413 protein-coding genes, 4 tRNA genes, 3 rRNA genes, 3 pseudogenes and 2 riboswitches (2 of these 425 running past the window's edge) are annotated in these 452,122 nt (G+C 71.6%); of the genes and pseudogenes, 273 read left to right on the top strand and 150 right to left on the bottom strand.

Features of this window, described 5'->3' with window-relative positions; translation table 11 throughout:
* Positions 1 to 157 carry the 3' portion of a GlxA family transcriptional regulator gene (locus OHS82_RS18860; protein ID WP_057577677.1) on the top strand. Its footprint begins 893 nt before the window's first position, so 157 of the gene's 1,050 nt are visible here — the last part of the coding sequence; the start codon falls outside the window, past its left edge; it ends in the stop codon at positions 155 to 157.
* Here OHS82_RS18860 and trpS (OHS82_RS18855) read toward each other — a convergent pair.
* Positions 49 to 1,122 (bottom strand): tryptophan--tRNA ligase, encoded by a 1,074-nt coding sequence (gene trpS / locus OHS82_RS18855; RefSeq protein ID WP_328434185.1) that lies wholly within the window; start codon positions 1,120 to 1,122, stop codon positions 49 to 51. The two genes, OHS82_RS18860 and trpS (OHS82_RS18855), sit on opposite strands and share 109 nt — an antisense overlap.
* 846 nt (positions 1,123 to 1,968) lie before the next feature.
* Between trpS (OHS82_RS18855) and OHS82_RS18850 the strand changes: the two genes are divergently transcribed.
* The 12 genes from OHS82_RS18850 (at position 1,969) to OHS82_RS18795 (ending at position 15,332) form a co-directional block, all read left to right on the top strand.
* Positions 1,969 to 3,494 (top strand): 16S ribosomal RNA (locus tag OHS82_RS18850).
* A gap of 312 nt (positions 3,495 to 3,806) precedes the next feature.
* A 23S ribosomal RNA gene (locus OHS82_RS18845) occupies positions 3,807 to 6,930 on the top strand.
* Positions 6,931 to 7,021: 91 nt separating this feature from the next.
* Positions 7,022 to 7,138 (top strand): 5S ribosomal RNA (gene rrf / locus OHS82_RS18840).
* The 16S, 23S and 5S rRNA genes sit together here, the layout of an rRNA operon.
* 61 nt (positions 7,139 to 7,199) lie before the next feature.
* Positions 7,200 to 7,844, top strand: coding sequence for an HAD family hydrolase (locus OHS82_RS18835; protein ID WP_328434184.1), 645 nt, complete (start codon positions 7,200 to 7,202; stop codon positions 7,842 to 7,844).
* A gap of 91 nt (positions 7,845 to 7,935) precedes the next feature.
* Positions 7,936 to 8,685 carry a VC0807 family protein gene (locus OHS82_RS18830; RefSeq protein WP_057583567.1) on the top strand — a complete coding sequence of 250 codons (750 nt, stop codon included), beginning with the start codon at positions 7,936 to 7,938 and terminating at the stop codon, positions 8,683 to 8,685.
* A 104-nt stretch (positions 8,686 to 8,789) separates the two neighbouring features.
* A complete protein-coding gene (locus tag OHS82_RS18825) occupies positions 8,790 to 10,019 on the top strand; it encodes an MFS transporter (RefSeq protein WP_057583569.1) in 1,230 nt (409 codons plus the stop codon).
* Positions 9,970 to 11,142 carry an acetoin utilization protein AcuC gene (locus OHS82_RS18820; RefSeq protein WP_328434183.1) on the top strand — a complete coding sequence of 391 codons (1,173 nt, stop codon included), beginning with the start codon at positions 9,970 to 9,972 and terminating at the stop codon, positions 11,140 to 11,142. Before OHS82_RS18825 ends, OHS82_RS18820 begins: the two co-directional genes overlap by 50 nt.
* Positions 11,143 to 11,396: 254 nt before the next feature.
* Positions 11,397 to 12,212, top strand: coding sequence for a phosphatase (locus OHS82_RS18815; protein WP_057583571.1), 816 nt, complete (start codon positions 11,397 to 11,399; stop codon positions 12,210 to 12,212).
* Positions 12,213 to 12,346: 134 nt separating this feature from the next.
* Positions 12,347 to 12,559, top strand: coding sequence for a helix-turn-helix domain-containing protein (locus tag OHS82_RS18810; RefSeq protein WP_004984898.1), 213 nt, complete (start codon positions 12,347 to 12,349; stop codon positions 12,557 to 12,559).
* Between the two features lie 178 nt (positions 12,560 to 12,737).
* Positions 12,738 to 12,836, top strand: coding sequence for a 30S ribosomal protein bS22 (locus tag OHS82_RS18805; protein ID WP_003948845.1), 99 nt, complete (start codon positions 12,738 to 12,740; stop codon positions 12,834 to 12,836).
* Positions 12,837 to 13,146: 310 nt separating this feature from the next.
* Positions 13,147 to 14,238 (top strand): NAD-dependent epimerase/dehydratase family protein, encoded by a 1,092-nt coding sequence (locus tag OHS82_RS18800; protein WP_057583574.1) that lies wholly within the window; start codon positions 13,147 to 13,149, stop codon positions 14,236 to 14,238.
* 14 nt (positions 14,239 to 14,252) lie between these two features.
* Entirely contained in the window at positions 14,253 to 15,332 is a 1,080-nt protein-coding gene (locus OHS82_RS18795) for a lysophospholipid acyltransferase family protein (RefSeq protein ID WP_328434182.1), read from the top strand.
* 140 nt (positions 15,333 to 15,472) lie between these two features.
* Here the strand turns inward: OHS82_RS18795 and OHS82_RS18790 are convergent, their stop codons facing one another.
* The 3 genes from OHS82_RS18790 to OHS82_RS18780 all read right to left on the bottom strand — a co-directional run bounded on the left by OHS82_RS18790 (position 15,473) and on the right by OHS82_RS18780 (position 19,216).
* Positions 15,473 to 16,708, bottom strand: a complete 1,236-nt coding sequence (locus tag OHS82_RS18790; RefSeq protein ID WP_057583577.1) for a DUF5667 domain-containing protein — start codon at positions 16,706 to 16,708, stop codon at positions 15,473 to 15,475.
* Between the two features lie 246 nt (positions 16,709 to 16,954).
* Complete coding sequence (locus OHS82_RS18785; protein WP_057583580.1) at positions 16,955 to 17,740, bottom strand: ECF subfamily RNA polymerase sigma factor, BldN family; 786 nt, start codon at positions 17,738 to 17,740, stop codon at positions 16,955 to 16,957.
* Between the two features lie 537 nt (positions 17,741 to 18,277).
* Positions 18,278 to 19,216: an HAD family hydrolase gene (locus OHS82_RS18780; RefSeq protein WP_057583582.1), complete on the bottom strand. Its 939-nt coding sequence runs from the start codon at positions 19,214 to 19,216 to the stop codon at positions 18,278 to 18,280.
* Positions 19,217 to 19,318: 102 nt separating this feature from the next.
* Here OHS82_RS18780 and OHS82_RS18775 point away from each other — a divergent pair, with 102 nt between their 5' ends.
* The 6 genes from OHS82_RS18775 (at position 19,319) to hemB (ending at position 26,223) form a co-directional block, all read left to right on the top strand.
* On the top strand, positions 19,319 to 19,591 hold the full coding sequence (locus tag OHS82_RS18775; protein ID WP_057583584.1) for a glutaredoxin family protein: 273 nt from the start codon (positions 19,319 to 19,321) through the stop codon (positions 19,589 to 19,591).
* A 250-nt stretch (positions 19,592 to 19,841) separates the two neighbouring features.
* On the top strand, positions 19,842 to 20,606 hold the full coding sequence (locus OHS82_RS18770) for a redox-sensing transcriptional repressor Rex (protein ID WP_057583585.1): 765 nt from the start codon (positions 19,842 to 19,844) through the stop codon (positions 20,604 to 20,606).
* Positions 20,603 to 22,339 (top strand): glutamyl-tRNA reductase, encoded by a 1,737-nt coding sequence (locus OHS82_RS18765; protein ID WP_328434181.1) that lies wholly within the window; start codon positions 20,603 to 20,605, stop codon positions 22,337 to 22,339. The genes OHS82_RS18770 and OHS82_RS18765 overlap by 4 nt, the downstream gene beginning before the upstream one ends.
* 5 nt (positions 22,340 to 22,344) lie before the next feature.
* Entirely contained in the window at positions 22,345 to 23,301 is a 957-nt protein-coding gene (gene hemC / locus OHS82_RS18760; RefSeq protein ID WP_079041590.1) for a hydroxymethylbilane synthase, read from the top strand.
* Positions 23,298 to 25,004 carry a uroporphyrinogen-III synthase gene (locus OHS82_RS18755; RefSeq protein WP_057583591.1) on the top strand — a complete coding sequence of 569 codons (1,707 nt, stop codon included), beginning with the start codon at positions 23,298 to 23,300 and terminating at the stop codon, positions 25,002 to 25,004. Before hemC ends, OHS82_RS18755 begins: the two co-directional genes overlap by 4 nt.
* Positions 25,005 to 25,230: 226 nt before the next feature.
* On the top strand, positions 25,231 to 26,223 hold the full coding sequence (hemB, locus tag OHS82_RS18750; RefSeq protein ID WP_328434180.1) for a porphobilinogen synthase: 993 nt from the start codon (positions 25,231 to 25,233) through the stop codon (positions 26,221 to 26,223).
* On the opposite strand, the gene OHS82_RS18745 is transcribed toward hemB, so the two are convergent.
* Positions 26,220 to 26,435 carry a hypothetical protein gene (locus OHS82_RS18745; protein ID WP_057583595.1) on the bottom strand — a complete coding sequence of 72 codons (216 nt, stop codon included), beginning with the start codon at positions 26,433 to 26,435 and terminating at the stop codon, positions 26,220 to 26,222. The genes hemB and OHS82_RS18745 overlap by 4 nt on opposite strands.
* Before the next feature lie 259 nt (positions 26,436 to 26,694).
* On the opposite strand from OHS82_RS18745, the gene OHS82_RS18740 reads away from it, so the two are divergent.
* Positions 26,695 to 27,900 (top strand): aminotransferase-like domain-containing protein, encoded by a 1,206-nt coding sequence (locus OHS82_RS18740; protein WP_328434179.1) that lies wholly within the window; start codon positions 26,695 to 26,697, stop codon positions 27,898 to 27,900.
* 19 nt (positions 27,901 to 27,919) lie between these two features.
* On the opposite strand, the gene OHS82_RS18735 is transcribed toward OHS82_RS18740, so the two are convergent.
* Complete coding sequence (locus OHS82_RS18735) at positions 27,920 to 28,705, bottom strand: DUF4253 domain-containing protein (protein WP_057583599.1); 786 nt, start codon at positions 28,703 to 28,705, stop codon at positions 27,920 to 27,922.
* Between the two features lie 220 nt (positions 28,706 to 28,925).
* Between OHS82_RS18735 and OHS82_RS18730 the strand changes: the two genes are divergently transcribed.
* Positions 28,926 to 29,393, top strand: a complete 468-nt coding sequence (locus OHS82_RS18730) for a peptidoglycan-binding domain-containing protein (RefSeq protein WP_057583602.1) — start codon at positions 28,926 to 28,928, stop codon at positions 29,391 to 29,393.
* A 70-nt stretch (positions 29,394 to 29,463) separates the two neighbouring features.
* Here OHS82_RS18730 and argS read toward each other — a convergent pair whose 3' ends face one another.
* Entirely contained in the window at positions 29,464 to 31,233 is a 1,770-nt protein-coding gene (gene argS, locus OHS82_RS18725; RefSeq protein WP_057583604.1) for an arginine--tRNA ligase, read from the bottom strand.
* 216 nt (positions 31,234 to 31,449) lie between these two features.
* Between argS and lysS the strand changes: the two genes are divergently transcribed.
* Positions 31,450 to 33,192, top strand: coding sequence for a lysine--tRNA ligase (lysS, locus tag OHS82_RS18720; RefSeq protein ID WP_057583606.1), 1,743 nt, complete (start codon positions 31,450 to 31,452; stop codon positions 33,190 to 33,192).
* A gap of 136 nt (positions 33,193 to 33,328) precedes the next feature.
* Here the strand turns inward: lysS and OHS82_RS18715 are convergent, their stop codons facing one another.
* The 3 genes from OHS82_RS18715 to OHS82_RS18705 form a co-directional block, all read right to left on the bottom strand.
* The gene (locus OHS82_RS18715; RefSeq protein WP_328434178.1) at positions 33,329 to 34,684 is read right to left on the bottom strand and encodes a DUF2637 domain-containing protein; all 1,356 of its coding nucleotides are present in this window, start codon (positions 34,682 to 34,684) and stop codon (positions 33,329 to 33,331) included.
* Positions 34,685 to 34,760: 76 nt separating this feature from the next.
* Complete coding sequence (locus OHS82_RS18710; protein ID WP_328434177.1) at positions 34,761 to 35,747, bottom strand: DUF3558 domain-containing protein; 987 nt, start codon at positions 35,745 to 35,747, stop codon at positions 34,761 to 34,763.
* A 118-nt stretch (positions 35,748 to 35,865) separates the two neighbouring features.
* Positions 35,866 to 36,726: a DUF3558 domain-containing protein gene (locus tag OHS82_RS18705; RefSeq protein WP_328434176.1), complete on the bottom strand. Its 861-nt coding sequence runs from the start codon at positions 36,724 to 36,726 to the stop codon at positions 35,866 to 35,868.
* Between the two features lie 210 nt (positions 36,727 to 36,936).
* Here OHS82_RS18705 and OHS82_RS18700 point away from each other — a divergent pair, with 210 nt between their 5' ends.
* Positions 36,937 to 38,130 (top strand): RtcB family protein, encoded by a 1,194-nt coding sequence (locus OHS82_RS18700; RefSeq protein WP_057583614.1) that lies wholly within the window; start codon positions 36,937 to 36,939, stop codon positions 38,128 to 38,130.
* A 40-nt stretch (positions 38,131 to 38,170) separates the two neighbouring features.
* On the opposite strand, the gene OHS82_RS18695 is transcribed toward OHS82_RS18700, so the two are convergent.
* Positions 38,171 to 39,427 (bottom strand): GNAT family N-acetyltransferase, encoded by a 1,257-nt coding sequence (locus tag OHS82_RS18695; RefSeq protein WP_328434175.1) that lies wholly within the window; start codon positions 39,425 to 39,427, stop codon positions 38,171 to 38,173.
* Positions 39,428 to 39,580: 153 nt separating this feature from the next.
* Between OHS82_RS18695 and OHS82_RS18690 the strand changes: the two genes are divergently transcribed.
* Positions 39,581 to 39,856 carry a hypothetical protein gene (locus OHS82_RS18690; protein ID WP_157876460.1) on the top strand — a complete coding sequence of 92 codons (276 nt, stop codon included), beginning with the start codon at positions 39,581 to 39,583 and terminating at the stop codon, positions 39,854 to 39,856.
* On the top strand, positions 39,844 to 40,149 hold the full coding sequence (locus OHS82_RS18685) for a hypothetical protein (protein WP_057583621.1): 306 nt from the start codon (positions 39,844 to 39,846) through the stop codon (positions 40,147 to 40,149). The genes OHS82_RS18690 and OHS82_RS18685 overlap by 13 nt, the downstream gene beginning before the upstream one ends.
* A 44-nt stretch (positions 40,150 to 40,193) precedes the next feature.
* Here OHS82_RS18685 and OHS82_RS18680 read toward each other — a convergent pair whose 3' ends face one another.
* Positions 40,194 to 40,970 carry an SDR family NAD(P)-dependent oxidoreductase gene (locus OHS82_RS18680; RefSeq protein ID WP_057583623.1) on the bottom strand — a complete coding sequence of 259 codons (777 nt, stop codon included), beginning with the start codon at positions 40,968 to 40,970 and terminating at the stop codon, positions 40,194 to 40,196.
* An 83-nt stretch (positions 40,971 to 41,053) separates the two neighbouring features.
* On the opposite strand from OHS82_RS18680, the gene OHS82_RS18675 reads away from it, so the two are divergent.
* The 4 genes from OHS82_RS18675 (at position 41,054) to OHS82_RS18660 (ending at position 43,852) form a co-directional block, all read left to right on the top strand.
* Positions 41,054 to 41,464, top strand: a complete 411-nt coding sequence (locus tag OHS82_RS18675; RefSeq protein ID WP_443061788.1) for a hypothetical protein — start codon at positions 41,054 to 41,056, stop codon at positions 41,462 to 41,464.
* Between the two features lie 68 nt (positions 41,465 to 41,532).
* Complete coding sequence (locus OHS82_RS18670; RefSeq protein ID WP_057583624.1) at positions 41,533 to 42,006, top strand: MarR family winged helix-turn-helix transcriptional regulator; 474 nt, start codon at positions 41,533 to 41,535, stop codon at positions 42,004 to 42,006.
* Positions 42,007 to 42,011: 5 nt separating this feature from the next.
* Positions 42,012 to 43,040, top strand: a complete 1,029-nt coding sequence (locus OHS82_RS18665; protein ID WP_057583625.1) for a permease — start codon at positions 42,012 to 42,014, stop codon at positions 43,038 to 43,040.
* Positions 43,037 to 43,852 carry a TIGR03943 family putative permease subunit gene (locus OHS82_RS18660; protein ID WP_328434174.1) on the top strand — a complete coding sequence of 272 codons (816 nt, stop codon included), beginning with the start codon at positions 43,037 to 43,039 and terminating at the stop codon, positions 43,850 to 43,852. The genes OHS82_RS18665 and OHS82_RS18660 overlap by 4 nt, the downstream gene beginning before the upstream one ends.
* A 109-nt stretch (positions 43,853 to 43,961) precedes the next feature.
* On the opposite strand, the gene OHS82_RS18655 is transcribed toward OHS82_RS18660, so the two are convergent.
* Entirely contained in the window at positions 43,962 to 44,783 is an 822-nt protein-coding gene (locus tag OHS82_RS18655; RefSeq protein ID WP_057583627.1) for a helix-turn-helix domain-containing protein, read from the bottom strand.
* Positions 44,784 to 44,845: 62 nt separating this feature from the next.
* Here OHS82_RS18655 and OHS82_RS18650 point away from each other — a divergent pair, with 62 nt between their 5' ends.
* From OHS82_RS18650 to OHS82_RS18625, 6 genes are all read left to right on the top strand, one after another.
* Positions 44,846 to 45,499, top strand: a complete 654-nt coding sequence (locus OHS82_RS18650) for a TIGR03086 family metal-binding protein (RefSeq protein ID WP_079041592.1) — start codon at positions 44,846 to 44,848, stop codon at positions 45,497 to 45,499.
* Positions 45,500 to 45,646: 147 nt separating this feature from the next.
* Entirely contained in the window at positions 45,647 to 46,765 is a 1,119-nt protein-coding gene (locus OHS82_RS18645; RefSeq protein WP_328434173.1) for an LLM class flavin-dependent oxidoreductase, read from the top strand.
* Positions 46,762 to 47,373: an FMN reductase gene (locus tag OHS82_RS18640; RefSeq protein ID WP_057583629.1), complete on the top strand. Its 612-nt coding sequence runs from the start codon at positions 46,762 to 46,764 to the stop codon at positions 47,371 to 47,373. Before OHS82_RS18645 ends, OHS82_RS18640 begins: the two co-directional genes overlap by 4 nt.
* Before the next feature lie 225 nt (positions 47,374 to 47,598).
* Entirely contained in the window at positions 47,599 to 48,300 is a 702-nt protein-coding gene (locus tag OHS82_RS18635) for a response regulator transcription factor (RefSeq protein ID WP_057583630.1), read from the top strand.
* A gap of 12 nt (positions 48,301 to 48,312) precedes the next feature.
* Positions 48,313 to 49,791 carry a sensor histidine kinase gene (locus tag OHS82_RS18630; RefSeq protein WP_370444214.1) on the top strand — a complete coding sequence of 493 codons (1,479 nt, stop codon included), beginning with the start codon at positions 48,313 to 48,315 and terminating at the stop codon, positions 49,789 to 49,791.
* A gap of 91 nt (positions 49,792 to 49,882) precedes the next feature.
* Positions 49,883 to 52,453, top strand: coding sequence for a SpoIIE family protein phosphatase (locus OHS82_RS18625; RefSeq protein ID WP_328434172.1), 2,571 nt, complete (start codon positions 49,883 to 49,885; stop codon positions 52,451 to 52,453).
* A gap of 22 nt (positions 52,454 to 52,475) precedes the next feature.
* On the opposite strand, the gene OHS82_RS18620 is transcribed toward OHS82_RS18625, so the two are convergent.
* Together OHS82_RS18620 and OHS82_RS18615 are read right to left on the bottom strand one after the other, a co-directional pair.
* A complete protein-coding gene (locus OHS82_RS18620; RefSeq protein ID WP_057583633.1) occupies positions 52,476 to 53,294 on the bottom strand; it encodes an SAM-dependent methyltransferase in 819 nt (272 codons plus the stop codon).
* Positions 53,295 to 53,455: 161 nt separating this feature from the next.
* On the bottom strand, positions 53,456 to 54,097 hold the full coding sequence (locus OHS82_RS18615; protein ID WP_107105364.1) for a hypothetical protein: 642 nt from the start codon (positions 54,095 to 54,097) through the stop codon (positions 53,456 to 53,458).
* Positions 54,098 to 54,490: 393 nt separating this feature from the next.
* On the opposite strand from OHS82_RS18615, the gene hemL reads away from it, so the two are divergent.
* From hemL to OHS82_RS18570, 9 genes are all read left to right on the top strand, one after another.
* Positions 54,491 to 55,810 (top strand): glutamate-1-semialdehyde 2,1-aminomutase, encoded by a 1,320-nt coding sequence (gene hemL, locus OHS82_RS18610; RefSeq protein ID WP_057583634.1) that lies wholly within the window; start codon positions 54,491 to 54,493, stop codon positions 55,808 to 55,810.
* Positions 55,807 to 56,508, top strand: a complete 702-nt coding sequence (locus tag OHS82_RS18605) for a histidine phosphatase family protein (RefSeq protein ID WP_057583635.1) — start codon at positions 55,807 to 55,809, stop codon at positions 56,506 to 56,508. Before hemL ends, OHS82_RS18605 begins: the two co-directional genes overlap by 4 nt.
* Before the next feature lie 163 nt (positions 56,509 to 56,671).
* On the top strand, positions 56,672 to 58,006 hold the full coding sequence (locus OHS82_RS18600; RefSeq protein WP_057583655.1) for a hypothetical protein: 1,335 nt from the start codon (positions 56,672 to 56,674) through the stop codon (positions 58,004 to 58,006).
* Between the two features lie 66 nt (positions 58,007 to 58,072).
* Positions 58,073 to 58,675, top strand: a complete 603-nt coding sequence (locus OHS82_RS18595; protein ID WP_328434171.1) for a TlpA family protein disulfide reductase — start codon at positions 58,073 to 58,075, stop codon at positions 58,673 to 58,675.
* Between the two features lies 1 nt (position 58,676).
* On the top strand, positions 58,677 to 59,450 hold the full coding sequence (locus OHS82_RS18590) for a cytochrome c biogenesis CcdA family protein (RefSeq protein ID WP_057583637.1): 774 nt from the start codon (positions 58,677 to 58,679) through the stop codon (positions 59,448 to 59,450).
* 3 nt (positions 59,451 to 59,453) lie between these two features.
* Positions 59,454 to 61,184 (top strand): cytochrome c biogenesis protein ResB, encoded by a 1,731-nt coding sequence (gene resB / locus OHS82_RS18585; protein WP_057583638.1) that lies wholly within the window; start codon positions 59,454 to 59,456, stop codon positions 61,182 to 61,184.
* Positions 61,181 to 62,320: a c-type cytochrome biogenesis protein CcsB gene (gene ccsB, locus OHS82_RS18580; RefSeq protein ID WP_057583639.1), complete on the top strand. Its 1,140-nt coding sequence runs from the start codon at positions 61,181 to 61,183 to the stop codon at positions 62,318 to 62,320. Before resB ends, ccsB begins: the two co-directional genes overlap by 4 nt.
* Positions 62,321 to 62,396: 76 nt before the next feature.
* Positions 62,397 to 63,086: an RNA polymerase sigma factor gene (locus tag OHS82_RS18575; RefSeq protein ID WP_443041881.1), complete on the top strand. Its 690-nt coding sequence runs from the start codon at positions 62,397 to 62,399 to the stop codon at positions 63,084 to 63,086.
* A complete protein-coding gene (locus tag OHS82_RS18570) occupies positions 63,035 to 63,370 on the top strand; it encodes a hypothetical protein (RefSeq protein ID WP_057583640.1) in 336 nt (111 codons plus the stop codon). Before OHS82_RS18575 ends, OHS82_RS18570 begins: the two co-directional genes overlap by 52 nt.
* Here OHS82_RS18570 and OHS82_RS18565 read toward each other — a convergent pair.
* The 3 genes from OHS82_RS18565 to OHS82_RS18555 all read right to left on the bottom strand — a co-directional run bounded on the left by OHS82_RS18565 (position 63,357) and on the right by OHS82_RS18555 (position 67,930).
* Positions 63,357 to 64,919, bottom strand: coding sequence for an ABC transporter substrate-binding protein (locus OHS82_RS18565; protein ID WP_057583641.1), 1,563 nt, complete (start codon positions 64,917 to 64,919; stop codon positions 63,357 to 63,359). The genes OHS82_RS18570 and OHS82_RS18565 overlap by 14 nt on opposite strands.
* Positions 64,919 to 67,123, bottom strand: a complete 2,205-nt coding sequence (locus OHS82_RS18560) for a hypothetical protein (protein ID WP_328434170.1) — start codon at positions 67,121 to 67,123, stop codon at positions 64,919 to 64,921. Before OHS82_RS18560 ends, OHS82_RS18565 begins: the two co-directional genes overlap by 1 nt.
* A gap of 132 nt (positions 67,124 to 67,255) precedes the next feature.
* The gene (locus OHS82_RS18555; RefSeq protein WP_328434169.1) at positions 67,256 to 67,930 is read right to left on the bottom strand and encodes a hypothetical protein; all 675 of its coding nucleotides are present in this window, start codon (positions 67,928 to 67,930) and stop codon (positions 67,256 to 67,258) included.
* Between the two features lie 199 nt (positions 67,931 to 68,129).
* On the opposite strand from OHS82_RS18555, the gene OHS82_RS18550 reads away from it, so the two are divergent.
* From OHS82_RS18550 to OHS82_RS18535, 4 genes are all read left to right on the top strand, one after another.
* Complete coding sequence (locus OHS82_RS18550; RefSeq protein ID WP_328434168.1) at positions 68,130 to 68,882, top strand: MerR family transcriptional regulator; 753 nt, start codon at positions 68,130 to 68,132, stop codon at positions 68,880 to 68,882.
* An 86-nt stretch (positions 68,883 to 68,968) separates the two neighbouring features.
* A complete protein-coding gene (locus OHS82_RS18545; RefSeq protein ID WP_057583645.1) occupies positions 68,969 to 69,430 on the top strand; it encodes a nucleoside deaminase in 462 nt (153 codons plus the stop codon).
* Between the two features lie 94 nt (positions 69,431 to 69,524).
* Complete coding sequence (locus OHS82_RS18540; protein WP_057583646.1) at positions 69,525 to 69,740, top strand: type II toxin-antitoxin system VapB family antitoxin; 216 nt, start codon at positions 69,525 to 69,527, stop codon at positions 69,738 to 69,740.
* Positions 69,737 to 70,153, top strand: coding sequence for a PIN domain nuclease (locus OHS82_RS18535; protein ID WP_328434167.1), 417 nt, complete (start codon positions 69,737 to 69,739; stop codon positions 70,151 to 70,153). Before OHS82_RS18540 ends, OHS82_RS18535 begins: the two co-directional genes overlap by 4 nt.
* A gap of 15 nt (positions 70,154 to 70,168) precedes the next feature.
* Here OHS82_RS18535 and OHS82_RS18530 read toward each other — a convergent pair whose 3' ends face one another.
* On the bottom strand, positions 70,169 to 70,564 hold the full coding sequence (locus OHS82_RS18530) for a PLD nuclease N-terminal domain-containing protein (RefSeq protein WP_057583647.1): 396 nt from the start codon (positions 70,562 to 70,564) through the stop codon (positions 70,169 to 70,171).
* Between the two features lie 87 nt (positions 70,565 to 70,651).
* Between OHS82_RS18530 and OHS82_RS18525 the strand changes: the two genes are divergently transcribed.
* The 8 genes from OHS82_RS18525 (at position 70,652) to OHS82_RS18490 (ending at position 77,351) form a co-directional block, all read left to right on the top strand.
* Entirely contained in the window at positions 70,652 to 72,109 is a 1,458-nt protein-coding gene (locus OHS82_RS18525) for a menaquinone biosynthesis decarboxylase (protein WP_328434166.1), read from the top strand.
* Positions 72,106 to 73,011, top strand: coding sequence for a menaquinone biosynthesis prenyltransferase MqnP (mqnP, locus tag OHS82_RS18520; RefSeq protein ID WP_057583649.1), 906 nt, complete (start codon positions 72,106 to 72,108; stop codon positions 73,009 to 73,011). Before OHS82_RS18525 ends, mqnP begins: the two co-directional genes overlap by 4 nt.
* Before the next feature lie 66 nt (positions 73,012 to 73,077).
* Positions 73,078 to 73,740 (top strand): UbiX family flavin prenyltransferase, encoded by a 663-nt coding sequence (locus OHS82_RS18515; protein WP_057583650.1) that lies wholly within the window; start codon positions 73,078 to 73,080, stop codon positions 73,738 to 73,740.
* 84 nt (positions 73,741 to 73,824) lie between these two features.
* A complete protein-coding gene (locus OHS82_RS18510; RefSeq protein ID WP_057583651.1) occupies positions 73,825 to 74,280 on the top strand; it encodes an Lrp/AsnC family transcriptional regulator in 456 nt (151 codons plus the stop codon).
* Between the two features lie 150 nt (positions 74,281 to 74,430).
* Positions 74,431 to 75,594: an aminofutalosine synthase MqnE gene (mqnE, locus tag OHS82_RS18505; protein ID WP_107442524.1), complete on the top strand. Its 1,164-nt coding sequence runs from the start codon at positions 74,431 to 74,433 to the stop codon at positions 75,592 to 75,594.
* Positions 75,595 to 75,701: 107 nt separating this feature from the next.
* Positions 75,702 to 76,226 (top strand): GNAT family N-acetyltransferase, encoded by a 525-nt coding sequence (locus OHS82_RS18500; protein WP_057584972.1) that lies wholly within the window; start codon positions 75,702 to 75,704, stop codon positions 76,224 to 76,226.
* Between the two features lie 93 nt (positions 76,227 to 76,319).
* A complete protein-coding gene (locus tag OHS82_RS18495) occupies positions 76,320 to 76,631 on the top strand; it encodes a DUF4229 domain-containing protein (protein WP_057584974.1) in 312 nt (103 codons plus the stop codon).
* 39 nt (positions 76,632 to 76,670) lie between these two features.
* Positions 76,671 to 77,351: a TetR/AcrR family transcriptional regulator gene (locus OHS82_RS18490; protein ID WP_057584976.1), complete on the top strand. Its 681-nt coding sequence runs from the start codon at positions 76,671 to 76,673 to the stop codon at positions 77,349 to 77,351.
* Positions 77,352 to 78,365: 1,014 nt separating this feature from the next.
* Here OHS82_RS18490 and OHS82_RS18485 read toward each other — a convergent pair.
* Positions 78,366 to 79,265 carry a MaoC/PaaZ C-terminal domain-containing protein gene (locus tag OHS82_RS18485; protein ID WP_057584978.1) on the bottom strand — a complete coding sequence of 300 codons (900 nt, stop codon included), beginning with the start codon at positions 79,263 to 79,265 and terminating at the stop codon, positions 78,366 to 78,368.
* The gene (locus OHS82_RS18480; protein WP_057584993.1) at positions 79,265 to 80,602 is read right to left on the bottom strand and encodes a 3-oxoacyl-ACP reductase; all 1,338 of its coding nucleotides are present in this window, start codon (positions 80,600 to 80,602) and stop codon (positions 79,265 to 79,267) included. The genes OHS82_RS18485 and OHS82_RS18480 overlap by 1 nt, the downstream gene beginning before the upstream one ends.
* 88 nt (positions 80,603 to 80,690) lie before the next feature.
* On the opposite strand from OHS82_RS18480, the gene OHS82_RS18475 reads away from it, so the two are divergent.
* Positions 80,691 to 82,037, top strand: a complete 1,347-nt coding sequence (locus tag OHS82_RS18475) for an acetyl-CoA C-acetyltransferase (protein WP_057584980.1) — start codon at positions 80,691 to 80,693, stop codon at positions 82,035 to 82,037.
* A gap of 382 nt (positions 82,038 to 82,419) precedes the next feature.
* Entirely contained in the window at positions 82,420 to 84,345 is a 1,926-nt protein-coding gene (locus OHS82_RS18470; RefSeq protein ID WP_057584982.1) for an AMP-dependent synthetase/ligase, read from the top strand.
* A 36-nt stretch (positions 84,346 to 84,381) separates the two neighbouring features.
* On the opposite strand, the gene OHS82_RS18465 is transcribed toward OHS82_RS18470, so the two are convergent.
* Entirely contained in the window at positions 84,382 to 84,900 is a 519-nt protein-coding gene (locus tag OHS82_RS18465) for a GNAT family N-acetyltransferase (protein ID WP_107105405.1), read from the bottom strand.
* Between the two features lie 153 nt (positions 84,901 to 85,053).
* Here OHS82_RS18465 and kstD point away from each other — a divergent pair, with 153 nt between their 5' ends.
* Positions 85,054 to 86,844 carry a 3-oxosteroid 1-dehydrogenase gene (kstD, locus tag OHS82_RS18460; protein ID WP_328434165.1) on the top strand — a complete coding sequence of 597 codons (1,791 nt, stop codon included), beginning with the start codon at positions 85,054 to 85,056 and terminating at the stop codon, positions 86,842 to 86,844.
* Here the strand turns inward: kstD and OHS82_RS18455 are convergent.
* Positions 86,841 to 87,533 (bottom strand): class I SAM-dependent DNA methyltransferase, encoded by a 693-nt coding sequence (locus OHS82_RS18455; RefSeq protein ID WP_057584985.1) that lies wholly within the window; start codon positions 87,531 to 87,533, stop codon positions 86,841 to 86,843. The genes kstD and OHS82_RS18455 overlap by 4 nt on opposite strands.
* Positions 87,534 to 87,764: 231 nt before the next feature.
* On the bottom strand, positions 87,765 to 87,968 hold the full coding sequence (locus tag OHS82_RS18450) for a cold-shock protein (protein WP_003974443.1): 204 nt from the start codon (positions 87,966 to 87,968) through the stop codon (positions 87,765 to 87,767).
* 288 nt (positions 87,969 to 88,256) lie between these two features.
* Between OHS82_RS18450 and OHS82_RS18445 the strand changes: the two genes are divergently transcribed.
* From OHS82_RS18445 to OHS82_RS18425, 5 genes are all read left to right on the top strand, one after another.
* Positions 88,257 to 89,114, top strand: coding sequence for a menaquinone biosynthetic enzyme MqnA/MqnD family protein (locus OHS82_RS18445; protein WP_057584987.1), 858 nt, complete (start codon positions 88,257 to 88,259; stop codon positions 89,112 to 89,114).
* Positions 89,115 to 89,152: 38 nt separating this feature from the next.
* Entirely contained in the window at positions 89,153 to 91,003 is a 1,851-nt protein-coding gene (locus OHS82_RS18440) for a serine/threonine-protein kinase (RefSeq protein ID WP_057584989.1), read from the top strand.
* 99 nt (positions 91,004 to 91,102) lie between these two features.
* Positions 91,103 to 91,924, top strand: a complete 822-nt coding sequence (locus tag OHS82_RS18435; protein WP_328434164.1) for a prepilin peptidase — start codon at positions 91,103 to 91,105, stop codon at positions 91,922 to 91,924.
* Between the two features lie 73 nt (positions 91,925 to 91,997).
* Positions 91,998 to 93,197: a cyclic dehypoxanthinyl futalosine synthase gene (mqnC, locus tag OHS82_RS18430; RefSeq protein WP_328434163.1), complete on the top strand. Its 1,200-nt coding sequence runs from the start codon at positions 91,998 to 92,000 to the stop codon at positions 93,195 to 93,197.
* Between the two features lie 7 nt (positions 93,198 to 93,204).
* A complete protein-coding gene (locus OHS82_RS18425; RefSeq protein ID WP_057584824.1) occupies positions 93,205 to 93,810 on the top strand; it encodes a hypothetical protein in 606 nt (201 codons plus the stop codon).
* 75 nt (positions 93,811 to 93,885) lie between these two features.
* On the opposite strand, the gene OHS82_RS18420 is transcribed toward OHS82_RS18425, so the two are convergent.
* A complete protein-coding gene (locus OHS82_RS18420) occupies positions 93,886 to 94,974 on the bottom strand; it encodes a chitinase (protein WP_328434162.1) in 1,089 nt (362 codons plus the stop codon).
* 306 nt (positions 94,975 to 95,280) lie between these two features.
* Between OHS82_RS18420 and OHS82_RS18415 the strand changes: the two genes are divergently transcribed.
* From OHS82_RS18415 to OHS82_RS18400, 4 genes are all read left to right on the top strand, one after another.
* Entirely contained in the window at positions 95,281 to 95,700 is a 420-nt protein-coding gene (locus OHS82_RS18415; protein WP_079041682.1) for a hypothetical protein, read from the top strand.
* A gap of 19 nt (positions 95,701 to 95,719) precedes the next feature.
* Positions 95,720 to 98,026 (top strand): bifunctional polysaccharide deacetylase/glycosyltransferase family 2 protein, encoded by a 2,307-nt coding sequence (locus tag OHS82_RS18410; RefSeq protein ID WP_328434161.1) that lies wholly within the window; start codon positions 95,720 to 95,722, stop codon positions 98,024 to 98,026.
* 461 nt (positions 98,027 to 98,487) lie between these two features.
* Positions 98,488 to 99,576, top strand: coding sequence for an acyltransferase family protein (locus OHS82_RS18405; RefSeq protein ID WP_443061832.1), 1,089 nt, complete (start codon positions 98,488 to 98,490; stop codon positions 99,574 to 99,576).
* A 32-nt stretch (positions 99,577 to 99,608) separates the two neighbouring features.
* Positions 99,609 to 100,304 (top strand): demethylmenaquinone methyltransferase, encoded by a 696-nt coding sequence (locus OHS82_RS18400; protein WP_057584828.1) that lies wholly within the window; start codon positions 99,609 to 99,611, stop codon positions 100,302 to 100,304.
* 25 nt (positions 100,305 to 100,329) lie between these two features.
* Here the strand turns inward: OHS82_RS18400 and OHS82_RS18395 are convergent, their stop codons facing one another.
* Together OHS82_RS18395 and OHS82_RS18390 are read right to left on the bottom strand one after the other, a co-directional pair.
* On the bottom strand, positions 100,330 to 100,671 hold the full coding sequence (locus OHS82_RS18395) for a PASTA domain-containing protein (RefSeq protein ID WP_079041683.1): 342 nt from the start codon (positions 100,669 to 100,671) through the stop codon (positions 100,330 to 100,332).
* A 104-nt stretch (positions 100,672 to 100,775) separates the two neighbouring features.
* On the bottom strand, positions 100,776 to 101,282 hold the full coding sequence (locus OHS82_RS18390) for a GNAT family N-acetyltransferase (RefSeq protein WP_057584862.1): 507 nt from the start codon (positions 101,280 to 101,282) through the stop codon (positions 100,776 to 100,778).
* A gap of 106 nt (positions 101,283 to 101,388) precedes the next feature.
* Between OHS82_RS18390 and OHS82_RS18385 the strand changes: the two genes are divergently transcribed.
* The gene (locus OHS82_RS18385; RefSeq protein WP_079041687.1) at positions 101,389 to 102,687 is read left to right on the top strand and encodes a geranylgeranyl reductase family protein; all 1,299 of its coding nucleotides are present in this window, start codon (positions 101,389 to 101,391) and stop codon (positions 102,685 to 102,687) included.
* 341 nt (positions 102,688 to 103,028) lie between these two features.
* Here OHS82_RS18385 and OHS82_RS18380 read toward each other — a convergent pair whose 3' ends face one another.
* Positions 103,029 to 103,829, bottom strand: a complete 801-nt coding sequence (locus tag OHS82_RS18380; protein WP_057584831.1) for a C40 family peptidase — start codon at positions 103,827 to 103,829, stop codon at positions 103,029 to 103,031.
* Positions 103,830 to 104,569: 740 nt separating this feature from the next.
* Between OHS82_RS18380 and OHS82_RS18375 the strand changes: the two genes are divergently transcribed.
* From OHS82_RS18375 to recQ, 15 genes are all read left to right on the top strand, one after another.
* Positions 104,570 to 104,929: an NADH-quinone oxidoreductase subunit A gene (locus tag OHS82_RS18375; RefSeq protein ID WP_007383963.1), complete on the top strand. Its 360-nt coding sequence runs from the start codon at positions 104,570 to 104,572 to the stop codon at positions 104,927 to 104,929.
* 14 nt (positions 104,930 to 104,943) lie between these two features.
* The gene (locus OHS82_RS18370; protein WP_057584832.1) at positions 104,944 to 105,498 is read left to right on the top strand and encodes a NuoB/complex I 20 kDa subunit family protein; all 555 of its coding nucleotides are present in this window, start codon (positions 104,944 to 104,946) and stop codon (positions 105,496 to 105,498) included.
* Positions 105,495 to 106,277, top strand: a complete 783-nt coding sequence (locus OHS82_RS18365; RefSeq protein WP_057584833.1) for an NADH-quinone oxidoreductase subunit C — start codon at positions 105,495 to 105,497, stop codon at positions 106,275 to 106,277. The genes OHS82_RS18370 and OHS82_RS18365 overlap by 4 nt, the downstream gene beginning before the upstream one ends.
* Complete coding sequence (locus tag OHS82_RS18360) at positions 106,274 to 107,611, top strand: NADH-quinone oxidoreductase subunit D (RefSeq protein WP_057584834.1); 1,338 nt, start codon at positions 106,274 to 106,276, stop codon at positions 107,609 to 107,611. Before OHS82_RS18365 ends, OHS82_RS18360 begins: the two co-directional genes overlap by 4 nt.
* Entirely contained in the window at positions 107,608 to 108,480 is an 873-nt protein-coding gene (gene nuoE, locus OHS82_RS18355) for an NADH-quinone oxidoreductase subunit NuoE (protein ID WP_057584835.1), read from the top strand. Before OHS82_RS18360 ends, nuoE begins: the two co-directional genes overlap by 4 nt.
* Positions 108,477 to 109,829, top strand: a complete 1,353-nt coding sequence (nuoF, locus tag OHS82_RS18350) for an NADH-quinone oxidoreductase subunit NuoF (protein WP_328434159.1) — start codon at positions 108,477 to 108,479, stop codon at positions 109,827 to 109,829. Before nuoE ends, nuoF begins: the two co-directional genes overlap by 4 nt.
* Positions 109,826 to 112,336 carry an NADH-quinone oxidoreductase subunit G gene (locus OHS82_RS18345; RefSeq protein WP_057584837.1) on the top strand — a complete coding sequence of 837 codons (2,511 nt, stop codon included), beginning with the start codon at positions 109,826 to 109,828 and terminating at the stop codon, positions 112,334 to 112,336. Before nuoF ends, OHS82_RS18345 begins: the two co-directional genes overlap by 4 nt.
* A complete protein-coding gene (gene nuoH, locus OHS82_RS18340; protein WP_057584838.1) occupies positions 112,333 to 113,694 on the top strand; it encodes an NADH-quinone oxidoreductase subunit NuoH in 1,362 nt (453 codons plus the stop codon). The genes OHS82_RS18345 and nuoH overlap by 4 nt, the downstream gene beginning before the upstream one ends.
* Positions 113,687 to 114,328: an NADH-quinone oxidoreductase subunit NuoI gene (nuoI, locus tag OHS82_RS18335; protein WP_057584839.1), complete on the top strand. Its 642-nt coding sequence runs from the start codon at positions 113,687 to 113,689 to the stop codon at positions 114,326 to 114,328. The genes nuoH and nuoI overlap by 8 nt, the downstream gene beginning before the upstream one ends.
* Entirely contained in the window at positions 114,325 to 115,179 is an 855-nt protein-coding gene (locus OHS82_RS18330; protein ID WP_057584840.1) for an NADH-quinone oxidoreductase subunit J, read from the top strand. The genes nuoI and OHS82_RS18330 overlap by 4 nt, the downstream gene beginning before the upstream one ends.
* Positions 115,176 to 115,475, top strand: coding sequence for an NADH-quinone oxidoreductase subunit NuoK (nuoK, locus tag OHS82_RS18325; protein WP_003974374.1), 300 nt, complete (start codon positions 115,176 to 115,178; stop codon positions 115,473 to 115,475). Before OHS82_RS18330 ends, nuoK (OHS82_RS18325) begins: the two co-directional genes overlap by 4 nt.
* 15 nt (positions 115,476 to 115,490) lie before the next feature.
* The gene (nuoL, locus tag OHS82_RS18320) at positions 115,491 to 117,404 is read left to right on the top strand and encodes an NADH-quinone oxidoreductase subunit L (protein WP_328434158.1); all 1,914 of its coding nucleotides are present in this window, start codon (positions 115,491 to 115,493) and stop codon (positions 117,402 to 117,404) included.
* 5 nt (positions 117,405 to 117,409) lie between these two features.
* Positions 117,410 to 118,981: an NADH-quinone oxidoreductase subunit M gene (locus tag OHS82_RS18315; RefSeq protein WP_057584842.1), complete on the top strand. Its 1,572-nt coding sequence runs from the start codon at positions 117,410 to 117,412 to the stop codon at positions 118,979 to 118,981.
* Complete coding sequence (gene nuoN, locus OHS82_RS18310) at positions 118,978 to 120,636, top strand: NADH-quinone oxidoreductase subunit NuoN (RefSeq protein ID WP_057584843.1); 1,659 nt, start codon at positions 118,978 to 118,980, stop codon at positions 120,634 to 120,636. The genes OHS82_RS18315 and nuoN overlap by 4 nt, the downstream gene beginning before the upstream one ends.
* A 222-nt stretch (positions 120,637 to 120,858) precedes the next feature.
* Positions 120,859 to 122,940: a DNA helicase RecQ gene (recQ, locus tag OHS82_RS18305; protein WP_328436079.1), complete on the top strand. Its 2,082-nt coding sequence runs from the start codon at positions 120,859 to 120,861 to the stop codon at positions 122,938 to 122,940.
* Between the two features lie 236 nt (positions 122,941 to 123,176).
* On the opposite strand, the gene OHS82_RS18300 is transcribed toward recQ, so the two are convergent.
* The 8 genes from OHS82_RS18300 to fahA all read right to left on the bottom strand — a co-directional run bounded on the left by OHS82_RS18300 (position 123,177) and on the right by fahA (position 133,081).
* Positions 123,177 to 126,089, bottom strand: coding sequence for a fumarate reductase/succinate dehydrogenase flavoprotein subunit (locus tag OHS82_RS18300; RefSeq protein ID WP_443061787.1), 2,913 nt, complete (start codon positions 126,087 to 126,089; stop codon positions 123,177 to 123,179).
* An 11-nt stretch (positions 126,090 to 126,100) separates the two neighbouring features.
* A complete protein-coding gene (locus OHS82_RS18295) occupies positions 126,101 to 127,018 on the bottom strand; it encodes an ABC transporter ATP-binding protein (RefSeq protein WP_328434157.1) in 918 nt (305 codons plus the stop codon).
* Entirely contained in the window at positions 127,002 to 127,919 is a 918-nt protein-coding gene (locus OHS82_RS18290) for an ABC transporter permease (protein ID WP_079041684.1), read from the bottom strand. The genes OHS82_RS18295 and OHS82_RS18290 overlap by 17 nt, the downstream gene beginning before the upstream one ends.
* On the bottom strand, positions 127,916 to 129,259 hold the full coding sequence (locus OHS82_RS18285) for an ABC transporter substrate-binding protein (protein ID WP_328434156.1): 1,344 nt from the start codon (positions 129,257 to 129,259) through the stop codon (positions 127,916 to 127,918). The genes OHS82_RS18290 and OHS82_RS18285 overlap by 4 nt, the downstream gene beginning before the upstream one ends.
* Positions 129,260 to 129,275: 16 nt before the next feature.
* Entirely contained in the window at positions 129,276 to 129,503 is a 228-nt protein-coding gene (locus OHS82_RS18280) for a 4Fe-4S dicluster domain-containing protein (protein ID WP_020130156.1), read from the bottom strand.
* A gap of 138 nt (positions 129,504 to 129,641) precedes the next feature.
* Positions 129,642 to 130,430, bottom strand: coding sequence for a GntR family transcriptional regulator (locus OHS82_RS18275; protein ID WP_057584847.1), 789 nt, complete (start codon positions 130,428 to 130,430; stop codon positions 129,642 to 129,644).
* A gap of 142 nt (positions 130,431 to 130,572) precedes the next feature.
* A complete protein-coding gene (locus OHS82_RS18270; RefSeq protein ID WP_057584848.1) occupies positions 130,573 to 131,511 on the bottom strand; it encodes a M56 family metallopeptidase in 939 nt (312 codons plus the stop codon).
* 358 nt (positions 131,512 to 131,869) lie between these two features.
* On the bottom strand, positions 131,870 to 133,081 hold the full coding sequence (gene fahA, locus OHS82_RS18265; protein WP_057584849.1) for a fumarylacetoacetase: 1,212 nt from the start codon (positions 133,079 to 133,081) through the stop codon (positions 131,870 to 131,872).
* 507 nt (positions 133,082 to 133,588) lie between these two features.
* Here fahA and OHS82_RS18260 point away from each other — a divergent pair.
* On the top strand, positions 133,589 to 134,413 hold the full coding sequence (locus OHS82_RS18260) for an HAD family hydrolase (RefSeq protein ID WP_057584850.1): 825 nt from the start codon (positions 133,589 to 133,591) through the stop codon (positions 134,411 to 134,413).
* A 112-nt stretch (positions 134,414 to 134,525) separates the two neighbouring features.
* Here OHS82_RS18260 and OHS82_RS18255 read toward each other — a convergent pair whose 3' ends face one another.
* A complete protein-coding gene (locus tag OHS82_RS18255; protein ID WP_057584851.1) occupies positions 134,526 to 135,008 on the bottom strand; it encodes a transglycosylase SLT domain-containing protein in 483 nt (160 codons plus the stop codon).
* A 4-nt stretch (positions 135,009 to 135,012) separates the two neighbouring features.
* A riboswitch (cyclic di-AMP (ydaO/yuaA leader) is annotated at positions 135,013 to 135,214 on the bottom strand.
* Between the two features lie 765 nt (positions 135,215 to 135,979).
* On the opposite strand from OHS82_RS18255, the gene OHS82_RS18250 reads away from it, so the two are divergent.
* The 3 genes and pseudogenes from OHS82_RS18250 to OHS82_RS18240 form a co-directional block, all read left to right on the top strand.
* Positions 135,980 to 136,990, top strand: a complete 1,011-nt coding sequence (locus OHS82_RS18250; protein WP_057584852.1) for a polyprenyl synthetase family protein — start codon at positions 135,980 to 135,982, stop codon at positions 136,988 to 136,990.
* Between the two features lie 534 nt (positions 136,991 to 137,524).
* Positions 137,525 to 138,799: a LolA family protein gene (locus tag OHS82_RS18245; protein WP_328434155.1), complete on the top strand. Its 1,275-nt coding sequence runs from the start codon at positions 137,525 to 137,527 to the stop codon at positions 138,797 to 138,799.
* Positions 138,799 to 139,047 (top strand): annotated as a pseudogene (locus tag OHS82_RS18240) (ABC transporter permease); the annotation flags it as partial. The gene OHS82_RS18245 and the pseudogene OHS82_RS18240, both read left to right, overlap by 1 nt.
* A 67-nt stretch (positions 139,048 to 139,114) precedes the next feature.
* Here the strand turns inward: OHS82_RS18240 and OHS82_RS18235 are convergent.
* The 3 genes from OHS82_RS18235 to OHS82_RS18225 form a co-directional block, all read right to left on the bottom strand.
* On the bottom strand, positions 139,115 to 139,702 hold the full coding sequence (locus tag OHS82_RS18235; RefSeq protein WP_057584854.1) for a flavodoxin family protein: 588 nt from the start codon (positions 139,700 to 139,702) through the stop codon (positions 139,115 to 139,117).
* 106 nt (positions 139,703 to 139,808) lie between these two features.
* Complete coding sequence (locus OHS82_RS18230; RefSeq protein WP_328434154.1) at positions 139,809 to 141,170, bottom strand: amidase family protein; 1,362 nt, start codon at positions 141,168 to 141,170, stop codon at positions 139,809 to 139,811.
* Between the two features lie 31 nt (positions 141,171 to 141,201).
* Positions 141,202 to 141,720, bottom strand: a complete 519-nt coding sequence (locus tag OHS82_RS18225; RefSeq protein WP_328434153.1) for a DUF6668 family protein — start codon at positions 141,718 to 141,720, stop codon at positions 141,202 to 141,204.
* A gap of 215 nt (positions 141,721 to 141,935) precedes the next feature.
* Here OHS82_RS18225 and OHS82_RS18220 point away from each other — a divergent pair, with 215 nt between their 5' ends.
* Positions 141,936 to 143,642, top strand: a complete 1,707-nt coding sequence (locus tag OHS82_RS18220; RefSeq protein ID WP_328434152.1) for a tetratricopeptide repeat protein — start codon at positions 141,936 to 141,938, stop codon at positions 143,640 to 143,642.
* A gap of 67 nt (positions 143,643 to 143,709) precedes the next feature.
* Here OHS82_RS18220 and OHS82_RS18215 read toward each other — a convergent pair whose 3' ends face one another.
* The 4 genes from OHS82_RS18215 to OHS82_RS18200 form a co-directional block, all read right to left on the bottom strand.
* On the bottom strand, positions 143,710 to 144,663 hold the full coding sequence (locus tag OHS82_RS18215; protein ID WP_328434151.1) for a M28 family metallopeptidase: 954 nt from the start codon (positions 144,661 to 144,663) through the stop codon (positions 143,710 to 143,712).
* A gap of 410 nt (positions 144,664 to 145,073) precedes the next feature.
* Positions 145,074 to 145,634: a VOC family protein gene (locus OHS82_RS18210; protein ID WP_328434150.1), complete on the bottom strand. Its 561-nt coding sequence runs from the start codon at positions 145,632 to 145,634 to the stop codon at positions 145,074 to 145,076.
* A 63-nt stretch (positions 145,635 to 145,697) separates the two neighbouring features.
* Positions 145,698 to 146,648, bottom strand: coding sequence for an EamA family transporter RarD (gene rarD / locus OHS82_RS18205; RefSeq protein ID WP_057584867.1), 951 nt, complete (start codon positions 146,646 to 146,648; stop codon positions 145,698 to 145,700).
* Between the two features lie 149 nt (positions 146,649 to 146,797).
* Positions 146,798 to 147,655, bottom strand: coding sequence for an SDR family oxidoreductase (locus OHS82_RS18200; RefSeq protein WP_057584859.1), 858 nt, complete (start codon positions 147,653 to 147,655; stop codon positions 146,798 to 146,800).
* 95 nt (positions 147,656 to 147,750) lie between these two features.
* On the opposite strand from OHS82_RS18200, the gene OHS82_RS18195 reads away from it, so the two are divergent.
* Complete coding sequence (locus OHS82_RS18195; RefSeq protein ID WP_057584860.1) at positions 147,751 to 148,137, top strand: winged helix-turn-helix transcriptional regulator; 387 nt, start codon at positions 147,751 to 147,753, stop codon at positions 148,135 to 148,137.
* Positions 148,138 to 148,246: 109 nt separating this feature from the next.
* Here the strand turns inward: OHS82_RS18195 and OHS82_RS18190 are convergent, their stop codons facing one another.
* The 5 genes from OHS82_RS18190 to OHS82_RS18170 all read right to left on the bottom strand — a co-directional run bounded on the left by OHS82_RS18190 (position 148,247) and on the right by OHS82_RS18170 (position 155,339).
* Positions 148,247 to 149,329, bottom strand: coding sequence for a 2-oxoacid:ferredoxin oxidoreductase subunit beta (locus tag OHS82_RS18190; protein WP_328434149.1), 1,083 nt, complete (start codon positions 149,327 to 149,329; stop codon positions 148,247 to 148,249).
* Entirely contained in the window at positions 149,322 to 151,265 is a 1,944-nt protein-coding gene (locus OHS82_RS18185; protein WP_328434148.1) for a 2-oxoacid:acceptor oxidoreductase subunit alpha, read from the bottom strand. Before OHS82_RS18185 ends, OHS82_RS18190 begins: the two co-directional genes overlap by 8 nt.
* A 282-nt stretch (positions 151,266 to 151,547) precedes the next feature.
* Complete coding sequence (locus OHS82_RS18180; RefSeq protein ID WP_057584718.1) at positions 151,548 to 152,207, bottom strand: response regulator transcription factor; 660 nt, start codon at positions 152,205 to 152,207, stop codon at positions 151,548 to 151,550.
* Positions 152,208 to 152,522: 315 nt separating this feature from the next.
* Positions 152,523 to 153,980, bottom strand: a complete 1,458-nt coding sequence (locus tag OHS82_RS18175) for a sensor histidine kinase (protein ID WP_328434147.1) — start codon at positions 153,978 to 153,980, stop codon at positions 152,523 to 152,525.
* A 135-nt stretch (positions 153,981 to 154,115) separates the two neighbouring features.
* Complete coding sequence (locus OHS82_RS18170) at positions 154,116 to 155,339, bottom strand: sensor histidine kinase (RefSeq protein WP_328434146.1); 1,224 nt, start codon at positions 155,337 to 155,339, stop codon at positions 154,116 to 154,118.
* Positions 155,340 to 155,539: 200 nt separating this feature from the next.
* Between OHS82_RS18170 and OHS82_RS18165 the strand changes: the two genes are divergently transcribed.
* The 13 genes from OHS82_RS18165 (at position 155,540) to OHS82_RS18105 (ending at position 167,829) form a co-directional block, all read left to right on the top strand.
* Complete coding sequence (locus OHS82_RS18165; protein ID WP_057584717.1) at positions 155,540 to 155,947, top strand: NADH-quinone oxidoreductase subunit A; 408 nt, start codon at positions 155,540 to 155,542, stop codon at positions 155,945 to 155,947.
* The gene (locus OHS82_RS18160) at positions 155,938 to 156,606 is read left to right on the top strand and encodes an NADH-quinone oxidoreductase subunit B (RefSeq protein ID WP_057584716.1); all 669 of its coding nucleotides are present in this window, start codon (positions 155,938 to 155,940) and stop codon (positions 156,604 to 156,606) included. The genes OHS82_RS18165 and OHS82_RS18160 overlap by 10 nt, the downstream gene beginning before the upstream one ends.
* Positions 156,603 to 158,072, top strand: coding sequence for an NADH-quinone oxidoreductase subunit C (locus OHS82_RS18155; RefSeq protein WP_328434145.1), 1,470 nt, complete (start codon positions 156,603 to 156,605; stop codon positions 158,070 to 158,072). The genes OHS82_RS18160 and OHS82_RS18155 overlap by 4 nt, the downstream gene beginning before the upstream one ends.
* Positions 158,069 to 159,037, top strand: a complete 969-nt coding sequence (locus tag OHS82_RS18150; protein WP_057584715.1) for a complex I subunit 1/NuoH family protein — start codon at positions 158,069 to 158,071, stop codon at positions 159,035 to 159,037. Before OHS82_RS18155 ends, OHS82_RS18150 begins: the two co-directional genes overlap by 4 nt.
* A 122-nt stretch (positions 159,038 to 159,159) precedes the next feature.
* Positions 159,160 to 159,678, top strand: a complete 519-nt coding sequence (locus OHS82_RS18145) for a 4Fe-4S binding protein (protein ID WP_057584793.1) — start codon at positions 159,160 to 159,162, stop codon at positions 159,676 to 159,678.
* Positions 159,675 to 160,352: an NADH-quinone oxidoreductase subunit J family protein gene (locus tag OHS82_RS18140; RefSeq protein ID WP_057584714.1), complete on the top strand. Its 678-nt coding sequence runs from the start codon at positions 159,675 to 159,677 to the stop codon at positions 160,350 to 160,352. The genes OHS82_RS18145 and OHS82_RS18140 overlap by 4 nt, the downstream gene beginning before the upstream one ends.
* A complete protein-coding gene (gene nuoK, locus OHS82_RS18135) occupies positions 160,352 to 160,750 on the top strand; it encodes an NADH-quinone oxidoreductase subunit NuoK (RefSeq protein ID WP_057584713.1) in 399 nt (132 codons plus the stop codon). The genes OHS82_RS18140 and nuoK (OHS82_RS18135) overlap by 1 nt, the downstream gene beginning before the upstream one ends.
* Positions 160,747 to 162,741: an NADH-quinone oxidoreductase subunit 5 family protein gene (locus OHS82_RS18130; RefSeq protein ID WP_057584712.1), complete on the top strand. Its 1,995-nt coding sequence runs from the start codon at positions 160,747 to 160,749 to the stop codon at positions 162,739 to 162,741. The genes nuoK (OHS82_RS18135) and OHS82_RS18130 overlap by 4 nt, the downstream gene beginning before the upstream one ends.
* A 6-nt stretch (positions 162,742 to 162,747) precedes the next feature.
* A complete protein-coding gene (locus tag OHS82_RS18125; protein WP_328434144.1) occupies positions 162,748 to 164,322 on the top strand; it encodes a complex I subunit 4 family protein in 1,575 nt (524 codons plus the stop codon).
* Positions 164,319 to 165,854: an NADH-quinone oxidoreductase subunit N gene (locus OHS82_RS18120; RefSeq protein WP_199863994.1), complete on the top strand. Its 1,536-nt coding sequence runs from the start codon at positions 164,319 to 164,321 to the stop codon at positions 165,852 to 165,854. The genes OHS82_RS18125 and OHS82_RS18120 overlap by 4 nt, the downstream gene beginning before the upstream one ends.
* A 203-nt stretch (positions 165,855 to 166,057) precedes the next feature.
* On the top strand, positions 166,058 to 166,921 hold the full coding sequence (gene htpX, locus OHS82_RS18115; protein ID WP_057584710.1) for a zinc metalloprotease HtpX: 864 nt from the start codon (positions 166,058 to 166,060) through the stop codon (positions 166,919 to 166,921).
* A complete protein-coding gene (locus OHS82_RS18110) occupies positions 166,918 to 167,310 on the top strand; it encodes a YccF domain-containing protein (protein WP_057584709.1) in 393 nt (130 codons plus the stop codon). The genes htpX and OHS82_RS18110 overlap by 4 nt, the downstream gene beginning before the upstream one ends.
* A 252-nt stretch (positions 167,311 to 167,562) precedes the next feature.
* Positions 167,563 to 167,829 carry a GlsB/YeaQ/YmgE family stress response membrane protein gene (locus OHS82_RS18105; protein WP_057584708.1) on the top strand — a complete coding sequence of 89 codons (267 nt, stop codon included), beginning with the start codon at positions 167,563 to 167,565 and terminating at the stop codon, positions 167,827 to 167,829.
* 67 nt (positions 167,830 to 167,896) lie between these two features.
* On the opposite strand, the gene OHS82_RS18100 is transcribed toward OHS82_RS18105, so the two are convergent.
* Positions 167,897 to 168,385, bottom strand: a complete 489-nt coding sequence (locus OHS82_RS18100) for a YajQ family cyclic di-GMP-binding protein (protein ID WP_057584707.1) — start codon at positions 168,383 to 168,385, stop codon at positions 167,897 to 167,899.
* Positions 168,386 to 168,611: 226 nt separating this feature from the next.
* On the opposite strand from OHS82_RS18100, the gene OHS82_RS18095 reads away from it, so the two are divergent.
* A tRNA-Tyr gene (locus tag OHS82_RS18095) sits at positions 168,612 to 168,693 on the top strand.
* A gap of 83 nt (positions 168,694 to 168,776) precedes the next feature.
* Here OHS82_RS18095 and OHS82_RS18090 read toward each other — a convergent pair.
* Entirely contained in the window at positions 168,777 to 169,073 is a 297-nt protein-coding gene (locus OHS82_RS18090; RefSeq protein ID WP_057584706.1) for a hypothetical protein, read from the bottom strand.
* A 107-nt stretch (positions 169,074 to 169,180) separates the two neighbouring features.
* On the opposite strand from OHS82_RS18090, the gene OHS82_RS18085 reads away from it, so the two are divergent.
* A complete protein-coding gene (locus OHS82_RS18085; protein ID WP_057584791.1) occupies positions 169,181 to 169,393 on the top strand; it encodes a hypothetical protein in 213 nt (70 codons plus the stop codon).
* A gap of 182 nt (positions 169,394 to 169,575) precedes the next feature.
* Here OHS82_RS18085 and OHS82_RS18080 read toward each other — a convergent pair whose 3' ends face one another.
* Both OHS82_RS18080 and OHS82_RS18075 read right to left on the bottom strand, forming a co-directional pair.
* Complete coding sequence (locus OHS82_RS18080; protein WP_057584705.1) at positions 169,576 to 170,232, bottom strand: SDR family oxidoreductase; 657 nt, start codon at positions 170,230 to 170,232, stop codon at positions 169,576 to 169,578.
* A 108-nt stretch (positions 170,233 to 170,340) separates the two neighbouring features.
* On the bottom strand, positions 170,341 to 171,606 hold the full coding sequence (locus OHS82_RS18075) for an amidohydrolase family protein (protein ID WP_057584704.1): 1,266 nt from the start codon (positions 171,604 to 171,606) through the stop codon (positions 170,341 to 170,343).
* A 301-nt stretch (positions 171,607 to 171,907) separates the two neighbouring features.
* Here OHS82_RS18075 and OHS82_RS18070 point away from each other — a divergent pair.
* The 6 genes from OHS82_RS18070 to OHS82_RS18045 all read left to right on the top strand — a co-directional run bounded on the left by OHS82_RS18070 (position 171,908) and on the right by OHS82_RS18045 (position 174,530).
* Positions 171,908 to 171,980, top strand: a tRNA-Thr gene (locus tag OHS82_RS18070).
* A gap of 46 nt (positions 171,981 to 172,026) precedes the next feature.
* Positions 172,027 to 172,099 (top strand) — tRNA-Met (locus tag OHS82_RS18065).
* Positions 172,100 to 172,188: 89 nt separating this feature from the next.
* Complete coding sequence (gene rpmG / locus OHS82_RS18060; RefSeq protein WP_003948671.1) at positions 172,189 to 172,353, top strand: 50S ribosomal protein L33; 165 nt, start codon at positions 172,189 to 172,191, stop codon at positions 172,351 to 172,353.
* Positions 172,354 to 172,474: 121 nt separating this feature from the next.
* Positions 172,475 to 172,945, top strand: a complete 471-nt coding sequence (locus OHS82_RS18055) for a MaoC family dehydratase N-terminal domain-containing protein (protein ID WP_057584703.1) — start codon at positions 172,475 to 172,477, stop codon at positions 172,943 to 172,945.
* A gap of 7 nt (positions 172,946 to 172,952) precedes the next feature.
* Positions 172,953 to 173,381 (top strand): MaoC family dehydratase, encoded by a 429-nt coding sequence (locus OHS82_RS18050; RefSeq protein ID WP_057584702.1) that lies wholly within the window; start codon positions 172,953 to 172,955, stop codon positions 173,379 to 173,381.
* A gap of 93 nt (positions 173,382 to 173,474) precedes the next feature.
* Positions 173,475 to 174,530: a UDP-N-acetylmuramate dehydrogenase gene (locus tag OHS82_RS18045; RefSeq protein WP_328434143.1), complete on the top strand. Its 1,056-nt coding sequence runs from the start codon at positions 173,475 to 173,477 to the stop codon at positions 174,528 to 174,530.
* 124 nt (positions 174,531 to 174,654) lie between these two features.
* Here OHS82_RS18045 and OHS82_RS18040 read toward each other — a convergent pair whose 3' ends face one another.
* Both OHS82_RS18040 and OHS82_RS18035 read right to left on the bottom strand, forming a co-directional pair.
* Entirely contained in the window at positions 174,655 to 175,686 is a 1,032-nt protein-coding gene (locus tag OHS82_RS18040) for an adenosine deaminase (RefSeq protein WP_057584700.1), read from the bottom strand.
* Between the two features lie 123 nt (positions 175,687 to 175,809).
* Positions 175,810 to 177,036 (bottom strand): pyridoxal phosphate-dependent aminotransferase, encoded by a 1,227-nt coding sequence (locus tag OHS82_RS18035; RefSeq protein WP_057584699.1) that lies wholly within the window; start codon positions 177,034 to 177,036, stop codon positions 175,810 to 175,812.
* Positions 177,037 to 177,262: 226 nt separating this feature from the next.
* On the opposite strand from OHS82_RS18035, the gene OHS82_RS18030 reads away from it, so the two are divergent.
* The 11 genes from OHS82_RS18030 to OHS82_RS17980 all read left to right on the top strand — a co-directional run bounded on the left by OHS82_RS18030 (position 177,263) and on the right by OHS82_RS17980 (position 191,492).
* Positions 177,263 to 177,335 (top strand) — tRNA-Trp (locus tag OHS82_RS18030).
* Positions 177,336 to 177,449: 114 nt separating this feature from the next.
* Positions 177,450 to 177,737, top strand: a complete 288-nt coding sequence (gene secE, locus OHS82_RS18025) for a preprotein translocase subunit SecE (protein ID WP_057584698.1) — start codon at positions 177,450 to 177,452, stop codon at positions 177,735 to 177,737.
* A gap of 80 nt (positions 177,738 to 177,817) precedes the next feature.
* On the top strand, positions 177,818 to 178,681 hold the full coding sequence (nusG, locus tag OHS82_RS18020; RefSeq protein WP_057584697.1) for a transcription termination/antitermination protein NusG: 864 nt from the start codon (positions 177,818 to 177,820) through the stop codon (positions 178,679 to 178,681).
* 171 nt (positions 178,682 to 178,852) lie between these two features.
* Positions 178,853 to 179,287 (top strand): 50S ribosomal protein L11, encoded by a 435-nt coding sequence (gene rplK / locus OHS82_RS18015; RefSeq protein WP_005481290.1) that lies wholly within the window; start codon positions 178,853 to 178,855, stop codon positions 179,285 to 179,287.
* A gap of 84 nt (positions 179,288 to 179,371) precedes the next feature.
* Entirely contained in the window at positions 179,372 to 180,097 is a 726-nt protein-coding gene (gene rplA / locus OHS82_RS18010; protein WP_057584696.1) for a 50S ribosomal protein L1, read from the top strand.
* A gap of 149 nt (positions 180,098 to 180,246) precedes the next feature.
* On the top strand, positions 180,247 to 181,152 hold the full coding sequence (locus tag OHS82_RS18005) for a hypothetical protein (RefSeq protein WP_328434142.1): 906 nt from the start codon (positions 180,247 to 180,249) through the stop codon (positions 181,150 to 181,152).
* Between the two features lie 93 nt (positions 181,153 to 181,245).
* Positions 181,246 to 182,037 carry a hypothetical protein gene (locus OHS82_RS18000; RefSeq protein WP_328434141.1) on the top strand — a complete coding sequence of 264 codons (792 nt, stop codon included), beginning with the start codon at positions 181,246 to 181,248 and terminating at the stop codon, positions 182,035 to 182,037.
* 318 nt (positions 182,038 to 182,355) lie between these two features.
* A complete protein-coding gene (gene rplJ, locus OHS82_RS17995; protein WP_057584693.1) occupies positions 182,356 to 182,886 on the top strand; it encodes a 50S ribosomal protein L10 in 531 nt (176 codons plus the stop codon).
* Between the two features lie 126 nt (positions 182,887 to 183,012).
* Positions 183,013 to 183,393 (top strand): 50S ribosomal protein L7/L12, encoded by a 381-nt coding sequence (gene rplL, locus OHS82_RS17990; RefSeq protein ID WP_328434140.1) that lies wholly within the window; start codon positions 183,013 to 183,015, stop codon positions 183,391 to 183,393.
* A 579-nt stretch (positions 183,394 to 183,972) separates the two neighbouring features.
* Positions 183,973 to 187,458, top strand: coding sequence for a DNA-directed RNA polymerase subunit beta (rpoB, locus tag OHS82_RS17985; protein WP_057584691.1), 3,486 nt, complete (start codon positions 183,973 to 183,975; stop codon positions 187,456 to 187,458).
* A gap of 110 nt (positions 187,459 to 187,568) precedes the next feature.
* On the top strand, positions 187,569 to 191,492 hold the full coding sequence (locus OHS82_RS17980; RefSeq protein ID WP_057584690.1) for a DNA-directed RNA polymerase subunit beta': 3,924 nt from the start codon (positions 187,569 to 187,571) through the stop codon (positions 191,490 to 191,492).
* Positions 191,493 to 191,844: 352 nt separating this feature from the next.
* Here the strand turns inward: OHS82_RS17980 and OHS82_RS17975 are convergent, their stop codons facing one another.
* The gene (locus OHS82_RS17975; protein WP_328434139.1) at positions 191,845 to 193,122 is read right to left on the bottom strand and encodes a hypothetical protein; all 1,278 of its coding nucleotides are present in this window, start codon (positions 193,120 to 193,122) and stop codon (positions 191,845 to 191,847) included.
* 143 nt (positions 193,123 to 193,265) lie between these two features.
* Here OHS82_RS17975 and OHS82_RS17970 point away from each other — a divergent pair, with 143 nt between their 5' ends.
* The 5 genes from OHS82_RS17970 (at position 193,266) to tuf (ending at position 199,072) form a co-directional block, all read left to right on the top strand.
* Positions 193,266 to 194,447, top strand: coding sequence for a glycosyltransferase family 2 protein (locus OHS82_RS17970; protein ID WP_328434138.1), 1,182 nt, complete (start codon positions 193,266 to 193,268; stop codon positions 194,445 to 194,447).
* Positions 194,448 to 194,702: 255 nt separating this feature from the next.
* Entirely contained in the window at positions 194,703 to 195,074 is a 372-nt protein-coding gene (gene rpsL, locus OHS82_RS17965; protein ID WP_003948652.1) for a 30S ribosomal protein S12, read from the top strand.
* 3 nt (positions 195,075 to 195,077) lie between these two features.
* Entirely contained in the window at positions 195,078 to 195,548 is a 471-nt protein-coding gene (gene rpsG, locus OHS82_RS17960) for a 30S ribosomal protein S7 (RefSeq protein WP_020132641.1), read from the top strand.
* A gap of 39 nt (positions 195,549 to 195,587) precedes the next feature.
* On the top strand, positions 195,588 to 197,714 hold the full coding sequence (fusA, locus tag OHS82_RS17955; protein ID WP_057584688.1) for an elongation factor G: 2,127 nt from the start codon (positions 195,588 to 195,590) through the stop codon (positions 197,712 to 197,714).
* Positions 197,715 to 197,878: 164 nt separating this feature from the next.
* Positions 197,879 to 199,072, top strand: coding sequence for an elongation factor Tu (gene tuf / locus OHS82_RS17950; RefSeq protein WP_057584687.1), 1,194 nt, complete (start codon positions 197,879 to 197,881; stop codon positions 199,070 to 199,072).
* Positions 199,073 to 199,273: 201 nt separating this feature from the next.
* Here tuf and OHS82_RS17945 read toward each other — a convergent pair.
* Positions 199,274 to 199,717 (bottom strand): annotated as a pseudogene (locus tag OHS82_RS17945) (ATP-binding protein).
* 197 nt (positions 199,718 to 199,914) lie between these two features.
* Between OHS82_RS17945 and OHS82_RS17940 the strand changes: the two are divergent.
* Positions 199,915 to 200,799, top strand: a complete 885-nt coding sequence (locus OHS82_RS17940; RefSeq protein WP_328434137.1) for a helix-turn-helix domain-containing protein — start codon at positions 199,915 to 199,917, stop codon at positions 200,797 to 200,799.
* Positions 200,796 to 200,996 carry a DUF397 domain-containing protein gene (locus tag OHS82_RS17935; protein WP_328434136.1) on the top strand — a complete coding sequence of 67 codons (201 nt, stop codon included), beginning with the start codon at positions 200,796 to 200,798 and terminating at the stop codon, positions 200,994 to 200,996. The genes OHS82_RS17940 and OHS82_RS17935 overlap by 4 nt, the downstream gene beginning before the upstream one ends.
* Here the strand turns inward: OHS82_RS17935 and OHS82_RS17930 are convergent.
* The 6 genes from OHS82_RS17930 to OHS82_RS43535 all read right to left on the bottom strand — a co-directional run bounded on the left by OHS82_RS17930 (position 200,970) and on the right by OHS82_RS43535 (position 206,326).
* Positions 200,970 to 201,278: a hypothetical protein gene (locus OHS82_RS17930; RefSeq protein WP_057584683.1), complete on the bottom strand. Its 309-nt coding sequence runs from the start codon at positions 201,276 to 201,278 to the stop codon at positions 200,970 to 200,972. The two genes, OHS82_RS17935 and OHS82_RS17930, sit on opposite strands and share 27 nt — an antisense overlap.
* Positions 201,279 to 201,591: 313 nt before the next feature.
* Entirely contained in the window at positions 201,592 to 202,890 is a 1,299-nt protein-coding gene (locus tag OHS82_RS17925; RefSeq protein ID WP_063894350.1) for a YrhB domain-containing protein, read from the bottom strand.
* A 9-nt stretch (positions 202,891 to 202,899) separates the two neighbouring features.
* Positions 202,900 to 203,196, bottom strand: coding sequence for a YrhB domain-containing protein (locus tag OHS82_RS17920; RefSeq protein WP_057584682.1), 297 nt, complete (start codon positions 203,194 to 203,196; stop codon positions 202,900 to 202,902).
* Positions 203,197 to 204,927, bottom strand: coding sequence for a putative T7SS-secreted protein (locus OHS82_RS17915; protein WP_057584681.1), 1,731 nt, complete (start codon positions 204,925 to 204,927; stop codon positions 203,197 to 203,199).
* Positions 204,927 to 205,679, bottom strand: coding sequence for a hypothetical protein (locus OHS82_RS17910; protein ID WP_328434135.1), 753 nt, complete (start codon positions 205,677 to 205,679; stop codon positions 204,927 to 204,929). The genes OHS82_RS17915 and OHS82_RS17910 overlap by 1 nt, the downstream gene beginning before the upstream one ends.
* A complete protein-coding gene (locus OHS82_RS43535) occupies positions 205,676 to 206,326 on the bottom strand; it encodes a hypothetical protein (protein WP_443061786.1) in 651 nt (216 codons plus the stop codon). The genes OHS82_RS17910 and OHS82_RS43535 overlap by 4 nt, the downstream gene beginning before the upstream one ends.
* A gap of 498 nt (positions 206,327 to 206,824) precedes the next feature.
* Here OHS82_RS43535 and rpsJ point away from each other — a divergent pair, with 498 nt between their 5' ends.
* From rpsJ to truA, 31 genes are all read left to right on the top strand, one after another.
* Positions 206,825 to 207,133 carry a 30S ribosomal protein S10 gene (gene rpsJ, locus OHS82_RS17900; RefSeq protein ID WP_003948644.1) on the top strand — a complete coding sequence of 103 codons (309 nt, stop codon included), beginning with the start codon at positions 206,825 to 206,827 and terminating at the stop codon, positions 207,131 to 207,133.
* 17 nt (positions 207,134 to 207,150) lie between these two features.
* Complete coding sequence (gene rplC / locus OHS82_RS17895) at positions 207,151 to 207,795, top strand: 50S ribosomal protein L3 (RefSeq protein ID WP_057584680.1); 645 nt, start codon at positions 207,151 to 207,153, stop codon at positions 207,793 to 207,795.
* Between the two features lie 8 nt (positions 207,796 to 207,803).
* Positions 207,804 to 208,463, top strand: coding sequence for a 50S ribosomal protein L4 (rplD, locus tag OHS82_RS17890; RefSeq protein ID WP_057584679.1), 660 nt, complete (start codon positions 207,804 to 207,806; stop codon positions 208,461 to 208,463).
* Entirely contained in the window at positions 208,463 to 208,882 is a 420-nt protein-coding gene (rplW, locus tag OHS82_RS17885) for a 50S ribosomal protein L23 (protein WP_057584678.1), read from the top strand. The genes rplD and rplW overlap by 1 nt, the downstream gene beginning before the upstream one ends.
* A 40-nt stretch (positions 208,883 to 208,922) precedes the next feature.
* A complete protein-coding gene (rplB, locus tag OHS82_RS17880) occupies positions 208,923 to 209,759 on the top strand; it encodes a 50S ribosomal protein L2 (protein WP_057584677.1) in 837 nt (278 codons plus the stop codon).
* Positions 209,760 to 209,771: 12 nt separating this feature from the next.
* Positions 209,772 to 210,053, top strand: coding sequence for a 30S ribosomal protein S19 (gene rpsS / locus OHS82_RS17875; protein WP_018528354.1), 282 nt, complete (start codon positions 209,772 to 209,774; stop codon positions 210,051 to 210,053).
* A 42-nt stretch (positions 210,054 to 210,095) separates the two neighbouring features.
* A complete protein-coding gene (gene rplV / locus OHS82_RS17870) occupies positions 210,096 to 210,443 on the top strand; it encodes a 50S ribosomal protein L22 (RefSeq protein ID WP_003974262.1) in 348 nt (115 codons plus the stop codon).
* Positions 210,443 to 211,279: a 30S ribosomal protein S3 gene (gene rpsC, locus OHS82_RS17865; protein ID WP_057584676.1), complete on the top strand. Its 837-nt coding sequence runs from the start codon at positions 210,443 to 210,445 to the stop codon at positions 211,277 to 211,279. Before rplV ends, rpsC begins: the two co-directional genes overlap by 1 nt.
* 5 nt (positions 211,280 to 211,284) lie before the next feature.
* The gene (gene rplP, locus OHS82_RS17860; RefSeq protein WP_006140905.1) at positions 211,285 to 211,704 is read left to right on the top strand and encodes a 50S ribosomal protein L16; all 420 of its coding nucleotides are present in this window, start codon (positions 211,285 to 211,287) and stop codon (positions 211,702 to 211,704) included.
* Positions 211,704 to 211,928 carry a 50S ribosomal protein L29 gene (gene rpmC / locus OHS82_RS17855; protein ID WP_003998824.1) on the top strand — a complete coding sequence of 75 codons (225 nt, stop codon included), beginning with the start codon at positions 211,704 to 211,706 and terminating at the stop codon, positions 211,926 to 211,928. The genes rplP and rpmC overlap by 1 nt, the downstream gene beginning before the upstream one ends.
* Positions 211,928 to 212,215 carry a 30S ribosomal protein S17 gene (gene rpsQ, locus OHS82_RS17850; RefSeq protein ID WP_057584675.1) on the top strand — a complete coding sequence of 96 codons (288 nt, stop codon included), beginning with the start codon at positions 211,928 to 211,930 and terminating at the stop codon, positions 212,213 to 212,215. The genes rpmC and rpsQ overlap by 1 nt, the downstream gene beginning before the upstream one ends.
* Positions 212,216 to 212,335: 120 nt before the next feature.
* A complete protein-coding gene (gene rplN, locus OHS82_RS17845) occupies positions 212,336 to 212,704 on the top strand; it encodes a 50S ribosomal protein L14 (protein WP_003998823.1) in 369 nt (122 codons plus the stop codon).
* Positions 212,705 to 212,706: 2 nt separating this feature from the next.
* Positions 212,707 to 213,030, top strand: a complete 324-nt coding sequence (gene rplX, locus OHS82_RS17840; protein ID WP_030039760.1) for a 50S ribosomal protein L24 — start codon at positions 212,707 to 212,709, stop codon at positions 213,028 to 213,030.
* The gene (gene rplE, locus OHS82_RS17835; RefSeq protein ID WP_030788262.1) at positions 213,030 to 213,587 is read left to right on the top strand and encodes a 50S ribosomal protein L5; all 558 of its coding nucleotides are present in this window, start codon (positions 213,030 to 213,032) and stop codon (positions 213,585 to 213,587) included. The genes rplX and rplE overlap by 1 nt, the downstream gene beginning before the upstream one ends.
* A gap of 5 nt (positions 213,588 to 213,592) precedes the next feature.
* Entirely contained in the window at positions 213,593 to 213,778 is a 186-nt protein-coding gene (locus OHS82_RS17830; RefSeq protein WP_030890724.1) for a type Z 30S ribosomal protein S14, read from the top strand.
* A 214-nt stretch (positions 213,779 to 213,992) separates the two neighbouring features.
* Positions 213,993 to 214,391, top strand: coding sequence for a 30S ribosomal protein S8 (rpsH, locus tag OHS82_RS17825; protein WP_030788259.1), 399 nt, complete (start codon positions 213,993 to 213,995; stop codon positions 214,389 to 214,391).
* 24 nt (positions 214,392 to 214,415) lie between these two features.
* The gene (rplF, locus tag OHS82_RS17820; protein WP_057584674.1) at positions 214,416 to 214,955 is read left to right on the top strand and encodes a 50S ribosomal protein L6; all 540 of its coding nucleotides are present in this window, start codon (positions 214,416 to 214,418) and stop codon (positions 214,953 to 214,955) included.
* Between the two features lie 3 nt (positions 214,956 to 214,958).
* On the top strand, positions 214,959 to 215,342 hold the full coding sequence (gene rplR, locus OHS82_RS17815; protein WP_057584673.1) for a 50S ribosomal protein L18: 384 nt from the start codon (positions 214,959 to 214,961) through the stop codon (positions 215,340 to 215,342).
* 41 nt (positions 215,343 to 215,383) lie between these two features.
* Positions 215,384 to 215,992 carry a 30S ribosomal protein S5 gene (rpsE, locus tag OHS82_RS17810; RefSeq protein WP_013001409.1) on the top strand — a complete coding sequence of 203 codons (609 nt, stop codon included), beginning with the start codon at positions 215,384 to 215,386 and terminating at the stop codon, positions 215,990 to 215,992.
* Entirely contained in the window at positions 215,992 to 216,174 is a 183-nt protein-coding gene (rpmD, locus tag OHS82_RS17805) for a 50S ribosomal protein L30 (protein WP_030788246.1), read from the top strand. Before rpsE ends, rpmD begins: the two co-directional genes overlap by 1 nt.
* Before the next feature lie 2 nt (positions 216,175 to 216,176).
* Complete coding sequence (rplO, locus tag OHS82_RS17800) at positions 216,177 to 216,632, top strand: 50S ribosomal protein L15 (protein ID WP_057584672.1); 456 nt, start codon at positions 216,177 to 216,179, stop codon at positions 216,630 to 216,632.
* A gap of 260 nt (positions 216,633 to 216,892) precedes the next feature.
* Positions 216,893 to 218,206, top strand: a complete 1,314-nt coding sequence (gene secY / locus OHS82_RS17795) for a preprotein translocase subunit SecY (RefSeq protein ID WP_057584671.1) — start codon at positions 216,893 to 216,895, stop codon at positions 218,204 to 218,206.
* The gene (locus OHS82_RS17790) at positions 218,206 to 218,868 is read left to right on the top strand and encodes an adenylate kinase (protein WP_057584670.1); all 663 of its coding nucleotides are present in this window, start codon (positions 218,206 to 218,208) and stop codon (positions 218,866 to 218,868) included. Before secY ends, OHS82_RS17790 begins: the two co-directional genes overlap by 1 nt.
* Positions 218,869 to 219,073: 205 nt before the next feature.
* Positions 219,074 to 219,910: a type I methionyl aminopeptidase gene (gene map / locus OHS82_RS17785; RefSeq protein ID WP_057584786.1), complete on the top strand. Its 837-nt coding sequence runs from the start codon at positions 219,074 to 219,076 to the stop codon at positions 219,908 to 219,910.
* A gap of 179 nt (positions 219,911 to 220,089) precedes the next feature.
* Entirely contained in the window at positions 220,090 to 220,311 is a 222-nt protein-coding gene (gene infA / locus OHS82_RS17780) for a translation initiation factor IF-1 (protein WP_003948620.1), read from the top strand.
* Positions 220,312 to 220,383: 72 nt separating this feature from the next.
* Positions 220,384 to 220,497, top strand: coding sequence for a 50S ribosomal protein L36 (rpmJ, locus tag OHS82_RS17775; protein ID WP_003998809.1), 114 nt, complete (start codon positions 220,384 to 220,386; stop codon positions 220,495 to 220,497).
* Between the two features lie 216 nt (positions 220,498 to 220,713).
* Positions 220,714 to 221,094: a 30S ribosomal protein S13 gene (gene rpsM / locus OHS82_RS17770; protein WP_057584669.1), complete on the top strand. Its 381-nt coding sequence runs from the start codon at positions 220,714 to 220,716 to the stop codon at positions 221,092 to 221,094.
* 65 nt (positions 221,095 to 221,159) lie between these two features.
* Positions 221,160 to 221,564, top strand: a complete 405-nt coding sequence (rpsK, locus tag OHS82_RS17765) for a 30S ribosomal protein S11 (protein ID WP_010354218.1) — start codon at positions 221,160 to 221,162, stop codon at positions 221,562 to 221,564.
* Between the two features lie 125 nt (positions 221,565 to 221,689).
* Entirely contained in the window at positions 221,690 to 222,712 is a 1,023-nt protein-coding gene (locus OHS82_RS17760; protein ID WP_003966937.1) for a DNA-directed RNA polymerase subunit alpha, read from the top strand.
* A 197-nt stretch (positions 222,713 to 222,909) separates the two neighbouring features.
* A complete protein-coding gene (gene rplQ / locus OHS82_RS17755) occupies positions 222,910 to 223,395 on the top strand; it encodes a 50S ribosomal protein L17 (RefSeq protein WP_057584668.1) in 486 nt (161 codons plus the stop codon).
* Positions 223,396 to 223,535: 140 nt separating this feature from the next.
* Positions 223,536 to 224,393, top strand: a complete 858-nt coding sequence (gene truA / locus OHS82_RS17750) for a tRNA pseudouridine(38-40) synthase TruA (protein ID WP_057584667.1) — start codon at positions 223,536 to 223,538, stop codon at positions 224,391 to 224,393.
* A gap of 34 nt (positions 224,394 to 224,427) precedes the next feature.
* On the opposite strand, the gene OHS82_RS17745 is transcribed toward truA, so the two are convergent.
* Positions 224,428 to 225,297, bottom strand: coding sequence for a hypothetical protein (locus OHS82_RS17745; protein ID WP_328434134.1), 870 nt, complete (start codon positions 225,295 to 225,297; stop codon positions 224,428 to 224,430).
* Between the two features lie 401 nt (positions 225,298 to 225,698).
* Between OHS82_RS17745 and rplM the strand changes: the two genes are divergently transcribed.
* From rplM to glmM, 3 genes are all read left to right on the top strand, one after another.
* Positions 225,699 to 226,142 carry a 50S ribosomal protein L13 gene (rplM, locus tag OHS82_RS17740; RefSeq protein WP_020132189.1) on the top strand — a complete coding sequence of 148 codons (444 nt, stop codon included), beginning with the start codon at positions 225,699 to 225,701 and terminating at the stop codon, positions 226,140 to 226,142.
* A 40-nt stretch (positions 226,143 to 226,182) separates the two neighbouring features.
* A complete protein-coding gene (gene rpsI, locus OHS82_RS17735; RefSeq protein WP_057584665.1) occupies positions 226,183 to 226,704 on the top strand; it encodes a 30S ribosomal protein S9 in 522 nt (173 codons plus the stop codon).
* A gap of 265 nt (positions 226,705 to 226,969) precedes the next feature.
* Entirely contained in the window at positions 226,970 to 228,328 is a 1,359-nt protein-coding gene (glmM, locus tag OHS82_RS17730; protein ID WP_057584664.1) for a phosphoglucosamine mutase, read from the top strand.
* Between the two features lie 208 nt (positions 228,329 to 228,536).
* On the opposite strand, the gene OHS82_RS17725 is transcribed toward glmM, so the two are convergent.
* A complete protein-coding gene (locus OHS82_RS17725) occupies positions 228,537 to 229,457 on the bottom strand; it encodes a DUF389 domain-containing protein (protein WP_057584663.1) in 921 nt (306 codons plus the stop codon).
* Positions 229,458 to 229,473: 16 nt separating this feature from the next.
* A complete protein-coding gene (gene coaA, locus OHS82_RS17720) occupies positions 229,474 to 230,442 on the bottom strand; it encodes a type I pantothenate kinase (RefSeq protein ID WP_057584662.1) in 969 nt (322 codons plus the stop codon).
* A 254-nt stretch (positions 230,443 to 230,696) separates the two neighbouring features.
* Between coaA and glmS the strand changes: the two genes are divergently transcribed.
* Entirely contained in the window at positions 230,697 to 232,544 is a 1,848-nt protein-coding gene (glmS, locus tag OHS82_RS17715; protein ID WP_328434133.1) for a glutamine--fructose-6-phosphate transaminase (isomerizing), read from the top strand.
* Positions 232,545 to 232,613: 69 nt separating this feature from the next.
* Here glmS and OHS82_RS17710 read toward each other — a convergent pair whose 3' ends face one another.
* Positions 232,614 to 234,377: a M16 family metallopeptidase gene (locus OHS82_RS17710; protein ID WP_328434132.1), complete on the bottom strand. Its 1,764-nt coding sequence runs from the start codon at positions 234,375 to 234,377 to the stop codon at positions 232,614 to 232,616.
* Positions 234,374 to 235,363 carry a hypothetical protein gene (locus OHS82_RS17705; RefSeq protein WP_328434131.1) on the bottom strand — a complete coding sequence of 330 codons (990 nt, stop codon included), beginning with the start codon at positions 235,361 to 235,363 and terminating at the stop codon, positions 234,374 to 234,376. The genes OHS82_RS17710 and OHS82_RS17705 overlap by 4 nt, the downstream gene beginning before the upstream one ends.
* Before the next feature lie 172 nt (positions 235,364 to 235,535).
* On the opposite strand from OHS82_RS17705, the gene OHS82_RS17700 reads away from it, so the two are divergent.
* The gene (locus OHS82_RS17700) at positions 235,536 to 235,907 is read left to right on the top strand and encodes a holo-ACP synthase (RefSeq protein WP_057584784.1); all 372 of its coding nucleotides are present in this window, start codon (positions 235,536 to 235,538) and stop codon (positions 235,905 to 235,907) included.
* Positions 235,908 to 235,953: 46 nt separating this feature from the next.
* Positions 235,954 to 237,393: a bifunctional ADP-dependent NAD(P)H-hydrate dehydratase/NAD(P)H-hydrate epimerase gene (locus tag OHS82_RS17695; RefSeq protein WP_057584660.1), complete on the top strand. Its 1,440-nt coding sequence runs from the start codon at positions 235,954 to 235,956 to the stop codon at positions 237,391 to 237,393.
* 99 nt (positions 237,394 to 237,492) lie between these two features.
* On the opposite strand, the gene OHS82_RS17690 is transcribed toward OHS82_RS17695, so the two are convergent.
* Entirely contained in the window at positions 237,493 to 237,852 is a 360-nt protein-coding gene (locus tag OHS82_RS17690; protein WP_328434130.1) for a hypothetical protein, read from the bottom strand.
* A gap of 176 nt (positions 237,853 to 238,028) precedes the next feature.
* Between OHS82_RS17690 and alr the strand changes: the two genes are divergently transcribed.
* The 4 genes from alr (at position 238,029) to OHS82_RS17670 (ending at position 241,400) form a co-directional block, all read left to right on the top strand.
* Positions 238,029 to 239,192, top strand: a complete 1,164-nt coding sequence (alr, locus tag OHS82_RS17685; RefSeq protein ID WP_057584658.1) for an alanine racemase — start codon at positions 238,029 to 238,031, stop codon at positions 239,190 to 239,192.
* A gap of 55 nt (positions 239,193 to 239,247) precedes the next feature.
* The gene (locus tag OHS82_RS17680) at positions 239,248 to 240,501 is read left to right on the top strand and encodes an alpha/beta fold hydrolase (protein ID WP_057584657.1); all 1,254 of its coding nucleotides are present in this window, start codon (positions 239,248 to 239,250) and stop codon (positions 240,499 to 240,501) included.
* The gene (gene tsaE / locus OHS82_RS17675; protein WP_057584656.1) at positions 240,467 to 240,979 is read left to right on the top strand and encodes a tRNA (adenosine(37)-N6)-threonylcarbamoyltransferase complex ATPase subunit type 1 TsaE; all 513 of its coding nucleotides are present in this window, start codon (positions 240,467 to 240,469) and stop codon (positions 240,977 to 240,979) included. The genes OHS82_RS17680 and tsaE overlap by 35 nt, the downstream gene beginning before the upstream one ends.
* Before the next feature lie 250 nt (positions 240,980 to 241,229).
* Positions 241,230 to 241,400, top strand: coding sequence for a hypothetical protein (locus OHS82_RS17670; protein ID WP_199863993.1), 171 nt, complete (start codon positions 241,230 to 241,232; stop codon positions 241,398 to 241,400).
* A gap of 44 nt (positions 241,401 to 241,444) precedes the next feature.
* On the opposite strand, the gene OHS82_RS17665 is transcribed toward OHS82_RS17670, so the two are convergent.
* Entirely contained in the window at positions 241,445 to 241,990 is a 546-nt protein-coding gene (locus OHS82_RS17665) for a L,D-transpeptidase (RefSeq protein ID WP_057584655.1), read from the bottom strand.
* A 154-nt stretch (positions 241,991 to 242,144) separates the two neighbouring features.
* Between OHS82_RS17665 and tsaB the strand changes: the two genes are divergently transcribed.
* Genes tsaB through OHS82_RS17645 form a run of 4 tightly spaced genes read left to right on the top strand, consistent with a single transcriptional unit; the run spans position 242,145 to position 244,693 of the window.
* Entirely contained in the window at positions 242,145 to 242,798 is a 654-nt protein-coding gene (gene tsaB, locus OHS82_RS17660) for a tRNA (adenosine(37)-N6)-threonylcarbamoyltransferase complex dimerization subunit type 1 TsaB (protein ID WP_057584654.1), read from the top strand.
* Positions 242,795 to 243,319, top strand: a complete 525-nt coding sequence (gene rimI / locus OHS82_RS17655) for a ribosomal protein S18-alanine N-acetyltransferase (RefSeq protein ID WP_057584653.1) — start codon at positions 242,795 to 242,797, stop codon at positions 243,317 to 243,319. Before tsaB ends, rimI begins: the two co-directional genes overlap by 4 nt.
* Positions 243,312 to 244,427, top strand: coding sequence for a tRNA (adenosine(37)-N6)-threonylcarbamoyltransferase complex transferase subunit TsaD (tsaD, locus tag OHS82_RS17650; RefSeq protein WP_266726333.1), 1,116 nt, complete (start codon positions 243,312 to 243,314; stop codon positions 244,425 to 244,427). The genes rimI and tsaD overlap by 8 nt, the downstream gene beginning before the upstream one ends.
* Entirely contained in the window at positions 244,424 to 244,693 is a 270-nt protein-coding gene (locus OHS82_RS17645) for a hypothetical protein (RefSeq protein WP_057584651.1), read from the top strand. Before tsaD ends, OHS82_RS17645 begins: the two co-directional genes overlap by 4 nt.
* 4 nt (positions 244,694 to 244,697) lie before the next feature.
* On the opposite strand, the gene OHS82_RS17640 is transcribed toward OHS82_RS17645, so the two are convergent.
* From OHS82_RS17640 to OHS82_RS17625, 4 genes are all read right to left on the bottom strand, one after another.
* A complete protein-coding gene (locus OHS82_RS17640) occupies positions 244,698 to 245,720 on the bottom strand; it encodes a peptidoglycan-binding domain-containing protein (RefSeq protein WP_057584650.1) in 1,023 nt (340 codons plus the stop codon).
* 73 nt (positions 245,721 to 245,793) lie between these two features.
* Positions 245,794 to 246,771, bottom strand: coding sequence for a hypothetical protein (locus OHS82_RS17635; protein ID WP_057584649.1), 978 nt, complete (start codon positions 246,769 to 246,771; stop codon positions 245,794 to 245,796).
* The gene (locus OHS82_RS17630) at positions 246,768 to 248,264 is read right to left on the bottom strand and encodes a hypothetical protein (protein ID WP_057584648.1); all 1,497 of its coding nucleotides are present in this window, start codon (positions 248,262 to 248,264) and stop codon (positions 246,768 to 246,770) included. The genes OHS82_RS17635 and OHS82_RS17630 overlap by 4 nt, the downstream gene beginning before the upstream one ends.
* Positions 248,265 to 248,330: 66 nt before the next feature.
* Positions 248,331 to 250,634 (bottom strand): glycoside hydrolase family 3 N-terminal domain-containing protein, encoded by a 2,304-nt coding sequence (locus tag OHS82_RS17625; protein WP_057584647.1) that lies wholly within the window; start codon positions 250,632 to 250,634, stop codon positions 248,331 to 248,333.
* A 177-nt stretch (positions 250,635 to 250,811) separates the two neighbouring features.
* Between OHS82_RS17625 and OHS82_RS17620 the strand changes: the two genes are divergently transcribed.
* The 5 genes from OHS82_RS17620 (at position 250,812) to OHS82_RS17600 (ending at position 256,420) form a co-directional block, all read left to right on the top strand.
* The gene (locus OHS82_RS17620; protein WP_057584646.1) at positions 250,812 to 251,876 is read left to right on the top strand and encodes a LacI family DNA-binding transcriptional regulator; all 1,065 of its coding nucleotides are present in this window, start codon (positions 250,812 to 250,814) and stop codon (positions 251,874 to 251,876) included.
* Between the two features lie 82 nt (positions 251,877 to 251,958).
* The gene (locus OHS82_RS17615) at positions 251,959 to 253,362 is read left to right on the top strand and encodes an endo-1,4-beta-xylanase (RefSeq protein ID WP_079041656.1); all 1,404 of its coding nucleotides are present in this window, start codon (positions 251,959 to 251,961) and stop codon (positions 253,360 to 253,362) included.
* 91 nt (positions 253,363 to 253,453) lie between these two features.
* Positions 253,454 to 254,503: an LCP family protein gene (locus OHS82_RS17610; protein ID WP_328434129.1), complete on the top strand. Its 1,050-nt coding sequence runs from the start codon at positions 253,454 to 253,456 to the stop codon at positions 254,501 to 254,503.
* Between the two features lie 92 nt (positions 254,504 to 254,595).
* Positions 254,596 to 254,952, top strand: coding sequence for a YciI family protein (locus OHS82_RS17605; protein WP_057584644.1), 357 nt, complete (start codon positions 254,596 to 254,598; stop codon positions 254,950 to 254,952).
* 238 nt (positions 254,953 to 255,190) lie between these two features.
* On the top strand, positions 255,191 to 256,420 hold the full coding sequence (locus tag OHS82_RS17600; protein WP_057584782.1) for an RNA polymerase sigma factor: 1,230 nt from the start codon (positions 255,191 to 255,193) through the stop codon (positions 256,418 to 256,420).
* A 5-nt stretch (positions 256,421 to 256,425) separates the two neighbouring features.
* On the opposite strand, the gene OHS82_RS17595 is transcribed toward OHS82_RS17600, so the two are convergent.
* A complete protein-coding gene (locus OHS82_RS17595; protein WP_057584643.1) occupies positions 256,426 to 257,598 on the bottom strand; it encodes a class I SAM-dependent methyltransferase in 1,173 nt (390 codons plus the stop codon).
* Between the two features lie 91 nt (positions 257,599 to 257,689).
* Here OHS82_RS17595 and OHS82_RS17590 point away from each other — a divergent pair, with 91 nt between their 5' ends.
* The 4 genes from OHS82_RS17590 to groL all read left to right on the top strand — a co-directional run bounded on the left by OHS82_RS17590 (position 257,690) and on the right by groL (position 261,822).
* On the top strand, positions 257,690 to 258,724 hold the full coding sequence (locus OHS82_RS17590; RefSeq protein ID WP_370444236.1) for a polysaccharide deacetylase family protein: 1,035 nt from the start codon (positions 257,690 to 257,692) through the stop codon (positions 258,722 to 258,724).
* The gene (locus tag OHS82_RS17585) at positions 258,721 to 259,560 is read left to right on the top strand and encodes a polysaccharide deacetylase family protein (protein ID WP_443061785.1); all 840 of its coding nucleotides are present in this window, start codon (positions 258,721 to 258,723) and stop codon (positions 259,558 to 259,560) included. The genes OHS82_RS17590 and OHS82_RS17585 overlap by 4 nt, the downstream gene beginning before the upstream one ends.
* Before the next feature lie 216 nt (positions 259,561 to 259,776).
* Positions 259,777 to 260,085, top strand: a complete 309-nt coding sequence (gene groES / locus OHS82_RS17580; protein ID WP_057584642.1) for a co-chaperone GroES — start codon at positions 259,777 to 259,779, stop codon at positions 260,083 to 260,085.
* Between the two features lie 111 nt (positions 260,086 to 260,196).
* Positions 260,197 to 261,822, top strand: a complete 1,626-nt coding sequence (gene groL, locus OHS82_RS17575) for a chaperonin GroEL (protein ID WP_057584641.1) — start codon at positions 260,197 to 260,199, stop codon at positions 261,820 to 261,822.
* Positions 261,823 to 262,002: 180 nt separating this feature from the next.
* On the opposite strand, the gene OHS82_RS17570 is transcribed toward groL, so the two are convergent.
* From OHS82_RS17570 to OHS82_RS17555, 4 genes are all read right to left on the bottom strand, one after another.
* On the bottom strand, positions 262,003 to 262,611 hold the full coding sequence (locus tag OHS82_RS17570) for a hypothetical protein (protein WP_157876483.1): 609 nt from the start codon (positions 262,609 to 262,611) through the stop codon (positions 262,003 to 262,005).
* A gap of 545 nt (positions 262,612 to 263,156) precedes the next feature.
* Entirely contained in the window at positions 263,157 to 263,864 is a 708-nt protein-coding gene (locus OHS82_RS17565; RefSeq protein ID WP_057584639.1) for an ester cyclase, read from the bottom strand.
* A gap of 112 nt (positions 263,865 to 263,976) precedes the next feature.
* Positions 263,977 to 264,750, bottom strand: coding sequence for an SDR family NAD(P)-dependent oxidoreductase (locus OHS82_RS17560; RefSeq protein ID WP_057584638.1), 774 nt, complete (start codon positions 264,748 to 264,750; stop codon positions 263,977 to 263,979).
* A gap of 95 nt (positions 264,751 to 264,845) precedes the next feature.
* Positions 264,846 to 265,514, bottom strand: a complete 669-nt coding sequence (locus tag OHS82_RS17555; protein ID WP_057584779.1) for an MOSC domain-containing protein — start codon at positions 265,512 to 265,514, stop codon at positions 264,846 to 264,848.
* A 79-nt stretch (positions 265,515 to 265,593) separates the two neighbouring features.
* On the opposite strand from OHS82_RS17555, the gene OHS82_RS17550 reads away from it, so the two are divergent.
* Positions 265,594 to 266,622 carry a LysR family transcriptional regulator gene (locus OHS82_RS17550; RefSeq protein WP_328434128.1) on the top strand — a complete coding sequence of 343 codons (1,029 nt, stop codon included), beginning with the start codon at positions 265,594 to 265,596 and terminating at the stop codon, positions 266,620 to 266,622.
* A 98-nt stretch (positions 266,623 to 266,720) separates the two neighbouring features.
* On the opposite strand, the gene OHS82_RS17545 is transcribed toward OHS82_RS17550, so the two are convergent.
* Positions 266,721 to 267,050: a WhiB family transcriptional regulator gene (locus OHS82_RS17545; RefSeq protein WP_057584636.1), complete on the bottom strand. Its 330-nt coding sequence runs from the start codon at positions 267,048 to 267,050 to the stop codon at positions 266,721 to 266,723.
* A 381-nt stretch (positions 267,051 to 267,431) separates the two neighbouring features.
* On the opposite strand from OHS82_RS17545, the gene OHS82_RS17540 reads away from it, so the two are divergent.
* The 4 genes from OHS82_RS17540 (at position 267,432) to OHS82_RS17525 (ending at position 272,314) form a co-directional block, all read left to right on the top strand.
* On the top strand, positions 267,432 to 268,043 hold the full coding sequence (locus OHS82_RS17540; RefSeq protein ID WP_003948568.1) for a response regulator transcription factor: 612 nt from the start codon (positions 267,432 to 267,434) through the stop codon (positions 268,041 to 268,043).
* 721 nt (positions 268,044 to 268,764) lie between these two features.
* The gene (locus OHS82_RS17535; protein ID WP_057584634.1) at positions 268,765 to 269,352 is read left to right on the top strand and encodes a sigma-70 family RNA polymerase sigma factor; all 588 of its coding nucleotides are present in this window, start codon (positions 268,765 to 268,767) and stop codon (positions 269,350 to 269,352) included.
* 196 nt (positions 269,353 to 269,548) lie between these two features.
* A complete protein-coding gene (guaB, locus tag OHS82_RS17530) occupies positions 269,549 to 271,051 on the top strand; it encodes an IMP dehydrogenase (RefSeq protein WP_057584633.1) in 1,503 nt (500 codons plus the stop codon).
* A 138-nt stretch (positions 271,052 to 271,189) separates the two neighbouring features.
* Positions 271,190 to 272,314: a GuaB3 family IMP dehydrogenase-related protein gene (locus OHS82_RS17525; RefSeq protein WP_266726317.1), complete on the top strand. Its 1,125-nt coding sequence runs from the start codon at positions 271,190 to 271,192 to the stop codon at positions 272,312 to 272,314.
* A gap of 177 nt (positions 272,315 to 272,491) precedes the next feature.
* Here OHS82_RS17525 and OHS82_RS17520 read toward each other — a convergent pair whose 3' ends face one another.
* Positions 272,492 to 273,700, bottom strand: coding sequence for a nucleotide sugar dehydrogenase (locus OHS82_RS17520; protein ID WP_057584632.1), 1,209 nt, complete (start codon positions 273,698 to 273,700; stop codon positions 272,492 to 272,494).
* Between the two features lie 294 nt (positions 273,701 to 273,994).
* Here OHS82_RS17520 and OHS82_RS17515 point away from each other — a divergent pair, with 294 nt between their 5' ends.
* Positions 273,995 to 275,701: a glycerol-3-phosphate dehydrogenase/oxidase gene (locus OHS82_RS17515; protein WP_079041653.1), complete on the top strand. Its 1,707-nt coding sequence runs from the start codon at positions 273,995 to 273,997 to the stop codon at positions 275,699 to 275,701.
* A gap of 338 nt (positions 275,702 to 276,039) precedes the next feature.
* On the opposite strand, the gene OHS82_RS17510 is transcribed toward OHS82_RS17515, so the two are convergent.
* Positions 276,040 to 277,083, bottom strand: a complete 1,044-nt coding sequence (locus OHS82_RS17510) for a serine hydrolase domain-containing protein (RefSeq protein ID WP_057584630.1) — start codon at positions 277,081 to 277,083, stop codon at positions 276,040 to 276,042.
* A gap of 268 nt (positions 277,084 to 277,351) precedes the next feature.
* Between OHS82_RS17510 and OHS82_RS17505 the strand changes: the two genes are divergently transcribed.
* From OHS82_RS17505 to OHS82_RS17470, 8 genes and pseudogenes are all read left to right on the top strand, one after another.
* Positions 277,352 to 279,517, top strand: coding sequence for a serine/threonine-protein kinase (locus tag OHS82_RS17505; RefSeq protein ID WP_057584629.1), 2,166 nt, complete (start codon positions 277,352 to 277,354; stop codon positions 279,515 to 279,517).
* A 177-nt stretch (positions 279,518 to 279,694) separates the two neighbouring features.
* Positions 279,695 to 282,271, top strand: coding sequence for a protein kinase (locus OHS82_RS17500; RefSeq protein ID WP_242433446.1), 2,577 nt, complete (start codon positions 279,695 to 279,697; stop codon positions 282,269 to 282,271).
* 146 nt (positions 282,272 to 282,417) lie between these two features.
* The gene (locus OHS82_RS17495; protein WP_057584627.1) at positions 282,418 to 284,163 is read left to right on the top strand and encodes a serine/threonine-protein kinase; all 1,746 of its coding nucleotides are present in this window, start codon (positions 282,418 to 282,420) and stop codon (positions 284,161 to 284,163) included.
* 74 nt (positions 284,164 to 284,237) lie between these two features.
* A complete protein-coding gene (locus tag OHS82_RS17490; RefSeq protein WP_057584626.1) occupies positions 284,238 to 285,836 on the top strand; it encodes a serine/threonine-protein kinase in 1,599 nt (532 codons plus the stop codon).
* 117 nt (positions 285,837 to 285,953) lie between these two features.
* Positions 285,954 to 287,681 (top strand): serine/threonine-protein kinase, encoded by a 1,728-nt coding sequence (locus OHS82_RS17485; RefSeq protein WP_057584625.1) that lies wholly within the window; start codon positions 285,954 to 285,956, stop codon positions 287,679 to 287,681.
* Between the two features lie 253 nt (positions 287,682 to 287,934).
* Positions 287,935 to 289,572: a succinic semialdehyde dehydrogenase gene (locus tag OHS82_RS17480; protein WP_057584624.1), complete on the top strand. Its 1,638-nt coding sequence runs from the start codon at positions 287,935 to 287,937 to the stop codon at positions 289,570 to 289,572.
* A gap of 65 nt (positions 289,573 to 289,637) precedes the next feature.
* Positions 289,638 to 291,428: a GMC family oxidoreductase N-terminal domain-containing protein gene (locus tag OHS82_RS17475; RefSeq protein ID WP_057584623.1), complete on the top strand. Its 1,791-nt coding sequence runs from the start codon at positions 289,638 to 289,640 to the stop codon at positions 291,426 to 291,428.
* Positions 291,429 to 291,557: 129 nt separating this feature from the next.
* A pseudogene (locus OHS82_RS17470) lies at positions 291,558 to 291,749 on the top strand (oxidoreductase); the annotation flags it as partial.
* A 231-nt stretch (positions 291,750 to 291,980) separates the two neighbouring features.
* Here OHS82_RS17470 and rox read toward each other — a convergent pair.
* Positions 291,981 to 293,408 carry a rifampin monooxygenase gene (gene rox, locus OHS82_RS17465; protein WP_057584621.1) on the bottom strand — a complete coding sequence of 476 codons (1,428 nt, stop codon included), beginning with the start codon at positions 293,406 to 293,408 and terminating at the stop codon, positions 291,981 to 291,983.
* Between the two features lie 438 nt (positions 293,409 to 293,846).
* A complete protein-coding gene (locus tag OHS82_RS17460; protein ID WP_063894349.1) occupies positions 293,847 to 294,374 on the bottom strand; it encodes a hypothetical protein in 528 nt (175 codons plus the stop codon).
* Positions 294,375 to 294,548: 174 nt separating this feature from the next.
* On the opposite strand from OHS82_RS17460, the gene OHS82_RS17455 reads away from it, so the two are divergent.
* Complete coding sequence (locus OHS82_RS17455) at positions 294,549 to 294,707, top strand: hypothetical protein (protein ID WP_242433445.1); 159 nt, start codon at positions 294,549 to 294,551, stop codon at positions 294,705 to 294,707.
* A 74-nt stretch (positions 294,708 to 294,781) separates the two neighbouring features.
* On the opposite strand, the gene OHS82_RS17450 is transcribed toward OHS82_RS17455, so the two are convergent.
* Together OHS82_RS17450 and OHS82_RS17445 are read right to left on the bottom strand one after the other, a co-directional pair.
* The gene (locus OHS82_RS17450; protein ID WP_057584620.1) at positions 294,782 to 295,825 is read right to left on the bottom strand and encodes an LPXTG cell wall anchor domain-containing protein; all 1,044 of its coding nucleotides are present in this window, start codon (positions 295,823 to 295,825) and stop codon (positions 294,782 to 294,784) included.
* Positions 295,826 to 296,548: 723 nt separating this feature from the next.
* Entirely contained in the window at positions 296,549 to 296,857 is a 309-nt protein-coding gene (locus OHS82_RS17445) for a chorismate mutase (RefSeq protein ID WP_057584619.1), read from the bottom strand.
* A gap of 386 nt (positions 296,858 to 297,243) precedes the next feature.
* Here OHS82_RS17445 and guaA point away from each other — a divergent pair, with 386 nt between their 5' ends.
* A complete protein-coding gene (gene guaA, locus OHS82_RS17440; protein WP_328434127.1) occupies positions 297,244 to 298,824 on the top strand; it encodes a glutamine-hydrolyzing GMP synthase in 1,581 nt (526 codons plus the stop codon).
* A 31-nt stretch (positions 298,825 to 298,855) separates the two neighbouring features.
* Here guaA and OHS82_RS17435 read toward each other — a convergent pair whose 3' ends face one another.
* Complete coding sequence (locus OHS82_RS17435; protein WP_057584778.1) at positions 298,856 to 299,329, bottom strand: pyridoxamine 5'-phosphate oxidase family protein; 474 nt, start codon at positions 299,327 to 299,329, stop codon at positions 298,856 to 298,858.
* Between the two features lie 227 nt (positions 299,330 to 299,556).
* Here OHS82_RS17435 and OHS82_RS17430 point away from each other — a divergent pair, with 227 nt between their 5' ends.
* Positions 299,557 to 300,351, top strand: coding sequence for a class II aldolase/adducin family protein (locus tag OHS82_RS17430; RefSeq protein WP_057584617.1), 795 nt, complete (start codon positions 299,557 to 299,559; stop codon positions 300,349 to 300,351).
* 19 nt (positions 300,352 to 300,370) lie between these two features.
* On the opposite strand, the gene OHS82_RS17425 is transcribed toward OHS82_RS17430, so the two are convergent.
* A complete protein-coding gene (locus OHS82_RS17425) occupies positions 300,371 to 301,306 on the bottom strand; it encodes a DUF4429 domain-containing protein (protein ID WP_328434126.1) in 936 nt (311 codons plus the stop codon).
* Between the two features lie 200 nt (positions 301,307 to 301,506).
* Between OHS82_RS17425 and OHS82_RS17420 the strand changes: the two genes are divergently transcribed.
* Together OHS82_RS17420 and OHS82_RS17415 are read left to right on the top strand one after the other, a co-directional pair.
* Positions 301,507 to 302,796, top strand: coding sequence for a hypothetical protein (locus OHS82_RS17420; protein WP_328434125.1), 1,290 nt, complete (start codon positions 301,507 to 301,509; stop codon positions 302,794 to 302,796).
* A 123-nt stretch (positions 302,797 to 302,919) separates the two neighbouring features.
* Positions 302,920 to 303,453, top strand: a complete 534-nt coding sequence (locus OHS82_RS17415) for a DoxX family protein (RefSeq protein WP_057584614.1) — start codon at positions 302,920 to 302,922, stop codon at positions 303,451 to 303,453.
* Positions 303,454 to 303,584: 131 nt separating this feature from the next.
* On the opposite strand, the gene OHS82_RS17410 is transcribed toward OHS82_RS17415, so the two are convergent.
* Both OHS82_RS17410 and OHS82_RS17405 read right to left on the bottom strand, forming a co-directional pair.
* Positions 303,585 to 303,848 carry a hypothetical protein gene (locus OHS82_RS17410; protein ID WP_057584613.1) on the bottom strand — a complete coding sequence of 88 codons (264 nt, stop codon included), beginning with the start codon at positions 303,846 to 303,848 and terminating at the stop codon, positions 303,585 to 303,587.
* Complete coding sequence (locus OHS82_RS17405; RefSeq protein ID WP_328434124.1) at positions 303,835 to 305,436, bottom strand: PspC domain-containing protein; 1,602 nt, start codon at positions 305,434 to 305,436, stop codon at positions 303,835 to 303,837. Before OHS82_RS17405 ends, OHS82_RS17410 begins: the two co-directional genes overlap by 14 nt.
* A gap of 179 nt (positions 305,437 to 305,615) precedes the next feature.
* On the opposite strand from OHS82_RS17405, the gene OHS82_RS17400 reads away from it, so the two are divergent.
* Together OHS82_RS17400 and OHS82_RS17395 are read left to right on the top strand one after the other, a co-directional pair.
* On the top strand, positions 305,616 to 306,908 hold the full coding sequence (locus OHS82_RS17400) for an ATP-binding protein (protein ID WP_199863992.1): 1,293 nt from the start codon (positions 305,616 to 305,618) through the stop codon (positions 306,906 to 306,908).
* Positions 306,905 to 307,648, top strand: coding sequence for a LuxR C-terminal-related transcriptional regulator (locus tag OHS82_RS17395; RefSeq protein ID WP_057584612.1), 744 nt, complete (start codon positions 306,905 to 306,907; stop codon positions 307,646 to 307,648). The genes OHS82_RS17400 and OHS82_RS17395 overlap by 4 nt, the downstream gene beginning before the upstream one ends.
* Before the next feature lie 106 nt (positions 307,649 to 307,754).
* Here OHS82_RS17395 and OHS82_RS17390 read toward each other — a convergent pair whose 3' ends face one another.
* Complete coding sequence (locus tag OHS82_RS17390) at positions 307,755 to 308,831, bottom strand: C40 family peptidase (protein WP_057584775.1); 1,077 nt, start codon at positions 308,829 to 308,831, stop codon at positions 307,755 to 307,757.
* Positions 308,832 to 309,412: 581 nt separating this feature from the next.
* Between OHS82_RS17390 and OHS82_RS17385 the strand changes: the two genes are divergently transcribed.
* Positions 309,413 to 309,766: a hypothetical protein gene (locus OHS82_RS17385; protein WP_057584611.1), complete on the top strand. Its 354-nt coding sequence runs from the start codon at positions 309,413 to 309,415 to the stop codon at positions 309,764 to 309,766.
* On the opposite strand, the gene OHS82_RS17380 is transcribed toward OHS82_RS17385, so the two are convergent.
* The 3 genes from OHS82_RS17380 to OHS82_RS17370 form a co-directional block, all read right to left on the bottom strand.
* Positions 309,744 to 310,745, bottom strand: a complete 1,002-nt coding sequence (locus OHS82_RS17380; RefSeq protein WP_057584610.1) for a tellurite resistance/C4-dicarboxylate transporter family protein — start codon at positions 310,743 to 310,745, stop codon at positions 309,744 to 309,746. The genes OHS82_RS17385 and OHS82_RS17380 overlap by 23 nt on opposite strands.
* Before the next feature lie 546 nt (positions 310,746 to 311,291).
* Positions 311,292 to 312,017 (bottom strand): dienelactone hydrolase family protein, encoded by a 726-nt coding sequence (locus OHS82_RS17375; protein WP_057584609.1) that lies wholly within the window; start codon positions 312,015 to 312,017, stop codon positions 311,292 to 311,294.
* Between the two features lie 239 nt (positions 312,018 to 312,256).
* Entirely contained in the window at positions 312,257 to 313,609 is a 1,353-nt protein-coding gene (locus OHS82_RS17370) for a C40 family peptidase (protein ID WP_328434123.1), read from the bottom strand.
* A gap of 489 nt (positions 313,610 to 314,098) precedes the next feature.
* Between OHS82_RS17370 and pcrA the strand changes: the two genes are divergently transcribed.
* On the top strand, positions 314,099 to 316,597 hold the full coding sequence (gene pcrA / locus OHS82_RS17365; protein ID WP_328434122.1) for a DNA helicase PcrA: 2,499 nt from the start codon (positions 314,099 to 314,101) through the stop codon (positions 316,595 to 316,597).
* Between the two features lie 143 nt (positions 316,598 to 316,740).
* Here pcrA and OHS82_RS17360 read toward each other — a convergent pair whose 3' ends face one another.
* Together OHS82_RS17360 and OHS82_RS17355 are read right to left on the bottom strand one after the other, a co-directional pair.
* Entirely contained in the window at positions 316,741 to 318,273 is a 1,533-nt protein-coding gene (locus tag OHS82_RS17360; protein WP_057584606.1) for a M23 family metallopeptidase, read from the bottom strand.
* Between the two features lie 384 nt (positions 318,274 to 318,657).
* Positions 318,658 to 319,599, bottom strand: a complete 942-nt coding sequence (locus OHS82_RS17355) for an esterase/lipase family protein (protein ID WP_057584605.1) — start codon at positions 319,597 to 319,599, stop codon at positions 318,658 to 318,660.
* Positions 319,600 to 320,122: 523 nt separating this feature from the next.
* Here OHS82_RS17355 and OHS82_RS17350 point away from each other — a divergent pair.
* Positions 320,123 to 320,539 (top strand): cobalamin B12-binding domain-containing protein, encoded by a 417-nt coding sequence (locus OHS82_RS17350; protein ID WP_057584774.1) that lies wholly within the window; start codon positions 320,123 to 320,125, stop codon positions 320,537 to 320,539.
* A 66-nt stretch (positions 320,540 to 320,605) separates the two neighbouring features.
* Here OHS82_RS17350 and OHS82_RS17345 read toward each other — a convergent pair whose 3' ends face one another.
* Entirely contained in the window at positions 320,606 to 322,240 is a 1,635-nt protein-coding gene (locus tag OHS82_RS17345) for a DUF5691 domain-containing protein (RefSeq protein WP_057584604.1), read from the bottom strand.
* An 80-nt stretch (positions 322,241 to 322,320) separates the two neighbouring features.
* Positions 322,321 to 323,682, bottom strand: a complete 1,362-nt coding sequence (locus tag OHS82_RS17340; RefSeq protein WP_328434121.1) for an SWIM zinc finger family protein — start codon at positions 323,680 to 323,682, stop codon at positions 322,321 to 322,323.
* A 156-nt stretch (positions 323,683 to 323,838) separates the two neighbouring features.
* Between OHS82_RS17340 and OHS82_RS17335 the strand changes: the two genes are divergently transcribed.
* From OHS82_RS17335 to sucD, 6 genes are all read left to right on the top strand, one after another.
* Positions 323,839 to 324,969, top strand: coding sequence for an ATP-binding protein (locus OHS82_RS17335; RefSeq protein WP_328434120.1), 1,131 nt, complete (start codon positions 323,839 to 323,841; stop codon positions 324,967 to 324,969).
* Positions 324,970 to 325,129: 160 nt separating this feature from the next.
* Positions 325,130 to 327,754, top strand: coding sequence for a DUF5682 family protein (locus tag OHS82_RS17330; protein ID WP_443061784.1), 2,625 nt, complete (start codon positions 325,130 to 325,132; stop codon positions 327,752 to 327,754).
* A complete protein-coding gene (locus tag OHS82_RS17325) occupies positions 327,751 to 329,001 on the top strand; it encodes a vWA domain-containing protein (protein ID WP_328434119.1) in 1,251 nt (416 codons plus the stop codon). The genes OHS82_RS17330 and OHS82_RS17325 overlap by 4 nt, the downstream gene beginning before the upstream one ends.
* A gap of 115 nt (positions 329,002 to 329,116) precedes the next feature.
* Positions 329,117 to 330,100: a hypothetical protein gene (locus tag OHS82_RS17320; protein WP_328434118.1), complete on the top strand. Its 984-nt coding sequence runs from the start codon at positions 329,117 to 329,119 to the stop codon at positions 330,098 to 330,100.
* Positions 330,101 to 330,733: 633 nt separating this feature from the next.
* Positions 330,734 to 331,912 (top strand): ADP-forming succinate--CoA ligase subunit beta, encoded by a 1,179-nt coding sequence (gene sucC / locus OHS82_RS17315; RefSeq protein ID WP_057584600.1) that lies wholly within the window; start codon positions 330,734 to 330,736, stop codon positions 331,910 to 331,912.
* Positions 331,913 to 331,933: 21 nt separating this feature from the next.
* Positions 331,934 to 332,821, top strand: a complete 888-nt coding sequence (sucD, locus tag OHS82_RS17310) for a succinate--CoA ligase subunit alpha (RefSeq protein WP_057584599.1) — start codon at positions 331,934 to 331,936, stop codon at positions 332,819 to 332,821.
* 132 nt (positions 332,822 to 332,953) lie between these two features.
* Here the strand turns inward: sucD and OHS82_RS17305 are convergent, their stop codons facing one another.
* Complete coding sequence (locus OHS82_RS17305; protein WP_328434117.1) at positions 332,954 to 334,078, bottom strand: RNA polymerase sigma factor; 1,125 nt, start codon at positions 334,076 to 334,078, stop codon at positions 332,954 to 332,956.
* 45 nt (positions 334,079 to 334,123) lie between these two features.
* Here OHS82_RS17305 and OHS82_RS17300 point away from each other — a divergent pair, with 45 nt between their 5' ends.
* Positions 334,124 to 336,139 carry a cell division protein PerM gene (locus tag OHS82_RS17300; protein WP_328434116.1) on the top strand — a complete coding sequence of 672 codons (2,016 nt, stop codon included), beginning with the start codon at positions 334,124 to 334,126 and terminating at the stop codon, positions 336,137 to 336,139.
* 290 nt (positions 336,140 to 336,429) lie between these two features.
* Here OHS82_RS17300 and OHS82_RS17295 read toward each other — a convergent pair whose 3' ends face one another.
* Positions 336,430 to 337,188 carry a hypothetical protein gene (locus OHS82_RS17295; RefSeq protein WP_057584597.1) on the bottom strand — a complete coding sequence of 253 codons (759 nt, stop codon included), beginning with the start codon at positions 337,186 to 337,188 and terminating at the stop codon, positions 336,430 to 336,432.
* Positions 337,189 to 337,470: 282 nt separating this feature from the next.
* On the opposite strand from OHS82_RS17295, the gene purN reads away from it, so the two are divergent.
* Together purN and purH are read left to right on the top strand one after the other, a co-directional pair.
* On the top strand, positions 337,471 to 338,100 hold the full coding sequence (gene purN, locus OHS82_RS17290) for a phosphoribosylglycinamide formyltransferase (RefSeq protein ID WP_328434115.1): 630 nt from the start codon (positions 337,471 to 337,473) through the stop codon (positions 338,098 to 338,100).
* The gene (gene purH / locus OHS82_RS17285) at positions 338,097 to 339,680 is read left to right on the top strand and encodes a bifunctional phosphoribosylaminoimidazolecarboxamide formyltransferase/IMP cyclohydrolase (protein WP_057584595.1); all 1,584 of its coding nucleotides are present in this window, start codon (positions 338,097 to 338,099) and stop codon (positions 339,678 to 339,680) included. Before purN ends, purH begins: the two co-directional genes overlap by 4 nt.
* A 158-nt stretch (positions 339,681 to 339,838) precedes the next feature.
* Here the strand turns inward: purH and OHS82_RS17280 are convergent, their stop codons facing one another.
* On the bottom strand, positions 339,839 to 340,444 hold the full coding sequence (locus OHS82_RS17280; protein ID WP_057584594.1) for a hypothetical protein: 606 nt from the start codon (positions 340,442 to 340,444) through the stop codon (positions 339,839 to 339,841).
* A gap of 279 nt (positions 340,445 to 340,723) precedes the next feature.
* Between OHS82_RS17280 and OHS82_RS17275 the strand changes: the two genes are divergently transcribed.
* The 5 genes from OHS82_RS17275 (at position 340,724) to OHS82_RS17255 (ending at position 345,238) form a co-directional block, all read left to right on the top strand.
* On the top strand, positions 340,724 to 341,578 hold the full coding sequence (locus tag OHS82_RS17275; RefSeq protein ID WP_057584593.1) for a bifunctional methylenetetrahydrofolate dehydrogenase/methenyltetrahydrofolate cyclohydrolase: 855 nt from the start codon (positions 340,724 to 340,726) through the stop codon (positions 341,576 to 341,578).
* The gene (locus OHS82_RS17270; protein ID WP_242433443.1) at positions 341,568 to 342,137 is read left to right on the top strand and encodes a DUF3017 domain-containing protein; all 570 of its coding nucleotides are present in this window, start codon (positions 341,568 to 341,570) and stop codon (positions 342,135 to 342,137) included. The genes OHS82_RS17275 and OHS82_RS17270 overlap by 11 nt, the downstream gene beginning before the upstream one ends.
* Positions 342,138 to 342,364: 227 nt before the next feature.
* Positions 342,365 to 342,823: a helix-turn-helix domain-containing protein gene (locus OHS82_RS17265; RefSeq protein WP_057584592.1), complete on the top strand. Its 459-nt coding sequence runs from the start codon at positions 342,365 to 342,367 to the stop codon at positions 342,821 to 342,823.
* A gap of 146 nt (positions 342,824 to 342,969) precedes the next feature.
* Positions 342,970 to 343,899 (top strand): helix-turn-helix domain-containing protein, encoded by a 930-nt coding sequence (locus OHS82_RS17260; RefSeq protein WP_057584591.1) that lies wholly within the window; start codon positions 342,970 to 342,972, stop codon positions 343,897 to 343,899.
* A 349-nt stretch (positions 343,900 to 344,248) separates the two neighbouring features.
* Positions 344,249 to 345,238: a malate dehydrogenase gene (locus tag OHS82_RS17255; RefSeq protein ID WP_057584590.1), complete on the top strand. Its 990-nt coding sequence runs from the start codon at positions 344,249 to 344,251 to the stop codon at positions 345,236 to 345,238.
* Between the two features lie 53 nt (positions 345,239 to 345,291).
* Here OHS82_RS17255 and OHS82_RS17250 read toward each other — a convergent pair whose 3' ends face one another.
* Both OHS82_RS17250 and OHS82_RS17245 read right to left on the bottom strand, forming a co-directional pair.
* Positions 345,292 to 345,489, bottom strand: coding sequence for a DUF397 domain-containing protein (locus OHS82_RS17250; RefSeq protein ID WP_328434114.1), 198 nt, complete (start codon positions 345,487 to 345,489; stop codon positions 345,292 to 345,294).
* Positions 345,471 to 346,313: a helix-turn-helix domain-containing protein gene (locus OHS82_RS17245; RefSeq protein ID WP_328434113.1), complete on the bottom strand. Its 843-nt coding sequence runs from the start codon at positions 346,311 to 346,313 to the stop codon at positions 345,471 to 345,473. The genes OHS82_RS17250 and OHS82_RS17245 overlap by 19 nt, the downstream gene beginning before the upstream one ends.
* Positions 346,314 to 346,561: 248 nt before the next feature.
* Between OHS82_RS17245 and OHS82_RS17240 the strand changes: the two genes are divergently transcribed.
* From OHS82_RS17240 to OHS82_RS17220, 5 genes are all read left to right on the top strand, one after another.
* Positions 346,562 to 348,100 carry an aldehyde dehydrogenase family protein gene (locus OHS82_RS17240; protein WP_057584587.1) on the top strand — a complete coding sequence of 513 codons (1,539 nt, stop codon included), beginning with the start codon at positions 346,562 to 346,564 and terminating at the stop codon, positions 348,098 to 348,100.
* Positions 348,101 to 348,172: 72 nt separating this feature from the next.
* Positions 348,173 to 349,702: a GMC family oxidoreductase gene (locus tag OHS82_RS17235; RefSeq protein WP_057584586.1), complete on the top strand. Its 1,530-nt coding sequence runs from the start codon at positions 348,173 to 348,175 to the stop codon at positions 349,700 to 349,702.
* Positions 349,702 to 350,793, top strand: a complete 1,092-nt coding sequence (locus tag OHS82_RS17230) for a quaternary amine ABC transporter ATP-binding protein (protein ID WP_057584585.1) — start codon at positions 349,702 to 349,704, stop codon at positions 350,791 to 350,793. The genes OHS82_RS17235 and OHS82_RS17230 overlap by 1 nt, the downstream gene beginning before the upstream one ends.
* A 1-nt stretch (position 350,794) precedes the next feature.
* Positions 350,795 to 352,762 carry an ABC transporter permease gene (locus OHS82_RS17225; protein WP_057584584.1) on the top strand — a complete coding sequence of 656 codons (1,968 nt, stop codon included), beginning with the start codon at positions 350,795 to 350,797 and terminating at the stop codon, positions 352,760 to 352,762.
* Between the two features lies 1 nt (position 352,763).
* Complete coding sequence (locus OHS82_RS17220) at positions 352,764 to 353,720, top strand: ABC transporter substrate-binding protein (RefSeq protein ID WP_057584583.1); 957 nt, start codon at positions 352,764 to 352,766, stop codon at positions 353,718 to 353,720.
* Between the two features lie 31 nt (positions 353,721 to 353,751).
* On the opposite strand, the gene OHS82_RS17215 is transcribed toward OHS82_RS17220, so the two are convergent.
* Positions 353,752 to 354,489, bottom strand: a complete 738-nt coding sequence (locus OHS82_RS17215; RefSeq protein WP_057584582.1) for an isocitrate lyase/PEP mutase family protein — start codon at positions 354,487 to 354,489, stop codon at positions 353,752 to 353,754.
* Between the two features lie 37 nt (positions 354,490 to 354,526).
* Complete coding sequence (locus tag OHS82_RS17210) at positions 354,527 to 355,144, bottom strand: carboxymuconolactone decarboxylase family protein (RefSeq protein ID WP_328434112.1); 618 nt, start codon at positions 355,142 to 355,144, stop codon at positions 354,527 to 354,529.
* A 47-nt stretch (positions 355,145 to 355,191) separates the two neighbouring features.
* Between OHS82_RS17210 and pdxR the strand changes: the two genes are divergently transcribed.
* The gene (pdxR, locus tag OHS82_RS17205) at positions 355,192 to 356,619 is read left to right on the top strand and encodes a MocR-like pyridoxine biosynthesis transcription factor PdxR (protein ID WP_057584581.1); all 1,428 of its coding nucleotides are present in this window, start codon (positions 355,192 to 355,194) and stop codon (positions 356,617 to 356,619) included.
* 32 nt (positions 356,620 to 356,651) lie between these two features.
* Complete coding sequence (locus tag OHS82_RS17200; protein ID WP_057584580.1) at positions 356,652 to 357,137, top strand: carboxymuconolactone decarboxylase family protein; 486 nt, start codon at positions 356,652 to 356,654, stop codon at positions 357,135 to 357,137.
* A 148-nt stretch (positions 357,138 to 357,285) separates the two neighbouring features.
* Here the strand turns inward: OHS82_RS17200 and OHS82_RS17195 are convergent, their stop codons facing one another.
* The 7 genes from OHS82_RS17195 to OHS82_RS17165 form a co-directional block, all read right to left on the bottom strand.
* On the bottom strand, positions 357,286 to 358,080 hold the full coding sequence (locus tag OHS82_RS17195) for an aminotransferase class IV (RefSeq protein WP_057584770.1): 795 nt from the start codon (positions 358,078 to 358,080) through the stop codon (positions 357,286 to 357,288).
* Between the two features lie 62 nt (positions 358,081 to 358,142).
* Positions 358,143 to 359,330 carry an FAD-dependent monooxygenase gene (locus OHS82_RS17190; protein ID WP_057584579.1) on the bottom strand — a complete coding sequence of 396 codons (1,188 nt, stop codon included), beginning with the start codon at positions 359,328 to 359,330 and terminating at the stop codon, positions 358,143 to 358,145.
* The gene (locus OHS82_RS17185) at positions 359,327 to 360,895 is read right to left on the bottom strand and encodes a class I adenylate-forming enzyme family protein (RefSeq protein ID WP_057584578.1); all 1,569 of its coding nucleotides are present in this window, start codon (positions 360,893 to 360,895) and stop codon (positions 359,327 to 359,329) included. Before OHS82_RS17185 ends, OHS82_RS17190 begins: the two co-directional genes overlap by 4 nt.
* 41 nt (positions 360,896 to 360,936) lie before the next feature.
* A complete protein-coding gene (locus OHS82_RS17180) occupies positions 360,937 to 362,559 on the bottom strand; it encodes a benzoate-CoA ligase family protein (RefSeq protein ID WP_328434111.1) in 1,623 nt (540 codons plus the stop codon).
* Positions 362,556 to 364,727 carry an aminodeoxychorismate synthase component I gene (pabB, locus tag OHS82_RS17175; RefSeq protein WP_057584577.1) on the bottom strand — a complete coding sequence of 724 codons (2,172 nt, stop codon included), beginning with the start codon at positions 364,725 to 364,727 and terminating at the stop codon, positions 362,556 to 362,558. Before pabB ends, OHS82_RS17180 begins: the two co-directional genes overlap by 4 nt.
* A 30-nt stretch (positions 364,728 to 364,757) precedes the next feature.
* On the bottom strand, positions 364,758 to 365,342 hold the full coding sequence (locus tag OHS82_RS17170) for an antibiotic biosynthesis monooxygenase (RefSeq protein WP_057584768.1): 585 nt from the start codon (positions 365,340 to 365,342) through the stop codon (positions 364,758 to 364,760).
* Between the two features lie 185 nt (positions 365,343 to 365,527).
* On the bottom strand, positions 365,528 to 366,376 hold the full coding sequence (locus tag OHS82_RS17165) for a hypothetical protein (protein WP_057584576.1): 849 nt from the start codon (positions 366,374 to 366,376) through the stop codon (positions 365,528 to 365,530).
* Between the two features lie 131 nt (positions 366,377 to 366,507).
* Between OHS82_RS17165 and OHS82_RS17160 the strand changes: the two genes are divergently transcribed.
* From OHS82_RS17160 to OHS82_RS17140, 5 genes are all read left to right on the top strand, one after another.
* Positions 366,508 to 366,882, top strand: coding sequence for a hypothetical protein (locus OHS82_RS17160; RefSeq protein WP_328434110.1), 375 nt, complete (start codon positions 366,508 to 366,510; stop codon positions 366,880 to 366,882).
* A 57-nt stretch (positions 366,883 to 366,939) separates the two neighbouring features.
* Positions 366,940 to 368,127 carry a glutathionylspermidine synthase family protein gene (locus OHS82_RS17155; RefSeq protein WP_057584574.1) on the top strand — a complete coding sequence of 396 codons (1,188 nt, stop codon included), beginning with the start codon at positions 366,940 to 366,942 and terminating at the stop codon, positions 368,125 to 368,127.
* 19 nt (positions 368,128 to 368,146) lie between these two features.
* Positions 368,147 to 368,237: riboswitch (ZMP/ZTP riboswitch) on the top strand.
* Between the two features lie 31 nt (positions 368,238 to 368,268).
* Positions 368,269 to 369,723, top strand: coding sequence for a glycine hydroxymethyltransferase (locus OHS82_RS17150; RefSeq protein ID WP_057584573.1), 1,455 nt, complete (start codon positions 368,269 to 368,271; stop codon positions 369,721 to 369,723).
* Positions 369,724 to 369,803: 80 nt separating this feature from the next.
* Complete coding sequence (gene trpS, locus OHS82_RS17145; protein WP_057584572.1) at positions 369,804 to 370,817, top strand: tryptophan--tRNA ligase; 1,014 nt, start codon at positions 369,804 to 369,806, stop codon at positions 370,815 to 370,817.
* A 176-nt stretch (positions 370,818 to 370,993) separates the two neighbouring features.
* Complete coding sequence (locus OHS82_RS17140; RefSeq protein WP_057584571.1) at positions 370,994 to 371,572, top strand: 2'-5' RNA ligase family protein; 579 nt, start codon at positions 370,994 to 370,996, stop codon at positions 371,570 to 371,572.
* Positions 371,573 to 371,652: 80 nt separating this feature from the next.
* Here OHS82_RS17140 and OHS82_RS17135 read toward each other — a convergent pair whose 3' ends face one another.
* Positions 371,653 to 372,408: a decaprenylphospho-beta-D-erythro-pentofuranosid-2-ulose 2-reductase gene (locus tag OHS82_RS17135; protein WP_328434109.1), complete on the bottom strand. Its 756-nt coding sequence runs from the start codon at positions 372,406 to 372,408 to the stop codon at positions 371,653 to 371,655.
* Between the two features lie 215 nt (positions 372,409 to 372,623).
* Between OHS82_RS17135 and OHS82_RS17130 the strand changes: the two genes are divergently transcribed.
* The gene (locus OHS82_RS17130; protein ID WP_328434108.1) at positions 372,624 to 373,541 is read left to right on the top strand and encodes a YihY/virulence factor BrkB family protein; all 918 of its coding nucleotides are present in this window, start codon (positions 372,624 to 372,626) and stop codon (positions 373,539 to 373,541) included.
* Here OHS82_RS17130 and OHS82_RS17125 read toward each other — a convergent pair.
* Positions 373,495 to 374,865, bottom strand: a complete 1,371-nt coding sequence (locus OHS82_RS17125) for a D-alanyl-D-alanine carboxypeptidase family protein (protein WP_328434107.1) — start codon at positions 374,863 to 374,865, stop codon at positions 373,495 to 373,497. The two genes, OHS82_RS17130 and OHS82_RS17125, sit on opposite strands and share 47 nt — an antisense overlap.
* Before the next feature lie 91 nt (positions 374,866 to 374,956).
* Between OHS82_RS17125 and OHS82_RS17120 the strand changes: the two genes are divergently transcribed.
* The 4 genes from OHS82_RS17120 to OHS82_RS17105 all read left to right on the top strand — a co-directional run bounded on the left by OHS82_RS17120 (position 374,957) and on the right by OHS82_RS17105 (position 379,023).
* A complete protein-coding gene (locus OHS82_RS17120) occupies positions 374,957 to 375,196 on the top strand; it encodes an SCO4848 family membrane protein (RefSeq protein WP_057584767.1) in 240 nt (79 codons plus the stop codon).
* A 2-nt stretch (positions 375,197 to 375,198) separates the two neighbouring features.
* A complete protein-coding gene (locus OHS82_RS17115) occupies positions 375,199 to 376,668 on the top strand; it encodes a metallophosphoesterase (protein ID WP_328434106.1) in 1,470 nt (489 codons plus the stop codon).
* A 264-nt stretch (positions 376,669 to 376,932) separates the two neighbouring features.
* Positions 376,933 to 378,471 (top strand): ABC transporter substrate-binding protein, encoded by a 1,539-nt coding sequence (locus OHS82_RS17110; protein ID WP_242433441.1) that lies wholly within the window; start codon positions 376,933 to 376,935, stop codon positions 378,469 to 378,471.
* A gap of 120 nt (positions 378,472 to 378,591) precedes the next feature.
* Positions 378,592 to 379,023, top strand: coding sequence for an ATP-binding protein (locus tag OHS82_RS17105; RefSeq protein ID WP_328434105.1), 432 nt, complete (start codon positions 378,592 to 378,594; stop codon positions 379,021 to 379,023).
* Positions 379,024 to 379,172: 149 nt separating this feature from the next.
* Here OHS82_RS17105 and OHS82_RS17100 read toward each other — a convergent pair whose 3' ends face one another.
* Both OHS82_RS17100 and OHS82_RS17095 read right to left on the bottom strand, forming a co-directional pair.
* On the bottom strand, positions 379,173 to 380,618 hold the full coding sequence (locus OHS82_RS17100; RefSeq protein ID WP_057584564.1) for a sensor histidine kinase: 1,446 nt from the start codon (positions 380,616 to 380,618) through the stop codon (positions 379,173 to 379,175).
* Positions 380,615 to 381,304, bottom strand: a complete 690-nt coding sequence (locus OHS82_RS17095; RefSeq protein ID WP_057584563.1) for a response regulator transcription factor — start codon at positions 381,302 to 381,304, stop codon at positions 380,615 to 380,617. Before OHS82_RS17095 ends, OHS82_RS17100 begins: the two co-directional genes overlap by 4 nt.
* A gap of 168 nt (positions 381,305 to 381,472) precedes the next feature.
* Here OHS82_RS17095 and OHS82_RS17090 point away from each other — a divergent pair, with 168 nt between their 5' ends.
* Complete coding sequence (locus OHS82_RS17090; RefSeq protein WP_057584562.1) at positions 381,473 to 383,872, top strand: MMPL family transporter; 2,400 nt, start codon at positions 381,473 to 381,475, stop codon at positions 383,870 to 383,872.
* A 1-nt stretch (position 383,873) separates the two neighbouring features.
* Here the strand turns inward: OHS82_RS17090 and OHS82_RS17085 are convergent, their stop codons facing one another.
* The 3 genes from OHS82_RS17085 to OHS82_RS17075 are packed head-to-tail and all read right to left on the bottom strand — an operon-like array spanning position 383,874 to position 385,620.
* A complete protein-coding gene (locus tag OHS82_RS17085; protein WP_057584561.1) occupies positions 383,874 to 384,650 on the bottom strand; it encodes a TetR/AcrR family transcriptional regulator in 777 nt (258 codons plus the stop codon).
* 11 nt (positions 384,651 to 384,661) lie between these two features.
* Positions 384,662 to 385,198 carry a thiol-disulfide oxidoreductase DCC family protein gene (locus OHS82_RS17080; RefSeq protein WP_328436076.1) on the bottom strand — a complete coding sequence of 179 codons (537 nt, stop codon included), beginning with the start codon at positions 385,196 to 385,198 and terminating at the stop codon, positions 384,662 to 384,664.
* Positions 385,199 to 385,203: 5 nt separating this feature from the next.
* The gene (locus OHS82_RS17075; RefSeq protein ID WP_057584560.1) at positions 385,204 to 385,620 is read right to left on the bottom strand and encodes a hypothetical protein; all 417 of its coding nucleotides are present in this window, start codon (positions 385,618 to 385,620) and stop codon (positions 385,204 to 385,206) included.
* A 182-nt stretch (positions 385,621 to 385,802) separates the two neighbouring features.
* On the opposite strand from OHS82_RS17075, the gene OHS82_RS17070 reads away from it, so the two are divergent.
* Entirely contained in the window at positions 385,803 to 386,240 is a 438-nt protein-coding gene (locus OHS82_RS17070; RefSeq protein ID WP_328434104.1) for an SMI1/KNR4 family protein, read from the top strand.
* 4 nt (positions 386,241 to 386,244) lie between these two features.
* Here OHS82_RS17070 and OHS82_RS17065 read toward each other — a convergent pair whose 3' ends face one another.
* From OHS82_RS17065 to OHS82_RS17040, 6 genes are all read right to left on the bottom strand, one after another.
* The gene (locus tag OHS82_RS17065) at positions 386,245 to 386,865 is read right to left on the bottom strand and encodes a Uma2 family endonuclease (RefSeq protein WP_057584558.1); all 621 of its coding nucleotides are present in this window, start codon (positions 386,863 to 386,865) and stop codon (positions 386,245 to 386,247) included.
* Between the two features lie 167 nt (positions 386,866 to 387,032).
* On the bottom strand, positions 387,033 to 387,812 hold the full coding sequence (locus OHS82_RS17060; RefSeq protein WP_057584557.1) for a succinate dehydrogenase iron-sulfur subunit: 780 nt from the start codon (positions 387,810 to 387,812) through the stop codon (positions 387,033 to 387,035).
* A complete protein-coding gene (gene sdhA / locus OHS82_RS17055; protein ID WP_057584556.1) occupies positions 387,812 to 389,566 on the bottom strand; it encodes a succinate dehydrogenase flavoprotein subunit in 1,755 nt (584 codons plus the stop codon). The genes OHS82_RS17060 and sdhA overlap by 1 nt, the downstream gene beginning before the upstream one ends.
* A gap of 19 nt (positions 389,567 to 389,585) precedes the next feature.
* Positions 389,586 to 390,068 carry a succinate dehydrogenase hydrophobic membrane anchor subunit gene (locus OHS82_RS17050; RefSeq protein ID WP_057584555.1) on the bottom strand — a complete coding sequence of 161 codons (483 nt, stop codon included), beginning with the start codon at positions 390,066 to 390,068 and terminating at the stop codon, positions 389,586 to 389,588.
* A gap of 5 nt (positions 390,069 to 390,073) precedes the next feature.
* On the bottom strand, positions 390,074 to 390,454 hold the full coding sequence (gene sdhC, locus OHS82_RS17045; RefSeq protein ID WP_079041644.1) for a succinate dehydrogenase, cytochrome b556 subunit: 381 nt from the start codon (positions 390,452 to 390,454) through the stop codon (positions 390,074 to 390,076).
* 265 nt (positions 390,455 to 390,719) lie between these two features.
* A complete protein-coding gene (locus tag OHS82_RS17040) occupies positions 390,720 to 391,274 on the bottom strand; it encodes a 2-oxo-4-hydroxy-4-carboxy-5-ureidoimidazoline decarboxylase (RefSeq protein ID WP_079041643.1) in 555 nt (184 codons plus the stop codon).
* Between the two features lie 108 nt (positions 391,275 to 391,382).
* Between OHS82_RS17040 and OHS82_RS17035 the strand changes: the two genes are divergently transcribed.
* The 16 genes from OHS82_RS17035 (at position 391,383) to OHS82_RS16960 (ending at position 409,299) form a co-directional block, all read left to right on the top strand.
* The gene (locus tag OHS82_RS17035; RefSeq protein ID WP_079041642.1) at positions 391,383 to 393,122 is read left to right on the top strand and encodes a beta-N-acetylhexosaminidase; all 1,740 of its coding nucleotides are present in this window, start codon (positions 391,383 to 391,385) and stop codon (positions 393,120 to 393,122) included.
* 146 nt (positions 393,123 to 393,268) lie between these two features.
* Positions 393,269 to 393,823, top strand: coding sequence for a hypothetical protein (locus tag OHS82_RS17030; protein ID WP_328434103.1), 555 nt, complete (start codon positions 393,269 to 393,271; stop codon positions 393,821 to 393,823).
* Positions 393,824 to 393,917: 94 nt separating this feature from the next.
* Complete coding sequence (locus OHS82_RS17025; RefSeq protein ID WP_328434102.1) at positions 393,918 to 394,343, top strand: hypothetical protein; 426 nt, start codon at positions 393,918 to 393,920, stop codon at positions 394,341 to 394,343.
* 361 nt (positions 394,344 to 394,704) lie between these two features.
* Positions 394,705 to 395,364, top strand: coding sequence for an RNA polymerase sigma factor (locus tag OHS82_RS17020; protein WP_057584550.1), 660 nt, complete (start codon positions 394,705 to 394,707; stop codon positions 395,362 to 395,364).
* A complete protein-coding gene (locus tag OHS82_RS17015; protein WP_328434101.1) occupies positions 395,364 to 396,524 on the top strand; it encodes a hypothetical protein in 1,161 nt (386 codons plus the stop codon). The genes OHS82_RS17020 and OHS82_RS17015 overlap by 1 nt, the downstream gene beginning before the upstream one ends.
* A 321-nt stretch (positions 396,525 to 396,845) precedes the next feature.
* The gene (locus OHS82_RS17010; RefSeq protein WP_057584548.1) at positions 396,846 to 398,426 is read left to right on the top strand and encodes an acyl-CoA mutase large subunit family protein; all 1,581 of its coding nucleotides are present in this window, start codon (positions 396,846 to 396,848) and stop codon (positions 398,424 to 398,426) included.
* A gap of 412 nt (positions 398,427 to 398,838) precedes the next feature.
* Positions 398,839 to 400,092 carry an amidohydrolase gene (locus OHS82_RS17005; RefSeq protein WP_328436075.1) on the top strand — a complete coding sequence of 418 codons (1,254 nt, stop codon included), beginning with the start codon at positions 398,839 to 398,841 and terminating at the stop codon, positions 400,090 to 400,092.
* Between the two features lie 289 nt (positions 400,093 to 400,381).
* Positions 400,382 to 401,446 (top strand): BMP family lipoprotein, encoded by a 1,065-nt coding sequence (locus tag OHS82_RS17000; protein ID WP_057584764.1) that lies wholly within the window; start codon positions 400,382 to 400,384, stop codon positions 401,444 to 401,446.
* Between the two features lie 200 nt (positions 401,447 to 401,646).
* On the top strand, positions 401,647 to 403,173 hold the full coding sequence (locus tag OHS82_RS16995; protein WP_242433459.1) for an ABC transporter ATP-binding protein: 1,527 nt from the start codon (positions 401,647 to 401,649) through the stop codon (positions 403,171 to 403,173).
* Entirely contained in the window at positions 403,170 to 404,297 is a 1,128-nt protein-coding gene (locus tag OHS82_RS16990; RefSeq protein WP_057584545.1) for an ABC transporter permease, read from the top strand. The genes OHS82_RS16995 and OHS82_RS16990 overlap by 4 nt, the downstream gene beginning before the upstream one ends.
* Positions 404,297 to 405,580, top strand: coding sequence for an ABC transporter permease (locus tag OHS82_RS16985; RefSeq protein ID WP_057584544.1), 1,284 nt, complete (start codon positions 404,297 to 404,299; stop codon positions 405,578 to 405,580). The genes OHS82_RS16990 and OHS82_RS16985 overlap by 1 nt, the downstream gene beginning before the upstream one ends.
* Positions 405,577 to 405,975: a cytidine deaminase gene (locus OHS82_RS16980; RefSeq protein ID WP_057584543.1), complete on the top strand. Its 399-nt coding sequence runs from the start codon at positions 405,577 to 405,579 to the stop codon at positions 405,973 to 405,975. The genes OHS82_RS16985 and OHS82_RS16980 overlap by 4 nt, the downstream gene beginning before the upstream one ends.
* 115 nt (positions 405,976 to 406,090) lie before the next feature.
* A complete protein-coding gene (locus tag OHS82_RS16975) occupies positions 406,091 to 407,368 on the top strand; it encodes a thymidine phosphorylase (RefSeq protein ID WP_328436074.1) in 1,278 nt (425 codons plus the stop codon).
* 142 nt (positions 407,369 to 407,510) lie between these two features.
* Positions 407,511 to 408,104 (top strand): Uma2 family endonuclease, encoded by a 594-nt coding sequence (locus OHS82_RS16970; RefSeq protein WP_057584541.1) that lies wholly within the window; start codon positions 407,511 to 407,513, stop codon positions 408,102 to 408,104.
* 204 nt (positions 408,105 to 408,308) lie between these two features.
* Positions 408,309 to 408,893, top strand: coding sequence for a Uma2 family endonuclease (locus OHS82_RS16965; RefSeq protein ID WP_328434100.1), 585 nt, complete (start codon positions 408,309 to 408,311; stop codon positions 408,891 to 408,893).
* A gap of 19 nt (positions 408,894 to 408,912) precedes the next feature.
* The gene (locus tag OHS82_RS16960) at positions 408,913 to 409,299 is read left to right on the top strand and encodes an STAS domain-containing protein (RefSeq protein WP_157876482.1); all 387 of its coding nucleotides are present in this window, start codon (positions 408,913 to 408,915) and stop codon (positions 409,297 to 409,299) included.
* Here OHS82_RS16960 and OHS82_RS16955 read toward each other — a convergent pair.
* From OHS82_RS16955 to OHS82_RS16945, 3 genes are all read right to left on the bottom strand, one after another.
* Positions 409,183 to 410,199 (bottom strand): sigma-70 family RNA polymerase sigma factor, encoded by a 1,017-nt coding sequence (locus tag OHS82_RS16955; protein ID WP_057584539.1) that lies wholly within the window; start codon positions 410,197 to 410,199, stop codon positions 409,183 to 409,185. The genes OHS82_RS16960 and OHS82_RS16955 overlap by 117 nt on opposite strands.
* Positions 410,200 to 410,338: 139 nt before the next feature.
* Complete coding sequence (gene dnaN, locus OHS82_RS16950) at positions 410,339 to 411,460, bottom strand: DNA polymerase III subunit beta (protein ID WP_057584538.1); 1,122 nt, start codon at positions 411,458 to 411,460, stop codon at positions 410,339 to 410,341.
* A gap of 105 nt (positions 411,461 to 411,565) precedes the next feature.
* Entirely contained in the window at positions 411,566 to 412,867 is a 1,302-nt protein-coding gene (locus OHS82_RS16945) for an MFS transporter (RefSeq protein ID WP_328434099.1), read from the bottom strand.
* 63 nt (positions 412,868 to 412,930) lie between these two features.
* Here OHS82_RS16945 and OHS82_RS16940 point away from each other — a divergent pair, with 63 nt between their 5' ends.
* Positions 412,931 to 413,893 (top strand): LysR family transcriptional regulator, encoded by a 963-nt coding sequence (locus tag OHS82_RS16940; RefSeq protein WP_079041639.1) that lies wholly within the window; start codon positions 412,931 to 412,933, stop codon positions 413,891 to 413,893.
* Between the two features lie 65 nt (positions 413,894 to 413,958).
* Here the strand turns inward: OHS82_RS16940 and OHS82_RS16935 are convergent, their stop codons facing one another.
* A complete protein-coding gene (locus OHS82_RS16935) occupies positions 413,959 to 414,723 on the bottom strand; it encodes a prolyl oligopeptidase family serine peptidase (RefSeq protein ID WP_057584535.1) in 765 nt (254 codons plus the stop codon).
* A 113-nt stretch (positions 414,724 to 414,836) separates the two neighbouring features.
* On the opposite strand from OHS82_RS16935, the gene OHS82_RS16930 reads away from it, so the two are divergent.
* Positions 414,837 to 415,961 carry an adenosine deaminase gene (locus OHS82_RS16930; RefSeq protein WP_057584534.1) on the top strand — a complete coding sequence of 375 codons (1,125 nt, stop codon included), beginning with the start codon at positions 414,837 to 414,839 and terminating at the stop codon, positions 415,959 to 415,961.
* A 177-nt stretch (positions 415,962 to 416,138) separates the two neighbouring features.
* Positions 416,139 to 416,492: a hypothetical protein gene (locus tag OHS82_RS16925; protein WP_057584533.1), complete on the top strand. Its 354-nt coding sequence runs from the start codon at positions 416,139 to 416,141 to the stop codon at positions 416,490 to 416,492.
* A 98-nt stretch (positions 416,493 to 416,590) separates the two neighbouring features.
* Here the strand turns inward: OHS82_RS16925 and OHS82_RS16920 are convergent, their stop codons facing one another.
* From OHS82_RS16920 to afsQ1, 5 genes are all read right to left on the bottom strand, one after another.
* Positions 416,591 to 416,794 (bottom strand): PspC domain-containing protein, encoded by a 204-nt coding sequence (locus tag OHS82_RS16920; RefSeq protein WP_057584532.1) that lies wholly within the window; start codon positions 416,792 to 416,794, stop codon positions 416,591 to 416,593.
* A 95-nt stretch (positions 416,795 to 416,889) separates the two neighbouring features.
* The gene (locus OHS82_RS16915) at positions 416,890 to 417,441 is read right to left on the bottom strand and encodes a VanZ family protein (protein ID WP_266726232.1); all 552 of its coding nucleotides are present in this window, start codon (positions 417,439 to 417,441) and stop codon (positions 416,890 to 416,892) included.
* Between the two features lie 275 nt (positions 417,442 to 417,716).
* Positions 417,717 to 418,343: a hypothetical protein gene (locus OHS82_RS16910; RefSeq protein WP_057584530.1), complete on the bottom strand. Its 627-nt coding sequence runs from the start codon at positions 418,341 to 418,343 to the stop codon at positions 417,717 to 417,719.
* A gap of 2 nt (positions 418,344 to 418,345) precedes the next feature.
* On the bottom strand, positions 418,346 to 419,935 hold the full coding sequence (locus tag OHS82_RS16905; RefSeq protein ID WP_057584529.1) for a sensor histidine kinase: 1,590 nt from the start codon (positions 419,933 to 419,935) through the stop codon (positions 418,346 to 418,348).
* A complete protein-coding gene (afsQ1, locus tag OHS82_RS16900; protein ID WP_057584528.1) occupies positions 419,932 to 420,609 on the bottom strand; it encodes a two-component system response regulator AfsQ1 in 678 nt (225 codons plus the stop codon). The genes OHS82_RS16905 and afsQ1 overlap by 4 nt, the downstream gene beginning before the upstream one ends.
* 595 nt (positions 420,610 to 421,204) lie before the next feature.
* Between afsQ1 and OHS82_RS16895 the strand changes: the two genes are divergently transcribed.
* Positions 421,205 to 421,948 (top strand): SigE family RNA polymerase sigma factor, encoded by a 744-nt coding sequence (locus OHS82_RS16895; protein WP_328434098.1) that lies wholly within the window; start codon positions 421,205 to 421,207, stop codon positions 421,946 to 421,948.
* A gap of 306 nt (positions 421,949 to 422,254) precedes the next feature.
* On the opposite strand, the gene OHS82_RS16890 is transcribed toward OHS82_RS16895, so the two are convergent.
* Entirely contained in the window at positions 422,255 to 422,962 is a 708-nt protein-coding gene (locus tag OHS82_RS16890) for a uridine kinase (protein ID WP_079041637.1), read from the bottom strand.
* A gap of 59 nt (positions 422,963 to 423,021) precedes the next feature.
* Between OHS82_RS16890 and OHS82_RS16885 the strand changes: the two genes are divergently transcribed.
* Positions 423,022 to 423,429, top strand: coding sequence for a hypothetical protein (locus tag OHS82_RS16885; protein ID WP_328434097.1), 408 nt, complete (start codon positions 423,022 to 423,024; stop codon positions 423,427 to 423,429).
* Between the two features lie 137 nt (positions 423,430 to 423,566).
* Here OHS82_RS16885 and OHS82_RS16880 read toward each other — a convergent pair whose 3' ends face one another.
* Genes OHS82_RS16880 through deoC form a run of 3 tightly spaced genes read right to left on the bottom strand, consistent with a single transcriptional unit; the run spans position 423,567 to position 426,891 of the window.
* Positions 423,567 to 424,478 carry an aldehyde dehydrogenase family protein gene (locus tag OHS82_RS16880; protein WP_057584524.1) on the bottom strand — a complete coding sequence of 304 codons (912 nt, stop codon included), beginning with the start codon at positions 424,476 to 424,478 and terminating at the stop codon, positions 423,567 to 423,569.
* Positions 424,471 to 425,907, bottom strand: coding sequence for an aldehyde dehydrogenase family protein (locus OHS82_RS16875; RefSeq protein WP_328436073.1), 1,437 nt, complete (start codon positions 425,905 to 425,907; stop codon positions 424,471 to 424,473). The genes OHS82_RS16880 and OHS82_RS16875 overlap by 8 nt, the downstream gene beginning before the upstream one ends.
* Before the next feature lie 21 nt (positions 425,908 to 425,928).
* Positions 425,929 to 426,891: a deoxyribose-phosphate aldolase gene (gene deoC / locus OHS82_RS16870; protein ID WP_057584762.1), complete on the bottom strand. Its 963-nt coding sequence runs from the start codon at positions 426,889 to 426,891 to the stop codon at positions 425,929 to 425,931.
* A gap of 393 nt (positions 426,892 to 427,284) precedes the next feature.
* Here deoC and OHS82_RS16865 point away from each other — a divergent pair, with 393 nt between their 5' ends.
* The gene (locus OHS82_RS16865; RefSeq protein WP_057584523.1) at positions 427,285 to 427,866 is read left to right on the top strand and encodes a PH domain-containing protein; all 582 of its coding nucleotides are present in this window, start codon (positions 427,285 to 427,287) and stop codon (positions 427,864 to 427,866) included.
* Between the two features lie 611 nt (positions 427,867 to 428,477).
* Positions 428,478 to 430,187 (top strand): hypothetical protein, encoded by a 1,710-nt coding sequence (locus OHS82_RS16860; RefSeq protein ID WP_328434096.1) that lies wholly within the window; start codon positions 428,478 to 428,480, stop codon positions 430,185 to 430,187.
* Between the two features lie 94 nt (positions 430,188 to 430,281).
* On the opposite strand, the gene OHS82_RS16855 is transcribed toward OHS82_RS16860, so the two are convergent.
* The 4 genes from OHS82_RS16855 to OHS82_RS16840 form a co-directional block, all read right to left on the bottom strand.
* A complete protein-coding gene (locus OHS82_RS16855; RefSeq protein ID WP_057584521.1) occupies positions 430,282 to 431,913 on the bottom strand; it encodes a phospho-sugar mutase in 1,632 nt (543 codons plus the stop codon).
* A 155-nt stretch (positions 431,914 to 432,068) separates the two neighbouring features.
* Positions 432,069 to 432,893, bottom strand: coding sequence for a purine-nucleoside phosphorylase (locus OHS82_RS16850; RefSeq protein WP_057584761.1), 825 nt, complete (start codon positions 432,891 to 432,893; stop codon positions 432,069 to 432,071).
* Between the two features lie 104 nt (positions 432,894 to 432,997).
* Positions 432,998 to 433,279 (bottom strand): type II toxin-antitoxin system RelE family toxin, encoded by a 282-nt coding sequence (locus tag OHS82_RS16845; RefSeq protein WP_057584520.1) that lies wholly within the window; start codon positions 433,277 to 433,279, stop codon positions 432,998 to 433,000.
* 54 nt (positions 433,280 to 433,333) lie between these two features.
* Positions 433,334 to 433,771 (bottom strand): gamma-glutamylcyclotransferase, encoded by a 438-nt coding sequence (locus OHS82_RS16840; protein WP_057584519.1) that lies wholly within the window; start codon positions 433,769 to 433,771, stop codon positions 433,334 to 433,336.
* A gap of 99 nt (positions 433,772 to 433,870) precedes the next feature.
* On the opposite strand from OHS82_RS16840, the gene OHS82_RS16835 reads away from it, so the two are divergent.
* Positions 433,871 to 435,319 carry an NAD(P)H-quinone dehydrogenase gene (locus tag OHS82_RS16835; protein WP_057584518.1) on the top strand — a complete coding sequence of 483 codons (1,449 nt, stop codon included), beginning with the start codon at positions 433,871 to 433,873 and terminating at the stop codon, positions 435,317 to 435,319.
* Positions 435,320 to 435,531: 212 nt separating this feature from the next.
* On the top strand, positions 435,532 to 436,497 hold the full coding sequence (locus OHS82_RS16830; protein ID WP_079041636.1) for a DeoR/GlpR family DNA-binding transcription regulator: 966 nt from the start codon (positions 435,532 to 435,534) through the stop codon (positions 436,495 to 436,497).
* A 356-nt stretch (positions 436,498 to 436,853) separates the two neighbouring features.
* Here the strand turns inward: OHS82_RS16830 and OHS82_RS16825 are convergent, their stop codons facing one another.
* Positions 436,854 to 438,626 carry an acetyl/propionyl/methylcrotonyl-CoA carboxylase subunit alpha gene (locus tag OHS82_RS16825; protein ID WP_057584516.1) on the bottom strand — a complete coding sequence of 591 codons (1,773 nt, stop codon included), beginning with the start codon at positions 438,624 to 438,626 and terminating at the stop codon, positions 436,854 to 436,856.
* Positions 438,627 to 439,000: 374 nt separating this feature from the next.
* Here OHS82_RS16825 and OHS82_RS16820 point away from each other — a divergent pair, with 374 nt between their 5' ends.
* The gene (locus OHS82_RS16820) at positions 439,001 to 439,504 is read left to right on the top strand and encodes a hypothetical protein (RefSeq protein WP_057584515.1); all 504 of its coding nucleotides are present in this window, start codon (positions 439,001 to 439,003) and stop codon (positions 439,502 to 439,504) included.
* On the opposite strand, the gene OHS82_RS16815 is transcribed toward OHS82_RS16820, so the two are convergent.
* From OHS82_RS16815 to OHS82_RS16800, 4 genes are all read right to left on the bottom strand, one after another.
* Complete coding sequence (locus OHS82_RS16815; RefSeq protein ID WP_057584514.1) at positions 439,473 to 440,087, bottom strand: Maf family protein; 615 nt, start codon at positions 440,085 to 440,087, stop codon at positions 439,473 to 439,475. The two genes, OHS82_RS16820 and OHS82_RS16815, sit on opposite strands and share 32 nt — an antisense overlap.
* A gap of 24 nt (positions 440,088 to 440,111) precedes the next feature.
* The gene (mmpB, locus tag OHS82_RS16810; RefSeq protein WP_107105390.1) at positions 440,112 to 440,240 is read right to left on the bottom strand and encodes a morphogenic membrane protein MmpB; all 129 of its coding nucleotides are present in this window, start codon (positions 440,238 to 440,240) and stop codon (positions 440,112 to 440,114) included.
* Positions 440,241 to 440,365: 125 nt separating this feature from the next.
* On the bottom strand, positions 440,366 to 440,578 hold the full coding sequence (locus OHS82_RS16805) for an acyl-CoA carboxylase epsilon subunit (RefSeq protein WP_057584513.1): 213 nt from the start codon (positions 440,576 to 440,578) through the stop codon (positions 440,366 to 440,368).
* A gap of 9 nt (positions 440,579 to 440,587) precedes the next feature.
* Positions 440,588 to 442,201: an acyl-CoA carboxylase subunit beta gene (locus OHS82_RS16800; RefSeq protein ID WP_057584512.1), complete on the bottom strand. Its 1,614-nt coding sequence runs from the start codon at positions 442,199 to 442,201 to the stop codon at positions 440,588 to 440,590.
* A gap of 110 nt (positions 442,202 to 442,311) precedes the next feature.
* On the opposite strand from OHS82_RS16800, the gene OHS82_RS16795 reads away from it, so the two are divergent.
* Both OHS82_RS16795 and OHS82_RS16790 read left to right on the top strand, forming a co-directional pair.
* Positions 442,312 to 443,181: a biotin--[acetyl-CoA-carboxylase] ligase gene (locus OHS82_RS16795; protein ID WP_057584511.1), complete on the top strand. Its 870-nt coding sequence runs from the start codon at positions 442,312 to 442,314 to the stop codon at positions 443,179 to 443,181.
* A 190-nt stretch (positions 443,182 to 443,371) separates the two neighbouring features.
* Positions 443,372 to 444,523: an adenylate/guanylate cyclase domain-containing protein gene (locus OHS82_RS16790; protein ID WP_057584510.1), complete on the top strand. Its 1,152-nt coding sequence runs from the start codon at positions 443,372 to 443,374 to the stop codon at positions 444,521 to 444,523.
* A 443-nt stretch (positions 444,524 to 444,966) separates the two neighbouring features.
* On the opposite strand, the gene OHS82_RS16785 is transcribed toward OHS82_RS16790, so the two are convergent.
* Positions 444,967 to 445,671, bottom strand: coding sequence for a hypothetical protein (locus OHS82_RS16785; RefSeq protein WP_328434095.1), 705 nt, complete (start codon positions 445,669 to 445,671; stop codon positions 444,967 to 444,969).
* 237 nt (positions 445,672 to 445,908) lie between these two features.
* Between OHS82_RS16785 and OHS82_RS16780 the strand changes: the two genes are divergently transcribed.
* The 3 genes from OHS82_RS16780 to hutH all read left to right on the top strand — a co-directional run bounded on the left by OHS82_RS16780 (position 445,909) and on the right by hutH (position 449,738).
* Complete coding sequence (locus OHS82_RS16780; protein ID WP_057584760.1) at positions 445,909 to 446,712, top strand: enoyl-CoA hydratase/isomerase family protein; 804 nt, start codon at positions 445,909 to 445,911, stop codon at positions 446,710 to 446,712.
* Positions 446,713 to 446,833: 121 nt separating this feature from the next.
* A complete protein-coding gene (locus OHS82_RS16775) occupies positions 446,834 to 447,985 on the top strand; it encodes a GGDEF domain-containing protein (RefSeq protein WP_328434094.1) in 1,152 nt (383 codons plus the stop codon).
* 184 nt (positions 447,986 to 448,169) lie between these two features.
* Positions 448,170 to 449,738, top strand: coding sequence for a histidine ammonia-lyase (gene hutH, locus OHS82_RS16770; RefSeq protein ID WP_328436072.1), 1,569 nt, complete (start codon positions 448,170 to 448,172; stop codon positions 449,736 to 449,738).
* A 65-nt stretch (positions 449,739 to 449,803) separates the two neighbouring features.
* Here hutH and OHS82_RS16765 read toward each other — a convergent pair whose 3' ends face one another.
* Together OHS82_RS16765 and OHS82_RS16760 are read right to left on the bottom strand one after the other, a co-directional pair.
* Positions 449,804 to 450,589: a hypothetical protein gene (locus OHS82_RS16765; RefSeq protein WP_057584506.1), complete on the bottom strand. Its 786-nt coding sequence runs from the start codon at positions 450,587 to 450,589 to the stop codon at positions 449,804 to 449,806.
* Between the two features lie 42 nt (positions 450,590 to 450,631).
* Entirely contained in the window at positions 450,632 to 451,024 is a 393-nt protein-coding gene (locus OHS82_RS16760; protein WP_057584505.1) for an LPXTG cell wall anchor domain-containing protein, read from the bottom strand.
* A 109-nt stretch (positions 451,025 to 451,133) separates the two neighbouring features.
* Between OHS82_RS16760 and OHS82_RS16755 the strand changes: the two genes are divergently transcribed.
* Both OHS82_RS16755 and OHS82_RS16750 read left to right on the top strand, forming a co-directional pair.
* Positions 451,134 to 451,490 (top strand): hypothetical protein, encoded by a 357-nt coding sequence (locus OHS82_RS16755; RefSeq protein ID WP_079041634.1) that lies wholly within the window; start codon positions 451,134 to 451,136, stop codon positions 451,488 to 451,490.
* 216 nt (positions 451,491 to 451,706) lie between these two features.
* Positions 451,707 to 452,122, top strand: the 5' portion of a protein-coding gene (locus OHS82_RS16750; protein ID WP_242433440.1) for a L,D-transpeptidase. The gene runs 832 nt beyond the window's last position; only the first 416 of its 1,248 coding nucleotides appear in the window; the start codon lies at positions 451,707 to 451,709; its stop codon lies off the right edge, out of view.

Raw genomic sequence — 452,122 nt, 5'->3', positions numbered from 1 at the left:
CACGATGCGCCAGCACTTCGCATCACGCCTCGCCACCAGCCCCCGCGCCTACCGAGCCGCGTTCAACGCCGCCCCCGCCGCGGACGCCGCCCCAGACTCCGCCGTGGACTCCGACAGCGGCTCGGTCAGCGGCGCAAGCAGTCCGATCGCGCGATAGGCGCGGTCCACGACCGGCCGTGCCATGTTCCGGGCCTTCTCGGCCCCGTCCCGCAGCGCCTTCTCCACATACACCGGGTCGGCGCACAGCTCCCGGTGTCTGGCCTGCAGGGGTTCCAGGACCGCCACCACCGCGTCCGCGGCGTCCTTCTTCAGAGCTCCGTACGACGCGTAACCACCGCCCAGCGCCTCCGGGTCACCGCCGGTACAGGCGGCGAGGATCTCCAGCAGGTTCGCGACCCCGGGCCGCCCGGCCCGGTCGTACACGACCTCCCGCCCGCTGTCGGTGACGGCCCGCATCATCTTCCTGCGCACCACGTCCGGCTCGTCCAGCAGATAGACGATGCCGGGCCCGAAGTCGTCGCTCTTGCCCATCTTCGACGCCGGCTCCTGCAGGTTCATCACCCGAGCGGCCACCGCCGGCAGCGTCGCCTTCGGCACCACGAACGTGTGCCCGTACCGCTGGTTGAACCGCACCGCCAGATCCCGTGCCAGCTCCACATGCTGCGCCTGGTCGTCCCCCACCGGCACCTCATGGGTTCCGTAGGCAAGGATGTCCGCCGCCATCAGTACGGGATACGTCAGCAGCGACAGCCGCACACTGCCCCCGCGCTCCCGCTCCCGCGCGGCCTTCTCCTTGTACTGGATCATCCGCCGCATCTCGCCGTCGGTGGCCACGCACTCCAGCAGGTACGACAGCCGCGCATGCTCGTCCACGTGACTCTGCACGAAGACGGTGCACAGCTCCGGATCCAGCCCCGAGGCCAGCAGCAGCGTCGCCGCCTGCCGGCTCAGCCGTCGTACCCGCGCCGGGTCATGGTCGACGGTCAGCGCGTGCAGATCGACGACGCAGAACAACGAGTCGGCCCGGTGCTGGTCGACCTCGGCCCACTGCCGCAGCGCGCCCAGGTAGTTCCCCAGCGTCAGGTGCCCGGTCGGCTTGACTCCGCTGAAGACCCGCTTCATCTCTCCACCTCCTGGTCGAGACCGCCGTTCCGGCCGGCCGACCCCCGGGTTCTGGTGGGAGAAACAAGAACGGCCGCCGAAGCGGCGGCCGTTGAGTGCATACGTGAACACGGCCGCCTGTCAGGCGGCCCACCACAGCTGGGCGCACGTACGCGTAGTCATGGCAGCCAGGCTACGCCCCCGGGGTGCTCTCAGGACATGAGTTGACACACCCTGAGGCGAAACGTAGTGTTCTCCGAGTTGTCCGACGTGAGCGCCGACCCCGGTCGGTCCCCGGACAGCCATTCCGCAGGTACCAACCAACCACTCGACAACAGTCGACTCGTCTGCTGTCGCGTTCATTGGCGTGCGTATTCGCGAAATGAGGAATCCGCGTTCGAAAGGACGCAGGCCCCGATTGGCTTCGGAGGCAGGGAATCCGCTAAAGTCTCACTCGTCGGAACGGCCCAACAGCCGGGAAGGCAACTCCCGCTGACCGGGAATCAGAACCGAAAGGGTCTGGTAGAGTCGGAACCGCCGGAAAGGGAAACCGCGAGATAAGCGGGAAACCTGGAAAGCACCGAGGAAATCGGATCGGGAAACGGTCTGATAGAGTCGGAAACGCAAGACCGAAGGGAAACTGCCCGGAGGAAAGCCCGAGAGGGTGAGTACGAAGGAAGCGTCCGTTCCTTGAGAACTCAACAGCGTGCCAAAAATCAACGCCAGATATGTTGATACCCCGTCCCCGGCAGTGATAGCCGAGGATGAGGTTCCTTTGAAACAAACACAGCGAGGACGTTGTGAACGCCGGGCTTATTCCGCTCGACGTTCCGCTCTCGTGTGTGCGATCCCGATCACGGGAAAACATTCACGGAGAGTTTGATCCTGGCTCAGGACGAACGCTGGCGGCGTGCTTAACACATGCAAGTCGAACGATGAACCACTTCGGTGGGGATTAGTGGCGAACGGGTGAGTAACACGTGGGCAATCTGCCCTTCACTCTGGGACAAGCCCTGGAAACGGGGTCTAATACCGGATATCACTTCCACTCGCATGGGTGGGGGTTGAAAGCTCCGGCGGTGAAGGATGAGCCCGCGGCCTATCAGCTTGTTGGTGAGGTAATGGCTCACCAAGGCGACGACGGGTAGCCGGCCTGAGAGGGCGACCGGCCACACTGGGACTGAGACACGGCCCAGACTCCTACGGGAGGCAGCAGTGGGGAATATTGCACAATGGGCGAAAGCCTGATGCAGCGACGCCGCGTGAGGGATGACGGCCTTCGGGTTGTAAACCTCTTTCAGCAGGGAAGAAGCGAAAGTGACGGTACCTGCAGAAGAAGCGCCGGCTAACTACGTGCCAGCAGCCGCGGTAATACGTAGGGCGCAAGCGTTGTCCGGAATTATTGGGCGTAAAGAGCTCGTAGGCGGTCTGTCACGTCGGATGTGAAAGCCCGGGGCTTAACCCCGGGTCTGCATTCGATACGGGCAGACTAGAGTGTGGTAGGGGAGATCGGAATTCCTGGTGTAGCGGTGAAATGCGCAGATATCAGGAGGAACACCGGTGGCGAAGGCGGATCTCTGGGCCATTACTGACGCTGAGGAGCGAAAGCGTGGGGAGCGAACAGGATTAGATACCCTGGTAGTCCACGCCGTAAACGGTGGGAACTAGGTGTTGGCGACATTCCACGTCGTCGGTGCCGCAGCTAACGCATTAAGTTCCCCGCCTGGGGAGTACGGCCGCAAGGCTAAAACTCAAAGGAATTGACGGGGGCCCGCACAAGCAGCGGAGCATGTGGCTTAATTCGACGCAACGCGAAGAACCTTACCAAGGCTTGACATACACCGGAAACGGCCAGAGATGGTCGCCCCCTTGTGGTCGGTGTACAGGTGGTGCATGGCTGTCGTCAGCTCGTGTCGTGAGATGTTGGGTTAAGTCCCGCAACGAGCGCAACCCTTGTTCTGTGTTGCCAGCATGCCCTTCGGGGTGATGGGGACTCACAGGAGACTGCCGGGGTCAACTCGGAGGAAGGTGGGGACGACGTCAAGTCATCATGCCCCTTATGTCTTGGGCTGCACACGTGCTACAATGGCCGGTACAAAGAGCTGCGAAACCGTGAGGTGGAGCGAATCTCAAAAAGCCGGTCTCAGTTCGGATTGGGGTCTGCAACTCGACCCCATGAAGTCGGAGTTGCTAGTAATCGCAGATCAGCATTGCTGCGGTGAATACGTTCCCGGGCCTTGTACACACCGCCCGTCACGTCACGAAAGTCGGTAACACCCGAAGCCGGTGGCCCAACCCCTTGTGGGAGGGAGCTGTCGAAGGTGGGACTGGCGATTGGGACGAAGTCGTAACAAGGTAGCCGTACCGGAAGGTGCGGCTGGATCACCTCCTTTCTAAGGAGCACTTCTAGGCAGCCGCAAGGTTGTCCAGGGGCCAGTTCATCGGCGAACGTCCGATGCTGGTTGCTCATGGGTGGAACGTTGATTATTCGGCACTCTCAGTCATCTCGGGCTGCAAGTACTGCTCTTCGGAGCGTGGAAAGCTGATCACGAGTGGCGGGGGTGCCGGGCACGCTGTTGGGTGTCTGAGGGTGCGAGCGTTTTGCTTGCCCTTCTGATGCCGGCCCCAGTGAACTCCAGCTCAGGTTGGGGGTGATGGGTGGCTGGTCGTTGTTTGAGAACTGCACAGTGGACGCGAGCATCTGTGGCCAAGTTTTTAAGGGCGCACGGTGGATGCCTTGGCACCAGGAACCGATGAAGGACGTGGGAGGCCACGATAGTCCCCGGGGAGCCGTCAACCAGGCTTTGATCCGGGGGTTTCCGAATGGGGAAACCCGGCAGTCGTCATGGGCTGTCACCCATACCTGAACACATAGGGTATGTGGAGGGAACGCGGGGAAGTGAAACATCTCAGTACCCGCAGGAAGAGAAAACAACCGTGATTCCGGGAGTAGTGGCGAGCGAAACCGGATGAGGCCAAACCGTATACGTGTGAGACCCGGCAGGGGTTGCGTGTACGGGGTTGTGGGATCTCTCTTTCACAGTCTGCCGGCTGTGAGGCGAGTCAGAAACCGTTGATGTAGGCGAAGGACATGCGAAAGGTCCGGCGTAGAGGGTAAGACCCCCGTAGTCGAAACATCAACGGCTCGTTTGAGAGACACCCAAGTAGCACGGGGCCCGAGAAATCCCGTGTGAATCTGGCGGGACCACCCGCTAAGCCTAAATATTCCCTGGTGACCGATAGCGGATAGTACCGTGAGGGAATGGTGAAAAGTACCGCGGGAGCGGAGTGAAATAGTACCTGAAACCGTGTGCCTACAAGCCGTGGGAGCGTCGGACGTCAAGCTTGCTTGGCGTCTCGTGACTGCGTGCCTTTTGAAGAATGAGCCTGCGAGTTTGCGGTGTGTTGCGAGGTTAACCCGAGTGGGGTAGCCGTAGCGAAAGCGAGTCCGAACAGGGCGTTTCAGTAGCACGCTCAAGACCCGAAGCGGAGTGATCTAGCCATGGGCAGGTTGAAGCGGAGGTAAGACTTCGTGGAGGACCGAACCCACCAGGGTTGAAAACCTGGGGGATGACCTGTGGTTAGGGGTGAAAGGCCAATCAAACTCCGTGATAGCTGGTTCTCCCCGAAATGCATTTAGGTGCAGCGTCGTGTGTTTCTTGCCGGAGGTAGAGCACTGGATAGGCGATGGGCCCTACCGGGTTACTGACCTTAGCCAAACTCCGAATGCCGGTAAGTGAGAGCGCGGCAGTGAGACTGTGGGGGATAAGCTCCATGGTCGAGAGGGAAACAGCCCAGAGCATCGACTAAGGCCCCTAAGCGTACGCTAAGTGGGAAAGGATGTGGAGTCGCAGAGACAACCAGGAGGTTGGCTTAGAAGCAGCCACCCTTGAAAGAGTGCGTAATAGCTCACTGGTCTAGTGATTCCGCGCCGACAATGTAGCGGGGCTCAAGCGTACCGCCGAAGTCGTGTCATTGCGATATATACCCCCAACGGGGATCGTGATGGGTAGGGGAGCGTCGTGTGCCGGGTGAAGCAGCACCGGAAGGTAGTTGTGGACGGTTCACGAGTGAGAATGCAGGCATGAGTAGCGATTCACACGTGAGAAACGTGTGCGCCGATTGACTAAGGGTTCCTGGGTCAAGCTGATCTGCCCAGGGTAAGTCGGGACCTAAGGCGAGGCCGACAGGCGTAGTCGATGGATAACCGGTTGATATTCCGGTACCCGCTGTGAAGCGTCAAACATCGAACCAGGCGATGCTAAGTCCGTGAAGCCGTTCCGGACCCTTCGGGGAATGGAAAGTGGTGGAGCCGACGGACCAGACTTGTAGTAGGTGAGTGATGGGGTGACGCAGGAAGGTAGTCCATCCCGGGCGGTGGTTGTCCCGGGGTAAGGGTGTAGGCCGTGTGATAGGCAAATCCGTCACACATTAAGGCTGAGACCTGATGCCGAGCCGATTGTGGCGAAGTGGATGATCCTATGCTGTCGAGAAAAGCCTCTAGCGAGTTTCATGGCGGCCCGTACCCTAAACCGACTCAGGTGGTCAGGTAGAGAATACCGAGGCGTTCGGGTGAACTATGGTTAAGGAACTCGGCAAAATGCCCCCGTAACTTCGGGAGAAGGGGGGCCATCACTGGTGATTGGATTTACTCCATGAGCTGGGGGTGGCCGCAGAGACCAGCGAGAAGCGACTGTTTACTAAAAACACAGGTCCGTGCGAAGCCGTAAGGCGATGTATACGGACTGACGCCTGCCCGGTGCTGGAACGTTAAGGGGACCGGTTAGTCACATTTCGGTGTGGCGAAGCTGAGAACTTAAGCGCCAGTAAACGGCGGTGGTAACTATAACCATCCTAAGGTAGCGAAATTCCTTGTCGGGTAAGTTCCGACCTGCACGAATGGCGTAACGACTTCTCGACTGTCTCAACCATAGGCCCGGTGAAATTGCACTACGAGTAAAGATGCTCGTTTCGCGCAGCAGGACGGAAAGACCCCGGGACCTTTACTACAGTTTGATATTGGTGTTCGGTTCGGCTTGTGTAGGATAGCTGGGAGACTGTGAAGCTTGGACGCCAGTTCAGGTGGAGTCGTCGTTGAAATACCAGTCTGGTCGTGCTGGATGTCTAACCTGGGTCCGTGATCCGGATCAGGGACAGTGTCTGATGGGTAGTTTAACTGGGGCGGTTGCCTCCTAAAGAGTAACGGAGGCGCCCAAAGGTTCCCTCAGCCTGGTTGGCAATCAGGTGTTGAGTGTAAGTGCACAAGGGAGCTTGACTGTGAGACCGACGGGTCGAGCAGGGACGAAAGTCGGGACTAGTGATCCGGCGGTGGCTTGTGGAAGCGCCGTCGCTCAACGGATAAAAGGTACCCCGGGGATAACAGGCTGATCTTCCCCAAGAGTCCATATCGACGGGATGGTTTGGCACCTCGATGTCGGCTCGTCGCATCCTGGGGCTGGAGTCGGTCCCAAGGGTTGGGCTGTTCGCCCATTAAAGCGGTACGCGAGCTGGGTTTAGAACGTCGTGAGACAGTTCGGTCCCTATCCGCTGCGCGCGCAGGAATATTGAGAAGGGCTGTCCCTAGTACGAGAGGACCGGGACGGACGAACCTCTGGTGTGCCAGTTGTTCTGCCAAGGGCATGGCTGGTTGGCTACGTTCGGGAGGGATAACCGCTGAAAGCATCTAAGCGGGAAGCCTGCTTCGAGATGAGTATTCCCACCCACTTGATGGGGTAAGGCTCCCAGTAGACGACTGGGTTGATAGGCCGGATGTGGAAGCCCAGTAATGGGTGAAGCTGACTGGTACTAATAGGCCGAGGGCTTGTCCTCAGTTGCTCGCGTCCACTGTGTTGGTTCTGAAACCACGAACAGCCCCATGCCATGGTCACGGTGTGGTGCGGCTGAAACAGTTTCATAGTGTTTCGGTGGTCATAGCGTGAGGGAAACGCCCGGTTACATTCCGAACCCGGAAGCTAAGCCTCACAGCGCCGATGGTACTGCAGGGGGGACCCTGTGGGAGAGTAGGACACCGCCGAACAATCATTGCGAAAACCCCCGTGCCATTCGGCACGGGGGTTTTCTGCGTTTAGGGTCTGAATATGCGCTACGACTTGGTGGTCTTCGACAACGACGGTGTCCTCGTGGACAGCGAGCCGATCTCCAACCGCCTGTTGGCCGGCTATCTGACCGAGCTGGGGCATCCGACCAGCTACGAGGACTCCATCCGGGACTACATGGGCTCGGCGATGCACCGCATCCACGACCTGGTCGCGGAGCGGACCGGGGAACGGCTTCCGGACGACTTCGACGACGTCTTCCACCGGCGGGTGTTCGACGCCTTCGAGCGGGAGCTGCGGCCCGTCCCGGGCATCGTGGCCGTGCTGGAGAAGCTGGCCGCGGACGAGGTGCCGTACTGCGTGGCGTCCTCGGGGAGCCATGAGCGGATCCGGGTGGGGCATCGGACGACGGGCCTGGACCGGTGGTTCGACGAGAGCCGGGTCTTCAGTTCGCAGGACGTGGGCAAGGGCAAGCCGGCCCCGGACCTCTTCCTCTTCGCGGCCGAGCGGATGGGCGTCGAGCCGGAGCGCTGCGTGGTCGTCGAGGACAGCCCACTGGGGGTGCAGGCGGCCCGGGCGGCCGGGATGGACGTGTACGGGTTCACCGCGATGACGCCCGCCACGAAGCTCGCCGGGGCCACGCAACTCTTCGCTGACATGCAGCAGTTGGGTGACCTGCTCGTTTGACGCCGGTCCGGCGGACGGGCTGACATTTGTCATGCGGAGCTCCGGACGATCGTTTCTACTGGGGGACCCCCCCGGCGGCGAAGCTGTGTGCATGACGACGAACCAGCACAAGAAGCAGAACGCCTTCGCCCCGCTCATCGTGGACGTGGCGGTGCCGCTCGGGTCGTACTACCTCTTCAAGGGCGCGTTCGGGATGAGCACCTTCGCCGCTCTCGCGTGGAGCAGCGTGCTGCCGGCCGCGCGGACGCTGTGGAGCGTGGCCAGGGAGCGCACCGTCAACGGGCTCGCCGGGCTGATCCTCGTCGTCAACGTCGTCGGGCTGGTGCTCAGCTTCGTCGCCGGTGATCCGCGGCTGATGCTGGCCAAGGACAGCGGGGTCAGCAGCACGGTCGGGATCGGGATCCTGGTCTCCGTGATGCTGGGGAAGCCGATGATGACCGCCGGGCTCAAGCCGTTCCTGGTGAAGGGGAACGCCGTCCGGGACGCCGCGTGGGAGCGGCTGGCGAGCGGGGTGTCGGTGGCGTCGGCGGACTTCCGGAGGCGGGAGCGGGCCTTCTCGGTCGTGTGGGGCGCGGTGCTGCTCGCCGAGTGCGTCGTGCGGGTCGTCGGGGCCTACACGGTGCCGGTGGACACGATGGTGTGGCTCGGCTCGGTGATCATGGTCGTGGCGATCGTGCTGGGGATCGTGCTCGGTGGGGCGCTGGGCGCCGGTCCGATGGAGGCGATGGTGTCCTTCGAGGCGAAGGCCGCGGAGGCCGGTGTGACGGACGCCGGGGCGGGCGTCGGTGTGGCGGTCGAGGAGGTTCGGGCCGTGGCGCCCGAGGTCGCACTCGCCCGATAGGGCGCCTCGGCTGCCGGTCGGACCGGCGACCCGGTGAAAGCTGAAGAGAACTCATCTTTGGCTGGATCTACCCACGAGTACGCAGGGGCCCTACGCTCGCCGCCATGACAGATGTGCTGCGGCGCGGTAGGGCCTCTCTGGCGTTCGGCTTCTTCGCGCAGGGAGTCGCGTTCGCGCTGCTCGTGACCAGGATTCCGGCCATCCAGGACAGGTACGGGGTTTCTGACGCGTTGCTGCCCGCCTTTCTGGCCGCCGTACCGATTCTCGCGGGCGTCGGCAGTGTGACGACCGAGCAGTTGGTGAAGCGGATACCGCCCAGCCGCCTGCTGCGCTGGTCCCAGCCGGTCGTGCTGCTGGCGCTGCTAGGGGTCGGGGCGGGGCGGGGAATGGTCGAGCTGGGGGTCGCCCTGGCCGTGTTCGGGCTGGCGGTCGGTGCGCTGGACGCCTCGATGAACATGCTCGGGGTGAGTCTGCAGCGGACGTACGGGCGCAGCATCATGCTCAGCTTCCACGCGGTGTACAGCCTGGGCGGGATCCTGGGGGCCTCGCTGGCCTGGGTGGGGGCGCACTGGCATCTCGCGCTGTGGGTGTCGTATCTGCCGGTGGTGGCGGTGCTGTTGCCGGCGGCGCTGCTGGGCAGCCGGTGGTACGTGGACGGGGGCACGGAGGCCGGCGGAGCGGCGGTGGCGGACGGGAAGTCGAGCGGCGGTGAGGCGGGCCTCGTCTTCAAGGTGCTGCTGCCGCTGTGTCTGGTGATGAGCTTCGCCTACATCGGGGACTCGACGGTCTCCAACTGGAGTGCCAAGTACCTGCAGGACGTGCTGGGGAGCTCGGAGCAGCTGGCGACGGTCCCCTACAACGTCTACATGGTGACGACGCTGCTCGGGCGGGCCATCGGTGACTTCGGGGTGCGGAGGTTCGGGGCCGCGGCGGTGGTGCGGCTGGGGGCGCTGGTCGCGGCGGCGGGGTTCGCGGTGGTGGCCGTCGCGCCGGGCGCGTGGGTCGGGATGCTGGGGTTCACGCTCGTGGGACTGGGCCTGTGCGTGCTGGTGCCGCAGACGTTCGCGGCGGCGGGGCGGCTGTTCCCGGGGGCCTCGGACGCGGCGATCGCCCGTCTCAACATCTTCAACTACGTCGGGTTCCTGGTGGGGTCCCCGTTGGTGGGAGCGCTGGGCGACACCTGGAGCTATCGGGGGGCGATGGTCGTGCCGATGGTGTTGGTGCTGGTGACGTTGGCGTACGCCCGTTCGTTCGCCGCTCAACCGGACCGATACGGTGACGGGCATGAGCGGCCGCGCACAGCTGATGTGGGACGAGGCAGTAACGGGCTATGACTTCGGGCCCGGGCATCCGATGGATCCGGTCCGGCTGGATCTGACCCGGAGGCTGGTCGGGGCCCTGGGGCTGGACCGGGAGGTGGACGTCGTCTCGGCGAAGCCCGCCGGGGAGTCGACGCTGCGGCTCGTGCACCGGGAGGACTACGTCGACGCGGTGAAGGCGGCGTCGGCCGAGCCGGGGGCGGCGGACCAGTCGTACGGGCTGGGGACGATGGACGATCCGGCGTTCGCGGGGATGCACGAGGTGTCCGCGCTGATCGCCGGCCTCTCCGTGGGGGCGGCGGAGGCCGTGTGGCGGGGGGAGGCGCTGCACGCCGTGAACTTCGCGGGCGGGCTGCACCATGCGATGCCCGGGGGCGCGTCCGGCTTCTGCATCTACAACGACGCCTCGCTGGCGATCGCCCGGCTGCTGGAGCTCGGGGCGAAGCGGGTCGCGTACGTGGACGTGGACGTGCACCACGGTGACGGGGTCCAGGCGGCGTTCTGGGAGGACCCGCGGGTGCTGACGGTCTCGTTGCACGAGCATCCGCGGACGTTGTTCCCGCAGACGGGGTGGCCGGAGGAGACGGGCGGAGAGGCCGCGCAGGGGTCGGCGGTGAACCTCGCGCTGCCGGCCGGGACCGGGGACGCGGGGTGGCTACGGGCGTTCCACGCGGTGGTGCCGGAGCTGATCGCCGACTTCCGGCCGGATGTGCTGGTGACCCAGCACGGGGCCGACACGCACTTCGAGGACCCGCTGGCTCATCTCGCGGTGTCGCTCGACGCGCAGCGGGCCGTGCAGGTGGCCTGTCATGACCTGGCGCACGAGTTCGCCGGGGGGAAGTGGGTCGCGCTCGGCGGCGGCGGTTACGCGGTGGTGGACGTGGTGCCGCGGTCGTGGACGCATCTGGTGGGGGTGGCGGGCGGGGTTCCGGTGCCGCCCGAGACGGTGATTCCGGAGGCCTGGCGGCAGGACGTGTTCGCTCGTACGCGGCAGTTGGGGCCGATGCGGATGACGGACGGGCGGTGGCCGGTGGGGTGGGAGGGGTGGGAGTCGGGGTACGACCCCGCCGATCGGTTGGATCAGGCGGTGCTGGCCACTCGGCGGGCGGTGTTCCCGTTGCGGGGGCTGTTGGCGTAGCCGGGGGCCCGGGGGCCGGGTGGGTTGTTTCGCCCCGCCGCCCCTTTCCGTCCCGGCGGCAGGGGCGCTGCCCCTGCTGCCCCGCCAGGGGGCTCCGCCCCCTGGACCCCCGGTCGGCCTGGACGGCCTCGTCCTCAACGCCGGACGGGCTGGATAGGCGGACGGGCCGGTAGGGCGCATGGGGCTTACGCCGACTGTGCGGTGTTCCTGCGGTTCCTGCCCGTGGGGCGTTCTCGTCCGTCAGCATCGCTTGTGTGCTGAGTACCGGGGAGCTTCGGGCGCATCTGCTCGCCGCGCGGCTGGCCGGGGTGGTCGCGACCTCCCGGGAGGTGAGCCTGCGGAGCTATCGGCTCTTCGCTGCCCGGGATCCGCGCGTGCTGATCGGTCTTGATCCCGACGGGAGTTGGGGGCAGCGGGAGCTGATCGCGTTGATGGCGGACAAGTGCGGGGTCTCGGCCGATCCCGGATGTGTGTCGGGGCATGATGTGATCGATCCCGAGCGGACGCTGGCCGCGCTCGAGGCGTTCGCGGAGCGGCTCGCCTCGGTCGCCCAGCGTGGCGCGGCCGTGCTCCTCGGCACCGGGCACCCGCATCGGCTGTTGGGTTTCTACGCCGGTCTTGCGGACGCTTTGCAGACGGCGGGATGTGATGTTCTCACCCCGGCGCAGGGTCGCTGTGTCGACATAACGACCCGGTTCGGCCTACGCCCCCACACCCTGGACTACGTACGAGGGGTGGCGGTCGTCCGGGAGACGGAGGGTGAACGCGCCGGTTGTGCGACCGGTGTGCACAGTCATTCCCCGCTGCCGGTTCGGGTGGCGCTCGCCGCGGCCGCCGAGGCCGGCGGACCTTTGCCCGAGCTCGTGATCGGGGACCACGGATGGGTCTGCGGGGCTGGTCAGCTGGGGTTCGAGGCGGTCGGACTGGCCGACACCGACGACCCCGCGCTGTTCGTGGGAGAGGCCGAGGGGGTCGTCTCGGTGGCCGTTCCGCTTGATGACGCCGTGCGGTCCGATTACTACAGGCCGCTGACCCGCTACGTACTCAATCGAGCGTGTCTGTCACGGTAGGCCGCTGATGGGTGCACCTCTTCCCCACTCGCATCACCCGCCCCTACATTGGGGAGTGAGCACGCAGCGACGAAGAGTCACCGGAAGGGGAAGCCGGTGGCCGTCGAGTCGAGTGCGGAAGGTTCAGGTGTGTCATGGCTGCAGCTGGCGAGAGGCCTCTGAACGAGGTTCAGTTCCTGACCGTGGCGGAAGTCGCCTCGGTGATGCGAGTGTCGAAGATGACCGTGTACCGGCTGGTGCACAGTGGTCATCTGCCCGCGATCCGGGTGGGGCGGTCCTTCCGCGTCCCCGAGCAAGCGGTTCACGAGTACCTCCGCGAGAGCTATGTGGGGGTGGAAACCGCCTGACGGCCGGGGCCTGCCTGCCGGGCAGGCCCATGGACGAAGGGCCCGGCCGTCAATGCCGTCCCGGGCCCGTTCGCCCTCGATTACGACCTCAGCGCTCAGGCGGGTAGGCTAGCCCCTCGTAGGTCGTATGGGCCCATGGCGCCCAGCACCGAGTGATGAGAAGTGAGCGAGGGTAGTCGTGGGCTCTGTTATCAAGAAGCGGCGCAAGCGGATGGCCAAGAAGAAGCACCGCAAGCTGCTCAAGCGCACGCGCGTTCAGCGTCGCAACAAGAAGTAGGCGCGAGAAGCAGGCACGTTCTGCTTCTTCGCGCGTCCTTCGCGCGACGCGAGCCGCGTAGGCGTGGTGTGGCCCCCCATCGATCCGTCGGTGGGGGGCCACACGCATATCCGGGCGCCGTGCGGTCCGTTGAACGGCGTCTGCATGCCTGGACCGGCATGATTGCCGTTGAGGTCGTGCGACCGCCCGGTTCTCGTCACTTCGCGCATCGGGCAGTCATCACAGGGCAACACCGACCCGCTAAGTTGGCCCGCAGACGGGAACCCGGTGCGGCAGCCGGCGGTTCCAGGACGGAAGGAAGGCGCGGATCTTGGGAAAGGTCGTGCTCGTTACCGGAGTGGCCCGTCAGCTGGGGGGCCGCTTCGTCCGGCGGATCCAGCGGGACCCACGGGTCGACCGGGTGGTCGCCGTGGACGTCGTGCGGCCCGAGCATCATCTCGGGGGCGCCGAGTTCATCCAGGCCGACATCCGGCAGCCCACCATCGCGCGGGTGCTGGCCGAGAGCGGGGCCGACACGGTCGTCCACCTGGACGTGACGGCGACCGCGCTGGGCAGCGGCAGCCGGACGACGGTCAAGGAGACCAACGTCATCGGGACGATGCAGCTGCTCGGCGCCTGTCAGAAGTCGCCGAACGTGAAGCGGCTCGTCGTGAAGTCCAGCACCAACGTGTACGGGTCCGCGTCCCGGGACCCGGCCGTGTTCACCGAGACCACGCCCGCCAAGGCGCTGCCGAGCGGCGGTTTCGCCAAGGACACCGTCGAGGTGGAGGGGTACGTCCGCGGGTTCGCCCGGCGGCGGCCGGACGTCGCCGTGTGCGTGCTGCGGTTCGCCAACATCCTCGGGCCGACCGCGGAGACGCCGCTCGCCTCGTACTTCGCGCTGCCTGTGCTGCCCACGGTGCTCGGCTACGACCCCCGGCTGCAGTTCGTGCACGAGGACGACGTGATCCAGGTGCTGCGGATGGCCGCGCACGAGCCGGAGCGGGGCACGCTCAACAGCGGCACCTTCAACATCGCCGGGGACGGGGTGCTGTTGCTGTCGCAGTGCTCGCGGCGGCTCGGGCGGCCCACGGTGCCGCTGCTGCTGCCCGCCGTCACCTGGGCGGGCTCGCTGGTGCGTACGCTGGGCATGACGGACTTCTCGCCGGAGCAGATCCGGCTGCTCACCCACGGCCGGGTCGTGTCGACGGTCCAGATGCGCGAGACGCTGGGGTTCACGCCCCGGTACACGACGGCCGAGACCTTCGAGGACTTCGCGCGCACCCACGGACCCGGTCTGCTCCCGCCGGGAGCCGTCGCCGGGGCGGTCGACCGGATCGCCGCGCTGCCGCTGCCGGGCGGCACCCGTGGCACGGCCCCGGACCGGTCCCCGGTCACCCCCCCGACGCAGAGCGCCAACTGAGGAGCGCATCAACGATGGCGGACGCCAAGGTCATTCCGTTCGACGACGACCGGTCCCGGGGGAGCGCCGTGGCGCGGCCGTCCCGGCGACGGGGTGCGGGGAGCCGGCGCAAGAACGGCGAGCCCGCGCAGGTCCTGGAAATCGGCGAGGCCGGTGAGAACGGGCCGGTCGGCGAGGTCCAGCCCCTGCACACGGGGGCGGCCGGGCTGGATGATGTTCCTGTGACGGGTGAGGAAGGGCCTTACGAGGCCGGGGCCGGTTTGGAGCGGCGGATCGCGGGCGGGCTGTCCTTCCTGCGCCGCCGGCTCACGGGCGACTACGAGGTCGACGACTTCGGCTACGACGAGGAGCTGACCGATCAGGTCCTGATGTCCCTGCTGCGGCCGCTGTACGAGAAGTACTTCCGGGTCGAGGTGAAGGGCGTCGAGAACATCCCGGCCGAGGGCGGGGCGCTGATCGTCGCCAACCACTCCGGGACGCTGCCGCTGGACGGCCTGATGATGCAGGTCGCCGTCCACGACCAGCATCCGGCGGGCCGTCATCTTCGGTTGCTCGCCGCTGACCTCGTCTTCGTGCTGCCGGTCGTCAACGAGCTGGCGCGCAAGCTGGGGCATACCCTGGCCTGTGCGGAGGACGCCGAACGGCTGCTCGGCCAGGGCGAGCTCGTCGGGGTGATGCCGGAGGGCTTCAAGGGCATCGGGAAGCCGTTCAACGAGCGGTACAAGCTTCAGCGGTTCGGCCGGGGCGGCTTCGTCTCGACGGCCCTGCGCAAGGGCGTCCCGATCATTCCCTGCTCGATCGTCGGGGCCGAGGAGATCTACCCGATGATCGGCAACGCCAAGACGCTGGCCCGGGTGCTGGGCATCCCGTACTTCCCGCTCACGCCGACGTTCCCGTGGCTCGGCCCGTTGGGCGCGGTTCCGCTGCCGACGAAGTGGACGATCCAGTTCGGCGAGCCGATCCTGACGGACGGCTATCCGCCGGAGGCGGCGGAGGATCCGATGCTGATGTTCAACCTCACGGACCAGGTACGCGAGCAGATCCAGCACACGCTCTACAAGCTGCTGGTGCAGCGGCGCTCGGTGTTCTTCTAGCCGTTCGCCGGTTGTCTCGTCGGCCGTTTCGTCGGCTGTTTCGTCGCCTGTCCCGCCGTCCCGCCGGCCGTTGCGCGGCGGCACGGCGATGGGGGCGCACCTTCCGAGAAGGTGCGCCCCCATCGCCGTGTGCGGTGGTGTTACTCCGCGTCCTCGCCGTCGATGCCGAGGCCCGGCAGGAGGCCGGGGAGGAGGGGCGGGAGGGTGACGTCGGGCCGGGTGAGCGGCGGGTTGGTGGTCGGGGCGGTGCCGCCGGTGTCCTTCGGGGGGTCGAGGAGGCCGCCGGTGTTTCCGCCGAGGAGGCCGTCGTCGTCCGTCCCGGAGGTGGCGGACCTGCTGGGGCTGCCGGTGTCGCCCCCGGTGTCGTCGGACGTGTCCTTGCCGCTGCCCGGTGTGCTCGCGCGGCCGGTGTCCGCGGAGCTGCCGGTGGACGCCGACCCGGTGCCGTGACGGCTGTCGCGGCCGCCCGCGGCGGGGGGCCGCGGAAGCAGGGACTGCAGCGGGGCGACCTCGTCGTCTATGGCCTCGAAGACCGACGAGACCTGCTGGCTGACGTCCCCGAGCTGGACCGGGAGCCGCTCGCGCAGAGCGCCCCAGGCCTCGCGGTGCGAGCGGGAGAACGCTTCGAGGGCCTGGATGGGGCCCAGCGAGTCGGGGTTGTGCGCGTACGCCTCGTGGAGGAGGCGATGACCCTCCGACGCGTCGTGCTGCATGCCGTTCAGGGCGCGCCGGATCTCGCCGAGGGACTCGTGGTCGAGGTCGCCGCTGCGGCCCCGTTCCATGAGCCTACGGGCCTCGCCGAGCCGGGTGGAGGCCTGGTCGAGGTAGGTGCGACCGCGTTCGTCGTCACCGTCGGCCAGGTAGTTGAGCTTGAAGTCCTCGATCCCGCGCTTCAGCCCGTAGAGCCCGTCGCCCGGCAGGGCGTCGGAGCTCGCGGCGGCGACTCCGCCGAAGGCTCCCGCCGCGACGCCGACGCTGAGGCCGCCCGCGGTGAGGCCCCTGGCGAGGCGGGAACGCGGCCGGAACTTGCCCAGAGGGCCGGCCCGGTGTGTGCCCCTGCCCCGGTGGGATCGCTGTTCGGGGACCGACAGGTCCGCCGCCTCGCCTCCCGCGGTGCCAGCCTGCAGCATGGCCTCCATCGCTGCGACCAACTGGGCCCGCTGGACGACCTTGACCTCGGGATCGAGTTCCGGCTTGGGCAGCTCGGCGAGACTCGTGGCGAGGGCCAGCAGCTGGCCCTGCCCGGTCTGGTCCGCAGCGGCCGGCGCCGGCGGTGATCCTTCGGTCTGCTCGGCCGCCGTGCCCTGGTCGGACTGCTCCTCCAGGGCCTGGGCGAAGGCGTTCGCCCGCCGGTGCGCCGATACGTTCGCGATCACGGGCGGCACCTCCTCTCGTCATGACGGTCGACTCCCCTGGGGTACTGAGGGTTGCACGCCCTGTACCGGTTGCACCCGATCGAGTGATCGGGGTCGGGCAGGACGTGACCACAGGGAGCCTGTATCCCGCACAACGACTGGCGCGGCACTTGGGTTACGGACTGCGGATGATCGGATCGGGAAGGCAACGGACTTTCACTGAACGTGAGTTGGGGAACGCCGACAGTGATCTGCGGGCGGGGGCGGTCAGCGGGCGTCTTCCGGCAGCAGCCGGGCGAGGGTGCGGACGGCCCGGTACTGGAGGGTTTTGATGGCGCCCTCGTTCTTGCCCATCACCCGAGCGGTCTCGGCGACGGAGAGGCCCTGCAGGAACCGGAGCGTCACGCACTCCTGCTGCTGGGGGTTGAGCCGCCGCACCGCGTCCAGCAGTGCGGCGTTGGACAGGGACTCCAGGACGGAGTCCTCGGGGGAGCGCTCGACCTCGTTGGCGTCGAGCATCTCGCCGGTGGTCACCTCGAGCCGGAAACGGCTCGACTTGAAGTGGTCGGCGACGAGGTTGCGGGCGATGGTGACGAGCCAGGCGCCGAAGTCGCGGCCCTGCCAGGTGAACGTCCCGATGCGGCGCAGGGCGCGCAGGAACGTCTCGCTGGTGAGGTCCTCGGCAGTCGCCTTGCTGCCCACCCGGTAGTAGATGTAGCGGTACACGGTGTCGCTGTACTGGTCGTACAGCCGCCCGAAGGCGTCGGCCTCGCCGGCCTGAGCGCGTTCGACGAGGTCCATCATCCGGGCGCTGTCGCTGTCGGCGGCCGGTCGGCGGGTGGCGGTGCTCGCGCCGCTGGTCGAGCGCCCTCTTCTGCCGACCGCGGCGCTGCCTTCCGCCAGTGCGTAGCAGGGGCCCGCCGGAGCGGCGGTGGCGAAGGCGGGGCCGGCGTACGCGGTGGGGACGAAGCCGCGCAACAGGTCCTGGACCATAGCGACCGTTGCGCGCAGCGTAGCCAGGCCCGAGGTGTCAACCCCGACGTGTGGGTACACGGGACTCCCAGAGGCAGAGCTTCCATCACGTGCAGTGCGGAACCTTTCACCCGTCGTAGCGACAGGAGGGGTACCGGATTGCGTCTGAGGAGAATAACGCTTCGTACAGGGCCTGCTACGCCGAGTTGCTCAAATCATCGATTACGTCGCTTCTGTGGCCTATTGGCGCTCGATCAAGTGATGCAGGCTGAACGATTGTTGATCGAAACAGTTCGAGTTTCGGGTCGGTCCAGGGCGTGTTGTGGCGGTGCGCGGACAACGGGACTGGATACGGGGTTACGCGGGTATGACCGTCGGATTGGTCGCGTTTGCTCGTGGGTGTGGGGTGTTGTCGCCGGTGTGACGGACAGCGGCGGGGTTCCGGCGTCGGAGCGGCGCCGGACGCGCGCGGGTGCCGGCGCGGGAAATGCGGCGGCCGGGCGGAAAACGCGGCGGCCGGGCGGTGTCGTACCGCCCGGCCGCCCTGTCTCGCTCAGCCCGTGCCTTGTCGCCGCGCGGCTCGTCCCCGCGTGGCTCGTCGCCGTGCGCCGGTTCAGCTCATCGCCGGCGCCGGTGCAGGGCGATCGCCGCCGCGGTGCCGCCCGCCACCGCGCCGACGCCCGCCGCCGCCGGGATGCCGACCTTCGCCGCCTTGCGGCCGGTGCGGTAGTCGCGCAGCCGCCAGTCGAGGCTGTGGGCGTGCCTGCGCAGCTTGGCGTCCGGGTTGATGGCGTAGGGGTGGCCGACCAGGGAGAGCATCGGGATGTCGTTGTGGGAGTCGCTGTACGCGGCGCAGCGCGAGAGGTCGAGGTTCTCCGCCGCCGCCAGCGCGCGCACCGCCTCCGCCTTGGCCGGGCCGTGCAGGGGCTCGCCCACCAGCTTGCCGGTGTAGACGCCGTCGACCGACTCCGCGACCGTGCCCAGCGCGCCGGTGAGGCCGAGCCGGCGGGCGATCACCTGGGCGATCTCCACAGGGGCGGCTGTGACCAACCACACCTTCTGGCCGGCGTCCAGGTGGGCCTGGGCCAGTGCGCGGGTGCCCGGCCAGATGCGCTCGGCCATGTACTCGTCGTAGATCTCCTCGCCGATCGACATCAGCTCGGAGACGCGGTGGCCCTGGACGATCGACAGGGCCGAGTCGCGGGCCTCCTGCATGTGCTCGGGATCCTCGACGCCGGCCAGCCGGAACCACGCCTGCTGCCAGGCGAAGCGGACCAGGTCGTGGGTCTCGAAGAACTTCCGTTTGTACAGGCCGCGGCCGAAGTGGAAGAGCGCGGCGCCCTGCATCACGGTGTTGTCGAGGTCGAAGAAGGCGGCGGCCATCGCGTCGCCGTGCACCGGGAACGGCGGTTCCCGGTCCGAGGTGTCCAGGACGTCCTGGGAGTCCAGGGCTTCCTGGGTGGACTTGCGGGCTGCCTCGGCCGAGGCCTCGCCTGCCAACACGCTCCGCGCCGTGGCGGAACGCCTACGGGGAGTGAGCCATCCTAGAGCGGCCATGGCGTGAGCATAGCCAGTCTGTTCGGCGGTTCCGGATCGATGAGGTTGGCAGTGTGTGAACACTCGCGGCCGTCCCGTCGCCGCGAGCGCGACAATGGCGTCATGACTCCCCTCTTCCGACGCAGGGCCGACGCGCACGAGCGGTCGGTCACTCTCATCCGCAAGGCGGGCTGCCATCTGTGTGACGACGCGGAGCAGGTGGTCGCGCGGGTCTGCGCGGACCTCGGCGTGCCCTGGGAGGAGAAGGACATCGCCGACGACCGTGAGCTGTACGAGCAGTACTGGGAGCAGATTCCGGTGGTCCTGGTGGACGGCAGGCAGCACACCTTCTGGCGGGTGGACGAGGGGCGGCTCCGCAAGGAGCTGACCGGATGAGAACTGACCGAGCAGTACAAGGACGTACCGGACGTCGCTTAGGATCGATGGCGCTTTGGTCTCGGGGGCGGGATTCACGAGGAGAGTGACGGTTTTGCCCCCTGTAATGACGCGCGTGACCCCGGTCACGTTGGCCGGGCAAATCGGACACCATCTTTGTGCACGCGTTCACAAAGACATAGCCTGCACTCGACGGGGCGGTCTGGGAACATGTGACCGCCTGCAGCCCCGCTCTACCCGCAGGAGCACCGTGGCAACTGGCCGAACTCACCGACCGGCGACCCGTAGCCGAGGGATTCCCGAGGCCACCGTCGCCCGCCTTCCGCTGTACCTCCGCGCGCTGACCGCACTGTCGGAGCGCTCGGTGCCCACGGTCTCCTCCGAGGAGCTCGCAGCCGCCGCGGGGGTCAACTCCGCGAAGCTGCGCAAGGACTTCTCCTACCTGGGTTCCTACGGAACGCGCGGTGTCGGCTACGACGTCGAGTATCTCGTCTACCAGATCTCGCGTGAGCTGGGCCTCACCCAGGACTGGCCGGTCGTCATCGTCGGCATCGGAAACCTCGGCGCGGCGCTCGCCAACTACGGCGGGTTCGCCTCGCGCGGTTTCCGGGTCGCGGCGCTCATCGACGCCGACCTCGCGATGGCCGGGAAGCAGGTCGCCGGGATCGCCGTGCAGCACAGCGACGGCCTGGAGAAGATCATCTCCGAGAACGGCGTCTCCATCGGCGTCATCACCACCCCGCCCGGCGTCGCCCAGCAGGTCTGCGACCGGCTCGTGGCCGCCGGCATCACCTCCATCCTGAACTTCGCGCCGACCGTGCTGTCCGTGCCGGACGGCGTCGACGTGCGCAAGGTCGACCTCTCCATCGAGCTGCAGATCCTCGCCTTCCACGAGCAGCGCAAGGCCGTCGAGGAGGCCGCGGCGAGCGACGCCGCCGCCCCCGCGCCCGTCGGCCGCGACGCCTCCACCGACCAGGGACCCGACGGGGACGTGCCCGCCGTGATGCCGGCATGAGCCTCCTCGTCGTCGGACTGAGCCACCGCAGCGCCCCCGTGAGCGTGCTGGAGCGCGCCTCGCTGTCCACGGACGCCCAGTTCAAGCTGCTCCAGGACACGGTCGCCGCCGAACCCGCCGCCGAGGCCGCCGTCCTCGCCACCTGCAACCGGATCGAGCTGTACGCCGACGTGGACAAGTTCCACGCGGGCGTCGCCGAGCTCTCCACGCTGCTCGCCCAGCACAGCGGCGTCGGCCTCGAGGAGCTCACTCCCTATCTCTACGTGCACTACGAGGACCGTGCCGTCCACCACTTCTTCTCGGTGGCCTGCGGGCTGGACTCCATGGTCGTCGGCGAGGGGCAGATCCTCGGGCAGATCAAGGACTCGCTGGCCCGGGCGCAGGAGCTGCACACCGCCGGACGGCTGCTGAACGACCTGTTCCAGCAGGCCCTCAGGGTCGGCAAGCGCGCCCACTCCGAGACCGGCATCGACCGCGCCGGGCAGTCCCTGGTCACCTTCGGCCTGGAGCAGCTGGCCGCGGGCGAGGACGTGCGGGACTGGGCCCGGGGCAAGCGCGCCCTCGTCATCGGCGCCGGCTCCATGTCCTCGCTGGCCGCCGCCACCCTGGCGCGCGCCGGGATCACCGAGCTGGTGGTCGCCAACCGCACCCTCGACCGCGCCGAGCGGCTCGCCCAGATACTGACGGAGGGCGGCGGCACGGCGGACGTGTCGGCCCGCGCGGTACCGATGGAATCGGTGCCGGCCGAGCTGACACGTGCCGACGTGGCCGTCTCCTGTACCGGCGCGACGGGCCTGGTCCTGACGGCGGAAGCGGTCGCCGCCGCCGTCGAGGGCCGTACCGGGGCGCCCGCCGCCTTCGCCGAGGAGAGCGCCGCCCCGGACGTACAGCCGCTGCCGCCCACCTCGGTCGGCGCGGACGAGAACTGCCCGCTCGACCTGGCCGCCGCGCAGCAGTCCGCCGTGCAGCAGTCCGCCGTGCAGCAGTCCGGCTTCTCCGTGATGGGGGAGGCCGCCGTCGCCGGCATGGACGCCGCCACGCTGGAGCAGCACGCCGCCTGGGTCGACAACGCGGCCGTGGACCGCCGGCTCGTCGCCCGCCGCAGCCCCGAGACCGACGCCGAGCTGATCACCGCGCTCGCCGCGACCGCCGCCGCCGTCGGCCGCATCCCCGAGCGCCGCAGGCCCGAGCCGGTCGCCGTGCCGGCGCGGCCGCAGCCCGTCCTCTTCCTGCTCGACCTCGCGATGCCGCGGGACGTCGACACGGCCGCGCACCGACTCGCCGGGGTGCGGCTGGTCGACATCGAGTCGCTCTCCGAGGCCTCCGCCGACGCGCCGATGGCCGCCGACGTCGACCAGGTGCGGCGGATCGTCGCCGACGAGGTCGCCGCCTTCGGCGCCGCACAGCGGGCCGCGCACATCACCCCCACCGTGGTCGCGCTGCGCGCCATGGCCGCCGACGTCGTGGCCGGCGAGATGGCCCGGCTGGACGGGCGGCTGCCCGGCCTGGACGACAAGCACCGCGCGGAGATCACGCAGACCGTCAAGCGCGTCGTCGACAAGCTGCTGCACGCGCCGACCGTACGGGTCAAGCAGCTCGCGGCCGAGCCCGGCGGCGCCGGGTACGCGGACGCGCTGCGGACCCTGTTCGACCTCGACCAGGAAACGGTGGCTGCCGTGTCCCGGGCCGAGGACAGCACCGAGAAGAACGCACAGAACCGAGGGCCGGCATGAGCGGCATGAGTAAGGCACTGAGACTGGGGACGAGGCGCAGCAAACTCGCCATGGCCCAGTCCGGGCAGGTCGCGGACGCCGTGAGCCGGGTGACCGGACGGCCCGTGGAACTCGTCGAGATCACCACCTACGGCGACGTCTCCCGAGAGCAGCTGGCGCAGATCGGCGGCACGGGCGTATTCGTGACCGCGCTGCGCGAAGCGCTGGCAAGGGGTGAGGTCGACTTCGCGGTTCACTCGCTGAAGGACCTCCCCACCACGCAGCCCGAGGACCTGGTCCTGGCCGCCGTGCCGGTGCGCGAGGACCCCCGCGACGTGATCGTCGCCCGGGACGCGCTGAAGTTCACCGACCTGCCGCGCGGGGCGCGCATCGGCACCGGCTCGCCCCGTCGCATGGCCCAGCTGAACGCGTACGCACGCGCCCACGGGCTGGACATCGAGACGGTCCCGATACGCGGGAACGTCGACACCCGGATTCGGTACGTGCACGACGGCGAGCTGGACGCGGTGGTGCTGGCCGCGGCCGGCCTGAGCCGCATCGGCCGCATCGACGAGGTCACCGACTTCCTGTCGATAGACACGGTTCTGCCCGCTCCCGGCCAGGGAGCACTGGCGATCGAATGCGCCGCGGACGACGCAGCGCTGATCGCCGCGCTCGGCGAACTCGACGACCCCTTCACCCGGGTCGCCGTCACTGCCGAAAGGTCCCTGCTCGCCGCCCTGGAGGCCGGCTGCAGCGCCCCTGTGGGCGCGCTGGCCGACCTTCTGGCCGACGGGCAGATTGTCAAGGAGATGCGCCTGCGCGGCGTCGTCGGCACCACCGACGGCGCTCGTACGGTGCAGCTGTCCACCACCGGTCCCGTGCCCGAGACGCACGACGGGGCAATGGCGCTCGGTCGCGAACTCGCCGCCGAGATGCTCGCCCAGGGCGCGGCCGGTCTGATGGGGGAGCGAGCACAGTGAGCCCCACCGCCCTTCCAGCCGCCGGTCCTGAACACGGGCACGTCACCTTCCTGGGTGCCGGACCCGGGGATCCGGGACTGCTGACTCTGCGCGCCGTGGAGGCGCTGGCGCACGCGGACGTCCTCGTCGCCGAGCACGAGGTGCTCGACGTCGTGCGGACGCACGCCAGGCCGGGGGTCGCCGTCGTGAACGCGGACGCGGGTCCTTCGCCGGACCCGCTCCCGCTCACGGGCGCACCCCGTCCGACGATCGTTGACGGCACGTCAACAACCGCTGAGGCACCCGCTGTGCGCGATGCCGCACATCTTGTCATGGAGGCCGCGCGGGGCGGCAGGCGGGTCGTCCGTGCGGTGTCCGGGGACCCGGGACTGGATACGTACGCGGCGGAGGAAATGCTCGCGTGCGCTGCCGCCGGCGTTCCCTTCGAGGTGGTCCCCGGCATCGCGGCCGCCGTCGGTGTGCCCGCGTACGCCGGTGTGCCGCTGCGTGACGCACAGGGCGCGGACGTCCGGTTCGTGGACGCGCGCACGGCCTCGGACCGCTGCTGGACCGAGGTCGGCGCCTCCGACGGCACCGTCGTCGTGTCGACGACCCTCGACTCGGTGGCCTCGGCCGCGGGCGAGCTGGTCTCGGCGGGCCGTAAGCCGGACACGCCGATGACGGTCACCGTGGCGGGCACGACGACCCGGCAGCGGACGTGGTCGGCGACGCTCGGCACGATCGCCCAGACGCTGAAGCAGGCGAAGGTGCTGCCCTCCCCGGAGGGCGGCCGGCCGGTGATAGTGGTGGTCGGAGAGCGTTCCGCCCCCGCCCAGCGCCACCAGCTGTCGTGGTTCGAGTCCAAGCCGCTGTTCGGCTGGAAGGTCCTCGTGCCGCGCACGAAGGAGCAGGCGGTGTCGCTCTCCGACCAGCTGCGGTCGTACGGGGCCGTGCCGCACGAGGTGCCGACGATCGCCGTCGAGCCGCCGCGCACGCCCCAGCAGATGGAGCGCGCGGTCAAGGGCCTGGTGACCGGACGCTACGAGTGGATCGCGTTCACCTCCGTCAACGCCGTCAAGGCGGTGCGGGAGAAGTTCGAGGAGTACGGGCTCGACGCGCGTGCCTTCGCGGGCATCAAGGTGGCCGCGGTGGGCGAGCAGACCGCGAAGGCGCTGATCGCCTTCGGCGTGAAGCCGGACCTGGTGCCGAGCGGCGAGCAGTCGGCCGCCGGGCTCCTCGAGGACTGGCCGCCCTACGACCCCGTCTTCGACCCGATCGACCGGGTGTTCCTGCCGCGTGCCGACATCGCCACCGAGACCCTGGTGGCCGGGCTCATCGAGCTGGGCTGGGAGGTCGACGACGTCACCGCCTACCGGACCGTTCGGGCCTCGCCGCCGCCGGCGGAGACGCGTGAGGCGATCAAGGGCGGCGGTTTCGACGCCGTGCTCTTCACGTCGTCGTCCACCGTGCGCAACCTGGTGGGCATCGCGGGCAAGCCGCACAACGTCACCGTCATCGCGTGCATCGGCCCGGCGACCGCCAAGACGGCCGAGGAGCACGGGCTGCGGGTCGACGTGATGGCTCCCGAGCCGTCGGTGCACAAGCTCGCCGAGGCGCTGGCCGACTTCGGTCTGCGCCGGCGCGCGGCGGCCCAGGAGGCCGGGGACCCGGTCAGCCGCCCGAGCGAGCGCCGTCCGGGCGCGCGCCGGAGGCGCGCGACCTGAGCGGCGGGGTGACCGTCCCGGGGGCTGCGGCCCCCGGGACCCCGCTACGGCCCTGAAGGGGACCCCGTCGAAGGGACCCCGTCGAAGGGGACCTGGCCGACGGCGTCTCTCCCGACGGGGGTCTCGTCCCGCGGCGCCGTGGAAGCCGGGCGGAGGCGGGGCGCCCCGCCCTGGGCCGACTGGGCGTCGGCAAACGGGGGCGCGGGCCGGGCGTAGCGTAGGGCGCATGACGAAGTACGGATCCTTTCCCGGGACGCGTCCCCGGCGGCTGCGCACCACTCCGGTCATGCGACGCATGGTCGCGGAGACGCGGTTGCATCCGGCCGACTTCATCCTGCCCGCGTTCGTGCGGGAGGGCGTGAGCGAGCCGGTGCCGATCACTTCGATGCCGGGGGTCGTCCAGCACACGCGGGACAGCCTGAAGAAGGCCGCGCTGGAGGCCGTCGAGGCGGGGATCTCCGGGATCATGCTGTTCGGGGTGCCGGAGGAGTCCAAGAAGGACGCCCTCGGGACGCCGGGGACCGATCCGGACGGGATTCTGCAGGTCGCCATCCGCGACGTCCGCGCCGAGGTGGGGGACGACCTGCTCGTCATGTCCGACCTGTGCCTGGACGAGACGACCGACCACGGGCACTGCGGCGTGCTGGACGACGAGGGGCGCGTCGACAACGACGCCACCCTCGAGCGGTACGCGGAGATGGCGCAGGTGCAGGCCGACGCGGGCGCCCATGTGGTGGGGCCGAGCGGGATGATGGACGGCCAGATCGGGGTCGTCCGCGACGCGCTCGACCAGATCGGGCGGGAGGACGTCTCGATCCTCGCGTACACCGCCAAGTACGCGTCCGCCTTCTACGGGCCGTTCCGGGAGGCCGTCGGCTCCTCGCTGACGGGCGACCGCAAGACCTACCAGCAGGACCCGGCCAACCTCCGCGAGTCGATGCGCGAGCTCGCCCTCGACCTGGAGGAGGGCGCGGACATGGTCATGGTCAAGCCGGCCGGCCCCTACCTGGACATCCTGGCCCGGGTCGCCGACGCCGTGGACGTGCCGGTCGCCGCCTACCAGATCTCCGGCGAGTACTCCATGATCGAGGCCGCCGCCGAGAAGGGCTGGATCGACCGTGACCGGGCGATCCTCGAGACGCTGACCGGGATCAAGCGAGCCGGCGCCCGGAACATCCTCACCTACTGGGCCACCGAGGCGGCCCGGAAACTGCGCTAGCTCCGGTCACCTGAGCCGGGGCCCGAGCCGGTCAGGGCGCCCGAGCCGGTCACCGGGCCGGAGCCGGTCAGGGTGCTGGAGCTGGACGGGCCCTCGTCGCGCAGGCCCTCGCCGTCACGGCACGCGGTGAGGGTGAGGGCCGCGGCGGCGGTGAGCGCGACGGCGAGCAGACGGACGCGACGCCGGGTGGGGGGAGCGGGGCGAGTGGGCATGGGGCAAGCCTGCGCCGTACGGCTCGCGCCTTCCACATCCGTGGCCCGATTCGGGACGCCGCAGCGGTCCCATGGCGTCCGACCTGCGAAAACGCCGCCGGTACGGGACGGGGTGTGGGACGCCCGAGCGCCTGCCGAGCTGCCCGAGCCCGTGCCCGCCGGGTGCGGACACCTCGGCGGCGGAAGGGTCCGGGTTCCCGGGCCGTCCATATGTCAGAAACCCAGGTGTAGGCGGCACGTATCTCCTTAGGGTGCGGGCATGACTGTCGCATCCGTGTCCGCGCCCCGCTCGGTTCCCCCGCTCGCCGCCCGCAGCCGGTCGATCGGCGGCTCACCCGTGCGGGACATCCTCGCCGTCACCGCCCGCCCCGAGGTGATCAACTTCGCGGGCGGGCTGCCCGCGCCCGAGCTGTTCGACCGCGAAGGCGTGGCCGCCGCGTTCCGCCACGTCCTGGAAGAGGCCCCGGCGCGGGCCCTGCAGTACTCCACGACCGAGGGCGAACCCGCCCTGCGGGAACGGCTCGCCGCCCGGACGACCGCCCGCGGGCTGCCCACCGCCGCGGACGACCTCCTCGTCACCACCGGCTCCCAGCAGGCGCTGTCCCTGCTGGCGAGCGCGCTGCTCGACCCCGGCGACACCGTCCTCGTCGAGGCCCCCTGCTATCTGGCCGCCCTCCAGGTCTTCGGACTGGCGGGCGCGCGGATCCTCGCCGTGCCCGGCGACGCGGACGGCCCCGACCCCGAGGCGCTCGCGGACCTCGTCGTCCGCGAACGCCCCAAACTGCTCTACACCGTTCCCACCTTCCAGAACCCCACCGGCCGCACCCTCCCCGCAGGACGCCGCGCCGCCCTCGCCTCCGTCGCCGCCCGGCACGGCCTGTGGATCGTCGAGGACGACCCCTACGGCGAACTCCGTTACGACGGCGCACGCGTGCCCTGGATCGCCGCCCACCCCGACGCCCGCGACCGCACGGTGCTGCTCGGCTCCTTCTCCAAGGTCATGGCCCCCGGCATACGGCTGGGCTGGCTGCGCGCCCCCGCCGAACTGCTGCGGGCCTGCGTCGTCGCCAAGCAGGCCGCGGACCTGCACACGCCGACCGTCAACCAGCTCGCCGCCGCCCGCTACCTGGCCGTCGAGGACCTCGACGCCCATGTGGGACGGGTGGCCGCCGTGTACCGCGAACGGCGCGACGCCATGCTGGCGGGGCTGGGCGAGGCGCTGCCGGACGGGTCGGTGTGGAACACGCCGGAGGGCGGGATGTTCCTCTGGGCCCGCCTCCCCGACGCGTACGACACCACGGCCCTCCTCCCGCAGGTCGTCGCCCAGGACGTGGCCTATGTGCCCGGCGCCCCCTTCTACGCGGGCGACCCCGACCGCTCGACCCTGCGCCTGTGCTTCGTGACGCAGACGCCGCAGGAGATCGCGGAGGGACTGCGCAGGCTGGAGCGCGGAATCAAGGGGTGACGGGTGTGGGGGAGCGCCGTCAGTCCCACCAGAAGGACCAGGCGTGCTCGCCGACGAGCCGTTTCGCGTAGGACGCCAGGTCTCCCTCGTCCTGCAGGACGTTGTCCGGGCAGAACGCGAAGTGCTCGGCGGCCACCGCCGCCGCCTCCGCGGGCGTGGCGGGCGGTGCGGCCACGGAGAGCACGAGCACGTCGAAGCCGAGCCCGACGACCCGTATGCCGAAGCGGTCCTCCCACGAGCGCAGCACCGCGCACAGCCGAGCCGTGTCGTTCTCGTGGTTGGCCGGGCCCGTCCAGCCGATCGCCGCGGGCACGTCCGCGCTGCGGCGCGCCGGGACCAGGGCGAGGTGGGGAGCCGCGAAGAGGGAACCGCTCTCGCCGGCCAGCGCGTCGGCGACCTGCGCGGCGCGCGCGTCCGGGTCGGAGGCGAGGGTGAGGCCGTCGGCCAGGCCCGGCCACTCCTCGCCGTCGGCCGCGCACTCCTCCCAGAACTCCGCCAGCACGTCCTCCGCGTCGTGGTCGCCCGGGTACGACATCTGACCGGGCGTCAACTCCCAGTCCTGCGGGCCACCTCGGGAGCCGCCCAGGTCGACCAGCACCGGCAGCAGCCCGGCCCGCGCCGAACTCCCGCCGAGCGCGGCCCAGTTGCCCGAAGCGGCCGACCGCTGCGCATGCCACAGCAACGGCTCGTGCCACGGGCCCTCGTCGGTCGCGTCGATCAGTGTCCCCGGAGGAAGCTGCAGCCCGAGGGAGCGCCCGCTCGGATCGGACGCGAGCCCCGGCAGCGGGTTGGGAAGAGTCGCCATGCCGGCGACTGTACGGGCAGCCACTGACATCCGGTCCCCGCCCGCCGCCGCGGCCGTCCCGCCGACACGTCCCGGAACGTCACGTCCTCGCAGGTCGGCGTGGCGGTCGTCCCGTGGGGACGTCAGTTCTCCGGCGACCGTGGCGAGCGGCGCCGCGCACCCCCAGTCTCGTTGCCGAGCCGGCCGCTGCGGCCGGCCACCAACCATCGGAGGGGACAGAATGCGAGCCCTGACCAAGACGCTCGTCGGCTTCACCGCAGCCGTCGGGATCGCGGCCGGAACCCTGGCGGGCGCCGGCGCGGCCACCGCCGCGGACACCGCCGGCACCTCACAGGCGGCCGTGAGCGCCCAGGCCGCGATCCTCGCGACGCAGAACTTCGGCCTCAGCACCCAGCAGGCCAAGAACGTGCAGTGCCTGCTGCGGACCGCCCCGGCCAGCTACACCGGCGGCATCGACGGAGAGCTCGGCACCAACAGCTGGAAGGCGATGCAGCGCTGGCTCCGCGAGTACTGGGACTACAACGACAGCATCGACGGCGACCCGGGCCCGAACACGATCCGCGCGCTGCAGCGCATGCTGGCCTTCGGGTGGGACTACAACGACAGCATCGACGGGAAAGCGGGCACGAACACCAAGGCCGCGTTCAAGCGGTTCGCCAACGACATGAGCGACCTCTACCCCTGCTGACCCGCGGACGCCCCGCCGAGCCGCGCGCATGCGGCCCGGCGGGGCGTCACCCGTGCGTGACGGCGGTTCCTCAGAGCCGCTCGGGCGTCCGGATGCCCAGCAGCGCCATCCCGCGGTGCAGCGTGCGGGCGGTGAGGTCCACGAGGAACAGACGGTTCTCCACTACCTCCGGCGCGTTGTCGGGCGACAGCACGTGGCACTGGTCGTAGAACGTCGTGAGCAGCGAGGCCAACTGGTACAGGTACGCGGCGAGCTTGTGCGGCTCGTACGCCGCCGCGACCTCCGCGACCGTCTCCCCGAACCGGTCCAGGTGCAGACCCAGCGCCCGCTCCGCCGGAGCGAGCGCCAGCTCCGGACGGGCGGCGGGCCGGGCGTCGCCCGCCCTGCGCAGGATCGACTGGATACGGGCGTACGCGTACTGGAGGTACACGGACGTGTCGCCGTTCAGCGAGACCATCTGGTCCAGGTCGAACTTGTAGTCCCGCACCGCCGACGTCGACAGGTCGGCGTACTTCACGGCCCCGATGCCCACGAACCGGCCGTTCTCCACGACCTCTTCGTCCGTCAGGCCGACCTTCTCGCGCTTCTCGCCGACCACGGCCGTCGCCCGGTCGACCGCCTCGTCCAGCAGGTCCACCAGCCGCACGGTCTCGCCCTCACGGGTCTTGAACGGCTTGCCGTCCTTGCCCAGGACCGTGCCGAAGGCCAACTGGTGCGCCTTCACGTCGTCGCCCAGCCAGCCGGCCCGGCGCGCCGTCTCGAACACCATCCTGAAGTGCAGCGACTGACGGGCGTCCACCACGTACAGCAGCGTGTCCGCCTTCAGCTGGAACACCCGGTCGCGGATCGCCGACAGGTCCGTCGCCGCATAGCCGAAGCCGCCGTCGGACTTCTGGACGATCAGCGGCACCGGATTGCCGTCCGGGCCCTTGATGTCGTCGAAGAACACGCACAGCGCGCCCTCCGAGCGGACCGCGACCCCGGACTCCTCCAGCAGACGGCAGGTCTCGTGCAGCATGTCGTTGTAGCCCGACTCGCCGACGATGTCCTCGTCCCGGATCTCCATGTCCAGCTTCTCGAAGACGGAGAAGAAGTAGATCTTGGACTCGTCGACGAACTTCTGCCAGGCCGCGAGGGTTGCCGGGTCGCCCGCCTGGAGGTCCACGACCCGGCGACGGGCACGGGTCTTGAACTCCTCGTCCGAGTCGAAGAGCCGGCGGGCCGCCTTGTAGAGACGGTCGAGGTTCGACATCGCCTCCTCGCCGCTGACCTCGGCGCCCTTGTGGTCCAGCTCGTGCGGATGCTCGTCCAGGTACTGGATGAGCATGCCGAACTGGGTCCCCCAGTCGCCGATGTGGTGCCGGCGCACGACCGCCTCGCCCGTGAACTCCAGGATCCGGACCACCGCGTCGCCGATCACCGCGGAGCGCAGGTGACCGACGTGCATCTCCTTCGCCACGTTGGGCTGGGCGTAGTCGATGACCGTCGTGCCGGGCCGCGCCGCGTGCGGCACGCCGAGGCGGGCCGTGTCGTCGGCGTAGCGCTCCGCCAGGTTCCGCGTGATCGCCTCGTCGGTGACCGTGACGTTGAGGAAGCCGGGGCCCGAGACCTCGATCTCCCGGATCACCTCACCCGACACCACGTTCGCCACGACCTGCGTCGCCAGCTCCCGCGGGTTCGCCTTCGCCTTCTTGGCCAGCGCCAGAATGCCGTTGGCCTGGAAATCGGCCCGGTCGCTTCGTCGCAGCAGCGGGTCCGCACCGGCCTCCGGCAGGGTGGCCGAGAGGGCGTTCGCGAGGCGCTGATGGACGAGATCGGTGAGCGACGTGACCGAGGTCATGGGGTGGGAGCCGTTCTCCTCGTGGGATCGGTAGACGTCGCCAGTATCCCACGCGGGGCAAAGGGGTTGTCCGGGCGCGGGAGCCGGGGCCGGGGCGACGCCGGGCCGGGGGGTCGGGGCACGGTCTCGTAAAGGTGTTTTCGCGGTTGCGGGCGGAGCTGGGAGAATGGGGGCTCCAGCCGTCGACCGTACCGGCTGCCCCGGAGAAAGAAGGACGTGCCGATCGTGGCTCAGAGCACCGAGACCACCGACTGGGTCTCCCGTTTCGCGGACGAGGTCATCGAAGAGTCGGAGCGTCGGGCCCCCGGCAAACCTGTGGTGGTCGCCTCCGGACTGTCCCCCTCCGGCCCCATCCACCTCGGCAACCTCCGCGAGGTCATGACCCCGCACCTCGTCGCCGACGAGATCCGCCGCCGTGGACACCAGGTGCGCCATCTCATCTCCTGGGACGACTACGACCGCTACCGCAAGGTCCCCCAGGGCATCGCGGGCGTCGACGACTCCTGGGCCGAGCACATCGGCAAGCCGCTGACCTCGGTCCCGGCCCCGCAGGGCTCGTCCCACCCGAACTGGGCCGAGCACTTCAAGGCCGCGATGACCGCGTCCCTCGCCGAACTCGGCGTCGACTTCGACGGCATCAGCCAGACCGAGCAGTACACCTCGGGCGTCTACCGCGAGCAGATCCTGCACGCGATCAGGCACCGCGCCGACATCGACGCGATCCTCGACCAGTACCGCACCAAGAAGGCCCCGGCGAAGAAGCAGCAGCAGAAGCCCCTCGACGAGGCCGAGCTGGAAGCCGCCGAGGGCTCCGGCGCGGCCGACGAGGACGACGGCTCCTCCGGCACCGCCGGCTACTTCCCGTACAAGCCCTACTGCGGCAACTGCGAGAAGGACCTCACCACCGTCACCTCCTACGACGACGACACCACCGAACTGACCTACGCCTGCACCGCCTGCGGCTTCTCGGAGACCGTCCGGCTCAACGAGTTCAACCGCGGCAAGCTGGTCTGGAAGGTCGACTGGCCGATGCGGTGGGCCTACGAGGGCGTCGTCTTCGAGCCCTCCGGCGTCGACCACTCCTCCCCGGGCTCGTCCTTCCAGGTCGGCGGCCAGATCGTCGGCATCTTCGGCGGCAAGCAGCCCATCGGGCCCATGTACGCCTTCGTCGGCATCAGCGGCATGGCGAAGATGTCGTCGTCCAAGGGCGGCGTGCCCACCCCCGGCGACGCGCTGAAGATCATGGAGCCGCAGCTCCTGCGCTGGCTCTACGCCCGCCGCCGCCCCAACCAGTCCTTCAAGATCGCCTTCGACCAGGAGATCCAGCGGCTCTACGACGAGTGGGACAAGCTCGACGGCAAGGTCGCCGACGGCTCCGCCCTGCCCGCCGACGTCGCCGCACACGCGCGTGCGGTGCGGACCGCCGGCGCGGAGCTGCCGCGCACCCCGCGGCCGCTGCCCTACCGCACCCTCGCCTCCGTCGCCGACATCACCGCCGGCGAACAGGCGCAGGCCCTGCGCATCCTGAGCGAGCTCGACCCGGACAACCCGCTCGCAACCCTGGACGAGGCCCGGCCCCGGTACGACAGGGCCGAGGCCTGGATCAACACGCACGTCCCCGCCGACCAGCGCACCATCGTGCGCAGGGAACCGGACGCCGAACTGCTCAAGTCCCTCGACGAGGCCTCCCAGCAGTCCCTGCGGCTCCTCCTCGACGGCCTCGCCGCCAACTGGTCCCTCGACGGTCTCACCCATCTCGTCTACGGCGTCCCCAAGGTGCAGGCCGGCTTCTCCGCCGACGCCACGCCCAAGGAACTCCCGCCGGAGATCAAGACCGCCCAGCGTACGTTCTTCGCCCTGCTCTACCACCTGCTGGTCGGACGCGACACCGGCCCCCGGCTGCCCACCCTGCTGCTGGCCGTCGGCCAGGACCGGGTACGGGCCCTGCTCGGGGAGTAGACCGAGCGGGACGACGGAGGGGGCCCGGTCGGACGACGGAGGGGGCGCCCGGTGCTGACACCGGGCGCCCCCTCCGTCGTCGTCCGCCGTCGTTCGCCGTCGTGACCGACCGGGCGGCTCATGGGCGTGATCCGCCCTAGGCGATGTGGTCCTCTTCGAGTTCCGCCGCGTGACGGTTCTGGAAGCGCATCACCATGCGCTTGGCCTCGGCGTCGAGCAGCGGACCGCCGAACGTCGCCTCCACGTCGTCGCTGAACTGACTCGGCGTCGGGTAGCCGCCGCTGCTTATCGACTGCTTGAAGACCTGGTAGTACGCCTCCTCGTCCGGTTCGACGAGCGGAGTCCCACCGCCCCCGCCCAGCTCACGGCTGCGCCCCGGGCCCACCGGGATCGGGAAGGAACCGGTCTCCTCCGGGGAGGGCTCCTGCAGCGGGGGCTCTTCCTGGTACTGCTCCTGGTACTGCTCCGCCTGCTGCTGCTCCTCGTACCACTGGGCGTACTGCTCCGAGGGGTCGTAGGTGGGGTCGTAACCGCCCTGGTAGGTGACCTCGTGAGGCATCGCCTGGAACCAGGGGCTCTGCTCCTCCCCGGGCGCCCCGGGTGCCCCAGGCTGCCCGGGCTGCTGTGCCTGCCGGGGCTGCTGCTGCGGCTGCCGTCCGAAGCCCGCCGCGAGCTCCTGCGGACTCTGCTGGGACTCCGGCGCCGCCGGCCCCTGCAGCTGAGCCGGGGCCGACGCCTGCACCTGCGCCTGCTGCTGCGACGGGGCCTGCGCCTGGGCCGGCATCGGGGGCAGCAGCGCGGGCTCTATCCCCGCCGCCGCCAGGCCCGCCGGAGCGGTCTCGGCCAGCGGGACGCCGTACCGGGCCAGCCGCAGCGGCATCAACGACTCCACCGGCGCCTTGCGCCGCCAGGCACGGCCGAAGCGCGAACGCAGCCTCGCCCGGTAGACGAGACGTTCCTGCTCCAGCTTGATCACCTGGTCGTAGGAACGCAGCTCCCACAGCTTCATCCGGCGCCACAGCAGGAACGTCGGCACGGGGGAGAGCAGCCAGCGCGTGATGCGCACGCCCTCCATGTGCTTGTCCGCCGTGATGTCCGCGATCCGGCCGATCGCATGCCGGGCCGCCTCCACCGACACCACGAACAGGATCGGGATCACCGCGTGCATGCCGGTGCCGAGCGGATCCGGCCACGCCGCCGCACCGTTGAACGCGATCGTCGCCGCGGTCAGCAGCCACGCCGTCTGCCGCAGCAGCGGGAACGGAATGCGGATCCACGTCAGCAGCAGATCCAGGGCCAGCAGGACGCAGATACCCGCGTCGATGCCGATCGGGAACACATACGAGAAGTTCCCGAAGCCCTTCTCCAGGGCCAGCTCACGGACGGCCGCGTACGAACCGGCGAAGCCGATGCCGGCGATGATCACAGCGCCGGTCACGACCACGCCGATGAGAACGCGGTGCGTCCGGGTCAGCTGTATTCGCTCGGACACCCGTACTCCCCTCCCCTTGCGTGCTCTTGCGCGCAACAGGGTGGCACATGTGTGCGGCGCACGCCTTTCCGGACCGTCAGCTCTTCGCGGAGGCGGTCGCCTTCGGAGCCGCCGCGGCCTCCTTGGACGCCGTCGCCTTCGGGGTCGTCGACGACGGCAGCGAAACCCCCTGGCCCGGCGAGACGGACGCCGACTTCGACGGGGACGGGGAGGCCGAGCCGGCCGACGAACCCGCCGACGAACCCTGCGAACTCCCGCCGCCGCCAACGCCGTTGGCCGACCGCACCGACACCACCGCTTCCTTCGCCGCCTTCTGCGCCGAGGCCGCCAGCGCATCCCCACTCGGCGCCTTGTCGCCCGCCAGGCCGGCCCCGTTGTAGTCCAGCGTGACGACGACGTTCTCCACCCGCGCCACCACCGTCTGCTGCTTGAAGGCGCCCTCGGTCTTCTTCAGGTCGTAACGCACCAGCGTCGCCTCGTCGCCCGTCCCCGGGGCCGCCTGCGACTTGGCGTTCGTCGCGCCCGCCACCGCCTGGGAGTCCTTGACCTGCTTCGCGTAGTACGTCTTCGCCTGCGACTCGCCGTCGCCGGTCGTCGCGTCCGACTCGAAACGCAGCAGCGACACGTTCAGCCAGCGGAACTGCGACCCCTTCACCCCGTTGTTGGCCAGGCTCGACCACGAACAGCTCGCCCGGTCCGCGGTGTCCCCCGTCGTCCCCGCCTTGCCGGAGGTGACCCCCTTCGGCACCAGCTCGGTCAGCGTCTTCTTCGACAGCACCGCGCACGCCTCCGGCAGCTTCTTGTACGCCGCGGCCTGCACGGTGGGCGCGGCGCTCACGGCGGAGTCCGCAGCGGGACCGGTGGAGGCGCCGGCGTCCTTCGAGGCGTCGTCCGAGCCGGAGTCCGAGGAGCAGCCCGCGGCGATCAGCATCACCGGGACGGCGACCGCGGCTGCCAGGAGGCGGTTGAGCCCTCCCGTGCGCCTCGCACGCTCGTCACGCTCCTCGCGCTGGTTGAACTGGCCGTCTCGCTGGGCTCGTCGCTGCATGGTTCCTTCACTCATGACGCTCGTGGTTCCTGCGGTCGGATCGGGTCCGAGGGGCCACGGTACGCGGTGAAGACTCTGTGCGGTTGTGCTTCGAAGGCTTCACGGACGGGGCGCGAACCGCCCCCGACGGACGTCAGCCGGCCAGTGAGTCGACCAACTGCGCGGCCAGTTTCCGGGCCTTGTCCTGCATTTCCTCACTGTCCGGCGTCACGCCGAGCGTCGCCGGCTGCTCCTCGTACTGGATGGTCACAATGACGTTCGACGTGCGGAACGCCACAGTCACCGTCCGCTGTGCGACGGTCGAACCGGAACTCCCGAGGGCGTCGTCGATGAACGCCTCGTCGCCGAGGTCGTCCAGCAGCCGGGGCTGCAGATCGGCGGGCGCGACCGTCGAGGAGGCCGATGCCGATGCCGAGGCCGACGGCGAGGAGGCCGACGGAGAGACGGAGGAGGCGCCGGCCGTCGACGAGGACGAGGCCCCGGCGCTCGGGGAACCCGTGGCACTCGTGGAGGGCGACACGCCGGCCGTGGCGGACGCGACGGGCGCCGGCAGGTCGGCCGCCGTCACCTTCTTCGCGAAGAGCGTCTCCGCCTGGGAGTCGTCGCTCACCGCGTTGTCGTACGAGACGACCCGCTCGAGGTCGACGAGGAGATGATCGGTGGCGTCCGTCGACTCCACCTTCCAACGGCACCCCACCTTGCGGTCCGTGTCGTAGGTCAGCGTCGCCTCGCCGGCATAGGCCGCTTGGCGTCGCGTCGCGTCGGTGAGCTGCTGGATGCCGGGAAGCAGGGAGTCGAGCGTCGCCTGGCTCACCACGCCGCACGCCTCCGGCAGCGTGGCGTACTTGCCCGGCCGGGCGGCGGGCGTCGACGTGTTGGCCTCGCCCGGGTTGGAGTTGTCGTCCGAGCCGGTGTCGTCCGCGCCGCCGGTGCAGCCGGCCAGCAGCGCCGCGAGGAGCGCGACGACGCCGGGTACGTAGGCCTTCCGCTGCACGGTCGGCTCCTCTCGACGGTCACTTCGGGATGTTCGGTCTCCGGGCCCGCGTCCCCGCTGGTTAATCGCTTGCCGGGCGAGGTCGGTCCCTGCAGACAATGTGTATCGCACGCACCACCGTGGATGCCGGTCCGCCGTCCGTTTCGGCCGACCTCGGCACCGGTTTTGCGACTCACAACTTTTGTTGTTTTTCCGGGGGAATGAGGTCATATGTCGTACGTGGAAATGCCGGGCGCGAAGGTGCCCATCCGTATGTGGGCCGACCCTGCCTCGGTCGAGGAGGGCGCACTGCAGCAGCTGCGCAACGTGGCCGCCCTGCCGTGGATCAAGGGCCTGGCGGTCATGCCGGACGTCCACTACGGCAAGGGCGCGACGGTCGGCTCGGTCATCGCCATGAGCGGGGCCGTCTGTCCGGCGGCGGTGGGGGTCGACATCGGGTGCGGGATGTCGGCGGTCAAGACGTCGTTGACGGCGAACGATCTGCCGGGGGACCTGTCCCGGCTGCGCTCGAAGATCGAGCAGGCTGTTCCGGTCGGGCGGGGGATGCACGACGACCCCGTGGATCCGGGGCAGTTGCACGGTCTGGCCACCGGCGGCTGGGACGACTTCTGGGGCCGGTTCGACGGCGTCGCGGAGACGGTCAGGTTCCGCCGCGAACGGGCGGGCAGGCAGATGGGGACGCTGGGCTCCGGGAATCACTTCGTTGAACTTTGCACTAGTGGGGACGGGTCGGTCTGGCTCATGCTGCACTCCGGTTCCCGCAACATCGGCAAGGAACTGGCGGACCACCACATCGGCGTGGCCCAGAAGCTCCCGCACAACCAGGGCCTGGTCGACCGCGATCTCGCCGTCTTCATCTCGGACACTCCGCAGATGGCGGCCTACCGCAACGACCTCTACTGGGCGCAGGAGTACGCGAAGTACAACCGCACCATCATGATGGCGCTCCTGAAGGACGTGGTCCGCAAGGAGTTCAAGAAGGCGAAGCCGACCTTCGAGCCGGAGATCTCCTGCCACCACAACTACGTGGCGGAGGAACGCTACGAGGGCATGGACCTGTTGGTCACGCGCAAGGGCGCGATCCGGGCCGGTTCGGGCGAGTACGGGATCATCCCGGGCTCGATGGGCACGGGCTCGTACATCGTGAAGGGCCTGGGCAACGACAAGGCCTTCAACTCGGCCTCGCACGGAGCGGGTCGGCGCATGAGCCGGACCGCGGCCAAGCGCCGCTTCTCGACGAAGGACCTGGAGGAGCAGACGCGGGGCGTGGAGTGCCGCAAGGACTCCGGCGTCGTGGACGAGATCCCGGGCGCCTACAAGCCGATCGAGCAGGTCATCGACCAGCAGCGTGACCTGGTCGAGGTGGTGGCCAAGCTGAAGCAGTTCATCTGTGTGAAGGGCTGAGCGGACGAGGCTCCCGTGAGCGGGGGCCTCGTCCGCAGGTTCACGCGAGTCGTTTCTCCAGCAGTGTCACCGCGTAGGGGCTGCCTGTGCCGCCGTCCTTCGCGCGTTGTTCGCCGACGACCGTGTAGCCGGCCGCCTCGTAGTAGGTGCGCAGGCGGGGGTTGGAGGAGAGGCAGTCGAGGCGGGCGTAGGGGCGGCCGGCGGCGCTGATGCGGGACTCGGCGTGGGCCAGCAGCATGCGGCCGGCGCCGGGCGGGGCGGTGTGGGGGGCCGTCATCAGGCGGTGGACGTAGCCCGCCTCGGGCGGCCGGGGGCCCCAGGCCGCCGGGTCGTCCCACCAGAGTTCGTAGGCGCCCGTGAGCGCGGCTCCGGTGTGCGCCAGCCATACCTCGCCCTCGCTCATGCGGTCGAGGAAGTGCGCCTCGGTCTTCTCGCCCGGCTGCCATTGCCGGATGCCGCGGGCCAGTTGCCACAGGGCGGCCGTGTCGCGCAGGCGGACCAGGAGGGCGGCGTCGGCGGGGGCGGCTCGGCGGTGGACCGGCTCCGGCCAGGTGGCGGGGAGCGGTTCGAGGAGACGGGAGCGCAGCGCGGCGGACAGTTCGGCCGCGTCCAGGCCCAGGGCGTGCGTCACGTACGCCTCCACCGAGCCGTGGCGCTCGCGCAGGGCCGCCAGGAACAGGCGCATCGCCGCCTCGGGGGCGCGGCCGAAGGCCGGCCAGGCCGGGGAGCGGCCGCCGTTGCGGGCTCGCCAGTCGTCCAGCAGCGCCCGGGTCGCCAGTTCGGTCAGGCTGAAGTCCTCGATGATCGTCTCGTCCGGGACGCCGAGGAGGGCGAGGATCAGGGCGGCGAGCTGGCCGGTGCGGTCCTTGCCGGAGGCGCAGTGGAAGACCAGGCTCGCCTCCGCCTCGGCCACCAGGCGCAGTGCCGTCGCGATCTCCTCGACGCCGTCCTCGGCGACCTCCATGTAGCGCGCGCAGAGGTAGGGGCCGGGGTCGAGGTCCGGGGTCAGCGCCGCCTGGTCGTAGGGGCGGTGCTCGATGCTGAGGTTCCGGTAGGCGAAGGAGTCGTGCCGGGGGATGCGGCCCCGTGCCTCGATCTCCCGGGGGTGCCGCAGGTCGATCACGGTGCCGATGCCGAGGGCGAGGAAGCGGTCCCAGTCCGGGGTGCCGGTGGTGAGCTTGCCGAGGGAGTCGGCGCGGAACAGGCGTCCCGGGCGGATCCGGTGACCGGTTCCGGCGCGATATCCGCCCAGGTCACGGAAGTTGTGCAAGGTCTCGAACGGTATGTGTCGGTCCACGGACCAGACCTTACGGCGGCCCGGGAACCGGAGCGGGGCGCTCTGGTGTCTTCAGAGGCACCTCCGCGCTTGCTCGAACAGGGATGCGACACGCGGGCCCACGGGGGCACGGGGGCAGGAGAGAACGGGGGTTCTGCAATGGAGCGCAAGCGGATGCGTGCGGGAGTCTGGGCCGCGGGGCTGGTGCTGCTGGCCGTCGGGACGCTGGCCGGCTGTTCCCAGGAGTACGAGGACAAGCGCGGCAAGGGGGACGCCCCGGTGCAGGGGAAGGCCGGTGACGACACGCCCGCCGAGGTGTTCAACATGCCCGACGGTTTCGGGAACCTGGCCACCAAGTGCGTGGGGCACGGGTACCGGGCGTACGTGACGACCAACGCGACCGGTCCGTCCAACGTGCAGATCGTCCAGGACAAGACATGCGGCGGCTGACCGCGGTCGGCGTCGCGTGCGCCCTCGCGCTGCTGCTCGGCGGGTGCTCGCAGGAGTACTACGACGAGCGGGGCAAGGCCGACGCCCCGGTGGCCGGGCAGGCCGGGGAGGACACCCCGGCCGAGGTCCACAACTTCCCGGACGGGTTCGGGAACCTGGCGACGAAGTGCGTCGGGAAGGGCCGGCGGGGTTATGCCACGACGAAGTTCGTGCAGGCCGAGGACGACGACGACGTCGTCATCATCCCGGCCCACGCGGTGATCGTCGACGATCCGGGCTGCCCGGGTCCCTGACCGCGTGCGGCGGCGCCCCTGCGTCCGGGGGCGCCGCGGTGGGCTCAGAGCTCGCGGTGGACCTTGGTGTTCGACGCCTGGGCGCGGGGGCGCAGGACGAGGAGGTCGACGTTGACGTGGCTGGGGCGGGTCACCGCCCAGGTGATCGTCTCGGCGACGTCGGAGGCGGTGAGGGGTTCGGCGACGCCCTGGTAGACCTTGGCCGCCCTGTCCTGGTCGCCGCCGAAGCGGGTGAGGGCGAACTCGTCGGTCTTCACCATGCCGGGGGCGATCTCGATGACCCGGACCGGCTGGCCGACGATCTCCAGGCGGAGGGTCTCGGCGAGGACGTGCGCCCCGTGCTTGGCGGCGACGTAGCCCGCGCCGCCCTCGTAGGTGCCGAGTCCGGCGGTGGAGGACACCACGACCACGGTGCCGTCGCCGCTCGCCACGAGCTGGGGGAGGAGCGCCTGGGTGACGTTCAGGGTGCCGAGGACGTTCGTCTCGTACATGGTGCGCCAGTCGGCGGGGTCGCCGGTGGCGACGGGGTCGGCGCCGAGTGCGCCGCCTGCGTTGTTGACGAGCACGCCGATCGTCCGGAAGGCGGTGGCGAACTCGTCGACGGCGGCGCGGTCGGTGACGTCCAGCTGGTAGGCCGCGGCGGAGCCGCCCGCGCGGGTGATCTCCTCGGCGAGTGCCTCGATGCGGTCCTTGCGGCGGGCGGTCAGGACCACGCGGTAGCCGGCCGCGGCGAGTTCCCGGGCGGTCGCGGCGCCGATCCCGCTGCTCGCACCGGTGACGACGGCGATGCGGGAGGCGGTGGACGGTGCGGCGGCGGCCATGGACTGCTCCTCGGTGGGGGTGGTGCGGCGGGGGTACGGGTGGGCTGTGGCCAGGATAGGTGGGGGCGGCGCAGGAGACGGGGGTGGCGGAGGCTGCCGGGTCGGCGGGCGAGGCCGATCTCTCGTATCACGGTTCCGCCGTCATGGCCGGTGGCCGGGTCGACGTGCGGCTGACTCCGCGCAACCACGGTCCGGCGGACGTCGCCGACTCGACGGTGCGGCTGCGGTGGTCGGCGCCGCTGGCGGCGGGGGAGCAGCGGCTGGCGGCGGGATGTGCGCGGACGGGCCGGCAGGAGGTGGTGTGCCGGACGGGTCCCCTGGTCGCGGACGGGGTGGGGGAGCAGATCGTGATGCGGGTGTGGCTGCCGGGGCGGCCGGCCGAGGTGACGATGGCCGTCGACACGGTGTGGGGCGGCGGGGCCGTGGACCGCAACCGTTCCAACGACCGTCAGACGGTGCTGGTGCTGGACACCGGGGACGCGTACTTCTTCTGAGGATCGTGGGACCGGTGCGTCGTACGATCTGCGGACGGCGCCGACGACGGCGCCGGCGAAGGGGAGCGATGTCCCAGAACGTGCGGTCGCGGCTGCTGGACGAGCTGTCCGTGGTCTCCCGGCGGTACGCGGCCGCGTATGCCCTGTTCAACCAGGCACTCGCGGACCGGCTGGCGCTGCACCCCACGGATCTGCAGTGTCTGAACCTGCTGGCGCTGGAGCGGGGGCCGGTGACGACGGGCCGGGTCGCGGAGCTGACGGGGCTCACCACGGGGTCGGCGACCCGGCTGGTGGACCGGCTGGAGAAGGCGGGCTATGTCGTGCGCGAGCGGGACGCGGCCGATCGGCGGCGGGTGCTCGTGGCGACCGTGCCGGAGCGGATCGCGGAGTTCGGGCGGATGTGGGAGCGGCTGGGCGGCGACTGGATGCCGCTCTTCGACGATCTCGCGGACGCCGAGCTCGCGGTGATCGTGCGGCACATGCGGCGGACGGTGGAGTTCGGCGCGGAGCAGGTCGTGCGGTTGCGGGAAGGGCGGGTGTAGGGCGGATGCAGGAGACGGACATACGGCCGTCCGGGGCGGTGGCCGACGGCGTGGCGGACGCTCCTGCGGGGCGTGGGCTGCCGCGGCACTGGCCGCTGTTGCTGCTGGGCGCGGCGGTGGTGCCGGGCGTCCTGCTGGTGGTCGTCGGGCGGTCGCTGGACGAGCCGGCGGTGCAGGCGTGGCGGACGGTGTGCCTGGCCGTGACCGTGCAGGCGCTGCCGTTCCTGCTGTTGGGGACGGCGTTGTCGGGGGCGATCAACGCGTTCGTGCCGGCGGGTGTCTTCCAGCGGGTGCTGCCGAAGCGGCCCGCGCTGGCCGTGCCCGTGGCGGGGGCGGCGGGAGTGGTGCTGCCGGGGTGCGAGTGCGCGTCGGTGCCGGTGGCGAACAGTCTGATCGGGCGGGGGGTCACGCCGGCCGCGGCGTTCGCGTTCCTGCTGTCGGCGCCGGCGGTGAACCCGGTGGTGCTGACGGCCACGGCGGTGGCGTTCCCGGGCCGTCCGGAGATGGTGCTGGCGAGGCTGGTGGCCTCGCTGGTGACGGCCGCCGCGATGGGCTGGCTGTGGCTCTGGCTGGGGCGCGAGGAGTGGCTGCGGCCGCGGACCGACCGGCAGGCGGGACATGTGGCGGGGCACAGCCGGTTCCAGGAGTTCCGGCAGGGTTTCCAGCACGACTTCCTGCACGCCGGGGGTTTTCTGGTGGTGGGGGCGATGGCGGCGGCCACGTTCAACGTGGCGGTGCCGCGTTCGGTGCTGGACACGTTCGCGGGGTCGCCGTGGCTGTCGGTGCTGTTCCTGGCGGCGCTGGCGATCGTGCTGGCGGTGTGCAGCGAGGCCGACGCGTTCGTGGCGGCGTCGCTCAGCGGGTTCTCGTCGGTGGCACGGCTGACGTTCATGGTGGTGGGGCCGATGGTCGACCTGAAGCTGATCGCGTTGCAGGCGGGGACGTTCGGGCGGGCGTTCGCGGTGCGGTTCTCGGCGGCCACGGCGGTGGTCGCCGTGGTGTGCAGCGCGGTGATCGGAGGGGTGTTGCTGTGAGGCGGTTCGCGCAGGCGGCGCTGCTGGTGCTGAGCGGTCTGGGGCTGCTGCACGCCGCGCTCTTCACCGACCTGTACCTCAATCTGGTGAAGCCGGGCATGCGGCCGCTGCTGATCGCGTCGGGAGCGGTGCTGGTGGCGCTGGGAGCGTGGGCGGCGGCGGAGGCGTGGGGCCGGCGACGGACCGGCGGCGGCCGGGACGACCACGACCACGACCACGGGCACGGGCACGGTCATGGGCACCGGCGTCGGCCTGACGGCGGCGGGAGCGGGGGCGGGGACGCGCACGGGCACGATCACTCGCGGGTGCCGCGGGTGGCGTGGCTGCTGTTTCTGCCGGTGCTGAGCCTGCTGTTCTACGCCCCGCCCGCGCTCGGTTCGTACACCGCCTCGCGTGAACCGGCCAAGGCGGTGGCGGTGGAGGAGGACGGATTCGACCCGCTGCCGGCGACCTCCCCGCTGCCGATCACGCTGACCGACTTCACCCAGCGGGTGCAGCAGGACCGGTCGCGGGCCGTCGGGAAGCGGACCGTGGTGATGACGGGGTTCGTCACGCCGGCCCCGGGCGGGGACGGCTGGTATCTGACCCGGATCATCGTCAGCTGCTGTGCGGCGGACGCGTCGTCGGTGAAGGTGCTGGTCCACGGGGCCGCCGCGCCGAAGGCGGACACCTGGGTGAACGTCACCGGGACCTGGCATCCGGGCGGGACGCTGGGCACGGCGTCGGCGGCGGTCGCGCTGGACGCGCGGAGCGTGGCGAAGGCGCCCAAGCCGTCCAACGCGTACATGGACGCCCTGCCGCTGACGTCCTGAAGCCGACCGACCGACCGACCGGCTGGCGGCGGTGCGGCGTACGGGGCCGGGCCGGCCGCGGACAGCCGTTGGTCGGCCCGGGCCCGGGCCTACGGCGTGCTGTGGGGGGCTATGGCGTGCTTGCGGCTTGGGCGTAGGCGGTCGGGGGGAGGCCGACGGTGGTGGTGAAGTCGCGGGCCAGGTGGGCCTGGTCGGCGTAGCCGAGGTCGGCGGCGAGGCCGGCCCAGTCGAGGTCCTGCCGGGTGCCGGCGAGTTCCAGGGCCTCGTGCAGGCGGTAGCGGAGGATGGCCCACTTCGGGCTGACGCCCACGTAGGCGGCGAAGAGCCGCTGCAGGGCCCGTACCGAGAGGCCCCCGGCGCGGGCGAGGTCGGCGACACGGCGCACGGTGCGGTCGGCGCGGATCTGCTCGACGAGGTCCATGGCCTGGTCGGCGCGCGGGTCGTGCTCGGGGTCGAGGGAGAGCAGGAAGGCGTCGAGGGCGGCGACCCGGCCGAGGTCGTCGGCGGGGCCGGTCACCGTCCGGGGGGTGTCGCCGCCGGCCCGGGGGAAGACGTCGTCGGCGGGCAGGACGCGGCCGGTCCAGTGCGCGACGGGTTCCGCGGGGGCGTACGGGCGGAAGCCGCCGGGGCGGAACTTCACCCCGCAGACCCGTCCCCGGCCGGTGAGCTTCCTGGTGTAGAGGCCGCGGGCGACGCCGGTCAGCTCGCCGTAGGGCGGGCCGTCGGCCTCCTCCCACTGGAAGGTGAGGTTGACGGACGGGTGCGGGACGATGTGGGAGGCGTACGGCTCGGGCAGGTCCCAGTCGATCAGCCAGTACGTCTCGACGTGACGGCGCAGCGGCTCGGCGGGCGGGTGGCGGCGGAACCGCACGCGGGCCAGCAGCCCGGCCGGGTCGACGATCCCGCGGGTGTCGCGGCGGGGGGCGGCCATGCCCGGATCGTACGTCGCGTTTCTTCAAGACGGGCGGCGGCGGGCGTGTCTACGGTCGGGGTATGGACATCGACGACAGCGGCATCGAGCGCGGTAGCGACGAAGGCGGCGGCAGTGGCGTCGACGGCGGCGGCCGTGGGAGCGCGCTCGGCATCGGCGAGCTGCTCGGCAGGGCGCGCGAGCGGGCCGAGCCGGTGCTGCGGGGCGTCCCGGACGCGGCGCTGGCCGGTCCCACGCCCTGCGCGGAGTACGACGTGAAGGCCCTGGTCAACCATGTGTTCCAGGTGGTCGTCCAGTTCCAGCGGCTGGCGGCGAAGGAGGAGTCGGAGTTCGGGGAGGCTCCCGACCGGGTGGGCGTGGGGCCCGACTGGCGCGAGCGGCTGGTGGCGGAGACGGACCTGCTGGTGGCGGCCTGGTCCGCGCCGGGCGCCGAGGAGGGCACGACGGGTGCGATGGACATGCCCGCGCGGCTGGTCGGCTCGATGGCGCTGCTGGATCTGACGGTGCACGTGTGGGATCTGGCGCGGGCCACCGGCCAGGACTTCCCGGAGGCCGACGAGGCTGTGGTGGCGGAGCTCGCGGGGGCGGTCGCCGTGCTGGAGCCGACGGCCCGGCGGATGGGCGTGTTCGGCGAGGCGGTGGCGGCGGCGGAGGACGCGTCGCCGTTCGAGCGGCTGCTCGCGCGGACCGGCCGTGACCCGCACTGGAAGGCGTGAAGGAAGGAGCGGCCGGGGCGGGCCGCCGGGAACGCCGTGGGCGGACCGGGCGGCACAGCAGTGCACCGGACGCGGGGGAATAGCCCTGGGCGGGCCGCGGTTCTCCGGGTATAGTTGAAGCGTCAACAACCTGGAGGGTGAGCGACCATGCAGTTCGGGATCTTCAGCGTCGGCGATGTCACGCCGGACCCCACCACGGGCCGTACGCCGACCGAGCGCGAGCGGATCAAGGCCATGGTCGCGATCGCGCTGAAGGCGGAGGAGGTCGGCCTCGACGTCTTCGCGACCGGCGAGCACCACAACCCGCCGTTCGTGCCCTCGTCCCCGACCACCATGCTCGGCTACATAGCCGCGCAGACGGAGAAGCTGATCCTCTCCACCTCGACCACCCTCATCACCACGAACGACCCGGTGAAGATCGCCGAGGACTTCGCGATGCTCCAGCACCTGGCCGACGGGCGCGTGGACCTGATGATGGGGCGCGGCAACACCGGCCCGGTCTACCCCTGGTTCGGGCAGGACATCCGTGAGGGCATCAACCTCGCCGTCGAGAACTACGCCCTGCTGCGCCGGCTGTGGCGCGAGGACGTCGTCGACTGGGAGGGCGCGTTCCGCACCGCCCTCCAGGGCTTCACCTCCACGCCCCGCCCGCTGGACGACGTGCCGCCGTTCGTCTGGCACGGCTCCATCCGCTCGCCCGAGATCGCCGAGCAGGCCGCGTTCTACGGCGACGGCTTCTTCCACAACAACATCTTCTGGCCGGCCGACCACACCCGGCGGATGGTCGAGCTCTACCGCGCCCGGTACGCGCACTACGGGCACGGCACCCCCGAGCAGGCCATCGTCGGCCTGGGCGGCCAGGTGTTCATGCGGAGGAACTCGCAGGACGCGGTGCGTGAGTTCCGCCCGTACTTCGACAACGCGCCGGTCTACGGGCACGGGCCGTCCCTGGAGGACTTCACCGACCAGACCCCGCTGACCGTCGGCACGCCCGAGCAGGTCATCGAGAAGACCCTGAAGTTCCGCGAGTACGCGGGCGACTACCAGCGTCAGCTGTTCCTGCTGGACCACGCGGGGCTGCCGCTGAAGACCGTGCTGGAGCAGCTCGACCTGCTCGGCGAGGAGGTCGTACCGGTGCTGCGCAAGGAGTTCGCCGTGGGCCGTCCGGCCGACGTGCCGGACGCGCCGACCCACGGGTCGCTGCTTGCGCAGAAGCAGGCCGAAGGAGCCGACGGGGGCAAGACGGAGAAGGAGGTCGTGGCATGAAGCTCGTCGTGCTCTCGGCGGGGCTGAGCGTCCCGTCGTCCACCCGGCTGCTGGCCGACCGGCTCACCGGGGCGGTGGGGCGGCACGCGTCCGTCGACGTCGAGGTCGTGGAGCTGCGCGACCTGGCCGTCGAGATCGCCCACCACTTCACCAACGGCTTCCCCGGGCGGCGGCTGGCGGCCGCGCAGGAGGCGGTGGCGGCGGCGGACGGACTGATCGTCGTCACCCCGGTGTTCTCCGCGTCCTACAGCGGCCTGTTCAAGTCCTTCTTCGACGTGCTCGACCCGGACGCGGTGGCCGGCAAGCCGGTGCTCATCGCCGCCACGGGCGGCTCAGCGCGCCACTCGCTGGTGCTGGAGCACGCGCTGCGCCCGCTCTTCTCCTACCTGCACGCCGTCGTCGTCCCGACCGCCGTCTACGCGGCCTCGGAGGACTGGGGCGCGCAGGGCCTGCCGGAGCGGATCGAGCGCGCCGCGGGCGAGCTGACCGCGCTGATGACAGGCCTGTCCGCGCCCTCGCCGGCTCCGCAGCCGGCGAAGGCCGGCCAGGAGGCCGGGTTCACCGTGGTGCCCTTCGCCGAGCAGCTGGCGGCGCTGGCCGCCCGGTGACCGCCGACCCTCCGAGCCCTCGGACGGGCAGATCCGGCCCGTCCGGGGGCACCCCCTCAGGAGGACCGAGGACGAGGCCGTTCAGGCCGAAGCGTGTGTCCGGTGGCGTCGGCCCCCGCGTACGCCCACCCGGACGGTGAGAGCCGAGTAAGAAGGGTGACTGTACGACCGTCCCCCCGGCCCAACCGCCGCAGGCCTTGGCAGACTGGGCGGGTGCCTCCCACCGTGCTGCTCGCCGAAGACGACCGTGCCATCCGCAACGCCCTGGAACGCGCCCTGGCCCTGGAGGGCTACCGGGTCACCGCGGTCGCCGACGGAGTCGAGGCGCTGGCGCACGCTCACAGGAACCCGCCGGACGTGCTCGTCCTCGACGTGATGATGCCCGGGATCGACGGGCTCCAGGTCTGCCGGGTGCTGCGCGCCGAGGGCGACCGCACCCCCGTGCTGATGCTGACCGCGCTGGTGGAGACCGCCGACCGGATCGCCGGACTGGACGCGGGCGCCGACGACTACGTCGTCAAGCCGTTCGACGTCGAGGAGGTCTTCGCCCGGCTGCGGGCGCTGCTGCGCCGGACCGGCGCCGACGCCGTCGCGCCCGTCCCCGACGTCCCCAGGCCGACGCCCGAGCGGCACGTGGAGGCGGCCGGGCTGCGCATGGACCCGCAGGCACGGCGGGCCTGGCGGGGCGAACGGGAGCTGGAGCTCACCCGCACCGAGTTCGAGCTGCTGGAGCTGCTGGTGCGCAACGCCGGGATCGTCCTGGACCACTCCACGATCTACGACCGCATCTGGGGCTACGACTTCGGGCCCGGTTCCAAGAACCTCGCCGTCTACGTCGGCTACCTGCGCCGCAAGCTCGACCAGCCGGGCGCCCCGCAGCTGATCCACACCGTGCGCGGCGTGGGTTACGTGCTGCGCGAGGACTGAGGGGTTACGCGGGTGAGCCGTCAGCGCCCCGTGCTGCGCCGGCTGCTGCCCCCGTTCCTGTCCCGGCCGCGGCCGAAGCTGGTGTCGCTGCGCACCACCTTCGCGGTGTCCTTCGCCGCCGTGACCGCCGCCGTCACCGTCCTCGTCGGCGTCCTGTCCTACTCGGCTGCCGCCCGGCTGGTCCGGGTCGACCAGGAGTCCGTGTTCGACGAGGTGGTGCAGGACCTGCGGGACGAGGTGCGCGACCAGCGGATGGCGCCGGAGGACTTCTCCTCGGCCGAGCCCGGGCACGACATCGTGCGGCCGGCCCGCACGGACGTGCAGGTGCTCGGCCCGGACGGGAGGGTCGTGGACGGCGGTACCCCCGGGCTGCCGGTGGCGGCCGCCGACCGCACGGTGGCGGGCGCCGCCGACGCCGGGCAGATGGCCGAGCACAAGGACGTCGACGTCGGCAGCGACGTGTACCGCATCGCGACCGTCTCGCTCGGCGGCGGGCGGGGCGCGGTCCAGGTGGCGCAGGAGTTCAGCGACACCGAGGACCTGCTGCGGGCGCTCCAGCAGCGCACGCTGATCCTGATGACCGCGGTCGTGACCGCCGCGGGGCTGTTCGGCTGGTGGCTGGCCCGGCGCATCACCCACCGCCTGGTGATCCTCACCACCGCCGCCGAGAACGTCGCCCGCACCCGGCGGCTCGGCGTGCAGGTGCCCGTCACCGGCCACGACGAGGTGGGGCGGCTGGGCCGCGCGTTCGACCGCATGCTGGGCCGGCTCGCCCAGTCGGAGGAGGACCAGCGCAGGCTCGTCCAGGACGCGGGCCACGAGCTGCGCACGCCGCTGACGTCGTTGCGGACCAACATCTCCCTGCTGCGCCGCATCGACGAGCTGCCGCCGGACATCCGCGACGAGCTGGTGGCGGACCTCGGCCAGGAGGCCCGGGAGCTGACCGACCTGGTCAACGAACTCGTCGACCTCGCGGCCGGCCAGTCCGACGCCGAGCCGCCGCGCAGGCTGGACCTCGCCGACCTCGCCGAGGAGGTGGCGGCCCTCGCCCGACGCCGCACCGGACGGCAGATCCTGCTCCGGGCGTCCGGCGACACCAGCTCCTACGGGCGGCCGGGCATGCTCCAGCGGGCGGTGTCGAACCTCGTGGAGAACGCCACCAAGTTCGACCGGGACGGCCGTGCGCCCGTCGAGATCGCCGTCACCGGACCCGCCCGGCCGGGCGTCGTCCGCGTCGAGGTCCTCGACCGCGGGCCCGGCATCGCCGAGGCCGACCTGACACGCGTCTTCGACCGCTTCTATCGCGCCGCCGAGGCCCGCTCCCGGCCCGGATCCGGCCTCGGTCTGTCCATCGTGCGCGAGGTGGCGCTGGCCCACGGCGGCGCGCCGTTCGCCGCGCGGCGCGCGGGCGGCGGCTCGGTGATCGGCTTCACCGTGGGCGGCGGCCCGCCGGAGGGGCGAGGCGCGGAAGGAGCGCCGGACGGGGCGTGAGCGACGGACGTCTCATGGAAATACGAGTGATTCCGTGTATGCGTTGATTTGCCGGGAATGATACGGGTTACGCGTTCTGCGGGAGAGTGAGATGAGCGAGGCATCGGAGGCTGTCGGCGAGGCGCTCACCGCGCGGGTCACCGTCGACGAACAGGGCGCCGTCACCGGCTGGAACACGGGCGCCGCACGACTGCTGGGCTACACGGCGGAGCAGATCGTCGGCCGCCCGGCCACCACCCTGCTCGCTCCCGCCCCGACCTCACCGGACCCCCCGCCCCCGCCCGGCGACCCGCCCCCGCCCGGCGATCCGCCTCCGTTCGGCGACCCGCGCCCAGCCGGCTCGGTGTCCGGGGGGTCGGCTGCCGCCGGACTGCCGCCCACAGGCCTGCCCCTCACCGACCAGCCTCCCGCCGGGCTGCCCCTCGCGGGGCGGGCGCGGTGGCACGGGGCGCTCGTCCTGCGGCGCCGGGACGGTCGTCTGGTGGAGGCCAGGGTCGTCGCCCATCACCGGACCGGGGACGACGGCGTCCGGGACTGGCTGCTGGTCTGCGCGGTGCCGGGATCACCGCCCCGCCCCCGGGCCGACGAGGACGCGCTCCTGCGGTGGGGGTTCCTCGAGTCGCCCTGCTGCGCGACCTCGGTGCACGACACGGACCTGCGCTTCTGCCGGTCCAACCAGACCGCACAGCGCGCGCTCGGCCTGGACGAGGAGTACCTGCGCGGCCTGCGGCTCACCGACGTTTTGTCCACGACGTCGGCGCGGGACGTCGAGCGGCTGATGCGACGGACGCTGGAGACCGGCGAGCCGCGGCACGTGGAGAACGTCGCGCGGGCCCCCGGCGAGAGCCGGCAGCACGCCTGGGCGGTCGATCTCTACCGGGTGCAGGACGCGGACGGCCGGGTCCTGGGCGTGGCCTCCACCGGGCACGACATGACGGAGCAGCACCGGGCCCGCCAGCGCCTCCAGCTGATCGCCGAGGCCAGCACCCGGATCGGCAGCACTCTCGACGTGACCCGGACCGCCCAGGAGCTGGCCGAGGTGGCGGTGCCGGGCCTGGCCGACTTCGTCAGCGTCGACCTGCTGATGTCGTTCGAGGCGGGGCAGGAGGAGACCACGGCCGGCGGCCCCCTGCCGCTGCGCCGGGTCGCCCACCGGTCCGTGCTGGCCGGCGCCCCCGAAGCCGTCCTCCGGCCGGGTGACGTCGACGTGTACCCGGAGAGTTCGCCGCCGGCCCAGTGCCTGCGCACGGGACGGGCCGTTCGCCGTCAGGTGACCGAGGCCGCCATCCCCGCCTGGGTCGCCGGCGACCCGGTGCGCATGGCCCGCATCCGGGACTTCGGACTCCACTCGGTGATCGCCGTCCCCCTGTCGGCGCGCGGCGTCGCGCTGGGCGTCGCCGTCCTCGTCCGGCACCGGCGTCCGGAACCGTTCCAGCACGACGACGTGGTGCTGGCCGAGGAACTGGCGGCCAAGGCGGCGGTCTGCATCGACAACGCCTGGCGCTACACCCGCGAGCGCAGGACGGCCGTCACCCTGCAGCGCAGCCTGCTGCCGCAGCGGCTGCCCGAGCAGTCCGCGATGGAGGTCGCCTCCCGCTATCTGCCGGCCGACGCGCGGGCGGGGGTGGGCGGCGACTGGTTCGACGTGATCCCGCTGTCCGGCGCCCGGGTCGCGCTCGTCGTCGGCGACGTCGTGGGGCACGGCATCCACGCCTCGGCGACCATGGGGCGGCTGCGCACGGCCGTGCGCACCCTCGCCGACATCGACCTGCCGCCCGGCGAACTGCTCACCCACCTCGACGACCTGGTGGGCAGGCTGGCCACCGAGGCCGACACGCTCGGCGACGAGGGGATCACGGGCGACGTCGGGGCGACCTGCCTGTACGCCGTGTACGACCCCGTGACGCGCCGCTGCAGCCTGGCCAGGGCCGGGCACCCGCTGCCCGCCGTGGCGCGCCCGGACGGCGTGGTGGAACTGCTGCCGCTCCCCGCGGGGCCTCCGCTGGGTCTGGGCGGACTGCCGTTCGAGGCGCTCGAGACGGAGCTGCCCGAAGGCAGCCTGCTCGCCCTCTACACCGACGGCCTCATCGCGTCCCGCTCCCGCGACAGCGACGTCGACGACGGCACCGCCCGCCTGTGCCGGTCCCTGACCGCCCCGGCGGCCTCCCTGGACGTCATGTGCGACGCGGTCCTCGACAGCCTGCTGCCCCGGACGCCCGCCGACGACGTGGCGCTGCTCCTCGCCCGCACCCGGGTGCTGGACGCCTCCCGCGTCGCGACCTGGAACGTGGACGCCGACCCGGCCGCGGTCGCCGACGCCCGGAAGAAGGCGGTCGGACGGCTGGCGGACTGGGGGCTCGCCGACGCCGCCTTCGTCACCGAGCTGATCGTGAGCGAGCTGGTCACCAACGCGATCCGGCACGGCGAACCGCCCGTCCAGCTGCGGCTCATCCATGACCGCACCCTCATCTGCGAGGTCAGCGACGCCGGTGGCACGGCGCCCCACATGCGCCGGGCCCGCACCTTCGACGAGGGCGGCCGGGGCCTGCTCCTGGTCGCCCAGCTGTCCCGGCGCTGGGGCGCCCGTCCGGGCGCCAAGGGCAAGACGATCTGGGCGGAGCAGGAGATCGAGGGCCCGGAGGGCGAAGACGCCTGGAGCTGAGCCGGCCGGGCGCCCGGGGCGGTCAGCCGTCCTTGCGGGCCACCGCGCCGTAGATGCCGATGGGCGGGGTGTCCGGCGCGGGAGGCTCGTCGGGACGCCACTGCGGGACCAGGACCAGGCCCGGGTCGAGCAGCGTGAAGTCCCCGAAGAAGTCCAGCACACGGGAGTGGCCGCGGGGGTTCATGCTGGCGGTCGCGCCCTTGTAGACGGCGGCCGCGTCCTTGCGCCCGTCCTCGTGGAGGTCGCCCGTCGCGTGGGACAGCACCAGGTACGAGCCGGCGGGCAGCGCGTCACGGAGTTCGGCGACGACGGCGTCCGGGTCCTCCGCCTCGGTGACGAAGTGCAGGACGGCCACCAGCAGCAGGGCCACCGGACGGTCGAAGTCGATCACCCGGCGCACGTCGGGGTGGTCGAGGACGGCCCGGGGGTCGCGCAGGTCGGCCAGGACGACGGAGGTGTCGGCGGCGTCGTCCACGAGGGTCATGGAGTGGGTGCTGACGATCGGGTCGTTGTCGACGTAGGCGACGCGCGTCCCGGGTGCGACGGCCCGCGCGATCTGGTGCACGTTGGGCTCGGTCGGCAGACCCGTGCCGATGTCGAGGATCTGCCGGACGCCGCCCTCCGCGACGACGTGACGGACGGCGCGGTGCATGAAGCTCCGGTTGGCCCGCACGGCCGCCCGGACCTCGGGCGCCGCCTTGATGAACTGCTCTGCGGCTGCCTGGTCGACCTCGTAGTTGTCCTTGCCGCCGAGGAAGTAGTCGTACATCCGGGCGGGGTGCGGCTTGCTCGTGTCGATCCGCAGAGAGGGACCGCCGTCGCCGCCGAGGTCAGAGGACATGACGCAGGACTCCGTCCGTGAGTGACTGTCGGATCGTCATCCTGACACGCGCCGGCCCGCCGTCACCGTCGGCCCGGCGCATTGCGTGCGCCCGAACACGCCGACAGGAAAGGCCAGTTGACCGAAGAGGGACGATTCCGTCGCTGACGGGACGAGCCGGCTCAAGGCCACACGAGGCAGTACGGCTGGTGTCCCGCCTCGTGCAGCCGGTGCGAGAAGTCCTGCCACTCGTGCAGGAGTTGGTACACGTTGAACGCGTCCCGCGGGCCGCCGCGGTCCGGGACCGTCGACCAGATGAAGGCGGCCGCGCCGACCGCTTCCTCGCCGATGTCCCGCAGCGGGTCCACGACGGTCATGGGGAGCTTCACGACGGCGTAGTCGGGGTGCAGGACGACCAGCTCCAGCGGGGGCACCTTGCTCAGGGGGACGCCCTCGATGCCGGTCAGGACCATCGCGGCCATCGTCTCCGGCTTGATCTTGGTGAACATGCCGTTCATGCCCAGCTCGTCGCCGCCGAGCTCCTCGGGGCGCATCGAGATCGGGACGCGGGCCGCCGTGGCACCGTCCGGCGCGCCGAAGTACTTGTACGTCACCCCCACCCGACCACCATTCCTGCTTCCCGCCTCGAGACGATCGACCTGGTCGACCCGCCGGTCGACCCGCTCGGACTCACTCGGTGCGCCTTGTGCCTGCGTCTGTCGTGCTTCGCCGCTTTCCTCCGCGTTGCGCCGGTGCCTTCCCCGCCGGGCACGTCGAGGACCCAGGTCGTCAGTCCCCTCGCCCAGTCCGCCACCGCGATGCATATCTCCACCCGACTGCTTTTCTAGGACGCGCCGGCACCGCCGCGCAACCCGATCATCGTGTCAGTGACCTCCCCCACGGCCGCCCGCCGAAACGTGCGGTGAAACACCTGTCCGCAGGAAACTCGCAGCCCCTCGACACTCGGTCGGTGAGAGCTACGTCTGTCAGGCCCGTTCCGACTCAGTTTCGCAGATGGTGAGGCGGCCGGCGGAGCCACGTGCAGCACGGCCCGGCCGGGGAGAGGGCCCCGGCCGCCGCACGGGCCCGCTCCGGGCGGCCGCCGTCGCGGCCGGCGACGGCACGCCCCATGGGGCCCGGCCGTCGCTGGCCTACCCTGGGAGGTCACTGGCAACCGGAGTCCAGCAAGTCGGAGAAGGTCGGAGAAGTCGCAGGTCATGAGCGAACTGCCCTATTCATACGATGCGCCCGTCTCGCAGGCGCTGTTCGACCGTGCGTCCGTCGTCACCCCGGGCGGCGTGAACTCGCCGGTGCGCGCGTTCCGCGCCGTGGGCGGCACGCCGCGGTTCATGGTGTCCGGCGCCGGCCCGTATCTGACGGACGCCGACGGGCGGGAGTACGTCGACCTGGTCTGTTCCTGGGGGCCCATGATCCTCGGGCACTCGCACCCCGAGGTGATCGCCGCCGTGCAGGAGGCCGTCACCCGCGGCACCTCCTTCGGCACGCCCGGCGAGGGCGAGGTCGCTCTCGCCGAGGAGATCGTGGCGCGGGTCGGGCCCGTCGACCAGGTGCGCCTGGTGTCCAGCGGCACCGAGGCCACCATGTCGGCCATCCGGCTCGCCCGCGGCTTCACCCGGCGCACCAAGGTGATCAAGTTCGCCGGCTGCTACCACGGGCACGTCGACTCGCTCCTCGCGGCGGCGGGCAGCGGGGTCGCCACCTTCGCGCTGCCCGACACCCCGGGCGTCACCGGCGCGCAGGCCGGCGACACGATCGTCCTGCCGTACAACGACCTGGAGTCCGTGCAGGAGGCCTTCCACCGGCACCCCGGTGAGATCGCCTGCGTGATCACCGAGGCCTCGCCGGGGAACATGGGCGTCGTGCCGCCGCTGCCCGGGTTCAACCAGGGGCTCAAGGACGCCTGCCGGGCCAACGGCGCGCTGTTCGTCTCCGACGAGGTGATGACGGGCTTCCGCACCAGCCGCGCCGGGTGGTTCGGGATCGACGGCGTCACGCCCGACCTGATGACCTTCGGCAAGGTCATGGGCGGCGGCTTCCCGGCCGCGGCGTTCGGCGGACGTGCCGACGTGATGGCGCACCTCGCGCCCGCCGGGCCCGTCTACCAGGCCGGCACGCTCTCCGGGAACCCGGTCGCCACCGCGGCCGGCCTGGCCCAGCTCCGGCTCCTCGACGACGCCGCGTACGTGAAGGTGAACGAGGTCTCCACGCAGATCCAGACGCTGGTGTCGGAGGCGCTGGCCAAGGAAGGCGTCGCGCACACGCTGCAGAGCGCCTCCAACATGTTCTCCGTCTTCTTCACGGACCGTCCCGTCCGCGACTACGAGGACGCCAAGGCGCAGGAGTCGTTCCGCTTCACCGCCTTCTTCCACTCGTTGCTGGCGAACGGCGTCTATCTGCCGCCGTCGTCCTTCGAGTCCTGGTTCGTGTCCACGGCCCACGACGACACGGCCGTCCAGAGAATCGCCGACGCCCTTCCGGCGGCGGCCCGAGCGGCTGCGGAGGCCACGGCGCGATGAGCACCTTCGAGAAGAACGGCGCCGCCCAGGACATCACCGTCGTCCACCTCATGCGCCACGGCGAGGTCGACAACCCCGACGGCGTGCTCTACGGCCGTCTCGACGGCTACCACCTCTCCGAGCTGGGCCGGCAGATGGCCGACCGGGTCGCCGAGCATCTCGCCTCCCGCGACGTCACGCACGTCGTCGCCTCCCCGCTGGAGCGGGCGCAGGAGACGGCGACCCCCATCGCGAAGGCGCACGGGCTCGACCTGGCCACCGACGCGCGGCTGCTGGAGGCGGAGAACGTCTTCCAGGGCAAGACGTTCGGCGTGGGCGACGGGGCGCTGCGCCGGCCGGAGAACTGGAAGCATCTCGTCAACCCCTTCAAGCCGTCCTGGGGTGAGCCCTACGTCGACCAGGTCGTGCGGATGATGGGCGCACTGGACGCGGCGAAGGACGCGGCCCGCGGGCACGAGGCCGTGCTGGTCAGCCATCAGCTGCCGATCTGGATCGTGCGGTCCTACGTCGAGCGGCGGCGGCTGTGGCACGACCCGCGCAAGCGGCAGTGCACGCTCGCCTCGCTGACGACGTTCACGTACCAGGGCGACCGGATCATGTCGGTCGGGTACACCGAACCCGCCCTCGACCTGGTGCCGGTGCACCTGCGCGCCGGGGCCAAGCCGGTGCCGGGCAAGGGCAAGGCGTTCGGCGCGTAACGGGTGACGACGGCCGCCCGGCCGGGCCCTGCGGCCCGCCGGGCCCGGCCGCGTGGCTGAAATACCCCGTCTGTTACCGAATCCGGAACTATCGGCGGAACCCTGTCGTTCATCATGTCCTCTGAATGGGTGACCACCAGAGGATCTGATGAACGAGGACGCCATGCGCACGATCACCCGAAGGGGAGCCATCGGACTCGGGGCCGGAGCCGCGGCAGTCGCCGGACTCGCCGGCTGCGGCAGTCTCACGAGTTCGGACGACCCGTCCCCCGCCGGTGATGCGAAGAAGGGCGCCAAGGACGGCGGCTCCGGCAGTCCCCGCCCCAAGTCCGGTGCCCGCCCCCTGGGCGACGGCTCCACGTCCTTCACGGGCAAGCAGCCCCACCAGCCGGCCAAGCCGGTGCCGCTCCAGCCCGGCGAGGAGCCGCCGCAGTTCGTCGTCTTCTCCTGGGACGGCGCGGGCGAGGTCGGCAACGGGCTCTTCGACCGCTTCCTCGATCTCGCCAAGGCGCACGGCGCGAGCATGACCTTCTTCCTCTCCGGGCTGTATCTGCTGCCCGAGTCGAAGAAGCGGCTCTACGACCCGCCGAACAACCCCCGCGGTGCCTCCGACATCGGCTACCTCACCGACGAGCACGTCAAGATGACGCTCGCGGGCGTCCGTCGCGCCTGGCTCGAGGGGCACGAGATAGGCACCCACTTCAACGGCCACTTCTGCGGCGAGGGCCACGGCTCGGTCGGCAAGTGGACGCCGGCGCAGTGGCGCAGCGAGATAGACCAGGCGAAGAAGTTCGTCAAGGAGTGGCGGACCAACACCGGCTGGACCGACCTGCCCGCGCTGCCCTTCGACTACGACAAGGAACTCGTCGGCGGACGCACGCCCTGTCTGCTCGGTCAGGACAATCTGCTGCCCACCGCCCGTGCCCTCGGCTGGCGCTACGACGCCTCCTCGCCGGGCGGCCGTCAGGTGTGGCCGAAGAAGAAGGCCGGGATCTGGGATCTGCCGTTGCAGCAGATACCTTTCCCGGGGCGCAGCTTCGAGGTCCTCTCGATGGACTACAACATGCTCGCCAACCAGTCCGTCAACTCGACCAAGGCGCCCGCCCACAACTACCCCGGCTGGCGTCAGCAGTCCTCCCAGGCGTACATACAGGGATTCAAGCGGGCATTCGAGACTAACCGGGCTCCGTTCTTCGTCGGCAACCACTTCGAGCAGTGGAACGGCGGCATCTACATGGACGCCGTCGAGGAGTCCTTCAAGCACATCGCACGGGAGAAGGAGAAGGGCGCGGACGTGCGCATCGTCTCCTTCCGGCAGTTCGTGGACTGGATCGACGTCCAGAAGCCGGAGGTGCTCGAGAAGCTGCGCACCCTCGAGGTCGGGCAGCAGCCGGCCGGCGGCTGGAAGACGTTCCTGGCCGCGACCCCGAAGTCGCCGACCGCCCCGAAGTCGCCGACCGGCCCGAAGTCCCCGAAGGCCTCCGCGTCTGCCACCTGAAATGCGGTTTTCTCCCCGCAAGGGGGGCGCGCAAGATCCTCAGAACGGGCATGCGAAACTTTTCACATGAGTGCCGCCTGGATCCGTCCGCGTCGCCCCGCAGTCCTCGGCGCGGGTGCCGTCGTCGCCGCGTTGCTGCTGTCCGCCTGCGGCTCCGGGGGCACGTCGGGCGGGGGCGGCGGCACCAACTTCGTCCTCGGCAAGGACGGCATCTCCACCGCCGAGAAGGGGCAGCGGGCGCAGGTCCCCGACCTGTCGGGTGCGACCGTCGCGGGCAAACAACTGGACATCGCCTCCTTCAAGGGCAAGATCGTCGTCCTGAACGTGTGGGGCTCCTGGTGCGCCCCGTGCCGCGCCGAGGCGCCCAACTTCGAGAAGGTCTCCAAGGACCTGCAGGGCAAGGGCGTGCAGTTCGTCGGCATCAACGTCGCCGACCCCCAGGTGCGCAGCGCCCTCGCCTTCGAGGAGCAGTACGGCGTCACCTACCCCAGCCTGTACGACCCCAGCAGCAAGCTGATCCTCCGCTTCCGCAAGGGCACGCTCAACCCCCAGGCCATCCCCTCCACGCTCGTCGTCGACCGGGAGGGGAAGATCGCCGCCCGCTCGCTGGCCGCGCTCAGCGAGGAGAAGCTGCGCAAGATGATCGCCCCGATCCTCGCGGAGAAGTGACGTGAGCGCGCTCACCACGTTCGCCGCGGCCACCGACCCGAACCAGACGGTGATGAACGGCGCCCTGCTGCTCGCCCTGCCGCTGGCCCTGCTCGGCGGTCTCGTCTCCTTCTTCTCGCCCTGCGTCCTGCCGCTCGTCCCGGGCTATCTCTCGTACGTCACCGGCGTGACCGGCACCGACCTCGCCGAGGCCCGGCGCGGACGGATGGTCGCCGGCGCCTCCCTGTTCGTCCTCGGCTTCACCGCCGTGTTCGTCTCCGGCGGGGCCCTGTTCGGGTACTTCGGCCAGACGCTCCAGGAGAACCAGAGCGTCCTGTCCAAGGTGCTGGGCGTCCTCATGATCCTCATGGGCGTCTTCTTCATGGGCCTGATGCCCTGGATGACGCAGCGGGAGTTCCGCTTCCACCGCAGGCCCGTCGCCGGGCTCGTCGGTGCTCCCTTCCTCGGCGCCCTGTTCGGCATCGGGTGGACCCCCTGCATCGGTCCGACCCTCGCCTCCGTCATCGCCCTCTCCTCCCAGCAGGGGAGCGCCGGCCGCGGTGCCATACTGACCGTCGCCTACTGCCTCGGCCTCGGCGTGCCGTTCGTGCTCGCCGCGGTCGCCTTCCGCAAGGCGCTCGGCGCCTTCGGCTGGGTCAAGCGCCACTACGTCTGGGTGATGCGGATCGGCGGCACGATGATGATCGTCACCGGTCTGCTGCTGCTGACCGGCGCCTGGGACCGCATCGTGCAGGACATGCAGTCCTGGTCCGCCGGCTTCACTGTGGGGATCTGATCCATGAGCAAGAGCACGGTCAACGCCGGCCCCGGTGAGACTCCGGCCGCCTCCGAGGAGCAGGATCTCGGCGCCGCCGGCTCCCAGCTGTCGACCGCGCCCGCGGACTCGCTCGCCAACATGCCCGGCCTGGGCGTCGTCGGCTGGGCCCGCTGGTTCTGGCGTCAGCTCACCTCCATGCGGGTCGCGCTGCTGCTTCTGCTGCTGCTCGCGCTCGGGGCGATCCCCGGCTCGCTGATCCCGCAGTCCGGCAACGACGAGACGAAGGTCGCCGAATTCCGCCGGGCCCACGGGAGCCTCGCGGTCGTCTACGACCGGCTCGGCCTCTTCCACGTCTACAGCTCGGTGTGGTTCTCCGCGATCTACCTCCTGCTGTTCATCTCCCTCGTCGGCTGCATCGTGCCCCGCACCTGGCAGTTCGTGGGCCAGCTGCGCGGCCGCCCGCCGGGGGCGCCGAGGACGCTGACCCGGCTGCCGGCCTACACGACCTGGCAGACGCGGGCCGAGCCGGAGCAGGTGCGCGAGGCCGCGCTGGCACTGCTGAGGAAGCGCCGCTTCCGCGCCCACGCGACAGGGGACGCCGTCGCCGCGGAGAAGGGCTATCTGCGCGAGGTCGGCAACCTCGCCTTCCACATCGCCCTCATCGTGATGCTGGTCGCCTTCGCCTGGGGCCAGCTGTTCAAGTCCGAGGGCAACAAACTCCTCGTCGAGGGCAGCGGAGGCTTCTCCAACACCCTCATCTCCTACGACGACTTCAAGTCCGGCAACCTCTTCGACACCGACGACCTGAACCCGTTCAGCTTCGCCCTGGACAAGTTCACCGGCACCTACGAGACCTCGGGCCCCAACACCGGCACCCCGCGCACCTACCAGGCCGCCCTCACCTACAGCGTGGGCGCGTACGGCAAGGACGCGAAGACCGTCGTCAAGGTCAACCACCCGCTGGAGATCGACGACTCGAAGGTCTACCTCACCGCGCACGGCTACGCCCCGGTGATCACCGTCCGCGACGGCAAGGGCAAGGTCGTCTTCCACGACGCCGTCCCGCTGCTGCCGCTCGACTCCAACGTCACCTCGTCGGGGGTGATCAAGGTCCTGGACGGCTACCGGAACGCCCGGGGCGTCAGCGAGCAGCTGGGCATCTCGGCGTTCTTCCTGCCGACGTACACGCCGGGCAGCGAGACCGCCTCCACGTTCCCCTCGCTGCGCAACCCGGTGCTGAACCTGACGCCGTACCACGGCGACCTCGGCGTCGACTCGGGCATCCCGCAGAGCGTGTACCAGCTCGACAAGGCCCACATGAAGGGGTTCAAGGACTCCAAGAACGCGCAGCTGCGCGAGAACCTCAAGCCCGGCGAGACCATGACGCTCCCAGGCGGGGCGGGCACGGTCACCTACGAGAGCACCCGGCAGTGGGCCAACTTCCAGGTCACCCAGCAGCCGGGCAGCGGCTGGGCGCTGGGCGGCGCGATCACCGCGATCTTCGGACTCGCCGCCTCCCTGTTCATCCAGCGCCGCCGGGTGTGGGTGCGTGCCGTGCGGGGGGCCGACGGGGTGACGGTCGTCGAGATGGCCGGCCTCGGCCGCAGCGAGTCCGCCAAGGTGCCCGAGGAACTCGGCGCTCTCGCCGGAACCCTGTACGACCAGGCCCCCGGGGCGCCCGACGCCGCGGACGACTCACCCGAATCCACCGACCCCCATGTCGTACCCGCCGAAAAAGGGGCTGAGCAGTGACTCTCGCCGCCGCGACCGAGTTGGCCGCCGCCACCAACGAACATCTCGCGAGCATCAGCAACACGCTGATCTACTCCTCGATGGCCGTCTACACCCTGGCCTTCTTCGCGTACATCGCCGAATGGCTCCTCGGCAGCCGCAGCAAGGTCGGCCGCACCGCCGCCGCGCTCACCGCCCAGCAGGGCGGGAAGGCCACGGCGAAGGGGCCGGCCGTCACCGTGACGCAGGGCGGCTCCACCGCCGTCCTGGAGCGGCCGCAGGTCGTGGTGCGTTCCGCGGCCGGCGCGCGTGACGTGCCCGACGGGCCGGGCGCGCACGGCGGTGACGAGCAGGGCGACATGTACGGCCGGATCGCCATCTCCCTCACCGTGCTCGCCTTCCTGGTCGAGGTGGGCGGCGTGGTCGCCCGTGCGGCCTCGGTGCAGCGGGCGCCGTGGGGCAACATGTACGAGTTCAACATCACCTTCTCCACGGTGGCCGTCGGCGTGTACCTCGCCCTGCTCGCGCTGAAGAAGAACGTGCGCTGGCTCGGCCTGTTCCTGATCACCACGGTCCTGCTGGACCTGGGCCTCGCGGTGACGGTCCTCTACACCGCGAGCGACCAGCTGGTCCCGGCGCTGCACTCCTACTGGCTTTACATCCACGTCTCCACCGCGATCTTCTGCGGCGCGGTGTTCTACGTCGGCGCGGTCGCCACGATCCTGTACCTGTTCAAGGACGCCTACGAGAACAAGCTGGCGAACGGCGGAACGCCCGGCAGGTTCGCGAACTCGGTCCTGGACCGGCTCCCCGCCTCCGCCTCCCTCGACAAGTTCGCCTACCGCGTGAACGCCGCCGTCTTCCCCCTGTGGACGTTCACGATCATCGCGGGCGCGATCTGGGCCGGCGACGCGTGGGGCCGCTACTGGGGCTGGGACCCCAAGGAGACCTGGTCGTTCATCACCTGGGTCGCCTACGCCTGCTACCTGCACGCCCGCGCCACCGCCGGCTGGAAGGGCCGCAAGGCCGCCTACCTGGCGCTCCTCGCCTTCGGCTGCTGGCTGTTCAACTACTACGGCGTCAACATCTTCATCTCCGGCAAGCACTCCTACGCCGAGGTGAAGTCCCTGGGCGCACTGACCGGCATCACCTTCTGAGACGGCGCGGCGAAGGCCGGTTCCCGTGACCTGGGTCACGGGAACCGGCCTTCGCCGTACGGACAGGTAGAGGGGCGTGGATACGAATGCGAGTACTCCGAGTGCTCGGCGAACGCTGAGGAAACGCATCCGCGCGGGGGACCACGACGCCTTCGGCGAGCTCTTCGACGCCTACGCCCGTGCCGTCTACAACCACGCCTACCGGCTCACGGGGGAGTGGACGACCGCCGAGGAGGTCGTCTCGCTGACCTTCCTGGACGCCTGGCGGCTGCGCGAGAAGCTCGACGTGGACGGCGGCTCGTTGCGCCCGTGGCTGCTGGGCATCGCCACCAACGTCATGCGCAACACCCGCCGCGCGGCCCGCAGGCACGCGGCGGCCGTCGCCCGGCTCCCACGTGGGGAGGAGCCGGGCGACTTCGCCGACGAGGTCGAGGGGCGGATGGACGCCGCCGCCCGACTGGCCCTGGTGCGGGTCGCGCTCGCGAAGCTGCGGCGACCGGAGCGGGAGGTGCTGGCGCTGTGCGTGTGGGGCGGCCTGGACTACGCGGCGGCGGAGGCCCTGGGGGTGCCGCGCTGGCCGCCGCGCGCACGGACGGGCACGGCACCGTCCGCGGCGACCAGTTCGTGTACGTCGAGAACAAGACCCTCGCGGGCGGAGCCGCCGAGGCCGGGTCGTGCGGCGCGGCCTCGCAACGGGAGGAGAGCTGGGTGTCCGTGGACGGCAGCCGACAGGGCCTGCGCCGCTTCCCCGGTCGCCGCGATCTGACCGTCCCCGTCACGCGGCCGGGAGACCCCGACTACGACATCTTCCCGGGCTACGACCACATGAAGTCCCTGCCCACCGAGCCGGACGCGATGTACGACTGGCTGCGGAAGGTCGCGCCGGGACGGGTTTCCTACATCTTCTCGAAGGCGAAGAGCTTTCCGAGGGAGAACCTTGTCGAGCTCGAGAAGGATCAAGCGGTGTTCCAGCTCGTGGGGGGCATGTTCGAGGAAGCGAGCCGGGCGTCCTGCCCCGGCCGCCCGTCCGGCCGTCCTATCCGCCCTTGACGGGGGGCAGGCACTCCTTTCCCGGGGGCCTGCCCTCCGGCCAGGCGAGCCGTAAGAAGCGGGAGCCGCCGTCGGCGTGCAGCTCGACGATCGGGACGGCCTTGTCGTACGGGTTGCCGTGCACGTCCAGGCAGATCCAGCCGCTCGCCCCGTTCACCCGCAGCGAGCCCTTGACCTGCGGCCACTGCAGGCCGACGTCCGCGAGGGGCGGAGCCGTCCCGCCCTCCGGGGTGGCCTCGCGGATGCCGTGGACGGCCAGCGTCATCGCGTCGTAGCCGATGATCAGCTGACCGTCCTCCAGGGCGACCTCGCCGATCGGGCCGACCGGCGCTCGGGCGCTGCGGGCGAGGAGGTCGGTGAGGGCCTTCGCGTCCGCGGCGGAGCCGCCCGGCCCCGCGGGGGACGTCGTCCAGGCGTCCGGGTGGGCGAGGGCGGTGTACCGGACCGACAGGTTGTGGGTGAGGGCGGTGCGGTCCAGCTTCTTGTCGCCGGACAGGTACGAGCCCTCGTCGCCGGTCAGCACGGTGAACCTCCGGTCCTGGCAGCCGCGGGTGCCCAGCGCGTTGACGAACTGCCGCAGCTGGGTGTGCCGCCCGGCGAACAGGATCGTGTCCGTGCCCGCCGAGGTGTCGCACACCAGATGCGTGATCTGCCGGAAGGTGTTCGCGGTGGTGCCCTCCTGCGTCCGGTCGGCGGGCGGGGTGAAGGGCTGCGGCTCGTAGGGCGAGCCCTTGAGCAGCGCGGCGAACGACGTCTGCAGCGTGCGCGTGTACGGGTCGCCGGGCTTGTCGTACACCAGCAGCGCCCGTGCGGCGTCGACCTTGGCGAACGAGGCCAGGGCGCGCGCCTCGTCGGTGTTGGTGGGGGCCACCCGGGCCAGTCCGGGGAAGGGGTCCCTGCCGTTCTGCCCGTTGGCGAGGTCGTCGGCGGTGATGGACGCGCCGACCACCGGGATGCCCCGCCGGGTCAGCTCCGCCACCGCCTTCTTGTTGGCTTCGGTGCTCTGGCCGACCCCGGCCACCGCCCTCAGCCGGTCCTCGCCCCGCGCCATCCGCTCCAGCCGGTCGACCATCGTCTCCCAGTGGGCGCTGGTCGCGCCGGGGTTGGCGAGCACCAGACGGATCGCCGGGGCCTGCCCGTTGGAGGTGTGGTTGGCCTGCCACTGCGCCAGGTACGCCCCCTGCACCTCGTGCTGGATGTCGCTGAGCGTCGAGGGGGTGGTGGCGGTGTACGGCAGCATCAGGGCGACCGTGACGTATCCGCCCGCCTTCAGGCGGCTGTTCTCCCGGTCGATCGCCTTCACCGCGTCACGCAGTTGGGGGTGCCCGAAGTCGAACGCGTCCGTGGCCACGCCCACGCACTCGTCGCTGCCGGGCGGACGGGCCACCCCCGGCGCGCACGCCCGATGTTCCGCGGTGACCGCCCGCACGGCGAAGACCAGCCCGGTCACCACGGCGGCCGTGAGCAGGAGCGCCAGATAGCGGTGGAGCCGGATCTCCCAGATCTCCCGAAGCCACCGCACCAGCGGGCTTCTGACTCCGTCCGCCATCACGCCTCCCCGTCCCCGTCGCCGCCGTCGCCGTCCCCGTCGTCCGGTCCGTTGCCGCCACCGCCGTTTCCGTCGCCGTCCGTGTCGCCGTCCTCCTCCGGAATCCGCAGCGGGCGGCCGGCGAGGGCGTCGCGGGGCCACGCGCGGGATGCCGCGAACAGCAGCGCGCCCCCTGCGGGCCGCAGATCGGACAGCTGGCGCAGCTCGAACTCCAGCCGCTCGCACACCCGTTGATCCGGCAGCACCAGTGGGTCGGACACCTGCCAGACCGCGTGCAGCAGCCGCCGTACCCGCAGATGAAGGGCCCGGTCGGCACCCTCGGGCGGCTCCTCTCCGGCGTCGGTGCGGCCCAGCGCGACCGCCGAGCGCCGGTCCTCGTGCCCGTCCGCGTCCCGTCCCTGCGTGTCGTGCGCGTGGAAGTAGGGCGCGGTGCCCAGCAGCCGGAGCGTCAGCAGCCAGGCGCGGGTGGCGAGGACCGGGAACGTGTCCCGCAGGTGGGCGACCGCGTCGGCGGTGTCCCCGAGGGCGAGCCGGTGGTACAGGCGGAAGGCGTCCACGCCGGGACTCGGGGTCCGGAAGCCGAGGCCCGTCGCGAAGTGGGCGATCATCGTCTCGTGCGTCTCGCGCCACCCGGTGTGGTCGGCCTGCCGATGGTGCAGCCGGAGCAGCAGCAGGGTGCGCAGGAACGGGTCGCCGACGAAGTGCCCGGTCTCGTCCGGGATCCCCTCCTCGGCCAGCCGGATCCGCAGCGCCCGCACGCCCGACGAGCCGAAGTCCTCGGGGAGCCGGGCCTGTGCCAGGGCTGTGGCGGAGGCATGGCCGTGGGCCGCCGCGAGGACCGTCAGCTCCTCGAGCCGGTCGGCGGGGACCAGCCGGGCAAGCAGCTCGGCGTAGACGGGCCGGCCCTCGTCGGCCTGCCCCTCCTCCGGCCCGATCCTCGCGGTGAGCAGCCGTCCCAGCGACGCCGCCTGCTCCGGGTGCTGCCGGGCGGCGGTCGCGAGCAGCGCGATGCCGAGCGGGTTGCCGCCGGTGAGCCGGTGGGTGGCGTGCGGAAACCGGGGCGGCGGTTCGACGTCGTCGCAGACCGCGCCGACCATGTGCAGGGTGTCGTCGGGGGAGAGCGGCGGCAGCGGCACCACCAGCGCCCGCGAGGACGGCGTGCCGCCCGGCTCCCAGTCCGTGGTCCGGGCGACCTGCGGCAGGGTGCGGCGTACGGCGTCGCCGAGCGCCGGGTGGTCCGGGCCGCGCACCGTCGCCACCCACACCACCTGGTCGGCGACCCCGTCCGCCCGGTCCCGCAGGACGGCGTCCAGCAGGCCCGGCCCCGGACCGCCGCCCGCGTTGTCCAGCAGCACCAGCGGCCGGCCGAGACGGGTCAGATGCGAACCGAGCCCCGAGTACGCCTCGGCCAGGTCGGCGAGCAGCGCCCGTACCAGCCAGCGCTCGGCGTGCTCGCGCGAGGTGCCGCCCGCCCGGAAGTTCCCGGCGAGCAGCAGCAGACCGCGCTTGGCGTTGCCGCCCGCGTTCGGATAGCTGCGGTACCAGGTGGCCGGCTTCTGCTCCTTGCGGTGCGTGACCCCCTCGGACAGCGCCTCCAGGGTGGCCTCGACGGTCGCCGCGACGAACGGGCCCCCGCCGCTCGCCGCCGCGATCACCTTCGACGCCACCTTCGCCGCCCACCGCCCGGCCAGGGTGAACCGCGAGGCCCGTTCGTTCAGCAGCAGGATGCGCACCAGTTCCCGCCGGATGCGGTCGGAGTCGGTCCGTCCGCTCCAGTCGCTGGCCCGTACGGCGACCAGCCCGGCCGTCAGTCGCGGGAACGTGAGCTGCCCGGCCGCCCGCACCGGCTCCGTCAGCTGCTCGGCGACCACCAGCAGCGCCTGCCACGCCGGTGACCAGGACTCGGGGCTCTCCTCGTGCGGCGGGCGGGCGAACTGCTCGTCCTCGCAGTCGATCAACGCGACCGGCGTGCGCCTGCGGGCCTCGCCCCGGCGGGTGCGGCCCGTGTAGGCGTCCCACAGCTCGGCCAGCACCGCGCTCTTGCCCAGTCCCCGGCCGCCCGCCAGCACCAACAGCGGTGGCCCGCCCGGATGTTCGAGTTTCTCCGCGTGCAGCTCGTAGGGACGGATCCCGACCAGCCGCGCCACGAGACCGGGCGGATCGACGTCGAACAGCGCGCCCCGCCCGTACAACCGTCTGTGCACCGTACCTCCCCCAGGGCCGGTCCCCAACGCAAGGGTAAGGAGAGGGAGTTGATATCCGCCAGATCGCGTGGTGTCCCTCGGGCCACGAAAGGGCGCTCACGCGGCGGCGGTACCGGACTCAGGTGCCGCCGGTCACCAGTCCACTTCGGCGGTGGTCTTCCCCGAGCCGAGGACCTGCACACGGCCGTGGTCGCCGTACACGGCGAGCCGCCAGCGGGCGAAGACCCGCGCGGTGCGGTCGACGCCCGCCTGCTCCCACACGCCGTAGTCGACGTTGACGACGGCCACTCTGCGGTCGGTGCCCGCGGGCACGCGGACATGCACGCCCGTCACGTGGGCTGCGACGGCGGCGTCCTCCTTCGGGAGGCCCGCCCCGAGGTAGGAGCGGAACTCGCGGAGCATCGGGAACCAGCGGTGCGGACCCTCCGTCGGCACCCTCTTGTTGTCTGCCGTCATGTCGCCCGCGAAACGGCCGTCGCCCTGGTCGTCGGACGTGGTGTCCGGGAGCGCGCCCTGGTCGTCGGAGGTCGTGTCCGGCAGGGTGCCCTGGTCGTCGGAGGTGGTGTCCGGGAGTGCGCCCTGGTCGTCGGTCGTGGTGTCGGGGCCGGAGCCCTGGTCGTCGGAGGTGGTGTCGGGGAGGTTCTCCCCGCCGTCGTCGCTCGTCTCGTCCCCCGCGGACGATCCCCCTCCGGACTGGGAGCCCGCCGCATGCGTCCCCGCGCGTTCCGTGCCGCAGGCGGTCAGCGGCAGGCAGCAGCAGGCGAGCAGCGCGGCGATGGCCGCGTACCGAGTCGTCACGATCTTCATCCGATGTCCCCCTTTGCACGGTGAGAGAGGTCCGCACGGCCCGGGGTTGCCTCGACCGGGCCGCGGATCCGCGGCGGGGCCGGTTCCGGTCATCCGGTGGCCCGCCCCGCCCCGTCCCGGACCGGCCGCGGCCCGCCTGCGGAACACGTACGGTGTCACCTCCTCACGTCGTCACCTCCTCGCCCGGGAGCCGTTCAGGATGACCCATCGCCGGCTGCGCACCGTCGACCTCGCCCGGCTCGCGGGGCTCTCCACGCAGCAGATCCGCAACTACGAGGAGGCGGGGGTGCTGCCCGCGGCGGAGCGCACCGAGTCCGGCTACCGCGTCTTCGGGGCCGCGCACCGGCAGGCGCTGCTGGCGTACCGGGCGCTGGTGAAGGGATACGGGCCGGTGGCGGCGGCCCGGATCATGCGGACCGTCCACGAGGGGGACGTCCCGGCGGCGCTCGCCCTCGTCGACGAGGCGCACGCCGAACTGCACCGGGAGCGCACCGCCCTGCGCGCGACCGGAGAGGCCCTGGAGGCGTTGACCCGGGAGGTGCCGGCCCGGGAAGCACCCGAACCCGCCGGTGCCTCGGAACCCGCCGCCGCCGGTGCCGCCGCGTCCCGCGGACTGCGGATCGGGGAGGTGGCCCGGCGGCTCGGGGTGCGGACGTCGACGCTGCGGGTGTGGGAGGCGGCCGGGCTGGTCACACCGCCCCGCGAGCGCGGGACCGGGTACCGGCTCTACGGGCCCGCCGAGGTGCGGGACGCGCGGATCGTGCACAGCCTGCGCCGCGGTCACCACCTGTTCGCACAGATCCGGCCCGTGCTCGAGGAGTTGCGCAGGGAGGGCGGCAGCGAGACGGCGCTGCGGTCCGCGCTCGCGGCCCGCGGGGAGACCCTGACGGCCCGCAGCCGCGCGATGCTGGCGGGAGCGGGCCGTCTGCACGACTACCTGGACGTCGGCTAGTCCCGGTCACGCCCCGGGGGGGACCGGGTGTCCCGAACGAGTGGCGCGGCGTTGCCCCCGGACGTCGGCCGCAGCAGCATGAGCACATGGATCACCTTCTGGATCGCCCGACGGCCCGGACCTGGCTGGCCACCGCCGTCGCCGAGGCCCGGGCCGGTCTCGCCGAGGGCGGCATCCCCGTCGGCGCGGCCCTGTACGGCACGGACGGCACGCTCCTCGGCCGCGGCCACAACCGCCGCGTCCAGGACGACGACCCCTCCGTGCACGCCGAGACGGCCGCCTTCCGCGCGGCGGGCCGGCAGCGGTCGTACCGCGGCACGACGATGGTCACGACCCTCTCCCCGTGCTGGTACTGCTCCGGTCTGGTCCGCCAGTTCGGCATCTCCCGGGTGGTGGTCGGAGAGGCGACGACTTTCCTGGGCGGTCACGACTGGCTGGCGGAGCACGGTGTGGAGATCGTGCTGGTGGACGACGCCGAGTGCGTCGCGATGATGCGCGACTTCATCGCCCGGAACCCGGCCCTGTGGAACGAGGACATCGGTGAGTGACCCCGGGCAGCGGCGCGCGGTCGGCTTCTGATATCACCGTCCGTTATTTTTGATATCATGGCTGGTCTGCGGGCGTCTGAACCGAGGAGGACACATGGCGCGGACGGTCATCGACATAGACGACGAAATGCTTGCTGAGGCAGCTGAGATCTTCGGGACAACGACCAAGGTCGCCACGGTCAACGCCGCTCTGGAGGATGCGGTCAAGCGCAGGAAGCGTGAGTCTTTCCTGGGCTGGCTCGCGGAGGGCGGGCTGCCTGATCTGACCGGCCCGGTCCACACCTCGGGCGAGCCGCATCAGGCCGCATGACCGAGCGCTTTCTCATCGACAAGTCGGCGCTCGCCCGCTACCCGAAGCCTGCGGTGCGCGCTGTGATCGACGCGCTGCACAACGCGGGCCTGCTGGCGGTGTGCGGCGCTGTCGAACTGGAGATCCTGCACAGTGCCCGTTCCAAGGCGGACGCGGAGCGGATCCGCGACGAGATGCGGGGTTTCGACTGGCTGCCCACCCCCGACGAAGCGTGGGACCGTGCGCTGGAAGTGCAGACGCAGCTCATCGCGGTGGGAAACTGGAGGGCGCTTTCCGTCTCGGACCTGGTCATCGCGGCGACCGCAGAGCGCAGTGGGGCGACGGTCCTCCACTACGACGGTGACTACGACATGATCGCGAACGTGACCGGTCAGCCGACGCGCTGGGTGGTCCCGGCGGGGACGGCGGACTGACCGAGCCCGTCCGGCTCAGCCGTCCTTGGGCTCCTCGCCCGACTCGCGGCGCTTGAGTTCGTCCTCGCGGCGGCGCAGGTCGGCCTCCCAGTCCTTGAGGAGCTCCTCGTCCTTCTTGTTCTCCTTCTTCAGGGACTTGAGGAACTCGGGGTTGTCGTCCGGCGCGACGAACTCCGTGCGCTGGTTGCGGTGCCACTGCGACGGCGTGGAGCCGCCCGCCGGCGCGTGCCGCGTCTTTCCGGCCACCAGCCAGGCGATCGGGCCCACGAGCACCTCGCCGAAGAGCAGGATGATGATCACCCAGATCACCTTCGGCAGCCCGCGCACCTCCTCCTCGGGGGTGTTCAGGCAGTCGATGAAGGCGTAGATCCACAGTGCCAGGACCAGCAGGAACGGCAGATACCTGAGCATGGTGGCAGGTTCCTTCAACAGAGGGTGGCGGAGCTGGGGCGGCCCCGGTGACGGGGTCAGGGTAGCGGGTGGCCGATACTGGGACACATGGCTTACGACGATCTTCGTTCCCTGCTCAGGGCACTGGAACGCGAAGGCGACCTCAAGCGCGTCAAGGCCGAGGTCGATCCGTATCTGGAGGTCGGGGAGATCGTCGACCGGGTCCAGAAGTCCGGCGGCCCCGCGTTGCTCTTCGAGAACGTGAAGGGGTCGAGCATGCCCCTCGCGATGAACGTGTTCGGCACCGACCGGCGGCTGCTGAAGGCCCTCGGGCTGAAGTCGTACGCGGACATCAGCGACAAGATCGGCGGGCTGCTGCGGCCCGAGCTGCCGCAGGGCTTCGTGGGCGTGCGCGAGGCGTTCGGCAAGCTCGGCGCGATGACGCACGTGCCGCCGAGGAAGGTGAAGCCGCAGGACGCGCCCGTCCAGGAGGTCGTCCTGCACGGCGACGACGTCGACCTCGACGCACTGCCCGCCCTCTTCACCTGGCCGCAGGACGGCGGCTCCTTCTTCAATCTGGGCCTGACCCACACCAAGGACCCCGAGAGCGGCATCCGCAACCTCGGCCTGTACCGCCTGCAGCGCCACGACAAGCGCACGATCGGCATGCACTGGCAGATCCACAAGGACAGCCGCAACCACTACCAGGTGGCCGCCCGCAAGGGCGAGAGGCTTCCCGTCGCGATCGCCTTCGGCTGCCCGCCCGCCGTGACCTACGCCTCCACCGCCCCGCTCCCCGGCGACATCGACGAGTACCTCTTCGCCGGCTTCATCGCGGGCAAGCGGATCGAGATGGTCGACTGCAAGACCGTGCCGCTGCAGGTGCCGGCGCAGGCGGAGGTCGTGATCGAGGGCTGGCTGGAGCCGGGCGAGATGCTCCCGGAGGGCCCCTTCGGCGACCACACCGGCTTCTACACGCCGCAGGAGCCGTTCCCCGCCCTGAGGATCGACTGCGTGACGATGCGGAAGCGGCCGCTGCTGCAGTCGATCGTGGTGGGCAGGCCGCCGACGGAGGACGGCCCGCTCGGCCGTGCCACGGAACGGTTCTTCCTGCCCCTGCTGAAGATCATCGTCCCGGACATCGTGGACTACCACCTGCCCGAGGCCGGCGGCTTCCACAACTGCGCGATCGTCTCGATCGACAAGAAGTACCCCAAGCACGCGCAGAAGGTCATGCACGCGGTCTGGGGCGCGCACATGATGTCGCTGACCAAGCTGATCGTGGTCGTCGACGCCGACTGCGACGTCCACGACCTGCACGAGGTCGCCTGGCGGGCGCTCGGCAACACCGACTACGCCCGCGACCTGTCGATCGTCGAAGGCCCCGTCGACCACCTCGACCACGCCTCCTACCAGCAGTTCTGGGGCGGCAAGGCGGGCATCGACGCCACGCGGAAGTGGCCCGAGGAGGGGTACACGCGCGACGGCGGCTGGCCCGAGATGGTCCTGTCCGACCCGGAGACGGCGGCCAAGGTCGACCGCCGCTGGAAGGAGTACGGCCTGTGAGCTCCGCTTCAGCAGCGCTCCCGCAGCAGCCGGGGCGCACCAAGGCCTTTCTGCGTCTGGTGATGATCGAGCACTCCGTGTTCGCGCTGCCCTTCGCCTACATCGCCGCGCTGACGGCGATGTACGAGCTGGACGGCAACATCCACTGGGGCAGGCTGCTGCTGGTCACCGTGTGCATGGTGGGCCTGCGCACCTTCGCCATGGCCGTCAACCGGATCATCGACCGCGAGATCGACGCCCGTAACCCGCGCACCGCGCAGCGCGAGCTGGTGACGGGCGCGATGTCGGTGAAGCACGCGTGGACCGGCGCGCTGATCGCCGTCGCCGTCTTCCTCGGCTCGGCGGCCATGCTGAACCCGCTCTGCCTGGCCCTCGCCCCCATCGCCGTCGTCCCGATGGTCGTCTACCCCTACGGCAAGCGGTTCACGAACTTCCCGCAGGCCATCCTGGGTCTGGCGCAGGCGATGGGGCCGATCGGCGGCTGGCTGGCGATCACCGGCGAGTGGTCCTGGGACGCGGTCGTCCTCGGTCTCGCCGTCGGCGTCTGGATCGGCGGCTTCGACCTGATCTACGCCTGCCAGGACGTCGAGACCGACCGGGAGACCGGTGTCATGTCCGTCCCGGCCCGCTTCGGCATCCCGGCGGCGATCAAGGGCGCGCGCGTCTGCCACGCCGTGACGACCGCGCTGCTCGTCTGGTACGCGCTGGCCACCGGCGCCGGCGCGTTCTTCTGGCTGGGGCTGCTGATCGTCGCGGGCGCGTTCGTGTACGAGCACTCGATCGTCCGCCCGCACGACCTGTCCCGGCTGAACAGGGCGTTCTTCTCGACGAACGGGTTCATCGGCATCAGCCTGTTCGTCTGTGCGCTCGCCGACCTGATGGTGCGTGGGCTCACGGTGTAGTCCGGTCCTGAAGACCTCCACGCCCACCGGTACGCTCGAGGTGTGAACGCAGGAGAAACGCAGCGCGTGCCTTGGATCGTGGGGGTGTCCGGGGCGTCCGGTACGCCCTATGCCGCCGCTGTGCTGCGTGCGCTGCTCGCCGGGGGCGAGAGCGTGGATCTGGTGGTCAGCAGGGCCTCGCGGCTCACCCTGCTCGACGAGACCGGGATCTCCTTCCGGGACGCGCACTGGCGGGACGACCTGCGGGAATGGCTCGCGCGCGGGGCCGACGGCAAACCGGACGCGTTCGACGTGGACGTCAGCGGCGACCGGGTGCGGCACTGGGGCGCGGGGGATCTCGCGGCCGGCCCCTCCTCGGGGTCGTATCCCGTCAGGGGGATGCTGATCGTCCCGGCCTCGACGGCCTGCGTCGCCGGGGTCGCCCTCGGGTTGTCGAAGGACCTGCTCCAGCGGACCGCGAGCGTCACGCTCAAGGAGCGGCGGCCGCTCGTCGTCGCCGTGCGCGAGACCCCGCTGAACGGGCAGACACTGCGTCATCTGGTGGCGCTGGACGACGCCGGCGCGAGCGTCGTGCCCGCCTCGCCCGCCTTCTACGCGGGGGCCACCCACATCCAGGACCTGGTCGACTTCGTCGCCGGGCGCGTACTCGACGCGGCGGGGGTCGCGCACGGGCTCTACCGCCGGTGGGACGGCGATCTGGGCGGCGCGGCCGGAACCCGGGCCTCATGAGCGTCGTCTGAGCAAGTCGCAGTACCGCTCATCTCTTCAGCTCTTCAGCTCTTCAGGAATCTTGATCGGAAGGCTTCGATTCGCATGGACGCGGTGGACAGGCAGCTCATCCAGGCCCTCCGGGAGAACGGCCGGGCCTCGTACGCGGAGCTGGGACGCCTCGTCGGCCTGTCGGGACCCAGTGTCACCGACCGCATCAACCGGCTGGAGGCGGCCGGCGTCATCACCGGCTATCGCGCCACGGTGAACGCCGCCCAGCTGGGCCTCGGTGTCATCGCCCTCATCGGCATCTCGCTGTCCGACGCCGCCGACCACGAGGACGTGGCGGCCCGGCTCAAGGACCTGAGCGAGATCGAGGACTGCTGGTTCATCGCCGGCGACGACTCGTTCATGCTCAAGGTGCGGGCCACGGACGTCGACGGTCTGGAGAAGATCATCCGTCGGCTCAGCGGGACCAAGGGCGTGTCCCGGACCCGTACCACCATCGTGCTCTCCACGAAGTGGGAGAACCGCGTCGGGGAGCTGCCCGAAGAGGTGTAGCGGCGAAGACGTACGGTGGGTCGGGCCGGCACGGAGCTGGGCCGGCGGGGAAGTCGGCCGACCGGGAAGCCGGTCGGCGGGACAGCCGGCGGGAAGCCGTCGGCAGTCGTCGATAGGTCGTCGGGTAGGTCGTCGGTGAAAGGTGTGGGCATGGACGTCGGGCTCAAGCGCGAGCTGGAGGAGAAGGTCAGGGCCGGTGAGCGGCTGACCCGTGAGGACGGCGTCGCGCTGTACGAGTCGGACGACCTGGCGTGGCTGGGCGGACTGGCGCACGAGGTGCGGACCCGCAAGAACGGCGACGTCGTGCACTTCAACGTCAACCGCCACCTCAACATGACCAACGTGTGCACGGCCTCCTGCGCCTACTGCTCCTTCCAGCGCAAGCCGGGTGAGAAGGACGCGTACACGATGCGCATCGAGGAGGCGGTGAAGCTCGCCAAGGCGATGGAGGGCGAGAACCTCACCGAGCTGCACATCGTCAACGGCCTGCACCCGAACCTGCCGTGGCGCTACTACCCGCGCTCGCTGCGCGAGCTGAAGGCCGCTCTCCCGAACGTCTCGCTCAAGGCGTTCACGGCGACGGAGATCCACCACTTCGAGACGATCAGCGGGCTCACCGCCTCGGAGATCCTGGACGAGCTGATCGACGCGGGCCTGGAGTCGCTGACCGGCGGCGGCGCGGAGATCTTCGACTGGGAGGTCCGGCAGCACATCGTCGACCACCGCACCCACTGGGAGGACTGGTCGCGCATCCACCGGCTGGCGCACGAGAAGGGCCTCAAGACGCCGGCCACCATGCTGTACGGCCACATCGAGGAGCCCCGCCACCGCGTCGACCACGTCCTGCGGCTGCGCGAGCTTCAGGACGAGACGAACGGCTTCCAGGTCTTCATCCCGCTGCGCTACCAGCACGACTTCGTCGACATGAAGGACGGCAAGGTCCGCAACCGGCTCCAGGCCCGGACCACGATGGCCACGGGCGCGGAGGCGCTGAAGACGTTCGCGGTCTCGCGGCTGCTCTTCGACAACGTCCCGCACGTGAAGGTCTTCTGGGTGATGCACGGCGTCCAGACCGCGCAGCTCGCGCTCCAGCACGGCGCGGACGACATGGACGGATCGGTCGTCGAGTACAAGATCACGCACGACGCCGACAACTACGGCACGCCGAACAAGCTGACCCGCGAGGACCTGCTGGACCTCATCCGCGACGCCGGGTTCCGCCCCGTGGAGCGCAACACCCGCTACGAGATCATCCGCGAGTACGACGGCCCCGACCCGGCACTGCGCGAGTCGCCGCAGCCCATGCGGGTGTGACCCACCGGCCCGGCCGCGGTGGCCGGGGTCCGGGGGCCGCGGTCCGGGGCCGGTCCGGGATTCGGAAGGGACGGCGCGACGCGTGCCGTAAGGGTTACGATCCTGCTGTGTCCCTTACTTTCACCCTCGATCCCGCTGTCACCCCGGCCCTGCGCGACGGCGTCCTCGACCTGTGGACGGACGTCTCCAACGCGGGCGGCGCGGTCGGGTTCGTCGCGCCCGTGTCACGTGACGAGATCCGGCCGGATCTGGTCCGGCACCTCGCTGCCATCGCCGAGGGCCGCAACCGGCTGCTCGTCGGTCAGGACGCGTCGGGTCAGGTTGCGGCGACCGCGTTCTTCGCCTTCAACAGCCATCGCCTCCAGACCCATTGGGTGATGCTGTACACGGTGATGGTGCACCCCCGTCACCAGGGCAAGGGGTACGGTCGCGACCTGCTGGCCGCCGCCGCGGACGCGGCCCGCGGCTTCGACGGCGTCGAGGCGATCCGGCTCGGCTGCCGCGGCGGACTCGGCCTGGAGCGGTTCTACGGCTCCTGCGGCTACAAGGAGGTCGGCCGGGTGCCCGGTGCGATCCGGGTCGCGCCGGGCGACGACCGCGACGACATCACCATGCTGCTGCCGCTGACATGACGCCCGGGGGCCGGTCCACCCCGCTGCAAGATCGGTTGCCGGGCGTGCTTCACTGGACGGCGGCCCCCTTTGGAATCGGAAGTCTGGATTGAGATGCTCCGCTACACGCTGATGCGCCTCGGTGTCTTCGCGGGCTGCCTCCTGGCCGTCTGGGGACTCGTCTACTCGGGCGTCGTCCCGCGCGGCCTCGGTGACTCCAACGGCATGTGGATCGTCCTGCTGGCCCTGGTGATCTCCGCGCCGATCAGTTTCGTCGTGCTGCGCAAGGAGCGCGACCGCGCCTCGGTGACCGTCGTCGAGCGAGTGGACCGTATGAAGGCCAACCTCGACGCCAACCGGGCCCAGGAGGACGAGGCGGTCGACTCGGCCCACGCCCGGGGCCGGGCACAGGAGCAGGCGTCCTGAACGGAGCTGCCGACCGCGGGGCCCAACTAGTCTTGCCTCATGGGTGCCGTGAAGACCAAGCGGATGCCGCGTGCGGTCCGTGAGCAGCAGATGCTGGACGCCGCCGTGGAGACCTTCGGCCGCCGCGGCTACATGGCCGCGTCGATGGACGAGATCGCGGAGCTCGCGGGCGTGTCCAAGCCGTTGGTGTACCTGTACCTGAACTCCAAGGAAGACCTGTTCACCGCCTGCATCCGGCGGGAGGCCAAGGCCCTCGTCGAGGCGGTGCGCACCGGCGTCCGCACCGATCTGCCCGCCGACCGCCAGCTCTGGGACGGGCTGCGGGCGTTCTTCGCGCACACCGGACGGCATCCGCACGCCTGGTCCGTCCTGCACCTCCAGGCCCGCACGCACGGCGAGCCCTTCGCCGGCGAGGTCGCGGCGATGCGCAAGGAGATCGTCGCGTTCGTGACGCAGCTGATCGCGATAGCGGCCCGGGAAGCCCTCCCCCACCCTCGGCTGCGCTCGGGCGGGGGGACCCCCACCGACCCCGACCTGCCCGAACGCGAGGTCGCCGGGCTCGCCGAGGCCCTGGTCGGGGCCGCCGAGTCGCTCGCCGCCTGGGCCAACACCGACGACGCCGTCTCCTCGCACCAGGCGGCGGCCACCCTGATGAACTTCGCCTGGGCGGGCCTCGGCAACCTCATGAACGGCCGCCCCTGGTCCCCACCGGCCGCCTGACCGTCAGCCGCCTGAACCGCCGAGCTGCCGCCGACCCGCCGTCGCCGAGCAGCCGGGCCGCCGCCGAGGTGTCGCTGAAGGAGCCGGCCGCGGACCCCGGCCAGCGGAAAGCCCCCGTCGCCGAGCCCGCACCGCCGAGCCGCCACGGCGGACTCCGCACGGCGGAGTTCGCGCCGGCGAGTCGGCACCGGCGAGTCCGCACGGCGGAGCCCGCACCGGCGAGTCCGCACCGCCGAGCCGGCACCGGCGAGTCGGCACCGGCGAGTCCGCACGGCGGAGCCCGCACCGGCGAGTCCGCACCGCCGAGTCGGCACCGGCGAGTCCGCACCGCCGAGCCGCCATGGCGGACTCCGCACGGCGGAGTTCGCGCCGGCGAGTCGGCACCGGCGAGTCCGCACGGCGGAGCCCGCACCGGCGAGTCCGCACCGCCGAGCCGGCACCGGCGGGTCCCCACGGCCGAGTCCGCGCGGCCGAGCCGGCACGGCGGATTCCGCACGGCGGAGTTCGCGCCGACGAGTCGGCACCGGCGAGCCCGCACGGCGGAGCCCGCACCGGCGAGTCCGCACCGCCGAGCCGGCACCGGCGGGTCCCCACGGCCGAGTCCGCGCGGCGGAGCCGGCACCGCCGAGTCCGCGCGGCCGAGCCGGCACGGCGGATTCCGCACGGCGGAGTTCGCGCCGGCGAGCCGGCACCGGCGAGTCCGCACGGCCGAGTCGGCACCGGCGAGTCCGCACGGCCGAGTCGGCACCGGCGAGTCGGCACGGCGGAGTGCGCACCGGCGAACTCGCGCCGGAGGGTCCTCGCCGTCACGGTCGTCTCCGCTCTGCCCGGCGGCGGGGCCGTGGTCCTGCGGTGGCACGGTGGCTTCGCCGGCCCTGTCGCAGGCTTCGGCCCCAGGCGTCCTCCCCGCTGTTCCCGCTCCCCGGGCTCCCCCCGCCGTCACGATCGGCCTCGGCGGACGTCCGGCCGGGTGGGCTCACCCGGGGCCTGGGGCCCGGAGCCCGGGGCGGCTGCTCACGGTGTGTGCGCGGGGCCCGTGCGCGGGAGCGGGTCGGGCAGGGGATCCACGCGTCCCGTCACATGGATCCGGGCCGGGTCTCCCGTGCCGCACAGGGCGAACCGGGCGCCGTCCGAGGCGAACGACACCGTGCCGGGGAGCAGGACAGGGGCCCGGAAGTCGGCCCGGACCCGTGCCTGCTGCGGGACGCCGTGGGCGGCGAGGCAGCGGGCGACGGTCCACATGCCGTGCGCGATGGCCCGGGGGAAGCCGAAGAGCCGGGCGGTGAGCGGGTGGAGGTGGATGGGGTTGCGGTCGCCGGAGGCGGCGCCGTAGCGCCGGCCGACGTCGGCGGCGAGCCGCCACTCGTCGAGCACCGGCGGCGCGCAGGGCTCCGGCTCCCCGGCGGCGGGCGCGGCCTCGGTGGCGTGCCGGGCGAGGTATCTGCTCGTCGACTCCCACACGGTCTCGCCGTCCTGCCGCAGCTCGGTGACCACGACGGCCTCCGTCCCGCGCCGGTGCGGTGCCAACTCCTCGACGTACACCGAGAGTTCGTAGGTCCCGGCGGACGCGAGCGAGGTGCGGCGGGTGATCTCGATCGACGTGTGGACGAGGCCGAGCAGCGGGAGCGGGAAGTCCCGGCCGCTCATGACCTTCATGGCCAGCGGGAAGCCCAGGACGTGCGGGTAGGTGAGCGGCAGCGAGTCCTCGCCGGTCGGGAAGCCGCAGACGCGCTCGTAGGCGGCGAGCCGGGTCGGGTCCACGCGCAGGCCGGGCAGCACGAGGCGGTCCCCGGCGCCGGAGAAGGAGACTCCCGGGCGGGGGTGCTTGAAGGGGGAGCGCAGCGCGCCGCGGGCGAACAGCGGGCCGAGGGACGGAAGCGCGGTCAGGGTCGTCGGCGTGGCGGGCGTGCGCACTACGCCCCCAGCAGGCTCTGGCCGCACACCCGCACGACCTGCCCGTTGACCGCGCCGGAGGCGGGGTGCGCGAGCCACGCCGTCGTCTCGGCGACGTCGACGGGCAGCCCGCCCTGCGCCAGGGAGTTCATACGCCGGCCCGCCTCGCGGATGAACAGCGGCACCGCGGCGGTCATCCTGGTCTCGATGAAGCCGGGCGCCACCGCGTTCACCGTGACCCCGTGCTCCGCGAGCGCGTGGGGCGCCAGGGTGCGCACGAGTCCCGCGATCCCCGCCTTGCTCGCGCCGTAGTTCGTCTGGCCCGCGTTGCCCGCGAGTCCTGCGATGGAGGCGGTGGCGACGATCCGCCCGCCCGGTCGCAGCACGCCCTTGGCGAGCAGCGTGTCCGTGGTGCGCAGCACGCTGGCCAGGTTGACGTCGAGCACCGAACTCCAGCGTTCGGCAGGCATGTTGACCAGTCGTCGGTCCCGGGTGATCCCCGCGTTGTGGATCAGAGCGTCGAGCCCGCCGGGCAGTTCGGCGGCGATCCGCTCGCCCGCGTCGGCCGCCGTGATGTCGAGCGCGAGGGCGGCGCCGCCCAGCCGTTCGGCGACCCGGCGGGCGTCGTCCTCGGCCTGCGGCACGTCGAGGACGACGACCCGGGCGCCGTCCCCGGCCAGCCGCTCGGCGACGGCCGCGCCGATCCCCCGGGCGCCGCCGGTGACGAGCGCGGTGCGGCCGGCGAGGGGGAGCGACCAGTCGTCGGGGTCTTCGGAGCCGGGGGCGCCGGCGGCGCCCACGCCGATCACCTGCCCGCTGACGTAGGCCGACTTGGGGGAGAGGAGGAAGCGCAGCGTGGACTCGGCGGCCTGTGCGTCGGTCAGCCGGACCAGGTTGACGGTCCTGCCGCGTCCGACCTCCTTGCCGAGGGAGCGCACGAACCCTTCCAGGGCCTGCTGTACGGCTGCCTGGCAGTGGTCGTCGGGGTCGAGGGGCGCGCCGAGGACGACGATCCGGCCGCTCGCGGCGACCGACCGCACCACCGGGTGCAGGGCGGCGTGCACCTCGGCGAGGGCGTCGACGTCCCGGACGCCGGTCGCGTCGAGGACGACGGCGGCGGGGCCGGGGACGTCGGCTGCGCCGGCGCCCTCGCCGTCGTGGAGCGGCAGGCCGGCGCGGGCCAGTACCGGCGCGAGTCCGAGTGTGGACCTCCCGGCCGTAAGGTGGATCAAGGAGCCGGTGAGGGAGGGGCGTTCGGCTGACCAGCGCAGCAGCGCCGCCGGTTGCGGCAGACCGAGCCTGCGGGTGAGGAAGCGGCCCGGTGCGGTGGCGGTGAAGCTCAGATAGCGGTCGGCCATGTTCTCTCCCACGGGCTCGGCGCACATGCTTACTCTGGAGTAAGGTTACCTGGGGTAAGTCTAGGTCAAGGGTGAGGAGCAGGTCGAGATGAGTCCCTCGGAGCCGTCACGGCTGAAGCTGGTGGAGCCCTCGCTCCGGAGTCCTTCCGAGCCCCCGCGCGCCCGCCGCGTCGCGATCGTCGGCGGCTCGCGCATCCCCTTCGCCCGCTCTGACGGCCCCTACGCCACCGCCTCCAACCAGGAGATGCTGACGGCGGCGGTGAACGGGCTGGTGAGCCGGTACGCCCTCGACGTCCCCGGCGTGGTGGGCGAGGTGGTCGCCGGAGCCGTCCTCAAGCACAGCCGTGACTTCAACCTGGCCCGTGAGACCGTCCTCGGCTCGAAGCTCGACCCCCGCACCCCCGCCTACGACATCCAACAGGCCTGCGGCACCGGCCTGCAGGCCGTGATCGCCGCCGCCAACAAGATCGCCCTCGGCCAGACCGACTCGGCGATCGCGGGCGGCGCGGACACCGCGAGCGACGCGCCGCTGGGCGTCAACGACCGACTGCGGCGCATCCTCCTGGAGGCCCGCCGGGCGAAGACGACCGGAGCCCGCCTCAAGGCGCTCGCACAGATCCGCCCCTCCCATCTGATCCCCGAGATCCCGCGCAACGCCGAACCGCGCACCGGTCTGTCCATGGGCGAGCACGCCGCGGTCACCGCCCGCGTCTGGGGCGTCGAGCGGGAGGCCCAGGACGTGCTGGCGGCCGCCAGTCACCAGCGCCTCGCCGCCGCCTACGAGCGCGGCTTCTTCGACGACCTCGTCGTCCCGTTCCACGACCTGGCCCGCGACCAGAACCTGCGGCCGGACTCCACCGTCGAGAAACTGGCCCGGCTGAAGCCGGTGTTCGGCGTCGACGGCCCCGAACCCACCATGACGGCAGGCAACTCGACGCCGCTGACGGACGGCGCCGCGGTCGTCCTCCTCGCCTCCGAGGAGTGGGCCGAGGCCCGCGGTCTGGAGCCGCTCGCCTACCTGACGGCCTACGAGACGGCGGCCGTGGACTTCGTGCGCGGCGACGCGGCCGACGGCGGAAACGGGACCGGCGACGGCCTGCTGATGGCTCCCGCGTACGCCGTCCCGCGGATGCTGGAACGGGCCGGCCTCGGCATGGAGGACTTCGACCTGGTGGAGGTCCACGAGGCCTTCGCCTCCCAGGTGCTGGCGACGCTGGCGGCCTGGGAGAAGCAGGGCCTCGCCCCGGTCGACCGGGACCGGCTGAACGTCGCCGGCTCCTCGCTCGCCACCGGCCATCCCTTCGCGGCGACCGGCGCCCGCATCGTCGCGACGCTCGCCAAGCTGCTCACCGAGCAGCACGGACCCTCGCGCGGTCTGATCTCCGTCTGCGCGGCGGGCGGTCAGGGTGTGACGGCGATCCTGGAGCGGGCGTGACCGGCGCAGCCGAGAGGCGGCGGCGGGGCGGAGAGCGGAGCCGGGGCGGAGAGTGCAGCCGGGGCGGAGAGTGCAGCCGGGGCCGAGAGCGGCGCCGGGCGGAGAGCGGAGCCGCAGTGAACGACAGGACGCGAGTGAACGGCGAGCTCGGCTGAAGCCGCGACAAACCTGAAGATCCCTCACATAACCGCCGAGATTGCACAGCCCCGACCCCGGAACATCCCGGAACACGCACAAGCCCCACATGTGAGCGCCGTACGATCCCCTACCTAACTGGCGGTAACCCCTTTCATAGGGGGCATCCCGGTTGAACGCGTCGGTGCGCGAAGCACGTACGTCATGCAGCAAGCAGTTTCTTCGCTGCACGCCCAGGGAGCCGCCCGTGTCCACCCCGTACTCAGCCGCCGGCTCGGCCTACGCCGACCCCGACGCTCCTCCCGTCCTCGTGGAACCCGAGACGCGACGACTGGACGGCGCCGTGCGCGAGGCGTCCCTGCCCGCCCTCGCCCGCCCGGTGACGTACGGCTCGCTCGCCGACCTGCCCTACGACAACGCGGCGGCCGTCCCCGAGTCGGTGGTCCTCAGCCGCCGTGGAGCGGACGGGCACTGGAGCGACATCACGGCGGAACGCTTCGCCGCGCAGGTCCACGCCGTGGCCCGCGGGCTGATCGCGGAGGGGCTGGCGCCCGGCGACCGGCTCGCCATCATGGCCCGCACGACCTACGAGTGGACCCTGCTCGACTTCGCGGCCTGGGCGGCCGGCCTGGTCACCGTGCCCGTCTACCCGACCTCCTCGGTCTTCCAGACCCGCTGGATCCTCCAGGACTCCGGCGCGGTCGCCCTCGTCACCGAGACCGCCGGCCAGGCGGCGGCCCTCGGCCCGGAGCGCGACCGGCTGCCCGACCTCCAGCACATGTGGGTCATGGAGAAAGGGCATGTGGACCGGCTGATCGAGGCGGGCGAACGGGTGCCGGACGCCGAGGTCGAGATCCGCCGCGGAATGCTCGTCCCCGACACGCTCGCCACCCTCATCTACACCTCCGGCACCACCGGCCGGCCCAAGGGCTGCGCCCTCACCCACGGCAACTTCTTCGCCGAGGTCGACAACGCGATCGAACTCCTCTACCCGGTCTTCAAGGCCAAGAACGACGACGAGCTCTCCGTCCTCCTCTTCCTCCCCATGTCGCACGTCTTCGGCCGGATGGTCGCCATCGCCTGCATCCGCGCCCGCGTCCGCCTCGGCCACGCCCCGAGCCTGAAGGCGGACCAACTCCTGCCTGACCTGGCGGCCTTCAGACCCACCTGTCTGCTGGCCATCCCGTACATGCTGGAGAAGATCTTCAACACCGCCCGGGCGAAGGCCGAGGCGGGCGGCAAGCTGTCCTCCTTCGACCGGGCCGTGGGCGTGGCCCGCCGCTACGGCGAGGCAGTCGAGGCGCAGAAGACCGGCGCGGGATCCGGCCCGGGGGCCACCCTGCGCGCTGCCCGCGCCCTCTACGACCCGCTCGTCTACCGCCGCATCCGCAACGCCATGGGCGGCAGGGTCCGCCACGCCATCTGCGGCGGCTCCCCCCTCGGCCGGCGCCTCTCCGCCTTCTACCTCGGCGCGGGCATCGAGATCTACGAGGGCTACGGCCTCACCGAGACCACGGGCGCGTCCACGGTGACCCCGCCGATGAAACCCCGTCTGGGCACGGTGGGCTGGCCGCTGCCCGGCACGAGGATCCGCATCGCGGCGGACGGCGAGATCCTCATCGCCGGCGACCACGTGCTGCGCGGCTACTGGGACCCGGCGGCCGGCGGAGTGGTCCCCGGCGCCCCCGACGGCTGGCTCGCCACCGGCGACCTCGGCACGCTCGACGACGAGGGCTATCTGACGATCACCGGCCGCAAGAAGGAGATGATCATCACGGCCGGCGGCAAGAGCGTCGCCCCCGCGCCGCTGGAGAACTGGCTGCGCTCGCACCCCCTGATCTCCCAGGCCATGGTCCTCGGCGACGGCCGCCCCTACGTCTCCGCCCTGCTCACCCTCGACCCCGACGGCCTCACCCACTGGCGGCACATGAACGGCAAGCACCCGGTGCCGGCGGAACTGCTCATCGGCGACGCGGAACTCGACGCGGTGCTCCAGCGGGCGGTCGACGAGGCCAACAAGCTGGTCTCCCGCCCCGAGTCGATCCGCCGCTTCGTCATCCTGCCGACCGACTTCACCGAACAGGCCGGCCACCTCACCCCGTCGATGAAACTCCGCCGCGAGGCGGTCCTCCGCGACTTCGCGGAACAGGTGGAGGGGCTGTACGAGAAGTGATCTCGGCGGGACCCCGCCGGCGGCACCGCCGCCCGGTCAGGGTGCGTCGTCGCGCAGCACGCTGTAGGACAGGCTGTCGCGCCAGCGGCCGTCGCGGAACACGACGCTGCGCAGCACGCCCTCGCGGGTGAAACCGGCCTTCTCCAGCGCGCGTTGCTCGGCGATGTTCTCCACATCGGTGTGCGCCTCGATCCGCACGGCGGGCGTGTGCGCGAACAGGTAGCGGGCCAGCAGGCGCTGGGCCTGCGTGCCGACGCCGCGGCCCTGGGCCCGCGGCAGCAGTTGGATGCCTATGTTCCAGTAGGACGACTGGGGCACGGTGACGATCCTGCGCCAGGCCACGAAGCCGAGCGGTTCCGTGCCGGACGCCACCATCAACTGGCCTCCGTCGACGGACAGCATGCCGTTCTCGGCCCAGCGCCGCCGCATTCGCCCGGGGTCCGTCCAGCCGAACCACGAGAACGTCCCGGCGGCCTCGGGGTCGAGCATGAACTGTTCCAGCATCGGCAGATCGTCCTCGCGGACGGGGCGCAGTCGCACGGTGTCATCGATCACCCGGCCACGCTAGCCCTACGCGGCAGCGGGTGTCTGCGGGTGATGCCGCTGGCGAACTCCCGTGCGCGGCCCTTGACTTCACAAGACCCACGCGCGACATTCCGGTCCCCCCACCCGAATCCATCCATGACGTCCCGGCGGGCTGGAGTGGCCATGACCATGAGCGCGGACCCTGTGAGACCACCCGAGAGCGCACCGCCGCTCAGCCGTCCCTCGCGCAGGACGGTGCTCGGCGCCGCCGCGGGCGGCGGGCTCGTCCTCGCCGCCGGCCGGCCGGCCGCCGCCGCCGACCTGCCCCTGCTCGGCACGTACGACGTCGTCGTGGTCGGTTCCGGCGCGGCCGGGATGACCGCCGCGCTGACCGCGACCCGGCAGGGGCTGAGCTGTGTGGTGGTCGAGAAGGCGGCCACCTTCGGGGGCTCGGCCGCCCGGTCCGGCGCCGGGATCTGGATCCCGAACAACCCGGTGATCCTCGCGGCAGGCGTCCCCGACACCCCCGCGAAGGCAGCCGCCTACCTGGCCGCGGTCGTCGGCCCGGAGGTCCCCGCCGACCGGCAGCGCGCCTTCCTCGCACACGGCCCGGCGATGCTCGCCTCCGTGATGGCCCACAGCCCGCTGCGCTTCCGCTGGATGGAGGGCTACAGCGACTACTACCCGGAGCTGCCCGGGGGCCTCCCGAACGGCCGCTCCGTGGAGCCCGACCAGCTCGACGGCAACCTCCTCGGCGCGGACCTGGCCCGCCTCAACCCCTCGTACCTCCAGGTCCCGGCCGGGATGGTGGTCTTCAGCGCCGACTACAAGTGGCTCAACCTGACCGCCGTCAGCGTGCGGGGCGCCGCTGTCGCCGCCGAGTGCCTGGCCCGGGGCACCAAGGCCGCGCTCCTCGGCCAGAAGCCGCTCACCATGGGCCAGTCCCTGGCGGGCGGCCTGCGGCTCGGGCTGCGCGCCGCCGGAGTGCCGCTCTGGCTCTCCAGCCCGCTCACCGACCTGCACGTCGAAAACGGAGCCGTCGTCGGCGCGGTGATCACCCGCGACGGGGCGCCCGGCCTGGTGCGGGCCCGGCGCGGGGTCGTCGTCGGCTCCGGCGGTTTCGAGCACGACGCGGCGATGCGAGCCCAGTACCAGCGCCGGCCCATCGGCGAGTGGAGCGTCGGCGCGAAGGAGAACACCGGGGACGGCATCCGGGCCGGGCAGCGGCTCGGCGCCGACCTCGCCCTCATGGACGACGCCTGGTGGGGCCCGGCGATCCCGCTCCCCGGCCAGCCCTGGTTCTGCCTCGCCGAACGCACCCTCCCCGGCGGACTCCTGGTCAACGCGGCCGGCCGACGCTTCGTCAACGAGGCCGGCCCCTACAGCGACGTCGTCCACACCATGTACGACCAGAACCCGACCGACCCCGCGATCCCGGCCTGGCTGATCACCGACCAGAACTACCGCAACCGCTACCTGTTCAAGGACGTGGCCCCGACCTTCCCGTTCCCGGCCGACTGGTACAGCTCGGGCGCCGCGCACAAGGCCTGGTCCCTGGACGCCCTCGCCGCCGCCATCGGCGTCCCGGGGCCCGCCCTGCGCGCCACCGTCGACCGCTTCAACTCGCTCGCGCTGCGGGGCGACGACACCGACTTCGGGCGGGGCGACAGCGCGTACGACCACTACTACACGGACCCGGGAGTCCTTCCGAATTCCTGCCTGGCCCCCCTGTGGCTGCCTCCGTTCCACGCCTTCCGCATCGTCCCCGGAGACCTCGGCACCAAGGGCGGCCTGCGTACCGACGCCCGCGCGCGGGTGCTGCGACCCGACGGCTCGGTGATCCCGGGTCTGTACGCCGCCGGCAACGCCAGCGCGGCGGTCATGGGCCACAGCTACGCCGGCGCCGGTTCGACCATCGGACCCGCGATGACCTTCGGCTACATCGCGGCCCTCGACCTCGCCGGGGTGCTCTAGGCGTCCGAACCGGGTTCGGGGGCGGGGGACGCGGCCTCCGTCTCCGGGGGCCTGCGCGCGATGAGGAGTGCCTGGGGGGTCGGCTCGTCCAGGCTCGCGTCCGGCTCCCGCACCGTGCGCGACAGCACGGTGAAGCCGGCCCCGGCCAGCAGCGCGGCCATCGCCTCCGGGCGCCGGCGCTCGAAGTCGAGGGAGACCGGGTGGCCCCAGGGGCGGTGGTGGTGCCGGGGCTCGTCGCCGACCTGGAAGGCCAGCAGGAGATGGCCGCCGGGGGCCAGGACGCGGTGGAGTTCGGCGAAGAGGGCGGGCAACTCGTCCAGCGGGGTGTGGATGGTCGAGTAGAAGGAGACGGCTCCGGCCAGGGCGCCGTCGGGGAAGTCCAGCTCCAGCATCGAGCCCTGTTCGAACCGGATCCCCGGGTTCTCGCGCCGGGCGATCGCCAGCATCGACTCCGACAGGTCGAGCCCGGACACGTCGAGCCCGAGCGAGGCGAGCCGCGCCGTCGTACGGCCGGGACCGCAACCCAGGTCGGCCACCCGGCCGCCGGCCCCGACGAGTTCGGCGTAGGCGCAGAGGACGGCCCGCTCGAGCGGCCTCGCGGCGAGCTCGTCGACGAACAGCTCGGCGTAGTCCTCGGCGACGGCGTCGTAGAACGCGCGCGTGGTGGTGACGAAGTCGGGAGCGGTCATGGGTGGGGAGCTTAAGGAGGCCCTACCGGCACGGGGGCGGTTCCACGCCATTCCACCGAGGACCGAGGGCAGAGGACCGAGGGCAGAGGACCGAGGGCAGAGGACCGAAGGCAGAGGACCGAAGACAGAGGACAACGGGCGGGGGCGGAGGGCAAAGGCAGGAGCCCCGTGCCGAACGGCACAGGGCTCCTTGGGTACTGCTCTCAGACTTGCGATCTCAGGGTGTGAAGATCAGACGGGGGTGACGTTCTCCGCCTGGGGACCCTTCGGGCCCTGCGTCACGTCGAAGGAGACCTGCTGGTTCTCCTCGAGCGAGCGGAAGCCCTGCGCGTTGATCGCGGAGTAGTGGACGAAGACGTCGGGGCCGCCGCCTTCCTGGGCGATGAAGCCAAAGCCCTTTTCGGCGTTGAACCACTTCACGGTTCCGGTAGCCATAAGCCCTCCTTGGGCCCAAAGGGTTGCCCTGCTCCAGAACCCTGCAAGCGTGAAAGCAAGTGCCGCACAACTGCATACGTCTGAAAACGACGAGAGCCCGCGGTTACATGCTCCGCAGGCTCTGTACTGCAAGGGAAACCAAACTGCAACTTGCGGCGAGCCTAGCATGTGGGCAGCCGAAAGCAATAGAGGTCAAGATCACGTCACTCGGACGTTTGAAGATCCATGAAAGGGGTTGACTCGGGGGTCGGAGTCCGCAGCGTACCCGACGGGGTCTAGCCTCGCGATGTGGACAATTCTCGCACCCGGCCGCGCGTCGGCCACATCCAGTTCCTCAACTGCCTGCCCCTCTACTGGGGGCTCGCGAGAACCGGCACGCTCCTCGACTTCGACCTGACCAAGGACACCCCGGAGAAGCTCAGCGAGCAGCTGGTGCGGGGCGATCTCGACATCGGGCCCGTGACCCTCGTCGAGTTCCTGAAGAACGCCGACGACCTGGTCGCCTTTCCCGACATCGCCGTGGGCTGCGACGGCCCGGTGATGTCCTGTGTGATCGTCTCGCAGGTGCCGCTGGACCAGCTCGACGGCGCCCGGGTCGCCCTCGGCTCGACCTCCCGGACCTCGGTGCGCCTCGCGCAACTGCTCCTGGCCGACCGCTTCGGCGTCCGGCCGGACTACTACACCTGCCCGCCCGACCTCAGCCTGATGATGCAGGAGGCCGAGGCCGCCGTCCTCATCGGCGACGCGGCGCTGCGCGCGAACCTGCTGGACGGACCACGGTTCGGCCTGGAGGTGCACGACCTCGGCCGGCTGTGGAAGGAGTGGACCGGACTGCCCTTCGTCTTCGCGGTGTGGGCGGCCCGGCGCGACTACCTGGAGCGCGAGCCCGTCCTGACCCGCCAGGTCCACCAGGCCTTCCTCGACTCCCGCAACCTCTCCCTGGAGGAGGTCGGCAAGGTCGCCGAGCAGGCGGCCCGCTGGGAGGAGTTCGACGAAGACGTCCTCGAGCGGTACTTCACCACCCTCGACTTCCGCTTCGGCGCGCCCCAGCTGGAGGCCGTCACGGAGTTCGCCCGTCGTGTCGGTCCGACCACGGGCTTCCCGGCGGACGTCAGGGTGGAACTGCTCCGGCCCCGATCTGCGTAGTCTCCTACGGAGTCCTGACGGGGGAGGGTGTGGCGCCGATGCAGCCGCTCGGAGACGGTGAACCCACGACGGTCGGGCCCTACCGGCTGCTCGGCCGGCTGGGTTCCGGCGGCATGGGCCGGGTCTACCTCGGCCGCAGCGCGGGCGGCCGCACGGTGGCCGTGAAGATCGTGCATCCGCACCTCGCGCTCGACGAGGAGTTCCGCGCCCGGTTCCGGCGCGAGGTCGAGGCCGCGAGGCGGGTCGGCGGGGCGTGGACGGCGCCGGTCCTGGACGCAGACCCGGAGGCTACGGTGCCCTGGGTGGCGACCGGTTACGCGGCCGGACCGTCCCTGGCCGCCGCGGTCGCGTCCGGCGGGGCGCTGCCCGAGCACTCCGTGCGCGTGCTCGGCGCCGGCCTGGCGGAGGCCCTCGGCACGGTGCACGGACTGGGGCTGGTGCACCGGGACGTCAAGCCGTCCAACGTGCTGCTGACCGTCGACGGCCCGCTGCTGATCGACTTCGGCATCGCCCGCGCGACCGACGGCACCGCCTCGCTCACCTCGACCGGCGTCTCGGTCGGCTCGCCCGGCTACATGGCCCCGGAACAGATCCTCGGCCGGGGCGCGTCCGGCGCCGCCGACGTCTTCTCCCTCGGCGCGGTACTGGTGTACGCGGCGACCGGACGGTCCCCGTTCCCCGGTGACTCGTCGGCCGCGCTCCTCTACAAGGTCGTCCACGAGGAACCGGAACTCGGCTCGCCGCAGGACGGGCTGCGCGGTGAACTGCGGGCGGTCGCCGAGGCGTGCCTCGTCAAGGACCCGGCAGCGAGACCGTCCCCCGCGGAAGTGGCCCGGCGCCTCGGGCCCGAAGGCGCGGCCCGGCTGGTGGCGGACGGCTGGCTGCCGGGAGCGCTGGTGGAACAGCTGGGGCGCAGCGCCGTCCAGTTGCTGAACCTGGAGGGGACGCACGCCGGCGCGGAGCCCGCCGTGTCCGGTCCGGTGGTGTTCGGCAGCGCGCCGACGACGTCGGGGGAGCCCGTGGCAGCGGCGTCGGGCAGGGTCCCGGCGGGCGAGCCACCGGCCTCGCTGGGGGTGTTCGGGCCGCCACCGGTGATGGACGTGATCCCCGCGACTCCGGCGACCCCGCCGACTCCGGCGGACCGGGCCGACCGCCCGGTTGCCGTGCCCGTGCCGACGCCGAGGGACGCCGAGCCTGCGGCCGACGAGGCCGAGCGCTCCGGACGCTCCGAACACGCCGGAGGCTCCGACGGTCGCGGCCGGCTGTCGGTCACCGTGGCGGGCAGCGCGACGCCCGGCGAGGGCGGCCGCGGACGTCGGCTGAGCTGCACCGTCGCGCTGGCGGTCGCGGGCGCGATGGCGGCGGTGACGGTCGGCTCGGTGCTTCTGTTCCAGTGGCTGCCGGGCGACGGCGGCCAGGACACCGAGGCCGGCAGCGACGCGAACTCCCCGGCGCCGACGGCCGCGGCGACCCCCGGCGCCACCGAGGGGCAGTCGCCCGCGGCGAGTCCCGGTGCCACCGGCGGCTCGTCGGCGGCCGCGCTGCCCGCCCGGTACATCGGCACCTGGGAGGGGCAGGCAAGCGGCCTCGACGGCGCCCTCCCGATGGGCACGTTCCGGGTGACGGTCCAAAAGGCGGTCGTGGGCGGGAAACTGGGGGAGCTGCGGCAGACGGACGTGCTCGGCGGCGTCTGCGTCGACATCCTGACGCTGAAGCAGGTGACGGCGAAGGAGGTCGTCGCCACGTCCGTGGGCGCCGCGAACAACCACGGCGGCTGCAATCCGAAGCCGCACCCGGTCCGGCTCACGCCGACCGGCGACGACCTGACCTACACCTCCGAGAGCGCGGCGGAGGGCAACCCGGTCGCACGGATGTCGAAGGTCGGATAGCGGCCCCGGGCAGGTGGGGAGCAGGGAGGTGGGGCGGACGGTGTCGTGCCGAACGTTCCGGCCTCCCGTGTCCCTCCCTTTTCCCTACGATCTCTGACGATGACCACACCGCCCAGCGACCTGACACTGACCGCCGTCGCCGCGCTGTGGGGCGCCGTGACAGGGGCGCTGCTGCCGCGCGCCGCGTACCGCTTCTCCGTGCCGCCGGAGGAGGAACAGGACGAGAACGACGAGCAGGCGGACGGGCCGGACGGGCCGGAAATGCCGGAAGTGCCGGAAGGGCGGGAAGCGGGCGGCGGCTGGCTGGCGGCCTGCCCGGCCGGTCATCCGTTCCGGGGCTGGCTCGGACGCGCATACTGCCGCCGTTGCGCCGACACCGTCGCCCCCGGCGCCCTTCTCCTCCCCGTCCTCACCGCGCTGCTGTGTGCCGCGCTTGCCATGGCGACCGGTGTGCGGCCCGAGTCGGCCGTGTGGCTGGCGCTCGCGCCGGTCGGGGTGCTGCTGGCCGTCGTCGACATCAGGGTGCGGCGGCTGCCCGACCCGCTGACCCTCCCGCTCGCGGTCGCCGCCCTCGCCCTGCTGGGCCTGGCCGCGCTGCTCCCCGAGCACGCCGGGGACTGGACGACGGCCCTGCTGGGCGCGCTCGCCCTCGGAGCCGGCTACCTCGTGCTGCACCTCGTCAACCCCGGCGGCATGGCCTTCGGCGACGTGAAACTCGCGCTCGGCATGGGCGCCGTCCTCGGCTGGTACGGCTGGCCGACCGTCATGCTGGGCACGTTCGCCGCGTTCCTGTTCGGCGCGCTGTACGGCGGCGTGCTGTTCGTCGTGGGTCGGGGAGGACGCGGGACGCTCATCGCCTTCGGGCCGTTCATGCTCGTGGGCACGCTCGCCGGGCTGCTGGTCGGCGCGTACGCGGCCTGAGGTCGGGGCGCCGGGAGGGCTGGCGTAGGCTGGCTCGGTCTGTCCACAACCCTTGACGAAAGGGACGCTCCCGGTGACCGAGAAGGCCGAACTTCAGTCCGTCCTCGACCGTGCCGCCGCCGGTGGGCGGATCACCCCCGAGGAGGCTCTCGACCTCTACCGCGACGCCCCGCTGCACGCGCTGGGCGCCGCCGCCGACGCGGTACGCCGCAGGCTGTACGCGGGAACCGAGCACATCGCGACGTACATCATCGAGCGGAACATCAACTACACGAACGTGTGCGTCACGGCGTGCAAGTTCTGCGCCTTCTACGCGGCCCCCAAGGACAAGGCCAAGGGCTGGACCCGCGACCTCGACGACATCCTGCGCCGCTGCGCGGAGACCGTCGAGCTCGGCGGCACCCAGATCATGTTCCAGGGCGGCCACCACCCGGACTACGGCGTCGAGTACTACGAGCAGCACTTCTCCGCCATCAAGAAGGCGTTCCCGCAGCTGGTGATCCACTCGCTGGGCGCGTCCGAGGTCGAGCACATGGCGCGGATCTCGAAGGTGAGCGTGGAGGAGGCGATCACCCGGATCCACGCGGCCGGCCTCGACTCCTTCGCCGGCGCCGGCGCCGAGCTGCTGCCCGCCCGGCCGCGCAAGGCGATCGCCCCGCTCAAGGAGTCCGGCGAGCGCTGGCTGGAGATCATGGAGACCGCGCACGGACTGGGCGTCGAGTCGACGTCCACCATGCTGATGGGCACCGGCGAGACCAACGCCGAGCGCATCGAGCACCTGCGGATGATCCGTGACGTGCAGGACCGCACGGGCGGCTTCCGCGCCTTCATCCCGTACACGTACCAGCCCGAGAACAACCACCTCAAGGGCCGCACCCAGACGACCCTCTTCGAGTACCTGCGGATCATCGCGGTCGCCCGGCTGTTCCTCGACAACGTCCGCCACATCCAGGGCTCCTGGCTGACCACGGGCAAGGAGGTCGGCCAGCTCTCCCTGCACTACGGCGCCGACGACCTCGGCTCGATCATGCTGGAGGAGAACGTCGTCTCCTCGGCCGGCGCCAGGCACCGCTCCAACCGCCTGGAGATCATCGACCTGATCAGGAAGGCGGACCGCGTCCCGGCCCAGCGCGCCACGACGTACGAGCACCTCGTCGTGCACGACGACCCGGCGAACGACCCGGTCGACGAGCGGGTCATGTCCCACATCTCGTCCACGGCCATCGAGGGCGGCACGGCTCACCCCGAGCTGAAGCTGCTGACGTCCAACTAGCCGCCGCATGCTGACCATTCACGCGGATTCCAGGGACCGGGCGCTGGCCGTCAAGGGCGCGTGGATCGCCGACGCCGGGCCGCTCGCGGAACTCGTCGCCGCTCATCCGGGCGCGCGCGTGCGGACGTGGCCCGGCATCCTGACGCCGGGGCTGATCAACCTGCACGGCAACGAGCTGCTGGAGGAGGCGTACCACCCGGACCCGCGCGAGGCCGACGAACTGGGCGTCGAGCCGCTGACCGGGGATGCGCTGGCGGCCCTCACCATGGACGACGCCCGCTGGAGTGCGAGCGTGCGGCGCTGTGTGCAGCGCATGCTGGCGCACGGCACGGTCAGGGCAGCCTGCGAGGACCTGCGCAACCGCGCGGTGCGGGAGGCCCTGCACCGGTCCGCGCTGGCGGGCATGGGCCGGATCGGACGTCCCGGCGGGACACCCGCGCTCGACCCGTACGCCGCCGGGATCCCGGTGGAGTTCGCGCAGCCGCGGGAGCGGCATTCCGCGGCCCGCTTCGCGGTGTTCGACGTACGGGACGAGGCCGAACTCGCGGAGCGCGGCGCGGGCACCTGCGTGGCCACGGTGGCGGACGGCCGCCTCGTCTACCGGCGCCGGTGAGGGCGCCCCGTCAGGAGCGCGGGAGAGGGCCGCGAGTGCTCCACTCCACCTCAACCTGAACCCCTACCTCCACCTTCACCGCGAGAACGCCTCCGCGAACGCCCCGTCCTCCTGCGCGACCCCACTGCAGTCGGTCAACGCGTCGTCCGTGGCGGTGCCGGCCTCGCACTGCCGATCCCGGAACGTCGCCCACATCGACACCCAGGCGATGCCCTTCTCCTCGGCGAACGCCCGCACCTGGGCCGCGTCGGCGAGCGTGAACGTCTCGTTGTCGACGTCGTTCGTGCCGATCATCGACGTCAGTGCCATCCCCCTCCACGCGCCGGAGTCGTCCGTCCCGAACACCTTCTTCAGCTGCGCCTGCGCGGCCGTCGCCGAGGTGATCGCGTATCCGCCCATGTCACCCGCGTACGACTCGCCGTAGTTCATCGTCATGAGGTTGACGGTGGAGACCTGGACGTCGTATTTGTTCGCCGACGCCAGCAGCGCCAGGCCGGCGGAGTCCAGCCCGGAGGGCATCACCGGGAGCGTGAAGGTGACCTCCAGGTCCGGACGCTCCTTCTGCAGTGCCGCGATCGCCGCGGAGCGCAGGGCGACCGAGTCGGAGTCGGTCAGTTCGTCGCCCTCGACGTCGAAGTCGGCCTGCGTGGAGCCGGCCGCGTCGAGTGCCTCCCCGTACGCCTTCGCGAGCGCCGACGCGCTGTCGCAGGCGGCCGCCAGTTCCGTGCCGGAGGCTCCGCCGAAGGAGACGCGCACCGTGGCGCCCGTCTTCGTCAGCGCGGAGACGCGGGACTTCACCGCCTTGTCCCCGAGCGCGCCGACGCCGTTCCACTTCGGCGTGCAGTCACGGCCGTCGGCGATGACGAACGCCAGGTTGTACGTCGTCGGCGAGCCGGCCGCGTCGTTGGCGGAGGCTTCGTCCGCGCTCACGTAGGGCGCGTAGGCGGTGCCGGCAGCGGACTCCCCGGCACCCGTCGTCGGCGAGCCGCTCGCGGACGGCGATCCGCTCGTCGACGGCGGTCCGCCGGCGGACCTTCCGCCGGCCCGGCCGGTGGCCGCGGGCGCCGCGTCGTCCGACGTGCCGCCGGAATTCGCGGAGCATCCGGCCAACGTCAGGGCGACCAGACAGGCGACCCCGGCCGTCGGCATCAGGAGACTCCTCATTGCGTAAGCACCCGCTCTCGTGATTTCTGCCTCTGACGGAAACAATGTGCGTTCCCGAATTGGGAATGTCTCACATCTCGGCGGATCGCGCGGGAACAGTGGGCACACAGTCGGTTCAGGCATGCAAGCGTGCAAAACGTGATGTCCGCCCATCCAAAAGGGGCAATCAACCCTCCCATGGGGGATCGGGGTTGCGCAGGGCTTTCGGGTATCTCTCAGGGAAGTGACAGATTCGGGTGTTTCTCATGGGTCTCTCACACGCGACGCAGAGTTTGTCCCACATAAAGGCTCCCTAATATCCGGTGAATGCAATCCGAGCCCGCCATCGAAAGCCCTGCCGCGACCCGCGGCAGCCGTCGCAGCCGCAAACGTGACGACGCCTCCGCCGAGGGGCCCGTGTTCGTCGACAGCTCCGGACGCAGGTCGAAGCTGCTGCGCCGGGCAGGTCTCCTGCTGGGCGTCGGCTGTCTCGCGTACGCAGTCGTGCTCGGAGCCGCCTTCATGGGCTGGGGCACTTCGCTGACCCCGTCCTCCCTGCTGCCGTTCGGCAACGGCGGCCCGAGAGGGTCCCAGAACTCCGGCCCCGGAGGCGTCCAGCCGCAGGGCGGCATCGGCGCCCCGCCCGCGAAGCCCACCGGCACCCCGCCCGCCGGCGGCACCGCCGGTGAGCCGCCCGGCTCGGCCCCGACCGCCACCGCCACCACCGCCTCCGCGGCCGCCAACTGACCGGAGCGCAGCCACTTCCATGACGACCACCTCCTCCCGCGGCCGCCGCCGCGCACCGACCCGCATCGAGCGGGCGGCGGGCAAGGCCGCGGCGCTGCAGAAACCACGCGTCATCCTCGCCCTGCTGCTTCTGCTCGCGCTGACCAGCGTGATGCTCCTCGACGGCTATCTGCGCGCCGAGGTCGGCGGCGACCAGCGCGTGCGCACCGGCGCCAGCGACAGCAAGGTGCCCGATGGCGTCCTCGACGGCGGCCCGATCCTGACCTTCCGGGGCGGCCGGGCCACCACGGTCTCGGTGCCGGACAAGACGATCGCGCTGACCTTCGACGACGGCCCGAACCCGACCTGGACGCCCCAGGTGCTGGACATCCTCCGGGAGTACGACGTGCCCGGTACGTTCTTCCTGGTCGGCTCGATGGTCTCGCGCTACCCGGGCATCGTGAGGGACATGGTCCAGCAGGGCAACGAGGTGGGCATCCACACCTTCACCCACGTCGACCTCTCCTACCAGTCCGACGCCCGCGTGCAACGCGAGATGACGCAGACCCAGCTCGCCCTCGCCGGCGCGGCCGGCATCACCACGACGCTGTTCCGGGCCCCCTACTCCTCCGAGACCGACGCCATCGACAACTACAGCTGGCCGGTCTACAAGGAGCTCGGCGAGAACGGCTACACCAGCGTCTTCGTCGACACCGACAGCGACGACTGGAAGAGGCCGGGCGTCTCGAAGATCATCGAGTGGGCCACGCCGGAGGACGGCAAGGGCGCGTCCGTGCTCTTCCACGACGCCGGCGGCGAGCGCTCGCAGACGATCAAGGCGCTGCCCGCGTACATCAAGAAGATGAAGGCAGCGGGCTACACCTTCACCACGATCAGCGGCGCGATGCAGCAGCAGACCGCGGCATCCCGCGGAACCTCCGGCACGGCGACGCCCGACGGCGGGAGCGCGGCCGCCGCCGGCGGTGTCGACGGGACGGGTGAGCCCGGTGGTACCGCCGGCGGGGCGGCCGACCGTCTTCAGGCGGCCCACCGCGAGGCCACCGGGGTGACCCTGTACGAGGGCAAGGCCCTGATCGCGGCGGTCACCCTCGCCGAGTGGACCGTGCCGACGCTGTCGGTGGGGCTGATGATCGTCGGCGTGGCCGTCATGGGCCGGTTCGGGATGATGCTGATCCTGGCCCGCCGGCACCACAGGAAGCGCAACAGGCGCCGCTTCAGCTGGGGCCCCACCGTCACCCGGCCGGTCAGCGTGATCGTCCCGGCGTACAACGAGAAGGAGTGCATCGCCAACACCCTGAAGTCGCTGGCGAAGAGCACCCATCCGATCGAGGTCATCGTGGTGGACGACGGTTCGACGGACGACACCTCCGAGATCTCGCTCGAAGCGGCGGCGGCCCTCGGCATGACGAACGTCCGCGTCCTCCGGCAGGAGAACGCGGGCAAGCCGGCCGCCCTCAACAACGGTGTCCGCAACGCCCGTTACGACATCGTCGTGATGATGGACGGCGACACCGTCTTCGAGCCGGACGCCGTGCACCAGCTCGTGCAGCCCTTCGCGGACCCGAAGGTCGGCGCGGTGGCCGGCAACGCCAAGGTCGGCAACCGTGACACGATCATCGGCGCCTGGCAGCACATCGAGTACGTGATGGGCTTCAATCTCGACCGGCGCATGTACGACCTGCTGCGCTGCATGCCGACCATCCCCGGGGCGATCGGCGCGTTCCGCCGCGAGGCCGTGCTCGACGTCGGCGGCATGAGCGAGGACACCCTCGCCGAGGACACCGACATCACCATCGCCATGCACCGCGCCGGCTGGCAGGTCGTCTACCAGGAGCACGCCAAGGCCTGGACGGAGGCGCCGGGTTCCCTGAAGCAGCTGTGGTCCCAGCGCTACCGCTGGTCCTACGGCACCATGCAGGCGCTCTGGAAGCACCGCAAGTCCCTGACGGACAGGGGGTCTTCGGGCCGCTTCGGCAGGGTCGGCATGCCGCTGGTGGTGCTGTTCCAGATCGTCACGCCGGTCTTCGCCCCGCTGATCGACGTCTTCACCGCCTACTCGATGATCTTCATCGACTTCAGGGCGGCCCTGCTGGCCTGGTTCGCGGTCCTCGGCGTCCAGCTCGGCTGCGCGGCCTACGCGTTCCGGCTGGACCGAGAGAAGTACCGCTACCTGCTGATGATGCCGCTGCAACAGCTGGCCTACCGCCAGATGATGTACCTCGTCCTCATCCACTCCTGCATCACCGCGCTCACCGGCGGCCGACTGCGCTGGCAGAAGCTGAAGCGCACGGGCGAGGTCGGCACCCCGGCCGGGGCGAGCCGATGAACTGGGACCAGCAGCAGGGGCACGGGCAGGGCCCTGGGCAGGGGGCCGGACAGGACCACGGGCCCGGGTACGGGCCCGGGTACGGGCCGGGGTACGAGCAGGGCGACGGGTACGGGCACGGCGAGCGGCAGCCGTACGCGCCCCAGCAGCCGTCCGCCCACCAGGCGCGGTACATCCAGCAGCAGCCGTATCCACACGAGCCCTGCCCTCAGCAGCCGTATCCACAGGAGCCGTATCCGCCGCAGCAGCCGTATGGACAGGAGTACACGGAGATCACGGGCCACCCCGGCCACGCGGACCACACCGACTACGCGGACCACACCGACTACGCGGGCCGCACCGACTACGCGGACCACACCGACTACGCGGGCCGCACCGGCTACGAGGACCGCACCGGCTACGAGGACCGCACCGAGCACGGGGACGAGGGGGAGCAGGGGGACGACGCGGCCCGGGCCGGGCTGGGCGTCGTCGTCGAGCCGGCGGCGGCCGAGGAGACCCGGCCCGAGCCCGCCGCCCCCCAGCGGGACCGGTATTTCGACACCCTCCGTGCCCTGGCTCTGATCAGGGTCGTCACCTACCACACCTTCGGCTGGGCCTGGGCGGCCCTGGTCTTCCCCTCCATGGGCGTCATGTTCGGCCTGGCCGGCACCCTGATGGCGAAATCCCTGGAGCGTCCGGCCCCGAAGGTGGTGCGCAGCCGCCTGCGCCGGCTTCTGCCGCCCTTCTGGTTCTGGGGCGTCTTCGTCGTCCTCGCGATGCTGGTCCACGGCTGGATTCCGGACTGGGAGATCGTCTACTGGGTGGTGCCGCTGGGCGACCCGCCGGGGAACGCCTGGGGCGAGCAGGCCTGGGAGATCCTCTGGTACCTGCGCACCTATCTGTGGTTCGTCCTGCTCTCCCCGCTGCTGCTGCGGCTGTTCCGGCTCGCCCCGCTGCCCGCGCTGGCGCTGTCCCTCGCGCCGGTACTGGTCCTGAGCTTCGTCTGGGCGGGCCCCGACAACCGTGTCGGCACCGCCCTGTGGGACCTGTCGACGTACCTCTTCTGCTGGATGCTCGGCTTCGCACACCGTGACGGCGTCCTGCAGCGCCTGAAGCCCGCCGTGGTGGTCGCGGCGTCCCTGGCGGCGCTCGGGTTCGGCGGGTGGTACGCCTTCGCGCACCAGGCGGACCTCGGCACCTACGACCTCGACGAGAACCCTCTCGCGCAGGCCTTCTGGTCGGCCGGCTTCGTCATGCTGCTGATGTGGGCGAAGGCGTACTTCGGCATCGACTTCGCCAGGCTCACCCGCTTCCGACGGACGAACCGGATCGTCACCGTCTTCAACGCGCGTGCCGTGACGATCTACCTGTGGCACGAGATCGCCCTGATCCTCGCCGTCCCGCTGATCGACCGTTTCTGGGACGTCCCCGCGTTCGAGACGTACCTGCCGCTGGAGAGCCAGTGGTTCATGTTCGGCGTGGGCTGGCTGCTGATCGGCGTCTTCGTGCTGCTGAGCGGATGGGTCGAGGACGTGGCGGCGCGCAAGAAGCCGAGGCTCCTGCCGTGAGCCGGCGGGGGAGGGGCTGACACAATGACCTGGTGACCCGTGCTTCCCTGAACAAGCAGCCCCACGAAGTCGCCTCGATGTTCGACCGCGTGGCGGAACGGTACGACGTGACCAACGACGTCCTCTCGCTCGGCCAGGACCGGCGGTGGCGCAAGGAGGTCGCGAAGGCCGTCGACGCCCGCCCGGCGCAGAAGGTCCTGGACCTCGCCGCCGGCACGGCCACCTCCTCCCTCCCGTTCGCGCAGACCGGCGCGTACGTCGTCCCCTGCGACTTCTCCCTCGGCATGCTCCAGGTCGGCAAGAGGAACCACGCCTGGCTGCCGTTCACCGCGGGGGACGCGACGAAGCTGCCCTTCAGGGACGACACGTTCGACGCCGTCACCATCTCCTTCGGCCTGCGCAACGTGCAGGACTTCGACGCGGCCCTGCGCGAGATGCACCGCGTGACCCGGCCCGGCGGACGCGTCGTGATCTGCGAGTTCTCGCACCCCACCTGGGCGCCCTTCCGCACGGTCTACACCGAGTACCTGATGCGCGCGCTGCCCCCCGTCGCCCGCGCGGTCTCCTCGAACCCGGACGCCTACGTCTACCTCGCGGAGTCCATCCGCGCCTGGCCCGACCAGGCCGCCCTCGCCGGGCATCTGCGCAAGGCGGGCTGGACGAAGGTCGCCTGGCGCAACCTGACGGGCGGCGTGGTGACCCTGCACCGGGGCTTCAAGGAGGCCTGACGGCCGTCATCCCGGTGATCGGCCGTCAACCGGCGATCGCCGCGAAGGGGTCCTTCGGCCGGTCCAGCTCGCGCTCCAGCCCGCCCCCGCCCGGGCGCGGCACGCGCGGTTCGCGCACGCCCGCGCCTCCGCCGCCCTCCCCCTCGCGGAACTCGAACCACACCGTGACGACGGCGCCCACCGGCACCTCGACGCCGGGCGGAGGGTACTGCCGTACGACGTAGTCGACGACCGTGCGAGGGAAGTCGGGCCGGTCCGGCGCGGCCAGCAGCACACCCTGCGCCGCGGCCGCCTCGCGAGCGTCCACGGCCATCAGGCCGACGAGCCTGGGCACACGCACTTCGGGTGTTTTGGGTGGTATGTGCACAGATGTCACCCCCAGCGGTACTGGCAGGGTAACCGCCGGGGGGTGCCGTCCGGAAGCGTCAGGTGTCTTTCCGTAGCCGATGACTGCGGAGAGTGACCGACGCCTCAGCAGGTGAGGCGGTAGCAGTGCGACTCCCGCGTCGACTGCGGCCTCGCGTACGTCTCCGCGAGCCGCATCCCCAGCCGCTCGGCGACGGCGATGGACCGCCGGTTGCCCGCGTCGACCATGGCCACCACCTCCGGCACCCCGGCCGCCCGCACCCGCTCCAGCGTCGACCGGGCGGCCGCCGTCGCGTATCCCCGGCCCCAGTGCTCCCGGCCCAGCCGCCACCCGATCTCGATCTCTCCCCGGGGACCCCAGTCCCGCGGCCACGGCTGCGCGCCGGTGAACCCGATGACCCGGTCGTCCGCGTCCAGCAACGTCCACAGGCAGAAGCCGTACTCGGCGTCGTGACGGCGCTGGCGGGCGGTGAGCTCCTCGTAGGCCGAGAGTTCCGTGGATCTCCCGCCGAAGAACTCCATGACGTCCGGATCGTCGAAGACCCGGTGCCAGGCGACCGCGTCCTCGTCCGTGGGGACGCGCAGCCGTACTACGGGGAGAGCTCGGTTCACGGGGCAGCCCTTCAGCCGGGTGATCAATTCTGCTGAATAGACTGCCCGTGTCCAGTGCCGGTCGGCACGCAGATTCCGAACTTGGGGAGATCCCGCCGTGACCGCCGTGACCGAGCCCCACTCCCAGCCCTTCACCGCGAACACCGCCGACGTCATCGTCGTCGGCGCGGGACCGGCCGGCTCCACGACCGCCTACTACCTCGCCAAGGCCGGACTCGACGTACTCCTCCTCGAGAAGACCGAGTTCCCGCGCGAGAAGGTCTGCGGGGACGGCCTCACCCCGCGCGCCACCAAGCAGCTGGTGGCCATGGGCATCGACATCTCCGAGGAGGCCGGCTGGCTGCGCAACAAGGGTCTGCGCATCATCGGCGGCGGCGTCCGTCTCCAGCTGGACTGGCCGGATCTGGCCTCCTTCCCCGACTACGGCCTCGTCCGCAAGCGGGACGACTTCGACGAGCAGCTCGCCCGCCAGGCCCAGAAGGCGGGCGCCCGCCTCCACGAGCGCTGCAACGTCGGCGCCCCGATCGTCGACGACCGCACCGGCCGCATCACCGGCGTGCACGCCAAGCTGGGCGAGGAGAAGCGCGAAGTCACCTTCCACGCCCCGCTCGTGGTCGCCGCCGACGGCAACTCCACGCGTCTCTCGCTGGCGATGGGCCTGCACCGCCGTGAGAACCGCCCGATGGGCGTCGCCGTCCGCACCTACTTCACCTCCCCGCGCCACGAGGACGACTACCTGGAGTCCTGGCTGGAGCTGTGGGACCGCCGCGGCCCCGGCGAGGACCGGCTGCTGCCCGGCTACGGCTGGATCTTCGGCATGGGCGACGGCACGTCGAACGTCGGCCTCGGCGTGCTCAACACCTCCGACTCCTTCAAGGAGCTGGACTGGCGCGAGGTCCTGAAGGCCTGGTGCGCGTCCATGCCGGAGGACTGGGGCTACACCCCCGAAAACATGACCGGCCCGATCCGCGGCGCCGCCCTCCCCATGGCCTTCAACCGCAAGCCCCACTACACCAAGGGCCTGCTGCTGGTCGGCGACGCCGGAGGCCTGGTGAACCCGTTCAACGGCGAGGGCATCGCCTACGCCATGGAGTCGGGGCAGCTCGCCGCCGACGTCATCGTGCAGGCCCACGCCCGCGCCACCCCCGGCCAGCGCGAACTCGCCCTGCAGCGTTACCCGCAGATCCTCGCGGACACCTACGGCGGCTACTACTCGCTGGGCCGCGCCTTCGTGAAGCTCATCGGCAACCCGAAGGTCATGAAGATCGCGACCCAGCGCGGCCTGACGCACCCGATGCTGATGAAGTTCACGCTGAAGATGCTCGCCAACCTGACGGACCCCACGGGCGGCGACGCGATGGACCGCATCATCAACGGCCTGAGCAAGGTGGCCCCGAAGGCCTGACCGAGCGGTGATCCCGGCGGGCCCGACCGGACGGTGAGGGCCCGCCGCTCGGCCGCCGACGCGCGCAGGCCGCTTCTCTGCGGCCCACCGAATGACGAAGTGCCCGACATGTCGGGCATCTTCGTGCTTTCATGCGTCATCTCATGAACGGACAGCCGCCCGTCGACGCCCGCCCGACGCGTGCCCGGTGCCCGCGACGCCGGTACCGGAGGCGGCGCACAGGATGACGAGCCGCCGACCGCCCCGCGCCGGGCGCACCCGGAGAGCCCGAAGGGCCGCTGCCCCCGAGCGGCTGCGGCCCTTGCGTGCGTGAGGCGCCCTCAGAGGGCGCCTGGGAGCGGTCAGAGCACCCTCACCGCGCCGCTCGGCGGGTCGTACGACAGCGGCTTCTCGGCCACGCCGGTGGACGGGTTCTGCGCACCGACGAACATGCCGTCGCCGACGTAGACCGCCACGTGGTACGCGCTGCCCGCGCTGCCCCAGTAGAGGATGTCGCCCGGCTGCAGGTTGTCCAGCGACACCTGGGTGCCGGCCGTCGACTGGTCCTGCGAGACGCGCGGCAGGTCGATGCCGACCTGCTTGAAGGCGGTCTGCATCAGGCCGGAGCAGTCCCACGAGTTGGGGCCGGTGCCGCCGGAGACGTAGGCGTCCCCGATCTGCGCCTTCACGAAGGCGATGACGGCCGCGGCCGAACCCGTCGCCGTGGAGGTGCTCGTGCTGCTGTAGGCGCTGCCCGACGTCGAGGTCAGCGTGGTCCGCTCGGCGGAGCGCGTGGCCCGCTCGGCGGCGGCCCTGCGGGCGGCCTCGGCCTTCTTCTTCGCCTCGGCCTTGGCGTCGGCGAGGTCCTTCTTGGCCTCCTTGGCGGCGGCCGCGGCGGCCGCGTCACGCTCGGCGTGGAGCTGGTAGTTCGCCGCGGCCTGCTGCGTGGCCTGGGCGGACTGCGCGACCTGGGCGGCCAGGTCGCCGGTGAGCACGGGCAGTTCGAGCGTCTGCGTCACCGGCTCGGCGGCGTTGGCCGAGCCGGCTGCTGTGGCGACGGCCAGCGTGCCGAGAACACCACTGGCGACTCCGGCCCGCATCGCGATCGTCGACGCGCTGCGGCGGGGTTTCCGGTGGCTGCGTATGTGAGCGGTGAGGGACATGGGTACAACCGGTATCAGGGGCTCCTCCATACCTTCAAGAAACGTGTGGTGCGCCACAGTTGTTCAACGCACGCCCCAAATTCCCTGCCTCGGGTTCTTTATTGACGCCGTAACGGACATTGCGGACGCACGTGATCAAGCCTGTGATCATGATGTTTCGCGGTTACGCCCGAATTGCCCTGCACCTACCACCGGTCGAGACAGTTGGCCAAGCCCCGCTCTTAAGCGACCCTCACGGGTGTGGCGGAGGTCACGGAACGGTTACCGGAGTGCCTGCGTCTCGCGCCTGCGGCAGGACCGCCTCCGCTCGTGAACGCGTGCACGCGTCCACGTCCGGCCCCGCCCTCCCTCTGATGTGTGAACGCGGTCCACTATCAGCACCCCGCGTCCATCTCCAATTTGCATGCAAGGGAAGCCTCTTGATATGGAGACGCCCCTCCGGCCTGCGGTGACGAGCGTAAATGTCACTTCTTGTGATCACTCTGACGCTTCGCGTACGAAGATCACCGCTGATACGACTTCATGATCGTTCGTCAGGTGGTGGAGATCACAAAGCTTGTGTAATACCCCGTGTCGCAGATCACAGAGCGGCGGGCATAGGATGCGAGGCAGTTGGGCTTGTGACCTGCTTCACATGTTCGCGATCTTCGTCTGGACGGGCGGTGTTCGCGGGCCTGCGGGCCGGCGTGAGTCCGATGCCATCGCCAGCAGTCAGTGCCGACTGAGAGGAGCGAGGAGCGGTGAACGCGTATGCGCCCATCCTCGTACTGGGAGCCCTCGGGGCAGGCTTTGCGATCTTCTCCGTGGTCATGGCCACGCTGATCGGGCCGAAGCGGTACAACCGCGCCAAGCTCGAGGCCTATGAGTGCGGTATCGAGCCGACCCCCACGCCGGCCGGCGGCGGGCGCTTCCCCATCAAGTACTACCTGACGGCGATGCTCTTCATCGTCTTCGACATCGAGATCGTCTTCCTCTACCCCTGGGCCGTCACCTTCGACGCCCTGGGTGTCTTCGGGCTCGTGGAGATGCTGCTCTTCGTGCTCACCGTCTTCGTGGCGTACGCGTACGTGTGGCGGCGCGGCGGCCTGGAATGGGACTGAGGGGCCTTTAAGTCATGGGACTCGAAGAAAAGCTGCCGAGCGGATTCCTGCTGACCACCGTCGAGCAGGCCGCGGGCTGGGTGCGCAAGGCGTCCGTCTTCCCCGCCACGTTCGGTCTGGCCTGCTGCGCCATCGAGATGATGACGACCGGCGCCGGCCGCTACGACCTGGCGCGCTTCGGCATGGAGGTCTTCCGCGGTTCGCCCCGCCAGGCTGACCTGATGATCGTCGCCGGCCGGGTGAGCCAGAAGATGGCGCCGGTGCTCCGCCAGGTCTACGACCAGATGCCCGCTCCCAAGTGGGTCATCTCCATGGGCGTCTGTGCGTCCTCCGGCGGCATGTTCAACAACTACGCGATCGTCCAGGGCGTCGATCACATCGTGCCCGTCGACATCTACCTTCCGGGCTGCCCGCCGCGGCCCGAGATGCTGATGGACGCGATTCTCAAGCTCCATCACAAGATCCAGAACTCCAAGCTGGGCGTGAACGCCGAGGAGGCGGCCCGCGAGGCGGAGGAGGCGGCGCTGAAGGCCCTGCCCATGATCGAGATGAAGGGGCTGCTGCGGTGAGTGAGTCGAACGGCACCCACGGCGCGAACGGTGCCTCGAACGGGGTGAACGGCGCCTCGGGCGCGAACCCCGAGAAGGACCTCTCCGCCTCCAACCTCCCCGGCCAGCGCGGCCAGGGCGGGGAGGAGGTCCGCGTCCAGCGCGGCATGTTCGGCGCCGACAACGGCGGCGACACCTCCGGCTACGGCGGCCTGGTCCGGTCGATCCGGCTCCCGGGGGCGGCGAGCCGGCCCTACGGCGGCTGGTTCGACGAGGTCGCCGACGAGCTGGAGGGCGCGCTGGAGGAGCAGGGCCTCCTCCCCGGCAACGCGATCGAGAAGACGGTCGTCGACCGCGACGAGCTCACCTTCCACATCGAGCGCGAGCACCTGCTCCGCGTCGCCCGCACCCTGCGCGACGACCCCGCCCTGCGTTTCGAGCTCTGCACCGGGGTCAGCGGCGTGCACTACCTGCACGACAAGGGGCGCGAACTGCACGCCGTCTACCACCTGCGCTCGATCACCCACAACCGGCTGATCCGCCTGGAGGTCAGCGCCCCGGACGCCGATCCGCGCATCCCGTCCCTGGTCTCCGTGTATCCCACCAACGACTGGCACGAGCGCGAGACCTACGACTTCTTCGGGATCGTCTTCGACGGCCACCCGGCCCTCACGCGGATCATGATGCCGGACGACTGGCCCGGCCATCCGCAGCGCAAGGACTATCCCCTCGGCGGCATCCCCGTCGAGTACAAGGGCGCCCAGATCCCGGCTCCGGACCAGCGGAGGTCGTACTCGTGAGCAGCACGCAGTCATCAGCCGCGTCCGCCTCGGCGCGCGAGACCACAGAGGGCACCGTCTACACGGTCACCGGTGGCGACTGGGACGAGGTCGTCCAGTCCGCGGCCCGCGCCGACGACGAGCGCATCGTCGTCAACATGGGGCCCCAGCACCCCTCCACCCACGGGGTGCTCCGCCTCATCCTGGAGATCGAGGGCGAGACCGTCACCGAGGCCCGCTGCGGCATCGGCTACCTCCACACCGGCATCGAGAAGAACCTCGAGTACCGCACGTGGACGCAGGGCACCACGTTCGTGACGCGCATGGACTACCTGACGTCCTTCTTCAACGAGACCGCCTACTGTCTCGCCGTCGAGAAGCTCCTCGGCATCGAGGACCAGATCACCGAGCGATCCAAGATCATCCGGGTGCTTCTCATGGAGCTGAACCGGATGTCGTCGCACCTGGTGTGCATCGCCACGGGCGGCATGGAACTCGGCGCCACCACGATCATGATCTACGGATTCCGTGATCGTGAAATGATTCTCGACATCTATGAGCTCATCACGGGCCTGCGGATGAACCACGCGTACATCCGCCCCGGCGGACTCGCCCAGGACCTGCCGCCCGGCGCGGTGGACCAGATCCGCGAGTTCGTGAAGAAGATGAAGAAGAACCTCCCCGAGTACGACAAGCTCGCCACCGGGAACCCCATCTTCAAGGCCCGTATGCAGGACGTCGGCTACCTCGACCTGGCCGGCTGCATGGCCCTCGGCGCCACCGGCCCGATCCTGCGCTCCACCGGCCTGCCGCACGACCTGCGCAAGACCCAGCCGTACTGCGACTACGAGACGTACGACTTCGACGTCCCGACCGCCGACTCGTGCGACTCCTACGGCCGCTTCCTGATCCGTCTGGAAGAGATGCGCCAGTCGCTGAGGATCGTCGAGCAGTGCCTGGACCGGCTGCAGCCCGGTCCGGTCATGGTCGCCGACCGGAAGATCGCCTGGCCGGCCCAGCTGGCCCTGGGCCCCGACGGTCTCGGCAACTCCCTGGACCACATCAAGAAGATCATGGGCACGTCCATGGAAGCCCTGATCCACCACTTCAAGCTGGTCACCGAGGGCTTCCGCGTTCCGCCTGGCCAGGCGTACGCGGCGGTCGAGTCGCCCAAGGGCGAGCTCGGGGTGCACGCCGTCTCCGACGGAGGCACCCGCCCCTACCGGGTCCACTTCCGGGACCCGTCCTTCACCAACCTGCAAGCCATGGCGGCGATGTGCGAGGGCGGCCAGGTCGCCGACGTGATCGTCGCCGTCGCGTCCATCGACCCCGTGATGGGAGGCGTCGACCGGTGACCACCTCTTCTTCCGAGCGTGGCGTCAGCCTGGGCATGCCCGAACTGCCCGCGCCCGCCTACCCGGACGACGTCCGAGCCCGGCTGGAGGCGGACGCGCGCGAGATCATCGCCCGCTACCCCGACTCCCGGTCCGCGCTCCTGCCGTTGCTGCACCTCGTGCAGTCGGAGGAGGGGCACGTCACACGCACCGGGATGCGCTTCTGCGCCGACGCGCTGGACCTCACCACCGCCGAGGTCACCGCGGTGGCCACCTTCTACACCATGTACCGGCGCCGGCCCAGCGGCGACTACCAGGTGGGCGTCTGCACCAACACGCTGTGCGCGGTGATGGGCGGCGACGCGATCTTCGACGAGCTCCAGGAGTACCTGGGTGTCGGCAACGGTGGCACCACCGACGACGGAAAGATCACTCTGGAGCACATCGAGTGCAACGCGGCCTGCGACTTCGCGCCGGTCGTGATGGTCAACTGGGAGTTCTTCGACAACCAGACCGTCCAGAGCGCGAAGCGCCTGGTGGACGACCTGCGAAGCGGTGGCACGGTGTCCCCCACGCGCGGGGCGCCGCTCTGCTCCTTCAAGGAGACCGCCCGCATCCTGGCCGGCTTCCCCGACGAGCGGGAGGGCGCCGTCGAGGCGAGCGGCAGTGCGGGACCGGCGTCACTGGTGGGTCTTCGCCTGGCAAAGGGAGAGACCGCACCCGCGCGCGTGGTCCACCCGCGCGACGGCGGGCCGCACGACGAGCCGCGGGACCGGGCCGTCCACGAGCCGTCGCCCACCGAGCACCTCAGTTCGCATGACGCGCCACAGGACACGTCGGCCTCCGACCCGGCTCACCCGGCAGGGCCTACCGCCGAGGAGGGGGAGTGATGACCTTGGCACCCGAGCTGAAAGGCAGCAGCCCCGAGAAGCTGCTCGCACCCGTGCTGTCGGCCTTCTGGGACGAGGACAGGTCATGGAGCCTGGACGTCTACCGAAGGCACGAGGGATACGAGGGCCTGCGCAAGGCGCTCGCCATGTCGCCGGACGAAGTGATCGCGTTCGTCAAGGACTCCGGTCTGCGCGGACGAGGCGGCGCGGGATTCCCGACGGGAATGAAATGGCAGTTCATTCCCCAGGGGGATGGAAAGCCGCACTATCTAGTTGTCAATGCCGACGAATCGGAGCCCGGGACCTGTAAGGACATCCCGCTCCTCTTCGCGAACCCGCACAGCCTCATCGAGGGCATTGTGATCGCGTGTTACGCCATCAGGTCGTCTCATGCCTTCATCTATCTGCGTGGTGAAGTCGTCCCGGTTCTGCGGCGGTTGCACGAGACCGTGCGCGAGGCCTACGCGGCGGGCTACCTCGGCGAGAACATCCTGGGCAGCGGGCTCGACCTCCAGCTCACCGTGCACGCCGGCGCCGGCGCGTACATCTGCGGTGAGGAGACCGCACTGCTCGACTCGCTCGAAGGCCGCCGTGGTCAACCGCGGCTTCGCCCCCCCTTTCCTGCGGTCGCGGGCCTCTATGCGTGCCCGACTGTGGTGAATAACGTCGAGTCGATCGCGTCAGTTCCCGCCATCCTGCAAAAAGGCAAGGAATGGTTCAGGTCGATGGGAAGCGAGAAGTCCCCGGGCTTCACGCTCTACTCCCTCAGCGGCCACGTCTCCAGCCCTGGCCAGTACGAGGCCCCGCTCGGCATCACCCTGCGCCAACTCCTCGAGATGAGCGGCGGCATGCGGCCCGGGCACCGGCTCAAGTTCTGGACGCCGGGCGGCTCCTCGACACCGATGTTCACCGACGAGCACCTCGACGTCCCTCTCGACTACGAAGGAGTGGGCGCCGCGGGTTCCATGCTCGGCACGAAAGCCCTGCAGTGCTTCGACGAGACGACCTGCGTGGTGCGTGCCGTGACCCGGTGGACCGAGTTCTACGCACACGAGTCCTGCGGCAAGTGCACGCCGTGCCGCGAAGGCACGTACTGGCTCGTGCAGCTGCTGCGTGACATCGAGGCCGGCAAGGGCTCCCTGTCCGACCTCGACAAGCTGAACGACATCGCCGACAACATCAACGGCAAGTCCTTCTGCGCCCTCGGCGACGGCGCCGCATCGCCGATCTTCTCCTCGCTCAAGTACTTCCGCGAGGAGTACGAGCAGCACATCACGGGCCGCGGCTGCCCCTTCGACCCGGCCAAGTCGACGGCGTGGGCGGACAAGCACACGGAGGTGAACGCATGACGGTGACCACCAGCGCTCCCTCCGGAGGCGGCGAGGCGGCGGTCCCGCCGGAAGATCTCGTGACGTTGACGATCGACGGCGCCGAGATCAGCGTGCCCAAGGGCACCCTGGTCATCCGGGCCGCCGAGCAGCTCGGCATCGAGATCCCCCGCTTCTGCGACCATCCCCTCCTCGACCCCGCGGGCGCCTGCCGCCAGTGCATCGTCGACGTCGAGGGCCAGCGCAAGCCGATGGCGTCCTGCACGATCACGTGCACGGACGGCATGGTCGTGAAGACGCACCTCACCTCGCCGGTCGCCGAGAAGGCGCAGCACGGTGTGATGGAGCTGCTCCTCATCAACCACCCGCTGGACTGCCCGGTCTGCGACAAGGGCGGCGAGTGCCCCCTGCAGAACCAGGCCATGTCGCACGGCCAGGCCGAGTCCCGCTTCGAGGGCCGCAAGCGGACCTACGAGAAGCCCGTGCCGATCTCCACCCAGGTGCTCCTCGACCGGGAACGGTGTGTGCTGTGCGCCCGCTGCACCCGGTTCTCGAACCAGGTGGCGGGCGACCCGATGATCGAGCTGATCGAGCGCGGGGCGCTGCAACAGGTGGGCACCGGCGAGGGCGACCCCTTCGAGTCGTACTTCTCCGGCAACACCATCCAGATCTGCCCGGTCGGCGCGCTGACCTCGGCGGCGTACCGGTTCCGCTCCCGGCCCTTCGACCTGGTGTCCTCGCCGTCGGTCTGCGAGCACTGCTCCGGCGGCTGCGCCACCCGCACCGATCACCGGCGCGGCAAGGTCATGCGGCGGCTGGCCGCCGAGGACCCCGAGGTCAACGAGGAGTGGATCTGCGACAAGGGGCGCTTCGCGTTCCGGTACGCGCAGCAGCGGGACCGGCTCGACACGCCGCTCGTACGCAACGCCGAGGGGGACCTCGTTCCGGCTTCCTGGCCGGAGGCCCTGCAGATCGCGGCTCAGGGTCTGCTGGCGTCGCGCGGCAGGACCGGCGTGCTGACCGGCGGCCGTCTCACCGTCGAGGACGCCTACGCCTACAGCAAGTTCGCGCGCGTGGCGCTCGACACGAACGACATCGACTTCCGCGCGCGGGTGCACAGCAGCGAGGAGGCCGACTTCCTGGCCGCCCGCGTCGCCGGCCGCGGCCGCGATCTCGACGGTACGGGCGTCACGTACTCCTCCCTGGAGAAGGCGCCCGCCGTCCTGCTGGTCGGGTTCGAGTCGGAGGAGGAGGCGCCGGGCGTCTTTCTGCGGCTGCGCAAGGCCTGGCGCAAACACGGACAGCGGGTGTTCTCGCTGGCCACCCACGTCACACGAGGTCTGGCGAAGGCGGGCGGCACCCTGCTGCCGGCCGCTCCGGGCACGGAGACGGAGTGGCTGGACGCGCTGGCGAGCGGCGTCGGCCTGGCGGACGCGGACGCGGGCGCCACGGCCGCGGAAGCGCTGCGGTCCGAAGGCGCGGTGATCGTCGTCGGTGAACGGCTGGCGGCGGTGGCGGGCGGACTGACCGCCGCGGCGCGGACCGCCTCGGCGACCGGCGCCCGGCTGGTGTGGATTCCGCGCCGGGCGGGGGAGCGGGGCGCGATCGAGGCGGGCGCCCTGCCGTCGCTCCTGCCGGGCGGCCGTCCGGCCACCGACCCCCGCGCGCGTGAGGAGGTCGCCGCGGCCTGGGGCCTTGCCGAACTCCCGCACCGCTACGGCCGGGACACCGGGCAGATCGTCGAGGCCGCCGCCTCCGGCGAACTGCAGGCGCTGCTGGTCGCGGGCGTCGAGGTCGCGGACCTGCCCGATCCGGCACGCGCGCGTGAGGCGCTGGCGGAGGCCGGCTTCGTGGTGTCGCTGGAGCTGCGGCCCGGTGAGGTCACCGAGCACGCCGACGTCGTCCTCCCGGTGGCCGCGGTCGCCGAGAAGCCGGGCGCCTTCCTCAACTGGGAGGGCCGGGTCCGCTTCTTCGAGGCGGCACTGAAGCCCGACCAGATGGCCCGCCGTGCGGCGCCCACCGACGCGCGCGTGCTGCAGATGCTCGCCGACGCCATGGACGTCCATCTCGGTCTGCCGGATCTGCGCACCGCCCGTGCGGAGCTCGACCGGCTCGGGGCCTGGGAGGGCTCCGGCGCCTCCGAGCCCACGGAGCCGGCCGCGCAGCTGCCGCGCCCCGCCGTCGGGGAGGCCGTTCTCGCAGGGCACCGACTGCTGCTCGACCAGGGCGTCCTCCAGCAGGGCGACGAGGCGCTCGCCGGGACCCGGCACGCGGCACGCGCGCGTGTGTCGGCCGCCACGGCCGCCGAGGCCGGCGTCAAGGACGGCGACCTGCTCGCCGTCACCGGGCCCGCCGGAACGGTCGCACTGCCGCTCGAGATCACCGTGATGCCCGACCGGGTCGTCTGGCTCCCGCTGAACTCCACCGGCCGGGGCGTCGCCTCCGACTCCGGAGCCACGCCCGGCTCCCTCGTACGCATCGGCCCGGCGACGCTCACCGCCGACGCCCCCAAGGAGGTGGAGGAATGAGCCCGTACTTCGCCGCTGAAGACCTCTCGATGTTCGGCCGCGACCCCTGGTGGCTGGTCGTCGTCAAGGCGGTCTTCTGCTTCGCCTTCCTGATGGTGACCGTGCTGTTCTCCATCGTCTGGGAGCGCAAGGTCGTCGCCTGGATGCAGTTGCGCATCGGCCCCAACCGGCACGGTCCCTGGGGAATGCTCCAGTCCCTCGCCGACGGCATCAAGCTGATGCTGAAGGAGGACCTCGTCGTCAAACGCGCGGACAAGGTGGTGTACGTCCTCGCGCCGATCGTCGCGGCCATCCCGGCCTTCATGGCGATCGCGGTGATTCCCTTCGGGCCGGCCGGCAACGAGGTCTCGATCTTCGGCCAGCGCACCACGATGCAGCTGACCGACCTGCCGATCGCGATGCTCTACGTCCTGGCGGTCGCCTCCGTGGGCATCTACGGCATCGTGCTGGCCGGCTGGAGCTCCGGCTCCACGTACCCGCTGCTGGGCGGCCTGCGGTCCTGCGCGCAGATGATCTCCTACGAGATCGCCATGGGCGCGGCGTTCGCCTCGGTGTTCCTCTACTCGGGGTCGATGTCGACCTCGACGATCGTCGAGCAGCAGCACGACCGCTGGTACATCCTCCTGCTGCCGGTCTCCTTCGTCCTCTACATCATCACGATGGTCGGCGAGACCAACCGCGCCCCCTTCGACATGCCGGAGTCCGAGGGCGACCTGGTCGGCGGCTTCAACACCGAGTACTCGTCGATCAAGTTCGCGATGTTCATGCTCGCCGAGTACGTGAACATGGTGACGGTCTCCGCCGTGGCGACCACGCTCTTCCTCGGCGGCTGGCGCGCTCCGTGGCCGATCAGCGGTTTCTGGGAGGGCGCGAACCACGGCTGGTGGCCGATGCTCTGGTTCGTCGTCAAGGTGCAGCTGCTGCTGTTCTTCTTCATCTGGCTGCGCGGCACGCTTCCCCGCGTGCGGTACGACCAGCTGATGAAGCTGGGCTGGAAGGTCCTGATCCCGGTGTCGGTGACGTGGCTGATGCTCGTCGCGACCGTACGGACGCTGCGCAACGAGAACTACGACTTCACCGACATCGCCCTCTACGTGTGCGGCGGCGTCCTGGTGCTGCTGTTGCTCTCCTTCGTCGCGGACATGTTCCGCAACGCGCGGAAGGAGGCTCAGGCCCCCGTCGAGCCGGCCGACTTCGACCCGATGGCGGGCGGATTCCCCGTACCGCCGCTGCCGGGGCAGGAGTTGCCGCCGGTGCCGAGGCGTCGCCCGAGCCGGGAGCGGGAGCTCATTGTCAGTGGTGGAGTGGACACTGTGAGTGACGGATCGCTGGATGGAAAGGAGGCGTCCGATGGCTGAGGAGCCCAAGGAGACCAAGCCCGGTTTCCAGAACCCCGTGGCCGGCTTCGGCGTGACCTTCAAGGCCATGTTCAAGAAGCGGCTGACCGAGCAGTACCCGGAGCAGGAGAAGACCACAGCTCCCCGGTTCCACGGACGACACCAGCTCAACCGTCATCCGGACGGCCTGGAGAAGTGCGTCGGCTGTGAGCTGTGCGCCTGGGCCTGCCCCGCCGACGCCATCTACGTGGAGGGCGCGGACAACACCGACGAGGAGCGCTACTCCCCGGGCGAGCGGTACGGGCGCGTCTACCAGATCAACTACGCCCGCTGCATCCTGTGCGGCCTGTGCATCGAGGCATGCCCCACGCGCGCGTTGACGATGACCAACGAGTTCGAGCTGGCCGACTCCAGCCGCGCCAACCTGATCTACACCAAGGAACAGCTGCTCGCCGGTCTCGACGAGGGCATGGTCGACTCGCCGCACGCCATCTACCCGGGCACGGACGAGCAGGACTACTACCGGGGTCTGGTCACGGAGGCCGCGCCCGGCACGGAGCGCCAGACGGCCGTCTCCAAGGGCGAGGGCCCGCAGGAAGCGGCCTCCACGTCCGACGCGGGCGAGCCGACGTCGGAGGAGGTGGTCGGCCGATGAGCGCGCAGCTCGCCGCCTACGCCACCTCGACCGGCGAGGCCTTCCAGTTCTGGGTGCTCGGCACGGTCGCGGTGATCGGCGCCCTGTGCACCGTCTTCATGAAGAAGGCCGTGCACAGTGCGCTCTGCCTCGCCGGCACCATGATCGTCCTGGCGGTGTTCTACCTCGCCAACGGCGCCTACTTCCTGGGCATCGTGCAGATCGTGGTCTACACCGGCGCGATCATGATGCTCTTCCTGTTCGTGGTGATGCTCGTCGGCGTCACCGCGGCGGACTCGCTGAAGGAGACCATCAAGGGGCAGCGATGGCTGGCCCTGCTGTGCGGTCTCGGCTTCGGCGTGCTGCTGATCGCCGGCATCGGCAACGCCTCCCTGACGGAGTTCAACGGCCTCACCGAGGCGAACGCGAACGGCAACGTGGAGGGCCTCGCCGCCCTCATCTTCACGAAGTACGTCTTCGCCTTCGAGATCACCGGCGCCCTGCTCATCACGGCGGCCGTCGGCGCCATGGTGCTCACCCACCGCGAGCGCACCGAGCGGCCCAAGACCCAGCGGGAGCTGGCCGAGCAGCGGGTCCGTGAGGGCAAGCACGTCCCGCCGCTGCCCGCCCCCGGCGTGTACGCGCGGCACAACGCGGTGGACGTCCAGGGCCTGCTGCCCGACGGCACCCCCTCGGAGCTCACGGTCAGCAGCACGCTGCGCGAGCGCGGCCAGATCAGGGACGTGTCCGCCGAGGCGCTGAGCGACCTCAAGGCCCTCGAGCGGCGCGCCGAGGAGCGGCTGGAGCGGGCCGCGGTCGAGCCGCCCCGGCTGGGGCCGAACCCCCGGCGGACCGAGGAGGCGTCGAAGTGAACCCCGTGAACTACCTCTATCTCGCGGCCCTGTTGTTCACGATCGGCGCCACGGGCGTGCTGATCAGGCGCAACGCGATCGTCGTCTTCATGTGCATCGAGCTCATGCTCAACGCCTGCAACCTCGCGTTCGTCGCCTTCTCCCGGATGCACGGCAATCTCGACGGCCAGATCATCGCCTTCTTCACGATGGTCGTCGCCGCCGCGGAGGTCGTGGTCGGACTCGCGATCATCGTGTCGCTGTTCCGTTCCCGCCACTCGGCCTCGGTCGACGACGCCAGCCTGATGAAGCTGTAAGGGGTCGGAAGAATCGTGGACAACCTGATTGCGCTGCTGATCGCGGCGCCCCTGCTCGGAGCGGCCGTCCTTCTGGTCGGCGGTCGCCGGCTCGACGCCGTCGGCCACTGGATCGGCACGCTGCTCGCGGCCGTCTCCTTCGTGCTCGGCGTCGTCCTCTTCAGCGACCTGCTGAGCAGGAACGCCGAAGACCGCACGCTGACACAGCACCTGTTCAGCTGGATCCCGGTCGAGGGTTTCCAGGCGGACGTCGCGTTCCGCCTCGACCAGTTGTCGATGACGTTCGTGCTGCTGATCACGGGCGTCGGCTCGCTGATCCACCTGTACTCGATCGGGTACATGGAGCACGACGAGCGGCGGCGCCGCTTCTTCGGCTACCTGAACCTGTTCCTCGCGGCGATGCTGCTGCTGGTCCTCGCCGACAACTACCTGCTGCTGTACGTCGGCTGGGAGGGCGTCGGTCTCGCGTCCTACCTGCTCATCGGCTTCTGGCAGCACAAGCCCAGCGCCGCGACCGCGGCGAAGAAGGCGTTCCTGGTCAACCGCGTCGGCGACATGGGTCTGTCCATCGCCATCATGCTGATGTTCACCACCTTCGGGACCTTCGCGTTCGGCCCGCTGCTCGGGACGGAGGGCGAGCCCGGCATCGCGGGCGACGCGACGGAGGGCAGGCTCACCGCCATCGCCCTGATGCTCCTGCTCGCCGCCTGCGGCAAGTCCGCCCAGGTGCCGCTGCAGTCCTGGCTCGGGGACGCGATGGAGGGCCCGACCCCCGTCTCGGCCCTCATCCACGCCGCGACCATGGTGACCGCGGGCGTCTACCTGATCGTCCGGTCGGCCGCCGTCTTCAACGGCGCGCCCGACGCGCAGCTCGTCGTCACCGTCGTCGGGGCCGTCACGCTCCTGTTCGGTGCGATCGTCGGTTGCGCGAAGGACGACATCAAGAAGGCGCTGGCCGGCTCGACCATGTCCCAGATCGGCTACATGGTGCTGGCCGCGGGCCTCGGTCCCATCGGCTACGTCTTCGCGATCATGCACCTGGTGACGCACGGCTTCTTCAAGGCCGGGCTGTTCCTCGGCGCGGGCTCGGTCATGCACGGCATGAACGACGAGGTCGACATGCGCAAGTACGGCGGTCTGCGCAAGTACATGCCGGTCACCTTCGTCACCTTCGGTCTCGGTTACCTCGCGATCATCGGCTTCCCGGGGCTGTCCGGGTTCTTCTCCAAGGACAAGATCATCGAGGCGGCGTTCGCCAAGGGCGGCACCGAGGGCTGGATCCTCGGCGGCTGCGCCCTGCTCGGCGCGGCCATCACCGCGTACTACATGACCCGCGTGATGCTGATGACGTTCTTCGGTGAGAAGCGCTGGCAGCCCGACGCGGACGGCCACGAGCCGCACCCGCACGAGTCCCCGAAGTCCATGACGATCCCCATGATCGTGCTGGCCTTCGGATCGGTCTTCGCCGGCGGGTTCTTCAGCATCGGTGACCGATTCCTGCACTGGCTGGAGCCCGTCACGGGTCACTCCCACGGCGACTCGCCGGTCAGCGCCCTCACCGTCACCCTCGCCACGATGGTGGTGCTGGTGATCGGCGTGGCGGTCGCCTACGCCCAGTACGGCCGCCGGCCCGTCCCGGTCGTGGCCCCGCGCGGGTCGCTGCTCACCCGGGCCGCCCGACGGGACCTGTTCCAGGACGACTTCAACCACGTCGTGCTGGTCCGCGGCGGCGAGCACCTCACGCGCTCCCTGGTCTACGTCGATCACACCCTGGTCGACGGAGTCGTCAACGGCACGGCGGCCTCGGTCGGCGGCCTCTCCGGGCGACTGCGCCGACTGCAGAACGGCTTCGCGCGGTCGTACGCGGTCTCGATGTTCGGCGGTGCGGTGGTCCTCATCGCCGCGACCCTGCTGATGAGGGCGGTCTGATACCGATGTCCTTTCCTCTGCTGACAGCGACGGCGGCGCTCCCGGCGATCGGTGCGGTGGCCACGGCCGCCGTGCCGGCCGCCCGGCGCAACGCCGCCAAAGCGCTGGCGTTGCTGTTCTCCGTCGCCACACTCGTCCTGGCGATCGTCGTCCTGGTCCGCTTCGACCCGGACGGCGCCCGCTACCAGCTCACCGAATCCCACTCCTGGATCGCCGACTTCGGCGTCCGCTACGAACTCGGCGTGGACGGCATCGGGGTCGCGCTCGTAGCGCTGACCGCGCTGCTGATCCCCTTCATCATCCTCGCGGGCTGGCACGACGCCGACCCGCTGGAGACCGGCAACAAGCGCTGGCGGCCCACACAGGGCTTCTTCGCCCTGATCCTGGCCGTCGAGGCGATGGTGATCCTCTCCTTCGAGGCCACCGACGTCTTCCTCTTCTACATCTTCTTCGAAGCCATGCTCATCCCGATGTACTTCCTCATCGGCGGCTTCGGGGACCGTGCCCACGCACACGGCGAGGAGACGGCGGCCACCCAACGGTCGTACGCGGCGGTCAAGTTCCTCCTGTACAACCTGGTCGGCGGACTGATCATGCTGGCGGCCGTGATCGGTCTCTACGTGGTCGCCGGGAACTTCTCGCTCACGGAGATCGCCGAGGCCCGTGCCAACGGCACGCTCGACATGGCGACGAACACCGAACGCTGGCTGTTCCTCGGCTTCTTCTTCGCCTTCGCGGTGAAGGCCCCACTGTGGCCGCTGCACACCTGGCTGCCCAACGCCATGGGCGAGGCCACCACACCCGTCGCAGTGCTGATCACGGCGGTGGTCGACAAGGTGGGCACCTTCGCGATGCTCCGGTTCTGCCTCCAGCTCTTCCCGGAGGCGAGCAAGTGGGCGACGCCCGCGATCCTCGTCCTGGCGCTGATCAGCATCATCTACGGGGCGCTGCTCGCCGTCGGCCAGCGGGACATCAAGCGACTGGTGGCCTACGCGTCGATCTCGCACTTCGGGTTCATCATCCTGGGCATCTTCGCGATGACCAGCCAGGGCCAGTCCGGCGCGACGCTCTACATGGTCAACCACGGCATCTCGACGGCCGCCCTGATGCTGGTCGCCGGATTCCTGATCTCGCGGCGCGGTTCGCGGCTCATCGCCGACTACGGCGGTGTGCAGAAGGTCGCTCCGGTGCTGGCCGGCACGTTCCTGATCGGCGGTCTGGCGACGCTGTCGCTGCCGGGGCTCGCGCCCTTCGTGAGCGAGTTCCTCGTACTGGTGGGCACGTTCGCGCGCTACCCGGTCGTCGGCATCATCGCCACCTTCGGCATCGTCCTCGCCGCCCTCTACACGCTGGTCCTCTACCAGCGGACGATGACGGGGCCGGTCAAGCCCGAGGTCTCCACGATGCCGGACCTGCGCGCGCGTGAGCTCGTCGTCGTCGCCCCGCTGATCGTGCTGCTGATCTTCCTCGGGGTCTACCCCAAGCCCGTCACGGACATCGTGAACCCGGCGGTCAAGCAGACCTTGTCCGACGTACACAAGAAGGACCCCAAGCCCGAGGTGGAGGCGGCCAAGTGAGCGCATCAGCCGTCCACAGCCTGTGGACAACGGCGGCAGCCGCGACCGAACCGATCGCGAAGATCGACACGCCGAAGATCGAGTACGGGCAGTTGTCGCCCACCTTGATCGTCGTCGGCGCGGCGATCGTCGGGGTGCTGGTCGAGGCGTTCGTGCCGCGCAAGCACCGCTACTACGCACAGCTGTTCGTGACCGTCGTGGCGCTGGTCGCCGCGTTCGCCGCGGTGATCGCGCTGGCGGAGGGCGGCTACGGCACCACGAAGGCGCGCATCGCGGCCATGGGCGCGATCGCCGTCGACGGACCCGCCCTCTTCCTGCAGGGCACGATCCTGCTGGCCGCCCTGGTCGGCGCGTTCACCTTCGCCGAACGCAGGCTCGACCCCGAGGCGCACGGCAACCGGGTCGACTCCTTCGCCGCCCAGGCGGCCTCCGTCCCCGGAAGTGACAGCGAGAAGGCCGCCGTCAAGGCCGGCTTCACGACCACCGAGGTCTTCCCGCTGCTGTTGTTCGCTGTCGCCGGCATGCTGGTCTTCCCCTCGGCCAACGACCTGCTGACGCTCTTCATCGCCCTGGAAGTGTTCTCCCTGCCGCTGTACCTCCTGTGCGCGGTGGCCCGCCGCAAGCGGCTCATGTCGCAGGAGGCCGCGGTCAAGTACTTCCTCCTCGGGGCGTTCGCGTCCGCCTTCACCCTCTTCGGCATCGCCCTGCTGTACGGCTACGCGGGATCGGTGTCGTACGCGACGATCGCGCAGGTCGTCGACGGAACGGTGCAGAACGTGAACCCGGCGCTCGCCGACACCATGGGCAACGACGCGCTGCTGCTCATCGGCGCCGCGATGATCGTCATGGGTCTGCTGTTCAAGGTCGGCGCGGTGCCCTTCCACATGTGGACGCCCGACGTCTACCAGGGTGCGCCGACCCCCGTCACCGGCTTCATGGCCGCGGCGACCAAGGTGGCCGCGTTCGGCGCGCTGCTCCGCCTGCTGTACGTCGTCCTGCCCGGGCTGCGCTGGGACTGGCGGCCGGTGATGTGGGGCGTCGCGATCGTCACCATGCTGGGCGGCGCGATCGTCGCGATCACGCAGACCGACATCAAGCGGCTGCTGGCGTACTCGTCGATCGCGCACGCGGGCTTCATCCTCGCCGGTGTCATCGCGACCACCCCGGACGGCGTCTCGTCCGTCCTCTTCTACCTGGCCGCGTACTCGTTCGTGACGATCGGCGCGTTCGCCGTGGTCACCCTCGTGCGCGACGCCGGCGGTGAGGCGACGCACCTGTCCAAGTGGGCCGGGCTCGGCCGGCGGTCGCCGCTGGTGGCGGCCGTGTTCGCGGTGTTCCTGCTGGCCTTCGCCGGCATCCCGCTGACCTCCGGGTTCGCCGGTAAGTTCGCCGTGTTCAAGGCCGCGGCCGAGGGCGGTGCGGCGCCGCTGGTCGTGGTCGGTGTGATCTCGTCCGCGATCGCCGCCTTCTTCTACATCCGGGTGATCGTGCTGATGTTCTTCAGCGAGCCGCGGCCCGAGGGCCCGACCGTCGCCGTCCCGTCACCGCTGACGATGACGGCGATCGCAGTGGGCGTGGCGGTCACGCTCGTGCTCGGTGTGGCGCCGCAGTACTTCCTGGACCTGGCGAACCAGGCGGGAGTGTTCGTGCGCTGAGCCGGCGACACGCCGCAGGTCCGCGCCTGCCGACATGATGGGCCCGGTTCCCCCAGGGGAGCCGGGCCCACCGTCGTCGCACGGGCGAGCGAACGGGGCCGCCCGTCACCGGGATCATCACGCAGAGTCACCGGATCGGGTCTGTGGATAACTCCGGCGGTGTCGGTGCGGACCCCTATCGTGGAGGCAGTGGTCGAAGGGCGACGTACGGGGGACCAGACGATGGGCGCGACGGGCGGGATCAGCGAGATGACAGGGATCACCGGGACACCGGAGGGGACCGACAGCGAGGCGTTGGCCACGCTGCACCGGGTCTTCGGATACGAGGCTTTCCGCGGCGCGCAGGAAGAGGTCATCGAGCACGTCGTGGCCGGCGGGGACGCGGTGGTCCTCATGCCGACCGGCGGCGGAAAGTCGCTCTGCTACCAGATCCCCGCCCTGGTCAGACCCGGCACGGGAATCGTCGTCTCCCCGCTGATCGCGCTGATGCAGGACCAGGTGGACGCGCTGCGGGCGCTCGGCGTGAACGCCGGGTTCATGAACTCCACCCAGGACTTCGACGAGCGGCGTGTGGTCGAGGCCGAGTTCCTGGCCGGCGAGCTGGACCTGCTGTATCTCGCCCCGGAGCGACTGCGCCTGGAGTCCACCCAGGAACTGCTGTCGCGCGGCAAGATCGCGGTGTTCGCGATCGACGAGGCGCACTGTGTGTCCCAGTGGGGCCACGACTTCCGCCCCGACTACCTCACCCTCGCCGTGCTCGGCGAGCGCTGGCCCGACGTCCCGCGGGTAGCCCTCACGGCGACGGCGACGCGCGCCACCCACGACGAGATCACCCAGCGGCTCAACATGCCGACGGCCCGGCACTTCGTGGCGAGCTTCGACCGGCCCAACATCCAGTACCGGATCGTGCCCAAGGCCGACCCCAAGAAGCAGCTCCTGAGCTTCCTGCGCGAGGAACACGCGGGGGACGCGGGCATCGTGTACTGCCTCTCGCGCAACTCCGTGGAGAAGACGGCAGAGTTCCTCTCCCGCAACGGCGTCGAGGCGGTCCCTTACCACGCGGGTCTGGACGCGGGGACGCGCGCGGCCCACCAGTCCCGGTTCCTGCGCGAGGACGGCCTGGTGGTCTGCGCGACCATCGCCTTCGGCATGGGCATCGACAAGCCGGACGTGCGGTTCGTCGCCCACCTCGACCTGCCGAAGTCGATCGAGGGCTACTACCAGGAGACCGGGCGCGGCGGCCGCGACGGACTGCCGTCCACGGCATGGATGGCGTACGGCCTCAACGACGTCATACAGCAGCGCAAGCTCATCCAGTCCGGCGAGGGCGACGAGGCCTTCCGGCGGCGGGCCGGCGCTCACCTCGACTCCATGCTGGCGTTGTGCGAGACCGCCCAGTGCCGCCGTGGACAGCTCCTCGCCTACTTCGGCCAGGAACCGGACGCGGCGGGCTGCGGCAACTGCGACACCTGCCTCACGCCGCCGGAGACGTGGGACGGCACGGTCGCGGCCCAGAAGGTCCTGTCCACCGTGGTGCGGTTGCAGCGCGAGCGCGGGCAGAAGTTCGGCGCCGTGCAGATCGTCGACATCCTGATGGGCAAGCGCACGGCCAAGGTGATCCAGTTCGACCACGACCAGCTGTCTGTGTTCGGCATCGGCGAGGATCTGGCCGAGGGCGAATGGCGGGGGGTCGTCCGTCAGCTGCTGGCGCAGGGGCTGCTGGCGGTCGAGGGCGAGTACGGCACCCTCGTGCTGACGGAGGCCAGCGGGGCGGTGCTGCGCCGCGAGCGGGACGTACCGCTGCGCAAGGAGCCGAAGAGGCCGGCCACGTCGGCCAAGGCGTCGGGTGGATCCTCGTCCGGCCGCAAGGGGGCCAAGGCGGCAGCGGCCGAGCTGCCCGAGGAACTGCTGCCCGCTTTCGAGGCGTTGCGCGCCTGGCGCGCCGAACAGGCCCGTGAGCAGGGCGTTCCGGCGTACGTCATCTTCCACGACGCCACGCTTCGGGAGATCGCCACGGCGTGGCCGACGTCGGTCGACCAACTCGGCGGGATCAGCGGGGTCGGCGAGAAGAAGCTGGTGACGTACGGGGAAGGTGTCGTCGCGGTCCTGGCCTCATTGGGAGGGCCGCCTGCGGGTGGCGCCGCCGCGGGCGCGACCGAGGTTTCGGCTGCCGGTGCCGGTGCCGGTGCCGCTGCTGGTGTCGGTGCCCGCACGGCCGCCGGTGCGAACGCGGACATGGGCCCGGGCTCCCCGGACCTGTGGCCTGACGTGGACGAAGAGCCCGCACCCGAGGACTGGATGTAGGGGGCCGGCTCCCCTGCCCCATCCGGAGTTCCTGCCCTGAGTTCCCTGCCGTGTCCCGGGCCGGTCCCGGATCCGGACCCGGGTTCCGGTCCCGAGTACGACCCGGAGCCCGGGTGCGAACCGGAGGCGATGCCAGGGGACCCGATGCCGGACCCGGCCCCGGAGCCGGAGGCGGCGCTTGTGCTTCGGTGGTCCTCGGCGTGCCCGGCCCGTGGTCGCCGGTCCGGGCAGGTTCCTCAGAGGGCGCGGCCCGCGTAGGCCCTGACGTCGGCGTCCGAGTCGGTCGTCGCCGTGGCGAGGGCGGCGCGGGCGGCCTCCGAGGCGCGGAGGCGGGTCAGGGCCAGGACGGCGGCCTTGCGGACGTCCGCGTTCGGATCGGCCAGGGCCTTGGCGAGGACGGGCACCGCCGTGTCGGGGTGGGTCACGGACAGCGCGGTGGCGGCGCCGGCACGCACCTGCCACGCCGGGTCCGCCAGGGCATCCACGGCTCGGGCGGCGAGCGGAGCCGGGCAGCCGGTCGTGCCCAGCGCCCTGTAGGCGGCGGCACGGACCAGGGCGTCGGGGTCGTCGACCAGACGGACGAGCGCCGTGTGGACGGCGTCCTGCTCGAGGACGACGTCCGGACCTGTGCCGGTGCCGGTGCCGGAGCGGAATCCGCTGTCCGCGACCGATGAGGCGCCGGCGGCGGACACCGCGCCGGTGCCGTGGCTGCTCCCCGGTTCCGTCGGCGTGTCGCCGCTCAGGCGTCCGGCGGCCACTGTGGCAAGGGACTTGGCGATCGTGACGCGGACCTCCCGGGACGGGTCGGCGGTCGCCGCCCGGGCCAGTTCGTCGGCGGCGTCGACGGAGACCAGAGCGCGGACGGCCTCGATCCGGACGGCGATGTCCGCGTCGGCGAGGGAGCCGGAGAACAGGGCCGCGTCCCCGAGACGCAGGGCGCGCAGCACGTCCAGGGCCGCCGCCCGCACGACGGGGTCGGGCTCGTCCAGTGCGGCGGCGAGACCGTCCCGGAGGGCGGGCTCCGCGGGCAGGGTCTCGACGAGCTCCCGGAGCGAGGCCGCGGCGGCGGAGCGTACCGCCGCCGCCGGGTCGCGCAGCGCTTCTGCCAGCGCGGGGCCGGTGCCCGACGGCAGGGTCTCGGTGAGGACGGCGACCGCCTCGCGCCGGACGGCGGGCGCAGGGTCGGACAAGTAGGGGAGCAGGGCGCCGAGTTCGGGCTCCTCCTCGGCGAGGGCGACGAGTTCGAGCAGACGGGACGAGGACCGGGGAGAGGAGGCCTGGTCGAGGGCGGGTTCGGGCACTGCGGGCGCCGGGAGGCCGGTGTTCGACGCGAGGGACTCGACCCCCGCGGCGACGGGCGCCACCTCCCGTGAACCGGCCGTCGCCACGTTCTCGGCGTGGACCTCGCCGATGTGCCGCGACGGGCCGCCGACGGGGGTGAACTCGTCGATCGGCACCAGATACGGAGCCACGGGCCGGGCCGTGAACTCCATAGCACCGGAAGGGGACTTGTGCAGATCCAGGTGGTGGAACCAGGAGGAGTCGTCACGCTGAGGATGGTCGAGACGCTCGTGGTAGAGGCCCCAGCGGGACTCCGTGCGGGCCAGCGAGGCGCGCGCGGCCATCTCCGCGCAGTCGCGGATGAAGGAGACCTCGGCGCAGCGCATCAGCTCGTGCGCGGTACGGGCGCCCATCTCGGCGATGTCGTCGCGCATCCGCTCGAAGGACTCCAGGGCCAGCGACAGTCGCGCGCCCGACTTGGGCGGGGCGACGTAGTCGTTCACGAAGCGGCGCAGCTTGTACTCGACCTGGGGCTGCGGAGGGCCCTCCGGGTTGCGCAACGGGCGGTAGATCAACTCGTGCGCCTGGCGCAGCTGATCGGCGGGCAGCTCGCCGTCGTACGCCTGGTACCGGGCGGCGTCCGAACCGGCCAGGTCGCCGAAGACGAACGCGCCGATCATGTAGTTGTGCGGGACGCAGGCGAGGTCGCCCGCCGCGTACAGCCGGGGAACGGTCGTGCGGGCGTGCTCGTCCACCCGGACGCCCGACGCCGAATGGCCGCCGCACAGGCCGATCTCCGAGATGTGCATCTCGATGTCGTGGGTGCGGTAGTCGTGGCCGCGGCCGGCGTGGAAGGTGCCGCGGGAAGGGCGCTCGGTGGAGTGCAGGATCGACTCCAGGGAGGCGATCGACTCCTCGGGCAGGTGGCTCAGCTTCAGGTAGACGGGACCGCGGTCGCTGGCTACCTCCGCCGCGAACTCGGCCATCATCTGGCCCGACCAGTAGTCGGAGTCGACGAACCGCTCGCCGTGCCGGTTGACCTGGTAGCCGCCGAAGGGGTTCGCGACGTAGGCGCAGGCGGGGCCGTTGTAGTCCTTGATGAGCGGGTTGATCTGGAAGCACTCGATGCCGGTCAGCTCGGCGCCCGCGTGGTAGGCCATGGCGTAGCCGTCGCCCGCGTTGGTGGGGTTCTCGTACGTGCCGTACAGGTAGCCGGAGGCGGGCAGGCCGAGGCGGCCGCAGGCGCCGGTGGCGAGGATGACGCCGCCCGCGCGGACGGTGACGAACTGCCCTGTGCGGGTGTTGAAGCCGACCGCGCCGATGGCCCGCCCGTCGTCCGGGGCCGTCAGCACGCGCACCGGCATCACCCGGTTCTCGATACGGATCCGCTCCCGCATCTCGCGCCGCCGCAGCTGCCGGTACAGGACCTTCTTGACGTCCTTGCCCTCCGGCATGGGCAGTACGTAGGAGCCGGAACGGTGGACCTGACGGACCGCGTAGTCGCCGTGCTCGTCCTTCTCGAACTTCACGCCGTACGACTCCAGGCGCTGCACCATGGCGAAGCCGCGGGTGGCGGTCTGCCGGACGGTGGACTGGTCGACGATGCCGTCGTTGGCACGGGTGATCTCGGCGACGTAGTCGTCGGGCTCGGCGCGGCCGGGGATGACGGCGTTGTTCACGCCGTCCATGCCCATCGCGAGCGCGCCCGAGTGGCGGACGTGGGCCTTCTCCAGGAGCAGCACGTCCGCGCCGCGCTCGGCGGCGGTCAGGGCGGCCATGGTGCCGGCGGTGCCGCCGCCGATGACGAGGACGTCGCAGGTCAGCTCTTCGGCGTCGGTGAGCGCGGGGATCTGCAGGGGGGTGTCCACCGGGGTGCCTTTCAGGTGCTCAGGGAGGTCAGGACGTCGCGTCGCAGGGCCGCGCGCGCGGGGTCGTCGTGGGCGGCGCGGTCGCGGGGGCGGGGCACGTCCCGTACGGCGACGAGCCGGCCGGCGCCGAGCAGGGCCACGCGGTCGCCGAGGAACAGGGCCTCGTCCACGTCGTGCGTGACGAAGACGACGGTCGCCCCGGTCCCCTGCAACACCTCCACCAGCAGGTCCTGCATGCCGGCGCGGGTCTGGGCGTCGAGGGCGCCGAACGGTTCGTCCATCAGGACGGCGCGCGGGCCGGCGGCGAGGGCGCGGGCCAGTTGCGCCCGTTGGCGCTGTCCTCCGGAGACGCGGTGCGGGAGCTGCCGCGCGCGGTCGGCGAGTCCCACGCGCTCGAGCCAGTCGGCTGCCTTCCTCCTGCGTTCCGCGCGCCGGAGGCCCTGGATGGCGAGGGGCAGTTCGACGTTGGCCAGCAGGGTCCGCCAGGGCAACAGTGCGTCCTCCTGGAAGACCAGCGCGCGGTCCGCCGCGGGTCCGCCGATCGGCAGGCCGTCCTGTTCCACGGCGCCGCCCAGCGCGGGCAGCAGCCCGGCGAACGTGCGCAGCAGCGTCGACTTGCCGCAGCCCGAAGGACCGACGACGGTGAGGATCTCGCCCGGCGGGACGTCCAGGTCCACGTCGGCCAGGGCGGCGGCGTCGGGGCGGCCCAGAGCGGCCGCGCGGAGGGTGAGCCGGGTGCCCCGTGCGGGTGAGCCCGTTGCCGTACCGTCCGCTCCCTTCTCGACCGTCCTCCTTCCGTCCGCCCTCTTCCCGTCCGATTCCGGGCCGGCCGGTTCCGCGGCGGAGGCCGTGGGGGCGGAGCTCGGCGCACCGGCAGCGGCCGTCCCGGTCGCGGGGGCGGTCCGGCGGGTGTCAGACGAGGTGCTCATGGCGCGTCCCCTCGGGTTCGGGTCCGGTGCGGACGGCGTCGTCGGCGCCACCGGAAGCGGCGGAGGTGGACGGGGTCGATGCGGAGGAGGCCGCTGCGGGCGCCGCGAGGTGTCGTGGACGTGGCCGGCCCGGGGGAACGTACGACGTGCGCGGCAGCCAGCGGGTCAGTCGACGGCCGAGGAGTTCCACGGCCGTGGAGGTGGCCCAGCCGAGCACGCCGATCGTGACCATGCCGACGAAGACACCCGGGTAGTCGACGACCGTGTAGTCCTGCCAGGTGCGGTAGCCGACGCCGTACTGACCGGAGATCATCTCGGCGGAGATCACACAGATCCACGACACGCCGATGCCGACCGAGAGCCCGCCGAAGATGCCGGGCAGCGCACCCGGCAGGACGACCGAGCCGAGGATCCGCCACCGGCCGCCGCCCATGGTGCGCACCGCTTCCTCCCAGCCGGGGCTCAGCGCGCGGACGGCGTGGCGGGTGGAGACCATGACGGGGAAGAAGGCGGCGGTGAAGGTGATGAAGACGATGCCCTGTTCGTTGGAGGGGAAGAGGAGGATCGAGACGGGCACCAGGGCGATCGCGGGGATGGGCCGCACGACCTCGAGGATCGGTCCGAGCAGGTCCTCGGCCAGCCGCGAGCGCGCCACGAGCACGCCCGTGGCGACTCCCACGACGGCGGCCAGCAGGAAGCCGCTGAGGATGCGGGTGAGGCTGTCGGTGAGATCGGTCCAGTAGTCGTCGCCGGCCATGCGGTCCGCGAAGGCGCGGGCCACGTCGGCGACGGTCGGGAACTGCGAGAACCGCAGCCACAGGTCGACGTCCAGGCTGGTCAGCAGTTGCCACACGCCGAGGGCGGCGGCCACCGAGGCGACCCGCAGCGCATACCTGCTCATGACGCCCGCCCCAGGGCGTCGGCGTACGTGACGACGCGTGCGCCGCCGTGCGCTGCGACGTAGACCTGCGCGGTGGCCGGGGTGACGAAGGGCAGGAGGGTCGTGCCGTCGGCCACCCAGACCGCCTTGTCGGCGAACCACAGGGTGCCGGTGGTGGCGTCGGGGACGTAGGCGGCGCGGACCTCGTCCTTGTGCCCGGCGACGTACTTCAGCAGCTCGGCGGGCGTCTTGAAGGCGAGGGTCTTCGTGGCGTCGCCCTCGGGCCAGACCTCGCTCGCGGCGGGTGGGGGAGCGGCGGCGAGCTGTCGGGCGTACGACGCGCCGAGCGCCTTCCTGACGTACTGGTCGTCGACGAAGGAGTCCACGTCGACGTCGCCCGTCAGCTTCGCCTGCTTGAGGATCGACACGTCCTTCTTGAGGGCGGAGACCAGCTGGGGCTTGACGGCCGGGTCGAAGGTGGAGATGCCGTGGGCGCCGTTGTAGAGGTAGACGACCTCGGCGGGCAGCTTGGTGGCCTTGGCGACGCTCTCGGCGGCGGCCACGGGATGGTCGTTCAGATAGGCGGTGGCCTCGGACTGCGCCTTGAGGAACGCCTCCAGCACCGCGGGGCGTTCCTTGGCGAACTTCTCGCGGACGGTGACGCCGTGGAACGTGGCCAGGTTCAGCTGGGCGCCGTCGTAGAGGGCCTTGGCCTTGCCCTGGTAGGCGAGCAGGCCGGGCCAGGCGACGAACTGCGAGAGGGCGTCGGCGCTGCCTGCGGAGAGCGCCGAAGCGCCCACGGCAGGCTGCTGGTTGAGCTTCTCGATGCCCTTGTCCGGGTCGATGCCGGCCCGCTGCAGTGCGCGCACGAGGGTGCCGTCGGCGGCGGAGCCCACGCTGGTGGAGACCTTCTTGCCCTTGAGGTCCTGGAGCGAGGCGAGCTCGGAGTCGGGCGCGGTGACGATGGTGTTGAGCCCGCCGCGGAGGTTGTAGCCGGTGATCGACACCAGGCGCGTGGGCTGGTTCAGCTGCTTGCCGCGGGCTGCGTTGATGAGGAGCGGGAAGTCGCCCATCGAGCCGATGTCGATCTTCCCGGCGGTCATCTGCGCGGTGATGGGAGCGCCGGTGGCGTAGTCCTGCCAGTCCACCTTGTAGGTCTTGCCGTCGCCGAGCGCGTTCAGTTCCTTCTCGAAGTAGCCGAGGGAACGCAGGAGGGTGCCCGCGGTGACCGTGTTGATGGTCTTGGACTGGTAGCCGACGGTGACGGTGACCGTGGAGCCGCTGCCGGCCTGGGCGCTGCCGCACCCGGCGAGCGGGAACAGCAGGAGGGCGGCGGTCACGGCGGCTGCTTTGGTTTTCATGGGAGATGCGGGCCTTTCACCGGAGCAGGTAGGGCATGTTGACCGTGACGGCTCCGGTGGGGCACCGGGCCGCGCAGGGGCCGCAGTACCAGCACTCGTCGACGTGCATGTAGGCCTTGCCGTTGCTCTCGTCGATGGCGAGGGAGTCCAGCGGGCACATGTCCACGCAGAGGGTGCAGCCGTCGATGCACTTCGACTCGTCGATGGTCACGGGCACGTCGGCCCGCTGGGGCGCCAGGGTCATGGCTGTCTCCGAAAAAGTCCCGAGAAATTCTGAGAAATCCCGTGCGGCAGCGAACCGATGGGGCCCTGCCGAACGATGAAGGGGTGAGAGCGGGAAGCAGGGTGGAACGGCTGGAGGAGGGCGGCGGGAGATGGAAGATCACAGCGAGCGGTGCAGTTGGCCGCTCATCGAGATGCGGTCGCCGCGGAAGCGGATGAACTCCAGGTCCACCGGGCGTCCGTCGGCGAGATGGGTGAGGCGTTCGAGCATCAGGACGGCCGCCCCGCGCGGCGCCTCCAGTACGGCGGCGGAGTGGGCGTCCGCGTTCACCGCCTCAAGGGTGATCTCGGCGTGGCCGAGGCGCTGCCCGGTGAGGGCCTCGAGGAGACGGAAGACGTCGGTGTTCTCCAGGTCGGCACCCAGCAGATCGACGCCGATGTCGAGCGGCACGTAGGTGAGGTCGAGAGAGAGGGGGACGCCGCCCAGGCGGCGCAGGCGTTCGATGTAGAGGACATCGGCGCCGGGCGGGACACGGAGGCGGTCGGCCACCGGTGCGGGTGCGGCGACGGGGCCCATCGTGCGGACCTCGTTCGTGACGTGGCCGTGTTCGTGCAGGGTCTCCGCGAGCCCCATCAGACGGTCCAGCCCATGGGGGTACTTCTGTGCCACGACGATCGTGCCGACGCCGGGCAGGCGTTCCACCAGACCTTCGGCCCGCAACAGGTCGAGGGCCTCACGGACGGTGTTGCGGGAGGCGCGGTAGTCGGCGGCGAGGGTCGCCTCGTGGGGGAGCGTGCCGGCCGGGAAGCCGCCGGTGAGCAGTTGGCGACGGAGCAGGTCGGCGAGCTGACGTGCCTGGTCCGCGCGCAGCCGACGCCGCGCACGGTGGGCGGCGACGGTGGTCGCGCCCTGGCCGGCGTGGTCTCGGACGCGGTCGGTGGCTGGCATGTTTCGAACCATACCGACCCACTAGGAAAACCAGTGTTGCCGGAATGTTGCGCCATCTGCGACAGCGTCAGACACGGGCTTGACCTGCGAGAACGAGGGTCCGCCGAGACGGATCCGCCAGTTCGGGGCGAGATCCGCCGGTTCAGGACAGCGCGGTGAGCCCCGGGGCGAAGGTGATCAGCAGCGGCAGCAGCGGGACCAGGGTGGCCACGGTCGTCGTCAGCGCCCGGTGTCTGCGCAGCAGGCGCGGGGGCGGCTCGAGGAGGCGGTCGACGCGCTCGCCGAGGAGGCGGTGACTGGAGGCGCAGGACAGGACGCCGCGGTGCTGGTTCAGCTCGATCAGGGCCAGTGCCGTGGTCAGGTGCCCGCAGCGGCGGGACGCCGTGTCGTCGGCGGCGAGTTCGACCAGGCGGTGCGTCTGGTCGCAGAAGTGGGAGAAGAGCGGAATGCGGGGGAAGCCGGTGGCAAGGGCGGTGGACAGGTGGAGCAGCCAGTCGTGGTGGGCGCGGGCATGGCCGCGCTCATGGGTGAGGACGGCGTCCAGCTGGTGGGAGGTGAGGCGGTGCAGGGCGCCGGTGGTCACGATCAACTGGGGTGGGCTGCCGGGCATCCACCAGGCGTCCGGGTATTCGTCCTCCAGCACGAGCAGCGGGCCCCGGGCGGGCGGCAGGCCCGCGGGCAGGTCGGGGGCGCGTTCGCGCAGGTGGGCCCGCGCCCGGTCACGGCGTCGGCGCGCCTCGACGAGTTCACGGGCGAGCATGGCGGTGGTCCAGGCGGCCCCGCAGGCCAGCAGCAGGGTCAGGGCCGTCGCCCACAGGGGGGCGGCGGAGAGGTCGTACGCCTCCGTGACCGCCGCCGGCGCAGGCGCGAAGACCCGCGAGCGGACGGTGTGGAAGACGGCCGCGGCGCCCAGCACCAGCGCCGTCAGGCAGCACAGCAGGACGGTGGCGACCAGGCACTGCCACACCCACAGCCCCACCACCGGCTCCCGCTCGGGCCAGGCGGAGCGGGTCAGCGCACGCGGGGCCGGCACCGCGGCGGTCAGGCCCACGATGCTCAGCAGGAGCAGGCAGACGGTCATCCCGGGGGCTCCGGATCCTGGTCGGGAAGGGGGCGCGCGCCACACGGGCGCGACATGCGTGCCGGCGGCGCGCACTCGTGCGGCCTGCCACGGGCGGCGGGCCCGGCACGAAGACCGCGCCCGCCGCCAGTATGACGGCGGTTCCCCCGGGAGTCAGCCCAAGTCGACGCCCGGATTCGGCCCGGGCCACCCTGTCCGGGCGCGGACCCCGAAGCGGGCCTGCGAACCGCCCGTCGTCGCACCGCCCGGCATCGCGTCGCCCGTCATGGCGCCGTCAGGTATCGCGTCGCCCGTCATGGCACCGCCAGACATCGCGTCGCACGTCATCGAGCCCGAGGCCGGGAGGGTGGGCGTGACCTCACCCGGCGACCACCCGGCCGCTCACCTCGCCCAGACCCACCCGCACTCCGTCGGGGCCGGGAGCCCACGCCGACAGGGTCACCACGTCGCCGTCCTCCAGGAACGCCCTTTTGCCGTCGGGGAGTTCCAGCGGGTCACGGCCGTTCCAGGTCAGCTCCAGGAGGGAGCCGAGCTGATCCGGGTTCGGTCCGCTCACGGTGCCCGAGCCGTACAGGTCGCCGGTGCGCAGGGAGGCCCCGTTGACCGTGAGGTGGGCCAGCTGCTGGGCGGCCGTCCAGTACATGGTGGAGAAGGGCGGCTCGGAGACGACGTGACCGTTGACCGCGACGGAGATGCGCAGGTCGTAGCCGGCGGGTTCGGCGTCGGAGTCGTCCAGGTAGGGAAGGAGGGGGTGGGTCCGCTCCGGGGGCGCCGTCCGGGCCTCGTCCAGAGCTTCCAGCGGGGTGATCCACGCCGACACCGACGTCGCGAACGACTTGCCGAGGAACGGGCCGAGGGGCACGTACTCCCAGGCCTGGATGTCGCGGGCGGACCAGTCGTTGAGCAGGCACAGCCCGAAGACGTGCTCGCGGTAGTCGGCCAGTGCGACCGGGCTGCCCTGCTTCGACGGCACGCCGACCACGAAGCCGACCTCGGCTTCGATGTCGAGTCGCGCGGACGGGCCGAAGACGGGGGCGGGGTCGGAGGGCGCCTTGCGCTGGCCCGAGGGGCGCACCACGTCCGTTCCGGAGACCACGACCGTGCCGGCGCGGCCGTGGTAACCGATCGGCAGGTGCTTCCAGTTGGCGAGGAGGGTGTCGCCGGCGTCCGGGCGGAAGATCGCGCCGGCGTTCCGCGCGTGATGTTCGGAGGAGTAGAAGTCGACGTAGTCGGCGACCTCGAAGGGGAGGTGCTGGGACACCGCGGACAGGGGATGCAGAAGCGGTTCGACCGTGGGGCGGTGAGCGGGGTCGGTGACCCACTCCGTGAGCGCGCGCCGCACCTGCGACCAGACGACGCGGCCCGCCGCGAGCAGCGGGTTCAGGGTCGGCGCCGACAGCAGCTCCGCGTGGGGCGAGCCGAGCGCGTGGGCTGCCGCGCCCGCGTCCAGCACGTGCTCGCCGAGCCGGACGCCGACGGTCCGCCCGGTGGCGCCCGAGAGGGAGAACACGCCGTACGGGAGGTTGTGCGGGCCGAAGGGATCGCCCTCGGGAAGGTCGAAGGGGGGCATCGGGTACTGCCTCTCTTTCCTGCACTCTCTGGTGCTCGCCATGTCGTGGTCACCGGACACCGGGCGGATGTCGCGCGGGTGCGGCGAGCCGGGCCACACGTTACGGCTGACCTGGCGAAAGCGACATGGGGGACGGGCCGGCGGGGCGTTTCGGCCCGCAGCGAACCGCGTCCGGCCGCTCACGCCCCGCGTCCCGCCGCCTGCCCCCGACGTATCGCCGCCCGCGCCGGCTGTACTGCCGCCCGCCCCGGACGTAGCGCCGCCAGCCCCGGACGTACTGCCGCCCGCCCCCGGGTGGTTCACGATCCGGCACGAGATCTCGAACCGGCGCGGGAGCCTTCGGCCGTCCGCTCCTCCCCGGCGATGCGTCAGAAAGCCGCTTCATTGAGCCAGTCCCGGGACGGGTCAAGGCCAGTCCCGCAAGGAGAGTTGGCAGAACAGGGCAGGACCTGGCCGTCGTTCGCCTCACGTCGAACCCGGGGGGTACGGCATCCGTATTCTCTGATCATGGCCGCACCTACCGCATATGCCGCGCGCACCGCGTACTCCCTGATCGCCACAGACCTGGACGGAACGCTGCTTCGCGGCGACGACACCTTCTCCGACCGGTCGCTCGACGCGCTCGCGCGGGTGGCCGCCGCCGGCGCACGCCACCTGGTGGTGACGGGACGGCCCGCGCCCCGCGTGCGGCCGCTGCTCGAGCGCCTGCACAGCAGGGGGCTCGCGGTGTGCGGACAGGGCGCGCAGCTGTACGACGCCGGCGCGGACCGGCTGCTGTGGTCGGTGACCCTGGACCGGGAGCTGGCGGAGACCGCGCTCGGCAAGATCGAAGCGGAGGTCGGGCAGCTGTACGCGGCGGTCGACCAGGACGGCGTCGACGGGCTGACGCTCATCGAGCCGGGTTACCGGATGCCCCACCCGACGCTGCCGGCGCTGCGGGTCGGCCGTCGCGACGACCTGTGGTGCGAGCCGATCAGCAAGGTGCTGCTGCGCCATCCCGCCCTGTCCGACGACGAGTTGGCGGCGACGGCCCGCTCGGTGGTGGGTTCGCTCGCCACGGTCACCATGTCGGGTCCTGGCACGGTGGAGCTGCAGCCCTGCGGGATCACCAAGGCGACGGGTCTGGCACTGGCCGCGGAACACCTCGGACTGCGGCCCGAGGACACCGTCGCCTTCGGGGACATGCCCAACGACATCCCGATGTTCGACTGGGCGGCGCGCGGCGTCGCGATGGCCAACGCCCACCCCGAACTCAAGGCGGTGGCCGACGAGGTGACGACGTCGAACGAGGACGACGGCGTCGCCGTCGTCCTCGAAAGACTGTTTCCGTGAGCCCGGTCGGCCGGTCGACCGACCGACCGGCTGCCAGCCAGCCAGCCAGCCAGCTAACCAGCCGACCGGCCGACCGCCGGGCTGCTGTCGGCTCGGGCGCGGCCCGGACCCGTCAGTAGGCGCCGAAGACGTTGTCGATCGAGCCGTAGCGCGCGGCCGCGTAGTTGCAGGCGGCGGTGATGTTCGCGACCGGGTCGTAGGAGTTCCAGGAGGTGCCCTCGACGTGGTAGGCGCGGAAGGTCGGGTCGATGACCTGCAACAGGCCCTTGGACGGGATGCCCGCGGCGGCGTTGGAGTCCCACAGGTTGATGGCGTAGGGGTTGCCCGAGGACTCGCGGATGACGTTGCGGTAGATGCCGTTGTACGTCCCCGGGATGCCGTGCTGCGACATGACCTGGAGGGAGGCACGGATCCAGCCGTCGAGGTTGTCGGAGTAGCCGAGGCTGCTCGCGGTGGCGACGGTCGGGGTGGTGGCCGCGGAGGCGGTGGTCGCGCCGATGAGCGGGAGCGCCAGTACGGCGACTCCGGTGCCGGCGATGGCGAGCTTGCGGGCGAGACGGGACGTGCGGGTGGAACGCTGAGCGGCAGCGGACATGACGAGTTTTCCTCTCCGTCGCCTGCGAGGTGAGCTGTCGGGTTCGGGCGGGAGCTGCCCGGTCGCGTCCTGACGGCCGCGACTTCACCCCAAGCCGTAACGGATTGCCCCAAAAGATCTGAATGTCCAGAACGTCAGGGCAATGTGCTGCGGCGACCTACCTGGTTCCCCCGCTCCTGCCATGCGTTTCTCGGTGGGTGTTACGGGCGGCGGCAGGATTAGGCGTCCGCCCGACAGGCCGGGAACGTATGCGAGAGCACATGTCCGGAACAAGTGCCGGATTCACAGATGACCCCTATTGACCTTGGTCTGTGCCGTATGGGGTACTTGATCCTTTGTGGGTGCAAACCATCAACTCGCTTGGCGCGTGCGGGGAATCGAGGGGCGGTCGGCACCGGTCGTCACAGGGGGGCCAGTGAGTCATGTCACGCCGGATCACAAGAGCGGCGAATCGGGCATTAGCCTCAACTCGCTTGATATGGCGCAGGGGAGAGGCGGGAGGCCCCGGTCGCACTTCCGGTCGCACTCTCTGTCGCGCCCCGGTCGTTCTTCTGGTCGCGTGCCCCGTCGTGTCGGGATCGTCTTCCGTGCGGCATGTCCATGTCGTCGCGACGGGGGGCCGGGTCGGGGCGGGGGCAGAGTCGGTCCCGGGGTGGGGTGGGGTGGGGTGGGGTCGCCGCGGGTCCGGGGCGGACCTCGGCCGGATGTCGGCCTCGGTGTGGAACATGATTCGGTACTTCGAGGCAACCCGATGAATATCTCTTCGTATGGGCTGATCAGAAACATCACGGACGTGATCGGATACGGTCTGGCCCGATGCGTGCACCTCGCGGGCGAGTGCATTCGCCCCCGGGGAACGTGGGGGCTATCGGTGATCGAAACGTGACCGGATACGCTGACTCGAGTGATGGCAGCGACCTATCGACAAACCGCGTAATCGCCAGTAGACACCAGCAGACAGGAGACCCCTCGTGACCGTCGTCGGGCCGTTCGGGCTGAGCGTGCGGGACCAGGCTCTGGAAGCCGATGTCCAGGCCGGATTGGCGGCTGTCGAGGAAGGCTTGCTCGAGGCCACCAAGAGTGAGGTTCCGTTCATCACGGAGGCCGCCCAGCACCTGGTGCGTGCGGGCGGGAAGCGGTTCCGTCCGCTGCTCGTGATGCTCGCGGCGCAGTTCGGGGACAGGCATGCGCCGGGCATCGTGCCGTCGGCCGTGGTGGTGGAGCTGACGCACCTGGCCACGCTGTACCACGACGACGTGATGGACGAGGCGACCGTGCGGCGCGGGGTCCCCAGCGCGAACGCCCGCTGGGGCAACTCGGTGGCCGTCCTCACCGGTGACTTCCTCTTCGCGCGCGCCTCGCACATCCTGGCCGATCTCGGTCCGGAGGCGGTGCGGGTGCAGGCGGAGGCGTTCGAGCGGCTGGTCACCGGCCAGATCCTGGAGACGGCGGGGCCCACGGACGGGCGGGACCCGGTCGAGCACTACCTCGACGTGCTCGGCGGCAAGACCGGTTCGCTGGTCGCGGTGGCCTGCCGGTTCGGCGCCATGATGTCGGGCGCCGACGAGACGGTCGTCGACGTGCTGACGCAGTACGGCGAGCGGCTCGGCGTCGCCTTCCAGCTGGCGGACGACGTGCTGGACATCGCGTCCGACTCGCACGAGTCCGGAAAGACGCCCGGCACCGATCTCCGCGAGGGCGTGCCCACCCTGCCCGTGCTGCGGCTGCGGGAACGGGCCGCGCGTCTGTCCCTGCCCGAGGACATCGCGCTGTGCGAGCTGCTCGACTCCGACCTGAGCGACGACGCCCGGCTCGCCGAGGCCATCGAGGCGCTCCGGGCCCACCCGGCGCTGGAGCAGGCCCGACGGGACACCGTGCGATACGCGAACGACGCGCGGGCCGCGCTGGCGCCGCTGCGTGAGTGCGACGCGAAGGCGGCGCTGATGGAGCTCTGCGACGCGGTCGTCCACCGGGCGGGCTGAACCCTCCCCACGAGTACCCCCCCTGACGCCCCCTGATCGCCGAGCCGCCGAGCCGTTCGGCTGCCGAGCCGCCGAGCCGTTCGGCTGCCGAGCCGCCGCACGCCTGGGCTGCCGACCCTCGTGGCCGTTCGGCGTCCGAGCCCGAGACCCCGCGAGCTCCCGAGCCCCCAGCCACTGAGCTCCCGAGCCCCCAGCGCCTGAGCTCCCGGGCCGTCTGGCCGGCGAGCCGTTGCCGTGGGCTGTCTGCCGCCGCTGCGAGCCGTCTGGCCGGCGGGTCCTGCCGTCAGCCGTTCCGTCCGCACCCGCGTCGAGCCGTCGCTACCCCTACGGGTCATCAGCCGTCCCGGCACTCCCGTGTCATACCGCAGGTGTACGCGGAGTTGAGCCCTCGGGTTGACGCTTCCGAGGAGTCGATTTGGTCAGATGGGAACCACGGAAAACACCACTCCTCACCGATTCGGGTGAGAATGGCGGCTCGGGGTGGGACGTTCAGCGTGATGACCAGCCGCCGCCGACGACGGAGGTAAGGGACACATGGCACCGAAGGCATCCGACGACACCATGACCGGCGGGGACGCCACCGGCGGGGAGGCCGACGACCTGCGCGTCGGACGGCGCAAGGCCGTGCGGTACGTCGTTCCGGTCACCGTGATCGGTGTCGCGGCCGCGACGATCGGACTGGTCCCGGCGCTCGCCGACTCCGGCGACCCCGACCTGCCGAAGATCACGGCACAGCAGCTCCTCGACAAGATCGCCGCTTCGGACGTGCAGCAGCTGTCCGGAACGGTGAAGATCACCACGGATCTCGGGCTGCCCGACCTCGGCGGCCTGGAGAGCGGCCTCCTCTCGGGGGCGGCCAAGGGCGGCGACGGCTCGGCCGCCGATCCGTCCGCCAAGCTCACCGAACTCGCCTCCGGCACGCACACGTTGCGCGTCGCCGCCGACGGCCCGGACCGGCAGAAGCTCTCGCTGCTGGAGAACGCCGCCGAATACAGCGTCATCCACAACGGCAAGAACGTGTGGGGTTACGACAGCGGGTCCAACGAGGTCTACCACTCCACGGTCGAGGAGAGCGCGGGGAAGAAGGCGGGGTCCCCCGTTCCCGCGACGCCCAAGGACCTCACCGAGGACGCCCTGAAGGCGGTCGACGACACGACGTCCGTGACCGTCGACGGCACGGTCCAGGTCGCCGGCCGCGACGCCTACAAGCTGCTCGTGAAGCCGAAGCAGTCCGGGTCCACGGTGGGTGCGATCAGCGTGGCGGTGGACGCGAAGACGGGCCTGCCGCTGAAGTTCACGCTGACCCCGGCGAGCGGCGGCGCCGCCGTCGTGGACGCCGGCTTCACCCAGGTCACCTTCGCCAAGCCCGCCGCCTCCACCTTCGACTTCACCGCCCCCAAGGGCGCGAAGGTCACCGAGGGCGACGAGGGAGGCAAGGGCGACGAGGCCGGCAAGGGCGACGAGGGAGGCAGGCCGACCCCCGGGCACGGCGGCTCCGACGACTTCGCCGAGGCCTTCGGCGGTCACGGCGGTCAGGGTGGTCCCGAGGGCCTCAACATCATCGGCGAGGGCTGGAGCTCGGTCGCCGTCTTCGACACCGGCGGTGAGGGTGCGCCCTCGGGCGCCGAGGCCGGCGGCGACCTCGGCGGGTTCCTCGGCTCCTTCGGCGACAAGGTGAGCGGCAAGTTCGGCTCCGGGACCGTCTTCTCCACCCGTCTGATCAACGCCCTGATGACGGACGACGGCAAGGTCTACGTCGGTGCGGTCACCAAGGACGCCCTGGTGAAGGCCGCCGACGCGGGGAAGTGAGCGGCATCGCGGCGATGGCGACGACGGTCGGCCTGCTGATCACGGTCCAGATCCTCGACCAGATTCCCCAGCTCGACGCCCTGCAGCCGTACTTCTTCTCGCACTACTGGCTGTCCTTCGCCGACCTCATGCGCGAGCCGGTCTACTGGGACGACCTGCAGAAGAACCTCGGCCTCCAGGCGCTGTACGCGGCGTTCTTCGGCTCGGCGGCCTGGGCGCGCTTCACGACGAAGGACGTCACCGCGTAGCGGGCGCGGGCCTCAGCGGGCCTCCTGCGCTGCCGTGGTGGTCCTTCAGCGCTCCCGTGGTGGTCCTTCAGCGGGTCTCGTACGGGAAGCGGGCGAGCGGGGTGTCCTGCGCGAAGAAGGTCTTCGCCCGCGCCAGCGCCTCCGTGTCGTTCAGGACGTCGCCGGGCTTGCTGCCGTTGCCGAGCAGCACCCCGCCGAAGCGCATCCCCAGGTAGGCGGCCGAGTTGCGGAGCGTGCCGACGAGCGGGTCGGCGACCGAGGGCTGTTCGTCCGCCAGCACGGTGACGCCCCACAGGGTGCGTCCGGCCAGCGTCTCCTCGAAGCCGAGGCCGGGGGTGCGCAGCCAGCCCGACCAGTGGTCGAGATAGCGCTTGGTCTGCGCGGAGACCGAGTACCAGTACAGGGGGGACGCGATCACGATGTCCGTCGCGGCGAGCGTGGCGTCGAGCAGCAGGGCGGCGCTGCCCTCGGTCGGGCGGACGTGGTCGATGTCGTGACGCTGGTCGGCGAAGTCGGGCAGGGGGTGCTCGACGAGGCTGATCCATGTCTGGTCCACATCGGACGGCAGCTGCTCTGCCGCCGCGCGGGCCAGCGACTCGGTGTTGCCGTCCGGGCGGCTGCTGCCCAGCACGAAAAGGACGTTGCGGCGCGTCATGTCTGATCCCCCAGTGATCGGTGTGTGGTGTGAGGCGCAGATGCAGGGCCGGCGCCAGGGCAACAGTATGCACCTGCATTAAATGTGTACGCAAGCATTTGGGATGTCAGCTCTCGGCGGCCCGGGCGACGGCCAGCAGCGTCGCTTCGCCGCCGTGGGCCGCGACCACCTGGAGCCCCAGCGGACAGCCGTCCGTGCCGATCCCCGCGGGGAGACTGATCGCCGGGTGACCGCTGAGGTTGAACGCCCAGGTGAGCGCAGTCGAATACCGGTCTCCCGGGCCCTCGTGACCGTGCGCGGGGTTCGGGGTGGTGGGCGTCAGCAGCAGGTCCGCCCGGGAGAAGAACGCGGCCAGCAGCCGGTCGTTCGCCGCGCGGACACGTTCGGCGGGGTCGCGGTCCGCGCCGGGCGTGCGCAGCGCCAGCCAGGCCGGAGCGGGGTCCTCCAGGTGCGGCGGGGTCCCGGAGGGCGGCAGCCGGACGAGTCCTGCCGCGGCGAGACGCATCGCGGCGGCCCGGGCGAGGGTGACCGGCTCGGGGTCGGGGTCGGCGAAGCCCAGATCGGGGGAGAACACGGCGACGGGCGGCTCGGGGTTCGCTCTTTCGGTCATTTCGGAAGCGGATTCCCGGGCAGCGATCCGCCAATACGCCGCGGCGTCCGCCGCGTACCGGACGATCACACCGGGCGCCGCCAGCCCCGAACGGTCCCCGGACCGCCCTCCCGCACACTCGCGCTCCTCCCGTTCCCCATTCCGTTCCCCTTCGAGCCCCTGCTCCCCCTCAGGCCCCTGCTCCCGCTCAGGCGCCCGTTCCGCACCCGGCTCGAGTTCCGCCCCCGGCTCCCGTTCCGCCCCCGGCTCCCGTTCCGCCCCCGGCTTCCGTTTCGACCCCCGTGTCCGCTCCCGGCCCTGGTCCCGCTGGCCGGGCGGTCGACGGGCGTTCGTGGTCTTCAGGCCGATCACCCCGCACCACGCGGCCGGGATGCGCACCGAGCCGGCGCCGTCGCCGCCGGTCGCGAGCGGGACGAGGCCGGCGGCGACCGCTGCCGCCGCGCCCGCCGAGGAGCCGCCGGGGGTGCGGTCGGCCCGCCAGGGATTGACCGTACGGCCGTGGGCGCCGAGTCCCCACGTCTGCCAGGGCGTCCCCGGGCCGGGCACGGCGGTGGCGCCCACCGGCACACAGCCGGCGGCGATCAGCGGGCCCGCCGTACGCAGCCCGTACCGCCTCTTCACGCCGATCGGCACACCGGCCAGCGGCAGCCGCTCACCCGCGGCGATCCGCGCGTCGACCGCACGCGCCGCCGCACGGGCCCGTTCCGCCCACACCTCGGCGAAGGCGCAGAGGGAGCCGTCGGCCCGGGCGATCCGGCCGAGCGCCTCGCCGACGACGTCCACCGCCGGAAAACGCCCCGTCCGCACGGCCTCGGCGAGCTCCACGGCCGAGGGCCACTCCCAGGATCCGGCCGTCATCCCGGTGCGTGCCCGTCCGGCCCGCGCCGGCTCAGCGGGCCCGTCCGGCCACCGCCCCGGTGAGACGGGACAGCGGCAGGGTCTCCCGCGGGGGGCCGCCGGCCAGGTCGCCGAGCCGCCAGTCCGCCACCCACGGCACGCGGTACACGTCGATGACCGATTCGATCGTCCGAACCCGCTGGGCGAGTGGCCGCGGCAGTCGCCCCGGCGCGTCGGCGACGAGGACCACCGCGTCCAGGTCGAGCCCCTGCGGGGCGTCCCCGCGCCGGAACGCCTCCAGCGCGCGGAGGGCGGACTCCAGCCCCGTCGCATGGGTGCGGGCGACCAGTAGGACGGACGGCGGATCGCCGGCGCCGGGCCACCCGCGCCCGCAGTCGTGGCCGCCGTAGACCGCCGCGAGCGTGGTGCTGCCGGCCCCGCCGTGCGTGGCGACCCAGGAGAAGCTCCGGGGCGTGGCGACGGAGGTGTGGGGCGGCGGCGCCGGATCCGGTGCGGGCACCGGTCCGCGGATCCAGATCTCCGGCCCGCGCTGACCGTCCGTCGTCCACATCCCCGTGTTCCTCCCGGTCGTCGCCGCTCCTTCGGGCCGCCCGGGTTCCGGCCCGTTCCCGGCGCGGTCCCGAGAGGGGGCGTGGGTTCCTGGAACGAGGCTGTGACGTCGTGGTGACGTGAGGACCGGGGGCGCTCGGAGAGACTCAACAGTACGTGTACATGTATGCGTACGTGGACGACCGGAGCGTGACGGCGCATCCGAGTGAGGAACCGATGTCTCGACTCAGCCGCGAGAAGAAGCGGGAACAGAAGCACGCCGACCGCCCGGTCGCCGTGGCACCGCTCGACGTCCACGTGCGCGGGGGCGCCGGCGGGGCGGCGACGATAGGCGGTGTGCCGGTCGCGGCGGCCGACGGCGAGGAGATCCAGCGCGCCGTCCTCGGCCACCTGCACCGCATCGCCCTCGCCACCGGCCACCCGGTCCTCGCCACCGTCCACGACGAACGCATCGGTTACGTCGTCCCTCTACGCGTGGACCCGGACGGCTCCAGCCACTTCGCGGCGGAGCCCCTGCGCACACCGGCCGCCCCGGCCGCGGCTCCGGCGGTCGTCACCCCGACTCCGGCGACCCGGACCCCGGCTCCGCCGGCCGCGGCTCCGGCTCCCGCTCTGACGGTCGTCGCTCCGCCGGTCGTGCCCGACGAATCCCCGGCGACGTCGCCGGGCGGAGCCTCAAGCTCGTCGGCGCCAAGCTCGTCGGCGCCAAGCTCGCCAGCTCGGAGCTCGCCGACCCCGGCTCCGGCGAGTTCCGCGCCGTTCGCGCCGTTCGCGCCGTTCGCGCCGGTTGCCCCTGCCGCGCCCGCCGTCGTCCAGGACGGGGACGGGGACGGACGGCCGTCCCAGCCCCGGCGGGACGGCGCCACGCACCTCCTGCGCCCGGTGTCCGAGCCGGTGCGGGACGCCACCCCCACGTTCCCCTTGCGCACGGTGCCCGAGACGGAGGCGAAGGCGGACGCGGGAGCAGAGGCACAGGCCGAAGCGGCGCGGACGCCAGGCTCGGACGCGGCACCCACGTACGTGCTCCGGACCCTGCCGGACTCGGGCCCCGAGCCGGAAGGCGCGACGAGTTCCGGGCCGGCCTCCGGGGAAGCCCCGGGTGCCCTTCCTGCCCCCGGCACGGTCGCCGCCCCGACCGGTGTGTTCGGCCCGCCCCCGGCCATGGACGAGCAGCCGGACCCGGAATCCGCCGCCCCGGCCCCGACCGCAACCCCGACCCGGACCCCGATGCCGCCCCCGGCGCCGAACCCGCCCTCGGTTCCGATCCCGCTGCCGCTTCCGGTCTCCACCGCCTCCTCCACCCTCACCTCGACCCCCGGCCCCACGCCGTTCGTCCCCGAGGAGCTCATCTCCGTCCCGGGCCTGGACCCCGACCCCAAACCCACCCCCGCCCGGGGCTTCGACGCGGTCGCGGAGGCGGTGCTCGGGGACGATCCCCGCACCCTTCAGGGCGCCGACGGAGCGCCCACGCTCCTCGCCGAGCCGATCGCGCGGATCAACGAGGCCGTACGGGCGGGCCGGACGGACGTCGCGACCGGCCTCGCGGAGCGGACTGTGCTGGAGGCGTCCGGGACGCTGGGCCCGGAGCACCCCGAAGTGCTCCGGCTGCGCGAACTCACCGCCTACATCGCCTACTTGGCGGGCGACCCGCTGCGGGCCTTCCATCTCTCCCTCGAACTGGCCCGCATCCACCGCTGCGCCCGGGACGCGGAGGGCGCGTACGGCAACGTCCAGAGCGCGGCCGCGGCCTGGCGCGCGGTGCGCGACCCGTTCCAGGGCCTGAACCTGGGGACGGAACTCCTCGGCCTGTGGACGGAGCTCACCGCCGAGGAGGGTCCCGCCGCGGACGACGTCGAGGAACTGGAGTCGGCCCGCGCGCGCATGCTCCGGCTGGCCGCACGCGCCCGCAGGGCAGGCGGGTGACGACCACGACGCACCGGGGCGCGGCGCGGGCCGCGCCCCGGGCAGGACGACGGGGACGGAGCCTCCGTCAGGAGGACAGCGTCCAGACGGCGTACGCGGCTGCGTCCGCGTTGCGGTTCAGGGCCGTGTCGTCGATGTTGGCTGAGGTGTCGCAGGACGAGTGGTAGCAGCGGTCGAAGGCCCGACCGGACGTGCCGCCCCACTTGGCCGCCTGCGCCGCCGTCTTGGTGTAGTCGGCTCCGCTGAACAGACCGCCCACCGGCACGCCCGCGTTCTTGAAGGGGGCGTGGTCGGAGCGGCCGTCGCCCTCGGTCTCGATCTCCGTCGGGACGCCGATGCCGGCGAAGTAGTCCTTGAAGGTCTTCTCGATGGTCGGATCGTCGTCGTAGACGAAGTAGCCGGGGTTCGGCGAGCCGATCATGTCGAAGTTGAGGTAGCCGCTGATACGGGCGCGGTTCGTCGAGGACAGGTTGTTGACGTAGTACCGGGAGCCGACCATGCCCAGTTCCTCCGCGCCCCACCAGGCGAACCGCAGGTGCTTGGTGGGCTGGTAGCCGGTCCGGGCGACGGTCAGGGCGAGCTCCAGCACGGCCGCCGAACCGGAGCCGTTGTCGTTGATGCCCGCACCGGCCGTGACGCTGTCGAGGTGGGAGCCGGCCATGACGACCTGGCCGGTGTTGCCGCCGGGCCAGTCGGCGATCAGGTTGTAGCCGGTGCGCCCGGACGACGTGAACTGCTGGACGACGGTGGTGTACCCGGCGGCGTCCAGCTTGGCCTTCGCGTAGTCGAGCGAGGCCTTGTAGCCGGCCCGGCCGTGGGCGCGGTTGCCGCCGTTGGCGGTGGCTATGGACTGCAGCTGGGCGAGGTGTGCCTTGACGTTGGCCACGGGGATGTCGGGAGCGGCGGCGAGGGGGGCGGACCCGGGTGCGGGGGCCGCGCCGACCGTCGATCCTACGGTCAGGAGCATGACAATCGAGGCGGCGCCAGCGACCGCCGCGCGGCCGGAGACGGGGAGCTTCATGTGGGGGCTCCGAATTCCTCGGGAATCACCGGATCACAGGGATTCCACAGTGAGTGGGGTTCCAGGATGGTGAACTCTCACTGACTACGCGTCAAGAGCGCCGACCGGACACGGGACCCGACACCCCGGGGCCGCACCCCGGGCCCGACACCCCGTACCAGGGACGCCGGCCGCAGGACACCAGGACCCCGGCCGCAGGACACAGCGGCGTCGGCCGCAGGGCGGCACCAGGACGCCGACATCGGGCGTCAGCGCCCGGACACCCGCCACCGCGGACACCCGCAGCCCCGCACACCCGCCACCGCGGACCCGCAACCCCGGACACCCGGCAACCCCGGACACCCGCCGGCCCGGGGCGCAGGTCACCCCGGGGCGCAGGTCACCCCGGACACAGCGCCCCGCCGTGCGGTCTAGTGCACGCAGAACTCGTTCCCCTCGGGGTCGGCCATCACCACCCAGTGGCCGGACGGCTCCTTCACCTCCCGCAGCACGCCCGCCCCCAGCGCCGTCAGCCGCGCCACCTCCTCGGCCCGTCGTTCCGCTCCGGGGTGCAGATCCAGATGGAGCCGGTTCTTCGCGGTCTTGGCCTCCGGCACCCGCTGGAACAGCAGCCGCCGCCCGAGTCCGGTCCCGCTGTCGGGGTCGTACGGGTCGTCCGGGTGGCGCACGGCGACCAGGTCCCGGAAGGCCGGCCGGCCGTGGAACTCCACCGTCGCCGCACCCGGCAGCGCGCCCAGCTCCAGCAGCCGCTCGATGAGAGCGCCGTTGTCCTCGGCCGTGTAGTGCAGCGCGGCGGCCCAGAAGTCGGCCTGCGCGTGCGGGTCGGCGGCGTCGATCACGAGCTTCCAGTGCACGGGCGTGGGCGCGGCCGCCCCCGTCGAGGCGGTCTCGGCGGCCGACGCGGAGGCGGTCGGCGATGCAGGGGAGGCCGACGATGCGGGGGAGGCCGGTGATGCGGGTGTCTGCGTCATGCCGTCCACTCAACCAGCGAGTGCGCCGCCGCGCCCGGGGATCGCCGGGAAGGGGGCCGGTCGTCAGGCGTCGGCGGGCGCGGGTGTCGCCATCGACGCCTCGGTCACCTCGACGTGCCTCTTCGGACGGCGCGCGAAGCGCCACGCGTCCGCGGTGAGCAGCACCAGCGCGAGCCAGACCAGACCGAAGCCGGCCCACCGCTCGGGCGGCATCGCCTCGCCGAAGTAGACGACGCCGAGCAGGAACTGGAAGACGGGCGCCAGGTACTGCAGCAGACCCAGCGTGGACAGCGGCACGCGGATCGCCGCCGCGCCGAAGCAGACGAGGGGGAGGGCGGTGACGACACCGGTGGAGGCGAGGAGCGCAGCGTGTCCCGTGCCCTCCGTCGTGAAGGTGGCGTGGCCGTGCGCGGAAAGCCAGATCAGGTAGGCCAGGGCGGGCAGGAACTGCACGGCGGTCTCGGCGGTCAGCGACTCGACCCCGCCGAGGTTGACCTTCTTCTTCACCAGCCCGTAGGTGGCGAACGAGAAGGCGAGGCAGAGGGAGATCCACGGCGGGTGGCCGTAGCCGACGGTCAGCACCAGCACCGCCGCGAAGCCGACGCCGACCGCCACCCACTGCACGGGCCGCAGCCGTTCCTTGAGGATCAGCACCCCCATGGCGATGGTGACCAGTGGGTTGATGAAGTACCCGAGGGACGCCTCGACCACATGGCCGCTGTTGACGGCCCAGATGTAGACGCCCCAGTTCACGGTGATGACGGCTGCGGCGACCACCACGAGCGCCAGTCGGCGAGGCTGCCGCAGCAGCTCTCCGGCCCACGCCCAGCGCCGCACCACGAGCAGCGCGACACCGACGAAGGCGAGGGACCACACCATGCGGTGGGCGAGGATCTCGGTCGCCCCGGCCGGTTTGAGCAGCGGCCAGAAGAGCGGCACGAGGCCCCACATCCCGTACGCCGCGAAGCCGTTCAGCAGACCTATCCGGCCCTCACTCTTCGACGTCCCGGCCACCACGGGCCCCTCTCTCTCGCGACAGGCCCTCCCACGTCAGGCATGCGTGGACGACGGTAACGCCGAGCACCCCCGCCTGTCATGCCCGTATCGCCATACGGTCATGACAGGCGGGGGTGCGGTGGCCTCGCGCACCCGCGCGGGGCGCGTCAGCCCTTGAGCGCGAGCGCGATCGAGTCGGCGATCGGCGTGGTGGGGCGTCCGGTCAGCCGGGACAGGTCGCCGCTGGTGCCGGCCAGCTCGCCCTTCGCGATGGACGCCTCCACGCCGCCCAGGATCGCGGCGAACGGGCCCGGGAGTCCTGCGTGGGTCGTCAGGATGCCGACGAAGTCGTCGACCGAGACGGCGTTGTAGGTGATCTCCCGCCCGGTCTGCCGGCTCAGCTCGGCGGCGTACTCGGCGAAGCTCCAGGCGGTGTCGCCGCTCAGCTCGTAGGTCGTGTTCTCGTGCCCCTCGCCGGTGAGGACGGCCACCGCGGCGGCGGCGTAGTCGGCCCGGGCGGCGGAGGCGACGCGGCCCTCGCCGGTGGCCTGGGTGACGGCGTCGGTCTGGAGCACGGGGGCCAGCTGCTCGGTGTAGTTCTCGTTGTACCAGCCGTTGCGCAGCAGCGAGTAGGGGACGCCGGACTCGAGGAGCGCCGCTTCCGTGCCCTTGTGGTCGTCGGCGAGAGCGGCGGTCAGCGAGCCGGGGGCGCTGGTGTAGGCGAGGAGGGCGACGCCTGCGGCCTTCGCGGCCTCGATGACGACCTTGTGCTGGCCGACGCGGCCCTTGTCGAACTCGTTGCCGGAGACGAGGAGCACCTTGTCGCCGGCGGCGAAGAGGCCGTCGAAGGTCTCGGGCGCGTTGTAGTCGGCGACGGCGAGCCTGACACCGCGGGCCGCGAGGTCGGCGGCCCTGGCCTCGTCGCGCACGACGGCTGTTATCTGCTCTGCGGGAACCTTCTCCAGCAGCTGCTCGACGACGTGACGGCCGAGGTTTCCGGTGGCTCCGGTGACGACGATGCTCATGGCTCAGACACTCCTGGTGGGGGCTGCGGTGATGCACTAACCATAGAGAGTGCGCTAACTGAGCGAAAGTACCCACTTTGAAGTAAGGTACTGGCATGGCAGTAAGTACCTCGAGGGTCGATGACACGATGTGCCCGCACCGTCTGGTCCTGGAGCACCTCACCAGCCGATGGGGCGTCCTCGTGCTGATCCACCTCCTCGACCGCTCGTACCGGTTCAGCGAGCTGCGCCGAGCGATCGGGCGGGTCAGCGAGAAGATGCTGACCCAGACCCTGCAGACCCTGGAGCGCGACGGACTGGTCCACCGCGACGCCAAGCCGGTGATCCCGCCCCGCGTCGACTACTCCCTGACCGACCTCGGCCGGGAGGCCGCGGAGCAGGTGCGCGCACTGGCCGACTGGACGCACCGGCGCATGTCCGACGTGGAAAAGGCCCGCCAGGCATACGACGAGGCCCGGGACCACAGGTCCCGGGCCAACTGACCGCTCACCGCGTCCGCGCGCCGATCGCCCCGCACGCGCCGATCGCCCCGCACGCGTCGCTTCCGCACGCTCCGCCGGCCGCTCACCGCGTCCGAGCGCGGCGTACGCCTCAGCCGGCGACGGTCCAGGTGTCGCCGCCCGCCAGCAGCGCGGCGAGGTCGCCCTTGCCGTGTTGTTCGACGGCGTCGTCGAGCTGGTCCGCCATCTGCGTGTCGTAGACGGGCCGTTCCACCGAGCGCAGCACGCCGATGGGCGTGTGGTGGAGGGTGTCGGGGTCCGCGAGACGGGAGAGGGCGAAGGCCGTGGTCGGGGACGTGGCGTGCGCGTCGTGGACCAGGACGTCGCCCTCGTTCTCCGGCGTCACCGCCACCACCTTCAGATCGCCGGTCGCCGGGTCGCGGACGACTCCCTTGGCCAGACCCGTCCCGAACCGGATGGGCTGTCCGTGCTCCAGCCGGATCACCGCGTCCTCGGCGGTCTCACGGTCCTTCAGGGCGTCGAACGCCCCGTCGTTGAAGATGTTGCAGTTCTGGTAGATCTCGACCAGCGCGGTGCCGGGGTGGGCGGCCGCCTGGCGCAGCACGTCGGTGAGGTGCTTGCGGTCGGAGTCGACGGTGCGGGCGACGAAGGAGGCCTCCGCTCCGATGGCGAGGGACACCGGGTTGAAGGGCGAGTCGAGGGAGCCCATGGGGGTCGACTTGGTGATCTTGCCGACTTCCGATGTGGGGGAGTACTGGCCCTTGGTGAGGCCGTAGATCCGGTTGTTGAAGAGCAGGATCTTGAGGTTGACGTTGCGGCGCAGGGCGTGGATGAGGTGGTTGCCGCCGATGGAGAGGGCGTCGCCGTCGCCGGTGACGACCCAGACGGACAGGTCGCGGCGCGAGGAGGCCAGGCCGGTGGCGATGGCGGGGGCGCGGCCGTGGATGGAGTGCATGCCGTAGGTGTTCATGTAGTACGGGAAGCGCGAGGAGCAGCCGATCCCGGAGACGAAGACGATGTTCTCCTTGGCCAGGCCGAGTTCGGGCATGAAGCCCTGCACGGCGGCGAGGATCGCGTAGTCGCCGCAGCCCGGGCACCAGCGCACCTCCTGGTCCGACTTGAAGTCCTTCATGGACTGCCGGGCCTCGGCCTTGGGCACGAGGGCGAGCGCCTCGGTCGTGCCGCCGGGGCGGTGTGTCGACGTCTCAGTCATCGATGGCCTCCTTGAGCGCCGCGGCGAGCTGCTCGGCTTTGAACGGCATGCCGTTGACCTGGTTGTAGGAGTGGGCGTCGACGAGATAGCGGGCGCGGATGAGGGTGGCGAGCTGGCCGAGGTTCATCTCGGGGACGATCACCTTGTCGTACCCCTTCAGCACCGCTGCGAGGTTGCGCGGGAAGGGATTCAGGTGGCGCAGATGGGCCTGCGCGATCGGCGTCCCGGCGGCGCGCAGCCGCCGTACCGCCGCGGTGATCGGGCCGTAGGTGGAGCCCCAGCCCAGTACCAGGGTCCGGGCGGCGTGCGGGTCGTCGACCTCGAGGTCCGGGACGTCGATGCCGTCGATCTTGGCCTGGCGGGTGCGGACCATGAAGTCGTGGTTGGCCGGGTCGTAGGAGATGTTGCCCGTGCCGTCCTGCTTCTCGATCCCGCCGATGCGGTGCTCCAGTCCCGGCGTGCCGGGGATCGCCCAGGGGCGCGCCAGGGTGTGCGGATCGCGCTTGTAGGGCCAGAACACCTCGGTGCCGTCGGCCAGGGTGTGGTTGGGGCCCTGCGCGAACTGCACCCGCAGATCAGGCAGTTCGTCCGGTGACGGGACGCGCCACGGCTCCGAGCCGTTGGCCAGATAGCCGTCGGAGAGCAGGAACACCGGGGTGCGGTAGGTGAGGGCGATACGGGCGGCGTCCAGTGCGGCGTCGAAGCAGTCGGCGGGGGTGCGCGGGGCCACGATCGGCACCGGGGCCTCGCCGTTGCGCCCGTACATCGCCTGGAGCAGGTCCGCCTGCTCGGTCTTGGTCGGCAACCCCGTCGACGGCCCGCCGCGCTGGATGTCGATCACGAGCAGCGGCAGCTCCAGCGACACGGCGAGGCCGATCGTCTCCGACTTGAGGGCCACGCCCGGACCGGACGTCGTGGTGACGGCCAGGCTGCCGCCGAAGGCCGCGCCCAGCGCCGCGCCGATCCCGGCGATCTCGTCCTCGGCCTGGAAGGTGCGCACGCCGAAGTTCTTGTGCTTCGACAGCTCGTGCAGGATGTCCGAGGCCGGCGTGATCGGATACGAGCCCAGGAACAACGGCAGATCCGCCTGCCGGGAGGCGGCGATCAGGCCGTAGGACAGGGCCAGGTTGCCGGAGATGTTGCGGTAGACGCCGGCCGGGAAGGCCTGCGCGGCCGGCGCGACCTCGTAGGACACCGCGAAGTCCTCGGTCGTCTCCCCGAAGTTCCAGCCCGCCCGGAACGCGGCGATGTTGGCGGCCGCGATGTCGGGCTTCTTCGCGAACTTCGACCTCAGGAACTTCTCGGTGCCCTCGGTGGGCCGGTGGTACATCCACGACAAGAGACCGAGCGCGAACATGTTCTTGCTGCGCTCGGCCTCTTTACGGGTGAGGTCGAATTCCTTGAGAGCCTCGACGGTCAGAGTGGTCAACGGGACCGGATGGAGCTGATATCCGTCGAGGGAGCCGTCCTCCAGCGGCGAGGCCGCGTACCCGACTTTCTGCATGGCGCGTTTGGTGAACTCATCCGTGTTGACGATGATCTGGGCGCCGCGCGGCACATCGGCGATGTTCGCCTTCAGCGCCGCCGGGTTCATGGCCACCAGAACATTCGGCGCGTCGCCCGGAGTGAGGATGTCGTGATCGGCGAAATGCAGCTGGAACGACGACACCCCGGGCAGCGTTCCCGCAGGCGCGCGGATCTCGGCCGGGAAGTTCGGCAGTGTCGACAGGTCGTTGCCGAAGGACGCCGTCTCCGAAGTGAAACGATCACCGGTCAACTGCATGCCGTCGCCGGAGTCCCCCGCGAACCTGATGATCACCCGGTCGAGGCGGCGGACGTCCTTCGTCCCCCCGGGTGTGCGCTGCTCTCCCACGACGGTCGCATCCGCTCCGTCGGTTCCGTCGGCCTGTTCTGCTGGGCTGACCTGACTGGTCACTGAACTGGACCTCCCTCGAGGCGGCTGTCCCGGAGCGCTCTTCCCGAAGGCCCTCCGCGGATCAACCCTACGTCTGTAAGGGTCGCCTTCCTTCGGCCATTCGTATGACGGTCACTGTCCCGAGACGGCCCGGCACCCCCGCTAACCATGATTTCCCGCCCCCCGGCGCAACTCCGTTAGACGCTCCGGAATCCCGCCGCGGTTCTGTGGTGTTTCTCCACCGCTTCCTCCGAGTTCCCCCCTCTGCTTTCCTCACCCGACGCACGGCACAGTGCCATCTGTTTATGAATTCAGGTAGGTGAGAACTGCCAGTACGCGGCGGTGATCTCCGTCACTCGGAGACAGCCCGAGCTTCAGGAAGATATTGCTGACATGCTTCTCGACGGCTCCGTCGCTGACGACCAGCTGCCGGGCGACCGCCGAGTTCGTCCGGCCCTCGGCCATCAGCCCGAGGACCTCCCGCTCCCGAGGGGTGAGTCCGGCCAGCACGTCCTGCTTCCGGCTCCGCCCGAGCAGTTGCGCCACGACCTCCGGGTCCAGCGCGGTGCCGCCCTGGGCGACCCGCACCACGGCGTCCACGAACTCCCGCACCTCGGCCACGCGGTCCTTGAGGAGATATCCGACCCCGCGACTGGAACCGGCCAGCAGTTCGGTGGCGTACCTCTCCTCCACGTACTGTGACAGCACCAGCACGCCGAGTCCGGGGTGCGCCTTGCGCAGTTGGACGGCGGCCCGCACTCCCTCGTCCGTGTGGGTCGGCGGCATCCGCACGTCCGCGACGACGACGTCGGGCAGCGCGCCCTCGTCGTCCAGCTCGGTGATCGTCTTGACCAGGGCTTCGGCGTCCCCGACCCCCGCGACCACGTCATGTCCCCGGTCGGTGAGCAACCGGGTCAGTCCCTCCCGCAACAGCACCGAATCCTCGGCGATGACCACCCGCACCCTGTCCTCCACGATCCTCGGCCCCCCAGCCGTCCACCCGTCGGTCGAACCAGTCAAGCATTTCAGCAACAGGCTCGTCTCTACCCGGCGAGAGTCGGGCCCGGCTGGAGGACGACGTGAAAACGGCCCCGGCCCACCGCCTTTCGGCCGCCGACCGAGGCGACGAGAGGAGGAGGACCGGGAGCCCGGTGACGGGGAGGAGGGGAGGCCGGAGCCGGACGACGGGAGGAGGGGCGGGAGCCGGGAGCCGGGAGGAGGGGGCCGGGAGCGGGGTGACGGGAGTCCGGGGGAGAGGAGGGCCGTGGGCCGGCGGTCTCAGATCCGACCGCCCCGCCAGGGCAGTTCCGCGGTGATCCGGGTAGGGCCGCCCGCCGGTGAGTCCACGACGAGGATCCCGTCCACCGAGTCCAGCCGTCCGGCGAGCCCGGCCAGTCCCGACCCTCCGCCGGAGGCGTCCGCTCCGCCCACCCCGTCGTCCGCCACCTGCAGCATCAGCCGGTTCTCCGTCCGCCACACGTCGACCGAGGCCGATCGCGCCCCGCTGTGCTTGCTGACGTTCTGCAGCAGCTCCGAGACGGTGAAGTAGGCGATGCCCTCGATCGCCGCGGCCGGCCGTTCGGACAGGTCCACGTCCACCTTCACCGGGACCGTGCAGCGCGAGGCCACCGAGGACAGCGCCGCGTCCAGCCCCCGGTCGGTCAGGACGGCCGGGTGGATGCCGCGCGCCAGATCCCGCAGCTCCTGCAGAGCCGTCTTCACCTCGCCGTGCGCCTCGCCGACCATCCGCGCCGCCGTCTGCGGGTCGTCCCGCAGCTTCTCCTTCGCCATCCCGAGATCCATCGCCAGCGCCACCAGCCGGGCCTGCGCCCCGTCGTGCAGATCACGTTCGATGCGCCGCAGATCGGCCGCCGCGGTGTCCACCACGACCCCGCGGTCGGACTCCAGCTCCACCACCCGCGCACCCAGCGACGACGGCCCCAGCAGCCCGTGCACCAGCAGCCGGTCCACCGTCGTCAGCGCCCGCACGATCCACGGCGTGGCCAGCGTGATGAGCAGACCCACCAGCGCCGTCACGGCGATCTCGAACGGGTTGTCGAGGTAGACGCTGTGGTGTTCGTCGCCGTACAGCTGGATGCCGCCCTGACCTGCGTACATCGGGAATACCCAGAACCACAGCGGATACGTCAGCATGCCCCAGCCGGCCGACCAGACCGCCACGGTGACACCGAACGAGAACACCGCCCACGGCAGGTGCAGCACCGCGTACAGGGCGTTCCGCCAGGACGTGCCGCTCTTGAGGACAGCCGCCATCCAGGCCATCGCACCGCTTCCGCGCGGCCGCAGCGGCTCGGGGGCGGCCACCTCCAGACCGAGCAGCCCACGCGCCCGGGCCCGCTCCAGCGCACCGAAGCCCCGGCACGCCGTCAGGCCCGCCGCCAGCACCGGGATGCCGAGGAACGTCACCAGCAGTCCCGCCCCGAGCGACAGCATCGTCACCGCGAACGTGAACAGCACGATGCTGATCGGCAGGCTCAGCAGCACGTACACGAGCTCCCGCCAGTGGCGCGCGGTGAGCGGCTCCCGCAGCCCCGCCGGAAGCAGATGCCGACGCTCCCCGGCCCCGCTCCCGGACTCGCCTCCGTGCCCGTATCCGCGCACGTCACGGCCGTTCCCGTCCCGCCCCGCGTGCTCGTCGTAGCGGTCGTACTGCCCGTACCGGTCGTACTGCCCGTACTGGTTGTACTGCCCGTACTGGTTGTACTGGGTGGCCATCGGCGTCGTCCGTTCTGCTCGGCCCTGCTCATCGCGCGGCTGTCGATCCGTACCTCCCAGCCTCCTCGCCGGCCGCCACGCGGACCATGGAGTCCGTCGGCCTCTCGGAAGGGGGGTTTTCCCTACCCCGCACGGTCACGGCTTCCCGCCCCGGTCCCGCCAGGGGAGCTCCGCGGTCACCGTCGTGGGACCCCCCTCCGGCGACTCCACGACGAAGAGCCCGTCGACCGCGTCCAGCCGCTCCGCCAGCCCCTGCATCCCCGATCCGCCGTCGAGCCGCGCGCCGCCCCGGCCGTCGTCCCACACCTGGATGAGCAGCCGGTCGCCCGACCGCCACACCTCGACCGAGGCCGACCGGGCCCCGCTGTGCTTGCTGACGTTCTGCAGCAGCTCCGAGACGGTGAAGTAGGCGATGCCCTCGATGGCCTGCGCCGGCCTGCTCGTCAGGTCGGCGGTCACCTTCACCGGGACCGTGCAGCGCGAGGCCACCGAGGACAGCGCCGCGTCCAGCCCCCGGTCGGTCAGGACGGCCGGGTGGATGCCGCGCGCCAGATCCCGCAGCTCCTGCAGCGCGAGCTTCACCTCGCCGTGCGCCTCCTCCACCATCGCCGCCACGACGTCGTCGGCCCGCCCCTCCAGCAGCTTCTCCTTGGCCAGGCCCAGCCCCATCGCCAGGTTCACCAGCCGGGCCTGCGCCCCGTCGTGCAGATCGCGTTCGATGCGCCGTAGATCGGCGGCCGCCGTGTCGACCACGACCCCGCGGTCGGACTCCAGCTCCGCGATGCGCCGCTCCAGCTCGTCGGACGGGGAGAGCAGACCCCGCACCATCGCCCGGTCCGCGTTGGTGAGCCCGCGCGCCAGGAACGGCAGCACCGGCCACAGCACGAACAGCGAGGGCACCATCACGCTGAACGTGAGAACGCCCCAGGGCAGCCGGATCAGGTCGTACAGCACCGTGCGCCACGCCACCGGGTCCTTCAGCGCCAGCCACATCCGCTGCAGAAGGCCGCCCGCTCTGCGCAACGGCAGCGGGCTCGGCTCGTCGATCCGCACCCCGAGCAGCTTGCGCGCCCGGGCCCGTTCGAACCGGCCCATCAGCCGCGCCCCGCCCAGCCCGAGCGCGAGCAGCGGGAACCCCACCACCGTGACGGTCATCGCGGCCCCGGTGACGATCACCGTCATCACATAGGTGAACCCGATCAACGCCATCGGCAGATTGGTCAGCAGATGCGCGATCTCCCGCCACGTCTGCGGATCGAACGCGAGACGGGCCGGAGGCGGACGGTCGTCGTCGTGCTCCGAACCCGGTGGTCCGAAGAAACCCGGAGGGACGGCGGAACGGCTGGCGGAAGCGGTCATAGGGGTCAGCCTGCCGCCCCGCCCGACCCCGCGCCATGAGGTCTGCTGCCTTCCGCTACCGGGGGAAAACCCCCGCCTCGCGTCCCGACCTGTGACGGGCTGCTTACCGTCTCTTTATCAGGGCCTAGACTCCCGTGCGTACAGATCGTCGAACCGGCCTGCCGCCGAAGAGGCTGAGGTCAGGGAGCGAGGGGACGGACGTGCGGGAACCGACCGTCGATGTCGCGGCGGACTATGCGGCCGACTACTTCCAGTCCTACTCCGTCGTCGGGCTGCTCGCCGTCGTCGGCGTGCTCTTCGTCGCCGTCGCCTTCGGCGCGGGACGCCTGCTGCGCCCGGTGGTCCCCACCCCGGAGAAGCTTCTGACGTACGAGTGCGGAGTCGACCCCGTCGGCGAGGGCTGGGCCCACACCCAGGTCCGCTACTACGTCTACGCCTTCCTCTACGTGATCTTCGCGGTCGACTCGATCTTCCTCTTTCCCTGGGCGACGGTCTTCGCCGCCCCCGGCTACGGCACGACCACGCTCGTCGAGATGTTCGTCTTCCTCGGCTTCCTCACCGTGGGCCTGCTGTACGCATACAAGAAGGGCGTCCTGACATGGGCGTGACGCCGGAATCGAACACGCCGCGGCCGGCCACTTTGGAACAGGCGGCTTCGGAGCCTGTTCTGCTGCCCGAGCCGAAGCGGCTCGGCACGCTGGCCCGACTCGCCCCCGAGCCGATGAAGGTGATCCTGAACTGGGGCCGCCGCTACTCGCTCTGGGTCTTCAACTTCGGCCTCGCCTGCTGCGCGATCGAGTTCATCGCCGCCTCGATGGCCCGCCACGACTTCATCCGCCTCGGCGTCATCCCCTTCGCGCCGGGTCCGCGGCAGGCCGACCTGATGATCGTCTCCGGCACGGTCACGGACAAGATGGCCCCGGCCGTGAAGCGCCTCTACGAGCAGATGCCCGAGCCGAAGTACGTCATCTCCTTCGGCGCATGCAGCAACTGCGGCGGCCCCTACTGGGACTCGTACTCGGTGACCAAGGGCGTCGACCAGATCATCCCGGTCGACGTCTACGTGCCGGGCTGCCCGCCGCGCCCCGAAGCCCTGCTCCAGGGCATCCTCAAACTCCAGGAGAAGATCGCGCGCGAGTCCCTCGACGAGCGCTACGCCACGTCCCCCGCCCGCCCGGCCCCGTCGCGTCCCTCGACCGCGGCCCTGCAGAGCGGCCTGGTACGCCCCCCGGCGTCACCGGCGGAGCCGGCCGAGGAGGACCGATGACCACGACCGGGTGGCTCCCCGCCCCCGCCGAGGACCTCTTCGGCCCGGACGCCACAGCCGAGGAGTCCTACGACGTCCTGACCGTGGACGTCCCGCCGGCCTCCTGGACCTCCGCCCTGCGCGTGGCCCGCGACCGGCTGTCCTGCACCTACTTCGACTGGCTGAGCGCCGTCGACGAGCCCGGCACCGGCTTCCGCGTCTCCGCGCACGTCGTGGCCCTGTCCCCGGTGCGCCGCCTGCTGGTGCGCACGACCATCGCGCACGACGCCCCGACCCTCGACTCCGCCGTCGACGTCTACGCGGGCGCCGCCTGGCACGAACGCGAGACGCACGAAATGTTCGGCGTCGCCTTCGAGGGCCACCCCGCACTCGACCACCTCCTCCTTCCCGAGACCTTCGAGGGCCACCCCCTGCGCAAGGACTTCGTCCTGGCGGCCCGTGTCGCCAAGGCCTGGCCCGGCGCGAAGGAGCCCGGCGAGTCCGAACACGGCGGCCCCAAGCGCCGGCAGATGCTTCCCCCGGGCGTCCCCGACCCCAACGAGTGGGGGCCCCTGAAGGGTCAGCTCCCCCCGGCCCCGGCGCGGCCCGCCCGAACCCCGGCCGCCCGTGCGACAGGCGACCGCCCCGTCCGCCGCGCCCGCACGTCATCACAGGGCTCATCCAGCCAGACGGTCCCGACGACGACACCGCCGCCCGCGTCCACACCGCCGGCGACAGCGTCCGACACCGCCGGCGACCCCGGCACGACACCCACGCAGCCTGCGACAGCACCGCCTGCCTCGGCCCCCGGGACCCCGGGAACCCCGGCCGGACCACGTCGTGCCCGCAGCGCCTCCCAGGGCTCCGCCTCCCAGCTCCCCCAACCCCCGGCGGCGTCCTCCGCCCCCCCGGCCCGCCCCTCGACGGCCTCCCGCTCGTCCGACGCCCCCTGGCACCACGCCCGCCCCGCCTTCGACGCCCCACAGGCACCCGAAGAGCCAAAGCCCCAGGCGGGCGAAGAGCCGACGATCGCCCCCGACCTGCAGGCACCCGAAGCGGCGAAGCCTCGGGCGGACGAAGAGCCGACAGCCGAGCCGAAGCCGCAGGCACCCGAAAAGCCGAAGCCGCAGCCGGGCGAAGAGCAGACGTCCGGACCGAGTCCGAAAGCGGAAGGCGAGCAGGCAGCCGAGCCGAAGCCGATGCCGAAGTCCCAGGCGGCGGGCCGGCCGAAGACGGAGCCGGAGTCCCCCTCGGCCCCGACCCCCGAGCCCGACACAAGCCCGGCACCCGAGCCCGACGCGAGCCCGGCACCCGAGCCCGACGCGAGCCCGGCACCCGAGCCCGACGCGAGCCCGGAGCCGAGCGACCGGGGGTCCAGCGCGGAGCGTCCCGGCTCCGGGCGTTCGACCTCCGAGCGTCCGAGTCCGGAGCGTCCGGGCTCCGAGCGTCCCGCCCCCGATGACGACCCTGCAGGAGGCCCGCAGTGAACGACGCTCTCGACGTCGCCCTGCGACTCCTGGTCGTCTTCGTCGTCTTCCTCACCTTCCCCCTGATCGTCGGTCAGACCGAGCACAAGGTGATGGCCCATATGCAGGGCCGCCTGGGCCCGATGTACGCGGGCGGCTTCCACGGCTGGGCCCAGCTCGTCGCGGACGGCGTGAAGTTCGCGCAGAAGGAGGACATCGTCCCCGCGGGCGCGGACCGCCGTATCTTCCAGCTCGCGCCGGCCGTGGCCCTCCTGCCGTATCTGCTGGTCCTCCTCGCCATCCCCATCGGCCCGGGCGAGGGCGCCGTGGGCCAGGTCCTGGACGCGGGGATCTTCTTCGTCCTCGCCGTGATGGGCGTCGGCGTGCTCGGCTCCCTCATGGCGGGCTGGGCCAGCGCCAACAAGTTCTCCCTTCTCGGCGGCCTGCGCACCGCCGCTCAGCTGCTCGCCTACGAACTGCCGATGCTGCTCACCGCCGCCTCGGTGGCGATGGCGGCCGGGACGGTCTCCCTGCCCGGCATCGTCGACGCGTTCGAGTGGTGGTGGCTGCCCTGGCAGATCACCGGCGCGATCGTCTTCTTCATCGCCGGTCTGGCCGAACTCCAGCGCCCTCCCTTCGACATGCCGGTCGCCGACTCGGAGATCATCTTCGGTGCGTACACCGAGTACACCGGCCTGCGCTTCGCTCTCTTCCTCCTCGCCGAGTACGCCGGGATCGTCGTCCTGTGCGGGCTGACCACCGTCCTCTTCCTGGGCGGCTGGCACGGCCCCTGGGGCGCCGACGGCCTCGGCTGGGTCTGGACCCTGCTCAAGACGGCCGTCCTCGCCTTCCTCGTCATCTGGCTGCGCGTCACCTACCCCCGGCTGCGCGAGGACCAGCTGCAGAAGTTCTCGTGGACCCTCCTCGTCCCCCTCTCCCTCGCCCAGATCGCCCTCACCGGCATCGTCAAGGTGGTGATCCAGTAGCCATGTCCCGCCCGTCACCCGACCACCACACGCCGGCGGCCCCGGCGGCGCCCTCCGGGCGGCCCCGTCTGTCGATCCCCGGCAGCGGCCTCGCCAAGGGCCTGGCCGTCACCCTCCGCACGATGACGCGGAAGACCGTGACCCAGCAGTACCCGGACGCCCAGCCCGAGCTCCCGCCCCGCACCCGCGGGGTCATCGGACTGTTCGAGGAGAACTGCACGGTCTGCATGCTGTGCGCCCGTGAGTGCCCCGACTGGTGCATCTACATCGACTCCCACAAGGAGACGGTGCCGCCCGCCGCTCCAGGCGGACGCGAGCGCAGCCGCAATGTGCTCGACCGCTTCGCCATCGACTTCTCGCTCTGCATGTACTGCGGTATCTGCATCGAGGTCTGTCCTTTCGACGCTCTGTTCTGGTCCCCGGAGTTCGAGTACGCGGAGACCGACATCCACGAGCTCACCCACGAGCGCGACAAGCTCCGCGAGTGGATGTGGACCGTGCCGGCCCCGCCGGCCCTCGACCCGGCCGCCGAGGAGCCGAAGGAGATCGCGGCCGCCCGTAAGTCGGCCGAGAAACTGGCCGCCGCCCGACCCGAGCCCGCCGGACCCCGGCCCACCGAACCCGAGGGAGGAGACGCGTGACCCTCGCCGAGGCCCCGCAGGGCTTCCTCTCCCCGACCGGCGTCGAGATCGCCTTCCTTCTCGTCGGACTGGTCACCTTCGGCGCAGCCCTCGTCACCGTCACCACGAGGCAGCTGGTGCACGCGGCCCTGTGGCTCGTGGTCGCCCTCGGCGGTCTGGCCGTCGAATACCTCCTGCTCACCGCCGAGTTCATCGCCTGGGTGCAGGTCCTCATCTACGTCGGTTCCGTCGTCGTGCTCCTCCTCTTCGGTCTGATGCTCACCAAGGCCCCCATCGGCCGCTCGCCGGATGCCGACTCCGGTAATCGATGGGCCGCGCTCACGGTCGCCGTCGCCGCGGCCGCCGCCCTGGTCTGGGTGGTCGTCGACGCCTTCCGCAGCACCTGGATCGAGCTGGACGGCCCGGCCGCCGGCTCGACCGAGGTCACCGGCGCGAGCCTCTTCCAGAACTGGGTCCTCCCCTTCGAGGCTCTCTCCGTCCTCCTTCTCGCGGCGCTGGTCGGCGCGATCGTCCTGTCCCGCAAGGCGAAGGCCGATTCGAGCTCTCCCCCCGTGAACGCCCGGACCGTCACCGATGGTTCCCGACCCGTCACGGACAGTTCCGGAAGATCCGAGAGCTCCCCCACCGTCCCGGACGCCCGGCAGAACCCGGCCGAGCAGGAAGGCGCCCGCTGATGCACCTCGTCTATCCCGCCGTCCTCTCCGCTCTCCTCTTCTGCACCGGCCTGTACGGCGTCCTCGCCCGCCGCAACGCGATCCTGGTCCTGATGTCGGTCGAGTTGATGCTCAACGCCGTCAACCTCAACCTGGTCGCGTTCGACGTCTGGCTCAGCAGGACCGCCGAGGAAACCCTGCACTCCGGTCAGGCCCTGACCCTGTTCACCATCGCCATCGCCGCCGCCGAGATCGGCATCGGCCTGGCGATCGTCCTCGCCGTGCACCGCAACCGCGGCACCGCCGACATCGACCGGCTCCGCGACACCGCCGAGGGCCACGAGACCCCTGCCGCCGACGGCGCCGACGGCGACCCCGCGACCGGAGCGGCCGCCGAGAAGGCTGAGGCCACCGCGTGACCACGACCACCCTCGCCGTCCTCGTCCCCCTCCTCCCGTTCCTGGGCGCAGCCGTCGGCCTCCTCCTCGGCCGAACCGCGCCCGGGTTCGTCCGCCCGCTCGCCGTCCTGCCGACCCTCGCCGCGCTCGCGCTGGCCGCGGTCGTCGCGGTGCGCCAGGGCGGAGACGCAGCCGTCGACGCGGCCACCGAGCTGACTCCCACCGGATCCGTCCCGATCGAACTCGCCCTGCACATCGACGGATTCGCCGCCCTCGTCGCCGTCCTGGTCGCTCTCGTGGCCGGCTGCGTGCAGATCTACTCGACCGGCTACCTGCGCGACGACCCGCGCTACGCCTCGTACGCCGCGCTGGTCTCGCTCTTCACCTCCGCGATGCTGCTGGTCGTCTACTCCGGCGACCTGATCGTGCTGCTGGTCGGCTGGGAAGTCATGGGCATCTGCTCCTACTTCCTGGTCGGCCACTACTGGGAGACCCCGGAGGCCCGCGCCGCCTCCATCAAGGCCTTCCTGGTCACCAAGCTCGGCGACGTCCCCTTCCTCATCGGCCTGTTCGCACTCGGCGCCGACGCGGGCTCCTTCCGCATCACGAAGGTCCTCGGCGCCGTCGCGCACGGCGGCCTCGACCACCCGACCGTCGTCGCCCTGCTGCTCCTCGCGGGCGTGGCCGGAAAGTCCGCGCAGTTCCCTCTGCACACCTGGCTCCCGGACGCGATGGCCGGCCCCACACCCGTCTCCGCGCTGATCCACGCCGCGACGATGGTCGCCGCCGGCGTCTACTTCGTCGCCCGTCTCCTCCCGGTGTTCGAGGCCTCCGCGGCCGCGATGGTCGTGCTCGCCGTGATGGCCGGCGTCACGATGGTCGGATCCGGCCTGTCCGCGCTCGCCCAGGACGACATCAAGCGCGTCCTCGCCTACTCGACGATCGGCCAGCTCGGCTACATGACGGGCGCCCTCGCCGTCGGCGACCGCAGCGCCGCCGTCTTCCACCTCCTCTCGCACGGCGCCTTCAAGGCGCTGCTCTTCCTCGCGGCCGGCGTGGTCATCCACGCAGCCGGCACCAACTCGCTGGCCGCCATGTCCCGCATGAGCCACCTGCGCGACCGTGTCCCCGACGCCTACTGGACGATGACCGTGGCGCTCCTCGCGCTCGCCGCGATCCCGCCGTTCAGCGGCTTCTTCTCCAAGGAGTCGGTCCTCGGCGCGGCCGAGCACGCGACCACCGGCCACAGCGCGCACGTCCCCGGCGCCGCCGGCTGGATCGTCCTCGTCGCCGGGCTGGTCGCCGCTCTCCTGACCGCCGCCTACGCGACCCGACTGTGGCTGCTCGCCTTCCGCGGTCAGGGGGCCGAAGCCCCCGATCACGGTCGCCAGCCGCTGACCATGACCGTGGTGCTGTGGGTGCTCGCGGTGCCCTCCCTCGCCCTCGGCGCGCTCGCCTACCGCACGCTCCCCGACTGGTTCGACGGCGACGACCTCGCCCCGACCCTCACCACCTCCGTGGTGGGCACCGGCGTGGCTCTGGCAGGCGGACTCGTCATGTTCGCCGCCTGGCGGCACCTCGCCGGACTGGCCGCCGGCACCCCCCTGGGTGCGGTGGCCGCCCACCCGGAGGCCGACGCGGCGCAGGTCGAGGCCGAGGCCATCGCGACGCACGCACCCGCCTACGGCGACGTGGCCTCCGCTCCCGACCCGGCGGATCCCGGGCGGCTCCTGCTCGGCCCGCTGCACCGCCACGCGGCTGTCGGCTTCCACCTGGACGCCCTGTACGACGTGCTGTTCGTGCGCCCCGTGCAGGCCGGCGCCCAGCTCGTCAGGTTCCTCGACCGCGAGGTCGTCGAGACGTACGTCCGCGGCGCGGGCGCCCTGCCCCGCTGGCTGGGGTTCGCCGTACGGCGTGCCCAGACCGGCAACGTCCAGACCTATGTGAGCGCGCTGCTCGCCGGCACCGTCGTCCTGGCGGTCGCCGCCCTTCTCGTCGCCTCGGGAGCGTGAGCAGGCGTGATCCCTATCAACGAGTCCGTGATGCAGGTTCTTCTGGCGTTCATCGTGGTCGGCCCGCTTCTCGGCGCCGCCGCCGCCCTGCTGCCCGCCCCGCCCGGGCTGAAGGGGAAGTCACCCGAGCAGGCCGTCCTCCGGCACGGCGTGACCGTGACCGGTGTGATCCTCCTCGCCGCGATCGCCCTGGCGGTCGGCTTCGACCACGACCAGCCGTCGAAGATGCAGGCCACCACGGACATCAGCTGGATCCCCGCGCTCGACGTGCGCATCCACCTCGGCATCGACGGCATCTCCCTCCCCTTGCTGGTCCTGACCGCGCTGCTGACCTTCCTCTGCGCGCTCTACTCCTACTTCAAGCTGCCCGCGGGCCCCTCACCCAAGGCGTTCGTCGCCCTGGTGCTCGTGCTCGAGTCCGGCACCCTCGCGACCTTCGCCGTCCTCGACCTTCTGTTGTTCTTCCTCGCCTTCGAGACCGTGCTCATCCCGATGTACTTCCTCATCGCCCGCTGGGGCGGCGCCGGCCGGACCCAGGCGGCCTGGAAGTTCATCCTCTTCACGCTGCTCGGATCCGTGGTCATGCTGCTCGGCCTGCTCCTGATCGGAATCAAGGCGGGCACATTCGACATGGTGGCACTCGCCACTGACAACGGCCGGTCGCTGACCACATCCGTGCAGGTCATCGCCGTTCTCGCGATCGGTCTCGGGCTCGCGGTCAAGACCCCGATGTGGCCCCTGCACAGCTGGCTGCCCGACGCCCACACCTCCGCCCCGACCGTCGGCTCGGTCCTGCTGGCGGGCGTGATGCTGAAGATGGGCACATACGGGTTCGTCCGCATCCTGCTGCCGGCCGCGCCGGACGGCTTCCGCGTCTTCGCGCCCTACCTGGCCGCCTTCGCCGTCGTCGGGATCATCTACGGGTCCCTGGCCTGCCTGGCCCTCGCCAAGCAGGGAGCGAAGGGCGACCTCAAGCGCCTGATCGCCTACTCCTCCGTCGGTCACATGGGCTTCGTCCTCCTCGGCATCGCGACGATGACGCCGACCGGCGTGAACGGCGCCCTGTTCGCCAACATCGCCCACGGCCTCATCACCGGCCTCCTCTTCTTCCTGGTCGGAGCCCTGAAGGACCGCACCGGCACGACCGACCTGGACACCCTCGCCGAGCAGACCGGCGCCGCCCTGTACGGCAGGACCCCCCGCCTCGGCGGCCTCCTCGCCTTCGCCGCGGTCGCCTCGCTCGGCCTTCCGGGTCTCGCCGGGTTCTGGGGCGAGATGCTCGCCCTGTTCGGCGCGTTCGACCCGGCAGAAGGCCTCAGCCGCCCCGCGTTCCTCGTGTTCACGGCGATCGGCGCGTTCGGCACCCTGCTGACGGCCGCCTACCTGCTCGTCGTGGTCCGGCGGGTCTGCATGGGCACGGTCCGGCAGGACGCCCCGCGCCTCGCCGACGTGCAGACCTACGAGTTCGTGGCCTGGACCCCGCTCGTCGCCCTCACCGTCGTCGCCGGCCTGTGGCCGAAGGCCCTCCTCGGCCTCACGGACCCGGCCGTGCAGCAGCTCCTCGCAGGAGGCACCCGATGAGCCCCGTGGCCCACCCGTCGGCCCAGGCCCTGGCCGAGTCCGTGGTCCAGTCCGTCGACTGGACGGCCATCGCACCGCCCACCCTCGCGGCGGTCGTCGCCCTGGTGGTCCTCGTCGCCGATCTCTTCGTCGGCGAGGCACGCAAGCCGCTGCTCGGCTGGCTCTCGGTCGCAGGCCTCGCCGCCTCCACGGCCCTTCTCCTGCCCCTCCTGGACGGCGACCGCGCCACCTTCTGCCTGACCGGCGACACGCGCGCGTGCAGCTACACGGCAGACCACTTCACCCTGGTCGTCCAGTTCCTGGTGCTCGGGGGAGCCCTGCTGGTCGCGCTGCTGTCGGTCACCGCTCTCAAGGACGCGCGCGGGCGCCTTCCCGAGGGCGAGTTCTGGTTCCTGCTGCTGTCCTCCGCCGCCGGCGCAGCCCTGCTGCCCGCCTCCCGCGACCTCGCCACCCTGGTCGTCGCCCTGGAGGTGGCCTCCCTGCCGGCCTTCGCCCTCGTCGGCATCCGGCACGGCGACCGCAGGTCCTCCGAGGCCGCGCTCAAGTTCTTCCTGTCGTCCGTGACGGCGACCGCGGTCAGCCTCCTGGGCATCAGCTTCGTGTACGCGACAACGGGCACCCTCTACCTCACCCAGGTCGCCGACCGCATCCAGCGCGTCGACGGGCAGCTGCACACCCTGGCCCAGACCGGCGTGGTGCTCACCCTCGTCGGCTTCGCCTTCAAGACGGCCGCCGTCCCCTTCCACTTCTGGGTCCCCGACACCTACGTCGGCGCACCCCTGCCCATCGCCGCCTACCTGTCGGTCGTGGGCAAGGCCGTCGGCTTCTCCGGCCTCATCCTCGTCACCGTCGTCGCCTTCCCGTCGTACGCCGACGTCTGGGGCCCCGCCCTGGCCGCCCTCGCCGCCCTCACCATGACCGTCGGCAACGTCGGGGCGCTCCGCCAGCAGGCCACGCGCGCGTACAGCGCCGTACGCCTCCTCGCCTGGTCCTCCGTGGGCCAGGCGGGCTACCTCCTGGTGCCGATCGCCGCCGCCGCGTACTCCGACGACGCCGAGCACGCCGTCGGCTCCACCGTCGCGTACGCCCTCATGTACGCCGCGGTGAACCTCGGCGCCTTCGCCATGGCCGCCCTCGTCGGACGGACCAGCACGGCGAACCGGCTCACCGACTACCGCGGCCTCTACGCCAGAAACCCCCTCGCCGCCCTCCTGCTGGCCTTCTTCCTGCTCTGCCTGGCCGGACTGCCGCCGGGCGTCATCGGCCTCTTCGCGAAGGTCACCGTCTTCTCGGCGGCCGTCGACGCCGGACTCGGCTGGCTCGCCGTGGTCATGGCCGTCAACGTGGTCATCGCCCTGTACTACTACCTCCAGTGGACGGCGCTGCTCTTCCGCGCGCGTGAGGGCGAAACCGAGAAGCACCGTGTTCCCGCCCCCCTCACGGCCGCGATCGCCCTCACGGCGGCCGTCGGCATCGCCCTCTCCGGAGCGCCCCAGCTGATCCTGCGCTTCGCCGACACAGGTCTCTTCTGATCCCACGCGCGCGTGGCGGGCCCCGTCCTCACCCGGACGGCTCACACCCCTGCCCCCACGCACAAGGGAACTCGTGCCTCCCGCCTGGCGTTGACCAGTACGGGAGGGTGCACTGGAGGTGACATCACGGCACCAGTGCCACCGGAGAACAGGAAGATCCGCAAGCAAAGGGTTCCCCTGCTGCACGACTTGGAGGGCGTACCGTGCACCGCCGGCACAACGGGCTCAGGACCGCAGTACTCCTCGGGGGGCTGTCGGCACTCATCATCGTCATCGGCAGCTTCTTCGGCCGTACGGGGCTCGTCGTCGCGGTTCTGATCGCGCTCGGCACCAACGCGTACGCGTACTGGAACAGCGACAAGCTGGCTCTACGCGCGATGCGTGCCCGCCCCGTGAGCGAGTTCGAGGCCCCGGCCCTGTACCGCATGGTCCGCGAGCTCTCCACCCAGGCCCGGCAGCCCATGCCCCGCCTGTACATCTCCCCGACAGAGGCGCCCAACGCCTTCGCGACCGGCCGCAATCCGCGCAACGCCGCCGTGTGCTGCACGGAAGGCATCCTGCGCCTCCTCGACGAGCGCGAACTGCGCGGCGTCATCGGCCATGAGCTCAGCCACGTCTACAACCGCGACATCCTGATCTCCTCGGTCGCCGGAGCGCTCGCCTCGGTGATCATGTTCCTGGTCAACTTCGCCTGGCTGATCCCGGTCGGGCGCTCCGACGACGACGACGGCCCCGGCATCCTGGGCATGCTCCTGATCATGATCCTCGGTCCGCTCGCCGCCAGCCTCATCCAGCTCGCCATCAGCCGCTCCCGGGAGTACGAGGCGGACTCCTCGGGCGCCCAGCTCACCGGCGACCCGCTGGCGCTCGCGAGCGCCCTGCGCAAGCTGGAGACGGGCACCAAGCAGCTTCCGCTTCCGCCGGAGCCCCGTATCGAGACCGCGAGCCACATGATGATCGCGAACCCCTTCCGCCCGGGCCAGGGACTCTCCAAGATGTTCTCGACGCACCCGCCGATGGCGGAGCGAATCGCCCGGCTCGAGAAAATGGCAGGTCGCCCCCAGTGAAGACCATTCTGAACGTCATCTGGCTGATCCTGAGCGGCTTCTGGCTGTTCCTCGGTTACCTGCTCGCAGGCGTGCTGCTCTGCATCACCGTGATCGGCATCCCCTTCGGCGTCGCCGCGTTCCGCATCGGCGTCTTCGCGCTCTGGCCCTTCGGCTACACGACCGTCGAGCGGCGTGACGCGGGCGCGCCCTCCTGCCTCGGCAACGTGCTGTGGCTGGTGCTCGCCGGCTGGTGGCTGGCCATCGGCCACATCGTCACCGGCTTCCTCCTGTGCCTGACCATCATCGGTATCCCGTTCGGCATCGCGAACTTCAAGCTGATCCCGGTCTCGCTGTTCCCGCTGGGCCGCGAAATCGTGCCCACCGACCGGCCGTTCGCCTCGCGCTGACGAAGCTGACGGCGCATACGGCGCTGACCGCGCGGGTAGGCCGTTCGTCGTCGCCGGTGGGCGCGTTGCCGGTGCCCACCGATGCCGGAACCGCCGACCGCCGTCATGCGTCGTTCCGATCAGTTCGGCACGAACCCGCGTGCGACGCAGGACGCGGGGCGCGCCGGAGAGAGCGCGGCCCGTCCGGGGCGAGCGACATCACAGTGCCCGGACAGCACGGGTGGGCACAGCACGGAAGGGCAGGTTCAGGGCATGAGCATCATCAGCTGGATCATCCTGGGGTTGTTGGCCGGAGTCATCGCCAAGGTCCTGCTGCCCGGGCGCGACCCGGGCGGCTTCGTCGGCACGACCCTGATCGGTGTCGCGGGCGCGTTCATCGGCGGCTGGATATCGGCCCGCTGGCTGGACCACCCCGTCGCCAAGGACTTCTACGACGGTGCCACCTGGGCCGCCGCGATCGGCGGATCGCTCGTGCTCCTGATCGTCTACCGCCTGCTGTTCGGCAACTCACGCGACTGAGTCCGCTGCGACCCGGCCGAACGCGAGGGCGGACGCCGAGGGGCGCCCGCCCTTGCCCGTACGTCGACTACCGGTAGTTCACGAACTGCAGTGCGAAGTCGAAGTCCTGGCCCTTGAGCAGGGTGATGACGGTCTGCAGGTCGTCGCGGCTCTTGGAGCTGACCCGCAGTTCCTCGCCCTGCACCTGGGCCTTCACGCCCTTGGGGCCCTCGTCACGGATCAGCTTCGCGACCTTCTTCGCGTTCTCCTGGGAGATGCCCTCCTTGATGTCCGCGAAGAGCTTGTACTCCTTGCCGGAGAGCTGCGGCTCGCCCGCGTCCAGCGCCTTCAGCGAGATGCCGCGCTTGATCAGCTTGGACTGGAAGACGTCGAGGACAGCGTTCACCCGGTCCTCGGAGTTCGCCTCCATGAGGATCTTCTCACCGGACCACGAGATCGAGGCGCCCACGCCCTTGAAGTCGTAGCGCTGCGAGATCTCCTTGGCGGCCTGGTTGAGGGCGTTGTCGACCTCCTGCCGCTCGACCTTCGAGACGATGTCGAAACTGGAGTCGGCCATGTCCTGTGGCTCCTTGTATCGGGGTGCGTGTCAGGGTGCGTATCGGCGCACGTGGGGGTGACCGCCGAGCCCGGCGTGATCCCGGGCCGCATCCGCACAAGCCTAGCCACCCCGCCCCCTCCGGGCGCCGCGGAATCAGGTGGCGAAGCACCCCTGCGCATCGGGTATCGTTTACGTCGTTGCCAGGGAGCACCGCCGAAAAGCGGTTCGAACAGGCGGCAAACCCGGCGGTGTGCCCGAGCGGCCAAAGGGAGCAGACTGTAAATCTGCCGGCTCAGCCTTCCCAGGTTCGAATCCTGGCGCCGCCACGCTGAGAGAGAAACCCCTCCGAACTGCGGAAACGCAGAGCGGAGGGGTTTCTTCGTGTCCGGGACCCGGCTCCGCGAGGGCTTCAGCCGTTCTCCGGGGTCCCGTCCGCCCCCGGGGGCGTCTTCGCCGTCCTCTTCACCTCCACCTCGATGTCGGTGCGGGGCCTCTTCTCGTCCTTGGCGTACTCCGTCACCGATGTCTGGGCGTCGCGGGCGAGGTCGCGCCAGGCGCGCCAGGCCGTCTCGTAGGTGTCCGTCTGGGTCTCCGACCAGGGAGCGTTCGTCGGCGCGCCGTACGCGTCCCGCAACTGCTCGACCCTCGCGTGTGCCTCGTCGGCCGCACGCTGCTTCTCCACGAGTTCCTCGAAGGTATGTGCCACGTGTACGGATGCTAGGGACGTGACGGCGGTTTCGCGCGGCGAGCGGGGCGCGTCCGGGCACGGGGTACCCGCGTGGCCCACTGGGGCACACTGACCTCATGTCCAGCCTGTCCAGCCGCCGTAGAAGCTGCCCGGAGTGCCGTCGCGAGATCGCCGTCGTCGCCGGCCGTTTCGCGCGGCACGACCCGCCGGGGACCCGGGAGAGCGGGGACCTCGTCTCCTGCCCGGGCTCGAGGAGGACGGCGCAACTGGGAGCCGTCCAGCCGTCATTGGACGGGTATGCGGTCCCCGACTTCCCGGGACAGCTGCCGCTCTTCTAGCGCGCCCGCGCCCCGAGTGTGCGCCGGCGTGCGTGCCCGCGGGCGCACAACGTCGCGCGCCCCCGAACGTGGGGGCGGCACCACGTCTCGCGCCCATCCGTCGGGCTCCCGCCGCCGCAACGGCCTCCCGGCGCCCCGGGACCGGCCCCGCAGCCGCCGTCAACCCGCGCCGGCCGCCGCCCTCAGTTCCCCGCCACCGCCTTCACGGCGACCGACACCGGTGTCGAGCCGCTGATCAGCTCCAGGGTGAGGCCCGACGTGGCCGGCGACTCGAGGAGTTCCGCCAGCACGGCGGCCACGTCCTCTCGCGGGACGGCGCCGCGGCCCGTGCGCGCCTCCAGGCGGACCAGGCCGGTCCCGGCGTCGTCCTTGAGCGCGCCCGGGCGCAGGATCGTCCAGTCGAGGGAGTCCAGGCTCCGCACGTACGCGTCCGCCTCGCCCTTGGCGCGCAGGTAGACGTCGAAGACCTCGTCGCCCTGGTGCTCCGGGTCCGCGCCCATGGACGAGACGATCAGGAAGCGCCGTACGCCCGCCCGGACCGCCGCGTCCGCGAACAGCACGGCCGCGCCCTTGTCCACGCTGTCCTTGCGCTGCACCCCGCTGCCCGGGCCGGCGCCCGCCGCGAAGACCGCCGCGTCCGCGCCCCGCAGACTCTGTGCGACCTCTTCGACGGACGCCGACTCCAGGTCCAGGACGACCGGTTCGGCGCCGGCCGTTCTCAGGTCGTCGCCCTGTTCGGCCTTGCGGATGATCCCCGCGACCTCGTTCCCGCGCGCGGCGAGCAACCGCTCGAGCCGCAGCGCGATCTGACCATGACCACCAGCGATGACAATGCGCATGGTTCCGACCGTACGCCCGGGCGCCCCCGTCCGCCGCCGTACGACCCTGACAGGCCGATCCCCGCAGCCCCGCCCTGCCGGGGTGCGCTGTGCCGCCCCAGGGTGGCGCTAGGACGGTCCACCGCGCCCCTGTCGAGGCAGGCCCAGCTCCTCGGCGGCCGCCGAGTTGCAGTACTCGCGGACGGCGCTCGTGCGAGCCACCACGCGCCCCCGGTGGATCACGATCCGGCTGTACGCCAGTGACAGCACCCCTGCCAGCCGGTCGCCGCGGACGGCGAGGAGGTCGGCCGGGAAGCCGGCCTCCACACGGACCTCGGGCAGGCCCAGTGCGGCCCGCGCGGACGTGCTGACGGCGTCGTAGGCGTCCTCGGGACGCAGGCCGTGGCGCGAGGCGAGCAGATAGGCCGCCTCGAGGGGATCGCCACGGCCCACCGGGTTGCAGACGTCCCGCAACGCGCCGCTGCCGGCCGCCACCCGCACCCCGGCCGCGCGCAACAGCCGTACGGGCGCTGCGCCCGGGTCCTCGACCGCGCCGCAGCCGCCCTGGGGCAGGCAGACCACCGTCACGCCTGCGGCGGCCAGTTGGTCGGCGGTGCGGCCGGCCGTCTCGGCGGGGAGGCGGTCGAGGCCGCCGCAGGGGCTGAGGGCGACGCCGGGCCGCAGACCGCCGGCCATCGCGGCGAGGCGCGCGAGCCGGGCCGGGTCGGCGGCGTCGGTGTGCAGGTCGACGGGGCAGCCGTGTTCGGAGGCGACCTCGAGCACGGTCTCCACGTAGCCGGCGGGATCGGGGTCCAGGTCCGGGCAGCCGCCGACCACCGCCGCGCCCATCTTCACCGCGTCCCGCAGGATGGCGAGCCCTTCCGCGCCGGCCGCGCCGGTCAGCACGCGCGGCATCGCCACCGCCGTCAGCTCGGCCAGCCCGCGCAGCGAGCGCCGGGCCTGCAGGACGGCCGCCAGCGCGCCGAGGCCCTGGACGTCCCCCACGTGCACATGGGCGCGCAGCGCGGTCGCGCCATGGCCGAGCTGCAGCAGCACCGCCTCGGTGGCGCGGCGCTGGACGTCCTCGGGGGAGTACGAGACGGGGCCGTCGGCGTCCGCCGTGAGCGCGGTGTCGGCGTGCGCGTGCGGCTCGGCCGGGGCCGGGAGCAGGAGGTAGCCGTCGAGGTCCACGCGGGCGCCGCCGGGGATCGGCCCCGCCGCCAGACTGCCGGCCGTGCCGACCGCCTCGATCCGCCCGCGGCCCAGCCGTACGTCCACGGTGCGGCCGTCCGTCAGACGCGCCCCGCACAACAGCAGGGCGGCCGGGTCCGGTGTGCCCGAGGAGGCGCCGGGGGACGACCACGAGTGGGGCGGCTGCGGCCGGTTGTCGGGCATCGGGCTCCAGGGGCTCGGGACTGCGCGGGACGCAGAGGACGCTGAGGACACAGGCGTCGTGGTGGGACGCATGATCACGCAGAGTGAGACGAGCCTAGGGCGGAGGTTCGGTGAGGGCGGGGAGGAGCGCAATAGTCGTACCGGTGTGGTCCGCGGTGCCGAAGGGGCTCCGGAGACCCCCGGGACCTCGAGGAAACGGGCCTGCGGACGGCCTCCGCAGGGGGCCGGGAAGGGGGCCGGGGAGGCCCCGCGAAACGGATTTGGGTGAACGGCTGCGGACCGTGTAATGTCTTCATCGCTCGCCCCAATAGCTCAGTCGGTAGAGCGTCTCCATGGTAAGGAGAAGGTCTACGGTTCGATTCCGTATTGGGGCTCTGGTGGGTGAGGTTCCCGTCGCGAGGCGGGACCTGATCCCATCAAAGCGGTGTAGCTCAGTCGGTAGAGCAAGCGGCTCATAATCGCTGTGTCACCGGTTCAAGTCCGGTCACCGCTACTGACAGTAGCCGATTGTGGGGTCGGTCCTTCGATCGGCTACTCTTTTATGCGTACATCTGTCCCATCCGTTCGTCAAGGAGCACTCACGTGGCTGCCACCGACGTCCGCCCGAAGATCACGCTGGCCTGCGTGGAGTGCAAGGAGCGGAACTACATCACCAAGAAGAACCGGCGTAACAACCCGGACCGACTGGAGATGAAGAAGCACTGCCCGCGTTGCAACGCGCACACCGCGCACCGCGAAACGCGATAAATCAGGCTCGTATGCGAGGCCGTCCCCGAGTGATCGGGGGCGGCCTCGCGTCGTTGAGCGACCCGTACCGGTCAGTAGAGCGACGCACAGCGACGCAGAGAACCAGGAGGTGCCGAGGCCCATGGCGCTCGACCAGTCCTTCGTCGGGCGGAGCTACCCGCCCACCGATCCCTACGAGGTCGGCCGCGAGAAGATCCGCGAGTTCGCCGAGGCCGTGGGGGACGACAACCCGGTGTACACCGACCCGGAGGCCGCCAAGGCGCTCGGGTACGCCGATGTGATCGCGCCGCCCACCTTCGTGTTCTCGATCACCTTCAAGGCGGCGGGACAGGTCGTCCAGGACCCCCAGCTGGGCCTCGACTACAGCCGTGTGGTGCACGGCGACCAGAAGTTCGCCTATGTGCGTCCGGTGCGCGCCGGCGACCGGCTGACGGTCACCTCGACCATCGAGGCCGTCAAGTCCATGGCGGGCAACGACATCCTGGACATCCGCGGCGAGGTCCACGACGAGACCGGCGAGCACGTCGTGACCGCTTGGACCAAGCTGGTCGCCCGTGCGGCGGAGCCGGCGCAGACCGACGGGGAGGCGTGAGGAACCGATGACGACGAAGATCGCTTACGACGACGTCGAGGTCGGCACCGAACTGCCGGCCCGGTCCTTCCCCGTGAACCGGGCCGCCCTGGTGCAGTACGCGGGCGCCTCCGGGGACTTCAACCCCATCCACTGGAACGAGAAGTTCGCCAAGGAGGTGGGCCTGCCGGACGTCATCGCGCACGGCATGTTCACCATGGCCGAGGCGGTCCGCGTCGTGACCGACTGGACCGGCGACCCGGGCGCCCTCGTGGACTACGGCGTTCGCTTCACCAGGCCCGTCGTCGTCCCGAACGACGATCGGGGCGCGGTGATCGAGGTCACCGGCAAGGTGGCCGCCAAGCTCGACGACAACACCGTGCGGGTGGACCTGACGGTGACCAGCGGCGGCCAGAAGGTCCTGGGAATGTCACGGGCGGTCGTCCGACTGGCCTGAGCAGCGAGCGGTAAGGGGCGTCTTCCATGGGGAGGCGCCCCTTACGTGTGACGGGCGGACGGGGCTGTCGGCGGTGTCTCGTAGGCTGGGCGGGTGCAGGAACTCCACGATGCCCCGCTCGCCCCGCTGACCACCTTCCGGCTGGGCGGCCCCGCCACCAGGCTGGTGACCGCGACCACCGACGCCGAGGTGGTCGCCGCCGTGCGCGAGGCCGACGCCGCCGGCACGCCACTGCTGATCGTCGGCGGCGGCTCCAACCTCGTCATCGGCGACAAGGGATTCGAGGGGACGGCCCTGCGCCTCGCCACCCGCGGCTGCGAACTCACCGGGACGCGGCTGGAGCTGGCCGCGGGCGAGGTGTGGAGCGACGCCGTCGCCCGTACCGTGGCGGCCGGCCTGGCCGGCATCGAATGCCTGGCCGGCATCCCCGGCTCGGCGGGCGCCACCCCGATCCAGAACGTCGGGGCGTACGGCCAGGAGGTCTCCAGCACGATCACCGAGGTGATCGCCCACGACCGCCGGGCGGGTGAGACGGTCACGCTCACCGCCGAGGAGTGCGCCTTCTCCTACCGGCACAGCCGCTTCAAGGCCGACCCGGAGCGGTACGTCGTCCTGCGCGTCCGTTTCGAGCTGGAGGACGCGGGCGGGCTGTCGGCGCCGCTGAAGTACGCCGAGACGGCACGCGCGCTGGGCGTCGGACCGGGCGACCGGGTGCCGCTCGCCGCCGCCCGCGACACCGTGCTGAAGCTGCGCGCCGGTAAGGGCATGGTGCTGGACGCCGAGGACCACGACACCTGGTCGGCCGGTTCGTTCTTCACCAACCCGATCCTCACCGACGCCGGCTTCGCCGCGTTCCACGCACGCGTGAAGGAGCGGCTGGGCGACGGCGCGGAGCCGCCCGCCTACCCGGCCGGCGAGGGGCACACCAAGACCTCCGCGGCCTGGCTGATCGACAAGGCGGGCTTCACCAAGGGGTACGGCAGCGGCCCCGCCCGCATCTCCACCAAGCACACCCTCGCCCTCACCAACCGGGGCGCGGCCACCACCGAGGACCTGCTGGCGCTGGCCCGTGAGGTCGTCGCCGGCGTGCGCGAGACGTTCGGGATCACCCTGGTCAACGAGCCGGTGATGGTGGGCGTCGGGTTGTAGGCCCCGACCGGCTCCCGGGAGCCGGGGCCGAGGGCGCAGGGCTCCCGTGGTCCCGGGCTCGACACCCCGCGGCGGCGCTTCGGGTTCGGCGCGCATCAGGTTCGGCGGGTTCGGTGTCCCGGGCTCAGGACGCCAGCCAGTCGTCCACGCCCGAGAGCAGCTTCCGGCGTACGTCCTCGGGCGCCGCCGAGCCCCGCACCGACTGCCGGGCCAGTTCCGCCAACTCCTCGTCCGTGAAGGCGTGGTGGCGGCGGGCGATCTCGTACTGGGCGGCCAGCCGCGAGCCGAACAGCAGCGGGTCGTCGGCGCCCAGCGCCATGGGGACGCCCGCGTCGAACAGGGTGCGCAGCGGAACGTCCTCGGGCTTCTCGTACACGCCCAGAGCCACGTTCGACGCCGGGCACACCTCGCAGGTCACACCGCGTTCGGCGAGCTTCTTCAGCAGCCGGGGGTCCTCGGCCGCCCGTACACCGTGCCCGAGCCGGTTCGCGTACAGGTCGTCCAGGCAGTCGCGGACGGACGACGGGCCGGTGAGCTCGCCGCCGTGCGGGGCGGACAGCAGTCCGCCCTCGCGGGCGATCGCGAACGCCCGGTCGAAGTCCCGTGCCATGCCCCTGCGTTCGTCGTTGGAGAGCCCGAAGCCGACCACCCCGCGGTCCGCGTACCGCACGGCCAGCCGGGCCAGGGTGCGGGCGTCCAGCGGGTGCTTCATCCGGTTCGCCGCGACCAGTACCCGCATCCCGAGGCCGGTCTCGCGCGACGTCGTCTCCACCGCGTCCAGGATGACCTCCAGCGCCGGGATCAGCCCGCCCAGCCGGGGGGCGTACGACGTCGGGTCGACCTGGATCTCCAGCCAGTGCGAGCCGTCCTTGAGGTCCTCCTCGGCGGCCTCCCGCACCAGCCGCTGGATGTCCTCCGGCTCCCGCACACACGACCGGGCCGCGTCGTACAGGCGCTGGAAGCGGAACCAGCCCCGTTCGTCCGTGGCCCGCAGCTTGGGTGGCTCCCCGCTGGTCAACGCCTCGGTCAGCGCGTCCGGCAGGTGCACGCCGTACTTGTCGGCCAGTTCCAGCACGGTCGTGGCCCGCATCGACCCGGTGAAGTGCAGGTGCAGATGGGCTTTCGGCAGCTCAGAGACATCACGTACACGCTCCATTCAGCGATCCTGCCGTACCTCCCGGGCGTCTCGGTAGCACTTTCCCCGAACGTGGTCTTGCTCGCACAAAGCAGCGGGACCGCACACCGGCGTCGGCGTGCGGTCCCGTGGGGGAAGCGGAGGTCAGTCCCTGGCCTCCGCCAGCAGCTTCTGGATACGGCTCACGCCCTCGACGAGGTCCTCGTCGCCCAGCGCGTACGACAGCCGCAGATACCCAGGGGTGCCGAAGGCCTCGCCCGGCACCACGGCGACCTCGGACTCCTCGAGGATCAGCGCGGCCAGCTCGACCGAGTCCTGCGGACGCCTGCCGCGGATCTCCTTGCCGAGCAGCGCCTTCACCGACGGGTACGCGTAGAACGCGCCCTCGGGCTCCGGGCAGACGACGCCGTCGATCTCGTTGAGCATCCGGACGATCGTCCTGCGGCGGCGGTCGAAGGCCTCGCGCATCGTCTCGACGGCCGACAGGTCACCGGAGACGGCGGCCAGGGCGGCGATCTGCGCCACGTTGGAGACGTTGGAGGTGGCGTGCGACTGCAGGTTCGTCGCGGCCTTGACGACGTCCTTCGGGCCGATGATCCAGCCCACCCGCCAGCCGGTCATCGCATACGTCTTGGCGACGCCGTTGACGACGACGCACTTGTCACGCAGCTCGGGGAGGATCGCCGGCAGCGAGGTGAACGTCGCGTCGCCGTAGACGAGGTGCTCGTAGATCTCGTCCGTCATGACCCACAGGCCGTGCTCGACGGCCCAGCGGCCGATCGCCTCGGCGTCCTCGGCGCTGTAGACCGCGCCGGTCGGGTTGGACGGGGAGACGAAGAGCACGACCTTGGTGCGCTCCGTGCGGGCCGCCTCCAACTGCTCGACGGAGACCCGGTAACCGGTCGTCTCGTCGGCCACCACGTCCACCGGGACGCCGCCGGCCAGCCGGATCGACTCGGGGTACGTGGTCCAGTACGGGGCCGGGACGATGACCTCGTCGCCCGGGTCGAGGATCGCGGCGAAGGCCTCGTAGATGGCCTGCTTGCCGCCGTTGGTGACCAGGATCTGCGAGGCGTCGACCTCGTAGCCGGAGTCACGCAGCGTCTTCGCGGCGATCGCGGCCTTCAGCTCGGGCAGACCCCCGGCCGGCGTGTACCGGTGGAACTTGGGGTTCTTGCAGGCCTCGATCGCGGCCTCGACGATGTAGTCCGGGGTCGGGAAGTCGGGCTCGCCGGCGCCGAAGCCGATCACCGGACGCCCGGCGGCCTTCAGGGCCTTGGCCTTGGCGTCCACGGCGAGGGTGGCGGACTCGGAGATCGCGCCGACTCGGGCGGAGACCCGGCGCTCGGTGGGAGGGATTGCAGCGCTCATGGGCCCATGGTTTCAGACCGGAAACCGGCCCGGCACACGGGTTTCACGGACTGGTCAACCGACCGGTCATCGGAGAGAACAATCGAAGGAATCCGATCAAGGCCGCTTTCCGTTCGACGAGGCGCTCAAGACCACGTACACTCACACGTCGTTGGCCTTCAACAGCCGCGCCACAACCGGTGCACACCGAGCACCCGAGCGGATGCGGTACGTTGGGGACACACAAAGGGTCGTAGCTCAATTGGTAGAGCACTGGTCTCCAAAACCAGCGGTTGGGGGTTCAAGTCCCTCCGGCCCTGCTACACACTCCGTCACCAGGATGTGTGCGCAGCGCATGTACGTACAGCAATGCACTCGCCGTGCGGCTCAGACCGGGCGCGGCACGGCCACGACCCGGGAACAGGTGAGGACGAATGGCGGACGCCGTGGGCTCCATCGACACGCCTGATGCCCAGGACGAGGCGCCTGAGGCGAAGAAGAAGGCCCGTAAGGGCGGCAAGCGCGCCAAGAAGGGCCCGCTCAAGCGCCTCGCGCTCTTCTATCGCCAGATCGTTGCGGAGCTCCGCAAGGTCGTATGGCCCACTCGCGGTCAGCTGACGACGTACACCACCGTGGTGATCGTGTTCGTCGTCATCATGATCGGCCTGGTGACCGTGATTGACTATGGACTCAGCCACGCCGCCAAGTACGTCTTTGGCTGAGCCTAGAGCGAAGGGCGCCGAGGTATCCGGCGCCCCTTTCGCATGTTCCACCCCTATGTATCCAGGAAGAAGCAGCCACCGTGTCTGACCAGAACCTGAACGACGCCATCGAGCCGGACGAGTCCGTGGACGACGAGCTCGACATCGTCGAGGGCTCGGACGAGGTGGACGAGTTCGAGGCTGCCGAGGCCGAGGCGGGCGAGCCCGCGGAGGAAGCCGCGCTGCACGTCGAGGACGAGGACGCCGCGGGCGCCGAGGACGATGACGCCGACGAGGCCGTCGCCGAAGAGTCCGAGGAAGCCGAAGAGGAAGAGCCGGCCGAGCCGGTCGACCCCGTCGTCGCCCTGCGCGAGGAACTGCGCACCCTCCCCGGCGAGTGGTACGTCATCCACACGTACGCCGGCTACGAGAACCGCGTGAAGACCAACCTGGAGCAGCGCGCCGTCTCGCTGAACGTCGAGGACTTCATCTTCCAGGCCGAGGTGCCGCAGGAAGAGGTCGCGCAGATCAAGAACGGCGAGCGCAAGACCATCCGTCAGAACAAGCTCCCCGGCTACGTGCTGGTGCGCATGGACCTGACGAACGAGTCCTGGGGCGTCGTCCGCAACACGCCCGGCGTCACCGGCTTCGTGGGCAACGCCTACGACCCGTACCCGCTGACCCTGGACGAGATCGTCAAGATGCTCGCTCCGGAGGCCGAGGAGAAGGCCGCCCGTGAGGCCGCCGAGGCCGAGGGCAAGCCGGCTCCGGCCCGCAAGGTCGAGGTCCAGGTGCTGGACTTCGAGGTGGGCGACTCGGTCACCGTCACCGACGGCCCGTTCGCCACGCTGCAGGCCACGATCAACGAGATCAACGCCGACTCGAAGAAGGTCAAGGGCCTCGTCGAGATCTTCGGCCGCGAGACCCCGGTCGAGCTCAGCTTCGACCAGATCCAGAAGAACTAGCTCCTTCTGGAACACACGCCTCCGACCAGGTCAGGCGGGCTGTCACAGCTCGCCTGACCTGCTCGGTTTTTGGCCGCGCACAGATACCCGTTATCGTTGTGCGGTATGCCTCCATCCGGATCATCCGGACCGGAAGGCTGAAAAAACTCTCACTAGGACCCGGAGAGAGCAATGCCTCCCAAGAAGAAGAAGGTCACGGGGCTCATCAAGCTCCAGATCAACGCCGGTGCGGCCAACCCCGCGCCGCCGGTCGGCCCCGCGCTCGGCCAGCACGGCGTCAACATCATGGAGTTCTGCAAGGCCTACAACGCCGCGACCGAGTCGCAGCGTGGCTGGGTGATCCCGGTGGAGATCACGGTCTACGAGGACCGTTCCTTCACCTTCGTCACCAAGACGCCGCCGGCCGCGAAGATGATCCTCAAGGCCGCGGGTGTCGAGAAGGGCTCGGGCGAGCCGCACAAGACCAAGGTCGCCAAGATCACCGAGGCGCAGGTCCGCGAGATCGCCACGACCAAGCTTCCCGACCTGAACGCCAACGACCTGGACGCCGCGTCGAAGATCATCGCCGGCACCGCCCGTTCCATGGGCATCACGGTCGAGGGCTGAACCCCAGCCCCGTAGCACCTTCGTAGCACCGTGGCAGGGCCTGCTCGGCCCGTACCACGACTCCTCAGACACACTGGAGCAGTAGTGAGCAAGCGCAGCAAGTCCCTCCGCGCTGCGGACGCCAAGATCGACCGGGAGAAGCTCTACGCCCCGCTCGAGGCCGTCCGTCTCGCCAAGGAGACCTCCACCAGCAAGTTCGACGGCACCGTCGAGGTCGCCTTCCGCCTGGGTGTCGACCCGCGCAAGGCCGACCAGATGGTCCGTGGCACCGTGAACCTGCCGCACGGCACCGGCAAGACCGCCCGGGTCCTGGTCTTCGCGACCGGTGACCGTGCTGCGGCCGCGGAGGCCGCGGGCGCCGACATCGTCGGCTCCGACGAACTGATCGACGAGGTGGCGAAGGGGCGTCTGGACTTCGACGCCGTCGTCGCCACCCCGGACCTCATGGGCAAGGTCGGCCGCCTCGGCCGCGTCCTCGGCCCGCGTGGTCTGATGCCGAACCCGAAGACCGGCACCGTGACCCCGGACGTGGCCAAGGCCGTGACCGAGATCAAGGGCGGCAAGATCGAGTTCCGCGTCGACAAGCACTCGAACCTGCACTTCATCATCGGCAAGGCGTCCTTCGAGGACGACAAGCTGGTGGAGAACTACGGCGCGGCGCTGGAGGAGATCCTCCGTCTGAAGCCGTCCGCCGCCAAGGGTCGCTACATCAAGAAGGCCGCGATCAGCACCACGATCGGCCCCGGCATCCAGGTCGACCCGAACCGCACCCGGAACCTCCTCGTCGAGGAGGACCCGGCCGCGGTCTGAACCTGACGGTTCGCCCGAGTCGGCGACGAGCCCCGCAACCTTTCGAGGTGCGGGGCTCGTCCCTTTTTGTCGTACCTCTCTTTCTTCGTACGACTGTCAGTGCTGTGCGTTAACGTCCAGTGACGGGCATTTCCATGGGGGTGGGACGAATGAAGTGCACGCGTGTGCGCCGTGCGGGCCTCTCGATCGCGGCACTGACCCTGCTGGCGGGGGCGACGGCCTGCGGCGGCTCGGGGGGCTCAGGCGGCTCGGGAGGCTCCGGGAAGGGCGAGGGCGGCAGCCCGCGGCTCAGCCCCGTCGCGGCGCTGCAGAGCGCCGAGAAGTCCACCGACGGCGCGGACTCCGCGAAGGTCGAGTCCACCACGACCATGGGCTCGGTGATGTCGATGACCGCCGAGGGCGCCCTGGGCTGGAGGGACGGCCTCACCGGCACGCTCACCATCACCTACACCGGCGGCACCATGGCCGACACGATGCGGCAGATGGGCGCCACCTCGATGGAGGCCCGGTACCTGCCGGACGCCTACTACGCCAGGATGGGCGACTCCTTCGCGAAGCAGGCCGGCGGCAGACACTGGATCAAGTACGCGTACGACGACCTGGCGAGGCTCGGCGGCGGCTCCGGCGCGTATCTGAAGGACCAGCTGACCAACACCACCCCCCACCAGTCGGTCAGGCTGCTGCTGGCCTCGGGGGACGTCCACGAGGTCGGCGAGGAGAAGGTGCGCGGCCGGAACACCACGCACTACTCCGGCACCGTCGAGGTGGCCGAGCTCGCCGAGAACAACTCCCACCTCGGGCGGAGCCGGCTCGACGAGCTGAAGAAGACGCTGGAGCAGGCCGGCGTCACCACCGAGACCATCGACATCTGGGTCGACGACCGGGACCTGCTGGCCAAGAAGGTCGAGAAGGGTGAGACCACGGCGGGCGCGTACAGCCAGACCGCCTTCTACAGCGACTACGGAACCGAGGTCGCGGCCGAGGCGCCCCCCGCCGGCGACACGACGGACTTCCGCGAGTTGGTGAAGCAGCAGGAGGCGGCCGGCGGCTCCTAATTCACGGGACCTCCTCCGGGTTCCTGGGATACCTTCACGGTCTTGCTGTGCGTCGACCGTGTGTTCTCTGTACGGGGTTCTGGGGGAAATCGGATGAGGTCTGCCGTGGGTGTTCTCGGGCTGTCCGTGCTGCTCGTCAGCGGCTGTGCCGCGGTGGGCGGCTCGGGGAGCGAGGGTGACTCGTCCGCCGCCGCGGCGGTCACGCGGGCCGCGGAGAAGGCGGAACAGCCGGTGTCCCTGCGCTACCGCACGAGCGGCCGGACGCCGGAGGAGGGCCGGATCCGGGGTGAGGCCATGATCGGCACGAAGCCGCAGGTCATGAGCCTGAAGTCCACCGTGCTCAGCGGCCCCGACAAGGGCACGGGCGAGTTCCGGTTCGTCGGCGGGGTGCTCTACATAGGCACCGGTGAAGCCGACGAGGACGGCAAGCACTGGGTCAAGTTCGGGAAGTCCGGCGCCAACGGCGGGATGTCCGACAAGGTCCGCGACAACCCGGCGCACGAGACCGGCTTCCTGGCCGCCGCCGACGACCTGAGGAAGGCCGGCGCCGAGACCGTCGGCGGCGTCCGCACCGACCACTACGCGGGCACGGCCACGGTCGACGAGATCCGCGCCTCCTACGAGGGCCGGCCGACCAAGGTCCGGCAGCGGACCGAGAAGAGCCTCGCCCAGTACGAGAAGCTGGGCGTGGACGAGCTCACCATGGACCTGTGGGTCGACGCCGAGGACCGCACCCGGCAGCTGCGCATGCAGGGCTTCGGCCGGCGCGGCCCGCTCGACCTGACCATCACCTTCTCCGACTTCGGCAAGCCCATGACCGTGAAGGCGCCGCCGGCCTCGGACACCGTGGACCTGGCCGACCAGCTGCGCAAGGCCGCGGGCTGACCGCCACGGGACGCCCTGCCGGGTACCCGGCAGGTCCCCGTACGGGCGGATTTGCTTGACGGCGACCGGTTCACGTACGCTCCTGCAGAAGCCAAAGACCGCTGGTCGTTGCCGTGCACTCAGCAGAGTGTGCGGTGGCCGAAGGATCCGCTGCAATGCGGACGACCCGCGCAGGTGTCAGTGGATGTGCTCCCGAACTGAAATCCTTCCACGGAATTCGTCCGGTCGAGCCACGCCCCGTGCGCCTGCGCCGGGGCGTTTCGTCTGTCACAGCCCCTTCTGAGCGGTCCTCATCACCCGGAAGGAGGCCGACGCTCTATGGCAAGGCCCGACAAGGCTGCCGCGGTAGCCGAGCTGACGGACGCGTTCCGCAGTTCGAACGCCGCCGTGCTGACCGAGTACCGGGGTCTCACCGTGGCGCAGCTCAAGACGCTGCGTCGTTCGCTCGGTGAGAACGCCCAGTACGCCGTGGTGAAGAACACGCTGACCAAGATTGCGGCCAACGAGGCCGGGATCAACACGCTCGACGACCTTTTCAACGGTCCGACGGCGGTCGCCTTCATCACCGGTGACCCGGTGGAGTCGGCGAAGGGTCTTCGTGACTTCGCCAAGGACAACCCGAACCTCGTCATCAAGGGCGGTGTCCTTGACGGCAAGGCGCTGTCCGCCGACGAGATCAAGAAGCTTGCGGACCTCGAGTCCCGCGAGGTTCTGCTCAGCAAGCTGGCGGGTGCCTTCAAGGGCAAGCAGTCTCAGGCTGCTCAGCTCTTCCAGGCGCTTCCCTCGAAGCTCGTCCGCACCGTGGACGCTCTTCGCGCCAAGCAGGCCGAGCAGGGCGGTGCCGAGTAACTCGGCTCGCGAAATGACCGCCGCCTGAGGCGTCCCGTCTGAGGCAGAGGTCGTAGCGGGCCGACAGTACGCCCGCCACACATGTACATACCGGCACCAGCCGAATTAGTGGAAGGATCGCCCACCATGGCGAAGCTCAGCCAGGAAGACCTGCTCGCGCAGTTCGAGGAGATGACCCTCATCGAGCTCTCCGAGTTCGTGAAGGCCTTCGAGGACAAGTTCGACGTCACCGCCGCCGCCGCGGTCGCCGCCGCCCCCGTCGGCCCGACCGCCGTTGCCGACGCCGTCGAGGAGCAGGACGAGTTCGACGTCGTCCTCACCGGCGCCGGCGAGAAGAAGATCCAGGTCATCAAGGTCGTGCGTGAGCTGACCTCCCTGGGTCTCAAGGAGGCCAAGGACCTCGTGGACGGCGCCCCGAAGCCCGTTCTCGAGAAGGTCGCCAAGGAGGCCGCCGAGAAGGCTGCCGAGTCCCTCAAGGCCGCCGGCGCGTCCGTCGAGGTCAAGTAACACCACGCGGTCGGCGACGACCGCACGCGAAGGCTGAAACTGCCCCTCCCGGGGCTGTAACGCCCACGCACCGAGGAGCGATCATCCATCTGGGTGGTCGCTCTTCGGCGTTCCTGGGAGCGCGGCCACGGTTGCCTGGTACCCCTCTGAGCGGGGGGTATGGTGATCTTCGTCGTGTCTCCGAGCGCCCTCGTTCGCGCCAGGGGGCCTTGACGAACCGCACGCAGCGCGCAATTCTCAGGACGCGTCGTCACAAGGATCCGTATCCGAGGCATGGATCGACGGCGGAGAGGGCAGTATCACCGTGCGTTGAGGGCTACCGGACAGAGGGCGTTGAGAACTACGAGGGTCTCGAAGAACCCGCACTGGACATCAGTGTGCCAAGTGGCTACACTGACCCTTTGCGCTGCCTGTTAGCTGTCCCCTGCCCGTCACCAGGGGCATGCCCTCACTTGAGTCCGGACGATCAGAACATCTCCCACCTGGCCTTTTTGCCAATCGGGGAATATCTGTCTCCGTGCCCGGGACTGAGGGGCCGGTACGCGCGTAGTGAGTCCGAGCCCTCGGAAGGACCCCCTCTTGGCCGCCTCGCGCAACGCCTCGACCTCGAATACGAACAACGCCGCCAGCACTGCCCCGCTGCGCATCTCTTTTGCAAAGATCAAGGAGCCGCTCGAGGTTCCCAACCTGCTCGCGTTGCAGACCGAGAGCTTTGACTGGCTGCTCGGGAACACCGCCTGGCAGAGTCGGGTCGAGGCGGCTCTGGAGTCCGGTCAGGACGTCCCCACCAAGTCCGGTCTGGAGGAGATCTTCGAGGAGATCTCCCCGATCGAGGACTTCTCCGGGTCGATGTCGCTGACGTTCCGCGACCACCGTTTCGAGCCGCCGAAGAACAGCATCGACGAGTGCAAGGACCGTGACTTCACGTACGCGGCCCCGCTCTTCGTGACGGCCGAGTTCACCAACAACGAGACCGGCGAGATCAAGTCCCAGACGGTCTTCATGGGCGACTTCCCGCTCATGACGAACAAGGGCACCTTCGTCATCAACGGCACCGAGCGTGTCGTGGTGTCGCAGCTGGTCCGTTCGCCGGGTGTCTACTTCGACTCCTCCATCGACAAGACGTCCGACAAGGACATCTTCTCGGCCAAGATCATCCCTTCCCGGGGCGCCTGGCTGGAGATGGAGATCGACAAGCGCGACATGGTCGGTGTGCGCATCGACCGCAAGCGCAAGCAGTCCGTCACCGTCCTTCTGAAGGCTCTCGGCTGGACCACCGAGCAGATCCTCGAGGAGTTCGGCGAGTACGAGTCCATGCGCGCCACCCTGGAGAAGGACCACACCCAGGGCCAGGACGACGCGCTGCTCGACATCTACCGCAAGCTGCGTCCGGGCGAGCCCCCCACGCGTGAGGCCGCGCAGACGCTGCTCGAGAACCTCTACTTCAACCCCAAGCGCTACGACCTGGCCAAGGTCGGCCGCTACAAGGTCAACAAGAAGCTGGGCGCGGACGCTCCGCTCGACGCGGGCGTGCTGACCGTCGAGGACGTCATCTCGACGATCAAGTACCTGGTCAAGCTGCACGCCGGCGAGACCGAGACGGGTGCGGACAACGGCACCACGATCGTCGTCGAGACCGACGACATCGACCACTTCGGCAACCGTCGTCTGCGCAGCGTCGGCGAGCTCATCCAGAACCAGGTCCGCACGGGTCTGGCGCGTATGGAGCGAGTCGTCCGCGAGCGGATGACGACCCAGGACGTCGAGGCGATCACGCCGCAGACCCTGATCAACATCCGGCCGGTCGTCGCCTCCATCAAGGAGTTCTTCGGCACCAGCCAGCTGTCGCAGTTCATGGACCAGAACAACCCGCTGTCGGGTCTCACCCACAAGCGCCGTCTGTCGGCTCTTGGCCCGGGTGGTCTCTCCCGTGAGCGGGCCGGCTTCGAGGTCCGTGACGTGCACCCCTCGCACTACGGCCGCATGTGCCCGATCGAGACGCCCGAAGGCCCGAACATCGGTCTGATCGGCTCGCTCGCCTCCTACGGCCGCGTCAACGCGTTCGGTTTCGTGGAGACGCCCTACCGCCGGGTCACCGACGGTGTCGTCACCGACGAGGTCGACTACCTGACGGCCGACGAGGAGGACCGCTTCGTCATCGCGCAGGCCAACGCCACGCTCGACGACGACCTGCGCTTCACCGAGAACCGCGTCCTGGTCCGCCGCCGTGGCGGCGAGGTCGACTACGTCCCCGGTGACGACGTGGACTACATGGACGTCTCGCCGCGCCAGATGGTGTCGGTCGCGACCGCCATGATCCCGTTCCTCGAGCACGACGACGCCAACCGTGCCCTCATGGGCGCGAACATGATGCGTCAGGCCGTGCCGCTCATCAAGAGCGAGGCCCCGCTCGTCGGCACCGGCATGGAGTACCGCTCCGCCGTCGACGCCGGCGACGTGGTCAAGGCCGAGAAGGACGGTGTGGTCCAGGAGGTCTCCGCGGACTACATCACCACGACCAACGACGACGGCACGTACATCACGTACCGCCTGGCCAAGTTCTCGCGCTCCAACCAGGGCACCTCGGTCAACCAGAAGGTCATCGTCAACGAGGGCGACCGGATCATCACCGGTCAGGTCCTCGCCGACGGCCCGGCCACCGAGAACGGCGAGATGGCGCTCGGCAAGAACCTGCTCGTGGCGTTCATGCCGTGGGAGGGTCACAACTACGAGGACGCGATCATCCTGTCGCAGCGCCTCGTGCAGGACGACGTCCTCTCCTCGATCCACATCGAGGAGCACGAGGTCGACGCCCGTGACACCAAGCTCGGCCCCGAGGAGATCACCCGGGACATCCCGAACGTCTCCGAGGAGGTCCTCGCCGACCTCGACGAGCGCGGCATCATCCGCATCGGCGCCGAGGTCGTCGCCGGCGACATCCTGGTCGGCAAGGTCACGCCCAAGGGCGAGACCGAGCTGACCCCGGAGGAGCGCCTGCTGCGCGCGATCTTCGGCGAGAAGGCCCGTGAGGTCCGTGACACCTCGCTGAAGGTGCCGCACGGCGAGATCGGCAAGGTCATCGGCGTCCGCGTCTTCGACCGTGAAGAGGGCGACGAGCTGCCGCCGGGCGTGAACCAGCTGGTTCGTGTCTACGTGGCGCAGAAGCGCAAGATCACGGACGGTGACAAGCTCGCCGGCCGTCACGGCAACAAGGGCGTCATCTCCAAGATCCTGCCCATCGAGGACATGCCGTTCCTCGAGGACGGGACCCCGGTCGACATCATCCTCAACCCGCTGGGTGTGCCGTCCCGAATGAACCCGGGACAGGTGCTGGAGATCCACCTCGGCTGGCTCGCCAGCCGCGGCTGGGACGTCTCCGGTCTCGGCGAGGACTGGGCGCAGCGCCTGCAGGTCATCGGCGCCGACCAGGTCGCCCCGGGCACCAACGTCGCCACCCCGGTGTTCGACGGCGCCCGTGAGGACGAGCTCGCGGGTCTGCTGAACCACACCATCCCGAACCGCGACGGCGAGCGCATGGTGCAGCCGACCGGTAAGGCGAGGCTGTTCGACGGCCGCTCAGGCGAGCCGTTCCCGGACCCGATCTCCATCGGGTACATGTACATCCTCAAGCTCCACCACCTGGTCGACGACAAGCTGCACGCCCGTTCGACCGGCCCGTACTCGATGATCACCCAGCAGCCGCTGGGTGGTAAGGCGCAGTTCGGCGGTCAGCGCTTCGGTGAGATGGAGGTGTGGGCGCTGGAGGCTTATGGCGCCGCGTACGCCCTCCAGGAGCTCCTGACCATCAAGTCCGACGACGTCACCGGCCGCGTGAAGGTCTACGAGGCCATCGTCAAGGGCGAGAACATCCCCGAGCCCGGCATCCCCGAGTCCTTCAAGGTGCTCATCAAGGAGATGCAGTCTCTCTGCCTGAACGTGGAGGTGCTGTCCAGCGACGGTATGTCCATCGAGATGCGTGACACCGACGAGGACGTCTTCCGCGCGGCGGAGGAGCTCGGCATCGACCTGTCCCGGCGCGAGCCGAGCAGCGTCGAAGAGGTCTGACGGGAGTCCGGTCCGGAGGTTCGGCGATGAAGATCCCTGAACCTCCGGCCGGCCCCGGGACCCCCGTATCAGACCCCAAGACTTACAACCCTGAGAGGGATTGACGCATAGTGCTCGACGTCAACTTCTTCGACGAGCTCCGGATCGGTCTGGCTACCGCTGACGACATCCGTCAGTGGAGCCACGGCGAGGTCAAGAAGCCCGAGACCATCAACTACCGCACGCTCAAGCCCGAAAAGGACGGACTCTTCTGCGAGAAGATCTTCGGTCCGACCCGGGACTGGGAGTGCTACTGCGGCAAGTACAAGCGCGTCCGCTTCAAGGGCATCATCTGCGAGCGCTGCGGCGTCGAGGTCACTCGCGCCAAGGTGCGTCGTGAGCGGATGGGTCACATCGAGCTGGCCGCTCCCGTCACCCACATCTGGTACTTCAAGGGTGTCCCGAGCCGTCTGGGCTACCTGCTCGACCTGGCTCCCAAGGACCTCGAGAAGGTCATCTACTTCGCGGCGTACATGATCACGTACGTCGACGACGAGCGCCGGACCCGTGACCTGCCCTCGCTGGAGGCGCACGTCTCCGTCGAGCGTCAGCAGATCGAGAACCGTCGCGACTCCGACCTCGAGGCCCGCGCCAAGAAGCTCGAGACCGACCTGGCCGAGCTCGAGGCCGAGGGCGCCAAGGCCGACGTGCGCCGCAAGGTGCGCGAAGGCGCCGAGCGCGAGATGAAGCAGCTGCGCGACCGTGCGCAGCGCGAGATCGACCGTCTCGACGAGGTGTGGACGCGCTTCAAGAACCTCAAGGTCCAGGACCTCGAGGGCGACGAGCTGCTCTACCGCGAGCTGCGTGACCGCTTCGGCACGTACTTCGACGGCTCGATGGGCGCCGCCGCGCTGCAGAAGCGCCTGGAGTCCTTCGACCTCGACGAGGAGGCCGAGCGTCTCCGCGAGATCATCCGCACCGGCAAGGGCCAGAAGAAGACCCGTGCGCTCAAGCGCCTGAAGGTCGTCTCCGCGTTCCTGCAGACCAGCAACAGCCCCAAGGGCATGGTGCTCGACTGCGTGCCGGTCATCCCGCCGGACCTCCGCCCGATGGTGCAGCTGGACGGTGGCCGCTTCGCGACCTCCGACCTGAACGACCTGTACCGCCGTGTGATCAACCGCAACAACCGTCTGAAGCGGCTTCTCGACCTCGGCGCGCCCGAGATCATCGTGAACAACGAGAAGCGCATGCTCCAGGAGGCCGTGGACGCGCTCTTCGACAACGGCCGTCGTGGTCGCCCGGTCACGGGCCCCGGCAACCGTCCGCTGAAGTCGCTGTCCGACATGCTCAAGGGCAAGCAGGGCCGCTTCCGTCAGAACCTGCTCGGCAAGCGTGTGGACTACTCCGCGCGTTCCGTGATCGTCGTCGGTCCGCAGCTGAAGCTGCACCAGTGCGGTCTGCCGAAGGCGATGGCGCTGGAGCTGTTCAAGCCGTTCGTGATGAAGCGGCTCGTGGACCTCAACCACGCGCAGAACATCAAGAGCGCGAAGCGCATGGTGGAGCGCGGCCGCACCGTCGTGTACGACGTCCTCGAAGAGGTCATCGCCGAGCACCCGGTGCTGCTGAACCGTGCGCCCACCCTGCACCGCCTCGGCATCCAGGCCTTCGAGCCGCAGCTGGTCGAGGGCAAGGCCATCCAGATCCACCCGCTCGTCTGCACCGCGTTCAACGCGGACTTCGACGGTGACCAGATGGCCGTCCACCTGCCGCTCTCCGCGGAGGCGCAGGCCGAGGCCCGCATCCTGATGCTGTCCTCGAACAACATCCTCAAGCCCGCCGACGGCCGTCCGGTGACGATGCCGACCCAGGACATGGTCCTCGGTCTGTTCTTCCTCACCACCGACGGCGAGCTGCGCGACACCAAGGGCGAGGGCCGGTCCTTCGGCTCCACGGCCGAGGCGATCATGGCGTTCGACGCCGGTGAGCTCGCGCTGCAGTCGCCGATCGACATCCGCTTCCCGGTGGGCACCATCCCGCCGCGTGGCTGGACGCCGCCGGCGCAGGAGGAGGGCACTGCGTCCGACAGCGGCTACGCCGCGGGCGAGTGGCAGCAGGGTGACACCTTCCGGCTGCGGACGACCCTGGGCCGCGCGCTCTTCAACGAGCTGCTGCCCGAGGACTACCCGTTCGTCGACTACTCGGTGGGCAAGAAGCAGCTCTCCGAGATCGTCAACGACCTGGCCGAGCGCTACCCCAAGGTCATCGTGGCGGCGACGCTCGACAACCTGAAGGCGGCCGGCTTCTTCTGGGCGACCCGTTCCGGTGTCACCGTGGCCATCTCCGACGTCGTCGTTCCCGAGGCGAAGAAGGAGATCGTCAAGGGTTACGAGGCGCAGGACGAGAAGGTCCAGAAGCAGTACGAGCGCGGTCTGATCACCAAGGAAGAGCGCACGCAGGAGCTCATCGCGATCTGGACCAAGGCGACCAACGAGGTCGCCGAGGCGATGAACGCGAACTTCCCCAAGACCAACCCCATCTTCATGATGGTTGACTCGGGCGCCCGAGGAAACATGATGCAGATGCGGCAGATCGCCGGTATGCGCGGTCTGGTGTCGAACGCGAAGAACGAGACCATCCCGCGTCCGATCAAGGCGTCCTTCCGTGAGGGCCTGTCCGTGCTGGAGTACTTCATCTCCACGCACGGCGCCCGTAAGGGTCTCGCGGACACCGCCCTGCGTACCGCCGACTCGGGTTACCTGACCCGTCGTCTGGTGGACGTCTCGCAGGACGTCATCATCCGCGAGGAGGACTGCGGCACCGAGCGCGGTCTGAAGCTGAAGATCGCCGTCCGCGGCGAGGACGGCGTCCTGCGCAAGACGGACGACGTCGAGACCAGCGTCTACGCCCGCATGCTCGCCGAGGACGTCGTCATCGACGGCAAGGTGATCGCGCCGGCCAACGTGGACCTGGGCGACGTGCTCATCGACCAGCTCGTGCGCCACGGCGTCGAGGAGGTCAAGACCCGCTCGATCCTGACCTGTGAGTCGCAGGTCGGCACGTGTGCCATGTGCTACGGCCGCTCGCTGGCCACCGGCAAGCTGGTCGACATCGGTGAGGCGGTCGGCATCATCGCCGCCCAGTCCATCGGTGAGCCCGGCACCCAGCTGACGATGCGTACCTTCCACACCGGTGGTGTGGCCGGTGACGACATCACCCAGGGTCTGCCGCGTGTCGTCGAGCTCTTCGAGGCCCGTACCCCGAAGGGTGTCGCCCCGATCTCCGAGGCCTCCGGCCGCGTGCGGATCGAGGAGACCGAGAAGACCAAGAAGATCGTCATCACGCCGGACGACGGCAGCGACGAGACGGCGTTCCCGATCTCGAAGCGCGCCCGTCTTCTGGTCAGCGAGGGCGAGCACGTCGAGGTGGGCCAGAAGCTCACCGTGGGCGCCACCAACCCGCACGACGTGCTGCGCATCCTGGGTCAGCGTGCCGTCCAGGTCCACCTGGTCGGCGAGGTCCAGAAGGTCTACAACTCGCAGGGTGTGTCGATCCACGACAAGCACATCGAGATCATCATCCGGCAGATGCTGCGCCGGGTGACGATCATCGAGTCCGGCGACGCCGAGCTGCTGCCCGGCGAGCTCGTCGAGCGCTCGAAGTTCGAGGTCGAGAACCGTCGTGTGGTGCAGGAGGGCGGTCACCCGGCCTCCGGTCGTCCGCAGCTCATGGGTATCACCAAGGCCTCGCTGGCCACGGAGTCCTGGCTGTCGGCGGCGTCCTTCCAGGAGACGACCAGGGTGCTCACGGACGCGGCGATCAACGCCAAGTCCGACTCCCTGATCGGCCTCAAGGAGAACGTCATCATCGGTAAGCTCATCCCGGCCGGTACGGGTCTGTCCCGCTACCGCAACATCCGGGTCGAGCCGACCGAGGAGGCCAAGGCCGCGATGTACTCGGCCGTCGGCTACGACGACATCGACTACTCGCCGTTCGGCACGGGCTCCGGCCAGGCCGTTCCGCTGGAGGACTACGACTACGGTCCGTACAACCAGTAAGGCGTACGTCTGAGGTACCGAAGGGCGGTCACCCCCGTTGCGGGGTGGCCGCCCTTCGGCGTGACCGGGGGACCGCTGCCAGGCGCTCTGCCAGGCGTTCCGCCGAGCACCCTGACAGGCGCTCTGACGGGGGCCAGAGGGCCGGGACACCCTTGCCGCCTCCCCGTGCGCCGAAGGGAGCCGCCGGGGCTTCCGGGGGCCGAAGAGCGCCGCGGAGAGGCCAGGGGAGGCGCGCGCAAGCGAGGCGGGGTGAGTCGAGGCGGGTGAGGTGCGGCGAGGGGGCGACGAGGCTCCCGGGCGGTGGTCGCGGGACGCGGGAGGCGTCAGGCGCCGCCTTCGCGCTCCGGGCCGGCTACGGGATTCCCAGTTCGAAGATCACGTAGTGCGCGTACCACCCGGAGGCGACGGCCGCCGTCGTGAAGAACACCGCCAGGCTCGGCCACTTCAGCCGGCTCATCGCCGCGGCCGGCGCGAGCAGCAGGGGAAAGGCCGGGAGCAGGTAGCGGCCCGTGTTGCCGAACATCTGCTGGGTGCCCAGCACGGTGATCACGCTCGCCAGCGTGTACGCGACCAGCACCAGCGGCGGCTTCTTGCGCAGCATCAGCGCGATGAGGAACGGCAGTGCCAGCACCACCTGGACGGCGAGGAGGTCCGGGACGGAGAACGCGAACAGGTAGTCGTGGCGGCCGACCGCGGTGTTGGCGAGCACGTCCCAGGTGTACTTGCCGAAGTCGAAGTAGTGCGCCCAGCCCTCGCGCTGGAGCGTGAAGTACGCGGTGAGGTCGCCCGAGCCGAGGCCGACCCAGGCGACGTAGGTGAGCAGGCCGAGCGGGGCGGCGAACATGGCGTAGAGGGGGCCTGCCACCCCGTGCTCGCGCCTGCTGTCGCGCCGGGCGAGGGTGACGATCGCGGCCAGGCCGACGGCGCCGATGAGGGCGGCGGAGGTGGGCCGGTTGAGCCCGGCCAGGAAGGCGAGCAGTCCGGCCGCCACCCAGCGGCGCTTCATCACGCAGTAGCAGCACCAGGTCGCGATGGCGACGAAGACCGACTCCGAGTAGACCGCCCACTCGACGCCCGCGCCGGGCGCCAGCGCCCACAGGCCGGCCGCGATCGTGCCGGCCCGCGCACCGGCGAGCGTGGATATCACCGCGTAGACGCCGGCGGCCGCCACGAAGGACGCCACCACCGACACCATGATCCCGGAGCCGTACAGTCCGAGGCCGGTGACCTCGGAGACGCCGCGGATCAGGCCCGGGTAGAGCGGGAAGAAGGCGACCGAGTTCTGCTTGACGGTGAACAGCCCGCCCGGGGCGAGCCGCTCCAGCGGGCCGGGGTCGTAGCCCTTCTCGGCGACCTGGAGGTACCACCAGCCGTCCCAGGTGGCGAGCACGTCCCACCAGTGGGCGCCGCCGCCGAAGCGCGGGTTCTTCTTCTGGTACTCGTCGGCCCACTCCAGGAGCCAGGCGAACACCGACAGACCCACGAGCTTCGTCACACCGAAGAGGAGCAGCGGGGCGCGGTACGGTCGTACACCGTCCGGCAGGGTGAGGCGGCGCAGGGTTCCTGACCGCTTCTCCGGCCCGTCGGGCACGGCGGGGTCCGTCGCCGTGTCGCTGGAAGCCGTGCTCATGGCTGGGGTCCCCCCTCGGCCGACCGCCGGACGTCCAGGGCGGCGGCGCTGCTGTCCGGATGATCGTGAAGTCTGCTCACAAGAGTGTGGTCATAAGATCGCAACAGAGTCGCACATGCGCACCACAGGTTGGGGGAGGACGGGTGGCCGAAGCGTCGAGGACCACGGCAGCGCCGACCGTCTTGTCGGTCGTCATACCCATGTACAACGAGGAGGAGGTGCTGCCCGCGCTCGTCAGCCGGCTGCGCCCGGTCCTCGCCGGGCTCGGCGTCGAGCACGAGGTCGTGGCGGTGGACGACGGCAGCACGGACCGCACGGCGGAGCTGCTGGCCGCGTTCCGGCTCGGCTGGCCGCAGCTGCGCGTCATCGGCCTGCGCCGCAACTCCGGCCATCAGGCCGCCCTGACCGCCGGGCTGGACCGGGCGGTCGGCGCGTACGTCGTCAGCATCGACGCCGACCTCCAGGACCCGCCCGAGAAGATCCCCGACATGCTCGAGCTGGCCCGCGCCGAGAGCCTGGACATCGTCTACGGCATCCGCGCCGACCGGGCCAGCGACACCGGCTTCAAGCGGTGGACGGCGGGTCTGTACTACCGCCTCGTCCGCCGCCTGGCGGGCCCGTCGGTGCCGGCCCAGGCCGGTGACTTCCGGCTGCTCAGCCGGGCCGCCGTGGACGCCCTGAAGGCCCTGCCCGACCAGCAGCGCGTCTACCGTCTCCTCGTGCCCTGGCTGGGCTTTCCCAGCGGCCAGGTGACCTACGAGCGGGCCCCGCGGCCGGCCGGGCAGAGCAAGTACCCCCTCGGCCGGATGATCCGGCTCGCCGTCGACAGCGTCACCGGCTTCTCGGCCGCGCCGCTGCGCATCGCCACGTGGCTGGGCGGCTTCGCCTTCCTGGTCTGTCTCGGCCTGATGGTCTACACGCTGAGCGCCCACGCCTTCCAGCACACGGTGCCCGGCTGGACGTCCCTCTTCATCGGCGTGCTGTTCATCGGCGCCGTACAGCTGGTCTGCGTCGGGCTGCTCGGCGAGTACGTGGGCCGTATCTACACGGCCGTGCAGAACCGTCCGACGTACTTCATCGGCCACGACACGGCGGCCGGTGGCCAGGACACGGCGGCCGGTGGCCAGGACACGGCGGTGGGGGCCGGAACCGGGGCCGGCGACGGAACCGGAACCGGAACCGGAACCGGAACCGGGAACGGGAACGGGAACGGGAACGGGAACGGAACCGGGGCCGGAGCGTCGGTGCCGTCTCCCGCGGGGCCGCCGACGGGTTCCGAGGACGCCGCGGCCCGCGTGGCACAGGGGCTGAGACAGGGCTCGTAAACCTCCGGCGTGTCGGTGACTGGGCCTTTGTTTTGACCGGAGTCGGTGCGCTAGGTACGCTCAGACCTTGTGCCTGGGGTGTGCCCTGGCCCATGTGCGTGTCTGCAACCGCACCGGGGCCGTAGCAATGGCCACCGCGATCCGCGCCCCTTCCAGCCTCGCGGCGGAAGTCCGCGGGTCCGACACACCCGACCGCGTGGGTCGGCGAAGTTCCAGGTTAGCTTCACCATTCGGCACACAGAAACCGGAGAAGTAGTGCCTACGATCCAGCAGCTGGTCCGTAAGGGCCGGCAGGACAAGGTCGAGAAGAACAAGACGCCCGCACTCGAGGGTTCGCCCCAGCGTCGCGGCGTCTGCACGCGTGTGTTCACGACCACCCCGAAGAAGCCGAACTCGGCCCTGCGTAAGGTCGCGCGTGTGCGTCTGACCAGCGGTATCGAGGTCACTGCTTACATTCCGGGTGAGGGACACAACCTGCAGGAGCACTCCATCGTGCTCGTGCGCGGCGGCCGTGTGAAGGACCTGCCGGGTGTTCGCTACAAGATCATCCGCGGCTCCCTCGACACCCAGGGTGTCAAGAACCGCAAGCAGGCCCGCAGCCGCTACGGCGCCAAGAAGGAGAAGTAAACAATGCCTCGTAAGGGCCCTGCCCCGAAGCGCCCGGTCATCATCGACCCGGTCTACGGTTCTCCTCTTGTCACGTCGCTCATCAACAAGGTGCTGCTGAACGGCAAGCGCTCCACCGCCGAGCGCATCGTCTACGGCGCCATGGAGGGCCTGCGCGAGAAGACCGGCAACGACCCGGTCATCACGCTGAAGCGCGCTCTCGAGAACATCAAGCCGACCATCGAGGTCAAGTCCCGCCGTGTCGGTGGCGCGACCTACCAGGTCCCGATCGAGGTCAAGCCCGGCCGCGCGAGCACCCTTGCTCTGCGCTGGCTCGTCGGCTACTCCCGCGCCCGTCGCGAGAAGACCATGACCGAGCGCCTGCTCAACGAGCTTCTCGACGCGTCCAACGGCCTCGGCGCCGCTGTGAAGAAGCGCGAGGACACCCACAAGATGGCCGAGTCCAACAAGGCCTTCGCGCACTACCGCTGGTAGTCGCTACCCACATCGAGACCGAGAGAAGACGAAAGCCTTATGGCTACCACTTCACTTGACCTGGCCAAGGTCCGCAACATCGGGATCATGGCCCACATCGACGCGGGCAAGACGACCACCACCGAGCGGATCCTGTTCTACACCGGCGTCTCCTACAAGATCGGTGAGGTCCACGACGGCGCCGCGACCATGGACTGGATGGAGCAGGAGCAGGAGCGTGGCATCACGATCACCTCTGCTGCCACCACCTGTCACTGGCCGCTTGCCGACGTCGACCACACCATCAACATCATCGACACCCCGGGTCACGTCGACTTCACCGTCGAGGTGGAGCGTTCCCTGCGTGTGCTCGACGGCGCTGTGACGGTGTTCGACGGCGTTGCCGGCGTCGAGCCCCAGTCCGAGACCGTGTGGCGTCAGGCGGACCGTTACGGCGTCCCGCGTATCTGCTTCGTCAACAAGCTCGACCGGACCGGTGCCGAGTTCCACCGTTGCGTCGACATGATCAGCGGCCGCCTGGGTGCGACCCCGATCGTGATGCAGCTGCCGATCGGTGCCGAGGCCGACTTCAAGGGCGTCGTCGACCTGGTCACGATGAAGGCCTTCGTGTGGTCCGCCGAGGCGGAGAAGGGCGAGATGTACGACGTCGTCGACATCCCGTCCACCCACACCGAGGCTGCCGAGGAGTACCGCGGCAAGCTCGTCGAGACCGTCGCCGAGAACGACGACGAGATCATGGAGCTGTACCTGGAGGGCCAGGAGCCTTCCGTGGAGCAGCTGTACGCCGCGATCCGTCGTATCACCATCGCGTCCGGCAAGTCCGACGGCGTCACCGTCACCCCGGTGTTCTGTGGCACCGCGTTCAAGAACAAGGGCGTCCAGCCCCTGCTCGACGCGGTCGTGCGCTACCTGCCCTCCCCCCTGGACGTCGAGGCCATCGAAGGCCACGACGTCAAGGACCCGGAGCAGGTCGTCAAGCGCAAGCCGTCCGAGGACGAGCCGCTGTCCGCCCTCGCGTTCAAGATCATGAGCGACCCGCACCTGGGCAAGCTCACCTTCGTCCGGGTCTACTCGGGCCGCCTGGTGTCCGGCACTGCCGTGCTGAACTCCGTCAAGGGCAAGAAGGAGCGCATCGGCAAGATCTACCGCATGCACGCGAACAAGCGTGAGGAGATCGAGGCGGTCGGCGCCGGCGACATCGTCGCCGTCATGGGTCTGAAGCAGACCACGACCGGCGAGACGCTGTGCGACGACAAGAACCCGGTGATCCTGGAGTCCATGGACTTCCCGGCTCCGGTCATCCAGGTCGCCATCGAGCCCAAGTCGAAGGGCGACCAGGAGAAGCTGGGCATCGCGATCCAGCGCCTGGCCGAGGAGGACCCGTCGTTCCAGGTCCACTCGGACGAGGAGACCGGCCAGACCATCATCGGCGGCATGGGCGAACTGCACCTCGAGGTGCTGGTCGACCGTATGCGCCGTGAGTTCAAGGTCGAGGCCAACGTCGGCAAGCCGCAGGTCGCCTACCGCGAGACCATCCGCAAGGCGGTCGACCGGGTCGACTACACGCACAAGAAGCAGACCGGCGGTACCGGCCAGTTCGCCAAGGTGCAGATCGCGATCGAGCCGATCGAGGGCGGCGACGCCTCGTACGAGTTCGTGAACAAGGTGACCGGTGGTCGTATCCCGAAGGAGTACATCCCTTCGGTCGACGCCGGTGCGCAGGAGGCCATGCAGTTCGGCATCCTCGCCGGCTACGAGATGACCGGCGTGCGCGTCACCCTGCTCGACGGTGGCTACCACGAGGTCGACTCCTCCGAGCTCGCCTTCAAGATCGCCGGTTCGCAGGCCTTCAAGGAGGCCGCGCGCAAGGCCAGCCCCGTGCTGCTCGAGCCGATGATGGCCGTCGAGGTCACCACGCCCGAGGACTACATGGGCGAGGTCATCGGCGACATCAACTCCCGCCGTGGTCAGATCCAGGCCATGGAGGAGCGGGCCGGTGCCCGCGTCGTCAAGGGCCTGGTGCCCCTGTCGGAGATGTTCGGCTACGTCGGCGACCTCCGCAGCAAGACGTCGGGTCGCGCGAGCTACTCGATGCAGTTCGACTCCTACGCCGAGGTTCCGCGGAACGTCGCCGAGGAGATCATCGCGAAGGCCAAGGGCGAGTAACGCACCGCGTTCACACGCTTTAGGCTTGACTCCGGAGCCTCTGGGGCAACCACCCGCATTCGTCAAGGATCGTGGGTGTTTGCCCCGGCCCCGGGATTTGACAGCAAAGATCACCTGGCGCCGATGAAGCAAGGCGTTCCAGAACCACTCCCAGGAGGACCCCAGTGGCGAAGGCGAAGTTCGAGCGGACTAAGCCGCACGTCAACATCGGCACCATCGGTCACATCGACCACGGTAAGACGACCCTCACGGCCGCCATTACCAAGGTGCTGCACGACGCGTACCCGGACCTGAACGAGGCCTCGGCCTTCGACCAGATCGACAAGGCTCCTGAGGAGCGCCAGCGCGGTATCACCATCTCCATCGCGCACGTCGAGTACCAGACCGAGACGCGTCACTACGCCCACGTCGACTGCCCCGGTCACGCGGACTACATCAAGAACATGATCACGGGTGCGGCGCAGATGGACGGCGCCATCCTCGTTGTCGCCGCCACCGACGGCCCGATGCCGCAGACCAAGGAGCACGTGCTCCTGGCCCGCCAGGTCGGCGTTCCGTACATCGTCGTCGCCCTGAACAAGGCCGACATGGTGGACGACGAGGAGATCCTGGAGCTCGTCGAGCTCGAGGTCCGTGAGCTCCTCTCCGAGTACGAGTTCCCGGGCGACGACCTGCCGGTCGTCAAGGTCTCGGCGCTCAAGGCCCTCGAGGGCGACCCGGAGTGGGCGAAGACCGTCCTGGAGCTCATGGCCGCGGTCGACGAGTCGATCCCGACCCCCGAGCGTGACGTCGACAAGCCGTTCCTCATGCCCGTCGAGGACGTCTTCACGATCACCGGTCGCGGTACGGTCGTCACCGGCCGTATCGAGCGTGGTGTCCTGAAGGTCAACGAGACCGTCGACATCATCGGCATCAAGCAGGACAAGACCACCACCACGGTCACCGGCATCGAGATGTTCCGCAAGCTGCTCGACGAGGGCCAGGCCGGTGAGAACGTCGGTCTGCTGCTTCGTGGCATCAAGCGCGAGGACGTCGAGCGCGGCCAGGTCATCATCAAGCCGGGTTCGGTCACGCCGCACACCGAGTTCGAGGCCCAGGCCTACATCCTGTCGAAGGACGAGGGTGGCCGTCACACCCCCTTCTTCAACAACTACCGTCCGCAGTTCTACTTCCGTACGACGGACGTGACCGGCGTCGTGACCCTCCCCGAGGGCACCGAGATGGTCATGCCGGGTGACAACACCGAGATGAAGGTGGAGCTCATCCAGCCCGTCGCCATGGAAGAGGGCCTGAAGTTCGCCATCCGTGAGGGTGGCCGGACGGTCGGCGCCGGCCAGGTCACCAAGATCAACAAGTAAGTCTGTTGATCGACCTGGTAGCTCCAGCCTGAGCTGAGCAACCTGAGAGGGCCCGTACGACTCCGGTCGTACGGGCCCTCTCGCATGTTCGGCGCCGGGATGCGGTCATCGGGAAGTTGCCGGCTTCGTCGGTGGCCAGGCCCCCGCAAGGGATGCCAGTCCCTGCGGGGGCCGTCGCATGGGGGGCTTGGTGGGGTCATTTCACCCCGGTGGCCCCTGGGGAAGACCGTCCCTGACGCCGAAGCACGGGGGAGCGGCTTCCCGTGCGGACGACGCGTGGATCTCGGCCCAGACCGTCTTGCGCGGCCACCGTCCCTCGTGCACTCCCCAGCGGTCGGCCAGCGCGTCCACCAGAAGCAGTCCGCGGCCCGACTCGCCCTCTGCGTCGGCCGGTCGTAGACACGATCAGGTCACCGTGCGTGTCCGTCACCTCGATGCGGAGGGCGTCGCCGATGACGTACAGGAGCAGGCGGAAGTCGCGGCCGGGGACGCGTCCATGGGTGACGGCGTTGGCGGCCAGTTCGGCGACGAGGAGCGCGGCCGGGTCCAGCGGCAGCCCCCAGGCGCGGAGTGCTCGGTTGCGAGGAGGCGGGCGAGGCGAGCTCCGCGGGGCGTGGCGGACAGGCGCACGTCGAGGTCGCGCAGGGCGACGCCGGGGGAGTCGGGTCGGTGGTCTTCCTGAATCACGTCACTCAGCGTGGCGATCTCCGCGTACCGTGAACAGTGATCGGGCGATTGCGTAGGGTCACTGTCCATCCCTTGTCCGGTCGTGTCCGGGCTTGTCGGAGGCGGGCGCACGGGTATCGCCGTGAAGGTGTGACGGGACGACGGAGGGGTGCGGGATGTCGGTCGACGGGCAGGCGGTACGGCTCAAGGACGAGACGGGTGAGACGGACGAGCCGGGCTGGGAGGTGGACCCGGACGACGAATGGGGCGTCGCGGTCGTCGCCACGGTGGGACGCCAACTGAAGCTGCGCCGGGAGGCCGTGGCGATGCGGGTCGCCGACTTCGCGGTGGCCGTCGGGTACGGCGAGGACATGGTCTACAAGATCGAGAGCGGCCGGCGGATCCCCCGCCCCGAGTATCTGGACAGGGCGGACGAGATCCTGGGCGCGGGCGGCCTGCTCTCGGCCATGAACGAGGACGTGAAGAGGGTCCAGTACCCGAAGAAGGTCCGGGAGATCGCGGAGCTGGAGGCGAGGGCGGTCGAGATCCAGCTCTACGATCCGCTGAGCATCCATGGTCTGCTGCAGACGCCGGAGTACACGAGGGCGCTCCTGCAGATGCGGAGGCCCGCATATACGGATGACGTGGTGGCACGAGGGGTCGCTGCACGCGTCGCACGCAGTTCGGTGTTCGATCGGGACCCGATGCCCGAGCTCGGATTCATCCTGGAGGAATGGACGTTGCGACGACCGCTCGGGGGGCGGGCGGTGCTGCGCCGCCAGCTCGAACACCTGCTGGAGACCGGGCGGTTGCGCAACGTCGAGCTGCAGGTGATGCCGATGGACCGAGAGGAACACGCGGGGCTGGCCGGTGGCATCGAAGTGCTGAAGTTCGCCGACGGTTCGGCGGTGGGGCGCTCGCCGGCGGTGGCAAACGGTCGGGCGGTATCCGACCTGAAGCAGCTCCGTATCCTTGAACTGCGGTATGGCATCATCCGAGCTCAGGCGCTCACTCCGCGTGAGTCGTCGGCCTTCATCGAGCAACTGCTGGGGGATACATGATCCGGGACCTGCACTGGTTCAAGAGCAGCTACAGCAGCAGCAGTGAAGCCGACTCCTGCGTCGAAGTCGCCACCACGTCCGCCGCCGTCCACGTCCGTGACTCCAAGGTCGTTGACGGCCCCGCGTTCCAGGTCGCCTCGGCCGCCTGGACGGAGTTCGTGACGTACGCGTCAGGCGGAGACCATCGCGGCCAGTAGCACCAGGAGCCCCACCGGGAAGAGCGTGATCAGCAGTGCCGCGCCGGCCGCCAGGATGCGGGGCATCCGAAGCGAGAGACGGTGCGGCAGGACCCAGGCGAGGGCGTACAGGGCCAGGGCCGTGTAGATCATGCCGCCGTACTGCCCCATGCCGTCGTGGTCCAGGATGACGGCGTATTCCGTCGCGAGGACCGGCAGTCCGAACACGGAGGCCGCGAAGGGGGCTGTCCACCACGTCTTGTGGGGCTCGGGAAGCGGGGTACCTGCGGTCTGCGTCGTCATGGCTTCCATCCCACCGGCATCGGTGCTCCGGCGGCATCCGGGCACCTACTCATTCGCTCACCGCGTTCCGCCTGAGTAGCGGTACCCGGCACAGCGCGTCTCGGTGACCGGCCAGGCGGCCGCGCCCACCGAGGACCCGGTGAACGCCCCGCCGGCACCGCGATCGAGTCCGAGTCGCCCGACGACCAAGCCGCCGGGCGTACCGCGGTCACCGGCACCTCGGGAACGGGAAGGAAGCGGCACAGGCCCGCTGAGAGCGCTTCCTCGGCACTCGTCCCGGCCGTGGGCGATGCACGCCGCAGAGGCCGGGTGTTCAGCGGTAGCGGATCACGTGCAGGCGGTGGACTCCCGCCGGGTCGAGTGACAGGGGGACGCCCGAGGAACCGTCGAGCAGCATCACGCCCTCCGCCGTCACGACGGCGTTCAGCAGCCACCCCACCGCTTCTCGCGACCGGCCGTCCGTCCGCCGTACCCAGACCAGCGCCCGCGCTCCGACGGGCAGGGCCGACAAGGCGTCCGCCGTGGTCTGCCAGTCGACGTGCTCGGACGTGGACAGGACGGTGCCCAGCTCCGCGAGCGTCGGCTCGAACCAGAGGGCGCGGCCGGGCGGGGGCGGTGTGGGGAAGCCCTTCGGGCCCGGGTTCTCGCCCGCGTTCCAGCGCGCCAGCCAGGCCCAGGGCTCCGCGTTGGGCAGGCCGAACGGGGCGCCGTTGTCCTTGGGGACGACGATCGTCGCGTCGAGCAGGGCGTCCTGCCAGCGCCCGCCGTCCAGGAACCGCCTGGTGTTGCAGGAGAAGACCCAGCCCCGCCGGATCTCGTCCTCGGCCGTCGGCGCCACCAGGTCGACCTGACCGCCGTATGCGTCGTCGAGCCAGAGCCGCGCCTTGGCGGCCGCGGAGGCGAAGTCGGGCGCCTCGCGCTCCCACGCCTGCGGCGGGGCTTCCCGCGTCGCGGGCAGGGCGCGCAGGAAGACCAGCTCGTGTACCAGGTCCGCCCTGTCGAGTCTGGCGAGGGACGAGGTCAGACCGTCCAACAGGACCACCTGGCCGTTGTTGTTGTGCGCGTAGAGGAGGTTTCCGGACGCCTCGACGCCGCCGATCGCGCGGCGGACCCAGACCACGCCCCGCGTGTCGGGACCAGGCTCGCTCATGGCCCCGATCACGTCGTCCCAGCCGCTCACGGAAACACGCTGGAACGACGGGAAGTAGCGCCGGGTCAGCCTGGACCACCAGCCGGGTGCCTCGTCGGAGGGCTGCCAGGGCAACGGGACCGACGGGGCACGCTCGACGGCGGAGTGCAGGGCCACCAGGCAGCCGCGTGCGTTGATCCGGCGTGCCTGGTCGGCGACCCGGAGAGCCGCCTGCCGGGGCTCGACCGCGTCCAGGTCCCCGAGGGGGTCGCTGGCCGACGGGTGGAAGGGCGGGCTGCCGTCCTTTGGGACGACGACGGAGGCCGCGAGCATGGGCGTGGCCGGGTAGCCCGGCTGGGTCAGGGTGCGGCAGGAGTACATCCAGGCGGTGGGAGTCTCGTGCACCGGCCGTGGAACGGAGAGTTCGACCAGACCCCGGTATGTGTCGGTCAGCCACGCGGCCGCTCGGGTGTCAGGGCTCATCACGGCTGCCTACTCCTTGGGGGGCCAGTTGCCCGAAGCGCGTCGGGACATGTAGTCGTCCACCGGAAAGGCGCTCGGCGGGAAGTGGGCCTTCCCTCCGTCGTGCGGCACGACGACCACACTGGTGATCGGCGACAGCAGCCAGTCCCCGGTCTCGATGTGCTCCTTCCAGTCGAAGGCGATCACCCAGCCGTAGGGGTGTTCGACGGACTTCTCCGGAAGCATGACCAGCGATTCCGTCTTCTCGGGATAGGTCTTCCTGAGAAGCGCAGCTGCGGAATCCAGCGCCTCGTCTCTGCTCGGCATCTACTTGACTACCTTTTCGTAGGGGACGTGCTGGATTTCCACCACGTTCTTCTCCAGGGTGGCTAGCTTTCCGGTCTGCCCGTCGAGGAACACCACTCCGTGTTCGGTGTTCACCGCATTGAAGAAGTGCCCCGAATTTCCTCGGCCGATGAAGACGGCACTCTTCGCCCCGTCGCCGCGAGCCTGCAGGTCGCGAATGAGATCATCGTAGCTGTCGGCCTTCCGCCAGGGCTGGGTCTCGTCCAGGACCTTGAACGGCTCCAGCGGCAGATGTCCGGGGCCCGGCCGAGGCGCCGCGCTGACCTCGATGTCCTCCATCCGACGCGCGGTCGTGACCGTGGTGTGCGCGCAGTTCTGCGTGTACCCGTCCTCCCAGCGGTTGTTGATGTCCTTCAGCCACGGGTACTGGTCGTCCAGGAATTCCTGGGCCACCTTCGGATCCACCGAGTCGGCGTGAATGGCCCTCTCCGACACGTGATCCGTGCTGCGGGCGAGACCACTCCAGTCCTTGGGGGCGTCCGCGGCCGCCTTCGCGGCCTTCTGCCCGGCGACGAGGTCGTCCCCGTATTTGAGGCCTTGCGCCGCGCCGCTCTCCAGGCCCTCCTTCATCCCCAGCCGCAGCCCGCCGCGCGCCAGTCCCGCGCCCTTCGTCCCGAGCAGTTCGGGCAGGAGTCTGCCGGTGAATTCGGAAGGGTCTTTCTTGAAACCGTCCACCGTCGCCTGGACGACGCGTTCGGGGTGGGCGGCGGTGGAGACGAGGCCGGCCAGTGTCATGTTGACGTTCTGGATGTATTCGGCCGGATGCGTGAGGTTGTACGGGTCGGTCGGGTTGAGTCCGCGCACGAAGTTCAGCAGCCCCGCCGTGCCCTTGAGGGCCCCGCCGACGACATGCGTGAGCTCGGTGTTGTAGGCCTGGTAGCCGTCGACCAGGTCGTTGCCGAGCCGGTCCAGCGGCGGCGGTTCGGCGGGGGCGTGGGCGAGCGCCGCCTTGACCTGGGTCTGCGCCTCGCCGGCGATGAGGTTGCGCTGCTTGCGGGCCTGGGCGAGTCTGGCCCGCGCCGCCCGCATCGCGTCGATGCCCGGATCGTGGAACGGCTCGGGCTGTGGCCCCGGATCCTGGTCGGCCTTGATCTTGGCGTTGTAGGCGTCGACCTTCTTGTTGTACGCCTCCACGGCGTCCACGGAGGCCTTCTTGCCTTTCTTGTACTGCTCGACGGCCTCCTGGGCCTGCCGCTGGGCCCACTCGACGGCGTCCGCGTAGGCGTCCAGCGCCACGCCGGCCGCCTCGCAGGCGTCGGCCGCGTACAGCCACTTCATGGGATGCACACCGAACTTCTCGCGGAAGGCGTCGCCGCCCACGCCCTTCCAGCCGGCCGAGTCGACCTTCTTCATGCCGACGCCGACCTTGTCGAACGCGGCCTGGAAGTCCTTGAGGTGCTTGGCGCTCGCCCGGATCTTCGCGGGGTTGCCGTGGACGAGCTCGTCAGCCTGCTCGGTCTGGCCGAGCTGCTGCTCCCCGGGGGTGGCGCCGAGGTCGGAGGCGAGTTCGTCGCCGAAGTCCTCCACCGCGTCGGCGGCGCCGTGCAGGCCTATGTGGTCGAGCCCGTCGCCGGCCTTGTCGGTGACGTAGTCGATGCCCTCGCCGAGCTTCTTCTTGCCCTCGTCGACGAGATTCTCGCCGTACTCCAGACCGCTGTTCAGACCGCCCTTGATGTCGTCGACGATCCCCATCAGCCCGCCCCGCCCTGTTGCTGCGCGGCCTGGGCCGCCTGCGCGCGTGCCTCGGGAGACGGGCCGAAGGTGTCGTCCAGCATCTTGTCGTACTCGGCGTCCGAGACCCCGAACGTATCGTGCAGGTTCTCGGGGTTGAGCCCGAGAGGCCCGACGGTCTTCGACGTCATCACATCGCGGCCGGCGTCCTTCCAGCCCTGCTTGATGTTCTCGCCCGCCCGGTCGAAGGACTCCTGGCTGTAGTCGACCTCCCCGCTGAAGACGCCGGAGGTGGCGATGTCGCCCCAGCCCATCCGGGTGACCTCGTCCTCGGAGGCGTACGGATTGCCGATGAGGGAGTTGGTGACCACCTTGAACGTGCCCCCGACGTATTCCTCGGTCTCGTGGAGGGTGCCGGCCGCGAGCCCGGTCTTGACGGCGAAACCGTTGCCCTCGTTGATCAGGGAGCGCACCCCCCACTCCCAGCGCTCGCAGAACGAGCCGAACGTGTCGGTCAGCCCCTCGTGGCCCAGCTCCAGCCCCGACAGGGACAGGTCCCCGAAGCCGCGCCCGGCGCCGGCCATGCCGACCATGCCGAGCTCCTTGAGTTCGCCCAGCGCCTCCGTCAGCCCCTTGGCGATCAGATCCAGGCCGACGGCCTTGAGGTCCGGCTCCCCGCTCCCGCTCAGCGGCGCGCCGCCGCCGTTCACGGGCACCCAGGCGCCGTTCGCGGGCACACCGCCGCCGACCAACTGCTCCCCGTCGCCGCTCACCAGGCGCCCCCCTGCTCACGATCCACGGCCACCTCGTCCGGCACGACGCCCCTCACCGGCGGGAACACCACGCCGTCCGGGCCGTCCGCGCAGTCCAGCGCCACCCCGCAGGGCACGCCCGCCGCGGGCACGGCCACGTCCAGCAGCCGTGCGCCGAGGATCGTCTGGTAGGCCCACTCGCGGTGGTACTCGCCCCGGGCCAGCGCGTACCGGGACAGCGCCTGTCCGTCGGAGAACGCCAGGATGAACCGGACGCCGCCCAGGTCGGCGGTGAGCAGGCCCCGCTCGCCGTCGGGGCCGGGTCCGTCGCCCAGCGGGACCAGTACCGCCGTCTGCCGGAACTCCTCCAGAAGATCGGCGAACCACCGCCGCCGGGCCTCGGCCTCCGGGTCGTCCGCGGCCGGCGCGGGCGCGGCCACCGGTTCCGGTACGGCCACCGGTTCGGGTGCGGGCACAGGTTCCCGTACCAGCACTGGTTCCGGTGCGGCCTTTGATTCCGGTGCGGCTTGCGGCTCCGGTGCGGGCGGCGCCGCCCGCACCTCGGACGGCTCCCGTGGCGGGGCCGTCATCTCCGCGTAGTCCTCGAGACGCGACCGGGGAACCCTGTTCCCGGGCGGTCCGCTCGCCTTGCCCCCGTACTCAGACATGCCGACGATTATGGCGAGGACCTGTCACCGGACGTCGTGCGGGGGCGCGCGGGCACCCAGCTCGCACACACTCTCCACACCCTGCGTTTGACCTGCGTCACGTCCGGGGTATTGTCTCCGGCCCGATTGGCGGAGGGCGTGCCCCATATGGCAGACTGTCGGAGTTGCTCGGTCGAGTGTTGATGCTGTGCGCCTCCCGCCGGGAGGACCGGAAGCGAGTCCCACAGTACTCGTCGCCCTAACTGCCTGATGGCAGCGCTGGGGCGGACGTACGGGAATCTTTCGGGAAGTGCAGTGCGGCACCGGCCAGGCGCCCGGTGGGCCTTCAGCCCCCGGCTTGCGGTTCCGGTAGGGCCGTGTGCATTCCGCAGGGATGTTCGAACAAGGGACATCTGTGTCAGCGGGAGAGCGACACGCCCGACCGCGTGGGTCGGAGGAGAAGGTGAAATGGAACATCGGGTTCCGGAGCGGACAAAGAGACAGGACTACTGAGTAGCCATGGCGGGACAGAAGATCCGCATCCGGCTCAAGGCCTACGACCACGAGGTCATCGACTCCTCGGCGAAGAAGATCGTCGAGACGGTGACCCGCACTGGTGCGTCGGTCGCGGGCCCGGTGCCGCTGCCCACTGAGAAGAACGTGTACTGCGTCATCAAGTCGCCGCACAAGTACAAGGACTCGCGCGAGCACTTCGAGATGCGCACGCACAAGCGCCTGATCGACATCCTCGACCCGACCCCCAAGACCGTTGACTCTCTGATGCGACTCGACCTCCCGGCCGGTGTCGACATCGAGATCAAGCTCTGAGGCCGGTGATCTGAGATATGACCAAGCAGATCAAGGGCATCCTGGGCGAGAAGCTCGGCATGACGCAGGTGTGGGACGAGAACAACCGCGTTGTTCCGGTCACCGTCGTCAAGGCCAGCCCCAACGTCGTGACCCAGGTCCGTACGAACGACAGCGACGGCTACGAGTCCGTCCAGATCGCCTTCGGCGAGATCGACCCGCGCAAGGTGAACAAGCCCCTCAAGGGCCACTTCGCCAAGGCCGACGTCACTCCCCGTCGCCACCTCGTCGAGATCCGCACCGCGGACGCCTCCGAGTACACGCTGGGCCAGGAGATCACCGCTGAGGTGTTCGAGGCCGGCGTGAAGGTCGACGTGACCGGCAAGAGCAAGGGCAAGGGCTTCGCCGGTGTCATGAAGCGTCACAACTTCAAGGGCCTCGGCGCCGGTCACGGCACCCAGCGCAAGCACCGCTCGCCCGGTTCCATCGGTGGCTGCGCCACCCCGGGCCGCGTGTTCAAGGGCCTCCGCATGGCGGGTCGCATGGGCAACGAGCGTGTCACCACCCAGAACCTGACCGTCCACGCCGTTGACGCGGAGAAGGGTCTGCTGCTCATCAAGGGCGCCGTCCCCGGTCCGAACGGCGGCCTCGTCCTGGTCCGCACCGCGGCCAAGGGGGCCTGAGGTAACCGATGAGCACTGTTGACATCCTTTCGCCTGCAGGCGAGAAGACCGGTAGCGTCGAGCTCCCCGCGGAGATCTTCGGCGTGGAGAAGGTCAGCATCCCGCTGATCCACCAGGTCGTCGTCGCGCAGAACGCGGCTGCCCGTCAGGGCACGCACAAGACCAAGACCCGCGGCGAGGTTCGCGGTGGCGGTAAGAAGCCTTACCGTCAGAAGGGCACCGGCCGTGCGCGCCAGGGCTCGACCCGCGCGCCGCAGTTCGCCGGCGGTGGCGTCGTCCACGGCCCGCAGCCGCGTGACTACTCGCAGCGGACCCCGAAGAAGATGAAGGCTGCCGCTCTGCGTCACGCCCTCACCGACCGGGCCCGCCACAACCGCATTCACGTCGTCACCGGCGTGATCGAGGGCGAGGCTCCTTCCACGAAGGCCGCTCGCACGCTGTTCGGCAAGATCTCGGAGCGCAAGAACCTGCTCCTGGTCGTCGACCGCGCCGACGAGGCCGCGTGGCTGTCCGCCCGCAACCTGCCCCAGGTGCACATCCTGGAGCCGGGCCAGCTGAACACGTACGACGTGATCGTCTCGGACGACGTGGTCTTCACCCAGGCCGCTCTTGAGTCCTTCGTGTCCGGCCCGAACAAGGCCAACGACACCGAAGGGAGTGACGCCTGATGGCTACGCGTCACCCGAGCATCGCCTCCAAGGCGGCCAAGGCCGCCAAGGCCGCGCGCGTCGCCAAGGCGAAGCGCCACGAGGCCGAGGGCAAGAACACCGTCGTCACCGCGCCCAGCAAGGCGTACACGGACCCCCGTGACGTGCTGCTGAAGCCGGTCGTGTCGGAGAAGAGCTACGCGCTCCTCGACGAGAACAAGTACACGTTCATCGTCGACCCGAACGCCAACAAGACCCAGATCAAGCAGGCCGTCCAGGCGGTCTTCTCGGTCAAGGTCACCGGGGTCAACACGATCAACCGCATCGGCAAGCGCAAGCGCACCAAGACCGGTTTCGGTCAGCGCGCCGGCACGAAGCGCGCGATCGTGACCCTTGCTGAGGGCGACCGTATCGACATCTTCGGCGGTCCGACCGCCTGAGGGCGGTCCGGATCGTCCGATATCGGACGAGGACTGAATAATGGGAATCCGCAAGTACAAGCCGACTACGCCGGGCCGTCGTGGCTCCAGCGTCGCCGACTTCGTCGAGGTCACGCGGTCCACGCCGGAGAAGTCGCTGGTCCGCCCGCTGCACAGCAAGGGCGGCCGTAACAACGCCGGTCGTGTGACCGTTCGCCACCAGGGTGGCGGACACAAGCGCGCCTACCGAGTGATCGACTTCCGTCGTCACGACAAGGACGGCGTGCCGGCGAAGGTCGCGCACATCGAGTACGACCCCAACCGCACCGCGCGCATCGCGCTGCTGCACTACGCCGACGGCGAGAAGCGCTACATCCTCGCCCCGCGCAACCTGCAGCAGGGTGACCGCGTCGAGAACGGTCCCGGGGCCGACATCAAGCCGGGCAACAACCTGGCGATCCGCAACATCCCGGTCGGTACCACGATCCACGCGATCGAGATCCGTCCGGGTGGCGGCGCCAAGTTCGCCCGCTCCGCCGGCGCCTCCGTGCAGCTGCTCGCGAAGGAGGGCACCATGGCCCACCTCCGCATGCCGTCCGGTGAGATCCGCCTGGTCGACCAGCGCTGCCGCGCCACGGTCGGCGAGGTCGGCAACGCCGAGCAGAGCAACATCAACTGGGGCAAGGCCGGCCGTAAGCGCTGGCTGGGCGTCCGCCCGACCGTTCGCGGTGTGGCGATGAACCCGGTTGACCACCCCCACGGTGGTGGTGAGGGCAAGACCTCCGGTGGTCGCCACCCGGTCAGCCCCTGGGGTCAGAAGGAGGGTCGTACTCGTTCGCCGAAGAAGGCTTCGAACAAGTACATCGTCCGCCGCCGCAAGACGAACAAGAAGCGCTAGGAGCGGGTTTAGATGCCGCGCAGTCTCAAGAAGGGGCCCTTCGTCGACGGACACCTCGTGAAGAAGGTGGACGCCCAGAACGAAGCCGGTTCCAAGAACGTCATCAAGACCTGGTCCCGTCGCTCGATGATCATCCCCAGCATGCTGGGTCACACGATCGCGGTGCACAACGGCAAGACCCACATTCCGGTGTTTGTCACCGAGTCGATGGTCGGCCACAAGCTCGGCGAGTTCTCGCCGACGCGCACCTTCCGGGGTCACGTCAAGGACGACCGGAAGTCGAAGCGCCGCTAACAGCGGGGTGGAATGACCATGACAGACACTGGAAGGACAACCATGGAAGCCAGGGCCCAGGCGCGGTACATCCGCGTCACGCCCATGAAGGCCCGCCGGGTGGTGGACCTTATCCGTGGCATGGACGCCACGGAGGCTCAGGCGGTCCTGCGTTTCGCCCCGCAGGCCGCGAGCGTGCCGGTCGGCAAGGTGCTGGACAGCGCCATCGCCAACGCCGCGCACAACTACGACCACACTGACGCCGACAGCCTCTTCATCTCCGAGGCATACGTCGACGAGGGCCCGACCCTGAAGCGGTTCCGTCCGCGTGCCCAGGGCCGCGCCTACCGGATCCGCAAGCGGACCAGCCACATCACCGTGGTCGTCAGCAGCAAGGAAGGGACCCGGTAATGGGCCAGAAGGTTAACCCGCATGGGTTCCGGCTCGGCATCACCACGGACTTCAAGTCCCGTTGGTACGCCGACAAGTCGTACAAGGAGTACGTCGGCGAGGACGTCGCCATCCGTCGGATGATGACGTCCGGCATGGAGCGCGCCGGCATCTCGAAGGTGGAGATCGAGCGCACCCGTGACCGCGTTCGCGTCGACATCCACACCGCGCGTCCGGGCATCGTCATCGGCCGCCGCGGCGCCGAGGCCGACCGTATCCGCGGCGACCTGGAGAAGCTGACCAAGAAGCAGGTCCAGCTGAACATCCTCGAGGTGAAGAACCCCGAGGTCGACGCTCAGCTGGTGGCCCAGGCCGTCGCCGAGCAGCTCTCCTCCCGCGTCTCCTTCCGTCGGGCCATGCGTAAGAGCATGCAGTCCGCCATGAAGGCCGGCGCCAAGGGCATCAAGATCCAGTGCGGTGGCCGCCTCGGCGGCGCCGAGATGTCCCGCTCGGAGTTCTACCGCGAGGGCCGCGTGCCCCTGCACACGCTCCGCGCGAACGTGGACTACGGCTTCTTCGAGGCCAAGACGACCTTCGGCCGCATCGGTGTGAAGGTCTGGATCTACAAGGGCGACGTCAAGAACATCGCCGAGGTCCGCGCCGAGAACGCCGCAGCCCGCGCCGGCAACCGCCCGGCCCGTGGTGGCGGCGGCGCCGACCGCCCGGCCCGTGGTGGCCGTGGTGGCGAGCGTGGCGGTCGCGGTCGTAAGCCGCAGCAGGCTCCCGCTGCCGAGGCCCCCAAGGCCGAGGCTCCGGCGGCTGCCGCTCCGGCTGAGAGCACCGGAACGGAGGCCTGACCGACATGCTGATCCCCCGTAGGGTCAAGCACCGCAAGCAGCACCACCCGAAGCGCCGTGGTCAGGCCAAGGGCGGTACGACGGTCTCGTTCGGCGAGTACGGCATTCAGGCCCTCACGCCGGCGTACGTGACCAACCGCCAGATCGAGGCGGCCCGTATCGCGATGACCCGCCACATCAAGCGTGGCGGCAAGGTCTGGATCAACATCTACCCGGACCGCCCGCTCACGAAGAAGCCTGCCGAGACCCGCATGGGTTCCGGTAAGGGTTCTCCCGAGTGGTGGATCGCGAACGTGCACCCGGGACGGGTCATGTTCGAGCTGTCCTACCCCAACGAGAAGATCGCCCGTGAGGCCCTCACTCGCGCAGCCCACAAGCTGCCGATGAAGTGCCGGATCGTCAAGCGCGAGGCAGGTGAAGCGTGATGTCGGCCGGTACCAAGGCGTCCGAGCTGCGCGAACTGGGTGACGAGGAGCTTCTGGCGAAGCTCCGCGAAGCCAAGGAAGAGCTGTTCAACCTCCGCTTCCAGGCGGCGACGGGTCAGCTCGAGAACCACGGCCGGCTCAAGGCCGTCCGTAAGGACATCGCGCGGATCTACACCCTGATGCGTGAGCGCGAGCTGGGCATCGAGACGGTGGAGAGCGCCTGATGAGCGAGAACAACGTGACTGAGCAGAACACCGAGGCCCGTGGCTTCCGCAAGACCCGTGAGGGTCTGGTCGTCAGCGACAAGATGGACAAGACCGTCGTCGTCGCCGTCGAGGACCGTGTGAAGCACGCGCTGTACGGCAAGGTCATCCGCCGTACGAACAAGCTCAAGGCTCACGACGAGCAGAACGCCGCGGGCGTCGGCGACCGTGTCCTCCTCGCGGAGACCCGGCCGCTGTCCGCGACGAAGCGCTGGCGCGTCGTCGAGATCCTCGAGAAGGCCAAGTAATTCTCCTGCGGCCCTAACACACATAGGGGCCCCGCAGGACAGTTCCGCCAGGCTCGGCAGGGGCTCACCTCGTGACGAGGCGGCCCCTGCCGGGAACCGGCAGACAAACAGGAGATAGACGTGATCCAGCAGGAGTCGCGACTGCGTGTCGCCGACAACACTGGTGCGAAGGAAATCCTTTGCATCCGTGTGCTCGGTGGCTCCGGTCGCCGCTACGCGGGCATCGGTGACGTCATCGTCGCCACCGTCAAGGACGCGATCCCCGGTGGCAACGTGAAGAAGGGTGACGTCGTCAAGGCGGTCATCGTTCGCACCGTCAAGGAGCGCCGCCGTCCGGACGGCTCGTACATCCGCTTCGACGAGAACGCCGCCGTCATTCTGAAGAACGACGGCGACCCTCGCGGCACCCGCATCTTCGGCCCGGTCGGGCGCGAGCTGCGCGAGAAGAAGTTCATGAAGATCATCTCGCTGGCTCCGGAGGTGCTGTAAGCATGAAGATCAAGAAGGGCGACCTGGTCCAGGTCATCACCGGTAAGGACAAGGGCAAGCAGGGCAAGGTCATCGCGGCCTTCCCCCGTGAGGACCGCGTTCTGGTCGAGGGTGTCAACCGGGTCAAGAAGCACACGAAGGCCGGTCCGACCGCCAAGGGCTCGCAGGCCGGCGGCATCGTGACCACCGAGGCCCCGATCCACGTGTCCAACGTTCAGCTGGTCGTGGAGAAGGACGGCAACAAGGTCGTCACGCGCGTCGGTTACCGCTTCGACGACGAGGGCAACAAGATCCGCGTTGCCAAGCGGACGGGTGAGGACATCTGATGGCTACCACCACCACTCCGCGTCTGAAGACGAAGTACCGCGAGGAGATCGCGGGCAAGCTGCGTGAGGAGTTCTCGTACGAGAACGTCATGCAGATCCCCGGCCTCGTCAAGATCGTGGTCAACATGGGTGTGGGCGACGCCGCCCGCGACTCCAAGCTGATCGAGGGCGCCATCCGCGACCTCACCACGATCACCGGTCAGAAGCCGGCCGTCACCAAGGCCCGCAAGTCCATCGCGCAGTTCAAGCTGCGTGAGGGTCAGCCGATCGGTGCCCACGTCACGCTTCGTGGCGACCGCATGTGGGAGTTCCTGGACCGCACCCTGTCGCTGGCGCTCCCGCGCATCCGCGACTTCCGCGGTCTGTCCCCCAAGCAGTTCGACGGCCGTGGCAACTACACCTTCGGTCTCACGGAGCAGGTCATGTTCCACGAGATCGACCAGGACAAGATCGACCGTGTCCGGGGTATGGACATCACCGTGGTCACCACGGCGACCAACGACGCTGAGGGCCGTGCGCTCCTTCGTCACCTCGGCTTCCCCTTCAAGGAGGCGTGAGCGAGATGGCGAAGAAGGCTCTGATCGCAAAGGCTGCTCGTAAGCCCAAGTTCGCTGTGCGCGCGTACAACCGCTGCCAGCGTTGCGGCCGTCCCCACTCCGTGTACCGCAAGTTCGGCCTCTGCCGTGTGTGCCTTCGTGAGATGGCTCACCGTGGCGAGCTGCCGGGCGTGACCAAGAGCTCCTGGTAAAACCCCTTTTAGGGTTTCCAGAGGCTCTCGGTAAGCAATGGGCGTGTCAGGCGCTCACCCCTCCATGGCTTAGGCTGGGAGGGTTGGGCGCCCTGACGGTCGCCCGTACGACTTACTACGCCGTAGGTCCACCGCGCCGCACCCGTCCCGTCCCGGATCGGGGAGAGGGATGGCGCACCAGGAAACCCCGGCGAGAGAGGCCACAGGCCAATTCATGACCATGACTGATCCGATCGCAGACATGCTGACGCGTCTGCGGAACGCGAACTCGGCGTACCACGACTCCGTGACGATGCCGGCATCGAAGATCAAGTCTCACATCGCGGAGATCCTCCAGCAGGAGGGCTTCATCACGGGCTGGAAGGTCGAGGACGCCGAGGTCGGCAAGAACCTCACCCTCGAGCTCAAGTTCGGCCCGAACCGTGAGCGCTCCATCGCGGGCATCAAGCGGATCTCCAAGCCCGGTCTCCGGGTTTACGCGAAGTCCACCTCCCTGCCCAAGGTGCTCGGTGGCCTCGGCGTGGCGATCATCTCCACGTCGCACGGTCTCCTCACCGACAAGCAGGCCGGCAAGAAGGGCGTAGGCGGAGAAGTTCTCGCCTACGTCTGGTAGCGGAAGGGAACGGAGGAAACAGCTATGTCGCGCATTGGCAAGCTCCCCATCACGGTTCCCGCCGGCGTGGACGTCACCATCGACGGCCAGACGGTTTCGGTCAAGGGCCCCAAGGGTTCGCTGACCCACACCGTCGTTTCGCCGATCGAGATCGCCAAGGCTGAGGACGGCGTCCTGAACGTCACTCGCCCCAACGACGAGCGTCAGAGCAAGGCCCTGCACGGCCTGTCCCGCACGCTGGTGGCGAACATGATCACCGGCGTGACCGAGGGTTACGTGAAGAAGCTCGAGATCAGTGGTGTCGGTTACCGCGTGACCGCGAAGGGCTCGAACCTCGAGTTCGCGCTCGGTTACAGCCACCCGATCACCGTCGAGGCGCCCGAGGGAATCACCTTCAAGGTGGAGACCCCGACCCGCTTCCAGGTCGAGGGCATCGACAAGCAGAAGGTCGGCGAGGTTGCGGCCAACATCCGCAAGCTGCGCAAGCCCGACCCGTACAAGGCCAAGGGTGTCAAGTACGAGGGCGAAGTCATCCGCCGCAAGGTCGGAAAGGCGGGTAAGTAAGCCATGGCATACGGACAGAAGATCCTCAAGGGCGACGCTTACAAGCGTGCCGCGATCAAGCGTCGCCACATCCGGATCCGTAAGCACATCTCGGGTACGGCGGAGCGTCCGCGCCTGGTCGTGACGCGCTCCAACCGCCACATCGTGGCTCAGGTCATCGACGACATCAAGGGTCACACCCTGGCGTCGGCGTCGACCCTGGACACCACGATCCGCGGTGGTGAGGCCGACAAGTCCTCGCAGGCCAAGCAGGTCGGCGCCCTGGTCGCCGAGCGCGCCAAGGCTGCCGGTGTCGAGGCTGTCGTGTTCGACCGTGGTGGTAACCAGTACGCCGGGCGCATTGCCGCCCTGGCGGACGCCGCCCGCGAAGCCGGACTCAAGTTCTGAGTCGGTTCCGTAGCTAGCGGAAACAGAGAGAGGTAATTCCAATGGCTGGACCCCAGCGCCGCGGTGGCGGTGCCGGTGGCGGCGAGCGGCGGGACCGGAAGGGCCGTGACGGCGGCGCTGCTGCCGCCGAGAAGACCGCGTACGTTGAGCGCGTCGTCGCGATCAACCGTGTCGCCAAGGTTGTGAAGGGTGGTCGTCGCTTCAGCTTCACCGCGCTGGTCGTGGTGGGCGACGGTGACGGCACCGTGGGTGTCGGATACGGCAAGGCCAAGGAGGTGCCGGCCGCCATCGCCAAGGGTGTTGAGGAGGCCAAGAAGCACTTCTTCAAGGTCCCGCGTATCCAGGGCACCATCCCGCACCCGATCACGGGTGAGAAGGCTGCGGGCGTCGTCCTGCTCAAGCCTGCTTCCCCCGGTACCGGCGTCATCGCCGGTGGCCCGGTGCGTGCCGTGCTCGAGTGCGCCGGCGTGCACGACATCCTGTCGAAGTCGCTCGGCTCGTCGAACGCGATCAACATCGTGCACGCGACCGTGGAGGCCCTGAAGGGCCTGCAGCGTCCCGAGGAGATCGCGGCTCGCCGTGGTCTGCCCCTCGAGGACGTCGCTCCCGCGGCTCTGCTTCGTGCGCGTGCCGGGGCTGGTGCTGCGTAATGGCTCAGCTCAAGATCACGCAGACGAAGTCGTACATCGGCAGCAAGCAGAACCACCGTGACACCCTGCGTTCGCTCGGGCTCAAGCGCCTGAACGACGTGGTCGTCAAGGAGGACCGCCCCGAGTTCCGCGGCATGGTGCACACCGTCCGCCACCTCGTGACGGTCGAGGAGGTCGACTGATCATGGCGGAGAACAACCCGCTCAAGATCCACAACCTCCGTCCCGCCCCGGGCGCCAAGACCGCAAAGACCCGTGTGGGTCGTGGTGAGGCGTCGAAGGGTAAGACGGCCGGTCGTGGTACCAAGGGCACGAAGGCCCGTTACCAGGTTCCGGAGCGCTTCGAGGGTGGCCAGATGCCCCTCCACATGCGTCTTCCGAAGCTGAAGGGCTTCAAGAACCCGTTCAAGACCGAGTTCCAGGTCGTGAACCTCGACAAGCTGGCCGCGCTGTACCCGGAGGGTGGCGAGGTCACCGTCGAGGGTCTCGTCGCCAAGGGCGCCGTTCGCAAGAACAGCCTCGTCAAGGTCCTGGGCCAGGGCGAGATCTCCGTGGCGCTGCAGGTGACGGTCGACGCCGTCTCCGGCTCCGCCAAGGAGAAGATCACCGCCGCCGGCGGTACCGTCACCGAGCTCATCTGATCACCTCAGGCGTCTCGATGACTTGATCGATCCCGACCGGGGATACCCCACAAATGGGGTATCCCCGGTTGGTCGTTCCTAGGGCAGGTGTGTCGCGGGTATGGTGACCAGCACTGCCCACTTTTCACAAGGTTCCCCCAAGAGGGCACCTTGAGCGGCAGTCGACCGTTACTCATGTCGTTGTCGTAAGTCGTTGTTCCTTATTGGACCCTCAAGACCGTCACCCTTGACGCAGATGCGCGGGGGTCGCAGGAGGCACCGTGCTCACCGCGTTCGCCCGGGCGTTCAGGACGCCCGACCTGCGCAAGAAGCTGCTCTTCACGCTCGGGATCATCGTCGTCTACCGGGTCGGCACGCACATTCCGATCCCCGGCGTCGACTACACGTCCGTTCAGCGCTGTGTGGACGAAGCTTCCGGCCAGCAGGGAATCTTCGGTCTGGTGAATATGTTCAGCGGCGGCGCGCTGCTGCAGATCACCATCTTCGCGCTGGGGATCATGCCGTACATCACGGCGAGCATCATCCTCCAGCTGCTGACCGTGGTCATCCCGCGCCTGGAAGCCCTCAAGAAGGAGGGCCAGGCCGGCACCGCGAAGATCACGCAGTACACGCGGTACCTCACGGTGGCCCTCGCCATCCTGCAGGGCACGGGCCTGGTGGCCACCGCCCGCAGCGGCGCCCTGTTCTCCGGCTGCTCGGTCGCCTCGAGCATCGTCCCGGACCGTGCGATCTTCTCCACGATCGTGATGGTCGTCTGCATGACCGCCGGCACGGCCATGGTCATGTGGCTCGGTGAGCTCATCACCGACCGCGGCATCGGCAACGGCATGTCGATCCTGATGTTCATCTCGATCGCCGCGACGTTCCCCTCCGCGCTGTGGGCCATCAAGAAGCAGGGCACGCTGGCGGACGGCTGGATCGAGTTCGGCACCGTCGTCCTGGTCGGCCTGGTCATGGTCGGCCTGGTGGTCTTCGTCGAGCAGGCCCAGCGCCGGATCCCCGTGCAGTACGCGAAGCGCATGATCGGCCGCCGGTCCTACGGCGGTACCTCGACGTACATCCCGCTCAAGGTGAACCAGGCCGGTGTGATCCCGGTCATCTTCGCCTCTTCGCTGCTGTACATCCCGGCCCTCGTCGCCCAGTTCTCCAGCGGAACCTCCAGCTGGAAGACGTGGATCGAGACCAACCTGACCAAGGGCGACCACCCGATCTACATCGTCACGTACTTCCTGCTGATCGTTTTCTTCGCGTTCTTCTACGTGGCTATCTCCTTCAACCCCGAGGAAGTAGCCGACAACATGAAGAAGTATGGTGGCTTCATCCCGGGCATCCGGGCTGGCCGGCCGACCGCTGAGTACCTGTCGTACGTGCTCAACCGGATCACCTGGCCGGGTTCGCTGTATCTGGGTCTGATCGCTCTCGTACCGACGATGGCGTTGGTTGGTTTCGATGCAAACCAGAACTTCCCGTTCGGCGGGACCAGCATCCTGATCATCGTGGGTGTGGGTCTCGAGACGGTGAAGCAGATCGAGAGCCAGCTTCAGCAGCGCAATTACGAAGGGTTCCTCCGCTGATGCGTATCGTCCTCGTCGGGCCGCCGGGTGCCGGTAAGGGAACGCAGGCCGCGTTCCTGGCCAAGAACCTGTCGATCCCGCACATCTCCACGGGCGACCTGTTCCGGGCCAACATCAGCCAGCAGACGGAGCTCGGCAAGCTCGCGAAGTCCTACATGGACGCGGGCAACCTGGTGCCGGACGAGGTCACCATCGCCATGGCCAAGGACCGCATGGAGCAGCCGGACGCCGCGGGCGGCTTCCTGCTGGACGGCTTCCCGCGCAACGTGTCCCAGGCCGAGGCGCTCGACGAGGTGCTGCAGACCGAGCGCATGAAGCTGGACGCGGTGCTGGATCTGGAAGTCCCCGAGGAAGAGGTCGTCAAGCGGATCGCCGGGCGACGGATCTGCCGCAAGGACTCCAGCCACGTCTTCCACGCCACCTACAGCCCGCCGAAGGAGGACGGGGTGTGCGACGTCTGCGGCGGTCAGCTGTACCAGCGCGACGACGACACCGAGGAGACCGTCCGGACCCGGCTGGAGGTCTACCACACGCAGACCGAGCCGATCATCGACTACTACAAGGCGCAGGGCCTGGTCGTCACCATCTCCGCGCTGGGCAAGGTCGACGAGGTCACGGCGCGTGCCATGGACGCACTCCGGCGCGACGAGGACGGCAAGTAGCAGCATTCGCACCGCACGGTCGGCGACCGGTGAGGTGCGGCGAGCAGTCTGTGCAGAACGCCCGGCGGGGTCTCCCCGCCGGGCGTTCCGCGTGTCCGGGGCCCGGCCCCGCGGAGGGTGACGCCTCGGCCGCGGCGGCGTACAGGCGTGCGTACGCGTATTGTGGAGCGTCGCGATACCAGTGGCCCAGGAGGCGCAGACCGTCATGGTGCAGATCAAGACCCCCGAGCAGATCGCCAAGATGCGGGCGGCGGGGCTTGTCGTCGCCGCCATCCACGCGGCGACGCGGGAAGCGGCGGTGCCCGGGGCGACCACGAAGGACCTCGACGACGTCGCCCGCAAGGTGCTGGCGGAGAACGGCGCGAAGTCGAACTTCCTGGGGTACGGCGGCTTCCCGGCGACGATCTGCACCTCGGTGAACGACGTGGTCGTCCACGGCATCCCCTCCGACGAGGTCGTCCTCAAGGACGGCGACATCATCTCCATCGACTGCGGCGCGATCGTGGACGGCTGGCACGGTGACGCCGCCTTCACGGCGTTCGTGGGCGGCGGCCACGCCCCGGAGCTGGTCGAGCTGTCCCGGGTCACCGAGGAGTCGATGTGGGCCGGCATCGCGGCCATGAAGCTCGGCAACCGCCTGGTGGACGTCTCGCGCGCGATCGAGACCTACATCCGCCGTCAGCCGAAGCCGGGCGGCGGTCGCTACGGCATCGTTGAGGACTACGGCGGCCACGGCATCGGCACCGAGATGCACATGGACCCGCACCTGCTGAACTACGTCGACCGCCGGCGCGGCAAGGGGCCGAAGCTGGTGCCGGGCTTCTGCCTCGCCATCGAGCCGATGGTGTCCCTCGGCACGCCGCGCACCGAGGTCCTCGAGGACGACTGGACCGTCATCACGACGGACGGCACGTGGTCCTCCCACTGGGAGCACTCGGTCGCTCTGACGGAGGCGGGACCGCTGGTGCTGACCGCTGTCGACGGGGGCCGGGCGAAGCTGGCCGAGCACGGGATCGAAGCAGCACCGGATCCGCTGGCCTAGGTGGACGGGCAGGGCGTGCCGCTTAAGGATCTCCCCGGTGGGGCAGACTCCTCGATTCGTGTTTCCGTCGGGCCTGACGTAGACTGACTCGTCGACTCTCGTGCACCCGCATGTCCGCATGCACCCGTAAGGGAAAGGGTGGGGGAGTCGATCAAGGTAGTCGATTCGAAGGGCGAAGCGTGGCCAAGAAGCAAGGTGCCATCGAGATCGAGGGCACTGTCGTCGAGTCTCTTCCGAACGCCATGTTCAAGGTCGAGCTCCAGAACGGCCACCAGGTCCTGGCGCACATCAGCGGCAAGATGCGTATGCACTACATCCGTATCCTCCCTGACGACCGGGTCGTGGTGGAGTTGTCTCCGTACGACCTGACGCGTGGCCGGATCGTCTACCGCTACAAGTAGATCTTGCCCAGGCTCCGTGCGCTCTCCCGCGTGCGGGGTTGCCGGCAACTGACCCGGAGAACCTCACATCCCATGAAGGTCAAGCCGAGCGTCAAGAAGATCTGCGACAAGTGCAGGGTGATCCGCCGTCACGGTCGGGTCATGGTCATTTGCGAGAACCCGCGCCACAAGCAGCGCCAGGGCTGATCGCTCAGAGATCACACCCTCTGCATCGACATCGCAGAGACTTCGCGCGACGCGAGCTGAATATGTTCATACGCAGGGCCCGGGCGGTCGCACCGCCTGACACCCCCGGTTCGGAGGCCGGGGACCCAGTCCGTACCAAATCTTCCGCAGCGAAGAGGACGGCGGCTGGGAGTCGGTCCTGTGACAGACCTCCGAAGATCAAACTGGAGCCATTGAATGGCACGCGTTTCCGGTGTTGACATCCCGCGCGAAAAGCGTGTGGAGGTCGCCCTCACCTACGTGTTCGGCATCGGCCGGACCCTTTCCCAGGAGACGCTGGCAGCGACCGGCGTCGACCCGAACACCCGCGTTCGCGACCTCTCCGAGGAGCAGCTCGTCGCGATCCGCGAGTACGTGGACGCCAACATCAAGACCGAGGGTGACCTCCGTCGCGAGGTCCAGGCCGACATCCGCCGCAAGGTCGAGATCGGTTGCTACCAGGGTCTCCGTCACCGTCGTGGTCTGCCGGTCCGCGGTCAGCGCACCAGCACGAACGCTCGTACCCGCAAGGGCCCGCGTCGCGCCATCGCCGGCAAGAAGAAGCCGGGCAAGAAGTAGTCCTCAGCGGACGCTCATCAGCGGTCTTCGCTGTAGGACCGACCACCTCCCGTAGGAGTTAATAGATGCCCCCCAAGGGACGTCAGGGCGCTGCCAAGAAGGTGCGCCGCAAGGAAAAGAAGAATGTCGCGCACGGCCAGGCGCACATCAAGAGCACGTTCAACAACACGATCGTGTCCATCACGGACCCGGCCGGAAACGTGATCTCGTGGGCCTCCGCCGGCCATGTCGGCTTCAAGGGCTCCCGCAAGTCCACGCCGTTCGCCGCGCAGATGGCCGCCGAGTCGGCTGCCCGTCGCGCGCAGGAGCACGGCATGCGCAAGGTCGACGTCTTCGTCAAGGGCCCGGGCGCCGGTCGTGAGACCGCCATCCGTTCCCTGCAGGCCACGGGCCTCGAGGTCGGCTCCATCCAGGACGTCACCCCGACCCCGCACAACGGCTGCCGTCCGCCGAAGCGCCGCCGCGTCTGACGCACGGTCGTCTCAGGTTTTTTCGGGTTTCGGGCGGCACGTCCTGTTCCAGGCGTGCCGCCCGTACCCTTGCAGTACCGAGTCGGGCGTCAAATAGCGGGCGCCCCTGACTGAAGGATTCATCCATGCTGATCGCTCAGCGTCCCTCGTTGACCGAAGAGGTCGTCGACGAATTCCGCTCCCGGTTCGTGATCGAGCCGCTGGAGCCGGGCTTCGGCTACACCCTCGGCAACTCCCTCCGCCGGACCCTCCTGTCGTCGATCCCGGGTGCGGCGGTCACGTCCATCCGCATCGACGGCGTGCTGCACGAGTTCACCACCGTGCCGGGCGTCAAGGAGGACGTCACCGACCTGATCCTCAACATCAAGCAGCTGGTCGTCTCCTCGGAGCACGACGAGCCGGTCGTGATGTACCTGCGCAAGCAGGGTCCGGGTCTGGTCACCGCCGCCGACATCGCGCCCCCGGCCGGTGTCGAGGTGCACAACCCCGACCTGGTCCTCGCCACGCTCAACGGCAAGGGCAAGCTGGAGATGGAGCTGACCGTCGAGCGCGGTCGCGGTTACGTCTCCGCCGTGCAGAACAAGCAGGTGGGCCAGGAGATCGGCCGTATCCCGGTCGACTCGATCTACTCGCCGGTTCTCAAGGTCACGTACAAGGTCGAGGCCACGCGTGTCGAGCAGCGCACCGACTTCGACAAGCTGATCGTCGACGTCGAGACCAAGCAGGCGATGCGTCCCCGTGACGCCATGGCCTCCGCCGGTAAGACGCTGGTCGAGCTCTTCGGTCTCGCCCGTGAGCTCAACATTGACGCCGAGGGCATCGACATGGGTCCGTCCCCGACGGACGCCGCCCTCGCCGCTGATCTCGCCCTGCCGATCGAGGAGCTCGAGCTCACCGTTCGGTCGTACAACTGCCTCAAGCGCGAGGGCATCCACTCCGTGGGTGAGCTCGTGGCGCGTTCCGAGGCCGACCTGCTCGACATCCGCAACTTCGGTGCGAAGTCGATCGACGAGGTCAAGGCGAAGCTGGCCGGCATGGGCCTGGCCCTCAAGGACAGCCCGCCCGGATTCGACCCGACCGCCGCCGCGGACGCCTTCGGGGCGGACGACGACGCGGACGCGGGCTTCGTGGAGACCGAGCAGTACTGAGCGCTCCGCGGGGAGGCGGTACTGCGACTGCGGGCCGGTTGTGGCTGGTCGCGCCCACGCGACGGAGTCGCACATCGACACCGCCCCGCGCCCCTTCCAGGCCCCTGCGGGGGCCTGGATCTTCGACAGACGACCGTCTGCTCGGATACTGACCCCGGTACCTGATACGGCCGGGGCAGACACCTAGGAGAAACACCATGCCGAAGCCCACCAAGGGTGCCCGTATGGGCGGCAGCGCCGCGCACGAGAAGATCATTCTCGCGAACCTCGCCAAGGCGCTGTTCGAGCACGGCCGCATCACCACCACCGAGGCGAAGGCGCGCAAGCTGCGTCCGTACGCCGAGCGTCTGGTCACCAAGGCGAAGAAGGGCGACCTTCACAACCGCCGTCAGGTGCTCCAGGTCATCACGGACAAGAGCATCGTGCACACGCTCTTCACCGAGATCGGCCCGCGCTACGAGAACCGCCCCGGTGGCTACACCCGCATCACCAAGATCGGTAACCGTCGTGGCGACAACGCGCCCATGGCCGTCATCGAGCTGGTCGAGGCGCTGACCGTCGCGCAGCAGGCGACGGGCGAGGCCGAGGCCGCGACGAAGCGTGCGGTCAAGGAGTCCGAGGAGGCCAAGGTCGAGGAGACCACGGCCGACGAGGCTCCCGCCGAGGAGTCGAAGGACGCGTAAGCGTTCTGCGGGGCTGCGCGTTCACGGCCGAGGGTTCCTCTCGTGGCGCGTCGCGCAGTTCCCCGCGCCCCCTGGGGCGATCGCGGGTCCGTTCCCTTCGAGGAGCGGGCCCGCTTTTGTGCTGCTGAGAGGATCTGTAGGTGAGTGACGAAGCACAGCCCGGGTTCGTGCGGGTGCGGCTGGACCTGTCCTACGACGGGGCCGAATTCTCCGGATGGGCCAAGCAGGCCGGGGGACGGCGGACCGTGCAGGGAGAGATCGAGGACGCGCTGCGGACCGTCACCCGGTCGGGCGGGACGACGTACGAGCTGACCGTGGCCGGGCGCACCGACGCCGGGGTGCACGCGCGGGGCCAGGTCGCCCATGTCGACCTGCCGGAGGCGGTCTGGCGTGAGCACCACGAGAAGCTGCTCAAGCGGCTCGCCGGGCGGTTGCCGAAGGACGTGCGGGTGTGGGCCCTGCGGGAGGCGCCGAGCGGCTTCAACGCGCGGTTCTCGGCGATCTGGCGGCGGTACGCCTACCGGGTCACCGACAACCCCGGAGGCGTCGATCCGCTGCTGCGGGGGCACGTCCTGTGGCACGACTGGCCGCTCGACGTGGACGCCATGAACGAGGCGGCCCGGCAGCTGATCGGCGAGCACGACTTCGCCGCGTACTGCAAGAAGCGGGAGGGCGCGACCACCATCCGCACGCTCCAGGAGCTGAGTCTGGCGAAGGGCGACGACGGGATCGTCACCGCCACCGTCCGGGCCGACGCCTTCTGCCACAACATGGTGCGTTCGCTGATCGGGGCGCTGCTGTTCGTGGGAGACGGGCACCGCGGTCCTGAGTGGCCCGCCAAGGTGCTCGCCGCCGGCGTGCGGGACTCGGCCGTGCACGTCGTGCGGCCGCACGGGCTGACGCTGGAGGAGGTCGGCTACCCGGCGGACGGGCTGCTCGCCGCGCGCAGCAAGGAGGCGCGCAACCGTCGGACGCTGCCCGGGGCCGGCTGCTGCTGACCCCGCCCCGCGCCTCGTGGCCCGGGCCGGCCGGTCAGCTGTTGGCGGCCGCCGACGCCTGGGCCTCGCCGCGGCGGCGGAGCTGCTGGAACGCGAACTCGGCCAGGTCGTCGCCGGTGGTGAAGACGGCGGTGTCCTTGGTGGTGACGTCCTTGCCGTTCGCGAAGCCGGTGAGCGTGAAGTAGGCGTACCGGCCGTAGGAGTTGGTCGTGGAGCGGCAGATCGCGCCGTTGCAGAAGGCCTTGACGCCTCCGCCGGCGAGGGCCTTGACGATGCTCTTGCCGTCGGACTGGCTCTTGACCTTGGAGGCCTGCGCCTCGGTGTCGAAGACGGCCACGCCGACCGTGACCGCGATCCCGTCCCTGGCGTACGTGACGCGTATCATGCGGGTGCAGCCGTTGGCGGCGAGGATTTTGCCCAGGGTGCCCGCGGCGCCCGTGGCGCACGTGGTGCTGTCGGCCTTGGCGCCCTTCTTGTACACGGCCGGGCCCATGGTCAGTCGCAGGCCGGGAAAGAGCAGGTCCGGCCCGTTGGGGGCGGTGTCCTTGGCCTTGCTGGAGACGAACTCCTTCGGGTCCAGCGGGGGCGGGGCGCTGGTCGGCGCGAACGACGGGGTGGAGGACGCGCTCGGCAGGTCGGCGGGCAGCGAGGACGTGGGCCGGTTGGCCTTGTCGTCGCCGTTCGCCGACACCACGCCCATGGCCACGGCGGTGCCGATGCCGAGCGTGGCGAGCGCGCCGCCGCCTATGAACAGCAGCCGGCGGCGTTTGTTGCGCGTCTCGGACGCCTCGGCGAGCGCGGCCCAGTCCGGGGTGCTGGCGTCATCGCCGGTGCCCCACGGCTGCTGGGAGTTCGGTTTCCACGGATCCCACTGGGACTGAGGTCCCCCCTGCCCATAGCTCATGGGGCGCATCTTAGACGGGGTGCGGGGTGTGCTGTTCCGTGCCGACGGGCACCGGAGCCGGGTGGATTCCGGGGCGGGGGGCGGGCAAACACGACATCTCCGGGTGCTTCGTGCGACGTTCTCCCAGGCCGTCCCCGGACATGTGGCGCGGGCCACTCCGGAGGGGCGTTTCCCGCGTCGATCGGGCTCGTTTTGACCCCACCATGGAGACGCGGGTATCCTGCATCTTCGTTGTGTATTGGCGCGCTCTTCTCACGGGACGGGCCCTTACACCGGTCCACCGGGCCGATGACCAGCGACCAGCACGCGGTATGCGTCACCGCAGTGCGGTCTCGGCTGTCGTGATCGTCTTCGGTGACCTTGTCAGGACCAATTCACTGAAGAAGCGAAGGCTACGAACCGTGCGTACGTACAGCCCCAAGCCCGGCGATGTGACGCGCCAGTGGCACGTCATCGACGCTCAGGACATCGTCCTGGGCCGTCTCGCCACCACTGCCGCGTCCCTCCTCCGGGGCAAGCACAAGCCGATCTACGCGCCCCACGTCGACACCGGTGACTTCGTCATCATCATCAACGCCGACAAGGTGCACCTCTCCGGCAACAAGCGGACCCAGAAGATGGCGTACCGCCACTCCGGGTACCCGGGCGGTCTGCGCTCCGTGCGCTACGACGACCTTCTCGCGAACAACCCCGAGAAGGCCGTCGAGAAGGCCGTCAAGGGCATGCTCCCCAAGAACACGCTGGGCCGTCAGATGCTCTCGAAGCTGAAGGTCTACAAGGGTGACGTGCACCCGCACGCGGCGCAGCAGCCCGTGCCGTTCGAGATCACCCAGGTCGCGCAGTAATTCCGGCCACACCCCTAGCTGAAAAGAACTGAGGAGAACCGTGGCCGAGACCACTGCCGAGCAGCCGCTCGAAGAGACCGAGCTCGTCGACATCGAGAGCTACACCACCGAGTCCGAGGTCCCCGTCGAGGGTGAGTACACCTCGGAGTCCCTGGCCTCCCGCTTCGGCGAGGCCCAGCCGGCGGCCGGCCTGGGCCGTCGCAAGAACGCCATCGCCCGCGTCCGGATCGTTCCGGGCTCCGGCAAGTGGAAGATCAACGGGCGCACGCTCGAGGACTACTTCCCGAACAAGGTGCACCAGCAGGAAGTCAACGAGCCCTTCAAGGTGCTCGAGCTCGACAACCGCTACGACGTCATCGCCCGCATCGCGGGTGGCGGCGTCTCCGGTCAGGCCGGTGCGCTCCGTCTCGGTGTCGCCCGTGCGCTGAACGAGGCCGACGTCGACAACAACCGCGGCGCCCTCAAGAAGGCCGGCTTCCTCACGCGTGACGACCGCGCGGTCGAGCGCAAGAAGGCCGGTCTGAAGAAGGCCCGCAAGGCCCCGCAGTACAGCAAGCGCTAAGCTTCGCTGCCTGCTCGTACGTATTCCCGGAGCGGGTCTCTCGCCTCGCCCGTACGTACTCCGAACGCCCCGGCGGCACGCCACAGTGTCGTCGGGGCGTTCGTTTTATCGCAGCCGTGGGCGTATAACGGCACAAGGTGCTCAAAGGCTTGTGCGATGGGATGCCCGGGGCATCAAATGCCTGGATGCGGGAGCGGCCGCAGGCCGGCTGACCGGCGACCGGGCCCGCACGGCCTGTGAAACTGACGCTTCCTCAGGAGGACAAGTGGGACGACTCTTCGGCACGGACGGCGTGCGCGGTGTCGCCAACGCGGATCTGACGGCGGAGATGGCCCTCGGCCTGTCCGTCGCGGCGGCGCACGTGCTGGCCGAGGCGGGCACCTTCGAGGGTCACCGACCGGTGGCCGTCGTCGGACGGGACCCGCGCGCGTCCGGGGAGTTCCTGGAAGCCGCCGTGGTGGCGGGTCTGGCGAGTGCGGGCGTGGACGTGCTGAAGGTCGGCGTGCTGCCGACGCCGGCGGTCGCGTACCTCACCGGCGTGCTCGGCGCGGACCTCGGCGTGATGCTCTCGGCCAGCCACAACGCGATGCCGGACAACGGCGTCAAGTTCTTCGCCCGCGGCGGTCACAAGCTCGCCGACGAGCTCGAGGACGCCATCGAGACCGTCTACGAGGAGCACCGCACCGGCGCGCCCTGGGACCGGCCGACCGGCGGCGGCGTCGGTCGCGTGCGCAGTTACGACGAGGGGTTCGACCGGTACGTCGCCCACCTCATCGCCGTCCTGCCGAACCGGCTCGACGGGCTGCGGATCGTCCTCGACGAGGCGCACGGCGCCGCCGCGTGGGTGTCGCCGGAGGCGTTCGCCCGGGCCGGCGCGGAGATCGTGACCATCGGGGCCGAGCCGGACGGGCTCAACATCAACGACGGCTGCGGGTCGACCCACCTGGACAAGCTGAAGGCCGCGGTCATCGAGCACGGCGCCGCCCTCGGCATCGCGCACGACGGTGACGCGGACCGGTGCCTCGCCGTGGACCACACGGGTGAGGAGATCGACGGCGACCAGATCCTCGCCGTGCTGGCGCTGTCCATGCGGGAGCGGGGCGTGCTGCGCTCGGACACCGTTGTCGCGACCGTCATGTCCAACCTCGGCTTCAAGCTGGCCATGGAGCGCGAGGGGATCCACCTCGTGCAGGCCGCGGTCGGCGACCGCTATGTGCTCGAGGAGATGAAGCAGCACGGGTACGCGCTCGGCGGCGAGCAGTCCGGGCATGTGATCATCCTCGACCATGCGACGACCGGCGACGGCACGCTGACCGGGCTGATGCTGGCGGCTCGCGTCGCGGAGACGGGGCGGTCGCTGCGTGAGCTGGCCTCCGTGATGGAGCGGTTGCCGCAGGTCCTGATCAACGTGCCCGACGTCGACAGGTCCCGGGTCGGGAACTCGGCCGAGCTGGCGACCGCCGTCGGCGAGGCGGAGCGGGAACTCGGGTCCACCGGGCGGGTGTTGCTGCGGCCGTCCGGGACCGAGCCGCTGGTTCGGGTGATGGTCGAGGCGGCGGACATCGATCAGGCTCGGGCTGTCGCCGGGCGGCTGGCGGATGTCGTGAAGTCGGCGCTGGGTTAGCCGGAGGCGGGCCGGGGTCGATCGGGGTTGGGGTTCTGCGCGTCGCGGCTGCGGGTGCGTGGTGGCTGGTCGCGCAGTTCCCCGCGCCCCTGGGGGCTGGCCTGGGCGGCGTTGGGTGGTGCGGGTTTGCCGGGGCTTGTTGCGCAGTTCCCCGCGCCCCTGGGTGGGGTGGTCCGGGTGGTGTTGGGTGGTGCGGGTTTGTTGGGGGTCACTGGCGTTTTGACCAGGCCCATTTTTGGGTCAGGAGGGTCAGGGTGCCGGCCAGGATGATGCCCAGGAGGTTCAGCAGGAGCTGTTGTGCCGAGCCCCAGGTCTGGTTCATGTCGCCGTAGCTGAGGGCGACCGCCGCGTTCGCCGCCGCCGGGACCGTCGTCACCGAGATCGCCACGCCCACCAGGGCGCCCGACTTCGCCGACGTCAGCGAGAGCGTGCCGGCGACTCCGGCCAGCACGGCGACGACGAAGGAGAAGGCGTCCGGGGCGTAGACGAAGCCGGTCTGGGGGCGGTCTGCCTCCAGCCGCGCCTGGCTGAACAGGTCCAGCGCGTCCATGAAGAGGCTGAAGCCCACGGTCACCGCCATGGCCACGGCGAAGCCCACCAGGAGTGCGATCAGCGAGCGCAGGGCCAGGCGGGGGGCGCGCTGCACGATCGAGGTGGAGATGCCGGCGAGCGGGCCGAACTCCGGGCCGACCGCCATCGCGCCGACGATGAGGACCGCGTTGTCGAGCACCACGCCGCAGGCCGCGATCATCGTGGCCAGCGTGATGAAGGCGAGGTAGGTGACGGAGAGCGTCGACTCCTCGTGGGTGGCGTCGGTCAGGTGCTCCCACAGGACCGCGTCGGCGGCTTCGCCGGGGGCCTCCGCCTCGGCCTTGTCCGCGCGCAGGGAGAGCGACAGGTCGATGTTCTCCACGGCGATCGAGCCGGTCTCCTCCAGGCCCAACTCCTGCAGTTCGGACAGGAGTTCGTCGCCTGCCTCGCGGGCCACGTCGCACAGGACGACGTCGCCGGCCGGGTTGCGGGCGGCCTCGGGCAGGACCACCAGATGGGTGGCCCCGACGGTCCGCTCGATCAGACGGACCACGTCGTCGGTCCGCTCCGCCGGGGTGATCAGACGCAGGTGCAGCATGGGGGCAGGGTAGCCGTCAGAGTTTGCGCAGGCGCAGCCGCTGGACCTTGTGGTCGGGGCCCTTGCGGACCACGAGGCCGGCCCGGCCGCGGGTGGGGGCGATGTTCTCCACCAGGTTCGGTTTGTTGATGGTGCGCCAGAGCGTGCGGGCGTAGTCGAGGGCCTCCTCCTCGGAGACCTGGGTGTACTTGCGGAAGTACGAGTCCGGGTTCTGGAAGGCGGTCTGACGCAGTTTCCGGAACCGGCTGAGGTACCAGCGCTCGATGTCCTCGGTGCTCGCGTCGACGTACACGCTGAAGTCGAAGTAGTCGGCGAGGCCGACGCGGGTGCGGCCGTCGCTGCCGGGCAGGGCGGGCTGCAGGACGTTCAGGCCCTCGACGATGAGGATGTCGGGGCGGCGGACGGCGAGCCGTCGGTCGGGGACGATGTCGTAGATCAGGTGGGAGTAGACGGGCGCGGTGACCTCGCCCTTGCCCGCCTTGATGTCGGCGACGAACCGGGTCAGCGCGCGGCGGTCGTAGGACTCGGGGAAGCCCTTGCGGGACATCAGGCCGCGGGCCTCGAGTTCCCGAGTGGGCAGCAGGAAGCCGTCCGTGGTGACCAGTTCCACGCGCGGGTGCTCCGGCCAGCGGGAGAGCAGGGCCTGCAGCAGACGGGCGACCGTGGACTTGCCGACGGCGACGGAGCCGGCGACCCCTATCACGAAGGGGGTGCCGGACTGCGAGCCCTTCTCGCCCAGGAAGGTGTTCAGGGCGCCGCGCAGGCCGTCGGTGGCGCCCACGTAGAGGTTGAGGAGGCGGGAGAGCGGGAGGTAGATGTCCCGCACCTCGTCGAGGTCGATGACGTCGCCCAGACCGCGCAGCTTCTCGAGCTCCTCGGCGGTCAGCGGCAGCGGGGTCTTCTCCCGCAGCGCACTCCACTCGGATCGGGTGAGGTCGACGTAGGGAGTCGCCTCCGGCTTGTGCCGGTGGGCGCTCCGGGGCATCGGGGGGACCGGAGAGATCACAGTCCATTGTTAACGGAGTTTGAACGCGATGGCGGGTGGGGTCCGTCACGCCGGTCGGCGGGGAGCCGCCTGGGGGCGGCGTCGGGGCGCGGACTGGGCGCGGACTGGGCGCGGACTGTGTGTGGGCAGGGCGGGGACGGGTGCGGACGGGGTGTTCGTGCGGCGGTGGGAATTTCCGGAATCGGGCACGCGGAGGCTCTTTCGGGGCGGGCTTCGGCCGTAGGCTGCCGCGCATGTGCGGAATCGTGGGATACGTGGGGTCTCAGTCGGCGCTCGACGTCGTGATGGCCGGACTGAAGCGGCTGGAGTACCGGGGGTACGACTCGGCGGGCGTCGCCGTGCCGGCCGACGGGGGGCTCGCCGCGGCGAAGAAGGCGGGCAAGCTCGTCAATCTGGAGAAGGAGCTGACGGAGCGGCCGCTGCCGGCCGGGACGACGGGCATCGGGCACACCCGGTGGGCCACACACGGCGGGCCCACCGACGCCAACGCCCACCCGCATCTCGACAACGCCGGGCGGGTCGCCGTCGTGCACAACGGGATCATCGAGAACTTCGCGGCGCTGCGGGCCGAACTGGCCGAGCGGGGACACGAGCTGCTGTCCGAGACCGACACCGAGGCCGTCGCCCATCTGCTCGCCGAGGAGTTCTCCGTGACCTCCGACCTGGCGGAGGCGATGCGGCTCGTGTGCCGGCGGCTCGAGGGCGCGTTCACGCTGGTCGCGGTGCACGCGGACGAGCCGGACGTGGTGGTCGGGGCGCGCCGCAACTCGCCGCTGGTGGTGGGTGTCGGCGAGGGCGAGGCCTTTCTCGCCTCGGACGTCGCCGCGTTCATCGCGCACACCCGGTCGGCGATCGAACTGGGCCAGGACCAGGTGGTGGAACTGCGCCGGGACGGGGTGACGGTCACCGGGTTCGACGGCCGGCCCGCCCAGGTGCGTTCGTACCACGTCGACTGGGACGCGTCGGCGGCGGAGAAGGGGGGCTACGACTACTTCATGCTCAAGGAGATCGCCGAGCAGCCCAAGGCCGTGGCCGACACCCTGCTCGGGCGGATCGACGCCGGCGGCTCGCTGACCCTCGACGAGGTGCGCATCCCCGCACGGGAGCTGCGGGAGATCGACAAGATCGTCGTCGTCGCCTGCGGTACGGCCTTCCACGCCGGGCTGATCGCCAAGTACGCCATCGAGCACTGGACGCGCATCCCCTGCGAAGTGGAGCTGGCCAGCGAGTTCCGCTACCGGGACCCGATCCTGGACCCGCGCTCCCTCGTCATCGCCATCTCCCAGTCCGGCGAGACGATGGACACGCTGATGGCGCTGCGGCACGCGCGGGACCAGGGGTCGAAGGTGCTGGCCATCTGCAACACCAACGGGTCGACCATCCCCCGTGAGTCGGACGCCGTGCTCTACACGCACGCGGGGCCTGAGGTGGCCGTCGCGTCCACCAAGGCGTTCCTGACCCAGCTGGTGGCGTGCTACCTGGTCGCCCTGTATCTCGGTCAGGTGCGCGGCACCAAGTGGGGGGACGAGATCCGGGCCGTCGTCCGGGACCTGGCGCGGATCTCCGGCGAGGTGGAGCGGGTGCTGGAGACCATGGAGCCGGTGCGGGAGCTGGCCCGGTCGCTGGCCGACAAGGACACCGTGCTGTTCCTCGGCCGGCACGTGGGCTATCCCGTCGCGCTGGAGGGCGCCCTCAAGCTGAAGGAGCTCGCCTACATGCACGCGGAGGGGTTCGCGGCGGGGGAGCTGAAGCACGGGCCGATCGCCCTCATCGAGGAGGACCTGCCGGTGGTGGTGGTCGTGCCCTCGCCGCGCGGCCGGTCCGTCCTGCACGACAAGATCGTCTCCAACATCCAGGAGATCCGGGCGCGGGGGGCGCGGACGATCGTGATCGCGGAGGAGGGGGACGAGGCGGTCGTGCCGTACGCCGACCACCTCGTGCGGATCCCCGCCACGCCGGTGCTGCTGCAGCCGCTGGTCGCGACGGTGCCGTTGCAGGTGTTCGCGTGCGAGCTGGCGACCGCGCGGGGCAACGAGGTGGATCAGCCGCGCAACCTCGCCAAGTCGGTCACCGTGGAGTAGAGGCCGTCGCCATGGCGGCGTGGCGTCAGCGTGGGGGGCGTGCCATGTGTCCGCCCCCCATGCGGTGGGTCAGTTCCGGGTGCGGCGCCTGCGGGCGGCGAACAGCTTCCAGGCCGCGAAGAGCAGCGGCAGTTCCATGATCCAGACGCCGGTGACCGCGTCCCACTCGGGATCCGCCATCGCGGACTCGTCGGCGGTGATGACCCCGCACAGCACGCCCCAGGCCGCCGCCAGCAGGCCCACAAGCCAAAGAGCGGCGGTCCAGCCCCCCACCGAGCCGCCGGCGCCGGCCGAAGGGGCCGTCGGGGGCCGCTTGCGGGGCTGCGGGATGTGGTCGGGTTCACGGGCCGGCATCCGCACGATCGCCCCGCCGGGCACGGCCGCGTCCAGCGCCGCGATGCGGTCCGGGGTGACGCCCTTGTACAGGGTCGGCTCCACGGTGACCGAGAAACCGTCGTGACCGGTGAGGGTGCGGGCGCCGTCGGGACGCGTGGTCATCGCCGCGCAGGCGTCGTGGCGGACGGTGACCGGGCCCCTCGGGGTGAGCAGGCTGACGCCCTCCGCGCCGATGACCAGGGCGACGTCCTCGTCCTCCAGGGACTGGTGGCGGGTGCCGGTCACGGCGGCCGTCGAGAACTGCGGGGCGAGGGTGAGGCCCGCCCAGTCGACGCCCCGGCCCGGCACCTGCAGCAGCGCGCCGTCCCACGCCTGGCGGGCGACCTCGTGGAGGTCCTGCGTCGTCACCGCGTTCAGCTCGGCCCGGTGCTGGTCGGGGGTGAGGAGCGGGTGCCCGAGCAGCAGGCTCAGCGCGTACGAGGGGAGCACGGCCGCGCCGAGGTCGGGGGCGTCGTACACCTTGAGGAGCTTGCCGCGGACGGAGTCCAGCTCGGCCTGCTCGATGCGGCCCGCGCGCAGCCGCGCGAGGGTGTCGACGAAGCCGCCGACGACCGCGTCCTGCTTCTGCGGGAGGGCGTCGGCGTACGCGGTGAGGGTGGCGAACTCGGCGTCGCGCGGGCTGTAGTCGGCCTCCGCGGAGTAGGAGTAGCCGCCCTCCTGACGCAGGTCCTGGAAGAGGGCCCGGCCGAGGACGTCCGCGAAGACACTGGCCGCGGTGGAGCGGCGCAGCACCGAGGTGAGCACCACGTGCCCGTCGTCGCCGCTGATGTACGCCGGGGTGACGGGCAGGGCGCTGGTCGCGGCCGGGGCGGGGAAGCGGGAGCCCCGGGGGAGGGTCAGGTCCAGGCCCTCGGGGACGCGGTCGCTGGTGATCCACAGCACCGCGTTGTCGCTGGTGAAGCGAGTCTCGGCCCAGTGGCGGACCTGGTCGGGCGTGAGGCTCCAGGTGCCCAGTTCGTTGTAGCTGGACAGTCCGTAGCCCTGGGCGCCGTACCGCCACAGCGGCATCTGGTGCTGGGGTCCCCCGCCGCGGCCGGCCGCCTCCGTGCGGAGGATCTCCCGTTCGGTCTCCAGCCGCTCCATCGGCAGGTCCCGCAGCCCGGCGCACACGCTGTTCAGGTACTCGACCACCTCCTCCTCGCTGCCGTGCACGTGGAAGAGGGTGTACGCGTTCGCCGTCGCGCCGTTGTAGTGCAGGTCGGACAGGCCCAGCCGGTGCAGGGCGAGGTGCTCGACGAGATGGGTGACGCCGGCCGTGGCCAGCGTCTCGTCGGCACGGCCCACCCGGAAGAAGAGACCGGCGGTGATCTCCTTGCCGGCGGCGGGGGCGTAGAGGGTGGGCACGCCGTTCGTGGTGGTGTGCGAGACGAGGCCCTCGAGGGCGGCGAGGCCGTCCAGGTCGTCGACGCCGTCGTGCTTGTGCAGGTTCGTGGTCATCGGGCGCCGCCTCCAGAGGCTTCCAGTGCGGCCTTGCGGAAGCCGAGAAACGCGGACTTCTGGTCGGGCAGGTACTGCCACGGGTATTCCGTGGCGCGGTCGCCGAGGAAGGCGAAGTGCGGGGCCGCGTCCGCGTAATGGCCGCCCAGCGAGAACGCGAACGCGAACGCGTTGTGCGCGGCGACCGAGTTCCAGTCGGGCCGGTGGCCGGGGTGCAGCACGGAGACCTGGGCGGCGAAGCGCAGGTCGTCGCGGACCGGCACGCCCCGCAGGTACGCGGCGTCCTCGCCGCTCGGCAGGTCCAGCCAGTGCTCGATGTGGGCGAGGGCCACCACGGCGGCGGAGTTCGAACCGTCGGGGGCCCCGGTGGCGCACTCCCGGGCGAAACCGTGTGCCGCCTCCCAGGAGCCGCCCCACTTCGGGCAGAGCTGCTGCAGCAGTTGTGTCTGCGCGCGGTAGTGGTGCGGGTGGTGCGCGGACAGCCGGTCGTAGCGGCGGCGCGCCTCGGCCTGCCCCAGCTGCAGACCGCGCGCGGTCGTCAGCCGGGCGGTCCAGGCGGGGGCGTACGAGGGCTGTTCGGCGCAGACGTCGATCAGCAGCTGCTCGGCCCGCCGCAGCCAGTTGTGGAACTGGGTGAACTGGTCCTGCGAGACGTCCTTGGCGCGGGAGCCGCTGCGGATGTCCCAGCCGATGCAGACGTACCGCTCGGCCAGCAGGGTGCGGGGCAGCGGGTCGGCGGGCGATTCGGCGGCCGCCCGCTCCAGGAAGCCCTCGACGCCGGCGGTGTCGCCGAGGAGGCGGGCGGCCGAGGAGATCCTGTCGGCCGAACCGAGCCCCGCGAAGTACGCCCGGACGGCCGGCCAGTCCCCGGCCTGCGCGGCGGTGCGCAGCGGGATCAGCTCGGGTGTGTTGTCGTACGGGTCGAACGTCGGCCCCGACGAGCTCATGGATCTGCCGCTGGTCATGCCGCTGGTCTTGCTGCTCATTCCCCCCGCCCCCTGGCGTCGCCGTCCGCGGCGCGCGGGCTGGCCCCCCAGGGCGCGCGGCGGCGGTGAAAGTCCGCTGTGAAACTCTGCTTCCGACTTGACGTGATGTGACGCGATCAAGTCGCCGCAGGCTAGCACCAGGCGGTGACATCGAGGGCCTAGGGTGCTCGGCATGAGCATCATCGGGGTCGGTATCGACGTGGCCGAGATCGAGCGCTTCGCGGCGTCCATGGAACGGACACCCGGGCTCGCCGAGCGGCTTTTCCTGCGGAGCGAGTTGCTGCTGCCCAGCGGGGAGCGCAGGGGCGCGGCCTCGCTGGCGGCCCGGTTCGCGGCGAAGGAGGCCCTCGCCAAGGCGCTCGGGGCCCCGCCCGGACTGCTGTGGACCGACGCCGAGGTGTACGTCGAGGAGAGCGGGCGGCCCCGGTTGCGGGTGCAGGGGAGCGTCGCCGCCCGGGCGGCCGAACTGGGCGTACGGGGATGGCATGTGTCGCTGAGTCACGACGCGGGCGTGGCCTCGGCGGTGGTGGTGGCCGAAGGGTGAGGCGTGCGGGTGCGGCCGCGGGGGAGGCCGGGGCAGACTCGACCGTATGCGTACTGCCTACTGCGTGGAGACCGTCCGTCGTGCCGAACGGGAGCTGATGGCCCGGGTCCCGGAAGGGGCCCTCATGCAACGGGCCGCCGCCGGGCTCGCCGCCGCCTGCGCCGACCTGCTGGGCCGGGTGTACGGACGCCGGATCGTGCTGCTGGTCGGCAGCGGGGACAACGGGGGCGACGCCCTGTACGCCGGGGCGCGGCTCGCCCGGCGCGGGGCCGGGGTGACCGCGGTGCTGCTCGCGCCCGGGCGGGCCCATCCCGGGGGGCTGACGGCGCTGCGCCGGGCCGGCGGCGCGACCGTGGCTCCCGACGGGGCCGGCGACCTCGTCCGCCGCGCCGACCTGGTGCTCGACGGCGTCGTCGGGATCGGCGGCAAGGGCGGTCTGCGGCCGGAGGCGGCGGACGTGGCCGCGCTCGTCGAGCGGGCCGGGGCCCTCGTCGTCGCCGTCGACCTGCCCAGCGGCGTCGACGCCGACACCGGCGAGGTGCGCGGGAGCGCGATGCGCGCCGACCTCACCGTCACCTTCGGCACGCACAAGCCGGCGCTGCTCGTCGATCCCGCGCGCGAGTACGCCGGTTCGGTGCGGCTCGTCGACATCGGGCTAGGCGACCACCTGCCCGCCGTACCCGAGCTGGAGGCGCTGCAGCACGCGGACGTGGCCGCCCTGCTGCCGACGCCGGGCGGGGAGAGCGACAAGTACCGGCGGGGCGTCGTCGGGATCGCCGCCGGGTCGGCCCGGTATCCGGGGGCCGCCGTGCTCGCCGTCGCGGGTGCGCTGCGCGGCGGGGCCGGTGCGGTGCGGTACGTGGGTCCGGCCGGGGACGCGGTCCTCGCGCGGTTTCCCGAGACGCTCGTGTCGGAGCGGGGGCCCGCGCACGCCGGACGGGTGCAGGCCTGGGTCGTCGGCCCGGGCGCCGGGGACGACGCCGCGACGGTCGCCGAGGTGCTGGCCGCCGAGGTGCCCGTGCTGATCGACGCCGACGGGCTGCGGCTGGCGGACGCCGACGCGGTGCGGGGGCGTGCCGCGCCGACGCTGATGACGCCGCACGCCGGGGAGGCGGCCGCGCTGCTGGGCGTGGCGCGCGAGCAGGTGGAGGGGGCCCGGCTGGCCTCGGTGCGGGAGCTGGCGGCGCGGTACCGGGCGACGGTGCTGCTGAAGGGGTCGACGACGCTGGTCGCCGACGCGGGCGGTGAGGGCGCCGTGCGGGTCAACGCCACCGGGACGGCATGGCTCGCCACGGCCGGCAGCGGGGACGTGCTGTCGGGGCTCGCGGGCTCGTTGCTGGCGGCCGGGCTGGGGGCGCTGGACGCGGGGAGCGTCGGTGCGTATCTGCACGGCCTGGCGGGTCGGTACGCGGCGGACGGGGCGCCGGCCGGGGCGCACGACGTGGCCGAGGCGATCCCGCGCGCCTGGCGGGACGTGCGCGACTGACCCGCCGGACACGCCTGACACGAGTGAGGGGACGGAGACGAGTGAGGGGACGGAGACGAGTGAGGGGCCGGAGGCGGCCGGGGCGGCTGGAGGCCGGGTTCAGCCGGCCCGGAGTATCGACAGCACCGCTCCCGCCGTGCGGAGGAGGAAGTCGAGGACCGGGATGAACAGTACGAAACACATGTCACGTGCCGTGCCGGGGGACATCACCAGGTCCGTCAGGACGCGGGCCGCGAGGATGGCGAGCGCATAGCGCAGGGCGTCGGCCCCGACCTTGCGCCAACCGACCTTGCGCCAACCGGCCTTGCGCCGTCCTGACCTCAAGCCACGGCCCTTGAGGTCCCCGTCCGCCACGTCCCCGTGCGTCATGTCCCCGCCCTTCACGTCTGCGTCCGTCGAACTCGCCTCCCTCATGCCCTCGCCTGCTCCGCCGGCCAGGCCCACGCGGTGCGCTGTCACGCGGTGTGCCGTCACGCGGTGCGCTGCCGGTCGGTGCGCTGCCGGGCGGTGCTGACGCCCCTTGTACCAGCCCTGGGTAAGAGCGGCCCCGGCGCGCGCCGGCTGGTGGGTCACCGGGCGGGGACGTCGGCCCGGTGCCGGGAGTGCCGTTCTGCCGCTCTGCGACACTGGGCGCGATGAGTGAGACTGCCAAGCCGCCCGCCGCCCCGCCGCGCGCCCACGCCGAGATCGACCTGGCCGCACTGCGGGCCAACGTGCGTACCCTGCGCGCCAAGGCGCCGGGCGCCGCGTTCATGGCCGTGGTCAAGGCGGACGGGTACGGGCACGGGGCCGCACCCTGCGCCCGCGCCGCCGTCGAGGCCGGCGCCGCCTGGGTGGGCGCCGCCACGCCCGAGGAGGCCCTCGCGCTGCGCGCGCACGCCGGACTGCCCGCCGACGTGCGGATCATGTGCTGGCTGTGGACGCCGGGCGGGCCCTGGCGGGAGGCCGTCGAAGCCGGCCTCGACGTGTCGCTGAGCGGGCTGTGGGCGCTGCGGGAGGCCGTCGAGGGCGCACGCGCCGCCGGGCGGGCCGCCAGGGTGCAGCTCAAGGCCGACACCGGGCTCGGACGCAACGGATGCCAGCCCGCCGACTGGCCCGAGCTCGTCGGGGAGGCGCTGCGCGCCGAGCGCGAGGGACTGGTGCGGATCACCGGTCTGTGGTCGCACTTCGCCTGCGCCGACGAACCGGGGCACCCCTCGGTCGCCGCCCAGGTCGACCGGTTCCGCGAGATGGTGGCGTACGCCGAGCAGCAGGGCGCCCGGCCCGAGGTACGGCACATCGCCAACTCCCCGGCCGCGCTCACCCTCCCGGAGACCCACTTCGACCTGGTCCGCCCGGGGATCGCGATGTACGGCCTCTCGCCCAGCCCCGAGCTGGGCTCGTCCGCCGACCTCGGGCTGCGTCCGGTGATGACTCTCGCGGCCTCGCTGGCCCTGGTGAAGCGCGTCCCCGGGGGGCACGGCGTGAGCTACGGCCACCACTACGTCACCCCGGGCGAGACGACGCTCGGGCTGGTGCCCCTCGGGTACGCCGACGGCGTGCCCCGGCACGCCTCCGGGACGGGCCCGGTGCTGGTCGGCGGCAAGTGGCGGACGGCCGCCGGCCGCATCGCGATGGACCAGTTCGTCGTCGACCTCGGCGGCGACGATCCCGGCCCGGGCGCGGAGGCGGTCCTCTTCGGACCGGGCGACCGGGGCGAGCCCACGGCGCAGGACTGGGCACAGGCGGCCGGAACCATCGGGTACGAGATCGTCACGCGCATCGGATCGCGCGTTCCCCGCGTCTATGTGAATGAGTGACCGGACCGGGTAACCCGCAGTCAGTGCACGGACATCGGCCCAGGAGGAGCGGCACGTGAGCGAGAGCAGCGCGGAGGCGGTGGCGAGCGCCGCCGTGGCGGTCGTCGCCGCGTCCGCGACGGGGGAAGCCGGAGGATGGCGCCGGGCGACCGGCATCGCGGGCGCCGCGATAGGCGTGATCGCCGCGGGAGCCGCGGCCGGCGTCGCGCTGGAGCGGATGACCGTGGGGCGGGGCATACGGGCCAAGGCCCGGCTCGCGCTCGACTCGGCGGGACCGTACGGCGGCCTGCGCGGCACCCCCGGCAAGGCGTACGCCGACGACGGCACCGAGCTGTACTACGAGGTCGACGACGTCGAGCCGCAGGGCGGTCCGCCGAACCGGCGGCGCAGGCTCTTCGGGCGCAAGGCGCCGCTGCCCGTGACCGTGGTGTTCAGCCACGGCTACTGCCTCAACCAGGACTCCTGGCACTTCCAGCGGGCGGCCCTGCGGGGCGTCGTGCGGACCGTGCACTGGGACCAGCGCAGCCACGGCAGGTCCGGACGCGGCAACGCCCAGACCCGGGACGGTGTGCCGGTCACCATCGACCAGCTGGGACGCGACCTGAGGGCCGTCGTCGACGCGGCCGTGCCGGAGGGGCCGATCGTGCTCGTCGGGCACTCCATGGGCGGGATGACGGTGATGGCCCTGGCCGCCCTGTACCCCGAGCTGATCCGCGAGCGGGTCGTCGCCACGGCGTTCGTCGGGACGTCGTCCGGGCGGCTCGGCGAGGTCAACTTCGGGCTGCCGGTCGCCGGTGTGAACGCGGTCCGGCGGGTGCTGCCGGGCGTGCTGCGGGCGCTCGGGCAGCAGGCGGCGCTGGTGGAGAAGGGGCGCCGGGCGACCGCCGATCTCTTCGCCGGCATCATCAAGCGGTACTCGTTCGCGTCCCGTGACGTGGACCCGGCGGTGGCACGGTTCGCCGAGCGGATGATCGAGAGCACGCCGATCGACGTGGTCGCCGAGTTCTACCCGGCGTTCACCGACCACGACAAGACCGAGGCGCTCGCCTGCTTCACGGACATGCCGGTGCTGGTGCTGGCCGGCATCGGGGACCTGGTGACGCCGAGCGAGCACAGTGAGGCGATCGCCGACATGCTGCCGGACGCCGAACTGGTCCTCGTCCCCGACGCCGGGCACCTCGTGATGCTGGAGCACCCGGAAGTGGTCACCGACCGCCTCGCCGACCTGCTCACCCGCGCGGGCGCCGTGCCGGCAGGGGCTACCGTGGGAGGTTATGGAGACACCAGCAGCGCCGCACCACCCGGCTGACCTTCGGATCACCGTCAACTCCCCCGAGCAGATGCGGGACTTCGGCCGTCGGCTGGCCAAGGTGCTGCGCGCCGGCGATCTCGTGATGCTGAGCGGGGAGCTCGGGGCCGGCAAGACGACGCTCACCCGAGGGCTCGGGGAGGGGCTCGGGGTCCGGGGCGCGGTCACCTCTCCGACGTTCGTGATCGCCCGGGTGCACCCCGCCCTGGGGGACGGTCCGCCGCTGGTCCACGTCGACGCGTACCGCCTGGGCGGCGGGCTCGACGAGATGGAGGACCTCGACCTCGACGTGTCGCTGCCCGAGTCGGTGATCGTCGTGGAGTGGGGCGAGGGCAAGGTCGAGGAGCTGACCGACGACCGGCTCCAGATCCGCATCCACCGGGCGGTCGGCGACACGGACGACGAGGTGCGGCACGTGACCGTGTCGGCGCTCGGGCGGCGGTGGGCCTCGGCGGACCTCGGCGTGTTGTCGGCCTGACGTCCATGTGGGCCTGACGTACACGTGGGCCGGACGTCCATGTGGGCCTGACGTGCACGTGGGCCGGACGTCCATGTGGGCCTGACGTGCACGTGGGCCGGACGTCCATGTCGGCCGGCAGGACCCCGTGAAGGTTCCGACAACGTGTCGGCAAAATGTTGCGTTCCGTGTCCGGGGCGTGGTCACATGGTATCCAGTTCGTAGTTAGGTCTACCTAACCACGCCCGCCCCCGAACCTCAGGAGGCGTCCATGCCGGCCACCGAGCCCCCGCCCCGGCCGTCGCGTCCCCTCGCGCCCGCCCCCGTGTCCATGCGCGACCTGCTGGCCTCGTGCGCGGCCGCCGAAGCCGTCTCGACCCCTCCGCGACTGCCCGATCCCGCACTGGCGAAGAAGCCGGCCCGCCGCCCCCGGGCGGCCTGACGCGTCATCGGACGGCGCAACGCGGGCCGCTGCGGACCAGACGCCTACCGGACCACCTCGACCCGTCGGCCGATCGTCGCGAACGCCCACATCGCGTCGCCGTCCGCGACGGTCTCCCGGATGCCGCCCGTCTGCACCCTCGGGTCGGGCTCCGGCAGCGAGCCGTCCAGGGCCGCGCTGAAGCCGATCGCCACTTCGTCCACCTCGGCGAACCGCACGACGTGCTCGATCGGGGTGCCGTCGGTGCCGGTGACCGCGCCCGAGCGGGAGCGGACCGAATAGCTGCCCGGCGGCGGGTCCACACTGCCGGGGGCGACCCTGAACGTGCGGTTGACGCGACCGTCCGCGCCGACCAGCCACACCCGGTCGGCGGTCAGCGCGTACACCACCCGCTCGCCCACGCCGGAGCCGTCCGGCAGGGCCGTCGGGGCCATGCTCCCGGGCGCCTTCGCCGCCTTCGCGGGGGCGCCGCGCCGCGGCTCGGCCAGATCGTCGGGCACGTTCGCCGACGCCTGGAACGCGAGGAACCCGACCGTCGCCAGGGCGGCCGCGGTGAGCCCGGCCACGAAAGTCGAGCTGCTGCTGGGCACCGGTGACCACCTCGTCCGTCCTGCGCCCGTTCCGGGCCGCTTCCGCGTTCTGTCCCGTACGTGATGTACGTCATGTTTCGCGGCGACGTTAGCAGCCGTCACCGCTCCGACCGGGACGGCGGTCTCGGGGGCACGGGAGCCGTAGGCTGTTTGCGTGCTCTTGCTCGCTCTGGATACCGCCACCCCCGCCGTCACCGTCGCCCTGCACGACGGCACGGACGTCATCGCCTCCTCGAGTCAGGTGGACGCGCGCCGGCACGGCGAGCTGCTGCTCCCGGCCGTCGACCGGCTGCTCGCCGACGCCGGGCTCGGGCTCGACGCCGTCACCGGGATCGTCGTCGGCGTCGGCCCCGGCCCCTACACGGGGCTGAGAGTCGGTCTGATGACCGCCGACACCTTCGGGCTGGCGCTCGGCGTCCCCGTGCACGGCCTGTGCACCCTCGACGGCCTCGCCTACGCCTCCGACCTCGAAGGGCCCTTCGTGGTGGCGACCGACGCCCGCCGCAAGGAGGTCTACTGGGCGCGCTACGCCGACTCCCGCACCCGGGTGTCCGGCCCGGCCGTGGACCGGCCCGCCGACATCGCCGACGAGGTGGCCGGGCTGCCCGCCGTCGGCGCGGGCGCGCTGCTCTACCCGGACGTCTTCCCCCGCGCGCACGAACCCGAGCACGTCTCCGCGGCGGCGCTGGCCGCCCTGGCGGCGGAGCGGCTGGCCGCGGGCGGGGAACTGCCCGCGCCACGGCCTCTGTACCTGCGCCGGCCGGACGCCCAGGTGCCCAAGAACTACAAGGTGGTCACCCCCAAGTGACCGAATCCGTCGACCTCGTGCTGCGCGAGATGCGCTGGTGGGACATCGAGCGCGTGCTCGAACTCGAGAAGGACCTCTTCCCCGAGGACGCCTGGTCCCGGGGCATGTTCTGGTCCGACCTGGCCCACGCCCGCGGCCCGGAGGCGACCCGGCGTTATCTCGTCGCGGTCGACGCGGCCGCGGGCGACCGGATCGTCGGGTACGCGGGTCTGGCCGCTGCAGGGGACGTCGCCGACGTCCAGACCATCGCAGTGGCCCGCGACCACTGGGGCACCGGCCTCGGCGGCCGGCTGCTCACGGAGCTGCTGAGCGCGGCGACCGCCTTCGAGTGCGCCGAGGTCCTGCTCGAGTGCCGCATCGACAACGTCCGTGCCCAGAAGCTCTACGAGCGCTTCGGGTTCGAGGCCATCGGGTTCCGCCGCGGCTACTACCAGCCGGGCAACGTGGACGCCCTGGTGATGCGCCTCACCGACCCATCGACATCCGTAGCGGGAACACAGGGAAACGAGACCAATGGCTGACGAACCCCTCGTTCTGGGGATCGAGACCTCCTGCGACGAGACCGGCGTCGGCGTCGTGCGCGGCACGACCCTGCTGGCGGACGCGATCGCCTCCAGCGTCGACGAGCACGCCCGCTTCGGCGGCGTCGTGCCGGAGGTGGCGTCCCGGGCGCACCTGGAGGCGATGGTCCCGACCGTCGAGCGGGCGCTGAAGGAAGCGGGGGTGAGCGCGAAGGACCTCGACGGCATCGCGGTCACCGCCGGCCCGGGGCTCGCCGGCGCCCTGCTGGTCGGCGTCTCGGCGGCCAAGGCCTACGCCTACGCCCTCGGCAAGCCCCTGTACGGCGTCAACCACCTCGCCTCGCACATCTGCGTGGACCAGCTGGAGCACGGCGCGCTGCCCGAGCCGACGATGGCGCTGCTGGTGTCCGGCGGACACTCCTCCCTGCTGCTGTCCACCGACATCACCTCCGACGTCCGTCCGCTCGGCGCGACCATCGACGACGCGGCGGGCGAGGCCTTCGACAAGATCGCCCGGGTGCTGAACCTGGGCTTCCCGGGCGGCCCGGTCATCGACCGCTACGCCCGTGAGGGCGACCCGACGGCGATCGCGTTCCCGCGCGGTCTGACCGGACCGCGCGACCCGGCGTACGACTTCTCCTTCTCCGGTCTGAAGACGTCGGTCGCGCGCTGGATCGAGGCCAGGCGGGCGGCGGGCGAGGAGGTCCCGGTGCGTGACGTGGCGGCCTCCTTCCAGGAGGCGGTCGTGGACGTCCTGACCCGCAAGGCCGTCCGGGCGTGCAAGGACGAGGGCGTCGACCACCTGATGATCGGCGGCGGTGTGGCCGCCAACTCCCGGCTGCGCGCGCTGGCCCAGGAGCGCTGCGAGGCGGCCGGCATCCGGCTGCGCGTGCCGCGTCCCAAGCTGTGCACGGACAACGGCGCGATGGTGGCGGCGCTGGGCGCGGAGATGGTCGCCCGGGGCCGGGCCGCGTCCGGCTGGGACCTGTCGGCGGACTCCTCGCTGCCGGTGACCGACCCGCATGTGCCCGGCCGGCACCCCGGGCATCGGCACGGCCACGGTCACGACCATGTGCACGAGGTCGCCAAGGACAACCTGTACTCATGACCGTCGCGCTGATGTGGGAGGCCCGGGCGGCGGCCGGCCGGGGCGAGGAGCTGCTGCACTGGGCGCAGGAGCAGGCGCGGCGGCTCCCGCTGCGGCCGCTGCGCAGCGAGACCTTCCGGGCTCCGCAGGACCGGGTGCTCGTCATCACCTGGTGGGACGCCGGGTACGACGATCCCGGCCTGCCCGAACTTCCGGAGCCGGAGGGGGATCTGGTGGCCAGGGCGGTGCATCGCTGGCGGTTCGAGGCGGTGCCGGACCGGCCCTGAGCGGTCAGGGCTCGTCGGTCTCCGCTTCCAGCGCGGCGCGGGTCGCGACGCCGTACACCCCGGCCTCGTCCTCCAGCACCGCCCGGGTGAGCTGGTAGGAGCGGACCGAGTTCTCGACCTCGCGGTCGTACACGCCCTCGGTCGCCCCTCCCTGGTAGCCGATCCGACGCAGCCGTGCCTGGAGTTCGGCCACCTCGGGACCCGTGTCCCCGAACCGCAGCGCCGGCGGCGCGGAGACCGTCGGGGCCGGCCGGGGGGACGCGCTGCCGGTGGGCCGCCTGGACGGAGCCGGGGGCGGCGCGGCCGACCGGGTGGGCCTTTCCACGGCGGGCGAGGGCGTGCCGGGGGAGTCGGAGGCGGTCGGCGTCGGCGCGGTCCGGGAAGCCCGCGGGCTCGCCTTCCGGCCCGGGGCGACGCCACCGGACGTCACGTCGGGCACCGGCGCCCGCACGTCCTCGGGGAGCGCGCCGTGGCGCGTGGGACCTACGTACAGGAGGAATCCGGCGAGCACCGCCGCGGTCACGGCGGTCGCCAGGACGCCGGCGAGCACCAGCAGCCGCACGGGGCTCCGGCGACGGCCCGGGGGCGACGCGTCGCCGGCGCCCGGGCCGGCCCCGGAGCCGTCGGCCCGCTCACGCCCGCCCGACCCGAGGCCGCCCGCTTCGGTCGTGCCCGACCCGGGGCCGCCTGATTCGGGCCCGCCCGACGCGAACTCGTCCGCCCCGGCGGCCTCCTGTGTCCCGTCGGCCGCCTCCGCGGACGGCGGCTCGCCGGGCTCTCGCGCGGGCGCCGGGCCGGGGGCGGCCGGGCTGCCGGGCCCCGCGTCGTCCTGTGGTTCCCGGCCCTCGTCGAACACGACGAACGGCCGGATGCGCACCGGGTCGAAGTCCTCGGCGGCGGCGGCCTCCGCCGTGCGCGCGCTGCGGTGGGCGTCGGACGCGAGCCGGGCGCACACGCATGCGGGGGCGCCGTCCGCGGCCCGGGGCGCACCGCATAACGGACAGACGCCACGCTGCGGTTCACTCAACCTGGAGCACCTCTCGGGTCGGGCTTCAGATCCTATTCACCGACAGCGCACAGCATCTCCCCGAACGCGGGTTCTACGGCTGTGGAGCGGACAGCGCCCACACGGACGCCAGCAGCGTCCCCGCGGCCAGGGCGACGGCCACCGTGGAGACCAGGGCGCCGCCGGTCAGCAGGAGGCCGCCGAGCGCGCCGAGCGCGGTGCCGGACGCGGCGGTCACCGCGCCCCGCCACCAGGGCCGGGGCGCTCGCGCGAGGGCGTCGGCGGGAAGGACGAACGCGTCCCGCAGGTCAGCGCGGACGGCCTCCTCGTCGTCGAAGACCAGGAACGGCGGGCGGTGCTCGCGCAGCCTTCCGAGAGGGACCAGCCGGGTGCCGTCGGGAAGCGTGACGGCGGCCGGGCGGCGGCTGCTGTCGCCCGCGCGGTGCAGGTGGACCTCGACCTCGCCGGAGATCCTCTCGAGCGCCGGGTGCCACATGACGCGCTGCCAGTGACGGCCGCTCCCGTCGGGGGCCGTCAGCCTCAGCCACGTCGTCCGCGCGCCCCGCACCGCCGCGCCCGGACGCCGGCCGAAGCGGACGCGTCCCCTCGTCGGACGGCCGGGGCGGCGCACCCGCAGCCGAAACCGCAGACCGCGCCAGGCCCAGACGCACGTCAGGGGGACGACGGCCAGGCCGCCCAGGAGGGCGGGGGAGATCAGGTCGTCCTCCACCGCCGTCTCGTCGCCGTCGGCCGGGAAGCCCTCGGGGGTGGAGTCGTCGGGATCGTAGGCCACCGGGAAGTCGGCGCCCCGGGGGCGGCGGTCGGTGTCGTAGATCGCGAAGCGCTGGACGTGGACCCCGCCCAGGGAGTCGGTCCAGCGGACGCGGACGTCGTCCTCGTCGCCGATGCCGTCCTCCACGACGACGCCGACGGCCGTCGCGGTGGCCCGGTCACGGGCGTCGGCGTAACGCTGGGCGTGCAGGCCGAGCCACGCGGCGAACAGGGCGTAGCCGACGAGGGTGACGGCCATGCCCAGGAGACCTACCCGCAGGGCGGGGCCGGGGCGTCTCATACGTCCCACTCCTTCGGTTCGGTGGACGCCCACAGGGTGCGCAGCGGCACCAGGTCGCCGCTGCGCAGGGCGTCGTCGAGCACCTCGTGCACGTCGACGGCGCTGCCGTCGTCCGGCGGTGTGACGACGGTCGTGAGCCAGCGGCCGGAGTACGTCCAGCCGGCCGCGCACAACGCCTCGGCGAAGACCGGGCTCACGGCGTTCGCCAGGACGCCCCGGGTGAGCGCCGGGCGGACCGTCGCCGGCGCCCACCGCAGCGCGGGTTCCAGACGGCGGGCGAGCAGCGGGCCCGTACCGTCGGCGAGGGCGTCCAGGACCGCGGCCACCGCCTGCGGCGCACTGTCCCGGCGGACGGCGTGCAGGACGTCGAGGCGGGTGTCGAAGCCGAGTTCGCGCAGCCGGTCGTGCGGCAGACCGAGGAGGAGCACCGCGCTCACCTCGTCGTCGTGCGGTTCTTCGTCCGGCTCCCGGTCCAGCCCGGTCAGTTCCCGGACGCACCACTCCTCCACGGAGGCCCCGGTGCGCAGGGTGAGCACCGCGCTGCCGAAGGGGGACCCGGCGTGGGCCGGCAGCGCGGCGGCGCGGCGGTCCAGGGGCGGGTGGTCGGCCGTCCCGTAGGGGTCCACGGCGTCCTCGTCGGCGGCTGCCCGGGCGGCCCGGCGGGCGACGTACGGGTCGCTCACGGCGGCGTCGAAAGCGTCGTAGAAGTCCTCCGGCCAGGCGTCCTGCTGCGCCAGCCCCGACAGCCAGCGCTCGCCGAGCGCCTCGAAGGCCGCGTCCAACAGTCCGACCCGGTGCAGCGCTCCGGCGGTGGCCTCGGCGCCCGCGATCCGGGCCGCGTCGGCGTCGGCCGCGGTCTCGGCGCGCCAGAGGGCGGACCGGGAGGCGCGCAGCAGCGGCGCGGCGAACGGCGCCAGCGGACGGAACCGGCCCTCCAGCCGCTCGGCGAGCTGTGCGCGGGCGAACCGCAGGAGACCGTGACGCCGGTCGCGCAGGTGCCTCTCGTGGGCCAGCTCGTGCGCGATCACGGACGCCAGCTCGGCCTCGGTCAGGTTGCGCAGCAGGGGCAGGCCGAGGAGGAGCACATGGGTGCGCACGCCGTCGATCCTCGTGCGTCCCAGGGCCGCCCGGACGGTCGGCACGATGCGCACGAGCAGCGGCTCGTGGAAGTCGAGCCGCCCGGCCACGTCCCGTACCAGTTCCGCGAGTGCGGGTTCGTCCCGGGGCCGCACCGCCCGTCCGGGCAGCGGGCCGTGAGCCGCCGAGACGGTCCGGGCGACCCTGCGGACGGCCAGGCCCAGCAGGAGGGCCGCCACCCACCGCAGACCCGACACGTACAGGGCGCAGACCAGGACCGCCTCGGGCAGCCGGGCCAGCGCCAGCATGGCGAAGCCGAGCAGCCAGTCGCGCCGCGGGTGGTCCCCGGACGCCGGGTCGGGCGCGGTGGGGGAGGAGGTGGGGGAGGAGGTGGGTGCGGATATCGGGGTGTCCATGGCGTTCCCGTCGCCTGTGCCGGAGGTTCGGCGGATTCTGACACGCCCCCACCCCCGCTCCGCACCTCAGTTGTGCACGACCTCCGCCTCGCAGCGCAGCCGGCGCCCCGCCCCCGCCTCGCGCACCGGCCCGGTCAGCCGCAGCCGGGCGGTGGCCCGGACGTCGGCGCTGGAGGCGCCCAACCGCAGTTCCAGGTCTCCGGGTTCGACCACCCGCCGCCCCGAACGGTCGGTGAAGGCGGACAGGTCGGCGTGGAAGCGGAAGGTCACGCGTGCCGCTTCGGCGGCGGCCAGCTCCAGTCGCTGGTAGCCGATCAGCCGCACGTCGGGGCGGGTCACCCCGGCCACCGGGTCGTGCAGATACAGCTGGACGACCTCCGCACCCGCCCGCTCGCCGGTGTTGCGTACGGTGACGGAGACGTCGTACGAGCCGTCCGTGCCGATCTCCGCGTCCGGGCCGGTGAAGTCCTCCCAGGTGAACGCCGTGTACGAGCGCCCGTGTCCGAAGGGGAACAGCGGGGTCGGGTCGAGGCTGCTGACCTGGCCCGCCAGGCCGAGCGGCGGCTGCAGGTACGTCCACGGCTGGCCGCCCGGCACGCGCGGCACGCTCACCGGGAGCCGGCCCGAGGGGTTCACCCGGCCCGACAGCACGCCGGCCACCGCAGGGCCGCCCTCCTCGCCGGGGAAGAACGCCTGGACGACCGCCCCCAGCCGCCCGTGCCAGCGGCCCAGCGCGTACGGGCGGCCGGTGAGCAGCACGAGGACGACCGGGACGCCCGTCGCGACCAGTGCGTCCAGCAGTGCGCCCTGGACGCCGGGCAGGCTCAGATCGGCCACGTCGCAGCCCTCGCCGGACGTGCCCCGCCCGAACAGGCCCGCCCGGTCGCCGAGGACGGCCACGCAGACGTCGGCCTCCGAGGCGCGCGTGATGGCCTCCGTGAACCCGGAGGGGTCCGGGTCGGAGACCCCGCAGCCCTCGGTGAACGTCACCTTCGCGTCGGGGAGTTCGGCCCGCAGCGACTCCAGCAGCGTCGGGATGTCGATGCCGGTCTCCACCTCGGGGTGGTGGGGCAGCACATGGGACGGGAAGGAGTAGCAGCCGAGCATCGCCAGCGCGTCCGCCGCCCGCGGTCCGATCACGGCCACCCGGGCGTCGGGGGAGAGGGGGAGCAGCCCGTCGGGGTTGTCCAGGAGGACCACCGACTCCTCCGCCAGCCGGCGGGCCAGCGCGCGGTTCGCGGGCGGGTCGAGGTCCACCGACTCGGGAACGTGCGGCTGCCAGTCCTCGTCCAGCAGGCCCAGTTCGCACTTCTGCAGCAGGACGCGGCGTGCGGCCCGGTCGATCAGCTCCTCCGGCACCTCGCCCGCGCGCACGGCGTCGGCCAGCGCGTCGCCGTAGTACTTCACGGTGGGCAGCTCGACGTCGATGCCGGCGTCCAGCGCCAGCCGGGCCGCCTCCACGGGGGTGCCGGCCACCCGGTGCAGGGTCTGCAGGAAGCCGATGCCGAAGTAGTCGGCGACGACCGTGCCGGTGAAACCCCACTCCTCCCGGAGCAGGCCGGTCAGCAGTTCGGGGTCGGCGGACGCCGGAATGCCGTCGCGTTCGGTGTAGGCCGCCATCACCGAGCGGGCGCCGCCCTCGCGCAGCGCCATCTCGAACGGGGGCAGGGTGACGTCCGCGAACTCGCGGGTGCCCGCCCGCACCGGAGCCAGGTTGCGGGCGCCCGCCGAGGAGGCGTAGCCGGCGAAGTGCTTGAGGGTGGCGACGACCCCGGCGGACTCCAGCCCGCGGACGTAGGCCGTGCCGACCGTGCCGACGAGATACGGGTCCTCGCCGATCGTCTCCTCGACCCGTCCCCAGCGCGGGTCGCGGACGACGTCCAGGACCGGGGCGAGGCCCTGGTGGACGCCCATCGCGCGCAGGTCCCGGCCGATCGCCCGGCCCACCTCCTCGACCAGCGGCGGGTCGAAGGCCGCGCCCCAGGCCAGCGGGACCGGGTAGGCGGTGGCCCGCCAGGCGGTGAATCCGGCCAGGCACTCCTCGTGGGCGACCGCCGGGATGCCGAAGCGGCCGGCGGCGACGATCTGCCGCTGGGCGCCGGCCAGCGCGCGGGCGCCGAGCGCCGGGTCCACGGGCGCGGTGCCGAAGGAGCGGGTCAGCTGGCCCAGCCCCCGGGTGATCAGCTCGTCGTAGTCGTATGCGGCGGTCATGTCGTGCTGGTGCGGGGCGACTCCCCCGCCGTCCGTCGCGGCGCCGACCCACACGCCGTACAGCTGGGCGGTCTTCTCCTCGATCGTCATCCGGCCGAGGAGATCGTCGACGCGGGCGGCGGCGGGCAGGGCGGGGTCACGCCAGGGGGCGGTGGTCATGAAACTCCTGTCAGAGGTCGGTGAGCCACCAGGGGGAGGGTGCGCCCTGGAATCCTGTGGAGCGTCCGACAGGGCGGGCGTCCTGTCGAATGTTTCGAGCTACATTCCGAATGTTCCGGGAACCTATGGCGTCGGCATGGGTTCGTCAAGAGGTCGCGTGACGATACGATCGCCGCCATGACACCCTCGGAGCCCACAGAAACGCGGACAGAAGCGCGGCCGACGCAGACCGCGACGCTCGCGGAGATCGCCCGCGAGGCCGGCGTGTCGGCACCGACTGTTTCGAAGGTCCTCAACGGCCGCGCCGATGTCGCCCCCGCCACCCGCACCCGCGTCGAGGAGCTGCTGCGCACCCACGGATACCGGCGCCGCCGCGCGGAGGCGACCCGCTCCCCTCTGATCGACCTGGTCTTCCACGAGCTGGAGAGCGCCTGGGCGATGGAGGTCATCCGGGGTGTGGAGAACGTGGCCCGCGACGCCGGGCTGAGCGTGGTGCTCAGCGAGAGCGCCGGCCGGCTCACCCCCGGGCGGACCTGGGCCGACCAGGTCGCCGCCCGTCGCCCGCACGGCGTGGTGCTGGTGCTGTCCGGGCTCGACGAGTCCCAGCGGGCGCTGCTGACCAGCCGCTCCATCCCGTTCGTGGTGATGGACCCGGCGGGCGACCCGGGCGCCGACGTGCCGTCCATCGGGGCGACCAACTGGCAGGGCGGCCTCGCCGCCACCCGGCACCTGGTGGAGCTGGGGCACCGCCGGATCGGGGCGATCAGCGGGCCGCCGCAGATGATGTGCAGCCGGGCCCGGATCGACGGCTACCGGGCCGCGCTGGAGACCGCCGGGCTGCCGGTCGAGCCGGGACTGATCAAGATCGGCGACTTCCACCACGAGACCGGATACCGGCTGGGCCGCGAGCTGCTCGACCGCCCGGACCGGCCCACCGCCGTCTTCGCCGGCAACGACCTCCAGGCGCTCGGCTTCTACGAGGCCGCCCGCGAACTGGGCCTGCGCATCCCGGAGGACGTGAGCGTGGTCGGCTTCGACGACCTTCCGGTCGCCCGCTGGGTCGGCCCGCCGCTGACGACGGTGCGCCAGCCGCTGACCGAGATGGCCGAGGCGGCGGCCCGGCTGGTCCTGGAACTGGGCCGGTCGGTCTCCCGGGAGGCGCCGACGGCGACGCGGGTGGAGCTGGCCACCAGCCTCGTGGTGCGGACGAGCACGGGTGTGCCGCCCGCGGCCGGAAGTTGACGTATTGACGGGTGTGTCGGATGCCCCCACACTCCACCGAAGTCAATCGGTTGAACAACCGAAACTTTCGGAGGCACCCGCAATGAGATCCTCCAGAACATCTCCCCGACCGTCCCCCGGGCCGCTTTCGTCGGGGCCCCGGCTCACCGCCCGGCTCACCGCCCTGGTCACCGGCGCCGCCGCCGCGGCGGCCCTGCTCGTCGCCGCGCCCGTCTCGCACGCCGCCGACGTCCCGCTGCGCGACCTCGGCGCCGCCAAGGGGAAGGTCGTCGGCACCGCCGTCACCGGCTCCAAGCTCACCGGTGTCTACGGCGACGTCGCCGGGGCGCAGTTCTCCTCGCTGACCCCCGGCAACGCCATGAAGTGGGGCTCGGTGGAGCCGACGCAGGGCGTCTTCGACTGGGCCGAGGCGGACCGGATCGTGGCGTTCGCCCAGGCCCACGACCAGCAGGTGCGCGGCCACACCCTGGTCTGGCACAGCCAGAACCCGAACTGGCTGGCCAACGGCAGCTGGACGTCCGCGCAGCTCGGCACCCTGCTGCAGAACCACATCGACACCGAGGTCGGCCGCTACAAGGGGAAGATCGCCGCCTGGGACGTCGTCAACGAGCCCTTCAACGAGGACGGCACCTACCGCCCGACCCTCTGGTACAACGGCCTCGGCGCCGACTACATCGCCACCGCCCTGACCCGGGCGCGGGCCGCCGACCCGGCCGCCAGGCTCTACGTCAACGACTACAACGTCGAGGGCGTCAACGCGAAGTCGACGGCCCTGTACAACCTGGTCAAGTCGCTGAAGGCGCGGGGCGTCCCGATCGACGGGGTCGGGCTGCAGGCGCACCTGGTCCTCGGCCAGGTGCCGTCCACGTTCCAGCAGAACATCCAGCGCTTCGCCGACCTCGGCGTGGACGTGGCGATCACCGAGCTGGACATCCGCATGAGCCTGCCCTCCGACAGCGCCGAGCTCGCGCAACAGAAGGCCGACTACAAGGCGGTCACCGCCGCCTGTGTCGCCGTCACACGATGCGTCAACCTCACGGTCTGGGGCTTCACCGACTCCGACTCCTGGGTGGAGAGCACCTTCCCGGGGGAGGGGGCGGCGACCCCGTACGACGCGAACTACGCGCCCAAACCGGCGTACTACGGCATCTCCGAGGCGCTCGGCGGCACCAACACGCCGGTGCCGCCGACCGGCAGGTGCGCGGCTGCCTACAGCGTGGGCAGCCAGTGGAACACCGGGTTCACCGGGAACGTGACGATCTCCTGCTCGGGAGCCTCGCTGTCGTCCTGGAAGGTGACCTGGGCCTACGGCGCGGGCCAGCAGATCACCCAGGCCTGGAACGCCGTCTGCACCCAGTCGGGCGCGGCCGTGTCGTGCGCGAACGCCTCGTACAACGGGACGGTCCCGGACGGCGGTTCGGTGAGCTTCGGGTTCAACGCGAACTGGAGCGGGAGCAACCCGGCCCCCACGATCACGTTGGGATGACCGGGACAGGACCGCGAGACCTCCCGCGCAAGGCGCGTCCGTGAACCCCTTCCTAACCCCATCCTCATAATTCGGACGTACGTTCTCTCCTGTGACGGGACTCGAGGAGCACGGCGAAACCGGCAGCGGAGCGGGCCGGCGGTCGAGAGCACTGAAGGCCGCCGGCCTCACACTGGCCGCCGTCCTGGCGGTGGGCGTCGGGACGGCCGGCTGGGCCTACCGGCACCTCAACGGCAACATCAAGAGCGTCGACATCGACAACGCGCTCGGCGACGACCGGCCGGCGAAGGCGGTCACGACCCCGTCGGCCCCGGCGTCCGCCTCCCCGGCGCCCACCGAGCCCGTGAACCTCCTCGTGCTGGGCTCGGACTCGCGCAGCGGCGCGGCGAACCAGGCGCTCGGCGGCGGCGACAGCACCGGCGCCCGCTCCGACACGGCGATGGTCGTGCACATCGACGCCGGCCGCACGACGGCCACGGTCGTCAGCATCCCGCGCGACACCCTCGTCACCCGGCCCTCCTGCCCGCTGCCCGACGGCGGTTCGACCGCGACGGCGTACGGCGCGATGTTCAACACCGCCTACGCGGTCGGCGGCCCGGTGTGCGCCGTCAAGACGGTCGAGTCGATCACCGGCGTCCGTATGGACCACTACGTCGAGGTCGACTTCTCCGGCTTCGCCGAACTCGTGGACGCGCTCGGCGGGGTCACCGTCACCACCGACGAGGACATCGACGACGACGACAGCCATCTGCACCTCGCGGCCGGCACCCACCATCTGAACGGCGCCCGCGCCCTCGCCCTGGCCCGCACCCGGCACGGCATAGGCGACGGCAGCGACCTCGGCCGCATAGGCCTCCAGCAGAAACTGGTGAAGGCCCTGCTGGAGCAGATCGCCTCCACCGACCTCCTCACGAGCCCCGCCGAGCTGTACAAGGCCGCCGACGCGATCACCGGCAGTCTGACCACCGACACCGGTCTGGACTCGCTCGCCGAGCTGACGGAACTCGGCCGGAGCCTGCAGGGCCTGTCCGCCGGGCACGTCCGGACGGTCACCATGCCCGTGGTGCCGGCCCCCTCCGACCCCAACCGGGTGGTCGCGCGGGAGCCGGCGGCGAGCGCGCTGTGGAAGTCGCTGAAATAGATTCCGGTCAGGGTGTCGATCCGGCCCGCCGCCGTTCGACGCAGGGGGGAGAGGCCGGGAATGACCCGGCTCACCGCACCCGAGGAGTCACCATGCCCCGCTATCTGTCGCTCGTGAAGATCGACGAGGCCACCGCCCCGGCCGAGGGCCCCAGCCCGGAGCTGATGCAGCGGATGGGCGAACTGATCGAGGAGGTCACCAAGGCCGGCGTCATGCTGGAGACCGCCGGGCTGACCCCGTCCGCGCAGGGCGTCCGCGCGCACTGGGAGGGCGGGAAGATCACCCTCACCGACGGGCCCTTCACCGAGGCCAAGGAGGTCGTCGGCGGCTACGCGATCATGCAGTGCAAGGACATGGCCGAGGCCGTCGAATGGACGAAGAGGTTCCTGAAGGTGCACGAGGAGCACTGGACGGTGACCTGCGAGGTGCGGGAAATCGCGGAAGGCTGAGCGTTCTTGGCCTGAACGGGCGCCGGGTGTTCGATGGTGAGCTGTGGAACGACAGCCCGCCCCGGACCCCGGCCCGCCCTCGCACCCCCGTACGCCCCCGGACCCCGGCGGCGCCCCGCCTTCCGACGGCGCCCCGGACAGACGTACGGCCGACCCGGAGCCCGGTGCGGCCGACCCGGACCGGCGTACCCGTACGGCCGCCCCGGACCGGTGTACCGCCCCGGATACCCGTACGGCCATCGAGACCGTCTTCCGTCTGGAGTCCCCCCGCGTCATCGCCGCCGTCGCCCGACTCGTGCGGGACGTCGGCGTCGCCGAGGAACTGGCCCAGGACGCCCTGGTCGCCGCGCTGGAGCAGTGGCCGCGCGACGGCGTGCCGGACCACCCCGGCGCCTGGCTGACCACCACCGCCCGGCGTCGTGCCGTCGACCTGATCCGCCGGCGTGAGAACCACGCCCGCAAGCTCCAGGAGATCGGCCGCGACCTGGAGACCACCACCGCCCCGCCCCAGGAGCCCGCCGACCCCGACGACATCGACGACGACCTGCTCCGGCTCGTCTTCACGGCCTGTCATCCGGTGCTCTCCGCCGAGTCCCGCATCGCCCTCACCCTGCGTCTGCTGGGCGGCCTGAGCACACCGGAGATCGCCCGCGCCTTCCTGGTCCCCGAGCCGACGGTCGCCCAGCGGATCGTGCGCGCCAAGAAGACCCTGGCGACCAGGAACGTGCCCTTCGAGGTGCCGTACGGCCCCGACCGCGAGGCCCGGCTCGGCTCCGTCCTCGACGTCATCTACCTGATCTTCAACGAGGGGTACGCGGCCACCGCCGGTGACGACTGGCTGCGCCCGGCGCTGTGCGAGGACGCCCTGCGGCTGGGGCGGCAGCTGGCGGCGCTGATGCCGAAGGAGCCCGAGGTCCACGGCCTCGTCTCGCTGCTGGAGTTCCAGGCGTCCCGGTCGGCCGCCCGCACCGCCCCCGACGGCACGCCCGTCCTGCTCAAGGACCAGGACCGCCGCCGCTGGAACCGCATGCTGATCGCGCGCGGCATCACCGCCCTCGACCGGGCGCGGAGCGTGGCGGCGGGCGCGCCCCCGGGCCCGTACGCCCTCCAGGCGGCCATCGCGGCCTGCCATGCGCACGCGTACACGTACGACCGGACCGACTGGGCGGGCATCGCCACCCTGTACGGGCTGCTGGCGGCCCGCTTCCCCTCCCCGGTGGTCGAGTTGAACCGCGCGGTCGCCGTGTCGATGACCGAGGGCCCGGCGGCCGCCCTGGCCATCGTCGACGCCCTGACGGCCGAACCCGCGCTGCGGGAGTACCACTTGCTCCCGAGCGTCCGGGCCGACCTGCTGTCCCGCCTCGGCCGCACCGCGGAGGCCCGGGCCGAGTTCGAACGGGCGGCGGCGCTGACGGCCAGCGCACGCGAACGGCGCCTGCTGCTGCACCGGGCCGCGGCGTCGGACTGACGGCTTCAGGCGGAGGCGGGCTTCCCGATCAGCATGGTCGGGGCGCCCGCCACCCGCGTGAGGAACACCGTCACCGCCTCGGAACCCTGCGGCTTGGGAAGCACCTTCTTCCGCAGCTCCTCCGGCTCCACCGCCGAACCCCGTTTCTTCACGGTCAGGACACCGACCCCCCGCTCCCGCAACAGGGCCTTCAACTTCTTGACGCCGAAGGGGAGTTGATCGGTGATCTCGTATGCGGTGGCATACGGGGTGGGGTGCAGGGCGTCGGCGGTGACGTAGGCGATGGTCTCGTCGACCAGTCCGCCGTCGAGCTCCCGGGCCACGTCGGCGACCAGATGAGCCCGGATGACGGCGCCGTCCGGCTCGTACAGATACCGCCCGACGGGCCGGACGCGGGGGTCGGGCAGACCGGCGCCGAGCAGGGTGCGCGGCCCCGGCAGCAGGGTGGCCCGGACGGTTCCCGGCTCGGTCCCGAACCACAGCACCGCCTCCTTGACGTCCCCGCCGTCCGAGATCCACTCGGCCTCGGCCTCGGCGGGGATCGCCTCGTGCGGCACCCCGGGCGCGATCTTGAGGGCGGCGCGCGGGGCGGCGAGGGCGGCGCCCACCGCCCACGACAGGGGAGGGGAGTACGCCTCGGGATCGAAGATGCGCCCCCGGCCGCCCCGGCGCGCGGGATCCACGAAGACGGCGTCGTAACCGCGGGCGTCCACCTCGGTGACGTCCGCCTCCCGCACCTCGATCAGCTCGCCCAGCCCGAGCGCCTCGGCGTTCGCGCGCGCCGCCTCGGCCGCCGCCGGGTCCCGGTCCACGGCCAGCACCCGGATCCCGGCGCGGGCGAGGGCGATCGCGTCCCCGCCGATCCCGCAGCACAGGTCGGCGACGGAGGTCACGCCGAGCGCCTTCATCCGCTCGGCCCGGTAGCCGGCGACACTCGCCCGCGTCGACTGCTCCACCCCGTTCGGCGTGAAGAACATCCGCTCCGCGTCCCGCGCCCCGAACTTCACCGCCGCCCGCTGCCGCAGCCGGGCCTGGCCGAGGGCCGCGGAGACCAGGTCGGCGGGATGCTCGCGGCGGAGCCGGGTGGCGACGGCGAGTTCGTCGGCGGGGGCGGTGCCGCGCACCGCGTCGAGGAGGGCGCGGCCCTCGGGAGTGCGCAGGGGGGCGAGGTCGTTCACCGGGTCATTGTGGGCCAGTCGGTGGACAGCGCGCCCCCGGCGGCGGTGTCGGGACCGGGTTCGGCAGGGGCGACTGCGAAGATCCGGCGCCATGGGACCTGTCGTACAAAATGACATGAACGGCCTCGACGGGCCGGCCCGCCGCCGCCCCCGCACACAAACCCGCCCCCGGACGGGGCTCCGTAGCCGCAGGGGAACGCACAGCTCCGGGACCCGTGCCGCCGCGGGAATCAGGAGCCTCGTCGCCGTCCTCGCGCTGGCGGCCGTCGCGTCGGGCTGCGCCGGAGGGGGCGCCGGCCGCACGACCCGCCCCGCGCCCGGACAGCAGCCGGAGAAGGCGGCGCCCCCGGTGGTCGCCCCCGCCCGCGCCCTGTACGGCTACGCCGCCCGGCTCCGCGCCGCCCACCAGGCCCGGGTCGCCGCGGCCGGGCGCTGGGGCCTGAGAAAGGTCCCGCTGACGCCCCCCGCGCCGCCCGCGCACAAGCCGGAGATCACCACCCGCAAGGGCTTCGAGGTCGACGACCACGAGGAGCTCGGTCTCCCGCCGGTCTTCACCAGGGTCCCCACCGAGGACCGGGTCGTCTTCCTCACCATCGACGACGGCGCCGAGAAGGACCCGGCGTTCCTGCGCATGATGAGCGAGCTGAAGATCCCGTACACCGCGTTCCTCAGCGACTACCTGATCAAGGACGACTACGGATACTTCAAGGAGATGCAGGACCGGGGGGCGGCCCTGAACAACCACACGCTCCACCACCCCTACCTGCCGGCCCTCTCCTACGCCCGTCAGAAACACGAGATCTGCGGGATGCAGGAGGTGATCCGGGAGCGCTACGGCACCCGCCCCGCCCTCTTCCGGCCGCCCTTCGGCAACTACGACCAGGACACCCTGCGCGCCGCGAAGAGCTGCGGCGTGCGCTACGCCCCGCTCTGGGACGAGGAGGTCTTCGTCGACCACTGGGAGTACCGCGAAGGGGACCGGGACCTGCACCCCGGCGACATCGTCCTGAGCCACTTCCGCGGCCGCGGCGAATGGAAGGGCACCATGCCCGACCTGGTCCGCCGCTTCCTGGACAAGGTCACGGCGAAGGGCTACGCGGTGGCCCGTCTGGAGGACTACCTGTGAGGGCGCGGCAGAAGGGCGCGGGAGAGGCGGCCGTCCTGCTCGTCGCGCTCACCGCGCTCGTCCTGACGACCCTCAGCGGCTGCGCCCAGTCCGTCGACCCGATCGAGCGGCTGGGCAGGAAGGCCGCGGCCCGGGTCCACCCCGCCGGCCCGGCCGCCGGGCAGCCCGCCTACCGCCGCTGGGGTCTGACGGCCCCCCTGGCCCCCGCCCCGGCCCACCCGGCGCGTTCCCTGGCCGGCAGCCCCGGAACGGCCCTCCCGCCGGTCGTGGACCACGTCCCGACCGCCGACCGGGTCGTCTTCCTCACCTACGACGACGGCGCCGAACGCGACCCCCGCTTCGTCGACATGGTCCGCGAACTGCGCCTGCCGGTCAGCATGTTCCTCACCGACAGCGTGATCGGCCCCGGCTACGGCCGACTGGCGCGGCTGCAGTCGGTCGGGGCCAGCGTCCAGAACCACACCCTGGACCACCCGGCGCTGCGCGGTCTGCCCTACGCCGGCCAGCGCGCCGAGATCTGCGGCCAGCAGGACAAGCTGCGCGCCCGTTTCGGCCTGCGCCCCCGACTCCTCCGCCCGCCCTACGGCGCCTATGACGCCACCACCCGACGCGCCGCCGCCGACTGCGGCATCTCGGCCGTCGTCCTCTGGCGTGCCTCGATGGGGCCCACGGCCCTCGCCTACGCGCACGGCCCCCACCGGCTCCACCCCGGCGACGTCATCGCCGTGGCCCCGGACGAGACGACGGCCCCGGACCTGCGGGACCGGACGACGCGACTCCTGCGCCAGATCCAGGACCAGCACCTGACGGTGGCCCGTCTGGAGGACTACCTCTGAGGGGCTCGCGCCGGCCGGAAATCCGGCCGACGCGCCGCGGGCATTGGCACTCCGCTTGACCGAGTGCTAATCGCGGTCATAGTCTCGGCTCTGGCACTCGCCACTGGAGAGTGCCAACACAGCGACGGGCAGGTCCGGCACCCGCGACGACGGATCCACCTGGTCGCCACCTCAGACAGTTAACCCCGTGAGATCTCCGAAGGGGGAGGTCGGATCGTGACGACCACCAGCTCCAAGGTTGCCATCAAGCCGCTCGAGGACCGCATTGTGGTCCAGCCGCTCGACGCCGAGCAGACCACCGCCTCTGGCCTGGTCATCCCGGACACCGCGAAGGAGAAGCCCCAGGAGGGCGCTGTCCTCGCGGTGGGCCCGGGTCGCTTCGAGAACGGCGAGCGCCTGCCGCTCGACGTCAAGGTCGGCGACGTCGTCCTGTACAGCAAGTACGGCGGCACCGAGGTGAAGTACAACGGCGAGGAGTTCCTCGTCCTCTCGGCTCGCGACGTGCTCGCGATCATCGAGAAGTAATTCACCCAGTTTTGCAGTGAACTGCGCTCCTGGCCCCGCGTGTTTGTGAAGCCGGGCGCCGGGGGCGCAGTTCGTTTCTCCCACTTTTTCCGAGAGGGCTGAACCGCTCCCATGGCGAAGATCCTGAAGTTCGACGAGGACGCCCGTCGCGCCCTCGAGCGCGGCGTCAACAAGCTTGCCGACACGGTCAAGGTGACGATCGGCCCCAAGGGCCGCAACGTCGTCATCGACAAGAAGTTCGGCGCTCCCACCATCACCAACGACGGCGTCACCATCGCCCGCGAGGTCGAGCTCGACGACCCGTACGAGAACCTCGGCGCCCAGCTGGTGAAGGAGGTGGCGACCAAGACCAACGACATCGCGGGTGACGGTACGACCACCGCCACCGTGCTGGCCCAGGCGCTCGTCCGCGAGGGCCTGAAGAACGTCGCCGCCGGCGCCTCCCCGGCCGCCCTGAAGAAGGGCATCGACGCGGCGGTCAAGGCTGTGTCCGAGGAACTCCTCGCGACCGCCCGCCCGATCGAGGAGAAGTCCGACATCGCCGCCGTGGCCGCGCTCTCCGCGCAGGACACGCAGGTCGGCGAGCTCATCGCCGAGGCGATGGACAAGGTCGGCAAGGACGGTGTCATCACCGTCGAGGAGTCCAACACCTTCGGTCTGGAGCTGGACTTCACCGAGGGCATGGCCTTCGACAAGGGCTACCTGTCGCCGTACTTCGTGACGGACCAGGAGCGCATGGAGGCCGTCCTCGAGGACCCCTACATCCTCATCAACCAGGGCAAGATCTCCTCGATCGCCGACCTGCTGCCGCTGCTCGAGAAGGTCATCCAGACCAACTCCTCCAAGCCGCTGCTGATCATCGCCGAGGACCTCGAGGGTGAGGCGCTCTCCACCCTCGTCGTCAACAAGATCCGCGGCACCTTCAACGCGGTCGCCGTCAAGGCCCCGGGCTTCGGTGACCGTCGCAAGGCGATGCTGCAGGACATGGCCGTCCTCACCGGCGCCACCGTCATCTCCGAGGAGGTCGGCCTCAAGCTCGACCAGGTCGGCCTCGACGTGCTGGGCTCCGCCCGCCGCGTCACCGTCACCAAGGACGACACCACCATCGTCGACGGCGGCGGCAGCTCCGAGGACGTCGTGGGCCGCGTCGGCCAGATCAAGGCCGAGATCGAGAACACGGACTCCGACTGGGACCGCGAGAAGCTCCAGGAGCGCCTCGCGAAGCTGGCCGGCGGCGTGTGCGTGATCAAGGTCGGCGCCGCCACCGAGGTGGAGCTGAAGGAGAAGAAGCACCGTCTGGAGGACGCCATCTCCGCGACCCGCGCCGCGGTCGAGGAGGGCATCGTCTCCGGTGGCGGTTCCGCGCTCGTCCACGCCGTCAAGGTCCTCGAGGGCAACCTCGACAAGACCGGCGACGAGGCCACGGGTGTCGCGGTCGTCCGCAAGGCCGCCGTCGAGCCGCTGCGCTGGATCGCCGAGAACGCGGGCCTCGAGGGTTACGTCATCACCTCCAAGGTCGCCGAGCTCGAGAAGGGCCAGGGCTTCAACGCCGCGACCGGCGAGTACGGCGACCTGGTCAAGGCCGGCGTCATCGACCCGGTCAAGGTCACCCGCTCCGCCCTGGAGAACGCCGCCTCCATCGCCTCCCTCCTCCTGACGACCGAGACCCTCGTCGTCGAGAAGAAGGAAGAGGAGGAGCCGGCCGCCGGCGGTCACGGCCACGGCCACTCCCACTGACCCCAGGTCAGACTCCGCACCACCACCGAGGCCCGGCCCCCGACAGGGAGCCGGGCCTCGCCCGTCCGGTCACCGTCGTACCCCGTCGTCCTTCTGCGCGGCCGGGTGTCCGGCGGGTCCTCGGGGATCCGCCGGACACGCACGGCCGGAGTATCCGGGGTACGCGGTGTGCTCCCGGCGCTACCGGGCTCCCGCCTCCACCGGCGGGTGGGAGGAAGGCGGCGCGGGACGCGTGTCGGGCGCGGACGGCCGGTTGTCCCGGAGCGAGGTCGGCGAGGCGAACTCGTAGCCGGACCAGACGTCGCCGCCACGCCAGGCGGAGCCGTCCCAGACGTAGGCCGAGGCGATCGTGCCGTAGTAGCCCGTCCCGCAGGACTGCCAACCGCCCCAGTCGTACACCTGCTCAGGGCCGTACGGTCCGGGGAACTCGCCGCCCGCCTGTCCTGTGGCGCCGTACTTCCAGGGGCTGGTGCGGCACACCGCCCACGCGGAACCGTTCCACCGGTAGACGGTGGCCCGCGCGGCGGCCCAGCCGTCCGGCCTGGCCTGACCGGTCGCGCAGCCCGGGGTCAGTGCGTAGGTGTCCGCGTAGGCGAGATTGCCGGAGAACGCGCCGGGGCGTTGGTGATCGATGCCCGCGGTGCCCTGTACGCACAGGCCGCCGCCGTTGTACACGGTCACCCTGGTGGCCCAGGTCCACGCGTTCGCCGGCTGGGCCCAGACGGCGGCCATCATCAACGCGACGAGCGCGCACAACGCGGCTTTCATGGTCAGGCGGAGCATTGCCATGGTGTCTCCGTTCCTCGATTCGCCCGCGACCGGGCGCGTGGGCCCTTTCCGGGGCCTCACCCGTGCGTCCGCGGAGGCCGCAGATGCCGCCGATGCCGCGAACGGATCGGGATGATCCGTCGGACGGCACGTGCAGGCACGGTGGCCGTGGTGGTGGTCGGGGTGGTGGTCGCAGTCGGTCGGCACAGCGCTCACCGGGGATGCGCCGCGGCTGGGGGGACATGGCGGCCGGTGTACTCACGGCCCCACGGGATGAGATGTGTCGTCGGGGACTGCGAACCAGATCGCCCCGGCAGGGTGAGTCCCGTTCGGCTCACCGCATTCCACGATAGGCGATCCGGTCACCCCCCGCTTCTCGGCGCCGTCCACCCCGTCGGCGCCCACCCCCCCGGCCGACGGATCCCGGCCCTGCCCGCACCGGCAGCCGCCGGAGCCCGGCCCGCGATTCGATGAGGCTGGGCAACGCGGCGCGGAAGGCGCCCGTTCCGGTCCGTGGTGAGGAACGGGGGTCTTTTCCCGCAGGGGCGGCGTCGCGTGACGTGCCGTCAGGTCTCCAGGGAGTCCAGCGCTCCCAGTTGGGCCATGAGGCCGAGGCGGTCGTACTGCCACCAGCCTTCGGCGATCCTGCCGTCGTCGTCGAACCGGAAGACGGTCGTCCCGGTCATGGTGACCTCCCGGCCGGTGGGCGCGAGGCCCATGAACTCGCCGTGGTGCGTCCCGTCGAACGTCCAGCGGGTGCACACGCGGTCGTCCTCGGAGATCTGGTCCTCGACGGTGAACGTGACGGCGAAGCCGCGGCGCCACATCTCGACCTGGCGCCGCATCGCGTCCATGCCGATCACGTCCTGCACGTTGGACGGATCATGGTCGTGGTAGTCCTGCGCCAGCAGGCCGTCGAGCGGTGCCAGCTCGCCCGGGGCGGCCACCGTCTCGAGGAACCGCCGCGCCGTCGCCGCGCACAGCCGCTCGTCCCGCACGACGTCGAGATCGGTGAAGGTGGGCATCTCGTCGCACAGCGCCACCAGTTCCTGGAAGACCTTGCCGGTCTCCGGGAGGTTCGAGTTCCGCATCGCCTCCTCGAACGAGGGGAACTCCACGATCTCGATGAAGTGCGAAGCGTCGGAGCGGTCCTTGCCGACCACCGCGTGCGTGGCGGTCCGCTTGCCCTTGGTCTGCTCGACCCACGTGTCCATCAGCCGGTCCATCTCGTCGAACCGGCTGGTCCTGCAGTCGATGAGCTGTACGAACGTCATGACGTCGCCTCCGGCCCCCCTGGATCCGGTGTTCGGACACGGCCATCTTCCCACCGGAGCGCCGACGCCACCCGCCCGCGGGCCTGCCGCCGGGGTCCGCCGGCGGGGTCCGCTACTGGGGCCCGTACTTGCGTCCCGTCCTCGAGCTGACGCCGCCCAGCAGCGACCGCGGGGTCACCTTCACCAGCCCCATCAGCGCCTTGTACCGCGGATCGGGGATCGACACCGACTTCCCGCGCGCCAGGTCCTGCAGCGCCGCCGCGACGAGTTTGTCCGCGTCCAGCCACATCCATCCGGGGATGTTGTCCGTGCCCATCCCGGCCCGCTCGTGGAACTCCGTGCGCACGAAGCCCGGGCACAGGGCCATCAACCGCACGCCCGTCCCGGCCAGGTCCTTCGCCGCGCCCTGCGTGAACTGCACGACCCACGCCTTGGACGCCCCGTACGTCCCGCGCGGTACGAACGCCGCCACCGAGGCCACGTTGACGACGCCTCCGCGCCCGCGCTCCCGCATCGTGGCAGCCGCCGCGGACGTCAGCCGCAGCACCGCCTCGCAGTGCACCTTGAGCATGGTCAGCTCGTCCGCCATGGAGACGTCGAGGTAGCGGCCCTTGTTGCCGAAGCCGGCGTTGTTGACCAGCAGGTCGACGGGCTTCTTGCGGTCGCCCAGCCGGACGGCCACCGCCTCGATGCCCTCGTCCGTCGACAGGTCGGCCGTGAGCACCTCCGCCTCGATGCCGTGCCGGTCGTGCAACTCGGTCGCCTGCTCGCGCAGCCGCTTGGTGTCCCGTGCGACGAGGACGAGATCATGCCCGTCCGCCGCCAGTCTGCGGGCGAACGCGGCGCCGATGCCCGCGGTCGAACCCGTGATGAGAGCCGTTGTCATGACAGAAGGTTAGTGACCCGGAGCGGGTCCGTCCGTTCTCTGCACGCGGCCTCCCGAACGTGAAGGTCGCGTGAGCGCCGCTGACCCCGACGGCGTCACTCTCCGTGCCGCGCCAGATACTTCCGTGCCGCGGCCAGCGTCTGCGGATGCAGGGCCGCACCCGCCGCGAGCGTCCGGGGCAGCAGCTCCCGGTGCGTGGTGACGGCCTGGAACTGCATACGGGCCGTCACCTCGTGATCCGGCAGGTGGACGATCTCCACCGCGTCCCCCGCGCGGATCTCGCCCGGCACGATCACCCGCAGGTACGCGCCCGTGGCCGCCTTCTCCGTGAACCGCCGGACCCAGCGCCGCTCGCCCAGGTGCCCCTGGAAGGTGAGGCACGGTATCCGCCCCGCGCTCACCTCGAGCACCACCTCGGAGCCGATCCGCCAGCGCTCGCCGATCCGCGCGCCGGACACGTCGAGCCCCGTCGTGGTGAGGTTCTCGCCGAACGCGCCGGAGGCCAGCGTGCGCCCCAGTTCGCGCTCCCAGGCGTCGAGGTCCTCGCGGGCGAAGGCGTACACCGCCTGGTCGTCGCCGCCGTGATGGCGCAGGTCGCACACCGCGTCCCCGGCCAGGCCGCTCGCCCCGACGCCCTTCGGCCCGGGCGCGGACACCCGCACGGGGCCCTCGACCGGTTGCTTGTCGATGCCGGTCAGGCCCTGGGGTTGGTCGGTGTACGGCACGGCCGTCGGGCGGCCCAGATTCACGGACAGAAGCCTCATGGCGGCACGATAGGCGACCGACATCAAAGTGTCGACGCATTATTCGCACGGCAACCCAAGACTCCCTTATGCTCGGCGCATGATCGAGGCACGTCATCTCCGCGTCCTGCGCGCCGTCGCCGCCACCGGCTCCTTCTCGGCGGCCGGGCGGGAACTGGGCTGCACCCAGCCGGCGGTCAGCCAGCAGATGAAGGCCCTGGAGGCGTCCGTCGGCACCCCGCTGCTGGTCCGCAGCGGCCGCGAGATGCGGCTGACCCAGGCGGGCCAGGCCCTCGTCCGGCACGCGGCCGGGATCCTGTCGGGCCTCACCGCCGCGGAGGAGGAGGTCGCGGCCATCGCCGGTCTGCGCGCCGGCCGGGTCCGCCTGGTGTCCTTTCCCAGCGGCAGCTCCACCCTCGTCCCGACCGCCCTCGCCGCGCTGCGCGCCGCGCACCCCGGCACCCGCGTGTCCCTCGAGGAGGCTGAGCCGCCGCAGTCGGTGCGACTGCTGCGCGAGGGCGACTGCGACATCGCCCTCGCCTTCCGCTACGAACGCGCGACGCCCGGTGGGGCGGCATCCGACGGCGCGACAACCGGCGGTGCGACGCCCGGCCGCGCGAAAACCGGCGAGGCGCACCCGAGCGGCCCGGGTCCGGTCCGCCCGGGCGGCGCCGGGGACTCCGGCGACGACGAGTGGAGCGACCTGGTCGTACGGCCGCTGCTGACCGACCGCCTGGTGGCCCTCGTCCCGGAGCGTCATCGCCTCGCGCGCACCGGAGCCCCGGACGCCGTCGCCATCGGCGACCTCGCCGCCGAGCCGTGGATCGCCGGCTGCCCGCGCTGCCGCGGCCAGCTGGTCCAGGTGTGCGAGAGCGCGGGCTTCACGCCGCGCATCGACTTCGCGACCGACGACTACCCGGCGGTGGTCGGCCTGGTCGCCGCCGGCCTGGGCGTCGCCGTCCTGCCCCAGCTGGCGATCGACTCCGTGCGGCCCCGCGGCGTCCGGGCGCTGACCCTGGAGCCGGCCGTGCGGCGGGAGATCGTCGCGCTCACCCTGCCCGACCTGGCCCATGTGCCGGCGGTCGCGGCCACCCTGGATCAGCTGGGGAGGGCCGCGGCCCCTTCATGACGGGGCCGACGAGGGAAGCCGCGGCCCCCTCGTGACGGGGCCGACGAGGGAAACGGAGGGCACGCGCGTGTGCCCTCCGTTTCTGAAGAAACGTTCCTTCATGTGTTCGAAGCGGTGTCTCTCGCGCCCGACGACGCCGAGACCAGGCGGTTGCGCGCCCGCCCCATGAGCTCTTCGCGCTCGTCCTCGGTCAACCCGCCCCACACGCCGTACGGCTCGCGTACCGCCAGCGCGTGCGCCGCGCACTGCGCGCGGACCGGGCACCTCATGCAGACCTCCTTGGCCGAGTTCTCTCGAGCGCTCCGAGCCGCCCCGCGCTCGCCCTCCGGATGGAAGAAGAGCGAGCTGTCCACTCCGCGGCAGGCAGCGAGAAGCTGCCAGTCCCACAGATCCGCGTTCGGTCCGGGAAGGCGGGAGAAATCTGCCATTGCGTGACCCCTTGTAGCCGTTCAGAGCGGATACCGTGCCCACGACCGTACAACTACGATCTAAGGAGATGAAAATATGACTCATTGCGAATCTAGCCTCAGACACCAGTAAAAGGGAAGAAATAGGGCTAAATGGGGCACTGCTTGTGATGAAAGCTTGAGGGTCCGTGTGGCTGACTCCTCTGTGTCCGCGCCCTCACGTAGAGTGCCGAAGAATGCACGCAGCCCCGTAACTCTTTCGAGTGACCATCGTTGAGTGTGCGGTGGCGGTTGGAGAAGACAAACGCTCGGGCAGGCGTCCGAGACGGTCGACCGCACAGGTGACGATTTCGTACCAGCCTGGAGGCACAAGGTGACGCGCATCAGCTGCGGAGGGCGGCCATGACATCCGTCCTCGTCTGCGACGACTCCCCGCTTGCCCGAGAGGCGCTCCGCCGCGCGGTCGCGACCGTGCCCGGCGTCGAGCGCGTGACGACGGCGGCCAACGGCGAGGAAGTCCTCCGCCGCTGGGGTGCCGACCGCTCGGACCTGATTCTGATGGACGTGCGCATGCCCGGACTGGGCGGCGTCGAGACCGTACGGCGGCTGCTGTCCGCCGACCCTGGCGCCCGCATCATCATGCTGACCGTCGCGGAGGACCTCGACGGCGTGGCCCTCGCGGTCGCGGCCGGCGCCCGCGGCTATCTGCACAAGGACGCCTCGCGCGCGGAACTGCGGGCGACCGTGACGCAGGCCCTCGCCGACCCCACCTGGCGGCTTGCCCCGCGGCGGCTGCGCTCGGCCGAGATGGGCGCGGCGCCCACGCTCACCGCGCGTGAGATCCAGGTGCTCGAAGGCATGAGCCACGGTCGCTCCAACGCGGAGATCGGCCGTGAGCTGTTCCTCTCCGAGGACACCGTCAAGACGCACGCCCGACGGCTGTTCAAGAAGCTCGGCGCCTCGGACCGCGCACACGCGGTGGCCCTCGGCTTCCGGTGGGGCCTGGTCCGCTAGGACAGGCCCGACCGCCGTCGTCGCCGGGCCCCCGGTGCCGGCGGCGGCCCGCCTCGCGGCTTCGACCGGCGGCTGCACGGCCGCGGTCAGGCCGGCGGGTTCCCGGTCTCGGTCGGGGCGACGGGTTGCGGCCCCGGGTCGACGAGGGTCGCGGCTTCGACCGGCGGCTGCTTCGCGACCTTCGGGCCGCCGGCGTCGAGGCTCCGGCCGGCGGCTTCGCGGCTCGGCCGCGACCGGAGGTTCACGGTCCGGGGCGGTCGGCTCGCGGTTCCGGCCCGGTTCGGTTCGGGGTTCCGGTTCCGGGTTCGGCACCGGGCGATCCCGGGCCGGGCGTCGCGGGTCACGGCGGTCCGGTCAAGGCGTTCGGCGTGCATCCGGCAGGGCCGTCCGGCGGTCCGAGACGGTCGTGGGTGACATCGGTCATTCAGTGAGGGGAGTGGGCTCATGAGCGAACCTCCCTGTTCAGGGGCGGTCCGGAGGCCGGGTGAGACCCCCTCCCGACGCGCTTCGGGCAGGCGCGGCGAGGGGTCCCGGCGGACACCCGCTGCTCGTTTCGCCGCGGATGCCGCATCCTTGAGGTGTGGAGTTCCTCGGGGACGAGTCGGTCGAGCGGAAGGGGAGGGCGCAGGGGATGACATCCGGCGCACCTGCTCATAACGCTTCGGTGCACAACGACGGGCACGGTGCCGCGGCCGGTCCGGCCGCAGTGCACCATGGACCGATGCGCGATGACGAGGCGGTCACTGCCGTGGGGACGATCGGGGCACTCGTCCATCGCGCCGTGGACGGCGACGAGCAGGCCACGCACGACCTGCTGGCGCACGTCCACCCCCTGGCACTGCGCTACTGCCGTACCCGGCTGTCCCGGCTGCCGGGCGACGCGCGCCACTTCGTGGAGGACCTCGCCCAGGAGGTCTGCGTCGCGGTCCTCCTCGCCCTGCCCCGCTACCGGGACACCGGGCGGCCCTTCGAGGCCTTCGTCTTCGCCATCGCCGCCCACAAGGTCGCCGACCTGCAGCGGGCGGCGATGCGTCACCCGGGCTCGACGGCGGTCCCCTCGGACGAGATGCCCGAGCGTCCCGACGACTCACTGGGTCCCGAGGAGCGCGCCCTGCTCAGCAGCGACGCCGAATGGGCCAAGAAGCTCATGGCCAACCTGCCCGAGAACCAGCGCGAACTGCTTCTGCTGCGCATCGCGGTGGGTCTCACCGCAGAGGAGACCGGCCAGATGTTGGGAATGTCACCCGGGGCGGTCCGGGTGGCCCAGCACCGGGCGCTGAGCCGGCTGCGGGCGCTCGCCGAGCAGTAGGGCGGGCGGCGGGGCGCGTGAAGCCGCCCCGGGGAGAGCGCTTTCACCGCCGGTCGGGCCTCCGCTTGAACGGGCCGGTCGCGTTCTCCGTACGAACATACGAAGCCCGGAGTCACGCTCTTCCGTGGAATTCGGGCGGTGCGCTTCCCGTTAGCATGGACATCCGCACCGATCAAGGCCATTTGGGGAAGGTGTCATGACTGCAAACGTCGACGGAGTGCCCGCCAAATTCGCGACCCTCGGGCTCACCTACGACGACGTGCTGCTGCTGCCGGGCGCATCCGAGGTGCTCCCCAACGCGGTCGACACCTCGTCCCGCATCTCTCGCAATGTTCGTGTCAACATCCCGCTGCTGTCGGCGGCGATGGACAAGGTGACCGAGTCGCGCATGGCGATCGCGATGGCCCGCCAGGGCGGCGTCGGCGTGCTGCATCGCAACCTCTCCATCGAGGACCAGGTCAACCAGGTCGACCTGGTGAAGCGCTCCGAGTCCGGCATGGTCACCGACCCGATCACGGTGAACCCGGACGCGACGCTCGCCGAGGCCGACGCGCTGTGCGCCAAGTTCCGCATCAGCGGTGTGCCGGTCACCGACGGCGGCGGCAAGCTGCTCGGCATCGTCACCAACCGCGACATGGCCTTCGAGTCGGACCGCTCCCGCCAGGTGCGCGAGGTCATGACCCCGATGCCGCTGGTCACCGGCAAGGTGGGCATCTCCGGCGTCGAGGCCATGGAGCTGCTGCGCAAGCACAAGATCGAGAAGCTTCCGCTGGTCGACGAGGCGGGCCTCCTCAAGGGCCTCATCACCGTCAAGGACTTCGTCAAGGCCGAGAAGTACCCCCGGGCCGCCAAGGACGGCGAGGGCCGGTTGCTCGTCGGCGCGGCCGTCGGCGCCAGCCCCGAGGCGCTGGAGCGCGCCCAGGCCCTCGCCGAGGCCGGCGTGGACTTCCTGGTCGTCGACACCTCCCACGGGCACAACAGCAACGCCCTCAGCTGGATGTCCAAGATCAAGTCGAGCGTCCGCGTGGACGTGATCGGCGGCAACGTCGCCACCCGTGACGGCGCCCAGGCCCTGATCGACGCGGGCGTGGACGGCATCAAGGTCGGTGTCGGACCCGGTTCGATCTGCACCACCCGTGTGGTCGCCGGCATCGGCGTCCCGCAGGTGACGGCCATCTACGAGGCGTCCCTCGCGGCCCGTCCGGCGGGCATCCCGCTGATCGGCGACGGCGGACTGCAGTACTCCGGCGACATCGGCAAGGCCCTGGCCGCCGGCGCCGACACGGTGATGCTGGGCAGCCTCCTCGCCGGCTGTGAGGAGTCGCCCGGCGAGCTGCAGTTCATCAACGGCAAGCAGTTCAAGTCGTACCGCGGCATGGGCTCGCTGGGCGCCATGCAGTCCCGCGGCCAGGCCAAGTCGTACTCCAAGGACCGCTACTTCCAGGCGGAGGTCGCGGCCGACGACAAGCTCGTGCCCGAGGGCATCGAGGGCCAGGTGCCCTACCGCGGCCCGCTCGGCAACGTGCTGCACCAGCTCGTGGGCGGTCTGCGCCAGACCATGGGCTACGTGGGGGCCGCCACCATCGAGGAGATGGAGACCAAGGGCCGCTTCGTCCGGATCACCTCGGCGGGTCTCAAGGAGAGCCACCCGCACGACATCCAGATGACGGTCGAGGCGCCGAACTACAGCAACAAGTAGGCGCTCGCGAGCGACGAGCAGGCGCTCACGCGCGCGTGAGACGCGACAAGGGCGGTCCCGGAACATCCGGGGCCGCCCTTGTCGTGGGCGTCGGCGATACTGGAAGACGCTGCAACGCATCAGGGAAAGGCCACACACGTGACTGAGATCGAGATCGGGCGCGGCAAGCGCGGCCGCCGGGCGTACGCCTTCGACGACATCGCCGTCGTCCCCAGCCGCCGTACGCGGGACCCGAAGGAGGTCTCGATCGCCTGGCAGATCGACGCCTACCGCTTCGAGCTGCCCTTCCTGGCCGCCCCCATGGACTCGGTCGTCTCCCCGGCCACCGCGATCCGCATCGGCGAACTCGGCGGCCTCGGCGTCCTCAACCTCGAGGGCCTGTGGACGCGGCACGAGGACCCGCAGCCGCTGCTCGACGAGATCGTGGGCCTGCCCGTCGAGGCGGCCACCCGCCGCCTCCAGGAGATCTACGCCGCTCCCATCAAGGAGGAGCTGATCGGCCTGCGCATCAAGGAGGTGCGCGACTCCGGGGTGGTCACCGCCGCCGCGCTCTCCCCGCAGCGCACGGCCCAGTTCTCCAAGGCCGTCGTCGACGCGGGCGTGGACATCTTCGTCATCCGCGGCACGACGGTGTCGGCGGAGCACGTCTCCGGTTCGCACGAGCCGCTGAACCTGAAGCAGTTCATCTACGAGCTCGACGTCCCCGTGATCGTCGGCGGCTGCGCCACCTACACGGCGGCGCTGCACCTGATGCGCACCGGCGCGGCGGGCGTCCTGGTCGGCTTCGGCGGCGGCGCGGCGCACACCACCCGCAACGTGCTCGGCATCCAGGTCCCGATGGCGACCGCGGTCGCCGACGTGGCGGCCGCCCGCCGCGACTACATGGACGAGTCCGGCGGCCGGTACGTGCACGTCATCGCGGACGGCGGCGTCGGCTGGTCCGGCGACCTCCCCAAGGCGATCGCGTGCGGCGCCGACTCGGTGATGATGGGTTCGCCGCTCGCGCGCGCGACCGACGCGCCGGGCCGCGGCAACCACTGGGGCATGGAGGCCGTCAACGAGGAGCTGCCGCGAGGCAAGAAGGTCGACCTCGGCACCGTCGGCACGATCGAGGAGGTCCTGACGGGCCCCTCGCACACCCCCGACGGCTCGATGAACTTCTTCGGCGCCCTGCGCCGCGCCATGGCCACGACCGGCTACAGCGAACTGAAGGAGTTCCAGCGCGTCGAGGTCACGGTGGCGGACTCGGTGCACCGGCGGTAGTCCCACGGACGGATCAAAGAGGGGGCCGGTCATCTCGCTCGGGTGAGATGACCGGCCCCCTTTCGCCTGCTCGGCACGCGGATGAACCGGGGTGTCCGGTATGCCGCCGACCGCCGACCGCCGACCGCCGACCGCCGACCGCCGACCGCCGACCGCCGACCGCGGGCGCCCCTTGATTCACAACCGGTGCGCCGCCCCCGTGGGCGTGGCCCCCCGCGTGTCCAGGAGCAGCTGGGCCTTCACCGACAGGCCCTGGAGGTCGTACGTCCGGTGCTGCTGGAGGAGGATCGTCAGGTCGGCGTCGGCCGCGGCCTCGTAGAGAGAGTCGGCGCGCGGCACCGGGCGGTCCAGGACGCTCCAGGACGGGACGTGCGGGTCGTGGTAGCTGACGGCGGCGCCGAGCTCCATCAGACGGACCGCGATCTCGCGCGCGGGGGCGCCCTGCTCGTCGGCGAGGTCGGCCTTGTAGGTGACGCCGAGCAGCAGCACGCGCGCGCCCCGCGCCGACTTGCCGTGCTCGTTGAGGAGGGCGGCGGCGCGCTGGACGACGTAGCGGGGCATGCGGTTGTTGACCTGCTGGGCGAGTTCCACCATGCGCAGCGTGCTGCCGGGCCGGCCGGCGCCGTCCAGGGGGACGGAGTGGCCGCCGACGCCGGGGCCGGGGCGGAAGGCCTCGAAGCCGAAGGGCTTGGTCTCCGCGCAGCGGACGACGTCCCACAGGTCGACGCCCAGGTCGTGGCAGAGGACGGCCATCTCGTTGACGAGGGCGATGTTGACGTGCCGGAAGTTGGTCTCCAGAAGCTGCACGGTCTCGGCCTCCCGCAGGCCACGCGCGCGTACCACCTTGTCCGTGAGCCGGCCGTAGAAAGCGGCGGCGGACTCGGTGCAGGCGGGGGTGAGGCCCCCGATGACCTTCGGCGTGTTGGCCGGGGTGAAGGCCCGGCTGCCTGGGTCGACCCGGCTGGGGGAGTGGGCGAGGTGGAAGTCGCGGCCCGCGCGGAGGCCGGACGTCTCCTCCAGCAGCGGCAGCAGGAACTCCTCCGTGGCCCCGGGGTACACGGCTGACTCCAGGATCACGGTGGTGTGCGGGCGCAGGTGTCCGGCGAGGGTGCGGGCGGCCGCCTCCACCTGGCTCAGGTCGAGACGGCCGTCGGCGTCGCGCGGGGTCGGGGCGCAGATGACGGCGGTGCGCACCCGGCCCAGTTCGGCGGGGCCGGTGGCGATCCGGAAGCCCCCCGAGAGCATCCGGCGCAGTTCGGCGGGGCTCAGCGAGCCGGCCTCGGGGCCGGTGCGGTAGCCGACGGTGGGGATGCCGGCGGCCACGGCGGCCTGGGCCAGGGGGAGGCCGAGCGGGCCGAGTCCGATGACGGCGAGATCTGCGGGCATGGCGTATGCCGTCCTTCCCAGTAACCGAGGTGGGACAGGTGCGCAAGCCCGGTGGACAGGATGGGCGAGCGCAATGTCAGACTAGGAGTAAATATGACCGTTATGTGGGATTGATCGACTGTGTTGACCGGCCGTGTTCCCCGAGGGGACGGTCGGGTTCCGTGAGAGTTGTCCACAGGCTGGGGCTCGTGGTGGCTGAAGTGGCGCAACGCGGTCAGAATCTGGGCATGGGGGAAACGGACGGGGTCTCGCCCTGACGGGCGCGGCCGGCACGACCGACAGCGGGAGGCAGCGGTGAGGACAGCGACACTGGGGCCGGCGCAACGAGCCGAGTCACTGGCGGCGATGGCCGAGCGTGAACTGGACGTGCTGGTGGTGGGTGCCGGTGTGGTGGGCGCCGGCGTGGCTCTGGACGCCGTGACGCGCGGCCTGTCCACCGGTCTGGTCGAAGCACGCGACTGGGCCTCGGGCACGTCGAGCAGGTCCAGCAAGCTGATCCACGGTGGCCTGCGCTACCTGGAGATGCTCGACTTCGCGCTGGTGCGCGAGGCGCTCAAGGAGCGCGGACTGCTGCTCGAGCGGCTCGCTCCGCACCTCGTGAAACCTGTGCCCTTCCTGTATCCGCTCCAGCACAAGGGCTGGGAGCGGCTGTACGCGGGCTCGGGCGTCGCCCTGTACGACGCGATGTCCATGGCCCGCGGTCACGGTCGCGGGCTGCCGACCCATCGTCACCTGAGTCGACGCCATGCCCTGCGCGTGGCACCGGCCTTGAAGAAGGACGCCCTGGTCGGGGCGCTGCAGTACTACGACGCACAGATGGACGACGCCCGTTTCGTCGCCACTCTGGTGCGCACCGCGGCGTCCTACGGGGCGAAGGCGGCCAACTGCGCGCGCGTCACCGGGTTCCTGCGGGAGGGCGAACGCGTCGTGGGCGCACGGGTGGAGGACGTCGAGGCGGGCGGGGAGTACGAGATCCGCGCCCGGCAGATCGTCAACGCCACCGGTGTGTGGACCGACGACACCCAGGCGATGGTGGGCGAGCGGGGGCAGTTCCACGTCCGCGCGTCCAAGGGCATCCACCTCGTCGTGCCGAGGGACCGCATCAGCTCCTCCTCCGGGCTGATCCTGCGCACCGAGAAGTCCGTGCTCTTCGTCATTCCCTGGGGCCGGCACTGGATCATCGGCACCACCGACACCGACTGGGACCTCGACAAGACGCACCCGGCCGCCTCCAGCGCCGACATCGACTACCTCCTCGAGCATGTGAACTCGGTGCTCGCGGTGCCCCTGACCAGGGACGACGTGGAGGGTGTGTACGCGGGACTGCGGCCGTTGCTGGCCGGCGAGTCCGATGCCACCAGCAAGCTGTCCCGGGAGCACACCGTCGCGCATCCGGTGCCGGGGCTCGTGGTCGTGGCGGGCGGCAAGTACACGACGTACCGGGTCATGGCCAAGGACGCGGTCGACGAGGCGGTGCGCGGACTCGACCAGCGGGTCGCCGACTGCGTCACGGAGGACGTGCCGCTGATGGGCGCGGAGGGCTACCGGGCGCTGTGGAACGCGCGGGCGCGGATCGCGGCGCGGACCGGCCTGCACGTGGTGCGCGTGGAGCATCTGCTCAACCGCTTCGGGGCGATGGCGGAAGAGATCCTGGACCTCATCGTCGCGGACCCGTCCCTGGGCGAGCCGCTCCAGTTCGCCGACGACTACCTGCGCGCCGAGATCGTGTACGCCGCCTCGCACGAAGGGGCACGGCATCTGGACGACGCGCTGACGCGCCGCACGCGCATCTCCATCGAGACCTTCGACCGCGGCACCCGCAGTGCCCTGGAGGCCGCCGAGCTCATGGCGCCGGTCCTCGGCTGGGACAAGGACCACATCGAGCGCGAGGTCGAGCACTACCAGAAGCGGGTGGAGGCCGAGCGGGAGTCGCAGCGTCAGCCCGACGACCTGACGGCGGACGCGGCGCGACTGGGTGCGCCGGACATCGTGCCCCTCTGACGGCCCGCTGACGCCCCCGGGGGCCTGCCCGGCTCGGAAGAACGACGGCCCGGGCCTCCTCGGGGGCGGCGGCTCGGGCCCTCTCCGGGACGCGACGGCTCTGCCTCCGGTCGGGAATGGGGGCGGTGCCCTTCCGTGACGAGGCGGCTCTGCCTCCCGCTGGGAAATGGGGGCGGCGACCTTCCGGGACGCGACGGCTCCGGCTCCGGTCGGGAATGAGGTCCGGCGCCCCGTTTCCGTGCCGAGACAGGGCCGGTCGGCCGGTTTGTTCGGGCCCTGCCCGCGTTTCACTCGAACGGGTGACCCTACGAGGGATCTCTGTTCGGTGCCGGCTCGTTCTACGGGGTGCGAGGGCAGAACTCGGCGGCGAGCAGGGCCGGTTCGAGGCCGGGATCTGCGATCGCCGTCGTGTTCACCCGGAAGGTGAGGACACGCCGGCCGTCGACGGTGGCTGCGGTGCGCACGTAACTGCCCGGGATCCGGCCGTTGTGCCCCCACACCGTGACGCCGCACGGGAGCTTCGCGGGGAACAGGCCCATGCCGTACGAGCCGTGTGCGGTACGGGTGTCGAGCATCTCGCGCAGCCGGCGCGGGGGCAGCAGTTCGCCGCCGAGCAGCGCCGCGTAGAAGCGGTCCAGATCGGCGAGCGTCGACACCAGCTCGCCCGCGGCTCCGGCCACCCGCGGGTCGAGTTCGGTGACGTCGTCGCCGTCCGGGTCGTAGGCGCGGCCGTGCGGGGAGGGCAGAGAGACGCGGGAGCCCGGGAAGGAGGTGCCCGTCAGACGCAGGGGAGCGATGATCCGCCGCTCGGCCTCCGAGGCGTACGAGTGGCCGGTGACCTGTTCGACGACCAGGCCGAGCAGAACGTAGTTCGTGTTGGAGTAGGCGAAGCGGCCGAGGTCGGCCGGAGGGTGGGTGACAGCGGTACGGACGGACTGAAGCGGAGTGAGGGGTACGGCGCCCGCGGTGTCCCGGGTGTAGTCGTACAGGCCGCTGGTGTGGGTGAGCAGGGAACGAAGGGTCAGCGCGCGCCCGTCGTTGCCGGCCCCGCGCACCAGTCCCGGCAGATGCGACTCCACCGTGTCGGACAGCGCGAGCCGGTGCTCCTCGGCCAGTTGGAGCACCACGGTCGCAAGGAAGCTCTTCGTGACGCTGCCGGCCCGGAAGCGGTCGGACCGGGAGATGCCCGGGCCCGCCTCGGCGTAGCGGGCGCCGCTCTCCTCCCGGGCCAGCAGGGCCGCGGCGGGCGCGTCGCCCCGGGTGAGCAGCAGCGGGAGCAGCAGGTCCGTGGGCGGAGGGGAGGTGGCCTGCGAACTCGTCGTGCACAGGCCGAGGAGCGCCAGGGCCACCGGTACGGCCGCCAGGCTTCGACGTGACGGCATCGTGGGTCCCCCTTCTCCTCGGCCTCGGCTCATTTCCCGCTGCTCGTCGCACCCATCATCCAGGCCCGGGGCGCACACTCCTCACCTGGTCCGCGCCCCCTGACCGGCCCTCGAACGGCGCGTTGGCCGGAGCGTGCTGCACCTTCTGGCCGGAATACTCCCCTCCTGGGGTGCGGTCGGGATGCGGTGAGGGGCACCCTGGGCGTCGGGCACTTGTCGGGTGAGGGACAATGGAGGCTCTGTCAGGGCGGGTTGCATGAGGGGACGCATGTCGGAGGCGGAGCGGGCGGGAGCATCCCGTCAGGACAAGAGCGCACGTCTCCTCGCCGGGCGGTACCGGCTGGGAGACGTACTCGGCCGCGGCGGCATGGGGACGGTGTGGCGCGCCGAGGACGAGACCCTCGGACGCACGGTCGCCGTCAAGGAGCTGCGGTTCCCGGGGAACATCGACGAGGACGAGAAACGCCGCCTGATCACGCGGACGTTGCGCGAGGCCAAGGCCATCGCGCGGATCCGCAACAACAGTGCGGTGACGGTCTTCGACGTGGTCGAGGAGGACGACCGGCCGTGGATCGTCATGGAGCTCGTCGAGGGCAAGTCGCTCGCCGAGGTCATCCGTGAGGACGGCGTGCTGGACCCCAAGCGCGCGGCGGAGGTCGGGCTGGCCATCCTCGACGTGCTGCGTTCCGCGCACCGCGAGGGCATCCTGCACCGGGACGTGAAACCGTCCAACGTGCTGATCGCCGAGGACGGCCGGGTCGTGCTCACGGACTTCGGCATCGCGCAGGTCGAGGGCGATCCGTCCATCACCTCCACCGGCATGCTCGTCGGCGCGCCCTCCTACATCTCCCCGGAGCGGGCCCGCGGGCACAAGCCGGGGCCGGCGGCCGACCTGTGGTCGCTGGGCGGTCTGCTGTACGCGTCGGTCGAGGGATCGCCCCCCTACGACAAGGGCTCCGCCATCGCGACGCTCACGGCGGTGATGACGGAACAGCTGGAGGAGCCGAAGAACGCGGGTCCCCTGCGGGACGTCATCTACGGTCTGCTCACCAAGGATCCCGCGCGGCGGCTCGACGACGCCGGTGCGCGGGCGATGCTCAACGCGGTCCTGCACGCGCCGGAGCCGCGGTACGCCGAGCCGGCGGACGCGACGAAGGTCGTGCCGCTGCCGGTGGCACCGGACGGCCCGGGCGGCAGGGGGAGTTCGGCGGGCGCCGAGGCCGGCGAGAAGCTGCGTGGCGCGCTCAGGTCCGTGCGGAAGGTCGCGGTCGCGGCGGGGGCGGCGACCCGGTCGTCCTCGGCCCGCGCCAAGTCGGCCAACGGGACGGAGGGTTCCGGATCCATCGGCGTGGGCGAGGCGCCGAAGGGGGGCGCGGCGTCGCACCACGCCGGCGCCGCTTCCACCGCCGTGTCGCCCACGGTGCCGCCTCCGCCGTCTGCTGCCGCGCCCGCCGTCCAGACGTCCGGCAACCCCGCGACGCGATCGGCTCCGGGCGCGGCGGCGGGTTCCGGGGCGGCAGCGGCGTCCGCGTCCGTGCCGGCGGCGCGTTCCGGCTCGGGCCCCGCCGCGAGCGCCGGGTCCGCCCCGGGCAGTGCTGCCGGGGGGAACGGCGAGAGCGCCGGGCGGAGTTCGGGGTGGCCTGTGATGACGCCTCCGGACCTGCCCCCGCGGTCCGTGCCGAGGGCGCCGCTGACCGACGTGGTGCCGAAGCGGACGCTCGTGATCATTGCCGTGGTCGTGGCGCTCGCGGTGCTCGGCACCGTGCTGGCCCTCACGCTCGGCGGCGGTGGCGACGACTCCGCGCGCGGCGCGAAGGGCGGCGCCTCCACGGCGGCCGGCGGCAGCGCGAGCGCCGGCTCCGACACCAAGGAGGACACCGGCGACGCGACGCGTAAGGACGGGTCGGGTTCGAAGGACCCCGCACAGTCCGGGACGTCCGGCTCCACGCCGAGCAACACCACCGCGGCCGGCGGCGCCGGGTCCGGCGCCGCCGAGGACGGCGGAGCGGTGACGACGTACAGGGGCGCGCAGGGATACACGATCGGCCTGCCCGCGGGGTGGGCGTACCGGACCACGGGGGCCGCGGGGGACCGTTTCACCGGGCCGGGCGGGCAGAAGCTGCTCGTCGCCTGGACGAACACGCCCAAGGGCAGCCCCGTGGCGGACTGGAAGAACCAGGAGCGCTACATGGTGCGCTCGCAGTACAAGAAGGTCCGTATAGCGCAGGTGAACTACCGCGGCTGGAACACGGCCGACTGGGAGTTCACCTACAAGGAGGGCGGGACGGCCTACCGGGCCGTCGACCGCGGGTTCGTCGTCAACGACGGCCTCGGGTACGCGCTGATGTACACGGCGAAGGCCGCGGCGTGGGGCACCGACCTGCGCGCCACCACCTGGGCGACGCTGACGGACACCTTCACGCCGAAGAAGTAGCGGCCGTCGGCGGGCGGGGTTCCGGGCGCGAGATCCGGCATCCCCTCTTTGCGGGTTGCCTCCGGCACGTATCGTGAGTGGTTGCGGACCGTACGCATCCAGCAATGCGGCTGGATTCGGCTGCAACGGCACGCAAGGCGAACGGAATTGACCGACCGGGCGGCCGGGGGAGGCAACGTGGACGACTACGCGGGTCGGGTACTCGCCGACCGCTACCGCCTGCCGTTGCCGCTGTCGGACGAGTACGAGCACGAGAGCCGGGCCTTCGACACCTACAGCGGGCAGGAAGTCCTGGTCCGCCAGGTGCCGTTGCCGGAGGTCGTCGAGGCGGAGGTGCTCGACGCCGAGGGACTGCCCGAGGGGTTCACCGCCCGTGACCGCGGGGCGCGGCGACCGGGGACGCGCAACGCCGGCGAGGCGTCCGGGACACGCCGGCCGGCCGATCCCGTCGTGCGGCGCGCGATGGAGGCCGCGCAGGCCGCGGCGGGCATCCCCGACCATCCACGGCTCGACCAGGTCTTCGACGTGTTCGCCCAGGGCGGCTCGCTGTGGATAGTGAGCGAACTGGTCGCGGCGCGCCCGCTGTCGGCCCTGCTGGCCGAGAAGGCGCTGTCGCCGTACCGGGCGGCCGAGGTCGCCTCCGACGTGCTCATGGCGCTGCGGGTGCTGCACGCACACGGGTGGGTGCACCGGAACATCACCGCCCGCACGGTGCTCGTCTGCGACGACGGACGGGTCATGCTGACCGGACTCGCGGTCGGCGCGGCGGAAGAGGCGCTGTGCGGGTACGACCCGGTGCCGGCCGAGAACACGACGACGGGCGGGACGGACCGGGCGGGCGATCAGGCCCGCGGCGGCGCGGCCCCCGTCGAGCCCGCGGGTACGGGCGGCCACCCGCCGCACGGTGTGAGCGCCGGACCCGGCGGTGGCGCAGGAGTCGGCAGGGGCCCCGGCATGCCCCGGACCGGGGCGGTGGACGCCGAGGCCGCTCGGCGGGCCGCCATAGAGGCGCGGGCGTCCGGCGCACGGCCGGTGCCGGCCGGCGAGCCCTCCGACGTGGGCGGGGCCTCCGGCGCCGTGGCGCGCAGAGCCCCCGTGGAGACCGGCGGGGACATCCGGGCCGCGCGGGCCGGGGCGATCGCCGCGTACCGCGCCGGGGCACGGGCCGCGGCCCGCGTGCAGGAGGCCCAGGAGGCGCAGCAGAACGGCCGCGCGGCGCTGCCCGGCGCCCGCACCCCGTCCGACGGCGAACCCGCGGCCCTGGGCGGCAGCCCTCCCGGACAGATCGCCGACCCCTACGGCGTACAGGGCGCGCCCGTGCCCGGTCCCGCGCGGTACGGCACCCCTCAGCAGACGCACGCATCGCTCGCCCCCCACTCCGGGCAGGGCCCGCAGGCGACGCCGGGCGGCCCGGCGGGCGAGGCGCGTACCGGCGCCCGCTGGGACGGGCCGCCGACCGCGGCGTCCGGCGCGGGCGCCGGGCGCGGCCCCGCCACCGCGCTGGCGGCCGAGCGGGCCCGGCAGGCACGCATGGCCGTCGTCGGGCCCGTCACCGAGCGGTGGGCGCCCGAGCAGGCCGGGCCGGTCCACGAGAACTGGCAGCTGGCCGCCCCGATCGGTCCCGCCACCGATCTGTGGGCGCTCGGTGCGCTGCTCTTCAGGTCCGTCCAGGGCCACGCGCCGTACCCGGAGGAGTCGACGGCCGAGCTGGTGCAGATGGTGTGCGCCGAGCCGCCCGCCTTCGCCGAGGAGTGCGGACCGCTGCGGCCGGTCGTGGAGTCGCTGCTGCGCCAGGACCCCACCGACCGCCCCGACTTCGAGGAATTGCGGGGCTGGCTGCGCTCGCTGGTGCGGTCCGCGCCGGAGCCCGAGGCGGGCACGCACGTCGTCGTCGCGCCGCCCGCCGATCCGCGCCGCCTGCCGATCGTCCGCCGCAAGGGCGAACTGGTACGCCGACGGCGCGCCGGACTGCCCGCGTCGCACGGACGGCACAAGCGGGGCCGTTCCGAGCCGGACCGCTCGCCCCGCAGCCTGGGCCGCACCCTGGTCGTGCTGGTCCTGCTGGTGCTGGCGGCGGCGATCGCCTACGCCATGCTGTTCATGCCCAAGGCCGGCGAGGACGACGCCGCCGGCACGGACGGCGGGCGACGGGCCGGGGCCACCGGGACGCCGGCCGGCCAGGCTCCCCACGCCAGCAGCGAACCCCGGCCCGACCAGACCGCGCCGGCCGACGGCGTCTCCGGATCCCCGTCGTCCTCGTCGGCACAGGCGACCCAGACCGATGGGTCCGGAGCGGGCGTCGCCGACGGCTTCACCCTCCGCAAGGACGGGGCGGGCTTCCAGATCGCCGTGGCGAACGGCTGGTCACGCACGCCGAAGAACGGCCGGGGTCAGGTCCGCTACGGGCACGGCGACTTCGAGCTGATCGTCGTGCCGGGGCGGGACAGCACGTCCGGGAACGGCAGCGACCCGATGGTCTACCAGCGGGAGAAGGAGAGCGAGCTCCAGCCGTACCGCGCCTCCAGTTGGGCGACGGCGTCCGGGCTGCGCACGACGACCGTGGGCACGCGGACCATGGCCGAGGGCCAGTTCACCTGGACCGACGGCGACGGTCGCAAGCTGTACGTCCGCAACCTCGCGATCCTGATCGCCGGGCGGTACCACGTCGTCCAGGTCAGAGGGCCGGAAGCCGAACGGGACGAGGTCACGCGGCTGTACGAGCAGGCGGCGGCCACCTACCAGTACACCGGCTGAACCACGCCGCTGCGGCCAGGTTCCCGCGTCGGCGGGGAAGCGACAACCGTCACAGTGCTGTCTCCGTCGCACCCCCGCGGTTCCGTGGAGACGGCAAGGTCTTTACGCTGACCCTGTCAAGAGCATTGCGGGGCAACGTGAATCAGATGCAGGGCCAGCTCCTGTCCGGGCGCTACCGGCTCGCCGACGCCATCGGGAGCGGCGGCATGGGCCGGGTGTGGCGTGCCCACGATGAGCTGCTGCACCGGGCTGTCGCCATCAAGGAGCTGACCGCCGCGCTCTACGTCGCGGAGAGCGACCAGGCCGTGCTGCTGGCGCGGACCAGGGCGGAGGCCCGGGCGGCCGCCCGGATCAACCACTCCGCCGTGGTCACCGTCCATGACGTGCTCGAGCACGACGGCCGGCCGTGGATCGTGATGGAGCTGGTCGAGGGCCGTTCGCTGGCCGACGCCGTCAAGGAGGACGGCCGCGTCGAGGCCGCGGAGGCCGCCCGGATCGGCCTGTGGGTGCTGCGCGCGCTGCGCGCCGCGCACTCCGCCGGCGTACTGCACCGCGACGTCAAGCCCGGCAACGTGCTCCTCTCGCACGACGGACGGGTCCTCCTCACCGACTTCGGCATCGCCCAGATCGACGGCGACACCACCATCACACGCACCGGCGAGGTCGTCGGCTCCGTCGACTACCTGGCCCCGGAGCGGGTGCGCGGCCATGATCCCGGCCCGTCCTCCGACCTGTGGGCGCTGGGCGCGACGCTGTACACGGCGGTCGAGGGACGGTCGCCGTTCCGGCGCACCTCGCCGCTGACCACCCTGCAGGCCGTGGTCGAGGAAGAGGCCGCCGAACCGCGGCACGCCGGCCCGCTCGGCCCCGTCATCAGCGCCCTGCTGCGCAAGGACCCGGCCGCCCGCCCCGGCATCGCCGAGGCAGAGCAGCTTCTCGCCGAGGCGGCCGAGGGACGGCGTCCGCACGGGGCCCAGGCGTATGTGCCCACGCAGTACGGCGGACCCGACCCGGGTACGGGAGGGCACCGCACGGCGTCCCGCTCCGGGTCCCACCCGACACCCGCCACCTCGTACGTTCCCGCCGGCCCGGAGGCGGCGACGCCGGTACCGGGCCATCCCGTGACCGGCCCCACCACCGTGGGCCCGGCACACATCGGCCAGGTCCCGGCGCACGTGGGCCAGGGGCCGACGCACACCGTCCAGGGTGCACCGGCCGGGCCCGCGGCGGAGCCGCCCCGGCGGCGTCGTCGGCTGCGCTCCCTCGTGCTGGTGGTGGCCGTCGCCGCGCTGGTCGGCGGGGGGACGGCCGTGGTCCTGCAGAAATGGGACCAGGGGCAGTCGCAGACCGTCGACCCCGGGGCAGCGTCGGGCTCGCCGAGCCCGACGAGCACCGCCACCTCCGCCGCGGAGGGCGCCGTGCCCGACTCCTGGCAGCCCGTCGACGACCCGCTGGGCTTCGGGCTCGCGCTGCCCAAGGGCTGGGAGCGCAAGGTGTACCAGGACGACGGCGACCTCCAGCAGGTCGACTACTCGCCCGACGGCGGCGAGCACTTCGTCCGCATCGCCCTCGACAAGTCCCCCGACTTCAGCGACCCGTACGCGCACCAGGTCGACCTCGAGCAGCAGCTCAAGAGGCTGGTCGACTACGAGCGGGTCACCCTCGAGAAGAACCTCTACCGCGACAGGGCGGGCTCCGAGTGGGAGTACACCTGGACCGCGCTGGCCAAGGACACCGCCTTCCCCGGGCCGCGCCGCGCGATCGAGGAGACGTACGTGGCCCGCAACGGCGCCGAGTACGTGATCTACATGTCGTCGCCCGCCGGTGACTGGGCCACCACGGCCAGGCAGTTCAGATCCGTACTGCAGAGCTGGCGCGAGCCCACGGCGTAGTACCGGCCGCCGGGTCCCGCAGTTGGCCGGACGGCGCCCCGGAGGCGGGCCGTCCGGTGGGGCATGATGTGCCCATGGGGACCGAGGGGGACGGGAGTACCGCACGGGTCATCGCGGGCCGTTACCGGCTGGAGGCGAGACTCGGGCGCGGCGGCATGGGTGTCGTGTGGCGGGCGACGGACGAGCTGTTGGGACGGAGTGTCGCGGTCAAGGAGCTGACCCAGGACGACACGCTCTCCGACGAGGAGGCCCGCGAACGGCGCGACCGGACGCTGCGCGAGGCGCGTGCGGTCGCCCAGCTGCGCCACCCGCATGTCATCGTCGTGCACGACGTCGTCGTGGAGGACGAACGCCCGTACATCGTGATGGAGTTGCTGGACGGCGGCTCGCTCGCCGACCGGATCGCCGAGCACGGCCCGCTGGCACCGGACGAGGCGGCCCGGATCGGCATCGCCCTGCTCGGCGCCCTGCGCGCGGCGCACGAGGCCGGGGTGCTGCACCGGGACATCAAACCCGCGAACGTCCTGCTGGAACGTGACGGCGACCGGATCGTCCTCACCGACTTCGGCATCGCGCAGGTCTCGGGCGCCACCACGCTCACCCAGACCGGCTCGTTCGTCGGCTCGCCCGAGTACACCGCGCCGGAGCGGATGTCCGGGGCGCGCACCGGCGCGGAGTCCGACCTGTGGTCGCTGGGCGCGCTGCTGTGCACGGCGTTGAGCGGCGAATCCCCCTTCCGGCGGGATTCGTTGGGCGGCATCCTGCACGCCGTCGTGTTCGCCGAGATCCGTACGCCCCCGCAGGCCGGGCCGCTGCTGCCGGTCGTCCGGGGTCTACTGGAGCGCGATCCGGACCGGCGGCTCGGCGGGGCGGAGGCGGAGCGGCTGCTGCGCGCCTTCCTCGACACCGGGTGCACGCCGACGCCGGTGTCGTCCGACTACACGCCGACACAGGCCGACCTGCCCCGGCCGCAGTCCGAGAAGGCCGCCCGGGAGCGCTCCACGCGCAGTGTGCTGGTGGCCGCCCTGCTGGTCGCCGCGATGGCCGGCGCGGGCGTGTCGGGGGCGGCGCTGCTGATGAAGGGGGACGGTGACGGAGGGCGCCCGCCCGTGAGTTCGGCGCCGGCGGTCTCCGTGAGCGGGTCGGGGCGCCCGGCGAGCGGGTCCCCGAGCGCGCCGGTGTCGTCCGCTCCGTCGCCCGCCGCCTCGCTCACGCCGACCCGTACGCCGTCCGCGCCCTCCGGTTACCGGGTGGCCGAGGACCCCGCCGGGTTCGCGCTCGCCGTGCCGGAGGACTTCACGCGCGTGCCGCAGGGCGAGCGGGTGTTCTACATGTCGCCGGGGCAGGTCTTCCGGCTCGGCGTCAAGGTCTCCGGCGCGTCGCCGGACGGCCCGCTCGCCGTCATGGAGCGGGCCGCCGCCCAGGGAGCGGACACCAACCCGGGCTATCACGACGGCCGGGTCACCGAGACCAGTCAGGGCGGACGGCCCGCCGCCCTCTGGCAGTTCACCTGGAACGGCTTCAGCGCGGCGGAGGGCCCCCGGCACACCTTCGACCTGTGCTGGGAGGAGGGCGGGCGGCTGTACGACGTGTGGGTCTCGGCGCCGCTCGGGAAGGTGCGGGAGGCGCGGGAGTACTTCGACGTCGCGGTCGACACCTTCGTCGTCGGGTGAGACGTCCACCCCGAGCGCCCGCGTAAAAGGGGCATAAGGAGCGGTACGCGTCACGGGTCTGTGACCGGTGGGCCGGACCGGTGGAAATCGGCCCGTGTGGCGCGATGTGATGAGCGCATGAGTCACCACGGGGGAGTCGGGCCCGTGCCCGACGACACGACGAGTTTTGTTCTGCAACCGCCGAACCCGAACGCGAACCCGCATCCACGGCCGCTTCCGGTTCCGGTTCCGCACGCGAACCCGCTCCCGCACCCGCACCCGCACGCGGCCCCGGGGACCGAGCCGTCACAGACCGTGCCGTCGCAGGAGCCGTCGCGGACGCCGGTGGACAGGGCGGCGCAGGAGCCCGGCGTCGGCAGGCTCGTCGCGGGACGCTACCGGCTGCTCGCCAAGCTCGGGCACGGCGGCATGGGCACCGTGTGGCGCGCCAAGGACGAGACCGTGGACCGCGAGGTCGCCGTCAAGGAACCCCGCGTGCCGGACCACCTTCCCGAACGTGAACGGGACAAGGCGTTCGAGCGGATGCGGCGCGAGGCACGGGCCGCGGCGCGGCTCGACCACCCGGCCGTGGTCGGCGTCCACGATGTCGCCGTCGTCGACGGCCGGCCGTGGATCGTGATGGAGCTGGTCCGCGGACGTTCGCTCGGCGACGCCCTGCAGGAAGGCACGCTCGGGACGCGCGAGGCGGCCCGCATCGGCCTGGAGGTGCTCGGCGCGCTGGAGGCCGCGCACGCGGCCGGCATCCTGCACCGGGACGTCAAACCGGACAACGTGCTGCTCGGCCGGTACGACCGGGTCGTCCTCACCGACTTCGGCATCGCCCAGATCGAGGGCGAGACCAACCTGACCGACACCGGGGGCTTCGTCGGCTCGCCCGAGTACATCGCGCCCGAGCGGGTGCTGGGCCGGCGTCCCGGGCCCGCCGCCGACCTGTGGTCCCTGGGCGTGGTGCTGTACGCGGCGACCGAGGGCGTGTCGCCGTTCCGCCGCAGCAACACCCCGGCCACCCTGCAGTCCGTCCTCAACGCGGCGCCCGCACCGCCGGCCGCCGCGCACGGGCCGCTCGCCGAGGTCGTCGACGGCCTGCTGCAGAAGGAACCGGCGCACCGTCCGACGGCCGCGCGGGTGCGGGAGCTGCTCGAGGCCGCCGCGAACCCGCCCGCGCCGCAGGCCCCGCAGGCCCCGCAGGCAGTCTCGCCCCCGGAGGCGCCGCGCGTCCGGCGCCGGCCCGGCCGCGCGGTCTGGATCGGGCTCGGCGCCGCGGTCGTCGCGGCGGCTGCAGCGGCGTACCTGGTGTTCGCCGACCCGTTCGCGGGACCGCTGCCGGACGGCTGGACGACGAAGCCCGAGAAGAGCGTCACCGCGACGCTGGCCGTGCCCGACAGCTATGTGCGCAGCGAACCCGAGAAGACCGCCGCCGCCGACGACCACTGGGTCGGCTACACCGACCCCAGTGGCGCGATCTCGGTCGTCCTGCGGGTGGACCGCAGGGCGCAGGACGCCGGCCACCGGATCAAGGACTCCGCGGCGGCCCAGATGTACGCCGACAACGGGGACTTCAAGGAGTCCGGCAGCTACCCGCTCGACATGCCGAAGGGGCCCGGCACCCGCACGGACGACAACGCGACCTTCCACGGTCGCAAGGCCGCCGGGAACACCGTCGTCTACACCACGGACGACAGCCGGCAGCCGGCCCCGCGCGAGCTGCGGATCCTGTATTACAAGTCCACCGCCGGCGACATGTACAAGCTCATGATCGGCTATCCGGGCAAGGGTGACTTCACCGCCCGCGGCCGCGAGGTGGCCCGCACCGCGATCGCCCACCTGGAGATCGACCGGCCCTAGGGGCCACCCCGGACCCGACCTCTCACCCACCCCGGACCCGACCTCCCACCCACCCCGGACGCGCCCCGGAACAGGTACGGGATCGGGGTGGCCGGACCGCGTGGCGAAAGGCACGGGAAACGCGGGATGCGCGGGGCTCGACGCCCTGATCAGCAGGTTTGTTGCCAGTGAACGCTGGCGTCATGTGTGCAGGCGGTGAATCCCTATTACCGGCGGGTACCCAAAGTCCCCCGCACGTCATACCCTGCGGCTCATGACGGACTCGCAGGCCCCGGAGAAGACTTCGGAACAGACGCCGGAAACGACTGGCACCAACCCCCTCGCCCCCGCTCCCATCGGCGTCCGCACCGCCGCCGACGTGGTGACCCCCGAGCTGGTGGCCCAGCTCACCAAGGGGGTGACCGGCTCCGGCCGCACGGCCAACCACACGCCGTTCACCGGTGAGAAGCTCGCCGACCTGCCCGAGTCCACCCCCGAGGACGTCCTCAAGGCCTACGAGGCCGCCCGTGCCGCCCAGGCGGTGTGGGCGAAGACGCCGGTCCGCGAACGCGCCGCAGTCCTGCTCCGCTTCCACGACCTGGTGCTGGAGCGCCAGGCCGAGGTGCTCGACCTCATCCAGCTGGAGACCGGCAAGGCCCGTCTGCACGCCCACGAGGAGGTGCAGGCCGTCGCGGTCGCCGCCCGCCACTACGGCCGCAAGGCCCCCTTCTACCTGCGCCCCAAGCGGCACGCCGGCGCCATGCCGACCCTCACCAAGGTCACCGAGCTGCGCCACCCGCGCGGTGTCGTGGGTCAGATCGCCCCCTGGAACTACCCGCTGGAGCTGTCGGTCGGCGACGCGCTGCCGGCGTTCGTCGCGGGCAACGCGGTCGTCATGAAGCCGGACACGGAGACCTGCCTGACCGCGCTGTGGGCCCGTGACCTGCTCGTCGAGGCCGGTCTGCCCGCGGACGTCTTCCAGGTCGTCCTGGGCGAGGGGCCCGTCGTCGGCCCCGAGGTCGTCCGGCACGCCGACTACGTGTCCTTCACCGGCTCGACCCGCACCGGCCGCGAGGTCGCACAGGGCGCCGCAGCCCGGCTGATCGGCGTCTCCCTCGAACTCGGCGGCAAGAACGCCATGCTGGTGCTGGAGGACGCCGACATCGAGAAGGCGGCGGCAGGCGCGGTGCGCGCCTGCTTCTCCTCGGCCGGCCAGCTCTGCATCTCGATCGAGCGGCTGTACGTCCACGAGTCGATCGCGGACGCCTTCGTCGAGCGCTTCGCCGCCCGCACCCGGGCCATGCGCCTCGGCACCTCCCTGGCCTACGGCGCCGACATGGGCTCGCTGGTCGGCGAGCGTCAGCTGGAGACCGTGACCCGGCATGTCGAGGAGGCCGTCGCCAAGGGCGCCACGGTCGTCGCCGGCGGCGTCGCCCGCCCCGACGTGGGCCCGTACTTCTTCGAGCCGACCATCCTCGACGGTGTCACGGAGCCCATGTCCGTCTGCACCGAGGAGACCTTCGGCCCGGTCGTCTCGATCTACCGCTTCAAGACCGACGACGAGGCGATCGAGCACGCCAACTCCACCCCGTACGGCCTGAACTCGTCGGTGTGGACGAAGGACGGCCGCCGCGGCCGGGAGGTCGCCTCCCGCGTGCGGGCCGGCACCGTGAACGTCAATGAGGGCTACGCCGCCGCCTACGGCAGCGTCCAGTCGCCGATGGGCGGCATGAAGGACTCCGGCCTCGGCCGCCGGCACGGCTCCGAGGGCATCCTCAAGTACACGGAGGCGCAGACGGTGGCCCAGCAGCGCCTGCTGCCGATGGCGCCGGCACTCGGCATGGACGACGAGAAGTACGCGGCGTTCATGAGCACCAGCCTGAAGGTGATGAAGGCACTCCGGCTGCGCTAGTGCGTGCCCCGGGTGACGCCCCGGGTGAAGCGACCGCCCCCACCCGTTCTCGACGAGGAGAGCACGTGTCCCAGGACGCCTACGACTACGACGTCATCGTCGTCGGATCCGGCTTCGGCGGTTCCGTGACCGCCCTGCGTCTCACGGAGAAGGGGTACCGCGTAGGCGTCCTGGAGGCCGGCCGCCGATTCACCCGGGAGTCGCTCCCCAGGAACTCCTGGGACCTGAAGAACTACCTGTGGGCCCCGAAGCTCGGCATGTACGGCATCCAGCGCATCCACCTGCTGGGCAACGTCATGGTGCTGGCCGGCGCGGGCGTGGGCGGCGGCTCCCTCAACTACGCCAACACGCTCTACGTGCCGCCGAAGCCGTTCTTCGACGACCCCCAGTGGCGTGGCATCACCGACTGGCAGGAAGAGCTGCGGCCGTACTACGACCAGGCCCGGCGCATGCTCGGCGTACGCCTCAACCCGACGACGACCCCCTCCGACGTGCATCTGAAGGCGGCCGCCGAGCGGATGGGCGTCGGCGACACCTTCCACATGGCGCCCGTCGGCGTGTTCTTCGGCGACGGCGAGGACGCCGACGGCACGGCGAAGGCGAAGCCGGGCGAGCAGGTCGACGACCCCTACTTCGGCGGCGCCGGCCCTTCCCGCAAGGCCTGCACCGAGTGCGGCGAGTGCATGACCGGCTGCCGGCACGGCGCGAAGAACACCCTGAACGAGAACTACCTGCACCTCGCCGAGCGGGCGGGCGCCGTCGTGCACCCCCTGACGACGGTGGTCTCCGTCACCGACGACTCGCAGGGCGGGTACGCGGTGGCCACCCTCCCCACCGACGAGCGCCGCAGGGGCAGGGCGAAGGCGAAGAGCCGGGTCTTCAAGGCCCGCCGGGTCGTCCTCGCCGCCGGCACCTACGGCACCCAGACCCTGCTGCACCGGATGAAGGCCAACCGTCAACTGCCCTACCTCTCGGACCGGTTGGGCGAGCTGACCCGTACCAACTCGGAGGCGCTGGTCGGCGCGCAGACCGACGACCGCCGCTACCGCAAGGCGACCGGCGCGCCGAAGGTCGACTTCACGCGCGGCGTCGCCATCACCTCGTCCGTCCACCCGGACGCCGACACCCACATCGAGCCGGTCCGCTACGGCAAGGGCTCCAACTCGATGGGCGGGCTGTCGATCCTTCAGGTGCCGTACGCGGAAGGCTCCTCCAGGGTGGCCGGCTGGCTGACGAACGCGGCCCGCCACCCGCTGCTGGTCCTGCGCTCGCTGTCCAACCGCCGCTGGTCGGAGCGGACCATCATCGGCCTGGTGATGCAGTCGCTGGACAACTCGCTGACGACGTATCTCAAGCCGTCCGGCGTCGGCAGAGGGCTGCTGACGGCGCGTCAAGGACACGGCGCCCCCAACCCCAAGCAGATCAGGGCCGCTTCCGAGGCCGCCTCCGCGATCGCCGCCGACATCAACGGCTTCGCCGGTTCCAACGTCGGAGAGCTGATGGGCACCCCGCTCACCGCCCACTTCCTCGGCGGCTGCCCGATCGGCGACTCCCGCGAGAGCGGCGTCATCGACCCGTACCACCGGCTGTACGGCCACCCCGGGATCTCGGTCGTCGACGGCGCCGCCGTCTCGGCGAACCTGGGCGTGAATCCCTCGCTCACCATCACCGCCCAGGCGGAGCGCGCGATGTCGTTCTGGCCGAACAAGGGCGAGACGGACCCGCGGCCGGCGCAGGGCGCGGCGTACGAACGGCTGGAGCCGGTGGAGCCCATCAGCCCGGCGGTGCCGGCGGACGCCTTCGGCGCGCTGCGCCTGCCGTTCCTCGGGATGCCGACGGTCCCGCCCCGGCAGTAGGACCACCCCGGGCCCGCGCCCGGCGCTTCCGTCATCACGTGACCTACACCACATGTGGTTCCTGTCAGTGATCGGGTCGCTGTTCCGCTCAAGTCACCGGGAGCACCCGAACCGACAGGAGCGCATCACATGAAGCACCGCATCGTCATCCTCGGCGCCGGTTACGCCGGGGCGTACGTGACCGGGACCCTGGCCCGTCGGCTGTCCCCGGCGGACGCCGAGATCACCGTGGTCAACGCCGAGCCGGACTTCGTCCAGCGGTTGCGGCTGCACCAGCTCGCGGCCGGCCGCGAGATCGAGGCTCCACAGCTCGCCGACATGCTCGGCCGCTACTCCTTCCAGCTGCCGGAGCTACCCGGCGGAACGCGGCCTCTGCGCGACCCGGATGCCGCCGAGGACGAGTGACCGGCCTCTTAGCCGCCTCCCACTCCATCTCCGCGTCAGTACTGGTCAGTGGCCTGGAGCGGGTACAGCGTCTCCTCACGAGCGACAGCTTTGCGTACCCGGTCAGTCCGGGCAGGCCCGGTGGGCTTTCGTGCCCCGAATGCGCGCTCAGCTGGCCGCAGCGCCGAACCACTGGGGAAGCCGGTCGAGCAGATCCTGCTGATCGTCACCAACCCACGCCACGTGGCCGTCCGGCCGCAGCAGCACCGCGGGCGCGTCCAGTTCCTTGCTGATGTCGGCGACGTGGTCGACTCGATCTGCCCAGCCTGCCACCGAGAGGCGGCCGGTCTGGTCGAGCAGCAGCCCGCGGCCGCCGTGCATCAGCTCGTAGAGGCGACCACGCTTCAGCCCCACGTCCCGCAGTCGTCGGCCGAGCAGTTCGTGCCCCTCGCCGAAGTCGTAGCGGACCCCGATCGCCGTGATCTTCTCCATCAGGTGCCGGTTCACCTCCTCGAAGTCCATCAGTTCCGACACCAGCCGGCGCACTGCTCGGGGACCCGGCTCGACGGACATCAGCTCCATCTGCGCGCGGGTGTTGTCCAGCACATCGGCGGCCACCGGGTGCCGTTCGGTGTGGTAGCTGTCCAGCAGTCCCTCCGGTGCCCAGCCGTTGACCTCGGCGGCCAGCTTCCAGCCCAGGTTGAACGCGTCCTGGATGCCGAGGTTGAGCCCCTGCCCGCCGGTCGGCGGGTGGATGTGCGCCGCGTCGCCGGCCAGCAGCACCCGGCCGGTCCGGTAGCGCTCGGCCAGCCGGGTGGCGTCGCCGAAGCGGGAGAGCCATCGCGGTGAGTGCACGCCGAAGTCGGTGCCGGCGAGCTTCCGCACCTGCCGCTTCAGCTCGTCCAGGGTCGGCGGGACCGTGCGGTCCTCGGCCACCCCTTCGGCGGGCGCGACGACGCGGTACACCCCGTCCCCGAGGGGCATGGCGCCGAACCGCTTGTGGGTCTTGCGGACTTCAGCTATCACGGCGTTCAGCGTGTCCGGTGGCGCGGTCACCTCCACCTCGCCCAGCAGCGTCTCGACCCTGGAGGGCTCGCCGGGGAAGCCGACGCCGAGCAGCTTGCGCACCGCGCTGCGGCCGCCGTCACAACCGACGAGGTAGCGCGAGCGCAGTCGCGTGCCGTCGGCAAGTTCGGCGGTCACCCCGTGTTCGTCCTGGCTCAGCCCGACGAGTTCGCAGCCGCGCCGGATCTCGACGCCGAGTTCGGTGGCGTGCTCGACAAGCAGGCGATCGGTGGTGGTTTGCGGGATGCCGAGGGCGTACGGGTGTGCGGTGTCCATCTGGTCCGGCGCCGGCTTGTCAATGGCGGCGAAGAAACCACCGACCGGGTGCTGCTTACCGAGCGCGAGGAACCGCTCCAGCAGACCTCGCTGGTCCATCACCTCGACGCTGCGCGCGTGCAGACCGAGCGAGCGGACGATCCTGGTCGGCTCCGCGTCCTTCTCCAGCACGAGCGCATGCACGCCGTGCAGCCGCAACTCGCTGGCCAGCATCAAGCCGGTCGGTCCGCCGCCGGCAACGATCACATCAATCATGAAACCCCATTCAAAATGGTTGCATTTCGGCCAGCTGCTCTACTCGGTCCGGCGGCGCGCACACCCGGACCTCCGCGCCGCGTGCCCGCCACCACACCGCGAGTCCCACCGGCGGTTTCCATCCCGCAGAAGCCACAGTCGATAAAGGCGCACGTAATTCGCGAATCCCTGATTTCCCCAAGTTCTGGCCTCGGCCGACGATTCTGCGCCACAACCCGGGCCTTGCCGCAAGGCCCCCCGTGCGCTATAAGTTGAGAGTGGCAAGGAGTAGGTAACCTCCTTGCCTTTGCTTTTTGCCGTCCGTTGTGAACGGACAAAGCCCTCCCGCATCGGGGCCCACGACGCGAGGTCGACATTCGAGGTGTGGTCGCCAAAGGCGGCGATCCTCGCCCAGCCCCCACCGCGTGTGAGGGCCGGCGTCCCAGCTGACTGGCTGGATCAACGCCGGGCGTCGCCGGGTGCGAGCAGGCTGGTGACTTCGGCGATTGGCTCGTCCGAGGGCTTGAAGTAGCGGCGGAGGTTCTCCGGCTTCTTGTGCCGGGACTTGGCCATGAGCATCAGCGGCGAGGCGCCCTGCTCACCGAGGTGAGTCACGGCGGAGTGTCGGTACTCGTGCAGGTCCCAGCCCGTTCCGGGACCACGCACCGTGGTGTGCTCGTCCAGCAGGTAGCCGCGCTCTCGGCACCAGCCGAGCCAGGACAGGACCGCCGCCCGACGGGCGTTCCAGGTGTTCACCGCCGCGGTGTCCCACAGCAGTTCCAGGGCCTCGCCGATCTCATCGGCAGCCACAGACGCCGGCGGCCGAGCCTCGCCGAGCCGTTCGGCTGTCTTCCCCGCTCCGATCCCATAGTTCCGGACCGTGTTTGGGTTGCCGAGCGAGTCGAGGAACACGTCTGCCGCCGCCCGGACAGTCAGTGCCTTCCCGCTCGGCAGCTGTACGACGGTGGGCCACTTTCCCCTTGCCACAGATAACAGGGGCCGCTTCACGCAGTGGCCGTAGAACGTCACCGCAGGTGACGGATCACGCTACCGCAGATATTGGGGTGTTATCCGTGGGTTGACTTCGGACCGGTCCGCCCGCCGACGCCCCGTCAGCCGTCCACCAGGGGCGACGGAGGCTCAGCGCCGGATTTCGTTCCGATGTTCCTCAACCCCCAGGTCGTCGGGGCCGTGACCTTCGGCCTCACCGACGGCAGGATCGCAACCGTGCGCGGCATCGCCGTCCCTGCCCGCCTCGTCCGCCTCACCGAAGCCTGGCGGCGGCACGGACCGGACACCCCGCTCATCGCCCGGTGGTGACCGGACTGCCCATGCGACGAAGGGACCTGCGCCCCCCTCCGAGCGCAGGTCCCTTCGTCGTGTCCCGATGTGCGTTACGCGTGCATGCCGACCTTGCGGCGACGGGCCGTGAACACCGCGCCGGCGCCGGCCAGCACGGCGACCCCGCCGACCAGGCCGATCACCGCAAGCGTGGAGTCGGAGCCGGTCTCGGCGAGGCTGCCGCTGATCGGCTTGGCGCCGCCCTGGGGCTTGGCGCCGGAGGTGGGCTTGTCGCCGTTGGGCTTGGCGTCGCCGGAGTCGCCCGCGTCCGCGCCGGCGGCGAGGATCCGGACGTCGTAGTAGTCGCCGTTGCCGTAGCAGGCGGAACCCTCACCGGCGTAGATGGCCTCGCTCAGCGCGAACGAGGAGCCCGCAGGGGCGGAGGCCTTGACCTTCACCCGCAGTTCGAGGCTCGCGGAGGAGTGCTTCTCCAGCGTGTCGAGCAGCCCGACGAAGGATCCCGTGACGTTGACCGTCTTGCCGTGCTCGTCCTCGAAGGAGTCCTGGAAGCTGTCGGTCCACTTGCCGTCCTCCTTGACCTGGATGACGGCGAGGCCCTCGGACAGGAACGCGTCGGTCGCTTCGTCGCCGTACTCGAGGAACGCGTCGATGTACACGTTCTTCAGGTCGCGGTCGGAGTCGTTGTCGACGACGAACGTGAAGCCGTGCCAGCCGGAACCGGCGACGATCTTGCTCGGCAGGCCCTTGACCTGCGCCGACAGCTTCTCGTCCAGGTTGAAGGAGTCGCAGTCCTGGTACGGGTCGAACCCGTCCCCGCTCGCGGTGGCCGACGCGCTCGCGGTGGCCTTCCCCGAGCCGGAGGAGGAGGGCGAGGAGGAGCCGGACGGAGAGCCGGAGGCCTTCTGGCCGTCCGACGGGGACGACGAAGCCGACGAGGCGTCGGTCGGGGTGCCGGACGCGCTCTGGCCGTCCGAGGCCGAGGCGGACGGCGAGGAGGCGCCGGTCTCCGAGGAGGACGCGCTCGGGGAGGAGGACGTGCCGCCCTCCTCCGCGAAGGCGGCGGGCGCCGACAGCAGCGCGAGCGGCGCGATGACGGCGGTCGCGGCCACGGTGACCATCGTGCGGCGGAGATTCATGAAGACCTCGTGGATCTGGTGGTGGAGGCCTTCCGCATGGGGGTGTGGGAGTGGCCTTGGCTCGATACGTGTGACCGATCAAGGCCGGAAACAGTTGTCCTGAACTCACAGGTTCTTTATGTGACGCGCGACACGGAAGCCGCCCCCTCCGTCGGGCGGGGCTTCCGGCAATGACGAAGGGCCCCGCGGGACGGATCCGCGGGGCCCTTCTTTACTGTCAGCACCGGCGTCAGGGCAGCGCCGGTGCCTGGGAGCGGCGCCGGGGGGTTGCGCCGCTGGTCTGGACCTCTGGTGGTCAAGGAGGGCAACAGCGCACGTGAGGCGGTTGCCCGAGGGGGACTTGAGCCTGTTCGGGGCTTTCTCGCATCGTGCTGGATGAGCGCGGCCTCCGCAACCGTTTGACCCAGCCTTGTGCATTTTTGCAGTTTCCGCCGGTCGGCCCCGGGCGTCCCCGAGGCCGGCCGTTCTCTTGGGTGACCGGGCTGCTGTCCCCTGCCGTCCGGTCACTTTCCGGAGCGAGGTCCCACGGCGCACGAACGCGATCCGTACGCCTCTCGCCCCAGCGAGCCACGCGTGGTTCTTCCGGGCCCGCCCCTGGCTGGCGCGGACACGGGGACCAACGAAGCACCCCGGGCGGCGGTCACGCGCCGTACGGGTGAGAGGACGCCCGAACTGGCGCGCGACCTCGGGCCGCCGCCGCGCGACTTCATCCGCCGCGCGGCCTCAGACGCGGCCCCGGCACAGTTCCAGCAGCGTCATAGCCAGCGACGTGCCGGGCTTGCCGAGCGCGTCACTGTAGTGCCCGAGGACCTCCATCTCGCGGGAGAGGTTCACCCGCCGTCCGCCGGAGGTGATGCGGGCCTCCTGGATGACGGCCGAGACGGCCATCCGTTCCTGGATCAGTCCGATGATCCGGTCGTCGAGCGCGTCGATGCGCTCCCGGGCGCCGGTGATCACGCCGGCTGCCTCGGTCGTGCGGGCGCCGGTCTTCTCGGCGGCGGTGGCGGCAGCGCTGGTGGCGGTGGCGGTCATGTCGGGGCTCCTCGTGGGAAACGGGGCCCCGGTTCGGCAGGATCCGGAAAACACCAGGCGCCCCGGACCTTGTCGGCCCGGGGCGCCTGGGAAGTCGCTCGTCAGTTGCTCAAGCAGCACGACCATGGCAGCCGGTGGGCCGGTCGCCATAGGTAAACAGGAAGGTCGGGTGCGTGAGCATGCGGCCAGTATGCAGCGTCGCCGGACGCGCTCCAATACGGTTCGCATCCTGAGACGCGGCGGAGGTCCCGGCGTCCGGTCGCCGCCGGTCGTTCGCCGGTCCGCCGCCGGGTCGACCGCCGGATCCGCCGCCGGGACCGCTCCCCGCGCCCGCCTCGGTAGAATCGGATGACACAGAGACCCCGCCCCACCGCCGGAAGGCCCCCGTGTCATCAGCGACTCCTACTGCCGCCGCCCCCGACACCGTCCTGGTCGTCGACTTCGGTGCGCAGTACGCCCAGCTCATCGCCCGTCGAGTCCGCGAGGCGCGGGTCTACAGCGAGATCGTGCCGAGCAGCATGCCGGTGGAGGAGATGCTCGCCAAGAACCCGGCGGCGATCGTCCTCTCCGGCGGCCCCTCGTCCGTGTACGAGGAGGGCGCCCCGACCGTCGACCGCGCGCTCTTCGAGGCCGGTGTCCCCGTCTTCGGCATGTGCTACGGCTTCCAGCTGATGGCGCAGACCCTCGGCGGCACCGTCGACAACTCGGGCGCCCGTGAGTACGGCCGCACCGAGCTGCACGTCTCCCGCGCCTCCTCCACCCTCTTCGAGGGCACCCCGGCCGAGCAGGCCGTGTGGATGTCGCACGGAGACGCCTGCTCCGCCGCGCCCGAGGGCTTCGTCGTCAGCGCCTCCACGGACGTCGTCCCGGTCGCCGCCTTCGAGAACGACGAGAAGAAGCTCTACGGCGTCCAGTACCACCCCGAGGTCATGCACTCCACGCACGGCCAGCAGGTGCTGGAGCACTTCCTCTACCGGGGCGCGGGCCTGAGCCCGGACTGGACCACCGGCAACGTCATCGAGGAGCAGGTCGAGGCGATCCGCGAGCAGGTCGGCGACAGGCGCGCCATCTGCGGCCTGTCCGGCGGCGTGGACTCCGCGGTCGCCGCGGCCCTCGTCCAGAAGGCCATCGGCTCCCAGCTGACCTGCGTCTACGTCGACCACGGTCTGATGCGCAAGGGCGAGACCGAGCAGGTCGAGAAGGACTTCGTGGCCGCGACCGGCGTCCAGCTGAAGGTCGTGGACGCGGAAGAGCGGTTCCTCACCGCGCTCAAGGGCGTCTCGGACCCCGAGGAGAAGCGGAAGATCATCGGGCGCGAGTTCATCCGCGTCTTCGAGCAGGCCCAGGCCGAGATCATCGCGGACGAGGGCCCGGCCGTGGAGTTCCTCGTCCAGGGCACGCTCTACCCGGACGTCGTGGAGTCCGGCGGCGGCACCGGCACCGCCAACATCAAGTCCCACCACAACGTGGGCGGGCTCCCCGAGGACCTCGAGTTCCAGCTCGTCGAGCCGCTGCGCAAGCTGTTCAAGGACGAGGTCCGCATGGTCGGCCAGGAGCTCGGCCTGCCCGAGGAGATCGTCCAGCGCCAGCCGTTCCCCGGCCCCGGCCTCGGCATCCGGATCGTCGGCGAGGTCACCAAGGAGCGCCTGGACCTGCTGCGCGACGCCGACGCCATCGCCCGCGAGGAGCTGACGGCCGCCGGTCTCGACCGGGACATCTGGCAGTGCCCGGTGGTCCTCCTCGCGGACGTCCGCAGCGTCGGCGTCCAGGGCGACGGCCGCACCTACGGCCACCCGATCGTCCTGCGCCCGGTCTCCTCCGAGGACGCCATGACGGCCGACTGGTCGCGGCTGCCGTACGACGTCCTCGCGAAGATCTCCACCCGGATCACCAACGAGGTGAGCGACGTCAACCGCGTCGTCGTCGACGTCACCTCGAAGCCGCCGGGCACCATCGAGTGGGAGTGACCTCCTTCACGGGGTTCAGGCCTCATGGAGTTCAGGTCCGCCTGAGCGTGCGCACCGGCTCTCCGGGCTTCCAGATCTGGGCGACCAGATACGTGTCGTCCTCGATGTAGGTCCGCACGACCTCCGTCAGCTCGGTGCGGAAGAGGTGGAACGGCTGCGGCGGTTCCACCTCTTTCACGTACGCCCCTTTGGTCTCCGGGTCGTCCACCTCGACCGCCCGGCCGGCGATCCGGACGTCGCCGCCGCCCAGCCCCGTCCCCTCGCCCGGGTTGGCCTGGAGGCTGAAGCGGGGGTCGCGGTGCAGGTCCCGTGCCTTGAGCGAGTCCGGCATCATGCCGAGCCACAGCTCACCGCCGGTGAATCGGACCTCGAGGCCGCTGGTGCGGGGCGAGCCGTCCTTGCGGAGCGTCGCGAGGACGTGGTGCGTGAAGGCCGCGAAGCGTTCCTCGGCTACCTTCGCCAGCTCCGGTTCGGCCGCGGCGAAGGCCGCCCAGCTCGCTGTCATGGGGGTCTCGGTGGGGATCTCGGCGGGGATCTCGGTCATACGGCGAGTGTGGCCCCGATACCCGACACCTTGTGTCCGTGTTTCTCGCCGGTCGGGGAGGCGGTCGGAGATGCTCAAGACGTGCACCGATCGTGACGGAATTCGTCATCTTTGTATAACGGCTCTGCCCTTTTGCGCTGACCGACGGTAACTTCCGCGTCGTAAAGCAACCCAGTGCTGGAGGACCGATGCACGGGCCCACGCCGCCTGCTCCCCTGCCCACCGACCGGCTGCAGTTCGCGATGCCGCCGATGCACGACTCGGTGGAGGACGAGCGCCTGCACCGCAAGGAACGGCTGGCGGGCGCGGTGCGCCTGTTCGGACGGCTCGGCTTCGAGGACGGCGTCTCCGGGCACATCACCGCCCGCGACCCCGAGTTCGACGACTGTTTCTGGGTCAACCCCTTCGGGATGCCCTTCCAGCACGTCACGGTCAGTGACCTGGTGCTGACCAACCAGGACGGGCAGGTCGTCGAGGGGCGCTACCACGTCAACCAGGCCGCCTTCACCGTGCACGCCCAGGTGCACGCGGCACGGCCCGACGTCGTGGCCGTCGCGCACTGCCATTCCGTGCACGGCCGCGCCCTCGCCGCCCTCGGCGAACTCCTCGACCCCATCACCCAGGAGAGCTGCGCGTTCTACGAGGACCACGCCCTCTACGACGCCTACACCGGGGTGGCCGTCGACGCGGAGGAGGGCCGGCGCATCGCGGCCGCGCTCGGCTCCCGCAAGGCGCTCGTGCTGCGCAACCACGGACTGCTGACGGTCGGCGACTCCGTCGACGCCGCCGCCTGGTGGTTCCTGTCGATGGAACGCTCCAGTCAGGTCCAGCTGACGGCGAAGGCCGCGGGCCGTCCCGTCCTGATCGACCACCGGGCGGCGGTCGCGACCCGGGAGCAGCTCGGCGGCGACCTGGTGGCGTGGATCAACTACCAGCCGCTGTGGCAGGAGATCAGCCGCAGCCAGCCCGACCTGCTGAGCTGACCGGACCCCGGCCCGGGCTTCAGAAGCCCCGCAGCACCAAGGCCTTCGTCCGCGCGAACTCCTCGTCGGTCAGCACACCGTCCCGGTGCAGCTCGCCCAGCTCGCGCAGCCGGCGCAGCAGCACGTCGTGATGGTCGGCCGGCGGCGGGACGGACGCCGTGAGCCACCGTCCGCGGTCCGCTCCCCGCCGACCGTGCGCGTGTCCGGGCCCCTCCCCGGCCTCGTCGGCGGGCTCCGGGTGGGCGCGTGCGGAGGGATGCGGCAACCGCGCGGTGACCGCCGTCGCGACCAGCGCCGTCAGCAGGTCGCGGCTCACGTTGCCCCACAGGTCGAGGGCGTACGGGTCCTTCTCGGCCGGCAGCTTCGAGTGCACCGTCTCGCGGGTCACGAACCGCAGGAAGCCGTCCTCGAAACCGGAGTTGGGCAGCCACTCCACCTGCACCACGTCCCCGACGTCGAGCACCCGGGGCCCGGTCGCCCGCTTCACCCGGTCCGAGGTCTGCGCCCAGTCGACGCGCACCTGGACGCCGTCGAAGGACACGATGCCGTCGGAGGACCGCACGGAGACCGGGACGGGCGGGCCGGGCAGGAGATAGGCCGCGGTCGGCTCGCCCGGGATCTGGTCCAGCAGCAGCGCGTGCCGGATCTCCTCGGCGAGGTACTCGGCGACGCCGGAGCGATCCACGTCCACGGTGAGCCGGTAGGGATCGGCCGCGTCGGGCAGCCGCCCGCCGGTCGCCTGCAGCAGCGGGTCCGCTCCCTCGCGCAGCCGCATCCGCAGCCGCCCGCGCTTGCGTTCGGGCTCGTAGACGATCCCGGCGACGGCCTCCAGAGGCACGGCGATCTCCCCGTACGTCTGCCGGAACAGCGGCACGGAGCGGTGCAGCCCCGGCGTGATCCGGACCGTCGTGCCGTCGAAGGCCCAGGTCCCGTCACGCTGGATGATCTCGGCCATACGGGAATTCTCGCAGTCGGGTCAACACTGCCCTTCGCACTTCACCCCCGCTGACCAGACCTGGCGGACACAGAGGGTGTGCCGTAGGGCACAATTCGACGGCATCACAGGGGAGTTGTTCACAGGGTGGCGGCCCGGCCCGTTCAGGGTCCCTAGAGGACCGCCATCCGATCGGGTCGCGGGGAAGGCGGGCGTCGGACGTGGCGGTGCAGGAGGCGAGACAGGGCGCGAGCCCCGGACCGGGAGCGGGCGGCCACGACGGCGGCTGCACCTGCGGAGACTGCCCGCACGGGGCACGTGAGGGACACCGGCGCGCGGTCGCCGCGTTCCTGCTGAAACGCGACGGGTTCGCGGCCGGCCAGGGCCTGCCGGCCGCCGTCGCCCACTCCGTCTCCGCCTCCCGCCAATGGGTCTCCGAGGAACTGACGCTGTCCGCCGAGTTCGTCGCCGAACGCGGGCGCGCCGAGGGCGAGGCCTGGCTGGGCCGTCTGTGGCTGCGCACCACGGTCACCGTGTGGGCGGCGGTCGTCGTGCTGCTGCTGGTCCAGTCCCTGACCGCCGTCGGTGCGGGCTGGACCGCCGCCCGCACCGCAGGACTCCTCGCCGCGCTCGTCGTCGCCGGCGCGCTCACGGCGGCGTCCTGGTTCCACCGGGCGCGCGGCGGTGCGCTCGCCCCCGTGATCGGCGAGGACAACCGCCTCTCCACCTCCCGCGCGGTCGCCGCCGCCTGGGTGCTGCTCGTGGCCTACGCCGTGCTGGTGCTGGCCGGCCGGCTCGCCGCCGCCTCCAGCCCCGCCGAACGCGACGCGCTGATCGCCGGACTCGACCTCGCCCGCGGCGCCGGCACCGTGACCGTCCTCGCCGTGGTCTGCGGGATCGCCGTGCTGGTGCGCCGCGTGGTGGGCCTGCGCGTCCTCGCCCAGCGGCTGCAGAAGGTCCGGGCCCACCGCCCGCGCGCCGCCGACCTGCTGACCGACGACTTCGGCCGCGGGGCCTTCGCCGACATCCAGTACGCGGTCATCGGCGGCGTCGTCCTCGTCTTCGCGGGCGTCCGCCTGGCCCGCCGCCCCGACCAGCTGCCCGACCTGCCCTGGGGGCTCGCCGTCGTGGTGCTGATCTCGGCGGCGACCTACCTCGCCGGCAAGTACGCCGAGGGCGGCCGCCCCGTCATCCTCTCCGTCGTCCGCTCCCGCGAGGCCGGCGACCTCGACGCGCCGATCCGCACCGGCGACGACATCGAGATCCGCGGCGCCGGCTTCGTGCCGCCCGGAGCCCAGACCGCCGACCGGCTCTCCCGCATGGTCGTCCGCATCGGACCCGTCCACGTCCACGTCCCGCTGGTGCCTGTCACGGGCGGGTTCAGCAACCCGACCGACGCCGTCCTCACCGTTCCCGTCCCGGCGGACGTGGAACCGGGGCGGGCCGAGGTCCAGGTCGTCACGGCGGCGGGCGTGGAGACGAACCGGTACACGATCGACGTCACCGAGTGAACGGCCCCGCCGGAGTGAACCGCCGGGCCCCCGTACCCGTGCAAGCACTTGAGCGCACCCCCCATGTCGTACGTATGGTCTGTTGAGGGGTCCACCACTGCGGGCGAGAGGCGGCTACGGGCGATGACTCACAGCATGCGGACGGACGCTTACCCTCCTCATCTCGACGGCGGAGGCCGTGGCTGGCGGGACACCGCCACCCGGTACGCCCTCCTTCCCCTGCGCGTCTTCCTCGGGGTCACCTTCATCTACGCCGGTCTCGACAAGCTGACCGACAGCGCCTTCCTGAAGGACAGCGGCGCCGGCTCGATCGGCGAGACCATGCGCGCCGTCCGTGACTCCTCCGCCATCCCGGCTCTGGTCGACATGGCCCTGAAGAGCCCGGTCGGCTTCGGCTACGCGATGGCCTTCGGCGAACTCGCCGTCGGCATCGGCGCCCTGCTGGGCATCCTCACCCGGCTCGCCGCGCTGGGCGGCGCGCTGATCTCGCTCAGCCTGTGGCTGACGGTCAGCTGGGCCGCCGAGCCGTACTACTACGGCAACGACCTCCCGTACCTCATGGCCTGGCTGCCTCTCGTCCTCGCGGGCGCCCCGGTGCTCTCCCTCGACGCCGCCTGGCACTCCAGGCGACGGCGGCGGACGGGCGGCCTGGCCTAGCCCGCGCCGCCCACCCGGGCCGGGGCCGGTCCAGGCCCCGGGGCTCCTGGGGTCCCGGGGGCCCGGAAGGTCACGGTGCAGTCGCAGTCGCGTGCACGGGGCCGGACGTCCGGACAGGGGGGGGGCGGCGGTCAGCGCGACGTGGTGTTCGGGCCGGACGCGGTCGGTCCGGACCCGGTCCGGCCGGTGCGGGGCGACGAGCCGCGTCGCCTGCGTATGCTCCGGGCCGCCACACCGGCGGCGCCCGCCAGACAGAGACCGCCCGTGACGAGCGGGATCAGCACGAACCACGGCGTCTGCCACAGGCCGCCCGCATCCCCCGCGAAGAGAACCCCGGCGAGGACGAACGCGGCGCCCGCCACCAGCCTTCCGGGCCTGAAGTCATGACGCAGCACGGGCCACCTCCGCCTGTCCCACTCCGACCCTGAGGTCGAGATCGATGGTGCCCTTCGCCGCCGTGCCCGAGGCCGGCGGCAGAGTCACTTCCTTGTGCTTGCCCGGCTCCACGTCCACGTCCTTCTCGTCGTCGCCGGGCAGCTGGACGTCTCCCAGCCCCACGTCGATCCGCACCTTCACCGTCACGTCCGGCGGGACGATCACCCGCAGTCGGCCCGCGCCCACCTCGGCCTCGGTGGTCACCGTCTCTCCCTTGGCCGGCGCAAGCCCGGAGAGGTCGAGCGTGCCTTCTCCGGCGCCCAGGTCATAGGCCGCCCGTACGTCCGCCGCCGTCATGGGGCGCCAGGTGATGTCCGACCAGTGCGTGCCGATGTCCTTCGGCAGGACGGCCGCGCCGGCCAACAGGCCCGCCGTGACGATCGCGAGGAAGACCGACCCGGCCCCCGTCCGTCCCAGGAACGAGCTGACCGCGATTCCACAGCCGAGCACGATCAGAGCTGTCGCGAGACCCGCCTGCAGGCTGGTGCCGAGCGGGTGGTGGTCCCAGGCGAGCCCGGTGACGAGGCCGCCTGCGAGCAGGGCGAGCAGGAAGAGCCAGCCGCCGATCCAACGCGGCCCACGCGGTTCGGCGTGGGGTGCGCGCGGGGTGCGTATGGCCTCCGGTCCGGGTCCGTGTCCTACGAGGTCGACGCCGATCGCCGACGTGATGTCCCGGCCCCGGGCGTCCCAGGGGCCCCACAGGTAGCCCGTGCCGCCGTCGTGCGTGCCGTCCTTCACTATGGGGTCACGCCACCACGAGGGGTAGGCGGTGGGCGCCGGCGGCGCCTTGGCCTCCGGCGGAGCGTCGGCCACGGCCTGCGCCGCCAGCGGGTCGGGGTCGAAGGAGTCCCGGTGCCGCGACCAGTACCCGGCGCCCGCGAGCAGCAGGGAGACGACGACGGCGAAGGCCAGCACGCTGCCGTTCTTCAGCATCGACAGGAGCACTCCGCAGCCGACCAGCGCGAACAGCACGGCCGCGAGGGCCTGGCCGTCCACCCGGCCGGTCAGGAGCTTGCGCACCTCGTTCTCCTCGTCGTCGGCGTAGGGGACGAAGAGCCAGGCGAACCCGTAGAAGATGAGGCCGACGCCGCCGGTCGCGGAGAGCACGGCGAGCGTGATGCGGAAGATCACCGGGTCCATGTCGCACTGACGCCCGAGGCCCGCGCACACGCCGGCCAGCACCTTCTGCTCGCGCTCCCGCCGGAAACGGGGAGGAAGGCCTCCCGCTCTCCCGCCGGCTCCCGCCGCCCGGCCGCCGGCGCCCGCTTCGGCGCGGGACGCCGCCGCTGCGTCCGTCGCCGCCTTGAGGGCCGCCTCCGCCGCCGTCATCGCGTCTTCGTCCGTGGACCCGTCCTGCGCGGTGTGGGCGTCTCCTGCCCTCTCCCGCTTTCCGTGCGCGGCCCCCTGCTTCTCGTGTGCGTTCTCCTGTTTTCCGTGCGCGCGAGGGCCGTCACCTGCGGCGCCCGAGGCGCCGGGGGACGAGGCGGCCGCGTCGGACGCGGCGCCCCCGTCGGGCACGGCGTCCGCGGCGTGCTGGTGATCTGTCATGACTCCATGGTGGCGGTCGGGCGGCCCCCGCGGCAGTCGGAACGACCCTGGTCGGACCCTGATATCGGCCCTGAGCCGGGGCGGGGGAGGCGTTCGACGTGCGGCGGCGTCGAAGATCAGGGGCGTCTCGGGGGCGAACCCTGATGCCCTGCCACGCGGCCCGTGTGACCATCGTTGGCATGCCGGAAGCCGCAGCAGCGCCACTCGTCGAACCGCGGCCGCCGCGCAAGCTCTACCGCAGCAGCGACGGACGCTGGCTGGGTGGCGTGGCGCGGGGGCTCGCCGGGCATCTCGGGCTGCCCGTCGTGTGGGTGCGGCTGGTCTTCGCAGGCCTGTTCATGGCCGACGGTCTCGGCGCCCTGCTCTACGCCGCCTTCTGGTTCTTCGTGCCGCTCGGGATCGGCGGCGTCGGCGACCAGAAGCCGCCGTCCCTCGTCGCCACCGAGACCGCGCCCGACGGCCGCCGCAGAATCGTCGCCCGCAAGCCGGACAAGGGGCAGATCGTCGCCCTGCTCCTCATGGTCGTCGTCGCCACGGTGTTCGTGGGCAATGTGAACCTGGGCAGCGGCGCCAAGGCGTATCTGCTGCCCGCCGTCCTCGTCGGCGCCGGCGTCGCCCTCGTCTGGCGCCAGGCGGACAACGCCCGCCGGGCCCGCTGGGTCGAGGTCGGCCGAAGACGCCGCACGCTCACCCTGCTGCGCACCGGCGCGGGCGTCCTGCTGGTCACGGCCGGCGTCTCCGGCACGTTCGTGCTGCAGGGCTCCGCGGCCCACCTCGGGTCCGTCCTGCAGGCGGCACTCGCCGTCATCGTCGGCATCACCCTGCTCGCCGGCCCCTACCTGGTCCGCATGACCCAGGATCTGTCCGAGGAGCGGCTCATGCGCATCCGAGCCCAGGAGCGTGCGGAGGTCGCCGCCCACGTCCACGACTCGGTGCTGCACACCCTGACGCTTATCCAGCGCAACGCGGAGAACGCCGGTGAGGTGCGCCGACTCGCCCGTGCACAGGAGCGGGACCTGCGCACCTGGCTCTACAAACCCGAGGGCACCGGCAAGGAGGAGGCCGACGAGCCGACCACCGTCGCCGACGCGGTCCGGCGCAACGCGGCCGAGGTCGAGGACAAGCACGGCGTCCCCATCGAGGTCGTGGTCGTCGGCGACTGCCCGCTCGACGACGGCGTCGGCGCGCAGATGCAGGCCGCGCGCGAGGCGATGGTGAACGCGGCCAAGTACGGTGGCGACGGCGGCGCGGTGCAGGTCTTCGCCGAAGTCGAGGGCAGGACGGTCTTCGTGTCCGTCCGCGACCGCGGACCCGGCTTCGACCTCGACTCGATACCCGCCGACCGCATGGGCGTCAGAGAATCGATCATCGGCCGCATGGAGCGCAACGGCGGCACGGCGCGGCTGCGGGCGGTCCCGGGCGGCGGCACGGAGGTCGAGCTGGAGATGGAGAGGGCGGAGAAGACATCATGAGCGACCCGACCGACACGAACGGCACGACGGGAGCGGGGGCGGCCGAGCCGGCCCAGGCCCCTGGCGACAGCACGGGCGGGCGCCATGTGCGCGTGGTCCTCGTCGACGACCACCGCATGTTCCGTACGGGCGTGCAGGCCGAGATCGGCCAGACCGAACAGACCGGGGTCGAGGTCGTCGGCGAGGCGGCGGACGTCGACCAAGCGGTCACCGTCATCACGGCGACCCGACCCGAGGTGGTCCTCCTCGACGTGCACCTGCCGGGTGGCGGCGGCGTCGAAGTGCTCCGCCGTTGTGCCCCCTTGATGAGCGACGCCGAGCGGCCCGTACGGTTCCTCGCCCTGTCCGTGTCGGACGCGGCGGAGGACGTGATCGGGGTGATCCGCGGAGGCGCCCGCGGCTATGTCACCAAGACGATCACCGGCACCGACCTGGTGAACTCGATCTTCCGGGTGCAGGAGGGCGACGCCGTCTTCTCGCCGCGGCTCGCCGGGTTCGTCCTCGACGCCTTCGCCTCGACCGACGCCCCTCCGGTCGACGAGGACCTGGACCGGCTCACCCAGCGCGAACGCGAGGTGCTGCGGCTCATCGCCCGCGGCTACGCCTACAAGGAGATCGCCAAGCAGCTCTTCATCTCGGTCAAGACGGTCGAGTCGCACGTCTCGGCGGTGCTGCGCAAGCTCCAGCTGTCCAACCGGCACGAGCTGACCCGCTGGGCCACGGCACGGCGCCTGGTCTGACGGCAGGCGTCGGACGGGAGGCGGCGAGGCGTCGGACGGGAGGCGGCGAGGCGTCGCACGGGAGACGGGCGAGGCCTCGGCGCATGGCCCGGGCTGTCTCTCCGGCCTAGACCACCCGCGCGGCGCCCGCGAACGGCATCTGGTCGATCGGCGCCACGCGCACCGGAGCCGACGGGTTCGGTGCGTGGATCATCTGGCCGTCGCCGATGTAGAGGCCGACGTGAGAGATGCCGGAGTAGAAGAACACCAGGTCGCCCGGGAGGAGTTCGGAGCGCGAGACCCGCTGCCCGACGCCGATCTGGGCGTAGGTGGTGCGGGGCAGGGAGACCCCCGCGGAGCGGTAGGCGGCCAGCACGAGGCCCGAGCAGTCGAAGGCGTTCGGCCCGGTGGCCCCCCACACATAGGGGCTGCCGAGCTTGGAGTAGGCGTAGGAGACGGCCGCCGCCGCACGGGAGTTGGGGGCGTCGGCGGTGCCGGACGGCGCCGCGAGGTCCGTGCGCGCGCCGGACGCACCGCGTGAGGCGCGTGCGCCCGTGGCACCGCCGCCCGTCCCCTCGCCGATCCGGGACCGCTCCGCCGCTGTCAGCCGTGCCAGCAGGCCGCGTGCCGCTTCCAGCTTGCCCGTGATCGTCTCCTTCTGCTTCTGCAGCTCGGCCCGACGCGTCCGGAGCGCGGTGAGTTCGACACGCGCCGCGCCGCGCAGCTGCTCGATCTCGCGCAGCTGCCCGCGCACCCGGGCGACGGCTGCGGACTGGCGGTCGCCGGCCCGTTCGGCGAAGGCGGCGCCGTCGAGATAGCGGTCCGGGTCGTCGGAGAGCGCCAACTGCACTGCAGGGTCGAGGCCGCCGTCACGGTACTGCGCCGCGGCCATCGAACCCAGCGCGTCCCGGGTCGAGTTGAGCTTCTCCTCCTTGCGCGCCGCCTCGTCCCGCAGGTTCTTCAGGCGCTGCTCGGCGGCTGTCGCCCGCTCCTTCACGCCGTTGTACTTCTCGGTGGCTTCCTCCGCCTCCAGGTACAGCTTGGCCACCTTCGCCTTGACCTCGGCCGGAGTCAGCTCCGGTTCGGCCTGCCCGGTCCCGTCGAAGGCGGTCGCCGTCGCCACGCCCGCGAGGGCGAGCGTGAAGGCCGTACGGGCCGTCCGGCCGCCGAGCGAGCGCTGTCGGGGCTTGCGGTGCGCTGCCACGTGGGACTGCACGTCCTTTCGTCGACCGCCCGGCCCGCCGGGCGGCCAACGGGGGGACCCGTGGCTGCCGGCCGACCCGTGTCAGGCGGTCCCCGGGCCGTCGGGGGAGCGGACGGACGGCCCGGGCCGCGGCTGACGCGTCCGGCGACGTTCCGCACGGGGAGCGGGCACGCCGCCGGACTTCCTCGGCGGTGGTGGCCGACTGCCGCCCCTGGCCCGGGCGGCGGTGGGGAGCCGGTCACCTGGGGAAGGACGCTAGGCCGGTGATGACGTTTGGGTAACGCGATGTGCGGAAGTGACACGAGCGGACTGCCCGGTGACCGTATGTGCCCCGCTGTACCGGCCGGATACGGCGGGTTCGCGCGGCGCACTGACCGAAGGCGGGATTCCGGGACCGGAGGGGGCGCCAGGGTGCTATGGCGCATATATGCAAGATCGAGCGGAGGTGAGAGGCGCGGAGGCGCGGAGGCCAGAGGCGCGGACGCGAGAGGGGGAGGCGGAGCTGGAGACCTGAGCCGTGAGCGGGGAGACCCGGGGGCGGTGTCGGACAGTCCGTGCGGGGCTGATTAGCATCCGGCCTCATGGACGTACTCATCCACCTCTTCGTCGGCCTGCACATCATCGGCATCGCCGCGCTTCTCGGTGGCTTCCTCACGCAGATGAAGGCGATGGGCCGGGGCACGGCCCGCTTCGTCCCCGCCATGCTGCACGGCGCGGCGACGATGCTGGTCACGGGCGTGATCCTGGTCGGCCTCAACCAGGCGGACGACCAGAGCGTCAACAACGTCAAGATCGGTGTGAAGCTGGCCCTGCTGATCGTGATCCTCGGCCTCGTCTATGTGAAGCGCGACGACGAGAAGGTGGAGAAGCCCCTGTTCGCCCTGGTGGGCCTGCTCACCGTGGCGAACGTCTTCATCGCGGTGCTCTGGACCTGACGCCGGCCCGCGCCGAGCCCACCGCCGCCGCGGCGACGACCAGCCACGCAGCCACGGCGACCCACAGCAGTACCTCGCCCGGCCCGTCGAGCGCCGGGAGGGGGACGGCGGCGGCGACGGACAGCGTCGCCGCCGCAGTCATGCCCATGGGGAACACGGTCGCCCACCGGCGTTCGTCGTAGCGCGGCCGCGGCCACCGCACCTCGGCGGCCAGCAGGACGGCGTACCAGACGTAGTCGAGCACCAGCAGTGCGACGGTCAGCCCGCGCAGGACGCCGGTGTCGTCGGCGTTCCACAGGTACAGGGAGCCGTCGTCGGCCATGAGGAGCTTCGCGCCCGCGAGCGCGGAGACGGCGAGCGCCCCGCCCGCCACCCACTGGTCCCCTGCGCCCTCGGCCGGCTGTCGGAAGTCGAAGAGGGCCAGGGCGACGCCGTACAGCACGAGACCGAGCCAGAACAGCACGAGCGCGGTGTGCGCGAGCCAGGCCGCCGCCTCGGCCCTCGCCAGCACCGCGCCGAGCACGGCGAGGCTCTGGGTCGCCACGCAGCCCAGGAACACCGCACCGGGCATGCGCCGCCGCCACCGCCGCCCGACCGTCACGAACAGCACCGGCCACAGGGCCGCGGCCAGCGCCAGCAGCGCCTCGGCGAGGGTCTGCCGGCCGCGCGCGGAGATCTGCGTGCCGAGCACGGCCGTCGCCGCGACGGCGGTCAGCGCCCCGGGGGTGCGCGCCTCGGCCAGCCACCGCTCGCGCTCCCGCACCAGCCGGACGGCGAAGTCCGCGGCGAGCGCGACCCAGGCGACGCCCGCCATCGCCAGCCAGACGAGGGACAACGCCTCGTGCCCGGCGAGATGCAGACCGACCGACACGATGCCGGTCGCCATGACGGCGGTCCCGGACGCCGGCCGGCGGCGCGTCCACCAGTCGCGGAGCCGGTAGCGCGGGGAGGACGAGGCGGGCGGGGAGAGGCCGGGCATGCGGCCGATGCTAGAGAGCACGGCACGCGGAGTGAGCGGGCCACGCGCGCGTACCCGCAAAAACGCCCGGCGCGTGGTGCGTGGTGCAGGGCCTGCGGGCACGGGTACGGGCGCGGGTACGGGTACGGGCGGGGGCATGGGTACGGGCGGGGGCATGGGTCGGGGTGGCGTCGGACGTCGGGCGGCGCGCCCCGCTCGGCGATTCCGGGGCCGCACGGCGACTTCGGGACACCGCACGGAGATTCCGGGGCCGCACGGCGACTTCGGGACACCGCACGGAGATTCCGGGGCCGCACGGCGACTTCGGGACACCGCACGGCGACTTCGGGGCCGCATGGCGATTCTGGGGCCGCACGGCGTGTGCCACGCGCGCGTGCACTGCATCCGGCGGCCGCCGCCGTCGAGGAGGCCCGGGACCTGCCCTCGACGACGGCGTCGCGGCGACCGGCGGGCGACCGCCTGCCGGCTGCCAGCTGCCGGCTGCCGGCGGGCGACCGTGCCGGCTACCGGCGGGCTACTGAGCGCAGCCCGTCCGACGGCCCGGCGTCACTTCAGGTGGCGGTCCAGGAACCGGCATCCGTCCTCCAGCTCGAAGGACGGGGTGCCGGTGTGCCCGCCCAGATTGGCGTGCAGCGTCTTCTCCTTGCTGCCGAAGGCGTCGAACAGGTCCAGGGCACGTTGCCGGGGATTCCCCTCGTCGTCCCACTGCAGCAGGAACAGCAGCGGAACGGTGACCTGCCGGGCCTCCTCGCGCTGGGCGCGGGGCACATACCCCCCGGCGAAGAAGCCGGCGGCCGCGATGCGCGGCTCGACCACGGCCAGCCGGATGCCGAGGGCGGTCCAGCCTCCCGAGTACCCGACCGGGCCGCCGATCCCGGGCAGTTCGAGGAGGGCGTCCAGAGTGGTCTGCCATTCCGGGACGGCCCTTTCGACCAGCGGGCCGATGAGGGACTCGAAGATCTCGTCGACCGGCTCACCCGCCTGCATGGCCCGCCGGAGGTCGGCACGGGCCTGCTCGTCGGCGGCGGACCGGGGCCGTTCACCGCACCCGGCGGCGTCGATGGTGGCCACCGCGTAGCCGCGCGCCGCGGTGTAACGGGCCCGGGCCACCAGCCGGGGGTCCGCCTTGGGCAGGCCGTTGTTGTGGGCCATCAGGATCAGCGGGGCCGGTGCGGCGGACTCGGGCGTCCACAGGGTGCCGGGGATCTCGCCGAGGGTGAACCCGCGCTCGAGGACGCCGTCGTCGAGGCGCTGCTCGGAAGTGAATCGCATGGTCGTGCCTTTCGGGAATGCGCGTGAACGGCGCTCCCGGACGACCTATCGCCCGACCGTGACCCCGGAGGGGAGCACCCATGTCGATACAGCGTTCACGGGTACCACCTCCTCGTTCTCTCGCACGGCCTCCGGGAAAGTAGCAGGGGCGGCCGTGGTCCGCCAACGGGATTTCCCCGCGGGTGTGGCCGGCGCCGGGCGGTGCCGCCGAGCTTCCCGGTCCGGCCGGCCCGGCGCTCTCAGGCCGGGCGCACCACGCCGTGGATGCCGGACTCGCCGTCGCAGAAGACCGACTCCTCGCGCACGTAGGTGCCGGGCTTCGGAGAGTGGATCATCATGCCGTTGCCGATGTAGACGCCGACGTGGCTGACGTCGTCGTAGAAGAAGACCAGGTCGCCGGGTCGGGCGTCGGCGAGGGGGACCGTGACGCCGGCGTTCGCCTGGTCGCGGGTGCTGCGGGGCAGAGTGACCCCGGCGGCCTTCCAGGCGGCCTGGGCGAGGCCGGAGCAGTCGTAGGACCCGGGTCCGGTCGCGCCCCAGACGTACGGCTTCCCGATCTGCGCGCGGGCGAAGGCGAGGGCCTTCTCGGCCTTGACGGCGTACGACGCGTCAGCGGCGGAACCTGGCGAGGGCGCAGTACCCGCCGACGCCGTACCAGCCGACGCCGCGGTAGCCGACGCCGCGGTAGCCGACGCCGCGGTAGCCGACGGCGCGGTGGCCGGCGACGCCGTGCCCACCGGCCCTGTGCCCGACGGCCCCATGCCCACCGGCCCCATGCCCACCGGCTCCGTGCCCGACGGTCCCGCGTTCGACGACTCGCCGACGCTCTCCTGCCGGGCCGCGAGCTGCTCTGCGGCCTGCTCCGCCGCGGCCTGGTCCGCCGCCTGCCGGGCCGCCGCCTGCCGGCGGGCGAACTCGGCCGCCGCGCGCGCGGTCTCCTCTTGCAGCTTCTGCTGTTCGACTTCCTGCTTCTGCTGTTCGACCGCCGCGAGGCGCGCCTGCTCCTGGGCCGTCAGCCGGGACAGCAGCTCGCGCGCGTCGCCGAGCTTCTTCTGGACGGCGGCCTTGGCGATCCGCAGGCCGTGCTGCGGGTCGGTGCGCGGCGCGCGGCCCTCGGCGGCCTCCTGGCGCGTCTTCGGCATGGCCGACTGCTCGGCGGCGTAGTCGTCGACCGCGCCCTGCCGGCGGTCGGTCGGCCGGTCCGCCGACCGGTTCCGGCCGACGTGGTCCTGCGGGGCGGCCGGGAAGGGGAAGGTCGCGGTGTCGGGCGCGGAGACGCCGGTGCGGTACCGCGCGGCGCTCTGTGAGCCGGGTTCCTCACGGGCTTCGTCGGGCTTCCGCGTGCGCTGGGGGGCGACGACGCCGAGGAGGCCGTCCACGCGCGTGCGCGGCTTGGTCGTCTTCTCCTTGGCGGAGCTGTTGCTCTTCTCGGTGGCCGACTCCGCCTGGCGGTAGAGGTCGCCGACCTTCTTCTCGACCTCCTCCAGACTCGGTCTGCCGTCGGCCGACGGAGCGGCGTTCGCCGACTGGGAGAGCAGGGCCACGGACGTGAGGGCCGCGGTGGCGAGGACGGGGGGACGTATGCCCGCCATACGCGAACCCGCGGAGCGTGGCCTGCCGTGCTGCGACGCCAAGGGAGGCGACTCCTTCCAAAGCTCCGCCTGCCGTCGGCGGTGAGGTCCCGAGGGCCGTCCGGGCACTGGGGGAGGGTCGGGCGGGCGAGCGGAGGCCGCCCTGCGGCCTTTCTCCCCGAGGGAGTCGGGCCGCTCTTCACCCAGGTCTCGGTGGGTCCCCGGATCCATGTGGCGCGAGCGGGCGCCTCGGACTCGGGGGAGGCCGTTCGGGCCGGCGGGGGTCGCCGGCGGGGTCGTACGGCCTGTCCGCACGGTAGCCAACGCGTGTGGCCCGTGTGAAGGTTGATGGGTGATATGCCCGATACATTTTCGTGACCTGAGGGTGTGATCCCGCGCTCCGGCCGGATCGGTCGCGGTTCGTGACCGCGGGGGGCCGGAGGGTGAGTGCGGGACGAGTTTTCGGGACGGCGGCCGGTTGTCAGTGGCGCCCCCTAAACTCGGAGAGCGATGAGCAGCCTCTTTGACGACAGCTTCCTGGCGGACCTCAAGGGCCCCCGTGCCCACGAGGAGGAGCCCCCGCCGCCCGAGGACGACCACGGACCCGAGCCGGTCCCGGACGATCTGTTCGGCGGGAAGTTCGACGCGCCCCCGGACCGGGACACGTACTACCGCGACGGCGCCCCCCGCCCGGCTCTCGACGCGGCGGCGCTCCTGGAAGGGCTGAACGACAACCAGCGCGCGGCCGTCGTGCACGCCGGCACCCCGCTGCTCATCGTGGCCGGCGCCGGCTCGGGCAAGACGCGGGTGCTCACCCACCGCATCGCCCACCTCCTCGCCGAACGCAACGTGCACCCGGGGCAGATCCTCGCGATCACCTTCACCAACAAGGCCGCGGGCGAGATGAAGGAGCGCGTCGAGCAGCTCGTCGGCCCGCGCGCGAACGCGATGTGGGTCATGACGTTCCACAGCGCGTGTGTGCGCATCCTGCGCCGGGAGAGCAAGAAGCTCGGCTTCACGTCGTCGTTCTCGATCTACGACGCCGCCGACTCCAAGCGCCTCATGGCCCTCGTCTGCAGGGACCTGGACCTCGACCCCAAGCGCTACCCGCCCAAGTCCTTCAGCGCCAAGATCAGCAATCTGAAGAACGAGCTGATCGACGAGGAGGACTTCGCGGCGCAGGCCGCCGACGGTTTTGAGAAGACCCTCGCCCAGGCCTACGCGATGTACCAGTCGCGGCTGCGCGAGGCCAACGCCCTCGACTTCGACGACCTGATCATGACGACGGTCAACCTGCTGCGCGCCTTCCCCGACGTCGCCGAGCACTACCGGCGCCGGTTCCGGCACGTCATGGTCGACGAGTACCAGGACACCAACCACGCTCAGTACGCCCTGGTCAGGGAGCTGGTCGGCACCTCGGAACATCCGGTCGACGTCCCGCCGGGCGACCACGACGTGCCGCCGGCCGAGCTCTGCGTCGTCGGTGACGCCGACCAGTCGATCTACGCCTTCCGGGGCGCGACGATCCGCAACATCCTCCAGTTCGAGGAGGACTACCCGAGCGCGACGACGATCCTGCTCGAGCAGAACTACCGCTCGACGCAGACGATCCTGTCCGCCGCCAACGCGGTCATCGAGCGCAACGAGTCGCGCCGCCCCAAGAACCTGTGGACCAACGCGGGCGCGGGCGCGCGCATCACCGGCTATGTCGCCGACACCGAGCACGACGAGGCGCAGTTCGTCGCCGACGAGATAGACCGCCTGACGGACGCGGGCGACGCGAAGGCGGGCGATGTCGCGGTCTTCTACCGCACCAACGCCCAGTCCCGTGTCTTCGAGGAGATCTTCATCCGGGTCGGCCTGCCCTACAAGGTCGTCGGCGGGGTCCGCTTCTACGAGCGCAAGGAGGTCAGGGACGTCCTGGCCTATCTGCGCGTGCTGGCCAACCCGGAGGACTCGGTGCCGCTGCGCCGGATTCTCAACGTGCCCAAGCGCGGCATCGGCGACCGTGCCGAGGCGATGATCGACGCCCTCTCCCAGCGGGAGAAGATCAGTTTCCCGCAGGCCCTGAAGCGCGTCGACGAGGCCTACGGCATGGCCTCGCGGTCGACGAACGCCGTGAAGCGGTTCAACGTGCTCATGGAGGAGCTGCGCACGATCGTCGAGTCGGGCGCCGGTCCGGCGACCGTCCTGGAGGCGGTGCTGGAACGCACCGGCTACCTCGCCGAGTTGCAGGCGTCCACCGACCCGCAGGACGAGACCCGGATCGAGAACCTCCAGGAACTCGCCGCCGTGGCCCTGGAGTTCGAGCAGGAGACCGGAGAGGGCGAGGGGGAGGGCGCCGCACCGGCCGGGCTCTCCGACTTCCTGGAGCGGGTCGCGCTGGTCGCCGACTCCGACCAGATTCCCGACGAGGACGAGGACGGCTCGGGCGTCATCACCCTGATGACCCTGCACACCGCCAAGGGCCTCGAGTTCCCGGTCGTCTTCCTCACGGGCATGGAGGACGGCGTCTTCCCGCACATGCGCGCCCTGGGCCAGACCAAGGAGCTGGAGGAGGAGCGCCGACTCGCGTACGTCGGCATCACCCGCGCGCGTGAGCGGCTGTACCTCACCCGGTCGTCGCTGCGCAGCGCCTGGGGGCAGCCGTCGTACAACCCGCCCTCCCGGTTCCTGGAGGAGATCCCGCCGACGCATGTGGACTGGAAGCGGACGGGGGCGACCTCACCTGTGTCGTCCGGCCCGGTGTCCGGGGTGGCGGCGTCGCTGTCCTCGTCGCGCTCGCGTTCCTCGGCTGCGGGCGCGTCCGGATTCGCGACGCGCCGCACGGCGGGGGAGAAGCCCGTGGTCGCGCTGGCCGTCGGCGACCGGGTCACGCACGACCAGTTCGGGCTCGGCACGGTCGTCGGAGTGAAGGGCACCGGCTCCAACGCGGAGGCCACCGTCGACTTCGGCGACACCAAGCCCAAGCGGCTGCTGCTGCGGTACGCGCCGGTGGAGAAGCTCTAGGCGTCGTGCGGCCACCGCCGCCCGGCACACGAGTGAGCCCCCGCTTCGCCGGCGGGGGCTCAGACGATCGTCGGAGTGGACGCGGTCGAGCTAGGACAGGCCTTCGCCCCGGAGGAGAGCGGCGTGCGGAGCGAGGGGCGCGCTTACGTCGGGTTGAGTCCGTGGCTGCGCAGCCAGGGCAGCGGGTCGATCGCCGAACCGCCGGCCGGCCGGACCTCGAAGTGCAGGTGCGGGCCGGTCGAGTTGCCGGAGTTGCCGGAGTAGGCGATCGGATCGCCGGCCTTCACCGTCGTGCCGGAGGGGACGCGGTACGTGGAGAGGTGGCAGTACCAGGTCTCCGTGCCGTCCTTCGACGTCAGGATCAGCATGTTGCCGTAGGCGCTGTTCCACTGGGTGCGCACGGTGCCGTCGGTCGCGGCCATCACCGTCGTGCCGTACGAGACCGGGAAGTCGATGCCGGTGTGCTGCGACATCCAGTTGATGCCGGCCTGGCCGAAGTAGGCGCTGAGGCCGCGCTGCGCGACCGGGAGGGCGTACTTGGGGCGCAGCCGCTCCTTGCGGGCCGCCTCCGCCGCCGCCTTCTTCTTCTCGGCTTCCTGCTGCGCCTTGAGGTCGATGCGTTCCTGCGTGCGGCTGACCCGGTCGCCGAAGTCGTCGACCCCGGCGCTGAGCGTCGCGAGCTGGCTGTCCAGCTTGGTGTTGGCGGCGGACGGCTTCACCGGCTGGGCGTCCGCGGCGGAGGCCGTGGTCTCCTTGCCGTCGCCGCCGGTCAGCGTGCCGACCGAGGCCGCGGCGATCCCGGCGACCCCCATCACGCAGACCGAGGGCACGGCCACCGTCAGCAGCGCGGAGCGCTTGGCGGGCATCTTGCGCCGGGAACGGTTCGCGTTACGGGTGGCCGCCCTGCCGAGCGGCGCCGGGCCGGGCTCCTCCTGGTCGTCGAGGAGGGCCGGCGGGGCGTCGTCCGCCGACTCGCCTTCGGGGCCGCTCGCTTCGTGGCCGGCCTCGTCGTACGCGACCTGCTCGAAAGTGGCGGTGGCCTGCTGGTCGAACGGGACCTCGGCCTGCTGCTCGAACTCTCCCCCGGAGCCGATCTCCAGGGAGGGGCCCCCGGCAGTCTGCGCGGAGACGCCGGACGGGTCGCCGTCGGAGTTCCACTGCGTGGCGTCGTACGCGCCGGTGTCGAAGGTCTGCGTACCCCATTCCCACTGCTGGGTCGCGTCGGCGGGGCAGCCGGGCTGGTCGGGCTGCAGCCAGGCGCTCGCGTCCCAGTGGCCGCTGGTGTCGTGCGCCGTCGCCTGTTGCGGGACCGCGGACAGGTGCTGGTGCTGTCCCGTCTGCCAGGCGGTCGCGTCGTACGCTCCGGAGTCGTGGACGGCGTGGTGCTGGGCCGCGTACGCGTCGTAGTTCAGGGTCTGGTGACTGCCCGTGTCCATGGCCTGATGGCCGCCGCCGTGCCACTGCGCGCCGTCGTGCGTGCCGGTCGCGGGGTTGGTGCCGTCGCCCGGAAGTCGGCCGAACAGGGGGTCGGCGGTCGTGAAGTGCCCGGTGGCGTGCGCGCCGGCGTCGTAGCCGCCGGTCTCGTAGCCGGTGAAGCCGTCGTACGAGGCTTCCTGGGTGCCGTACGACGCGTGGTGCGCCGAAGCGGCGTCGGAAGCCGGGGCCGGGGAGGTCATGATTCCCGACGGGTGACGGTCATTCACCAACTTCTCTATTCGCCGACGACAGGGGCTGCCAGAGCAGTGCGGCGACTGTACCCGGCAGTACGCGGGCACGACAATGTTCTGCAGGTTTCGTGCCCGAAGGAAAGGGGCATTCGGCTCTGTTTCGGGGGACGGCGGGCGCGGGCTTGGCCTTACGTTCGAATGCCGTTCGATGGCGAACGGGTGGGAGCGGGGTGTCACGCCGCTGTCGCGCGGCAGGGAAACGGCTGTGGGACGGCGATGAGCTCGCCGTCGGGCTGTCGTCGGGACGCCTTCAGGCACCGTGGGGTCGGCCCGTCGCGTCACCGTGGGGCCGGCCCGTCACGTCAACGGTGGGGCCGGCCCGTCGCGTGACTGTCAGGCCACCGTGAGGCCGCCGGTCCGCCGGGTGCCGGAGCGGGCGGCGGCGGGCTCCTGCGAGGGATCGGTGTCGAGGGCCTGCCGTATGCCGGTCGCGACGGCGGGGTGCACGGGCAGGGCGAGATGACCGATCCCGGTCACCCGGACGTTCTGCGCCGACAGGTCGGGATGGTCCACGCAGGCGGACTCCAGCGGGTCCATGAGGTGGTCCAGGTCGCTCCAGAAGCTGACGAATCGGGTGCGGCAGCCGGGCGCGGGCCGGGAGAGCTCCTCGATCACCGCCGAGCCCGGGCGCATCTGGCGCACTATCGGGTGCGCGTTCGCCAGCGGCGCCACCCGGGTGCCGGAGTGCGGGGTGCCCAGCGTGACCAGCGTGCGGACGCGGACGTCGCCGCCCAGCCGTTGCACGTAGTAGCGCGCTATCAGGCCGCCCAGGCTGTGCCCGACGACGTCGACCTGCACGCTGCCCGTGCGCTCGCAGATCTCCTCTATGTGGCGACCGAGCAGCTCGGCCGCCGTCCGTATGTCACAGGTCAGCGGCGAGTAATTGAGCGACTCGACGCGATGCCTGCCGTGCTGCGCGAGGCTGCGGCGCAGCAGGACGAACACGGAGCGGTTGTCGATGAACCCGTGCAGCAGCACCACCGGCGGCGGCGCCTGGGTGGGCAGCCGGGCAGGATCGTCGGACCCCGCGGGCAGCGCGGGGCGTACCGGGCCGCGGCGCTCCTGCGCGATGCCCGAGGGGTACAGGAGCAGATGCCCCGCGAGGATCGCGAGGTCGAGGGCGGTCGCCTTGAGCAGGGTCAGGGACAGGCCGGCCAGTCGGCCCGGCAGGCTCGGGAGGTCCGGCAGTCCTGGAATGCCCGGGATGGCCGGGAGGTCCGGGAACAGACGCTGGCACAACGGTAGAAAGGGCTGCAGTGCCCGGGTGACCTTCATGGCCGACCTCCTGTCGGCACGCTGAGGACTTCTCTGTCCCCCGTGTGCCCTCGTGGAAGTCGCTGTCGAGGAGGTCGATCGGGCACGGCGGGGCGTGGAGCGGATGCGGCCCGTGGCTCGGGGTGCGTACGCCCTGTGCGACGTTGCACCGTCGACGTGCGGAGGATCCCTGCCCGGTGTGGCGACAGGCTCCCCGCTGTCGTGCCTTACCTGCTCTACATGACCATCGTGCCCGTCGATGCGCCGTACCGCCACGCAGCGCGGGCTGCGACGCGACGAACGGCGACCTCGAAGCGGCTCCCTCTGCGCCTCGAACCCCCCTGGGACAGGGTGCGAACGGTGCGCGGTGAACGTGTCCCTCCGTGTGATTTCCCCCTCGGTCAGCACCGCGAAACTGCCGGTTGCGGGATGCTGGCGATAACGTTCGTTCACTTCCCCCGGGCGGTGTGGCACGGGGTGTCCGTGGCCTCGAGGATGGACACAGTCGCTCGAGGACGGACGGAGTCGCTTCATGGAGGCAGTGATGGGTGTGGCAGCCGGTCCGATCCGCGTGGTGGTCGCCAAGCCGGGGCTCGACGGCCACGATCGCGGGGCCAAGGTGATCGCGCGGGCGCTGCGCGACGCCGGCATGGAGGTCATCTACACGGGGCTCCACCAGACGCCCGAGCAGATCGTCGACACCGCGATCCAGGAGGACGCCGACGCGATCGGGCTGTCCATCCTCTCCGGGGCCCACAACACGCTCTTCGCCGCGGTGATCGAGCTGCTGAAGGAGCGGGACGCGGCGGACATCCTCGTGTTCGGCGGCGGGATCATCCCCGAAGCGGACATCGCGCCGTTGAAGGAGAAGGGCGTCGCCGGGATCTTCACCCCCGGGGCGACCACCGCGTCGATCGTGGAGTGGGTCCGGGCCAACGTCCGGCAGTCCGCGCAGGCGTGATCCCGGGTAGGCGTGAGCCGTGCGGGTTGCCCCCGCGGGTTCGGGCCGTGGTCGCTCCGGAACCGGTCAGGCGCCCCGGCCCCCGGGTGTCGGCGGTCCGAGTTCCTCCGCCATCAGCGCCCGCAGGCGCAGTGTCCTGCCCAGCCGCTGGAACGCCTCCGCCCAGTAGCCGCCCGCGCCCGGCGACGCGTCCTCCGGTTCGTCCGGCACCGCGAGGAGGGCATCGAGCCGGGATGCCTCCGCGGGGTCGAGGCAACGCTCGGCGAGACCCATGACGCCGCTGAAACTCCACGGATAACTGCCCGCGTCCCGAGCGATGTTGAGCGCGTCGACCACGGCTCTGCCGAGCGGCGCGGCCCACGGCACGGAGCAGACGCCGAGCAGTTGGAACGCCTCCGACAGACCGTGCGCCGCGATGAACCCGGCCACCCAGGCGGCCCGCTCGGACGGCGGCAGCGTGCCCAGCAGCTTCGCCCGTTCGGCGAGGGACACCGCGCCCGGCCCGCCCGCGCCCGGCGAGGACGGCGCGCCGAGCAGCGCCCGTGACCAGTCGGCGTCCCGCTGGCGGACGGCGGCCCGGCACCATGCCGCGTGCAGTTCGCTCAGCCAGTCGTCGGCCACCGGAAGCGCCACGATCTGCTGCGGTGTGCGGCCGCCCAGCCGGGCCGGCCAGGTGGCGAGCGGGGCCGCCTCCAGCAACTGGCCGAACCACCAGGACCGTTCGCCCCGGCCCGGCGGGGCGTGCGGCGACACGCCGTCGCGTTCCATGGCCGTGTCGCACTCGTGCGGCGCCTCCACCAGAAGGGTCGGCGTGTCCCGGGTGTGGTCGACGGCCACGCACGCGCCGGCCCGGACTGCCATCCGCGCGGCGAGCGCCGAGCCCGGCAGCGCCGACAGCAGCTCCGCAGCCGTGGCCCGCACGTTGCGGCTGCGGTCCGCCAGCGCCTGTTCCAGGAACGGCTCGTCGCGCGGGGCGAGGCCGGTGCGCAGCGAGTCGAGGAACATCAGCCGGTCCTCGGCGCGCTCCGTCGACCAGGTGGCCGCGAGCAGCTCCCGGGCAGCGTCGGGGTCACGGGAGCGGATGGACGCGAGCAGGGCGACCCGCTCGGCGAACAGGCCCTCCTGCCAGAGGCGCCCGGTGCGTTCGGCCTCCGCCGGGCCCGGCAGCGCCGGGCCGCCGCCCGGCGCCGCACGCAGGGCGAACCGCCAGTCCGGGTTCAGCCGGGCCAGCCACAGGGCGCGCGGACCCGCGAACTCCAGCGCCGCGGGCCGCAGGTCGGTACGCGCGCGTGCCGCGTCGAGCAGCGCGGGGAGAGACTCGGCCGGTGCCGCGAACCCGCGTGCGTTCACCGCCGTCAGCCACTGGGGCAGCAGCTCCATGAGGTCCGGCGAGGCGCCTCTGCGGCCACCTGGGCCCGCGCCGGGGCGGTCGGCCAGGAGCAGGGCGAGTCTGCGGGCCGCCGCGCCGGGCAGTGGCGGGCGGGGGTCCTCGGCGGCCGGTTCCGGACGGGGAGCCGCGTGGCCGGGGCGCAGTCCGGCGCGCCGGCGTACGGTCTGCGCTGCCGCCGCGTCCAGCAGGGCCGTCGGCGCGTCCCGGCCCGGGGCCGCTCCCGGGGGTGTGCGACGGTCCGTGCCGAGAAGGGCCGCGGTGATCAGCTCGTCCCAGGCGGAGGACGTGGACAGCTCTGAGGACGTGTTCATGAGACTCCTTTCTGCCGACGCTGCCGACTCTGTCGGCTCTGCGGCCCCTGCCGACGCTGCCGGCTCTGCAGAAGAGGCGTTCAGCACAGCCGCACCGCCTCTCCCGGGCCCGTCGGCCAGGCCGTCAGCGGGGTGAAGCCACGGTGGCCGCACTCTCCGAAGACCCGGACGGGCGCGCCGCCGGAGAGGGCCGCCAGACGCCACAGACCGGGCCGGAGGAGCGCGGTGGAGGTGAGCGGCAGAGCCGTGCCGCCCTGCGCGTCCGCCAGTTGCCAGGAATCGCCGTCCGGCGTCGGGACGACGTCGGCCAGCGTCACCGGGACCGACTCCTGCCAGGGGTCGAGGCGCAGGGCCTCGCCGTACCGGGCGGCCGCCTCGCGGGTCGACACGCCCGGGGGTCTGGCGCCGGTCGGGGCCGGTGGATCGAACTGCTCGCCGAGAGCGGCCCGCTGCTGCCCCGCGCCGGGATACGCGGACAGTTCGGCGTCCAGCGCGAGACCCACGGGCAGGGTGAGTTCGGGGGCCCGGCCGGCGGCTCCGTAGGAGAGCAGGAGCGCGGTGCGGCCCGTGGTGGCCCCGTACAGCCAGATGCGGCGGGTCGTCAGTTTCGGGTCGGGCGTGTCGTACTGGGCGAGCACCAGCCACTGGTCGCGGACCGGTGGACCGTCCGCGGACGAGGGCAGACCCACGCGGGTGCGGACCGTCGCCGCGAGGTCCGCCGGCAGCCGCTCACGGTGCAGCCAGCCCCGGACGAGGAGGTGCAGCAGCGCGCACTCCTCCAGCAGCCGCGCCGGCCAGCCCGGGCCGGTCGCGGGGATGGCGCCCAAATCCCGTACCCGCGCCGCGAGTCCGGGCGCCTGCGCGTCGACCATGCGGGCCGCCGTCTCCTCCCACAGCCCGTAGCCGGCCTGTTCGGCGCCGGCCAGGCCCGAGCGCAGGAGATCGGCGAGCCGCTCCTCCAACTCCGTCACCCCGCCGGTGATCCGCTCGGCGCGGCGCTCCGCCCGTCGCCGCGCCCCTTCCGGGTCGACGGGGCCGGACGCGGAACCCTCCGGCCCCGCCTCCCGTTTCTCCTGCGTGCGCCGGCGGCTCGCGACCCACTGCTCGGCCCACTCCGGCTCCCGCCCCGCCGGCACCGCTTCCTCTCCGCCCGACCAGAGCAACAGCAGCCCGAGCGCGTGCTTGCACGGGAACTTACGGCTCGGGCAACTGCACGTGTACGTCGGACCGGAGCCCCCGACCCCGTCCGCGACGTCGACGGCCGTCCGGTACGGCGTGCCGCCGCCGCCCCGGCACAGGCCCCACACCATCCCCTCCCGCGAGCTGCCCGTCCCCGACCACGGGCCGGGCGCGGCGAGTTTGCTTCCCGCTTTGCGTGACGCGGAGTCAGGCGCCAGTGCCAGCACCTGGTCCGCGGTCCAGCGCACCCCCTGCTCAGTCATGCCACCGACGGTAGATCCCCCCACTGACAATCGGTCCGCCGAGCTTCGGAGGAACCCGGCCGAGACGACGTTTTCGCAGGTCGGATCGCATTGTCAGTGGCGTGGTGCACGGTGGACACCAGATCCGAACCGGCCGAGATGGAGGGGGCCTCAGCCATGTCTGTGTCCGTAGATCCGACGTCCGTCGACCCCAGTGCGAACAGGCCGGCCGATGCATTGCGCCCGCACGCCGAGGAGGCCTTCGCGGCCGAACTCGCGGCTCTGGCCGCGCAGGACGACCGGCCGCGTCCGGCCCGCTGGAAGCTGTCGCCGTGGGCCGTGGCCACCTATCTCCTGGGCGGCGTCCTGCCCGACGGCACGGTGATCTCGCCCAAGTACGTGGGGCCGCGCCGCCTCGTCGAGGTCGCCGTCACCACCCTCGCCACCGACCGCGCCCTGTTGCTGCTCGGCGTCCCGGGCACCGCGAAGACCTGGGTCTCCGAGCACCTCGCCGCCGCGGTCAGCGGCGACTCGACGCTGCTGGTGCAGGGCACCGCGGGCACCCCGGAGGAGGCGATGCGCTACGGCTGGAACTACGCGCAGCTGCTCGCGCACGGGCCGAGCCGTGACGCGTTGGTGCCCAGTCCCGTCATGCGGGCCATGGCGGAGGGGGCGACGGTACGGGTGGAGGAGCTGACCCGCATCCCGGCCGACGTGCAGGACACGCTGATCACCGTCCTCTCGGAGAAGACGCTGCCGATACCGGAGTTGGGACAGGAGGTGCAGGCCGTCCGCGGGTTCAACCTCATCGCCACGGCCAACGACCGCGACCGCGGCATCAACGAACTGTCCAGTGCGCTGCGCCGGCGCTTCAACACGGTGGTGCTGCCGCTGCCGGAGAGCGTCGAGGCCGAGGTGGACATCGTCGCGCGGCGGGTCGACCAGATCGGCCGGTCCCTGGACCTGCCGGCGGTGCCGGAGGGCATCGACGAGATCCGCCGGGTGGTGACGGTCTTCCGCGAACTGCGCGACGGCGTCACCTCCGACGGCCGGACGAAGGTGAAGTCGCCGAGCGGCACGCTGTCCACCGCGGAGGCCATCTCCGTCGTCACGAGCGGGCTGGCACTGGCCGCGCACTTCGGCGACGGCGTGCTGCGGCCGGGGGACGTGGCCGCGGGCATCCTCGGCGCCGTCGTCCGTGATCCGGCGGCCGACCGGGTCGTCTGGCAGGAGTACCTGGAGGCGGTCGTGCGCGAACGCGTCGGCTGGACCGACTTCTACCGCGCCTGCCGGGAGGTGAGCGCGTGAACGGGGACCACGGGAACGGGGCCGGCGCCGGAAGCGGGAGGAACGACGGGCGCGGTCGGGGCAACCGGAGCGGCCGCAACGACGTCAACGAGGTGACCTGGTCGTTCGTGCACACAACGGGGAGGGTGACGGTGAACGACGACACGAAGTGGCCCTGCGCGTGAAGGGTGACCACGGCACGGCCGGCGTCGACGGGGTCGACGGCCGGGATGCGGGACGGCCGTTGCTGCTCGGGGTGCGTCACCACGGGCCGGGGTCGGCGCGGGCGGTACGGGCGGCTCTGGAGGCCGCCCGGCCCCTGGCCGTCCTGATCGAGGGGCCGTCCGAGGCCGACGCGCTGATCCCGCTCGCCGCTGACGAGGACATGCGGCCGCCGGTCGCTCTGCTCGCGCACGCCGTCGACGAACCCGGCCGGTCGTCCTTCTGGCCGATGGCCGAGTTCTCGCCGGAATGGGTCGCGCTCCGCTGGGCGCTGGACCACGGGGTTCCCGCCCGCTTCATCGACCTCCCGGCCGCCCACTCGCTGGCCTGGGAGAACACGGCGGAGACGAAGGAAGGGGAAAGGCAAGGAGAAAGGAAGGAGGAACGGGACGGCGACACGGCGCAGGGGGCCGGGGGAAGGGTGGACGAGAGGGGGGAGGGCGGGGAGGGGAGGCAAGGGAGCCGCGCGCTGCTGCGGGGTGATCCCCTCGCCGTGCTGGCCGAGGTCGCGGGGTACGACGACGCCGAGCGCTGGTGGGAGGACGTCGTCGAGCACCGGACCGCGGGGACGGGGGACCCGTTCGCGCCGTTCGTCGCGATCGAGGAGGCCATGGGGGCGCTGCGGGAGGCCGACGACACCGGGCCGGGTGGGAGCGGAACCGACCGGGACCTCGTGCGCGAGGCTTGCATGCGCGGCCACATACGGGCGGCGCAGCGGGAGTTCGGGCCGGCGGGGGTGGCCGTGGTGTGCGGGGCGTGGCATGTGCCCGCGCTGCGCCGCAAGGTCGCCGTCGCCGCCGACCGTGCGCTTGTCAAGGGACTGCCCAAGGTCAGGGCCGACCTGACCTGGGTGCCGTGGACGCACCGCAGACTGGCGCGGGCCGGCGGGTATGGCGCGGGCATCGACGCGCCGGGCTGGTACGCCCACCTGTTCGGCGCGCCGGACCGCCCCGTCGAACGCTGGCTCACGAAGGCGGCGGCCCTGCTGCGCGAGGAGGACCACATGGTGTCCCCGGCGCACGTCATCGAGGCGGTCCGGCTGGCCGAGGCGCTCGCCGCGCTGCGCGGCCGGCCGCTGCCCGGCCTGGGCGAGACCACCGACGCCGTGCGGGCGGTGCTGTGCGAAGGCTCGGACGTCCCGCTGGCGCTGGTGCGCGACCGGCTGGTGATCGGGGACGTGCTCGGCGAGGTGCCGGCGGGCGCACCCGCGGTGCCGCTGCAGCGCGACCTCGACCGGCTGCAGCGCCGGCTGCGGCTCAGACCGGAGGCGGCGGAGCGGGAGTTGGCGCTCGACCTGCGCAAGGAGAACGACGCCGAGCGCAGCAGACTGCTGCACCGGCTGCGCCTGCTGCACGTCGAATGGGGCGAGCCGGCGGCCTCGCGCGCCAGCACGGGGACGTTCCGGGAGACCTGGCGGCTGCGGTGGGAGCCGGAGCTGTCGGTGCGGGTCGCCGAGGCCGGAGTGTGGGGGACGACCGTGTCGGCCGCCGCCACCGCGAAGGCGGCGGCGGACGCCGTGGCCGCGCGCGGCCTCGCCGAGGTGACGGCGCTCGCCGAGCGCTGCCTCCTCGCCGGTCTGTCGGACGCGTTGCCGACCGTCATGCGGGTCCTCGCCGACCGGGCGGCCCTCGACACGGACGTCGGGCATCTCGCGGAGGCACTGCCCGCCCTGGTCCGCGCTCTGCGCTACGGCGACGTGCGCGGCACCGACACCGGCGCGCTCACGGAGGTCGCCGCGGGCCTCGCCGAGCGGATCTTCGTGGGTCTGCCGCCCGCCTGCGTCTCGCTGGACATGGATGCGGCGGACGCGATGCGGCGCCATGTCGACGCGGTGCACGGCGCGGTGGCGATGCTCGACGACGTCCGCGCGGCGGACGACGAGGATGCCGCCGAAGAGGATGTCCCAGGCAGGGATGCCTCCGGTGCCGGTGCCGGTGCCGGTGCCGGTGCGGGGCGGCGCGTCCGGTGGCGTGCCGTGTTGCGGGCGTTGTCCGGGCGGGACAGCGTGCCCGGCGTCCTCCGCGGGCGTGCCGCACGCCTGTTGTTGGACGAGGGCGAGCTGGATCCGGAGGCAGCGGCGCGGCTCATGGGGCTCGCCCTCTCGCCGGGGACGCCGCCGGGCGACGCGGCCGCCTGGATCGAGGGCTTCGTCGGCGGCGGCTCCGGGGGCGGGCTGTTCCTCGTACACGACGAACGGCTGCTCGCCCTGGTCGACGGGTGGCTGACGACGGTGCCGACGGAGGCGTTCACGGACGTGCTGCCGCTGCTGCGGCGGACGTTCTCGGCTTACGAGCCGGGGGTGCGCAGAACGCTCGGCGAGCTGGTGCGGCGCGGTCCCGGGGAGCGGGCGGGCGGGCCGGGCTCCGAGGCCGCGACGCCCGGGTTCGCGGCCGCTCTGGACGCCGGGCGGGCGGACGCCGTCCTGCCGGTGGTGCGTCTGCTGCTCGGACAGGACCCGGGCGGTACGGACGAGACGGGCGGAGAGGCGGAGAAGACGCGGGAGGCGGAGGAGGTGGGCGGAGCCGGTGGGGCCGGCGCCGCACGGGAGCCAGGGGACGCCGAGTACTCAGGGGTGGGCGCATGACGACGAGTGGTCCGTGGACGGGTGACACGGCGGCGGATGCCACGGAGACGAGGGCCACGGAGTCGGATGCCTCGGAGCCGAGGGGCACGGCGGCGGCTGGGGACGCCGGGCAGGAGCGGCTGAGGCGCTGGCGGCTGGTGCTCGGGGGCGACGCGGCCGACGGCACCGGACACGGCCTGTCCGGCCGGGACGCCGCGATGGACGGGGCGCTCGCCGCGCTCTACGGGTCACCGGAGGTACCGCGCACGGGGCGGGAGCGTTCGGGAGGACTGGGAGCCTCCGCGCCGTCCGTGGCGCGCTGGCTCGGGGACATCAGGACGTACTTCCCCTCCTCCGTGGTGCAGGTCATGCAACGCGACGCCATCGACCGGCTCGGGCTGTCCACCCTCCTTCTGGAGCCGGAGATGCTGGAGGCGGTCGAGCCCGACGTGCATCTCGTCGGCACCCTGCTCTCCCTCCACCGGGCGATGCCCGAGACGACGAAGGAGACGGCGCGGGCCGTCGTCCGCAAGGTCGTCGAGGACCTCGAGAAGCGGTTCGCGGGCCGCACCCGGACCGCTCTCGCCGGCGCACTCGACCGGGGCGCGCGGCGCAACCGCCCGCGCCACCGCGACATCGACTGGAACCGCACGATCGCCGCCAACCTCAAGCACTACCAGCCCGAGTACGGGACGGTCGTGCCGGAGCGGCTCGTCGGGTACGGACGGGCCTCGCAGTCCCTGCGCAAGCAGGTGATCCTCTGCATCGACCAGTCGGGTTCGATGGCGTCGTCGGTGGTGTACGCGTCGGTGTTCGGGGCGGTGCTGGCCTCGATGCGGTCGATCGACACCCGGCTCGTCGTCTTCGACACGGCGGTCGCCGACCTCACCGACCGGCTCGACGACCCCGTGGACGTCATGTTCGGCACCCGGCTCGGCGGCGGCACCGACATCAACAGGGCGCTGGCCTACTGCCAGTCGCAGATCACCCGGCCCGCCGAGACCGTGGTGGTGCTGGTCAGCGACCTGTACGAGGGAGGCATCCGCCACGAGATGCTCAAACGGGTCGCGGCGATGAAGGCGTCGGGCGTGCAGTTCGTCGCGCTGCTCGCCCTGTCCGACGAGGGGGCGCCGGCCTACGACCGGGAGCACGCGGCGGCGCTCGCTGCACTGGGGGCGCCGGCGTTCGCCTGCACCCCCGACCTGTTTCCCGAGGTCATGGCGGCGGCCCTGGAGAAACGGGCGCTGCCGGCACCGGATGCGGGGTGAGCGGAGGGACGGCAACGGCACGATTACCCATCGGTAACAGGGGGTTGCGCGACGGCGGGACCCGCGTGCAAAGATCGGGACACGTTGCCGCCGCTCACGGGAGGAACGTCCCCTCTTGGCCTCGCCCACCGTCCCGCCTGCCGCCGTTGCGCGCGTCCTGCGCCCGGGGCCGGGGCGGCGCGTACTGCATCTCGCGCTGATGGTGGGCGGGTTGTTCGCGCTCGGGTTCCTCGGCGGGGAGCAGGCACAAGCGGCGGACGGCGCCCCGTCGACGCGGGCGACCGTGGCCGCCCGGACCACCATCGCGCGCACGACTGCCGAGACCGTGCGGTCCGTCGCCGGCGAGGCGGCCGAGGACGGCGAGGCCATGGGGGTGGTGGGCGCGAGGCCGGGCAGCCCCCGGGTGCAGGCGTCCCGCACCGCCTTGGCCTTCCTGGCCCGCCCAGCCGGCTCGGCACCTCCGGCCGTCCCGAAACCCCAGACGCACCCGGCACGCGCCGCGCACCCCGCGTCCCCCGTGCGTGCCGCGGGTGTTGGGCTTCTCGGCCTCGGTGACCTGCCGGGGCTCGGTGACCTGCCGGGGCTCGACGGCCTTGCGGGGCTCGCCGACCCCGGGGCGGTTCTTCCGCCGGACGGGCCGGGACGCGGCCTCCGGGGACAGACTCCTGCCCTCGGCTCGACGGCGACCGTGAACGCGACGGCGGAGGCCGGGGCGAGGGCAAGGGCCACGGCAGGGGCAGGGGCAGTGGCAGGTGCGGTGGCAGCGGAGGCGCGCGGAACAGGTTCCGCATCCGACGGTCTCCCCGTCCCCGTCCCCGTCCCCGTCGCCGTCCACGTCCCCGTTCCGCGTCCTCTTGCCGCCCCCGGCCCCGCCCCCGGCTCCGGCCCCGTGGTCGCGTCGGCGCGGTACGGCCCTCCCGGGGGCGCTCCGGGTGTTCCCGGCGGCGTGCTCGGCGGTGCGCCGCGGGACGCCGACGTGCACGCCGTCCTGCCGTCGCAGTACCTGCTGCCGCCGGGCCAGGCGTCCGGCCCCGCCGCACGATGCGACGCCGCCGGGACGCGGGACGGCCTCCGGGACGTGCGGGTGTTCCCCGGCTGAGTGCCGGGGGCGCACCGGCGGCCTCTCACGGTCCCGAGCCGATTCGCCCCCGCTGCCCTTCGCCCCCCCCGCTGCCCTGCGCCTCCCGCCGCGCAGCCCGCGCGGGAGGCACAGGGCCGCGCGTCTGGCGGGGCGCCTCCGCAGACCCTGCGGCCGGGGACTCGCGCCGCGGCCGGGTCGCCGCGTCCCCGAGCTCTCCGCAGCTCGCCACCCATGACTTCGTGAGGCGACGGACCACGGACGGCCGAAAGCCATCGGTCGGCTCGTCCGGGACCTCGCGGATGGGGGCGGTTGGTTCCCATTGGGGTGGGGGCCACCCGTCCTGAGCCCCTGAGGGGCTGTTCAGGGGGCCTCACCGGGTCGACCCCACCCCGGTGGGGCCCCTCCCCCCGACCTCACATGCGGCACGGGGTGCCAGTGATCCCGGCATCATGTGACAGGTATCACCGCTCAGGTGTGACCCTCGATTTAGGGGCCTCCTGCAAGCAGCGATAACCTGCGAGACGGACATGCCGCGCGCTCGGACACCGTGTGCGCCTCCCTTGTGACAGACACCGGTCGGACGTCACGTTGCCCTCGCGGCACGCCCACGCAGACAACGAACCGCGAGATCACTGATAGGGACGGAAGCGCGTGGACCTGTTCGAGTACCAGGCGAGGGACCTCTTCGCCAAGCACGATGTACCGGTGCTGGCCGGTGAAGTCATCGACACGCCTGAGGCGGCCCGCGCAGCCACCGAGCGTCTCGGTGGCAAGTCCGTCGTCAAGGCCCAGGTGAAGGTCGGCGGCCGCGGCAAGGCCGGCGGCGTCAAGCTCGCCGCCTCCGCCGACGAGGCCGTGGAGCACGCGACCAACATCCTCGGCATGGACATCAAGGGCCACACGGTCCACAAGGTGATGATCGCCGAGACGGCCCCGGAGATCCTGGAGGAGTACTACGTCTCCTTCCTCCTGGACCGTGCGAACCGCACCTTCCTCTCCATCGCGTCCGTCGAGGGCGGCATGGAGATCGAGGAGGTGGCGGAGACCCGGCCCGAGGCCGTCGCCAAGACGCCGATCGACGCCAACGAGGGTGTGACCCCCGAGAAGGCCCGCGAGATCGTCGAGGCCGCGAACTTCCCGGCCGAGGTCGCCGACAAGGTCGCGAACGTCCTGGTCACCCTGTGGAAGACCTTCGTCGAGGAGGACGCCCTTCTCGTCGAGGTGAACCCGCTGGCCAAGGTCGCCTCCGGTGACGTCATCGCCCTCGACGGCAAGGTCTCGCTGGACGAGAACGCCGAGTTCCGCCAGCCGGGGCACGAGGCCCTCCAGGACAAGGACTCGGCGAACCCGCTCGAGGCCGCGGCCAAGGAGAAGAACCTCAACTACGTCAAGCTCGACGGCGAGGTCGGCATCATCGGCAACGGCGCGGGTCTCGTCATGAGCACCCTGGACGTCGTCGCGTACGCCGGTGAGGCGCACGGTGGCGTCAAGCCCGCCAACTTCCTCGACATCGGCGGCGGCGCGTCCGCGGCCGTGATGGCGAACGGCCTGGAGATCATCCTGGGCGACCCGGACGTGAAGTCCGTGTTCGTCAACGTCTTCGGTGGCATCACCGCCTGCGACGAGGTCGCCAACGGCATCGTCCAGGCGCTGCAGCTGCTCGCGGACAGGGGCGAGGAAGTCACCAAGCCGCTCGTCGTCCGCCTCGACGGCAACAACGCCGAGCTGGGTCGCAAGATCCTCTCCGACGCCAACCACCCGCTGGTCCAGCGCGTGGACACCATGGACGGCGCGGCCGACAAGGCCGCCGAGCTCGCGGCTGCGAAGTAAGGGAAGAGGGACAGAACAGCCATGGCTATCTTCCTGAACAAGGACAGCAAGGTCATCGTCCAGGGCATGACCGGTGCCACGGGCATGAAGCACACCAAGCTCATGCTGGCGGACGGCACCAACATCGTCGGTGGCGTGAACCCCCGCAAGGCGGGCACCTCCGTCGACTTCGACGGCACCGAGATCCCGGTCTTCGGCACGGTCGCCGAGGCGATGGAGAAGACGGGCGCCAACGTGTCCGTCCTCTTCGTGCCGCCGGCCTTCGCGAAGGCCGCCGTGGTCGAGGCGATCGACGCCGAGATCCCGCTCGCGGTCGTCATCACCGAGGGCATCGCCGTCCACGACTCGGCCGCGTTCTACGCGTACGCCGGGTCCAAGGGCGACAAGACCCGGATCATCGGCCCGAACTGCCCCGGTCTCATCACCCCGGGCCAGTCGAACGCCGGCATCATCCCGGGCGACATCACGAAGCCGGGCCGCATCGGCCTGGTCTCGAAGTCCGGCACGCTGACCTACCAGATGATGTACGAGCTGCGCGACATCGGCTTCTCGTCGGCCGTCGGCATCGGTGGCGACCCGATCATCGGCACCACGCACATCGACGCGCTCGCCGCGTTCGAGGCCGACCCCGACACCGACCTGATCGTCATGATCGGTGAGATCGGCGGCGACGCCGAGGAGCGGGCCGCGGCCTTCATCAAGGACAACGTGAAGAAGCCGGTCGTCGGCTACGTCGCGGGCTTCACCGCGCCCGAGGGCAAGACCATGGGCCACGCCGGCGCCATCGTCTCCGGCTCCTCCGGCACGGCCGCCGCGAAGAAGGAGGCCCTCGAGGCCGCCGGCGTCAAGGTCGGCAAGACGCCGACCGAGACGGCGAAGCTCGCGCGCGAGATCCTCTCGGCCGGCTGAGCCGTCCGACCGCGTCACCCGGCTGACGCGTCCGGCTGAGCCTTGGCCGGTACGCGGCGGCTGAACATCGGCGGCGGGCCCGTTCCCTCAGGGGAGCGGGCCCGCCGCCTTTCTGCCGTCCTGGCCTCTGTGTCACTCGGGGCGGGGGAGCAGTCTGTCCGGGCCGTTCTGCGTCTCGGAGCGCAGTTTCGCGCGCAGCTTCAGCTGTGCGTCCGACAGCGTGCCCGGCGCGGCCCGCGGCGGGACGCCCTGCACGGTCTCGCCGGGGGGCACCGGGGGTTCGTAGCGGGTGGGGGCGGTGCGCGCGGTCAGCGCGGTCGCGCCGATGATCGCGATCGTGAACGCGATCGCCGCCCTGGTCCAGAAGCGGGCCCTCCGCTCACCGCCCAGCCGCACGGCGGGCGGCCTGGGCGCGCGCAGCCGTTCCGCGGACGCGACCTCCGCCAGCCGCCGGTGCAGCACGTCCGGGCTCGCCAGTTCCGGCAGCCGCGCGGCGACCGCCTCGCGCGCGTGCAGCAGCCGGTACGCCGCCGCGGGGGTGCTCGCCTCGGTCTCGGCGGCCGTCTCCGGCAGATCGAGCCCGACGCCGTCGTAGAGCAGGAGGGTACGGCGGTACGTCGCCGGCAGCGTCAGCAGGACGTCCAGCAGCGCGCGGTCGGGCGCCTCGGCCGGGGGCGGCTCGGGGTGCCGGTAGCGCGGGCGGAACCGGTGCCACGGGGAGAGCGCGTACTCGTACGCCGCGGCGCGCACCCAGCCGGCCGGGTCGGGGTCCACGGCCACCTCGGGCCAGCGCTGCCACGCCAGTTGAAACGCCTGTTCGACCGACTCGCGGGCGAGTTCGCGGCGCCCGGACAGCAGATAGGTCTGCCGGACGAGGGCGGGGGCGCAGAACGCGTAGAGCGCGTCGAAGGCCTGAGCGGGCGTCAAGGGGGTGGCCGGCGAACCCGGCCCGGAAGCGGGTTCCGCGCCCAGGGGTGCCGCGCCCAGGTGTTCCGGGTTCGTCGTCGGATGTGCCGTCGTCGGGGCTGCCGTCGCAGGGCCTGCCGTCGTCGGGCCTGCCTTCGTCTCGCGTGCCTTCGTCAGGCGTACCGTCACCTGACGTCGAGGCGCCGCCTCCTGGGTGTTCGTCACCTTTTCCGCCTTGTCCAGCGATGCCGGCAGTTTCGCGTACGCCTCCCGTGCGCGGCCGTGGGGCGTCGCGTCATGAAGGGCCCCTTCGACCGGAAAAGTACATAAAGCGTATATTGGGCGACACATCCGAAGTTCGCCTGTTACGACGGAAAAGCGCGTGTCGTTGGGAGCATGGCCGTCGTGATCCCGATGACCGCTCGCCGGCTTACGTTGTCGTCCCTGCTGCCCCGGATGCGCGACCGATCGCCCGCCCTGGCCGCCGGCCTCGCGGGCGGTGTGCTCGCGGCCGGACTGGGGCTCGGTTCCTTCGCCGCGCTCGTGATGGTGCTGTGGATCAGCTCCCCGTACCCCGACAGCGGGCCCAGCGGCGCGCTGCATGTCGCCGCCGCGCTGTGGCTGCTGGCCCACGGCGCGGAACTGGTGCGCGTCGACACGCTGGCCGGGGCGCCGGCGCCGGTCGGCGTCACTCCGCTGCTGCTGCTCGCGCTGCCGGTGTGGCTGGTGCGGCGGGCGGCCCGGGACGCGGTGGACGCGGGCGACGCCGACGGCGGCGCGGAGGGTTGGGCGCCGGTCAGCGCCCGCACGGTGTGGGCGGGCGTCGTGGTCGGGTATCTCGCCGTCGGCTCGGGCGCCGCCCTCTACGCCGCCGCGGGCGGCGCGCTGCGGACCTCGTGGGCGTGGGCGGCGGTGTGCGTCCCGGCGGTGGCCGTGCTGGCCGCCGGGGCGGGGGTGTGGTCGGCCTGCGGTCACCCGCGCGGACCCGTGGACGGCGTGCTGCTCGCGCTGCCGAGCGGGCTGCGGCGGCCGTTTCCCGGGACGGCGGAGCACGCCCGTCTGGCGGCCGCGGCGCGGGCGGCGGCTGCGGGTGCGGTGGTGCTCGTCGGGGGCGGGGCCCTGCTGGTGGCGTCGTCGTCGGTGTGGCACGCCGGGGCGGCCCGCGAGGCGTTTCTGCAGTTGACGGAGGGCTGGTCCGGGCGGTTCGCGGTGCTGCTGCTGTGCGTGGCGCTGGTGCCGAACGCGGCGGTGTGGGGGGCCGCGTACGCCCTCGGGCCGGGGTACCTCCTCGGTGCGGGGCACGTGGTGGCGCCGCTGTCCTCCGATCCCGCGCCGCTGCTGCCGCCCTTCCCGTTGCTGGCGGCGGTTCCCGAGGCCGGGGCCGGTACGCCGTGGAACTGGGCGGCGAGCGGGGTGCCCTTGGTGGCGGGCGTCGCGGTGGGCGTGTTCGCGGCCCGCGCGGCGACGGCCGGTGCGGCGACGGGCCGCACGGTGTCCGACGGCACCGCCGGGGCTGCTGGACCAGGTGGGTCCGGAAGGACCGCAGGGACGGGTCGGGCCGGCAGGACGACCGCGCCTGCCGGGGAGGCGGGCGAAGTCTGGTCGCGGGGGAGGACCGTCGGAGTCGTCGTGCTGGCGGGTGTGGGGTGCGCGGTGCTGATGGGAGCACTGTCGGGGCTGGCGGGCGGGCCGCTGGGGGCCTCCGTGCTGGCGCGGTTCGGGCCGGTGTGGTGGCAGGTCGGGGGTGCGGTGCTGCTGTGGGTGGTGGGGGTGGGGACGCCGGTGGGCGTGGCGGTGCGGGGGTGGCGCTGCCGGAAGAGGGGGGCGGCCGGGTGCGCCCGCGGGCTCGGGAAGGAGAAGGCCGGGAAGGCGGGGGCGCGGCGCGGCGTGGCGGCGTCGGCCGGGGTGGCGGAGGAGGAGCTGTACGACTTCCTCGTCCCCCGGGATGCCGCCCCCGGCGCGCCGCCGCACCCTTTCGCCGAGGCCGCCGACCCCTTCGCGCCGATCGAGCCGCCGTCGTACGTCGCGCCTCGGGACCCCTTCGCGCCGATCGAGCCGCCGTCGTACGTCGCGCCTCGGGACCCCTTCGCGCCGATCGAGCCGCCGTCCTACGTCGCGCCTCGGGACCCGTTCGCCCCCCTCGAACCCGTGTCGTTCCTCGAGCCCGGCGAAGCCCCCACGCCACCCGGGCGTGCCACGCCACCTCGGCCGCTCACGCCGCCCCAGCCCCCCGTGCCGCCCGCGCCCCTCGCGCCGCGCGAGCTCCGCACGCCGGGTGAGCCGCTCGCCGACGTCGGGCCGGTGGAGCCCGTCGGCCCGGCGTGGCACGGCGACTCGGCCAGGGAGGCCCGGTGGGCTGCGTTGCGGGAGGCGGGAGAAGAACGGGACGAAGGGACGGATCCGCGCCGATGACCGCCCGCCGGGCGTCTCCCCGCGGGGCCCCAGCGCACTGGGCACCCTGCGGACGCCGCCCGTGGACGGTGCTTGTGGACGTCCGCCGGGGGCCCCCGGCGGACACCCTCCGGCCGGCGTCTCCCCGCGGGCCGCGCCGACGCCTCCTGTGAGCGGCGCCCGGCGGACACCCCCGGCGGGCACCCACGCGGCGGACGCTCTCGGCCTCAGGAATGCGTCCTCACCAGCGCGTCCTCAGGAGTCCTGGCCCAGAAGTCGGTCCCCGGGGGCGCTGCCTCAGGAACCCTGTTTCAGGAGTCGGTGCCGAGGATCTTCTGCAGTTCCTTCGGGAGGAGGTCGTTGCAGGACTGCCTGGCCTCGTTGGTGAGGGCGTCGTTGGTGCAGGTGTAGTAGTCCTGGTAGACGAGGTGTGCGGTGAAGCTCGCGGCGACCAGGGCCAGTGCCAGGGAGGCGGTGACCACGCCGCTCACCGCGGCCGTCTTCTGCGGGCGGGAGCCGCTCTCCGGGCGGGAGCCGCTCTCCGGGCTGTCGGGGGACGGGGTGCGGGGCTTGGCCCGTAGGGCGCTGATGCCCCAGTTGAGGGCGAGCGCGCCGAGCAGCAGGGCCACGTACGGCCAGCCGAAGAGGACGAAGAAGAAGGCCCACATACCGCTGAGCAGCGCGTAGCGCGCGCGGCGCTGGGCGGGGTCGGTGGGGTCCCAGCGCTTGCCGCCGTTCTCCGGTCCCGGCCCGCCGTTCTCGGGCCCGCGGCCCGGGCGTTCGCCGAAGCCGCCGGGGGAGCGGCCGGGCTGCTGGTCGCTCCACTGGCTGCCCCACGGGGACTGCCCGTCCTCGGGGGCGCCGCCCGCCGGACGCCGGGGCTGCCACGGGCGGTCGGGGGCGTTCTCCGGCGGCGGGGCGAACGGGTTGTCGTCGTCGGGGGGCGTGCCGTCGCCCGACGGGGCGTCCGGAGGGGAGGTGGGGCGCTCCCGCAGCAGCACGGCGCCGCGCTCCCCTCCCTGCGGTGACTGCGGGGGGAGCGTGAGGAGTCGCAGACTGCGGTCCGGCATCAAATGAGCGTCTTCCCCTAGGAGATACGGCTGACTGGTGTGAGCTGTCGTAGGGGGAACGCACCGCACGACGACCGCGTTCCCGCTCCCCACTCCTCGCAGACGCTACCTTCCGGCCCCGCCCCCGTCCCTCGGGGGCCGCCCGGTGTGCCGGTATCGTTGCTGACGGTCGGCTCCTTCGTAGGCTTCCCCGTATCCGGGGGTGCGATGCATTCGTACGAAAGCACAAGCCCGCGCAGGTCGCCACCCTCCGTACGTGCTTCCCCGAGAAAGGGCACCGCCGTGGCCGCCAAGCCCGTGGCCAAGCGCCTCGTCGTGCTGGTCTCCGGATCCGGTACGAACCTGCAGGCGCTCCTCGACGCCATCGCCGCCGTCGGCGTCGACGCGTACGGCGCCGAGGTGGTCGCCGTCGGGGCCGACCGCGGGGCCGTGGAGGGCCTCGCCCGCGCCGAGCGGGCCGGGATTCCCACGTTCGTCTGCCGCGTCAAGGACTTCGCGGGCCGGGAGGAGTGGGACGCGGCGCTCGCCGAGGCGGTGGCCGCCCACGAGCCCGACCTCGTGGTCTCCGCCGGGTTCATGAAGATCGTCGGCAAGGAGTTCCTGGCGCGGTTCGGGGGGCGGTTCGTGAACACCCATCCCGCCCTGCTGCCCAGTTTCCCCGGGGCCCACGGGGTGCGGGACGCGCTCGCGTACGGCGCCCGGGTCACCGGCTGCACCGTCCACTTCGTCGACGACGGCGTCGACACCGGCCCGATCATCGCCCAGGGCGTGGTCGAGGTCCGGGACGAGGACGACGAGAGCGCTCTGCACGAGCGCATCAAGGAAGTCGAGCGAAGGCTGCTCGTCGAGGTCGTGGGGCGGCTCGCCCGCAACGGCTATCGCATTGAGGGACGAAAGGTAGTTATCCAGTGACCGCCGACAGCACTGTCACGGCAGAGAGCGGCAAGCGGGGCATCCGTCGCGCGCTCGTCAGCGTCTACGACAAGACCGGTCTCGAAGAGCTCGCGCGCGGGCTGCACGAAAGCGGTGTCGAGCTCGTCTCCACCGGTTCCACCGCCTCCCGCATCGCGGCCGCCGGCGTGCCCGTCACCAAGGTCGAGGAGCTGACCGGCTTCCCCGAGTGCCTGGACGGGCGGGTGAAGACGCTGCACCCCAAGGTGCACGCGGGCATCCTCGCCGACCTGCGTCTCGAGGACCACCGGCGGCAGCTGGACGAGCTGGGCGTCGCGCCGTTCGACCTGGTCGTCGTCAACCTCTACCCGTTCCGCGAGACCGTCGCCTCGGGCGCCTCCGAGGACGAGTGCGTCGAGCAGATCGACATCGGCGGGCCGTCCATGGTGCGTGCCGCCGCCAAGAACCACCCGTCGGTCGCCGTCGTCACCAGCCCCGCCCGGTACGCCGACGTCCTCGCGGCCGTGCAGGGCGGCGGCTTCGACCTCGCCGCCCGCAAGCGGCTCGCCGCGGAGGCCTTCCAGCACACCGCCGCCTACGACGTGGCGGTCGCGAGCTGGTTCGCGTCCTCCTACGCGCCGGTCGACGAGTCGCGTTTCCCCGACTTCCTCGGCGCGACCTGGGAGCGCAGGAGCACCCTGCGCTACGGCGAGAACCCGCACCAGCCGGCCGCCCTGTACGTGGACGGCAGCGGCGCCGGTCTCGCCGAGGCCGAGCAGCTGCACGGCAAGGAGATGTCGTACAACAACTACACGGACACGGATGCCGCGCACCGGGCCGCGTACGACCACACCGAGCCGGCCGTCGCCATCATCAAGCACGCCAACCCGTGCGGGATCGCCGTCGGCGCGGACGTCGCCGAGGCACACCGCAGGGCGCACGCCTGTGACCCGCTGTCGGCGTTCGGCGGAGTCATCGCCGTGAACCGGCCGGTGAGCCGGGAGATGGCGGAGCAGGTCGCGGAGATCTTCACCGAGGTCATCGTGGCGCCGGACTACGAGGAGGGGGCGCTCGAGGCCCTCACCAAGAAGAAGAACATCCGGGTGCTCAGGGCGCCGCAGGGCCCCGTGGCCCCCGTCGAGCTCAAGCCTGTCGGCGGCGGCGCGCTGCTCCAGGTCGCCGACCGGCTCCAGGCCGAGGGCGACGACCCGGCGAACTGGACGCTGGCGACCGGTGAGGCGCTGTCCGGGCCGGAGCTCGCCGAGCTCGCGTTCGCCTGGCGGGCGTGCCGGGCGGTGAAGTCCAACGCGATCCTGCTCGCCAAGGACGGCGCCTCGGTCGGCGTCGGCATGGGGCAGGTCAACCGGGTGGACTCGGCGAAGCTGGCCGTCGAGCGGGCCGGTGAGGAGCGGGCGCGCGGCTCGTACGCCGCCTCCGACGCGTTCTTCCCCTTCCCCGACGGGCTCGAGGTCCTGGTCGAGGCGGGCGTGAAGGCCGTGGTGCAGCCCGGTGGTTCGGTCCGTGACGAGCTGGTCGTCGAGGCCGCGAAGAAGGCGGGCGTGACGATGTACTTCACCGGGACGCGGCACTTCTTCCACTGAGGTCGCGGGCGCCCGGCCCTCCGGGCGCCCGATGTGGCGACGCCGCGGCCCGGAACGGGGCACGGGGCACGACAGGAGACGGGCGGTCCGGCAGCACGCCGGACCGCCCGTCTCCTTGTGTCGCGCCGTCCCCGCTCGCGGCGACACCGCGCCCGCGGTCAGTAACGCGGACGGCTGAACCAGGCTCCGCCGCTGATCATCGCGGAGAGGATGATGCCGCCGAAGGCGAGCGAGATGACGCCGCCGAAGGTGCCCGAACCGCCGGCGCCGTTCACGATGTTGGCGAGGCTGCCCAGGATCATCAGCGAGCTGTAGACGATCGTGGTGACGCGGATGCCGCCGCGGCCCGTCTTGAACTTGACGCCCAGGAAGATCGACAGGCTGCCCAGCACCAGCATCAGCAGGGCGACCCCGATGACGAGGCCGGTCGCCGCGCTGCTGTCGTCGCCGGAGCCGAACGTGTTGGACGCGTCCTGCGTGGCGCCGGCCAGGATGCCGACGACCACGCCGGCCAGGAACTGGAAGCCGGCGATGATGAAGAGCAGCACCCGGGCGGTCTTGACCAGGCCGGGCATCTCCTGCGGGACGCCGTAGCCGTACCCCTGGGGGACCGGCGGGGCCTGCGGGTAGCCGTAGCCGGGCTGGCCCTGGGGAGCGGTGGGGTAGCCGTAGCCGGGCTGCTGGGGCGGCGGGCCCTGCGGGGGGTAGCCGGGCGGCTGGCCCTGCGGCGGGCCGTAGGGGTTGTTCGGGTCGCCGAAACTCATGGCGGTCCTTCCTCCGTTGCGATCGAGTGCGGGGACGCGCGGCCTGGCTCGGAGGAAGGTTCTACAGATGCGGTTCGTCCCCCCGGTACTGCCCGCGGCACTGTGCCGTCAATCGTTCTGCAATGGCCGGTTTGTTGTCCAGCCGCATTCCGCGGCAAAGAGGATGTGTTGTGCAAGTGCAACATCAACGATCACGTCCGCACACCTGACGGCCCCGCCCGTCACCCCGTGATTCCCCCGGATTGGAACCGGGAGGCCGTCATCCGCGAGGATGGGACCATGACCGCCCAGATTCTCGATGGCAAGGCCACCGCAGCCGAGATCAAGTCCGATCTGACCGCCCGAGTGGCGGCGCTGAAGGAGAAGGGCGTGACGCCCGGACTCGGCACGATCCTCGTCGGCGCCGATCCCGGCAGCCAGAAGTACGTGGCCGGCAAACACCGTGACTGCGCCGAGGTCGGCATCGCCTCCATCCAGCGCGAACTGCCGGACACGGCAACCCAGGAGGAGATCGAGGCGGTCGTCCGCGAACTGAACGACGACCCCTCCTGCACCGGTTACATCGTGCAGCTGCCGCTGCCCAGGGGCATCGACGAGAACCGGATCCTGGAGCTGATGGACCCGGCGAAGGACGCCGACGGACTGCACCCGATGAACCTCGGCAGGCTGGTCCTGGGCGAGCCCGCCCCGCTGCCCTGCACCCCCAACGGCGTGCTCACGCTGCTGCGCCGGTACGGCGTCGAGATCAAGGGCGCGGAGGTCGTGGTCGTCGGCCGCGGCGTCACCATCGGCCGTCCGATGCCGCTGCTGCTGACCCGGCGCAGCGAGAACGCGACGGTGACGCAGTGCCACACCGGCACCCGGGACCTGTCGGCGCACCTGAAGCGGGCCGACGTCATCGTCGCCGCCGCCGGCTCCGCGCACCTGGTCCGGGCCGAGGACGTCAAGCCGGGCGCGGCCGTGCTCGACGTCGGCGTCTCCCGCAACGCGGAGGGGAAGATCGTCGGCGACGTCCACCCGGACGTCCGCGAGGTGGCCGGTTGGATCTCCCCGAACCCCGGCGGGGTGGGCCCGATGACCCGCGCCCAGCTGCTCGTCAACGTGGTCGAGGCGGCGGAACGCAGTGTCGGCTGACGGCGTCTCCGGGAAGGCCGACGACATGGACGGCATCGACGGCCGTAGCGCCGCCGGGGTCGACGGCGGGGTCGACGACGCCGTCGACCAGGGGACCGACGGCGGTGACGGCGACGACATCGAGGTGCGGGATCCGATCAGCGCGCCCGACGCCGACGGCGTGCCGCGTCGCACCACCCGCCGCTTCCCCAAGTTCACCCGGGACACCGCGCGTCCCGAGGGCGGCGGGCGGGCCGCGCCCGGCGACGCGCTGGCCGCCCGGCAGTGGCCGATCATCGTCGTGCTGGGCGTGGTCGCGCTCGGTCTGCTGGTGACCGCGCTCGACCAGTTCCGGATCGGCACGATCCTGATCGGCGTCGGACTGCTGACCGGCGCGGTCCTGCGCTGGACGCTGCCCGGCGTCGGCATGCTCGCGGTGCGCTCCCGCTTCACCGACATCGTGACCTACGGGGTGCTCGGCACGGTCATCGTCATGCTGGCGCTGATGGCGCAGCCGGAGCCGTGGCTGCAGATCCCGTTCCTCAAGGACACTCTGCACTTCACGGTCAGCAGCAGCTGACGGCACACGACCGGCGGCCCGTCCTCATCCCCCGAGAAGGACGGGCCGCCGACGGGTGCCACGTTCTCGCATCGCGAACGGCCTGTTCAACAGCTGTCCGAACGCTGTGGCACGGAAGTGACCGTTCCGCTATCGTGTGCGCGCCCCCGCCACAGCAGCCCCCGGCCGGGGAACCGACCGGCCGCCCCGCGTCGTCCCCTCAACGAACCGAAGGGAAGGTGGGCGGGATGGGCGCCTGGCAGCCGCTGCCGGACGGGCTGCCGTCGGAGGTACGGCACTTCGTGGAACAGTTGCGGCAGCTCAAGGACGGTACGGGCCTCAGTCTGGCCGCGCTCGGCGCGCGCACCGCGTACAGCAAGTCCTCCTGGCAGCGCTATCTCAACGCCGTCCAGCCGCCGCCCCGGCAGGCCGTCGCCGCGCTGTGCCGGGTCGCGGGACTGGCCGGCGCGGAGGCCGAACGGCACGTCGTCCGCTGGGAGCTGGCGGTCGAGGCCTGGCCGCGGCCCGCGCAGGCCGACCCGGCCGAGGCCTACCACGAGGATCCGACGGTCCCCTGGTGGGACCGTCTGGAGGAGCCCGCTCCGCCGCCCGCGCCCGGACCGGCCGGACGGCTCCTGCTCTACGCGGCGCTGCTCCTGCTGGCGTTGCTGCTCGCCGCCGTCGCAGGGGCGGTCGCCTTCGGCTGAGCCGTGGCTCATGACGGGCGTTGTCGGGCCTTGTCGGATGATGTGGGTTCATCGTCACGGTACGTCGGCAGTTCGGTCATGTGTCCCGGATCGTCTCCGTGCCGGGGCTAACGTGACCGGGGGACTCGGCGGGAGGAAGGGGTTCGATGCCGCGCTGGAGAGCCCTGCCGGGCGAACTCGATCCGCGCGTCGGGGGGTTCGTCGAGCAGCTGCGCAGGACCGTGGACCGCGCGGGGATGGGCGTCGCCGCGGTGGCGGACCGCACGGGCTACGGCAAGGCGTCCTGGGAGCGTTACCTCGACGGCCGGCTGCTCGCCCCCAAGGGCGCGGTCGTCGCGCTGGCCGAGGTGACGGGGACGCCTTCCGTCCACCTGGTCACCCTGTGGGAGCTGGCCGAGCGCGCCTGGAACGCCGCGGAGACACGGCACGACCGCACCGTGGAAGCCGTCCGGATCTCCCGGACGCCGGCCGCCCCGGGCGAGTTCGGACCGCCGGCAGGGCCGCCCCGGCCGACCGGGCCGTCGGAGTCGGCCGGGGCGCCCGAGCCCTCCGGGGGCGGCGCCGCCGACGCGCGGCCGAGAGGGGGCTCGCAGCGGGCCGCGCTGTTCCTCGCCGGCGCCTCGGGGGTGGTGATCGTCGCCGTCGGCGCGTTCCTGCTGACCGGCGGCGGTGATGCGCGGCAGGGGGCGACCGGATCCAAGTCGCCCTCCGCCACCGTGAGTTCACCCCGCACCCTGCCCCCGGGGGTGCTGTGCGCCGGCGCCGACTGCACGGGCCGTGACGCGGAGGAGACGGGGTGCGGCGACGACCTCGTGGCGACGGCGGAGAGCGTGACGGTCGGGCCGGTGCGGCTGGAGGTCCGCTACAGCCGCACCTGCGGGGCGGCCTGGGGCAGGATCACGGGGGGCGTCCCGGGCGACGCCGTACGGGTGACCGCCGGGTCGGTGCTCAAGACCGCCGCCATCACGGCGCCGGGCGACACCGACGCGTACACGCCGATGGTGGCGGTGACCGGCGCGGACGACGCGACGGCTTGCGCCGTGCTGGCCTCGGGCCCGACGGGCTGCACGCCCTGAGACGGACGCGGGCGGAACCGGCCCGGGAAAAAAATGTCGCCGCACAGGAATAGCCGCCTCCGCTCCGGGAAGCCGAACCGGTACCCCCACGGGAGTCCGGCGCGACCCGGCACCCCCACACGGCGGTCGCCGATCCCCCTCTCCCGGACCGGCGGCCGCCGTTTCGTGCGGGTCTCCCGTACGCCGCGGGGCACTCTGTGAAGCGGGCCACACAACCCCGGACGTCCGGCATCCCGGATGCGCGATAGCCTGACCGCTGATCGGATCTCTTGATACCAAGAGATCGATCATTTGTACGTCCCACCCGGGGCAGGGACGCCCCACCGACAGCTGTCATACGGAGAACGCCATGACCCGCACTCCCGTGAACGTCACCGTGACCGGCGCGGCCGGCCAGATCGGTTACGCCCTGCTCTTCCGCATCGCCTCCGGCCAGCTGCTCGGCGCGGACGTGCCGGTCAGGCTGCGCCTGCTGGAGATCACCCCGGCGCTCAAGGCCGCCGAGGGCACCGCCATGGAGCTGGACGACTGCGCGTTCCCGCTGCTCCAGGGGATCGACATCACCGACGACGCCAACGTCGCCTTCGACGGCGCCAACGTGGCCCTCCTCGTCGGCGCCCGCCCGCGCACCAAGGGCATGGAGCGCGGTGACCTCCTCGAGGCCAACGGCGGCATCTTCAAGCCGCAGGGCAAGGCCATCAACGACCACGCCGCGGACGACATCAAGGTCCTCGTCGTCGGCAACCCGGCCAACACCAACGCCCTGATCGCCCAGGCCGCCGCGCCGGACGTACCGGCCGAGCGCTTCACCGCGATGACCCGCCTCGACCACAACCGCGCGCTGACCCAGCTCGCGAAGAAGACGGGCTCGACGGTCGCCGACATCAAGCGTCTGACCATCTGGGGCAACCACTCCGCCACCCAGTACCCGGACATCTTCCACGCCACGATCGCCGGCAAGAACGCCGCCGAGGTCGTGAACGACGAGAAGTGGCTGGCCGAGGACTTCATCCCGACCGTCGCCAAGCGCGGCGCGGCCATCATCGAGGCGCGTGGAGCGTCCTCCGCCGCGTCGGCCGCCAACGCCGCCATCGACCACGTCCACACCTGGGTCAACGGCACCGCCGACGGCGACTGGGCCTCCATGGGCATCCCGTCGGACGGCTCCTACGGCGTCCCGGAGGGCCTGATCTCCTCCTTCCCGGTGACCGTGAAGGACGGCGTCTACGAGATCGTCCAGGGCCTGGACGTCAACGAGTTCTCCCGCGCCCGCATCGACGCGTCGGTGCAGGAGCTGGCGGAGGAGCGCGAGGCGGTTCGCGCACTCGGCCTGATCTGAGCCTGAACACCAGCGATCCCCGGACGGTCCGACCGTCCGGGGATCGCTTGCGTTCAGCCCCGCTTGAGGGCGCTGACGAAGCTCGCCCAGGCGTCGGCCCCGAAGAGGACCGCTCCGCGCCCGGGGTCCTTGCTGTCCCGGACCGGGACGACGGCCGGGATGTGATCGGCGACTTCGAGGCACGCCCCGCCGTCGGGGTTGCTGTAGCTGGACTTGCGCCAGGTGACGTTGCTCAGGTCGATGGCTCGCACGGCACTTCCTCCAACATTCGCATGATGAACTTTCGTGACTCGGCCGGGGAAAGCGCCAGGTCACGCATCGCATCGTAACGCCGGAGAAGTAGCTCAACTGCTCGGATTTCCTCGACCAGTTCACCCCGGTGAGCAGTCTCCGCGTACGCCACGGTGCTGCCGTCCGGCAGTCGGAGGAACATCATGTCGGTGCTGACCAGTCCGTGAAGACCGGCGCGGTGCGGCAGCACCTGGAGAGTGACGCTCGGTCGCTCACAGACCTCCAGCAGGTGCTCCAGCTGTTCCCGCCACTCCTGGGGCGCACGTAGTGGCGTACGCAGGACAGCCTCGGACAGGATGGCTCGGAACGGCGGCGCGTCCTCTCCCTCCAGCAACTTCCTTCGCCCCGTGCGGGCTTCGACCTGCTGCTCCAGCTCGGGCCCCTTGAGTCCGCCCAGGGTGAGAACCTCACGCGCGTAAGCCGTCGTCTGCAGCAGGCCATGGACCGTGCTCACGCCGAAGTGCCACAGGCACGAAGCCTCCGCCTCGATGTCCATGTACCTGCGGTACTGCTCCTTGAACTGGCTGTTGTCGCCCATCGCGACTTCCCACAGGGCCAGCAGCAGTCCCGGCGTTCCGTAGTGCGTGTCCAGTGCTTCGACGACCTCGGGGCCGCCCAGGTTCGTCCCGCTCTCCATCTTGCCGAGGGTGGACGCGTCCCAGCCCAGGTGCTCGGCCAGCTCCCGCAGGCTCTCGCCGCGGCCGTTGCGCAGCAGTCGCAGTTCCTCCGCGAAGCGTTTGCGGGGCTGCTGGCTGCGGCCGGTGACCACTCGTCTCGCAGGCATGGGGCGACTCCTTCGCGGCTCTGCGTGTCGACAGGAACACGAAGAGTAATTCAACTCTCTGTAGAGTTCAGCCCTCTAGGTCATCCCGGTACTATTTGTCCGTTTATGCGAGCAAGTTCCGTGACCCGAGGCACTTTCGGCCGCGAATTGCGCATGCAATCCGAGGTCGGGGGCAGGTGGACGCGGTCCCCCGTGTGACCCGGGGGTGACACAGGGGGACGGAACAGGAACGGAAGGCAACGCCGATCATGGCCGACAGGACCGAACCGCTGCACACGCCGGAGCTGCGAGAGCACCGGACGATTCACTCGGGCGGAGAGTGGCTGGAAGCAGTCTCCGGAGCCACCCGCGAGATCATCGACCCCGCGGACGGCCGCCCCTTCGCCGTGGTCGCCGAAGGCGACGAGAAGGACACCGACCTGGCGGTCGCGGCCGCCCGTGCCGCCTTCGACGAGGGCGCGTGGCCGCGCACCCCCGCCGTCGAGCGCGCCGCCCTGCTGTACCGCGTCGCCGACCTTCTCGTCCGGGACCGCGAACAGCTCGGCCTGCTGGAGAGCCGTGACGCGGGCAAGACGCTCGAAGAGGGCCGCGTCGACATCGACTGCGTCGCCGACGCCTTCCGCTACTTCGCCTCTCTGGTGGCCGCCGAGTCGTCGGGCCGGGTGGTGGACGCGGGATCGGCCGACGTCCACAGCGTCGTCGTCCACGAGCCGGTCGGCGTGTGTGCACTGATCACGCCCTGGAACTACCCGCTGCTCCAGGCGAGTTGGAAGATCGCCCCGGCGCTGGCGGCCGGCAACACGTTCGTCGTCAAGCCGAGCGAGATCACGCCGCTGACCACGGTCGCGCTGATCCGCCTGCTCGCCGAGGCGGGGCTCCCGGCCGGCGTCGCGAACATCGTCACCGGCCCCGGGCACACGGTCGGCGCCCGGCTCTCCGAACACCCCGACGTCGACCTGGTGTCGTTCACCGGCGGCCTGGTCAGCGGCACGAAGGTGGCACAGGCGGCCGCCCCGACCGTCAAGAAGGTCGCCCTCGAACTCGGCGGCAAGAACCCCAACGTGGTCTTCGCCGACGCCTGCGCCACCGACGAGGGCTTCGACACCGCCGTCGATCAGGCCCTCAACGCGGCCTTCATCCACAGCGGCCAGGTCTGCTCGGCCGGCTCCCGGCTCATCGTCGAGGAGTCCGTCCGCGACCGCTTCGTCGACGAACTCGCCCGCCGGGCCGGGAAGATCCGGCTCGGGCGCGGCACCGAGGACGGCGTCGAGTGCGGCCCGCTCGTCTCCGAGCAGCAGCGCGCCAAGACCGAGGAGTACGTGGCCTCCGCGCTCGCCGAGGGCGCGGTGCTGCGCTCCGGCGGCAGGAGGCCCGAACCCTCCCCGCAGCGGCCCGAGTCGGGCTACTTCTACGAGCCCACCGTCCTCGACCGCTGTCACCGCGAGATGCGCGTCGTGCGGGAGGAGGTCTTCGGACCGGTCCTCACCGTCGAGACCTTCCGCACCGAGGACGAGGCCGTCGCTCTCGCCAACGACACCGAGTACGGCCTCGCCGGCGGCGTCTGGACCTCCGACGCGGGCCGCGCGCGGCGGGTCGCCGGCCGGCTGCGCCACGGCACCGTCTGGATCAACGACTTCCACCCCTATCTGCCGCAGGCGGAGTGGGGCGGCTTCGGCAAGAGCGGCGTGGGCCGCGAACTCGGCCCGGCCGGACTCGCCGAGTACCGCGAGGCCAAGCACGTCTACCAGAACCTCGCACCGGGGCCCGTCCGCTGGTTCGCGGGCTGACCCGCCCGCAGGCCCCGCCCCCCGCCCCGAACGCACTTCGCACAGACTTCGCACGCCCCTGGAGTACCCCCCATGCCACAGACCTCACCTGTCTATGACTACGTGATAGTCGGAGGCGGAACCGCCGGTTCCGTCATCGCCTCCCGACTGACCGAGAACCCCGACACCACCGTCGCCGTCATCGAGGGCGGCCCCAGCGACGTCGGCCGCGACGACGTCCTCACCCTGCGCCGCTGGACGGGTCTGCTCGGCGGCGAGCTCGACTACGACTACCCGACCACCGAGCAGCCGCGCGGCAACTCCCACATCCGGCACAGCCGGGCCCGCGTCCTCGGCGGCTGCTCCTCCCACAACACGCTCATCGCGTTCAAGCCGCTGCCGTCCGACTTCGACGAGTGGGAGGCGGCCGGCGCCGAGGGCTGGGGCGCGGTCCCGATGGAGGCGTACTACGCCCGCCTGCTGAACAACATCGTCCCGGTCGACGAGAAGGACCGGAACCCCATCGCCCGCGACTTCGTCGACGCCGCGCGGCAGGCGACCGGAGTGCCCCGCGTCGAAGGCTTCAACAGCAAGCCCTTCGACGACGGCGTCGGCTTCTTCGACCTCGCCTACCACCCCGAGACCAACAAGCGGTCGTCCGCCTCCGTCGCCTACCTCCACCCGGTGATGGACGAACGGCCCAACCTGACGATATTCCTGGAGACCTGGGCGCACCGGCTGGAGCTGGACGGCGCCCGCGCGCGGGGCGTGCACGCACGCACCGAGGACGGCGAGGAGATCCTCGTCCGCGCCCGGCGCGAGGTCGTGCTCTGCGCCGGCGCGATCGACTCGCCCCGGCTGCTGCTGCACTCCGGCATCGGCCCCAAGGCCGACCTGGACGCGCTCGGCATCCCCGTCGTCCACGACCTGCCCGGAGTCGGCGAGAACCTGCTCGACCACCCCGAGTCGGTCATCGTCTGGGAGACCCACGGGCCGCTCCCCGAGAACTCCGCGATGGACTCCGACGCCGGCCTTTTCGTGCGCCGCGACCCCGAGCACCCGGGCCCCGACCTGATGTTCCACTTCTACCAGGTCCCCTTCACCGACAACCCCGAGCGGCTCGGCTACGAACGTCCCGCGCACGGCGTGTCGATGACCCCCAACATCCCCAAGCCGAAGTCCCGCGGCCGGCTCTCCCTGCAGAGCGCCGACCCGGCCGTCAAGCCCGCCCTGGACTTCCGCTACTTCACCGACGAGGACGACTACGACGGCCGCACCCTCGTCGACGGCATCCGCATCGCCCGCGAGATCGCGAAGACCGAGCCGCTGGCCGGCTGGCTCAAGCGCGAGGTCGCCCCCGGCCCGCACATCACGGGCGACGAGGAGCTGAGCGAGTACGCGCGCAAGGTCGCGCACACCGTCTACCACCCCGCCGGCACCTGCAAGATGGGCGCCGCCGACGACGAACTCGCCGTCGTGGATCCCCAGTTGCGTATCCGTGGACTGGAGGGCATCCGCATCGCGGACGCCTCCGTGTTCCCGACCATGACAGCCGTGAACCCGATGATCGGCGTGCTGATGGTCGGCGAACGGGCCGTGGACCTGATCGGAGGCGATGCCTGATGAGTACCGACACCAGTACCGACACGACCGCCCACACGACCATCGAGGAGCGCCCGCCGGTCTTCTCGGTGGACGGCCTGTGGAAGGTGTTCGGCCCCAAGGCCGAGACCGTCCCCGGCGACCCCGAACTGACCTCCCTGCCCCCCGCCGAGCTCCGCTCCCGCACCGGCTGCACCGCCGCCGTCCGGGACGTCTCCTTCGACGTGCGCAAGGGCGAGGTCTTCGTCGTCATGGGCCTGTCCGGCTCCGGCAAGTCCACCCTCGTGCGCTGTCTGACCCGGCTGATCGAGCCGACCGCCGGCAGCATCGCCATCGAGGGCGAGGACGTCCGCGCCATGGACAAGAACCGGCTGCGCGAACTGCGCCGGCACCGGGCCGCGATGGTCTTCCAGCACTTCGGCCTGCTCCCGCACCGCACCGTCGTCGACAACGTGGCCTACGGCCTGGAGATCCAGGGCGTCGGCAGGTCCGAGCGCCGCGCCCGGGCCCGGCAGGTCGTCGAGAAGGTCGGCCTGGAGGGCATGGAGCACCGCAGGCCCAGCGAGCTGTCCGGCGGTCAGCGCCAGCGCGTCGGGCTGGCCCGCGCGCTCGCCGTGGACCCCGAGGTCCTGCTCTTCGACGAGCCGTTCAGCGCCCTCGACCCGCTGATCCGGCGCGACATGCAGGAGGAGGTCGTCCGGCTGCACCAGGAGGAGGGCCGCACGATGGTCTTCATCACCCATGACCTCAGCGAGGCCCTCAAACTCGGCGACCGCATCGCCCTGATGCGCGACGGCCGGGTGGTGCAGCTCGGCACCCCGGAGGAGATCGTCGGCTCGCCCGCCGACGACTACGTCCGCGAGTTCGTCCGCGACGTCCCGCGCGAGCAGGTCATGACGGTCCGCAGGGCCATGCGCACCGGCGAGTGCGGCGGCCCCGGCCACCCGGGCGCGATCGCCGCCGACGCGGTGGTCGCCGAGGCGATCCAGGTCGTGTCGCGCAGCCACAAGCCCGCGTGTGTCGTGGAGGACGGCCGGTGTCTGGGGGTCGTCGATCACGAACGGCTCCTGGACGTCGTGGCCGGAACGGAGCTCCGCAAGGAGGCGGTCTGACATGGCTACGGTCACCGCACCCGCCCCCCGTGTCTCCCTGCCCGGGGTCCTCAAACACCGCTCGGTCGCCAAGCTCGCGCTGCTCGCGCTCGCCGCGGCGGTCCTCGTGCCGCTCGCCAACGCGCAGTGGGCCAGCGGCAGCTGGCCCGCCGCCCTCACCGTCGACCTCACCCAGCCGCTCGGCAAGGCCAGCGACTGGATCATCGACAACCGTGACAGCCACCCGCTGTTCCTCTACGGCTTCGGGTACGTCAGCAACGCGGTCGTGCTCTGCGTGCGGGCCGTCTACCTGGTGCTGCTCGCGGCCGGCTGGGCGGGCGTCACCTCCGCCGCCGCGCTGATCGCCTGGCGGGTCGCCGGCGTACGACTGGCCGTCGGCACCGCCGTCGCGTTCCTGGCCTGCGGACTGCTCGGCATGTGGATCCCGACCATGCAGACGCTCGCGCTGATGGTCGTCGCGGTCCTCGTGTCGGTCGCCGTCGGCGCCGTGCTCGGCCTCGCCGCCGGGCTCTCGGACCGGATGGACCGCATCCTGCGCCCCGTCCTGGACACCATGCAGGTGCTGCCCGCGTTCGCCTACCTGCTCCCGGTCGTCCTGATCTTCGGCATCGGCGTCCCCGCGGCCGTCCTCGCCACCGTCGTCTACGCCGCCCCGCCGATGGCCCGGCTCACCTCGCTCGGCCTGCGCGGCGCCGACAAGGAGGTGCTGGAGGCCGTCGAGTCGCTCGGCGCCACCGCCCGCCAGCGCCTGCTCACCGCGCGCATCCCGCTGGCCCGCAAGGAGCTCCTGCTCGGCCTCAACCAGACGATCATGATGGCGCTGTCCATGGCTGTCATCGCCTCGGTGATCGGCGCGGGCGGCCTCGGCGACCGCGTCTACCAGGCGCTCGCCTCGGTCGACGTCGGCGCGGCCCTCGCCGCCGGCATCCCGATCGTCCTCCTCGCCGTCGTCCTGGACCGGGTCACCGGTGCGGCCGGCGACGGAGACGGCGACCCCGGCGCCGGAACCCGGCGCGGCGGCCTCTCGCGCCGCGCGGGATGGGCGGCCGTGCTCGCCGCGACCGTCGTCGTGGCGGTCGCGGTACGGCTCGCGGGCCGCCTCGACTGGCCCGACGCCTGGACGCTGAACATCGCCGAGCCCGTCAACCGGGCCGTCGACTGGATGACCGACCACCTCTACTCCGGCGTGCCCGTGATCGGCGGCACCGCCGACTGGGCCGGCCACTTCACCACCTGGGTCCTCGACCCGCTGCGCGACGGCCTCCAGGGCCTGCCCTGGTGGTCGGTGCTGCTGATCGTCGCCGCGCTCGCCTGGGTGATCGGCACCTGGCGCACCGCGCTCACCGCCGTCCTCGCGATGGCCGCGATCGGCGTCCTCGGCGTGTGGAAGCCGTCCCTCGACACGCTGTCGCAGGTCCTCGCCGCGGTCGCCGTCACCCTCGTGCTGGGCTTCGCGACCGGTATCGCCGCCGCCCGCAGCGACCGCTTCGAACGGCTCCTGCGGCCCGTCCTCGACGTCTTCCAGACGATGCCGCAGTTCGTGTACCTGATCCCGGTCGTCGCGCTGTTCGGCGTCGGCCGCGCGCCCGCCGTGGCCGCCGCGGTCGTGTACGCGCTGCCCGCCGTCGTCCGCATCACCGCCCAGGGACTGCGCCAGGTCGACCCGGCCGCCCTGGAGTCGGCCCGCTCGCTCGGCGCGAGCAGCGGCCAGCAGATCCGCCAGGTGCAGCTTCCGCTCGCCCGTCCAGCGCTGCTGCTCGCCCTCAACCAGGGCGTGGTGCTGGTCCTCGCCGTCGTCATCATCGGCGGTCTGGTCGGCGGCGGCGCGCTCGGCTACGACGTCGTCTTCGGCCTCGCCCAGGGCGACCTCGCCACCGGTCTGGTGGCCGGCGCGGCCATCGTCTGCCTCGGCCTGATGCTCGACCGGGTGACCCAGCCGACGGAACGCCGTACGAAGAAGGGGGCGTGACATGCGCATCCGAACCACCGCGACCGTGGCCGGCGCGTCCGCGCTGCTCCTGCTGACCGGCTGCGGCGCCGCCGACATGACGAAGCAGGCCTCGCCGTTCGCCAATGCGCAGGGCGCCAAGAGCCTCACCCTGTCCGTGCAGTCCTGGGTGGGCGCCCAGGCCAACGTGGCCGTCGCCCAGTACCTCCTGGAACACGAGCTGGGCTACCGCGTCGACACCGTGCAGGTCGACGAGGTGCCCGCCTGGGACGCGCTCAGCCAGGGCCGGGTCGACGCGATCCTGGAGGACTGGGGCCACCCCGAGCAGGAACAGCGCTACGTCAAGGACAAGAAGACGATCACGCCCGGCGGCGACCTCGGCGTGACCGGGCACATCGGCTGGTTCGTGCCGACGTACTTCGCCGAGCAGCACCCGGACGTCACGAACTGGAAGAACCTCAACAAGTACGCGGCACAGTTCGCCACCGCGGAGAGCGGCGGCAAGGGCCAGCTCATGGACGGCTCGCCCTCCTACGTCACCAACGACAAGGCGCTGGTGAACAACCTGGACCTGGACTTCCAGGTCGTGTTCGCCGGTTCGGAGGCCGCCCAGATCACCCAGATGCGGCAGTTCGCCAAGGAGAAGAAGCCCTTCCTCACCTACTGGTACGCGCCGCAGTGGCTCTTCAAGAAGGTCCCGATGACCGAGGTGAAGCTGCCCCCCTACAAGGAGGGCTGCGACGCAGACCCCGAGAAGGTCGCCTGCGGCTACCCGCACACCCCGCTGCAGAAGTACCTCAACGCCGGCTTCGCGAAGGACGGCGGGAAGGCGGCCGCCTTCCTGAAGAAGTTCACGTGGACGACCGAGGACCAGAACGAGGTGTCCCTGGCCATCGCCGACCAGAAGATGACCCCGGAGGAGGCGGCGAAGCAGTGGGTGGACGGCCACGCCTCGAAGTGGAAGGCATGGCTGTCCTGAGCGCCGTGGGGCCCTGAGCCCCTGAGCGCCGCTACACCAGGCCGGCGCTGATCTCCCGCAGGGCGGCCGCCGCCCGCCGCTGGAGACCCGGCCCGAACGTGACGCGCGTGGCCCCGAGTTCGCCGAGCCCGGCGGGCGAGGGGCCCTCGCCGTCCACCCGGCCGCCCACGTTGATCGGGCCCCGGACCCCCGACCGCAGCAACGGCAGCAGGCGGGCGGGCGCACCGATCGGGTAGACGCAGTCGGCGCCCGCCGCCACGTACAGCGCGGCCCGCTCGACCGCCCGCTCGACGGCCCGTTCGGGGTCGCCGACGTCGTCGTCGTAGGCGAAGACGTCCACACGCGCGTTCACGAAGAGCAGGCCGCCCGCCTCCGCCCGCACCCGCGCCAGCCACTCGGCGTGCTCCCGCGGGTCCTTCAGGACCCCGCCGGCGGAGTCCTCCAGGTTGCAGCCGACGGCGCCCGTCTCCAGCAGCCGCTCCACCAGTTCCCTCGGCGCCAGCCCGTACCCGTCCTCGACGTCCGCGGACACCGGCACGTCCACCGCCCGCACGATCCGGGCGACCGCGGCGAACATCTCGTCCGCAGGGGTCTTCCCGTCGGCGTACCCGAGGGAGGCGGCCACACCCGCGCTGGGCGTCGCGAGCGCCGGAAAGCCCGCCTCGGCGAAGACCTGGGCGCTGGCCGCGTCCCACGGTCCGGGCAGCACGAGTGGGTCGTCCGGCAGCCGGTTGTGGTGCAGCCGGCGGAAGTCGTCCGCCTTGCTCACGGCGTCCCCACCTCGCGGCCGGGGCCGTCCGTCCCGCTCACGCGTGCTGCCCCGGCCGGTAGTGCCCCGGCACCAGCCGGCACGTCACGCCGAACCGGTTCCACGCGTTGATCACCGTGATCGCGGCGATCAGCTGCGCGAGTGCGGGCTCGTCGAAGTGCTCGGCAGCCCTCGCGTACACCGCGTCCGGCACGAAGCCCTCCGTCAGCACCGTCACCGCCTCGGTCAGCGCCAGGGCCGCAAGCTCCTGTTCCGTGTAGAAGTGCCCCGACTCCTCCCAGGCGCTGAGCTGGACGATCCGCTCGACGCTCTCGCCCGCCGCGAGCGCGTCCTTGCTGTGCATGTCGACGCAGAGGGCGCAGCGGTTGAGCTGAGAGGCCCGGATCTTCACCAGTTCCAGCAGCGTGGGGTCGAGGCCCTTCCGGGCGGCGGCGTCCAGCCGGAGCATCGCCTTGTACACCTCGGGGGCGTGCGCGGACCAGTCCAGCCGGGGGGTGTGCTCGGGCGCGTAGCCCGTCCGCTCGCCGGTGGCCGGGGCGGGTGCGTCGGTCGCGGGGCCGGCCGCCGGGCCGGTGGGGCCGGTGGCGGGGGAGACCGTGGGGCTGGTCATCGTGCTCGTCGTCGTGGTGGTCGGGGCGGGTGCGTCGGTCGTCATGGCTTCGACCCTAGGCCGCAGGCAGCCCAGGGGTATGGTCCATTTCCATGGCGAAACCATGGGCCACTTTCGGGGTCGACCTGCACGTGGAGCCGACCGGACCGCACGTGCGGCGGGGCCTGACCGACGGCCTGCGCGAGGCCGTCCGCAGCGGCCGGCTGCCGCCCGGCACCCGGCTGCCCTCCTCCCGCTCCCTGGCCGCCGACCTGGGCGTCGCCCGCAACACGGTCGCCGACGCCTACACCGACCTGGTCGCCGAGGGCTGGCTCACCGCCCGCCAGGGCTCGGGCACGCGGGTGTCCGAACGGCACGTCGTGCCTCCGGCGAACTCGGCCCCCCACCGCCCCGCAGACCGCCGGCCCGTCCACGACCTGCGGCCCGGCAGCCCCGACCTCGCCTCCTTCCCGCGCGCCCCCTGGCTCAGCGCGGCCCGCCGCGCCCTCGCCGCGGCCCCCTCCGACGCCTTCGGCTACGGCGACCCGCGCGGCCGGGGGGAGCTGCGCACCGCCCTCGCCGGCTACCTCTCCCGCGCCCGCGGGGTGCGCGCCGACCCCGAACGCATCGTGGTGTGCGCCGGGTTCGCGCACGGCCTCAGCCTGCTCGCGAAGGTCCTGCGGGCCCGCGGGGCGCGCTCGGTGGCCGTCGAGTCCTACGGCCTGGACGAGCACTGGCGGCTGCTGGCGGCGGCGGGGCTGACCACCACCGCCCTGCCGTTCGACGACCGGGGCACGGACCCGGCGGTCGGGTCGACGGACGCCGGCGCGGTCCTGCTCACCCCCGCCCACCAGTTCCCGATGGGCGTGCCGCTGCACCACGACCGCCGGGCGGCCGTCGTGGACTGGGCGCGGCGCACCGGCGGTCTGGTCCTGGAGGACGACTACGACGGCGAGTTCCGCTACGACCGCCAGTCCGTGGGAGCCCTCCAGGGGCTCGACCCCGATCACGTGGTGTACCTGGGCACGGCGAGCAAGTCGCTGGCGCCCGGCCTGCGGCTGGGCTGGATGGTGCTGCCGCCGGGAGTGGCGGAGGAGGTGACGGAGGCCAAGGGCGGGATGGACACCTGCGGGGTCCTCGACCAGCTGACGCTCGCGGAGTTCATCGCCTCGGGCGCCTACGACCGTCATGTGCGGGCCATGCGCACGCGCTACCGCCGGCGCCGCGACGCGCTGGTCGCCGCCCTGGCCGAGCGGGCCCCGGCGATCCGGGTCACCGGCATCGCGGCGGGCCTGCACGCCGTCCTGCGTCTGCCGCCGGGCACGGAGGCGGCCGTATTACGGGCGGCGGCCCGGCGTGGTCTGGCGGTCGACGGCCTCACCCCGCGCCATCGGCACGCCGGGGCGGTCGCCGCTCCGCTCGACGCTCTGGTCGTGGGCTACGGCACCCCGCCGGACCACGCCTGGTCCGGCGCGCTGGACTCCCTGTGCGCCGCTCTTCCTCTCGGCGACAACGGCTCGGGAATTGTTTTTCCCGGATAGATTTCCTGGAATTTCCCGGATACAGTCCCACCATGACGAACAGTAATTCCGTGTCGCGCGTGGCGCTCAAGAAGACAACCCCGGACGTGTCCTCCGCGATGGGCGCCCTGCATGGCGCCGCGGTTTCCGCCGCCCGGGACGCCAAGGTCGAACCCGAGATCCTGGAGCTGGTCAGGATCCGCGCCTCGCAGCTCAACGGCTGCGCGTTCTGCCTCGACATGCACACCAAGGACGCCCGCGCCGAGGGTGAGACCGAGCAGCGCATCTACGCGCTGAACGCCTGGCGGGAGACCCCCTTCTTCTCTGAACGCGAGCGCGCCGCACTGGCGTTGGCCGAGGCCGTGACCCTGGTGCACGACGGTCACGTGCCGGACGCGGTGTACGCGGAGGCCGCGGAGGTCTTCGACGAAGCGCAGCTCGCCGCGCTGATCTGGGCGGCCACCGTCATCAACGCCTACAACCGCATCGCCGTCGCGACGCGCATGGTCCCGGGCGCCTACCAGCCGGCGAAGAAATAGCAAGAAATCCGCCGGCCGACGAATGGCTGGGGCAATGGCGAAGGAATTCAGCACAACGCAAAAATGCGGGCGCCGGTCCTGTCTTCCGGTGCCCGTATTTCTGTTCCGCCGACTGTCCGATTCTTTTTCGGCCTCTTCGGCCTCTTCCTCACACCCGGGGCAGCGGCTCGCTCTGCGATTCCAGCCACCGCTGCCATTCCGCCGCCCGCACCGCCGGCCCGGGGGTGAGCGGACCGCCCGCCCAGGCCGTGACCGGGCGGATGCCGTGCAGCGCGTTCACCAGCCACACCTCCCGGCCGTCCAGCTCGGCGGGCGTCCGCTCGCGGTGCGCGACCCGGACGCCGAGGCGGTGGGCCCGTTCCTGGATCAGCCGACCGGTCACCCCGGCCAGGACCGGCAGCCTGGGCGGCGGCAGACACAGCGTGTCGTCCTCCCACCACAGGACGCTCGCGGTGGCCGCCTCCAGCACCGCGCCGGAGGGCGCGACCAGCACCGCCTCCGTCGCGCCCGCACCGGCCGCCCGGCGGCGCACCCGGGCCAGCGCGTCGAGGTCGGGCCCCTTGCGGCGCGGCATGGTCCGCGGATCGGGCTGGCCCGCGGCCCAGACCCGGACGTCCGGCTCGAGCTGCGGGGCGTGCCGCAGCAGCAGCCGCAACTCCAGCGAACCGGCGGCGAGTTCCACCCGGGGGAACCACGCGCCGGACCGCGGCAGGGCGGCGGTCATGTCCCGCCAGAACTCCACCAGCCGGCGCAGCGGCGGACCGCTGCACTCGCCGCAGGCCCGCAGGAACCGTTCCCGGTGCCGTTCCAGACCGCGCACCCGGCCGTCGCGCACCAGCCACGAGTCCGCGACGAGCAACCGCCCGCCGGCCTCGGCGGCGGGCGCCAGCCCCCCGGCTGACGTCCACCCCGACAGCCCCTCCACCATCGCCGCCTGCGTCATCGCCTGCGTCAATGCCTGCGTCATCGTCTGCGTCATCGTCTGTCCCTCTCCGGACGTCCCGCTCAGTACTTGCCGGCCGCCGCCGGCGCCCCGCCGCGGGGCCCGTACGGCGCGTGCTCCAGCCACGACCCGCACGAGGGCAGCACCGGCGCGAGGGCGGCCGCCGCCCGCTGCCGCAGCCGTACGGTCCGGCGCCGGGGGCGCAGATGCTCCAGCGCGAGCCCCGCGGCGGCGCTGTTGAACAGCCCCGCCGCCCGACGCGTCCCGGCGAACTCCTCGACGGCCCGGTCCGTGCCGGCGGCGACGGCGTCGGCCGCCGCCACCGCGTCGGCGATCCCGCTGTTCATGCCGCGCGCCCCGAACGGCGGGAACAGGTGCGCCGACTCGCCGACGAGCAGCACCCGCCGGTGCGGATCCGTGAACGACGCGGCGACCTTGCGCAGGAAGCGGTACGTCGACACCCACAGGATCCTGCCGTCGTATCCGTCGCCGACGACCGCCGGCAGCCACTGCCGTACGGCCTCCTCGGTGCCGAAGGCCTCCTGCGCGTCGTCGTCGCGGCACTGCAGGTCGACCTGGAAGCCCCCGGTGAACGGCACCCGCATCACGCTGCGGCCGCCCACCCCCGGATGCTCGTAGTGGAAGACGCGCTCCAGCGGCAGTTCGGCGCCGGGCACGTCGGCCACGTCCACCACGACGTGGAATCCCTCGCCGCGCACGCCCTCCATGGCGATGCCCAGCCCGCGCCGGACCGCCGAGCGCGCCCCGTCGGCGGCGACGACGTGCCCGGCGTGCCACTCCCGCCCGTCCTCGCCGCTCAGCACGGCCCCGTCCGGGGCGGTGCGCACGTCCGTGACGCGCGCCCCCCACACGAACTCGACCCCCGCCCGTGCGCAGGCGGCGCGCAGGAACCGCTCGGTGTCCACCTGGCGCAGGCTGGTGAAGGGCGGCAGGGCCGTCGAGGGGCCGGACCGGGGCGGGAACGTGCGGGCGTACACCTCGCGGCCCCGGTACAGGGTCCGCCGGGTGTGCCAGGTGCGCCCGTAGGCGGTGATCTCGGCGGCCAGCCCCGGAGCCACCCCGTCGAGCAGCGCGAGGGTCTCGCGGTGCACGAACAGGGCGCGGCTGCCCGGCCGTTCGCGGTCCTCGGGGTCCGCCTCCAGCACCAGCGCCGGCAGGCCGTGCGCGCGCAGCGCGAGCGCCGCCGACAGACCGACGGGGCCCGCGCCCACGACGACGGCCGGGTTCACGCGTGCACGCCCCGCGGCGTCCCGGTCAGCAGCCGGGTGATCTCCACCCGCTTCACCTTCCAGGTCGCCGTCATCGGCAGGTCCTCGAACCGCCATTGCCGCGGCTCGGCCATCGCGGGCAGATCGGCCGTGGCCGCCCGCCAGCGCTCCGCATCGAGCGGCCGCTCGCCCCGCACGCACACCACCGGCACCGGCTCCCGGTCCGCGCCGGGCACGATGACCACCTCGCGCAGCTCCTCCAGACGCTCCATCAGCGTGTCCTCCACCTCGAGGCTGCTGTGCACGGCGTCGATCCGGTCGATCTCACGGTCGATCAGACGCAGTGCGCCCAGCCGGTTCAGGACGCCCATGTCGCCCATCTGCCACCACCCGTCGTCGAGCTGGCGCTCGTACTGCGCCCGCGCGCCGAGGTAGGTGAGGATGCGTCCCCGGGTGCGCGCCTCGATACGGCCGGGCGTGCCGGGCGCGACCGGCCGGCCGTCGGGGCCGGTGATCCGCAGCCGGGTGAAGCCGGGGATGCCCGTTCCGACCCGGCGGCCGTCCGCCCGCTGCGCGCTGCGCCGGGTGAACCACTGGACCGCGACCGGCCCCGTCTCGCTCTGCCCGTACAGCTGGACCAGCCAGGGAGCGCGGCGTTTCGACGCGCCCAGCAGCCGGCGCACGGTGCGCGGGTGGATCGCGTCGAACGTGGAGCCGTACGACTTCACCCGGGACAGCGGGGCGCCGGGCGCGTCGGCCAGCTCCTCCCACAGCACGAACGTGTTGGGGTGGGTCTCGACGATGCCGGGCCGGTGACGGACCAGCAGCGGCCGTACGGCGGCCGGGTCCGGGTCGGTGATCAGCACGAGCGGGCTGCCGAAGCGCAGCAGGACGCCGAGCAGGTGGTAGAAGCGCGAGTGCACGAACGACATGTGCAGCGCGGCCGTCTCGCCGCGGGTGGGCCAGCCCATCGCCTGCTGCGGGACCAGCCGGTTCCACATGGTGTTCGGGCAGTGCACGGCCAGCTTGGGGACGCCGGTGGTGCCGGAGCTGTGGGTGATCAGCGCGGGCTCGCGGGCGTGCAGCCGCACGGGCGCGGGAGGCTCGCCGCAGGTGAACCCGCCCAGCGGCTCGGCGCCGGGTGCGTCGTCGACGGACAGCGTCCGCCGCACGTGGACGTCGACGCCCTTCAGCGGACCTTCCAGCTTGGCTCGGTCGGTGATCAGCCAGGGCTCCTGCAGCCGTTCCAGCAGCTGCCCGACGACCGGGCCCGCGAGGCCGGGGGAGAGCAGCACGGGGACCGCCCCGATACGGGAGATCGCGCAGGTCAGCAGGACGATGTCGACGTTGTCCGTCTTGTGCAGGGCCACCTGCTCAAAGGGCCGTACCCCGGCCGCCCACAGCCGGCCCGACAGCTCCTCGACCACGTCGGCGAGGACCGCGTAGTCCAGGTCGACGCCGAGGCCGGGATGGGTGTCCAGCGGCCGGTCCAGGGTGACGAACACGGCGCCGTGCCGGTCGGCCGCCCGCCGGAACAGCGGGCCCAGATAGAACCCGCGGTCGGCGAGCCGGCGTTGCTGCGACATGTGACTGTTCCTTTCGGCCGTGCGGCAGGGACCCGCGGGGGTCACCACGCCCCCTGGCGGACCAGATGGCGGCGGAGCTTTCCGGTGGCGGTGCGCGGCAGGGACGTCACGAAGCTGACGCTCCTCGGCACCTTGAAGGCGGCGAGCCGCTCGCGCGCCAGGGCGAGGAGTTCGTCCTCGAGACCGGCGGCGACCGGGCCGGCGGGGACCACGAAGGCGCGCAGCCGGCTGGAGCCGCGCCCGTCCGTGACGGCGGCGACCGCGACCTCGCGCACCGCAGGGCGGGTCCGCAGCACGGCCTCCACCTCCAGCGGGGAGACGGTGATCCCGCCGACCATCTCCATGTCGTCGGTGCGGCCCAGATGCCGGTAGGAGCCGTCCGGCTCGCGGCGGGCCCGGTCGTGGGTGGCGAGCCAGCCGCCGACCAGGGTGCGCCCGGTCTCCTCCGGCCGGTTCAGATAGCCGGACGTCAGCGTCGGCCCGCGCACCCACATCTCGCCCTCCGCGCCGTCCGGCACCGGCCGCCCGGCCCGGTCGCGCAGCTCCACCTCGAACCCCGGCACGGGACGCCCGACGGTGCCGGGACGGTCGTGACCGAGGCTGTTGGCGCAGAAGGCGTGACCGGCCTCGGTGGAGCCGATCTGCTCCAGCACCGGCGCGCCGAGCAGTTCGGCGACCCGGCCGCCGAGCCCGTCGGGCAGGCCCTCGCCGGCCGACACCGCGGCGCGCACCGAGGCGAAGCAGGCGCCGTGCCCGCTGCCCCGGTCGGCGACCAGCGCCGCGTACGCCGACGGCACCGAGTAGAGGAGGGTGACCCGGTGCCGGGCGACGAGCTCGTCGACGGCGGCGGGCGTCGGACGCCGGTCCACCAGGACGGCGGACGATCCGGAGAACAGCGGGAAGACGAAGGCGTTGCCGAAGCCGTACGCGAAGTACAGCTTCGACACCGACAGGGTGACGTCCTCCTCGGTGATCCCGAGCAGCCGCCGGCCGATCAGGTCGTGGTAGGCCTTCGGGTCGCCGTGCGCGTGCACGACGCCCTTCGGACGGCCCGTGGTGCCGGAGGTGTACTGCACGTACAGCGGCGTGTGCGCGTCGACCGGGTGGACGGCTGCCGGCTCGGCGGCGGGGGCCAGCGCGAGGAGCTCGTCGGCGCCGAGCCGTGTCCGGCCGGCGAAGCGGTCCTCCAGCCCCGGTCCCGTCAGGCAGAGCGCGGCCTCGCTGTCCTCGGCCATGAACGCGTGCTCGGCGGCGGGCAGTTCGGGGTTGACCAGGACGGCGACGGCCCCGAGCCGGGCCACGCCGAGGAAGGCCGCCACCCACGCCACGCCGTCGGGCAGTGCGAGCAGCACCCGGTCGCCGGCCCGCACCCCGTGCCCCGCGAGCACCCCGGCCGCCCGAGCCCCGAGGTCGTGCACCTCGCCGTGGGTCCAGCGCCGGTGCCCCTGGTGGAACGCGGGCCGCCCGGCCCAGCCCCGCCGCTCGGCGAGGTCGGCCAGCTGCGCTGCGAGGTTGCCGGGGACGTCGCCGTCCCTCCTCGCCCGGGGCACGGCCGAGGCACGCGGGGCCGGCGCGTCGGGGGACACCGTCGTGACCCGCGGAGCCGTCGCGACCTGCGGAGCCGGCGTGGCCCGGGGCGCCGCCGGGGGACGTCGCGTCGTCATCGGGAGGCCTCCTCGGCGGTGGCGGGGCCGGGCTGCGGGGCCGCCGCGCCGCCCTCGGCGTCCTCCCGCAGGGCCCGCATCTGCGCGGCCGTCTTCAGCAGCATCTCGTCGTACTCGGCGACCGGATCGGAGTCGAGGACGATCGCGCCCCCCGCGCCCAGCTGCATCGATCCGTCGGCGAGGACCGCGGTGCGGATGACGATGTTCAGGTCCGCGCCGCCGCTGCAGCCCAGATAGCCGAGCGCGCCCGCGTACACGCCGCGCGCCTGGGTCTCCAATTCGTCGATGATCTCCATCGTGCGCAGCTTCGGCGCGCCCGTCATCGAGCCGCCGGGGAAGCAGGCGCGCACGCAGTCCACCGCGTCGGTGCCCTCGCGCAGCCGTCCCTCCACGGTGGAGACGAGCTGGTGCACGGTCGGGTACGTCTCGGCGGCCATGAGCCGGGAGACCCGCACGGTGCCGGTCCGGCAGACCCGACCGAGGTCGTTGCGGAGCAGGTCGACGATCATCAGGTTCTCGGCGCGCGTCTTGGCGTCCGCCGCCAGCGCGTCCCGCAGCCGGGCGTCCTCCAGCGGATCGGCGCCGCGCGGCGCGGTGCCCTTGATGGGCTTCGCCTCGGCGACCCCGTCCCGGGTGATCCGCAGGAACCGCTCCGGCGAGGAGCCCGCCACGTCGAGGTCGCCGAGCCGCAGGAAGGCCGCGTACGGGGCGGGGTTGACGCGGCGCAGCGTCCGGTAGAAGGCGAGGGCGTCGGCCGGTGCGGGTAACCGGGCGGCGTCGGTCAGGCAGACCTCGTAGCTGACACCCTCGGCGAGCGCCCGCCGGCAGGCCGCGATGTCCGCGAGGTAGGTCTCGCGGTCCCGCACCAGCCACGGTTCGGCGGCCCCGAGGTCCGCCTGCGCCGACGGCCCGGGGGCCGGCGTCCGGTCGGACTCCGCGGGCAGCGAGGTGAGCCGGGCCAGCGTGCTCTCGAGCCAGTCGGCGGCCTCCAAGGCGGCCTGCGGGGTGTCCTCGGCCAGGCAGACGGCGTAGGTGAAGCCCTCCTGGTGGTCCACCGCGACCAGCCGGTCGGCGAACAGCCAGCAGGCGTCCGGGACGGCGGAGCGGTGCCGGTTCGGGGAGCCGCAGTCGGCCTTCGTCTCGTAGCCGAAGTAGCCGACGTAGCCGCCGGTGAAGTCGAAGGGCAGCCCGGTGGCGTCGACCCGGCGGCTGGCGAGCTGCCGCTTGAGGTAGTCGAAGACGCTCGCCCGGACCTTGCGCGTCGGCCGTCCGGCCCGCTCGATCTCGCAGCGCCCGGCCTCGACGTCGTACCGGACGAACTCGGCGAGCGGACCGCTGTCGTCGCCGAAGAACGAGAAGCGGGACAGGCCGCGCTCTACCCGGGCGCTGTCCAGCCAGAACGCCCGGGGCGCGTCGCCGTGCAGCCGGGTGAAGGCGGCCTCCGCGTCGATCGCCACGGCGATGCGGCGGGTGTGCAGCCGGTAGGCGGGTCCGCTTCCCCGGCGCGGGGCGGGGACGGTCACCCTCTGCCGCGGCATCGCGGCGGCCGCGGGCGTGACCGCGGTGTTCTTCGTCCGCGTCTTGCGGGCCCGCTCGGCCGTGAGGTTGCGGAAGTTCACCAGCATCCGGTGGCCGTACTCGGTGAGCACCGACTCCGGGTGGAACTGCACGCCCCACAGCGGCCGTTCGCGGTGCCGCAGACCCATCAGGACGCCGTCCTCCGCCCAGGCCGTGGCCTCCAGGGAGTCCGGCAGCGGCTCGCGCACGGCCAGCGAGTGGTAGCGGACGGCGGTGAAGTTCTGGGGCAGCCCCTGGAACAGGTCCCGCTCGTCGTGCCGGACGGCCGACAGATGCCCGTGCCGGGGCCGCGGGGCGGCCGACACCCGGCCGCCCTCCCCGAGCGCGATGCCCTGGTGGCCGAGGCAGACGCCGAGCACCGGCAGCGGGGACTCGGCCAGCACGCGGGCGCTGATGCCGAAGTCACGTGCCTTCGCCGGATGCCCGGGACCCGGCGACACCACCACGTTGTCGAACGCGGTGAGGTCGGGGACGGCGTCCGCCGGGGCGTCGTTGAGGATCACCACCGGCTCCTCGCCGTTGACCTCGGCGATCAGCTGGAAAAGGTTGTACGTGTACGAGTCGTAATTGTCGATGAGCAGGGTTTTCACCCGCCCACCTCCCTAGGGTCGTTCTCTGGCCTACGCGGTGCGTTTGTGGCGACCGCGGAGTGCCTGGAGCGGTGGATACAGCCATTTCTTGAAGAAACGCTGGAGGCGGGGCATGAGAATCCAGGTGACGAGGGCCGTCACGCACAGACATAACAGCAGCGTGCGCACGAAAGGATTGAGTCCGCCGAGATAGGGAAGCACGATGATATTGAAGAGGAGCACCGGCGGGAAAACGGCGCTCATATTCACGAACCACAACTTCCATTTCGACGGCGGACCCGGTGGGGTCTGCGGCTTCGGCGCGGGCGTCTGGGCGTCGAACCACGCTCTGGAGCCCCGTACGCTGCGTCGGTCCGTCTGCCGGGCGATACCCTGCGTCCGGGCGTCCCACCGCACCCGGTCGGCGGAGTCCTCCCAGGCGCGCGCCGCGCCCTCGCTGACGAAGCGATAGACCACATGCCATTCCGCCCCTTCGTCGACGAGTACACCACCTCCCAGAAATCCGGGCTGCTGTGCGCTCGCGCCCAGCATCCCCCACCCCCAGGAATGAAAGTCGGCCTCTCGGCCCGGCACCACGTGATAAGCGGCGGTGACGGTGACGGGATTACTGGTCACACCGTCGAGTACGCGCCAGAGAGCGCTTGCGTTCACAGGTTCTTCAAACTTTCACCAGTGTCGCCTGCTGTCCGAAAAGAGGCTTTCGGCAGGTCTCGTCACCGCTGCGGCCGGAATCGAAAAGAAAAGAGCGGCTGCGCATCCGGTTGATCACCGGACGAGCAGCCGAGGTCACCGGACGACCTTCATTCCGAAGGCGGCGCCGTTTCCGGCGCCTCCCCGAACCGGGCCAGCGCCAGCGCCCCCGCGACGGCGACCGCGAAGCCCAGCACGGCCAGCCACGCCAGCCCCTCCCGGGTGCGGTCGCCCAGCCACACCACGCCCACCAGCGCCGGCCCGATCGTCTCCCCGATCACCATCCCCGCCGTGGCCGTCGTCACCGACCCCCGCTGCAGGGCCGTCGTCAGCAGCAGGAACGCGGCCCCACCGCCCAGCAGCAGCGCGTACAGGGCCGGGTCGGTCAGCAGTTCCACGGGGGACACCGAGTCGATCAACCGCACCGCCACCTCCACCACCCCGAACCCGCATCCCGCGCCCAGGCCCAGCACCAGCGCCCGCCCCCGCTCCGGCAGCCGCCCGCCGACCAGCCCCAGGCCGAGCATCGCGACCGCCGCGCCGAGCATCGCCCACGGCAGGGCGGCCGGCCCGCTCTCCTCCCCCTCCGCACCGGAGGCCAGCCCCAGCATCGCGAGCCCCGCGCACACCACCGCCACGGCCGCCCACTCGATCCGGCTCAGCCGCACGTGCAGCAGTCGCGCGGCGACCACCGCCGTCACCGCGAGGCTCGATGCGAGGGCCGCCCCCACGGCGTAGATCGGCACCGACCGCAGCGCGACGATCTGGAACACGAACCCCAGCCCGTCCAGCCCCAGCCCCGCCAGATACCGCCACTGCCGCACGGCCCGCAGCAGCAGCGCCGCGTCCCCTCCGTGACCGCTCCCGGCGCCGCCCTCGGCGGCCGCCGCCCGCGCCGCCATCGCCTGCAACACCGTCGCCGCACCGAAGCAGACCGCCGCACCGAGCGCGCACACCATTCCCAAGAGCACGAAACGGACTGTAGGCGAGTGGGTTGCCTTCGGGCCGCCTTCGGGCGCTCCCACCCCGATGTCTAGGCTGTCGACCGGAAATCGCCGTAGGGGCGATGCGCACAGGGGGAGACACGGACATGGCGGAAACCCGTCGACGACTTCGTTCGGGCACGGTCGTGCTCGGAGGCGTGGGGCTGCTCGCCACCGCACTCACCGCCTGCTCCTCCGACCCCGACAAGCGCTGCGTCGACCGCGACAGCTACACCCTCGCCAAGGGGTACAAGGTCGTCGCCGACAAGAACTGCAAGTCCTCCAAGAGCACGTCGAACGGCGTCTGGTACTACGGCGGCAAGAAGCAGGGCTCCTGGGTCGACGGCGGCTCCCTCGGCAAGCCGGGCAAGGGGTCCGGCGGTTCCGGCGGGTCGAGCAGCGGCGGCGGCGCCGGCGTCGACCGCGGCGGCTTCGGCGGGGACGGCGACGGCGGCAGCCACAAGGGCAGCTCCGGCGGCTGACCGACCGGACGACCCGGCGAACCGACGACCGAGCGGCTGAACAGGACACCGTCACCCATGCGACGTCACACCGTCGAACCCCGCCCCGGCTGGCAGCGCACCGTCGAGGAACAGGGCCTCGTCTACCCCCTCACCCGTCACCCCGACGGCAGCCTGCGCCCCTACTGGGACGAGAGCGCGTACTACGCCTTCACCCTCGACGAGGTCGAGGCGCTGGAGGAGACCGTCGAGGAGCTGCACGCCCTGTGCCTGGCGGCGGCCGGGCACCTGGTGGACGCGGACCGCCTCGCCGACCTCGGCATCACCGACCCGCGGATCGCCGCTGCGGTCGCCGAGGCCTGGCGGCGGCGCACCGAACTCCCCTCCGTCTACGGCCGGTTCGACCTCCGCTACGACGGGACGGGCCCGGCGAAACTCCTGGAGTACAACGCCGACACCCCCACCTCCCTCGTGGAGGCCGCCTCCCCCCAGTGGTTCTGGATGGAGGACCGCTTCCCCGGAGCCGACCAGTGGAACTCCCTGCACGAACGCCTGGTCGCCGCCTGGAGGAAGCAGGCCGCGCTGCTCCCGCCCGGCAACCCCCTCTACTTCGCGCACTCCTCGGCCGACGAGCTCGGCGAGGACCTGATGACGGTCGCCTACCTCAAGGAGACCGCCGAACAGGCCGGCCTGGACACCGACTGGATCTCCATGGAGGAGATCGGCTTCGACCCGCTGTCCGGCCGCTTCGTCGACGGGCAACTCCGCTTCATCCGCAGCTGCTTCAAGCTCTACCCCTGGGAATGGCTCACCACCGACCGCTTCGCCGGCCATGTCCTCGACACCCTCGACAACGGCGGCGGCACCGGCAGCACCCTGTGGATCGAGCCCGCCTGGAAGATGCTCCTCAGCAACAAGGCGCTGCTCGCCGTCCTGTGGGAACTGAACCCCGGCCACCCGCACCTGCTGCCCGCCTACCTCGACGGCCCGCGCGACCTCGCGGCGACCACCGGCTACGTCGCCAAGCCGCTGCTGGGCCGTGAGGGGGCCGGCGTCACGATCCACGAGAAGGGCGCCGCTCCCGTCGTCCGCGACGACGAGCCCTGCTGCTACCAGCAGCTCGAACCGCTTCCCGCCTTCGACGGCAACCACGTCGTCCTCGGCGCCTGGGTCGTGGACGGGGAGTCGGCCGGCCTCGGCATCCGGGAGTCCGCCGGCCTGATCACGGACGAGTACGCCCGCTTCGTCCCGCACGTGATCCTCTGACCCGTACCCGGTAGGCTGCTGAACGGGCCGTGACTGGCGCGCTGGGATGGGACGGACCATCGGGGAGCGGCCCGTGAGCAGTGACAGTGCCGTGCGCCTGGGCCGAACCGAACTCGCCGTACGCCACGTCCGGAGGTCCCGATGCCCGAGAATTCCGCACCCCTGTCCACCGAGTCCACGGCCTTCCGCGCCGCCCTCGACGTGATCCGCGCCGTCGAGCCGCGCGTCGCCGACGCCATCGGCCAGGAGCTCTCCGACCAGCGCGAGATGCTCAAGCTGATCGCCTCGGAGAACTACGCCTCCCCGGCCACCCTCCTCGCGATGGGCAACTGGTTCAGCGACAAGTACGCCGAGGGCACCGTAGGCCGCCGCTTCTACGCCGGCTGCCGCAACGTGGACACCGTCGAGTCGCTCGCCGCCGAGCACGCCCGCGAGCTCTTCGGGGCCCGCCACGCCTACGTCCAGCCGCACTCCGGCATCGACGCCAACCTGGTCGCCTTCTGGGCCGTCCTCGCCGACCGCGTCGAGGTCCCGTTCCTGGAGAAGACCGGCGCCCGCCAGGTCAACGACCTCTCCGAGGCCGACTGGGCCGAGCTGCGCCAGGCCTTCGGCAACCAGCGCATGCTCGGCATGTCCCTGGACGCCGGCGGCCACCTCACGCACGGCTTCCGCCCGAACATCTCCGGCAAGATGTTCGACCAGCGTTCCTACGGCACGGACCCCGCCACCGGCCTCATCGACTACGACGCGCTGCGCACGACGGCCCGCGAGTTCAAGCCGATGATCATCGTCGCGGGCTACTCGGCGTACCCCCGTCTGGTGAACTTCCGGATCATGCGGGAGATCGCCGACGAGGTCGGCGCGACCCTGATGGTGGACATGGCGCACTTCGCGGGCCTGGTCGCCGGCAAGGTCCTGACCGGCGACTTCGACCCGGTCCCGCACGCGCAGATCGTCACCACCACCACCCACAAGTCGCTGCGCGGACCGCGCGGCGGCATGGTCCTGTGCGACGACTCCCTCAAGGACCAGGTCGACCGCGGCTGCCCGATGGTCCTCGGCGGTCCGCTCCCGCACGTCATGGCCGCCAAGGCCGTCGCCCTCGCCGAGGCCCGGCAGCCCTCCTTCCAGGACTACGCCCAGCGCATCGTCGACAACTCCCGCGCGCTCGCCGAGGGCCTGATGCGGCGCGGCGCGACCCTGGTCACCGGCGGCACGGACAACCACCTCAACCTGATCGACGTAGCCTCCTCCTACGGCCTCACCGGCCGCCAGGCCGAGGCCGCGCTGCTCGACTCGGGCATCGTCACCAACCGCAACGCCATCCCGGCCGACCCGAACGGCGCCTGGTACACGTCCGGCATCCGCATCGGCACCCCCGCGCTGACCACCCGGGGCCTCGGCACGGCGGAGATGGACGAGGTCGCGGCCCTGATCGACCGGGTCCTCACCGCGGCCGAGCCCGGCACCACGAAGTCGGGCGCGCCGTCGAAGGCCTCCCACGTCCTGGACGGGAAGATCGCGGACGAGATCTCCCGCCGGGCGACCGACCTGGTCGCGGGCTTCCCGCTGTACCCGGAGATCGACCTCGGCTGACCCGGCGGCCTCCCGGGCGGCTCGCGCGGCCGCCCGGGACCCGTTCCGGGTGGTCCCCGCGCTCTGAGACAATAAGAGGCATGGCCTCAGACCGACCGCGCGTGCTCTCCGGAATCCAGCCCACCGCAGGCTCGTTCCACCTCGGCAACTACCTCGGCGCCGTCCGCCAGTGGGTGGCCCTGCAGGAGTCCCACGACGCCTTCTACATGGTCGTCGACCTGCACGCGATCACGGTCCCGCAGGACCCGAAGGAGCTCGGCGCGAACACGCGGCTGGCCGCCGCCCAGCTCCTCGCGGCCGGTCTCGACCCCGAGCGCTGCACGCTGTTCGTCCAGAGCCACGTCCCCGAGCACGCGCAGCTCGCCTGGGTCATGAACTGCCTCACCGGCTTCGGCGAGGCCAGCCGGATGACGCAGTTCAAGGACAAGTCCGCCCGGCAGGGCGCCGACCGCGCGAGCGTCGGCCTCTTCACGTACCCGATCCTCCAGGTCGCCGACATCCTGCTCTACCAGGCCCACGAGGTCCCGGTGGGTGAGGACCAGCGCCAGCACATCGAGCTCACCCGCGACCTCGCCGAGCGCTTCAACGGCCGCTACGGCGAGACGTTCACCATCCCGAAGCCGTACATCCTGCGCGAGACCGCGAAGATCTACGACCTCCAGGACCCGTCGATCAAGATGAGCAAGTCGGCGTCCACGCCCAAGGGCCTCATCAACCTGCTCGACGAGCCGAAGGCCACCGCGAAGAAGGTGCGCAGCGCGGTCACCGACACCGACACGGTCATCCGCTACGACGCCGCGAACAAGCCCGGCGTCAGCAACCTGCTCACGATCCTCTCGACGCTGACCGGCCGAAGCGTCCCCGAGCTGGAGCTCGCTTACGAGGGCAAGCTCTACGGCGCGCTCAAGACGGACCTCGCCGACGTCGTCGTCGACTTCGTGACGCCGTTCCGGGACCGCACCCAGCAGTACCTGGACGACCCCGAGACGCTCGACTCGATCCTCGCCAAGGGCGCCGAGAAGGCACGCGCCGTGGCCGCCGAGACGCTGTCCCGGACGTACGAGCGGATGGGCTTCCTGCCCGCGAAGCACTGAAGGCGCTTCGAAGCACTCGGGGCGCACCGCACACATGTTCCCCGCGGCAGAGCGCTGCACATCACTCCGTCTGCGCCTGCCCAGAGCACAGCGGTGGTCGTACAGTCGATAGCCGTACGACTGAGTACGAACCCGGCACCACACCCCGCCATCACGACATGACGACAGGAGAAGACGTGGGGACCGTAACGATCGGCGTGTCGATCGCGGTCCCGGAGCCTCACGGCAGCCTGCTCCAGGAGCGGCGCACAGGCTTCGGCGACGCCGCGGCTCACGGCATCCCCACCCACGTCACGCTCCTGCCGCCGACCGAGATCGACGCGGGCGCGCTGCCCGCCGTCGAGGCGCACCTCGCCGAGGTCGCGGCGGCCGGCCGGCCCTTCCCGATGCGGCTGTCCGGCACCGGGACGTTCCGGCCGCTGTCGCCGGTGGTCTACCTGAGGGTCGTTCAGGGCGCGGAGACCTGCGCTCGGCTCCAGCAGCGCATCCGGGACGCCTCCGGGCCCCTCGTGCGTGAGCTGCAGTTCCCGTACCACCCGCACGTCACCGTCGCGCACGGCATCGACGAGGCGGCGATGGACCGGGCCTTCCAGGAGCTCGCCGGCTACGAGGCCGAGTGGCCCTGCACCGGCTTCGCCCTCGCCGAACAGGGAGCCGACGGCGTCTGGCGCAAGCTCCGCGAGTACCCCTTCGGCGGCACGGTGGTGCCCCCGCAGGCCGCCCACGTCGACCGGGGTTCCCTGCCGGCCCGCTGAGTCCCGTCCGGCGGGCTCAGAGCGGCAGCCGGTCCAGGGTCGACCGGTTCAGAGCGGCAGCCGGTCCAGGGCCGACCGGTTCAGAGCGGCAGTCGCCGGAACAGGCCCCGCGGCAGGTGGCGCAGGGCGGACATCACCGCGCGCAGCACCCCGGGCGCCCAGACCGTCTCCGAGCGGCGCCGCAGTCCCAGTTCGACGGCCGTGGCGACCTCCTCCGGGGTGGTCGTCGGCGGCGTCTCCTCCCGCCCGGCCGTCTTCGCCGTCCGCACGAACCCGGGGCGGACGACCATGACGTGGACGCCGGTGCCGTGCAGGGCGTCGCCCAGACCCTGGGCGAAGGCGTCGAGGCCGGCCTTGCTGGAGCCGTAGATGAAGTTGGAGCGGCGGGCCCGCTCGGCGGCCACCGACGAGAACACCACCAGCGAGCCGTGTCCCTGCGCCTGCAGGGCCTGCGCGGCGATCAGGCCGGCGGACACCGCCCCCGTGTAGTTGGTCTGCGCGACGCGCACCGCGGCCGCCGGCTCGCGCTCGTCGTTCGCCTGGTCGCCGAGGACGCCGAAGGCGAGCAGCACCAGGTCGACGTCGCCCTCGGCGAAGACCTTCCCGAGGACCGTCTCGTGGGACTCCGGGTCCAGCGCGTCGAACGGCACGGTGTGGACGTCCGCCCCCAGCAGCCGCAGCTTCGCGGCGGCCGACTCCAGGGCCGGCGACGGCCGCCCGGCCAGCCACACCGTGCGGGTGCGGCGGGCGATCAGCCGGCGCGCGGTGGCCAGGGCGATCTCGGACGTGCCGCCGAGGACGAGCAGGGACTGGGGGAGGCCGGAGGCGTCCTTCATAGGGGCTCCTGAGCGACGGTGCCGGGAACGGTCTCGGCAGGCATGTCGGCGACCGTATCGCCCCTGCTCGGGCGACCGGTCGTGAAACGTGACGATCATCCCCGAAATGGGCGATTAATGAGATGTGGCTCGATATTGCCGGAGTTTCGGTGGCGTCGGCGTACTCGTACCCCTCCCCCCGGCGTCATCCTCCCGGAGCAGGGCAGAGTGGGCTCATGGACTGGCTCAGCAAGCTGCCCGGGATCGGGCCGGCGGTCGCGCGTCTCATGGCCACGCACGCGTGGCGGTCGTACGAGCGCCTGGACCGCGTGAAGTGGACGCGGCTCGCCGCCGCGATGACGTTCGTCAGCTTCGTCGCGCTCTTCCCGCTGCTCACCGTCGCCGCAGCCGTCGCCGCCGCCACGCTGAGCGAGTCCCGGCAGCAGGAACTCCAGGACAAGATCGCCGACCAGGTCCCCGGCATCTCCGACCAGATCGACATCAACGGACTGGTCGAGAACGCCGGCACGATCGGGTCCATCGCCGGCGCCGTCCTGCTGCTCACCGGCATCGGCTGGGTCGGGCAGATGCGGGACTGCCTGCGCGCGGTGTGGGAGCTGCCCGACAAGGACGAGAACCCGGTCCTCGCCAAGGCGAAGGACGCCGGTGTCCTCGTCGGGCTCGGCGGCGCGCTCCTGCTCACCCTCGCGATCTCCACCGTCGCCTCGGCGCTGGTCGACTGGATCACGGACGAACTAGGCATCGACCAGGCCGGCTGGGGCAGCGTCCTGCTGCGGTCCGCCGCGTTCGCCGTCGCCGTCCTCGCCGACTTCCTGCTGCTGCTCTACGTCCTCACCCTGCTGCCGGGCGTCGAACCGGGCCGCCGCCGGCTCGTCGTCGCCGCGTTCATCGGCGCCGTCGGCTTCGAGCTGCTGAAGCTGCTGCTGAGCGGATACATGCAGGGCGTGGCCGCGAAGAGCATGTACGGCGCGTTCGGCGTGCCCATCGCCCTGCTGCTGTGGATCAACTTCACCGCGAAGCTGGTCCTGTACTGCGCGGCCTGGACGGCGACCGGCAGCGCACCCGACGAGCCCGGGGACATCGACGTCAGCGACGACGTCGTACCAGGTCCGGCAGCGGCCAGCGCCGGTTGACCAGCCACGCGCCGCCCGCGAGCAGCACCAACAGACCGCCGGTGATCGCCAGCGCGATCCACATGCCGCCGGAGCCGTCGTCCGCCACCGCGCCCGCCACCGGCTTCGCCGACGCGTTCCCCGCGCCGCCCGCCTGCCCCGTCCCCGCGGACGGGTTCGCGCCGGGCTGGGCGCTCGGCTGCGCGGCGTTCCTCGGCGCGACCAGCTCGCCCACCGGAGTAACCTTGCCGGCCGCCTGGAACCCCCAGTCGAACAGGGCGGCGGTCTCCTTGTAGACCTCGTTGTGGTCGGACTTCTCCGGGTTCATGACCGTGACGAGCAGCACCTTGCCGTTGCGCTCGGCGACGCCGGTGAAGGTGGCGCCCGCGTTGGTGGTGTTGCCGTTCTTGACGCCCGCGATGCCCGGGTACTGGGAGATGTCGTAGTCGCCGCTCAGCAGCCGGTTGGTGTTCTGGATCTCGAAGGTCCCGCGGCTGGTCTTTCCCTTCTTGTTCTTCGTCGTCTCGCCGGGGAACTTGGCCGAGACGGTCGAGCAGTACTCCCGGAAGTCCTTCTTCTGCAGGCCCGAACGGGCGAACAGCGTCAGGTCGTACGCCGAGGAGACCTGCCCGGGCGCGTCGTAGCCGTCCGGGGAGACGACGTGGGTGTCGAGGGCCTGCAGTTCGCCGGCGTGCTCGTTCATCTGGGCGACCGTGGCGGCGACGCCGCCGTTCATCGCGGACAGGACGTGCACGGCGTCGTTGCCCGACCGCAGGAAGACGCCGAGCCACAGGTCGTGGACCGTATACGTCTCGCCCTCCTTTATGCCGACGAGGCTGGAGCCCGAGCCGATGCCGGCCAGGTCCTTCGGGTCGACCTTGTGCACGGTGGCCCGGGGGAAACGAGGCAGCACGGTGTCGGCGAACAGCATCTTCATCGTGCTCGCCGGGGGCAGCCGCCAGTGCGCGTTGTGCGAGGCGAGCACATCGCCCGACTCGGCGTCCGCGACGATCCACGACCGCGCCGTGAGGTCCTTCGGCAGCACCGGCGCGCCGCCCGCGATCGTCACCTGGGTGCCGGCCTGGCCGAGCCGGGCGCCGCCCACGGTCGACATCTTCGCCGGGGGAGTGACCGAGGGAGCGGCGGACGCCGAGGCCCGCTTCGAGGCTCCGGCGGACGGCGAGGCCGACGCCGAGGCGGGCGGCGACGCCGAGGGCGAACGGGGCGCCGACGGGGGCGGGATCGGCGCGGCGAGCGAGACGGGGGCGGTCAGCGCGAGGGCCGCGAGGGTCGCGGAGGTGACCAGCAGGGAGCGCCTGACGGTCTGCTTCATGGGTGCGGGCACGACGCAGAACGTACCCGGCCGAAGACGCGAAGTCCCGCTGCCCTCCCCACCCCGGTCACGGAACAGGACACCGGGCGGCGATACTGAACACATGACGCTCAGCCGCCGCCTCTCCTGGTTCCTGCTCGCCTTCGGGGTGTGGAGCTGGATCATCTGGGTCACTTTCGTCAAGAACCTGGTCAAGGACAGCAGCGGGCTCGCGTTCGAGGACGGCGACCCCACCGCGTACTTCTGGGTGCATCTCACGCTGGCCGTCGTGTCCTTCGTATTGGGGACGGTCGTCGGGGCCATCGGGTTGCGTGGTCTGCGCGCACTCGGCCGGACGTCATAGCCATGGTGATCGTCTTCGCGCTCGTCGCACTGACCGTGCTGGTCACGGCCAACTGGTACCTGTGGCGCCGGCTGTTCCGCGACACCACCCGCGGCCCCGGGTGGGCCCGCCGCGGCGGCGCCGCGCTCATCGCCGGCGGCTGGGTCCTGGCCGTCGGCGCCCTCGTCGCCGAGCGGTCCGGCGCCCCCTTCCTGCTCCAGCAGGTCCTCGCCTGGCCGGGCTTCCTCTGGCTGGCCCTGTCGGTCTACCTGCTGCTGGGCGTCGTCGTGGGCGAGGCGGTACGGCCGCTGCTGCGCCGCTTCCTGGAAAGGCGGGCACGCGCCGGAGCCCCGGCCGGGACGTCCGTCGCCGGCCCGCGGCCGGATCCGGTCCCGGTGGGCGCGCCCGCCCTCGAACGCTCCGCCTCGGGGCAGAACCCGGCACCGGGCACGCCGGGACCGGGCGAGTCGGGTCAGCGGAAGCCGGGTCGGGGGAAGCCGGAGCCGGAGGAGTCCGGGTCGGCGAAGTCCGGGCCGGGGCGGCCGGGGCCGGAGCAGGCGGACTCCCGGCAGCAGGCGTCCGGGCAGCAGGCGTCCGGGCGATCGGCGTCCGGGCGGTCGGCGTCAGCGGAGCCGGGGGCGGGGAGGCCGGGCGCCGGGGCGCCCTCGCCGTCCCGGCGGCTGTTCGTCGCCCGGGTGGCGGCCGGCGCGGCGGCCGCGGCCGCCGCGGGGACCGTCGGCTACGGCACCTACGGCGTGCTGCGCGGACCCCGGGTCAAGCGGGTGACCGTTGCGCTCGCCAAGCTTCCGCGGGCCGCACACGGTTACCGGATCGCGGTGGTCAGCGACATCCATCTGGGCCCGGTGCTGGGCCGGGGCTTCGCGCAGAAGGTCGTGGACACGATCAACGCGACGCAGCCCGACCTGATCGCGGTCGTCGGCGACCTCGTCGACGGCAGCGTCAAGGACCTCGGGCCGGCGGCCGCCCCGCTCTCGCAGCTGAGGGCCCGTCACGGCAGCTACTTCGTCACCGGCAACCACGAGTACTTCTCCGGCGCCGCGAGCTGGGTCGAGGAGGTGCGCCGGCTCGGCCTCACCCCGTTGGAGAACGCGCGCACCGAGCTCGGCTGGTTCGACCTCGCCGGCGTCAACGACATCGCCGGCGAGAGCGAGGGACAGGGTCCCGACTTCACCCGGGCGCTCGGCGGGCGCGACACCGCACGCGCCTGCGTGCTCCTCGCCCACCAGCCGGTCCAGATCCACGACGCGATGCGCCACGGCGTCGACCTCCAGCTCTCCGGACACACCCACGGCGGTCAGCTGTGGCCCGGCAACTTCGTCGCCGCCGCCGCGAACCCCACCGTGGCGGGACTCGAACGCCACGGCGACACCCAGCTGTACGTGTCCCGGGGCGCCGGCGCCTGGGGTCCGCCCACGCGCGTCGGCGCGCCGTCCGACATCACCGTCGTCGAACTGGCCTCCCGGCACGCCTGACGGGGGCCCGGCCGGGTCCCCGGCCCGGCCGCCCGGCCGGACCTGACGCCCCGTCTGATCCCTTGCGCAGAACCTGAGAAGGAGCTGTGAAACCCGGCCGAAACAGTGCGTCGGTAAGTTCTTTCCCATCTCGCCGGACACCTCTTCCCCCGGTCGAAACTCCTGTGGTTAGGTGAGGCCGCCGCCAAGGGGAGCGGCACTTTTTGTGGACTGGGCCCGTCTGGCGGCCTGGGGAGGCAGGGCACCACCATGCGCTCTGTTCGCATGCGGATTCTCCTGACGCCGCTGGTCCTCGCGGTGATCGCAGTGGGCGGATGGCAGCTGCTGCCGTCGAAGGAGAAGAGCGACGCGACCATCACGGTCGGCACCACGGACACCGTCACCTCGCTGGACCCGGCGGGCGCCTACGACGCCGGATCCTGGGCGCTGTTCAGCAACGTCTTCCAGTCGCTGCTGACATACGAGCCGGGCGGCGTCTCGCCGGTGCCGGACGCGGCCAGGAGCTGTTCCTTCGCCAAGGGCAGCCTGCTCACCTACACCTGCGAACTGCGTGACGACCTCGCCTTCACCGACGGCGACAAGGTGACGGCCGAGGACGTGAAGTTCTCCTTCGACCGGGTCAAGAAGATCAACGCGGATGTCGGTCCGGCGTCCCTGTTCTCCACCCTGAAGTCCGTGGACGCCAAGAACCTGACCGTCACCTTCCATCTGTCGTCGCCGGACGCCACCTTCCCGTTCAAGGTGGCCACCGGGGCCGGATCGATTCTCGACCACACCCGCTATCCGGCCGACGCCCTGCGCACGGGCGACGGCGTCGACGGCACCGGCCCCTACGCGCTCACCGGGTACACCAAGGGCGAGAAGGCCGAGCTGTCGCCCAACTCGCGCTACCGGGGCGCGGTCTCCACGGGCGCGCCCGTCGAGCTGCGCTACTACTCCGACCCGGAGGCGCTGGAGAAGGCGTGGAAGGCCGAGGACGTCGAGGCGGCCACCCGCCAGCTGCCGCCCGCGGTCCTCGCCGCCCTCAACGCCAGCGACCCCGGCCAGCGGGTCACCGAGGCCGACAGCTCCGAGATCCGCAACCTGTACTTCGACACCCGCTCCGGCTCGCCGCTGCACGACGTCGACGTCCGCAAGGCGGTGGCCTGGCTGATCGACCGCGAGCAGCTCGCGTCGACCGTGTACGACGGGACCGTCGAGCCGCTGTACTCGCTCATCCCGACCGGGATCACCGGTCACACCACCTCCTTCTTCGACAGCTACCCGGCCCAGGATCCCGGGAAGGCGCGCAAGCTCCTGGAGAAGGCCGGCGTCAGCATCCCGGTGAAGTTCACCTACGGCTACGGCCTGGGCAGCGGCTCGGCGGCGGCCGAGGCCGCGGAGATCAAGCGGCAGCTGGAGGCCGGCGGCCTGTTCAAGGTGAACGTCAAGGGTTACGAGTGGACCGACTTCCAGAAGCGGTGGGCCACCGGCAGACTCGACGCCTACGCCGTCGGCTGGGTCGCCGACTACCCCGACCCGGACACCTTCGCGGCCCCGCTCGTCGGCACCGACTCCACCATGAACACCGGCTACAGCGACAAGGGCGTCGACAAGTACATCGCCGACAGCCGGCAGTTCGCCGACCGCGGCCGGGTCGCCGACGACTTCCGCGGACTGCAGCAGGTCATCGCCGAGGACGTGCCGGTCATCCCGCTGTGGCAGCGCAAGGAGTACGTCGTCACCTCCTCGGCGGTCGGCGGCGGCCAGTACCTGGCGGACGGCAACGGCGTGTTCCGCCTCTGGAAGCTCGACCGGATCTGAGCCTTCGTGCGCCCCGGCGCGCGCGGTTGATCCCACGCTCCGGGCATACGCCCCCGTGACACCGGGCACTCACCCGGCACGGCACCGTGCGACGGAGGTGTGTGCGGGGGAGGAGCGGACGTGTCGAGACGCAACTCCTTCCGGCTGCCCCGGCATCCGGCGTCCGTCGGCCTCGCCCGGCGCCGGGTGCGGGACCATCTCGTCGACTGGGGACACCGCCCCGACGACCCCGCGCTCACCGGCGCCGTCCTCGTCGTGTCCGAGCTGGCCACCAACGTCGTGCGCCACACGTCTCCCGCGCGCTCCTCGGGCCGGCCGGACCCCGTGCGCGAGCGGGAGTTCGAGGTGGCGGTGACCGCCCTGGGCGACGGCTCGTGCCTGATAGAGGTCTCCGACGAGGGACGGCAGGCCCCCCGGCTGCGGCAGGTGGGGGAGTGGGAGGAGCACGGCCGCGGACTGCCCCTGGTGGAGCACATCGCCACGGCGTGGGGCGTGTGGAGCAGAGGCCGCCACGGCAAGACCGTCTGGGCCCTGGTCGCCGCCCCCTTCTGACCCCACCCGCGGCCCCGCCCTCCGGGCCCCGTCTCCCGTCCCCTGCCCTCCGTCCCCCGTCCCCCGTCCCCCGACCTCCGCCGATCGTCCCCTGGCCGGCCGCCCCCGGTCGGACGTCCAGGTCGGTCTCGTCCCGGTCCGCGGTCGCCCTACGCGCAGGTCTTCGGGCGGGTCGGCAACGTCACCGTCACTCCCAGGCCCTCACCCGGCGCCGTCCGCACGCTCACCTCGCCCCCGTGGGCCCCGACGACGCCCTGCACGATCGCCAGGCCCAGCCCGCTGCCCGCGCCGCCGCCGGCCCGGAAGAAGCGGTCGAAGACCCGGGCCGCGTCCTCGGCGGCCAGCCCCGGCCCCTCGTCCTCCACCCACAGCCGTACGACGCCGTCCACCCGCCCCACGCCGAGCCGCACCGGTACCCCGGCCGGCGTGTGCGTGCGCACGTTGCCGACCAGGTTGCCCAGCACCTGCCGCAGCCCCGACTCGTCGGCCCGCAGCAGCACGGCCCCGTCGGCCTCGACGGTCACCGGACGGCCGGGCTGCTGCGCCCGCAGGTCCTGCGCCGACTCCCGCACCAGACGGCTCACGTCCACCGTGCGCAGCCGCAGCTCGGGCCGCTGGTCGAGACGGGCCAGCATGAGCAGCTCGTCGACCAGCCGGCCCATCCGGTCCACCTCGCCGTTCATCCGGTCCCAGGCCCGCCGGCGCTCCTCCGGCTCGACCAGCATCCCCTGGTCGTACAGCTGGAGATAGCCGCGGATCGCGGAGAGCGGGGTGCGCAGCTCGTGCGAGGCGTCGGCCACGAAACGGCGTAGCTGGGCCGCGCTGCGCTCGCGCGTGCGGTACGCCGTCTCCACCTGGTGGAGCATCGAGTTCAGGGCCAGCCGCAGCTGTTCGACCTCGTGGGCGGGGTGCTGGCTGGAGGGCACCCGCCGGGTCAGGTCCCCCTCGGCGATCGCCGACGAGGTCTCCACCATGTCCTCCAGCGGCCGCATCCGCCGCCGCACGCTGAACAGCGTCAGACAGGCGAGCAGCGCCAGCAGCAGCGTGCCGACGGCGAGGTCCAGCCGGAGGGCCTTCGCTATGCCGTTGTGGAGGGCCTCGGTGGAGGTGGCCAGCAGGATGTACGTGCCGTCGGAGAGCCGGGTCGCGGTCGCCCGGTAGGGGACGCCGTGCACGGTGACGTCGCTCGGGCCGTCGGCGGCGGCCAGCGCATCCGGGTCCCGTACGGCGTCGGCGAGACCGCGCTGGGCTTCGGTGGGCTCGACGCCGAACAGGGTGAGGGCGGTGCCCCGGCCGTCGACGGCGGTGAACACCGAGTCCGGCGCGGGAGGCGCGTCGCCGCCCCGGGGCGAGAGGCGGTCGCTGACGACGCTCAGCGCGCTCAGCGAGTCGATCTGGCTCAGCGTGAGCCGCGAACCGCCGAGCGAGTCGCGCAGACGGGTCAGCTCGGTGTCCACCTGGTCGAGCAGGTAGTGCCGCATCCCCATCAGGCTGACGGCGGTCGCCACGACGATGCCGAGCGCGAGCAGCCCGACGCTCGCCGCCGTCAGCTTGGCGCGCAGGGAGTGGACGCCGTGCCGGTGGATCCGCCTCACGCCAGCCCGTATCCCACGCCACGCCGGGTGGTGATCACCGGCGGCCCCAGGGAGTCCAGCTTGCGCCGCAGATAGCTGATGTAAGTCTCCACGACGGTCGACTCCGGCGGGGTGTGCTCGTACTGCCAGACGTGGCGCAGGAGTTGTTCCTTGGGCACGACCCGGCCGCCGTTGCGCACCAGGAAGCGCAGCAGCGCGTACTCGGTGGGGGTGAGCTCGACCGAGCGCCCCGCCCGGTGCACCTCGTACGTCGTCTCGTCCAGCTCCAGGTCGCCGTAGCGCAGCGGCGGCCGCTGCGGCAGGACGTCGGCCGGCCGGGTGCGCCGCAGGACCGCCGTGATCCGGGCGACCACCACGTCGATGTCGAACGGCTTGGTGATGTAGTCGTCGCCGAAGCCGAGGGCGCCGACGATCTCGGCCGGCGCGTCCCGCGCGGTGAGGAACACCAGCGCCAGGTCGGGCCTGCGGGCCCGCAGTTCGCGCCCCAGCGCCCTGCCGTCGCCGTCCGGCAGCATCACGTCGAGGAGGGCCGCGTCCGGCCTGGTCCGGTCGGCGAGGGCGAGGGCCTCACGGACCGTGCCCGCCGTCATGACCTCGAAGCGGTGATAGCGCAGGGCGATGGCGAGGACGTCCGCGATGCTCGGTTCGTCCTCCACGACCAGCACGGTTCCACAAGCCGTCGTCATGCCCCCAGTATCGGCGGGCCCCCGGGCCGCCGGGACCGGTTCCCGCTTTGGAGTTCCTTGAGAGTCGGCCCGTCCGCATGTCCGCACCGGTGCGCGCCCGCCGATCCTGGTGCCCAGGACCTGGGGGACCGACCGACGATCTGCAGAAGGAGTTTGAGCGTGGCGGCATTGGCGCGCTGGTGCTATCGGCACCGGCTGGTGGTCCTGTTGCTCTGGGTGGGGGCGCTGTTCGGGCTGGGATTCTCGGCCTCGGCGGCGGGCACGGACTACGCGAACGTCTTCTCCCTCCCCGACACGGACTCCAAGAAGGCGTACGACCTGATGGAGAAGGCGTTCCCCGCGCGCGCGGGCGACACCGACACGGTCGTCTGGAAGGTCGACGAGGGCTCGGTACGGGACCAGGGCGTACGGTCCCGGATGCAGCCCGTCCTCGACGACATCGCGAAGATGAAGGGCGTCGGAGGGGTCACCGGCCCCTACGCGGGGGGTGCGGCGCAGATCAGCGGCGACGGGCGGATCGCCTACGCCCAGATCACCTTCACCGAGCAGGCGAACGCGGTGCCCAAGGAACTCGTCCAGGACGTCGTCGACACCGCGCGGGGCGCCGGTCGGGACGGCCTCGACGTCGAGGTGGGCGGCCAGGCCGTCCAGCGGGTGCAGGAGCCGCCCACCGGCCTCGCCGAGATGGTCGGCCTCGCGGCGGCCGCCGTGGTCCTGTTCCTGGCCTTCGGCTCGCTGTACGCGATGCTGCTGCCGCTCGCCGTGGCGGTCTTCGGCGTCGGCATGGGGCTGTTCTCGACCCAGCTGCTCAGCCACGTCACCGACATCCCGGACCTGGCCCCGCTGCTGTCCTCGCTGATCGGACTCGGCGTCGGCATCGACTACGCCCTGTTCATCGTCACCCGGCACCGCAAGGGCGTCCTGCGCGGCCTGGACCCGGAGGAGTCGACGGTCACCGCCCTCAACACCTCAGGCCGGGCCGTGCTGTTCGCGGGCGGCACGGTGTGCATCGCGCTCGCCGGCATGCTGGTGACGAACCTGCGCTTCCTGGACGGCGTCGTCATCGGCACCTCTCTCACGGTGGTCCTGAGCGTCCTCGCCGCGACGACGCTGCTGCCCGCGCTGCTCGGCTTCCTCGGCGTGCGCGTGCTGAGCCGCAGGCAGCGGCGCCTGCTGGCGGCCACGGGGCCCGAGCCGGAGAAGACGAGCAGTCCGTCGGCCCGCTGGTCGACGGGCGTGCAGCGCCGCCCCCGGACGATCGCCGCGCTCGCCCTCGTCGTCATGGCCGTCCTGGCGCTGCCCGTGCTGTCGCTGCGCCTCGGCGCCACGGACCAGGGCAACGACGACGCCTCGACGACCACCCGCCAGGCCTACGACCTGCTCGCCGAGGGCTTCGGGCCGGGCTTCAACGGCCCCCTTCAGGTGGTCGTGGCCGACGGCGACGCCACCGCCCTCGCGCGGGGCATCGAGGACACGCCCGGCGTCGCGCAGTCGGTCGCGCTGCCGCCCGCCGGCGGGGTCACGGTCATCCAGGTGGTGCCCACGACCTCGCCGCAGTCCGAGCAGACCGACACGCTGATCGACCGGCTGCGCGACGACGTGATCCCCGCGTCCGGGGCCGAGGCGCACGTGGGCGGTGTGACGGCCGTCTCCAAGGACTTCGCGACGGTCACCGGCGACCGGCTGCCCCTCTTCATCGCCACCATCATCGGTCTCGGCTTCCTGCTGCTCCTGGTCGCGTTCCGCTCGCTGGTCGTGCCGCTGACGGCCGCCGTGATGAACCTGGTCGCGGCCGCCGCCTCGTTCGGCGTCCTCGTCGCGGTCTTCCAGTGGGGCTGGGGCCTGGACCTGCTCGGCCTCGGCAAGGAGGGGCCGATCAACGCCTTCCTGCCGGTCATCATGCTGTCCCTGCTGTTCGGCCTGTCGATGGACTACCAGGTCTTCCTGGTCAGCCGGATGCACGAGGAGTGGGTGCACACCAGGGACAACGCCCGCGCCGTCCGGGTGGGCCTCGCGGAGACGAGCCGGGTCATCAACTCCGCCGCCCTCATCATGGTGTGCGTCTTCCTCGCCTTCGTGCTCAGCGGCGACTCGGGCGCGGCGATGGCGGGCGTCGGCCTCGCGGCGGCGGTCGCGCTGGACGCGTTCATCCTGCGCACGGCCCTCGTGCCGGCGGCGATGCACCTGCTGGGCAACTCCAACTGGTGGCTGCCCGGGTGGCTGGAGAAGCGGCTGCCGCATCTCGCGGTCGAGCCGAAGGAGGAGGCCGCGGAGCAGGCCGCGGCGGGCGGCGACGCGGCCACGGTCGTCCACGGCTTCGTCCGCGACACGGCCGGCGACCCGGTCGGGGGCGCGACGGTCACCCTGCTGACGCGGGACGGGGCGGAACGCGACCGGGTGACCTCGCTCGCCGACGGCTCGTACATCCTCTCCGTCCCCGCCGCCGGGACCTATCTGCTGGTCACGACGGCCGAGCCGCCGCTGCTGAAGCGCACCCGGCAGCTGACGGTCGCCGGGGCGCCCCTGGTGTTCGACGTGGAGCTGGAGGAGGGGGCGGAGGTCGGCTGACTCACGCCTCGGCCGGGCCCGGCGGGTTCTTCTTCGCCGGGTCCGGCAGCGCGTTGGTCATCCCGGGCAGGAAGTCCGTGAACAGGTCGTGCACCTCCAGGACGAGCGGTCGCAGCACCCGGAACCGGGCCAGCGACACCCCCCGCGCGGTGAGGCGCGCACCCCGCCCGGCCAGCCGGTAGCTGCGCTCGCGGCCCTCCGTGCGGTCGTAGATCCAGTACATGACGAGGCCCATCTGCGAGAGCCACATCAACTCGGGCAGCACCTCCCGCAGTTCCTCCGGCACCTTCGCCTTCGACCCCGCGAGCACCTCCTGGTGGACGGCTATGGCCTGCACGCGCGCGGGCTCCGACTCGGCGGAGAACGGGCTGAGCGGGCTGTCCGGGTCGGCGGCGTTCTTGAAGAACTGGACGGCGAACTCGTGGTACGGCTCCGCCACCTCCAGCCACACCCGCAGCACCCCCGCCAGCCGGGCCTCCAGGCTCGTCTCCCGCGCGAGGACGTCCCGGACGGCCTCCCGGTGCTCGGCGGCGAGCCGGTCGTAGAAGCCCTGGATCAGATGCTCCTTGCCGGCGAAGTAGTAGTACGCGTTGCCGACCGAGACCCCGGCCTCCTTGGCGATGACCCGCATCGTCGTCTTGTCGTAGCCGCGTTCCTGGAACAGCCGCATCGCCGTCTCCAGGATCAGGGCACGGGTCTGCTCGGACTTGGACGCGGGGGTGCCGGGGGACCCGGTCGGGGAAGCGGCCTCGTCGGGACCGTCGTTGTTCGCGGACACGGAAGGAGAGCCTAGTCAGTGGCGCAGGCGCCGCCCGCACAGGCGGGCGGGTCGTAGAGCCAGCCCAGCTGCGGGTCGTAGGACCAGCCGTCGCCGCGCCGGTACACGCCCCCGCCCCAGCCGGCGGCCTGCTCCTGCCCCTGGCGCCACCTGGCGGCGGCGAGCACGGCGGCCCGCGCGACCTTCGCCCCGGCCGGAGTGCTCAGCCGGTGGGACAGCGCGCGGTGCTCACGCAACGCCCACAGGGTGACGATCCAGGCGGCGGCGCCCCGGTAGACCTGGCCCGCGTCGCCGACGACGGTGATCTCGTCGAGGGTGGCGCGGTGGTCGAGGCCGGGATAGCGGGCGCACGCCTGCGCCGACCCCGCCGGGACGAACTCCAGCGGCACCAGCTGCGGCTGCCGGCGCAGCCAGTCGCACAGGAAGCCGCACAGCGAGCACTCGGCGTCGTGCAGGACGGTGAGCCGGCGGACCGGGACGCGAGAGGCGTCCCGGTCGGCGGCGGCCTGCGCGGCCGGTGCGCCCTGCGCGGCCCGGTCGGCCGTCACGGTGCTCACGCCCCGGTCGCGGGCGCCGACGGGGCGGTCCAGCCCTGCGGGGCGACGGGCGGCAGCTGTTCCCGCTCCATGATCCCGCGCCGCCGGATCCGGTTGAGCACGTACACGTTGCCCAGGTGCATCGCGCCGAGCACCAGCAGCACCACGCCCAGCTTGGTCGACAGGGCCTCGAAGACGCCCCGGGTGTCCTCGATGGTGTCGTCGCCGCTCAGGTACAGGGCGACGAACCCGAGGTTGATCAGGTAGAACCCGACCACCAGGAGGTGATTGACGGCGTCGGCGAGCTTCTCGTCCCCCTGGAGCACGTCGGCGAGGAAGACCCGCCCGTTGCGACTGAGGGTCCTGGCCACCCAGACGGTCAGCCCGATGCTGACGATCAGGTAGACGACGTAGGCGATGACCGTGCGGTCCATGTTCCCCACCTCTTCTTGAACGCGTTCAAAACGCTGTCAGGGATGACTGTAGACCTGCTTTTGAACATGTTCAACTCGGATGCCGGGGCCGTGCGGGAGGGATCGACCGGGAGGGCGCTCGGGCGGGGGAGGCGATGGGCGAAAGGGCTTGTGCGTCGTGGGGAACCGTGGAAGATGGCCGCATGTGGATCGATCTCGTCTCCTCGCTCAGCGCCGACGTGAAGTTCGGCGGTCCCGGCTGCGAGGAGGAAATGCGGGCGGCCGAGGCCGTGCTGGGGCATCCTCTTCCGGCTGCCCTCAAGGACTTCTGGCGGCTCGCGGACGGCGCGCACGACGAGGACGGGTTCGCCGTCGTCTGCTCGGTCTGCGAGGTGATGGGCCGCAACCTGGAGTTCAGGAGCTCGGCCGCCTTCCGCGACCTCTACATGCCGTTCGATCCACTGCTGCTCTTCGGCGAAAGCGCAGGCGGCGACCTGTTCGCCTGCGTCGTCAAGCCACAGCGGCCGGACGTCTTCGTCTGGGACCACGAGAACGACAGCCGCCGCTGGGCGGCGAACGACCTGGAGGACTACCTGCGCCGGCGGCTCGGCGACGACCCGGAGTGGTACGCGCGGTGGTGAGCGCTCAGTCGCTCTTCCTCGGGCGGCCCGCCGCGAGGATCTCGGCCGCCTCCAGGGTGACCTTCGCGCCGATGACGTCGGGCAGCGTGACGGACTGGCCCGGCGCGTAGAACTGGTGGTTGTCGTAACCGCCCACGACCGGCTCGGTGAGGACGTGGACACGCTGGTGCTTGCGGTCGACGATGACGTAGACGGGCACCTTGGCCTGGGCGTACGCGGCGACCTTGGTCCTGAGGTCGTCCTTCCAGTTCCCCGAGGTCACCTCGAGCACCAGGCGGAAGCAGCCGGGGTCGTACGCGTTGTTCTCCACGAAGTGGTCGTCGATGTCCGCGTCGACGATCACGAGGTCGGGAATCGCGTAGTCCTCCGCGCCCGTCGGCAGCCACAGCCCGACGTTCTGCAGGACCTCGGTTTCCGTACCGTGCAGCCCGGCGGCGATGAACGGAATCATCAGCTGGGTCAGTGCGCGGGCGTGCGGGGCATCCGGTGAAGGGGTCACGAGGAGGTGGCCTCCGATGATCTCGACGCGGTAGCCCGGATGGCGCTCCATGATCTCGTCGGCGATCGCCGTGAGGGAGAACGGCTCGTCGTCGGTGTAGGGCTGCTCGACGGATGCAGCGGACATCGCGTGCCTCCTTGGGGCTGGTGTCGAGAGCATCATCGTAGGCCGGGGCGCGCTCCGGTGTCTCTCTTGATCACGTTCACCCGATCGTGGGGTTTGCACGCCGGAGGGCCCCGCCTCCGGTGACGAATCCGGGAGACGGGGCCCTCGTGGGCGTACTGCGACGCAGGTCAGAAGCGGCGGGTGATCAGGGCCTTCTTGACCTCGGCGATCGCCTTCGTGATCTCGATGCCGCGCGGACAGGCGTCCGTGCAGTTGAACGTGGTGCGGCAGCGCCAGACGCCGTCCTTGTCGTTCAGGATCTCCAGCCGCTGCTCGCCGGCCTCGTCACGCGAGTCGAAGATGAAGCGGTGGGCGTTGACGATCGCCGCCGGGCCGAAGTACTGGCCGTCGTTCCAGAACACCGGGCAGGACGAGGTGCAGGCCGCGCACAGGATGCACTTCGTCGTGTCGTCGAACCGCTCGCGGTCCTCCGCCGTCTGGAAACGCTCCCGGGTCGGCTCGTTGGTGTCCTTCGTGATCAGGAAGGGCATCACGTCCCGGAACGCCTGGAAGAACGGCTCCATGTCGACGACCAGGTCCTTCAGGACCGTCAGGCCCTTGATGGGCTCGACCGTGATCGGCTTCTCGGGGTTGATGTCCTTGATCAGCGTCTTGCACGCCAGACGGTTCTTGCCGTTGATCCGCATGGCGTCCGAGCCGCAGATGCCGTGGGCGCAGGAACGGCGGAAGGTGAGCGTGCCGTCGAGCTCCCACTTGATCTTGTGCAGACCGTCGAGGACGCGCTCCTTGGGGTCGATCTCCAGCTGGAAGTCGTCCCAGACCGCGTCCGCCGAGACCTCCGGGTTGAACCGGCGGATGCGGAAGGTGACGGTGATGTACGGGGAGTCGGCGAAGCCGGGCTCGGGGGCTCCGGCCGCGTCCGCCTTGTCGAGGGTCGGGGTAGCCATCAGTACTTACGCTCCATCGGCTGGTAGCGGGTCTGGACGACCGGCTTGTAGTCGAGACGGACGGTCTCGGTGCCGTCGTCGCCCACCTCGCGGTACGCCATGGTGTGGCGCATGAAGTTGACGTCGTCGCGGTTCGGGTAGTCCTCGCGGTAGTGGCCGCCGCGGGACTCCTTGCGGGCCAGCGCCGACACCGCCATGACCTCGGCCAGGTCGAGCAGGTTGCCCAGCTCGACGGCCTCCAGCAGGTCCGTGTTGAACCGCTTGCCCTTGTCCTGGATCGAGACGTTCAGGTACCGCTCACGCAGCTCGGCGATCTTCTCGACCGCCGTCTTGATCGTCTGCTCGGTGCGGAACACCATGACGTTCGCGTCCATGGTCTCCTGCAGCTCGCGGCGCAGGACCGCCACGCGCTCGGTGCCCGTGGAGGCGCGCAGCCGCTCCACCTGGTCGACGACCAGCTGCGCGGGGCTGTCCGGCAGCTCGACGAAGTCCGCCTTCTGGGAGTACTCGGCGGCGGCGATGCCGGCCCGCTTGCCGAACACGTTGATGTCCAGCAGCGAGTTGGTGCCCAGGCGGTTGGCGCCGTGCACCGACACACAGGCGACCTCGCCGGCCGCGTACAGGCCCGGGACGACCGTCGTGTTGTCGCGCAGGACCTCGCCCTCGACGTTCGTCGGGATGCCGCCCATGGCGTAGTGCGCGGTCGGCTGGATCGGGATCGGGTCCGTGTAGGGCTCGATGCCGAGGTAGGTGCGCGCGAACTCCGTGATGTCGGGCAGCTTGGCGTCCAGCTGCTCCGGCGGGAGGTGGGTGAGGTCGAGGTAGACGTGGTCGCCCTCGGGACCGCAGCCGCGGCCCTCGCGGATCTCCGTGTAGATCGAGCGGGAGACGACGTCACGGGACGCGAGGTCCTTCATGACCGGCGCGTACTTCTCCATGAAGCGCTCGCCGTCCTTGTTGCGCAGGATGCCGCCCTCACCGCGGGCGCCCTCCGTCAGCAGGATGCCCATGCGCCAGATGCCGGTCGGGTGGAACTGGAAGAACTCCATGTCCTCCAGCGGCAGCCCGCGCCGGTACACGGCGGCCTGGCCGTCACCGGTCAGCGTGTGCGCGTTCGACGTCACCTTGAAGAACTTGCCGCAGCCGCCGGAGGCGTAGATCACGGCCTTCGCCTGGAAGACGTGGATCTCGCCGGTGGCCAGCTCGTACGCCACGACGCCGGCGGACTTCTTGACGCCGTCGACCTCGGTGATCAGCTGGTCGAGAACGTAGAACTCGTTGTAGAACTCCACGCCCTCCTTCACGCAGTTCTGGTACAGCGTCTGAAGGATCATGTGGCCGGTGCGGTCGGCCGCGTAGCAGGACCGGCGGACCGGGGCCTCGCCGTGGTTGCGGCTGTGACCGCCGAAGCGGCGCTGGTCGATCGTGCCGTTCGGGGTGCGGTTGAACGGCAGGCCCATCTTCTCCAGGTCGAGGACCGAGTCGATGGCCTCCTTCGCCAGGATCTCGGCGGCGTCCTGGTCGACCAGGTAGTCACCGCCCTTGACCGTGTCGAAGGTGTGCCACTCCCAGTTGTCCTCCTCCACGTTGGCGAGCGCGGCGGCCATGCCGCCCTGCGCGGCGCCCGTGTGGGAGCGGGTGGGGTAGAGCTTGGTCAGCACGGCGGTGCGGCTGCGCTTGGTCGACTCGATGGCGGCGCGCATACCGGCGCCGCCGGCGCCGACGATGACGGTGTCGTACTTGTGGATCTTCATGATTCTCGCAACCCCGTGCCTAGCGGATGTTCGGGTCGAAGGTGAAGATCACCAGCGTGCCCAGCAGGATGGTGAACACCGTGGCGGTGTAGAGCAGGCCCTTCAGCCACAGCCGGGTGTTCGCGCGCTCCGCGTAGTCGTTGATGACCGTGCGCAGGCCGTTGGCCCCGTGCAGCATCGCGAGCCACAGCATCAGCAGGTCCCAGACCTGCCAGAAGGGGGACGCCCAGCGGCCCGCCACGAACGCGAAGCCGATCTTCGACACGCCGCCGTCCAGCACCAGCTGGATCAGCAGGTGGCCGAGGACCAGCACGACCAGCACGACGCCCGACAGACGCATGAACAGCCAGGCGGCCATCTCGAAGTTGCCCCGGGTGGACTTCGGGGTCTTCTTGGTGCGCTTGCGCGGGGCCTCGATGAAGGGCGCCGGGTTGTCGACGCCGTAGCCGGGGGCGCCCTCGACGGGGCCGATGCCGGCTGCGGTGGATTCAGTGGTCGCCATGGGTGTCAGCTCCCGAACAGTTCACGAGCGGCGTGTCCGAGGACGGGGTAGACCGCCCCGAGCATCAGCACGAGCCACAGGCCCACGACGGTCCAGAGCATCTGCTTCTGGTAGCGCGTGCCCTTCGACCAGAAGTCGACGGCGATGACGCGCAGGCCGTTGAGCGCGTGGAAGAGGATGGCGGCGACGAGGCCGTACTCCAGCAGCGCGACGATGGGGGTCTTGTAGGTGGCTACGACCTTGTCGTAGTCCTCGGGGGAGACACGCACGAGGGCGGTGTCCAGCACGTGGACGAACAGGAAGAAGAAGATGAGGACGCCGGTGACTCGATGAGCCACCCAGGACCACATTCCTTCCCGGCCGCGGTACAGCGTTCCAGCCGGCACGGAAGAACCCTCCGGGAGCGGGGATTGGGGCCTGCCGGCTTGGGTGTCGGACGGGCCCGGCCGGGTACGGTCCACCGGCCCCCAGCATCGTAGCGAGACGTCGGCGCAGGGCTTACGCCGGGCCTACCGGTGTGATCAAAGTGGCACGCGTATGGGTGAGCGCCTGCGGCATCCGGGGCGGTCTCGGCTGTTATGCCCCGTGTGTGCGGGCGCGGCGCCATGGTGGCCGGTCACGGCCGTACGGCGGCCGCTGCCGGACATCGGGCTACGGTCCGGCGCCCCTGACGGCGCCTACCAGCCGTCCCCTGGCCAGACGGCGCAGTTCGTCCGCCGCCACCACCCGTTCCTCCTCCGGATCGTTCGCCAACCGTGACCGGATGCCCTCCAGGACATGGTCCAGGGCCTCCGACGGCGGCATCCCGTCCAGGCAGATGACGAACACGTGTCCGAATCTGGCCTCGTAGGCGGAGTGGGCGGCGTTCAGCGCCATGTGAGCCGCTTCGTACGCGTCGTCCGGCAGTGCGGGAAGGGTCTCCGCCGCCAGCGCCTCCGCCAGGTCGTCCGGCGTCAGGTCGTACGCCGCCTCGTCGGACGCCGCCAGCAGCGAGTCCACCGTCGGGTAGGGGCGGTGGTCGGCGAGGCGACGGGCCCAGCGGGGACTGTGCAGGCAGGTCAGCAGCACACGGCGGGCCTCATCGGCGGACGCGGTGTTGAAGCCGTGCAGCAGGGGCACCGGCGATGTCCGGGTCTGCGCCGGTATGGCGAGGCGGCCGGAGAGGTGGGGAAGGCGGTGCGCAGGCAGCGTGGATCCTCGCGTCACGTGTGTGGTGGCAGGGGATGAGGTGAAGGATGTGTCGTCACGTTATCGAGAGCGGTCGAAGTGTGTCCGACCGATGCCTGAATTTCACTCGAACGAGAGAGTTTCAGAATGTGTCGTGGACCCCTTCGCGCGGACTTCGGCGCGCCGCGGCCGCGCGCGGGTCGTACGGTTGGCGGAGTGAGCAGGCACAGGCACCGGCGCCGGGCGCCGCAGACGCAACCGCACCAGAGGGTCGTGACACGGGCACTGACGGCCGGCGGGCTGGTCGCCGTGCTCGGCGTCGGAGCGGGGCTGTGGGCCTCCTCGGGCGACGACGGCGCCCCGGCCGGGTCGGCCTCCCGGCAGGTCGCCGGGGGCTCCTCCGCCGGCGCCCCGGGCGTGGCCCGCGCCCCGTCCCCGAGCCCCACCCCCAGCCGGTCCTACCCCCTGTCCACCGCCCCCCGCACCATCCCCGCCGTCCGCTCCCACACCCCGGCGCGCGGACCGGGCTGGCGTCCCGCGGCCGGCCGCCGGGTCGTGGTCGGCGACGCCGGGCTCGCCGACGAGGGGCGTCTGGTCGCCGGCGAGCTGGGACTGGCCTACGCCGGCGTGCGCAGCGACGCGCGAGCCGGCGACCTGCGCCTCGCCCGCAACTCCGACCGGGGCGCGAACCCGGAGTCGTACACCATGACCGTGCGCGGCGGGCGGGTCACCGTCAGCGCGCCCTCGGACGCCGGCGTCTTCTACGGCACCCGCACCCTCAAGCAGGAGGTGCGCGGCGGCGGGACGGCCCCCGAGGGCGTCGTGCGCGACCAGCCGGCCAAGCCGCAGCGCGGGTTCACGCTGGACATCGCGCGCAAGAACTTCAGCGCCGGCTGGATCGAGGACCGGGTGCGCGAGCTCGGCGACCTCAAGTACAACCAGCTCGGCCTGCACTTCTCCGACGACCAGGCGTTCCGGATCCAGTCCGACACGCATCCGGAGATCGTCGCCCGGGAGCACCTGACCAAGGCCCAGGTCAGGCAGATCGTCGCGCTGGCGGCCCAGCGGCACATCACCGTCGTGCCCGAGATCGACTCGCCGGGACACCTGGGCGCCGTCCTCGCCGCCCACCCCGAGCTGCAGCTGCGCAACGCGCAGGGGGTCGCCACCCGCGGCGCGATCGACATCTCCGAGAAGGCGTCGGCGAATCTCCTCGACGACCTGCTGAACGAGTACGCCGGTCTCTTCCCCGGCGGCTACTGGCATCTCGGCGGCGACGAGTACCAGGCGCTGACGGTGCGCAACCCGGCCGCCTCCTACCCCCAGCTCGCCGCGGCCGCGGCGGCCCGGTACGGTCCCGGCGCGGGCGTCTCCGACCTCGCCACGGGCTGGCTCAACGACCGTGCCGCCACCGTCCGCGCCCACGGCCGGACGATGCGGGCGTGGAACGACGGGTTCTTCCGCGGCACTTCGGTGAAGCCCGCCGCCGACCTGGTGGTCGCCTACTGGACCGGCAAGGAGTTCGGCGCCCGGACGCCCACCGAGTACCTGAGCGCGGGGCGCAAGATGCTCAACTACAACGACAAGTACCTCTACTACGTCCTCGGCGAGCCCAACGACTTCGTCTACCCGACCGGCCGGCGCATCTACGAGGAGTGGACCCCGCGCGTGCTGCGCGGCACCACCCCGGTCGCCGCGAGGTACGACGCCCAGATCCTCGGCGGCTCCCTCTCGGTCTGGTGCGACCTCGCGAACGCCCAGACGCAGGCGCAGGTCGCGGCGGGAGTGCGGATGCCGCTGCGGGCCACCGCGCAGAAACTGTGGGACGCGCGGACGCCGACGCTGACCTGGTCGCAGTTCACGTCCCTTGCGAACAGGCTGGGCTGATTCCCGCTCATCTGTCATGCTCGGCCGACTGCGCAGAGCTCCCTCGGGGTTGGCCGAAAAGATCTCCTGTGACACTCCCGGGCCGTCGCACGCAGTAAGGGGAAGTGCGGGCTCCGTCAGGTCGGGCCCTGGCGAGGGAGGCGTGCATGAGCCTGGTGGAACTGATCGCGCAGGCCGACGAACGCGGACTGGCCGCCAGCGGGTTGGCTTGTTTGGACCGGTGCGTGCCCCTTCTCGGCGGCGACGACGAGACCCTGCGCCCGCTGTGGGGAAACCTCGCGGACGCCTCCGACGCGGCCGACTGGGGCCAGTTGCTGGAGCAGACGCGCGCCAAGCTGGACTCTCCCGAGGGCGAGGGCGACGAGGCCGTGCTGCTGGTCCACCGCATGCTGGCCGCCGCTCCGGCCGACCGACGCGCCGCCGAGGTGCGGACCTGGGCCGACGCCTGCTCGGTCGCCTCGCTCCAGATCCACCGCCTGCTCGACCCGGCGGCGGACGCCGGCCCGGTCGACTCCGGCCGCGAGGGCCGCACGGCGGGCATGTCGCCCCTCGTCGCCGCCGAACTGCGCCGCCAGGTCATCGTCCTGGAAGTGCTCGCCGGTCACGGCGCGGGCGGACTGCGGCGGGCGCTGGAGGTGTCCACGGAGGGGCGCCGGGTGCTGCGCGCGGTGGTGTCGCGGCGGGCTCGTGGACGATCGTGAGCATTTCGCGGCGGAGCTGGGGCGGTCCTGCACCGGTCTCGCGTCCGCCGCTCGATCGCGTGACGGAACACGCGCCGGCCTCGCTCAATGGAGTGTGACCCGCAAGACGACAGAGCAGACCGAACAGGCCGGACAGCCCCGTCCGGCCGCCCGGCCCTCCGCCGCGGCCAGGCCCGTGCGATGGGCGGCGGAGGCCGTGGCCGCCGCGCCCGACGGCGTGCGGCCGCACCTCGACCACTCGCCGCAGAGCCTGTGGCGCGTCGACCGGTGGATCGCGGAACTGCGGCGCACCGGCGCCGCGCCCGCCTCCGTCGAGGACCTGCTGCGCGGACTCGGCGCCTACGCCGGCGAGGTGATCGTCCGCCGGTCCGGCGCCGAGTGGTGGGCGTCCGGCGGCGACCACTGGGTCCGCACCCCCGACGGCCGCCTGTGGGAGCCCCTCGACGAGGCCCGCCGCTGCTTCGGCGGCCATGGCTCGCTGCGCCTGATGTGCCGGGACGCGGTCCCCGGGAGCCGGTGACCGCGGGTGCCACGGAGGACGTGACCGGGGGCGTGTTCGGCGCACGCGGCCCGGGTGCGGGCCCGCGGTGAGCGGGCGGGGGCGTCGCGACCGAGGCAACGGCCGGAGCCGCCACCCCCCACAGGAGAGGCCCCGGCCGTCGCGCGGCACGGGCCGCGCGGCGACCCGTACTCCCTACAGCGCCAGGAGTGCGGTTTCCGTCACACCTTGCGCGCGTCACGAACCAGTTGCATGTTCTATGAACATGGACGGGCGGCGGTTTCAGGTCGTAACGTGCCTTTCGCGCCGGACGGCCAAGCGGAAGACCACCGCTACGACCTGCGGTCCCGAGACCGCGAAGCATCGACCGAGGAACCACGACGTGGGGGACGACGCGGAGCTGACAGCCGCGGTGCTCGCGGCACAGCACGGGGACGAGACCGCGTTTCGGACCGTGTACCGCACCGTGCACCCGCGGCTGCTGGGATACGTGCGCACACTGGTCGGCGATCCCGACGCCGAGGACGTGACGTCCGAGGCGTGGCTGCAGATCGCCCGGGACCTCGAGCGGTTCGCCGGCGACGCGGACCGCTTCCGCGGCTGGGCCGCCCGGATCGCCCGCAACCGCGCCCTGGACCACATACGGATGCGCGGAAGACGCCCGGCGACGGTCGGCGACGAGACCGAGCTGGCCGGCCGGGCCGCCGAGTCGGACACCGCGGGCGAGGCCATCGAGGCGCTGGCCACCGGCCGCACCCTCGGCCTCATAGCCCGGCTGCCGCAGGACCAGGCCGAAGCCGTCGTCCTGCGGGTGGTCATGGGACTGGACGCCAAGACGGCCGCCGACACGCTCGGCAAGCGGCCCGGCGCGGTGCGCACCGCCGCCCATCGAGGCCTGAAGAAACTCGCCGAGCTGCTCGGCGACGACCCGGAGACGGCCGGCGTGCTCGACGCGCTGCCGCCCCAGCGAGGAACGCGTTCCCGTACCGTGACGTCCGCCGGTGTGACGCATGTGCGCACGCGGACGCAGAGGGACATGTGATGGCCGACAAGCACGACAGGTGGCTCGACCGCGAGACGTCGGAGCGTCTGCTGCGCGGTGAGTCGCCCGACAACGCTGTCGCCGGCACGGCCCGGGAAGAGGCCGAACGCCTCGCCAGAACGCTCGGCGCGCTCTCGGCGTCGGCCGCCGCCCCGCCGCCCGCGGACGAGGAGCTGCCCGGCGAGGCCGCGGCCCTCGCCGCGTTCCGCAAGGTCCAGGCCGACCGCCATGACCTCGCGGCCCGGCCCGGTCTCACGGGTGCCGCGGGTTCCGCGGGTTTCTCCGGCGTTGCCGGGCGTGCGGGTCAGGGCGCTCGGGCCGGCCGCGCGGCCCGTGCCGTGGCCCCGGGTGCGCCCGCGCGGGACGGCGGCGGCGACGCGGGGCTGGTCCGCATCGGCGGGCGGGCCGGGGAGAGCGGACGTCGTCCGCGCCGGGGCCGGCCCGTGCGGCTGGGGCTGGCCGCCGCGTTGGCCGTAGGGATGGTCGGCGGGGTGTCGGCCGCGACGGCGGCCGGGTATCTGCCGACGCCGTTCGACGATGAGGGACCCGGGCGGCCCGTGGCGTCCGTCTCCGCCCCCGCGCCCTCCGACGGCCGTCCGCTCGGCTCGCCCTCCCCGACCCCTTCGGCCGGCGACGGCGCGGGGTCCGCGCCGAAGCCCGGCGCGAGCGCCGCGGACCGGGGTACGGCCGGGAAGGGCGACGCGGGCGACGACGCCTCAAGCGCCCCGCAGGCCCGTGGCGGCCGGTCGTCCGGCGTGACCTCCTCCTGCCGTGAACTCGGCGCCGGCAAGACCCTGGACCGTGAACGCCGCCGACGCCTGGAGAAGCTGGCGGGCGGCGCACAGCGCGTCCAGGCGTACTGCGCAGCCCTGCTCGACGGCGTCCGCACCGGGAGCGGCTCGGCGGGCCGGGACACCGGAAAGGGACAGTCGGGCCACGGTGGCGGGGGCGGTGCCAAGGCCGGGCAGAAGGGCTCCGACGACACGGGCGGCCGCGGCGGCTCCGACGACGACGACCCGGGTCGAGGGGGCCACGGGCACGGCCGCGGACACGGCCGGGGGCACGGGCACGGTCAGGGCCAGGAACACGGGCACGGTCAGGGCCAGGCACACGGCCGCGACGGCGGCGGTTCCGGCGGCGGTCCCGGACACCACGGCTGACCTGCGGTTTTCAGGTCGCTGAAAATTCTTCTGCGGCGGGTGTGACATTTTCCGCGGCCGGTACGCAGTACCGAGTGAGCCGACTGGTCATCGGCCCCAGCACAGAGCCGGGGGTTCCCCCCGTACCTTCGGCTCGTGCGCTCGGCGCGGGCGGGACACGTTCCCCCGGTCCCGCTCGCGCCCCATACCTCTCTCCCCTCCCGTCACTCCACCTCCGCCTCCCGTCCGGATGACGAGTCGTGAACCGCCCGGCAGACTGACGGGTACTCGGTCGGATACCAGGGGCGGCCGCCGCGACCGCCCGGCGGGAGGCCTGCACCCATGGCGCGTGAGTCGGAGTCCGGACTGCCCATCGAGCCGGTGTACGGCCCGCGGGACCTGGCCGGCTGGGACCCTTCGGAGCGGCTGGGGGAGCCGGGCGCGTACCCCTTCACCCGGGGCGTCTACCCGTCGATGTACACGGGCCGCCCCTGGACGATGCGCCAGTACGCGGGGTTCGGCACGGCCGTCGAGTCCAACGCCCGCTACCGGCAGCTGATCGCCCACGGCACCACGGGCCTCTCGGTCGCCTTCGACCTGCCCACCCAGATGGGTCACGACTCCGACGCCCCGATCGCGCACGGCGAGGTCGGCAAGGTCGGCGTGGCGATCGACTCGGTCGAGGACATGCGGGTGCTGTTCGACGGGATCCCGCTGGACCAGGTGTCGACGTCGATGACGATCAACGCTCCTGCCGCGCTGCTGCTGCTGATGTACCAGCTGGTCGGCGAGGAGCAGGGCGTCCCGGCCGGCCGGCTCACCGGCACGATCCAGAACGACGTGCTGAAGGAGTACATCGCACGCGGGACGTACATCTTCCCGCCGAAGCCCTCGCTCCGCCTGATCGCCGACATCTTCAGGTACTGCCGGGCCGAGATCCCGAAGTGGAACACCATCTCGATCTCCGGCTACCACATGGCGGAGGCGGGCGCGTCGCCCGCGCAGGAGATCGCCTTCACGCTGGCCGACGGCATCGAGTACGTCCGTACGGCGGTCGCCGCCGGCATGGACGTGGACGACTTCGCACCGCGGCTGTCCTTCTTCTTCGTGGCCCGCACGACGCTGCTCGAGGAGGTCGCGAAGTTCCGCGCCGCCCGCCGGATCTGGGCGCGGGTGATGAAGGAGGAGTTCGGTGCGAAGAACCCCAGGTCGCTGATGCTGCGCTTCCACACGCAGACCGCCGGCGTCCAGCTGACGGCCCAGCAGCCCGAGGTGAACCTGGTCCGGGTCGCCGTCCAGGGTCTGGCGGCGGTGCTCGGCGGCACCCAGTCGCTGCACACCAACTCCTTCGACGAGGCCATCGCGTTGCCGACCGACAAGAGCGCGCGGCTCGCCCTGCGCACCCAGCAGGTCCTGGCCCACGAGACGGACGTGACGGCCACCGTCGACCCCTTCGCGGGCTCGTACGCCGTGGAGCGGATGACGGACGACCTGGAGGCGGCGATCGTCGGTCTCATGCGCCGCGTCGAGGACCTCGGCGGCGCGGTGACGGCCATCGAGCACGGCTTCCAGAAGAACGAGATCGAGCGGTCCGCCTACCGGATCGCGCAGGAGACCGACTCCGGCGAGCGGGTCGTGGTCGGCGTCAACCGCTTCCGGCTCGACGCGGAGGAGCCGTACGAGCCCCTGCGCGTCGACCCGGCCATCGAGGCGCAGCAGGCGGAGCGCCTGGCCCGGCTCCGCGCGGAGCGCGACCGGGCGGCCGTGGACGTCGCCCTCGACGCCCTGAGGAAGGCGGCGCAGGGCGAGGACAACGTCCTGTACCCGATGAAGGACGCGCTGCGGGCCCGGGCGACGGTGGGCGAGGTGTGCAACGCCCTGCGGGAGGTCTGGGGGACGTACGTGCCGTCGGACGCCTTCTGACGCACGCCTTCTGACGGACGCCTTCTGAGCGGGGCGGGCGTCCACCGGCCCACGACCTCCGCCGGGGCTCCGCCCGTTCTCCGTGCGGGGCCGCCACGCTCGCGTCGTGCCCGCCCTCCCCGGCCGGACCGGCCGGGTCGCCCTGTGTGGCGGGACCGCTGCGCGGAGGTGATGATTTCAGGATCGGTTCCGGTAGGTGGACTGGCACGGCGTGCCATTGGTGGTCCGTGGTATCCGTGAGAGAAAGGAAGAAGTGCGGGTTGCCGACCCCGAAAGCCGGCGAGTTTACCCATCCCGCACAGCAGCCATGCGCCGCGCGGCCGACTTTTCTTCGCCTGACGGGTTGAAGTTTTGTTGATCGTAGGTCGGTCGACCGCCCAGGCGTCCTACCCTTCAGAGGGTGAAGCAACTGATGTCCCGAGAGTCCGAGGCCGATCCCTCAGGGGAAGCCGTGCTCCCCGGTGCCCTTCCCGGCACCCTGCCGGAGGCGCTGCGCGCCGAGCTCGTGGCCTTCCGCCGCGACCTGCACATGCACCCTGAGCTGGGCAACCAGGAGTTCCGCACGACGGCCGCGATCAAGGCCCGCCTGGAGAAGGCGGGACTGCGGCCCCGCGTGCTCGCCGTCGGCACCGGCCTCATCTGCGACATCGGGACCGTGGGGGCGGAGGGCGCGGCGGTCGACGGCGTCCCCGTTCTCGCGATGCGCGCCGACATCGACGCGCTGCCCATCCCGGACACGAAGACCGAGTGCGCCTACCGGTCCACCGTCCCTGACCGCGCGCACGCCTGCGGCCACGACGTGCACACCACCGTCGTCCTCGGCGCCGGCCTCGTCCTGGCGGAGCTGCACCGGCAGGGCCGGCTCCCGCGGCCGGTGCGGCTGATCTTCCAGCCCGCCGAGGAGGTGCTGCCCGGCGGCGCCGCCGACGTCATCGCCGAGGGCGCGCTGGACGGCGTGGGCCGGATCATCGCCGTGCACTGCGACCCCCGGGTCGACGCGGGCAAGGTCGGTCTGCGCGAGGGCGCCATCACCTCGGCCTGCGACCGGCTGGAGATCTCCCTGGACGGGCCCGGCGGCCACACCGCGCGCCCGCACCTGACGACCGACCTCGTCACGGCTGCCGCCCGGGTCGTCACCGACGTGCCCGCGCTGGTCGGCCGCCGGGTCGACACGCGCGCCGGACTGGCCGTCACCTGGGGACGCATCGAGAGCGGCCACGCCCCGAACGTGATCCCGCAGCACGCCGAGCTGTCCGGGACCGTCCGCTGCCTGGACCTCGAGGCGTGGCGCCAGGCGCCGGACATCGTGGTCGCGGCGATCGACGAGGTGGCCAACCTGCACCGGGCCAAGTCGGAGATCAACTACGTGCGGGGCGTCCCGCCGGTCGTCAACGACGGGGACGTCACCGCCCTGTTGCGGGACGCCATGGTGGCCCGGCGCGGAGAGTCGGCCGTGGAGGGCACCGAGCAGAGCCTCGGCGGCGAGGACTTCTCCTGGTACCTGGAGCGGGTCCCCGGCTCGATGGCCCGGCTCGGCGTGCGCCCGCCCGGCGAGCGCACCGTGCGCGACCTGCACCAGGGCGACTTCGACGCCGACGAGTCGGCGATCACCGTCGGTGTCGAGCTCTTCACGGCGGCGGCCCTGCTGGACGCGGCCGACAGGTGAGTCCACGGCGGCGGAACGGCCCTCACATGGGCGTTCCGCCGTTCGGCGCAACCCTGTTGTAAGCCATTCGTCCCCGGTTCGAAATCATCGGCGTGAAGCCGCAAGGTACCGAGTTCAGACGGCGTTCAGCTCGAATCGATAACGGCGTCGCGAGGGGTGTTTTTCTGACATCTACGCGCGTTACGATGCCGCGAAGCCAACGCCGATCGGGGCGTCCAGGCCCGGGCACTGGCATGGTGCTCACATCAAGCGCCGACAAGGCGCTCAGGTCAGGTGAAGGAGCCTTCCCGTGCGCCGGGTAGCCAAGCTTTCCGCTGCGTGTATCGCAACCGCAGCTCTCGCACTGACTGCCACTGCATGTGGCAGCACCTCCTCCGAGAACGACAGCAGCAGCTCGTCCTCCGCCTCCTCCGGCGGCGGTTCGGGCGTCAAGATCGGTCTCGCCTTCGACGTGGGCGGTCGTGGTGACCGTTCCTTCAACGACTCCGCCGCGCGCGGCGCCGACAAGGCCAAGGCCGAGTTCGGCGGCTCGATCAAGGAGCTGACCGCCAAGACCTCCGACACCGAGGCCGACCGCGAGCAGCGTCTGACCGACCTGGCGGACGCCGGCTACAACCCCATCGTCGGCGTCGGCTTCTCCTACGCCGCCTCGATGACCAAGGTCGCCGCGAAGTACCCGAAGGTCAGCTTCGGCATCGTCGACTCGGTCGTCGAAGCGAAGAACGTCGACAGCATCACCTTCACCGAGGAGCAGGGCTCGTACCTGGCCGGTGTCGCCGCGGCGCTGAAGACCAAGAAGAACCACGTCGGCTTCATCGGCGGCGTCGACGTTCCGCTGATCAAGAAGTTCGAGGCGGGCTTCACCCAGGGCGTCCACGACACCAAGCCGGCCGTCAAGGTCGACACCCAGTACCTGAGCCACGGCTCGGACTTCTCCGGGTTCGCCAGCCCCGACAAGGGCAAGGCCGCCGCGTCGGGCATGCTCGACAACGGCGCCGACGTCATCTACTCGGCGGCCGGCTCCTCCGGCAACGGCGCGATCGAGGCCGTCAACGGCGTCAAGGGCGCCTGGGCCATCGGCGTGGACTCCGACCAGTACAACATCCCGGGTCTGGCCAAGTACAAGGCCTCGATCCTGACCTCGATGGTCAAGAACGTCGACGTCGGTGTGTACGACTTCGTCAAGTCCGTCCACGACGGCAAGCCGCTGACGGGCGTCAACAACTACTCGCTCGCCAAGAACGGTGTCTCGCTCGCCACCAGCGGTGGCTTCATCGACGACATCAAGACCCAGCTGGACGCGGCGAAGCAGAAGATCGTCGACGGTTCCATCAAGGTCAAGACCACCCCGTGACCTGATGGTCGCCGCCTGACCCCGGCTCGACGAGGGGGTGTTCGACAACCCCCTCGTCGAGCCATAACAATGTGTCAACTCTACGCGTGTAGCACGGAGTTGCCGCGCTAGCGTCGCCGACGCCTGCCCTCCCCTACGCAGCCCCTTTTCCCCGAGGAGAGTGCGCCATCAACGCGTCCAGCCCTCCCGCTGCCGTCGAACTGCGCGGCATCACCAAGCGATTCCCCGGCGTCGTCGCCAACCGCGACATCGACATCACGGTTCGCACCGGCACCGTCCACGCCCTGTGCGGTGAGAACGGCGCCGGCAAGTCCACCCTGATGAAGATCCTCTACGGCATGCAGCAGCCGGACGAGGGCACCATCACCGTGAACGGCGACCAGGTCACGTTCAGCAACCCCGCCGACGCCATCGAGCGCGGCATCGGCATGGTGCACCAGCACTTCATGCTCGCCGACAACCTCACCGTCCTGGAGAACGTCGTCCTCGGAGCGGAGAAGCTCCACGGCATCGGCGGCAAGGCCCGGACGAAGATCAAGGAGATCTCCGACGCGTACGGGCTGAACGTCCGGCCCGACGTCCTCCTGGAAGAGCTCGGCGTCGCCGACCGCCAGCGCGTGGAGATCCTCAAGGTCCTCTACCGCGGCGCCAAGACCCTCATCCTCGACGAGCCCACGGCCGTCCTGGTGCCGCAGGAGGTCGACGCCCTCTTCGACAACCTGCGCGAGCTGAAGGCCGAGGGCCTCACCGTCATCTTCATCTCCCACAAGCTGGGAGAGGTGCTGTCCGTCGCCGACGAGATCACCGTCATCCGGCGCGGCACCACGGTGGGCACGGTCGAGCCGGAGAACACCACCACCAAGCAGCTCGCCGAGCTGATGGTCGGCAGCGAACTGCCCACGCCGGAGACCGAGGAGTCCACGGTCACGGACGTCCCGCTGCTGAAGCTGGACGGGCTGCACCTGACGCAGACGGACCTCGACGGCGTCGAGCGGATCATCCTCGACGACATCTCCTTCACCATCCACAAGGGCGAGGTCCTCGGCATCGCCGGCGTGGAGGGCAACGGCCAGTCCGAGCTGGTCGAGGCGATCATGGGCATCCGCGCTCCGGACGCCGGCGTCATCGCCCTCGACGGCGCCGACATCTCCCACGTGCCCACCCGCCACCGTCGCGAGGCCGGCGTCGGCTACATCCCCGAGGACCGCCACCGCCACGGCCTGCTCCTCGAGGCGCCGCTGTGGGAGAACCGCATCCTCGGCCATGTCACCGAGCGGCCCAACTCGCGCGGCCAGCTGCTCGACATCAAGGCCGCCCGCACCGACACCGAGCGCATCGTCCAGGCGTACGACGTCCGCACGCCCGGCATCGACGTGACCGCCGCCTCGCTGTCCGGCGGCAACCAGCAGAAGCTGATCGTCGGCCGCGAGATGAGCCACGCGCCCAAGCTCCTCATCGCCGCCCACCCCACCCGCGGTGTGGACGTCGGCGCGCAGGCCGCGATCTGGGACCACATCCGCGAGGCGCGCCGCGAGGGCCTGGCCGTGCTGCTGATCTCCGCCGACCTGGACGAGCTCATCGGGCTCTCCGACACCCTGCGGGTCATGTACCGCGGCCGGCTGGTCGCCGACGCCGATCCCGCCACGATCACCCCCGAGGAGCTGGGCTCCGCCATGACGGGTGCGGCCACCGGCCACCTGGAGCACGCAGAGGACGACGCCCGATGAAAAAGCTGACCGCAAGGATCGACAAGGAGCGGCTGCTCCTCGGGGTCGCGGCCCCGCTGCTGGCGATCGTCACCGCGCTCGTCGTCACCGCCCTGGTCATCCTCGCCACCGGCAAGAACCCGGGCGCGGCCTTCAGCGACATGCTGACCTACGGCTCCGCGAGCGACAGCCAGGTCTACATCCTCAACAAGGCGACGACGTACTACCTGGCGGGCGTCGCGGTGGCCATCGGCTTCCGCATGAACCTGTTCAACATCGGCGTCGACGGCCAGTACCGGCTCGCTGCGTTCGTCGCCGCCGTCCTCGGCGGCGCGCTGACCGTGCCCGGCTGGATCGCGATCCCGCTGATCATCCTGTGCGCCATGGCGACCGGCGCCCTGTGGGCGGCCATCGCCGGCATCCTCAAGGTGACCCGAGGCGTCAGCGAGGTCATCTCGACGATCATGCTGAACTCGATCGCCACCGCGATCATCGCCTACCTGCTGCAGCCGGGGAAGCTCGCAGAGCTGCAGAGCGGCGGCACGGTCGTCTCGACCGACCCGCTGCCGAAGTCGTCGTACTTCTTCAGCATCGACACCGGCGCGGCCGGTGTGCTGTGGGGCTTCATCGTCGTCGCGATCCTCGTCGGCGTCGCCTACTGGTTCGTGCTCGGCCGCACCCGGTTCGGCTTCGACCTGCGCACCGTCGGCCAGTCCGAGAGCGCGGCCACCGCGAGCGGTGTCTCCGTCAAGAAGATGGTCGCCACCAGCATGGTCATCTCGGGTGCCGTGGCCGGTCTGATCGGCATGCCGACCCTGCTCAACGACAGCCACCAGTTCAGCAACGACTTCCCGTCGGGCATCGGCTTCACCGGCATCGCCATCGCCCTGCTCGGCCGCAACAACCCGGTCGGGATCGCGCTCGGCGCACTGCTCTGGGGCTTCCTGGAGCGCACGACCAACCACCTCGAGTTCGAGGGGTACGACAAGGAAATCCTCGGCGTCATCCAGGGCGTCATCGTGCTGTGCGTCGTCATCGCCTACGAGCTCGTCCGGCGTTACGGCCTCAAGCGCCAGCAGCAGCGGGTCGGCGCCGAGCTCGCCGCCCAGGCCGCCGCCCCGACCCAGAAGCAGGAGGTGGCGTGATGACTGCCACGATGACCGACACGCCGCCCCCCGCGGCGCCCAAGGCGGACACCGGCGGCCGGTCGGGCCGCTCGGTCGGCCGGATCCTCACGATCATCGCCGCCGCGCTGGTGCTCGTCGCCGTGGTCCGCATCATCACCGGCGCCAACCAGCTCACCTCCGAGGGCCAGGTCTCGGCCGCGCTCGGCCTCGCCGTGCCCATCGGCCTCGCCGGTCTGGCCGGCCTGTGGTCCGAGCGGTCCGGTGTGGTCAACATCGGCCTCGAGGGCATGATGATCCTCGGCACCTTCGGCGCCGGCTGGATCGGCTGGCAGTCCAACCCCTGGCTCGGTCTGCTGTGCGGCGTCGGCTTCGGCGTCCTCGGCGGCCTGGTGCACGCCGTCGCGACCGTCACCTTCGGCGTCGACCACATCGTCTCCGGCGTCGCGGTCAACCTGCTGGCGCTCGGCATCACCCAGTACCTCGCGAAGCTGTTCTTCTCGGAGGGCAAGCCGGCCGACGCGGGCGGCAACCCCAAGCAGTCCCCGCCCGTGGAGTCCCTGCCCCACATCGACGTGCCCGGCCTCTCGGAGGCCCTCCAGTCCGTCGAGAAGCACCACTGGTTCCTGCTCTCCGACATCGCGGGCATCCTCGGCGGTCTGGTCACCGACCTGTCCGTGGTGACGCTCCTCGCCTTCCTGCTCTTCGTCGGCAGCTGGTGGCTGCTGTGGCGCACCCCGTTCGGCCTCCGGCTGCGCTCCTGCGGTGAGAACCCGATCGCCGCGGAGTCCCTCGGCGTCAACGTCTACAAGTACAAGTACGCGGCCGTGGCCGTCTCCGGCGGCCTCGCCGGTCTCGGCGGCGCCTTCCTCGCCCTGGTCACCTCGCACACCTACCTCGAGGGCCAGACCGGCGGCCGAGGCTACATCGGCCTCGCGGCGATGATCTTCGGCAACTGGCGTCCCGGCGGTCTGGCCATGGGCGCGGGCCTGTTCGGCTACTCCGACGCGCTGCAGCTGCGCAACGGCGGCGAGACCGTCCACGCGCTGCTGCTCCTGCTGGTCGTGCTCCTCGCGGGCCTGGCCGGCTGGAAGCTGTACCGCAAGGCGCACTGGCAGGCCGGGATCAGCCTCATGGTGGCCGCGCTCGTCCTGGTCTGGTACCTGTTCACCGACGAGGTCCCGAGCGACTTCGTGGGCGCCACCCCGTACGTCGTCACCCTGCTGGTGCTGTCGCTGTCCGCGCAGCGGCTGCGCATGCCACGGGCCGACGGCATGCGCTACCGCAAGGGCCAGGGCAAGTGACAGCGCCCGCCGTCGACTGGGAGGCGCTGCGCGAGGTGGCCCGCGAGGCCATGTCCCACGCGTACGCCCCCTACTCCGGCTACCCGGTCGGTGTGGCGGCGCTCGTCGACGACGGCCGGATCGTGTCCGGCTGCAACGTCGAGAACGCCTCCTACGGGCTCGGCCTGTGCGCCGAGTGCGGGCTGGTCTCGCAGCTGCAGAACACCGGCGGCGGCCGGCTCACGCACTTCACCTGCGTGGACGGCCGCGGCGAGGTCCTCGTCCCGTGCGGCCGCTGCCGCCAGCTGCTGTACGAGTTCGGCGGACCCGGTCTCCTGCTGGAGACGCCGGCGGGAATCCTGCCGCTCGCCGAGATGCTTCCGCAGGCCTTCGGCCCGGACCACCTCACCAGGTGACTCCCGCGCGGCCCCTCTGACAACCGCAGAGGGGCCGCGCACTTTCTCCCCGTCTTGTCGCACCACGGTGCACCACCGTTGCACCACCGGAAGGAAAGCCATGACGCAATTGTCGATGGATGCCGTCTCCGTCATCCGCACCAAGCGGGACCGCGGTGAGCTCAGCGACGAGCAGATCGACTGGGTCATCGACGCGTACACCGGCGGTGAGGTCGCCGACTACCAGATGGCCGCCCTCAACATGGCCATCCTGCTCAACGGCATGAACCGCCGGGAGATCGCCCGCTGGACTGCCGCGATGATCGCCTCCGGCGAACGCATGGACTTCTCCGCCCTGTCCCGCCCGACCGCCGACAAGCACTCCACGGGCGGCGTCGGCGACAAGATCACGCTGCCCCTGGCCCCCCTCGTGGCGGCCTGCGGCGCGGCGGTCCCGCAGCTCTCCGGCCGCGGCCTCGGCCACACCGGCGGCACGCTGGACAAGCTGGAGTCGATCCCGGGCTGGCGCGCACTGCTCTCCAACGAGGAGATGCTGTCCGTGCTGGACGGCACCGGCGCCGTGATCTGCGCCGCGGGCGACGGTCTCGCCCCGGCCGACAAGAAGCTGTACGCGCTGCGGGACGTGACCGGCACCGTCGAGGCCATCCCGCTGATCGCCTCGTCCATCATGTCCAAGAAGATCGCCGAGGGCACCGGCTCGCTGGTCCTGGACGTGAAGGTCGGCACCGGCGCCTTCATGAAGACCGTCGAGGACGCCCGTGAGCTCGCCTCGACGATGGTGGGCCTCGGCACCGACCACGGCGTGAAGACGGTCGCCCTGCTGACGGACATGTCCACCCCGCTCGGCCTCACCGCGGGCAACGCCCTGGAGGTCCGCGAGTCGGTGGAGGTACTGGCCGGCGGCGGCCCGGCGGACGTCGTGGAGCTGACCATCGCCCTGGCCCGCGAGATGCTCGACGCGGCCGGCGTCAAGGACGCCGACCCGGCGAAGGCGCTGGCAGACGGCTCGGCCATGGACGTCTGGCGGCGCATGATCGCGGCCCAGGGCGGCGACCCGGACGCCGCGCTGCCCATCGCGAAGGAACAGCACGTGGTGAAGGCGGGCGCCTCGGGCGTCCTGACCCGTCTCGACGCCTACGACATCGGCATCGCCGCCTGGCGCCTCGGCGCGGGCCGCGCCCGCAAGGAGGACCCGGTGCAGGCGGGCGCCGGAGTGGAGCTGCACGCCAAGCCCGGCGACACCGTGCGCGAGGGCCAGCCCCTGCTGACGCTCCACACGGACACTCCGGAGCGCTTCGCGTACGCGCTCGACGCGGTGGACGGCTCCTACGACATCGCGGCCGCGGGCACCCCGTTCACGGCGTCCCCGGTCGTGCTGGAGCGCATCGCCTGACCAGGCGCGACCGGACCTGACCTGGCCTGTGGCCGGAGGCCACCGGTGTCACAGCCCCCTTTCGGGTGAACGGGATCGGTGGACCTCCGCCGGTCCCGTTCGGCATGCTGGACTCGGTGACGCACCGATCAAGGAGACCGCCATGAGCGCACTCACGGTCGACCATTCGACGGCCGGAGGCCATGAGTGGGACGGCCTCGTCCGGATCTGGCAGGAGACGGACGCGCCGGAGGGCTGCAAGGTGGAGATCATCGAGGGGATCGTCACCGTGGCACCACCGCCGTCCAACGCCCACAACGACATCGCGGACCAGGTCCAGCGAGAGCTGTATCGGGTAATCCCACGGGAGTGGGGCATCTATCAGTCGTTGGGCACTGCGGTGCCGTCTCGTGTGGGGCTCTACATCCCGGACATCGCGGTGGCGCCGAAGGAGGTTCTGCGGACGGAGGCGGGCAACTGCGTCCCCGCGTCCGAGGCCGAGCTGATCGTCGAGATCACCTCCAAGGCCAACGCGAGCAACGACCGTATCCGGAAGGCTGCCGGATACGCCCAGGCCGGCGTCCCGCTGTACCTCCTCATCGACAGCTGGGCACCGGGCGGACCCACCGTCACCCTGTACGGGGAACCCCAGGGGGACGTCTACCGCGTCCTGCGGGCGGGCAAGTTCGGCGACACCGTCGAGCTGCCCGAGCCCTTCGGACTGAAGCTCGACACCGCAGACTTCCCGGCCGGCTAGTGACATCGCCGCCCCGGGCCCCGTTCACGGCCTCCCCGGTCGTGCTGGAGCGCATCGCCTGACCAAGCGCGCCCGGACCTGACCTGGCTTGCGGCCGGAGGCCATCGGTGTCACAGCCCCCTTTCGGGTGAACGGGATCGGTGGACCTCCGCCGGTCCCGTTCGGCATGCTGGACTCGGTGACGCACCGATCTAGGAGACTGCCATGGGCGCACTCACCGTGGGCCACGACCCCGAGCAGAACTGGGACGACCTCGTCCGGTTCTGGGAGGAGATGGAATGGCCCGAGGGCAGCAAGGTGGAGATCATCGAGGGGATCATCACCGTGTCACCTGCTCCCGCTTACCGCCACAACATCATCGCGGCACGTATTCAGCGCCGCCTCTACTCCGTCATCCCCGATGACTGGGGGATCTTCCAGACGCTGGCCATCGCCGTGCCGTCGCGGCTGGGCATGCTCATCCCGGATCTCGTGGTGGCGCCCGTGCGGGAGCACATTGAGGCGGACAGCCACATCCCGGCCGGACTGGCCGAGCTCGTCGTCGAGGTCACCTCGAAGTCCAACGCCCGTCATGACCGCATCAGCAAACCCGCCGCCTACGCCACCGCGGGCATCCCCTTCTACCTCCTCGTCGACCGCTGGGCTCCCGAAGGCCCCAGCGCGACGCTCTACGGAGAACCGCGCGGCGACGTCTACCGCCTGCTGAGCACAGCCAAGTTCGGCGAGCCGCTCAAGCTTCCCGCACCCTTCGACCTCGTCATCGACACGAGCGAGTTCCCCGCCGAGTAGGTCCCCGCGGCCGCCTCCGATGAGTCGGGGCGTTGCGCGCGGTCTACCGATCGTGGAAGCGACGACACCCCCCGTGCTCACCCTGACCGGCCCCGTCACCCGAGGGCAGGCGGCAGGGCTGGGCGACGCCGTGCGCGCGCTGCTGGCCGGCACCGAGACCGGGGTCGTGGTCTGCGACGTCGCCGGGATCGGACCGCCGGGGCTCCTCGCCGTCGATCTGCTGGCGCGGCTCCAGCTGGCCGCGCGGCGGGCCGGGGGCCGCATACGGCTGCGCGGCCCCGACCCCGCGCTACGCGCCCTGCTCGACCTCGTCGGAATCCCCGTCCAGGTGGAGGGGGAGGTCGAAGAGGGGGAACCAGCGCTGGGTGTCGAGGTAGAAGTGGAACCCGGTGAGGCGGCCGTCTGAGATCTCCAGGATCTGCACGGCCCACGGGGCGAACCCGCCCTTCTCCGGGTCCGGCTTGTACTGCGCGAACCCCGGCAGCCCGTTGACCTGGACCGGCAGCAGCCGCGAGCCCTCGCAGGCGGAGCCGAGCGTGGTCATGAAGCCGGTGATGTCGTCGTGCCCGGTCAGCCACAGGTCGAACGGCGGCATCGTCATGACGGCGTCCTCGTGGAGCAGGGCCGTCAGCGCCGTCATGTCATAGCCCTCGAACGCCGCCACATAGCGGTCCAGGAGCTTGCGCTGCTCCTCGTCGAGCGGATCCGACACCGCCGCGTCCGCGCCCGACTCCTTCCGCTCGGACAGCGTGGCCCGCGCCCGCTGCAGCGCGCTGTTGACCGAGGCGACGCTGGTGTCCAGCAGCTCGGCGACCTCGCTCGCCCGCCACGCCAGCACCTCCCGCAGGATCAGCACCGCCCGCTGCTTCGGCGGCAGCTGCTGCAGCGCGGCCATGAACGCGAGGCGCACCGACTCCTTCGCGACCGCCGCCTCGGCCGGGTCCTCCACCGTCGGCAGCACGCGGGCGTCGGGCATCGGCTCCAGCCAGGTGTGGTCGGGGCGGGGCGAGAGCGCGGCCCGGGCGAGGGGGGTGGGCCCGGAGAGGTCCATCGGCCGGGCCCGCTTGTTGCCGGCCGACAGCATGTCCAGACAGACGTTGGTCGCGATCCGGTACAGCCAGGAGCGCAGGCTGGAACGGCCCTCGAACCTGTCGTAGCTCCGCCAGGCGCGCACCATGGTGTCCTGCACCGCGTCCTCCGCCTCGAAGGACGAGCCGAGCATGCGGTAGCAGTAACCGGTCAGTTCCGTCCGGTGCTTCTCCAGTGCGACGTCGAGGTCCGTCGTCGTCGCCGTGCTGTCGCCCATCGCACACCCACCCCTGTGGCCGTCCTGTCACGCGTCTTCGCGCCCAGCACTTCGGAAGCTACCGCAGCCCACTGACAATGGCCTGCCGAGTCGACGAAAGCGCAGGTGGAACGCCCCGTCCGGGCCTTGCGGCCGCCCCTCAGACCAGCTGCCTGACCGACATCAGAAGGTGCCGGTGGCTCTCCGGCGCGTCCGCCGCGCTCAGCAGCGTCCGCTGGCCCGTCCCCAGCAGCTCCATCCGCAGCCGCGCCGCCCCGAACGACGACAGCGCGTCCAGGAGATACGCCGGGTTGAAGGCGACCGTGACGTCCTCGGATCCGGTCAGCCGGGCCGGCAGCCGCTGCGCCGCCACGTCGTCGCCGTATCCGGCGCGCAGCAGGACCGACTCCGCCGTGAAGTCCAGCCGCACCGGGCTGTTCGTCTCCGCCACCACCGCGACCCTGCGCACGGCCTCCGTCAGCGCCCCGCACTCCACCTCGGCCACCACGGCCTCTCCCATGTCGAACAGCTTCCCGTACGACGGCAGCCGCCCGTCCAGCGGCCGCAGGACCGTCCGCATCCGCCCGCCCCCGAACCCGACCGGTCCGCTCCCGGCAGCCCCGTCGAGGCCGATCCGCACGGTGCCGCACCGCGCGAGCGACCGGGCCGCGTCCAGCAGCCGCCGCGCCGGCAGCAGCGTCTCCACCACGCCCGCGCCCGCCGCCTCCGGCTCCGCCTTCCACTCAAGCCGCCGCACCGCGTACCGGTAGCGGTCCGACGCCGACAGCGCCATCTCGTCGCCTTCCAGGCGCAGTTGGACGCCGGTCAGCACCGGGAGGGTGTCGTCGCGACCCGCCGCCACGGCGACCTGCGCGACGGCGGTCGCGAACGCGGCCGCGTCGACGGCGCCGTACGCCTGCGGGGGCGCGGGCGGGGAGGGGTACTCCTCGTGCGGGAGGGTGGACAGGCCGAAGCCGGTGCCGCCCGCCTCGACCGTGAACCGCGTCCCCTCCAGCGCACAGCTCACCGGCCCGTCCGGCAGCACCTTGCAGATGTCCAGCAGCCGCCGCCCGAGGACGAGCACCCGGCCGCCGGTTCCCACCTCGGCGTCCGCCTCGATGCGCGCGGCCGTCTCGAAGTCGAACCCCGACACGGCCAGCGTCCCCGCCGACGCCTGAAGCACCAGACCGCCCAGCACCGGCACCGGCGTGCGGGCCGGCAGCGCGCGGGCCGCCCATCCCACGGCCTCGACGAGATCACCGCGGTCGATCCGGAACTCCATGGATGAAAACCCCCTGTGCCAGAAACCGGTCAGTGGTCGCGGAGGCTATCCGCGACCACTGACAACGGGCTCTGAACAGGCAGGAACGGGAACGAGGGAGGGCGGTCAGGCGGCCGCCGGCGCCTCCCGGCGCGCCGCGCGCGTGCCCGCCACCGTGATCGCGACGACGCCGAGCACCGCGAAGAGGCCGACGCCGACCGTGCCGGACCAGCCGCCCGAGTGGAAGGCGATCGCACCGACGGTGGAGCCCGCGCTGGAGCCGACGTAGTACGCGGACTGGTAGAGCGCGGAGGCCTGGGCGCGGCCGGTGGTCGCGGTCCTGCTGACCGCCGACGACGCCACCGCGTGCCCCGCGAAGAAGCCCGCCGTGATCAGGACCAGGCCCAGCAGCACCGACGCCAGCGAGTCCGCGAGGGAGAGCAGCAGGCCCGCGGCGGTCGTGCCGCCCGCCAGGTACAGCGCGCCGCGCCGCCCCAGCCGGCCGACCAGCCGGCCCGCCGTCGACGCGGACACCGTGCCCACCAGATACACCAGGAAGATCGAGCCGACGACGCCCTGCGGAAGCGAGAACGGCTCCTCCGTCAGCCGGTACCCGATCACCGTGTACACGCCGCCGAAGACGGTCATGAACAGCGCGCCGATCGCGTACAGCCGGCGCAGCAGCGGGTCGGCGAGGTGGCCGCGGACGGTCCGGACCAGGACGCGGGGCGCCAGGGATCCGGGCGTGAAGTGGCGCGGCGCAGGCAGCAGCAGCCGGAAGGCGACCGCGCAGGCCACCGCCAGCGCGCCGATCACGCCGACGGCGATCCGCCAGCCCCACTCCTGCGCGACCCAGCCGGTGATGACCCGGCCGCTCATCCCGCCGACGCTGTTGCCGGCCACGAACAGACCGATCGCCGTGACCAGCGCCTTCGGCCGGACCTCCTCCGCGAGGTAGGCCGTGGCCGAGGCGGGGAGCCCGGCCAGCGCCGCGCCCTGCACCGCCCGCAGCACGACCAGCCAGCCCAGGGAGGGCGCGAACGGGACCAGCAGGCCCACGCCGACCGCGACCGCCAGCGAGGCCGTCATCACGGTGCGGCGGCCGTAGCGCTCCGACAGGGCGCTCATCGGCAGGACGAACAGCGCCAGCCCGCCGGTCGCCGCCGCCACCGTCCAGCTCGCCTGACTCGCCGCCACCCCGAAGTCGTCGGAGATCAGCGGCAGGAGCGCCTGCGTGGAGTACAGCAGGGCGAAGGTCGCCACGCCGGCGAGGAAGAGCGCGAAGCTCATCCGGCGGTAGCCGGGGCCGCCGGGGGCCAGACGTGAGTCGGAAGGGGCGGCGGAGGCGGAGGCGGGGGCGGGGGCGGTCGAGCGGGCGGGCGAAGCGGCGACCACGATCGTGGACGCCCCGGTACTGGCGGGAGACATGCCTCGAACCTACGGACGGTCCCGCTGATCCGTCCAATGCATGGACTCGTCATAATCGTTCCCATGGTGCATCAGCAGAGGTCACAGACTCGCCTGTCACCGTCCGGTGACACAGAAGACACCACCGACATGGCGAGGCTGCTCGCCCCCCGACTCGCCTACTTCGCCGGGGTCGCCCGCACCGAGCACGTCACGCGCGCCGCTCAGGAGATGGACGTTCCCCAGTCGACGCTGTCCCGCGCGATGGTCCGGCTGGAACAGGATCTCGGCGTCGACCTGTTCGCCCGCCGCGGCCGCACGGTCTCCCTCACCCCGGCCGGCCGTACCTTCCTCGCCTCGGTGGAACGCGCCCTCGCGGAGATCGAACGGGCCGCCGACGAGGTCCGCGCCGACGCCGACCCGACGGCCGGCAAGGTCGCGTTCGGCTTTCTGCACACCATGGGCGCGGAGACCGTGCCCGGGCTGCTGCACGCCTTCCGAGCCGACCACCCGCGGGTGCGCTTCAGCCTCGTGCAGAACTACGGCGAGGCGATGCTCGAAGGGCTGCGGGCCGGCGAGCTGGACCTCTGTCTCACCTCCCCGGTCCCGGACGCCCCGGACCTCGTCGCCCGCAGGCTCGACGAGCAGAAACTGCGCCTGGTCGTCCCGGCCGACCACCGGCTCGCCGCCCGCAGAAGGGTCCGCCTGGCCGAGGCCGCCGACGAGACCTTCGTGACCCTGGAACCCGGCTACGGCCTGCGCCGCATCACCGACGACCTCTGCAAGGAGGCGGGCTTCCGGCCCCGGGTCGCCTTCGAGGGGGAGGAGGCGGAGACGCTGCGCGGACTGGTGGCGGCGGGCCTGGGCGTCGCCCTGCTGCCACCGCCGGCCGTGGCCCGTCCCGGCGTGGTGGAACTGACGGTCACGGCCCCGCGGGCGGCCCGCGAGATCGGCGTGGCCTGGCTCGACGGCCGTCCGGACACCCCGCCGGTGGCCGCTTTCAAGAAGTTCCTGCTCTCGAGACGGGGCAACCTGCTCCCGTCCTAGAGCGGACACGGCCCAGGCGTGGCGACCACGACGGGGCGTACGGCCGAGCTGGCGGCCTCCCGTTCCTACCGTCGCCGTAACGACTTCCCGAAACCGGCTGCCAGCGGCATGCGCAGGCCCAGCGGGGGCGGCGCCGCGAGCGCGTCCTCGACCGGGCGGGAGAGGGCCCTGCCGAACAGCACGCCCATGACGAAGTCCTCGGCGAGGGCGTGGACCTCGGCGCGGTACTGGTGCAACCCATGGCCGTCGGAGTGCACTTCGAACCGGCACACGTCCCGGTTCGCCTTCTTGGCGCGGGCCGCGAGCCGGAACGACAGCTCGGGGTCGCAGCGTTCGTCCTTGGTGCCGTGCACGAGGAGCACCCGTCGTCCCACGAGTTGCCTGACCGGCTCGGGCGGAGCCGCCATGTCCTCCTCCGGCAGCCACGGAGCCATCGCCAGCACGGAGTTGACGGCGTCGTGGCCGCCCGCGTGCAGCGCGGCCCGCGCGCCCATGTCGACGCCGGCCAGGCACACCGGGACGTCCCCGTACCGCCGTACGATCTCGTCGGCGGCCCAGGCCGCGTCGGTCGCGAGATGCGCCTCGCTGCCGTTCCAGCCGCGGTAGCGGTAGTGCACGGCGTGCACGGCCAGCCCCTCCCCGGCTCCCGCCCGCGCGAGTCTGCGCCCGAGGCCCCGGACGGAGACGGCCGCCCACAGGGCCGACGGTCTGCGGCCGGAGACCTCCTCACCGCCCGGGAGCAACAGCACCGCTCCGCTCACCGCCGTCGGCTCCGGGCCGAGCGCCCTCCCCAGCCGGGCCGTCCGAACCGGCGTCAGTTCCTGTGCCATGGCAGAACAGTGTCAGAAGCAGTGGTGTACTCCACCTGTCCGTGCGGTCACCGTTACATATCGGCGGAGTTGTACAACGCGCGATCTACGCGCGTAGGAGTTAGAGTGCCGAAATGACGAGCCAGAGCATCCAGACGGGCATCACCCCGAGCCCGGACCAGATCCGGCGGGCGCCCAAGGTTCTGCTGCACGACCACCTCGACGGCGGGCTGCGGCCCGGCACGATCGTCGACCTCGCCCGGGAGACCGGGTACTCCCGCCTTCCCGAGACGGATCCCGACAAGCTCGGCCTCTGGTTCCGGGAGGCCGCCGACTCCGGCTCCCTCGAGCGGTACCTGGAGACCTTCTCGCACACGGTCGGCGTGATGCAGACCCGCGAGGCCCTGGTGCGGGTCGCCCGCGAGTGCGCCGAGGACCTCGCCGAGGACGGCGTCGTCTACGCCGAGGTGCGGTACGCGCCCGAGCAGCACCTCGACGGCGGACTGACCCTCGAGCAGGTCGTCGAGGCCGTCAACGAGGGCTTCCGGGAAGGGGAGCGGGCGGCCCGCGGCAACGGCCACCGCATCCGCGTCGGCGCCCTGCTGACCGCCATGCGGCACGCGGCCCGCGCGCTGGAGATCGCCGAACTCGCCAACCGCTACCGGGATCTGGGCGTCGTCGGCTTCGACATCGCGGGCGCCGAGGCCGGCTACCCGCCCACCCGGCACCTCGACGCCTTCGAGTACCTCAAGCGCGAGAACAACCACTTCACCATCCACGCCGGCGAGGCCTTCGGGCTGCCGTCCATCTGGCAGGCGCTGCAGTGGTGCGGCGCCGACCGGCTCGGGCACGGCGTGCGGATCATCGACGACATCGAGGTCGCGGACGACGGCTCGGTGAAGCTCGGGCGGCTCGCCTCCTACGTCCGCGACAAGCGCGTCCCGCTGGAGATGTGCCCCAGCTCCAACCTGCAGACCGGAGCGGCCGCCTCCTACGCCGAACACCCCATCGGGCTGCTGCGCCGGCTCCACTTCCGGACCACCGTCAACACGGACAACCGGCTGATGTCCGGCACCAGCATGAGCCGGGAATTCGAGCACCTGGTCGACGCATTCGGTTACACGCTCGACGATCTGCAGTGGTTCTCGGTCAATGCTATGAAGTCAGCATTCATTCCTTTCGATGAACGACTCGCCATGATCAGTGACGTGATCAAGCCCGGTTATGCCGAGCTGAAATCCGAATGGCTGTTCCAGTAAACCGTCTTCACCAGCGGTTCTTTGGTGACGGAAAGCTGAGTGGGAAATCTTGGGCGTACGAAATGCGGGCGGGTGTTCACCAACCGTCCGCATTTCGATGTTTGCCGCTGACCCCGTCCCGTGTTTACGGTCGAGAACCGCTCAGTTCCCCGTATCCCATTCGAGGACGCATTCATCATGAAGCAGTCTGCTGCCAAGACCCTCGGCGTCGCCGCTCTCGGTGCCGCCTTCGCCGCCGTCGGTGCGGGCGCCGCGAACGCCGCCCCTGCCGTACCGGACGCCACGCAGGCCCTGGACGGCATCACCCGGACGCTGCCGGCGGAGAACGTGACCCAGGCGCTGCCCGCCGCCGGCGAGGTGCTGACGCAGGCCCAGCCGGCGCTCGGCGCCGGCCTGACCGCCGCCCAGCCGGTCGCCGGGAAGCTGCTCGCCGAAGGCCCCACCGCGCCCGTCTCCGGGCTGCTCGGCGGTCTGCCGCTGCAGGGCCTGCCCACCCACGGCCTGCCGGTCAACGGAATCCCGCTGGGCTGAGCGGCGCCTCCCGCCGCACCCACCGCAGACCCGTCACGCCGTCGGGGCGTGCCCGTACGTACCGGGCACGCCCCGACGGCGTTCTGTGCGGTGGTGGGTCACCAGGCGGTGCGCGCCGCCTTGTCCTCCGACGGCAGGAGGAACCAGAGGGCTATGTAGAGCAGGAACTGCGGCCCGGGCAGCAGGCAGGAGAGCACGAAGATCACGCGCATCGTGGTCGCGGAGGTGCCGAAGCGGCGGGCCAGCGCGGCGCACACTCCGCCGATCATGCGGCCGTGGGTGGGGCGGGCGAGGCTGGACATCTGCGGCTCCTTCGTGAGCGTCCGTCGGAGGCGGCCCTTGCGGCTGCTCCCCATGACGACAACGCTACGGTGACGAAGGGGGACGAAGCGTCGCTCTACGGGGCGATGCCGACCCTGGGAATCCTCGGGGTGCGACCCTGAGCCGTCTCCCCCTGCCGGACCCCGGCACGCCCCCAGGGCTCCTCCCGGCGGCGCAGCCGGCCGCGGACCGCCGGCACCACCGCGACGTGCGCCAGGGCCACGCCGACCGTGTTCAGCAGCATCGAGTCGACGTCCGCGACCTGACCGGGCACCCCCGTCTGCAGCAACTCGACGGCCAGGGACAGCAGCGCGCCCGCCGTGACCGTGCGGACCAGGGAGGCGAGCGGCGACACGCGCAGCCTGCCGTGCACCAGCGGGAGCAGGAAGCCCAGCGGGGCGAACAGTCCGAGCCCGGCGCCGATCCGCGACGCCGCCTCGGGCCAGCCCAGCCTCAGATCGGCGCGGATCCCGTCGAACGGATGCAGGTTGGCGGGCATCACCCAGGGAACGTTCAGTGGGCGCAGCGTGACCCAGGCGACGAACACGAGGTGGGCGGCCAGGAGGAGAATCCCGGCCGCGCGGATGCGGATCGCGGCGCTGCCGCCGATGGAGCCTTGACGCTGCACGCCCCCCAAGACGCGCCCCCCGGCACGATCGGTTCCGGCTCACCGGCGCGGCCCCCGGACCGCTCTCCGCCCCGCCGCGATGTGACAGTCGATGACCTGCGACGACGTCGACGCCCGCCCCCGCATGAGGCGTCCGACACACCCGGCCGCCGTTCCAGCGGGCCGGGTGCGCCGACGAGAGGCGGGCGCGGGCGGGCGTGCGGGCGCGGGAAGCGCGGGGACGGCGGGCGGTGCGGAGTCGGGAGCGGAGTACGGAGCGGGGAGGGGGCGGACCCTCAGCCGCCGCTCGTGACGGCCGACGACGGGGGTTCCGTGCTGCCGGGCCGTGAGCGGACCTCGTCGGTGCACTCGTAGCGGCGCACGGGCTCAGGACCGGGACCGCCCAGGATCACCGAGCCGTCGCCCTCGGCCGCCGCCGAGTCGGAGAAGGTGCACACGACCTGCGCGAGCGCGTACGAGGTGAGGTCCCCGGGCGGGACGCTCAGCCGCAGCGCGTCGTCCGGGTCCTTGGCCGCCGGACCGTTCACGGTCATGGCTCCGCGCACGTCCGTCGTGTACCCGGCCTCCTTCTCGGGGGTGGACGGCGACTCGGCGAGCTGGTCGAGCAGGCCCTGCGCGACCAGCGCGCGCCGCGCGGAGCCGGCCGAGCCGTCCGGCACCCGCACACTGCGGTCCACGGCCACCAGCGACGAGCCGCACAGCAGGAACACCTGGACCGGCACGCCCGCGCGCGCGGCCTGCGACGACACGGCGGGGTCGGTGAGCGAGCAGCGCACCCGGGAGGGCGCGGGACCGAAGTCGGTCGGCACCTCGGTCGCCCGGATGCCGCAGCCCGCGAGCGGACCGGCCAGGCCGGCCAGCAGCGCGGCGGCGCCCAGTCGTCGTACGGTCGCACGGCCCATGGTCACGATGCGTCCCCCTCGTCCTGCCCGGTCGTCACGCCCTGCTCGCCGCCGTCCGCGCCGTCCTGTTCCGCCGCTTCGGCGACGCCCCGCGGCAGCCGCAGCGTGAAGACCGCGCCGCCCTCCGGGGAGTTGGCGGCGGTGATCTCACCGCCGTGGATGTGGGCGTTCTCCAGTGCGATGGACAGGCCGAGCCCGCTGCCCTCGGAACGCGGCCGGGAGGCGCTCGCCTTGTAGAACCGGTCGAAGACGTGCGGCAGCACCTCCTCCGGGATGCCGGGCCCGTGGTCGCGCACGGAGATGACCACCGAGTCGTCCTGCGCCGACACCGACACCCGCACCGGCGAACCGCCGTGCTTGAGCGCGTTGCCGATGAGGTTGGCCAGGATGACGTCCAGCCGGCGCGGGTCGAGCCGGGCGTGGATGCCGCGCTCCGCGGCCAGGTCGACGGCGTCCAGCCAGGCACGCGCGTCGATGCACGCGGTGATCTGGTCGGCGACGTCGACGTCGTCCAGGACCAGCCGCGCGGTCCCCGCGTCGAAGCGGGTGACCTCCATCAGGTTCTCCACGAGGGTGTTCAGCCGCCGCGTCTCGCTCACCACCAGCCGCACCGCGGGCTCGATCATCGGGTCGATGCTGCCCGACTCGGCGTCCAGCTCCTCCTCCAGCACCTCCGCGACGGTGGTGATGGCGGTCAGCGGCGTCCGCAGCTCGTGCGACATGTCGGCGACGAACCGGCGCGAGGCCTCGTCACGGGCGGCCATGTCGTCGACCCGCTTCTCCAGCGCCTCGGCGGTCCGGTTGAACGTCCGCGAAAGATCGGCGAGCTCGTCCGTCCCGGAGACCCGCAGCCGGGTGTCGAGCCGTCCCTCGCCCAGCCGGCGCGCCGCGACGCCCAGCCGGTGCACCGGCTTCAGGACGGTCGTGGCGGCGGCCTGCGCGAGCAGCGCGGCCCCGACCAGCGCGAGGGCGGTGGCGATCCCCAGCGACCAGGCCAGCGAGTTGAGGTCCTTGGCCTCCGGCGCCAGCGACTTGCGCATGTAGCCGGTGGGCCCGCCCCCGTTCACCCGCGTCCCGGCCACCAGGTAGGGCGTCCCGTGGTCCACGACCCGCTGCCAGTACAGGTGGTACGGCGACTTGTTGCCGCCGGTGACGTCCTGCTGCTTGTTCACCGCCGTGCGCAGCGACTCGGGGACGTCCCCCAGCGAGAACCCGTTGAGCCCGTTCGAGTTGCCGTACACGGTCTTGCCGCTGTCGTCCGCGCCCACCAGCAGCACGTTGAACCGCTGACTGCTGTTGGCCATCTGTCCCGCGGTGTGCTGGAGCTCGTCCTGCGAGGGATGCGCCGGCAGCGAACCCGCCCGGTTCTGCATCTCCTGCTCGAAGTCCCGCAGCACCGAGCCCTGGGTGCGGGTCAGCACGGCCTCGCGGTTCAGCCAGTACGCGATGCCGGACGCGGACACGGCGGCCGTCAGCGCCACCGCGCCGAAGACCACCACCAGCCGCAGGCGCAGGCTGGTCAGACGCAGCCGTGACAGTTTTCCCTTGCGCGCCGCGGACCAGCCGCGGAGCCCCCCCTGCGCCTGTGTCACTGAGGGGCGTCCAGGCGGTAGCCGACGCCGCGCACGGTGCGGATCAGGACCGGGGAGGACGGCACGTCCTCCACCTTGGCCCGCAGCCGCTGGACACAGGCGTCCACCAGCCGGGAGTCGCCCAGGTAGTCGTGCTCCCACACCAGCCGCAGCAACTGCTGCCGCGACAGCGCCTGTCCCGGCCGACGGCTCAGTTCGAGCAGCAGCCGCAGCTCGGTCGGCGTGAGCTGCAGATCCTCGCCGTTCTTCGTCACCGTCATCGCGGCACGGTCGATGACGAGGCTGCCGAAGGTCGCCGCGTCGCTCGACTCGCGCTCGCCGCGCCGCAGCACGGCCCGGATCCGGGCGTCCAGCACCCGGCCCTGGATGGGCTTGACGACGTAGTCGTCGGCGCCGGACTCCAGCCCGACGACCACGTCGATGTCGTCACTGCGCGCGGTGAGCAGGATGATCGGCAGCTGGTCGGTGCGCCGGATGCGACGGCACACCTCGAAACCGTCGATGCCGGGCAGCATCACGTCCAGCACGATCAGGTCCGGCCGCTGCTCGCGCAGCAGCTTCAGACCGTCCTCACCGCTCGCAGCGGTCGCCACCCGGTGCCCCTGGCGCGTCAGTGAGAGCTCCAGGGCCGTACGGATGGCGTCGTCGTCCTCGATCAGCAACAGGGAAGGCACGGGCTCATTCTGGCGCATGAGGGGGCTGTCGTTCGACCTGTGGGTAGGTGCCGGTCCGGGCGCGGCCGCCGCGGAGCGGCGGTTCCGGCGGCGCGGGCGGCGTGCGAGGGGCCGCGAAAATCCCGCGAACGCCTGCGCCAGAGGCGTACGAATGTCCGGTACGCACGCCGCGGACCTGCGGTTTCGTCGAGTTCGGGCGCTCCTTCGCGCGGCCGCGGGCCGGCCGTCCGGACGCGGTGGGACGGAATCGACCGCTCCTCGCCGCAGGTCGCGGCCATGACATGAGATCGGTCGGTGACCGCGCGGCGCCCCGCCGGCTGGTCCGTCGGGGCGCGGGGGCGGTTCAGGACCCCGCGCCCCTTGCCCGGCGACCTGTGCCGACCAGGTCAACTGCCGTACCGCGCAAGCCTGTGGAGCGTCTGTGGTGTTCCCGTGACAGGCCCCTGTGACAGGTCTGTGACAGACGGCGGACACGGCGATGAAGTGGCCCGGGCAGTCTTTTGGTCACGAGGCGGGGCGACGCGGAGAACGAACACCGCGAGGCCCGGCCGAGGCACCAGACAGAACACCGGAAGTCCACGACGGGGGGCGCGAGATGAACACGCTGCACGGTATGAGCACCAACGCAGTCGCAGTCGTCACGCGTCTGCACGACGTGAACCGGGGTTCCGAGAAGTCTGGCGCAGTGAGCGGGCGGGGGTGCGCTCGCGGCGCCGGACGTCAGCACACCGGGTTCATGACGGTGGTCGACACGGGGGAACAGGCGGCTCACGGGGGAGCCGCGTACGGGGAGGACTCGGGGGAGCGTCGCTCCCTGACGGAGGCGGAGTTCACCGCCTACGTCCAGGAGCGCCGCGCCTCCCTGTACGCCACCGCCTACCACCTCACCGGTGACCGCTTCGAGGCCGAGGACCTGCTGCAGAGCGCGCTGTTCTCGACCTACCGGGCCTGGGAGCGGATCAGCGACAAGGCCGCGGTCGGCGGATACCTCCGCCGGACGATGACCAACCTGCACATCAGCGCGTGGCGCCGCCGCAAGCTGAACGAGTACCCGACCGAGGAACTGCCGGAGACGCCCGGCGACACGGACGCGATGCGCGGCACCGAGCTGCGCGCCGTCCTGTGGCAGGCGCTGGCCCGGCTGCCCGAACTCCAGCGGACGATGCTGGTCCTTCGCTACTACGAGGGCCGCACCGACCCGGAGATCGCGGAGATCCTCGACATCAGTGTCGGCACGGTGAAGTCGAGCATCTGGCGGTCGCTCCGCCGGCTGCGCGAGGACGAGGTCCTCAGCTTCGGCCGTGACGAGGAGGACGCCTTCGGGGAGCTGGTCGCCTGAGGGTGAACGGGGGAGGGCCCGGCTCCGCTCAGGGGAGCCGGTGAACGGGGGAGCGGTGCCGGGGGGACCCGACGGGGGACGTACGGGGGAGCGGCACCGCGCAAGCACGGGGGAAGCACCACAGGGGGAGCACGGGGGAAGCACCGGGGAGCGGGGCTGGAGGGCCGGGGGGTCCGTCCAGTCCCGCTCTTCCGCGTCGCGGCCCGTCGACGCGACCTGAGCGCCCGGACCGCCGTACCGGGCGGGAGCGCCGGACCGGTCCCGAGGCCTTCCCGTGCGGCCAGGCCAGATCCGGACGAAGCGGCCCTAGGCGGCGGTTCGCGTGGTGGCGGCGCGGCGGCCCGCGGCTGCGGCGGCCAGGCGGCCCATCGCCTCGTCGCGGTCGCAGGCGTGCGCGCCCAGCCCGGTCTGCCGGGCCACGATGGAGCGTTCGGCGCGCATCAGACGCCAGCCGCGCCGCAGAAGGAAGGGCACCGACTTGCGGCCCTCCTTCAGATCGCGCAGGAAGCGGCGGCGGAAGGTCTTCACCGGACCGCGGCTCAGGCACAGCGCGTCCGCCAGGACGCCCAGCTCCCGGCAGCGGACGACGATCTCGGCGGCGAAGATGCCCTCGGCGATGAACAGCGGGGTCCGCCCGATCTCGACCGCCTCCTCGCCGGTGCGCGCGCTGAGCGAGAGGTCGTAGACGGGAACATGTGTGCGTCCGGTCCCGCACAGGTCCACGATCGCGGCGACGGCGGCGTCCGCGTCCCACGAGTCGGGGTGGTCCCAGTCGATGTCGGAGCTCCCGGCGACCGACGGCAGCGTCGGGTCGTCGCCCTCCTTGTAGAAGTCGTCGAGCCGCAGCACAGGCAGGCCGGAGCGGGCGGCGAGCAGGGACTTGCCGGAGCCGGAAGGGCCGCAGAGCAGCACGACTCGCGTCGGTATGGGCGGAGGGGGCGTCACGGGACACCAGTGTGAGGCATCCCCCCGTCCGTCAACGACCCCGCGGGTCGGCTTTGATGCGCGCGTCACATCTCAACTACCCTTCGTGGCGACCTGATCACCTTGCGCATCAGAAGGCGGCATCGACGATGGCCCGACACGACTCCCCCCAGACCTCCACCGGCCGGCGCGCCCTCGCCGCCCTCGCGACCGTCGGGGTGGCGCTGGGCGCGGGCGCCTCGGCCGCCTCGGCGGCGACCGGCGAACCGGTCCTCGACGCGGTGAACAGCCGGCCCACCTCGATCGGCTCCCTCGACCCGCAGGCGGGCGTGCAGGGGGCGCTGGGCGCCCTGCCGTACGTCACCGGCGCCGTCTCCGGCCTCAAGCCCAACCCCCTCGCGGGCACCGGCGTCGACCCCCTGGACAACGGCGTGGGAACCCAGCTCGCCGACTTCCAGCCCCTGACGTCCCAGATGCTGACCGCCCCGGTCGCGCAGGCGCAGTCGATCGGCTCGATCCCGGTGCTGGGCGAGGTGACGAAGGTGCTGGGCGGCTGAAGCCCGCCCGTACGGGAGAGCCGCGCCGGCCCCGGACGGAGGGCGGGCGCGGCTCTCGATCTCGGGCCGCGTCTCCTCCGGACGGAGAGGAGGCGCGGCCCCGCTCGTGGGGGCGCCGGTGCGACGCCCCGAGGCCGTCAGTACGACGAGCCGGACGCGCCCAGCGAGCCCGTGGGGTGCCAGACGGTCTTCGTCTCCAGGAAGGCCGTCATACGGTCGATGCCGGGAGTCGCCGCCCAGTCGTCCACAGGCTGTGGACGAAGAACGCGCTTGAGGTTGTCGGCCGCGGCGATCTCCAGCTCCTTCGCCAGCGCCTCGTCGGCGCCCGCGAGGTCGATCGCGTTGACGTCCTGGTGGGACGCCAGCGGCGCCGCGATCTCCGCGGTGCGGCCGGAGAGGACGTTGACGACGCCGCCGGGCAGGTCGGAGGTGGCCAACACCTCGCCGAGCGACAGCGCCGGCAGCGGCGACCGCTCGCTCGCGATCACCACGGCCGTGTTGCCGGTGGCGATCACCGGGGCGACGACCGAGACCAGACCCAGGAAGGACGAGTCCTGCGGCGCGAGGACGGTCACGACGCCCGTCGGCTCCGGCGAGGAGAGGTTGAAGTACGGTCCCGCGACCGGGTTCCCGCCGCCCACCACCTGGGCGATCTTGTCGGTCCAGCCCGCGTACCAGACCCAGCGGTCGATCGTCGCGTCCACCACGGAGGCAGCCCTGGTCTTCGACAGACCCTCGGCGTCGGCGACCTCGCGGGCGAACTGCCCCCGGCGGCCCTCCAGCATCTCCGCGACGCGGTAGAGGATCTGGCCCCGGTTGTACGCCGTGGCCCCGGCCCAGCCGCCGAACGCCTTGCGCGCGGCGACCACCGCGTCACGCGCGTCCTTGCGGGACGACTGCGGCGCGTTGGCCAGCCACCTGCCCTGTGCGTCGGTCACCTCGTACACCCGGCCGCTCTCCGAACGCGGGAACTTCCCGCCGACGTACAGCTTGTAGGTCTTGAAGACGCTCAGACGCGGCTGCTCGGTCTTCTCGGACTTGTCAGACATCGAGGTACGCCTCCAGGCCGTGGCGGCCGCCCTCGCGGCCGAAGCCCGACTCCTTGTACCCGCCGAACGGCGAGGTCGGGTCGAACTTGTTGAACGTGTTGGACCAGACGACGCCGGCCCGGAGCTTGTTCGCCACCGCGAGGATGCGGGAGCCCTTCTCCGTCCAGACGCCCGCCGACAGGCCGTACGGCGTGTTGTTGGCCTTGGCGACGGCCTCGTCCGGAGTGCGGAAGGTGAGGACCGACAGGACGGGGCCGAAGATCTCGTCCCGGGCGACGGTGTGGGCCTGGGTGACGTTCGTGAAGAGCGTCGGCGCGAACCAGTAGCCCGCGTCCGGCAGTTCACAGGCCGGGGACCAGCGCTCCGCGCCCTCGGCCTCGCCCTGCTCGACGAGCGAGGTGATACGGGTCAGCTGCTCCTCGGAGTTGATCGCGCCGATGTCGGTGTTCTTGTCCAGCGGATCGCCGAGGCGCAGCGTCGACAGCCGGCGCTTGAGGGACTCCAGCAGCTCCTCCTGGATCGACTCCTGGACGAGGAGACGGGAGCCCGCGCAGCAGACCTGGCCCTGGTTGAAGAAGATGCCGTTGACGATGCCCTCGACGGCCTGGTCGATCGGCGCGTCGTCGAAGACGATGTTGGCGCCCTTGCCGCCCAGCTCCAGCGTGAGCTTCTTGCGGGTCCCCGCGACCGTCTTCGCGATGGCCTTGCCGACGGCCGTGGAACCGGTGAAGGCCACCTTGTTCACGTCGGGGTGGGCGACGAGCGCCGCACCCGCGTCGCCGTACCCCGGCAGGATGTTGACGACGCCCCTGGGCAGACCCGCCTGACGGCAGACGTCCGCGAAGAACAGGGCGGACAGCGGCGTCGTCTCGGCCGGCTTCAGGACGACCGTGTTGCCGGTGGCGAGCGCCGGGGCGATCTTCCACGCCAGCATCAGCAGGGGGAAGTTCCACGGGATGACCTGGCCGGCCACGCCCAGCGGCTTCGGCGAGGACCCGAACCCGGCGTGGTCGAGCTTGTCGGCCCAGCCCGCGTAGTAGAAGAAGTGCGCGGCGACCAGCGGGAGGTCGGCGTCACGCGTCTCCCGGATCGGCTTGCCGTTGTCCAGCGTCTCCAGGACGGCCAGTTCGCGGCTGCGCTCCTGGATGATCCGGGCGATGCGGAACAGGTACTTAGCCCGCTCGGCGCCGGGGAGCGCCGACCAGGCGCCGAAGGCCCTGCGGGCGGCCTTCACGGCGCGGTCCACGTCCGCCTCGCTCGCCTGGGCGATCTCGGAGAGGACCTCCTCGGAGGACGGCGAGACGGTCTTGAACACCTTGCCGTCGGCGGCGTCGGTGAACTCGCCGTCGATGAACAGGCCGTAGGAGGGGGCGATGTCGACGACCGAGCGGGACTCGGGCGCCGGTGCGTACTCGAATGCGGAAGTCAGCTTTTCCATGGTCATGGGGTCTCAGTCCACCGTCACGTAGTCGGGGCCGGAGTAGCGGCCGGTGGCCAGCTTCTGGCGCTGCATCAGCAGATCGTTGAGGAGCGAGGAGGCGCCGAAGCGGAACCAGTGGTTGTCCAGCCAGTCCTCGCCCGCGGTCTCGTTGACCAGGACCAGGAACTTGATCGCGTCCTTGCTGGTGCGGATGCCGCCGGCCGGCTTCACGCCGACCTGGACGCCGGTCTGGGCGCGGAAGTCGCGGACGGCTTCCAGCATGAGCAGGGTGTTGGCGGGGGTGGCGTTGACGGCGACCTTGCCGGTGGACGTCTTGATGAAGTCCGCCCCGGCCAGCATGCCGAGCCAGCTCGCCCGCCGGATGTTGTCGTACGTCGACAGCTCGCCGGTCTCGAAGATGACCTTGAGACGGGCGGCCGTCCCACAGGTCTCGCGGACGGCGACGATCTCGTCGTAGACCTTCATGTACCGGCCCGCCAGGAACGCGCCGCGGTCGATGACCATGTCCACCTCGTCGGCGCCGGCGGCGACCGCGTCACGGACGTCGGCCAGCTTCACGTCGAGGGCGGCGCGGCCGGCCGGGAAGGCGGTGGCGACCGAGGCGACCTTCACGGCGGAGCCCGCGACGGCCTCCTTGGCGACGGCCACCATGTCGGGATAGACGCAGACCGCGGCCGTGGCGGGGGCCGTCCGGTCGGTCGGGTCGGGACGGACCGCCTTCGCGCCGAGCGCCCGGACCTTGCCCGGGGTGTCCGCGCCTTCCAGCGTCGTCAGGTCGACCATCGAGATGGCGAGGTCGATGGCGTACGCCTTGGCGGTCGTCTTGATGGAACGGGTGCCGAGCGTGGCGGCGCGCGCCTCCAGGCCGACCGCGTCGACGCCGGGCAGCCCGTGGAGGAAGCGGCGCAACGCGGCGTCGGACGCGGTCACGTCGGTGAGCGCCGGGGCTGCGGTGGGTGCATTGGTGGGCATGGTCACCAGACGAGCATATCTACGCGCGTAGCGGGTGTACACCCCCGGAAGCCGTTCGGGCGCTCATCGCACGCCGGGGCACCGCGTATGAGCGGATCGCGGGCTTCGGGCACAATCGGGGCCATGACGAGCCCGGAAGACCAGTCACCAGAGCCACGGCCCGCGAAGCCTACGGGCGCCCCGGAGCCCGAAGGGCCCGCGGCGACCCCCGGGCCGGGCTCTTCCGGGCCCTCCGGCTCCCCGGAGTCCCCGGCCCACTCGGGCTCCCCGGCCGCTTCGGATTCTCCGGTCGCCTCGGGTTCTGCGGCGGACTCGGGTTCTGCGGCTTCCTCGGATTCTCCGGCGGACTCGGGTGCTGCGGCGGCTTCGGGGTTCCAGGAGCCCCCGGAGCCCGTGACGAAGGACCGGGTCTACCGCTCGTCCGCGGGCGTCGCCACCGGTGCTGCGCTGCTCGGGCTGGCCGCCTGGCTCGGCGTCGACGCGATCGTCGCGGGTGAGGGGCGCACGCCCTGGCTGGCGCTCGCGACGCTGATCATCGTCGTGCCGCTGATCATCGCCTTCACACTGCGGCCCGCCGTGTACGCGGGCCCGGACCGGCTGCGGGTGCGCAACCCGTTCCGGTTGATCGTGCTGCCCTGGGGGCAGGTCGCCACGCTGCGGTCGGGCTACTCCAACGAGGCGATCGCCGTGTCGGGGAAGAAGTTCCAGCTGTGGTCCATCCCCGTCTCGCTGCGGGAACGCAAGCGGGCGGCCCGGGGCAAGGGCGGCCGACCGGGCCGGACCGGCACGGCTGCCGCGGACGTTCCTCTGCGCGCCCGCGGCGACCGGGACGTGGACGAGCTGCGCGAGGTGTGGGAGGCGCGGCAGCAGGAGGAGAGCGCGCAGGGCGAGGTGTCCGTGCGCTGGGCCTGGGAGATCCTGGGCCCGGTCGCGGCGGGAGCCGTGGTGCTGGGGATTCTGCTGGCCGTGGGTTGAGCCCGGGCCGGCGCCGCCGCGGAGGCGGCGTGTCGAGGGTTCGCAGTGTCGAGGGTTCGCAGTGGCGCGGGTTCGGCGTGTCGTGGGTGCGGCGGTGACCGGCACCGAGGCCGGGTCTGTCTGCTGGGATCCGAAGAGTGCGTGCCGGGAGTCCTGGGTCGGGGCCGGTGTCGTGCCGGCATCCGGGTCGGGCCGGCGGGTGCCCGGCCTGCGGGTCGGGGCAGGTGCCCGGTGGCGGTGGACGCGGGGTGAGGGGCGCGGGGTGTGGCCCTGCGGCAGTCGGGGTGGCGGGCCGGGACCCGGCCCGCGGTCAGCCGTCGGGCCGCGGTCCGTGCCGTCGGCGTGGCATCGGGCGAGGCGCTCGGGCGTGGTCATGGGCGCCGGGCGCGGCCCGAGGGCGGCGCACCCCTCGCTGCTGCGCCCCGGTGGGCATGTTCGGGCCACCCCTCGGTTTCGGGCTCCGGTCGTGGGGTGTGGGTCCGGGGTGCGGTGGTCCGGTGTGCGCCCACGGCGTGGGCGGGTGTCCACGGTGCAGGGATCCGCGGCGTCGGCGTTCGTCCGCCGGCGCGGTGGTCGGGGCAGGGCGATCCGGTGAGTCGGGAGAGTGGGCGATGAGTACGGAAGTCGGCGCGGTGCTGCGGCTGCCGGAGGCGGCGATACCCGAGGGCTGTCCGCCCTGGGACGGCGAGCGGGCGGCGCACTGGACGCGGGCGCTGCCGCCGCGCTGGGCGCCGGTGCGGCCCCCTGTGCCGGCCTTCGTGGCGCTGCCGCTCCTGGCCGTCCTCGTCGCCGGTCTGCTGAGCGCGTCGGGCGCACTGCCCGCGTGGGCCGCCGCCCTGGTCGCCCTGCACCTCGTGTGGCTGGTGCTGCGGCCCGAGGCGGCCGCGGTCCTCGGGCCCGTCGCCGTCGGTGTGGTGCTGACCGCGGGGGACCTCGCCCTCGGCGCACGGCTGGGCGCGGTGGCCGTGCTGGCGGGCGTCTGGGGAACCGTCTGTCTGCGGCTGACCGTGCGCCGGCGGCAGCGGGCGGCGGGACGGGAGGCCGCCTCAGGCGTGACGGCCGCGGCGCCGACGCCCGGAGGCGAGCGGGCGGAACGCGGGACGTTCCTGCTGTGGTGCGGGCTCGGCACGGTCGTCGCGGGCGGGGCGCTGTACGCCGCCGCCGGACTCTGGGACCGGTCCGCCGCCCGGCAGGCGGTCCCGGCGGCCGGCTGGTGTCTCGCCGGACTGGGCATCACCCTGATGCTCTCCGGGGTGTTGGGCCGCCGCCGCGCCCTCGGTCTGCGCCGCGAGCCCGTCCCGGTGCTGCGGGTCCTCGTGCGTGACAACAGCGACGCCGACACCGAGGTCTACGCCGCCGACGATCCCGCCGCGCTGCGTCCTTTGTTCACGGTCTCCACGTACAGGTCCAAGGCCACCCGGGCGGCCGACGCGGACAGGAGCGAGGGCCACGGGGGAGACGGCCACGAGGGCGACGACGGCGACGAGGGCGACGGTGACGACAACGAGCTGCACGCGCTGATCGACCGGATCGACGCCGAGCGCGCGGGGCCGCTGCGGGAGGCGGTACTCCACGGAATCCCCTACGACGGGGGCGAGGCCGTCTTCCTCGCCGCCGCGTCCGTGGCCGGCGCGGCGCCGGTGACGGAGGTGTCCCTCGGGCCGGTGCGGCCGATGACCCCGGGCGCGTTGCGGAGCAGGAACAGAGCCGGGAAGCGGAAGTCCGTCCGTGCGGCCCGGGACGCTCGGCTGCGCACGACGGCCGCGGAGGCCGCCGTCGAACGGGACCGGGACCACGAGGCGCCGGAGCGGGTGCGGCACTGGAGCGCCGGGTGGGCCGACCGGACCGCCGTCGCGCTCACGGCGCTGTTCCTCGCGTGCTACCTGAGGTCCGGCTGGTGGGGCGACGTCTACGCCCTCGTCCTCACGGTCCTCGCCGGCCTGGTGGTGCCGCGCCGGCTCGCCTGGCGCGTCACCGCCGACCGGGAGGGCCTGTGGTTCAACGGGCTGCGGGGGACCCGGCACGTCCTGTGGGACGACGTCGGGATCGTGAAGTGCGAGGGCCCGCGCCTGAGGATCGGCGGCGACCCTGCCGCGTCCGCGGAGTGGCGGGTGTCCTCCCCGCGCTGGTCCTGGCTGGAGGACAGGCTCGGGGTGCTGCATCCGTACGAGCGGACGGCCGCGGAGATCACGGCCATGTGGCGGACCCCGGCCCTGCGGCCGACCGTCACGGCGACCGGCCACCGCCGCGGACGGCCCCTGTGGCCCCTCGGCGTGGCCCTGGCGACGGCGGTCGCGGCGGCGCTGCTTCTCGTGCGGTGAGGCCCGCCGGGCGCACGGCGGTGCTGCTTTCCGCGCGGGGGCGCCGACGGTGCGCCGGCCGTCGTCCGCCCGCCGCGCCTTGCGTGTCCGCGCGTCAGATGCCCGCTGCCGCCGACAGGTCCCGCTTGAGGTCCGCCAGGAGTGCGGTCGCCCTGCTGCGGGCGGCCGGCAGGTCGGCGTGGACGGCGACCGGGACGACGACCTCCAGGTAGCACTTCAGCTTCGGCTCGGTGCCGCTGGGCCGGACGACGATCCTGGCGCCGTCGAGCGTGTAGCGCAGGCCGTCGGTGGGCGGCAGCCGGTCCGTGCCCCGGGTGAGGTCCTCCGCCGCGGTCACGGCCAGGCCCGCGAGGGAGGCAGGGGGCGCCGCACGCAGCCGGTCCATCGCGCGGGCGATGACGGAGAGGTCCTGCACCCGCACCGAGAGCTGGTCGGTGGCGTGCAGACCGTGCTCCACGGCGAGGTCGTCCAGCAGGTCCACGAGGGTGCGGCCCTGCTCCTTGAGCTCCGAGGCCAGTTCCGTGACGAGCAGGGCGGCGGTGATGCCGTCCTTGTCCCGGACGCCCTCGGGGTCCACGCAGTAGCCGAGGGCCTCCTCGTAGCCGTAGCGCAGGCCGTCCACGCGGGCGATCCACTTGAAGCCGGTGAGGGTCTCCTCGTAGGGCAGGCCCGCCTTCTCGGCGATGCGGCCGAGGAGGGAGGAGGAGACGATCGACTCGGCGAACGTGCCCCGCGCGCCGCGCCGGACGAGGTGGGCGCCCAGCAGGGAGCCGACCTCGTCGCCGCGCAGCATGCGCCAGTCGCCGTCGTGCGGGACGGCCACCGCACAGCGGTCGGCGTCCGGGTCGTTGGCGATGATCAGGTCCGGGGCCGCCGCGCGGGCGGCGGCGAAGGCGAGGTCCATCGCGCCGGGCTCTTCCGGGTTGGGGAAGGCGACGGTCGGGAAGTCCGGGTCGGGCTCGGCCTGCTCGGCGACGAGGACCGGCTCCGGGAAGCCCGCCCGGGCGAAGGCGGCGAGCAGGACGTCCTTGCCCACGCCGTGCATCGCCGTGTAGACGGTGCGGGCCGTGCGCGGGGATCCCTGGGCGAGGACGGCGTCCGTGCGGGCCAGATAGGCGTCGAGGACGGCGTCGTCGAGCGTCTCCCAGCCGGCCTCGGGACGGGGGACGTCGTCGAGCGAGTCGATCGCGTCGATCTCCGCCGCGATCCCCGCGTCGGCGGGCGGCACGATCTGTGAGCCGTCGCCCAGGTACACCTTGTAGCCGTTGTCGCGGGGCGGGTTGTGGCTGGCGGTGACCTCGACCCCGGCGACCGCGCCCAGCCGCCTTATGGCGAAGGCGAGGACGGGCGTGGGCAGGGGGCGGGGGAGCACGGCCGCCCGGAATCCCGCGCCGGTCATCACGGCTGCGGTGTCGCGGGCGAAGTCGGCGGACTTGTGGCGGGCGTCGTAGCCGATGACGACGGTGCCGCCGGCCTGGCCGTTCTTCGCGAGGTAGGCGGCGAGACCGGCCGCCGCGCGGATCACCACGGACCGGTTCATCCGCATGGGCCCGGCGCCCAGCTCGCCGCGCAGGCCGGCGGTGCCGAACTGGAGGGTGCCGCCGAAGCGGTCGGCGAGCTCGGTGGCCTCCCCGGCTTCGAGGAGCTCGGCCAGCTCGGCGCGGGTCTCGGGGTCGGGATCCTCCGCGAGCCAGGCCTGGGCGCGGGCGAGGAGATCGTCGTGCACGGGGGTCACCCTCCGGTTGCGTGTGGACGCCGGTTGTCTGCCGGCTCGGGCCGGATCCGCCCGGCCCGGGCCGGGTCCCCCTCCGGGGGAAGTGCGAGGACGAGGCCCGCTCGGGGCCCTTGGGGGACCGGGGGCGGCGGCCCCCGGTGGCGTGCTCAGAGCCGGCCGAGCACCCGGGCCAGCAACGACCCCATGCGCGTCGCGCTGTCCCGGCCCGCCTGGAGGACCTCCTCGTGGTTCAACGGCTCGCCGGTCATGCCGGCGGCGAGGTTGGTCACCAGGGAGATGCCGAGCACCTCGGCGCCCGCCTCGCGCGCCGCGATGGCCTCCAGCACGGTGGACATGCCCACCAGGTCAGCGCCGATGGTCCGCGCCATGCGGATCTCGGCCGGCGTCTCGTAGTGCGGGCCGGGGAACTGGGCGTAGACGCCCTCCTCCAGGGTGGCGTCGATCTCCTTGCACAGGGCGCGCAGCCGCGGCGAGTAGAGGTCCGTCAGGTCGACGAAGTTGGCGCCGATGATCGGCGAGGTCGCCGTCAGGTTGAGGTGGTCGCTGATCAGCACCGGCTGACCGGGACGCATGCCCTCGCGCAGGCCGCCGCAGCCGTTGGTCAGCACGATCGTCTTGCAGCCGGCCGCCACCGCGGTGCGCACGCCGTGGGCGACGGCGGCGACGCCGCGGCCCTCGTAGTAGTGGGTGCGGCCGAGGAACACCAGCGCCCGCTTCTCGCCGATCCGGTACGAGCGGACCTTGCCGCCGTGGCCCTCCACCGCGGGCGGCGGGAATCCGGGAAGGTCGGTGACCTGGAACTCGGCGTCGGCGGCGCCCAGGGCGTCCACGGCGGGCGCCCAGCCGGAGCCCATCACGAGGGCGACGTCGTGGGTCTCGGCGCCGGTCAGTTCGCGCAGGCGCGCGGCGGCGGCGTCGGCGGCGGCGTGGGGGTCGCCCTGGATGTCGTCCGGGAGAAGAGATGCGTTCACGCGGGAGAGCGTAGCCGGTTTGTGCCTACGCGCGTAGATGACGGAGCCCACGGGAATGCGATCGTTGTCTTGTCGTTTCCGACGAGGCCGGACCGCCGGGGCGGTCACTCACCCGTGACGAAGATGTCCCTGTCGTTGAAGACCTCGACGATGAAGATCAACAGCCTGCCGACGCTGACCGTGTACTCGATGAGGATGTTCTGGGTCAGCCGGATCGTCCGGTCGTCCCCGGTGGAGCTTATGGGTCGGGACAGATCGGGAAACGGGTCCGCGGCGAGCATCATGATGCCCTTCTCGAAGGCGGCCCGCTGCTGGCCGTCCAGTCGGTCGCGCGCCGCTGCCGCCTGCTCCGTGTAGAAGACGGTGTACGCAGTCCTGCCCGTCATCGCGGTCTCCCGTTCGTGTTCCTGTGCCCCACCGAGTTTAGAAGGCGGCCGCGCTCAGCAGGGCCGCTTGCGCAGCTCCATCACGTAATCGTGGGGCGCGCCCGCCGATTCCGCCGCGTCCGCGACCTCGCCCAGGTACCGTGCCGACGGCAGACCGCCCTCGTAGCCGTTCAGCACGTACATCCAGGCGGACTCCTCGCCCTCCAGCGTCTGCACCCGCACCCGGGCACGCCGGTAGATGCCCAGGCCCACGCCCTCCCAGCGGTCCAGCGACTCCTCGTCCATGGGGGCGACGTCGTACAGCGCGACGAACACCTGCGCACCGGGCTCCTCCACCACCGTCGCCAGCGCGCCGTCCCAGCCGAGCTGCTCGCCGCCGAAGGTCAGCCGCCAGCCGTTCAGCCAGCCCGTGGCGCGCAGCGGCGAGTGCGGGGTGCGGCGGGACATCAGCCGCGCGTCGAGGTTGCCGGCGTACGCGGCGTAGAGCGACATGCAAGGAGAGTACGGCAGCGGCCCCGGGCGGCACTCCCGTCACAGGCGTGGGCTCCCGCACGGGCCCCGGGGCGGTACCACCGCGTCCCGTGCGGGAGAATGGAGCACGTGACTCGGATCGTGATCATCGGTGGCGGACCCGGCGGCTATGAAGCGGCCCTGGTGGCCGCGCAGCTCGGCGCGGAGGTGACCGTCGTCGACTGCGACGGTCTGGGCGGAGCGTCGGTGCTGACCGACTGCGTGCCGTCGAAGACCCTTATCGCTACGGCCGAGGTCATGACGACCTTCGACTCGTCGTACGAGGAGCTCGGCATCATCGTCGCCGACGACACCCCGCCGCTGGAACAGGCGGCCCGGGTCGTCGGGGTCGACCTCGGCAAGGTGAACCGGCGCGTGAAGCGCCTCGCGCTCGCCCAGTCGCACGACATCACCGCCTCCGTCACCCGGGCCGGCGCGCGCGTGCTGCGCGGGCGGGGCCGGCTGCAGGGCATGCAGGCCCTCGACGGCTCGCGCAAGGTCGTGGTCGCCGCCGCCGACGGCACCGAGGAGACCCTCACCGCCGACGCCGTGCTGCTCGCCACCGGCGCCCACCCGCGCGAGCTGCCGGACGCGCAGCCCGACGGCGAGCGCATCCTGAACTGGACCCAGGTCTACGACCTCGGCGAGCTCCCCGAGGAGCTCATCGTGGTCGGCTCGGGCGTCACCGGCGCGGAGTTCGCCGGCGCCTACCAGGCCCTCGGCTCCAAGGTCACCCTGGTCTCCTCCCGTGACCGCGTGCTGCCCGGCGAGGACCCGGACGCGGCCGCCGTCCTCGAGGACGTCTTCCGCCGTCGCGGCATGAACGTCATGGCCCGTTCGCGCGCCGAGTCCGCCAAGCGGGTCGGCGACCGGGTCGAGGTCACCCTCTCCGACGGCCGGGTCATCACCGGCTCGCACTGCCTGATGGCGGTCGGCGCCATCCCCAACAGCGAGGGGATGGGTCTGGAGGAGGCGGGCGTCAAGGTCCGTGAGTCCGGGCACATCTGGACCGACAAGGTCAGCCGTACCACCGCCCCGGGCGTCTACGCGGCCGGCGACGTGACCGGGATCTTCGCCCTCGCCTCCGTCGCCGCCATGCAGGGCCGGATCGCCATGTACCACTTCCTCGGCGACGCGGTGGCCCCGCTCAACCTCAAGACGGTCTCCTCGAACGTCTTCACCGACCCCGAGATCGCCACCGTCGGCTACAGCCAGGCCGACGTGGACGGCGGGAAGATCGACGCCCGGGTCGTCAAGCTGCCGCTGCTGCGTAACCCGCGCGCCAAGATGCAGGGCATCCGGGACGGCTTCGTCAAGATCTTCTGCCGGCCCGGCACGGGGATCGTCGTCGGCGGAGTGGTCGTCGCCCCGCGCGCCTCGGAACTGATCCACCCCATCTCGATCGCCGTCGACAACAACCTGACGGTCGAACAGATCGCGAACGCGTTCACCGTGTACCCCTCCCTTTCGGGGTCGATCGCGGAGGTGGCGAGGCAGCTGCACACCCGGAAGACGTCGGGCGAGGGCTGACGGTCCGTTTCGATCGCCCCCGGCCACCCGCCGGACTCCCCGCCGGTCACGGGAAGTTGACCGGCGGGTCGGCTTTGTGTCGGTGGACGGCGCGGGAGGCACAGGCACCGTAAGTGAGCCTTATACCACCCGCCGTGCCTCTGTGCGAACAACTTCTACTATTCGGCGCAAAGAGCTGAAAGCAGACGGTCGTCCGCGTTACTGTCAGTTTCGTGTTCGCTGCAGAACGTCGTCAATTGATCCTCGAAATGGTGCGAGCGAACGGGGCCGTGTCGCTCCGTGAACTCGCCCGCGTCGTCCAGACCTCCGAAGTGACCGTGCGGCGGGACGTACGCGCACTGGAGGCAGAAGGACTCCTCGACCGCCGACACGGCGGTGCGGTATTGCCGGGCGGGTTCACGCGAGAGTCCGGCTTTCCGCAGAAATCCCATCTCGCGACCGCCGAAAAAACCGCCATCGCGGACCTCGCCGCGGGCTTCGTGGAAGAGGGCGAAGCCATCGTGGTCGGGGCGGGCACCACGACACAGGAGCTGGCCCGCCGGCTCGCCCGGGTGCCCGGTCTGACCGTGGTCACCAACTCGCTTCTGGTGGCCCAGGCCCTGGCCCACGCCAACCGGGTCGAGGTGGTGATGACGGGCGGCACCCTGCGCGGCTCCAACTACGCCCTGGTGGGCAGCGGGGCCGAACAGTCCCTCCAGGGACTGCGGGTGTCCCGTGCCTTCCTCTCCGGGAGCGGGCTGACCGCCGAGCGCGGGCTGTCCACGTCCAACATGCTGTCGGCGTCGGTCGACCGGGCGCTCGTCCAGGCGGCCGCCGAGGTCGTCGTCCTCGCCGACCACACCAAGCTCGGCACGGACACCATGTTCCAGACCGTGCCCACGGACCTCGTCACCCGCCTGGTGACGGACGAGCCGCCCGCGCACGACGACCGTGCCGCCACAGAGCTGCAGGCCCTGGCGGACCAGGGGGTGCAGATCGCCGTGGCCGGGGCGTCGGGAAGCCCGGGGGGTGATGCGGCCCCGGCGCGCCATCAGCAACAGCGCCGGGACGTACCGCTGCCGGCCCCGCGGCGGGGCCAGGTTCCGGGGGCCGCGTCGGGTCTGCGTGCCGGATCCGTCCTGGGGGAGCAGGCGCCGGGTGCGGAGCGGGCGAGGGTTGCGGACCTGCGTCGGCGTTGACCTCGCGGTCTGCTTGCCGGGGGTTTCGCCCCCCGGGGTCCTTGCGCGGGCCGCATGCCGGGGGTTCCGCCGCTCCCGGGACCCTCGCGCGGGCCGCATGCCGGGGGTTCCGCCGCCCCGGGACCCTCGCGCGGGCCGCATGCGGGGGCTCCGCCCCCAGGCCCCCGATCGGCCCTGAACGGGCCTCGTCCTCAAACGCCGGACGGGCTGAATGGTGCGGGCCCGGAGTGAGCGTCCGGCGGGCTGAGTGTGCGGGGGCGGGTGGATCGTGCCGGACGGGCTGAGTGTGCGGGCCCGGGGTTGACGCGGTGAGGCGCCCGCGGGAGCGGGCGCCTCGACACGGTGAACGGGTGGGGTCAGTCCTTGATCTCGCAGATCGCCGCGCCCGACGTGATGGACGCGCCGACCTCCGCGCTCAGGCCCTTGACGGTGCCGGAGCGGTGGGCGTTCAGGGGCTGCTCCATCTTCATGGCCTCCAGGACGACGACCAGGTCGCCCTCCTTGACCTCCTGGCCCTCCTCGACCGCGACCTTGACGATCGTGCCCTGCATGGGAGAGGCGAGGGTGTCGCCGGAGGCCACGGGGCCGGACTTCTTGGCCGCCCGGCGCTTCGGCTTGGCGCCCGCCGCGAGGCCCGTGCGGGCCAGCGACATGCCGAGCGAGGACGGAAGGGAGACCTCCAGCCGCTTGCCGCCGACCTCGACGACGATCGTCTCGCGGTCCGTCTCGTCCTCGGCGTCGGTGTCCGCAGAGGCCGCGAACGCCGGGATCTCGTTGACGAACTCGGTCTCGATCCAGCGGGTGTGGACCGTGAACGGGTCCTGGCTGCCGGTGAGTTCGGGGGCGAACGCCGGGTCCGCGACCACCGCGCGGTGGAACGGGATCGCCGTGGCCATGCCCTCGACCTGGAACTCGGCCAGGGCGCGGGCCGCCCGCTGCAGCGCCTGCTCACGGGTCGCGCCGGTGACGATCAGCTTGGCGAGGAGGGAGTCCCAGGCCGGACCGATCACGCTGCCGGACTCGACGCCGGCGTCCAGGCGGACGCCCGGGCCCGACGGCGGGGCGAAGAGGGTGACCGTGCCGGGGGCCGGCAGGAAGTTACGGCCCGGGTCCTCGCCGTTGATGCGGAACTCGAAGGAGTGGCCGCGCAGTTCCGGGTCGCCGTAGCCGAGCTCCTCGCCGTCGGCGATGCGGAACATCTCGCGGACGAGGTCGATGCCGGCGACCTCCTCGGTCACCGGGTGCTCGACCTGGAGCCGGGTGTTGACCTCCAGGAAGGAGATCGTGCCGTCGACGCCGACGAGGAACTCCACGGTGCCGGCGCCGACGTAGCCGGCCTCCTTCAGGATGGCCTTGGAGGAGGCGTACAACTCGGCGGTCTGCGCCTCGGAGAGGAACGGCGCCGGGGCCTCCTCGACCAGCTTCTGGTGGCGGCGCTGCAGGGAGCAGTCACGGGTGGAGACGACGACCACGTTGCCGTGGCTGTCGGCGAGACACTGCGTCTCCACGTGGCGCGGCTTGTCGAGGTAGCGCTCCACGAAGCACTCGCCGCGACCGAAGGCGGCGACCGCCTCGCGGACCGCCGACTCGTACAGCTCGGGGACCTCTTCCAGCGTCCGGGCGACCTTCAGACCGCGGCCGCCGCCGCCGAACGCGGCCTTGATCGCGATCGGCAGGCCGTGCTCCTCGGCGAAGGCGACGACCTCGTCGGCGCCGGAGACCGGGTCGGGCGTGCCGGCCACGAGAGGCGCGCCGGCGCGCTGGGCGATGTGCCGGGCGGCGACCTTGTCGCCGAGGTCGCGGATGGCCTGCGGCGGCGGGCCGATCCAGATCAGGCCCGCGTCCAGGACCGCCTGGGCGAACTCTGCGTTCTCCGAGAGGAATCCGTAACCCGGATGGACGGCGTCCGCGCCCGACTCCCGGGCCGCGTTCAGCACCTTCTCGATGTCGAGATAGCTGGTCCCTGGAGTGTCACCGCCCAGGGCGAACGCCTCATCCGCGGCGCGGACATGCAGAGCGTCCCGGTCCGGGTCGGCGTAGACGGCCACGCTCGCGATACCGGCATCCCGGCATGCCCGGGCCACGCGGACAGCGATTTCGCCACGGTTGGCGATGAGCACCTTGCGCACGATTGAGGCTCCCTCCTTGAAACAAGCCGAGTTTAGGGACTGCCGACACGACTCATCGACCCGTGCCCACAGGTGAGCTTGCCCACACGGAGCGTGATGCGAGGCTCACTCGACACCGAAATTCCTTGCAGTACCGCCGTACGCAGCACTCCTCCGGGAAACCCTAGCCCTCCGATGTGGTCAAGGTCTCTGTGAGAGCGTGCTGCGGCCCACTCTGTTTCTTTGTGGAGTCCCTACGAATGGCCCAATGATTCTTTGCCCCGCGCAGAACCCTTGTCCCAGGGTTTACCCGTTAGTAGCGTTCAGGATGTCTCGAACGTACTTGAGGTAACAGCACCCTTGCTCGGGTCGGGGTCGAAAGTGGGTGGGGACCGGTGGTTCGCAGACCGGTGGCGTGGATCGTGGCGGTCGTGCTCTTCGCGGAGGGGCTCGGCGTCGCCGCGCTGAACTGGTTCATGGGCGTCGTGGTGGACCGGCAGGACATGTCCCTGGCCGGCCTGGACCCGGACGTCATGTCGACGTCCTCCAAGGTGGGCGGGATCGTCTTCGGTCTCTACTTCGTCCTGTGCGGCGTGGTGGCCCTGCTGGTGGCGCTGCGCGACCGTGCGCCCGCCGGCTTCGGCCGGGTGCTGCTGATCAGCGCCGCCGTCGTGCACGGACTGCTGGGCGCGTTCGCCTGGGGACTGCTGGGCGTGTCGCAGTTCGTCTTCATGGTGGTCGTGCTCGCCCTGATCGTGCTGCTGCTGATGACCTACGACGCCCGGCAGCGGCCCGTCGCCCCGGCGCCCGAGGACGCCAAGGGCGACGGTGGCGGCTCTCCGGCGGCGCCGGTCGCGCCGGCGCCCGTCACGCCTCCGGCGGCGCCCACAACTCCGTGATGCCGACGCCGAGTTGCGCCAGCAGCCGGCGCAGCAGGGGCAGGCTGAGGCCGATCACGTTGCCGTGGTCGCCGTCGATGCCCTCGATGAACGGCGCCGACCGGCCGTCGAGGGTGAACGCCCCGGCCACGTAGAGGGGTTCGCCCGAGGCGACGTATGCGGCGATCTCCGCGTCGGTCGGGTCGCCGAAGCGCACCACGGTGGACGCGGTCGCGGAGGTGTAGCGCCCGCTGGCGGTGTCGTAGACGCAGTGGCCGGTCTGCAGCGTGCCGGCCCGGCCGCGCATCGCCTTCCAGCGCGCGGTGGCCTCCTCGGCGTCCGCAGGCTTGCCCAGCGCCTCGCCGTCCAGGTCGAGCACCGAGTCGCAGCCGATCACCAGGGCGCCCTTGACGGCGGGCTTCGCCGCGACGACGGAGGCCTTCGCCTCGGCGAGGGCGAGCGCCAGTTCGGCGGGGGTGGGGGCGGTGACGGCGTCCTCGTCCACCCCGCTCACGATCACCTCGGGGGTGAGGCCGGCCTGCCGCAGCAGGTTCAGCCGGGCGGGGGACTGGGAGGCGAGGACGAGGCGGCGCGCAGCGGTCATACGGTCAGCGTATCGCCGGTGCTCTCATCTGACGCCGAGCACGATCATCGCCAGCACCATGGCCAGCGCGAGGAAGAGGCCGAGTCTGCGCAGGGTCTCCTGCATGTCGCGGAGTTCCTCGGGGGGCTCGTTCTCGGGGTCGGACCACAGCATGTCACCAGCGTGCGGCGTGGCGGGTCGACGGCGCCTGAGTACCCGTACTCAAGTTGCGGGCCCGCAGTCGTTCACCGGATGTCCGGCTGTCGTTCGACTGCGGGCCGCAGGCGGGCGGGCCGCGCTCAGCTCGGCCAGTAGGTGCGGGTCCAGGACGCCCGGCCGGGTTGGGGCACGCGCCGGCCCGCGATGCGGGCGGGGTCGGACCATGCGTCCCTCGGGGTCTCCGCGCCGGACGGCGGCGTCGCCGCCACCGCCGCGGCGCGGGCCCGGACCACCGCCAGGGCGGCGGCGAGCTCCTCCGGGGTCGGGTTGCCCCGTACGACCTTGATCGTCACAGCGGCTCCTTAGAGGGGGATGTTGCCGTGCTTCTTCGGGGGCAGGGATTCCCGCTTGGTGCGCAGCTGACGCAGTCCGCGCACGATGTGCCGGCGGGTGTCGGACGGCATGATCACCGAGTCGACGTAGCCGCGCTCGGCCGCGACGTACGGGTTGAGGAGGGTGTCCTCGTACTCGCGGATCAGCCGGGCGCGCACCGCCTCGAGGTCCTCGCCGGCCGCCTGCGCCTCCGCGATCGTGCGGCGGTGCAGGATGTTGACCGCGCCCTGGGCGCCCATCACGGCGATCTGGGCGGTCGGCCAGGCCAGGTTGAGGTCGGCGCCCAGGTGCTTGGAGCCCATCACGTCGTACGCGCCGCCGAAGGCCTTGCGGGTGATGACGGTGATGAGCGGAACCGTGGCCTCCGCGTACGCGTAGATCAGCTTCGCGCCGCGGCGGATGATGCCGTCGTGCTCCTGGCCGACGCCGGGCAGGAAGCCGGGCACGTCCACGAACGTGACGACCGGGACGTTGAAGGCGTCGCAGGTGCGCACGAAGCGGGCCGCCTTCTCGGAGGCCGTGATGTCCAGACAGCCCGCGAACTGCATGGGCTGGTTGGCGACGATGCCCACCGGCTGGCCCTCGACGCGGCCGAACCCGGTGAGGATGTTGGGCGCGAACAGGGCCTGCGTCTCGAAGAACTCGGCGTCGTCCAGCACATGCTCGATCACCGTGTGCATGTCGTACGGCTGGTTCGCGCTGTCCGGCACGATCGTGTCCAGCTCGAGGTCCTCTTCGGTGACGGACAGGTCCGCCTCCTCCGCGAACACCGGCGCCTCGGAGAGGTTGTTGGACGGCAGGTACGACAGCAGCTGCTTGACGTACTCGATGGCGTCCTTCTCGTCGCCCGCCATGTGGTGCGCCACGCCCGAGACGGAGTTGTGGGTGCGCGCGCCGCCCAGCTCCTCGAAGCCGACGTCCTCGCCGGTGACCGTCTTGATGACGTCCGGGCCGGTGATGAACATGTGCGAGGTCTGGTCGACCATCACCGTGAAGTCGGTGATCGCGGGGGAGTAGACGGCCCCGCCCGCGCACGGGCCGACGACCAGGGAGATCTGCGGGATCACCCCGGAGGCGTGGGTGTTGCGGCGGAAGATCTCGCCGTACGCGCCCAGCGAGGCCACACCCTCCTGGATGCGGGCGCCGCCGGAGTCGTTGATGCCGATGACCGGGCAGCCGGTCTTCAGCGCGAAGTCCATGACCTTGACGATCTTCTGGCCGTAGACCTCGCCCAGTGCCCCGCCGAAGACGGTGAAGTCCTGCGAGAACACGGCGACCGGACGGCCGTCCACCGTGCCGTACCCGGTGACGACGCCGTCTCCGTACGGGCGGTTGTTCTCCAGACCGAAGTTGGTGGAACGGTGCCGGGCGAACTCGTCCAACTCGACGAAGGAACCCTCGTCGAGCAGCAGCTCGATCCGCTCACGGGCCGTCAACTTGCCCTTGGCGTGCTGCTTCTCGACGGCACGTTCCGAACCGGCGTGCGTCGCTTCCTCGATGCGCCGCTGGAGATCCGCGAGCTTGCCCGCGGTGGTGTGGATGTCGATCCCTGGGATCTCGTGGCGCTCTTCCGGCTCGGACATCGGGATGCGGCTCCCTGCCTGCTCAAAAGGGGGGACGGTTACTCATCCGTAGCGTAGTGGTGCCCCTTCGGATCGGCAGTGCGGTGTTCAACACACCTAGGGTGGCTTGCATGACACCGCGAGATGCATCAGAGGCGGGCGGCGACGGCCGGTGGTCCGACCTCGACCGCCCGCCCCTCAACGGCGCCGCCCTGCGCCGGGCGCTGGTACGGGAGGGCGGTCTGTGGTCCGGGGTGGACGTGGTGCAGCGCACCGGCTCCACCAACTCCGACCTGGTGACGGCCGCGAGCGAGGGCCGGGCGCGTGAGGGCGCGGTCCTGGTGGCCGAGGAGCAGACCTCGGGCCGGGGCCGGCTGGACCGCCGGTGGACGGCGCCCCCGCGCTCCGGGCTGTTCTTCTCCGTGCTCCTCACCCCGAGCGAGGTGCCCGTGGCCCGCTGGGGCTGGCTGCCCCTGCTCACCGGCGTCGCGGTCGCGACGGGACTGTCCCGGGCGGCGGGCGTCGACACGGCACTCAAATGGCCCAACGACCTGCTGGTGACCGTCGGCGGGGAGGAACGCAAGGCCGGCGGCATCCTCGCGGAACGGGCCGGCACGGACGCGGTGGTCGTCGGCGTCGGCCTCAACGTCACCCTGCGCGCGGAGGAGCTGCCGGTGCCGCAGGCGGGCTCCCTGGCGCTCGCCGGCGCGGTCACCACGGACCGGGACCCGCTGCTGCGGGCCGTCCTGCGGTCGCTGGAGGAGTGGTACGGACGCTGGCGCGCCGCGGGCGGCGACCCGGACACGAGCGGTCTGCAGGAGACGTACGCGGCCGGATGCGCGACCCTGGGACGAACGGTGCGGGCCGAGCTGCCCGGCGACCGGTCGCTCGTCGGCGAGGCGGTCGCGGTGGACGGCGACGGCCGCCTCGTCATCGCCACCGAGGAAGGGGTGCAGGAACCGGTGGGAGCGGGCGACATCGTCCACCTGAGACCGGTGTGACGTCACGACGCAGCACGGGCCGGGCGGTGGCTCCGAGGCCGTCCGGCGGCCCCTCCGGGGGCCCTTGGGGGCGACCGAAGCCAACGGGGCCTCAGCCCCTGCCGAAGAGAACGGAGTGAGCTGGCGCACACCTGCCGTAGAGTTGAGGCCGGTCGAAACCTGACCGCGGAAGATCGGAAGGGCAGCAGGCGTGACCGTCGACGACACGGGCTCCGGCGCGGGCGAGGACGGCCGGGGCAACCTGCCGGCCGCCGACCCCGGCGAGCCGGGCGACCCCGGTGAGGACCCGCATCCTCTAGCGCTGCGCCTCGAACAGCTCATCCTCGGCGCCGAGCGCCGCTACACCCCCTTCCAGGCCGCCCGCAGCGCGGGCGTCTCCATGGAGCTGGCGTCGCGCTTCTGGCGGGCCATGGGCTTCGCCGACATCGGGCAGGCCAAGGCGCTCACCGAGGCCGACGTCCTCGCCCTGCGGCGGCTGGCGGGTCTCGTCGAGGCAGGGCTGCTGAGCGAGGCGATGGCCGTGCAGGTGGCGCGGTCCACCGGGCAGACCACCGCCCGTCTGGCGGAGTGGCAGATCGACTCCTTCCTGGAGGGTCTGACCGAGCCGCCCGAGCCGGGCATGACCCGCACCGAGGTCACGTACCCGATCGTCGAGCTGCTGCTGCCCGAGCTGGAGGAGTTCCTCGTCTACGTCTGGCGCCGCCAGCTCGCCGCCTCGGCCGGGCGGGTCGTGCAGGCCGCCGACGACGAGGAGATGGTGGACCGGCGGCTCGCCGTCTGCTTCGCCGACCTCGTGGGCTTCACCCGGCTGACCCGCCGGATGGAGGAGGAGGAACTCGGCGAGCTCGTCGAGGCCTTCGAGACCACCTCCGCCGACCTGGTGGCCGCCCGGGGCGGACGTCTGATCAAGACCCTCGGCGACGAGGTGCTCTACGCGGCCGACGACGCGGGCACCGCCGCCGACATCGCGCTGCTGCTGGTCGAGACGATGAGCAACGACGAGACGATGCCGGAACTGCGCGTCGGGATGGCGTTCGGCACGGTCACCACCCGGATGGGCGATGTCTTCGGCACGACGGTCAACCTGGCCTCCCGGCTGACGTCGATAGCTCCCCGCGACGCCGTCCTGGTCGACAGCGCCTTCGCCGAGGAGCTGATCCGCACCGGCGACGCGCCCTCCTCGGAGGCCGAGGCCGCGGAGGAGGCCGCCGCCGCGGAGAAGGAGGGCGAGGAGCCCCCGAAGTACCGCTTCGCCCTGCAGCCGATGTGGCAGCGCCCGGTACGCGGCCTGGGCGTCGTCGAACCCTGGCTCCTCACCCGCCGCAACGACACCGACATCTGACCCACCCCGCCGACCGCCCGCGCCGGGAGCCAGTGACGGCCGGCGGTTGCAGGACGCTGCCCGTGGCGACGGACGGTGCGGGGTTGCCCATGGCCACGGACATCGCCGGATGCTCGTGACGACCGGCGGTGCCGGATGCCGGATGCTCGTGACGACCGGCGGTGCCGGATGCTCGTGGCGACCTGCGGTGTCGGGTGCCGGATGCCGTGACGACCGGCGGGCGGGATGCGTGGGGACGGTCGGCGGCGCCGATGCCTCTGGCCACCGACGGTTCTGGGCGCCCGTGCCGGTCGGCTGGCGGGATGCCCGTGACGACTGCTTGTGCCCGGGGTCTGGTGACCGGCGCGCGGGATGACCGTGACGGTCGGCGGCCGGGGGGGCGACTCGGGGGTGCCGGCCTGCGACAGGCCGGTCCCGCTGGTCGTCCAGGGGTGAGTCGGGGTCTAGCGCTGTGGAGCCGGGGCGCTCAAGGGGTCCACGCAGAGGCCGATGATCGGGACGCAGAGACCCCGCTGCCCGGGCTCCGCGGCCTTCGGGGGCTTCGGCGGCTGGGGCGCCGGGGTGGCGGTGGTCGGGGCCGCGCGGGGCGCCGACGGGGGGGCGGGGGTGGCGGTCGCGGTGGGCGCGGGCGTCGCCGCGCGGGGGGCCGGGACGTAGGTGGCGCCGGGCGTCAGGGCGACGGACGTCGCAGCCCCGGGCGCACCCGGAAGGAGGCCGCCCCCCTCGCGCGCCGGACCGGCGCTCGCCCCACCCATGGCGGTGGGCGCGGTAGGGGCGGGCGTGACGGCGGCGGCTCCGGCGGCGGAGGGCCGGCCGTCGTCGGCCGCACGGTCGCCCCGGCCGTCGTCGGACGCCTTCGCGTCACCGTCCCCCGCCTCCACGCCCGCGTCGTCGTCCGCGCTCGTGACGAGGTCGGGCGGGGGCTCGGCCTCCGCGGTGCCGAGGGCGCCGGCGCCGCCCGTGTCGGGAGTCGGCCGCAGGAGACTCAGCATGCCCGCGGCCAGTGCGAGGCCGCCCGCGGCGAACAGCACCTTGCGGGGGCGGGGCCGACGGTGCCGGCCCCGTGCGCGCGGGGTCCAGGGCGGGTCGGCCGCCGCCACCACGTCCTGTCGTGTCGTCTCGTCCAGCCCGATCAGCGTGCCGGCCATCACGTTCCCTCCCCGATGCGTTCGCGCCCTCGATGCGCCGGGGCGGAGGCACCTTATGCGCCGCCATGGGCGGTGCGCGCCGAGTTGGGCGGGATGTCACTCGTACGGGTGGCCCGGGTACCGGTACGGAGGGGGCCGGTCTTTCGCTCGCGGCCCGCGACTGGGATGATCGGACCCTGGTTGTTAACCATCGTTAACCGGAGGGCTGTCGTGAGCGGTGTCGTGGGCGGGGAGCGTGTGGGCGAGGAGCGCTTCGGGGAGTTCGTGCTGGTGCGGCGGCACGGCGACGGCGGTCATGTCGCCGAGCTGGTCCTCGACCGGCCGAAGGCCATGAACGCGGTCTCCACCGAGATGGCCCGGTCGATCGCCGCGGCGTGCGCGGCGCTCGGCGAGGACCGCGAGGTGCGGGTGGTCGTGGTGACCTCGACGCACGAGCGGGCGTTCTGCGTCGGCGCCGACCTCAAGGAGCGCAACTCCTTCAGCGACGCCGAGCTGGTGCGCCAGCGGCCCCTCGCCCGCGGCGCGTACACCGGCGTGCTGGAGCTGCCGGCGCCCACGATCGCGGCCGTCCACGGCTTCGCCCTGGGGGGCGGCTTCGAGCTGGCCCTGGCGTGCGACGTGATCGTGGCCGACCGCACGGCCGTGGTCGGCCTGCCCGAGGTGTCGGTGGGCGTGATCCCCGGCGGTGGCGGCACGCAGCTGCTGCCCCGCAGGGTGGGCGCGGCCCGGGCGGCCGAGCTGATCTTCACCGCGCGTCGCGTGGAGGCGGCCGAGGCGCGGGAGCTGGGCCTGGTGGACGTGCTGGCGGAGGAGGGGCGGGACCGGGAGGAGGCGCTGGCGATGGCCGCGCGGATCGCCGGCAACTCGCCGGTGGGGCTGCGGGCGGCGAAGCGGGCGCTGCGGCTCGGGCAGGGCCTGGACCTGCGGGCCGGGCTCGAGGTCGAGGACGCGGCGTGGCGGTCGGTGGCGTTCTCCGGGGACCGGGCGGAGGGGGTCGCCGCGTTCAACGAGAAGCGGAAGCCGCAGTGGCCGGGCGAGTGAGATGCCCGGGGCGGCCGCCGTCGTCCACGGGACCATCACTCTAAGTGCCCCCTTCGTGTCTCTTTTTCACCCAAATATCCCTAGCCTGATGTCATGGGCGAGGGCAGTGGGGGTGAGGGCGATGGGTGAGGACACGCGCCTGGCGGCCGTGGTGGCGCTCGCGCAGGGCATGGCGGCCGCGCGCACCCCCCGCGACTCCTGGCGTGCGGCCGCGCTGGGGGCCGGCCGGGCGCTGACGGGCAGCTTCGCCGCGCTCTCGGTGTGGGAGCGCGACCTCGGGCGGCTGCGGGTCCTGGTGAACGTGGGGGACCGCGCCGCCGACGAGGCCGAGTTCCCGGAGGCGGAGGCCTACCCGGTGCACCAGTTCCCCGAGATCACCGAGTTCCTGCACGAGCGCTGGGCGGCGGGCGGCGAGCCCAACGCCTGGGTGGAGACCGCCCAGGGCCTCGCCGCCGGCCGTCCCGGCTACTGCCATCAGCGCGTCGCGGCCCTGCGCCGCCGGGGCCGGGGTTCCTGTGTGGTCGCGCCGATCGTGCTGCACGGCCGGGCCTGGGGGGAGCTGTACGTCGCCCGCTCCACCGGCACCCGGGTCTTCGACCGCGACGACGCCGATTTCGCGACCGTCCTCGCCGCCGTCGTCGCCGCCGGGCTCGCCCAGACCGAGCGGCTGGAGGAGGCCCGCCGCCTCGCCTTCACCGACGCCCTCACCGGTCTGGCCAACCGCCGCGCCGTCGACGTGCGGCTGGAGGAGGCGGTGGAGCGGCACCGCGCGGAGGGGGTGGTGGTCTCTCTCGTGGTGTGCGATCTCAACGGGCTGAAGCGGGTCAACGACACCCGTGGGCACGCCGCCGGCGACCGGCTGCTGGAGCGGTTCGGTTCGGTGCTGTCGCTGTGCGGGGCGATGCTGCCGGGGGCGCTCGCCGCCCGGCTCGGCGGGGACGAGTTCTGCCTGCTGGCCGTCGGGCCGCCCGCCGACGACGTCGTCAAGGTCGCCGACGACCTCTGCCGGCGGGCCGGGGAGCTGGAGCTCGGCGAGGGGGTGGCCTGTGGGGTCGCCTCGACCGCGGACCCGATCGGGCCGGTGTCCTCGGCCCGCCGGCTGTTCCGGCTGGCGGACGCCGCCCAGTACCGCGCCAAGGCCGTGCGGGCCGTCCGGCCGGTGGTCGCCGGACGGCAGGGTCCCGACGACCCGGTGGTGCGGCTGGCCGACGAGCCGGAGCCGCCGCGCGAGCGGAGCTCCGGCGAGCGGCGGCGGTTCCGTGGGCGGCCCTGAGGCGCCGGCGGTGAGGTGACCCGTGGGTGGCGGGGCGGGGGCGGGGCGGCGCGGTGGGGACGTGACCCGCGACCGGGCGACGCGCCGCGCGGGTGGGGCGGCGACGTGACGCATCGGTAAGGGGCGAACCCCGCCCCCACTGGTGACATCTTCGTCTTCACTGCGTACGCTCCTGAATATGGATATGCACACTGTGGTGGTGGGGACGTCCGGCGTGACCGCGTCCGACGTGGTCGCCGTGGCACGCGACGGCGCCCGGATCGAGCTCTCCGCGGAGGCGGTGGCGGCCCTCGCCGCGGCCCGCGGCATCGTGGACGCCCTGGCGGCCAAGCCCGAGCCCGTCTACGGCGTCTCCACCGGGTTCGGCGCCCTCGCCACCCGGCACATCAGCCCGGAGCTGCGCGCCCAGCTGCAGCGCAACATCGTCCGCTCGCACGCCGCCGGCATGGGCCCGCGGGTGGAGCGCGAGGTCGTCCGGGCGCTGATGTTCCTGCGGCTGAAGACCGTCTGCTCCGGGCACACCGGCGTCCGGCCCGAGGTCGCGCAGACGATGGCCGACATCCTCAACGCCGGCATCACCCCGGTCGTGCACGAGTACGGCTCCCTGGGCTGCTCCGGCGACCTGGCCCCGCTCTCGCACTGCGCCCTCACCCTCATGGGGGAGGGCGACGCGGAGGGCCCGGAGGGCGTCGTACGCCCCGCCGGCGAACTGCTCGCCGAGCACGGCATCGCCCCCGTCGAGCTGCGCGAGAAGGAGGGCCTGGCGCTCCTCAACGGCACCGACGGCATGCTCGGCATGCTGGTCATGGCCCTCGCCGACCTCGACATGCTCTACAAGTCCGCCGACGTCACGGCCGCGCTCAGCCTGGAGGCCCTGCTCGGCACCGACAAGGTGCTCGCCCCCGAGCTGCACGCCATCCGTCCCCACCCGGGCCAGGGCGCCTCGGCCGCCAACATGCTGGCCGTGCTGGCGGGTTCGGAGCTCACCGGCCACCACCAGGACGACGCGCCCCGCGTCCAGGACGCCTACTCGGTGCGCTGCGCCCCGCAGGTCGCCGGCGCCGGCCGCGACACCATGGCGCACGCCCGGCTCGTCGCCGAGCGCGAGCTGGCCTCGGCCGTCGACAACCCGGTGGTGCTGCCTGGGGGCACCTCCCAGGCTTTCGGCACTGGGGGAGGACGGGTCGAGTCCAACGGCAACTTCCACGGCGCGCCGGTCGCCTACGTGCTGGACTTCCTCGCCATCGCCGTGGCCGACCTCGCCTCCATCGCCGAGCGGCGCACCGACCGGCTGCTGGACAAGAACCGCAGCCACGGCCTCCCGCCGTTCCTCGCGGACGACGCCGGCGTCGACTCCGGGCTGATGATCGCCCAGTACACGCAGGCCGCGCTGGTCAGCGAGTTGAAGCGGCTGGCCGTGCCGGCGTCCGCCGACTCGATCCCGTCCTCGGCGATGCAGGAGGACCACGTGTCGATGGGCTGGTCCGCGGCCCGCAAGCTGCGCACCGCCGTCGACAACCTGACGCGCGTGCTCGCCGTCGAGCTGTACGCCGCCACGCGCGGTGTGGAGCTGCGCGAGGGGCTGACCCCGGCGCCGGCGACGCGCGCGGTCATCGCGGCGGTGCGCGAGGCGGGCGTGCAGGGCCCCGGCCCTGACCGGTTCCTCGCCCCCGACCTCGCGGCGGCGGACGCGTTCGTGCGCGCCGGCGGGCTCGTCGCGGCGGTGGAGACGGTCACCGGACCGCTCAGGTAGCACGAGCGGGGCCCCGCCGCACGGAGATGCGGCGGGGCCCCGAAGTTCCCTCGGGCAAAGCGGAGTTACTTGAGCTTCGCGACCTGCGCGTCGATCACGGCCGCCGGAACGGGGCCCAGGTCGCCGCCCTTGGCCATCGCGGCGAAGTTCACCGTGTAGAACGTGGCGACGGTGTTGCCCTTGCGCACCACCTCGGCGTGGGCGGTGGCCCTGCCCTGGCCGTCCATGTCGACTTCCTCGGTGAACGCGACCGTCTCGTCGCCCTTGCCGGAGCCCTTGGCCGCGGCGATCTTCGTGATCTTCGTCTTCTCGCTGTCGGCCGTCAGGCCGAACCCGCCGGCGCAGGCCGTCACACCGTCGGAGACGGCCTTCATCGCCTTCTGGGCGCCGTCCCCCTCGTACGAGGAGAGTCCGACGAACGTCATGTCGATGTCGAAGGCGTCCGCGAGATCAGTCGGCTTGGCGGTGGCGGCGGACGTCTTGTCCTCGGCGACCGTGTTGCCGACGCTCGCGTCCGTGTCGCCCGGGGCGAGCGCGGCCGTGGCCCAGGCGAGCGGGTCGCAGGCCGGCTTGTCGGTCTTCACCACGTTCTTGGAGGCCGGCAGGGTGTCGTCGCCCGAGTCGACCTTGTAGCCCTTGAGTTCGCCCTGCGCGAGCAGCAGCTTCTCGAGCTCGGCCTTGGTGAGCGCCTTCGCGGCCGGAGCCTGGGAGGAGGCGGCGGACGAGGAGGCGGACGTCTTCGAGTCCGCGGTGTCCTTCGACCCCCCGTCGGAGCAGGCGGTGAGGAGGGAGAGCGACAGTGCGCCGATTGCGGCCGTGGCGCACAGCCGGGCCCCCGATGATCTCTTCATGTGCGAACTATGAAGAGGCTGTCAAGGGAGAGTCAAGTCAAATCAAAAACCCAGACGTTCCCGGCGAATGGAATAGACGACGAACCCCGCGCCCAGCGCGAGCAGGGTCGTCCCGCCGACCACGTAGGGGGTGGTGTCGAAGCTTCCGGTGTCGGCGAGCCGGACGCCGTCGTCGGCCCCCGCCCCGTTCTCGGCGACGGCCTCGGTGTCGGCGAGGGTCCGCGTGGCGCCGCGGTCCGTCGCCCGGTCCGCGGCCCGGGTCACCGCCCCGGTCGTGGTCGTCGACGCGGCCCGCGCCTGGGTCGTGACCTGCGTCGTCGTGACCGTTCTGGCCGGGGTTTCCTGGGACGCGTTGGCGGACGGGACGAACCACAGGGCGCCCAGCAGGGTCGCCGCGGCGGTGGCGGTCAGCAACGGACGTCGAGCGGATGACACGGAATATCGATCCCCTTGTGGCGCTGGCGAATTGGCCGTGTGCCCCGATGCTAATGAAAGTCGCGGGTCGCGGGAAAGTTGCGGGAGCCATGAGCCGTACGCTCCGGCCATGAGCGACGAAGAGACATCACGTTTTGTGCGGATTCGAGTGGAAGTTCTTCTCGAGGTGCACGACCAGGACGCCGTGACCACGGCCGCGCTGCGGCGGATCGCCGACGATCCGGAGGTCCCGGACGACGAGCGCGTGCACGCCGAGGCGGCTGTGACGGAAGACACCGCGGAGGCCCTCGCCTACCTCGTCGACCCCTTCGACCTGGTCGGAGAGGTGCCCGGGGTGGAACTCCAGCAGGCCTCCTGGTCCAGTGAACGGGTCGACCACGACCCGGATTCGCCGGAGTGGGACCTCGACGAGGACGATCTCGACGAGGATGACGGAGCGGACGACGAAGAGGGCCGCATCGGCTGAGCGTTCCGGGAAACTCGTGACCCCGGACGGCAACCGCCGGCCGGGGTTTCTTCGTCTCAGCAGACGCACGAACCGACACCCGCACCTTCCGCGCCGCGAACGTGGCGTGCCCCACACCTTCTGTGCAGGGGGAACGGGACGAACCGGTCGTAGCGTTGATGGTCTTGACGGGGACTCTCGGGGTTCAGGTAATCGGCAACGATGGAGAAGCGTGTGATGACGGACAGTAGGCGGCGCCGAGGTCTGATGACGGCGTCCGCACTGCTCGGCGGTGTTCTGGTGCTTTCCGCGTGTTCCGGCGGTGACGGCGGCGCCTCCGACGGCGGAGGAAGCTCCTCGCAGGCCAAGGCCGACGAGGCGGCCGCCAAGAAGTCATCCGAGGCCCAGATCAAGATCACGCCGGCGGACGGTTCGGACAACGCCTCCATCAACAACTCGGCGGCCGTCACGGTGAGCAAGGGCACCCTCACCGCCGTGACGATGACCACCGCCGAGGGCGCCGCCGTCAAGGGCGCGCTCTCCGCGGACAAGACCAGTTGGAAGCCGGACGCGCAGCTCGAGCGCTCCACCACCTACAAGGTGGCGGCCGAGGCCAAGGACTCGAAGGGCCTCGTGGCCCACGAGAACGCCTC

It is taken from the genome of Streptomyces sp. NBC_00425 (assembly GCF_036030735.1).
In the GTDB taxonomy this organism is placed as follows: Bacteria; Actinomycetota; Actinomycetes; order Streptomycetales; family Streptomycetaceae; genus Streptomyces.
Note: the sequence above shows the minus strand (reverse complement) of the source record. Positions and strands in the feature narration are given on the sequence as shown.

What these genes read in the sequence shown, in the direction of transcription:
- trpS (WP_328434185.1), bottom strand. Translation starts at nt 1,122, where the DNA reads ATGAAGCGGGTCTTCAGCGGAGTCAAGCCGACCGGGCACCTGACGCTG.
- OHS82_RS18835 (WP_328434184.1), top strand. Translation starts at nt 7,200, where the DNA reads ATGCGCTACGACTTGGTGGTCTTCGACAACGACGGTGTCCTCGTGGAC.
- OHS82_RS18830 (WP_057583567.1), top strand. Translation starts at nt 7,936, where the DNA reads ATGACGACGAACCAGCACAAGAAGCAGAACGCCTTCGCCCCGCTCATC.
- OHS82_RS18825 (WP_057583569.1), top strand. Translation starts at nt 8,790, where the DNA reads ATGACAGATGTGCTGCGGCGCGGTAGGGCCTCTCTGGCGTTCGGCTTC.
- OHS82_RS18820 (WP_328434183.1), top strand. Translation starts at nt 9,970, where the DNA reads ATGAGCGGCCGCGCACAGCTGATGTGGGACGAGGCAGTAACGGGCTAT.
- OHS82_RS18810 (WP_004984898.1), top strand. Translation starts at nt 12,347, where the DNA reads ATGGCTGCAGCTGGCGAGAGGCCTCTGAACGAGGTTCAGTTCCTGACC.
- OHS82_RS18795 (WP_328434182.1), top strand. Translation starts at nt 14,253, where the DNA reads ATGGCGGACGCCAAGGTCATTCCGTTCGACGACGACCGGTCCCGGGGG.
- OHS82_RS18780 (WP_057583582.1), bottom strand. Translation starts at nt 19,216, where the DNA reads ATGGCCGCTCTAGGATGGCTCACTCCCCGTAGGCGTTCCGCCACGGCG.
- OHS82_RS18775 (WP_057583584.1), top strand. Translation starts at nt 19,319, where the DNA reads ATGACTCCCCTCTTCCGACGCAGGGCCGACGCGCACGAGCGGTCGGTC.
- OHS82_RS18765 (WP_328434181.1), top strand. Translation starts at nt 20,603, where the DNA reads ATGAGCCTCCTCGTCGTCGGACTGAGCCACCGCAGCGCCCCCGTGAGC.
- hemC (WP_079041590.1), top strand. Translation starts at nt 22,345, where the DNA reads ATGAGTAAGGCACTGAGACTGGGGACGAGGCGCAGCAAACTCGCCATG.
- hemB (WP_328434180.1), top strand. Translation starts at nt 25,231, where the DNA reads ATGACGAAGTACGGATCCTTTCCCGGGACGCGTCCCCGGCGGCTGCGC.
- OHS82_RS18745 (WP_057583595.1), bottom strand. Translation starts at nt 26,435, where the DNA reads ATGCCCACTCGCCCCGCTCCCCCCACCCGGCGTCGCGTCCGTCTGCTC.
- OHS82_RS18740 (WP_328434179.1), top strand. Translation starts at nt 26,695, where the DNA reads ATGACTGTCGCATCCGTGTCCGCGCCCCGCTCGGTTCCCCCGCTCGCC.
- OHS82_RS18735 (WP_057583599.1), bottom strand. Translation starts at nt 28,705, where the DNA reads ATGGCGACTCTTCCCAACCCGCTGCCGGGGCTCGCGTCCGATCCGAGC.
- OHS82_RS18730 (WP_057583602.1), top strand. Translation starts at nt 28,926, where the DNA reads ATGCGAGCCCTGACCAAGACGCTCGTCGGCTTCACCGCAGCCGTCGGG.
- argS (WP_057583604.1), bottom strand. Translation starts at nt 31,233, where the DNA reads ATGACCTCGGTCACGTCGCTCACCGATCTCGTCCATCAGCGCCTCGCG.
- OHS82_RS18710 (WP_328434177.1), bottom strand. Translation starts at nt 35,747, where the DNA reads ATGAGTGAAGGAACCATGCAGCGACGAGCCCAGCGAGACGGCCAGTTC.
- OHS82_RS18700 (WP_057583614.1), top strand. Translation starts at nt 36,937, where the DNA reads ATGTCGTACGTGGAAATGCCGGGCGCGAAGGTGCCCATCCGTATGTGG.
- OHS82_RS18690 (WP_157876460.1), top strand. Translation starts at nt 39,581, where the DNA reads ATGCGTGCGGGAGTCTGGGCCGCGGGGCTGGTGCTGCTGGCCGTCGGG.
- OHS82_RS18685 (WP_057583621.1), top strand. Translation starts at nt 39,844, where the DNA reads ATGCGGCGGCTGACCGCGGTCGGCGTCGCGTGCGCCCTCGCGCTGCTG.
- OHS82_RS18680 (WP_057583623.1), bottom strand. Translation starts at nt 40,970, where the DNA reads ATGGCCGCCGCCGCACCGTCCACCGCCTCCCGCATCGCCGTCGTCACC.
- OHS82_RS18670 (WP_057583624.1), top strand. Translation starts at nt 41,533, where the DNA reads ATGTCCCAGAACGTGCGGTCGCGGCTGCTGGACGAGCTGTCCGTGGTC.
- OHS82_RS18665 (WP_057583625.1), top strand. Translation starts at nt 42,012, where the DNA reads ATGCAGGAGACGGACATACGGCCGTCCGGGGCGGTGGCCGACGGCGTG.
- OHS82_RS18655 (WP_057583627.1), bottom strand. Translation starts at nt 44,783, where the DNA reads ATGGCCGCCCCCCGCCGCGACACCCGCGGGATCGTCGACCCGGCCGGG.
- OHS82_RS18650 (WP_079041592.1), top strand. Translation starts at nt 44,846, where the DNA reads ATGGACATCGACGACAGCGGCATCGAGCGCGGTAGCGACGAAGGCGGC.
- OHS82_RS18645 (WP_328434173.1), top strand. Translation starts at nt 45,647, where the DNA reads ATGCAGTTCGGGATCTTCAGCGTCGGCGATGTCACGCCGGACCCCACC.
- OHS82_RS18640 (WP_057583629.1), top strand. Translation starts at nt 46,762, where the DNA reads ATGAAGCTCGTCGTGCTCTCGGCGGGGCTGAGCGTCCCGTCGTCCACC.
- OHS82_RS18625 (WP_328434172.1), top strand. Translation starts at nt 49,883, where the DNA reads ATGAGCGAGGCATCGGAGGCTGTCGGCGAGGCGCTCACCGCGCGGGTC.
- OHS82_RS18620 (WP_057583633.1), bottom strand. Translation starts at nt 53,294, where the DNA reads ATGTCCTCTGACCTCGGCGGCGACGGCGGTCCCTCTCTGCGGATCGAC.
- OHS82_RS18615 (WP_107105364.1), bottom strand. Translation starts at nt 54,097, where the DNA reads ATGCATCGCGGTGGCGGACTGGGCGAGGGGACTGACGACCTGGGTCCT.
- hemL (WP_057583634.1), top strand. Translation starts at nt 54,491, where the DNA reads ATGAGCGAACTGCCCTATTCATACGATGCGCCCGTCTCGCAGGCGCTG.
- OHS82_RS18605 (WP_057583635.1), top strand. Translation starts at nt 55,807, where the DNA reads ATGAGCACCTTCGAGAAGAACGGCGCCGCCCAGGACATCACCGTCGTC.
- OHS82_RS18600 (WP_057583655.1), top strand. Translation starts at nt 56,672, where the DNA reads ATGCGCACGATCACCCGAAGGGGAGCCATCGGACTCGGGGCCGGAGCC.
- OHS82_RS18595 (WP_328434171.1), top strand. Translation starts at nt 58,073, where the DNA reads ATGAGTGCCGCCTGGATCCGTCCGCGTCGCCCCGCAGTCCTCGGCGCG.
- resB (WP_057583638.1), top strand. Translation starts at nt 59,454, where the DNA reads ATGAGCAAGAGCACGGTCAACGCCGGCCCCGGTGAGACTCCGGCCGCC.
- OHS82_RS18565 (WP_057583641.1), bottom strand. Translation starts at nt 64,919, where the DNA reads ATGGCGGACGGAGTCAGAAGCCCGCTGGTGCGGTGGCTTCGGGAGATC.
- OHS82_RS18555 (WP_328434169.1), bottom strand. Translation starts at nt 67,930, where the DNA reads ATGAAGATCGTGACGACTCGGTACGCGGCCATCGCCGCGCTGCTCGCC.
- OHS82_RS18550 (WP_328434168.1), top strand. Translation starts at nt 68,130, where the DNA reads ATGACCCATCGCCGGCTGCGCACCGTCGACCTCGCCCGGCTCGCGGGG.
- OHS82_RS18545 (WP_057583645.1), top strand. Translation starts at nt 68,969, where the DNA reads ATGGATCACCTTCTGGATCGCCCGACGGCCCGGACCTGGCTGGCCACC.
- OHS82_RS18540 (WP_057583646.1), top strand. Translation starts at nt 69,525, where the DNA reads ATGGCGCGGACGGTCATCGACATAGACGACGAAATGCTTGCTGAGGCA.
- OHS82_RS18535 (WP_328434167.1), top strand. Translation starts at nt 69,737, where the DNA reads ATGACCGAGCGCTTTCTCATCGACAAGTCGGCGCTCGCCCGCTACCCG.
- OHS82_RS18530 (WP_057583647.1), bottom strand. Translation starts at nt 70,564, where the DNA reads ATGCTCAGGTATCTGCCGTTCCTGCTGGTCCTGGCACTGTGGATCTAC.
- OHS82_RS18525 (WP_328434166.1), top strand. Translation starts at nt 70,652, where the DNA reads ATGGCTTACGACGATCTTCGTTCCCTGCTCAGGGCACTGGAACGCGAA.
- OHS82_RS18510 (WP_057583651.1), top strand. Translation starts at nt 73,825, where the DNA reads ATGGACGCGGTGGACAGGCAGCTCATCCAGGCCCTCCGGGAGAACGGC.
- mqnE (WP_107442524.1), top strand. Translation starts at nt 74,431, where the DNA reads ATGGACGTCGGGCTCAAGCGCGAGCTGGAGGAGAAGGTCAGGGCCGGT.
- OHS82_RS18495 (WP_057584974.1), top strand. Translation starts at nt 76,320, where the DNA reads ATGCTCCGCTACACGCTGATGCGCCTCGGTGTCTTCGCGGGCTGCCTC.
- OHS82_RS18490 (WP_057584976.1), top strand. Translation starts at nt 76,671, where the DNA reads ATGGGTGCCGTGAAGACCAAGCGGATGCCGCGTGCGGTCCGTGAGCAG.
- OHS82_RS18480 (WP_057584993.1), bottom strand. Translation starts at nt 80,602, where the DNA reads ATGGCCGACCGCTATCTGAGCTTCACCGCCACCGCACCGGGCCGCTTC.
- OHS82_RS18475 (WP_057584980.1), top strand. Translation starts at nt 80,691, where the DNA reads ATGAGTCCCTCGGAGCCGTCACGGCTGAAGCTGGTGGAGCCCTCGCTC.
- kstD (WP_328434165.1), top strand. Translation starts at nt 85,054, where the DNA reads ATGACCATGAGCGCGGACCCTGTGAGACCACCCGAGAGCGCACCGCCG.
- OHS82_RS18455 (WP_057584985.1), bottom strand. Translation starts at nt 87,533, where the DNA reads ATGACCGCTCCCGACTTCGTCACCACCACGCGCGCGTTCTACGACGCC.
- OHS82_RS18450 (WP_003974443.1), bottom strand. Translation starts at nt 87,968, where the DNA reads ATGGCTACCGGAACCGTGAAGTGGTTCAACGCCGAAAAGGGCTTTGGC.
- OHS82_RS18440 (WP_057584989.1), top strand. Translation starts at nt 89,153, where the DNA reads ATGCAGCCGCTCGGAGACGGTGAACCCACGACGGTCGGGCCCTACCGG.
- OHS82_RS18435 (WP_328434164.1), top strand. Translation starts at nt 91,103, where the DNA reads ATGACCACACCGCCCAGCGACCTGACACTGACCGCCGTCGCCGCGCTG.
- OHS82_RS18425 (WP_057584824.1), top strand. Translation starts at nt 93,205, where the DNA reads ATGCTGACCATTCACGCGGATTCCAGGGACCGGGCGCTGGCCGTCAAG.
- OHS82_RS18420 (WP_328434162.1), bottom strand. Translation starts at nt 94,974, where the DNA reads ATGAGGAGTCTCCTGATGCCGACGGCCGGGGTCGCCTGTCTGGTCGCC.
- OHS82_RS18415 (WP_079041682.1), top strand. Translation starts at nt 95,281, where the DNA reads ATGCAATCCGAGCCCGCCATCGAAAGCCCTGCCGCGACCCGCGGCAGC.
- OHS82_RS18410 (WP_328434161.1), top strand. Translation starts at nt 95,720, where the DNA reads ATGACGACCACCTCCTCCCGCGGCCGCCGCCGCGCACCGACCCGCATC.
- OHS82_RS18380 (WP_057584831.1), bottom strand. Translation starts at nt 103,829, where the DNA reads ATGTCCCTCACCGCTCACATACGCAGCCACCGGAAACCCCGCCGCAGC.
- OHS82_RS18370 (WP_057584832.1), top strand. Translation starts at nt 104,944, where the DNA reads ATGGGACTCGAAGAAAAGCTGCCGAGCGGATTCCTGCTGACCACCGTC.
- OHS82_RS18345 (WP_057584837.1), top strand. Translation starts at nt 109,826, where the DNA reads ATGACGGTGACCACCAGCGCTCCCTCCGGAGGCGGCGAGGCGGCGGTC.
- nuoH (WP_057584838.1), top strand. Translation starts at nt 112,333, where the DNA reads ATGAGCCCGTACTTCGCCGCTGAAGACCTCTCGATGTTCGGCCGCGAC.
- nuoI (WP_057584839.1), top strand. Translation starts at nt 113,687, where the DNA reads ATGGCTGAGGAGCCCAAGGAGACCAAGCCCGGTTTCCAGAACCCCGTG.
- OHS82_RS18330 (WP_057584840.1), top strand. Translation starts at nt 114,325, where the DNA reads ATGAGCGCGCAGCTCGCCGCCTACGCCACCTCGACCGGCGAGGCCTTC.
- OHS82_RS18315 (WP_057584842.1), top strand. Translation starts at nt 117,410, where the DNA reads ATGTCCTTTCCTCTGCTGACAGCGACGGCGGCGCTCCCGGCGATCGGT.
- recQ (WP_328436079.1), top strand. Translation starts at nt 120,859, where the DNA reads ATGGGCGCGACGGGCGGGATCAGCGAGATGACAGGGATCACCGGGACA.
- OHS82_RS18295 (WP_328434157.1), bottom strand. Translation starts at nt 127,018, where the DNA reads ATGAGCACCTCGTCTGACACCCGCCGGACCGCCCCCGCGACCGGGACG.
- OHS82_RS18290 (WP_079041684.1), bottom strand. Translation starts at nt 127,919, where the DNA reads ATGAGCAGGTATGCGCTGCGGGTCGCCTCGGTGGCCGCCGCCCTCGGC.
- OHS82_RS18285 (WP_328434156.1), bottom strand. Translation starts at nt 129,259, where the DNA reads ATGAAAACCAAAGCAGCCGCCGTGACCGCCGCCCTCCTGCTGTTCCCG.
- OHS82_RS18280 (WP_020130156.1), bottom strand. Translation starts at nt 129,503, where the DNA reads ATGACCCTGGCGCCCCAGCGGGCCGACGTGCCCGTGACCATCGACGAG.
- OHS82_RS18275 (WP_057584847.1), bottom strand. Translation starts at nt 130,430, where the DNA reads ATGCCAGCCACCGACCGCGTCCGAGACCACGCCGGCCAGGGCGCGACC.
- OHS82_RS18270 (WP_057584848.1), bottom strand. Translation starts at nt 131,511, where the DNA reads ATGACCGTCTGCCTGCTCCTGCTGAGCATCGTGGGCCTGACCGCCGCG.
- fahA (WP_057584849.1), bottom strand. Translation starts at nt 133,081, where the DNA reads ATGCCCCCCTTCGACCTTCCCGAGGGCGATCCCTTCGGCCCGCACAAC.
- OHS82_RS18260 (WP_057584850.1), top strand. Translation starts at nt 133,589, where the DNA reads ATGGCCGCACCTACCGCATATGCCGCGCGCACCGCGTACTCCCTGATC.
- OHS82_RS18255 (WP_057584851.1), bottom strand. Translation starts at nt 135,008, where the DNA reads ATGTCCGCTGCCGCTCAGCGTTCCACCCGCACGTCCCGTCTCGCCCGC.
- OHS82_RS18245 (WP_328434155.1), top strand. Translation starts at nt 137,525, where the DNA reads ATGGCACCGAAGGCATCCGACGACACCATGACCGGCGGGGACGCCACC.
- OHS82_RS18235 (WP_057584854.1), bottom strand. Translation starts at nt 139,702, where the DNA reads ATGACGCGCCGCAACGTCCTTTTCGTGCTGGGCAGCAGCCGCCCGGAC.
- OHS82_RS18230 (WP_328434154.1), bottom strand. Translation starts at nt 141,170, where the DNA reads ATGACGGCCGGATCCTGGGAGTGGCCCTCGGCCGTGGAGCTCGCCGAG.
- OHS82_RS18225 (WP_328434153.1), bottom strand. Translation starts at nt 141,720, where the DNA reads ATGTGGACGACGGACGGTCAGCGCGGGCCGGAGATCTGGATCCGCGGA.
- OHS82_RS18220 (WP_328434152.1), top strand. Translation starts at nt 141,936, where the DNA reads ATGTCTCGACTCAGCCGCGAGAAGAAGCGGGAACAGAAGCACGCCGAC.
- OHS82_RS18215 (WP_328434151.1), bottom strand. Translation starts at nt 144,663, where the DNA reads ATGAAGCTCCCCGTCTCCGGCCGCGCGGCGGTCGCTGGCGCCGCCTCG.
- OHS82_RS18210 (WP_328434150.1), bottom strand. Translation starts at nt 145,634, where the DNA reads ATGACGCAGACACCCGCATCACCGGCCTCCCCCGCATCGTCGGCCTCC.
- OHS82_RS18200 (WP_057584859.1), bottom strand. Translation starts at nt 147,655, where the DNA reads ATGAGCATCGTCGTCACCGGAGCCACCGGAAACCTCGGCCGTCACGTC.
- OHS82_RS18195 (WP_057584860.1), top strand. Translation starts at nt 147,751, where the DNA reads ATGGCAGTAAGTACCTCGAGGGTCGATGACACGATGTGCCCGCACCGT.
- OHS82_RS18190 (WP_328434149.1), bottom strand. Translation starts at nt 149,329, where the DNA reads ATGACTGAGACGTCGACACACCGCCCCGGCGGCACGACCGAGGCGCTC.
- OHS82_RS18175 (WP_328434147.1), bottom strand. Translation starts at nt 153,980, where the DNA reads ATGGCCACCCAGTACAACCAGTACGGGCAGTACAACCAGTACGGGCAG.
- OHS82_RS18170 (WP_328434146.1), bottom strand. Translation starts at nt 155,339, where the DNA reads ATGACCGCTTCCGCCAGCCGTTCCGCCGTCCCTCCGGGTTTCTTCGGA.
- OHS82_RS18160 (WP_057584716.1), top strand. Translation starts at nt 155,938, where the DNA reads ATGGGCGTGACGCCGGAATCGAACACGCCGCGGCCGGCCACTTTGGAA.
- OHS82_RS18155 (WP_328434145.1), top strand. Translation starts at nt 156,603, where the DNA reads ATGACCACGACCGGGTGGCTCCCCGCCCCCGCCGAGGACCTCTTCGGC.
- OHS82_RS18145 (WP_057584793.1), top strand. Translation starts at nt 159,160, where the DNA reads ATGACGCGGAAGACCGTGACCCAGCAGTACCCGGACGCCCAGCCCGAG.
- nuoK (WP_057584713.1), top strand. Translation starts at nt 160,352, where the DNA reads ATGCACCTCGTCTATCCCGCCGTCCTCTCCGCTCTCCTCTTCTGCACC.
- OHS82_RS18120 (WP_199863994.1), top strand. Translation starts at nt 164,319, where the DNA reads ATGAGCCCCGTGGCCCACCCGTCGGCCCAGGCCCTGGCCGAGTCCGTG.
- OHS82_RS18105 (WP_057584708.1), top strand. Translation starts at nt 167,563, where the DNA reads ATGAGCATCATCAGCTGGATCATCCTGGGGTTGTTGGCCGGAGTCATC.
- OHS82_RS18100 (WP_057584707.1), bottom strand. Translation starts at nt 168,385, where the DNA reads ATGGCCGACTCCAGTTTCGACATCGTCTCGAAGGTCGAGCGGCAGGAG.
- OHS82_RS18080 (WP_057584705.1), bottom strand. Translation starts at nt 170,232, where the DNA reads ATGCGCATTGTCATCGCTGGTGGTCATGGTCAGATCGCGCTGCGGCTC.
- OHS82_RS18075 (WP_057584704.1), bottom strand. Translation starts at nt 171,606, where the DNA reads ATGCCCGACAACCGGCCGCAGCCGCCCCACTCGTGGTCGTCCCCCGGC.
- OHS82_RS18055 (WP_057584703.1), top strand. Translation starts at nt 172,475, where the DNA reads ATGGCGCTCGACCAGTCCTTCGTCGGGCGGAGCTACCCGCCCACCGAT.
- OHS82_RS18050 (WP_057584702.1), top strand. Translation starts at nt 172,953, where the DNA reads ATGACGACGAAGATCGCTTACGACGACGTCGAGGTCGGCACCGAACTG.
- OHS82_RS18040 (WP_057584700.1), bottom strand. Translation starts at nt 175,686, where the DNA reads ATGGAGCGTGTACGTGATGTCTCTGAGCTGCCGAAAGCCCATCTGCAC.
- OHS82_RS18035 (WP_057584699.1), bottom strand. Translation starts at nt 177,036, where the DNA reads ATGAGCGCTGCAATCCCTCCCACCGAGCGCCGGGTCTCCGCCCGAGTC.
- secE (WP_057584698.1), top strand. Translation starts at nt 177,450, where the DNA reads ATGGCGGACGCCGTGGGCTCCATCGACACGCCTGATGCCCAGGACGAG.
- rplK (WP_005481290.1), top strand. Translation starts at nt 178,853, where the DNA reads ATGCCTCCCAAGAAGAAGAAGGTCACGGGGCTCATCAAGCTCCAGATC.
- OHS82_RS18005 (WP_328434142.1), top strand. Translation starts at nt 180,247, where the DNA reads ATGAAGTGCACGCGTGTGCGCCGTGCGGGCCTCTCGATCGCGGCACTG.
- OHS82_RS18000 (WP_328434141.1), top strand. Translation starts at nt 181,246, where the DNA reads ATGAGGTCTGCCGTGGGTGTTCTCGGGCTGTCCGTGCTGCTCGTCAGC.
- rplJ (WP_057584693.1), top strand. Translation starts at nt 182,356, where the DNA reads ATGGCAAGGCCCGACAAGGCTGCCGCGGTAGCCGAGCTGACGGACGCG.
- rplL (WP_328434140.1), top strand. Translation starts at nt 183,013, where the DNA reads ATGGCGAAGCTCAGCCAGGAAGACCTGCTCGCGCAGTTCGAGGAGATG.
- OHS82_RS17975 (WP_328434139.1), bottom strand. Translation starts at nt 193,122, where the DNA reads ATGAGCACGGCTTCCAGCGACACGGCGACGGACCCCGCCGTGCCCGAC.
- rpsG (WP_020132641.1), top strand. Translation starts at nt 195,078, where the DNA reads ATGCCTCGTAAGGGCCCTGCCCCGAAGCGCCCGGTCATCATCGACCCG.
- fusA (WP_057584688.1), top strand. Translation starts at nt 195,588, where the DNA reads ATGGCTACCACTTCACTTGACCTGGCCAAGGTCCGCAACATCGGGATC.
- OHS82_RS17940 (WP_328434137.1), top strand. Translation starts at nt 199,915, where the DNA reads ATGTCGGTCGACGGGCAGGCGGTACGGCTCAAGGACGAGACGGGTGAG.
- OHS82_RS17935 (WP_328434136.1), top strand. Translation starts at nt 200,796, where the DNA reads ATGATCCGGGACCTGCACTGGTTCAAGAGCAGCTACAGCAGCAGCAGT.
- OHS82_RS17930 (WP_057584683.1), bottom strand. Translation starts at nt 201,278, where the DNA reads ATGACGACGCAGACCGCAGGTACCCCGCTTCCCGAGCCCCACAAGACG.
- OHS82_RS17925 (WP_063894350.1), bottom strand. Translation starts at nt 202,890, where the DNA reads ATGAGCCCTGACACCCGAGCGGCCGCGTGGCTGACCGACACATACCGG.
- OHS82_RS17920 (WP_057584682.1), bottom strand. Translation starts at nt 203,196, where the DNA reads ATGCCGAGCAGAGACGAGGCGCTGGATTCCGCAGCTGCGCTTCTCAGG.
- OHS82_RS17915 (WP_057584681.1), bottom strand. Translation starts at nt 204,927, where the DNA reads ATGGGGATCGTCGACGACATCAAGGGCGGTCTGAACAGCGGTCTGGAG.
- OHS82_RS43535 (WP_443061786.1), bottom strand. Translation starts at nt 206,326, where the DNA reads ATGTCTGAGTACGGGGGCAAGGCGAGCGGACCGCCCGGGAACAGGGTT.
- rpsJ (WP_003948644.1), top strand. Translation starts at nt 206,825, where the DNA reads ATGGCGGGACAGAAGATCCGCATCCGGCTCAAGGCCTACGACCACGAG.
- rplC (WP_057584680.1), top strand. Translation starts at nt 207,151, where the DNA reads ATGACCAAGCAGATCAAGGGCATCCTGGGCGAGAAGCTCGGCATGACG.
- rplD (WP_057584679.1), top strand. Translation starts at nt 207,804, where the DNA reads ATGAGCACTGTTGACATCCTTTCGCCTGCAGGCGAGAAGACCGGTAGC.
- rplW (WP_057584678.1), top strand. Translation starts at nt 208,463, where the DNA reads ATGGCTACGCGTCACCCGAGCATCGCCTCCAAGGCGGCCAAGGCCGCC.
- rplB (WP_057584677.1), top strand. Translation starts at nt 208,923, where the DNA reads ATGGGAATCCGCAAGTACAAGCCGACTACGCCGGGCCGTCGTGGCTCC.
- rpsS (WP_018528354.1), top strand. Translation starts at nt 209,772, where the DNA reads ATGCCGCGCAGTCTCAAGAAGGGGCCCTTCGTCGACGGACACCTCGTG.
- rplV (WP_003974262.1), top strand. Translation starts at nt 210,096, where the DNA reads ATGGAAGCCAGGGCCCAGGCGCGGTACATCCGCGTCACGCCCATGAAG.
- rpsC (WP_057584676.1), top strand. Translation starts at nt 210,443, where the DNA reads ATGGGCCAGAAGGTTAACCCGCATGGGTTCCGGCTCGGCATCACCACG.
- rplP (WP_006140905.1), top strand. Translation starts at nt 211,285, where the DNA reads ATGCTGATCCCCCGTAGGGTCAAGCACCGCAAGCAGCACCACCCGAAG.
- rpmC (WP_003998824.1), top strand. Translation starts at nt 211,704, where the DNA reads ATGTCGGCCGGTACCAAGGCGTCCGAGCTGCGCGAACTGGGTGACGAG.
- rpsQ (WP_057584675.1), top strand. Translation starts at nt 211,928, where the DNA reads ATGAGCGAGAACAACGTGACTGAGCAGAACACCGAGGCCCGTGGCTTC.
- rplX (WP_030039760.1), top strand. Translation starts at nt 212,707, where the DNA reads ATGAAGATCAAGAAGGGCGACCTGGTCCAGGTCATCACCGGTAAGGAC.
- rplE (WP_030788262.1), top strand. Translation starts at nt 213,030, where the DNA reads ATGGCTACCACCACCACTCCGCGTCTGAAGACGAAGTACCGCGAGGAG.
- OHS82_RS17830 (WP_030890724.1), top strand. Translation starts at nt 213,593, where the DNA reads ATGGCGAAGAAGGCTCTGATCGCAAAGGCTGCTCGTAAGCCCAAGTTC.
- rpsH (WP_030788259.1), top strand. Translation starts at nt 213,993, where the DNA reads ATGACCATGACTGATCCGATCGCAGACATGCTGACGCGTCTGCGGAAC.
- rplF (WP_057584674.1), top strand. Translation starts at nt 214,416, where the DNA reads ATGTCGCGCATTGGCAAGCTCCCCATCACGGTTCCCGCCGGCGTGGAC.
- rplR (WP_057584673.1), top strand. Translation starts at nt 214,959, where the DNA reads ATGGCATACGGACAGAAGATCCTCAAGGGCGACGCTTACAAGCGTGCC.
- rpsE (WP_013001409.1), top strand. Translation starts at nt 215,384, where the DNA reads ATGGCTGGACCCCAGCGCCGCGGTGGCGGTGCCGGTGGCGGCGAGCGG.
- rpmD (WP_030788246.1), top strand. Translation starts at nt 215,992, where the DNA reads ATGGCTCAGCTCAAGATCACGCAGACGAAGTCGTACATCGGCAGCAAG.
- rplO (WP_057584672.1), top strand. Translation starts at nt 216,177, where the DNA reads ATGGCGGAGAACAACCCGCTCAAGATCCACAACCTCCGTCCCGCCCCG.
- OHS82_RS17790 (WP_057584670.1), top strand. Translation starts at nt 218,206, where the DNA reads ATGCGTATCGTCCTCGTCGGGCCGCCGGGTGCCGGTAAGGGAACGCAG.
- map (WP_057584786.1), top strand. Translation starts at nt 219,074, where the DNA reads ATGGTGCAGATCAAGACCCCCGAGCAGATCGCCAAGATGCGGGCGGCG.
- rpmJ (WP_003998809.1), top strand. Translation starts at nt 220,384, where the DNA reads ATGAAGGTCAAGCCGAGCGTCAAGAAGATCTGCGACAAGTGCAGGGTG.
- rpsM (WP_057584669.1), top strand. Translation starts at nt 220,714, where the DNA reads ATGGCACGCGTTTCCGGTGTTGACATCCCGCGCGAAAAGCGTGTGGAG.
- rpsK (WP_010354218.1), top strand. Translation starts at nt 221,160, where the DNA reads ATGCCCCCCAAGGGACGTCAGGGCGCTGCCAAGAAGGTGCGCCGCAAG.
- OHS82_RS17760 (WP_003966937.1), top strand. Translation starts at nt 221,690, where the DNA reads ATGCTGATCGCTCAGCGTCCCTCGTTGACCGAAGAGGTCGTCGACGAA.
- rplQ (WP_057584668.1), top strand. Translation starts at nt 222,910, where the DNA reads ATGCCGAAGCCCACCAAGGGTGCCCGTATGGGCGGCAGCGCCGCGCAC.
- OHS82_RS17745 (WP_328434134.1), bottom strand. Translation starts at nt 225,297, where the DNA reads ATGAGCTATGGGCAGGGGGGACCTCAGTCCCAGTGGGATCCGTGGAAA.
- OHS82_RS17725 (WP_057584663.1), bottom strand. Translation starts at nt 229,457, where the DNA reads ATGCTGCACCTGCGTCTGATCACCCCGGCGGAGCGGACCGACGACGTG.
- coaA (WP_057584662.1), bottom strand. Translation starts at nt 230,442, where the DNA reads ATGCCCCGGAGCGCCCACCGGCACAAGCCGGAGGCGACTCCCTACGTC.
- glmS (WP_328434133.1), top strand. Translation starts at nt 230,697, where the DNA reads ATGTGCGGAATCGTGGGATACGTGGGGTCTCAGTCGGCGCTCGACGTC.
- OHS82_RS17710 (WP_328434132.1), bottom strand. Translation starts at nt 234,377, where the DNA reads ATGACCACGAACCTGCACAAGCACGACGGCGTCGACGACCTGGACGGC.
- OHS82_RS17705 (WP_328434131.1), bottom strand. Translation starts at nt 235,363, where the DNA reads ATGAGCAGCAAGACCAGCGGCATGACCAGCGGCAGATCCATGAGCTCG.
- OHS82_RS17700 (WP_057584784.1), top strand. Translation starts at nt 235,536, where the DNA reads ATGAGCATCATCGGGGTCGGTATCGACGTGGCCGAGATCGAGCGCTTC.
- OHS82_RS17695 (WP_057584660.1), top strand. Translation starts at nt 235,954, where the DNA reads ATGCGTACTGCCTACTGCGTGGAGACCGTCCGTCGTGCCGAACGGGAG.
- alr (WP_057584658.1), top strand. Translation starts at nt 238,029, where the DNA reads ATGAGTGAGACTGCCAAGCCGCCCGCCGCCCCGCCGCGCGCCCACGCC.
- tsaE (WP_057584656.1), top strand. Translation starts at nt 240,467, where the DNA reads ATGGAGACACCAGCAGCGCCGCACCACCCGGCTGACCTTCGGATCACC.
- OHS82_RS17670 (WP_199863993.1), top strand. Translation starts at nt 241,230, where the DNA reads ATGCCGGCCACCGAGCCCCCGCCCCGGCCGTCGCGTCCCCTCGCGCCC.
- tsaD (WP_266726333.1), top strand. Translation starts at nt 243,312, where the DNA reads ATGGCTGACGAACCCCTCGTTCTGGGGATCGAGACCTCCTGCGACGAG.
- OHS82_RS17645 (WP_057584651.1), top strand. Translation starts at nt 244,424, where the DNA reads ATGACCGTCGCGCTGATGTGGGAGGCCCGGGCGGCGGCCGGCCGGGGC.
- OHS82_RS17635 (WP_057584649.1), bottom strand. Translation starts at nt 246,771, where the DNA reads ATGAGACGCCCCGGCCCCGCCCTGCGGGTAGGTCTCCTGGGCATGGCC.
- OHS82_RS17630 (WP_057584648.1), bottom strand. Translation starts at nt 248,264, where the DNA reads ATGGACACCCCGATATCCGCACCCACCTCCTCCCCCACCTCCTCCCCC.
- OHS82_RS17625 (WP_057584647.1), bottom strand. Translation starts at nt 250,634, where the DNA reads ATGACCACCGCCCCCTGGCGTGACCCCGCCCTGCCCGCCGCCGCCCGC.
- OHS82_RS17620 (WP_057584646.1), top strand. Translation starts at nt 250,812, where the DNA reads ATGACACCCTCGGAGCCCACAGAAACGCGGACAGAAGCGCGGCCGACG.
- OHS82_RS17615 (WP_079041656.1), top strand. Translation starts at nt 251,959, where the DNA reads ATGAGATCCTCCAGAACATCTCCCCGACCGTCCCCCGGGCCGCTTTCG.
- OHS82_RS17605 (WP_057584644.1), top strand. Translation starts at nt 254,596, where the DNA reads ATGCCCCGCTATCTGTCGCTCGTGAAGATCGACGAGGCCACCGCCCCG.
- OHS82_RS17590 (WP_370444236.1), top strand. Translation starts at nt 257,690, where the DNA reads ATGGGACCTGTCGTACAAAATGACATGAACGGCCTCGACGGGCCGGCC.
- groL (WP_057584641.1), top strand. Translation starts at nt 260,197, where the DNA reads ATGGCGAAGATCCTGAAGTTCGACGAGGACGCCCGTCGCGCCCTCGAG.
- OHS82_RS17570 (WP_157876483.1), bottom strand. Translation starts at nt 262,611, where the DNA reads ATGGCAATGCTCCGCCTGACCATGAAAGCCGCGTTGTGCGCGCTCGTC.
- OHS82_RS17565 (WP_057584639.1), bottom strand. Translation starts at nt 263,864, where the DNA reads ATGACGTTCGTACAGCTCATCGACTGCAGGACCAGCCGGTTCGACGAG.
- OHS82_RS17560 (WP_057584638.1), bottom strand. Translation starts at nt 264,750, where the DNA reads ATGACAACGGCTCTCATCACGGGTTCGACCGCGGGCATCGGCGCCGCG.
- OHS82_RS17555 (WP_057584779.1), bottom strand. Translation starts at nt 265,514, where the DNA reads ATGAGGCTTCTGTCCGTGAATCTGGGCCGCCCGACGGCCGTGCCGTAC.
- OHS82_RS17550 (WP_328434128.1), top strand. Translation starts at nt 265,594, where the DNA reads ATGATCGAGGCACGTCATCTCCGCGTCCTGCGCGCCGTCGCCGCCACC.
- OHS82_RS17545 (WP_057584636.1), bottom strand. Translation starts at nt 267,050, where the DNA reads ATGGCAGATTTCTCCCGCCTTCCCGGACCGAACGCGGATCTGTGGGAC.
- OHS82_RS17540 (WP_003948568.1), top strand. Translation starts at nt 267,432, where the DNA reads ATGACATCCGTCCTCGTCTGCGACGACTCCCCGCTTGCCCGAGAGGCG.
- OHS82_RS17535 (WP_057584634.1), top strand. Translation starts at nt 268,765, where the DNA reads ATGCGCGATGACGAGGCGGTCACTGCCGTGGGGACGATCGGGGCACTC.
- guaB (WP_057584633.1), top strand. Translation starts at nt 269,549, where the DNA reads ATGACTGCAAACGTCGACGGAGTGCCCGCCAAATTCGCGACCCTCGGG.
- OHS82_RS17520 (WP_057584632.1), bottom strand. Translation starts at nt 273,700, where the DNA reads ATGCCCGCAGATCTCGCCGTCATCGGACTCGGCCCGCTCGGCCTCCCC.
- OHS82_RS17510 (WP_057584630.1), bottom strand. Translation starts at nt 277,083, where the DNA reads ATGCCGTCACGTCGAAGCCTGGCGGCCGTACCGGTGGCCCTGGCGCTC.
- OHS82_RS17505 (WP_057584629.1), top strand. Translation starts at nt 277,352, where the DNA reads ATGTCGGAGGCGGAGCGGGCGGGAGCATCCCGTCAGGACAAGAGCGCA.
- OHS82_RS17495 (WP_057584627.1), top strand. Translation starts at nt 282,418, where the DNA reads ATGCAGGGCCAGCTCCTGTCCGGGCGCTACCGGCTCGCCGACGCCATC.
- OHS82_RS17490 (WP_057584626.1), top strand. Translation starts at nt 284,238, where the DNA reads ATGGGGACCGAGGGGGACGGGAGTACCGCACGGGTCATCGCGGGCCGT.
- OHS82_RS17485 (WP_057584625.1), top strand. Translation starts at nt 285,954, where the DNA reads ATGAGTCACCACGGGGGAGTCGGGCCCGTGCCCGACGACACGACGAGT.
- OHS82_RS17480 (WP_057584624.1), top strand. Translation starts at nt 287,935, where the DNA reads ATGACGGACTCGCAGGCCCCGGAGAAGACTTCGGAACAGACGCCGGAA.
- rox (WP_057584621.1), bottom strand. Translation starts at nt 293,408, where the DNA reads ATGATTGATGTGATCGTTGCCGGCGGCGGACCGACCGGCTTGATGCTG.
- OHS82_RS17455 (WP_242433445.1), top strand. Translation starts at nt 294,549, where the DNA reads ATGTTCCTCAACCCCCAGGTCGTCGGGGCCGTGACCTTCGGCCTCACC.
- OHS82_RS17450 (WP_057584620.1), bottom strand. Translation starts at nt 295,825, where the DNA reads ATGAATCTCCGCCGCACGATGGTCACCGTGGCCGCGACCGCCGTCATC.
- OHS82_RS17445 (WP_057584619.1), bottom strand. Translation starts at nt 296,857, where the DNA reads ATGACCGCCACCGCCACCAGCGCTGCCGCCACCGCCGCCGAGAAGACC.
- OHS82_RS17435 (WP_057584778.1), bottom strand. Translation starts at nt 299,329, where the DNA reads ATGACAGCGAGCTGGGCGGCCTTCGCCGCGGCCGAACCGGAGCTGGCG.
- OHS82_RS17430 (WP_057584617.1), top strand. Translation starts at nt 299,557, where the DNA reads ATGCACGGGCCCACGCCGCCTGCTCCCCTGCCCACCGACCGGCTGCAG.
- OHS82_RS17425 (WP_328434126.1), bottom strand. Translation starts at nt 301,306, where the DNA reads ATGGCCGAGATCATCCAGCGTGACGGGACCTGGGCCTTCGACGGCACG.
- OHS82_RS17415 (WP_057584614.1), top strand. Translation starts at nt 302,920, where the DNA reads ATGACTCACAGCATGCGGACGGACGCTTACCCTCCTCATCTCGACGGC.
- OHS82_RS17405 (WP_328434124.1), bottom strand. Translation starts at nt 305,436, where the DNA reads ATGACAGATCACCAGCACGCCGCGGACGCCGTGCCCGACGGGGGCGCC.
- OHS82_RS17400 (WP_199863992.1), top strand. Translation starts at nt 305,616, where the DNA reads ATGCCGGAAGCCGCAGCAGCGCCACTCGTCGAACCGCGGCCGCCGCGC.
- OHS82_RS17395 (WP_057584612.1), top strand. Translation starts at nt 306,905, where the DNA reads ATGAGCGACCCGACCGACACGAACGGCACGACGGGAGCGGGGGCGGCC.
- OHS82_RS17385 (WP_057584611.1), top strand. Translation starts at nt 309,413, where the DNA reads ATGGACGTACTCATCCACCTCTTCGTCGGCCTGCACATCATCGGCATC.
- OHS82_RS17380 (WP_057584610.1), bottom strand. Translation starts at nt 310,745, where the DNA reads ATGCCCGGCCTCTCCCCGCCCGCCTCGTCCTCCCCGCGCTACCGGCTC.
- OHS82_RS17375 (WP_057584609.1), bottom strand. Translation starts at nt 312,017, where the DNA reads ATGCGATTCACTTCCGAGCAGCGCCTCGACGACGGCGTCCTCGAGCGC.
- OHS82_RS17370 (WP_328434123.1), bottom strand. Translation starts at nt 313,609, where the DNA reads ATGGCGGGCATACGTCCCCCCGTCCTCGCCACCGCGGCCCTCACGTCC.
- pcrA (WP_328434122.1), top strand. Translation starts at nt 314,099, where the DNA reads ATGAGCAGCCTCTTTGACGACAGCTTCCTGGCGGACCTCAAGGGCCCC.
- OHS82_RS17360 (WP_057584606.1), bottom strand. Translation starts at nt 318,273, where the DNA reads ATGACCTCCCCGGCCCCGGCTTCCGACGCCGCTTCGGCGCACCACGCG.
- OHS82_RS17355 (WP_057584605.1), bottom strand. Translation starts at nt 319,599, where the DNA reads ATGAAGGTCACCCGGGCACTGCAGCCCTTTCTACCGTTGTGCCAGCGT.
- OHS82_RS17350 (WP_057584774.1), top strand. Translation starts at nt 320,123, where the DNA reads ATGGGTGTGGCAGCCGGTCCGATCCGCGTGGTGGTCGCCAAGCCGGGG.
- OHS82_RS17345 (WP_057584604.1), bottom strand. Translation starts at nt 322,240, where the DNA reads ATGAACACGTCCTCAGAGCTGTCCACGTCCTCCGCCTGGGACGAGCTG.
- OHS82_RS17340 (WP_328434121.1), bottom strand. Translation starts at nt 323,682, where the DNA reads ATGACTGAGCAGGGGGTGCGCTGGACCGCGGACCAGGTGCTGGCACTG.
- OHS82_RS17335 (WP_328434120.1), top strand. Translation starts at nt 323,839, where the DNA reads ATGTCTGTGTCCGTAGATCCGACGTCCGTCGACCCCAGTGCGAACAGG.
- OHS82_RS17325 (WP_328434119.1), top strand. Translation starts at nt 327,751, where the DNA reads ATGACGACGAGTGGTCCGTGGACGGGTGACACGGCGGCGGATGCCACG.
- sucD (WP_057584599.1), top strand. Translation starts at nt 331,934, where the DNA reads ATGGCTATCTTCCTGAACAAGGACAGCAAGGTCATCGTCCAGGGCATG.
- OHS82_RS17305 (WP_328434117.1), bottom strand. Translation starts at nt 334,078, where the DNA reads ATGTGTCGCCCAATATACGCTTTATGTACTTTTCCGGTCGAAGGGGCC.
- OHS82_RS17300 (WP_328434116.1), top strand. Translation starts at nt 334,124, where the DNA reads ATGGCCGTCGTGATCCCGATGACCGCTCGCCGGCTTACGTTGTCGTCC.
- OHS82_RS17295 (WP_057584597.1), bottom strand. Translation starts at nt 337,188, where the DNA reads ATGCCGGACCGCAGTCTGCGACTCCTCACGCTCCCCCCGCAGTCACCG.
- OHS82_RS17280 (WP_057584594.1), bottom strand. Translation starts at nt 340,444, where the DNA reads ATGAGTTTCGGCGACCCGAACAACCCCTACGGCCCGCCGCAGGGCCAG.
- OHS82_RS17275 (WP_057584593.1), top strand. Translation starts at nt 340,724, where the DNA reads ATGACCGCCCAGATTCTCGATGGCAAGGCCACCGCAGCCGAGATCAAG.
- OHS82_RS17265 (WP_057584592.1), top strand. Translation starts at nt 342,365, where the DNA reads ATGGGCGCCTGGCAGCCGCTGCCGGACGGGCTGCCGTCGGAGGTACGG.
- OHS82_RS17260 (WP_057584591.1), top strand. Translation starts at nt 342,970, where the DNA reads ATGCCGCGCTGGAGAGCCCTGCCGGGCGAACTCGATCCGCGCGTCGGG.
- OHS82_RS17255 (WP_057584590.1), top strand. Translation starts at nt 344,249, where the DNA reads ATGACCCGCACTCCCGTGAACGTCACCGTGACCGGCGCGGCCGGCCAG.
- OHS82_RS17245 (WP_328434113.1), bottom strand. Translation starts at nt 346,313, where the DNA reads ATGCCTGCGAGACGAGTGGTCACCGGCCGCAGCCAGCAGCCCCGCAAA.
- OHS82_RS17240 (WP_057584587.1), top strand. Translation starts at nt 346,562, where the DNA reads ATGGCCGACAGGACCGAACCGCTGCACACGCCGGAGCTGCGAGAGCAC.
- OHS82_RS17235 (WP_057584586.1), top strand. Translation starts at nt 348,173, where the DNA reads ATGCCACAGACCTCACCTGTCTATGACTACGTGATAGTCGGAGGCGGA.
- OHS82_RS17230 (WP_057584585.1), top strand. Translation starts at nt 349,702, where the DNA reads ATGAGTACCGACACCAGTACCGACACGACCGCCCACACGACCATCGAG.
- OHS82_RS17225 (WP_057584584.1), top strand. Translation starts at nt 350,795, where the DNA reads ATGGCTACGGTCACCGCACCCGCCCCCCGTGTCTCCCTGCCCGGGGTC.
- OHS82_RS17220 (WP_057584583.1), top strand. Translation starts at nt 352,764, where the DNA reads ATGCGCATCCGAACCACCGCGACCGTGGCCGGCGCGTCCGCGCTGCTC.
- OHS82_RS17210 (WP_328434112.1), bottom strand. Translation starts at nt 355,144, where the DNA reads ATGACGACCGACGCACCCGCCCCGACCACCACGACGACGAGCACGATG.
- pdxR (WP_057584581.1), top strand. Translation starts at nt 355,192, where the DNA reads ATGGCGAAACCATGGGCCACTTTCGGGGTCGACCTGCACGTGGAGCCG.
- OHS82_RS17200 (WP_057584580.1), top strand. Translation starts at nt 356,652, where the DNA reads ATGACGAACAGTAATTCCGTGTCGCGCGTGGCGCTCAAGAAGACAACC.
- OHS82_RS17195 (WP_057584770.1), bottom strand. Translation starts at nt 358,080, where the DNA reads ATGACGCAGGCGGCGATGGTGGAGGGGCTGTCGGGGTGGACGTCAGCC.
- OHS82_RS17185 (WP_057584578.1), bottom strand. Translation starts at nt 360,895, where the DNA reads ATGTCGCAGCAACGCCGGCTCGCCGACCGCGGGTTCTATCTGGGCCCG.
- OHS82_RS17180 (WP_328434111.1), bottom strand. Translation starts at nt 362,559, where the DNA reads ATGACGACGCGACGTCCCCCGGCGGCGCCCCGGGCCACGCCGGCTCCG.
- OHS82_RS17165 (WP_057584576.1), bottom strand. Translation starts at nt 366,376, where the DNA reads ATGGTGTGCGCGCTCGGTGCGGCGGTCTGCTTCGGTGCGGCGACGGTG.
- OHS82_RS17160 (WP_328434110.1), top strand. Translation starts at nt 366,508, where the DNA reads ATGGCGGAAACCCGTCGACGACTTCGTTCGGGCACGGTCGTGCTCGGA.
- OHS82_RS17155 (WP_057584574.1), top strand. Translation starts at nt 366,940, where the DNA reads ATGCGACGTCACACCGTCGAACCCCGCCCCGGCTGGCAGCGCACCGTC.
- OHS82_RS17150 (WP_057584573.1), top strand. Translation starts at nt 368,269, where the DNA reads ATGCCCGAGAATTCCGCACCCCTGTCCACCGAGTCCACGGCCTTCCGC.
- trpS (WP_057584572.1), top strand. Translation starts at nt 369,804, where the DNA reads ATGGCCTCAGACCGACCGCGCGTGCTCTCCGGAATCCAGCCCACCGCA.
- OHS82_RS17135 (WP_328434109.1), bottom strand. Translation starts at nt 372,408, where the DNA reads ATGAAGGACGCCTCCGGCCTCCCCCAGTCCCTGCTCGTCCTCGGCGGC.
- OHS82_RS17130 (WP_328434108.1), top strand. Translation starts at nt 372,624, where the DNA reads ATGGACTGGCTCAGCAAGCTGCCCGGGATCGGGCCGGCGGTCGCGCGT.
- OHS82_RS17120 (WP_057584767.1), top strand. Translation starts at nt 374,957, where the DNA reads ATGACGCTCAGCCGCCGCCTCTCCTGGTTCCTGCTCGCCTTCGGGGTG.
- OHS82_RS17115 (WP_328434106.1), top strand. Translation starts at nt 375,199, where the DNA reads ATGGTGATCGTCTTCGCGCTCGTCGCACTGACCGTGCTGGTCACGGCC.
- OHS82_RS17110 (WP_242433441.1), top strand. Translation starts at nt 376,933, where the DNA reads ATGCGGATTCTCCTGACGCCGCTGGTCCTCGCGGTGATCGCAGTGGGC.
- OHS82_RS17095 (WP_057584563.1), bottom strand. Translation starts at nt 381,304, where the DNA reads ATGACGACGGCTTGTGGAACCGTGCTGGTCGTGGAGGACGAACCGAGC.
- OHS82_RS17075 (WP_057584560.1), bottom strand. Translation starts at nt 385,620, where the DNA reads ATGGACCGCACGGTCATCGCCTACGTCGTCTACCTGATCGTCAGCATC.
- OHS82_RS17070 (WP_328434104.1), top strand. Translation starts at nt 385,803, where the DNA reads ATGTGGATCGATCTCGTCTCCTCGCTCAGCGCCGACGTGAAGTTCGGC.
- OHS82_RS17065 (WP_057584558.1), bottom strand. Translation starts at nt 386,865, where the DNA reads ATGTCCGCTGCATCCGTCGAGCAGCCCTACACCGACGACGAGCCGTTC.
- OHS82_RS17060 (WP_057584557.1), bottom strand. Translation starts at nt 387,812, where the DNA reads ATGGCTACCCCGACCCTCGACAAGGCGGACGCGGCCGGAGCCCCCGAG.
- sdhA (WP_057584556.1), bottom strand. Translation starts at nt 389,566, where the DNA reads ATGAAGATCCACAAGTACGACACCGTCATCGTCGGCGCCGGCGGCGCC.
- OHS82_RS17050 (WP_057584555.1), bottom strand. Translation starts at nt 390,068, where the DNA reads ATGGCGACCACTGAATCCACCGCAGCCGGCATCGGCCCCGTCGAGGGC.
- OHS82_RS17035 (WP_079041642.1), top strand. Translation starts at nt 391,383, where the DNA reads ATGTGTCGTGGACCCCTTCGCGCGGACTTCGGCGCGCCGCGGCCGCGC.
- OHS82_RS17030 (WP_328434103.1), top strand. Translation starts at nt 393,269, where the DNA reads ATGAGCCTGGTGGAACTGATCGCGCAGGCCGACGAACGCGGACTGGCC.
- OHS82_RS17015 (WP_328434101.1), top strand. Translation starts at nt 395,364, where the DNA reads ATGGCCGACAAGCACGACAGGTGGCTCGACCGCGAGACGTCGGAGCGT.
- OHS82_RS17010 (WP_057584548.1), top strand. Translation starts at nt 396,846, where the DNA reads ATGGCGCGTGAGTCGGAGTCCGGACTGCCCATCGAGCCGGTGTACGGC.
- OHS82_RS17005 (WP_328436075.1), top strand. Translation starts at nt 398,839, where the DNA reads ATGTCCCGAGAGTCCGAGGCCGATCCCTCAGGGGAAGCCGTGCTCCCC.
- OHS82_RS16990 (WP_057584545.1), top strand. Translation starts at nt 403,170, where the DNA reads ATGAAAAAGCTGACCGCAAGGATCGACAAGGAGCGGCTGCTCCTCGGG.
- OHS82_RS16985 (WP_057584544.1), top strand. Translation starts at nt 404,297, where the DNA reads ATGACTGCCACGATGACCGACACGCCGCCCCCCGCGGCGCCCAAGGCG.
- OHS82_RS16975 (WP_328436074.1), top strand. Translation starts at nt 406,091, where the DNA reads ATGGATGCCGTCTCCGTCATCCGCACCAAGCGGGACCGCGGTGAGCTC.
- OHS82_RS16970 (WP_057584541.1), top strand. Translation starts at nt 407,511, where the DNA reads ATGAGCGCACTCACGGTCGACCATTCGACGGCCGGAGGCCATGAGTGG.
- OHS82_RS16965 (WP_328434100.1), top strand. Translation starts at nt 408,309, where the DNA reads ATGGGCGCACTCACCGTGGGCCACGACCCCGAGCAGAACTGGGACGAC.
- OHS82_RS16960 (WP_157876482.1), top strand. Translation starts at nt 408,913, where the DNA reads ATGAGTCGGGGCGTTGCGCGCGGTCTACCGATCGTGGAAGCGACGACA.
- OHS82_RS16955 (WP_057584539.1), bottom strand. Translation starts at nt 410,199, where the DNA reads ATGGGCGACAGCACGGCGACGACGACGGACCTCGACGTCGCACTGGAG.
- dnaN (WP_057584538.1), bottom strand. Translation starts at nt 411,460, where the DNA reads ATGGAGTTCCGGATCGACCGCGGTGATCTCGTCGAGGCCGTGGGATGG.
- OHS82_RS16945 (WP_328434099.1), bottom strand. Translation starts at nt 412,867, where the DNA reads ATGTCTCCCGCCAGTACCGGGGCGTCCACGATCGTGGTCGCCGCTTCG.
- OHS82_RS16940 (WP_079041639.1), top strand. Translation starts at nt 412,931, where the DNA reads ATGGTGCATCAGCAGAGGTCACAGACTCGCCTGTCACCGTCCGGTGAC.
- OHS82_RS16935 (WP_057584535.1), bottom strand. Translation starts at nt 414,723, where the DNA reads ATGGCACAGGAACTGACGCCGGTTCGGACGGCCCGGCTGGGGAGGGCG.
- OHS82_RS16930 (WP_057584534.1), top strand. Translation starts at nt 414,837, where the DNA reads ATGACGAGCCAGAGCATCCAGACGGGCATCACCCCGAGCCCGGACCAG.
- OHS82_RS16925 (WP_057584533.1), top strand. Translation starts at nt 416,139, where the DNA reads ATGAAGCAGTCTGCTGCCAAGACCCTCGGCGTCGCCGCTCTCGGTGCC.
- OHS82_RS16920 (WP_057584532.1), bottom strand. Translation starts at nt 416,794, where the DNA reads ATGTCCAGCCTCGCCCGCCCCACCCACGGCCGCATGATCGGCGGAGTG.
- OHS82_RS16910 (WP_057584530.1), bottom strand. Translation starts at nt 418,343, where the DNA reads ATGGGCCGTGCGACCGTACGACGACTGGGCGCCGCCGCGCTGCTGGCC.
- OHS82_RS16895 (WP_328434098.1), top strand. Translation starts at nt 421,205, where the DNA reads ATGAACACGCTGCACGGTATGAGCACCAACGCAGTCGCAGTCGTCACG.
- OHS82_RS16885 (WP_328434097.1), top strand. Translation starts at nt 423,022, where the DNA reads ATGGCCCGACACGACTCCCCCCAGACCTCCACCGGCCGGCGCGCCCTC.
- OHS82_RS16880 (WP_057584524.1), bottom strand. Translation starts at nt 424,478, where the DNA reads ATGTCTGACAAGTCCGAGAAGACCGAGCAGCCGCGTCTGAGCGTCTTC.
- deoC (WP_057584762.1), bottom strand. Translation starts at nt 426,891, where the DNA reads ATGCCCACCAATGCACCCACCGCAGCCCCGGCGCTCACCGACGTGACC.
- OHS82_RS16860 (WP_328434096.1), top strand. Translation starts at nt 428,478, where the DNA reads ATGAGTACGGAAGTCGGCGCGGTGCTGCGGCTGCCGGAGGCGGCGATA.
- OHS82_RS16845 (WP_057584520.1), bottom strand. Translation starts at nt 433,279, where the DNA reads ATGACGGGCAGGACTGCGTACACCGTCTTCTACACGGAGCAGGCGGCA.
- OHS82_RS16840 (WP_057584519.1), bottom strand. Translation starts at nt 433,771, where the DNA reads ATGTCGCTCTACGCCGCGTACGCCGGCAACCTCGACGCGCGGCTGATG.
- OHS82_RS16835 (WP_057584518.1), top strand. Translation starts at nt 433,871, where the DNA reads ATGGAGCACGTGACTCGGATCGTGATCATCGGTGGCGGACCCGGCGGC.
- OHS82_RS16815 (WP_057584514.1), bottom strand. Translation starts at nt 440,087, where the DNA reads ATGACCGCTGCGCGCCGCCTCGTCCTCGCCTCCCAGTCCCCCGCCCGG.
- mmpB (WP_107105390.1), bottom strand. Translation starts at nt 440,240, where the DNA reads ATGCTGTGGTCCGACCCCGAGAACGAGCCCCCCGAGGAACTCCGCGAC.
- OHS82_RS16800 (WP_057584512.1), bottom strand. Translation starts at nt 442,201, where the DNA reads ATGTCCGAGCCGGAAGAGCGCCACGAGATCCCAGGGATCGACATCCAC.
- OHS82_RS16795 (WP_057584511.1), top strand. Translation starts at nt 442,312, where the DNA reads ATGACACCGCGAGATGCATCAGAGGCGGGCGGCGACGGCCGGTGGTCC.
- OHS82_RS16785 (WP_328434095.1), bottom strand. Translation starts at nt 445,671, where the DNA reads ATGGCCGGCACGCTGATCGGGCTGGACGAGACGACACGACAGGACGTG.
- OHS82_RS16775 (WP_328434094.1), top strand. Translation starts at nt 446,834, where the DNA reads ATGGGTGAGGACACGCGCCTGGCGGCCGTGGTGGCGCTCGCGCAGGGC.
- hutH (WP_328436072.1), top strand. Translation starts at nt 448,170, where the DNA reads ATGCACACTGTGGTGGTGGGGACGTCCGGCGTGACCGCGTCCGACGTG.
- OHS82_RS16765 (WP_057584506.1), bottom strand. Translation starts at nt 450,589, where the DNA reads ATGAAGAGATCATCGGGGGCCCGGCTGTGCGCCACGGCCGCAATCGGC.
- OHS82_RS16755 (WP_079041634.1), top strand. Translation starts at nt 451,134, where the DNA reads ATGAGCGACGAAGAGACATCACGTTTTGTGCGGATTCGAGTGGAAGTT.